The sequence below is a fragment of the Blastomonas aquatica genome, assembly GCF_014639875.1.
Lineage (GTDB): Bacteria > Pseudomonadota > Alphaproteobacteria > Sphingomonadales > Sphingomonadaceae > Blastomonas > Blastomonas aquatica.
On sequence record NZ_BMGD01000002.1, the window covers coordinates 452,873 to 831,987 of the forward strand.

Sequence of the window (379,115 nt, forward strand, 5' to 3'; positions counted from 1 at the left end):
CCAGCGGGCCCTCATATGCGCCGCCGATCCAGTTCATGTCAGTGACGAGGGCCGCGCGCGTTGCCAGCGCCTCGCGCGGACCGACGATTACCCGGCGGGTGGCGGCATCGATCCTGACGACATACAAAGGCTCCGGCTGTCCGCCGATCTCGAGCCCCTTGCGCTGGCCGATGGTGAAATGGATCAGCCCCTTGTGCTCCCCCAGCACCCGGCCATCGATGTGGACGATCGCGCCGCCGGTGTCCGCATCGGGGCGCACCTTGCGCACGACCGAGGCATAATCGCCATCGGGCACAAAGCAGATGTCCTGGCTGTCGGGCTTGGCCGCATTGATCAGCCCCATCTGCTGCGCCAGCGCGCGCACCTGCGGCTTGGGCAGATCACCCAGCGGAAAGCGCAGGAAATCCATCTGGTTGTCGGTTGTGGCGAACAGGAAATAGCTCTGATCGCGCGCCGGATCGTGCGCGCGGTGCAGTTCGGAACGGCCATCGGGGCCCTCCACGCGGCGCACATAATGGCCGGTGGCGAGGCAATCTGCTCCCAGATCGCGGGCCATCTGCAGCAGATCGGTGAACTTGACCCCCATGTTGCACTGGATGCACGGGATGGGGGTACGGCCTGCCATATATTCGTCGGCAAAGCGATCGACCACCGACTCGCGGAAGCGGCTTTCATGGTCGAAGACGTAATGCGAAATGCCCAGTCGATCGGCGACCGCGCGCGCATCGCGGATGTCCTGTCCGGCGCAGCATGACCCGGCGCGCTTGACCGCTGCCCCATGGTCGTAAAGCTGCAGAGTGATGCCAATGGTTTCAGCGCCAGTCGCTGCGGCAAGCCCGGCAACCACCGACGAATCAACACCGCCCGACATCGCAACGACGATTCGCCGCGCCCTCATATCGCCTGGCAGCTGGAAATCGGGGGTTGAGAGGGTGGTCATAGTGCCCCATGTAGCGGTCGCAATGGGGTTCTGCCACCCCGCACCGGCAAAATTTTGCCGCCTCTGAGCATCTCCAAAATGGCGGAAATACGGGACTTCCCCCCGGCTGGTCACGCCGAATTAACGAAGGCTAATCAGCGATGAAGGCCGTTTTTACCTGCTCTTACGGATTGGCGGGTAGACCGATCAGCATGGAAATGAACTTCCCCCACGATGTGCCGATTTCGGCCAGCAGCACACCGATCAGCCTGCGCAGGCTGGATATGGATATCCTGCGCGTGCTTGCGGTAGCGCCGGTGACCGCTCGTGAGCAAACCCCGCTTGCAGCGCGCTCTGGCCGACGCGGCAAGGCTGCGCTGATGGCGCTGTTCGCCGGAAGCGGCCGGGCCGACCAGGTGGCGCGGGGAAGCTTCAATCCACACTTTGCCGTTGCGATCGACCGGTTGGGCGCAACGGAACATCAAAGTGAAACTGGCGTTTACCATTCTGCTTCAGTCAATCGCAAAGCCGCTCGGTTACTCCGTTCCCTCGCCCCCAATTACACAAATCAGGCCTTTTGAGGACATGATGATCGAGAATCAGAAAATCAAACCAGCTCAGGTCATTGGCCCGCTCGGCGAGCCGTTGACGTTGGACAATCTGCCGGCCCCCGGTACGAAACGCTGGGTGGTCCGTCGCAAGGCCGAGGTCGTCGCTGCCGTCAATGGCGGGTTGCTGACCATCGATGAGGTGTGCGAGCGCTATGATCTGACGCTTGAGGAGTTCGCCTCGTGGCAGCGCGCGGTTGATCGGTCGGGCATGCCCGGTCTGCGGGTAACGCGGATCCAGCATTATCGCGATCTGTACGAACGCCAGCAGCGCTACTAACACCACGCGCTTCGCCGGAATGAAAAAGGGGTGCGATCCGATTTGGATCGCACCCCTTTTTCGTTGGTGGTGGTCGCTCGCTCAAGCAGCGGTTGAAGGCTGGCCTTCAGCTGTCGGCGGATGCTGCCTCGACATCACCTGATTCTGCGGCCTTGCGGCGCGGGGCTGCCCGGCGCTTGGGCTTGGGCGCCTCGGCTTCGGGCAACGCATCAGCAGCCGGCTCGGCCGCGATGCCGATTGCGGGCGGCAGGATCATCGGATCGAGACCATTGCCTTCGCCTGATTCCACTGCGCGTGGCGGACGACCCCGACCGCGGCGCGGCGGAGCTGCAGGCTCCTGATCGCCCGATGCTGCAGGAGCAGGTGCCTGAGCGGCCTCCTCCCTAGCCTGCGGACGAGGATTGCGTTCATTGCGCGAACGCGTCGAACGATCATTGCCGGCTTCATCGGTGCGGTTGGAATCGCGGTTGGTGTCCCGATTGCCATCACGACCTTCGGACCGGTCATCACGCGGACGACGCTCGCGACGAGCCTCGTTCTGACGGCCCTCGCTCTGACGGCCCTCGCTCTGACGGTTACCCGGGCGGACATTGCCACGATTGTCTTCGTCGCCTTCGTCCTGGTCTTCGTCCTGATTGTTGCGGCTCTGCTCATCGGCATGGTCGAGCGACGAGGTGTATCCGCGCTGGACGTTGCTTTGGTTGCCCGAATAGCCGCCGTTATCGTCATCATCGTCGGCATAGTCGTTGCCGGTATCGCGACCCTGGTCTTCACGTGGGCGGCGATATTCGTCCTGACGGGCGCGGTTGTCGGCCAGCACGCGGAAATAATGATCAGCGAACTGCAGATAATATTCGGTGGCCACGCGGTCACCGTTCATCTGCGAATCGTGCGCCATCTTCTTGTATTTTTCGAGCATCTGGGTGGCATTGCCACGCGCCCGGCTGTCGATGCGGTTGCCCTGATCCATGCCGCCGCTGCGGCCAGTAGGCTGCGGACGGTTATTGCCACGGCCGCGACGACGGCTCGTTCCACGATTGTTGTTCAATTTAGACGCTTCCTTATCAGTCGCAATTTGCCTGCGTGTCCTCTGCGCGCCCGTGCAGCCCGACACATTGAAGTGCGCGGCGCGTCCCAAGCTTTTCATCCGCTTTGAGTGGCCTTGATAAGCTGCCCTAATAAGATGACTGGGGTCAGCAAGCGTGACGGGCCAATTGCCAACATCACCTGTCTTGCTGTTGTGGTGGTAGCGGCTCGCCAATGCCTTGCCAAGCGAAATATCAAGTCGGTGGCGTCTGGCGCAATATCACTGCGCGATCATGCCCGGCAAGGTCCTGTCGGCAATCGACATCAAAGCCGCTCGCTGACCCAAGAGCCGAAACCGCCAGGCGCTGACTCGCACCGATTTCGAGGATCGCGATGCCGCAGGGGGCAAGCAGCCTGGGAAGGGCGGGGATGAGGAAGCGGTAATCGTCCAGTCCTTCGTCTCCCGCGAACAGCGCGCTGTGCGGCTCATGCTGCATCACCTGCGGCGCCAGCGCGGCTGTGGTCTCGACATAGGGCGGGTTGCAAAGGATCAGGTCGAACGGGCCGGGCAGGGCATCGTGCCAGCCCGGGTGCCGCCAGTTGCCATGCTGCATCCGTGCCCGCTCGCCATAACCCAGCCTGTCGGCATTGCTCTGCGCAATGGCGAGCGCGACATCGCTTGCCTCGATCCCGATCCCCCGGGCCTCGGGCCACTGCGCCAACGCAGCGAGCAGCAGCGCGCCCGATCCGGTGCCAAGGTCGAGGATCCGCTGCGGGGGGCGGCATTTGATGGCATCGACCGCAGCTTCGATCAGCGTCTCGCTGTCGCTACGCGGGATCAGCACCGCGGGCGTGACGTTGAGCGTCAGCGTCCAGAAGTCCTGCCGCCCGGTGATATAGGCGACCGGCTCGTGCATTTGGCGGCGGGCGAGCAGGGCAGCGAAAGAGGGCGGCACCTGATCGCGCATCCGGTTGAGCAATAGCGTACTGCGGGTGATGCCGAGTGCGTCGGCCATCAACAGCTCTGCATCGAGCCGAGGGGTGTCAGACACCCCCGCCAGATCGTGCGCCGCGGTACGCAGCGCTTCGCTGACCGTCACAAACTACGCTGTTCTCCGGCGAAAGCCGGAGCCCAGGGGGCGAATTGCGCAACACCGCTCCTGGATTCCGGCTTTCGCCGGAAAACGGGGCTTGGTTCGGGCAAGGCCATCAACCCGCCATTTCCATGTTCGCCAACCGGCTTGCCTGGTCCTGCGCGGTGAGCGCGTCGATCAGTTCGCCGAGCCCCGCACCCGCCAGGATCTCCTCAAGCCGATGCAGCGTCAGGTTGATCCGGTGGTCGGTCACCCGCCCTTGCGGAAAGTTATAGGTGCGGATGCGCTCCGAGCGGTCGCCCGATCCGACCATCGACTTGCGCGCATCGGCCTCGGTCGCGGCCGCCTTGCTGCGCTCGAGCTCGTACAATCGTGCGCCCAGCACCTTCAACGCCTTGGCCTTGTTCTTGTGCTGCGATTTCTCGTCCTGCTGGGTCACCACCAGCCCTGAGGGCAGGTGGGTGATGCGCACCGCGCTGTCGGTGGTGTTGACGTGCTGCCCGCCCGATCCCGAAGCGCGGTAGACATCGATCCGCAGGTCGTTGTCGTTGATCTGGATATCGACCGCTTCGGGCTCGGGCAGCACCGCGACCGTCGCGGCGGAGGTGTGGATGCGCCCGCCGCTTTCGGTGACCGGCACGCGCTGCACCCGATGGACCCCGCTTTCGTACTTCAATTTGGCGAACACGCCCGCGCCATTGACCGAGGCGATGACCTCCTTGAACCCGCCGACGTCCGAGGAGCTCGCCGACAAGATCTCGATCCGCCAGCCCTGCTCTTCGGCAAAGCGCGAATACATCCGCAGCAGATCGCCCGCGAACAAGGCCGCCTCGTCACCACCGGTACCCGCGCGGATCTCCAGCATCGCCGGCCGCATATCGGCGCTGTCACGCGGCAGCAGCTGGATCGCGAGGTGCTGTTCGGCGAGCGGCAGCCGCGCGCGCAGGTCCTGCGCTTCTTCGGCCGCCATTTCGATGATCTCGGGGTCGGAATCGGGTGCGTCGATCAGGACCAGCAGTACCTCTAGCTCGGCCCGAAGCCGCCGTACTTCGCCGGCGGCACGCGCGACGGGCTCAAGCTCGGCATAATCCTTCGAGGTGCGCACGAACTCCTCGCCATCGAGCGCACCCGAGGCCATCCGCGCCTGCAACTCCTGATACCGCGCCTCGATCTGCGCGATGCGTTCGGGGGAGATGCGGGTCATGCGGTCACCGCAGTCGCGTGGGTAAACTCGCCTCTCCCTCGATGGGAGAGGCAGTGAGACTTGGCAGTCCTGAGCTTGTCGAAGGACTGCCTAGTCGCAGCGGTGAGGGTGATGGTGCGTCCGGGCGCCATGGTATGATCCGGAGAGCTCACCCCCACCCAACCCTCCCCCATCAAGGAGGAGGGCTTAAGAAGGTTTGCGCCGCTGCCCCGGTCCCCTGCGTCGGCAGGGGCCCATCTCCGGGGCGTGGTTCCGGATGCGAGCGCAGAAGATGGACCTCTGCCTTCGCAGGGGGTCGACACCTTTGGATGGAGAAAAGGGGGCGCGGCGAGGTGCATTACTTGCAGGTGCTGCTCTGGAGCAGGTCGGCAACCCTTGCATGCAGCTCACTGTCTGGAGCAGATTTGATGTTGGCCTTTGCCGTATCCCCATCATGCTGGAAAGAAATCAGCAGCTTGGCATTGATCTTTGCGGCCTTGTCGTAACGCTTGCGCGGCGAACCGGTCGCGATCATGTCGCTGGAAATCCCGTGATTGCGCAAGATTGCCTGCGCCGCAGTGGCATCCGCCAGCGCACGGTCGTCTTCAAGCGCGATGATGACGTCGAGACCGCTGGCTTCCGAAAGCTCGCACAGCATCGCCAGCCGCTCGATCCCTGCGGCCCAGCCGACCGCAGGCGTGTGCGGCCCGCCCAGGTTCTCGATCAGGCCATCATAACGCCCGCCGCCCAGCACCGTGCCCTGTGCACCCAGCCGGTCGGTGACGAATTCGAATGCGGTATGGCGATAGTAATCGAGCCCGCGGACCAGCCGCGCATTGCGGGTCCACGCGACACCGGCGGCATCGAGCCCGCTCGTTACGCTCTCGAAGAACGCGCCAGCCTCATCGGTCAGATACGCGTCGATATCGGGCGCGCTGTCGGCAATCGGGCGGTCCTGCGGGTCCTTGCTATCGAGGATGCGCAGCGGATTGCGCTCGAGCCTGTCCTGCGAGTCCTTCGAGAGATCGCCTACATGTTTCTGAAAATGTTCGATCAATGCAGCGCGCCACGCATCGCGGCTGGCGGCATCGCCCAATGTGTTGAGCTGCAGCGTGACGCCCTCGGTGATGCCGAGTTCGCGCAGGATCTGGTCGGCCATCACCAGCAGTTCGACGTCTGCTTGGGGTTCGGCCGCGCCGATGATTTCGGCGTCGATCTGGTGAAACTGGCGGTAGCGGCCTTTCTGTGGGCGCTCATAGCGGAACAAGGGCCCGTGCGTGGCGAGCTTGAGCGGGGCATATTGCTGCCAGCCGTTGGTGAGGTAGGCGCGCGCCAAGCCTGCGGTGAACTCGGGCCGCAGCGTCAGCGAATCGCCGCCTTTGTCGTCGAACGAGTACATTTCCTTCGACACGACATCGGTGGTCTCGCCCAGCGAGCGTGCGAACACCGCGGTTGCCTCGAACACCGGCATTTCCACCCGGCGGAAATTGTAGAGCCGGCGCACGCGATCGAACGTGTCGACCACATGGCCGAACCGCTCCTGCTCCTGCCCGAAGATGTCCTGCGTCCCACGGATCGCGCCCGGTGTGTTAATTTTGCCCATATTCCGCCGCCATTAGCGACTTTTTGGGCAGACGCCAAACAGGCGGCTACATTTTTTTGGGGGAGGCGTTTAGGGTATGGGAATATTGCCGAACTTCGGTCGGTGAAAGAACAGAAGGGTCCGTACACTTGCGTCTTTTTCTCACCGCTTCCTGCCTTGCCATCTCGCTTGCCGGATTCCCCGCGATCGCTCAGACCACACAGGTCCCTAACAGCGCCCCCCAGCCGCAGCCCATCGTCGATATCGTGCCCGAGGCCCGCGATATCGCGTTTCCCGGGGTGATGTCGATCGAGGTCGATGCGACCGATGTCGAGCGCGCGATTTTTTCGGTGAAGCAGACCATCCCCGTGCCGCCTGAGGCGCTCGCGGCAGGGCGGTTTACGGTGCTATATCCGCAATGGCTGCCGGGAAACCATGCGCCGCGTGGTGAAATCGAGAAGGTGGTGGGCCTCACCTTCACCGCCAACGGCAAGCCGCTTACATGGCAGCGCGATTCGCTCGATGTGAACGCGTTCCACGTCACCGTTCCGGCAGGCGCGCGCGATATCGTGGCGAACTTTCAGTTCGTCAGCCCGACCGCGTCGAACCAGGGCCGTGTGGTGATGGCGCCCAAGATGATGAACCTGCGCTGGAACAACGTGGCGCTCTATCCCGCAGGCTATTTCGCCCGCAACATTCCGGTCGATGCCACCGTCACCTGGCCTGCAGGCTGGCAGGCGGGAAGCGCGATGCGGGCAAAACGCACGACGGGCGCGAAGATCGCCTATGAACGCGTCGATTTCGACACCCTGGTCGACAGCCCGATGTTCGCGGGCGCGCACTTCAAGAGCTGGTCCTTGTCCGACAAGGTGACGCTCAACGTCGTTGCCGACGCGCCCGAGTTCCTCGCCGCTACTCCCGAGCAGATCGAACACCACAAGCGTCTGGTGAGCGAGGCCGAGAATCTGTTCGGCGTTCGGCATTATGACCGCTACGACTTTCTGCTGTCGCTGTCGGACGAAATGAGCGGCATCGGCATCGAGCATCACCGCAGCAGCGAGAACGGCGTCGGCACCGGCTATTTCACCGATTGGGCCAAGGGGCCGGGATCGCGCTATCTGCTGCCGCACGAGATGACCCACAGCTGGAACGGCAAGCATCGCCGTCCGCAGGGCATCTGGGCACCTGATTTCCGCACGCCCAGCCGCGACGATCTGTTGTGGGTGTATGAAGGCCAGACGCAGTTCTGGGGCTATGTGCTGGGTGCGCGCTCGGGACTGTTCAGCTTCCAGGAAACGCTCGATGCCTTTGCCAATATCGCCGCCGGGCTCGATCGCCGCACCGGGCGCAGCTGGCGACCGCTGATCGATACCGCGCATGATCCGATCATCTCGGCGCGCCGGCCCAAGGCCTGGGCGAGCTGGCAGCGCAGCGAGGATTACTACAATGAGGGCATGCTGGTGTGGCTCGAGGCCGACCAGATCATCCGCCGCGAATCGGGCAATACGAAGTCGCTGCAGGATTTCGCGCAAAGCTTCTTCGGCGGGCGCGATGGCGATTGGGGCGTGGTCACCTATGAACTGACCGATGTGGTTGCCGCGCTGAATGCCGTGCAGCCTTATGACTGGCAGGGCTTTCTGCAGCGCCGGGTGTATGAAGTGACCGACGAGGCCCCCAAGCAGGGGCTGGTGCTGGGCGGATATGAGCTGGTCTATGAGACCGAACCCAGCGCCTATATCCGGGCGAGCGAAGCCGCATCGGGCGGCTCGGATTTCAGCCATTCCATCGGGCTGATCGTCGATAAGGATGGCAAGATATCGCAGGTCATGTGGGGCAGTCCGGCATTCGATGCCGGAATGACCGTGGGAGACCAGATCACCGGTGTCGGCGGCCGCGACTATTCGGGAGAAATGCTCAAGACCGCGGTCGCGTCGACCAGCCAGGGCGGCAAGGTCGAACTGCTGGTCAAGCGCGGCAAACGCTACCGTGAAACCACGCTTTCCTATACCGGCGGGTTGCGCTATCCGGCGCTCCGCAAGATCGGGCAGGGCGAAACCGGCCTTGACCGGCTGCTTGCACCGCAAACCCGCTGAACGCTGAGTAACGGGCGCAAGCGTCCGGCGGCAAACCAGAACAAAGGCATCAACCCTTATGCTTATCGATCAGATTTCCATCGGCAAGAACCCGCCGAACAACGTCAACGTGATCATCGAAGTGCCCACCGGCGGCGAGCCTGTGAAGTATGAATTCGACAAGGCGTCCGGCGCATTGTTCGTCGACCGGATCCTGCACACGCCGATGCGTTACCCTGCAAACTACGGCTTCATCCCGCACACGCTGTCGCCCGATGGCGATCCGCTCGACGCGCTGGTGGTGGCCCGTTCGCCGTTCATGCCTGGCTCGGTCGTCCGGGTACGCCCCATCGCGGTGCTGCATCTGGAAGACGAACACGGCGGTGACGAAAAGGTCGTCTGCGTCCCGGACACCGCGACCTTCCCATATTACACCGATGTCCGCGAAAAATCGGACATGCCCGACATCGTCTTTGCGCAGATCGAACATTTCTTTACCCACTACAAGGATCTGGAAGCCGAGAAGTGGGTACGTGTTGGTAAATGGGGTGATGCTGCCGAAGCTCGGCGGGTCATCCTTGAGGCGATCGAGCTCGCCAAGACCAACAAGGACGCTGACTGATGCAGAGCAGGGCAAAGATGGGTTCGTTCGCGATTTCCGCGTCCGCTTTGTGCTTTGCCCTGCTGCTTGCCGGATGCGCGACACCCGAAGCGCGGACCCGCTCCGCGCTGATCCAGACCGGGCTTACCCCGCCCGTCGCAAGCTGCATGGCCGAGCGCATGGTCGACCGGTTGTCTCTTGCACAACTCCAGCGGTTGGGTCGTCTGGAGCGGCTGCAGCGAGCCGGTGATTTTGAAGAGTTTCTGCGCCTTACCAGGGGCTTGCGCGATCCGGAAATTCTTGCTGTGGTCAGTTCCTCGGGGGTGGTTTGCACCGTACGCAACTAACTGGCGGAAATCAGATCGGCGCTCGCACGAATGCGGGGTTCCCTTTACGCCGCGTCTATGCTTTAGCGCCCCTCACAACCGTTCATCGACCGCTTACACGGCCCGGTGTCGACCGCTTGTGAGTCGAACGCCCGGCCTGCTTAGAAAGGCATGGGATCCTTCATGAACATCCACGAATATCAGGCGAAAGAACTGCTCGCGAAATACGGCATCGGTATTCCCACGGGACACGCCGCGCAGACCGTCGAAGAGGCGGTAGCCGGCGCTGAAAAGCTGCCCGGACCGCTTTATGTCGTCAAGGCGCAGATCCACGCCGGCGGACGCGGCAAGGGCAAGTTCACCGAACTGGGCGCCGATGCCAAGGGTGGTGTCCGCCTCGCCAAGTCGATCGACGATGTCCGCAAGGATGCCGGCGAAATGCTGGGCAATACGCTTGTCACCATCCAGACCGGCGATGCCGGCAAGCAGGTCAACCGCCTGTACGTCACCGATGGCGTCGATATCGAAGCCGAATATTATCTCTCGATGCTGGTCGATCGCAAATCGGGCCGCGTCGCGATGATCGTTTCGACCGAAGGCGGCATGGACATCGAAACCGTCGCGCACGACACCCCTGAGCGCATTACCACGATCACCATCGATCCAGCGCAGGGCTTCCAGCCGCACCACGGCCGCGCCGTGGCATTCGCACTCAAGCTCACAGGCGATCTCAACAAGCAGGCCGCCAAGCTGGCCAGCCAGCTCTACACCGCGTTCATGGACCTCGATTGCGCAATGCTCGAGATCAACCCGCTGGTTGAAACAAAAGACGGCAAGCTGCTGGTGCTCGACACCAAGATGAGCTTCGATTCGAACGCGCTCTATCGTCACCCCGATGTCGAAAAGCTGCGTGACGAGACCGAAGAAGACCCGATGGAGGTCGAAGCCTCCAAGTATGACCTCGCCTATATCAAGCTCGATGGCGACATCGGCTGCATGGTCAACGGCGCGGGCCTTGCCATGGCGACGATGGACATCATCAAGCTGAACGGCATGTTCCCTGCCAACTTCCTCGATGTCGGCGGCGGCGCGAGCAAGGAAAAGGTAACCGCAGCGTTCAAGATCATCCTGTCCGATCCTGCGGTGAAGGGCATTCTGGTCAACATCTTTGGTGGCATCATGAAGTGCGACATCATCGCCGAGGGTATCGTCGCGGCCGCCAAGGAAGTGAACCTTTCGGTGCCTCTGGTCGTACGCCTTGAGGGTACCAATGTCGCAGAAGGCAAGGCGATCCTCGCCAATTCGGGCCTGCCGATCGTCAGCGCCGACAATCTGGGCGATGCGGCTGAAAAGATCGTTGCGCAGGTCAAGCAGGCGGCTTGAGGTTACCAAAACCCTCTCCCTTGACGGGAGAGGGTTGCGAAGACTTGGCGCTGCAAGCGCCTAGTCGAAGCTGGGAGAGGGTGAGGCGACGGCAGTGTTGTGTTGCAACCGCAGGCCCTCTCCAATTCCGACTAGGCAGCAACGCTGCCAGGTCTCCATATCCTCTCCCGTAAAGGGAGAGGAGGGGAGCAGCGCCAGTGGCTGCACCACTTGACGTTTACGTGAACGGAAACTAAATTCGTCTCACGATCATTAGGAAGGAAGCGCCATGAAGATCCTTGTGCCCGTGAAACGGGTTATCGATTACAACGTGAAGCCGCGCGTCAAGGCGGATGGGTCGGGTGTCGACCTCGCCAACGTCAAGATGAGCATGAACCCGTTCGACGAAATCGCCGTCGAAGAGGCACTGCGCATCAAGGAAGCGGGCAACGCCGAAGAGGTTATCGCCGTCTCTGTGGGACCTGCCAAGGCCGCAGAAACGCTGCGCACCGCGCTCGCCATGGGCGCAGACCGTGCGATCCTGATTGAAACCGACGAAACCGTCGAGCCGCTGGCGGTTGCCAAGCTGCTCGCCAAGGTGGCGGCTGAGGAGAACCCCGGGTTGATCCTGCTGGGCAAGCAGGCGATCGACGATGACAGCAACCAGACCGGCCAGATGCTCGCAGCCCTGCTCGGCTGGGGCCAGGCGACGTTCGCCAACACGGTCACCGTCGAAGCCGGCAGCATCACCGTTGCGCGCGATGTCGATGGCGGCCTGCAGACGGTCAAGCTCAATACGCCAGCGATCGTCACCACCGATCTTCGCCTCAACGAGCCGCGTTATGCTTCGCTGCCCAACATCATGAAGGCCAAGAAGAAGCCGCTCGATACCAAGACTCCGGGCGATTACGGTGTGGACATCACCCCGCGCCTGACCACGCTCAAGGTTGCTGAGCCGCCGGTGCGCAGTGCCGGGATCAAGGTTGCCGATGTCGACGCGCTCGTCGAAAAGCTCAAGGTATTGGGAGTAGGTGCATGAAGACGCTCGTTTGGGTTGAACATGACAATGCCGTCATGAAGGATGCAACGCTGGCTGTGGTCACCGCCGCCAGCAAGCTGGGTGAAGTGCACGCGCTGGTTGCGGGCAAGGGTTGCTCTGCGGTGGCCGATCAGGTCGCCAAGGTTGCCGGTGTCAGCACCGTGCATCTGGCCGACGATGCCGCGCTTGAAAACGCGCTGGCCGAAAACGTCGCGCCTTTGGTGGCCGATCTGATGGGCCATCACGATGCGTTCCTGGCGCCTGCCACCACCACCGGCAAGAACATCGCGCCGCGCGTTGCTGCTCTGCTCGACGTGATGCAGATCTCGGACATCCTCTCGGTCGAAGGTCCCAAGACCTTCACCCGTCCGATCTATGCCGGCAACGCGATCGCCACGGTCGAATCGTCGGACGCCAAGCTCGTGATCACCGTGCGCGGCACCGCGTTCGAAAAGGCCGCGACCGAAGGCGGTTCGGGCACTGTCGAAGCCATCGGCGGCGCATCCGAATCGGGTCTGTCGACCTTCATCAGCGCCGAGATTGCCAAGAGCGAGCGCCCTGAGCTGACCAGCGCCAAGATCATTGTATCGGGCGGCCGTGCACTGGGATCGGGCGAGAAGTTCGAGGAACTTATCACGCCCTTGGCCGACAAGCTGGGCGCCGGCATCGGCGCTTCGCGCGCCGCGGTCGATGCAGGCTATGTCCCCAACGACTATCAGGTCGGTCAGACCGGCAAGATCGTCGCGCCCGAAGTGTACGTCGCGGTCGGCATTTCCGGCGCGATCCAGCACCTTGCAGGCATGAAGGACTCAAAGACCATCGTCGCCATCAACAAGGACGAGGATGCACCAATCTTCCAGGTCGCAGACCTGGGTCTGGTCGCGGATCTGTTCACCGCTGTGCCGGAGTTGACCGGCAAGCTTTGATCGCAGTCTAAACCAACATACCGAAAAAGGCGGCGCTTCGGGGCCGCCTTTTTTGCGTCTGGCGCGTTAATGGTTCTACACGCTTGTTAATTGGGTGGCCAGGACAGTATCCCGGCAACGCCTCGCCACATCGGCCGTGTGAAACTGGAACGCTGGAATGCTGCGAATAATGCAATGGGCGCTCAAGCGCGGCGTGCAGCTGTTCGTGCTGTTTATGGTGATCGTGGCGATCCTGGCTCTGGCGCAGGACCTTCCAGGCCGGATCGCCGATTGGCAACGCGAAGCTGCCGCAGTCCAGTCTACCTCGGATGCGCTGACCGGGTCACAGGCAGATTTTGCCAGCAAGGCGGCGAGCGCTGCTGGTTCTGCCGATGCCGAAATCGAGGAGCTGCGCAATGCGACAGCGAATGAGCTGGACGCGGTCGAGGCCGATATTTCAAGGCGGCGACGCGAAGCCGATGCGCGGGTCCTGACGTCATCCGAGCTCGCCCTGGCGGCGGCACGGGGTTCGTCTGATGCCATTATCACCAGCTTCCGTGCGCAATATGTCGATATCCCCCTGCTCAAGCGCTCTGCCGCATTGATCGAATTGCGTCGGCAAAACCTGGCGAAGATCGCCAACGACCGCATTCAGCGCGACTCGCTGGCGCTGGCCGTTGCCGCTTACGAGCGCGATCGCAGAGCGTTCAACCAGCGCGTCCGTGAGCGCAACGCATGGCAGGAGGCGGCCAAGGCACAGCGACGCAACCCGCTGTGCAACAGTGTCGCTGTCCCGCTGGTCTGTGCACGGGTGCTGCAGATCAGGCAGCGGGACCGCGAACTGACTGCAGAGCGCAAGGCGTTGGAAGCGAGCGCGGCCATGATTGCCGGTCGGAATGCTGCGATGCGCGCGCTGACTCTCCAACGCGAAACTGTCGAGGGCAGCGCAGACATCGTCCGCGAGGCGAACCTTGCGCTGACGCAAATGGTTGCAACTCTGTCGGCTGAGGCCGCATCCCGGCCGCCCAACATGGTGCGCTCGGCGCTGCGGCAGCACGGATTGCAGGCAGCGATGCTGGTGCTGCTTGCGGTACTGCTGCCGGTCCTGTTCGCGTTGTTCCGCTATTTCGTGCTGGCAAGGGCGGTCGATCGCACCACCGCATTGCGCTTGCGCGCGCCAGGGGAAGGGTCGGTCGGCAGTCCGTCGCAGACCTCGCTCCAGATCCCGATCGACCGCGGGACCGAACTGCTGTTACGATCAGGCGCGCAGGAACGTGCGGTGCAGGCGCGCGCCGATGATGTACTGGTGCTCGACTGGGCGATCCCGTTCACGTGCGTCGCGGCGGGTCTGGTCAATCTGCAGCGCTTCACAAGTGCCGAGCCCGACCATGTCACCGTCTCGGCAGCCGATGGCGATCACCATCATGAAATCGCCTTGGTGGCCGTCCCTGCTGGCGGGGCACTCGTGCTCAAGCCACGCGCGCTACTCGGCGTGTTGAAGGCACGCGGCGACCGGCTGAGCATTCAACGCAACTGGAGGATATTATCGCTGGTCTCGTGGATGACGATGCAGTTTCGCTATCTCACATTCGAAGGCCCCTGCACGCTGATCGTGCAGGGAAACCGCGGCGTCCATGTCACCCAGGCGAGCGATGGCAGGGCGATCAGCGGGCAGCTGGTGCTCGGCTTCGATGCCGGTCTTGCGTATCGCGCGGTGCGGTCAGCATCGTTCCGCCCGTATTTCCTGGGTCGCGCCCGGCTGTTCGACGATCGGTTCGAGGGGGCGGGAAGCTATATCCACCAGTCCCGGCCCGAAGCCGCCGCCGGAGGGCGCGGGCTGCTCGGGCGTGGGCTCAAGGGCGCAGGCGACGCGGTGCTGAATGCGTTTGGTGTCTAACGTGTTGTTGGGGATCGCGGGCCTTGGGTCGAAATGCATATCCAGCAGCAACACCCATTCATTGCGATTTTCACCTTCTGGCACGCTCCAAAGCAGAGACACAGTTTCAAAGACCCTTTTAAACTGTCATCATTCCCGCTTAGGCTGGCGCTGATGGCGACAGTGCAACCTTCGATGGCGACCCGGCCTGACAAGCGCAAGCTGATGGCGCAAGTGCTGCTTGATGGCGGTACGGTGCACGATCTGCATGCACGGTTGGTCGCAGAGGGTGTCTCCGATGCGACGGCGCGGTATGAGATCGATCGGGCGGAAAAGGACCCCATGTTCATTGCGGCGCGGCGGTTGGCCAACCGCGTTGCCAAGCGCGACTGGACGCTCGATATCTATCGCAAGCTGGATGCGGCGCGCTGCCCGGTGGTGCCGGTGATCGACGCCATCGCGCCTGACCAGTTTTTTGAGGAGTTCTATACTGCCAATCGTCCGGTCAAGCTTACCGGGCTGGTCGATCACTGGTCAGCGATCAAGCGCTGGACGCTCGCCTATTTTGCCCAGGCGCTGGGTGATGCGCAGATTGAACTGCAGGGCCAGCGTAACGCCGCGGCCGATTTCGAAATCGCCAAAGACCGTCACCGGCGACAAGTTCCGTTTCGCGATGTGCTGGACCTGCTCGCCAACGGGGCAGAGGGCAATGATTTCTACATCACTGCCTATAACGACACGCTGAACAAGCAGTCACTGGCACCGCTTTGGGATGATCTGGGTGGCGTCTCGCTGCTGACTCCGAGCGGCGGGCGCGACGGGTTTTTGTGGCTGGGGCCCAAGGGCACTGTGACCCCGTTCCATCACGATCTCACCAACAATCTCCTGGTGCAGGTACTTGGCCGCAAGCGGGTGAAGTTGGTACCTGCCTATGAAGTGGCGCGGATGCGCAACAGCCTGCATTGCTTCAGCGACTGGACTGGCGACGATCTGCCTGCTGGCCCTTCCGATGAGCGGCGCCCCTTGGTTATGGAATGCGAGATTGGTCCGGGCGAGGCGCTGTTTCTGCCGATCGGTTGGTGGCACCACGTGGTCGGGCTCGACATGACCTGCAGCATGTCGTTCACTAATTTCAGTGCACCCAATGATTATTACTCAGATTATCTCAAAGATTCAGTCTTTTGAAATTGCTGGCGGAAAAGCGCTGACGGCGTTGACTGCAATGCAGGTTGTCGCATTGGGCGCCATGTCCGGGATCGGCACGCTGCACGTCCCGCAGGGACGAAGGCATCGGGCGGGTCTGAAGGTAGTAAAACAAACCACCCCTGCGCCCAAAGGAGCGCAGGGGGATGGGTTGCTCAATGCCGGAAGTGGCGCATTCCGGTGAAGACCATGGCGAGGTCTGCCTCGTCCGCAGCCGCGATGACCTCATCGTCGCGCATCGAGCCGCCGGGTTGGATCACTGCAGTGGCGCCTGCCTCTACCGCTGCAAGCAGGCCGTCGGCGAAGGGGAAGAAGGCATCGGAGGCGACCGATGATCCCTTGGTGCGCGGTTCACCCCAGCCATAGGTTTGCGCGGCCTCGATCGCCTTGGCAGCGGCGATGCGCGCCGAATCGCGGCGGTTCATCTGGCCTGCGCCAATGCCGACGGTAGCATTATCCTTGGCGTAGACGATCGCGTTCGACTTGACGTGCTTGGCGACGGTCCACGCGAACAGGCAGTCGGTGAGCTCCTGTTCCGATGGCGCACGCTTGGTGACGACCTTGAGGTCATCGCGCGTGATCCGGCCATTGTCGCGAGACTGCAGCAAGGCGCCGCCTGCGATCGTGCGCAAGCCGATACCGCCGCGTGCCGGATCGGGCAGGTCACCGGTCAGGATCAGCCGCAGGTTCTTCTTCTTGGCGAACACCGCTTTTGCCGCATCATCGGCATCAGGCGCGCAGACGACTTCGGTGAAGATATCGCTGATCGCTTCGGCGGTCGGGCCATCGAGCGGACGGTTGACCGCGATGATCCCGCCGAAGGCCGAGACGCTGTCGCACTGCAGCGCGGCCTTGTAGGCGCTGACCAGATCGTCGCCGCTGGCCACGCCGCACGGGTTGGCGTGCTTGACGATGACCACGGTGGGCGGGCCATCACGAAATTCGGCGACCAGCTCGAGCGCCGCATCGGCGTCGTTCAGGTTGTTGTAGCTCAGCTCCTTGCCCTGCACCTGGCGATGATCGGCAAGCGATCCGCTCGGCGCGAACGCGGGCAGATACAAAGCCGCATTCTGGTGCGGGTTCTCGCCATAACGCAGCGCTTGGCCCTTGCGGAAAGGCACCGAGAGCTTCTCGGGGAACATCTCGCCCTGGTCGGCAAAGGCAAACCAGCTGGCGATCATCGCGTCGTACTCTGCCGTCGCGGCATAGGCCTTGGCGGCAAGCTTGCGGCGGAAGGCGAGGGTGGTGGCGCCGCTGCTGGCGTCCATCTCGGCGGTGAGCGTCGCGTAGTCGGCAGGGTCGGTGACGATGGTGACGAACGCGTGGTTCTTCGCCGCCGAACGCACCATGCTGGGACCGCCGATGTCGATGTTCTCGATGATCTCGTCGCGGTCTGCGCCCTTGGCGACGGTCGCGGCGAAGGGATAGAGGTTGACCACCACCAAATCAATCGCGCCGATGCCGTGCGCTTCCATTGCGGCGACATGGCTTTCGTTATCGCGAACCGCGAGCAGCCCGCCATGGACCATCGGGTGCAATGTCTTGACCCGGCCGTCCATCATCTCGGGAAAATCGGTGATCTCGGAGATGTCGCGCACGGCAAGCCCCGCATCGCGCAGTGCCTTCGCGGTGCCGCCTGTTGAGACCAGCTCGACGCCATGTGCGGCAAGCTTTGCCCCGAGTTCAGCCAGACCGCTTTTGTCGGAGACGGAAAGCAGCGCGCGTTTGATCGCAATGTCGGTCAAGTTCGTTATCCCATATGCTTAAGGAGCCAGCCGTAATTGCCACCGCCGCTCGACGCGGAGCCGGTGAGCACGATCTGCTGGCTGGGCTGGATTTGCCCGCGGTCATCGACCCACAGGCTTTCTTCAAGGGTTACGGCAGCGGCCGCCGAGCGGAACTGCCACAGCGACCCATCGGCAACGCGCAGGAACACGCCTGTGCCATCGCTTGCCAGATGAGCCTCGACATCGATCCCGAGGTGGAAGCGGATGGCAAACGGCACGTCACCCGTCTTGCTGCGACCAAAGCCGCGCTTCGCGACGGGGAGCAGCACGTCTTCACCACGCAGTTCGCGCCCGTCGCTGCGCAGCACCAGCAGCCGACGGTGGAGCAGGGCATAGCGCTTGGCATAGCCGTCGTGCGTCATGTCGAGCCGGACCGCATCGTCGGTGTCGCGGCGGTCGAGATCGACCAGGCCGACGCCTTTGCCGAGCTGGCCCTTGGGCAGCACCGCAGTGCTGTTGGTGTCATCAAGGCACAGCGTCGAGTGCGCTGCGGTGGCGCGCAGCCCGCGGCTCAATGACGCGGGGATATCGGGCGCAAGGACGCCCGCGCCGCCACAATTGACGATGATCCGGTGCGGACCGTGGCTCATCTCGAACGCCAGCGTCGATGCGCAGCCGGTGACCGCGTGGCGCGCCATCGGCGGGGTGCCGGCATCGACCAGCACAACGGTGCGTCCAGCAGGGATCCGCTGGAAGCCCCAGTGCCGTGCCTGGCGCAGCGGGCGCGAGCGCACGCCGCTGGCGCGGATCAGCGTGGTCATATCATCAGCAGAGATCGCGGCCGAGCCCTGCCAGCTGGCTAGCGAGCCATCATGGTGGGTCAGCCCCTGCAGCGCGGGCACCGCGCGGCCCAATGCCAGCTCGACGATCGGCGAGAGCAATTCGCCGCGTGCGGCATAGACCGACTTGAGCATCGCCAGCACCCGGATCGCTTCGATCTGCGCCAGCGGTGACCGCGACAGCGCGCCGCCATCTTCGCCCATGAAGGTTTCGATCGCGCGCTTGAGCCCGGCCTCGCCGAAGATGCGGCGCGGCTCGCCATCGGGCAGCAACAGCGCTGCGGCAACGACGCCCGCCCAGGCCGTCAGCCTGGCGAGGCCTTCGGGGGCCTTGTCGGCGACATGGTCGAGGTGGCGTGCAGTGCTGGCAAAGTTGCGCAGCACGCGCGAGCGATACACCAGATCGCTGCTCGACAGGATCAGCGGAGCGTGCGCGGCGCAGTTGAGGATCCGGCGTGCGGCGATATCGGCGCGCCAGGCGGGGTCGGACACGGTCTCAAGATGTGCGTCGAGCCATTGATCGACCAGGGCCTCGGCGACTGGAACACAGGTCTCGCGTGGGGCAGCGACAGCCAGATCGCGCAGCCATGCAAAGCTGTGAATGTAATCGATCGCCTCGTCGGGCGCCTTGAGGCTCGCATAATCGAGCTTGTCGGTGGCGATGCGTGCGCCTGCGATCTGGAAATGGCCGGCGCGGATCGCCTTGCCGCGTTTGGCATCGCCGGTGAATGGATCATCGGGTGAGGCCAGCAGCCGCAATGGTGAGCGGCCCTTGAGCCTCAGCTTGTGCAACGGGGTGCGCCAGGTCAGCCGGTAGAAATAATGCACCACGCTTTCGGTGAGCGAGAGGCCGCGGTCATTTTCGACTCGGATCAGCTGCTTGCGCTCGCTCAGCGCGTCGGCCTCGCTGGCGTGGATCAGGTCGGGGCGGGCTTCGACCAGGTCGGGTCCGATCATCGGCAGGAGCCTTTCGGCTTCGCTGGCCTGGGAAGCGAGGGCGCCTGTCCGGCGGCTATCGGACAGGGCATCGGTCATTGGCCTTTGAGCGTCCGGATGTTGGCAGCGTATTGATCAGGCCCGCCCTTGAACGTCGCCGTTCCTGCAACCAGCACATTGGCCCCGGCAGCGATCGCCTGGGGCGCGGTGACGGTGTCGATCCCGCCGTCCACCTCCAGATCGATGTGCCGCCCGGTCTTGGCGATCATCTTGGCGATCGCCTCGATCTTGCGCAGCTGGCTGGAGATGAAGCTCTGTCCGCCAAAGCCGGGATTGACGCTCATCACCAGCACCAGATCGACATCATCGATCAGGTAATCGAGCATTTTGGCCGGGGTTGCGGGGTTGAGCACCACGCCTGCCTTCTTGCCCAGCGACTTGATCAACTGGACGGTGCGGTGGATATGCGGCCCCGCCTCGGGGTGGACGGTAATGATGTCCGCGCCGGCATCGGCAAACGCCTGGATATATTGATCCACTGGCGAAATCATCAGATGGACGTCGAAGGGCTTGGTGGTGTGCGGGCGCAGTGCCTTTACCACCGCCGGGCCGATCGTGATGTTGGGGACGAAGTGCCCGTCCATGACATCGATGTGAATCCAGTCGGCGCCGGCAGCGTCGATCGCGCGGACTTCCTCACCCAGACGCGCGAAATCGGCGGACAGGATCGACGGGGCTATCAGTGGGGGATGAGACATATCCTATGCCGCTTAACCCTCAACATCTGGTGGAGCAAGGTTTGTGCGCAGGCTTTTCCACATGATTTGGCCCATCGCCGGACATCGACCCGAAATTATCCTTTGCAGCGTAGCCGCGCCATGAAAAATCCGTCGAGACCGCCCGCATCGACAAGCATCCCCGGCAGGGTGCGTACCCGGCCCTGCGCGTCGGGGGTGACACCTTCGGGCAGCTCATCGGCGCGAACCGGATCGATCTCGAACCGGCTGTCGGCGGCGAGGAACTGATCGACCACGGCCTCGCCCTCTTCGGGCTCGAGCGAGCACACCGCGTAGACCAGAAGCCCGCCGGGCTTCACCCAATTGGACGCACACTCGAGCAATACCGCCTGTTGCTCGGCGCGCTCCTCGATATGGCGCGGCGCGATCCGGTAGAGCACATCGGGGTGGCGGCGGAAGATTCCGGTGGCGCTGCACGGTGCATCGAGCAGCACCGCATCGGCCAGCGCATCAGGGCGCCATTCGAGCAGGTTGGCGGTGACGGTCTGCGCCTCCAATCCGGTGCGCTTGAGGTTCTGGCGCAGGCGGCGCAGGCGTTTTTCCGAGTTGTCGAGCGCGGTGACGTTCCACCCGGAAGCCGCGAGCTGCATCGTCTTGCCGCCGGGCGCGGCGCACAGATCGAGCACATGGGCGCCGCGACTCGGGCCGAGCAACCGCGCGGGCAGGCTCGCCGAGATGTCCTGCACCCACCAGCCGCCTTCTTCGAAGCCGGGGATCAGTTCGACCGCACCGCCGCGGGGAAGGCGGACATGGCCTGGCATCAGGCTGATGCCGCCGAGTTCTGCCGCCAGCGGATCGGTCGCGGCGGCATCGGCGAGCGCGAGATCGAGCGGCGGCGGCGTGCCGAGCGCGGCAGCTGCGGCCTCGACCATCGCGTCGCCCCATGCCGCCCGCCAGCGGTGCGCAGTCGCTGGCGGAAGCTCGGGCGCGGGCAGGGTGACGCCCGCGCGCATCAGGCTGCCGAACACGCCATGCGCCAGCTTGCGCGGGCCGCCCTGCAGCAGCGGCAGCGCGGTCGCGATGGTCGCATGCGGCGGGGTTTCGAGCACCAAAGTCTGCGCGAGCATGATCCGCAGCACCATCCGCGCCTTGGCATCGTCTGCCAGCGGCAGCCGGGTCATGCTGTCGATCATCAGGTCAAGCCCGGGCAGATGCCGCAGGACCTCGCCAGCAATTGCCATCGCCAACGCCCGGTCCGAGCGTTCGTCAATGCCCTGGCAGGCGGCATGCTGCGCGACATCGAGCGACTCGCCGCGCCGCATCACGGCGTCGAGCATGCGCAAGGCGGCCTGGCGGGCGGGAAGGCCGGGGGTGGGGGCGGAAGGCGAGGGCGTCTGTGTGGTCATCGCAGCGCGTTAGGCGCAAATTGCTGCGGGGTTAAGTGCAATAAATCCTCCCCCAGCTTGCTGGGGGAGGGGGACCACCCGCGCAGCGGGTGGTGGAGGGGCAGCGGGATCGTGAACCCGTTAAACCGGTGTGACATCCCGCTTCCCCTCCACCACCGACCTTTGGTCGGCGGTCCCCCTCCCCGAGACAAGCTAAGGGAGGATTTTAACGACGTTTACCCACGCCCCAGCGGATCGAGTGCGCTGCCCCGGCGTTGGGGAACCGCCGCAGCCGCTGAGCCCATGTTGCGGGCCATCGCTTCGAGCGCGGCGATGCGGTCGCCGGTGTCGGGGTGGGTCGAGAACAGCGCCTTGACGCCCGATGGCACGATGTAGAGCTGCGCCGCAGCCGGATTTCGTTCGACCACCGGATTGGGGATCCGCTGCGCCTGTGAGGAAATCCGCGCGAGTGCCGAAGCGAGCGCCATCGGCTTGCCGCAGATCTCTGCGCCGCCCCGATCGGCACCGAATTCGCGGGTCCGGCTGATCGCCATTTGCACGATCATCGCCGCAAATGGCGCAACGATCACCGCGAGGATCGAGGCCCAGGGGTTGCGATTGTCATCGCGGAAGAACAGCCCGAAATTGGCGAGCATAGAGATGGCACCCGCGATCGTCGCGACCATGGTCATGATCAGCGTGTCGCGGTTCTTCACGTGCGCAAGCTCGTGCGCCATCACGCCTTCGATCTCGTCGCGGCTGAGCATGCCGAGCAGCCCGGTGGTGGCGGCAACGGCGGCGTTCTCAGGATTGCGGCCCGTGGCAAAGGCATTGGGGGCGGGCTGATCGATCACATAGACGCGCGGCATCGGCATTCCGCCGCGCTGCGCCAGCCGGGCGACCAGATTGTAGAAATCAGGATGGCTCTGCGCGCTGACCTCGACCGCGTTGTGCATCTTGAGCACGATCTTGTCGGCGTTCCAGAAGGTGAACAGGTTCATGCCGCCCGCAAACAGCAGCGCGATCACCGCGCCGCGTGGCCCACCCAGCGTAAAGCCGAGCGCCATGAACAGCGCGGTGAGCGCTGCCAGCAACATGGTTGTCTTCATACCGTTCATGACCGTTCTCGTGTTTCCTTGTGCGTTGTTAAGGGCCCGTGGCTTCACATTATCGTGACCGGTCCCATATTCTCATATGTAAGATGTAAGCACGCCCCGCCGGCTTTCAATCCGGCCTGCGCCAAGCCCCCGCCGCCCGAAGAGGACCCGACCCAATGCCCGAAACCCCCCGCGCGACGCGCCGTCCCGATCACGTCAAGCCGCCCGCACACTGGGCCAATTCCACCCCCGTGCCGGCTCCGCAGCCGATCACCGATGACCAGGCCGAAGAGGCCGCGCGTGGTCCGACCCGGTTTGGCGACTGGGAGCTCAAGGGTATCGCAATCGATTTTTGAGACCATCCCCGTCAGCTCTCGTGGCAGCGTGTGGTGGTGGTTTAGCCTGTTGATCAGATGGTCCTCAGCAGTCGCGTTCGCAGCGCGATTGCGTCATCAAGCGGAATGGCGTGGACCGTGACCGGCGATGAACGCCCCGCGACCCCGATCGAAATATCGGCCAGCCCGATGAAACGGCTCACAACGCTCTGCCGGATATCGACACTCTGCACCCGCCGCAGCGGCAGCAAGGTCAGCCGCTGTGCCCAGCATCCATCGCGAACATAGAGCTGGTGGCCCTCAAGCGCATAGCGATGCGCGCGCCAGTGGAGCCAACTGATTATCGGGACCAGCACCAGCAGGGCATAGAGCAATACCAGCCAGCCATTGGCAAGCGCGGCCGAAACGCCGATGCCGATGATCGGCACCGGGAGCGCAAACACCAGCGGTACCCACCACATCGCCGGATCGACACTGCGCATCGCTTGATAGTCGGTGTCCCAGCGGATCCCCGTTTCGCCCAAGATGGCGCGAACTTCGTCAGAGTGGGCTAGCGGGGCGATGCTGTGATCGCTCTCCTGGTCGCTGTCGCTGGCCAGGCTCTGGACCTTGAGCCCGAACCAGCCCAGCCGCCGCCGCACCGGCCCCGTGGCGATCACCGCTGCCTGAATCCGGTGGAGCGGCATCACGACATCGGTCAGCGTGACCAGCCCGCGCCGCCTGCGGAAGCCGGTTTCGGTGCGATCGAGCCGGAATCCGTATTCGCGCAGCACGGTGCGGATGATCCCGCCGACCAGCCCGATCACCACGAGCGCAAACAGGGCTGCGAACACAGAAAACACCCGCGCGGCCAGATCCAGAGCCTCGAACAGCTCATCCAGCCCCAGCATATCGAGCAGTCGCCGCGGGCTCCAGATATCGCCCGGCAGCAGGAAATCGAGATTGTTTATCAACGCGCCGACGATCGCGAAGAACACCAACGAGAAATTGAACACCCCTGCGGTCAGGACGCGGCGGGTATCCATCGTAAAGATCGGCGTGGTTTCAGTAGTATATGCGTCTGAAGCATCTTCGGTTGAAGAACTGACCGTCCCGGCCTGTACTGCCTTGCGCAACCGAATGACATCACGCAGTCGCTCCGCTTCGGCGAGATCGACCGAATCGAGCACGCCTTCGTCGCCGCTGCCGCTGCTGCCGGTTTCCAGCCGAACCCGCGCCATTCCGAGCATCCGCGCGAGCGGCCCGCGTTCGAGGTTCACATCCTGGATGCGTTCATACGGGATCGAACGAACGTTGCGGTTGAGAATGCCGCTGGCGATGCGCAGTTCCTCTGCGTCCAACCGATAGGAAAACCGCCACCATTTCCAAACGCCCGTCCCGAACATCGCCACGATCGCGACGAATGCAATCACGATGACCCAGGCGCGCAACTCTTCCGGCCCGCTCAACCGCAGCGCGATGAGGGCAATCAAAGCCTGCGGCAGCTGCCGCGACAGGTTGAGCAATAGGGTCAGCGGGTGCAACCGCTGTTCGGTCCCCACCTCGGTCATCTCCGCGGGTGCCAAAGCAGTCAGCGGTTCGCTCATTCGGCCTCGCGGCGGATGTGCAGCCGCATCGCATCGCGCATCGCTTCGGCATCGTTGCGGGTCAGGCCGGGCAGGGTAACAATCGAATTGTGCGTGCCGGCGGTGTGCACCGTCAGGCTGGCGAGGCCGAACATCCGCTCCACCGGACCCTGTGCGACATCGATGTGCTGGATCCGCTTGAACGGCACGATGGTATCGGTGCGAACCAACCAACCGCGTGCAACGCGGAGCTGCTCGTCGGCACCATTATACCCCCACCGCCGCCATTTGCGGTGGGGCAGAAAGACGAAGATGAAAGCGCCCAGCGCAAGCGCCGGTGCCAGCACGAGGCCTTGCGGTGCTCCGATGTTGTCCATCAACACGAACTCCAGCACGCTCGCACCGATCAGCATGGGAACCAGCGTCATCGCCGTCATGATCCGGATGACGTGACGGTAAGCGGGTTCGATCGGATGCAGACCGGTATCGAGCATCGACGATGGCAAGTCCGGCTGACCCAAGATTTGCGCCGATGATGACGACATGCTCGCACGTACTCCCGAGAAACTGCGCGCGTGCAAATTGCCGCGCTCAGCTGCCTATATGCGCGAGGTGTATTAGCCGTGCAAGTCGGTTGATGCCGGTTCGGCTTATGCGATTACTCCGGGGAGGGGGCTTCGGGGTCTGGCCTGCGTTCGGGCTCAAGTCCGTCGGCCTGCGCCCGCATCGCAGCGGCTGCCGCTTCGCGCTCCGCCTTGCGTTGATCGAGCTCGGCCGAAACTTCCTGATCACGCGCTTCGACAGCAGCGGCATCGGCATCGATATTCGACAACCGCCGCTCGCGCTCTTCCTCGATCAGCCGCCCGGCAACGGCGGCCTCTCCGGTCTGCTTTTCGGCACGGGCGTTTTGAACCAATGATTGTGTGCATCCGGTGAAGCCACCCGCGCCAACCGGCGAGCAGCTGTCGGTGCCGAAATTGCCAACCGTTTCCATCGAGCGGACGCGTTCGGTCCACGAGGTGTTGGCGATCGCATTGGGATCGCTACGCAGTTTTTCGGGGATGCGAAAACGCTCTTGCTCGTCCATTCGCATGCAAACAACGATTTCATTGGGGTCGTTCGAAGGCTCGCAGGCCTCGTTACCATAGACGATCTTCTGCACGACCTTGTCACCCGCAGCGTTCTGGGCGGAGGCGGGCGCGGCGAAGGCCGTTCCAACGAGCAGCAGGGCTGCCAAGGTGCCGGTCTTCATCGTCAGTCTCCTCAAGATCATGTCAGCGCAGTCCCGCGCATATCAGCTGCGGTATGAACGGCGTGTGACGCCGCAGCCTGATGGGATATGTTTGATTGCATCAAATGCGTTTGGAAAGGGCAATCGCCGCGCGGCAGCCCATACGAATGACCGTGCTCATCACAGGGTAACCGATGGCCTGTTCGGCGCCTTCGGCCAGCGCGCGTTCCTTGTGCTCGAGCTCCTCGTCGCGGAACTTGGCGATTGCAGTGCTCAGTTCTGGGTGGCTGTCGCCCAACTCCTCGAGCTGATCGGAATAATGGCGGTCGATCTCGGTCTCGACCGCGACAGTGCATGCCATAGCCGCCTTGGGGCCAATCAGCGCGGTGACGGCGCCAAGGCCAAAGCCTGCGATGTTCCAAAACGGTTGCAACGCGGTCGGGCGGACGCCGCGATCGGCCATCAGCTTGTCGAAGAAGGCGCGGTGAACCTCTTCCTGCTCTGCCATCCCGGCGATTGCGCGGGCTTCGGGCCCGGTATCACCCATCACGGCGCGCTGACCCGCATAGATCCGCGTAGCACCATATTCGCCGGCCTGGTTGACACGGATCATTTCAGCGAGGTCGATCTCGCGCTTGGCGGGGTTCAACGTTTCGTTGTGGTGGGTCATTCTGCGATTATCCCGGGCTTTTTGCGGCGTAGCAGCAGATAGATGGCGGCGGCACCAGCCAGCGACAAGAGGAAATTGTAACCCGCCAGCGAGATGCCGAACATCGACCAGGGGGCTGTATCACAGCGCACCAGCGGCGCAGCCATGATCGAATTGAGAACATCGTCGGTCGTCGTTCCAGCGGAGATGGTTGACGCACAGCTTGTCACGCCATCCCACCAGCCATATTCGACCCCGGCATGAAAGCCGCCGATCAGACCGCTGATCGCAATCGCGACGGCGGCGAGCGAAGCCATTCCGACTGCAAGCCCCTGAACCCGGCGGACAGACAGCACGGCCACCCCACCCAGCACCAGCGCAACCCAGTGCGGCCAGCGCTGCCAATAGCACATCTCGCAGGGGTACAGGCCAAACACATACTGGCTGATCAATGCTCCGCCCAGCATGAAGGCCGGGACCAGAAGTGCCAGCCAGGCAGCGATACGCGGCGCGCGCGATGTCATATCAGATCAGGCCCCCGAAAGATTCAATCAAAACTGGTTTGTTCCCCGGTGAAGGGACCCTCAGTTGCGGCGAGTGAGCGGACGCGTCGCACCAGTGGAACGCGTGAGCCCACCCCTGGTTGCAGCGAGCCGGGCGCTTGCCATCGTTGTGCGCTGGAGCGTCGCCATCGCGTAATAGAGCTGGAAGTCCTCGATGCCCTTTTCCTCGAGCTGCTCGGTGGTCATCGAGAAGCGCGGATCGGCAAGCTTGTCGACCTCCAGATCCTTGTCATCCAGTCCGATCTCGTTGATCAGGTGACCGCGCAGATCGGATTCGCGCAGTTTCATCCGGGTCTTGTAGTCGGGATCGGACAGCTGCGGCACCGCGATGTCGGGCTCGATCCCGCCTTCCTGCACCGAATTGCCCGACGGGGTGAAATACCGCGCGGTGGTAAGCTTGAGGGCGGTGGTGCGCGACAGCGGCAGCAGCGTCTGCACTGAACCCTTGCCAAAGCTGCGCTCGCCCATCACCAATGCTCGGCGGTGATCCTGCAGCGCGCCCGCAACGATCTCCGATGCCGAAGCCGAGCCTGAATCGACCAGCACGATCAGCGGCGCGCCGCCAATGACGTCGCCGGGGCGGGCATAATAACGTTCGATATCACCCTTGTGACGCCCTCGCTGCGAGACGATCTCGCCCTTTTCGAGGAACGCGTCGGACACGGCGACGGCCTCGTCGAGCAGGCCGCCGGGGTTCGAGCGCATGTCGAGCACATAGCCGACCGGCTTGCGGCCCAGCTTGGCTTCGATGTCCTGCACCGCCTTCGACACCTCCTCGCCAACACGCGAAGTAAAGCTGGCGATGGTGATGACGCCGATGTCATCCTTGATCTCCCAGGTCACCGGCTTGAGATCGATGATTGCGCGGGTGATGCTGACGTCGAACGGCTTGTCGCGACCTTCGCGCACGATGGTCAGCTTGATCGTCGAGCCAGGCTCGCCGCGCATCTGATCGACCGCCTCGTCCAGCGTGCCGCCATAGATCAACTTGCCGTCGAGGTGGGTGATGTAATCACCCGGCTTGATGCCGGCCTTGTCGGCGGGGGTCTCGCGGGTGGGCGCGATGACCTTGACCGCGCCATCCTGCATCGTCACCGACAGGCCCAGCCCGCCGTACATGCCCTCGGTCTGGGTGCGCAGGTTGGCGAAATCGCGTGCATCAAGGAAGCTGCTGTGCGGATCGAGACTGGCGAGCATGCCGTCGATCGCGCCGCGCACCAATTTATCGTCATCCACCGGCTCGACATAATCGGTCTTCACCCGCTCGAAGATGTCGACAAACCGCGAAATCTCCGCCTGGGTGTCGGACTCGACTTGCGAAATGGCCGATGTCGCCACAGGCACCAGGGCTACGGCCAGGGCAATCGCGGAAACTCGGGCGAGGCGGGACTTCATCATCAAACGCAACCTTGTTGTTGAACCGGTTTGGGCTTTGGCCTGGGTTAAGCTGGCCCGATCCCAACGGATGACAGGTGCATTCCCCAGACAGTGATCGTCACGCACTCCCCAAAGCGCGGCTTTTATAATCTAGGCGTTTGCAAGGGCAATTGCCAGATGCTTTGCCATCAAACCGCAATCCGTTTCGACCAGTAGATCACGCTAGCGATGCCACCTTTCCGGCAGGTGAACGGCTCGACGCTATGCGATCAATGCCGCGATATCGATCGGACGGCCGTTGCGGCGCAGTTCCACGGTGATCCGGGGGCGGTTATCGCCCGCGCGGCCGATCGGGTCGCCCTGCGCCACGCGTTCGCCGACCTTCAGCGGCGTGCGCTCCATCCCGGTGATCAGGCTGGTCCAGCCCCCGACATGCTCGATGATCACGATCCGGCCAAAGCCGCGATAGGGCCCGGCAAACCCGACCCGGCCATCGGCAGGCGCGATCAATACGGCCCCGGGGCGCGCAGCGATGGTGAGCCCGCGCGAGCGCACACCGGTTTCTGCGACCTCGCCGAACCCAGCGACAACAGCGCCCATCAGCGGCAGGCGATAGGCTGGGCGGGCGCTGCGGACCACCAGTGGCGCGTTTTCGACGACCTGCGATTGCTGTGGACGGGGCGGACGCAACACTGGGCCGTCGAGCGCCGCCAGCCGTTCGCGCAGCGTTCCGCTCGCCTCGATATCGCTGACCAGCGTGTTTAGATCGCGCGCGCGATCCCCAAGGCCCAGCGCGCGTTCTTCCTCGAGCCGCGAGGTGCTGGCAAGCTGGCGCGATTGCGCGCGAGACTGCGCCTCCTGCCGGGCCAGCGCTGCGCGGCGGATCGCGAGTTCGCGGCGACCATCGCGCTGCAGCCTGGCTGCGCGCGTGGCCTGCGCGGCCAGATTGGCTGATCGGGCGATGTCCTGGCGCAGCAATGCGGTCTGCGCCTGCACCCTGGGAAGCGTGGTGGCCAGCACCGCGCGGACGCGAACCATGTCGTCGATCGATCCGGGTTGGACCAGGGCGAGCACTGTGGGCCGCCGCGCCAGCGATTGCAGCGCTGCGGTCAATCGGGCGAGCGGCTGCTGGCGTTTGGCCAACCGCGCCTGCTGCGCGCGCTGTAAAGTGGTGATGATCGTGACGCGTGCTTCTGCGACCGCGATGTCCGCTTCGGCCTCCTGCACCCGCGATGCCAGTGCGCGGGCTTCACGCCGGGAGCGATCAGCGTTTTCGATGGCATCTTCGGCCTGCCGTTCGAGCCGCCGGCTCCGGCGCGCGGCGGCTTTGGCATCAGCAAGCGATCGGGCAAGCGCGGCGCGTTCCTGGTCCAGCAGATCCATGCCCTGCTCTGCGGTGGCCGGGGCGGCGCTGCCGGGCAGTGAAAGCGCGAGCAGTCCGCCTGCGATCAAGGCCCATGCCAAAGAGCGCCGCGGCATCGCTCAACCTTCGCGGTGATAGGGATGGCCAGCCAGGATGCTGGTGGCACGATAGAGCTGTTCGGCGAGCATCGCGCGCGCCAACAGGTGCGGCCAGGTTGCCCTGCCGAACGCGATCAGCAGGTCCGCACCGGCGCGCTCGGCGGTATCGAAACCGTCTGCTGCGCCGATCAGGAACCGGGTCTCGCGCACGCCGTCCTCGCGCCAGCGATCGAGCGTCTGGGCAAACTCCATCGATCCCAGATGCTTGCCGGTTTCATCGAGCATCACCGTGCGGCTGCCCGGCGCCGGGGGCGGAAGGGTGCCCCCCCGGTCGGGCAGTTCGGTGATCGCGAGCGGCCACTGGATGCGCTTGACATAGCGCTGCACCAGCTCGGCCTCGGGGGACCGACCGATCTTGCCGCGCGCGATGATGTGCAGGCGCATAAACGATCATCCTGCCTGAACGGGTCGGTGGCGAATCCGACGGTGTCGGATCAGGCGTTTGGCGTCTCGGGAGCCTCGCCAAAGGCCCACATGCGCTCCAGATTATAGAACGTGCGGACCTCGGGGCGGAACAGGTGGACGATGACATCGCCGGCATCGATCAGCACCCAATCGGCGTTGGTCATCCCTTCGATCCGCGCGGTGCCGCCCGACTGCTTGATGCGCTCGGCGAGCTTCTGCGCCATCGACGCAACCTGACGGGTCGAGCGGCCTGAGGCGATCACCATGAAATCGGCGATGTTGCTCTTGCCCGCGAGCGGAATCGAGACCACTTCCTGGGCCTGATCATCATCGAGCGACTGCATCACTAGCGCGTGCAACTCGGTGGCTTCTGCAAGCTGCGTTGCTGCGGTCCGAGGCGCCGGGCCAACGGCTCCGGTGGGGACGGGGCCTGACGGGGTGGAAGAAAGATTGGTCAATTGAGCTCCTTGCGAACATACGCTTGATTATGGGTGCATCGCCGGACAGGCGACAGCGAGAATGGCACAGGGTGAGGGGTTGAAAACATATCCCAGGTTGGGGTGGATGAAGCTCCGGCTGGGCCCGTCACGATAGCAGCTTCCGGGTTACTGCATCACGCACCGGACGGTCGGCGTGATCCAGAAACCAGTCAGGATAGCTCCTGCGCACGGCGGTTGCAGATCGCGGATCAGGACGAAAGCGCAGCAGCACGAGCGCCGGCATACTCCATCGTGTCCAGTCAATTGCCTGGTCCCGGGGACGGACACGATGCCCGAACCAGGCCATCGCGGGGGCCGAAATGGCATTGCCATCATATCCCGGGCGGGCGATGACTGCAATCGGCATTTGCCGCGCGATGTTTCGCCACAGGTACCACTGGTGGAAATTGGCCAGATTGTCGGCACCCATGATCCAGATGAAGTCGCGCTTCGGATAGCGTTTGCGTACCCGTGCGAGCGTATCAACCGTGTAGCGCGTGCCCAATTGCGACTCGATCGCGGTCGCGCGAATCCGGCTGCGCCGGGCCATCGCGCGCGCCGATGCGAGCCGTGCCTTGAGCGGGGCCATGTCGCTGGACCCTGCCTTGAGCGGATTGCCGGGACTGACCAGCCACCAGACCTCGTCGAGCCCGAGCGCTTCGATCGCAAACAGGCTGATCGCGCGGTGGCCGCGATGCGCGGGATTGAATGACCCACCCATCAGGCCGATTCGTACAGGGCGGCCGTTCATTCGGACGCGCCAGGGTCTTGGCCCCAGTCCTGACGCTCGTGGTAGACGCGCAGGACAAGGATAACATCATCTACAGGTCGGTAGATCAGAATGTAGGGCGTTCTCTTTATGGGCCATTTGCGTTGGCCCGCTTCACCTACCACCGGTCCGGCAAAGGGCCAGTCCAGCAGAAAGCGGGCCGACCGAACGGATGATATGACGACCCTGTCAGCAAATTCGGGATCCTCTTCATACAGTTGGTCATCGATTGCGGAGAGGTCCTTCTGCGCTGCAGGAGTCCAGATCAGTCGTCTCATTCAGCGGCTTGCCGGATGGCCTGACGATTGCGGACCCGTTCCTCCACCCACTCTTCCATCTGCTCTTGCGTCAAATAGCGACCTGCGGCGATGTCGTCCTCGCCGACCTTGACGAAATCCATGAACGCGGTCTCGGCGCGGGCCATCTTTTCGATTGCGCGGGCGGCGAGCCAACTGCGGCTGCGGCCTTGCGCGGCGGCAATGCGATCGACCAGTTCCATGACTTCAGGGTCGATGCGGGCGGTGATGACCTGGGACTTGCTCATGGCCGATGTATACAATGTATACGTGCGTCCGGCAACTTCCTATGAGCCGCGAACCTGACCGGTCCCATCGACCAGCCACTTATAGGTCGTCAGCCCCTCCAGCGCGACCGGGCCGCGGGCATGCAAGCGTCCGGTTGCGATGCCGATCTCCGCGCCCAGCCCGAATTCGCCGCCATCGGCAAACTGGCTCGAGGCGTTGACCATGACGATCGCGCTGTCGACTTCGGCCTGGAACCGCGCAGCAACATCCGCGTCAGCGGTGATGATCGCCTCGGTATGGCCCGAACTGTGGCGCGCGATATGCGCCAGCGCGCCGTCCATTCCGTCCACGAAGCACGCCGATACGATTGCATCGAGATACTCGGTGTCCCAGTCTTCCTCGCTCGCCGAAACCGCGCGCGGCTCGAGCTCGAGCACCATGTCGTCACCGCGTACCTCGCATCCGCCATCGACCAAAGCGGCGAGCAGGGCGGCGGCATCGGGATAGTCGCGGTCGATCAGCAATGTCTCCATCGCTCCGCAGATCCCGGTGCGGCGCAGCTTGGCGTTGACCACGATAGCACGCGCCATGTCCGGATCGGCGGCGGCATGGACAAAGCTGTGGCAGATACCGTCGAGATGCGCGAGCACGGGCACCCGGGCATCTGCCTGGACCCGCGCGACCAGGGACTTGCCGCCGCGCGGGATGATCAGATCGATCCCGCCGCTCGCCGCCAGCATTGCGCCCACCGCGTCGCGGTCCTGCGTCGGCACCAGCTGCACCGCGTTTGCTTCCATCCCTGCGCTGGCCAGTCCGCGCGCAAAACTGGTGTGCAGCGCGCGGTTGCTGTGCACCGCTTCGCTGCCGCCGCGCAGGATCACGGCATTGCCTGAACGAACGCACAACGCTGCTGCGTCGATAGTCACATTGGGACGACTCTCATAAATGATACCGATGACCCCGATCGGCACCCGCACCCGGCGCAGCGTCATGCCTGCAGGCGCGATCCGCCGATCAATTTCTTCGCCCACCGGGTCGGGCAGGGCAGCCACCGCGGCCACGCTTTCGGCAATGGCCGCGAGGCGACCGGCATCCAGCCGCAACCGATCGATCATGGCAGAAGACAGTCCGCGCGCAATTCCCGCGTCGCAATCGCGCATATTGGCTGCAAGGATGGTGTCTGCATCTTCGCGCAAGGCAACTGCCGCTGCGCAAAGCGCATCTGCCTTGGCGGCATCATCCATCCGCCTCAGGCTGTGCGATGCACAGCGGGCGGCCACGCAGCAGCGGTCGATGATCTGCGCGGCAGTGGGTTCCTGCCGAAGGAGGGGTGGTGGGTTGTTCATGGCCAGCGTGTATCAGCCAGATGCGGCGCTTCCAAGCCGCGACTCGGAGCAGGGTTGGATAGGAAAAAAACGACTCGCAACCGTTTGCACCCGCATTTTGACACTCAAAGTGACGCAAAATTTGAGAAAAAATCGTTTGGCGATGCGGCTCATCGCACGACTCGTCCGCCTCGTGGCAATCACCCCGGACTCGATTCGCCAATCCCGATTCGCTTTGCTAGCCGCGCTTCGGGGTTAACATTAGGGTCGAACGGGTCGTGCACATTTTATCGGTGCGTAAGCGTGCTACGAACACGCTGACGCAATGGTTCCCTGATCGCGAATTTTTTATGCGATCGCAGGGACAAATCAAATTCGTGAAAATATCGGCGCGTCTGCAGATGGCGGTCGTTGGCGCTATTGCGGCTGCGCTGCTGCTGTGGCTGGTGGTGACGCTGGCCATGCTTGTCAGCCAGTACAGCATCAGCGCCGAGCGGCTGGCGCTGGTCCGCAAGCAAGCGCAAGTCGAAAGCTCGGCCAGCCGGGTCGCGGCCTATCGCTCCTCGGTCAACGATGTCGCAGCCGATCTCGAGAAGCGCCAGGAGTTTCTGGAAGATATCGTCACCAGCTATATTGGTGAACAGGCAGCGAGCGAGGACGCGAGCGCAGTCGTCGGTGCGACTGCCGGGGGCGGCACAGACGAGGCCGACAAGACCGCGCGCAAGATCAGCGCAATGGTTCCAGAAGCCGCCGGCCTCGCCCGGATGGAGGCGCGCCAGATTGCGTTTGTCGAGCAGTTGACTAAGTCTGCGGCGATACGCGCTGCCAACGCCGAGCAGGCTATCCGCAAGTTTGGGCTGAACCCCGACAGCGTCGCGCGCGCCAGCGCGTCGGCACAGGGTGGTCCGTTCATCCCGCTCAAGCGTTCGGGGACGCTGCGGCTCGATCCGCGGTTTACTGCTCTGGGACAGACGCTCGCCCGCATGGATGCCCTCGAGCGCGGCCTGGTTGCCATTCCCTCGGGGTCGCCCGCGCTGGCGCCCGCCATCACCAGCGGCTTCGGATATCGTCGCGATCCGTTCACCGGCGCCGCCGCTCTGCACAGTGGCATCGACTTCAAGGGCGCGCATGGATCGTCGATCCTCGCCGCCGCGCAGGGCAAAATCGTTTTTGCCGGCTCCAAGAACGGCTATGGTAATTGCGTCGAAGTGGCGCATGGCAATGGCCTGGTGACACGGTATGCTCACCTGTCTTCGATCGGAGTCCGCGTCGGGCAGCGGGTGAACAAGGGCGAGCGGCTAGGCGGCATGGGCAGCACCGGTCGTTCCACTGGCACCCATCTGCATTTCGAGGTGCGTCACAACGACCGTGCCATGAACCCACGCCCGTTTCTGGAGGCCAATCGTGATGTTCTCAAGATCCAAGCCGTCGCCGAACAGCGGACAGACGACGCCACCCGTTAATTCGCGTTCAGCCAGGTCAGGATCCAGCATGGTCGGCAATTCCACCTTTTCGGTCATCGGCGCCGATGTCGTGATTACCGGCAACATTTCAGCCAAGGTCGATCTGCACATAGATGGCCGGGTGGAAGGCGACATCAGTTGCGCCTCGCTGGTGCAGGGCGAATCGAGCGCCATCCATGGCGCGGTGGTCGCCGAAACCGCGCGACTCGCCGGAACGGTGACCGGATCGATCGATGCTCGTGAGCTTGTCATCACCGCCAGCGCCCGGGTGACCGGAGATATCAGCTACGAGACGATCACCATCGAGCAGGGCGGCCACGTCGATGGCCAGTGCCGTCACAAGAGCAACGCTGGCCATGCCGCAGCGTCAGCGCTTGGTAATGGGACGTCAGGCGAAGACCGGCCAGCACTGCTGATCGCCAACTGACTGCGGCAAAGTTGCATGGCTGTAAAAAGCCGCTAGGCGAGACCGGCTTGGCCGCGTAATCTGCCGGTCATGACACCCCATCGGAAGATCCTCGCCATGCTGCCCCTGTTGGCCGCAGCCCTGCTTGCTGCCTGTCAGGCCGAGCCGGGGAAACGGGCCGAGGCAGGCGCAGACCCGCACCAAGGCATTGATCTGCCACCGGGCCATCCGGCGATTGCCTTGCCCGGAGGCACAAGCGCGGCGACCAGCGCGTCAGCATCGGATCACCCGCCGGTTATCAGCCTTGATGGCGAAGGTCTGCGTCTGGTCGATCCCAAAAGCGGCGCAACCCGGCCGCTGTCGTTCGGTGTCGATCAGGCGCAGCTGAAACTGGTCGCCGAAAAGCTCAAGGGTCCTGCCAAGTCCGGTCGCAACGAGGAATGCGGCTCCGGGCCGTTGGCGTATCTGAGCTGGGACGACGGGCTGACGCTTTATTCGCTCGACGGTCTGTTTGCCGGCTGGGCGCTCAACGAGCGCAGCAGCGCAGCAGTCCCTCCAAAAACCGCTGCCAAGGGCGAGCCTCCGGCAAAGCTGACCACAATCAGCGGTGTCGGCATCGGCTCCACCCGCGCACAGCTGCTCGATTCTTATGATGCGAAGATCGAACAGACGACGTTGGGCACCGAATTCAATGCGGCGGGGCTTTCGGGAATCCTGGACGGCACGGATGCCAAGGCCAAGGTTACCAACATGTGGTCCGGGGTGAACTGCGTTTTCCGTTGATCACTCCGCGTCAGCGATCGCTCTCGCCACCATTTCAGGCTGCGCCGCGATGACCTTGAGATAGGCGCGGACGGCAGGCGGCGGCATGTGCCGACCAATCTCGTATTGGCGGATGTTGGCGAGCGGTATGCCATATGCGCGGGCAAACTCCTCCTGACTCATCCCGAGACGGTTGCGCAATAGGCGGATCCGGCGGCCCATCAGGCCCCGCTCCAGCCCTGCAACCGAGACGTCGAAATCCTCAGGATCATCCGGATCCTTAGGAATGGCGATCATAGTCTCTTTGTTCACCTGTATTGCTCCTTCGCACCGATATCAGTCGGCAGATGTCACCCTGCCAGACATGGATGCCGTCCAGTGCCGGCCATCGACTTTGCCAGTCACCTTGAACCGGTCTTCTCCGTCAATGGGGCGCGATGAGCCAATGACGAGATGGCCAACCTCATCGAACACCCGTTTGTCAAACGAGAGCGATACACCGTGCTTGAACCGGTTGATCTCATCCTTCGTGCGATCGAATTCGATGTCCATCAAGCAGCCAACTATGTGTTTCACACATAGTTGGCAAGTTGATCATCATCCGTCTAGGACAGTCCCATGATCTCGCAGTTCACCCCCATCGCCGCCGGGCAGCTGGCCACTATCGTCACGCATCTGGAGATGCGCGACCGGCCGCGCCCTCGGCCGATCAAGCCGGTGCCGCTGCGTCTGAAGCGCTGGCAGGCGCCGTCGGCGGAAAAGTACCGGATGCTCTATCGCCGGGTAGGAGAGCCGTGGCTGTGGTTTTCGCGGCTGGCGATGACCGAAGACGCGCTGGTCACGATCATTCACGATCCTGGTGTCGAGATATTCGCGGTGCTCGATCCGCAGGGCATCGAGGTCGGTCTGCTGGAGCTCGATTTTCGTCAGACAGGCGCCTGCGAGATCGCGTTCTTCGGCCTGATCCCGGCGTTGACCGGTGAGGGCTTTGGTAGCTGGTTGATGGCCCAGGCGCTGAGCATGGGCTGGCGCGCCGGAGTCGAGCGGCTTTGGGTGCACACCTGCACGCTCGATGATCCTCGCGCGCTGGGCTTTTATATCGCCAAGGGGTTCGTGCCGACCGGGCGCGAGATCGAGGTGCTCGACGACCCGCGTCTGACCGGGCTTATTCCGCGCGCGGCCGCGCCGCATATTCCGGTGATTGAGCCTAGCTGAAGGTCTCGGCGACATCCTCGGCGGCGGGGCCCGACAGCTGGCGGTAAAGCGCGGCATAGACGCACACCATCAACACGCTGAGGAACATGCTGATCACGGAATCGACCAACGTCGTGAGCGTGTCGGCAAGACCCCCATCGACCGCAAGGCGGATCACCAGCCCGATCACGGTCACCGTGGTCAGATAAACGAAGAACGCCGTCACCGCGACGACCAGCACGAACAGCAGCACCCGCGCGCTGTTGCCCTTGGTCAAGGCCCAGGACCGGCGCATCGCAGCGGGGATGTTATAGGTGCGCTCGGCAACCATCGCCGGGCCTGCCACCAGCAGCTTCATGAAGATGTAGATCCCTGGCAGCACGAAGGCGAGCGAGCCGAGAAACACCATCATGTTGCTCAATATGCCCAGTGCATAATAGGGTAGCAGGATCGAAACACCCTTGCGCATCGCCTCGCCCACCGAGGGATGGCGGGAATCAAGGATCAGTATCAGCATCACTACGCTGGCAAAGCCGTTGGCCAGGCCGACGAGGATGATCCAAAAGATATTGTCAGTGTAGAATTCGAGCATCAGCCGGTAGAGCGTCTCGATCTCCGCACCGGCGGGATTTTCGGGACGCGACACGAACAGCGCGAATGCGAGTCCCGGAAGCAGGATGAACACGCCTGCCACGCCGAGCAGCAGTTCGCGGTTGGCGCGAAACAGATGCATCACGTCGTTCCAGCAGGCGGAAAGATCAAGCTTGCGCGTCATGGCGGGATTGGCCTCACTGCCTAAAGCGATTAAAGCGCTGCGCTAAACGGCACAGGGTCGGCGCGCAAGGCATTTGCCGTGTCGCTGGCCCGGCAGAAGGCGACACGCGATGGCAGCAACCGGGAAGATGGCACAGGCAGGGCACGGGGCAGGGCACGGGGCAGGGCACGGGGCAGAGCAAGGGGTAGCGCCCGAATGGCGGATCGAACCCGGCCTGCTGCCCTATCCGCAAGCTTTGGCCGCGATGGAAGACCGCAACCGCCAGATCGAGGCGGGTGAAGCGAGCGAACTGCTCTGGCTGGTCGAACATCCGCCGTTGTATACTGCGGGCACCAGCGCCGACCCTGCCGAGCTACTGAGCCAGCAGTTCCCGGTCTATGATACCGGGCGCGGCGGGCGCTATACCTATCACGGTCCTGGTCAGCGGGTGGGCTATGTCCTGCTCGATCTGCGCCAGCGGGGCAGGGACGTGCGCTGCTTCGTCCATGCGCTGGAAGGCTGGGTGATCGCCGCGTTGGGCGACCTTGGAGTATCCGCGCGCCGCGCCGAAGGGCGGATCGGCATCTGGACCGACACCCTGAACGGGCAGGAAGCCAAGATCGGCGCGATTGGCGTTCGGGTGCGCAGATGGGTGACGATGCACGGCTTTGCGGTCAACGTGAACCCGGACCTCATGCACTTCGGTGGCATCGTTCCGTGCGGGATCGCCGAGTATCCGGTGACGAGCCTGGCCGATCTGGGTATTGCGGCGACGATGGCGGATCTGGACGCGGCGCTTGCAAGCACGGCCCCGCGCTTTCTTGCGGCGCTGGGCGGGACGTGCCAAGGATCGCCGACGCAGGAGATATGATGATGACATTCAGGCCAATCATTCTGGGGGCATCGCTGGCAGCGGCAGCCCTGGCGCTGAGCGGCTGCGAGAAGAAGGCGGCTGACGGCGCCGCTGTTGCGCAGGGAAGCGCGCCTGAAGGGACGATCAGCGACGAGCTGCCTGATCTGCAACTGCTGCCCAATGACGCGCCGCTTGCCGATCCTGCCGATCAGCCCCCGGTGGCCGGAGCACCTGGCGATCCTGCCGCTGATGCGCCCGAGCGCGCGCTATCGAGCGATGCGCCACAAGCGGAGACAGCGACGCCCGAGCCTGCAGAACCCGCCGTCGAGGGTTCGATCGCGGAGTGATCGTTCTCTGGCGTTCGCCGGAAAACGGCAGAACTAGGCCGCGTACACTGTCGGATCGACCAGCCCGGCATCGGCAAAGCCCGCCTTGCGCAGGCGGCAACTGTCGCACAGGCCGCAAGCCTTGCCTTCGGGCGTGGGGTCATAGCATGACCAGCTCATTCCCGGATCGAGCCCCAGCCGCGCAGCCTCAGCAGCAATCTCGGCCTTGCCCAGGAATTGCAGCGGCGCGTGGATGGTAAACGGTTCGCCCTGGTCACCCGCCTTGGTGGCGAGGTCTGCCAGACGCTCGAACCCCTGGATGAATTCGGGGCGGCAATCGGGATAGCCCGAATAATCGAGCGCGTTGACCCCAATGAAGATATCGCGCGCGCCCAAGGCCTCGGCCCATCCCAGTGTCAGCGACAGGAAGATGAGGTTGCGCGCGGGCACATAGGTCACCGGAATGTCGTCGCTGACCCCGGTCTTGGGCACGTCGATATCATCGGTCAGCGCCGATCCGCCGAACTGGCGCAGGTCGAGCGGCAGCACGATGTGCCGCACCGCACCGATATGTGCAGCGATCTGGCGTGCTGCTTCGATCTCGACCCGGTGGCGCTGGTTGTAATCGATCGTCAGCGCGGCAACCGCAAAACCCTGCTCGATCGCGCGCGCGGCGGAGACCATGGAATCGAGCCCGCCAGAAAGCAGGACAACGGCAGTTTTTTGGGGCTGGGTCATGCGTCTTCGCATATGGCTCTGGCACGCAGCCCGCAAATCAAAAAATACGGCCAAAAAAATCGGGCCGCGCGGACAGGTCCGGCGGCCCAGTGAGGTCGTTAGACCTGAATGGAGGAAAGCGTACCGAGTCCGGCACCTGGAAACCATATATACGCTGTGGTTAAGAAACCGTGCACCCGCCAGAGCGCAGGCCGGGTCAGTTGCCGCAGGCGCCGGCGTAGCGGCCCTCCATCGCAAAGGCGAAGGGGGAGTTCTGGGCTATTCCCTGTGAATCGATCTGAATCAGCCCGCGGCCTTCATATTTGATCGTGGTGCGGCCCGATCCGCCGCCGGTGCAGCGATACGATACCGTGACTTCGTTGGGCTCGTCCGAAACGACGAAGCGGTTGCACTGGGCGTCCTTGTGACCCAGCTGGAGCAGCTTGCGCGGGTCACGGATGCACAATTTGTCGGCGACATCGCTGCTGCCGCGTTCCTTCAGGTTCCACAGGCCCGGTTGCACCTTGCCCAGCATCGCAAGTTCGGGGCCCTGCGCGGGGACAGAGACCGACGCGAGGCCGATCGCCAGCGCGGGCACGGCAAACCATTTCAAACGGGGATGAAAGATCGTCATCAGGCGTAACCTTATCGTTGGCTCCCACCGTTCGGCACGGCAGGAACAGTCATGAGTTTGCGACCCGATACAGGTTTCTTGCCCCAGGCAATGGTTTCGCCTTACAGGCGAATCATGGCCAAATCACCCTGTAATTATGGCGGGTTTGCGGCCCGATATTGGACAAATCCGCTTTCGACCGCCTAGGCGGTGGCGGGCGGATCGATATGGAACGCGCGCGAGCAGAAGGCGCAATCGACCACGATCGTTCCGGTATCACCGACCATCTCGGCCTGTTCCTCGGGCGGAAAGCGACCGATCACATCGCGGATATGGTCGAGATTGCAGCGGCACCCCTTGACCAGCGGCACGCCGTCCTCGGCGCGAACCTCGTCTTCTTCATGGAACAGCCGCCACAGCAGGTCGCGCCCGTCGACCGTGGGGTCGAGCAGTTCCGAATGTGTCAGCGTACTCGAGAGGATCGAGACATGCTCCCACTCGGGATGGTCGAGCCGGACGTGCAGCCGCTCGCGGCCTTCCTCGCCCTCGGGCAGGTGCTGGACCAGATAGCCCGCGCTGCGGCATCCCGTCGCATCGCTTTCGATCGCGATGCGGATCATCGTGGGCACCTGTTCGGACTGGGTGAAATAGCTCTCGCACGCCTGCGACAGCGAATCACCGTCGAGCGGAACGATGCCCTGATAGCGGCCCTTGCCAAAGCTCTGGTCGAAGGTCATCGCGAGGTAACCCTTGCCGAACAGCGCGAACAGCGAGGGGTTGGCGCCCAGCCGGGCAAGCCGCTCGGCATCGAAGCGCACATGCCCGCGCAGCTCGCCGCCGCGATAATCGACCACCAGCAATTCGACGATGCCGCCTTCGGTCTGCGCCTGGATGGTGACCTGGCCGCCATCCTGCTTCATCAGCGATCCGATCAATGCCGCCAGCGTAATCGCCTCGGCCAGCACCAATTTGATGCAGGTGGGGTAATCATGCGCGGCAAGGATTTCGCGCAGCACGCTGTCGAGCCGTACGAAGCGGCCGCGCGCATCGCGGGCGGGCAGGGTGAAATGGACGAGGAGGGCTTCGACAGGTGAGGTCATGGGCCGCTATATGGTGTGGCAAAGGGTGCGCGTCAAACCCGGCGGCACTGCTGGCCTATGGAATCACACCTGCTGCGCCTTGGCGGCCTCGGTGGCCTCACCGGGCTCGCCCAGTTCGCCCTCCATCGCCGCGACGCTGGTCGCCACCGCAAGGTCGCCGGTGACGTTGATCACCGTACGCCACATGTCGAGAATGCGATCGAACGGCAGCAGGAAGCCGATGACGAGCGCGGTCTGATCGGGGGTGATGCCGATGACATCGAGCACCGCGGCCATCAGGAACAACGATGCCGAGGGAACCGATGCCGTACCGATCGAGACCAGCACCGTGGTCAGCGCGATCGTGGCATAGTCACCGATGGTGAGCGGCACGCCAAAAATCTGCGCGGCAAACACCGCAACCGCCGCGACATACAGCGCGGTACCATCCATGTTGATCGTTGCGCCCAGCGGAATCACCGAGGATGCGACCGCCGGGCGGATATGCAGGTCCTCCTCGGCGGCGGTGAGTGTCACGGGCAGGGTCGCTGCGCTCGAGCTGGTCGAAAATGCCAGCAACTGCGGCGCGCGTGCGGCAGCAAAAAAGGTCAAAGGCGAGCGGCTCGCGAAAAACCGGACCATCCCGCCATGGACCACGATCATGTGCGCAGCGCCGCCCAGATAGATCACCAGCACCAGCGAAAAAACCGAAACGAACGCCGAGACGCCCTCGCTCCCCATCACCGACGCGACCAGCGCAAACACGCCAATCGGTGCGACCTCCATCACGATATGCGTGACCTTGAGCATGGCTTCGGATCCGGCAGCGAACAGGCGGATGAGCGGTTTGGCCGTTTCGCCCGCCATCAGCAGCCCCGCGCCGAGCAACACGCCGAAGAAGATGATCGCGAGGATGTCGCCCGAGGCAAACGCCGCAAAGACATTCTCGGGCACGATCGCCATCAGGCGCTCGCCCAGCGGCACCGGCGCGGCCAGCGGTTCGGAATCAGCCGCAGCCTCGAGCGTCACGCCGCGCCCGGGCTGAAGGATCAGCGCGCCCGCCAGCCCGAACAGGATCGCGACGAATGTCGTCGCCATATAGAGGGCCATCGCTCTGAGTCCGATCGAGCCCAATTTGGCCGGCGCCGCCATCGACGCCACGCCCGAAACCAGGGTTACGAACACCAATGGCACGATCAGCATCCGGATCAGCCGGATGAACAGATCGCCGATCCATTGCAGCTGCGCAGCGGCAGGGCCGATCAGCCAGCCGGTCAGCGCACCCAGCGCGAGCGCGCCCAGAATGCGTTGCCACAGGGGAATGCCGAACCAGATCGATGCCAAGTTTTTCATAGGAACCATCAATACACGGACCGGCCGATGGTTCACCCCCTTCCGTAGAAATGGCGGCGGTTTGCCGCGCAGCGTTTATTCACCGGCTGCTTTTGTCAAAACTCTCGAACCTGCCGATCTACACGCGTACCAGGGAAGAATGGCGCGACAGCATTTTGGGAGGGCAACGTGAAAAGCATCAACATCATCGCCGCTTTACTGGCGCTGGCATTAGGAGCCGGGCCTGCAATCGCCACGCAAGACGCTGCACCCGATCACGCCGCGACGAGCTTTGCCGATTTGAAGCAACTGGTCGGCGTCTGGCGGCAGGTTGACAAGCCGCAATCGCCCTTGCGGATCCGGTTTTCATTGACGGCGGGCGGAACAGTGCTGGTCGAGGAGTGGTTGCGGGGCGATCAGCCGCATTCGATGACGGTTTACCACCGCGATGGGCCGGACCTGCTGGCGACGCATTACTGTCCGCAGGGCAATCAGCCGCGGCTGATAGCGGCCTTGCCGGTCAAGGGGGATCCTCTCCGGTTCAGCCTCCGCGATGCAACCGACCTCGATACAGCGCAGGAATCCCATCTGGTCCAATTGGCCTTTGTCTTCGCCGGTCCAGATCGGATAACCCGTGCCGAAACCTATCGGCAGGGCGGCACGGATGAAGAATCTGAATTGCAGCTTGTCCGGGAACAGCCGAGCGACGGTGGGAAAGGCCGGCTGCGATGATCAATCGCCGCGGCGTGTGCGTGCCGTTCTCCGGCGAACGAGGGTTGTTCCGATTCAACGGCATCAGCGCACTGCGACGTCAGCCTGAACCTGTTGCAGGCCCGTTGTTGACGACCGCCCGTTAACGCAGCGGCGTGCGCATGCCGCGCTCCGGCGAAAGCCGGAGTCCATGGGTCGGGTTGCACTGCGGTCGCGCTGAGTTCCGGCTTTCGCCGGAAAACGGTAGCGCGTGTTGGCAACCCTTGGCGCGAGGCCTTCGACAGGCTCAGGCTGAGGGGGAAGTGTCCGGACTGCCGCGAAAGAAGAAAAAAGCTGCCGATCTGCAAGCGACCCCATTGCAGACATTCGGTTGCGTCGCGATAAGTGCTCATGCCCTCCCCCAATGATCTCGACCAGCTTACCGGGATCGCCAGAGAGGCGTCGGCACAGGAAGAATGGCGACCCTTGGCCTCATACTTCGAGAACCGAGGTAAGGGCCTCCGAGCAGACGCGCTCACCGCGTTGACTGCGTTCCTCGCCGAGGCAGCTGGATGGCCATTCGATAAGCGCCTTGGGTTGACGCGCTGGCTCGTGGATCGACGCTGGGAGGCGATCAATGACCCTCTACTTCTACCGCAGCCGCTCCTGACTGAGCTGGTCAGCCCAACCCTGTGGGAGTGGGTAAAGCTAGAGCCGTCATCCGCAGAGGCTCATTTCCTCACAGCAATGATAGCTGTTTCTCCTTCTGACAGCATCTTCGCGCACAGGCCCTTCCACCTCCGGCGGGCCGTGGCTTTAGATCTCGCGCATGATGAAGCTAGGTTGGCTCTTTTCGATTGGCTGACTTCCGACGCTGAATACAATCAACATGAAATCCCATGGGGCTACCTCGGCGATCCCGAGGCAGACCTTGCTGAACTACGGGAAGCCAAGGCTGTGGCCGACAGAGTCACCGATCCTGTCCGGCGGGTGAAAAGACTGGCCGAGGTGAGTCGCCTTCGCAAAATTGCATCGTCTTGGCTCGCGTTTCGGCAAAGCGGGCAGTCAGACTTCGGCGAATGGTGTGCTGAACACGGAATTGACCTCGGCTATACGGAGTAGCTTAATGTCAGCTTTCGACCCATAGCGGACGTTAGCTCTGATCAGTACATAACGGAATGGAGGTAGCCCCGTAACTGATGAAGGTGCGCGCCCCAGTGGGTCTGATAGCCGAAGCGAAACTCCCACATGGCACCGTTCACTGCGCCATTCTCGACAAGCAGTAGGACGCTAGATAAATCTAGGGCGATGTCGGCAAGATCGTCAATTGCATCGCCCAGCATCACTTCCTGATCCATCCCTTGAATGGGATCGACGACTGCATAGAGTCCGAGTTCCGGGAATGAAGCTGACGCGCGCGCAGCCAGTGGTTCGTAAGGAACCGATGGTGAAGCGACTACCGTATCTGGTTCTATATCAGGCACAGGATGATATTCTACCACAAGGCAGTCGAGCGCCTCACACAGATTAGCAAGCCGCTGGATTTCGCTCTCCGGCTCCTCTTTCAAAAACGCCAAGTATGCATTGATTGCAGAGACCATCGAGGCTGTAGTTGGATGCGCCATAGGTAAGTTTCGCGCATCGTTCCGGTTAGCGCAATGACGGGAATCCACCCAGTTTAAGCCGTTCCGCCACCATGCTTTATCGCCTGGAAGCAGCCATTTGTTCACCGCAAAAAGGCCAATGCAGCAGTTTGCGTGAATTCCTATCCCGTATACCGCCCCGCCGTCTCCCTGATAAGTGCGATCATGTTCGGGATGCCCTGGGTGCGGTTGGAGGAGAGCTGGTTCTTGAGATCGAACGGGGCGAGCGCGCCCTCGATATCCGCGTTCGCGACCTCCGCCGGTGCCTTGTCCTGTACGCTGAGCAACACCAGAGCGATGATGCCCTTGGTGATGGCGGCGTTGCTGTCGGCGAGGAAGTGGAGGCGGGCGTCGTCCTGCGTGGTGGGGTAGACCCAGACCGAGGCGGAGCAGCCGCGGACCAAGGTCGCGTCGGTCTTGAGCGCATCGGGCATCGGGTCGAGCGTGCGGCCCAGATCGATGATCAGCCGGTAACGGTCATCAGCGTCGAGGAATTCATATTCTTCGGCCAGATCGGCCAGCTTTGGCGTGGGAGTTGTCATGCAGGGCAGATAGGGTTGCGGCGGGGCAAAGTCACCCCGCCGCGCGCTTCAATATCGCTTAAAGCTCAACCCCGGCGGCGATGGCTTCCAGCTTGCGGATGCGTTCCTTGAGATCGGCGATCTCGATCCGCGAATGGGTCGAGGGCGATCCGCCGTCGTTGATCGAGTGGCTGTGCGTTTCCATTTCGTGGCGCTTGAACGCCAGCCAGTCGCGCCAGCCGCGCAACGCGGTGGAAGACAGCAAGGCAATGCCGAGCAGCGCAGCGGTTGCCATCGTCAGATAGAAATAGGCGCTTTCCATGATCGTACCCTTTACGGCCCCCGCCGCCCGGTTGATGGTTCGCGCGCCGCCTCAGCGGTCGCGCAGTTTCTCGATTTCAAGGCTGAGGTCATTGGTCTGGCGCTGATCGGTGATCACGCGCTCGAGCACCTGCACCCGCTCCTTGAGCGCGCGGACATCCTCGCGCAGACGGGCGGCTTCGGCGGTGTCGGCAGGCCTGGCCAGCCGCTCGTTGCCATCCTCGTCCTCCAGGATGCCGTGCTGGGCCTTGTACCGGGCCTTGAGCACGGTTGCGGCCATGACCATGAACACAATCGCCACGACCATTGAAAACGGATTATCGAACATGGTGTCTGTCCTTCAGCTCAGTTGTTTGGTGCGCAGATCCTCGATCTGCTGCGAAAGGTCGTCGCGGCTGCGGCCATCGGTGATGATGCGCTCCAGCGTGCGGACTCGTTCTTCCAGGCGGTCGTTCACCGGCGGGCGTTCCATCGCGCGGGCTTTTGCGATGTCCAGTTCCAGCTGCAGCGTCTTGCGCTTGTGGGTCGTCCAGATCGCCAGACCGCCCACCGCGAACGGTGCAATGGGGATGAGAGCGTAGATAAAGCCGAAGTCGAACATGCCATTTACCCCAGGAGCTAGTGTTTCAGTTTGCCGGCTTGTCGCGCAGCGCCTCGATCTCGTGGGTCAGCCGGTGCGCGTCATCGGTAACGATGCGCTCGACATTGCCCAGCCGGTCCTTGATCGATCCCAGTTCGGCGCGTAGCTGCGCGTTTTCCTGGGTGATCAGCTTGATCCGCTCGATCGATTCCTGATCGGTCTTGGGATAGACCGGCTTGCCCCAGCTGTTTTCCAGCGGATAGCCGTTTCTGATCCGCATCCAGGTCGTGAGAACCCAACCGACAGTGATTGCTATGAACGGCAGTGCCAGTGCCGGAGCAATTGCTTCGATGATGGCAAGTTTGTCCATTATGCGCGGTCCTTCTGTACTCTCAGCCGCTCAATCTCATCAGACAGCCGACTGCTCGAACTGTTGGCGTCGGTCGCGATGCGCTCCAGCACTGCGATCCGTTCTTCCAGCCGCCCGATCTTTCCCGTCAATTGCTCGTTTTCGGATGTAAGCAGCGACAGTTTTCGATCAGCGTCTGGATCGCTTCGTTCAATGACTTTGCCGGTCCACTGATCTTCGAGCGGATAGCCATGCTTGGCGCGGATCCAGGTGGTGAACACCCAGGCGCCCATCGACAGCATGACAATCGCGATAATAAACCCTGGTCCACCCCAGCTCATGATACTCTCCTGAAACCTTGTGTAGCGTCGTTGCGATCAGCGCAGGCTTTCGATCTCGTCGGCCAGCCGCGTGTTCTTTGCGGTGTAGAACAGCTCGACATCAGCCAGGCGGCGATCGATCTCGCGGAACCGCGCCTTAACGTCGCGGGCGGTGCGGGTTGGTGACTGGCGCACGCCCTGCCAGAACTTCTGGTCCTGATCGTCGGTGTAGAGGTGCGCCGGCTTCTTTTCGGCCAGGAAGCCCATTGCGAGATAGCCCATGAAGGCCCAGCCGGTCATCAGCGTCAGCAGGATCGCGGCCACCCGGATCCAGACAACGTCGATCCCGGTGTAGTCGGCGACACCGGCGCACACGCCCATGAACTTGCCATTCTGCTTGTCGCGGTAGAACTTGGTCTTGCGCGGTGCAGGTGCGTTGTATCCATATTTGTCCAGCCGGCTCATTTTCTTGCCCTTTCCTTCATCAGGCGCTCAACCTGTTCCAGGCCATAGTCGTCCTGGTCATCCGAGCTGGTTAGTCGCGCCGGGCGCCAGTCGGGGTTGTCGGCGGAAATGATCCGCTCGACGGTTTCCATGCGATCGTCGAGGCGACGGGCCATGGCGTGCAGCTCTTCCAACAGGTGCTCGTCGGAGGTCGTCAGTGTGGCCATAGTCTTCCACTTGGTGATGTAGTGAAAAACGATCCAAGGCAGGCCGATCAGGAATGCGGGGATGGCTACCAGCGGGACTACGATGTCTTCCATCGCGTCAGCCCTCCTTCTTCATGGCGCGTTTCATCGCCTCGAGTTCCTCGTCGACCTTGTCCGATCCTGCCAGAGCGGCGAATTCGTCGTCGAGGCTGCGCTGGCCCAGCGCCTTGCGCTCGCCGCGTTCATCCTCGGCCATGCCCAGCGCATCGGCGCGGCCCTCGGCCATGTCGACGCGGCGCTCGAGCAGGTCGAAGCGGCTGAACGCCTCGCGGACCTTGTCGCCATTGTACATCGTACGCAACTTGACGCGGTTTTCGGCGCTTTCCAGCCTGCTCATGATGTTGTTCTGGCGCATCCGCGCTTCGCGCAACTTGGCCTGCAGCTTGGCGATGTCCTGCTCAGAAGCGCGCAGCGCGTCATCGAGCACATTGATTTCTACATTGAGCTGGTCGGCCATATCGGCGGCTTTCTTCTTTTCGAGCAAGGCGGCGCGGGCAAGGTCTTCGCGGTCCTTCGACAGCGCCAGTTCGGCCTTGTCGGTCCAGTCGGCCTGCAGCTGCTCGAGCTTGTTCACATGCCGCTTCATTTCCTTCTGGTCGGCAATGGTGCGTGCGGCAGAGGCGCGGACTTCGACCAGGGTTTCTTCCATCTCGAGGATGATCATGCGGATCATCTTCGCCGGGTCTTCGGCCTTGTCGAGCAGCTCGGTAACATTTGCGGCAATGATGTCGCGGGTTCGAGAGAAAATTCCCATGGCGAAAACTCCGTTCGTTAAGGTCGGGCAGACCGGATCCTGATCTACCTTACCCCCTTTTGCGTGTGTGTTGAAAGAGGCTGGCCGGGACGGGGCAAGGGGGGGTAAGCGTCCCGGCCAGATCCGTCAGGCAAGATACCGGACGGAAACCATGTTGCCGGCATCCGACCCGTTGCGGGCGGGCGAGGCGGCTGCCTCGATGCTGGCGAAAGCGGTGACGAACAGCGTGGTGACGAGCATCAGCGCAGCGACCGTGGTGACCAGGGTGGACTTGAAGACGCTGTCTTCCTGTGTCGTCTGATCGTTGGATTGGTTCGCGTAACGCACTTGCTTTCTCCCTTGTACCGCTGTGTGTCGGTGTTGCCAGAAGCTTTGCAGGGGGCGTGCCAATTTGAAAAAACCTCGAATATTCCGATGTTTTTCACAAAATTGATCTGCGCGCAGTTGGTTTGGATTGCCATGAGTTGGGATTTTGCACTATCTCTTGGGCCATGCAGAGGGGCAGCCAGTTCATCGGGGAATCAGGGGCGTTTCTGGACGCGGTCGAACGCGCCAGCCGCGCGGCCATGCTCAACCGTCCGGTGCTGGTCATCGGCGAGCGCGGGACCGGCAAGGAACTGATCGCCGAGCGCCTCCACCGCCTGTCCTCGCGCTGGGACGGGCCGCTGATCACCTTGAACTGCGCAGCGCTTCCCGAGACATTGATCGAGGCCGAACTGTTCGGGCACGAGGCAGGCGCCTTCACCGGCGCGACCCGCGCGCGGCAGGGCCGGTTCGAGGAGGCCGATGGCGGCACCTTGTTCCTCGACGAACTCGCGACCTTGAGCTCGGCTGCGCAGGAGCGGCTACTGCGCGCGGTCGAATATGGCGAGATCACCCGCATTGGTTCCTCGCGCGCGATCAAGGTCGATGTCCGCATTGTCGCGGCGACCAACGAGCATCTCCCCGAACTGGTCGATCAGGGCCGCTTCCGTGCTGATCTTCTCGACCGGCTGTCGTTCGAGGTGGTGACCCTGCCGCCGTTGCGGGTCCGCGAGGGCGACGTGATGGTGCTGGCCGACTTCTTCGGGCGGCGGATGGCAGCCGAGCTCGACTGGTCCGATTGGCCCGGTTTCGGTGCGATGGCGACCGACGCGATGAAACGGCACAGCTGGCCTGGCAATGTCCGCGAACTGCGCAACGTTGTCGAACGCGCGGTCTATCGCTGGGACGACCCTGAGCGGCCGGTCGATCACATCGTGTTCGATCCGTTCGAATCGCCGTGGAAGCCGCAACCGAGCAAGCGCAAGGCGAGCGCCGGTGCCTCGCCGTGCGACGAGGTGATCGATGCCGCGCTCGAGGATTCGCAGGTGCGCGCCGCGGTCGGCCAGACGGTCAATTTCGACGATGTCGACGATCTTCGCTCCGCGGTCGATGCACACGAAAAACGCATCCTCCAGGCCGCGCTCGCTCGCCACCGCTACAACCAGCGCCAGACCGCCAAGGCGCTCGGCCTGAGCTACGACCAATTGCGCCACTGTTTGAAGAAGCACGACCTGTTGGGTTAGGAGATGCTTGCGATGCTCAGCTCAATTGTGAAGACGGCATTTGCGGTGGCGCTGCTGGTCGGCGGGGCAAGTGGTGCACAGGCCAAGGCCGACAAGAAGGACGTCGAAGCTACGCGCGCTGCCGAGCGAACAGGCGCTATGCTTTTTGCCTATGATCAGGCTGCGTGGCACGGCACCGACAAGTTCATGACGGACGTGGCTTCATCGGTGCCCGCATCGGTGCGGGGATACATTGTTTTGCCCGAGTCTGGCGGCAGGCTGCGGGTTGTCTTCTATGCGGATAAGGATGGCCTCCTGGTCGCTTTCCGGTCCTATAGAGTCGCAGGTGGTCGTTCGGTGCGTGCCTTGCCTGCCGAATCCGGGGTTCCGTTGGATGCAACGGGTGTGCGCATGGTAGCTGCTCGTGAGGCAGCGCTGGCTTATGTGAAAGACAATGCGCTGCCGCTGTGTGCGACCGCTGCGCCGAACATGGTTGTTTTCCCCCCGAACCAGAATGATCAAGTTGTCGTCTACGTAATGACGCCGCAGATTGAAAATGGCCGGATCCCTATGGGAGGACATTACCGGTTCGAATTCGATTCCGAGAACAGGTTGCTATCGCATCGGAAATTTTCGGAGGGGTGTCGGGTGATGAAGACGTCAATGGAAGGGCTGGGCTTGGCGATCCTAAGCCATCCCCTTGACGGCCATCCCACTGAAATACACGGCTTCCTCAGCCGAATGACGCCATTTCCTATCACCGTCGGCCTTGCCAATCGCGATGTCTGGATCGCCAGCAAAGGCAAGTTTGAATACGCTGGGCGCTTGAAGCCGGAATGAGCAACCGAAAATCGCTGGACGCGCGAACGATGGGCTGAAAGGGGAAGCCGATGAAGCTTGCCCATTTCAATCCCGCCGATTTCCTTGCCACCCACTGGCAGCGTGCACCGCTGCTGATCCGCAATCCGTGGGATGACTGGGCGTGCCCGGTCGAGGCCGATGAACTTGCGGGGTTGGCCTGCGAACCGCAGGTCGAAGCGCGCCTGATCGAGCAGACCGCTGATGCCGACTGGACGGTCGAGCATGGGCCGCTGGCGGAAGACCGCTTTGCCACGCTTGGAAAAACCCCTTGGACGCTGCTGGTGCAGGCGGTCGATCACCATATGCCGCAGGTTGCAGCGCTGCTGGCGCAATTCCGCTTCGTGCCCAACTGGCGGGTCGATGACGTGATGGTCAGCTTTGCCAGCGATGGCGGCGGGGTGGGGCCGCATTTCGACCAGTATGACGTGTTCCTGATCCAGGGGCAGGGGCGCAGGCGCTGGCAGATCGGTTCGCACTGCGGCGAAACGAGCCCACTGCTGCCGCATGGCGATCTCAAGCTGCTGCGCGACTTTTCGCCGACGCAGGAGTGGGTGCTGGAGCCCGGCGACATGCTCTATGTCCCGCCGGGCGTGTCGCACAACGGCATCGCGCTTGGCGATGATTGCATGACGCTGTCGATCGGCTTTCGCGCACCGTCGCGTGCCGAGCTGATCGGCGACTGGAGCGACCATCTGCTCGAGGACATGAGCGACGACGACCGCTTTGCCGACCCGGGCCTCGCGCTGCAGGCCAACCCCGGCGAGATCGGCGCGGAGGCCTTGGCGCAGCTGCGCCAGATGATGATCGAGGCGCTGGGTGATGAACAGCGCTTCGCGCGATGGTTCGGCGCGTACAGCAGCACCCGCAAATATCCCGATGTCGACTGGCGTCCCGAAGAGCCGCTGAGACTTGCCGAGATCCGCGAGGCGATCGAACAGGGGATGGAGCTTCAGCGCAACCCCGCGAGCCGCTTTGCCTTCGTGCGCGAGGGCGGGGAAGCGCTGGTGCTGTTCGTCGATGGCGAGACGTTCGAGTGCAGCGCGGAGACCTCGGCGCTGGGCGAGACGATTTGTGCCAACGACACCGTCAGGATCGAAGCCGCCACCGATGCTGCATGCGATTTGCTGCAGTCTTTGTGCAATATGGGCAGCGTCGCATTTGTCAGTGACGACGACGAGGACGACGCAGACTATGAGGATGACGAAGGCTGATCAGGCCGCATCCACCGCGCGCCAGGTGCCCGGTTCGATGCCCTGCAACGACCATGGCCCGACCGCCTGACGTACCAGCCGCAAGGTCGGGAAGCCGACCGCAGCGGTCATCCGGCGCACCTGCCGATTGCGGCCCTCGCGGATCGTCAGGTTGATCCAGCCATCGGTCACGGTCTTGCGGAAACGCACCGGCGGATCGCGCGGCCAAAGATCGGGGTCGGCGATGCGCTCGGCCTCGGCGGGGCGGGTCATCCCATCTTTCAACTGCACGCCTTTGCGCAGCGCCGCGAGCGCCTCATCGGTGATCGTCCCTTCGACCTGCACCAGATAGGTTTTGGCCATCTTGAATTTCGGATCGGCGATGCGCGCCTGCAACCGGCCATCGGCGGTGAGCAGCACCAGCCCTTCGCTGTCATGGTCCAGCCGCCCGGCAGGATACACGCCTGGAACGTCGATAAAGTCCGCCAGGGTCGTTCGGTCGCCATCCCTGCTGAACTGGCAGATGACGCCATAGGGTTTGTTGAACAGGATGAGCTGGGACAAGGGCAAGCGACTTTCTGCGCTGGATGGGTGGCATATTGGTGCAAGGCTTGGCACAGGGGAGCATCACACAACAAACACAATCGAGAGAGGCTTCTTCCATGACCCTTCCCCAAAGCTATCTGCAGATGATCTCCACTGTCAGCGCCGAAGGCCAGCTGACCATGGAGCTGGTCGAAAAGCCCATGCCGACGCCCGGTCCCGACGAGGTCGTGATCCGCGTCGAGGCGACACCGATCAACCCGTCCGACCAGGGCGTGATGTTCGGCTGGGCCAGCATGGGTGGCGCCACGACATCGGGCAGCGGCGCCCACACCAAGCTGACCGCGCCGGTTTCGCCGCAGGGGATGGGCGTGATGAAGGCACGCATCGGTCAGCCTTTGCCGGTCGGCAACGAAGGTGCAGGCACGGTCGTCGCCGCCGGATCGGGCGAATATGCGCAGAGCCTGATGGGCAGGGTCGTCGCAGTGATGGGGGGCGGCATGTATGCGCAGTACCGTATGGCGCCTGCGATGATGTGTCTGCCGCTGCAGGACGGCCACACCGCGCGCGATGGCGCATCGTGCTTCGTCAACCCGCTGACCGCGCTGTCGATGGTCGAAACGATGCGGATGGAAGGCCACACCGCGCTGGTTCACACCGCTGCTGCCTCGAACCTTGGCCAGATGCTCAACCGCATCTGCCAGGCCGATGGTGTCGAGCTGGTCAACATCGTGCGAAAGCCCGAACAGGCCGAATTGCTGCGCGGCATGGGCGCGCAGTACGTCGTCGATTCGAGCAGCGACAGCTTCATGGCGGACCTCACCAATGCGATCCACGCCACCGGCGCGACCTTGGCGTTCGATGCCACCGGCGGCGGCAACCTCGCCTCGACGATCCTGAGCGCGATGGAAGCAGCCGCAGCGCGCACGCCCGGCGCCTACAGCATCTATGGTTCGGTCAAGCACAAGCAGGTCTATCTGTATGGCGGGCTCGACACCTCGGCGACGACGCTCAACCGCGGCTATGGCATGGCCTGGGGCGTCGGCGGCTGGCTGCTGCCCAACTTCCTCGCCAAGGCCGGCGGAGATGTCGCGACGCGGCTTCGCGCGCGGGTGGCGGCTGAACTGAAGACGACCTTTGCCAGCCACTACACCGACGAGCTCTCGCTCGAACAGGCGCTGCAGGCCGATGTCGTCGCGCGGTACAATGCCAAGACCACGGGCGAGAAGTTCCTGATCTGCCCGCAGAAGTAAGCGGTGGGCGGCGGCGGACAGGGGAGCTTCCGTTCTCCGCCGCCCCGTCATTCCCGCGAACGCGGGAATGCTGCTTTTTCGCTGCCGTAACCGCAATAGCGGGACCCCCGCGTGCGCGGGGGTGACGAAACTGGAAGTGCAATCAAATCTGGCTGGCATGCAATCTCGTTCAAGAAACCATGCTATAACATGAACGATCTTTCCAGAAATTGTTCAGCCAGTCTCCCTTAAACATGAACACAACGGATGGCGAATCGGCGCTGTCCCGGTCTCTAGGGAGACAGATTATGAAGAAGTTTCTTATTGCTGCTGCCGCCGCCGGTGCAGTGACCCTTTCCGCAGCGCCCGCTATGGCCGCTCCGATGACCCATGCTGCAGCCCCCAGCGCTGCAGCTGCTTATGGCCTGACCCACGAAGCGCCATCCGCGCACCAGTATCGTCGCGGTTACGACAATGACTTCCAGCGTCGCGGCTATGGCAACAACGGCTACAATGATCGCGGTGGTCGCTTCAATGACCGCTTTGACGACCGTTACGACCGTCGCGCGGTGCGCGGCTGGAATGGCCAGTCCTGGCGCGGCAATGATGGCCGCACCTACTGTCGCCGTGACAATGGCACCACCGGTCTGCTGATCGGCGGCGCGGTAGGCGCTCTGGCCGGCAACGAGATCGCAGGACGCGGTGACCGCACCGTCGGCGCGATCATTGGCGGGATTGGCGGCGCGCTGCTCGGCCGGACGATCGATCGCGGCGGCAACAACGGCTACAGTTGCCGCTAACACCTTTTCGCCCGCCCTCTTTTCCATCGAGAGAGCGAGGTGAATGGGGAGACCCCTCTCCGCCGTAAAGCGGGGAGGGGTTTTGCGTTTTGGGGGCACGACTTGCCAATGCGCGCCGCGCTGCCTATCCCCGGCTGCTGAAAAACAGGTGGGAGGACGCGGCATGATCAACGGACCGATATTGGTGACCCAGCGGCTGATCCTGCGTCCGCCGGGGCCCGAGGATTTCGAGGCGTGGGCCAAGTTCTCCGCCGACGAAGAGACGATGCGCTATCTGGGCGGGGTGCAGCCGCGCGCGGTTGCCTGGCGCGGCCTATGTTCGATGGCAGGCGCGTGGCATATTCACGGCTTTGCGATGTTCTCGCTGATCACACGCGATACCGGCGAATGGATCGGGCGGATCGGTCCATGGCAGCCCGAGGGCTGGCCCGGTACCGAGGTGGGCTGGGGCGTGCTCAGCAGCCATGCTGGCAAGGGCTATGCGCTCGAAGCGGCTGTCGCGACGATCGATTATGCGTTCGATCTGCTCGGCTGGGACAATGTCATCCACACCATCGATCCGGAGAACAGCGCCTCGATCGCGCTGGCCGAGCGACTGGGATCGCGCAATCAGGGTCCGACACGGCTGCCCGAACCGTATCACGAGTTTCCGGTGGATTGTTATGGCCAGACGAAGAGTGAATGGCAGGAAAACCGCAAGAAATTTGTCCGATACTGAAACGGCTTGCCAGCAATTCCCGAAATAGGACAGAACGGCACCTGAAACCGGCAGAGTTAACCCTCTTTTGCCGGGACAGCCTTGCGCAACCGCAGGCATGGCTAACAGAATGCTAAGAGCCTTGTCCTAGACCGACAGGCATCCGTTAGATGATGAGGATCTCCGCCATGGCACACCGTTCGTTCGCGATGTCGCGCAATCTGCTGGCACTGGGCGCAGCTACTCTGGTGCTCGCCGCCTGCCAGAAGACCGACGATAGCGCCGCACAGGATGAGGATGCAGCCCTGCTCGCCGACGCTGCCGACCCGGCGATGAAGGGCGCGCTGGAAGATCAGATCCTGGTCGATCCCAATCTGGTCGACAAATCGAACCGCAACGCTGTGCTCGCCGAAGGCAGCGATGGATCGGTTCCGTCCGCAGGCGTCCCCAAGGGCCAGCTTGCCGCCGTGGAAAAGGCAGCCGCCGCCGCGATCGGCCCGCGCGGCCTGATGAAGGCGCCCCAGCCCAAAAAGGTTGCCGCCGAAGAGTGCAAGGACTGCAACCAGGGCAGCACGCTCGGGGCCAAGGCCGCGCAGCAAACCGGCGTGTGCGATGGCAAGCTTGATTATGCGATGGGCTGGGCCAACCGGATGCCCGCCGATTTCGCGGTCTACCCGCGTGCCAATGTGAAAGAGGCCGCAGGCGTCGACAAGGGCCAGTGCAACATCCGCGTGGTCAACTTCACAACGCCCGCCGCGCTCAAGAACGTTGTCGATTTCTACTACACCAAGGCCCGGCGTGGCGGTTATTCCGCCGAATACCAGTTGCGCGGTGCCGACCATGTGCTGGGCGGCACCAAGGGCGAACAGGCGTTTGTGCTGTTCTTGAAGCCAATGGCCAATGGCGGGACGGAAGTGGATATCGTGGCCAACGGCGGGCGTTGATTTCCGCTAGGCTCAGCTAACATTCTCAAACCCCTTCGTCATTCCCGCGCAGGCGGGAATCCCGCTTTCTCCTCGCCCTAAGCGCAAAAGCGGGACCCCCGCGTGCGCGGGGGTGACGAACAAGTTTTTCGGTCGTCGGTCTGTTCTCACCGGAGAACGGCTAGTCAGGATCGGGAAAGTCGGCTCCACCCATCCTGGGCATTTCCTTGATGTAGATATCGCGCTGCGGGAATGGGATTTCCACGCCGTGTTCCTTGAAAAGAATCCACACCCGCATCAGCACGTCTCCGCGGATGTTGCCCATGCCGCCTTCGGGATCCGAGATCCAGGCGCGGATTTCCCAGTTGACCGAATTGTCGCCAAAGTCGGTCATCCAGATGCGCGGAGCGGGGTCCTTGAGAACCCGGGGCGCCTCGGCCACGGCCTTGTGCAGCAGCGCTTCAACCTGCTGCATGTCGCTGGTATAGGCGACGCCGATCGGAATCCGCATCCGGACGTTGCGGTCGGAATACGACCAGTTTTCCACCGCCGTTGTCATCAAATCCTCGTTCGGGATCAGATGCTCCTTGCCGTCGCGGGTGATGACAGAAACCGCACGCACGCCGATCTTGTTCACCCAGCCGAAACTGTCCTTCACTGCAATGACATCGCCGGGCTTGATCGACCGGTCGAGCAGCAAGATGATCCCGGCAAACAGGTTGCCGATCGTCTTCTGGAGGCCAAAGCCAACCGCCAGGCCAAAGGCACCCGAAAAGAAGCTGAGTGCGGTGAGGTCGATCCCAAGCGCATCGGTGCCGACGAAGAACGCGACGACGATGACGATGACGCCCGCGATCTTCTGACCCAGCAGTTTCTGCGTCGGATCCAGCCCGTCGCTGCTGCCGATGACGTGCCCGGCGATGCGGTTGACCACCCGCGCTGCGGTGTAGAGCACCAGCACCGTCACCGAGATCGTCACAACCCACAGCAGCGAGAAGCGCTTCTCGCCCAGGTTGAAGCCCACCCGGTCCATCGCGATGGTGATCGGGTCGAGCCCGCCGAACATGCTGGCGAGAATCGAGATCAACGTCGCCAGCCCGAGGAACGTGCCCAGCCAGTCGGGCATTCGCACCCCGCGCACCAGATCGTTGACGAACAGCGCGAGCGCAATCGCCAGCGTCAGGCCAAAGATGACCGAGGCGATAAGGCTCCATTCGTAGAGGTTCAGCGCCATGCCGATCAGCATGGCGGTGGTGAAACGGCGGACCATGTCGCGAATGCGGCGGCGCGCGATCGGGCTTTCATAGCCAGCGCGCCGTTCCCAGATCGCTGCAAGACGCAGATAGACCAGGCGGCTGAGCCCCCAGCCCAAGATTAGCGCGGTGGTGGCGATCAGTCCGGCGAGAATGCCTTCGATGTATTGCAGGTCATCGGGGCGACGTATCCAGCCCCAGCGCAAAAAAGCCGTCGTGATCGCTTCGTTCATGGCGTCATGGTAAAGGCTGCCAGCCCCTTGGCAAGGTCGGCAATCAGGTCGGCAGGGTCTTCGAGCCCGATGTGCAGCCGCACGACCAACGCGTTGTCATCGCCGGTGGGTGGCCAGGATGTTGCGCTGCGGCACCGGGCGGGGTCCACCGGGATACACAGACTTTCGAACCCGCCCCAGCTATAGCCGATGCCGAACAGCGAAAGCGTATCGATCAAGGCCGCGCGGGCCGCATCGCTGCCGCCCTTGAGCACGAACGAGAACAGCCCGGTCGATCCGGTGAAATCCCGCTGCCAAAGGTCGTGGCCGGGGCACGATGGCAGGGCGGGATGCAGGACGCGCGCGACCTGAGGCTGCTCGGCCAGCCAGTGCGCGATCTGCAAGGCCGATGCCTGATGCTGGCGCAGCCGCACATCAAGCGTGCGCAGCCCGCGCAGCGCCAGCCAGGCGTCATCGGGCGAAACGACCGTGCCCAGCGCCTGCGCGGTCTGCCGCAGCCGGGGATAGAAGCGCTCGGTGGTGGTGACCGATCCGAGCATGACATCGGAATGGCCGACAATGTACTTGGTGCACGCGATGATGCTCATGTCCGCACCCAATGCCAGCGCGGGCATGAAATGGCCGGTCGCCCAGGTGTTATCGATCAACAGCACGATATCCGGCCTGGCGGCGCGTGCCGCTTGGCAGATCGCGGGGACGTCCTGTACCTCGAAGGTCAGGCTGCCGGGGCTCTCCATCAGGATCGCACGGGTACGATCGCAGATCAGGTCGGCGATTCCCGCGCCGACGGTCGGATCATAATAGCGGGTCTCGATCCCGAAGCGCTTGAGGAAGCCATCGGCAAACCCGCGCGAGGGATCATAGGCGCTGTCGGTCATCAGCAGCACATCGCCGGGCGAGAGCACGCTCAGCAGCGCGCCGGTGATCGCCGCGACTCCCGAAGGGTACAGCATCGTGCCGTGGCCGCCCGGCTCCAGCGCGGTCAGCGCCTCGGCGAGCGCCCATTGCGTCGGCGATCCGCGGCGACCGTAGAAAAAGCGCCCGTCTTCATTGGTTTGCGGGCCGGACTTGAGAGCAGCTGCATTCGGATAAAGGTGCGTGCTCGCGCGCCACACTGGCGGGTTGACCACCGCGCCTGGCTGAGCCGCCGTTCCCGTCCATTCCGCGCGACGGCCGCCGGTGACGAGCCGGGTCGCGGGCGATTGCGGATCGGTGGGCTTGGGCATGGTATACCTCCGCCCTCTCCCCTTGCGGGAGAGGGCAACGAGACTTGGTCCGCTTGCGCGGGCCTAGTCGCAGTGGGAGAGGGGGGCGGCCCTCTCCAACGTCGCCTAGGCAGCGAGCTGCCAAGGCTTTGATATCCTCTCCCGTAAAGGGAGAGGATGATTATGTGTCAACCCAAAGCCTTGGGGGTATCAGCGTCGGCACCCCATTCGCTCCAGCTGCCATCGTACAGCGCAACATCGGTCTTGCCGAGCAGGTGCGCGCCGAAGGCGAGCACGCTGGCGGTCATTCCCGATCCACAGGTGGTGACGACAGGCTTTTCGATATCGACACCGGCGGCTTCGAAAGCGGACTTGAGCGCATCGCCGGTCTTCCAGGTGCCATCGGCGTTGAACAGGGTGCTGTGCGGAAGGTTGACCGCGCCAGGGATGTGGCCCGCAGCGATGCCTGGGCGCGGATCTTCCTCGGCGCCGGTGAAGCGCGCGGCCGGGCGGGCATCGACGACCTGTTCGGCCTTGCTGTGCAGGTTGCTCAGCATGTCGGCCTTGGTGCGGACGTTCTTCTTGTCTTCCCAGACGGTAAAATGACGGTGACGCAGCGTTTCCTTGCCGGTCTTGATCGGACGGCTTTCAGCCTTCCACTTGGCGATGCCGCCATCGAGAATGGCAACGGCATGCGCGCCGAACATGGTCAGCATGAACCACGCGCGGGCTGAGGATTTCAGCGGGCTGTCATCATACAGCACGATGCGGCTGCCATCGCCGAGGCCCAGCGACTGCATGCGGCTGGCAAACTTTTCCGCAGGCGGCAGCGTGTTGTCAATGGCCGCGTTGCTGTCCACCAGCTCGGCCAGATCCATGAAGACAGCGCCAGGAATGTGGCCCGCTTCGTACTCGGCAAGCGCACTGCGACCGGTTTCGGGCAGGAACTTGGACGCATCAACGATGCGAAGATCAGAGGCGCCCATTTCGTTGGCGAGCCATTCGGTTGATACCAGCGAATCCATGTAAGTGTCTCCCTCTGCGAATATGCGCCCTTTGAGGCTTTTTCCCGGCTTTTTAGACGGGAAACCCGGCTGGTTGCTCAGCCGGGATGCCGTGTTTTTGTTGCGCTGCACCATCAACATTATCGTGTCGGGCAAGGCGCGTCGAGTCGCTACCGGAGCGCTTCGCCAGTTTTTTTGCATATGTTGCAATTGGGTGCGTTGTCGGTGGCGGTTTGGTACGCGCCTAGATAGGAACCGGGTTCACATCGAACAGGAGCCTTCCCGCCATGCGTATCTTGCTAACCAATGATGATGGCGTGAACGCGCCCGGGCTCGAAGTGCTGGTGAAGATTGCCGCCGCATTGTCCGATGATGTGTGGATCGTTGCGCCGTCCGAGGAGCAATCGGGTGCAGGGCATTCGCTCACGCTTACCCGGCCGCTACGGGTGCACACCCATGGCCCCAAGCATTATTCGGTGACCGGCACCCCCACCGATGCGGTGATGATGGCGGTGGCGCGGCTGATGCAGGAAACGCCGCCCGACCTGATCCTGTCCGGGGTCAACCGGGGAGCCAATCTGGGCGAGGATGTCACCTATTCGGGTACGGTCTCGGCCGCGATGGAGGGTGCGTTGGCGGGGATCCCGTCTATTGCGCTCAGCCAGGTCTATGCCCGCGAGGGCGCGGGGCTCGATGTGTCGTTCGATGCCGCCGCAGCGTGGGGCGAGAAGGTGCTGCGTCCGATCATTGACCAGCCAATGCCGCAGCGCACGCTGATCAACATCAATTTTCCTGCGTTGCCGGCAGATCAGGTGCGCGGCGTGCGCGTCGTTGCTCAGGGCTTTCGCGATTACGGAAGGCTCAAGATCGTCACCAACACCGATCCGCGTGGGTTCGATTATCACTGGTTTGCGCTGGGCGCAGTTGAGCAGACCCCGGCGCACAGCACCGATCTTGAGGCGGTTCGGGACGGCTATGTTGCGGTGACCCCGTTGCATCTGGACCTGACGCATTATGAGTCAATAACTGCTCTGGGCTCGGCCTTGGGCGCATTTGACACGAATTGAACCCCTGGTTGGATCATGAGACCGCGAAACAGTGGAAATGCGTTCAGACCGTGCTAGGAATGACGCCCATGGCGAGGGGTGAAAAACACAGCGATGTCCGGTCCGCAGGGGCCTTTTTGGCAGGTGTTGGCATTGTGATGCTGGCTGGCTGCATCCCGGGCGGAGTGACCCAGCAGGGCATGCAGCCCGAGATCACCGAGGCTGGAACCCAAGCGAGCGCACCTTTCGAGCCTGACATCGTCGGTAGCGATGCACCGGTGTGGGAAAGCCGCAGCGTCAGCGCGCGCGCAGCCGATGTTATCGGCACGCAATATATCGTGCAATCAGGTGATACGCTGCGCGGCATCGGCAATCGCACCGGCGCGGGTTCCGAAGCGATCGCGGTGGCCAATGCATTGTCTCCGCCCTATACCCTGCGCGTCGGCCAGCAATTGACCATCCCGGGCGGGCGCTATCACGCGGTGTCGCAGGGCGAAACCGGCATTGCCATCGCGCACGCTTATGGTGTGGCGTGGAGCGATATCGTCGCGCTCAACGCGCTCGATGAACCCTATATCCTGCGCATTGGCCAACGGCTCAAACTGCCGCAGGGCGCGCAGGCGATCGGCGCGAGCCCGTCCTCGACCAACCAGATCGCATCGTCCACTGCCAGACCCAGTCGCATCGGTGCGCTGGTGGTCAACATCGATGATGTCGTCACCGGCAGCCAGCCTGCGATCGCGGAGGGTACCCGCGTGCCGGCGGCCCGGCCTGCGCGCGCGCCGGTATCTGCCGCCGTGCCGGTCTCGGTTCCCAGCGCGTTTGTCGGAAGGTTCACCTGGCCGATGACCGGGCCGCTGCTCACGCGGTATGGCCCGGTTGGCAAGGGGCAGATCAGCAACGGCATCGATATCACCGCCACGCGCGGCGCGCCGTTCCGTGCTGCGGCCGATGGTGTGGTCAGCTATGCGGGCAGCGAGGTTGCGATCTATGGCGGCCTGATCCTGGTCAGCCATGGCGATGGCTGGGTCAGCGCTTATGGCCATGCCGAGCGGATCGATGTGACCCGCGGCCAGGCGGTCAAGGCCGGGCAGGTGCTGGGCGCTGCCGGGCAGAGCGGCTATGCCGAAACCCCCAAGCTGCACTTCGAACTGCGCAAGGACCGCAAACCGGTCGATCCGCTGCTGTATCTGCCCAAGAGCTGACCGGACAACGATGGCCGATTCCGATATCAAACCCAGGGCGCTGCTGAAACGCGCGGCGCGGCTTCCGGTCTGGGCAGATGTTGGATTGCGGCTGAGCGTCGCGTTCTTACTGATCGGGCTCGTGATCCTGATCCACTGGCTCGACCGGGATGGGCTGGTCGATCATGTCGATGGCCATATCAGCTTTCTGGACGTCGTCTATTTCACGATGATCTCGGTCACTACCACCGGTTTTGGCGATATTGCACCGGTGTCGGACCGGGCGCGGCTGATGGAATCGCTGGTCGTGACTCCGGTCCGCGTTGCTGTGATTTTCATCTTCGTCGGCACCGCGTATAGTTTCGTCCTTAAGCGCACATGGGAAAAATTTCAGATGAGCAGGATCCAGCAGCGCCTGACAGGGCATATCGTGGTGCTCGGCTTTGGCACCAGCGGTACTGAAGCGGTGCGCGAACTGGTGGCTCGTGGCACCGATCCCGGGTGCATCGTGGTGGTTGACCAGCACGAGGACTCGTTGGCGCGCGCAGAATCTCTGGGCTGCAATGTGCTCAATGCCGACGCAACCCGCGATGAAGTGCTCAAGGATGTGCACATCGACCGTGCCTGCTCGGCGATTGTGTCGGCGGGTCGCGACGATACATCGATCTTGATCGTGCTGACCATCCGCCATCTCGCGCCCGATTTGCCGATCAGCGTCGTGGTGCGCGCGGCGGATAACGAATTACTGGCCCGGCAGGCTGGCGCCAACACGGTGATCAACCCGGTGAGCTTTGCCGGGCTGCTGCTCGCCGGATCGTGTCAGGGCCCTCATATCAGCAGCTATCTGGCCGATCTCGCCTCGGCGAGCGGGCGGGTGGTGCTGATCGAACGCATGGTGCGCCCCGAGGAGGTCGGTATCGCGCTCAAGGATATATCCGACGGTGTCGGCGTGCGGGTTTACCGCGATGGAGAACCCTATGGCTTCTGGGATGCAGAGTGCACCAGTTTGCGCTCTGGGGATCTGATCGTCGTGATCACCCAGGGTGATGGGCGCAAGCCTTCTACGATGGTCAGCGATTAGCCCGAGCGTTCGGTACGCAGCGGGTCAGTCGCCGCCGCAGCCTCCGCCGCAACCGCTGCTGCATCCGCTGTCCCCGCCTGAATCACGGCTGCTGTCGTTGCTGGTCTCCCAGTCCCCATCCGCGCCGCTTCCCCCGAAATCGCCTCCGCCCGCGATATACGCCGCGCCGCCCGCTGCTGTTGCGCCGGATGCCGGGTTGCCGCCCGACCAGCTATCAAGCGTGATTCCCGAACCGCTGGAACTGTCCGTCTGCTGCTGCCGTACGCTACGCTTTCGCGCGAGAGTGTGCTCGCGATCGCTCGCGCCACCGCGCAGGCGATTGATCATGGTTGCGACCACGATCAGCACCACGAACAGCAACGCCACGAACGCGACAAAGCCGAAATCCGACCCGAGCACATTTGCAAGCAGGCGTTTGAAACCCGAGGGAGTCCCGGCGTCAACGGTATCTGCCGCGAGCGCGGTGCACGCGGCCAGCAATGTGGCTCCGCCCGCGAGCGCGACAACCGAAACCGACCGCCGCGGCAACACGAAGTTGGCCGATCGGTCGACCCATTGATAGTTCACCGCAAAGCGCTGCTCGGTCGGCGGCCAGATCTCTGTCGGCGGCTCCTCGCCGAAGGTGGCGCGATAACGAGCCAGGGTCTCGGCATAGCAGTTGCGAAACTTGCGCCCCTCAGCGCCGCCGCCTGCTGTCGGCCCGTGGTGCAGCGGTCGTCCGATGATCTGCGCGCACAATTCGCCCCAGTAATGCCGGGTATAGGCGAGATGGAGATGCCAGGCCTGATCGATCTGCTGTGATGGCGTGACGGTCGCGGCACCAGTCGCGGCGAGATAAAGGAACCGGCGGTATTCTGTCACGACCGCAGCGGCAAAAGACCGGGGCCAGCCATTTTCCCGGGCCAGTCTCTTGGTGAAGGTCAGCGATGCGCCCTCGGGCTCGATCCGCATCGCCGCAAGCGCGTGCCAGAGAGGATCGTCAACCCAGCGCCGATCGCTGCACGCATGCCGATTATCGATGGTGACCATAACCGCCCTCTCGCTGTCGTGGAGACCAAAGGCTATACCCGAATTCTGCTATCGGCAATCCAGATGTAAAACGGGGTCATCTGCGCCATTGGCAGATGACCCCGTGATGTGAGGTAAGAAACGTGGGTGGTATCAGCGGCGGATGCGCGCGCGGGTTTCGAGATCGGTGAGGCGGCGTTCGATATAAGCCCGCTCGTCGGCGCTGGCATTCATTCGCGCATAGGCGGCTTCAAGCCGGGAAATGTCCTCATGCTCGACCCGCAGCTGCGCCTGGGCGCTGGCAGCGAGGCCGCTTGAGGGCAGCGCGCGAGCGATGGCGTCAAGCCGGGCGCGCGGGGTCTGGGCGGTGCTTCCGCCACCGGTGTTGGCCATGTCTCCTACGCGAGCATCCAGCGCCTCCAAGCGCGTATACAGATCGTCACGCTCCTGATCGGTCAACCGACCATCGCGCAGGTACGTGGCTTCGGTGCGCACCAACGCCGCATAGTCGGTCTTGAGCCGGGCACCTGCCACGCGGGTGAGGCGGCGTGCGGACACCGACGCATCGACCCGCTGGTTGAATTCGCTTTGACCATCGACGATCGAAATTCCCAGATCGTTGCCCGGATCATTGGCATAGCCGCCATCGGTCAGCACCTGGCTCAGCTGATTGTACCGTTGCATCAGATCCGATTGCTCCTGCTGCGTAAAGCGGCGATCGGCACCATACCGCGCCTCGAGCTGGACCAGATCATAGTAATCGCTCTTCAACTGCGCAGCGGTGCGCTGGTCGATTGTGCGCGAACGGACTTCGGCATCGATGCGGGTTTCGAACTGGCCACGCTGGGTGGCAAGCGGGGTGCGGCCGAGCGCCCATTGCGACTCGATCGAGCCGGTCGAGCCCGTTCGATCCCCGAACAGCGCTCCAAAGATCGAGTTCAGCCGGTCCTGCTGGCGTGAAGGCTGTTGGTCAGTGGTATTGGTCTGGGCAAACGCAGCGGTGCCGCTCAGCATCAGTGCAGCGGCAGCAGTGGCGGTGTAGAATGACTTCATCTGGGCAATCCTTATGGGTTAGTGCACGCTGTACGTGCGACCAACCGAAGGGTTGCGGTAAGGTCAACGCTGGCGCCCTCGCCGCATTCAGCTCGCAAGCGCTGCCTTGAGATTGTTGATCACCGCATCCTGAGAGGCGACGAGTGCAAGGACATGGGTGCGGGTCTGGTCGATCTGCGCCGAACCACCGGGCTTGACCTCGCCAGCGGCTTCTTTGGCGAGCCGCGCGACATACAGCACTTCCAGATCGCCGAGCAGCTGACTAAGCTCCCGGCGGGGCGTATCGAGCGCACTGATCCGGGTCTGCGCCACCGACCAGTTTTCGCTGCCCATAGCGTTACCACGTGCTGCTGCGGTTGCCTGCTGGGCGGCGGAGCGCGCGATCGCAAAGTCTGCCTCTGCCTTGTCGGCGCGCGCCAGCATTCCTGTGAGATCACGCGCAAGGACCGGATCTGCGATCGTCTCGATCGGTGGGGGCGGGGCCTTGGCTTCGGCCTGCCGATCGCGCAGCTCGACATCGCGCCGCGCCAGCGACGGCCGGTCCGCCATCGGCTCAAGGCACCCTCCCAGCATCGCAAGTACGCCAAGCGAGAGGGAGGAAAGAGAGGCTGCACTGAAGGTTTTCATGTTGCGAGGTTCTAGGGGACGGCAAAGCTCGCCGCAATGATTATGGACTTGTCATCGCGGTGAAACGCAGGCTAAGAGGGAGGCGATTGTCTGGTGCAACGCGGCCAAAAAAGCCGTGGGCATGGTTGACAGCCCCGGCAGTTTCACCTAACGGGCATGGCTTTCCGGCGCGGGGCATCCCGTCGCAGGGCAGCGATTTTCACTCTGACGATTCGGTTCTGGCAACAGGCGGGTCAAATGTTTGGTTATCGCGGTTTGCGTGCCCGGAACCGATTTGAAGCAAACAGAAACGAGACAACCCATGTTCGCTATCGTGCGCACAGGCGGCAAGCAGTATCGCGTTGCAGCCGGAGATAAAATCGCAGTGGAAAAGCTGGCCGGAGAGGCTGGCGACGTCATCGCGTTGAGTGACATTCTGCTCGCCGGCGACGGTGGCGAATCCAAGGATCTGGCCGGTGTGGTCGTTTCTGCCGAGATCATCGCTCAGGCGAAGGCCGACAAGGTCGTGATCTTCAAGAAGAAGCGTCGCCACAACTATCGCCGCAAGCTTGGCCATCGCCAGCAGCACACGATCCTGCGCATTCTGGGCGTTGGTGAAGCTGTGAAGGCTGCGCCTGCCAAGGCTGCCACCAAGACCGAAGCGCCGGTGGAAGCCGCTGCAGATGCACCCGCCGCTGAGGCCGCTCCGGCGAAGGCTGAAAAGGCTCCCGCCAAGAAGGCTGCACCGAAGAAAGCCGCCGCCAAGCCTGAGGCCGATTCTTCGGCTGACAACGCCTGATAGCGCGCGCACAAGGAGTTTTGAAAAATGGCACATAAGAAAGCTGGCGGTTCGTCGCGCAACGGTCGTGATTCCGCAGGTCGCCGTCTTGGCGTGAAGAAGTTCGGCGGCGAGCCGGTAATTGGTGGCAACATCATTATCCGTCAGCGCGGAACCAAGGTCTATGCCGGTGCCAATGTTGGCATGGGCAAGGATCACACGCTGTTTGCGCTGACCGAAGGCCAGGTGAAATTTCACGCCGGCCGCCTTGGCCGCAAATACGTCTCGGTGGTCGCACCGGTGATGGCGGAAGCCGCCGAATAACGGACGATCGATGACGGGTCGTCCCTCACAGGGATGACCCCGGCCAGTGGTGCGCCACTGGACCAGATGACAGGGAGATGGGGTCCGTCCCATCTCCCTTTCTTTTTGTCTCCCTGTCACGCCATTGACTCAGGCCTGTCACCTTTGGGTGGCATGGGCCGGGCAACACAGGAGAGAAATAATGTTTGCAAGAACGCAAAGATTGTTGCTGCGGCCTTTCTGGCCGGAGGACGCCGAGGCGCTTTTCGCTGCAATCAACGATCAGGGGATTGTCTGCAATCTGGCGCGCGCGCCCTGGCCCTATTCGCGCGAAGACGCCCGTGACTTTGCTTCGCGTGCTCAGGATCCGCTTTATCCGCACTTCCTGCTGACATTGCCCAGCGATACCGGCCAGACGCTGGTCGGTAGTTGTGGGCTGGCGGAGACCGACGGCCAGGCCGAACTCGGCTACTGGATTGCGCGCAAGCATTGGGGGCAGGGCTTTGCGACCGAAGCGGCGCGCGCTGTGGTCGCCAACGCCTGGATGCTCGGTCACCGGCAGCTGGTATCGAGCCACTATATCGACAATCCCGCATCGGGCGCGGTACTCCGCCGCCTGGGCTTCCGCCCCACCGGCATCGTCCGTCCGCGCTTCAGCACCGGGCGCGGCTATGAAGCGATGGCGCAGGAATATGTGCTGGAAAGCGACATGGTGGAGGTCGAGCGACCGCTGGCGGCTTAAAAAAGGACAATTCTCCGCTCCCGAAAGCGGGAGTGGAACGGAGATATCCGGGCAGTGCCTATTTCTTCACCGCAAAGCACGCCTGTCCGGACCTGGTGACGGTATCGCAGGCTTGCTTCGCGGCCGCTTGGGTGGCGAAGGGGCCTGCCTGCAGTTTCGTGATCGCGCCGGCCTTGACAAGATAGGACTGGAGTCCGGTGAGCGCGGCGTTCTGGCGCTCGAGTCCGGTCCACAAGGTGCGTGCGCGGCCTTCGTTGCTGAAGGCGCCAAGCTGGACGCGCCAGTCGCCGGTCGTGGCAACCGCAGATGAGGCGCTGGCCGCAGCCGCCACCGGCGCAGCGGTCGAGGCAGGCGCGCGCGGAGTTGGCACTGGAGCAGGCGACGGCGGCGCGGTCTTCGAGGGTGATCCCATCGTGGCAAAGTCGACGCCCGCGCTCGCGGCGGTGCTGGTCGGACCTGATGATGCCGCCGGGATGACGGTGCCATTGGCGTTCGATGGGGGCAGGCTGGTGGTCTGGATGGTCGAAGACGCACCAGTCCTGCGCGCGGGCGCAGACGCTGCGGCTTGGGCAGCAGCGGGTGCCGGCGGGGCTGTCTTTACGCCCGCGGTCGCGCCGGTGGCAGTGTCGCCGACCAATCCTGCAGCGGCATTGGCCAGCTTCTGGCGTTCCGAGGTTGCTTCACGCTCAAGCTGTGCAGCGAGTTGCGTACCCTGGGTGCGATCGGTCAGCGGAATATACTTGTCCATCGTCGCCAGGCTACGCGATGCCTGGGGCAGGCCCTGCGCCGATGCCCGGGTCATCAGCGCATAGGCGCGGACCCAGTCCTTTTCGGCAATATCGCCGTTAAACATCGCGGTGCCCAGAACATACTGCGCGCGCGGCTCGCCCCGCGCTGAAGACGCCCGGATATAGGGCATGGCCTCTTCGCGGCGGTTGTCCTGGAACAGCACCAGCCCATAATTGTCGGCTGCCTGGACATGACCCTTTTCGGCGGCCTTTTTGTACCAGCTTTCTGCAATCTTCAGATCGGTCGGCACACCGCGGCCCAATTTGTACGCCTGGCCGAGGTTGAACTGCGCATCCGCATCGCCCTGGGCTGCGGGATCGCGCCATTCGGCGATCGCCACGCCAAACTCGCCGCGCTCCCATGCATCGACTCCCGCCTTGACGTCAGCCAGGGCTGGCGATGTCATCCCCAGCGCCAGCAACCCTGCGGTGAGCATCCGTGATGCGGGCGAAAATCTTTTTGAATGTGCCATGCGCGTCTTGCTCCATCGCATATGGTAAAGCCGTTTTCCGACCCTAACAGGCCGGTCTTGCGCGGCAAGCCGGGCTTACCGTTCGTTAAATGCGTAAATCGCTATAGCTAACGACACGTTAGCAAAGCGTTGATGGGGCAATCAACCCGCGCAAATTCTGCGCCTCCGCGCCGCTGTCCAAATCCGGCACAAGCCAGCGTTAACTCAAAATTAGCCGGCAATGGCGCATTTTCTGCTCTGACCGATTGGACGGTATAGGGGGTTTGAGTGCGCGTACTCGCTTTGGCATCTCAAAAAGGAGGATCCGGCAAGACGACTCTGTCGGGTCATCTCGCCGTGCAGGCGCAACTGGCCGGTGACGGCCCGGTGGTGTTGATCGACATCGATCCGCAAGGCTCGCTCGCCGATTGGTGGAACGAGCGAGAGCCGGAATATCCTGCCTTTGCCCAGACCACCGTGGCTCGGCTGCCCGCCGATCTTTCGATTCTGCGCCAGCAGGGTTTCAAGCTTGCGGTCATCGATACCCCGCCTGCGATCACGATGGCGATCCAGTCGGTGATCTCGGTGGCTGAACTTATAGTGGTGCCGACTCGTCCCAGCCCGCACGATCTGCGCGCCGTGGGCGCAACGGTCGATCTGTGCGAGCGCGCAGGCAAGCCTTTGATTTTCGTCGTCAACGCCGCCACGCCCAAGGCCCGTATCACATCGGAGGCCGCCGTCGCGCTGTCACAGCATGGCACGGTCGCACCGACGACATTGCACCACCGCACCGATTTTGCCGCATCGATGATCGATGGCCGCACGGTGATGGAGGTCGACCCCAACGGCAAGTCCGCTGGCGAGGTTCGTGCGCTGTGGAGCTATATCTCCGACCGGCTCGAGAAGAATTTCCGCCGCACGGTGTTTGCCGTGCCCAACGCGCCCGTGATCCCCGGCGCCATCCGCCCGATGGGCGGCTTCGGTCGCCGCGTGGCGGGATCGTAAGCGAACACGGGGGCAAGGATGAGCTTTATGGCCGAACCCAAACCGATTGCTTCGCTTTCTTCGGGGCTGCTTGCGCGCAAGGGTGCTGCACGCCCGGCGATGCGCCGCCAGGGGATGGACGCGATGAGCCCGATGGGCAGCATGATGCTGCCCCAGCGGACCGAGGGTGATTTCATTGCGCAGGACGATCTGGGCTGGAACGACATGGGTTACGATGTCGATCCCGCACACGATGAGCATGTGCCCGATTACGGCAACCTGCTTGCCGGTGCGATCCCCGATGCCTTGCCCGCGCAGGAACCGGCTGTCGATACTTCGCCTGAGATCGCTGCGCCGGTGGTCCCCGATGTCGTGCGTCAGCAGGCCGAGATCGCCGAGCGCTTGGCTGCAGCTGAACCCGAAGAGATGATTGAGCCCGCGCTGCCCGATGTTGCACCAGAAACAGATGCGTACCTTGACGCCGACCAGGCTACTGATCCGCAGCCAGAGCTGCCATCAGTTCTTTCGGTGCGCAAGCGCAAGGTTGCGGCGCCGGTCTCTGTGCCCGTCTCTATCCCCGTTGCAGAGGCGATCGCAGCAGTGCCTGCAGGACGCCGCGCGGCATTCACCTTGCGGCTGGACAGCGACCGGCACCTGAAGCTGAGGCTGGCCAGCGCGGTCACCGGGCAGTCGGCGCAGGCGCTGGTTACTGCGGCGCTTGACGAATTGTTAACCAAAATACCCGAAATAGAGGACCTCGCCGGCCGCGTACCGCGTCCGGCAGGGCGTTGAAACAGATTAGCGGGTCGGGCCTGGCAAAGAGGGAAATGGCTATGACGAGCGGAGCAAAGACGAACAGGACCCTGGCACTGAAGCTGGCTGCATCGACCATTCTGGTTGGCAGCGTGCTGGTCAGCTGCTCGGCGAGCTCGGGTGGTGGCCGTCCGCAGAGCCTTTCGAGCAACGCTCAAAAGGCGCTGGATGACGGCAAGCCTGAAAAGGCGTTGGCGAAGGCTGAAGCGTCTGTAGCACTCGATCCACGTGATCCCGGACTTCGCCAGACGCTCGCAAATGCCTATCTCGCCAACGGCCGCTTTGCCTCGGCGCGCCAGAGCCTCGACGATGCCATGGCGCTGGGCGATTACAGCGCCCGCACCGTGATCAGCCTGGCACTGATGCATGCCGCCGAGGGCCGCAGCAACGCGGCACAGGCGCTGCTTCGCGAACACCGTGAAACCATTCCTGCCAGCGATTACGGCCTCGCGATGGCGCTTGCCGGGGACACCCGCCAAGGCGTCGATGTGCTGGTCGATCAAATTCGCAACGGCGAAAACTCCGCTAAGGTCCGCCAGAACCTCGCTTTTGCCTACGCGCTCGATGGCCGCTGGCGCGAGGCGCAGATCATGGTCGGACAGGATCTCGACCCCAAGGTCGCCGAAGGCCGGATCGCCGAATGGGCGCGCATTGCGCACCCCCAGGCGCATGTTCAGCGTGTTGCATCGGTACTGGGGGTAACCCCGGCCGAGTATGATCCAGGTCAGCCAGTGCAGCTTGCGCTGTCTTCCAACCCGTCGATGGCACAGGTCGTGACCGAAATCGGCCAGCAGGCGATGGCAGGCAATGGCCCTGCTGCAGGCCCGATCGAATTGCCACCCGTTCAGGATAGCCGCATGGAAATGGCAGGCGCTGAAACCGCACCCGCGAGCGTGTACGCCCAGGCCGCACCTTTATCTGCTCCCGCAGCGATGGCTCAGGATATCGAACAGCCGCGCGCCCTGTTGGCGCCGCTGCTGGTGGCGCGCGAAATCGTGCAGCCGCTTCCTGGCAACTATCGCGCCAAGCCGATCCGCAAGGCGAGTTCGGTGCAGGTTGCTTCGCGTGAACCAATTGTCGAGGATGAACGTCGCGGTCGGGTCATAGCGCCGCGGGCTGCTGCGGCCCCCCGGGCGGCCGAAGCACCTGCCGTGTTCCAGAAAGCAAGCTTTGCGCCGGTCAGCGGGGGCGGCTATGCCGTCCAGCTGGGCGTGTTCTCGAATGCTGCCAACGCAGACCGGGCGTGGGCGGGGTACAGTGCCAAGCACAAGGACCTGGCATCGTTCTCGAAGGTCGCTACGCCCGCTACTGTTGGCAATCGCACGCTGCACCGGTTGACCGCGAGCGGCTTTGGCGACGAAAAGAGCGCTCGCGCAATGTGTGCCAAGGTGCGCTCGGCAGGCGGCGAGTGCATCATCTCACGCGCCGCGCCCAAGCCGGCTGGAACGCAGATCGCTGCACGCCGCTGAGTTTGGTCTCGCGTTAAATTGGTAACCCGTTCTCCGGCGAAAGCCGGAGACCAGGGCGACTACAGCGCAATCTGGCCCCTGGATTCCGGCTTTCGCCGGAAAACAAAAACGGCCTAACCTCTCAAGCCTTCACAAGCCCGATTTCCACCAGCCGCTGGTGCAGATAGTCATCCGCCAGGATCGGCTCGGGGTAGCGATTGGGTGCGTCCGCGCTGATGCAGCCTTCCAGCGTGCGGATCGGGAAGTCCGAGCGGAGGTGGAGGAAGAACGGCATCGAATAGCGACTGTACTTCGCCCGGTCGCCTGCGGGGTTGCGCACGCGGTGGGTGGTCGAAGGCAGGGCATGGTTGGTCAGCCGCTGCAGCATGTCACCGACATTGACCACCAACGCGCCTTCGGGGGGACGCATGTCGATCCACGATCCATCGCGCGCGAGCACCTCGAGCCCGCCTTCTTCTGCGCCCAATAGCAAGGTGATCAGGTTGATATCCTCATGCGCTCCCGCACGAATCGCGCCTTCTGCGCCCTGACTGGCATCCATCGGCGGATAATGCAGCAGCCGCAGGATCGAATTGCCTTCGTGAACGGCAGGCTCGAACCAGTCTGCGTCCAGCCCGAGATACACCGCGATCCGCGACAGGATAATGTTGCCCACCCGGTCGAATTCGGCGAACAGCGGGTCGAAGGTCGCGCGAAAGCCCGCAGGCCGGTCGGGCCAGACATTGCGCGGCATGGTGTGCGCGATCGGACTGGCGGGATCGATCTCGCGGCCGACGTGCCAGAATTCCTTGAGATCGTGCGCCTTGGCATCCTTGGCGATCTCGGTGCCAAACGGAGTGTAGCCGCGCTGGCCGCCGGCTTGCGCGTCATAATAGCGGCGCTTTTCCTCGGTCGGCAGCGCGAAGAACGCTTCGGTTTGCTCCCAGCCCTGCTTTACCAGCGCAGGGTCCAGCCCATGATCCTTGATCATCGCAAAGCCATAGGTCGAAAAGCTCATCCCCAGCTTTTGCGCCAGCGCGGCGGGTTCATCGGTGAGCGAGAGAATGGGCAGTTGAATCATGGTGCGGTCCGCAATAGCTGGGTGGGAGACGATATCCGCCCCATGTAGGCGCATGAACGGAAAAAATCATGACCCAATATTGGCTGATGAAATCGGAACCCGACGAATATGGCTGGGCCGATCTGGTGAAGGCGGGCGAGGGGGTTTGGGACGGTGTCCGCAACGCGCAAGCATCGAACAACCTCAAGGCGATGCAGGTCGGCGATCTGGCGCTGTTCTATCACTCGCGCACCGGGCTTGAAGCGGTCGGCGTCATGGAGATCAGCGCGGCGGCGTTCCCCGATCCCAAGGACAAGACCGGACGCTGGGTCGCGGTCAAGGTCAAGCCGGTGCATCCGCTCAATAGGCCGGTGACGCTCAAGGCGATGAAGGCGCGCCCTTCGCTTGCCGACATGGCGATGCTGCGCCAGTCGCGATTGTCGGTCGCGCAGCTGAACGCGGACGAGTGGGGGGAGATCCTGAAAATGGCCGGGAACGGATCGGCCGCACCTGCGTAATTTGTCTTGAAGCCGGGGATGAGCCCCCGCAGACATATCAAGGAGACACATTATGGGTGAATTTCAGGACAAGGCCAAGGGCGCCGGCAACAATCTCGCTGGCAAGGTCAAGGAAGGCATCGGTGCCGCCACTGACAACCACAGCCTGGAAGCCGAAGGCAAGGCGCAGCAGCTCAAGGGCGATGCGCAGAACCTCAAGGGTGACGTGAAGGGTGCGTTGGGCGACAAGACCTGATTGCTTCCTGATCTGATCTGATCAAACGAAAAACCGGTCTTCCGCGCAAGCAGGAGGGCCGGTTTTTTTGTGTGCGTGCTGCCTATCCCTCTCCCTCTCCCGTGCAGTGAGAGGGTGGCGAAGACTTGGGCCGCATGGACCTAGTCGAAACTGGGTGAGGGCAGGCGGGTGCAGCGCCGCCTGTCACCCCCATCCAACTCCGCCTAGCCTCGCTGCGCTCGGCAAGGCTGCGTATCCTTGTCCCAAGGGAAGAACGAGTTACCGCCCACGCAGCGCACTCACCGTCACCCCGCTCGCGGCGATGTTCTCGATCTCGGTCTTGAGATGCAGCAGCTTGAGCCCCGGTTGGCCCATCGCCTCCGCCAGCGCGGGCGCGAAGTCTTGCGTTCGCTCGACCGTCGCCGCCCAGCCGCCATAAGCGCGGGCGAGGGCGGCGAAATCAGGGTTCCGTAATGTGGTCGCCGACAGCCGCGCGGGATATTCGCGCTCCTGATGCATTCGGATCGTCCCATATGCGCCGTTATCGACCACGATCACCAGCAGATCGGCGTCATATTGCACTGCGGTGGCCAGCTCCTGGCCGTTCATCAGAAAATCGCCATCACCCGCGATCGCGACCACTTTGCGATTCTTCAGGCGCAGCGCGGCGGCAACAGCGGCAGGGACGCCATAGCCCATAGCCCCTGCCGTCGGCGCCAGCTGCGAGGGCTTCGGCCCGTACGGCCAGTACCGATGCCACCAGCCCGAAAAATTGCCCGCGCCGTTGCAAATCACGGTATCGGCGGGCATCGCCTCACGCATCGCGCGCACGCACTGGCCGAGGTCGAGCGTCACCCCGGTCGGTTGCGGATCGGACCAGGCCAGCCACTCGGCATGCGCCTGCTCTCCGGTATCGAAGCGCACCGCGTCGTCATCCCATAACGCAGCCGCCTCGGCGAACTCGTCCATGTCGGCGCACAACGGCAGATCGGTGCGATAGACGCGGCCGAGCTCGCCCGGATCGGGGTGGACGTGGACCAGCAGCTGGCCGGGGTGCTCAGGCGTGATCAGCATATAGCCATCGGTGGTCGCCTCGCCCAGCCGCGCACCGACCGCGAGTATCAGATCGGCGGACTTGACCCGCGCCACCAGCTTCGGGTTAGGGCCATAGCCCAGGTTCCCCGCCCACACCGATGATGCGTTGTCGAATGCGTCCTGCTGGCGGAAGGCGCACGCGACAGGTATCCCGATGCGCTCAGCAAATTCCTGAAAGTTCGCGCGCGAAGCCGCGCTCCAGTCCGCGCCGCCGATGATCGCGATCGGGGCGGAGGCGCCTTCCAGCATTTCCATCAGCACCGCAAAGCCGTTGTGGCACACCGGCTGGACGGGGCGGGTGACGCGGGGGCGATCGGCGACCTCGATCCTATCCTTGAGCATATCCTCAGGGAGGGCCAGCACCACCGGGCCGGGGCGGCCCGAGATCGCGACCGAATAGGCGCGCGCGACATATTCGGGGATGCGTGCGGCATCGTCGATCCGCGCCGCCCATTTGCACAGAGGCGCGAACATCGCCTGGAAATCGACCTCCTGAAAGCCCTCGCGGTCCCTCATTCCGCGATCGACATCGCCGATGAACAGGATCATCGGCTTGCTGTCCTGCTGGGCCACATGCACGCCGATGCTGGCGTTGGTCGCTCCCGGGCCGCGGGTGACGAAGGCGATACCCGGTCGCCCGGTCATCGCGCCATCCGCGCACGCCATGAACGCCACGCCGCCTTCCTGACGGCACACTATCGTTTCGATCTGCGGGACATCGTGCAGCGCGTCGAGCACCGCGAGGAAGCTTTCGCCGGGCACGGTGAAGATCCGGTCGCACCCTTGCGCCACCAATTGGTCGACCAGAACGCGGCCGCCGGTGCGGGGAGAAATGCCGGTCATATGGGTCATCCTCTGACTGTCATGTTTTGCCTGGTGTCGCCAAGCGCTAACAGGGCCGAGCGAACAGTGTCACCAGCACGCCACGGGGACAATCCCTAGAAACCGTAGACCAAGGTCAGCCGGCTGGTCGTGTCGGTCGGGGCGCGGCCCAGCGCGGGGACCGATTCATATTGCACTGTGTAGGACAGCCGCGCCTTGAGCTTGCCGATCAGTTGACTATCGAGTGCCGCGACCGAAAACAGCGTGCTGCGATCTTCATCGACATATGCGCTCGCCGCCTCGCTCAGCTGGATCGTCGGGGTCAGCCTGAGCTTGATATCGACCGAGGCGAGCCCTGCCACCACCGATTCGTTCATACCTGTGGTCAGCTCTGTGAACCGCCAAGCCGGCCCCGCCTTGATGTTGAGCTTGGCGTTTTCGCCGGTCAGCACGCTGTAGCCGACCCCGCCCGAGACGCTGTAGCGCGCATGGAAGCCCTGGAAACGGTCCTGCTCATACTGGCCGAGGCCATAGACATAACCGCGCTCATTGAACTTGTAGTTGGGCTCGGCGCTGAACCGGTACTGCTCGCGGACCACGACGGCGTTGGTTTCCTGATAATCCGCACGGCCTAGCAGCCCGACGCGCCAGTCTTCGCCCTCGGCGGTCAGCTTGAGCCCACCGGCGAGCCCCATGCCCGGCGCGTTACCCGTGCTGGTGAATGCGCCGAGTTCGCCTTCGCCGCTCCATTTGACACTCGCCGCCACGGCTTGCGCTGCTGGCGCGGACTCAGCGGGCGTGGTCGTCTGGGTAACGATGACCGGCACCGGCACCGGAGCGATTGGGGGTGCCGAAGCCTGCCGGGAGGACGAATCGGTTCGGAAGGCCGCAACCTGCGCATCGATCGCTTCTGCCGATTGCGGGTGCGCCTGTTTGGCATAGCGCAAAACGGCATCGAGCCCCGCCTTGTCGCCGGAGCGCAGCGCGGTGTCGATCAGCTTGGTCACGCCATCGGGTACCTGAGCGGCGGCCGTCTGGGAGGCGGCAAGGATCACGGCGAGCACGCTCATCGCGGCGCGGGTGGTGGTCATGACAGGCATCCCGGGGTTACGAACAGGAAGCGTAGCCTAGATCAACGGGCGGAATTCTTCCACCACCGCGCGGTACAACCGTCGCTTGAAAGGCACGATCAGTCCCTCGAGCGTTTCCGCCGATGTCCAGCGCCAGGTGCGGAATTCCTGATGGTCCGTCTCGATGTTGATGTCCGCATCGGTTCCCATGAAGCGCATCAGGAACCAGAACTGGCGCTGACCACGATATTTGCCGCCCCACATCTTGCCCATCAGATCGGCGGGAAGATCGTACATATGCTCCTCGCGCGACCGCGCGATCACCTCGACCAGATGCGGCGCGATGCCGGTTTCCTCGCCCAGTTCCCGATACGCGGCCTGTTCGGGTTCTTCGCCGGGATCGATGCCGCCCTGCGGCATCTGCCAGGCGTCGGCGCTGCTATCCAGCCGCTGGCCGACAAACACCTTGCCGTCGTTGTTGACCAGCATGATGCCCGCGCAGGGACGATAAGGAAGATTGTCAAAATCACTCATGCCGCACGCCTTAGCGGTCAGGGGGCAGAAAAGGCAATTGAACAATCGCCGTTGGTCGCATTGTTGCGGCAAAAGCCGATCGCCCCAAAACGGCTCATCATTGCATCGACCGCATCGTCGCCGATTGGCTCACGGCCCGGAGCGAAGCCTTCGCCGCGCACCGCGTACTGCAGCACATGAACATCCTGAGCATCGCGCAGCAGCAGCGCGAGAAACTGTTCGCCGCGCCCCGAGGTTGCTCCGGGATATCCGCCCGCTGCGGTCGATCCGCAGCCGTTAGTCGACAGATTGTACTCGGTGCCATCACCCAGCCGGCCCGACGCGACAACCCGTGAGAAGTTCGGCTGCTCGCATCCTTTGCTGGTATTGAAGAACCGGTTCTGCATCTCGGTCGTCGCGACATCGGTCGCGCCCAAACCCCTGAACGCCGAAAGCGTAATCATCCGAGTCCAGTTATCCACGGTCGCGCCCTGGGGCACGAACTCCTGGATGAACTGCCGGTCGTCTTGCGCCGCGTATACCGGCTCGAACGTATCGAACAGCGTGAAGGAAATCCGCCGATCAAACACTGGTGCGGTAAAAGCGCAGCAATCGCGCGCATTGGCGGCACGCTGGCTCCGGAATTCGCCGGTGACACCGGCGAAATCGGGTGCGTTACGAACCTGGGGCGGAGTTTGCGCGGCCAGCGGCACAGATGGCAGCGCCACAGCACCGAGCAAAGCCGCTACAAACGCCATCGCTGGCCGCATCATCGTCACAGCCGCAGCATCGCCTTCATGCCGCGGAAAATCGCATCGCAATCGTCCTGTGCAGATGGTATTCCCTTGCGCAGGCAGATGAAGCCGTGGATCGTTCCACGCATCTCCATATAGGTTACATCAATCCCAGCCTTGATCGCGCGTGCAGCGAAATCGCGGCCTTGATCACGCAACGGGTCGAGCCCGGCGGTGACGAGCAGTGTTGGCGGCATGCTGGCAAGGTCGCCATTGATGCAATCGTTGCGCGCATCTCCGGCGAGCGCGGCATAGGCGGTGCCGAACCAGTTCATCGCGTCAGCCGTGAGCAGATAGCCCTCGGCGAATTCGGTGAAGGAGCCACCGGTTTGCGTCGAATCGACCACCGGGTACAAAGGTGCCTGCGCGATGACGGGGACCGCCGCAGGGTTGGCCACCAGCGCCTGGGTGATCACGATCGCAAGGTTTCCGCCCGCACTGTCACCGGTGAAGACAAGGCCGGTGATGTCGAGCCCAAGCGTCTTGGCATTTCCCGCGAGCCAGCGTGCCGCCGCCTCGCAATCATCGGTCGCAGCGGGGAAGGGATGCTCGGGGGCGAGGCGATAATCCACCGCGATGACCGGCAGATCCATCTTGGCCGCCAGTTCGGTGCAAAAGGGGTGATGCGATTCCAGATCGCCGATGACGAAACCGCCGCCGTGGAAGAACATGATCGCAGGACCAGCCTCGCGGGTTTCGCGCGCATCATAGTACCGCAGGCCGATCTCGCCGCCGGGGCCGGGGCAGGTGAGATCGCGTACGATCGCGAGCTCGGTTGGCTCTGCATCGGCAACAAAGCGCATCATCCGATAGGCCTCGCGCGCATCGGCAGGGCTCATTTCGTTCATCGGCGGCGCGCCGGATGCCGATAGCATCGCAAGCAGCATCGCGACATCCGGCCGCACGGCAGGTCCCTGGGCCCCGTCCTGTTCGCTGTCATCACGCTGCATTTCGATGGTATCGCTCATCCTGGTATCATCCTCTTCGGTGGTTTTAACCAGGAGGTTAACGCGTTGGCAGCAGCGGGTCCATCGGCAAAATCGGACGCATGGTCGGTGTCAGACCAGACTGCTTTCGAGATCGCTTGCAAGCCCGCCCGCCGCGACGCTGGCCAGGCCCTTGACGTCGAGCCTTGCCCGTCAGCGTCCGTTCAGGCGGTTGGCCGTAGCCTGCAGCGTGCAGCCGCTCGAACACTGCAATCCCCTGCAATGAAAGCCCAAACCATGTTTGATCCGCCAAGCCGACGCAATGTCCTGGCAAGTCTGGGAGCCGGCGCTGCGGTGGTTGCGGGCACCGCTGCTGCGCAGGCGTTTCAACGGTCCCCGGCATCGCGCGCTCCGGCGCTGCACTCGCTACCCGATCGGATGCGAGGGCTCAATCTCGAGCTTTCTCCCGGAAGTCTTGCGCCGTCGATCGCGCGCGAACTGGCCGGGTGGGGCGTCAATACGGTTCGGGTCAACTTTTCGACTGATCTGGCGTCGGGTACGGCACCAGACAAGCGCGTGGTGCAGCCCAGCCGCGCCGATCCGTTGGCACCCTATCGCACCAACATCGCAATGCTGAAGGTGTTCACGGCAGAATGCGCGCGGCTGGGGGTTGGTGTTATGCTGTCGGCGAGCGGCATCTTCGGTCGCGACACCGTCAATCTGGATGATAGCACCGGCGCATCGTTCCGCGCCGGGGTGGGGGGCAGCCTGATGCGCTTCTGGTCCGCCATGGCGCGCGAATTGCGTGACGACCCCGCGATCTTTGCCTATGACGTCTTTAATGAGCCCAATTACACCTTCCGGCGCGAGGAAGACGGGGCGGTCTGGTACGATGAGCTGATGCCCGAGGCGATCCGCAGCATCCGTGCGGTAAATCCCTCGATCTGGCTGGTTGTGATGCCTTGGCCGTGGGGCTTTGCAACCCGGTACAGCACGATGCCGCTGATCGATGATCCTGCGATTCTGTACAGCTTTCACAACTACACGCCGCACAACTACACCCATCAGGGGGTCGGGGCGATCCCACGCGGGGCCCGCTATCCGGGAAGCATTCGCGAATATGACAGTGAACCGGCTCGCCGCTGGGACAGGTTGGCTCTGGCAGCCTCGATGCAGCCCGCGTTCGATTTTGCCCGCCAGCACAATGTCCGGATGATCGCCAGCGAGTTTGGCGTAGCCCGCTGGGCACCGGGTGGTGACCGCTGGATCGCTGACATGCTCTCCATTTTCGAGGAAAACGATGCGGACTGGCTTTTCCACACCTACAACACCTGGAACGGCTGGAACCCCAGCTTTGGTCCCACGGCGCCTGAAACTGCTACCCATCCAACGCTGTATGGCGGTTACGATTCTGCAGCGCACAGGACTTTGCGGCGCTATTGGAGCAGAAATTCAGCCAGATGATCGCTGATGGCCCGTGGCCGTGGCGCACCCGGCGGATGTCCGCCAAAAAACGCCAGATGTTGAATAGATTAGCCGGAGGCGCAGACGATCTCCGTCTGCGCCTCCGGTTTATGGGCTAGCGCTCAATCCTCGGCAGCTGTCGACTGCAGCTGGGTGTAGTTTTCGATCCCCATGCGGGCAATCAGATCAAACTGCGCTTCAAGAATATCGACATGCTCTTCCTCGCTGTTGAGGATATAGGCGAGCAGATCACGGCTGCCGTAATCGCGGACGCTCTCGCAATAGGCGATGGCTTCCTTGAGCAGCGGGATCGCCTCGTTTTCGAGTGCGAGATCGGCGACCAGAATTTCTTCGACAGTCTCGCCGATTTTCAACCGACCGAGCAGTTGGAAGTTGGGCAGGCCATCGAGGAAGAGGATCCGGTCGGCCAGCTTGTCGGCATGCTTCATCTCGTCGATGGATTCGCCGTACTCAAATTTGGCAAGTTTCTTGATGCCCCAGCTCTGGAGCATTTTGGCATGCAAAAAATACTGGTTGATCGCCGTCAGCTCATTCTTGAGCGCGTCGTTGAGAAATTCGATGACCTTGGGGTCGCCCTTCATAGTAATACTCCTTTGTCGCCGAGATGCCTTTGAGAGGGCCCGGCGCGTTAACTGCAGGATATGACTATAGACACAAATGCACCTTTTGGGAAGTGGTGCGGCGCGGGAAATGATTGAAATTTATAGGAAAATCACCAGCCTATTGCTAGGCGGTCGCAGTTTCCCGGCTGATAATGCTTTGCGCAAACGAAAGGCACTGGCCGCACTTGGGACGCCTGCCCAGACGGGCATAAATCTCCGAAGGGCGGGCTGCACCATCGCGCAAAGCGTCCTTCAAATCCTGTTCGCGAATCGCGTTGCAGATGCAAACAACCATGCGTCTCTCCTGTTGCAGCAGGGATAGCGATATTGAGAACGCATCGCAACAATCTTTTTGCGAATTTATCGCAACCGCATCGGTTGCAGGCTGCGCCGTGCCAGCGAGCGCCACAGCCATTCTGCCGGACCAAACCGGAATCTTTCGAGCCAGGGCTTCGACCACAGCAACATCATCGTCAATGCAGCGACCACAAACAGCATCGCAGTGATGCGGTTGACCTCACCGTACAGGCCCAGTCCCCAGCCGTAGAAGATGAAGGTCATCACGACGGTGGTGCCCAGATAGTTGCTGAACGCGGCGCGTCCGGCGGCGGCAACCCGGCCGATCACGGCGTGTTCCCTGTGCCGCACGATGATCCAAAGCAACGCCGCGGCCCAGCCGACGGTCAGCACGACGCGGAAGGGGAAGGAGAAGGTGAAGAAGGCGCCGAAGGTGATCATCGTGTCATAGCCCGAGGCGATCACCCAGACGGCCAGTGCAATCATCGGGGGAAAGCCGATCGCGAACGCGCGGATGGCAACCTTGGCGTAGATCGCCGGCGCCCATAGTCCCAGGATGAAGCCACTTTTCAGCATCGCCATGCCCAGCAGCATCATGCCCAAAGTGTCCAATGTGAATAGCAGCAGCGCGTTGGTCAGCGAAGACGGAAAGGTCGACAGATTGTCGGCGAAGATCGTGGGCCATCCGCCCCTGTAGAGCGCAAGGTCGCTTGCGATTTCGTCCGATCCGGGTTTGCCGAAGGTGCCCAGCATCTGGCCCGTACTCTCGATCGTCTCTGCGTCGGCGCCCGGCGCCAGCCCCTGTATCGATTGCCACCAGCTTCCCCCCAGTACCAGCCCGGTGATCATAAAATACAGCGAGAACAGGATGATCGCCCAGCGCACCAGCTGTTTGATGTCCTTGTGGATGAAGAACAGCGCCAGCGTCCCGCAGATCGCATAGGGCACTAGAATGTCCCCCCACCACAGAATGATGTAATGCGCCGCGCCGATCACGAACAGCCACGCCATCCGGTTGAGGTGCACCGATCTGGCGCTCTGCCCCGATGCTTGCGCGCGTTGGATCACCAGCAGCATGCTCGCCCCGAACAATACGCTGAACAGCCCGCGCATCTTGCCATCGAACAGCACGAAGTTGGTCGCCCACACCCCGATGTTGACCGGATCGGTGCCGCCCCAGGCGGCCGGGTTCACATAGGCTGCACCGGGCATCGAGAAGCCGATGATGTTGAGCAGCAGAATCCCCATCACCGCGAACCCGCGCATGGCATCGAGAGAAAGATGTCTATCCGTGCTTTGCATTGATCAGGGCCCCGTCTGCGCCGTGCAAAAATGCCCAGGCCACATCGCGCTGAGGAACAGCACAAAAGCCTGCCGAACGCCAGCGCCTCGGGTGGGGAAGGGCGGACCGGTGCCAACCGGCTGCTTGCAGCACCCAATATCGCAATTGACAAATAGACCAGTCGGTTTATCGAGTCGGTGTACCGACTGGTCGGGTTAACTACGGCGCACATTCTGGAGGCTAGTTGAATGAATAATCTGTCTTATGCTGATCCAAAGGCCGAGGCTTGTTTGCGAGCCTCCTCGCAATCGTCGGGATTCAACCAGTGGAGTGGCATGCGCCTGATCGCTGCCGGTGGTGGCCAGGTCTGCCTTGAGCTCGATGTGCGCGAGGATCAGACCCAGCACCACGGCTTTGTACACGGCGGGATCATTGGCGCCATGGCCGATACTGCGTGCAGCTGGGCCGCAGCGACGGTGGCGGGCGATGTCGTCACCGCCAGCTATACGCTGCAGTTTCACGCGCCTGCGACCACCGCGCTGCTTTGTGTCCATGCAGCGGTGATCAAGCAGGGCAAGCGCAACGTATCGGTCGAGGCGCGGGTGTTGGCGGTTGACGACAACGGAGCCGAGCGCCGGGTTGCAACGGCCTTGGCGCTGATCGCTGTTGTCGGTGCAGGCTGATAGCGAGGCTTGAGATGACCCTGCTTGACCTGAACGGTGCAAGCGCTAGACGGATCGGTCTATGATGCTTTTTGTCTCGACCGATGGTGCGGTTCGCACGCCTTCTGCTGCATCAGCCAGTGAGGCTGCGGCTATCCATCCCACCCGGCTGCGGCTGTTGCAGGTCGCCACACGGCTGTTTCAGCAGCGGGGGTATCATGCGGTCGGTCTTGCCGAAATTTTGGCGCTTTCCGAGACGCCCAAAGGCTCACTGTATCACCACTTTCCCGGCGGGAAGCAGGAACTGGCCGAAGCCTGCATCACCCGTATTTCCGCCAGCACCATGGCCGCACTGGACGATGCATCGGCCTCAGGCGCTGATATCATTGCATTTTTGCAGAAGCTCGGGGCTGAATCGGCTGCCTGGCTTGAGCGCACCGACTGGCGCGACGGGTCACTGCTCGCGGTCGTCGGACAGGAACATGGCGGTGGCGACGGGCCGCTCGCCGACGCGGTGCGAATCGCCTATCAGCGGATCGAGATGCGTCTGGCGAAATGGTTGATGCTAGAGGGCGTAGCCGTCGCGCGGGCGCGCGATATCGCGGCAACCATCATCGCTGCGCATGAAGGCGCGATGCTGCTGGCGCGCTGCCGCCGCGACAACACTCCAGTGTCGCTGACCACGGCTATGCTTTGCGCCATGGTCGAACGAGGCTAGGCGAGTGGAAAAATAGACCGAGTGTTCGAACTCCAGACTGAACGGTCTATTTGTCGGGCATGAAGCTCCCGGACGGGTATGGGCCTGGGTTTTTTGGAACCATCTGCACTATTTACGCTTGCAGCTTGGTGCGGGCAGGTCATGATCTGCGCCTGGCGCAACGGCCAGAGGCCATATGACATCCGGGGATAGCACGATGACCGAAACTGATGATACTGTCGGCGCAGGCGCACCCCGCCGTCAGATGCGGGCGAGTGATTTTCATCCGCATATCCTCGAGATTTTCGATGGTTACGTGCATGGTAAGCTGAGCAAGCGTGAGTTCATTCAACAGGCAGGGCAGTTTGCTGCAGCCGGTGTCACGGGCCTGATGATCTATAACCAGTTGCGCCCGAATTACGCGCTGGCGCAGCAGGTTACGCCCGATGACCCGGGGATCGAGACCATGCGGGTCGAATATCTCAGCCCCGAAGGTCACGGTACCGTGCGCGGGTTGATGGCAAGGCCCAAGGTTTCAAAAGGCAAATTGCCCGCGGTTCTGGTCGTGCACGAAAACCGCGGCCTCAATCCGTACATCGAGGATGTCGTGCGACGGCTGGCAAAATCGGGCTATCTGGCACTTGGACCGGACGGTCTAACGTCTTTGGGGGGCTATCCGGGCACCGATGACGAGGGCCGCACGATGCAGGCATCGCTCGATCCGGCAAAGCTGATGGAGGATTTCTTCGCCGGGTTCGAATATCTGCGCGACCATGAAGGCTCGACTGGCAAGGTAGGGGTCACCGGCTTCTGCTATGGCGGCGGTGTGTGTCATGCGATTGCAATCGCTTATCCCGATCTGGCGGCGGCAGCGCCGTTTTACGGGCGGCAGGCGCGACCCGAGGATGTTCCGGCAATCAAGGCACCGCTACTGATTCATTTTGCCGAGAACGACGAGCGGGTCAATGCGACGTGGCCTGCATACGAGGCGGCACTCAAGGCGAACGCCAAGAGCTATGAGGCGTATTTTTATCCTGGCACGAGCCATGGTTTCCACAATGACACCACGCCCCGCTATGATGAGGCAGCGGCAAAGCTCGCCTGGGAAAGGACTTTGGCATTGTTCGAGAAGGCTTTACGCGCCTAGACCATTTGGTCTGATCTGGCTGCGCTGGCATTTTCGCCGACCGATAACTTGGATTATCGTCGGTCTCCGGGACAATATGTCACATTGCCGCCACGGGTTTGCGGTTTAATACCGCCTGACAGTTGGTGGCGCGGACTTCTAGGCAGAAGTCACGTTGTTCCACTGGCAGATCGAAATAGGAGGTCGCGCCGATGTTCGACGGTTTTGATGCCCTTTTGCTGGCGCGGATCCAGTTTGCCTTTACAGTAAGCTTCCACTTCATTTTTCCCGCCTTTTCGATCGGGCTGGCGAGTTATCTTGCGGTGCTTGAGGGCCTTTGGCTCAAGACCAACAACAACGTTTATCTCGATCTATTCAAATACTGGCGCAAGATTTTCGCGATCGCCTTTGCGATGGGTGTCGTATCGGGCATCGTGATGTCGTATCAGTTCGGTACCAACTGGTCGGTGTTTTCGGACCGGACTGGCCCGATCCTGGGTCCGCCGATGGCGTATGAGGTGCTGACCGCGTTTTTCCTCGAGGCCGGATTTCTGGGCGTCATGCTGTTTGGCATGGACAAGGTGGGGCGCAAGCTACACTTCACCGCGACCTTGATGGTCGCAATCGGCACGTTCATCTCGGCGTTCTGGATCCTCAGCGTCAACAGCTGGATGCAGACCCCGACCGGATACGAAATCGCTGCCAACGGCCAGTTCGTGCCCGCCGGCAGCTGGCTGACGATAATCTTCAACCCCAGCTTTCCCTATCGTCTCGTCCACACCGTGATGGCCGCCTATCTGACCACGGCGTTCGTGGTCGGTGCGGTGGGCGCATGGCATCTGCTCAAGGACAAGGCCGATCTTCGCGCGCGGCGGATGTTTTCGATGGCGATGTGGATGGCGGCCTTGGTCGCCCCGCTGCAGATTTTCGCAGGTGACATGCACGGGCTCAACACGCTGGAGTACCAGCCCGCCAAGGTGATGGCGATGGAAGGGCATTACGACAGCCACCCCAATGGTGCGCCGCTGATCCTGTTCGGCATTCCCAACAGCGCCGAAAAGCGCGTCGATTATGCCATCGAAATTCCCAAGGCGTCCTCGCTGATCCTCAAGCATGACCTCAACGCACCGCTCGCCGGGCTGGATACCATTCCAGAGGACGAGCAGCCGCCGGTTGGGATCGTGTTCTGGTCGTTCCGGATCATGGTCAGCATTGGCTTTGCGATGCTGGGGATCGGCGTGTTCAGCCTGATCGCGCGGGCACGCGGAAAGCTGTTCGACTCGACGTGGCTCCACCGCGCCGCGATCGTGATGGGACCGTCGGGGTTTATCGCGGTGATCGCCGGCTGGGTGACCACCGAGGTCGGCCGCCAGCCCTACACAGTCTATGGCCTGCTGACGACCGCCGACAGCGTTTCGCCGCTCGCCGCGCCCGCCGTTGGCGCGTCGCTGCTGGCGTTCGTGATCACTTATTTCATCATGTTCGGCGCGGGCACGGCGTACATCCTCAAGCTGATGAACAAGCCTGCCACCGGGCATGAAGAGGCGGCTGCTTCGGGACCGCTTCGGACCGCAGGGATTACCCCTGCGTCCGCCGACAGCACGCGGCGCGGACAAAGCGGCACGATGGCGGAGGAAGGCGCATGAACATCGACCTGACGATCGTCTGGGCGTTCATCATCGCCTTTGCCGTCTTCGCTTATGTGGTGATGGATGGCTTTGATCTGGGCATCGGGATCATCTTCCCGGCGCTGGGGCGGGGAGCAGAGCGCGACAAGGCGATGAACTCGGTTGCACCTGTCTGGGATGGCAACGAGACCTGGCTGGTGCTGGGAGGCGGTGGGTTGTTTGCGGCGTTTCCGCTTGCTTATGCAATCATCCTGCCAGCGATCTATCCGCCGATTATCGCAATGCTGTTGGGGTTGGTGCTGCGCGGGGTGGCGTTCGAGGGGCGCTGGCGTGATCCCAGCCATCAGCCGTTCTGGGACTTTGCGTTCACTGCGGGCTCGTTCGTCGCCGCTTTTGCGCAAGGCGTGACCCTGGGTGCGCTGCTGCAGGGCGTCGAGGTCGACGGCCGTGCTTATGCCGGCGGCTGGCTCGACTGGCTCAGCGCCTATTCGGTGCTCACCGGCATCGGCACGGTGATCGGCTATGGCCTGCTCGGATCGACCTGGCTGGTCATGAAAACCGAAGGAGTGGTGCAGGACCACGCCTTCCGGATGAGCTGGAAGCTGTTTCCAGCGACGCTGATAGCGCTGGGTGCGGTCAGCCTGTACACGCCGTTCCTCGAGGGAGAATACTGGAACCGCTGGTTCACCTTCCCCAATGTGCTGTTCTCAGCGCAGGTTCCGGTGCTTGTCGCCTTGATCACCTTCCTGCTCTATCGCGCGCTCAAAAAGCGCCGCGACTACGCGCCGTTCCTGCTGACGCTTGCGCTGTTCCTGCTGGGCATGATCGGCCTCGGCATCAGCATGTTCCCCTATGTCGTTCCCGATGAGGTGACGATCTGGGATGCGGCGACGCATCCCAGCAGCCAGATGTTCATGCTGGTCGGCACCTTGTTCATCGTGCCCTTGATCATCGGCTATACCGGTTGGGCCTACTGGGTGTTCCGCGGCAAGGTCGGCGACGAGGGGTATCATTGATGGCGCAGGGCCATGACGACCCCAATCGCGGCGATGCGCGGCCCTTGGCGCACAAGCTCGGCTGGATGGCCGCCATCTGGCTGATGTCAGTCGGTGTCATCGGCGTTGTCGCTTATGTGATCCGCTGGTGGATCAACGCCTGAGGCGGTTCAGGCTTTGGCCATGGCTGGCGCAAGCTCGAGCAACGCCTTCGCCAATGCGTCGACATCGGCCATAGTGTTGCACAAGGCAGGCGTGACCCGCACGCAGCTTCCCCTGGCGACGCCGCCGCGCTGGACAGTGAAGATGCCATGCTGGTCGAGCAGGGCCTGGGCGACCCCCCGATTGTCTGCATCGGAGAGGCAACCGCGCACCCGGAATGACGTAATCGCGCCATGCATTCGTGGGTCGTCCGGGGTGAGCACGGCGATATCGGGGTGACCGCGCACCTGACTGACCCAGCGATTGCGCAAGGCGCGCAGCCGGCCCTCACGCGCTCCGCCACCGATCGCCGCCTGAAAATCCAGCGCGGCGGGCAGGGACAACAGCGCGGCCATATCGACAGTTCCGGTGTGCACCCGCGACCGGATGCCGCCGTTGCCGGAGACATCTTCGGCAATGTCAGTGTCGATGGCGCCCAGCCGCCCGTTGCGGATGTACATCGCGCCCACGCCCAGCGGCGCGCCGATCCATTTGTGCAGGTTGAAGCCGACAAAATCTGCGCCCAGATCTTGCAGCCGGTAATCGACCTGGCCCAGGCTGTGCGCAGCGTCCAGGATCGTATCGATCCCCCGCGCTCGCGCCATGTCGGCGATGGCGCGAACCGGCAGCATCAGCCCTGTCCGGTGGCTGATATGCGTCAGCAGCACCAGTTTCAGATCGGGATGGGCGCTAAACGCTGCTTCATAGGCCGCCAGCACCGCGTCATGCGTTGCAGGCTCGGGCAGGTCGATCTTGACCGCGCGTGCACCGCGCAATCGCGCCGCATTGACCAGGCTGACCTGCATGCTGTCATAGTCGAGATCGGCATACAGCACCGCGCTACCCGGACCAATGTGGTTATAGCTGCCGATCAGCGCCTTGAGCGCTTCGGTCGCGTTGCGGGTAAACACGATTTCGGTCGTATCCACGCCCAATTCAGCCGCGAGGCTGTGCTGCGCGGCCATCAGGTCGCGGCCCATGCCGCGCCTGGCGTAAAAGCTGGTGTCGCGGTTCACCCGGGCCACCAGTTGCTGATAATGTTCGAGCACCGGGCGCGCCATCATCCCCCAATTGCCGTTTTCCAGCTGGATGACCGCGTCGGTGACATCATATTGCGCGGCGACCTGCGCCCAATACGCCTCGTTATCGGCGGCAGCGGCGGGATCGAAGCCGTCCGCTGCTTCCGCAATATTTGAGGCGAGGGGCGCAGCAGCGATGGCCACTGCGCCCGTCATCAAGGTTCTGCGATTGATGGTCATGCCGCTGTATGCGTCAGAACTGCACGCCCAGGCGAACATAATATTGGCCGCCATCGGTATCGTAGGGCGCGTTGCGCGAATAGATCAGCCCGCGCACCGCCTGGTTGGTGGCTTCGTCGGGATAGGTGTTGAAGACGTTCTCCGCGCCGACCCTGACCGAAAGGTTCTCGCTGAACTGATAGCCTGCAGAGACGTCAAACAGCACGATCGAACCGAAGCGCTGGAAGATATCTCCGGTGGCATTGCCGCTCGAGTCGGTCCACGCCCCGTAATAGCGGCCATTGGCGGTGACGTTGAAGCCGCTGATCGAATAGCCGATCGAACCGGTGGCATTATGCTGCGGCAGGCGTTCCTCGAACAGGCGGCGCTGGGTATCGTTGCCGATCGTCACGCTGGTGCCGTTGGTGACCCTGGTCTGGTTGTAGTTATAGGCCAGCCGCGCATTGAGTGTGCCTTCGCCCAAAGCGGAAGAATACGCGATCACCACATCGACACCGCGCGTGCGGGTATCGAAATCGTTGGTGAAATAGCTGATCGAGGTGAACTGCAGCGGGTTGGGAACACCGGCGGGAACTGCGAATGCGTTCGACTGGCCAAACCGGTCGCGCACATCGATCTGATAGGCATCGATGCTGGCAGACAGGCCGAAGGCCGACTGGAAGGTCAGACCCGCGGTGACGGTTTCGGACTGTTCGGGTTGCAGCGGCTTAGCGCCCAGAGCGATGGCAACCGGATCGTTGGTCGAAAGCCGCCCGCGGGTAAAGATCTGGCGGGTTGTGGTGTCGAGCCCTTGCGAGGTGTTCGAGGTGTTCGACTGGCCAGGTGTTGGCGCGCGGAAGCCGGTTGAATAGGCGCCGCGGATCGCAAGTCCCTGTGCCGGTTCGAAGCGCGCCGACAGTTTGTAGTCGAACGTGTCGCCGAAATTGGAGAAGTCTTCATAGCGGGCCGCGACGCCAAATGTCAGCGGCTCGGCAGGACGCCATTCCAGATCAAGATAGCCGGCATAGCTTTCCTGGCTGAAGCTTCCTGCCTGGTTGGGGGCAAAGCCCGGGAAGCCGTTGGAGTTGGGCGCGAGCCCCGCTACTGCGCCCGGACCGACCGCATAAGAGGCTGAATCGCCTGCCTCTACGGTGTAGGTTTCCTCGCGACGTTCACCGCCAAAGGCAATGTTGATCGGCTCGAACGCGCCGACATCGAGCCGATAGACGAAATCGGCATTGAGGTTGAACTCGCGCTGTTCAAGCCGCCCCAAATAGAAGCTGGTCGGGCTGTTGGGGCCGAGCGACGCATTGAGCGATTCGGACATCAGATAATCGATCCGGCTGCGGCCAGCAGATGCACTGACATCGAAGGTGAAGTCATCGGCGCGGTCTGCGCTGCGCAGACCGGCGACCGCTTGGAGGTCTTCGTGCTCGGTACCAAAGCGCGGGGTAAAGCCTGCGGGATAGATGCTGGAGAAGTTGAATCCAGGGAACACTGCGGTATTGGCATAAACGTTTCCGGTGGCGACCGGGTTGCGCCAATTGAAATCGGTGACTCCGTCGCCGCCCGTCGCGGTGCCGAAGGCATAGATTTCCAGCGCATCGGACAGCGCATAGCGCATGTTGAGCGCGCCACGCATGATCCGCGATTCGGGCTGACCCCAACGCTGCACCGGATCGGGGATCGCCAGATCCGGGCGCGCCGCTTGCAGCGCGATGGCATCGGGGCGCTGGCGCGTCCGCGATGTCGCTGCGTTCTTGCTGTATTCACCCGAAAATACGATGCTGCCGCGGTCGCCCAACGCCACCCCGCCCTGCAGGCCAACCTGATAATTGTTGCCATCGCCTTCATAATATTGCGAAAACTGGCCGAATGCTTCCATTCCGGGTTCGTCATCGAGGATGATGTTGATCACGCCTGCGATCGCGTCCGATCCATATTGGGCCGAGGCGCCATCACGCAGCACCTCGATCCGCTTGATCGCGATCGTCGGAATGGTGTTGAGATCGGGCGCCTGCGCTCCGCGACCGCCGAGCAGTGCCGAGCGATGATAGCGTTTACCGTTGACCAGCACGAGCGTGTGATCGGGCGACAAGCTGCGCAGGCTGGCTGGGCGAACGAATGCCTGGCCATCGGCAGCCGGAAGCCGCTGGACGTTGAACGAGGGCAGCAGCCGCGCCAGCGTATCCGACAGGTCTTCGGAGATGACATTGTCGATCCCTTCTGCCGACAGCACATCGACAGGCGCCATTGTGTCAAACTGGGTCCGGGTCGCGTCCCGGGTGCCGGTGACGATGATCAAGTCTGACGAAGCGCCATCGGCGGCATCAGCAGCATTTGCCGCATCGTTCATCTGCATGTCCTGCGCCGCGGCGGGAGACAGCATGGCGAATTGCAGCGCAATCAGCGCGCACCCGGTGAATTTCGACATTGTTTGGAACCCCATGAAGACTGCCATTGTTTGGCTGGAGCGGCGGATAGGCCGGGGTCGCGTCTGGCTGATGACGGGATGATGCAGATTTTGTTGCATCTGCAAGTATTGGCTGTCACACGTCTGGAAACGGCAACAGTGGCAGTGTCATGTTGGTTATGCCGCTGGCCGGTTTGTGGTACGTTGCCCCATGGTACAGCCCCCCGATAGCCAATCCGATGCTTCCGCCCCGCCATCGAGCGCAGCGCCGGTGCTTCCAGATGACTCGCTGGCGGTGCGCGGCTTTCATCTGATCGAGCATGTGCTGCTGATCCTGGTGGCGCTGATGACGCTGGGCGCGGCAGGTATCGAGATAGCGAACATTGTTGCTACGCGAACCATCTCGCTCGCCGATATCCTGCTGATGTTTCTCTACACCGAAGTGATTGGCATGATCGCGGTGTTCTACACCGGGCGCGGATCGCCGTTTGTCTACCCGATCTTCATCGCGATCACCGCGCTGGCGCGGTTGATCGTGCTGCAAGGCAAGGACATGGCCCCCGACAAGATCCTGTTCGAAGCGGGCGCGATTTTGCTGCTGGCGATTGCGGCTGTGGTGATCACGCGCGCGGGCAGGGGTTGACCGGAACCGCTGCGCTGGCATGAAGGCGCAACGCCCGTTGCCAAGCAAGGCCGCCCAGCAAATGACCACCGAAAAGCTCTATATCACCGCCAACAGCCTGCTCGAGGACAGCTATCGCCTTGCGATGCAGGTCATCGAGAGCGGCTACAAGCCCACCCATATCGTCGGGATCTGGCGCGGCGGGGCCCCGGTGGGGATCGCTGTGCAGGAGCTGCTCGACTATCATGGCATAGAGGCCGATCACATCGCCATCCGCACCGCCAGCTATTACGGCATCGACCAGCAGAGCAAGGACGTGCGCGTCTATGCGCTGGGCTATCTCATCGATACGCTGAGCCCCGAGGACCGGCTGCTAGTGGTCGACGATGTGTTCGACAGCGGCCGCTCGATCCGCGCATTCATCCACGAGCTTGCCGCCAAGTGCCGCTACAACATGCCGCACGACTGGCGTATCGCCACGGTCTATTACAAACCCTCGCGCAATTTGACCGATCTGACACCCGATTACTGCGTGCACCAAACCGAGCAATGGCTGGTCTTCCCGCATGAGATTTCAGGGCTCACGGTGGAAGAAATCCGCGCGCACAAACCCGGGGCGAGCATTATATTGGGGGAGTGATAGCCGTTCTCCGGCGAAAGCCGGAGCCCAGGGGCGACGTTGCGCTGTGACCGCACTGGATTCCGGCTTTCGCCGGAAAACGAAACAGCGAGCCAACAGGTCAATTGCACAGCCACCGCCGCCTTGGCATAACGCGATCATGACACCTGACCAGCGCACCGCCTATATCGACCGCCTGCCCAAGGCCGAGCTTCACCTGCATATCGAAGGCTCGCTCGAGCCCGAGATGCTGTTTGCGCTGGCGCAGCGCAACGGCGTGGAAATTCCCTTCGCCAGTGTCGAGGATATCCGCAACGCCTACAATTTCAGCAACCTGCAGGATTTTCTCGACATCTATTACCAGGGGATGGCGGTGCTGCTGACCCAACAGGATTTCTATGACCTGACCTGGGCCTATCTCGAACGCGCGCATGCCGACCATGTCCGCCATGTCGAGATATTCTTCGATCCGCAGGGCCATACCGAACGCGGCGTGGCGTTCGCAGATGTCGTCACCGGGATCAGCGACGCGCTCGCCGATGGCGAGAAGCAGTGGGGAATCACCTCGCGGCTGATCATGTGCTTCCTGCGCCATCTCGACGAGGCGGCGGCGCAGGCGACGCTCGACGAGGCACTGCCTTATCTGGAGCGGATCGCGGGAGTGGGGCTCGATTCGTCGGAGAACGGCCATCCGCCTTCCAAGTTCGCCAACGTGTTCGCACGGGCGAAATCCTTGGGGCTCAAGCTTGTCGCGCATGCGGGCGAGGAGGGTCCGCCCGAATATGTGCACGAGGCGCTCGACGTGCTGCATGTCGACCGCATCGACCATGGCAACCGCGCGCTGGAAGACGCAGGCCTGGTCACGCGGCTGGCGGGCGAGGGGATGACGCTGACCGTCTGCCCACTCTCCAACCTCAAATTGTGCGTGATCGGCGACATCGCCGACAGCCCGGTGAAGCAGATGCTCGATTCTGGGCTCAAGGCGACGGTGAACTCGGACGATCCGGCGTATTTCGGCGGCTATGTGAACGCCAATTACCACGCGATCGCAGGCGCGCTTGACCTTACCCGCGAGCTGTTGCGCACGCTGGCGCGCAACAGCTTTACCGGCTCATTTCTCCCGCCTGATCAGATCGCGCATCTGTTGACCGAGATCGACCATTACGACGCGCATTTTTCCGCCTGATCGGGCGGAGCGGGCTCAGCGTTCGCTGAGGTAATAGCGCTCCACTTCGGCCAGGTTTTCATCGAGTTCGTAGACGATCGGCTGGCCCGTGGGGATTTCCAGCGACGTGATCGCATCGTCGGCGATCCCCGACAGGTGCTTGACCAGCGCACGCAGCGAGTTGCCGTGCGCAGAGATGATCACGCGCTTGCCGGCTTTCAGTTCGGGCGCAATCCGGCTTTCCCAATAGGGCAGCACGCGGTCGATGGTGTCTTTCAGGCTTTCGGCATTGGGGATGGCGATCCCGGCGTAGCGGCGGTCCTTCGACAGATCGAACTCCGATCCGGCCTCCATCGGCGGCGGCGGGATGTCGAAGCTGCGGCGCCAGATATGCACCTGCTCGTCGCCATGCTTGGCCGCCGTCTGCGCCTTGTCGAGCCCGGTCAGCCCGCCATAATGGCGCTCGTTGAGCTGCCAGTTCTTCTCGACCGGCAGCCACAGGCGGGTCATCTCCTCGAGCGCCAAGTTCAAAGTCTTGATTGCCCGCGTTTGCAGCGAGGTGAAGGCGATATCGAAATCGAGCCCCTTGTCGCGCATCAGCCGGCCCGCCGCGCGCGCTTCTTCCGCACCCTTTTCGGTCACGTCGACATCCCACCAGCCGGTGAACCGGTTCTCGAGGTTCCATTGCGACTGGCCGTGGCGGATGAGGACGAGTTGCGGCATCGGGGATGTCTCCTGTGATGGTCTGTTGCCGCCACCTAACGCCGTTAAGCGCTAGAGAAAACCCGTTTTGCTCCCGTCATTCCCGCGAACGCGGGAATCCCGCTTTTCCGCCGCGTTAGAAAGAGTAGCAGGATCCCCGCGTGCGCGGGGGTGACGGGGAAGGCGGGCGGGCTAGATTTTCTCGAAGCGCACCTTCAGCCCGTCCTTGGGCTGCGGAATCGGCCAGGCCTGCCAGGCGGGGTTGTAACCGGGTTCGATGACGATCCGGTGCTGGCTGAGCACGTGGTGCAGCAGCACCTTGATCTGCATATACGCAAAGTGCAGCCCCAGGCACATATGCGCGCCGCCGCCAAACGGGACCCAGGCGTATTTGTGCCGGGCGCGTGTCGCCTCGGGTGTGAAGCGCATCGGATCGAACCGCAGCGGATCGGGCCAGTGCTCTTCCTGCTTGTGCGTGAACGACGAGCTGATGCTGACCGGGGTGCCCGCAGGAATGCGATAGCCGCCGAATTCGAAATCCTTGAGCGCGCGGCGCGGGGTGGAAGGCACCGGCGGGATCAGCCGCAATGCTTCCTTGAACGCCATTTCGGTGAGTTCGAGATTGGGCAGCGAGTCGTAGGGCATAGGGGCACCCGCCGGGGCGTGCTCGAGCAGTTCGGCGCGGATCTTGTCCTGCCATTCGGGGTTCTTGGCAAGCAGCCAGATCAGCGAACTGGCCGATGAGGTGATCGTGTCGTGCGCCGCCATCATCAGGAAGTTCATGTGATCGACCACCTCGTCGGTGGTGAGCAGGCTGCCATCGTCGCGGGTGGCGCGGCAGAACTGGCTGAACATGTCCGGCCCCTGCTGCTCACGCCGCTTCTTTACCTCGGGGGTGAAGTAATCGACCAGAAATTTGCGCCCCGCGACGCCCTTGCCCATCTTGGTGAAGGGCAGTGGACGACGGACCACGCCGATCGAGGCCTGCACCATATCGACGAACGCGGTGTTGATCTTGTCGGCTTCCGGACCCCAGGGGATCCCAAGGAATGACGTTGCCGCAAGATCCAGCGTCAACTTCTTGATTTCAGTATAGAAAGTGATGTCCTTGTTCGACCATTCGAGCACCCGCGCACCGATGCCTTCGTTGAGCGCTTCGGCATAATGGCGCATCGGCCCGGGCTTGAACGCGATCGAAAGAGCGCGACGATCGGCGCGGTGATGGTCGAAGTCCATCAGCATCAGCCCGCGCGGGAACAGCAGGTTGAGAACTGGCCCCCAGCCTTGTTCGGAAGAAAACACCTTGTCGCGATCGAACAGCACCAGTTCGTTGGCATCCGCCCCGAACAGCGCCACCTGCCGCCGCCCGAAGGCATTTGTGCGATAGACCGGGCCGTATTTTTCGCGCATGGCCTTGCCGAAAGCCTCGGGGTCGGCGAGCATCTTGAGCGTCACGCCCAGGATCGGCATGCCGTCCTCGCCAGGGATGTGGTCGAGCGCGCTGGAGCTTTGCAGCCGGGTCCAATGCGGGTTGCCGCTGTCACGCTGGATAGTGTGGTCTGGGAACATTTCGCGCTGAGGGGCGTGTGTATCGGGAGCGAGTACGGTGGCCATTGGAAATCCTCTGCACTGTTTTAATCGATCCATTAAATACCAACTGACATCAATGTTAGCAAGTGCTGTCTTGCCCCCAAGAACCATTCATCGTTAATTCAACTTGGGTTTTGTATGAACAGATTATCGGGGCTCCGCTCCGCCGGCCCGCCGCGCCAGGACTTGCGGTGAGACAGGAAACCATGGCTTTGACCCCAATTTCATTCATAACACACAGCGGCCGCCGTGCGGTTCGCATTGCAGCCATCGCCTTGGGCGCGGTGTCCCTTTCGGCCTGCGCTTATGGCGGCGGCGATTACGGCGGCTATGGCGGCGTCTCGGTTGGCGTTGGCGGCGGCGGCTTTGCCGGAGGCTATGATCCCTATTGCGACGGCTATGCCGCCTGGGACAGCTTCTATGGCTGCGACGCCGGGCTCGGCTTTGGTCAGATCGGTTTTGGCGGGGGCTATTTCGATAACTTTTATTATCCCGGGTTCGGCACATGGGTGTATGACCGCCCCGGCGGCCGCCGCTTTGCCATGCAGGACCGCCAGCGCCGGTATTGGGGCCAGCAGCGCTTCCAGTACCAGCAGCAGCGGCGTGCCAATCGTCAGGATATTCGTCAGGACCGGCGCGACATCCGCCAGGACCGGCGCGAAGGTCGGCGCGATATCCGCCAGGATCGGCGCGAGACGTTGCAGGACCGTCGCGACTGGCGGCAGGAGCGGCGCGACACTCCCAACGCGGTGCCGCGCACCCGCCGCGATGACCGCGAGCGTATGGGCGGTTCGACCCCCCAGGATCGCCAGCAGCGGATGCAGCGCTGGGAGCAGCGCCAGCAAGGGGCCGTGGGCCAGCCCAACCAGGGTCGAGGTAGTGGGCAAGCTAACGATGGCCGGCAGGGGAGGGGCCGCGAAGGCCGTCCGGCGATGCGCCAGCCTACGTCACAGGCGCAGCCCGGCGGCGCTCCCTCGCGCACCGAACGGCCCCAGCGCCAGCAGCAGCGGATCGAGCGTCAACAGCAGCGGATCGAACGTCAGCCGCAGCGGATGGAGCGCCAACAGCAGCGGATCGAACGTCAGCCGCAGCGGATGGAGCGCCAGCAGCAGCGGATGCAGCGCCCGTCGCGGGCGGGTCCCAACCGCAGCCTGAGCGACGGGGGCAACCGCCAGCCAGACGCCCAGCTAGATTGATCGATAGCCTTGTCACTTGGAGCGTCAAGGGTTCGGCAACAATGCGGGCAGATCGCGGACTGCGGAGATGTCGTAGGGCTTGTGACCTGCCCCAAAAGCCCTATCATCTAGGGCATGGTAAAATTTTCGCTTCTCGACCAGTCGGTACGCTTCGCCGACATCCCTGCCGCTACTGCGCTGGGGGGCACGCTGGAAGCGGCCGAACTGGCCGACCGGATGGGCTATCACCGGCTGTGGGTATCAGAGCATCACGCAAGCCGGTTCCTTTGCGGCAGCGCGCCCGAGATCCTGATCGCCGCGATGGGTGCCCGCACCCGGAGGATCAGGCTCGGGTCGGGCGGGGTAATGCTGCCGCATTACAGCGCGTACAAGGTCGCCGAGCAGTTTGCGGTGCTTAGCAACCTCTATCCCGACCGGATCGATCTCGGCGTCGGTCGCGCGCCCGGCGGCGAGATGCGCGTGGCGGCAGCGCTGTCTGCCCCCCACCCGCCATCGTTCCGCGATTTTCCGCAGCAGGTCGCCGACCTTGTCGGGTACATGAGCGGCGATCTGGACGACCCTCGGCTCAGCCCCGAGCCTGAAGGCGATGTGCCGGTTTGGATTCTGGGCACAAGCCCGGACAGCGCGGTGCTCGCTGCACAACTCGGGCTGCCCTATGCGCTGGCCTTGTTCATCAATCCCAATGCCACCCCGGGTCTGACCGAGCTTTATCGCCACAATTTCCGCCCCAGCGCGACGCTGTCCGAGCCGTATGTGATGCTGGCGACCACGGCTTTTGCCTGTGATGATGCCGATTACGCCGATCTGCTGCGCAAGAATTATTTCCTCAACATCGCCCGGTTGCTCGGCGGCGGGCAGCAGCCTGCGGTCTCTCCGCAGGAAAGCCGCGACATCGGCTTTACCGAGCGCGAGGCGATGATCATCGGGGCGCAGGCGCGGATCGCAGCCTTCGGGACGCCCGATGTGGTGCGCGACAAGGTCCAGACCTTGGTCGATGCGTTTGCCGCGGACGAGGTGATGATCTCCTGCAATGCCTATTACCACGCCGACCGGATGCGTGCGATCGAGCTGTTCGCGCGCAGTTTCGATATGGCGGAGGCGGCCTGAGCATCATGGGTTTCCACACACCAGCGTTTTGCGTCGCCGAGACGCTGCCGTTCATGGATGGCGAGGCGATCGTCATCGACAAGCCTGCGGGCTTGCCCGTCACCCAGCCCCGCCGGGGCGGGCGTAGTCTCGACGATTATCTCACCCAGTTGCGCTTCGGCTTCCAGCGCTCTCCGATAGCTGTGCACCGGCTCGACCAGGACACATCGGGCTGCCTCCTGCTCGCGCGGCACGCCAAGGCGCACAAGCGCTTCGGCGCGGCTTTCGAAAGCGGCGAGGTCGAGAAGACCTATCTGGGGATCGTCGAGGGTGACCTGGTCGATGACAGTGGCACAATCGATATCGCGCTGGGCAAGACCAGCACCGCGCAGGATGGCTGGCGGATCGTGCCCGATGCGGCGGGCAAGCGCGCGGTGACCCACTGGAAGCGGATAGGCACTGCAGGCAAAATGACGCTGGTCGAGTTCCGACCAGAAACCGGACGCACCCACCAGATCCGCGTTCATGCGCTTCACGGGCTTGGCAAACCGCTGCTGGGCGATCCGTTTTATGGAAAGTCCTTCCCGTCAGGCCTGATGCTGCATGCAGCGGGACTGGTGCTGGCTCGTGGCGAAAAGCCGCCGATCGTGGCGCATGCGCCGATGCCGAAAAGGTTCGCCGATCTGGGCTTTGGCACCCAGCAGACGGTCATTGCCGAAGCCATGGTCGAGGCAACAGGCGATGAGTGACTTTAACGTCCCCGATCATGCCATTGTTTCCGAACGGTTTATCACCGCGTCGGGACCAGGCGGCCAGAATGTCAACAAGGTGGCAACTGCGGTCCAGTTGCACGTCAATATCTTCGCTCTAGGTTTGCCACCTTTGGTGTATAACCGTTTGAAATCATTGGCAGGTAGTAAGATCAACCAAGAAGGCGAGTTGGTTATTCTGGCGCGCAACCACCGCACTCAGGAAGCCAACCGCAAGCTGGCGCGCGAGCGCGTGGCCGCGATGCTGGCCGAAGCGTATGACTTACCAGCGGTCCGTGCCCGATCGCGGCTCAACCGCGTCGGCAAGACCGAGCGCCTCGCGGGCAAGAAGAACCGCTCGACGGTCAAGAAGAACCGTGGCCGGGTCTCCTTCGACTGAATTCGCATCGTTTGAAAGAATTAGCATGTATAGCTTTGAAATAGATCAGAACATTCCCAAGCCTCAGCTGTATGACGATCTTCATGGCGCAGCGTTGGCGCTGGTCGATGGTGAGCGCGACGGCGTTGCCAATATGGCCAATGTCGCAGCGTTGATCGGCCAGTTCCTGCCCGGACTCAACTGGGCGGGGTTCTATCGGATGGTCGAGGGCGAACTGGTGCTTGGGCCGTTCGTGGGCAAGCCCGCCTGCATCCGCATCGCGTTGGGCAGCGGTGTCTGCGGAACCGCTGCGGCAAGCGGGGAAACCCAACTGGTCGACGATGTCCATGCCTTTCCGGGCCATATCGCCTGCGATGCCGCCAGCCAGTCCGAACTCGTGGTCCCCGTGATCCATGACGGGCAGGTGACGCATGTCATCGATCTCGACAGTCCGCACCTGGCAAGGTTCGATGACGATGACCGCGCCGGGATCGAAAGGCTGGCAAAGACGCTTGCAGGACGCATCTGAACGGCTTGGTTAACCCGGCCGTCCTGCTTTGCCCCAAATTGAAACACTGCCCTGCGATGCACCCGGTTTTACATCGGTGCGATGGTGCGCCCCTCTCGCAAATGGTAACAATCACTTAACCATGCCAGATGGGCGAACGGGCAGATCTGCTGCGCTCCCAGAAAGGCCTGCCCGATTGCCCAAGGGGAGTTAACCATGAAGACCCGCGCTTTTGCTTATGTGCGTCATGCCGCCATTGCCGCCTGCCTGGGTGGTTCGCTGGGGTTGGCACTGCCTTCCCAGGCCGCCGACTCGGGGGTTGCGCGCGCGCTGGCCAGCAAGATCGACCTCAAGGCGAGCAGCGCGCTGGGCAGGGGTCCGGCCAATCCTCCTGGTTACGGCGCGCGCTTTCCGGCAGGTGCACCGGCCTATGTCCGCCCGTTTCGGGGTTTCCTGCTGCCCCGCGTCTGGGTTGCGCCGAGCTATATCATCACCAACTGGCAGCGCCTTGGCCTCGCGCGGCCGGCGCAGGGCTTTGGTTGGTCGCGTTATTATGACGATGCTGTGCTGACCGACAGCAACGGCCGGGTCTTCGACAGCGTGCAAGGGGTCAACTGGTCGGCCGCACAGGGCGGGCCGATGGTTCAGGCGGGGCAGGCCAGTGTCACGCAGACCTACTCGCCCGATTATGATCCGTATAACTATGATGACGACCTGCTGCTGGGCAATGATGATGTCGTCCACGGAACGCATTGGGCGCGGACCGCGAACCAGGCTGCCCCCGGTGTCGATTATGACGACGGCTATGTTGCCGCCCCTCCGCCCCCGCCTGCCACGCAATATGATGGTGGCCATGATCCTGATTACGATCCGGCGTTTCTCGAAGCCTGCCGCCGCGACAGCGGTTTGGGCGGCGCTGCGATCGGCGCGGCTGCGGGCGGACTTACAGGCAATCGCATCGCGGGGCGCGACAACCGCACCGGCGGCACGCTGATCGGCGCGGGCGTGGGCGCGATCGCCGGGATGGTGATCGACAAGGCCGAGGACCGCGAGCGCTGCAAGCGCCTGCTCGCACGCGAAAGCCAGCGAGGATACGGCACAAGCTATGCCCCGCCGCCAGTCGCGCCGCCCGCCTATGCGGGTGACTACGATCCCGCGTTCCTCGAGGCCTGTCGCCGTGACAATGGTCTGGGCGGAGCCGCCATCGGTGCGGCTGCAGGCGGTCTGGCGGGCAATCGCATCGCGGGTCGCGGCAACCGCACCGGGGGTACGCTGATCGGCGCGGGCGTTGGCGCGATCGCCGGAATGGTGATCGACAAGGCCGAGGACCGCGAACGCTGCAAGCGGCTGCTCGCCCAGCACGGTGCCTATCAAGGTGGTGGCTATCCGCCGCCTGTCGGTCAGCCCGGCGGCTATCCGCCGCCCCCGCCGGGATATTATTATTACTATCCGCCGCCGATCATCACCACGGTGACGATCACGCCGGGCTGCAATTGCACCGAAGAAGTGGTGACGACGCACACTGCGCCCGTGCGGCATCGTCCAAAGGTCTATCGCACCAAGAACGTGCGCGTTTCGCGAAAGTAACCCGCGCTATCGGCTGGCCGGCGTATCGACATAGCCGGTCAGCCCCCACGGATCATAGGGGCCGAGCACCAGCTGCTCGAAGGTACCCAGGCCCTGCTCGCCGTCACTGGTGGTCACCCGCGACAGGATCTGCACGTGCAGATTGTCCATCGTCGGCGCCATCGGATCGATTGCGGCCAGATCGATGCTTGCGCGTTCGACCACCAGGGCTCCGTGATGGCGACCATGCCCCCATTTCGGGCAGGTATAGCCCAGCCCGCGCATCTGGAAGCGCTGGATCGGCTCGAAGTTGACGGCCAGCGGGCTGGTTTCGGTCTGAACCGTCAGCGTACCGCCCGCGGGCCATCGGGTACCGGCTTCGATTTGTGTTTCAAGCTGCGCCGAAGGTGTCTCGAAGAATCCGTCATGCGCCGCATTGTCGGGCGCGATCACCGCGCGGGTGTTCCATGCGCTGCCAGAGCGGTGCGCGTTCAAGTGGAAGAACAGGCTGCGGGTGGGCAGGTTGACCGGAGTCCATTGCCAGAAGAATGCAGGGCTTGCGCTACCCGAATGCGGCTGCGCATCGGGTGTGCCGATCGGGCGGACACCCCAGCTGCGGTCGCGCGTGCCCGCACAGCCTGGCGACAACTCGGTCCGCTCGCCGTCGATTTCGATCCAGCCGGTATAATGCCCGTTCTGGGTCATCCGCGTGTAATCCATGAAGGTACGTGGGCCGTTGCGGAAGGTGAAGCGCGGTTCCTCTATCGGGAAGGCGCGGCCCGTGAATGTGATCTCGGCACGGATCCCTTCGCCATCGACGTGGATGCGCAAAGCTTTCAAAGGTTCGATCACCTCGATGCGGATCGGCCCAACCGCCATCTCCATCCGCTCCATGCCCAATTCGCGCGAGGCATGAAGATTGTGCTGCAAGCCGTTACGAATGAACGAGAAGCTGGCGTCCGCAATGTCGAGATGCGGATAGACGCCAAACGCCAAAGCGAAGAAGCCAGAGCCATCGGGGTTGTAGCCGTTGAAGAAATAGCGGTCATAGAAATTGCGGTCCGTGCCCGAATAGGCGATCGGCTCGGCGGTCTGGTGCAGCGGATAATCGTCGCCCCTGGTCAGCATGTCGTGGTCTCCGTTTTCGGGCTGGCATAGCGCAGCAGCGCGCCGATGCTGTCATGATCAAGCGCGAGACTGCATGCGCCGCGCGCCATCGACAGGAAGTTGGCGTCACCGCGATCGGTGCGCTCGACAAACGCTGTGCTGAACACGGCAGTCGACAGGCCCGAGAGTGCACCGATCCGGTAATCGTCATAGATCCCCTCGCGGCTGCGCGATACGCCGTGGCGGGTCATCTCGGCGCAGTAAAGATCGAGCAGCGTGTCCTCATGCGCGCGGCGCAATTCGGTGCCGATGCCGGTGCCGAGCAGATAACCCAGATCGCTGGTGCCGCCGCCGGTAACGCAGGTCTGCCAGTCGACCAACGCAATCGGCTCGGCGCCGCCCCGGATGTCAAACAGCATATTGTCGAGCCGGAAATCGCCATGGGTGAGGCAACGGGTGCACGGCTGGAAGTTGAACCAGTATACCGCGTTTTCCGCCAGCGCCTCGCAGATGGCAAGATATTCGGGCTCGATCTGCCCGGCATAGCGATCGCGGAAGACCGCCTGCGCGCCGGGATAGGCCTGGATGATCCAATCGCGGGCCTGTGCGTCGGGCTGGAGCCAGTCCTCGTCGAGCACGGGCAGACCGTCGGTCGAAGCGTGCAGCAATGCCGCCTGGCACACCGCCTGTTGCGCCTCAGCAAGCGTGCATGACGACAGCTGGTCGCCAGCCCGTGCCGGACCAAGATCCTCGAAGAGCAGGATGAAGTCGCTGCCGTTGTCGTCGATCAGTGCGGTGTAAACCTTGGGGACGCGGATCGCGACCAGCGGGGCGACCCGCGCATAGAAGTTCACTTCGCGCAGATAGAGCCGGAAATGCGCTGCGGTTGATCGGCTGGTGGCATCGCGCGAAGGCAGCTTGGCGGCGATCGAGGTGGGCGCGCCGGGTGCCGGGCGATCATATTCGAGCGCGATCCGAACCGTATCGCCCACCTGGCCGGTTCCGATCGAGGTCGTGGAGAAGCGCGTGATCCGTGCGCCGCCGAGCGCACCAGCGGCATCGAGCTGCGCCTGCAGCCACGCCTGGCTCAAATCTTCCGCCCGCGTCGGAAACGCCATGATCTCCATCCTCCCCGCCGGGTCATGCCCGATCGTCATTTAATCGTATGATTAAACCTGTGGCGAGGGATTGCAATCGGTCAATTTTGGGAGGTGGACGAAGGGTGCGTCAGGCCAGTTCGCTGGCGAGCCGTGCCTGCATGTGGAGCACTGCGGGGCGCAACGCGGTTTCCTCGACAAAACCCAGCCGCTCGGCCTCGAGTGATTTTTCCAGCCGAACCAGCCGGTCGAGAAGGTGCTGGGTATCGCGTACCAGTCGCTGCGCTTCTGTCGGTAGTCGGACGACGACGAAGGGATCGCTTGAAGCGCATTTGCCCAGAGAGCGGCTTCGGCTGTGCAACTGATGCTGCGAAAGCTCGCCGGCGAAAAACGCCTTCTGATTGAGCAGCCAGGCAATCGAATGCATCAACCGGGTGGTGACGCGCAGCGATTCGCACGACATATCGATGCGGATCTCATCGTGCTTGGTGAGGCCCTGGTCTTCGGGGCTGAGCTCGAAATAGGACCGTGCCTCGTCAGCCAGCACCATCGCCTCAACGTACAGCGACTCGATCAGTTTGACGGTGAAGGGGTGCTGATGATGGGACATGCGCCATCCTTGCCAAAGTCCGCCGGTGCTGCACAGCCGGAACCTATGGTTAAGGCCGTGTAGATGCAGTTTGTGCCAGCCCGGAACAGGTGTGCGCCGGACAATTGCATATCGGCGAGAAAGCAACCGGGGTCCGGTAAAGCATCAGGCGATGATATCGGGGATCAGATAATCTTCGAGCATCGCGATTTGGTCGCGCAGCATCAGTTTGCGCTTTTTCAGCCGCGCCAGTTGCAGCATGTCGGCGGTGCCTCCATTGCTCAACGATCCGATGGCGTGGTCCAGATCGCGGTGTTCGATGCGCAGCAGGACCAGCTTCTGCCGGACTTCTTCCTCTGTCACGCGCGACGCCTTTCCAGACCGGGGCCGGGCCGTGAACGCGGCCCGCGATTGCTTTTGCGCAGGCCGGACACCTGCCAACTGTCGCGGTTATGGAATGTTTCGCCGCATTGCAAGCGCACCTGTGCATAACATCAAAGACAGCCCATAAATTTTATGTTTAGATCACTCTCCCAAGATGAGAAGGGTCAATGAGTCGAAGGAGACATAGATGTTGCAAGACAGTCATACGCAAGCCCTCAAGGCCAAGCATGCCGGTATTGAACGACTGATCCACGACGAAGAAAGCAGGCCTGCGCCCGACGCCGCGCGGATCGCCAGGCTTAAGAAGCAGAAACTGCGTATCAAGGAAGAGATCAGCCTGCATTGACGCACTGATCTGAACTTCCGCGGACTGGGCGCATCCCGGACGCGATAATCCCAGCCCGGCGCGTCTGACGAGGGGTCAAATCGCGCGCCGGGCGATGGATTGAACATAAACGAAGCCTGCAAAAAACCCCTAGACCGGCTTGAGCGACGAGCCGGTTGGCGATCAACTCAGGTGCAATCCTCTTGAGCCCCGACCGCCAGCATTGCAGCCGAGCGCGGCTGCAGCATGACCGGGCAGGTTACCCACGCGTTGCCAGCCGCGATATGCCCGTGGTCAAATTCTCGAGGCGACGAAATTGGCGGCAACTGGCCGAGGCCGAGCCTTTGCCAGGCAACTGATCGTCGACAGCCTCCCATCTTTGTCGCGAAAGATTTCGCAGCTCCCTGTCGCCGGAACGGCCCGGCCATCGCGGAGAGTGACCTGCGATACCGTCATTTTGTCGCCCGTCATGGAGCCTGCGAATTGGCCCATTGAACCCCAGCTCCGTTGCATGAAGTCCAGTGTCGCGGTTGTTGTCCCTCGGCCAATCGTCACTGTGTCGCACAGAAGCAAGGTTGTATCAGCCCGAAATCTTGTCACTTTTTCGGGATACTGGCAGCGACCTTCGATGACGCTTTTGCCTTCGTCTTGAGCACCAACAGGTGCCGATACCCCGAACGCGACTGCGAGCACCGCCATCGCGGACCTCATCAAGGCTGCTGATCGTATGTCTGGCATCTCGTGAATATGACGCGGAACGCGCGCGGGCTCAATAACTGAAATGCGATCGCTTCTGGACCCCCAGCGAGCGCCTGATTTGATGGCCGCCGCGCGATACCCCCAAACCGGTGCCAAGCGCCGATAGCCTCGCGCCAAAGTGCGTGCTAGACCTGCCATCATGTCAGAAGCCCAGATCAACGCCACGCTTGCCGCCCGGACCATCCTGACCCGCCTGCATGACGTAATGGCCGCGCGCACCAATGCGCAGGCCAAGCTCAACCAGGTGGTCGACATCATCGGCGATTCGCTCAATAGCGAGGTGTGCTCGATCTATCTGCTGCGCGAAGGCGTGCTCGAACTGTTCGCCACCCGAGGCCTGAACCAAGAGGCGGTGCACGTCACCAAGCTGGCGATGGGGCAGGGGCTGACCGGAACGATCGCGCAGAATGTCGAGACGCTGAACCTTGCCGAGGCGACCGCGCATCCCGACTTCCAGTATCGCCCCGAAACCGGTGAGGAAAAGTTCCACAGCTTTGCCGGCGTTCCGATCGTGCGGATGGAGCGCGCGATCGGGGTTTTGTGCATCCAGCATGTCGAGCCGCGGCGTTATCTCGAGGTCGAGATCGAGGCGATGCAGACGGTGGCGATGGTGCTGTCTGAACTGATCACCAACGCCGAGATGGTCGACGAGCACGGCACGTTCGACGGCCAGGCAGAGCTCACCCATTCGCAGCACGAGATCGGCTTTCCACTGGTTGCGGGGCTGGCGAGCGGCAAGGTGGTCTTCCATCAGCCGCGCATCACCATCGAGCATGTCGTCGCCGAAGACGTCGAGGCCGAGCGCCAGCGGGTCTATTCCGCATTCATCAAGATGCGCGAGCAGATCGACAAGATGTCGAACCAGGCCGAGTTCGGAACCGGCGGCGAGCATGACGAGGTGCTCGAGACTTACAAGATGTTCGCCTATGACGAGGGGTGGTCACGGCGGATCAACGAGGCGATCGACAGCGGGCTGACCGCAGAAGCCGCGATCGAGCGCGTCCAGCAGCGCACCCGGATGCGGATGCGGCAGATCGACGATCCGCTGCTCGCCGACCGGATGCACGATCTGGAGGATCTCTCCAACCGGCTGCTGCGCATGGTTTCGGGCCAGATCGGCACCGCAGCGCAGATGGGCCTGCGCCAGGACACGATCCTGATCGCGCGCAACCTGGGTCCGGCCGAACTGCTCGAATACGACCGGCGGCGGCTCAAGGGCGTGATCCTCGAGGAAGGATCGCTGACCGCGCACGTGACCATCGTCGCGCGCGCGATGGGGATTCCCGTGATGGGCCGGATGCGCAACATTCGCCATCAGGTGCGGCAGGACGACCATCTGCTGATCGACACCAACGAGAACTCGGTGCTGATCCGCCCCGCGCCGCAGGTGATCGAGGCATTCGAACAGAAGTTCCTGCGCAGCCGCGAGAAACTGGCGGCCTATGCCGCGCTGCGCGATGTCGAGCCCGTGAGCAAGGACGGCACTCGGATCGGGGTGCTGATCAACGCGGGCCTGCGTGATGATATCGCGCATCTGGCGATCACCGGCGCCGATGGTGTCGGGCTGTTCCGCACCGAGTTCCAGTTTCTCGTGTCGGCGACCTTGCCGCAGCGCGAGCGTCAGCTGCGGCTGTATCGCGATGTGCTCGACGCCGCGGGCGAAAAGCCGGTGATCTTCCGTACGCTCGATATCGGCGGCGACAAGTCGCTGCCCTATCTGCGCGAGGACAGTCCAGGCGAGGAGAACCCCGCGATGGGCTGGCGAGCGCTCCGGCTGGCGCTCGAGCGCGACGGCCTGCTCAAGGTCCAGGCGCGGGCGTTGCTCGAGGCGGCGGCGGGGCGGACGCTCAACGTCATGTTCCCGATGGTGGCGGAACCCTGGGAATTCGACGCCGCACGGCAGGTGTTCGAAAATCAGCTCGCGTTCCTCAAGGCACGCAAGAAGATCCTTCCCGAGCGCATCCGCTATGGTGCGATGCTCGAGGTGCCCGCATTGGCCGAAACGCTGGATATTCTTGGGCCGAAGCTCGATTTTCTGTCGATCGGCACCAATGATCTGACCCAGTTCCTGCTCGCCGCTGATCGGGCGCATCCCAAGCTGGCGCAGCGTTACGACTGGATCTCGACCGCAATCCTGCGCTTCCTGCGCCGGGTGGTCCGCGATGTAAGCCCTTATAAGATCGACGTGACAGTGTGCGGCGAGATGGGCGGAAGGCAACTCGAGGCGTTGGCGCTGCTCGCCATCGGCATGCGGCGGTTGTCAATCACGCCAGCGGCTGTCGGACCGATCAAGGCGATGGTGCGCTCGCTCGACATCGCTGCGGCCAGCGCCAAGATGGAAGAAATGCTCGCCAATCCGCCTGTCGATATGCGCGCCGAGCTGCTGCGCTGGGCTCACGCCAACGGGGTCGAGCTCGGGTAGCTCGCAATCGGTTGCAATTGCCTATTTCCAAGGCATATTTGTTACACGTCTTTTCGTTGTTGAAAGGCTCGAAACGCCCCAAAAACATTGACTTTGACAGCCATTCATTGTTTCTGCGTCACAGCGGCAAATAGGATAACCGGGTAAACCCGGGTCGGGAGCGCACACGTGTCGAGCACGGCAGACGATACACAAGGCCAGCCATCAACCGATGGTTCGGAGACCGGGAACCTGTTCCCTCCTGTCCATGCCGGAGAGCGTCTGCGCGATGCCCGCATGGCCCAGAAGATGACGCTCGACGACATCGCCTCGCGTACTCGTATTCCGGTTCGGCATCTCGAAGCGATCGAGGCAGGAGAGTTTGCCAGCCTTCCTGGGCGTACTTACGCGATCGGCTTTGGCAGGGCCTACGCCCGCGCAGTGGAACTGCCCGAGGAAGAGATCGCGCAATCCATTCGCGAAGCGCTGGGTGGTTCTTCTGCGGCTCCAACCCGCGATGCCACCCAGTTCGATCTGGACGAGCCCAGCAAGGTGCCCTCAGCACGCATCGCCTGGATGGCTGCCGCAGTTGGCGCCGTCATCCTCATTTCCGGCTTTGGTATCTGGCGCACCTATTTCTTTCCCGGAGCCAATGTCGAGGAACTGGCGCAGGCGGCGGACGCGGAATCGAGCGCTGCGCCTGTTGCGAGGCCCGCAGCCGCGCGCCAGCCGGCAGACACCGCGTCGGCGGTCGATCCCAAGGCGGAGGTTGTGTTCACTGCGACCGAGGACAACATCTGGATCAAGTTCTACGATGGTGAGGGCAAGCAGCTGATGCAGAAGCAGATGACGCTGGGCGAGCAATATGCGGTGCCCGGCGATGCTGTCGAGCCGCAGGTATGGACCGGGCGTCCCGATGCGTTTGAGATCACCGTCGGCGGCCGCACCGTCGCCCCACTCGGGACATCCGAAGTTGCGGTCAAGGACGTGCCCGTAACCGCGACTGCGCTGATGGCGCGACCTGCCGGGCCCGCGCAGGAACCAAGCGACGCGCAGCCGGGCGCCGACCAGACCGGATAACCGGATCCAAGCCGTTTTGGTCAACTGTGGTTCAGCGACGTCATGACATCAATTTTGTGATCCCTCGGCTTTGACGAAAGCTGCGCGGGTCGTATAGATTTTTTCACGAACAATCTTTTCGAGCTGGAGCCCGACATGTCCACCCGCCGCTTATCCCCGTTTTTCCTGCGTCCGGTCAGCCTGTCGGCCCTCTTGCTATCTGGCACTTTGCTGGCGGCCCTGGTCGCATCGGCGAGCCCGGCTGCTGCCCAGGCTGCGTCGATCGAGCCGCGGGTGAAGAAGCTGGAGACTGAGATGCGCGCTGTCCAGCGCAAGGTGTTTCCCGGTGCATCGGACCGGTTCTTCGAGGCTGAAATTTCCGCGCCAGCCGCTGCGCCCAACACCACTGGAACCAGCGCCAGCGCGCCGATAACCGATCTGCTGCAGCGGGTGGATACACTCGAAAACCAGTTTACCCGGCTGACCGCGCAGACCGAAGAGAACGGCTTCAAGCTTGGCCAACTCGAAAAGCGGCTGGCATTGATCGAGGAAAAGGCGGCCCAGGCTGCAGCAGCGGCTGCCGCTAACCCAGCTGGTGCTGGGACAATGGGTGCCTTGGGATCGGGCGGGACGCCAGCGCGCGCCACGTCTGTCGGCACGGCAGCGACGATGGGTGCGGCCGCAGCAGCGCCGAGTACAGAGCGGGTGGCGGCGGTGTCTGCCATCGAAAAGCCGCAGACGTCGGACGCGGGCGAAGACGCCTATCTGTATGGCTACCGTCTGTGGGAGGCGAAATTTCTTCCCGAATCGCAGGCGCAGCTGCGCTTCGCGCTTGAAAAGCACCCCAGGCACAAGCGGACCAGCTATACCCGCAACCTGCTAGGCCGGGCGTATCTCGATGACGGCAAGCCCAGCGCCGCTGCCAAGATGTTCGCCGAGAACTACGAAAAGGAACCCAAGGGCGAACGCGCTCCGGAAAGCCTGTATTTCCTCGGGGAATCGCTGATCAAGCTCAACGAAAAGCCCAAGGCCTGCATCGCCTTTGCCGAACTGGCCGAGGTTTACCCCGACGTCGCCACCGGGCGTCTGTCGGACCGGCTGGCCTCCGGGCGTCGCAATGCCGGATGCAAATAACGATCCGCTGACCACCGTTGGTTCGGCGCTGGCGGAGTTGATCGGCTCGCCGACCGCCCCGCTGTTGCTTGCGGTTTCGGGCGGGCCAGACAGCATGGCGATGCTCGACATTGTCCGCCGCTGCTGGGCAGGGCCAGTGTTTGTAGCCACGGTAGATCATCGCCTGCGTCCCGAAAGCGCCGATGAGGCCGCGATAGTCGCAGGCTATTGCGCCGGCATCGGTGTGCCGCATGCCATTTTGTACCCTGACGTGCCAATCACCGGCAGCGTGCAATCAGCCGCACGCGCGGTCCGCTATCGCCTGCTCGAACAGGAGGCGGCACGGTGTGGCGCGACGTTCATTGTCACCGCGCACCATGGCGATGATCAGCTCGAGACGATGCTGATGCGACTTGCGCGGGGCAGCGGGATCGATGGGCTCGCCGGGGTTCGCGCACGCAACGGTCGGGTCGTTCGCCCGCTGCTGGGTCTGCGCAAAGCTGATCTGGTGCAGCACTGCGCAATTCATGCCATCCCGTTCGTGCAGGATCCCAGCAACGCCAACACCGACTTTGACCGGGTGCGGATACGATCCGCGCTTCAGGGCTTCGCACTGATCGACCCGCTTCAGGCAGCGCGCTCGGCGGCGGCGTTGGCAGAGGCAGTCGATGCGCTCGACTGGATCGTTGGTCAGGAAGCTGAATCGGCGATCACCATCAAGGCGGGCACTGCGGAGCTTGCCCCGAATCTTTACCCAGCAGCGGTGCTAAGGCGCCTCGTGCTGCGCTGCCTCGAGCATGTCCAGCCCGGCATCGCGCCGCGCGGAGACGGCTTGGGGAGGGTCATCGATACGCTGCAAAAGGGTGGCCAGACGATGATCGGCGATGTGCTCTGCAACGGCGGCGAAAGCTGGCGTTTCGCGCCTGCGCCGCCACGACGCAAGCCATTTGATGCGCGCGCCACGACCGAATAATCCATTCGCGGGCTGAATGGCAGGCGGATTATATTGTCATTCAGGATTAGTGGCCTATCTTGATCATAGTTTATTTCCGCAAAGGCACTGTGATGAACGACGACCAGGATCCCAACGCCAACCAGAACGGCTGGATGAAGAACATGCTCATCTGGGCAGGTGTCATCATCGGTCTGCTGGTCGTCGTATCGTTGATCGATACGCGCGGCAGCACCGACCGGGGCAGCTCGATCAGCTACTCCACTTTCCGCGACCGCGTCGCCGACGGCCAGGTGAAAAACGTCACGATCTCCCCCGATCGCGTCACCGGCACCTATGTCAACGATGAGCAGTTCACGGCTGTCCGGGTCGAGAACGACCCCAGCCTGATCCCGCTGCTCGAGGAAAAGGGCATCGATTACAGCGGCAAGGCCGAGGAACAGCCCAGCCTGCTGATGTACATTCTGCTGCAGTCGCTGCCGTTCATCCTGATCATCGCCATCGCATTCTTCGTGCTGCGGCAGGTGCAGAAGGGTGGCGGCGCCAGCGGCGCGATGGGCTTCGGCAAGTCCAAGGCCAAGTTGCTGACTGAAAAGTCGGGCAAGGTCACCTTCCAGGACGTCGCCGGCATCGACGAGGCGCGCGAAGAGCTTCAGGAGATCGTCGAGTTCCTGCGTGATCCCAGCAAGTTTGCGCGACTCGGTGGCCAGATTCCCAAGGGCGCGTTGCTGGTCGGTTCGCCCGGTACCGGCAAGACCTTGCTGGCGCGTGCGATTGCAGGCGAAGCTGGCGTGCCGTTCTTCACCATCTCGGGTTCGGATTTCGTCGAAATGTTCGTCGGCGTCGGTGCAAGCCGCGTGCGCGACATGTTCGAGCAGGCCAAGAAGAACGCGCCGTGCATTGTCTTCATCGATGAAATTGATGCGGTCGGTCGCCATCGTGGCTCTGGCCTGGGCAACTCGAACGACGAGCGCGAACAGACATTGAACCAGCTGCTGGTCGAAATGGATGGTTTTGAAGCCAACGAAGGCATCATCATTATCGCGGCGACCAACCGTCCCGACGTGCTCGACCCCGCACTCTTGCGTCCGGGCCGTTTCGATCGTCAGGTCGTGGTGCCAGTTCCCGATATCGAGGGCCGCGAAAAGATCCTGCAGGTGCACATGAAGAAGGTGCCATTGGCACCCGACGTCAACGCCCGCACGATCGCGCGCGGCACCCCGGGGTTCTCGGGTGCCGACCTGGCCAACCTGGTCAACGAGGCGGCTCTGCTCGCGGCACGCCGTGGCAAGCGTCTGGTGGCGATGAGCGAGTTCGAAGCCGCCAAGGACAAGGTCATGATGGGCGCCGAGCGCAAGTCGATGGTGATGACCGAGGACGAAAAGCGGATGACCGCCTATCACGAAGCCGGCCACGCCATCGTTGCGGTGCACGAGGAAGCCTCGGACCCGATCCACAAGGCCACCATCATCCCGCGCGGCCGCGCGCTGGGGATGGTGATGCGTCTGCCCGAACGCGACGTCTACAGCTATCACCGCGACAAGATGTATGCCAACCTGGCCGTCTCGATGGGTGGCCGCGTCGCCGAGGAAGTGGTCTTCGGCTATGACAAGGTGTCTTCGGGTGCCAGCGGTGACATCCAGTACGCGACCAAGCTGGCGCGCGACATGGTCACCAAATGGGGTATGTCCGACGAGCTTGGCCCACTGCAGTACGAAGAGCAGTCCGAAGGGTATCTGGGTTATGGCCAGAACCAGCGGATGATGATGTCGGACGAGACCGCACGCAAGATCGACGCCGAGATCCGCAAGATCGTCGACCAGGGCTATGATCGTGCCAAGCACGTTCTGTCTGAGCATGTTGATCAATTGCACACGCTCGCGCTGGCGCTGCTCGAGTTCGAGACGCTGAGCGGCGACGAGATCCAGGAGATCATCGCAACCGGCAAGCTCGATCGCCCCGATGGCAAGTCGATCAAGCCCGATGTCGCGCCAGGCATCGGTGCGGTGATCCCACGCGCCGGCAAGCGCAAGGGTCCGTTCCACGATCCCAAGCCGCAAGGCGCCTAAGCCGACCGATTGTTCGTGTTCGTGATTGCTACGAAAATGCTTCCGGCGCTGCTGGCCTTCCAGGCCGCAGCGCCGGTTGCCGTTCCAGCTCCGCCCGAAACGGTCGCAGAGTTTCTTTTGCAGGCCGAGGCACTCGCCGAGATGGGTAATGACGCGGCTGCAGTTTCGCCCGAGGCCGATGCGATCCGCACCGCGATCCAGCAGGCCGCCTTGGCCTATCGCGCCAGCCTGGCCGAAGCAGCGCAGCGCGGCGCGCCGCCTGCAAGCTGTCCTCCGTCTCCCGGGCAGGCACAACTGACCCTGGGGGATATCACAGGCTATTTCCGCGCCTTTCCGCAAGTCAACCGGCCCATGCCGCTGGCGACGGCTTTTGCGCTGGTGATGACGTTGCGGTTCCCGTGCGCGAAGACCCCGGAGTGAGGTCATCTGCCGTTCATCGTGCTGTGTTAGGTGAGCGGCACAGTCGGGCGGAGGTTAGGCACTATGAATTTGTAATGCGGGTAGGGATATTGGCGACGGCAGCTTTTCTGTCAGTGGCGGCGACATCTGAAATGACCACGGGTCAGTTTCTGGCGGCAATGGACAAGGCCGAGAGTTTGGGGCCGGCGGCATTGATGTCGTCCGATGTCCGCGATCTTCGCGCCGAGAGCGACCGCGTATTGACGCTGTATCGCGCCGATATCGCCAGGCAGGCAAAAACGGGCGGACCGCGCCATAGCTGTCCTCCTCCCAAGGGCGAGGGCAAAATGAAGGGCGAGGAGCTCAAGATCTATCTGACAGGGCTTCCCGCCGCGAAGAAAAAGCAGCCGTTCCGAACCGCACTTTACGATTTCATGAAGCAGAAATACCCCTGCAAATAGGCAGGCGCGTTTGGGCATGAGCGATCCGCTCGAACGCAATCATCCTTCGTTCTCTCCGGCGAAAGCCGGAGCCCAGTGGCGAAATTGCGCTATTTTCGCCCTGGATTCCGGCTTTCACCGGAAAACGGCTGCCGAGCTCTACGCAACACACGAAAAAGGCCGCGACCCCCTCGGGGAGCGCGGCCTTTTCGGTAACTTTAAACAACGTGGAAGGATCAGCCTTCGAAGTCGCTGCCCATGTTGCTGGTGCGGGCAGGGGCCGATGCGGTGAGGCGCAGCGCTTCTGCCGACAGGCTGAGCGAGCCGATTTCGTCGGGCATGTCGTCGTCGTCGACCTGCACCTTCTGCAGCGACACGATCAGGCCTTCCTTGAGCTCGGCAGGGAACACGGTTTCGTCTGCGATTTCGCGCAGCGCGACGACCGGGTTCTTGTCGCGGTCACGATCGATGGTCAGTTCGGCACCGCCGCTGATCTCGCGTGCACGCTGGGCAGCGAGCAGAACGAGGTCGAAACGGTTGGTGACCTTGTCGATGCAATCTTCAACGGTAACGCGCGCCATGAACGGGCTCCAGACTCTGTCAGAATATCAGGGAAAGGCGGGCCTTAGTCTCATGCCCGGATAAAGTCAATGATGGCTGCGCTTAGCCGTCGTTTCGCTATCGGCCTTCCAGCCCCAGAACAGGTGGCACGGCAGAACATTCCAAAACTCGTAGCCCCGATCCACACGGTCGAAATAGGGCCGGATCAGTTGATTGGTGAAGGTGTTGAACTGATAGACCAGAAACGCCCCGCCGGGGCGCAGTGCGCGGTGGGTCGCCTGGGCGATCTCATCGGCGACATTGCCGGGCAACGTCGAGAGCGGCAGGCCCGACAGCACGTAATCGGCATGGGCAAAGCCATGCTGCGCGATGATCGCCTCGACATCGGCGGCAGATCCGTGAACCGCAATGAACCGGCTGTCGGGGATGGTCTTGCGCAGATAGCGGATGAAATCCGGGTTGGTGTCGATCGCGATATAGGTCGCGTTGCGGGGAAGCTTGTCGAGCACCGGGCGGCAGAAGGTTCCGACGCCGGGGCCATATTCCACGAACAGCTCGACGGTCTGCCAGGGAACCGGAGCCAGCATTTTGCGGATGGTGCGATCTGACGACGGGACGATCGAGCCCACCATGACCGGGTGCTTCACAAAACCCTTTGCGAAAACCCCCCAAGCGCCGAACAGACGCTCGGCGCGCGCCTTGATCCGCTGCCGCAGGGGCAGCTGGGCCAGGTCGTTGGAATGCATGGAAAACCTCTCAGATTGGCTGTCAACGAGCTGTCACAATTGCAGATTGGGGCGGGCAAAGCAATCATGTGCATCAGTCGCCCATTGCAACTCTTTGCAACGCGGATGCCAGCGCGTAGAGCATTTGTCATGCTTGCGTCCACAGATTCCCGCATTCATGCGACAGATGCCATCGCGGTCATCTTTGCTGCGCAGCACAGCGGGCGGGATACCGAAGGTTACAGGCTCGCCGCAGCCGCGATGGATGCGCTGGCCGCGCAGCAGCCCGGCTTTCTCGGGATGGACCATTCGAGCAGCGCCGAAGGCTTTGGAATCACGGTCAGCTATTGGACCGATGATGCCAGTGCCAAGGCCTGGCGCGACAACCCCGAGCATGCCGCTGCCCGCGAATCCGGACGCGCGCGCTGGTACACCCGTTATACGATCCACGTTGCCCGGATCGAGAGAGGCTATGCCTGGCCATGAGCGACATGCCCGCCCAGCACGAAAGCCCGCTGACCGGCCAAAAGCTGCCCACCGACCGGATGGCGTTGCTGTTCATGGTCATGCTGGTGACCGCCGCGGGCAACACCGCAATGCAATCGGTCATGCCCGCAATTGGCACCCGGTTGGGCGTCGCCGATTTCTGGGTGAGCCTGGCCTATAGCTGGTCGGCGCTGTTGTGGATGATTTGTGCGCCCCGCTGGGCGCGGTTGTCGGATCGGCGCGGACGCAAGGCGCTGATGAACCTGGGGCTATGGGGCTTCATCTCGTCGTTCGCGTTTTGCGGGCTGACACTGATGGCAGGGCTCAACGGCTATATTTCTGGGGTTTGGACGCTGTTGATCTTTGCGCTGTTCCGCAGCCTTTATGGCGGACTGGGATCGGCTGGGCCACCGGCGGTGCAAGCCTATGTGGCTGCCCGCACCAGCCGCCAGGAACGCACCCAGTCGCTGTCGATGATCTCGTCGTCTTTCGGGCTCGGCACCGTGATCGGTCCGGCTCTGGCGCCGTTGATCATCCTGCCGTTCCTGGGACTGCCCAGCCCGTTTTTCATCTTCGCCGCTTTCGGGCTGCTGGTGCTGGTGACGCTGAAGCTGCGTCTTCCCGACGATACACCCAGCTATTCCGCGCGCGGCCGATTGATCTCCGAGCCGATGAGCACCGGCGCAGCGGGCGAGGTCTATGACGCCGAGCAGCACGACGAGAACTCTGCCGACGTCGTGGCGCCCTCGCAAGAAAGGTTGTCCTGGCGCGATCCACGACTGCGGCCCTGGTTGATCACCGGGCTGGTTGGCGGGCATGCCAATGCGATGATCTTGGGGCTGGTCGGCTTCATGCTGCTCGACCGCCTTGACCTGCGCGCTACGCCGGAACTGGCCGCCGGTCCGACCGGGCTGGTGCTGATGGCGGGTGCGTTTGCGACCTTGCTCGCGCAATGGGGCTTGATCCCGTACCTCAAGATGGGGCCGCGCAGTTCGACCCTGTGGGGCATGGCTCTGGCGGCAGGCGGGTGCACGATGGTTGCCTTCTCCTGGAGCCTTAACGCGATCGCATTGGGCTTTGCCATCGCCTCGTTGGGTTTCGGGCTGTTCCGTCCCGGCTTTACCGCAGGTTCGTCGCTCGCGGTAACCCGCGCTGAACAGGGGCAGGTCGCCGGGATCGTCGCCTCGATCAACGGTGCTGCCTATATCATCGCTCCAGCGATCGGGGTGTGGTTGTACAACATCGCGCCGCTCGAAGCGTTTGCGATCATCATCGCGCTGTGTGTCTTCCTGCTGGTCTGGGGGCGCAGGACGCTTCAGCCGGACGAAGTTCTGGTCCGCTAGATCGTGATCACAGCCCGCGCCAGATTCTAAGTGGGACATCCCCGCGCGGTTGGCGGACATGGGCAGGGCAGGCGCGCGGACGATAGGTCAGCCCCAGGCACACGCGCACCTCCTGCAGCCAGCCGCGGGTGTTGCTGCGGATCACGATGCTTTGCGGCGTCATCCCGGGATTGGCGCGCGCGAGTTCGCGCTTGAGCATTCCGTGGGTCAGCGCGCGGCGCGACAGCCGCTCCATATCGGGAAGCTGTATTGCGCGGTAAACCTTTGTTGCGGTTCGGAAATAGGTGCCGGGGTCGCGGGCCATGCAGCTGCCGTGCTTGTCCCATTGGTGCGCGATCAACCGGGGTGATGGCATATCGCACAACGTGCTGCGTACCACCGAAAGCGGCACCTGCACCGGTGATCGCGCGCAATATTGCGGGTAGGCGGCGGTCTTGCCCTTGGGCCACAGGCCGTGGAGGATGAAGCCGAATTCGCCATGATCGCGGCTGCACTGCAGCGCCTCGCCCGGACGGTTTTCGCGGCCCTTGCAGTGTTCTGGCGACCAGCTGAGCGCCAAGGTGTAACCGGTGACCGGGATCACCCGGCGGACGTCCTTGCCGGGGCGTTTGGGGATGGATAACGCCCTCAGCTGTTCGGGCATTCGGCATTGATAGGCCTGCGCCATCGCAGGGACGGAAAGACCGCTACCGCATGCCCCCAACGCGGCAAGGGCAGCCAGCAACCGCATTCAGGCCGCCGTGAAATCCAGGCCGATGTCGGCGGCAGGCGCCGACTGGGTCAGCCGCCCGACCGAGATGAAATCGACACCTGTCTGTGCGATCGCGCGGATCGTCTCGAGCGTCACACCGCCCGATGCTTCGCACGGCACCCGTCCGCCGACCAAAGTCACCGCTCCGCGCAAGACCGCAGGCGACATGTTGTCGAGCAGCAGGTGGGTCGCGCCGGCGGCGAGCGCAGGCTCGATCTGGTCGACACGATCGACCTCGACGATGATTCGCTCGATTCCGCCAGCGAACGCGCGACGGACCGCCTCGCCGATATCGCCTGCCACTGCGACATGGTTGTCCTTGATCATAGCGGCATCCCACAGCCCCATGCGATGGTTCTGCGCGCCGCCCTGGCGGGTCGCGTATTTCTCGAGCAGGCGCAGCCCGGGGATGGTCTTGCGCGTATCGAGCAGCACCGCGCCGGTCCCCGCGATCGTATCGACATAGGTCCGCGTCAGGGTGGCGATGCCGCTGAGGTGCTGCACGGTGTTGAGCGCCGACCGCTCTGCGGTGAGCAACGCCCGTGCCTTGCCGGAGACGCTGAGCAGATCGGTCCCGGCGAGAACCGTCGCACCTTCGGAGACCAGCAGTTCAACCTCGCAATCGGGGTCGAGCGCGCGGAAAAATGCCGCGGCAATCGGCAGCCCGGCGACCGTCATCGGGTGCCGGGCATCCATCACCCCGGCAAAGCGCGCTTCGGCGGGGATGACGCTTTGCGAGGTGACGTCGAGGCCATCGGGGCCAAGATCCTCCGCCAGCGTTGCGGCGACGAACTGTGCCAGGTCAAAGCCGTCGATCGAAAAGGCCATGGTATCTTTTCCCTGCCGGAGCATGTGACCGGTGCCGCCGTTGCCCGCAAACCCCCTCAAGCCGCCGGCATGGGCTTTTGTCTCCCCCCACCGGCGGCAATCGGCTTAATCAGCGATGCGGTGCTCGCCCTTGACCCAGCGCACGGTGCCGCTCGACGAGCGCATCACTACGGTTTCGGTGGTCATGATGCCATCGCGGCGACGCTTGACGCCTTCGAGCAGCGACCCATCGGTGACGCCGGTCGCAGCAAAGATGCAATCGCCCTTGGCAAGATCGGACAGGTCATAGATCGCGTTCAAATCCTCGATGCCCCATTTGCGCGCACGGGCACGCTCGTCATCGTTACGAAACAGCAGACGGCCCTTGAACTGGCCACCGACGCAGCGCAGCGCTGCCGCCGCCAGAACGCCCTCGGGTGCGCCGCCAGAACCCATGTAGAGGTCGATCGTGGTGTCGGGATCGGTGGTGGCAATCACGCCAGCAACATCGCCATCGGGAATCAGCACAATGCCACAGCCGATGCCGCGCAGTTCCTCGATCATTTCGGCATGGCGCGGCCGGTCGAGCACGCACACGATGATGTCGGCAGGTTTCACGCCCTTGGCAGCGGCGAGCGCCTGCACGTTTTCGGTCGGGGTCTTGTTGAGATCGATCACGCCTTCGGGGTAGCCGGGGCCAACAGCAATCTTGTCCATATAAACGTCGGGCGCGTTGAGCAGGCATCCGTTTTCGGCAATCGCCAGCACGGCGAGCGCGTTGGGACCAGCCTTGGCGGTGATGGTGGTACCTTCGAGCGGATCGAGCGCGATGTCGATGCGCGGCGCGCCTGCATTGCCAAGTCCGACCTTTTCGCCGATGTACAGCATCGGAGCCTCGTCGCGCTCGCCTTCGCCAATCACCACGGTGCCGTCGATATCCAGTCCGTTGAGCGCCGCGCGCATCGCTTCGACGGCGGCAGCGTCGGCGGCCTTCTCGTCGCCCCGGCCGATCAGCTTGGAAGCTGCGATAGCCGCCGCTTCGGTGACCCGGACCATTTCGAGCACCAGAACCCGGTCGAGTTGTGGGGTTTCTGCAGGGGGCGTTGCTTTCGGGCTTGCGCTGGACATGGCAGGCGGGTCATCCTTCTATTATGGGGCACCAGTTGCGTTCCAGGCCTGGTGCGTTGCGCCCGGTCCATAAGGGAGCATTATTGCATTGTCGAGAATGCTGTTCGCGGCGGCCCTGGTGGCCTTTTCCGCCCTTTTGGTCCCGGCTGCAAGCGCGCAGGACGCGCAGGATGATACAAGGCTGCCCGAACCTGAACAGCGCGCGCCCGATCCGGTTGACGCGAAGGTCAAGCAGCTGATTCGGCAATCCGACGAATGGACCGGCAAGGAAGAGCGCGCAAAACGCTGCCAGCCCAGCGCGGCGGGCCAGGCTATCGTCGTGTGCGGCGAGACCGACCCGAGCGCCAAGTTTCGGGTTCCGCCCGATACCGAAGGGCGGCTTGCCACCGGCGGCCCGCCGCCAGCGCCCGATGTGGCAGGCGATGGCATCTTCAAGGGCAAGGCGACCTTCAGCGGATGCATGATCCCGCCATGCCCTCCGCCGCCTGCCTATATGATCGATTTTTCCAAGCTGCCCGAGGTTGACGAAGAGTATCTTAAAAGGGCGCGTGCGGCAGAGGCAGCGGAACGTCTGCGCTCCAGCACCGCCACCACAACTGGTCCCAACGGCAGCGGCGGCCCGCAATGAGCGCGATCCCTGTGATCGAAACCTTGCGCCTGCGTCTGCGCGGGCCGGTGCCCTCCGATTTCGACGCGTATGCAGCGATGTGGGCCGACGAACGGGTCACGGCGTTTATCGGCGGCAAGCCGCGCAACCGCACCGAAAGCTGGGCAAGGTTCATTGGCATGCACGGGCTATGGGCGTTGTGCGGCTATGGCTACTGGCTGTTCGCCGATCGCCAGACCGACGCCCTGGTCGGCGTCGGAGGGCTTGCCAGCTTCGAGCGCGGCATTGCCGAATTGCAGGGCTATCCCGAGGCCGGCTGGGCGATTGCACCCGATCGTTGGTCGAAGGGGCTGGTGAGCGAGGCGATGGAAGCCGTGATGGCGTGGAGCGACGCGACGCGGGGTGCACCTGAAATCCGCTGCATCATCGATCCCGGACACGGTGCATCTGAGCATGTCGCGACCAAATTGGGTTTCGTGAAGATCAGCGAGGCGTGGCTCGAGCCCAAGCCGGTCAATGTGTATGCGCGGGTAGTGGGGTAGAGGTTAGTGCCCGTTTTGCCTTTTCGTCACCCCCGCGCAGGCGGGGGTGACGCTTCTGCGCTGACATCCCGCCAAAGCGGGATTCCCGCGTTCGCGGGAATGACTGGAGTAGAATAAGCGTCAGTGCTTCTTGCCCGGCAGCGCCTTTAGCGCGAACGCGATGATGCTGCCCAGGACGAAACCGACGATGCCGGCCAGCACCGCGCCGATCACCCATTCGACCAGTCCGCCGACGGCAGGCATCGCCGCGCCACCTGCAACCGCCAGATCGTGAATGAAATGCTCGGGGCCATCGATGCCGAACACGGCCAGGCCATGGATGATGATCTGCCCGCCGACCCAGATCATCGCTGCCGTGCCGATGATCGACAGCGCCGACATCACCACCGGCATCGCCTTGACCAGTCCCCGGCCAAAGCTCTGCGTTGCGGCTGAGTCCTTCTGCGCCAGATGCAGGCCGATATCGTCCATCTTCACGATCACCGCCACCGCGCCATAAACGACGAGGGTGATGAGCAGGCCGACGACCGCCAGCACCGCTGCCTGGATCATGATCGGTCGATCGGCGACTTCAGACAGCGCGATCGCCATGATTTCGGCCGACAGGATCAGGTCGGTGCGCACCGCGCCGCTCACCCGCTCGTTCTCGAGCGCGAACATGTCCTGCACTTGCGCCACGTCTTGTGCGACGTCGGGTTTGTGACCCAAGGCGTGGACCACCTTTTCCGCACCCTCGAAGCACAGATACAGCCCGCCCAGCATCAGGATCGGCGTGATCGCCCAGGGCAGGAACGCGCTGAGCAGCAGCCCGATTGGCAACAGTATGACGAACTTGTTGAACAGCGACCCCTTGGCGATCCGCCAGATCACCGGCAGCTCGCGCTCGGGCTTGAAGTCGGTGACGTATTGCGGGGTGACCGCGGCATCATCGACCACGACGCCGGCAGCCTTGGCTCCAGCCTTGGCCGATGCGGCTCCGATATCGTCGAGCGATACGGCTGCAAGCCGCGTCAATGCGGCGACATCGTCCAGAAGTGCGGCAAGACCGGAGGGCATGAGGGTCAGTCTCCCAGAAGGTGAATCACGAGCGGTTCGGCATGCAGGCTGGGGGAGCCCTTCAGGGCTAAGATGGTGGCAGCCACCGCACTTTCTGGGCCTTCGTGCGTGACCATCGCCACCAGCACGCTGCCATTGGGGCTGCGGCCCTTCTGGATGAGGCTTTCGATCGAAACCCCTGCATCGCGCATGGCCGCGGTGATCTCTGCAAGAACCCCGGGGCGGTCGGCGACTTCGAAGCGCAGATAGCATTTGCCGATGCGGTGCCCCGTTTCGGCGCGGCCAACCTTGTCGAGCTCGCGCACCGGCATCGAGAAGGCAGGGCCGATTTCGCCGCGCGCGATGTCGATCAGGTCGGCGACGACCGCGCTTGCGGTCGGACCATCGCCCGCGCCTGCGCCCTGAAACAGCAGGCGTCCGGAGAAGTTGCCCTCGGCCACCACCGCATTGGTCGATCCGTCGACATGCGCCAGCGGATGGTTCATCGGTACCAGATAGGGGTGGACCCGCTGGAACAGTCGCGCATCGCCGTTGCTGCCGTCAATCTCGGCCATGCCGATCAGGCGGATACGGTAGCCCAAAGCGTCGGCCTGGGCGATATCGGCGGACAGGATCTTGCGGATGCCGCTGCGCTCGATCCCTTCGAAATCGAGCTGGGTGCCAAAGGCGAGTGCGGCGAGAATCGAGAGCTTGTGCGCGGCATCAACGCCATCGATGTCAAAGCTGGGGTCGGCCTCGGCAAAACCGCGCGCCTGGGCTTCAGCGAGCACGTCGGCGAAATCCTGCCCGGTTTTTTCCATCGCCGAGAGGATGAAGTTACAGGTGCCGTTGAGGATGCCATAGACCCGTTCGAGCCGGTTGGCCGCAGCGCCTTCGCGCAGGCCCTTGATCACCGGAATGCCACCTGCAACCGCAGCTTCGTATTTGAACGCAAGGCCAGCGGTCTCGGCGCGCTGGGCGAGATCGAGCCCGTGATGCGCGACCATCGCCTTGTTGGCGGTGACGAAGGCTTTTCCGCCCGCGATGCTTTCCTTGGCGAGCGTCAATGCCGGGCCGTCGGCGCCGCCGATCAGCTCGACCACGACATCGATATCCGGCCGGGTGGCGAACTCGCCCATATCGTCGACCCATTCATAGCGCGACAGGTCGACGCCGCGATCCTTGGACCTGTCGCGTGCGGTGATCGCCGCGACACAAATGGGTTTGCCCGCGCGCCGGGCGATCAGCGCCGCATTCTCTTCGAGCAGCCGGATCACGCCTGCGCCGACAGTTCCAAGCCCCACCAGCGCGATGTTCAGCGTCTCACCCATTTAACGTCCCTCAGCGTTGCCTCATCCGCGTTGTCCTTAGCGTGTGGTGCGCCAAAGGGAAGAGATCAAACAGATGTGCGCCAGCGCCAGGGGGCTGAGGCCAGAGGGCGGGGGTCGGAGGGCGGGGGTCGGAGGGCAGGGGGCAGGGGGCAGGGGGCAGGGGGCAGGGGGCAGGGGGCAGAGAACAGGGGCCAGAGGGGAGAAGCAACCAGGGTTGTTGGCAGTGCAATCGCACTTTATAGGCGCTGGGACACCCGAAGTGCGCGAAAGGTCTGCAGCATGTCAACGCCAACTATTCTCATTCTTGCGGGCAAGCGCGATGGCAAGCTTGATCCTTTGGCGGAGGCTGCAGGTGTCACCCATAAATGCAAGGTGCCGATCCAGGGCAAGCCGCTGCTGCAATGGGTCCTGGAGGGCGTTCAGGACGCCTGGCCTGATAGCGCTATCTGGGTCTCGATTCATGATCCTGCTGTGATCGCGGATATCCCTGCTGTTATCGCGTTGACCGCTGCTGGTCGGCTGCACATGAGCGTATCGCGCGATGGCATCGTTGAAAGCGTCGAGGCGGTCGTCGAAGAATCGGGCCATGCTTTCCCGATGCTGATCACGACCGGTGATAATGTCCTGATCACGCCCGAGGTGGTGAGATCGGTGCACGACTTCGGAATGCGCGAAGGGGCAGGGGCGGTGCTCTCGATTGCGGAGAAAGCAAGCATCCTCGCCGCGCACCCTGAAGCCCAGCGCGGGTTTTATCAGTTTTCTGACATGGCGATTGCCAATTGCAATGCTTACTGGCTGCGCGATGCAGCCTCATTCCGTGCGGCAGAGGCATTTCGGCAGGGCGGCCAGTTCATGAAGAATGTCGGCCGGATCGCCAAGGCGTTCGGTTTGTGGAATCTGTTCCGGTTCCGGATGGGGTGGTGGAGCGTCGATGGCGCGATGGCGGCGATCTCGCGCCGGTTCAAGGTCAAGGTGCGTGCCTTCCTGCTAACCGAAGGCGCGTACGCCGTCGATGTCGACAACGAGCGGACCTACAAGATCGCCGAGATGCTGCTTGCCAAACGCAAGCCCGGCTGAGCGTTACCTCGCAATCGTCATTCCCGCAAACGCGGGAATCCCGCTTGATCTCAGGCCTCGGCGCACAAGCGGGACCCCCGCGTTCGCGGGGGTGACGGAAAAGGTGGGCGGTTCGCCCTCAGTCCCTATCCGCGCGCAAGGAATTGCCGGCGCGGTCGCCACGAAGCGACTGCCACCAGCTGAGCGGGTTCCAGTTGGTGCTGCCATCGAGAGAGAACGTCACGATTTCGGCGCGACCGCCGACGTTCTCGAGCGGCACCGCGCCTCCCAGGCCCAGTTCCTCGCGGCTTGCGCGGCTGTCGGCGCTACGGTCGCGGTTGTCGCCCATCAGGAAGACGTGTCCCGCCGGGACGGTGTAGGGGCCGTAATTGTCGAGCGGATAATCGGGGCCCAGATCGATGGTGTTGTACGACACGCCATTGGGCAGGGTCTCGCGGATGATCGGCAGTTCGCAATAGAACCTGCCATCGGCACCGCGCATCTTGAGCATCGGGAAATCACTCGCGTTGCATGGCGAGTTGAGATCGACCGGCAGCAGCAGATTGGGCTGTACCGCGCGAACGACCTCTTCACCGTTCAGGATCACCCGGCCCGACTGGACCTCGATCGTGTCGCCGGGGCGGCCGATCACGCGCTTGATGTAATCGGCGCTGGCGCCTTCGGGGGTCGCGATGACGATATCGCCATATTCGGGGGTCGATCCGTTGATCCGCCCCTTCATCGGCGGCAACAGGTGGAACGAGACCGAGACCCACGACCAGCCATACGGATATTTGCTCACCACCAGCCGGTCACCCACCAGCAGATTGGGCATCATAGACATGGTGGGGATATAGAAGGGTTTGGCAACCAGCGAGTGGAACGCCAGCACCGCGAGCAGCAACAGGAAAAGCCCGCGAATTTCCTCGAACCAGTTGACCGGCTTGTGGTCGTCGTCGGCAGGGGTGCGGCGCGCTGGGTCCGCATGGATCGCGGCGTCGGAAGCTTCAGGTGCCATAGAGCTGTCTTTCGGGTCCGGGCCGGGCGGGGGATTGTCAGTCAATGGGCCGCGCCTCGATGATCACGAATGCCTGCGCCCATGGATGATCGTCGGTGAGCGTCAGATGAATGAAGGCGCTATGGCCTGAGGGAATCATGCTGTCCAGCCGCGCCTTTGCGCCGCCGGTCAGTTTCAGCGTCGGCGCTCCTGAAGGAGCGTTGACGACACCGATGTCCTTCATGAACACCCCCGCCTTGAACCCGGTTCCCACCGCCTTGGAAAAAGCCTCTTTGGCGGCAAACCGCTTGGCGAGCGTTCCTGCCTTTGTGAACGGGCGGCGTGCAGCCTTGGCCTGCTCGACTTGCGTGAAGACGCGTTGTTCGAACCGCGCACCGAAGCGGTCGAGCGACTTCTGGATCCGCTCGATGTTACACAGGTCCGAGCCCAGCCCGATGATCACCGAGCCTCATCCATCAGCTGCCGCATCCGGCGGATGCTGGCTTCCAGTCCGTCGAAGATCGCCTCGCCAATGAGGTAATGACCGATATTCAGTTCGGCGAGCTGCGGGATGGCAGCGATCGGCTGGACATTGTCGAAGGTCAGGCCATGCCCCGCGTGCGGCTCGATGCCGTTCTTGGCGGCCAGTGCCGCCGCGTCGGCGATGCGCTTGAGCTCGGTCTCGATCCCGTCGCGGTCCTCGTCCAGCCACAGATGCGCATAGCGCCCGGTGTGCAACTCGACCACGGGCGCGCCCAGACGCATTGCGGCATCGATCTGTCGCGCTTCGGGCTCGATAAACAGGCTGACACGGATACCGGCATCGGTCAGGCGGCCGACGATCGGTGCGAGCGTATTATGCATACCCGCCGCATCCAGCCCGCCCTCGGTGGTGCGCTCCTCGCGCTTTTCGGGAACGATGCACGCGGCATGGGGCTTATGGCGCAACGCAATATTGAGCATCTCGTCGGTCGCGGCCATCTCGAGATTGATCGGCAGCGTGGCCCCCGCCATGATCGTGTCGAGATCGCTGTCACGGATATGCCGCCGGTCCTCGCGCAGGTGTACGGTGATCCCGTCGCCGCCCGCGGCTTGCACGATCTGCACCGCGCGCATCGGATCGGGATGATCCCCGCCGCGTGCATTCCGGATGGTGGCGACGTGATCGATGTTGACGCCAAGGCGCAGATGCCGGGTCACGCCGCGAGTGCCTCCTTGCGGCTTCCCGGTTTGACCACCGGAATCGCTGCCAATTCGGGTGGCAGGGCGTCGGAAGCGTAAGTCGGGAAATTGAGCGAGATCAGCGGGAAGAACGGAACGCCCAGCGAGACTTCGCCTGCCGACCGATCGACCAGCGCGCCTGCCGCAATGACTTCGCCGCCCTCCGCATTGACCGCCGCGATCGCTTCGCGCGACGACAGTCCGGTGGTAACGACGTCTTCCATCAGCAGAACCTTCTGCCCCGGCTTCACCGCAAAACCACGGCGCAGCTCAAAGGTGCCGGTGGGGCGTTCGACGAACATCGCTTCAACGCCCAGCGCCCGGCCCATTTCATGCCCTATGATCAGGCCGCCCATCGCGGGCGAGATCACCAGTTCGACCTGGCTGCGGATATCGCGCGGCATCCGGCTGGCGAGCGCGCTGGCGAGCCGCGATGCGCGCATCGGGTCCATCAAAACGCGCGCGCATTGCAGATAATGCGCGCTGTGCAATCCGGATGACAGAATGAAATGCCCTTCAAGCAGCGCCTGGCTGGCACGGAACTCTGCCAGAATCTCTTCTTCCTGCATTGGTTTAAGCCTCATTACGTAACGTCGATGCCATCCTGCTGGGAAAGCATACGCATGTGCACAAAAAATATCCCTAGATTGGCTTGAGACTGGCGGCAAGCCTGCGTATAGGCACGGTTAGCTATGACGCAAACACGGCAGTGATCCGGCACTACGGGACGTGGACGGATGCCCTGCCCATACAGGGACATTCTACGAATGGCGTTCGCATTTTGGACGAAATCTATCGGTTTCGCAGCCCTTGCTCTCGTTACCGCGCCGATGGCGCTGGCGCAGACGCCGCCGGCGCCGCCGGTAATGGCACCTGCGCCCAGCACGCAGGTCGCCCCTGACGCTGCAGCGACTGCCGAAGCTGCACCTGCCGATGCCGTTGCCGCCGGAGCGCTTGATTCGAGCTACACGCCGATGGCGCCGACCCCGGGCAAGGGCATGCCCGTAGATAGGGGTATTGATTTTCAGGATCAGTATTCTGAGCTTGGCGAATATGCCTATTGGTTGGACACGGTCGTTCTGCTGCCGATTATCGTTGCAATTTCGCTTCTCGTTCTCGGGCTGATTGTCTGGATCGTTTTCCGGTATCGCGCGGCCGCAAACCCGGTTCCCTCTCGCGTGACCCACAACACCACGATCGAAGTCATCTGGACGCTGGTTCCGGTGTTGATCCTCGTGGGCGTCGCAGTTCCGTCGATCGATCTGCTCGCCAAACAATACAAACCTGCGCCTGCGTCGGCTGTGACAGTGAAGGTGACCGGCTACCAGTGGTACTGGGGCTACAGCTATCCCGATAACGGCGATTTTGAAGTCGTCTCGAACATGTTGAGCGAGGAAGACTCGATCAAGAGCGGCGAGCCGTTCCAGCTCGCGGTCGACAACCGCATGGTCGTTCCTGCTGGTGAGCCGATCCGCATCATCACCACCGCATCCGACGTGATCCACAGCTTTGCGGTGCCTTCGCTCTGGTTCAAGATGGACGCCGTCCCCGGCAGGTCGAACGAGAAGATGTTGGTGATCAAGGAGCCTGGCGTTTATTACGGTCAGTGTTCGGAGCTGTGCGGCGCACGTCACGCGTTCATGCCGATCGCGGTGGAAGCACTGCCCCGCGCCAAGTTCGACGCTTGGGTCCGTTCGCAGGGCGGCACCGTCCAGGGCGACGAAGTCGCCGCCACTCCCGACGCGCTTCCGGCAGCCGCCACCACCACTCCCGCAACGCAGGACGCAGCCGCCGCTGCTCCTGCAGCCGCTCAGTAAAGACAGGGCAACCCCATGACCACGATTGCAGCCAACCCGGCCGATCTGCATGATCACGATCATGCGCATAACGACCACAAGCCAGCGTTCTTCCAGCGCTGGTTCATGTCGACCAACCACAAGGACATCGGTACGCTGTACCTGATCTTCGCGATCGTCGCGGGTATCATCGGCGGTGCCATTTCCGGCCTGATGCGGATGGAGCTCGCCGAGCCCGGCGTGCAGTATCTGCAGGGCTGGGCCAGCATGATGCAGGGCAGCGAAGCGACCCTCGATCAGGCGTACCATATGTGGAACGTGCTGATCACCGCGCACGGCCTGATCATGGTGTTCTTCATGGTCATGCCTGCGATGGTCGGCGGCTTTGGCAACTGGTTCGTTCCGATCATGATCGGCGCGCCGGATATGGCGTTCCCGCGGATGAACAACATCTCGTTCTGGCTGCTGGTCCCCGCATTCCTGCTGCTGCTTGGCTCGACCTTCGTGCCCGGCGGTTCGGGTCTGGGTGCCGGTACCGGCTGGACGGTCTACGCTCCGCTGTCGACTAGCGGTTCGGTTGGACCTGCTGTCGATCTTGCGATCCTCTCGCTGCACCTTGCAGGGGCATCTTCTATCCTCGGCGCGATCAACTTCATCACCACCATCTTCAACATGCGCGCTCCGGGCATGACGCTCAACAAGATGCCGCTGTTCGTGTGGTCGATGCTTGTGACCGCATTCCTTCTTCTGCTCTCGCTGCCGGTTCTGGCCGCGGCCATCACCATGCTGCTGACCGACCGCAACTTCGGCTCGGCCTTCTTCAACGCCGCTGGCGGTGGTGATCCCGTCCTTTACCAGCACCTGTTCTGGTTCTTCGGTCACCCCGAAGTGTATATCATGATTTTGCCCGGTTTCGGCATGATCAGCCACATCATCGCAACCTTCTCCAAGAAGCCCGTGTTCGGCTATCTCGGCATGGCCTATGCCATGGTCGCCATCGGCGTCGTCGGCTTCGTGGTGTGGGCGCACCACATGTTCACCGTCGGTCTGTCGGTGAACATGAAGATGTACTTCACGGCTGCAACCATGGTGATTGCGGTGCCTACGGGCATCAAGATCTTCTCGTGGATCGCGACGATGTGGGGCGGTTCGCTCTCGTTCAAAACCCCGATGGTCTGGGCCCTCGGCTTCATCTTCATGTTCACCGTGGGTGGCGTGACCGGCGTCGTGCTTGCCAACGGCGGTGTCGATGACAACCTGCACGACACCTACTACGTGGTAGCGCACTTCCACTACGTGCTCTCGCTGGGTGCGGTGTTCTCGATCTTCGCGGGCTTCTATTACTGGTTCCCCAAGATGAGCGGCCGTCACTACAACGAGATGCTCGGCCACCTGCACTTCTGGGTGTTCTTCGTCGGTGTGAACATTCTGTTCTTCCCGATGCACTTCCTGGGCCGTCAGGGCATGCCGCGTCGCTATCCCGATTACCCCGAAGCGTTCGCTTACTGGAACGAGATTGCCTCGATCGGCTATTCGATCATGGCTGCCGGTATGCTGATCTTCTTCATCAACATCGCCTACTCGCTGGTCGCCGGACGCCGTGCCGAAGGCAACTATTGGGGCGAGGGTGCAACGACGCTGGAGTGGACGCTGTCCAGCCCGCCGCCGTTCCACCAGTTTGAAACGCTGCCCGTCATCAAGTAATCCGGGCAAATCAATGGGCCGGTGATGGGACAATCCCTGATCCGGCCTGCAGCCCCTCTCGGTCTGAGAGGGGTTTGCCATTTGGGTATTGAGTAAAATGACCGAAGCCGTTCAGCAGTTGGATCGTCAGGTGGGTGTCTTGCCCATCGGCCAGGCCGCCCACATGCCTGCGCATTGGCGCGATTTCTGGGCTTTGACCAAGCCCGGCGTGATCCGGCTCGTCGTATTCACCGGCCTGTGCGGGCTCCTTGCTGCGCCCGGCATCATTCACCCGGTGATCGGCTTCGTCGCCATACTGTGCATCGCGATGGGTGCGGGCGGCGCCGCTGCGCTCAATCAATATCATGAGTCCGATCTCGACGCGCTGATGAAGCGCACCGCCAACCGTCCGATTCCCGCCGGCCGCATGGACCGCGAGGCTGCGCTGCAGTTCGGCCTGGCGCTGTCGGGCTTCTCGGTTGTAATCATGGGCCTGGCGGTCAACTGGCTGGCCGCCGGAATCCTTGCGTTTTCAATCTTCTATTATGCGGTGATCTATACGGTCTGGCTCAAGCCCAACACCGCGCAGAACATCGTGATCGGTGGCGGGGCAGGGGCGTTTCCGCCGGTGATCGGCTGGGCCGCCGTGACAGGGGACGTCACCGCACTGCCGGTATTGCTGTTTGCGATCATCTTCTTCTGGACGCCGCCTCACTTCTGGGCGCTCGCGCTGTTCGTGAAGATGGATTACGCGCGCGTCGGCATCCCGATGATGCCCAATGTCGCAGGCGAAAAATCCACCCGCCATCAGGTGTTCGGCTACTCGCTGGTGCTGCTGGCGACCGCGATGGCGCCGTTCGCGCTTGGGCTGGCCGGTTGGACCTATGGTGTCTGCGCCTTGATACTGACCGGGATCTTCGTGGTTCTGGCAGCGCGTGTCGGCTTCCGCGTCGCGGGTGAGGGCGATACGCTCAAACCCGAAAAGCAGCTGTTTGCCTATTCGATCGTGTATCTGTTCATGGTGTTCACCGCGCTGGTCATCGACCGCGCAGTCGTTCCGGTGATCGCGGCATGAGCGATCGTCCCCCCACCCATCTTTCGGCGCCCGATTTCAACGATCCCGAAGTGCTGGCTCAGCTCCGCGCCCGCCAGCGCAGCCGTGCATTGTTCATGGCCGGTATCCTCGTCGCCTTGTGCGTCATGTTCTATGTCATCACCATCGTGAAGATTGGAGTGTGGGGATGAGCACGGCAGTTCTTTCCGATGAGATGGCGCGCCGTAACCGGCGTGCAGGCATCATCGCCTTGTGCCTTGCGATCGGCATGCTGGGCCTGGGGTACGCCGCGGTTCCGCTCTATCGCATCTTCTGCGAAGCAACCGGCTTTGGCGGCACGACGATGAAGGTCAGCGAAGCGACCGCAGCGTCGTTTGCAGCGACCGACAGGCAGATCACCGTGCGGTTTGATTCGAACGTGTCGTCGGCGCTGCCGTGGCGTTTCAAGCCGGAAAACCCGACCGAGAAGATCACCATCGGCGCGCGCGACATCGCCGCGTTCGAAGCGGAGAACCTCTCGAGCAAGCCGGTGAGCGGAACCGCGACATTCAATGTCACTCCGGTGCAGGCCGGGCGCTATTTCGCCAAGGTCCAGTGCTTCTGCTTTACCGAACAGACGCTGGAGCCTGGCGAGAAGGTGCGGATGCCGGTGATCTATTATGTGGACCCGGCAATCCTCACCGATCCGGACACCAAAGATATCGAAGAGATAACCCTCAGCTACACCTTTTACCCGCTGGACCAGGCGAAAAAGGGCAGTTAAGGGCTTAGTTTAAGACGCTTTAGGGACGACAGGGACCAGAACCGATGGCCGGAACAAAGAACCACGATTATCATATTTTGCCGCCCAGCATCATTCCGTTCGCCGGATCGATGTCTGCGCTGCTCATGGCTGTAGGCGCGATCCTGTGGATGCAGAGCATCGATACGATGGGTATCGTTTTCTACGCCGGCACCGCAGCGGTGGCCGCGACAATGTATTTCTGGTGGGCCCAGGTCGTCAAGGAAGCGCATGCTGGCGATCATACTCCGGTGGTGCAGCTGCACCTGCGCTACGGGATGATCCTGTTCATCGCCTCGGAAGTCATGTTCTTCGTCGGATGGTTCTGGGCCTGGTTTGATTTCTCGCTGTTCCCCTCGTCCGCAGACGTGATCGGTGGAACCTGGCCTCCCCAGGGCGTCGAAGTGCTCAATGCCTTCGAACTGCCGTTGCTCAACACGCTGATCCTGCTGTGCTCGGGCACCACCGTGACCTGGGCGCACCACTCGCTGATCAACGGCGATCGTGATGGCCTGATCAAGGGACTTTGGCTCACCATCGTACTGGGAGTACTGTTCAGCGCCGTGCAGGCGTATGAGTACACCGTTGCTCCCTTCCCGTTCAAGGATCTGAACTATGGTTCAGCCTTCTACATGGCGACGGGTTTCCACGGCTTCCACGTCCTGGTCGGCACGATCTTCCTGATCGTCTGCCTGGTGCGTTCCTACAAGGGGCACTTCACTCCCAAGCAGCATTTCGGCTTCGAGGCCGCTGCATGGTACTGGCATTTCGTTGACGTGGTGTGGCTGTTCCTCTTCCTCGTCATCTATGTCTGGGGCGGCTGGGGTGCAGCAACGCATTGATCGCCTCGTCGTGATCCTGCGCGGTCATCGTGGATGATCCGCATCTCGAAAAAGGGCAGTCTGGTCTCGTCCAGGCTGCCCTTTTCGGCGAATGCCCCGCGTGCGCGGAGCGAACGCTGTTTGCTGGATGGGTGCGGTTTGCTTCCCGATGCCGTGCCTGCGGGCATGATTTTTCGAGCTACAATGTTGGCGATGGCCCTGCCGCGTTCCTGATCCTGGTGATCGGCGCGCTGGTGTGCGCGTTCGCGCTGGTCCTGCAGGTCCAGGCCAGCCCGCCATTCTGGGTGCACATTGTATTGTGGGTTCCGATCACGACCGCGCTGGTGCTGCTCTCGCTCAGGGTATCCAAGGCTGCGATGCTGATCCACGAGGCGCGCGCAGAGGTCCGCGAAGGCAAGATTGACGACAATACGGGGCAAGACTCATGAAGCGCCTGCCATTGGGGCCGACCTTGATCGTCGGCATCGCCATCGGGGTAATGATCGCGTTGGGGGTCTGGCAGATCCAGCGCATGGCGTGGAAGGATGCACTACTTGCAGAGTATGCTTCAGCCACCGAACGCCCGTCGGTGGCATGGCCGTCCGTGCCCGATCGCGCCGCTCTGCCGTTGTATCGCAAGTCTTCGGTCAACTGCCTCACCGTTACCGACTGGCGCTCTTCGAGCGGACGCAATGCACGCGGACAGGCGGGCTGGGTGCACATTGCCGCGTGCTCGACCGGAGCCGAAGGCCCGGGTGCGCAGGTCGTGGCGGGCTGGTCGCTGCGTCCGGACGATCCCATCTGGGCCGGCGGGCAGGTTAGCGGCGTGATCGCGCCCGACAGCGTGCATCTGATCCGGCTGGTCGCAGCCCCCCCGGTGGCCGGGCTCGAGGCCGTGCAGCCGCCTTCGCCCGGGGACATTCCAAACAATCATTGGGCCTATGCAATACAATGGTTTTTATTCGCGGGCATTGCTGCCGTTATATATGGTCTGGCAGTTGCAAGGCGGACGCGATCCTGATCGTCCCGGTAACGCCATGAGGAGAGATCATGCAGGGCGGACATTATTACGGGTTCCACAGGGTCACCCATTCTGACCTGCCCATGCTGGCAGCGTGGCTGGAGACGCCCGAGGTCCAGAAATGGTGGGGCGACCCGGCCCATGAGCTCGCGCTGATCGAAGAGGACATGGACAATCCCGCCATGGTCCAGCTCATCGGCATGCTCGATGGCAGGCCGGTTGCGTATATCCAGCACTTTGAGGTCCACGCCTGGCCGCAAAAGCATCTGCAGGATCTGCCACAGGGCGCGCGCGCGGTCGATTGCTTCATCGGCGTGCCCTCGCTGATCGGCAAGGGCCATGGCGCCAAGCTGCTGGCGATGCTCGCCAAGCAGCTCGCCGCGCAGGGTGTGCGCGTGCTGTGCATCGATCCTGATCCCGACAACCAGCGCGCCCGCAGCGCCTATATTCGGGCGGGCTTTGTCGAGCATGGCGAGATCGACACCCCCGAGGGGCCGGCTGTGCTGATGTTCTTCGAAAACCACGAAGACTGACGCGCCCATTGCAAGCAACAGGCAGGCCCGCTAACGGGCCAATCCATGGACTATATCAGCACCAGGGGTAAGGCAGCGGCGCTCGATTTCGAGGGCGTCACGCTGGCAGGTTTGGCAAGCGATGGCGGACTTTACGTCCCGCGCAGCTGGCCGAAGTTCACACAGGCCGAAATCGCCGCGATGGCGGGGCTGCCTTATGTCGATCTCGCGGTGCGGATCATGGCGCCCTACGTGGCAGGCAGCCTGACTGAAGAAGAGCTGCATGGCCTGTGCCAGGCCGCCTATGGGCGCTTTTCGCACAAGGCGGTCACGCCGCTGGCGCAGCTTGATGAGACAAACTGGCTGCTCGAGTTGTTTCATGGGCCCACTTTGGCGTTCAAGGATGTCGCGCTGCAGCTGCTCGGGCACATGTTCGAGCGGTTCCTGAACAATCGCGACACGCATCTGACGATCATCGGCGCGACATCGGGCGATACCGGCTCAGCCGCGATCGATGCAGTGGCGGGGCGCGAGAAGGTCGACATCTTCATGCTCCACCCCGATGGCCGCGTCTCTGACGTTCAGCGGCGGCAGATGACCACGGTGCTCGCGCCCAACGTCCACAACATCGCGATCGACGGCAGCTTCGATGATGCGCAGGCGATGGTGAAGCGGATGTTCGGTGATCCCGATTTTGCCGGCAAGTTCACGCTGTCTGCGGTCAACTCGATCAACTGGGCGCGGCTGATGGCGCAGATCGTCTATTATTTCGCCGCCGCGCTGCAATTGGGCGCGCCGCACCGTCCGGTCGCGTTCTCGGTGCCGACTGGCAATTTCGGGGATGTGTTTGCAGGCTATGTCGCATCCCGGATGGGCCTGCCGATTGCGCGGTTGGTGGTCGCGACCAACGTCAATGATATCCTCCATCGTGCGCTCAGCGCGGGCGATTATTCGGCGGGCAGCGTCACGGCCACCGCAGCGCCTTCGATGGACATCCAGGTCAGCTCGAATTTCGAGCGGCTGCTGTTCGATCTTGAGGGCCGCGATGGTGCACTGACCGCGGCGCGGATGCAGGGTTTTGAATCGAGCAAGGCGATGCAGCTGACGTCGCAGATGCGCACGGGTGCAGACGGAATTTTCACCAGCGCGCGGGTCGATCCCGAAGAGATGGGAATCGCGATGCGCAAGGCGTGGGATGATGCTGGGCAGGTGCTCGATCCGCACACCGCGATCGGTCTGGGTGCCGCGCATCGGTTGCAGGAAGAGGGCACGCTCGATCGGTCGATCCCGTGCGTTACGCTCGCCACCGCGCACCCGTCCAAGTTCCGTGACGCCGTCGAGCGCGCCACCGGCCTGCGCCCGCGCCTGCCTGCCCGCGTCGGTGACTTGTTCGAGCGCGAAGAGCGGTTCGACAAGCTTGCGGGCGACTACACCACCGTGCGCGATTACATCGCCGCGCGCGCCGTTCCCGCCAAGGGCTGATCCGGGCTGATGGCCACACTCGATCCGCAACCGGTGCTGATGATCGGTGAACCGCGTGAGGATTACACGCTGATCGACAGCGGCGGCGGGCGCAAGTTCGAGCGCTATGGCCCGTATCGTTTTGTTCGCCCCGAACCCCAGGCAATGTGGCCGACCGCGCTGCCCGATTGGGATGCCGATGGCGCTTTCATCCCCGGATCGGACGAAGACGGTGGCGGCAAGTGGCAGCTCGATCCCAATGTACCGCGCGATGGCTGGCCGCTGAGCTGGGAAGAGGTGCGGCTGACCGCGCTCAATACCCCGTTTCGGCATCTGGGGTTCTTTCCCGATATGGATCCGGTATGGCGCTGGCTGCGCGGACAGATCAGCCAGCATTTGGGCGAGGGCGCGGCCAAGGCGCTCAACCTGTTCGGTTATACCGGTGTCGGCACGCTGGCGATGGCGGCTGCGGGGGCCGAACTGACGCATGTCGATGCCTCGAAGAAGTCGGTTGCAACAGCACGCGCCAACGCCGCGCTGTCGGATATGGATCAGCTGCCAATCCGCTGGCTGGTCGATGATGCGGTCAAGTTTGCCGCGCGCGAGGTTCGCCGCGGCAAGCGCTATGACGCAATCCTGCTCGATCCCCCGAAGTTCGGGCGCGGCCCCGAGGGCGAGGTCTGGAAGCTCGAGGAGCATCTCCCTAGCCTGATCGCCGATTGCCGCAAGCTGCTCGACGACCGGTCGCGCTGTCTGTTCCTCACAGTTTATGCGGTCCGCATGTCCGCGCTGGCGCTGGGCGAGTTGCTCGCGGCGCATTTTGCCGACCTTCCGGGCACGATCGAGGTTGGCGAGCTTGCGGTGCGCGAGCAAACGGGCGGGCGGCTGCTGCCCACTGCGATCTTTGCGCGCTGGTCGAATGAGGGATCGAATGAGGGGTCGAACGAAGGTTCGCACAGCTGAACGCTTGCGTTGCCCCGCGCAATTTGCGAACGCGCGGGCCACTCTCTTCGTTTTCCGGCGAAAGCCGGAATCCAGGGCGACTGCGTCACAATTTCGCTCCTGGACTCCGGCTTTCGCCGGAGAACGGGCATTCTCAGACCTTTCAACTCAGGCCACCCATTTTGACCGACACCACCCCTGACAGCCTGATCCTCGAGATCGCCGATTTCGACGTGAACGTTTTGACCGGAATCTATTCGGAAGAGACCAAGCTTCCCCAGCCGCTGCGCTTCACGATCCAGGCCGAGATGCTGGCGCAGGACCATTACGCGCCCGACACCGCGCTGTCGGCATCGAAGAATTATATGGACCTCAAGCACGCCGCATCGACCGCGCTGCCGGCGGGTGTCCACTTCACGCTGATCGAGGCGGTGGCCGATCATGTCATCGAAACGCTGTTCCTGCAGGATCCGCGCATCCGCAAAGTGACGATCAAGATCATCAAGCTGGCGATTGCCGAGCATAACGAGTCGATCGGGATCACGCTCACCCGGACCCGCCGATGAGCGTGGCCGGCACAGCTCGGATTGCTCTGGTCACCGGCGGATGTCGCCGGGTGGGTGCTGGCATCGCCGCTGAACTCGCGCGCAACGGATGGGCGCTGGCGCTCCATGGACACAGAGATGCGGTCCCCGAACCTGGCCTCGCCGCCACGTTGGCAGATATTGGCACCATTTGGCATGGCTTCGTTGCCGATCTTGCGCTGCCGGAGGCGCCCGGCGAGCTGATGGCGCAGGTGGTCGCGCATTTCGGCCGTGCGCCCGATCTGCTGGTCAACAACGCATCTCTGTTCAGTTACGATGATCTCGGAAGCATGACGCCGCAGATGCTGAGCGATCACTTTGCGGTCAACACCTTCGCGCCGGTGCTGCTGGCGCGCGATCTGGTGGAGGCCTCCAGCGAGGGGGCACAGCCAGCCGTCGTCCAAATCATCGACCAGCGGGTGCGCAATCCCAATGGCGATCAATTGTCCTATACGCTGTCTAAGCAGGCGCTGGCCGAATCGATCCGCACTTTGGCCCGGGCATTCGGCGCACGGGCGCGGGTCAACGGCGTTGCTCCCGGGCTGACGCTGGCAACCACCGACTATGACGACGCACAAATGGAACGGCTTGCCGCACGAATGCCGTTGGGTCGGTTGTCCGCGCCGCAAGACATTGCACGTGCGGTACGACATCTTGCCGACGCCCCCGCAATCACAGGCCAGTTGCTTTTCGTCGATGGCGGTGCCCATATGCTGAGCCTGGAGCGGGATTTCGTTTTCCTGGACAAGCAGGATGAGGCCTGACCTGCCGGGCCTGAACCTTGGATGCTGAAGCCCATCAGCTGAATTTTGGAGATTATTATGCGTTCACAAGCTGTTGCCGCCCTGATGGGCCTGAGCCTCACGATCGCGGCCTGCGGCAGCCAGGACGGCGGCGGCGATCCGGTCAAGCGGATCGATGCCAGAAGCCTTGAGGTTGCCGAGGCGGAAGGTGCCGTCGAACCCGATGCGATTTTGCGCGTCGATGAGGTGGTGCTGCGCAATCCCGATCTGTCGACGCTGGCGCGCGCGATCAAGGCGGCGGATCTCGCCACTGCCCTGGCCGCCGAAACTCCGCTGACGCTTTTCGCTCCGGACAATGGCGCGTTCGACAAGATCGGCGTCGACGCGCTCGCTGACCTGCTGCTGCCAGTCAACAAGGAACGACTGGCAACGGTGCTGAGATATCACGTCATCCCCGGAAGGCTGACCGCAGCGGACCTGCGCAAGCGGATCGGTGATAACGGCGGCAGCATCGAGATCGTGACGCTGCAGGGCGAACGGCTCAACGCATCGGTCGAGCTCGATCAGATCCAGCTGTCCGATGCCAGCGGCAACGTCGCATCGATCGCGCTTCCCGACCTGGCGGCGAGCAACGGCATAGTCCACGGCATCGATCAGGTGCTTGGCCCGCAATTGTAGGCAGATGCCTCAACTGCCCGCCAGCGCGGCGTTGGCGGCGCGCAGCTTGCGGTCGAGCGCATGGTTGATCTGGCGCTCGATCACGGTGCGGGCTTCGGGGTGAAGATCCAGATACTGGCGCAATTTGGGCGCCGATACGCACCAGAACCGGCTGTCGGTGCTCAGTCGGACCGTGCCTGTCGCGGGCTCTCCGCTCAGCGCGGTCGCATCTCCGATTAGATCCCCGCCCGACACCGTCCCGACATGCTGGCCGTGGAGCGTGATGTCCGCCGTGCCATCGTGCAAATAGAACAGGTGGCTGATCGCTTCGCCTTCGTTGATCAGCACCTCGCCGCCGCGTCCGGTGATCCAGTTGCCCTGGTCCATCAGGTGGCGGGCGCTGGCACGGGTCATCTCGTGCATGAAACTGGTGCGCAACGCTTCTTCTTCTGACGAGAAACGCGAATTGCGTTCGGCCATCAGATAGCGAAACAGCATCGACGCGCCGATGACAAGCAGCACGAAGAACCAGAAGGCGAGGCCCAGATCATTGGCAAAGCCGAGCGCGAAGCCAAGCCCGGCAAGCGACGATAGAACGAGACCGACCCGCATCCATGGCATCGGTGGCGCGATCAGCGCTACCGCGAGGATCAGAAAGGCGAGATGGCCCAACCAGGCGCCTTCAGCAATACCAAGTCCCAGCGGCATACCTTTATCCCCCAATGCGCAATAACATGGCAAATATGCTGCGTTGCGGCAAGCTGAGTATACGTGGTGCAGCAGGGGCGGGGCCGGCGGATATTTGCGAGGTGGCTGAAAGGATTGCCTTGAAAGTGCACGACGAACGGGCGATAAGGCGGCAGAAGAGAAGACTAAGGGGTCGCATCGTTAGTCTATCGGGGGCCGGTTCCATAGGGGCCGGGGGTAAAAGCGACGATGCACATTTCGGGGCACATTTCCAGGCTTTGGGCCATATCACGCGTGGATGGCGTCCAAGCTGCGTTTGCAGTTTTCAGTTGCCTCGCGCTTGTCATCGGCGCGTTCTTTATCGCAAATCTTGCCGGAGCCGAGCGGCTTGAGGCGCAGGCGTCACGGGCGGCATCCGGTACCCATATGGGCGTTGGCAGCTGTGCGGGATCAACCTGCCATGGGCGCAACGAGGCCGATGGCGAAGTCGTTCGCCAGGATGAGCTGTGGCGCTGGCAGGAGGAATCGACACCCGGCGGCGCGCATGCGCGTGCGTATCGCGTTTTGGGCGAGCCGCGCAGTCTTGCGATCGGCAAAAAATTGGGTATCGGCGATCCGCGATCGGCTGCGATGTGTCTGGGCTGTCACTCAACGCCCGCTGCGGCAAAGGGCCCTCGCTATCAGGTGAGCGACGGGGTCAGTTGCGAAGCCTGCCATGGCGCAGCTTCGGGATGGCTCGCGAGCCACTACGCCACCGGCACCAGCCACGCGCGCAACGTCTCGCAAGGCCTGATCCCGCTGGAAAACGCAAAGGCGCGTGCCGGTGTGTGCCTTGACTGCCATCTGGGCAGCGATGCGCCCGGCCAGTTCGTCAACCACCGCATCATGGCCGCCGGACACCCGCGCATCGCCTTCGAGGTAGATCTGTTCTCCACGCTCACCCAGCATCATGACGAAGACGCCGATTATCGCCAGCGCAAGGGCAAGACCAACTCGATGCGGATGTGGGCGGTGGGCCAGGCTATGGCGCTCGAACGCTCGCTCAGCCTTTTCGGCAAGCCGGGGCTGGGCACCGAAGGCATGTTCCCCGAATTCTATTTCTTCGATTGCCACAGCTGCCACCGCCGGATCTATGACGAGGAGGATGCGCGTCCGGCCAAGCTTGGCAACCCCGGGCGTCCAATCCCCTCGGGCATGCCGCCGTACAATGACGAGAACATGATCATGCTCTCGGCAGCGGTGCGGATCGCAGCGCCCGAACTCGCATCGCAATATGAAACACAGGCACGCGGCTTCCATGCCGCGATGGCGCAAGGGCGCGTGCCGGCGGTGGAGGCTGCCAACCGGCTTCGGCAGACCGCGATGGCGCTGGCCGACCGCTTCAGCCGCAGCGATTTCACCCGCGCGCAGACCTTTGCGATCATGGAATCGATCGCCAGCGAAGCGATTTCCCCGCGCTTCACCGATTATGAGGGCTCGGTACAGGCGGTGATGGCGGTCGATACGCTGCTGAGCGGTCTGGTGACCCAGGGGCAGGTGACGGCAGGTTCGGCGACATCGCTGCGCGCGCAGATCAACCAGGCCTATGCCGCTGTGGCAGAGCCCAATTCGTACAAGCCGCTGGAATTCCGCCGGGCACTGGGCGGGGCCGTGCGCACCATCCGGTCGCTGCAATAGTCCAGGTGACAGGGAGATGATCACTATGGGACGTTTTGGCGAGTTTTGTTCGGTGATGTCGGGCCGGGTCGCACGTTTGCGGAGTGAGGCTGCATGATGCGATTCGGAAAGATGGCGACTTCGCTGGCCGCGATGGCGCTAGTGCTCAGCTCGTGCGGAGGCGGCAACAGCTCGGGCACCACGCCCGCGCCCAGCCCTACGCCGACACCCAATCCCGCACCGCCGCCGGCCGGAGGCAATTTCACCGTACCCGCGCAGGTATCATTGAGCGTTGCCGAGGTGCAGACAATCATCGCGCAGGCGGTGAGCGAGGCGCAGCGGCGTAATCTGCCATCGGTGATCGCAGTGGTTGATCGGGTCGGCAACGTGCTCGGCGTGTTCCGGATGAACGGCGCGCGCGCGATGGCGCGTACCAGCGCGATGACCGAGGCGGGGCTTAACAGCCCGACGATCGACGCGCAGGGGCTCGATGTACCGGCGGAAATGGCCGCTATTTCCAAGGCGGTCACGGGTGCCTATCTGTCGAGCGGCGGCAATGCCTTTTCCAGCCGCACCGCCAGCCAGATCGTGCAGCAGCATTTCCCGCCCGCGCCATCGACCCGCGGGCTGGAAAGCGGGCCGCTGTTCGGCGTGCAGTTCAGCCAGCTGCCGTGTTCGGATCTCAGCGCCCGGTTCCAGGCGGCAGGCGGCGCATTAGCGCTGATCGGACCCAAGCGTGCGCCTTTGGGCCTGGCTGCCGATCCCGGCGGTCTGCCGCTCTACAAGAACGGTGTCGTCGTCGGCGCGATCGGGGTGATGGGCGATGGCGATTACGGCTTCGATCCAAATATCCTCGACCGCGATATCGACCCCGAAGAGGCGATCGCCTTTGCCGGAACGCAAGGCTTTGCCGCTGCCGAGACGATCCGCGCCGACCGGATCACGGTCGATGGGACCACCTTGCGGTTCAGCGATATCCTGGCCAGCGATATTGGCGCTGTTTCGGGCAATTTTGCGGCGATCAACGGCAGTGCGGGCAGCATCGTTGCGGTGCGCGGCTACAGCAACGCTGCGATCATCGCGGGCACGCCCTATGGCACCGAGGCATCGGGCATTCGCGCGGCGCGGGCCGCCGAGTTCGCCAATTCGGATGCCTTCATCCTCACCGACGGCGCGGGCAACAACCGCTATCCGATCCGCGCCGGCACCGACACGGTCAGCAATTCGCAGCCGCTGACCGCCGCCGAGGTCCGCGCAATTCTGGAAGAGGCGTTCACAGTGCTCACGCGCGCGCGCGCGCAGATCCGCCGTCCGCTCGACAGCCGGATGCAGGCCTCGATCTCGGTTGTCGATACGCATGGCGAGGTGCTCGGCGTCGTCCGTTCGCCCGATGCGCCGATCTTCGGCATCGATGTGTCGCTGCAGAAGGCGCGGACCGCGATGTTCTTCTCGAACCGCCAGGCGGCGGCCAACCTGATGGCTGCAGGCAGTGGGGTTGCCCCTTTCGTCGCGGCCATGCGGACCTTCCTGGGTGATACGGCCTCGCTGACGGGCAATTTCGCTTATGGGAACCGCAGTGTCGGCAATCTGGCGCGGCCGTATTTTCCCGATGGCGAGCTTGGACGCCCGCCCGGGCCGTTGTCGCGGCCGATCGAGGATTTCAATCCGTTTGGGGTCGGGTTACAGGTCCAGCTGGTGGCCGCCAACATCATCCAGCACGCGCAGTTCGTCTCGGGAGCATCGCCTACCGACACTGCACAGCGCTGCACCGCCTTGCCCGATACGGTCCAGGGCCAGAACCGTCTCGAAAACGGCATCCAGATCTTTCCCGGCTCGGTGCCGATCTATCGTGGCAACCAGTTGGTTGGCGGCATTGGTGTTTCGGGTGACGGGATTGATCAGGACGACATGGTCAGTTTCCTTGGGCTCCACAACGGCGGCGCCCGTATCGGCGGGGTCGGCAATGCGCCCAAGGACATGCGCGCCGATCGGGTGGTGGTCAGTCTTGGCAATGCGCAGGTGCGCTTGCGTTTCGTCAGCTGCCCGTTTGCGCCGTTTCTCGATACCAACGTGCAGAACGTCTGCGAGGGCCTGTAAATGACCGCGTCGCTCGTCGCCCTGATCCCGATACTGGCTTTCGCAGGGAATGGCGAACCGGCGACGGATTCGGTGGCGGGTCCTTATGCGCGATCGGCTCCGCAAACCGCGACTGCAGCGCTTTCAGCGGGTGACCTTGGGCGCAGTCTGGCGCTGTTGAAGATTGACTTGGGCGCGCGCGGGGCTGCGACGCCGGTTGCTGCTCTGCAGAGCAAGCGCCACGGTTTCGCTGCGCCGATGGCCTATCGCATCAGCGTCGAGGGCAATTCTGTCGATCATGCGCCCTTTTGGGCCATCGACGCAGAGGCGTTGCTGCTCACCGCCGCGCAGGAAATGCCTGTGACGGGCTCAGGCACGCCGCCTGTTCCTGCACCAACTCCCGATACGTCAGCTGACACCAAAGATGCCGAAACCATTGATGCCGACGAGGCGCTGATCGACGATCGGCGTCGTCCGGGCGTTGAAAAACAGCTGCCCGACAGGGTCACGCAGGACAACCCCGGTGCGGTGCGCGCGCCTGCGCCCGAAGCGTTCCCGACCGACGAATTCCCGGTGCCAGATCGCTGGCGCATCGTCACGTCGCTGTGCCCCACCAGGGGCGGCGACCAGTCGATCTATGGGCTCTACCCCAATCTCTCCAGCGTCTGCCGCTCGAAGTTCGATCCCTATCACCAGAACATCCTCAAGGGTGACCGGCCGCTGCCAGAGGGCAAGCGCCCCGGTTTCCTCAAGGAGGACGACTGGTTCTTCGTTGCCAACGTGATTTCGGATACCGTCGTCGAGCCGCGCAGCTTTCCCACTCCGGTGGGTGTGCAGACGACCGCGCGGCCCGACAGCCTGGACGTGTTCGGCCGGGCGGATTCGCTGGTGCTGGCGCAGACGGTGATTGCCGGGTTCGCGCTGATCAAGGGCGAGACCACCTACAAGCCACCCGCGGTCGAATATCGGCTGACGCTCGCGGCGCAGGTTAATCATGTCGATGTCAACGAGCGCCGCATCCTGTTCGTCGAGCCTTCCAAACCCACGCAGCGCACCGACCATTTCGTCGGTATCCAGGAAGCGTTCATCGACTATCACCTCGGCCAGTATGATACCTCGCGTTACGATTTCATCTCGGTGCGCGCAGGGATCCAGCAGATGCAGGCGGACTTCCGCGGATTCCTGTTCCAGGACAACCAGTTGGGCATCCGGCTGTTCGGCAACCGCGACAACAACCGCTTTCAGTTCAATGTCGGCGCGTTCTGGCGGCTGGAGAAGGACACCAATTCGGGCCTCAACAGCGTAGTCGATACGCCGCGCGACGACTGGGTGTTCTTCGCCAACGCCTATCGCCAGGACTTTCCGATCGTAGGCCTGACCAGCCAGGTTTCGGTCACCTACAACATGAACCGCGAGGGCGGCCGCGAGCTCAAGATCGACGACAACGGTTTTCCGGTGCGACCGGCGCTGCTGGGCGACCTGCGCAGCCGGGAATATGACGTGGTGTATCTGGGCTATGCGGTCGATGGCCGTGTCGGCCGCATCAACCTGACCGGGCAGCTTTATGGTGCGTTCGGCGAGGACCGCAACAGCTTCTTCACCAGCCGCAAGGCCGACATCGCCTCGTATTTCGGTGCGGCAGAGGTCAGCTACGACAACGACTGGGCGCGCTTCCGGCTGCAGGGCCTGTTCGCGAGCGGCGATGGTGATCCGTATAACGACACCGAGGCCGGGTTCGACGCGATCTTCGAAAACCCGATCTTCGCTGGCGCCGATACCAGCTACTGGATCCGCCAGGTCATTCCGTTCGCAGGCGGCGGCCGCGCGGTCGGCGTCAATACCCGCAACGGCATCCTCAACAACCTGCGTTCGTCCAAGGAGCAGGGTCAGTCGAACTTCAACAACCCGGGCACGGTGCTGTTGGGCGCGGGCGCTGATTTCGATCTCAGCGCGACAACCCGGCTGTCGACCAACGTCAACCATCTGTGGTTCCATAAGACCGACACGATCGAGGCGCTACGCCAGGAAGGCACCGTGCCCAGCTCTATCGGCACGGATGTCTCAGCGGCCTTGATCTGGCGCCCCAACGCCAACCAGAACCTCGTCTTCCGACTCTCAGGCGCGGTGTTCGATCCCTCGAAGGGCTTCCGCGACCTGTTCACCCAATCGGGCAAATCAGACCTCTTTTATTCGGTGCTGTTCAATGCAATTCTGGCGTACTGACCGGGCGCGCGGAAACGCGCCAGCCTTCAATTGGGAGGCCGTCAATAGGAGGGCCTTCAACTGGAAGCTGCTGCTGGCGGGCCTGCTGCTCGTCACGCTGAGCGCGCTTCCTGCTGATCAGGTGTTCGCTGCGGGCAAGGAAAAGGCGCAGAAGGTCAAGTACACGTTCACCGCGCCCGCACCCGCAAACCAGGAATGGGCCGAGGCCGACGCCAAGAGCAACGGCTGTCAATCGTGCCACACCGCCAGCGACCACAAGACGATGCACGCATCGCCTGCGGTGGTGCTGGGCTGCACCGATTGCCATGGCGGCGATGCGACGATCATGGGCGACAACGCCTGGGGCCGTGACAGCCTGCCCTATCAGGACGCGCTGATGAAGAGCCACGTCCTGCCCAAATATCCGGTGGCGTGGAACTGGCCGTCGTCTGCCAATCCGCAGCGGTCCTATGCGCTGCTCGCCAAGGAAGCACCCGAGTTCATCCGCTTCGTCAACCCGTCCGATTACCGCGTCGTGCGCGAATCGTGCGGGGCCTGCCATATCGAGATCATCGAGGCGTCGGAGCGCTCGCTGATGGCGACAGGCGCGATGCTGTGGGGCGGCGCGGCCTACAACAACGGGATCGTTCCGTTCAAGAACTACATGTTCGGCGAGGCTTTCACCCGCGATGGCAAGCCTGCGATGATCAAATCGGCTGCGACCGAGGAAGGCCAACCGCACGGCACGGTGACCGCTGCGGAAAAGGCGCGCGGCGCGCTGCCGGTGATGTATCCGCTGCCCACCTGGCATATCCTGCCACCAGGCGACATCTTCCGCGTGTTCGAGCGCGGCGGACGCAACATCAACTCGCAATTCCCCGAAATCGGCCTACCGAACGTGGGCGGCATCATCCAGCGGCTGGAAGAACCCGGCCGTCCCGATCTCAAGCAGTCGAACCGCGGTCCCGGCACGGGGCTTCGCGTCGCGGTGCCGGTGATCAACATCCACAAGACCCGCCTCAACGATCCCTTCCTGTGGCAGATGGGCACGAATGACCAGCCGGGCGATTATCGCGCCTCGGGCTGCGCGGCGTGTCACGTCGTCTACGCCAACGACCGCGAGCCGCGGCACAGTCTGATCTATGCCAAATACGGCCGCGACGGGCAGACGATCACCGACGATCCGACGATCAACACGCTAACCGAGGGCCAGAAGCGCCCGGGCCGCTATGGCGACTATGACGCTGCCGAGCATCATGATGATCATGGCAGTGGGCACGGCAGTGGTCATGGCGGTGATCATGGCACGACGCTGGCCGAAGGTGCCAGCGAGCATGGCGCGTCTCATGGCGGCACTGGCGTACATGCCGAAAAGGCGGCGTTCAAGGAAAAGGGCCACCCGCTCAAGCACGCCTTCACCCGCGCGATCCCGACCGCGCAGTGCATGAACTGCCACATGCACCAGCCCAACATCTTCCTGAACAGCTATCTCGGCTACACGATGTGGGATTATGAATCCGACGCGCCGCTGATGTGGCCGGGGCCTGAAAACCGCGCGCCCAGGCCAGAGGGCATGTCGGAGGAAGACTATCAGCGCGTCTACAAGCAGCAGCATTACCCCACCGCCAAGGAAGTGCGCGCGACGCTCGACCGCAACCCCGAGGGCGCAGCCGCACGCGGTCTGTGGTCGGACATCGAGTTCGTCCGCAACGTCTATGACCTCAATACCGAGGCGAAGGACACGCAGTTTGCCGACTATCACGGCCATGGCTGGAACTTCCGTGCGATCCTGAAGCGCGACCGCAAGGGCAATCTGCTCGATGCCGAGGGCAACATGGCGACCTGGGGCACCGATACCGCCAACATGGTCTCGCCCGATGATCCGGAGAAGTTCCGCAAGGCGGGCGAGGGCAAGTTCGTTCCCGTCGGAACCAATCCCGGCAAATCGGTGCACATGATGGATATCCATGCCGAGCTTGGCATGCAGTGCGTTGATTGCCACTTCAGCCAGGACGGCCACGGCAACGGGCTGATCTATGGCGAGGTCGCCAATGCGGTCGAGATCGGCTGCAAGGACTGCCATGGCACCCCCGATGCGTACCCGACCTTGTTCACCTCGAACCTCGCGGCGCGGCCCAAGGGCAACAACCTTTCGCTGATCCGCAACCCCGATGGCCAGCGCCGCTTCGAGTGGATGAAGGACGCGACCGGCAAGCGCGTGCTGCTCCAGCGTTCGGTGCTCGACCCCGAACTGTCGTGGCAGGTCAGCCTGGTCAAGGACGCGGTCGATCCCGCCAGCCCCGATTTCAATCCCAAGGCCGCGCGCTCGAAGCTGATGGCCAAGCAGGGTGCGGACACCGGCAAATACAGCTTCGGGCCGTCCGTGGCCAAGGCCGACCGCGCGCACAATACCGAGGAGATGGCGTGCTTCACCTGCCATCTGAGCTGGACGACATCGTGCGGTGGCTGCCATCTGCCGATCGAGGCCAACTGGAAGGCCAAGGTCCACAAATACGAGGAAGACGAGACGCGCAATTATGCGACCTACAACCCGCAGGTCGCGCGTGATGAGATGTTCCAGATCGGTCGCCACCAGACCAGCAAGGGCAACATCATCGCGCCGATCCGTTCGACCTCCGCGTTGATCTTGTCCTCGACCAATATCAACCGCGAGCGCATCTATGTGCAGCAGCCGCCGATCTCGGCGCCCGGCTTCTCGAGCCAGGCGTTTGCGCCGCACTTCCCGCACACCGTGCGCAAGACCGAGACGAAGCAGTGCTCGGACTGCCATCTGAGCGCGGCGAATGACAATAATGCGGTGATGTCGCAGCTGCTGCTGCTCGGCACCAACTTCGTCAACTTCGTCGGGCTAAATAGCTGGTTCGGACTGGAAGGCGGCTTTGAAGCCGTACGCGTCACCGAATGGGACGAGCCGCAAGCGGTGATCGGATCCTACCTCCACCGCTACGCCTATCCCGATTACTACAAATTGCATGTCGAGCAGAACGGCCGCGAGCTGAAGAACTGGACCCGTGGTCCGATCTTCGACGACAAGTTCTCGGGCGAAACCTATGCGCGCGAAGAGTTTGCCAATGTCGTGCAGGGCACTGCCGGACGGGTGAGTTGCCTGCAAAACCGCGGCGAATACATGTTCGTCGCGGAAGGCAAGGGCGGTTTCCGCGCCTATGATATCGCCTCGATCGGCAACAAGGGCTTTTCCGAACGGATCATCCGCGCGCCGTTCTCGTCTTTGGGGCATGACACGCATGTGAAGACCACCAACGCCACCTGCATGGCGATCGCCACCACCCAGCCGATCGCGCCGACCCGCAACACGCCGGAAATGCGCGAGGCCAATCAGGAACAGCCGTTCCGCGCGGTCTATCACTACGCCTTTGTCACCGACAGCGTCGAAGGCCTGATTGCGGTCAACATCGATACGCTGGCCGATGGCGAGTTCCGCAACAACTTCTTCAAGCGGACGCTGACCTGGAACCCGGACAATGTGCTGAAAGGTGCGCGCCAGATCACGCTGGCCGGCGACTTTGCGTATATCACCGCCGATGCCGGGCTGGTCGTGGTGCGGTTGGCGGACGATCCGCCTGCCAATGCGCCGCGCGACTTCGATTACAGCAAGCTCAACCCGCAATTGATGGCGGTGCTGCCGCTCAACGATGCGCGCGCGAGCGCGGTGCAGTTCCGCTATCTGTGGGTGACGGATGCCGAGGGCATCAAGCTGTTTGACATCACCCGGCTGGAAGCGCCCGTCGCGGTTCCGTCGGGAACGGTGCGGCTCGCTGATGCGCGCAAGCTCTATCTCGCGCGCACCTTCGCCTATGTCGCGGCCAAGGCGGACGGGCTGGTGATCATCGACATGACCAACCCCGAAAACCCACGCGAATACATGCGCTACAACGCCGGCGGCCAGCTTAACGATGCCGAGGACGTGATCGTCGGATCGACCAACGCGACGCTGTTTGCCTATGTCGCCGATGGCCGCAACGGCATGAAGGTGCTGCAGTTGACATCGCCATCGAGCCAGCCCAATTTCTACGGCTTCTCGCCCGACCCGCGGCCTGACCTGATTGCATGGACCAGAACGCCGACCCCGGCGATCGCGGTCGCCAAGGGGCTCGACCGTGACCGCGGCGTCGATGAATCGGGCGGGCAGATGGCCGTGTTCGGGCGGCTGGGCTCACGCCCGTTCACCCGCTCGGAAATGGAAAAGCTGTTCCTCAACAAGAGCGGCAAGCCCTATAAGGTCAGCGATACCGTAACGATGGCCGACTGGATGGGCCCGCGACCCGCGATGCTGGCGGCGCGAGGCCAGTAAGGGCGCGGGCAGCAAGGGCAGGGGCGGTGATCGGGGCGAAAAGGGCGATCAGGGCGGTTCAGTCCGCCTCGACCGTCAACGCCTCGACGATCAGCGTCATCACGGGCGCGCCTTCGTTGCGGCGGTGGGTGTCGGTGACCGCGATGTCCGCCACCAGATGGCCGGATATCGTGAACTCATGCTCGGGCAGAATGCGGGTCAGCCAGTGCGCGGTGGCCACCGCCTGTTCGCCATCGAAGCGCAGCCGCATGACGTGGCGCATGCCGGTGAATGTCGCACTGGCCCATGTCGTGCCGCGATGCTCCTCGAGAGCGGCATCGCCCCTGGCCAGCGAAAGCACCGCGCGGATCAGTGCGGTGGCGGGGTCGTGGCGGATTTTCTGCTGGATCATGCCTGCTCCTGACGATAAATGTTCATGAAATGTTCCACGCGCTGCCGCAAGGCTTCGCGTGGTTCGCGGCCATTGCGCAGATCATCGACCAGCCGGGGATCGCCTGCTGCCATGCGGCCGAAGCGGGTGCGCGCCATGCCGGTCTCTCGCAGGAATATCTCGATCAGGCGCAGCAACGGCATCAGCATTCTCCTTTCGATGTGCGGGGCAGGCCCATGGCAGCGGTAGGAATAATCCTATATGCGATTCGCAGAGTGTAGGAAATATCCTTGAACAGGAAATTTCCTGTGCTATATATCCGTTATGGAGACAGACAACGTTCGCCAGACGCTGGAGGCGCTGATCGCGGCGCGGGGGCTGAGCTTTGCCGGCGTGTCGCAGCTGCTCGGCAAGAACGCGGCTTATGTCCAGCAGTTCATCCGCCGCGGCACTCCCAAGCGGCTGGACGAGCGCGACCGGAGATTGCTGGCGCAGTTCTTCGGGGTCTCCGAACAGCAGCTGGGCGCGCCCGCTGACACCGCACTACCGCCGCCGCATCGTATCCCGGGGCCGCACCACCGAACGTCTCAGCGGCAAGCCCCGCAACGATCCTCGAGCACGCGCGGCCTGCCATCGCGGATGCGGCTGATCCCGCGCTTGCCGGTGGGCGCATCGGCGGGGGCAGGGGCCTTGCCCGACGACGAAGCTCCGCTCGCCGAGATCGCGTTCGACGAGGCCTGGCTACGGCGGCTGGGGGCAGGATCGGACGCGGTGACGATGATCAAGGTCGAGGGCGATTCGATGGCTCCGACGTTGAACGATGGCGACGACATCCTTGTCGCCATGCCGAGCGACGGCCCCGCGCGCCGCCGCGATGGCATCCACGTGCTGCGCATGGACGACGCGCTGATCGTCAAGCGGCTGGCGTTCCGGCCGGACGGGCGGCTGTCGGTGACATCGGACAACGCGCTTTACCCGAGCTACCCCGACGTAGCACCGGGTAGCGTAAGCATCGTCGGACGGGTGATCTGGGCCGGGCGGCGGGTTTAGCGGGTTGTCGCTCCTCCGGTTGAAGCTATGCTGGCGATGGCTTCAGGAGAGTCCATATGGGCGCAAACAATTTAGTAATATTGTCTGGAATGGCGGTCCTTTTAACAGCGTGCGAATTCAAAGACGGTCGTAACGTCCAAGACACAGTGTTCACAGGTACGCTTGCTGAATCATGCGGCGAAGATTGTCTGTTCTGGTCGGAGACCGATCAGAGCCGTGGCGCGATAGGCAGAGATGGCTTGCGTGTCTACATCGAACCCAGCTTCGGTCAATTCGACTTTCGCTTCGAGATCGTGCCGCAGCCTCGGGGGTGCGTCACCATTTGGCCCGACGAAGATATTTCTGAAGATAAGGACTACTGTGCGCATTACTTGGTGCGGATGCGCAAACAGCTTTCGCAGGGCCGTCAATCTGGAGTGGCGGCCCAGTTTGAGGATTTTAATTTTGTTCTGCCGCAGGAAGGTGCGCGAGAATTGCTCGGCGTTGCCGACAAACTTTCAGATGCTTGGGTTGGCAGCCCTTCGGGTACCATTGATGGGACGACGATTGCATATGAACTGACCAAGCGTGGGAAAACGCGGTCCATGATCTCCAATGATTCATTGGACACCGACCACCGCAACCCCGCTGCCTGGATCGGTGCGGAATTGCACCGCTTCGCACTTGCTTATGGTCCAACTGGGCAAATTCCGCGACTTTATGACTGGCACAGCTACGATAACGAGGACGGCCGATTCCCTTGTAACAATCCGGGCTTCAACGTTCCCGACCCAGATGGCTTTGGAACAGGCGACGACGCCTGCGCGCGGTCATTAACGGATGAGCCGTCCCGTTAATCCGGCGAGGCTTGAACCGCTCCTGCATCCTTGCCACATAGCGTTGCATGACCGATACCCCCGCTAACCCCGCCCAGCCGCCCCTTCGCGCCGCGATCATTCCGGTGACGCCACTGCAGCAGAACTGCACTTTGATGTGGTGCACCCAGACGATGAAGGGCGCGCTGGTCGATCCGGGCGGCGACCTGCCCAAGCTCAAGGCGGCTGTGGCTCAGGCCGGTGTGACGCTGGAAAAGCTGTTGGTGACGCATGGCCATATCGACCATTGCGGCGAGACCGGCACGCTGGCCAAGGAGCTGGGGCTGAAGATCGAAGGGCCGCACGAGGAAGACCGGTTCTGGATCTCACGGCTCGATGACGATGGCCGCAACTATGGGATCGCCGGCGCGGTGTTCGAGCCCGACCGGTGGCTCAAGGATGGCGATACCGTCACCGTCGGCAATCTGGTGCTCGATGTGATCCATTGTCCGGGGCATACCCCGGGGCACATCGTGTTTCATCACGCACCATCTAAGTTGGCGATCGTTGGCGACGTGATCTTCCAGGGCTCGATCGGCCGCACCGATTTTCCGCGCGGCAACCACCAGGATTTGATCGATTCGATCACCCAGAAGCTCTGGCCGCTGGGCAACGAGACGGTGTTCGTCCCCGGCCATGGCCCGACCAGCAATTTCGGCTTCGAACGCCAGCGCAACGGGTTCGTTGCGGATCACGTGCTGGCTTGAAACGCGACCCTGCGCCAAAAGCCCTCCCCTTGATGGGGGAGGGTTGGGTGGGGTGATTTCTCCGGATCAAGCAAGGGGTATAAGAACTCATCTGCTTCACCCAGCCGCACCATCACCCTCACCGCTGCGACTAGGTGGCAAAGCCACCAAGTCTCGCTGCCTCTCCCATCAAGGGAGAGGCCAATCAAGGAGCCTCTCCCATCAAGGGAGAGGCGAAGATAAGGCGGGAGGGGAGAGAAGTTCACGCCACCGGCAAAACGCTCGCGACATAAACTGCATAGCCCGATAGGCCGAGCAGCGTCAGCAGTGTAACGATGATACCGATGGTCCGGCCCAGCTTGAACGCGCCGCCATCCATGCCGAGGCCATGCGCGATGCGGCCCAGCATATAGACCACGCCGACCGCCCACAGCCAGGTCGCGGCATAGCCCGAGGCTTCAAGCCCCGCGATCAGGATCAGCACGAAGGGCGTGAACTCGACGAAGTTTGCCTGCGCGCGCATGCGGCGAATGACGAACTCGTTGCCGCCGTCACCCACGCTGACCTTCTGGCTGGTGCGGACCTGGCCGATGCGGATGGCAAGCCAGATGTTGATCAATCCGGCGGCGGCGGCCATGGTCAGTGTCAGCGGCAGGCTCATGCAAGTTTCCCCTCAAGTCTTGCCGCGCGGAAAGTGCGGCAATTTATGGGTGCGGCGTAGCGTGACAATGCTTGCAACGCACGAGATTTTCGCTATAGCCCCGCCTTCGCACGCGAACGGGCCTTGTTGCTCCAGCGGCTGGTTGCGCAAAACGCATCGGCTTCGGAAAGCATGGCATTATCGCATTGATAGACAAGCAATTAAGGTAAGCAGATCCTGCCATGGCTGTTCCTAAAAGAAAAACCTCACCCTCCAAGCGCGGCATGCGTCGCAGCCACGATTCGTTGACCGTCGATGCGTTCAGCGAATGCTCGAACTGTGGTGAACTGAAGCGCCCGCATCATGTTTGCGTGGCATGCGGCCATTACAATGGCCGCGAGGTGCTTGCAGTCGCCTGATCCAGATCAGACGGCCTTTGCACTTTTTCAGGGGGATTAGCCGGTGCCAATAAAGCCGCGGATCGCGATTGATGCGATGGGCGGTGATGAGGGCGTGCGCGTAATGCTGGGTGGCGCTGCCGAGGCGCGCCACCGCCATGACCGCTTCACCTTCTTGCTGGTCGGAGACGAAAAGCAGATCAAGGCGGGGTTGGACAAGCACCCCAATTTGCGTGCCGCGTCCGAAATCCTGCACACCGACGAAGTCGTTCGCGGCGAGGACAAGCCCAGCCAGGCGCTGCGCAAGTCCAAGAACTCGTCGATGGGACTCGCCATCCGGGCAGTCAAATCGGGTGAGGCCGGTGCTGCGGTCAGTGCGGGCAATACCGGCGCCTTAATGGCGATGTCGAAACTGGCATTGCGCACGATGCCGGGGATCGATCGCCCTGCGCTTGCGGCGCTGCTTCCTACGCTCGAAAACACAGACTTGGTAATGCTCGACCTGGGCGCGAACACCGATTGCGATGCGCGCAATCTGGTGCAGTTCGCGGTCATGGGCGCGGTGTATTCGCAGATCATCTTCGGGTTTGAAAAACCGCGCACCCGCTTGCTTAACATTGGCACCGAAGATTCGAAGGGCACCGACGCGCTGCGCGATGCGGCTGCGGCCCTGCGCGCCGCAACCGATCTGCCGATGGATTTCCAGGGCTTTACCGAAGCGGACAAGATTTCGCGCGGCGACATCGATGTGCTGGTAACCGATGGCTTTTCGGGTAACATCGCGCTCAAGTCGCTCGAAGGCACCGCGCGGTTCGTCACCGATCTGCTCAAGCGCAGCTTCCAGTCATCCCTGCGCTCCAAGATCGGCTTTCTGATCTCGCGTCCAGCGACCGACCTGTTGCGGCATCATCTCGATCCCAACAACCACAATGGCGCAGTCTTTCTGGGCCTCAACGGCGTGGTCGTCAAAAGCCATGGGTCGGCCAGCATCAAGGGCGTCGCCAATGCGGTCGAGGTCGCAGCGCGATTGGTCGAGGACAACATTACCCAGCGGATTGGCGATGTGTTGAAGGACTTCGACACCAGCGCCATCGCCAGCAACGCAGCGGCAACAGCCGGATCGGGCGACGCACCAAAATGAACACCATCACGCCTGTTCAGGGCAGCAGTATCCAGCGCAGTGTCATCCTGGGCACGGGCTCCGCCTTGCCCAAGCGCCGTGTGTCCAACGCTGAGCTGGCCGAGACCGTCGACACCAGCGATGACTGGATCACCGAACGGACGGGCATCAAATTCCGCTATCTGGCAGGTCCCGAGGAGACGACATCGACGCTGGCGATTGGCGCTGCGCGTGCCGCGCTTGAGGCTGCCGGGCTCGAAGGCACGGATATCGAGCTGATCGTGCTTGCGACTGCAACCCCCGATCACACCTTCCCCGCCACCGCGACCAAGGTCCAGGCTGCGATCGGCATGAACGGCGGCATCGCGTTCGATGTCGCGGCGGTGTGCTCAGGGTTTCTCTACGCGCTCAGCGTTGCCGACAGCATGCTGCGCACCGGAATGGCGCGCCGGGCGCTGGTGATCGGCGCGGAAACCTTCAGCCGTATTCTCGATTGGGAAGACCGCGGAACCTGCGTGCTGTTTGGCGATGGCGCCGGCGCGGTGGTGCTGGGGCTCGAAAACTCTGCTGAAGACGATACCGCACCGCGTGGTATCCTCGCGACGCAATTGCACGCCGACGGGCGTCATCATGATCTGCTCTATGTCGATGGCGGGCCTTCGACGACCGGCACCGTAGGCAAGGTGCGGATGCGCGGGCGCGAGGTGTTCCGTCATGCCGTGGTCAATCTGGCCGAGGTGATGGAGCAGGTGATGAAGCCGCTGGGGCTGACCAGCGCCGATATCGACTGGGTGGTGCCGCATCAGGCCAATGCCCGTATCCTCGATGCGACCGCGCGAAAACTGTGTCTTCCGCCAGAAAAAGTGGTGATCACGGTCGACCAGCATGCCAACACCTCTGCCGCATCGGTGCCGCTGGCGCTTGATACCGCGGTGCGCGATGGACGCATCCAACGCGGCGATCTGATGGTGCTTGAAGCCATGGGCGGCGGCTTGACCTGGGGCGCGGCGGTTGTCCGTTATTAACATCGCGCAATTTGTTCGGGTTAGCACGCTTATTTTACGTCATTTTTAGCTGGGCCGGTTTGCCTTGTGTTCGGAGTTGCGTTAATCTCGCGCTAGTTATCGGGTGAGGAGACTGCGAGATGCGATCGGTTGGAACTCTGACACGGGCTGATCTTGCAGATACCATCAACCACGAGGTCGGGCTGTCGCGTGCCGATGCCGCTCAGATGGTCGAGTCCGTACTCAACCACATGACCGATGCGCTCGAAAATGGCGAGAACGTCAAGATTTCGGGCTTTGGTACCTTTCTGCTCCGTGACAAGGGCGAACGCGTCGGGCGCAACCCCAAAACCGGGGTCGAGGTGCCGATTACTCCGCGCCGCGTGCTGACCTTCCGCGCCAGCCAGATCATGAAAGAACGGATCATGGCGAGTGAGTGATGCCATCGTTTTCAATCCTTTGCCGCATGCGCTGACCTGTGGCTAAAGCCCCCGATGATATCATCGTGACCAAGGCCGATGGTGCGATGCGCACGATTGGCGAGGTGTCGACCGAGCTGGGCGTGAAGCCGCACATCCTGCGCTATTGGGAGGCGCAGTTCGAGATGCTCAAGCCGCTCAAGCGAGCCGGTGGCAGGCGATATTACCGCCCGCAGGATGTCGCGATGCTCCGCCGCATCGACCAGCTGCTCAACCGTGAAGGCTTTACCGTTCGTGGCGCGCGGCAGTTTCTGGCGCAGCAGACACCGAAAGCTGCGTCTGCATCGATGCAGGACGGCGAAACTGCATCGGGTCATTCGGTCGATGTGAAAGCCTTGCGCGCCATCCGCGATACGCTCGCCGAAGCGCTCGCCGCCGCCTGACCAGACGCGTCACACCAGCGGCTTGCGCAGTACCCAGTCGGTAAACGGCACACTGCCAGTCATGAACTGCTGCTGCCCTACCTTCTCGAACCCGAACCGCGCGTAAAAACGCTGCGCCGCCACATTGATGGTGTACACACACAGATACAGCGACGGCGCGCCGCGCGCCTGCGCCTCGGCAATTACCGCCTCCATCAGCCTGCGCCCCATGCCAGCGCTTTGCCAGCCGGGCAGCGTGTAGATGCGCTTGAGCTCGAGCGAACCTGGATCGGGCGTGATGTCGATCTCGGGCGCGCACAGCATCGCATAGCCCAAAGGCGCGCCCAGCGGAGTTTCGATCAGCCAGAAGGCATAATCGGGCCTTGCCAGCCAATCGGCATAACGCGCCTGACCGTGTTCATGCGTGCAATGATCGACCAGCGCCTGCCCAGGGTGATCTGCGGCGAACGCGGTGAGGAAGGTCGCCGCGCCGAGCAGCGCCAGCTTGGGCGCGTCCTCGGGTATGGCGCGGCGCAAAATCGTTTCGGGTCGTGCTTCGGTCGTCACGGACAAGCGTTCAATCGTCGTCCTGCGGGCCGAGATCGGGATCGAGGTCGCGCGGTCGGGTCACTTCAACAAGCTTGGCGGTGCGGTTGTCGAGATCGGACCAGCGATCGATCGCGATCTCCATGACTGCGATTGCAGCAGTCGGGAACTTTTCCTCGACCACATCGCGCAACGGGCTCGATCCGTCATCGGCGACCAGATCGAACACCAGATCTTCCAGCCCCGGATTGTGGCCCACCATCAGAACATGGCCTGCATCGTCGGGCGTTCCGCGCAGAACGTCGATCAGCGTCACCGATGAGGCGAGGTAGATGCGCCGGTCCCAATCGGGGTTGAGCGTGCGGCCATAGGCGGTTTCGAAATGGTCGATCGTCTCGGTAACCCGCACGGCGGGCGAGGCGACGACCGCGTCGAACGTCATGCCTTTTTCGGCCGCATACAGCCCCATCGCCTTTGCGCCGCGAAGGCCGCGTGCGTTCAGCGGACGATCGAAATCGCGCAGCGACCGGTCGAGCCAGTCGGATTTTGCGTGCCTCAGCAAGGTCAGCTTTTTCATCGCAGCTCTCCTTCAGATCCCGTCACGGGATCGATTCGCGCGCCCGGCATTGCCTCGGCAGAAACGCCAGATTGCACCGCTTGTAAAGCTTCCGAAAGCGTGACCCGGCGCACCGGGGTGCCTGCGGGAAACGCGCTGAGCAGCCGCGAGGGGAAGGCGGACGACAGCATCACGAACCGCCCGCGATCATCGGCGCGGCGGATCAGCCGTCCGAACGCCTGGGCGAGCCGCGCCCGGATGATCATGTCGTCATATTGCGTGCCACCGCCCGCCGCGCGGCGCGCGCGATGCAATATGTTGGGCTTGGGCCAGGGAACGCCCTCCATGATCACCAGCCGCAGCGAATGCCCGGGAACATCGACGCCATCGCGCAAGGAGTCTGTGCCCAGCAGCGAGGCGCGCGGATCGTCGCGGAAGATATCGACCAGGGTGCCGGTCTCCATCGGATCGACGTGCTGCGCGTACAGCGGCAGCCCCGATTGCGCGAGCCGGTCGGCGATGCGGCCATGCACGGTGCGCAGCCGGCGGATCGCGGTGAACAGCCCGAGCGCGCCGCCGCCTGCCGCCTCGATCAACCGCCCATAGGCGCCTGCCAGCCCCGCCATGTCGCCACGCTTCACATCGGTGACGATCAGCACTTCGGCCTGATTGGCATAATCGAAGGGGCTACGCGCCTCGAACATTTCGGGCGGCCTTTCCAGATGGGTCGCGCCCGACCGGGTGAGGGCAGGGGTCCAGTCATCGCCAGCCTTGAGCGTGGCCGAGGTCACCAGCACGCCGTGGGCAGGCTTGATCACCGCTTCGGCCAGCGGCTTGCCCGGATCGAGCCAGCGCCGATGCAGTCCCATGTCGTACTCGCGGCCCTCGAACCGCTCTAGCGCCAGCCAGTCGACGAAATCGGGGTTGGCGGGCCCACCGATCCGCCCCAGCAGCGAAGCCCAGGCAGCGAGCAGATCGATCCGCCAGCCCAACGACGCCAGCGCCCCTTCGATCCGCGCGCGGGCCGGGCCATCGAGCCAGTCTGGCCCATCCTCGATCAGCGCCTCGAGCCGCCGTCCCAGCGCGACCAGCGGATTGTGCAGGGCATCGATCGCGCGCGCAGCATCGAGCGCGGCGGCGATCAGCGGGCCATCGAGTTCGGCGAGCTCGGTTTCCAAGCCATAGCCGGCATCCTCGCCGCCGCTTTCATCCCGCGCGTAGACCGTACCGCGGATCGCGGCGAGCAGCTGCTCGATCTCGCCCGAGGCTGCGCCCTCGCGGATGCGCGCCAGCCAGCCTTCACCGGGCAAGGCTTCGGCAGCGATCCGCGCCGCCTCGATCGCGCGGCCACCGAGTTCGTCATACGAGGCGACATCGGACAGGCGCGCGGCGAGCCCACGCCTGCGTCCGCGCGACTTGCCTTCGGGTCCTATGATCCAGCGGCGCATCTCGACGGTTTCCTGGCCGGTCAGCGCAACGGAGAACATCGAATCGGCGGCATCGTGAAGGTGATGGCCCTCGTCGAAGATGATCCGCGTCGGGCGGCCTTGTTGTTCGCGCGCGCGCGCGGCGTTGACCATCACGAGCGCATGGTTGGCGATCACCAGATCGGCATGCTGACTGGCGCGCGCGGCGTGCTCGATGAAACATTTGCGGTAATGCGGGCACCCGGCATAGACGCACTCGCCGCGCCGGTCAGTCAGCGCGGTGACGCCGGCGCGGCGGAACAGGGTGATCAGCCAGCCGGGCAGATCGCCGCCGATCATATCGCCATCGCGGCTGTACGCGGCCCAGCGCGCCACCAACTGCGCCAGCACAGCCGCGCGTCCCTGGAAGCCCCCCTGCAGCGCATCTTCGAGGTTGAGCAGGCACAGATAGTTCTCGCGCCCCTTGCGGATGACGACCCGGCTGCGGAACGTCGCCTCGTTGCCGTAAATCCGCTCGGTCTCACGCGACAGCTGCCGCTGCAACGCCTTGGTGTAAGTGGAAATCCACACGGTGCCGCCCGCCGCCTGTGACCAGAGCGATGCGGGCGCAAGGTAACCCAGCGTCTTGCCGATGCCGGTGCCGGCTTCGGCGAGCAGCATGTGGGGTTCCGATTTGCGCTCGCGCGGGGCGAAGATGTGCGCGGCGGTGCGCGCGAACTGGCGCTGGCCCTCGCGCCGCTCGGCGGTGGCGCCGGTCAGCCCCTCGAGCTGCGCCTCGACCGCGTCCTCGCTCAGCGTCACCTGCCGGGGCTGCGGCCGCAACGGCTGCTCCTCCCATTCGGGCAGGCGGCTGAACAGCCAGCGTTCGGCCTTTTCAGGCATCTTGATGTGGCGCGACGCTGCCCCCGCCCATGGCCAGCGCAGCTTTGCCAGCGCCTGAAGCGACGACCACGCGCCTTCGCGCTGCGGCCAGGCGGGGTCTTCGAGCGTGGCGAACAGGGCTTGGGTGGCGGCGTGGAGCAGGGCGGGAATGGCGGAGTCCTGCAAGCCCTCATCACTGCCGAGCTCGGGTCCATTTTCCGATCCCCCGCCATTTTCCGTTCCCCCGCGAAGGCGGGGGTCCATCTCGTGTAAGTTCGGTATTAAGTCGCCAGTTGCTTCTGCACGCTTTGCATCTCCACCCCCAAACAATCCCGAAAGTTCAGGAGATGGGCCCCCGCCTTCGCGGGGGAACATGCTTGTGGCGGGGGCGGGGGCGGTGGCGACGGCGGGCAGAGGGAGCCCCAGCGCCCGCGCCAGCCCCATTGGCGTCGGTACCATGAACTGCGCGGGATGCACGAACGCGAACAGCTCGAGCAGGTCGAGGCCGGACAGCTCAGGGTATCCCAGCCGCTGCGCCACCAACGGCGCGTTGAGCATGATCAGCGGGGTTTCCGCCGCGCGGCCGATCGCCTCGCCCTTGGAGATGCGCGTTGCAGGCTGGCCAGGGTGCGCGAACCAGATTGCGCTATGGCTTGCATGCAGGGCTGGAAAGTTTAGGGAAGCGGTCATCGTCCGCCCTTATGGCGGTATCGGAACGAAAAGGAAACACACGTGAGCGCGTATCGCGATGCAGCACTGCGATCCAAGGCCTGGCCCTTTGAGGAAGCGCGCAAGCTGGTCAAACGTTACCGCGACGGCAAGCCGGAGGGGCTAGGCCCCGTGCTGTTCGAAACCGGCTATGGCCCCTCGGGCCTGCCGCATATCGGCACCTTCCAGGAGGTGTTTCGCACCACCTTGGTTCGCCGGGCCTATGAAACGCTGACAGGCGGCGCACCGACGCGGCTGGTGGCGTTCAGCGACGATATGGACGGTTTGCGCAAGGTCCCCGACAACGTGCCCAATCCGGACATGCTGCGGACCCATCTGGGCAAGCCGCTCACCCAGATCCCTGACCCGTTCGGCAAGTTCGAGAGCTTTGCGCACCACAACAATGCGATGCTGCGTGCCTTTCTCGACCAATTCGGCTTCGACTATGAGTTCGTGTCTTCGACCGAACGCTATCAGGGCGGGCATTTCGACGAGGCACTGCGCGGGGTGCTGCGCAACTATCAGGCGATCCTCGACATCATGCTGCCAACGCTGCGCGCCGAACGCGCCGCAACCTATTCGCCGGTGATGCCGATCAGCGCCAAGTCGGGCATTGTGCTGCAGGTACCGGTCGAGGTGATCGATGCCGAAGCGGGAATCGTGCGCTTCGTCGACGATGGCGAGACCATCGAGCAGTCGATCCTGGGCGGGGCTGCCAAGCTGCAGTGGAAGGTCGATTGGGCGATGCGCTGGGTCGCATTGGGTGTCGATTACGAGATGTACGGCAAGGACCTGACCGACAGCGGCGTCCAGTCGGGCAAGATCGCGCGCGTGCTGGGCGGGCAGAAGCCCGAGGGCATGATCTACGAGATGTTCCTCGACGAAAAGGGCGAGAAGATCTCCAAGTCCAAGGGCAACGGCCTGTCGATCGACGAGTGGCTGCGCTATGGCAGCGAGAACAGCCTGGCGTTCTACATCTACCGCGAGCCCAAAGCGGCCAAGCAGTTGTCACTGGCTGTCGTTCCGCGCGCGGTGGACGAATATTTCCAGTTCCGCGACAGCTGGCACACCCAGGATGCCGACAAGCGCCTGGGCAACCCCGCACACCACATCCATACTGGCGAGGTACCGGAGGGCAGCCCGCCGGTTAGCTTCGGGCTGCTGCTCAACGTCGTCAGCCTGCCGGGGATGGACGACAAGGATCTGGTCTGGGGCTTTGTCCAAAAGTATGCGCCCGGCGTGTCGCCGCAAACGCACCCCGAGCTCGACAGCCTGATCGCCAACGCAGTGAACTATGGCCGCGACTTCATCGCGCCGACGCTCAAGCGCCGCGCGCCTGTCGGGACCGAGGTCGATGCGCTCAAGACGCTCGATGTCGAGCTTGCCGCGCTGCCCGAAGACGCCACCGCCGAGGATATCCAGAACATCGTCTACGCGATCGGCAAGGACGAGGCCTATGGTTTCGGTAACCTTCGCGACTGGTTCAAGGCGCTGTACGAGACCTTGCTGGGCTCCGAGCAGGGCCCGCGGATGGGAAGCTTCATCGCGCTGTATGGCATCGCCAACACCCGCAAGCTGATCGCGCAAGCGCTGGGTTAATCCGGGCGATGGGTTCAAGGGGAGGGGGCGAATGAACGCAAAGCGCGCATTCCTGGCGGTAGTTGTGTTGATGACCGGCTCATTGGCGCAGGCGCAGCCGCAGTTCACTGGCGGAAATCGTCCGGTGATGCTCAGGCCCGCAGATGGCCTCGACCCTTGCAGCCTGGGCGAAATCACCGGCGCGGGCGAGGGGGCGATCATGGTCTTCCCGGGCGATACCACTACGCTCGATGCGGTCGATTATCTCTCGGATGGCGACAAGGTTTGGCTGTGCGATGGCGACGAGGGCGGCGATATGGTCGGCATCGTCTACAGCCCGAACCCCGATCTGGATTGCGAGGTCGGCTCGCCGGTTACCCAAGAGCTCATGTACACGGGGCTTTGCCAATCGGGCTGGATCAGGTCCGAATGGGTCAGGGTCGTAGCGGGATAACGATATGCCCGCCAAAAACGGGCAGAATGCTTGATCGACACTGCCCAAATTCTGGGCAGATGCTGGCCAGATGCTGGAACGTCTGCGCTGGCTGATCCGTAGGGGTACCATACCCCCAACACGGAGAACCTATATGTCGCTTCCCGATCTTACCGGTCGCACTATCTGCATCCTTGCCACCCACGGCTTCGAGCAGTCCGAACTGATCAAGCCGCGTGATACCTTGCGCGACGCCGGTGCCACCGTCCATGTCGTCTCGCCCGAAAGCGGCGAAATCCGCGGCTGGCAGGGCGATGACTGGGGCGACAGCGTCTCGGTCGATGCGCCGCTCGATGGTGCCAAGGCTGCGGACTATGACGCGCTTGTGCTACCCGGCGGCCAGATCAACCCCGATCTGTTGCGCGCCAACGACATCGCAATGGCGCTGATCAAGAGCTTCGCCGACGCGGGCAAGCCGATCGCCGCCGTCTGTCACGCGCCGTGGCTGCTGATCGAGGCGGGCCTTGCCAAGGGCAAGACGATGACCAGCTATGGTTCGATCCGCACCGACCTCAAGAACGCTGGCGCCAACGTCGTCGATCAGGAAGTCGCGATCGATGGCAATCTGATCACCAGCCGCAATCCCGACGATCTGCCCGCGTTCAGCGCGGCGATCGCCAAAGCGGTCAACGAAGCAGCAGAGGCGCGGTCCGAAACCGTCTGATTATTGCGTACGTGCGGCAGGTGACGGCTTGATCACCTGCCGCATGACGTCGGCATAGCCGCGCGCGATCGTCATGCGTCCAGCGTGACCGTCATCGACGAGCATCCGGTGCGCGCGCGGAAGGTTGTAGCATGGCACCCCCATGAACAGATGGTGCTCGCTGTGGAAATTGACCCAGTACGGCGCCACCGTGGCGCGTTCCAGCCAGTTCGCATAGGTGGTGCGCGCGTGCGTGAACGGATCTTCGCTGCCGGTGGCGGTGCAGGCGTGTTCGGCGATGTTGCGGATGCGCAGGTATAGCTGGAACGTGGTCGCCAGCGCGATCAGCCAGACCAGATAGGGCAGCGCGCCAAGCCCGGTCGCGAACGACAGCGCCAGCAGCACGATCTGCGCGGCAAAAAACCGCAGCATGACCTTGCCGACGAACAGGTTCTGCTCCTTCGCGTCGGGGCCAAAACCCTTGAGCGCCATCATCACCTGCGCGCTGCGCTGCTTGAAAAAGGTCTGGCCGGTGAGGTCGCGAAAGACCTTGCGCAGCATGCTGGCGCGCGTCGTAGGGAAGGGGGCAGACAGCGACAGGTCAGGGTCTTCGGGCTGTTGCGTGTAGCGGTGATGCGTCAGGTGATAGGTGCGATAGGCGTGCATGTCGGTGCCCATCGGGACCCCGGTGATCCACTGCCCAACCCAGTTGTTGATTGCCCGATCGGGATGCATCAGCCCGTGCGCCGCCTCGTGCATCAGGATGGCAAGGCCCAGCTGCCGCCCACCGATCAGCACGATCGCGATGATCCACGCCCACCAAGTGCCCAAATACGCCGCGCCCCAAGCAAGCGCGACAATCACCGCCCAGCCATGTGCGACCAACGCGAGCCCTTTCCAGCGCGATACGGCGGTGAGTTCGCGAAACACATCGCGACCGAATATCTGCGAAGGGTTGGCAGCTTTAACCAGCGCCATGACAATCCATCTCCTGCACCGATTGGTGGCGCTGCTGCTTTACGTTTGCGTCAGTCTAACAGCATATGCGCACGTCGCCAACCCACGCCCTTTAATCCATGGCCCTTGTCGTCACCCCCGCGCACGCGGGGGTCCCGCTTCTGCGCCACAGTACCGCAAAAGCGGATTCCCGCGTTCGTGGGAATGACGGGGATGGTGCTTGAACATCCGGCCATTGTCCGCGAAGTTCGACTGATGAAATCCCACAAGCTGATGCCCCATCCTGATTGCCCGCCCCCCGACAGCGTCAAGGTTGCCGTCGGATGGACGCTCGACGCCGAAGCGCTGGCGCTGGAGGTCCGCGTCTCCGATCCCTTCCACACGATCCTCTGGCCCGCGCCTGCTTCGGGCCGAAGCGACAACCTATGGCAGACCAGCTGTTTCGAGGTGTTCACCGGCTCTGCCACTGGCACCACCTATGCCGAGTTCAACCTTTCCCCCTCTGGCGCATGGGCGGCCTATGCGTTCGACGACACCCGCACCGGTATGCGCGACATCGACCTGAATGCGCCGCCGCAGATCGCGCACACCGCCTCCAACCGCTGGCACGCGACGATCGATCTGACCGGACTGGACGACCTGATCGGCCCCGCGCCCTGGGGGCTGGCGATCACCGCCGTCATCGAGGCGCGCGACGGCTCCAAGAGCTTCTGGTCGCTCGCCCATCCGCCGGGCAAACCCGATTTTCACCACGCGGATTGTTTTGCCGCGCGGCTGGGGTAAAGAGCCCGCATCCTATTCCACCTGCGCGCGAGGCCCCATGCTTTTCGGTATCGATCGTCTTCTGGCAGAGCCCGATCTGCGCAAGCCCTTGCACGGCAAGCGCGTGGGCCTGCTCGCGCATCCCGCATCGGTGACCGCTGAACTCACGCACTCGCTCGACGCGCTGGCCGCGCTCGATGACATTCGCCTGACCGCCGCTTTCGGCCCGCAGCACGGCCTGCGCGGCGACAAGCAGGACAATATGGTCGAAAGCCCCGACTTTACCGATCCAGTGCACGGCATCCCGGTGTTCAGCCTGTATGGCGAGGTGCGCCGCCCGACCGATGCGATGCTGGACAGCTTCGATGTCGTGCTGATTGACCTTCAGGACCTGGGCTGCCGGATCTATACCTTCGTCACGACGCTGCTGTACATGCTCGAGGCGGCGGCGAAGGAGGGCAAATCGGTATGGGTGCTGGACCGCCCCAACCCCGCAGGCCGCCCGGTCGAGGGGCTGACCTTGAGCGAGGGCTGGGAGAGCTTCGTCGGCGCCGGGCCGATGCCGATGCGCCACGGGCTGACTTTGGGCGAGATGGGCCACTGGTTCATCAAGCACTACGGCCTCGATGTTGACTATCGCGTGATCGAAATGCAGGGCTGGCAGCCCGACGCCGCGCTCGGCTTCGGCTGGCCCGACAGCCGCATCTGGATCAACCCCAGCCCCAACGCTCCCAATGTCAACATGGCGCGCGCCTATGCGGGCACGGTCATGCTCGAGGGCACGACATTGAGCGAGGGCAGGGGCACGACGCGCCCGCTCGAGGTTTTCGGCGCGCCCGATATCGATGCACGCGCTGTCATCGTCAGGATGCACGATATCGCTCCGCACTGGCTCACCGGCTGCGCGCTTCGCGAAATCTGGTTCGAGCCGACCTTCCACAAGCATGTCGGCAAGCTCTGCCACGGCGTCCATATTCACGCTGAGGGCTCGGTCTACGACCACGCCGCGTTCCGCCCCTGGCGCGTCCAGGCGCTCGCCTTCAAGGCGATCCGCACCCTGTATCCCGACTACCCCGTGTGGCGTGACTTCCCATACGAATACGAGCTCGGCAAGCTCGCGATCGACGTGATCAACGGTGGCCCGGCCTTGCGCGAATGGGTGGATGATGCAGGCGCGGTACCGGACGATCTGGATGCGTTGACGATGGCGGATGAGGAGGCATGGGACGCGGTGCGGGAGCTGCACCTCTATTGAGCCATCTTGCGGGCTTGCTTGGCATCGCCACATCGACGCTGCAGAGCCACCAAGCCTGTCTTCGCAGGCAATGCGCGAGCTGCGTCAGCAACGCATCCAGAGGTGTCAAGCTTGATGCCGGGCTGCCGAAGGGAGCGCTATAGCGGGCGCGGGGGGTTGCAGTTAATCGGCAAAAGCCTCTTGGCGGACAGGAACGTGTTCCTGCACCCCGCCGTATATGCGCGGTAAACCTTGCCGCATCGAACCCTGAATGCGGCCCCCTGCGCGACGACCCCATGGGTCAGCGCCACCCAGCACAAAGGACATTCCATGCTTTACGTCGATATTCCAACGCGGTCTGAACTTGACCGGCTGATCGCAGCCCGGTCCGACGCTTCGGTCAGTCTCTATCTCCAGACAACAGCCGAAACCCAGAACATCGATCAGGCGCGTATCCAGGTGGGCAACCTGCTCAAGGAGGCGGTGACGCAGCTGGAAGCGGTCGGTGTTCAAAAGCGCATCATCGAAGCCATCGAAGACCAGGTTCACGATCTGCAGGATGATGATGACTTCTGGAAGTTCCAGGCCAATTCGCTGGCTATCCTCGTGACGCCCGAAACCCTGCGCAGCTTCCGGCTGCCGACCCATTTGCAGGACATGGTGCAGGTTTCCGACCGATTTCACCTCAAGCCCATCTTGCGTGCGGTGGGCGTGGGGCAGCACGCGTTTGTCCTCGCGCTAGAGGAAAACGCCGTGCGCCTTGTCGAGGTCACTGGTGAGCTCCCCGCAGAAGAGGTCCGGGTACCCGACATGCCCAAGGACGCCGCCAGCTTTGCGGGCACCGCCAATGTCAATTCGCGCAGCTATGCCCAGCGCAAGGGTGGCGGCGAGGGGCAAAAGGTGCTTCTGCGCGCCTATGCGAGGCGGATTGATGCCACCTTGCGCTCTGTGCTGAACGGTCGGCATGAGCCGCTGATTTTGGCGGCGACCGAGCCGATGAACGCGATGTTCCGCTCGGTGTGCAGCTATGCCGATCTGGCCGAGCAGGGCATTGCCACCAGCCCTGCGCGCATGACGCCGGGCGAACTGGCAGAGGCCGCGCGGCCGATATTGGACGGCATCCACGCCGATCTGCTGGCCGATGTGCGCGACACGTTCAGCGCGCGTGAAAATGACGGTCGTGCAACCACCCAGATCGCCCGCGCCGCGCGCGCGGCCACGTTCGGTGCGGTGGAAACATTGCTGATTGATATGGACGAAGTCGTCCCCGGTTCGATCGACGAGACCACCGGCGAGATCACCTTTGACGACACCGCCAGCGCTGCCACCTATGGTGTGGTCGATGAAATTGCTGCCCGCGTGCTCAAGTCGGGCGGACAGGTGCTTGCGGTGCGCCGCGAGGACATCCCCAACGGTGAAAGCCTCGCGGCGATATTGCGTTACGCGATCTAATCGCGCGCGTTCCTGTGCTGCTGTCGTTTGAGCAGCAGCACAGGGACGCGAAGCATTGGCTGGTAGTAGCTATGCCCCTATTTGCGCCGACACGACCGCGCCAACGGTTGCATCGTTCCCAAACCTAAAAATCGAAGCGCAGAGAGCCTGAAACTGTGCGACCGTTGATCGCCCGAGCAAACCCGACGCCATTGGCTGGCATGCTGGCCTGATTGACCTCGAAAATGCCCAGCGTGTTGAACACATTGTTCGCATTGAGCGAGAAGCTTCCGCCATCGAACACCTTGACCTGCGCGAACAGGTCGACCGTGGTGAAGCCTGGCATCACGAGCAGGTTGGAATCCTGCGCGAAGCTCTTGGTCATTCCAACCACGCTGGCCCCCAGCACGGCAACGCCCAGGTCGATCTGCGGGGTCGCGGTGAACGTCCAGTCGGGTTGGTGGCGCGGTTCCTTTCCGGTGAGGCTGGCATCGAGCAGATCTTCTGTGATCTTGGCCTTGGTGTACGTTGCCCCAAGCGTCAGGCTGAACGGTCCGCGCTGAACGCCGCCTTCCAGCTCGACCCCGGTGGCGCGATAGCTGCGATCTGTGCGGTTGGCCGCGCCATTGAGCACGTTGTGATCTGCAGCGGTCACCCGGAAAGCGGTGGCGTTGAAGGTGATTCCGTCCTGACGGAACTTCAAACCGCCCTCGAGTTGCTTGACGACATCCTGCTTGTCGCGATTGCTGCGCACGCTGCCATCGGCATTGTTGATCAGCGGCGTGAACAGGATCTTGTCGGCATTGGCGCGGGCGCCCTTACTGTAGCGTCCGAACAGCGAGAACGGCTCGGACACGCGGTAGTTGATCCCGCCCGAATAGCTCAGATAGCCATAATTGTAATTCACCGCGCCCGGCTGGGTAAACGGCAGGACCGCCACGCGGGTTTCCGCGCGATTGATGATGCCATCGTTGTTGATGTCCTGCGTGATCAGGCCGTTGCTGCCATTGTTCAGATCGGCCCCGACCAGCGAACCACGCACGCGGCCGGTGTCGTAACGCACGCTGCCGCCGATCGCGATCTTGCCGAAATGGTAGTTGATCGAACCATAAGGCGCGAACACCTTGTAATCGACATCGAACGCGCGGCGAAATAGGCTGCTGGCACGACCAAAAGAGAAATAGCCGTTCAACGTTTGCGGTACGCCTGCTGCGTTGAAAATATCCACCATCGCGGTTCCGGCATTGCCATTGGCGTCGATGTTCATCGCGGTGTGCAGCCAGGTGGTGTGCAGATCCTGTGTGGCGAGATAAGCACCGACCGTGGTGGTCAGCTTGCCGTCGGGAAGATCCCACACCTTCGATGCGCGTAGATCGTTGGTAAAGTTGTCGAGCGACCGCGCCCGCACGAACGATACGAAGTATAGCGAGAGCAACCCGTTGCCGTTGATCATGTCGGTGGGCAGGATCGGCTGGCCCGCCAAGGGTCCGCTGGCATAGCGCGCAGTCGAGCCTGCACCGCCCTGGCCCGCGGCAAAGGCCGAGACCGTGTTGGCGGTGTTGGGGAAGGCGCGACTGAAGTCACCACCATTGGCGGCGTAGCGCATCTTTTCGGTGATCGTCCATCCGGCGACCTCGAACTGCGCCTCAAGCCCGACGGACTTGGACACGGCGCTTTGACCGGTCGCGATGGGAAATGCGGCGGGCTGGTTGTTCTGGTCCAGCGTCACCACCGGGCCCAGGAACGGCGAAAGCACTGAATCCCGCCTCAGGTCGAACCCTTCGAAGTTGCGGTACTTCGGATCGTCGTTGGTGCCGGTGATGTTGATGAAATACGGCGCGAACGTCGGTGAACGATCGTCGAGATATTTGAGGTACAGCCGGACATAGCCGTTTGCGAATTCGCGGGTGATGTTGGCCTTGATCTGGCCGCCGCGCCAACCGTCGAAGCCGACGCGGCGCGGGCCTTCGCCCGAACGGTAGAAGCCGCCGATGTGAAAGCGCGTATTCTCGCCCAGACGTGCGCCATAATCGAAATCGACGCGCTTTTCGTCATAGTCGAGGCCGGTGGTCAGCTGGATCGATCCGCCTTCGACATCGCCGGTGCGCGAGATGATGTTGATCAGCCCGCCGGGCGAGTTGGAGGCGAAGGTCGAGGCCGAACCGCCGCGGATCGTCTCGATCTGCGCGATGTTGAAATCGTTGCGCAGATAGACATCGGTGCCGACGTTGAACAGATCGCCGAACTCGAGCAGCGGCAGGCCATCTTCCTGGAACTGCATGTATTTCGACCCACCGGCGGCCAATGGCAGCCCGCGCACGGTGTAGTTGTTGTTGCCTTCGCCGATACCCGATTCGACCCGCAACCCCGCCATGGTGCGCAGGATATCGCCGATCGAGCGGCTGCCGAGCTTGCGCACGTCCTCGCCGCGCAGCGAGCTGGTCGATGTGGCACTGTCCAGCCGGTCGCGGCCCTTGGCCATTCCGGTGGAGAACACTTCTTCGGCTGGCCCAGCGCGATTTTTATCGGGCTGAGTGTCGGCATCGGCTTCGTTTGCGGTTGCAGCAGTGGCGGCGTCGCTTGCGGTGGTCGCAACGGTCTCGGCGAAGGCCGGGGTGGCAAGTGCAAGGTACGAAGTTGCTAAAAGAAGTGCGGCCTTATGCATGTTCAGTCGTCCTCTCTCGTGGCCGACTATTCAAGTGCCGACCTTATCAACGCGGAGCAGGCCTTATTATATTGGGGATTGGCAGCGAACGGCCCGAGAGGGGACGAATTTCTGCAGTCATCTTGTTAAGTGTTTCTTGGAACGACGAAAAAGCAGACGCGCAATGCGGTCTTTCAGTTCGGATCGTTCGAATGCTTGGCATGTTCTGGAGGTGCAAGAAGACCACGCAGCGCGGCGGGGCTGGCCGTTGGGCGGGTGACACAGGTTAAAGCTGTCACGGCGCGCCTGTATAAACTGGACGGCGAAAAAGTCAGGAGAATGGACGATGCCCGCCAAATCGAAAGCGCAGCAAAAAGCCGCCGGAGCCGCGTTGTCCGCCAAGCACGGCGATACCAAGATGAAGGACCTCAAGGGCGCATCGAAGGACATGGCCAAATCGATGAGCGAGGATCAGCTCGAGGACTTCGCGAGCACCGAGCGCAAGTCGCTGCCCGAACGGAAGGATTGAGGAAGAGCTGTTGAATGCGCCGACTTCCGTCGCGCGTTCAGCGACAACGGCAACCCGACGCTCGATACGCTGCTGCGGGGGATGAAAGCGTTTGGGGTAAGGCTGGCGGTGGCGGCTTAAGGCGGTCCAGCGCGAAAGCGGCCATGCGCTTTAGCTACCTTAATATTACGCACAGGTTACTTCGGTTTTTTCACTTACAAGCTTATACGTGCCTATAGCCTTAAATTTGACCTTGATGGCGTCGAATGGAGGGGGCGCGGTTGCAATCACCCTTGATTTTTTGTCATCGACAACTGCAAACCTTACGGTTGTACGGTCGATTATATATTTGCTATTTCTCGCGATTGCATCGAACCAGTACCATCTGGTATAACCACTCTTATCAAAGTGGCACTTTTTTAAATCGATTTTGTCGTCGACGTAAACGGCGTCCTCTTGTTGCAGGATGAATGGAGCATAGGTGGGAGCTTGTGCAGATAGGGTGAGAACCATCAGAGATTTAATCATCAGCCCGAACCCCAATTTGCTCAGGTGCAATAGCTTATACACGGCTCGCGTGAATACCGTCCTAGACTTCGAGGCCTGCGTCGCCGCCGTTTAACGACTAAAGGCTATGCGTGGCAATTGGTGTGACGGCTCACCCGACAATGGCGGCCGCCACTCTCACTGATCCAAGAACGACCGCATCTTCCTTGACCGCGACGGATGCTTCAGCTTGCGCAGCGCCTTCGCCTCGATCTGCCGGATACGCTCGCGCGTCACCGAGAACTGCTGGCCGACCTCTTCAAGCGTATGATCGGTGTTCATGCCGATGCCGAAGCGCATGCGCAGCACGCGTTCTTCGCGCGGCGTGAGCGAGGCGAGCACGCGGGTGACCGTTTCCTTGAGGTTCGCCTGGATCGCAGCATCCACGGGTATGATCGCGTTCTTGTCCTCGATGAAATCGCCCAGGTGGCTGTCTTCCTCGTCGCCGATCGGCGTTTCGAGGGAGATCGGCTCCTTGGCGATCTTCATCACCTTGCGGACCTTTTCGAGCGGCATCGATAGACGCTCGGCCATTTCCTCAGGCGTCGGTTCGCGGCCCTGTTCGTGCAGGAACTGGCGGCTGGTGCGGACCAATTTGTTGATCGTCTCGATCATGTGCACCGGAATGCGGATCGTTCTTGCCTGGTCAGCAATGCTGCGGGTGATCGCCTGACGGATCCACCACGTGGCATAGGTGGAGAACTTGTAGCCGCGGCGGTACTCGAACTTGTCCACCGCCTTCATCAGGCCGATATTGCCTTCCTGGATCAGATCGAGGAACTGCAGCCCGCGGTTGGTGTATTTTTTGGCGATCGAGATGACCAGGCGCAGGTTCGCCTCGACCATTTCCTTCTTGGCGATGCGCGCTTCGCGTTCGCCCTTCTGGACCATGTTGACGATGCGGCGGAATTCGCCCAGCGACATGCCGGTGGCTGCCGCGATGTCGCTGATTTCCGCGCGGATGCGGTCGACCGCGCCCGCTTCGTTGCTGACGAAGGCCGCCCACTTCTTGTCGATGCCCGCCATGGATTCGTGCCACGCCTCATCGAGCTCGTGCCCGACATAACGATCGAGGAAGTCCTTGCGCGGTACCTTGTGACGCTCGGCCAGACGCAGCATCTGCCCGCCCAAAGCGGTCAGGCGGCGGTTGAAGGCATAAAGCTGATCGACCAGATATTCGATCTTGTTGGCGTGGAACTGCACCGATTCAACCTCGGCGGTCAGCTCCTCGCGCAGCTTGTGATAGCTCTTTTCCTTGCCCGCGGGAAAATCGTCGCCGATGCTCAGGGCATTGAGCCGATCGCGCTGGATCTTCTCGAACTTGCGGAACAGCGAGGTTATCAGCGCGAACTTCTCGAGCGCGGCAGGCTTGAGCTGCGCTTCCATCTGCGCGAGGCTGAGGGTGTTGTCCTCTTCCTCGTCGTCATCGGGGCGGCGCGTGCGGCGCTCGGTCAGGTCGTCCTCGTCGTCGTTGGTCTCGGCGACCTCCTCGACTTCTTCTTCTTCCTTGAAGCTGGGGCCGGCGGTCTTTTCCGAAATCTCGCCATCGTCCTCGCCGTCCTCGGACAGGCTTTCGGGCGCGGGTTCCTTCGAGAGCATCGCGTCGAGATCGAGGATCTCGCGCAGCTGCATTTCGCCGTCGTTGAGCGCGGTGGACCATTCGATGATCGCGTGGAAGGTGATCGGGCTTTCGCACAATCCCAAGATCATCGTATCGCGGCCGGCCTCGATGCGCTTGGCGATGGCGATTTCGCCCTCGCGGCTGAGCAGTTCGACCGCGCCCATTTCGCGCAGATACATGCGCACCGGATCATCGGTGCGGTCCATCGTCTCCTTCTTCTTTTCAGGAGAGATGTTAAGCTGTTCCGAACCATCGTCGGGGGCGTCATCGTCGGCGGCGGGCTGCTCTTCGCTGGCTTCCTCGTCATTCTCGACGATGTTGACGCCCATCTCGGAGATCGCGGACATCACGTCCTCGATCTGCTCGGACGACATCTGGTCCTGCGGCAGCGCCTCGTTCAGCTCGTCATACGTGATGTAGCCGCGCTTCTTGGCGCGCGAGAGCAGCTTCTTGACCGAGGCTTCGTTCAGATCGATCAGCGGTGCGTCCGTGGTGTCGGCCTTGCTGTCTTTCGGTGCCTTGCTTGCCAATTCCGTAATTCCTGTCACCTGTGTCGCCGCTGCCCATATGTTGGCTGCGACGATAATTTGCCGTTATATCAGGCCGCTAGCGGCTGATACAAATGTTTTGCGTTCAATCCTGCGCGGGCCTGTCTCATCACATCCGCTCCAGTGTAGGCGACCGTATCGCCGGTTATGCACTGCGTTCGGTTAATTCTATCAGGCGCTGGTCAAACTGCTGCTTTCTTGCCCTTAGCTGTTGCTGCTCCAAAAACAATCCATCACCCGAATCATTTTCTGCCAGATCGGTTTCGAACCGCCGTGTCACCTCACTCAATGCTGCGACCAGCCGGGGGCGGGTGGTCATCACCTCGATCGCCTCGGAAAAATCCTCGGCGATACGGATCTCGCGGGTTTCGTCCGCTTTTTGCTGAATCGCGGTGCAGAAAGAAAAGGGCGGCTTGCCACCCGATTTCAACCGGTCGATCGCCTGTGACATACCCTTGATCTGCAATATGGTCATCAGCCGGGCCGTATCAAGAGTTTCCGCCGCGTCCGCCGGGTGAACCGAATGCGCGTGAGCGGCATCCAGCATTGCGCACAGCAGATCAGCCCAGCTGTCCGCCTGGCCGACGAATTCGCTCAACGCCTCGGAATGCCGTTGCAGTAGCGCGGGGCGGTGGAGCAGGCCGAGCAGCACGCCGCGCAGGATCAGATCGCTCATCGGCTGGCGGGCGAGTTCGCGCAATTCCTCACTCGGCGGCACGGGCTCGTCGCGCCGCTGCCAGCCCTTGCTGCCCTTCTGGCCGGGGCGCTGGCCCGGTCCAGGGGAAAAGCGCGGGGCAGGGCTGAATCTGTTAGCGGACTGCTGGCGCTGTCCGAAGAACATGTCGGAGAACCGCTGACCGATCTCGCGGCGGTACAGCGCCTTGATATCGCCATCGGCTATCGTATCGGCATGGGTGTTGAGTCGCGCCTTCAGCCCCGCGCGCGCTTCGGGGCTTTCGAGTGGCGCGGCGTTCAGTTCGTGCGTCCACAGATGGTCGAGCAGCCCGGTGGCGCGCTCGATGCATGCGCTAAACGCTGCCGGGCCCGATGCGCGCACCAGATCGTCGGGATCCTGCCCCGCAGGCAGCGAGACGAAGCCCAGCGACAGCCCGGGCTTGAGCAAGGGCAGCGCGCGTGCGGCGGCGCGCATCGCCGCCTTCTGGCCCGCACTGTCGCCATCGAAGCACAGCAAGGGCCGATCGACCATTTTCCACAATCGTTCGATCTGATGTTCGGTCAGCGCGGTGCCCAAAGGCGCGACGCATTCGCCAAAGCCCGCCTGCGCGAGCGCGATCACGTCCATATAGCCTTCGACCACCACCACGCGCCCGGTCTGGCGCGAGGCGGGGGCTGCGATATGCAGATTATAAAGCGTGCGCCCCTTGTCGAACAACGGCGTGTCGGGGGAATTGAGGTATTTGGGTTCGCCCTGGCCCAATATGCGGCCGCCAAAGGCGATCACTCGCCCACGCGGATCGCGGATCGGGATCATCACCCGGCCGCGGAAGCGGTCGTAGGGCGGCTTGTCGTCGACCTTGATCAGCAATCCGGCCTCGATCAGCAGGTCCTCGTCGATCGAGGAGAGCGCGGACTTGATGCCGTTGCGGGTATCGGGTGCAAAGCCGATGCCGAAGCGCTGCACCGTCTCCGCCGTCAGCCCGCGCGCCTTCAGGTATGCGCGTGCCTGTTCGCCGGCAGCGCTTTTGAGTTGCGCGACAAACCAGTCCTGCGCCGCCTGGCAGACATCGTGCAGCGACGCGCGCTCCTCGGCTTGGCGAGCGGCACGCGGATCGGGCGCGGGAACGGACATCCCAGCCTCCGATGCCAGCTCCTTGACCGCATCCATGAACCCCAGCCCCTGGTGATCGGTCATGAACCTGATCGCATCGCCATGCGCCCCGCAGCCGAAGCAGTGGTAGAAGCCCTTGTCGTCGTTGATCGTGAAGCTAGGGGTCTTTTCGTTGTGGAACGGGCAACACGCCTTGAACTCGCGCCCGGCGCGCTGGACCTTCACATGCCGGCCGATCACACTCGACAGCGTGATCCGCGAGCGCAGTTCATCCAGCCATTGCGGGGTGAGGGTCATAGATTCTGACCCTGGGCTTCTTGTTCCTCAATGACGCCCCCTCCGTTTGTCCCGAGCCCTTCGGCTGGCTGGCAAGCCAGCCGCTCGGGGTGAACTTCTCGGCGAAGGCGAGAAGTCGAGGGACGCTCGTGAGGCGGTCGCGCATAAAAACTGACCATATCCCAGTCCCCGTTGATCAACCCGATCTTCTTGGCACGAGACCAGGATTTGATCTGCTTCTCGACCTCAACGGCATCGCCTCTCGTCTGGTAATACTCGCTCCACACCAATTCCACAGGCCGCCTGCGCGAGGTTGAATCGCAAAACCCGCCATGCTGGTGCTCCCCCATACGCCGTTCCAGATCATCGGTCTGGCCGGTGTAAAATTTACCGTCTGCGCATTTCAGGATATAGACCCAGAAAGCCATGTTTTGCGCCTCTTGCGGGTTTGCGCACACGTCCCTCGACTTCGCTCGGGACAAACGGATGGGGCTTGGCGGGGCGACGGAGGTGTCAGGACCCCGCAAGCGCTTCCTTCACCCAGCCGCTGGCCTTGCTCATGTCGATCTCGGAGGCGTGGCGGGACTTCACCTCGGCCATGACCTTGCCCATGTCCTTGAGGCTGGACGCGCCGGTTTCGGCTACCACGGCGGCAATCGCGGCCTTGGCTGCCGTTTCGTCGAGCTGAGCAGGCAGGAATTCCTCGATGATCGCGACTTCGGAGGCTTCCTGCGCGGCGAGTTCGGCGCGGCCGCCCTGTTCGTACATCGCAATCGATTCGCGGCGCTGCTTGATCATCTTCTGCAGCACCTCGGTGACCATCGCGTCGTCATCGATGGTCGAAGACGAGGTGCGCAGCTCGATATCGCGATCCTTGATCTTGGCAAGGATCAGGCGGACCGCCGCGGTGCGGGGCTTGTCGCCCCCTTTCATTGCCGCAACCTGCGCAGCCTTAAGCGAATCGCGAATCATGCGAACGCATCCTTTCCCGGTGAATTTTGGAACAAGCGACCAATCTAGCGGGAATAAAATGTTTTTCATAGATTGACCGTGCGACCCCGCTAAGCCTAGTGACCCGCCAATTTGGCCGCTTTCCGGCAGGGGGCGCGAACGGGATCCTGGCAACGCTTTGACCCCGCCCGAACCTGCAATAGTCTGCGGCCCGGCACACTTGCGACTCAACGCAACACAAGGAAAACGATCCATGGCGCACGCCACCACCTCCGCTCAGCCTCAAGGCGCGACCGGCTTGCTGCTTCTGGCCGATGGCACGGCCATCTGGGGCAGGGGCTTTGGCGCTGCCGGGGCCAAGGCTGGCGAGGTCTGCTTCAACACCTCGATCACCGGCTATCAGGAAATCCTGACCGACCCGAGCTATGCCGGGCAGATCATCACCTTCACCTTCCCGCACATCGGCAATGTCGGCGCCAACCCCGAGGACATCGAGGCCGACGTGCCCCAGGCGCTGGGCTGCATCGTGCGCGAGGATGTCACCAACCCTAGCAGCTTCCGTTCCGCCCAGCATTTCAGCGAGTGGCTCGCCGCCAACGGCCAGATCGGCATTTCGGGGATAGACACCCGCGCGCTGACCCGCCGCATCCGTGAGGCCGGCGCGCCCAACGCGGTGATCGCGCATGCCCCCGATGGCGTGTTCGACATGGCCGCATTGCACGCCCAGGCGCAAAGCTGGGCCGGGCTCGAGGGCATGGATCTGGCGATCGAGGTTACCGGCGCGGACACCCGCGGCTGGCAGGGCGGCGTGTGGACTTTGGGGTCCGGGTACAGCACCCAATCCCCGTTTGTCCCGAGCGAAGTCGAGGGACGTAGCGGAACGGTTGCGGAAGGTCCCTCGACTGCGCTCGGGACAAACGGAGGGGGGAGCCAGGACCTGCCCCACGTCGTCGCGATCGATTATGGCGCCAAGCACAACATCTTCCGCTCTTTGGTCAAGGCCGGCGCGCGGGTCACCATCGTGCCTGCGCAGACGCCGATCGAGGCGATCGACGCGCTCCAGCCCGATGGCGTGTTCCTCTCCAACGGCCCGGGTGATCCGGCAGCCACCGGGGTGCATGCCGTGCCGGTGATCAAGGACCTGCTCGAGCGCGACATTCCGATCTTCGGCATCTGCCTGGGGCACCAGCTGCTGGGTCTTGCCGCCGGCGCACGCACCACGAAGATGCACCAGGGCCATCGCGGCGCCAACCATCCGGTCAAGCGGCTGGAGACGGGTGTTGTAGAGATCACCAGCATGAACCACGGCTTTGCGGTCGATGCGGCGACCTTGCCTGCCAATGTCATCGAGACCCATGTCTCGCTGTTCGACGGCAGCAACTGCGGCATCGCCTTCACCGACAAGCGCGCTTTCGGCGTCCAGTACCACCCCGAAGCATCGCCTGGACCGCAGGACAGCTTCTATCTGTTCGAGAAGTTCGTAACCGGCCTCAAGACATCGGAAAAGTTAGGGGAAGCAGCAGCATGAGCATGAAACTCCCCAAGGTCGATCCTGCGCGCATGGAGCAGGAATGGGCGGCCGATCAGGACGTGTTGCGCAATCTGGCGGCCAATGGCGACCGGGCGCAGATCAAGCGTCAGGTCGATGTGAGCTTTCGCGGGAGCGAGGAGAACCTGCAGCGTCTGTCAGAGGCAGCGAGCACCTTCGGTCTGGTAGAACTCGACCGTGAGGAGGATGCCGAGGGCGGCGAGCCGTATCTGTTCTTCGAGCGGTTCCAGGCGGTCGATGCGCAGTCGATCAAGGATCTGACGCGCATCTGCCTGCAAATCGAGATGATGTTCGATGTAGAATATGATGGCTGGGGCTGTGAAGCGCAGTCGGGCACGGTGCACTGACCAAGCCCCCGATCGCCACCTCCCCAAGATGAAATCAAAGCCTTAAAAGAGAGCACAATAACAATGCCCAAGCGCACCGATATAAACAGCATCCTGATCATCGGCGCAGGTCCGATCATCATCGGCCAGGCATGTGAGTTCGATTATTCAGGCACGCAGGCGTGCAAGGCGCTGAAGGAGGAGGGCTACCGGATCGTTCTGGTCAACTCCAACCCTGCCACGATCATGACCGATCCCGACATGGCCGATGCAACCTATATCGAGCCGATCACCCCGGAGATCGTCGCCAAGATCATCGCCAAGGAGCGCGCGGAGCGCCCGAACGAGAAGCTGGTGGTGCTGCCGACGATGGGCGGGCAGACCGCACTCAACACCGCGCTGGCGCTCGACGCCGATGGCACGCTCGAGAAATATGATGTCGAGCTGATCGGCGCGAAGGCCGAGGCGATCGACAAGGCCGAGGACCGGCTGAAGTTCCGCGATGCGATGGACAAGATCGGGCTGGAATCGGCGCGGTCGGGCATTGCCCATACCATCGACGAGGCGCTCGCCGTGCTGGAACGCACCGGCCTGCCGTCGATCATCCGCCCCAGCTTCACCATGGGCGGCACTGGCGGTGGCATTGCCTACAACCGCGACGAGTTCGTCCAGATCGTCACCGGCGGGCTTGATGCCTCGCCCACCACCGAAGTTCTGATCGAGGAATCTTTGCTCGGCTGGAAAGAGTACGAGATGGAGGTGGTGCGCGACAGACACGACAACGCCATCATCATCTGTTCGATCGAGAACGTCGATCCAATGGGCGTGCACACCGGCGACAGCATCACCGTCGCGCCCGCGCTGACGCTGACCGACAAGGAATATCAGATCATGCGCTCGGCCAGCATCGCGGTGCTGCGCGAGATCGGTGTCGAGACGGGCGGATCGAACGTGCAGTTCGCGGTCAATCCCAAGGATGGCCGCTTGATCGTCATTGAGATGAACCCGCGCGTGTCGCGCTCTTCGGCGCTGGCATCGAAGGCGACGGGCTTCCCGATCGCCAAGGTCGCGGCCAAGCTTGCAGTGGGCTATACGCTCGACGAGATCACCAACGACATCACCGGCGCAACGCCCGCCAGCTTCGAGCCGACGATCGATTACGTCGTCACCAAGATTCCCCGGTTTGCGTTCGAGAAGTTCAAGGGTGCAAGCCCGCTGCTGGGCACCGCGATGAAGTCGGTCGGCGAGGTGATGGCGATCGGCCGCAATTTCCAGGAATCGATGCAGAAGGCTTTGCGTGGGCTGGAGACGGGCCTCAGTGGCTTCAACTTCGTCGATCATCTGGTGGGCGCGCCGCATGATGACATCGTTGCCGAGCTGAGCCAGGCGACCCCCGACCGGCTGCTGGTAGCAGCACAGGCGCTGCGCGAAGGCATGACCGTCGAGCAGGTGCACGCGGTCGCAAAGTACGATCCCTGGTTCCTCGAGCAGATCAAGCAGATCGTCGATGCCGAGGCGGAGGTTCTCGCCGATGGCCTGCCGCGCGACGCGGTGGGTATGCGGCGGCTGAAATCGATGGGCTTTTCCGACAAGCGCCTGGCGTATCTTGCGCTGCAATCGGCGCATTTGCGCCCCGGAATGGACCGCGCGCTGGCGCGTGGATCGGGCATGGTGCACGATGCGGTGGTCGCGATGACCGGCGGCGTCACCGAGGCCGAGGTGCGCGCGCTGCGCCACAAGCTTGGCGTACGCCCCGTGTTCAAGCGGATCGACACCTGCGCAGGCGAGTTCGAGGCAAAGACGCCGTATATGTACTCGACCTATGAGGCCCCGAGCTTTGGCGAGCCCGAGTGCGAAAGCCAGCCGACCGGTCGCCGCAAGATCGTGATCCTGGGCGGCGGACCCAACCGCATCGGCCAGGGGATCGAGTTCGACTACTGCTGCTGCCACGCCTGCTTTGCACTGGGTGACGCGGGCTATGAGACGATCATGATCAACTGCAACCCGGAAACGGTCAGCACCGATTACGATACCTCGGATCGGCTGTATTTCGAACCGCTGACCGCAGAGGACGTGCTCGAGATCCTTGATGTCGAACGCTCCAACGGCGAACTCGTCGGGGTGATTGTGCAGTTCGGTGGGCAGACCCCGCTCAAGCTGGCACAGGCGTTGGAAGATGCCGGGATCCCGATCCTGGGCACCTCGCCCGATGCGATCGATCTTGCCGAAGACCGCGAACGCTTTGCCAAGCTGGTTGACAAGCTTGGCCTCAAGCAGCCGATGAACGGCATCGCGCGCAGCCGTGAAGAGGCGATCGCGGTGGCCAACCGCATCGGCTATCCGGTGCTGATCCGGCCCTCTTACGTGCTGGGCGGGCGCGCGATGGAGATCGTTGACGGCCAGGCCCAGCTTGAGTCCTATATCGCCACCGCAGTGCAGGTCTCGGGTGACAGTCCGGTATTGATCGACCAGTATCTGCGCGATGCGATCGAGGTTGACGTCGACGCTATCTGCGATGGGCAGCAAGTCGCGATTGCAGGCGTCATGCAGCATATCGAGGAGGCTGGCGTCCACTCGGGCGACAGCGCCTGCAGCCTGCCGCCTTACAGCCTCTCGGATGACCTGATCGCCGAGATGGAGCGCCAGACGCGTGCGCTGGCCGAAGGACTCAAGGTTCGCGGGCTGATGAACATCCAGTTCGCGGTCAAGGAAGGCCAGGTCTATCTGATCGAGGTCAACCCACGCGCCAGCCGCACCGTGCCGTTTGTCGCCAAGGCGATCGGCCAGCCGGTGGCGAAATATGCAGCGCGGGTGATGGCAGGCGAAATGCTGGCGGATCTGCCGGTGATCGACCGGAACATCAGCCATATGGCGGTCAAGGAAGCGGTTTTCCCCTGGGCGCGCTTTGCAGGCGTCGATCCGGTGCTGAGCCCCGAGATGAAATCGACCGGCGAAGTGATGGGCATCGACAAGGACTTCGCCACCGCGTTTGCCAAGGCGCAGATCGGCGCGGGACTGACGCTGCCGACCAAGGGCACGGTGTTCATTTCGGTCAAGGAAAACGACAAGCCGGTGATCCTCGAAGCTGCGCGCGGCCTCATTGCGCTGGGCATGGACATCGTCGCCACCGGGGGCACGGCGCGCTATCTTGGTGACAACGGGGTCGCGGTGACCGAGGTCAACAAGGTGGCGCAGGGGCGGCCGCATATCGTCGATCGGATCAAGGATGGCGAAATCGCCTTGATCTTCAACACCACCGAGGGCTGGCAGAGCCTGAAGGACTCGCAATCGATCCGTGCCAGCGCGCTCAACGGCAAGATCCCGTACTTCACGACGGCTGCGGCGAGTGTCGCTGCGGTGAGGGCGATGGCATCGCTCGCCAAGAGCAGCCTTGAAGTAAAGCCGCTTCAAGCTTATTATATACGGCCTGACGCTTGACCCCCCGACAAGTCGTTACCCTGAAACGGTCCTGATCCAGGGCCGCTAAGGGCCATATTTCGGGTGATGGGACAGGCTCAGCCAAATAAGAAGGGATATGCCGAATGGCAACCGTCGATAAGCTGCCAATGCTGGCAGAAGGATACGAGAAGCTTACGCGCGAGCTGAAACTGCTCAAGGAAGAGCGCCCGCTGATCGTCGAGGCGATCGAGGAAGCGCGCGCGCATGGCGATCTGTCCGAGAACGCCGAGTATCACGCCGCCAAGGAACGCCAGGGCCAGGTCGAGGCAACCATTGGTGATCTGGAAGGCAAGTTGAGCCGCGCGCAGATCATCGATCCGACCACGCTCTCGGGCAACAAGGTGGTGTTCGGCGCAACCGTGACACTGCTCGACGAAGACGACAAGCCGATCAAGTACCAGATCGTGGGTGAGGCCGAGGCGGATGCGCGCAAGGGCCGCATCAGCTATTCCAGCCCTATCGGCCGCGCGTTGATTGGGCGTCTGCTTGATGACGAGGTTGAGGTCAGCGTGCCTTCGGGCGACAAGTTTTACGTCGTGTCGAAGATCGAGTTCATTTAAGCGATGCCCAATCTGCCGCGCGGCGCGGCGACCAATGTACTTGTCATCGCCAATGTCCTGGTGTGGCTGGCTGGATTGCTGTCGGGCTGGACCGAACGGTTTCAGGTCGAGGGGGGCTTCTGGTCGGCACGGCTGTCAGACAGCATCCACGGCCATGCCAGCGCATTGCCCACAGACTACCCCTGGCTGGTGCCGGTTTGGCTGACCCCGGTCACTTCAGCATTTCTGCATGCGGGGCTGTTTCATCTGGCGATGAACATGCTCGTGCTGCTGTTTATCGGACGGCTGATCGAGGCAGCGCTGGGGACCGAGCGGTACCTGCTGCTTTATGCCGCCGGGATCATTGGCGCTGCGGGCGTGCACTATCTGGTCGATCCTGCCTCGACCACCCCGGTGGTTGGTGCGAGCGGCGCGATTTCGGCATTGCTCGCCGCGTATTTCTTGCTGTTCTCGCCGCGCAAGCCGCGCGCGGTCGGGCCGTTTTCAGGGCTCGTGGTTCACATTGCCTGGCTTGCCGTTGCTTGGACAGGGATCAACCTGCTCAGTCAGTTCGCCTTTGCAGGGACCGCTCTGGGTATCGCGATCTGGGCCCATATTGGCGGATTTGCCGCAGGCCTGCTGCTGGCGGTGCCGCTGGCGCAGAGCCATGGCACCCGCAGACCGCGACACGATATCCCGTGACGTTTTAAAGGCGGTCAGGCCTGATCGGGGGTTTCAGGATCTAGCAGACGGTGCATGTGAACGATCACATAGCGCATTTCGGCATCATCCACCGTGCGCTGGGCGTTGCTGCGCCAGGCTTCCTCGGCGCTGGCATAATCGGGATACACTCCGACAAGATGCATCTTGTCGAGTTCGCAGAAATCGAGGGTCTGCGGATCGCTGACGCGTCCGCCCATGACGAGATGAAGTTTGCTCATTGAATTGCGCGTTCCTTGATCGATGAACGGGACACCTGCTGGCATCCTCTCCCCGCCGGAGCCCTGCAGGCCACCGTATGATTGGGGTGCGCCATAGTCGCAATCGAAACGATTTTCCAGCCCTGTCGCGCGCAGGCTGTCGCGCTGGCGATCAACCCTTGGTTTTGGCGCGAACTCTGGCCGCGGCTTTATCGATCGACACCTTGGTTTTCTCTATCACCGGCGCACATGCCTGGGAAATAGGCTTGCGGGCGAAGAACAATCCGCTGAGGACGCCTGCCATCGCTAGTTTGCCGCGGTGCATCCAGGCGGTGGCCCCCACCTTATCCACTGCGCCACCGATTGCGTCCGCCGCCGTCTCAACGGCCTCGTTGCGCATATTGACCGGATTGAACCGAACCTGGGCGCGGGCCAGCGCCTGTTGCCACTGGCTGCGAGCAGCCAATCTCCGTGCAGCGACCTCAGCCAAGCTTGGCTCATGCTCAACCGAAACAGGGTCATCGGACGCCCGGATCTTATCGGTCATGCGACTGCTCCGTTCGCGCCGGTTTCGGGGGGGAGGCCGGCATCAGGCTCGGGATCGCCCGCAAACATAGCGCTGATTTTGCCGATCCGCCCGGCCGCGGCCCATAAGCACAGAACGGCCAGCAGCAGCGATCCGGCAACGGTCGCTGCCATAGCTCCCCAGGCTCCCAGCACCGGGATTAACGCTATCATCGTCCCGACAACCAGCGCGATCAGCGCACAGCTGATCAGAACCAGACCGATGATGGCAAGGATTGCCATCGCACGGACCTGCTGTCCCACCGCAGCGATACGCGCTTTCTGAAACCCGATTTCGGCATCGATCAGTTCACGCCCATCAGCATACAAACCGCGCAGCTGCGCGATCATGCCGGGTTTGGGCGCCTCTTCGACCGGGGGCTCAGTGTCGCTAACGGGTGCGGTTTCATATACTTGGGTCATGAGCATTCAACAGCCAGCGTATCAACGCCGCTCAGCGTTTCTTGCCGAACACCGATCCAAATATCTTGGCAAGAACGAGGCTGGACACCGCAGCAATGCCAAGTGCAGCGCCTGGCTTGGCACGAACAAATTCGCGGGTATCGGCGGCAATCTCATCGACAGGCTTGGCGCGCAAGCGATCGGCAGCGTCGCTGACCGATTGGGCCGCAGTGCGCGCATAATCGCCATATTTCGGGCCGACATTGTCATCGATCGCGCCTGCACTATCGTTGATAATCCGCGCAAGTCCCTGAACTGCGTCGCTGGTCTTGTCCTTGACATCGACAGCGATTTCGCGCGCTTTGACAGTCACGTTTTCAGGAATCATGGCGCTTACCTTGGCTGCGGCGGCGCCAAAGGCGCTGGCGTCTGTGGAAGATGTCGATGAAGCGTCTGATAACGCATCGGGTTGTACCGCAAGTTCTGTTCCGGGCGAAGACACAGGCGGGGTCGCATCGCCGGCGGCGGGCGCGGGCGACGCAATCTCACGCTCGACTGTGCTGTCAGGGCTCGGCGTCTTCTTGGCGCGCGGCTTTTTGGGAGCAGCAGTGGCCGGGGCTTCAGCTTTAAATTCTTCGTCGGACATGATTTCCTCCTCAAGCAATGCAGCAGACGCATGAGGCGCTGCCGAAGTTCCCCTTGCTCGTGCACTATTCTGGCCAGTCCGTGCACATTTTCAAGCGATTTCGCCTGTGCAGCATCGCGGTGAAACTGAGCCTCGGTATGGTTGCAATGCCGCAGCCGACGCCCTAGGGCATGCGCTAATTATTCCACCTGCAATCCCTGAAAGAGTGCTGCTTATGACCGCGATCATGGACATTCACGCCCGCCAGATTCTCGATAGCCGCGGCAACCCGACGGTAGAAGTCGATGTGTTGCTCGAGGATGGCAGCTTCGGCCGGGCAGGGGTGCCTTCAGGCGCATCGACCGGAGCGTATGAAGCCGTGGAAATGCGCGATGGCGACATGTCGATGTATATGGGCAAGGGCGTCACCAAGGCGGTGGACATGGTCAACAGCGAAATCTTCGAGGCGGTCGTCGGGCTGGACGCCGAAGACCAGCGTGACATCGACATGGTGATGATCGGCCTCGACGGCACCGAGAACAAGTCGCGGCTGGGCGCAAACGCGATCCTGGGTGTCAGCCTTGCCGTCGCGAAGGCCGCCGCCGATGCGCGCGGCATGCCCTTGTACAGCTATGTCGGCGGTGTCTCGGCACATGTACTTCCAGTGCCAATGATGAACATCATCAATGGCGGCGAACATGCCGACAACCCGATCGACTTCCAGGAGTTCATGATCATGCCGGTCGGCGCGGACAGCCTGGCCGAAGCAGTGCGCTGGGGCTCGGAAATTTTCCACACGCTGAAGAAGGGCTTGCACGAAAAGGGTCTAGCGACCGCGGTCGGCGACGAGGGCGGCTTTGCCCCCAACCTCGCTTCGACCCGCGCCGCGCTCGATTTCATCATGGCTTCGGTTGAAAAGGCAGGTTTCAAGCCTGGCGAGAACGTCGTGCTGGCGCTCGATTGCGCCGCGACCGAATTCTTCCGCAACGGCAAGTATGAGATCAGCGGCGAAGGCCTTTCGCTCAGCCCCACGCAAATGGCCGACTATCTCGGCAAACTGTGCGATGAATATCCGATCCGCTCAATCGAAGACGGCATGAGCGAAGACGACTTCGAAGGCTGGCTCGCGGTCACCGAACTGCTCGGCAAGAAGGTGCAATTGGTCGGCGATGATCTGTTCGTCACCAACCCCGAGCGGCTGGCGATGGGCATCGAAAAGGGTCTGGCCAACAGCTTGCTGGTCAAGGTCAACCAGATCGGCACGCTCACCGAGACGCTTGAGGCCGTCAGCATGGCGCACCGCGCGGGTTACACTGCGGTGATGTCACACCGTTCGGGTGAAACCGAGGATGCGACCATCGCCGATCTGGCGGTTGCCACCAACTGCGGTCAGATCAAGACCGGATCGCTTGCCCGTTCGGACCGGTTGGCCAAGTACAACCAGCTGATCCGCATCGAAGAAGAGCTGGGCCCCAGCGCATATTATGCCGGAATGGGCATCTTTCGCTGATCTTGACATCTACTGATCGCATATTTGATTCGGGTAGGCGGTTTCGGCTTGTCAGCCCGAATCAATTGTGATTCAACGGGATAATGCCGCAACGTAAACCCGTCATCAAGCCAGCCAAGCAGGCAATCGCTCCGGGCATCTCGCTCGTCGCGCTGCTGGTGATTGCGGCGTACGCGTTGCTGGGCCCCACCGGCGTGCTCGCCTGGGGCGATTACCGCCAAAGGCTCGAGGTGCAGAAAGTCGAATTAGCGCGGCTTCACGACCAGCGTGACGCCCTTCGCAACCGGGTCAGGCTGCTTGATCCGCGCGCGGTCGATCCCGATCTGGTGAGCGAACTCGTTCGTCGTGACCTCAATGTCGCGCATCCCGATGAAATCATCGTTCCATTGAAATAGCGTGCCGACCCGCCGCGCCGGCGGATCGCGGAATGCTGCGGATTATTGCGCAAAAACCGCGTTGGCCGTTGCGTAAACGGCGCGCTTGCTTCTATATGCGCTCCGGTCGTTTCCTCCCCCCTGCCTCACGGCAGCGATCCTCATCGCGAAAGGTTTCCCGTCTTGGTCAAGACACCCGCTGCAAAGCCCGAACGCAAGCCTCCTGCAAAATCCGTATCTGCCGTTTTGCCCGAAGAAGGGAGCAATCATCCCCGCCCGCGCGATCCGCAGCGGCATGAGGCCACACAGGACGAGCTGCTCCATTTCTACAAGGAAATGCTGCTCATCCGCCGCTTTGAAGAGCGCGCCGGCCAGCTGTATGGCCTGGGTCTGATCGGCGGCTTCTGCCATCTGTATATCGGTCAGGAAGCCGTCGCGGTCGGGCTGCAATCGGCGCTGACGCCAGGCAGGGACAGCGTGATCACCGGATATCGCGATCATGGCCACATGCTGGCCTATGGTATCGATCCCAAGGTCATCATGGCCGAACTGACCGGCAGAGGCGCGGGAATTTCGCGCGGCAAGGGCGGGTCGATGCATATGTTCTCGACCGAGCACAAGTTCTACGGCGGTCACGGCATCGTCGGCGCACAGGTCCCGCTCGGCGCGGGGCTCGCCTTCGGGCATAAATACACCGAGGACGGCGGCGTGTGCATGGCCTATTTCGGTGATGGCGCGGCCAACCAGGGCCAAGTGTATGAAAGCTTCAACATGGCCGCGCTGTGGAAGCTTCCGATCATCTTCGTGATCGAGAACAACGGCTATGCGATGGGCACCAAGGTATCGCGCAGTAGCGCCGAGACCGAATTCTATCGGCGCGGCGATTCCTTTCGGATACCCGGCATGCAGGTCAATGGCATGGACGTGCTTGAAGTGCGCGGCGCGGCCGAGGCGGCGCTGGAATATGTCCGCGGCGGCAACGGCCCGTTGTTGATGGAACTCAAGACCTATCGCTATCGTGGCCATTCGATGTCCGATCCTGCCAAGTATCGCAGCCGCGAGGAAGTGCAGAACATGAAGGACACGTCGGATCCAATCGAGGCGGCGAAGGCCGAGCTGCTCAAGATGGGCGTCACCGAAGAGACGCTGAAGTCGATCGACAAGGACATCCGCAAGACGGTCAGCGAGGCGGCGGACTTTGCCGAAACCTCGCCCGAACCGGACCCGTCCGATCTGTATACCGATGTGCTGGTGGAGCAATATTGATGGCCATCGAACTGAAAATGCCCGCGCTTTCGCCGACCATGGAAGAAGGCACGTTGGCCAAATGGCTGGTCAAGGAAGGCGACATCGTTGCCTCTGGCGACATTCTGGCCGAAATCGAGACCGACAAGGCGACGATGGAATTCGAGGCGGTCGACGAAGGCACGATCACCAAGATCCTGATCGCCGAAGGCACCGACAACGTGAAGGTCGGCGCGGTCATCGCGATGATCGCTGCTGAGGGTGAGGACGCACCGTCGCCAGCGCCCGAAGCTTCACCCGCTCCAGCCGCAGAGCCCAAGGCCGAGCCCGAGGCTGGCAAGTCCGAATCGCCGACCGAGGATTCGAAGATCGTTCCTGAAACCCCCAAGCGCGCACCGGTGAGCGATCCTGCGATCCCCGAAGGCACCAAGATGGTTTCGACCACGGTGCGCGAGGCTTTGCGCGATGCGATGGCGGAGGAAATGCGCCGCGACGATCGCGTGTTCGTGATGGGCGAAGAAGTTGCCGAGTATCAGGGCGCGTACAAGGTCACCCAAGGACTGCTCGAGGAATTCGGCGCGCGCCGGGTGATCGATACGCCGATCACCGAATACGGCTTTGCCGGTATCGGCGCGGGCGCGGCGATGGGTGGCCTGCGTCCGGTGATCGAGTTCATGACCTTCAATTTCGCGATGCAGGCGATCGACCACATCATCAACTCTGCGGCCAAGACCAACTATATGTCGGGCGGCCAGATGCGCTGCCCGGTGGTGTTCCGCGGACCCAATGGCGCGGCCAGCCGCGTCGGCGCCCAGCACAGCCAGAACTTCGGTCCCTGGTATGCCAGCGTTCCGGGTCTGATCGTGATCGCGCCTTATGACTCAGCCGATGCCAAGGGCCTGCTCAAGGCCGCGATCCGCACCGAGGATCCGGTGGTGTTCCTCGAAAACGAGCTGGTCTATGGCCGCAGCTTCGATGTGCCTGCGCTCGACGACCATGTCCTGCCGATCGGCAAGGCGCGCATCATGCGCGCCGGGGCCGATGTCACGCTGGTCAGCTATTCGATCGGGGTTGCGATTGCGCTCGACGCTGCCGAAAAGCTGGCAGGCGAGGGCATCGAGGCCGAGGTCATCGATCTGCGTACGCTGCGCCCGCTCGATACCGTAACGGTGCTCGAAAGCCTGAAGAAGACCAACCGCATGGTCGTTGTCGAAGAGGGCTGGCCGGTTTGCTCGATCTCCAGCGAAATCATAGCGGTAGCGATGGAGCAGGGCTTCGATGATCTCGATGCACCGGTGCTGCGCGTCACCAACGAGGACGTGCCGCTGCCTTATGCAGCGAACCTGGAAAAGCTGGCGCTGGTTGATAGTGCCCGCGTGATCAAGGCGGTCAAGAAGGTCTGCTACCGGGATTGAGTCTGATCGGTGACCGGATCACCCGATCCGGTCACCGTCAGACTTTGACGCAGATCAGTCCCGCAACACAAAGTCCCTTGCCGGGATTGTTGGGGTTCGTACCTCCGCTATGACCCGGATATGCGCTGGGATTGGCTGCGGCAGCGTTTGATGCAGCCTGCGCTGAGGCAATGGCTGCATCGGATGTTTGCGGCAGGATTGCATCGAACTTGTCGCATGTCGACTTGCGACCGGAGGACACATTGTCCGATGGTGGCTTGCCGATCTCACGGCTGTCACGCACGATATAGGCAGCTTCCTGTTGGAGCGCGCGTTCTTCCATGAACATGCTGCCGAACAGCGGATAATAGGTATAGCTGAGTTCGACGTACATTACCGCAGTGCCGGGCGTAGCTTTCACCTGGTCGCCTGCAGGGCCCATTCCCTGAAAGCCGGTACCGGTCTTTCCAGTGCCTTCGGCACCGTAGTTGGGCTCGTCGAACTGCATCCCCTTGCAGCGCTGCCACATGATCGTCTGGCCACCCTGTGCATTGACTTCAAGGCTCGAGAGAATGGTGCGGCCATCCTGATACAGATCGGTAGCCCCGGCCTGCAGCGCTGCAGCCTGAAAAACATCGTTGATCTGCTGTTCGCTGATCACTTTGGCGCCGAGCGTTGCGTTGAGCGTTCCGATCCGTGAGGCGTTATCGGCCATGTTGAGCGCGATCTGGCTCATCTTCATCTGGGTAATCGCAAGGTTGGATACCTCGACCCCGTAAAATCCCAGCCCCATGAAGATGGGCAAGGTGAAGGCGAATTCGATCAGCGCAAGGCCGGACCGGTCCTGCCGCAGCTTGCGGACGAACTGTTTGCCGCGCACCAGAATGCCGGACTGGTGGAACGGGAGCTGGACAGCGGTCATGTGCAGATCACTTCCTTGGTTTCGGATGCCTGGTCGCCATAAGGCTGGTTGCGCAGCACGGTTGCAGAGGCGATGGTTGCTCTCCCGCTCATCCCGATCAGGTTGTAGAGCGGGAACTTGCGATCATAGTTCATCCGCACGGTATAGAGCACGACGTCGCGCGCGCCGCCGACGCCGTCCTTGCCAAGGTCTGCGTCCCATGTGCCGTTGCCGTTTTCATCGGTAAAGCACTCGCCTGCATCGCGAACGCCGTTGCTGTTCTTGTCTTCGAAATCCTCGGGCAGACCGACCTTGGCAAAGTCGCGATAGTTGCGGCGTTCGTAGGTGAAGTCGGCTCCGGTAGCGATCGGGCCCAGATTTTCCGTCACCTTGGCGTCGAGCGTGTTGACCGCGCTGGTCCCCGTCTCGAGCGCGGAGTCACGCCCGGCTTTCTGCACTGCGCCGTCTAATATGGCGCGCGCATAGACGTTGTAGCCCAGGTCGAATACGCCCAGCAGCAGCATGATGAAGGTCGGTGCAATCAGGCCGAATTCGGTGGCTGACACCCCGCGCCGGTCCTGCGTCGCCCGCTTGATGAAACCGAGATGTCCCATCATTTGGTCAGCCTCAGTTCGGAGATCTGCTTGGCGATGTTCTGGAACGCAGTGTTCAACGCGGTGCTATTGGCCGCCGTATAGGCACTGCCCGTGCTGGCACAGGTCTGCAGATCATTGGTCAGCGTGGTTCCGAACGCGATCACCCAAAGCCGGATGCCCTTGCCCTTGATCGCCTCGCAGATCGCCAGATAGCGGCGGCGCTGCCGCTCCAGCTGGGTTGGGTTGTTGCTTCCGCCGGTCACGCGACGGTCCAGCGACTCGGTGCCATACATGCTGGCGACGAAGTCATAGCTGGTCAGCTCGCCGTCCGTCATGAAGATCACATGGCGACCGACCGACCCGCCGTTACCGGGCGAAGCGTTGACGTTCGATGCAAAGATCCCTTGGGGCGAGGCTATGCGCGCGCCCCACAGCAGTCCGACGTCATGATAGGTGCCACCCACTGCGACCAGTGAGTTGACGTATGACTGAACCTCGGTGCGCGCCATCGTCGAGAGCAGGCGGGCCTTGCTGGGGCAGGCGGTCGAGCGTGATCCATTTCGCTGAAAATAGACCTGCTCCCAATAGGGGCGCCATTTGGTGGCATCACTGCTGGGGGCGGCATCGATGTTCAGATCATGTGCGTTGGTGCTGCCATCGACCGTGATGCCGTTGGAGCCATAAGCAATCACGCTTCCTGCGATGGTGTCGCGTTCCTCGATGCATCCGGCCCAACGGCTGGTGCTATTGTTGATTTCGCTTGGGGTCAGCACAGCCGGATTGGCGGTCTTGATCGAGCGCACGAAATCATAGGTCGGGTAAGTGCGTTGCATGTATTCCCAGCGCACGAATGTCGAGCCCGGTTCCTGCGTGGTGGATTCGGTTTCCACCGTCCTCTGCCGCACGCATTGCTTGTCGTTGTAGTCGCTCCAGCCCGATGCCCGCCCACCCCAGCTGTAAGCCGTGTAGCTGGTCTTTGTCGTCAAACCCCCCGACGTGGATTCAATCGGAGTGCCTGAAGGATTGGGATTAAAACCATAGCCCCAGCCACCTCTGTTATCTCCATAGTTGACGCAGTTCTGGAGGGAGATGTTGGTTCCTCCGCCAGACACGGTGCTGTGGTTCCGGGTCGGACAGCTAAACGATTGGTTGCCACCAAACACCTGGCAATCGACTGCGGTGGTGCGCCATATTGCGCGGCGCGACTGATAGTTCCAGCTATCGGCAGTATTGCCACCGTTCATCCAGGTCTGGTTGGTGTCGTACAGGATCTCGCCGACATTGACATTGGTAGAATAGGGCACAAACCCATAGCGGATACGCGCAAGGCTCCCAGTCGCGGCGTTGGCCAGCGTGTCATAAAAGCTCATGACCGAGTTGCGCAGCGCGGTGATCTTGACGATCGAGCCTCCGCCACCGACCGGAATGGAATCGTTCATCGATCCGGTGACATCGAGCACGAAGGTAACGTCCGAGTTGCTGAGGTTGAGTTCGGCCTCGCAGGCGACATCGATCGGGATCGTTTCCTTGCCGAACATTCCCATGATCGCGGTTGGCATTATCGTCGAGGCGGTGCCCAGCACCTTGCTGGTGCCCGAAGGATTGGTGGTAACGAACGACACGTCGGTTGTGTCATTATACCCTTCCTTGAAATTGATGTCGAAAAAGTCCTGTGCCTGAGCCTTGGCAGCCTCCGAATAGTTGCTTTGCTGCATGGCGCGTCGTCCGGCGAGAACCCCTGCGTCGCAGGCCTGCTGGATCCGTGACTTGACCATATAGGCGCGGCTCATGTCGACCGCGCCGCCGATCATCGCCGCCATCGGCAAGATGCTGGCTGCGACGATCGGCAGCACGTTGCCGCGCTTCGAGGCGATCAGTCGGTTGAGCGCCGGGCGGGAGTGCGAAAGCCAAGCAACCTTGCCGGGTACAACAAAGTGTGCGGCCATGGCGTCGACGCCAGGCGATGTATCGATGCTGCGGATCGTCATGGTTTATGGATGCCCCTGTCGCGTATCGGGCCTTCTACGCGGCCAATGGTAAGCAGCCTTAAAAGGGAGATGGTTACCTTGATCTTTACCTTGATCCGGCCCGGTTTATAGTGGATCGCGCGGGCATGAACGCGCCCGATATCCCCGTTTCACCGCTGGTGACGCTCGCCAGCAGCTACGGCGACGCGCAGATGCGGTCTTGGTGCCACGCGCTTTTCGCCTTCGATGCTCAGATTGCCGGGATCGTTCTGCAGGCCCGTGAACCGATGTTGGCACGCATCCGCCTCCAATGGTGGCATGACGTCATCAGTAAAAGCGCCGCCGAGCGGCCCTCGGCCAACCCCGTGCTCGCTGCACTGCTGCCGCTGGAGGCGCAGGGGCTTGATCTGCAGACTGCGCTCGGCCCGGTGATCCGCGGCTGGGAGGCAGCGCTTGAACTGGACGATGCCGAGGCGGTCCAGGATTTTGCATCGGGCAGGGGCGCGCTGATAAGCGCTTTTCACCCACTGGCACCCGAAGTTGGCCGCGATGAACTGGACCGCACAGGGCGCGCCTGGGCGCTTTGGGACATGGTGCGCTTTCACAGGCGAACATCTGCGCTCGATAGTGCCCTGCTGCCCCTCGATGCCGCCGCGCTGGCTGGGACGAGGTTACCCCGCAAGCTGCGGCCCATATCGGTGATCGCACGTGCGGTGCAGCTTGACATCGCGCGGGGCGAGTTGGATCGTCCGTGGGGCAGCCCCGGCGTCTTTATCGGCTTGGTCTGGCATGGTCTGACGGGTCGGTAACCACGACCCGTTGCAGGCGGGAAGGGGGCGGACGATGCGCATGCTGTTTGGCGGTCTGGCGGCGATCGCTTTGATCATCGGCGGCTTCTTCGCAATCCGAGCGCAGCAGCAGGACGATGATCTGGCGGAAATTGCAGCGCCGCCGCCGCCCGATGCTGACGATACAGCGCTGCCATTGGCCGACCCCGGCATGCTGCGCGGCCCGGCCCCGCCAGAGGCAACCGAGATGACTCGCGAACAGCGGCGCTTTGCGCGCTATGACCGCAACGGCGACCGCATCATCACCCGCGAAGAATTGCTCGCCAGCCGCACCAAGGCGTTCAAGGCGCTCGATACCGACGGCAACAACCTGCTGACATTTGAGGAGTGGGCGGTCGCCACCTCGGATCGCTTCGCCGCTGCAGATCGCGACGGCAATGGTAGGCTGTCACCCGAAGAATTTGCCACGACCAAGCCAAAGCGGCCCGTAACCCGCTGCAAATGCTGATCATTCCGCGGCGATGGCTTCGGGTTCGCCGTTGATCCAGCGCTGCAGGTCGGCGCGGGCGCGCGAGGTATAGGCCTCCTTGCGCTGCTTCTTGTGCACCTTGCCCTCGGGCGGTGGAAACAGCCCGAAATTGACGTTCATCGGCTGAAAGTCGCTCGCCTCGGCGCCGCCGGTGATATGGCCCAGCAGTGCACCCAGCGCAGTCGTGATGGGCGGGGAGTCCAAGGTGCGGCCCTGCAGTTCCGCCGCGGCAAAGCGCCCCGCGAGCAGCCCGATGCTGGCGCTCTCCACATAGCCCTCGCACCCGGTCATCTGCCCGGCAAAGCGGATGTGCGGCGCGGATTTGAGCCGAAGCTGTTCGTCGAGCAGGCGCGGAGAGTTAATGAAGGTGTTGCGATGGAGACCGCCAAGCCGGGCGAACTCGGCCTTCTCGAGCCCCGGGATGGTGCGGAACAGCTCGACCTGCGCGCCGTGCTTGAGCTTGGTCTGGAAGCCGACCATGTTCCACAAGGTGCCAAGCTTGTTGTCCTGCCGCAGCTGCACCACTGCATAGGGCCAGCGCCCGGTACGCGGATTGTCGAGCCCGACCGGCTTCATGGGACCGTAGCGTAGCGTTTCGACCCCGCGTGACGCCATGACCTCGATCGGCATGCAGCCCTCGAAATAGGGAGTATCCTTCTCCCACTGCTTGAACTCGGTCTTGTCGCCATCCATCAGACCCTGGTGGAAGGCAAGGTACTGCTCCTTGTCCATCGGGCAGTTGATATAGTCCTTGCCGTCACCCTCGGGCCCGACCTTGTCCCAGCGGCTCGCCATCCAGCAGATGTCCATGTCGATGCTGTCGCGGTGGATGATCGGGGCGATCGCATCAAAGAACGCCAAAGCATCTTCGCCGGTCGCCGCACCGATCGATTGCGCCAGCGTCATTGCGGTCAGCGGCCCAGTGGCGATAATCGTCGGCCCCGCTTCGGGGAGATTGTCTACCCGCTCGCGCACGATCTGGATGTTCGGATGGTTTTCCAAGGCCTTGGTGACATGATCTGAAAAGATATCACGGTCCACGGCAAGCGCTGATCCGGCGGGCACCTTGGATTTTTCCGCTGACGCCATGATCAGCGATCCCAAGGTCCGCATCTCCTGGTGCAGCAGGCCGACGGCATTGCGGTCGGCATCGTCTGAGCGGAAGCTGTTCGAGCAGACGAGTTCGGCGAGGCCTTCGGTCTGGTGCGCAGGCGTCATCTCGCCGCTGCCGCGCATTTCGGACAGCTTTACCTTGATGCCGGCCTCGGCAAGCTGCCATGCCGCCTCGGATCCGGCGAGCCCGCCGCCGATAATGTGAATCTGGTGTTCGAATGTCTGTGTGTTGGTCATACCGGTGCAAATAGCGCGGGCGACGGCTTTTGCACAGGGTGCGTTGCACGGCTTGCCTTCGCGCGGCGATCAATGGCATCACGCAACCCAATTCACGAAGGGCAGGGGCATCATGGTCGTCAAACGCGCACTGGTCGAATCGCGGCCCTGGCTGCTGCTTAGCCTCATTGCTGCGATCAGCTATTATTTCGTCAGCGACGCGCAGATCCCTGGTTTGTACATGATGCTGTGGAAGGGGCTGGGGGTGGCGTTCCTTGGCGTATTCGCCTTGGCGCGGCACCATTCGCTCGACGGGCGGCTGTTGGGCGGCATCATGGCTCTGGGCGCAATCGGCGATATGCTGATCGAGATCGACCTCATTTACGGCGCCATCGCGTTCCTGCTCGGCCATATTGTCGCGATCGTGCTGTATGCGCGGCATCGGCGGCGGATGGTGACCCCCAGCCAGCGGATGCTCGCGATCATATTGGTCCCAGCCGTTGTGCTGATCGCCTGGGCGCTACCGATCGACCGCGCCAGCGCACCCGGCATCGCGCTCTACAGCCTGTTCCTCGCCGTCATGGCGGCGATGGCGTGGACCAGCGATTTTCCCCGCTATCGTGTCGGCACGGGCGCGCTGATGTTTGTCGCCTCCGACCTGCTGATCTTCGCGCGCTTCGGACCGCTCGAGGGATCGGTGCTGCCCGACTGGCTGATCTGGCCGCTGTATTATTTCGGCCAGTTCCTGATCTGCACCGGCGTGATCCAGTCGCTGCGCCACCGCGATCCGCGCGCGGCGGGTTGAGACGCCTTACCGAATCTGTTATAACATTTGTATGAACAAGCCCCTCAAGCTCATCAAGATCGGCAACTCGACCGGAGTGATCCTCCCCAAGGACGTCCTCGCGCACCTCAACCTTGCGCAGGGCGATGAGGTGTCTGTGGTCAAACAAGCCGACGGCATCGCGCTCAAATCGGCAGATCCGGATTTCGACCAGCAAATGGCGACCGCGCGTGACGTGATGGACCGTTATCGCAACGCTCTGCGCGAATTGGCCAAGTGAATGCCCGACTGGATCTGGTTGCGGCAGGACGTCGTCCTCGCGCTGCATGATGAACAAATCGCCGAGCATGGCGGGCTGAGCGGAATCCGCGATCTGGCGCTGGTTGAAAGCGCGCTAGGGCGTCCGATGAACCTCGCTGCTTATGGCGAACCAGACGCAGCCAGTCTGGCCGCCGCATACGCCTTCGGACTTGCGCGCAATCGCCCGTTTGCTGATGGCAACAAGCGTACGGCAGCCGTCGTGTCGCTGACTTTCCTGCTACTGAATAACGTGGAGTTCCGGATCAGCGAGGCCGAGCTTGTCGTGATGACACTTGCGCTCGCCGCAGGCGACCTGTCCGAAGGCGAGGTCGCCCGCTGGTTTCGCGATCACATCGTGGCAAAGGGCTAAGGTTACTCGGCCGTATCGGGCGCGGGCTCGGCATCGCTGGCTGCATCTTCGGCCGCTTCTTCTTCGGCGATGCGCGCGGCGCTGACGACGTGTTCGTTGTCCGAGACGTTGAACAACCGCACACCCGCCGAATTGCGGCCGATGACGCGCATGCTCGAGAGGCCCAGCCGGATCAGCTTGGCCTGATCGGTCACCAGCATCAGCTGATCGCTGCGATGCGCGGGGAAGCTGGCGAGAACGGGGCCGTTGCGGCTGATATTGTCGATGTTGGTGATGCCCTGGCCGCCGCGATTGGTGCGGCGATAGTCATAGGCTGACGAGAGCTTGCCATAGCCGTTGGCGCACACGGTGAGCAGGAACTGCTCGGCCTGCGCGAACTCGGAGACCCGCTCGGGCGGCAGTGTCGGTTCGGCCTCGTTGCCCTTCCAGGGAGCGGCGCGCAGGTAATTGTCGCGCTCTTCGGTCGAGGCGTCGAAGCCTGAGAGGATTGAGAGCGAGATCACCTCGTCGCCGGACTTGAGCGTCATTCCGCGCACACCGGTCGAGGTGCGGCTCTGGAACTCGCGGACATCGGTGGCGGCAAAGCGGATCGCCTTGCCCTGGCGTGTTGCGAGAAGCACGTCGTCGCCTTCGGTGAGCAGCGCAACCCCGATCAGCCGGTCATCCGATCCCTCGTCGAACCGCATAGCGATCTTGCCGTTCGAGGGAATGTTAGTGAACGCATCCATCGAGTTGCGGCGCACCGTGCCGTTGGCGGTGGCGAACATCACGTGCAGATCCGCCCATTTCGTCTCGTCTTCGGGCAGCGGCAGCACGGTCTGGATGGTTTCGCCCTGCGCCAGCGGCAGCAGGTTGATCATCGGGCGACCACGCGTCGCCGGGCCGCCCTCTGGCAGGCGCCACACCTTCTTGCGATAGACCTTGCCGTGGGTGGAGAAGAACAGCACCGGGGTATGCGTCGAGGTGACGAACATGCTGGTGACGGCATCCTCGTCCTTGGTTGCCATCCCCGAACGGCCCTTGCCGCCGCGCGCCTGTTCGCGGAATGCGTCGAGCGGGGTACGCTTGATATAGCCCTGCAGCGTGACGGTAACGACCATCTCCTCGCGCTCGATCAGGTCCTCGTCCTCGATGCCGTCCCACGCGGGCGCGATCACCGAAAGCCGCGGGGTGGCGAACTCGTCGCGCACCGCGATGAGCTCTTCCTTCAGCACTTCGTAAAGCTTCGCCCGATCGCCGAGGATCGCAAGATACTCCTCGATGGCCAGCGCCAGCGCCTTCAATTCGTTGCCGATCTCGTCACGGCCCAATGCGGTTAGCCGATGCAGGCGCAAATCCAGGATCGCGCGGACCTGAAGGTCGCTCAGCTTGTACACATCGCCTTCCAGCTCGCCCTCGATCGCCTCGACCAGCTTGATGTACTGCGCGATCTCGCCGATCGGCCATTCGCGCGCCAGCAGCGCAGCGCGTGCCTCGGCAGGGGAGATCGAACCGCGGATGATCTTGACGACCTCGTCCATGTTGGTGACCGCGACCACCAGGCCGAGCAAGATGTGGGCGCGGTCGCGCGCCTTGGCGAGCTCGTATTTGGTGCGACGGGTGATGACCTGCTCGCGGAACTGGACGAACGCCTCGATGATGTCCTTGAGGCCGAGTACCTCGGGGCGGCCGCCACGGATCGCCAGCATGTTTGCCGGGAAGCTCGACTGCGCCGGGCTGTAGCGCCAGATCTGGTTGAGCACGACCTCGGGCGAGGCATCGCGCTTGAGATCGATGACGATCCGCACGCCGAGCCGGTTGGATTCATCGCGAATGTCGCTGACACCCTCGATCCGCGCTTCCTTGCCCTTGGCGGCTTCGGCGATGGTTTCTACGAGCGCGTTCTTGCCGACCTGATAGGGGATCGAGGTGAGCACGATCGAACGGCGGTCACCGCGGCCTTCCTCGATGGTGTGGCGCGCGCGCATGATGATCGAGCCGCGACCCTTCTGATACGCATTGCGCGCACCCGACTGGCCCAGAATGAGAGGTGCGGTCGGGAAATCGGGGCCGGGGATGATCTTCATCAGATCGTCGAGCTCGATCATCGGATCGGCGATCCAAGCCAGACACCCGTCGATCACCTCGCCCAGATTGTGCGGCGGGATATTGGTCGCCATGCCCACCGCAATGCCGCCTGCTCCGTTGACCAGCAGATTGGGGAAGCGCGCGGGCAGCACTTGCGGCTCCTGACGCGAGCCGTCATAGTTGGGGATAAAATCGACAGTATCTTTTTCGATATCTTCCAGCAGCTTGAGCGCGACTTTGCTCAAACGTGCTTCGGTGTAACGCATCGATGCAGGCGCATCGGGGTCCATCGAACCGAAATTGCCCTGACCGTCGATCAGCGGCACGCGCATCGCCCAATCCTGCGACATGCGGGCGAGCGCCATGTAGATCGAGCTGTCGCCGTGCGGGTGATAGTTACCCATCACGTCACCAACGATCTTGGCGGATTTGCGATAGGGCTTGCCGGCGACGAAGCCGCCTTCATGGCTGGCGTAAAGAATGCGGCGGTGGACGGGTTTGAGGCCGTCGCGGACATCGGGCAGGGCGCGGCTGACGATGACCGACATCGCATAGTCCAGATAGCTGGACCGCATCTCGTCGACGATGTCGACGCGTTCGATTTCGGAGGGTTCCGCTGCTGCGGTCTGGTCGTTCATTCCATGCGCCTTTTATGCCTTTGTGACGCTTTTGCGTCTGGCTTTGGCTCTAGGCCAGAGGGCACGAAAATGCCAGCTTTTGCGGGCTTTAAGGGCGGATTTTTCAACAACAAAATCAGGCGTTTGGGTGGCAACTGCCCTTATGGCTGAATGGCGGCTCCATCCCAGGCGAATATCCCACCCGAATCGGCAGGCTCGAGCCCCGCAAGCACGTCCAACAGGCACTTTGCGCTGTACGCAGCATCGAACAGGCGACCCTCGGCGACATTGCCCTGAAACGGCTTGCTGAGGCCGGTGTCGACTGTTCCGGGGTGTAGTGCGACGCAGATGGACATGTCGTTCCGGCGCGACCATTCGATCGCGATGTTGCGGATCGTCATGTGCAGCGCGGCCTTGGCGGCACGATAGCCATACCAGCCTCCCAGCCGGTTGTCCGAAATGCTGCCAACGCGCGCTCCGATCGCGGCGAACAGGGCGGGGGATTTGCGCGGCATCAGCGGCACGAAATGCTTGGCGACCAGCGCGGGGCCGATGGTGTTCACCGCGAAATTGCGCGCCATCCAGGCGGGGTCGATGTCCTTGAGGCTCTTTTCGGGGCCTTTCGCGTCGGCGTGCAGCAGGCCGGTGGCACAGATTACCCGGGTGGGCACCAGGCCTTGGCTGCTAACATAGTGCGCAGCTGCCACGATGCTGGGCTCGTTTTCCAGATCAATATGCGCATCGCCGGTGAAGCTTCGTGCCAAAGCGATCACCTTCGCGCCGCGGGCTTGGGCCTCGCGCGCCATCGCCGCGCCAATGCCACCCGACGCGCCGATGATCACCGTGCAATCGGTCATGCGCGAATGAACCGCAAGGTCGTATCATCGCTGGCGTCCGCATCGTAGCGATAGCCATCGCTGTCGAAACCCTTGAGCGCTGCAGGGTCGGTATGGCGATGTTCGCACAGGAACCGCGCGGCCATGCCACGCGCGCGCTTGGCCTCGAAGCTGATGAAGCGAGGACCATTTGGTCCCTGTTGGCGGAAATCTGCGGTGATCACCCGCAGGCCACGCTTTTTCAGGCCCTTGTCGGCTGCGGCAAAATACTCCTGGCTGGCAAGATTTATCACCGTGTCGCCGCCGGTGGAGCCAAGGTCCTCTGCAATTGCCTCAGCGATACGGTCGCCCCAGAACGCCACAAGCGAGGTATGTCGCGGCGCCCAGCGCGTGCCCATTTCAAGCCGGTAGGGTCGCATGTTGTCAAAGGGTCTCAGCAAGCCGTACAGTCCCGACAGGATCCGCAAGTGCGTCTGCGCATATTCGAGCGCCGGCTCTTCGAGTGTGCGGGCGGCCAGGCCCGAATAAACATCACCATTGAAAGCGAAGGCGGCCGGGCGTTCGGGCTGATCGTGAAAACCCCGATATCGGCCATAATTGAGGTCGATCAGCGCATCGGAGACCGGCATGATCTGTTTCAACCGGGCTTTTGATAGCCGCGCCGCAGATGTAACAAGGCGGTCCGTCTCGGTCGGGAAACGCAGTGGGCTGGGCTCCACAGCGGGCGCAGGCGAATCGAAATCGAGGGACTTGGCGGGCGACAACAGGATTATCATAGGTGGTTGCGCATAGCCGAGCGGCCGATGCCATGCAAAGGCGCAGTCGGGGCATGGTCTCCCTTTTTACACCGGAACCGCAAAGCCCGGTTGTTCGTTTCTGCCATAGTCATTAAGGACGGCTTCATCAGCCGACCGCCAAACGGTCGTAACAGCCGGCGATTTCAAGGCCGGAATTTTAGTTCGGAGGATACCATGCGTCGCATTTCCCGTTTCCCCATGGCCCTGGTGCTGGCGCTGGCCGCTACCACTGCGGTCTCGCTGGCTCTCCCTGTCGATGCCGCTTATGCCCAGAAAAAGTCCAAGAAGGGCAAGGACGAAGCCCCGCAGTTGGAGCTGAGCCCGGCATTCCGCACGCCATTCAGCGAATCGCAGACCGCGTTCGGCGCCAATGATTTCGCAACCGCCGAGGCTAAGCTGAACGAAGCGGCTGCGGTGGCGGCAAGCCCCGACGAAAAATACCTCACCGCCAAAATGACGCTGCAGATCGGCCTGAAGACCGAGAATGAAGCCATGCAGACCAAAGGCATCGAGGATGCCTTGGCCAGCGGCAAAGCGACCGCAGCCGAAACCCAGACCTTCAACAGCTTCATCGGCGAACGTGCATTGGTTGCCAAGGATTTTGGTCGCGCACGTACGCATCTGACCGCCGCAGTCGAAGGTGGACAGAACAATCCGGTGAACCTCTTCCAGTTGGCTGAGGCGCACTTTGGCGAGGCAATCGAAAAGTCGGGTGGGCGCAGCATCGACGCCGCCAATTCCCCGCTTGCGGCGCAGGGGCTGCCGTATCTTCAACGCGCGGTGGAAGCGCAGTTGGCAGGCGACAAGCAATATGCGCCCAGTTGGGCCAAGCGCGGTTTTCAGATCGCACGCGCGACCAAGACCGATAGCGCGGTTTGGGCGCAATTGTTGATGCGGGCGGATACCGGCAACGGCGCATGGAACGAAGTCGTTCGCGCCATGCAAAGCGACAACAGGGGCTTCACCACCGAACAGAGCCTGGATGCGATGCGGTTGCTGCGCATGGCTGGCGGCCTGTCGAGCGCCAACGACTACCGTGAGTATATCGAATCGGCAGGCGCAGCGCGTCGTCCGACCGAGGTTCTCGCGCTGATCGAGGAAGGCAAGGCTGCTGGCGTCATTTCGTCCAGCGACGCGTACTTCAAAGAGCAGGCGACCTTGGCCGGTAACAGCCGCGCCGAATATGTCGCCACATTGCCCGATTCGGTTCGCGATTCGCGCGGCAAGGCTACAGCGACGGTAACGCTCGCAACCGCCGATGCGCTGCTTGCCAACAAGCAGTATGCCGAGGCCGAGGAACTCGCAGCACTTGCGCTCACCAAAAATGTCGAGGACAAGGAGCGCGCGATGATGGTCCAGGCGATCTCGCAGGTCGCCCAGGGCAAATATGAGCCTGCGCGTCAGACCCTCGGCGGCGTTACCGGTGCTCGCGCTCCGATCGCCCAGCTTTGGACGGTGTACATCGATCAGAAGTCTGGCGGAGGCGCTGCAGCAGCCCCGGCTGCCTGACCTAGAGCTTATCTCATGGAAAATGGGCGGGGCTGGAGATATCCAGCCCCGCCTATTTCTTATTGGGTATGGCGGTTACTCGTCGAGCGGGACGCCAGGCTTCTGTTTCGATGTCCGGATCGTCAACGACGTTTTGACGCTGGCGACGTTTGCTGCCGGTGTCAGCTTGGAGGTCAGGAAAGCTTGAAACTCCTGAAGGTCGCGCGCCACGATCTTGAGGATGAAGTCGATTTCACCATTCAACATGTGGCATTCGCGCACCTCGGCGAGCGTGCTGACATGGTCTTCGAATGCCTTGAGGTCACTTTCTGCCTGGCTTTTCAGGCTGACCATAGCAAACACCGTAATCGCAAAGCCGAGCTTTTGTGGGTCTAAATCCGCATGATAACCGCGGATGATCCCGGCATCCTCCAACGCGCGCACCCGGCGCAGGCAGGGCGGCGCGGTCAGCCCCACGCGGCTGGCCAGTTCGACATTGGTGATACGCCCCTCGTCCTGCAGCTTGGTCAACAATTGCCGGTCGATTTGGTCCAGACTTGACACACTTGATCCCCTGTCATGCCGTGGATCCATTCGCAGCTGCCGTTGAATCGAGGCAAATGCGCGGAACCAGCGGGAAAACCGACCCTTGCAGAAATTTTCCGCAACAAGTCGAAGCCCACCTATAATATAATTGTGCGGTAACGCAATTGTCCCACATTGCGACGTAGCAAAAACCCTACTTCCGTCGGGCACCCGCACTGGCTATCCCTATGGCCCGAGCGTTGATACAGGCAAGTAACGCCGGTGCCCGTTCGGGCTCTATCTTCAATCCGCCCGAGGACTTCTGGACGCTATGCACTTCGATGATCGCCTGAGCACGGTTCTCGCTGGTGCAGTTCCCGCCGGAACCGGCGCGGTCGCGCAATATCGGCAGCTGGTCGACATTCTGGGCCAGATCGGCGGCGCTGCGGTGGACGAGCGGCACGCGCCTGCCTTAGCGCGTATTCATATGCTGCGCAGCGCGATCGACGACTCCGACCGGCTTTCGACGATACAGTGTCTGTCGGGGCGGTTAGTGTCTCCTGTGCTGGTGCAATATCTGGCGTCGGAAACACCCGCTGTGGCCAGCGCTGCCATCCGGGCGGCGCGGCTTGATGACGACCAATGGGCGGCGCTGGTGCCAGCCCTTCCCACGCGGGCGCGCGGGTTTCTGCGGCATCGAAGGGACCTTGGGCCCCGGACGCGCCGGTTGCTCGAGCAACTGGGTCTTTACGACACTGCGCTTCCAGACGGAGCACGCCACGCCGAAGTGATCGCCGAGCCGGTCGCATTGCCCCCTCCGCAGCCCCTGGCTGAGGTCAATGAATCAGGTGCAGTCCTCGCCCGGCAAGCCGATGCGGCCGCACCGGTAATCGCCAGCGAGCCAGCCGAGGATCATCCTGGCGACGTTAGCGTGATTGATGCAGCCGTTGCTGAAGTCGGTGGCCCGCAAAGCATCGGCGACATCGTCAAGCGCATTGAGGCATTGCAGGAAGTGCGCTTCAAGCAGGCGCTCGAAGATCGGCCGGTTCCCGCCGTTCAGGACTGGAATCGTCTGGGTGCGGCTTTGGGGCAAGATGAACGGGACGCCGCAGATCAGCAATTAGCAGATCAAAATGATGATACAGGTCGGGACGATTCACCTCGTGATCGCGTGCCGGAAACCGCGAAGATTGCCTCGGTTGATGCCGCCGCCGCCCCGACCATCGAAGAGCCAAAGGCCCCAGCGCACGAGCATTTCCGGTTTGCCACCGGGGTCGATGGTGCAGTGTCCGGTGCAACCGGCGTTGCGCTGGGAGCGGTTTACGGACTTTCGCTTGCGCTTCCTGCGATGGCTGGCTTTCGCGGGGTCGATGCCTCGGTCGCGACCGCCTTCAGCCGCCGCATGCCGGTGCGCGGGGGCCGCGCCAATCTGGGCAATGCAGCCGGCCTCTCGGGCGAATGGCGGATCGATGCCGACCCTGCGTTCGACCGCGCCACCGGTCGTTTCATCGGATACAACGGTGTCATGCGCCGTCCGATGGCGTGGGAAAGCGCCGGTCCGCAAGAGGACAGCGCTATGCTCTCTGGGCGCGATGGTCTGCGCCAGATCGTTCATGAACTGCGCACCCCGCTCAACGCGATCATGGGATTTTCCGAAATCATCGAGCAGCAATTGTTCGGCCCGGTCACTGCAGAGTACCGCGACATGGCGCTTCGCATCCGCCAGGATGCACGGCAGCTGCTGAGCGGGTTCGACGATCTGGACACCGCGCTTCGCCTTGACCGCAACGCGATCGATGACCCTGCAGGACATGTTTCGCTGGATGACGTGATTGAACGTTTGAGGGGACGGGTGCAGCCGTTGCTGGACCAGTCGGGTGCCCAGCTCACGCTTGGCGCTACCCCCACAGGAAGCGTGGTCACGATGTCACCACAAGCGATTGACCGTATCGTCCCCCGCCTGGCGGGTGCCCTGATCGGCAGCTGTGCGCCAGGCGAGACTCTCCACCTGTCGTTCACCAAGCGGGCAGAAGCGATCGAGCTGAGCTTTGGTCGTCCGCTGTCGCTCGCGGGGATGGATGAGGACGGTTTGTTCGATGTCGATCGGTCCGGGGCCGGGCAGGGCGATGGCGGTCCGTTGCTGGGTCTGGGTTTTTGTCTGCGTCTGGTGCGAAACCTGCTGGCGGCGCAGGGCGGCGAACTGTCAATCGACGCCCATGCTCTGCGCTTGACCTTGCCATGCGCCGGGATTAGCGCAGAAGCGGTGCGATCCTAAGCTGTCCGAGCGCAGGCGGGCCTAGGGCTTGGGGGCACCGGCTGGCAGACTGCGACCCCGTACAACCAAGGCGGCGTGAATGACCTTTGCAAGACTGCCGGGCAAGGACGATTTCGTCCGCTTCTCCCCTGGTTTCGGTCAGCGCTATTTGATTACAATCGACGTAGAGGAAGAATTTGACTGGACCCGGCCGATCCAGCGCGAAGGCTATTCGCTCGATGCACTCGAAGCCATTACCGATTTTCAGAAACTGTGCGAGCAATATGGCGTAACGCCTCTGTATCTGGTCGATTGGCCGGTCATTTCCGATCCGCGGGGGAGAGATATCTACGGCGCACTGGTCCGTGAAGGGCGTGCCGAAGTGGGCATCCAATTGCACCCTTGGGTCAATCCACCGTTCGATGAGGAAGTGACACAGCGCAACAGCTACGCCGGTAACTTGCCACCAGAGCTCGAACGGGCAAAATTCTTCGCGCTGCGCGACGCGATCACCCAGGCAACAGGAAAGCAACCGATCGCTTATCGTGCCGGGCGTTACGGCATCGGACCTGAAACCCTCAACCTTCTGCGAGATGCAGGGGTACGGTTCGACACCTCGGTGCGCGCAAATTTCGATTACAGCAAAGCCGATGGACCGAATTTCTCGAGTTTCCCGCTCGAGCCATACTGGCTGGACAGGACGCTGGGCATTGTCGAGCTGCCGGTAACCTCGGTTTATTGGGGCCTTTTACGACGTCAGGGTACCGTGTTTCCGCTGGCGCAGATGGCCGGGCTGACCAAATCGCTGATGGCACGCGGACGGTTGTTGGAACGGATTTCGCTGACACCTGAAGGGATCTCTGTCACCGAGGTGATCCGCGGCATCGACATCGCGCTCGACGACGGATTGCCGATCCTCAATTTCTCGTTTCATTCGCCGTCACTTCGTCCGGGCTACACGCCCTATGTTCGGGCGCAAGCGGATGTCGATGCGTTATTCGAGTGGTGGCACCAGGTCTTTTCCTATCTTGCCGCCCGCGACGTCCAACCGACCAGCATTGCGGAAATCGACGCTGCCATCGGACGCTAATGCTTCGTCTTCAGCGCAGATCGCGGCACACCGTTTTTCCTTCTTGCATCATCGCCCATGGCTGGGCTAACCGCGCCATTGGCACAGCCGGGACGGGCCTGTAGCTCAGTTGGTTAGAGCTGGCCGCTCATAACGGCTAGGTCGGGGGTTCGAGTCCCTCCGGGCCCACCACTTTCCCCAGCATTCAGGCAAGGCAGCTTTGCGCTCATCGCGCCACGTGCGGTGGCACGGGCTTAATCGCTGCGGGCAATGCTATGCTGCGTCGCACGCCGAAACCCTGCCGGAACAATATTTCGCTTGCCGAAAAAAATGAACAATGTTTCAATCTCGAGTCAGTCGAGCTTGGAAATTTTGCAACCTGCGAAGGTCGCGTCGATACCGTCAGTCACGGCTTCGATCGTGTCTCTTTGCGACCATTTTGTATTTCACTGTACAATAAAGCGGTCCCGCGTGCGCGCCTGCGTTCCGGACAAGAACCGCTTTTTGGGATAGGATGAACTGAAGGCCTGCATTGACTGGAATGGGGGCATTCGGGGATGATTACACGCAGAAGCATGCTGCAACGCATTGGCGCAGTGGGCGGCATTGCAGCCGCTGCCGGCGCGATGCAATCGATGGGATGGTTTGGCGTCGCCAATGCCAGGCCTTTGCCCGATATGCCCGCGGATCTGGGCCGAGGCCACACCGTTGTCGTCCTTGGAGCAGGTTTTGCCGGGCTGGTGGCGGCGTATGAGCTCGAACAGCGCGGCTTTTCAGTCACCGTGCTGGAGGCGCGCAACCGGGTCGGCGGCAAGGCCTGGACGGTGCGCGATGGCGATACGGTCGAGATGGTCGGCGAACAGCCGCAGACGGCGCGTTTCTCTGAAGGGCTGTATTTCAACGCGGGGCCTGCGCGGCTGCCCAGTTTTCACCAGGGCGTGCTGGGCTATGCCAAACGCTTTGGCGTACCGCTCGAGGTCGAGGTCAATTCGAGCCGCTCGGCCTATCTGGTCGCAAGGAACGGCAGCAGGCTGCGGATGCGGACCGCAGTCAACGACATGCGCGGGCATGTCGCCGAACTGCTCGCCAAGGCGGTCAACCAGGGCGCGCTCGACCAGGCGTTGAGCTTAGACGAAAAAGCCAAGCTGCTTCCGTTCCTCAAGGCCTATGGCGATCTTGAGGACGGGTATGCGTTCAAGGGCACCACCCGATCAGGTTTCAAAACCGGGCCGGGCGCAGGTATTTCCAGCTTCGAAACCCCATCTGAACCGGTTCCGTTGGCCGATCTGCTCGCCAACGAGCAGCTTGCGATGATGGGCTTCGACGACAATCTCTACATGCAGGCGACGATGTTCCAGCCGGTTGGCGGAATGGACCAGATTCCCTTGGGGATCGAACGAAACCTAAAAAGGCGCGTAGTGCTTGACGCCGAGGTCCGGCAGATTCGCCAGAGCCCGACGGGTGTCGATACCGCGTATATCGATACCAGGTCCGGCAGCGCCCAGACGATTAGCGCGGACTACTGCGTGTGCACGATTCCGTTTCCGGTGCTGGCAAAGATCGACGCCAATTTCTCCAGGCCGGTCGCAGAGGCGATCGCCGGTGTGGTCTATGACGATTCGAATAAGATCGCATTCGATGCACCGCGCTTTTGGGAACAAGATCAGATCTATGGCGGGCTGACCTTTGTCGGCGGTGAGACCAGCCTTATCTGGTACCCTTCGTGGGGGATGCACAGTGAACGCGGCATGATCGTGGGCTGTTACAGTTCGGGCGAGCCGGGAAGGGCGTTTGCCAGGCGTCCGATTGCCGAACAGATCGCGATGGCCCGCGCCGCGATCGAGCGGGTTCACCCCGGCCATGGCGCCGATTGCAGCGCGCCGCTGGCCGTCAACTGGAAAAAGGTGCCGCACAGCCTGGGCCCGTGGCCCAACTGGACACCCGATCGCAGGCCGCGGGAGCATGCTGCGACCGACACCCCCGCGTATCGCCTGCTGTGCCAGCCCGAGGGGCGTATCCTCTTTGCGAGCGCTGCGCTCAGCCAGACGCCGGGATGGCAGGAAGGTGCCTTGCAATCCGCGCATGCCGGCGTGGCAGCGCTTGTCCAGCAGATGGCCGACCGCAATGTCACCGAACGTCGCCGCGCGATGGTCTAGCGATGCCCGGCTGCAATGGTGAACACGCATCCCGCATTGCCCAGCCAGCCAAAAAGCTGTTCACTGCGCCGGGCCCCGCAACTGCAGTTGCCGCCATCGTCGATTTCAACACTGCACCGCGTCATGAAACTTAGAAAGGACAGCTCCTTGATCCACCAAGCTCTCATTTCGGCCGCAGCCCTGATCGCCTGCACCACAGCCGCGCAGGCCCAGTCGATCGTTCGCCACGCCAACCCGGCTCCGGCTATCATCCTCAACGGGGTCACCATTCCGCCTGGCGCCGAGGTGCTGATGCTCAGCGGACAGCTCGCCAGCCCGATCGACCCAACCAAGACAGACGGTATCGAAGCGTATGGCGATACGAAAACCCAGACGATCAGCACCTTCACAAAGATCGAAGCGGCGCTGGCCAAGCAAGGGTATGCGATGTCCGATGTCGTCAAGCTGACCGTGTTTGTCGTCGGAGATCCCAAGCTCGGTGGCAAGATGGACTTTGCCGGCTTCAATGCGGGCTATCGCGAGTTCTTCGGAACCGCCAAAAACCCCAATCTCGTCGCGCGTTCGACTGTTCAGGTAGCGGGGCTCGCGGGTCCCAATTTCCTGATCGAGATCGAAGCGACCGCCGCCAAGGCGCGCTGAGCGATCCTCAGCCCGCTACGCCGGCTCGAAAAGCGGATGTTGGCGTGCAACGGTGCGAAACTGGCCTCTCAGGCGTTTCATGGGTTGCAATCCCGGGCCAACGGGCTAGACACCCCGCTCGATATGGCGCGGACGCGGCATCCTAGTATGCAGCATTCCGAGTGATGGTGAAGTGCCCCGTGCACTGCGCCGGTCCATCGAGCGGCTTATGCCGAGAAGTCCAGGGTCGGGGAGTGGCGCAGCCTGGTAGCGCGTCTGCTTTGGGAGCAGAGGGTCGCAGGTTCGAATCCTGTCTCCCCGACCATCTTCATCAAATTCAACGATTACAGCGCCCTCGGGCGCGCCCGGGCCGGTTAGTGGTAGCGGCGCAGTAGGCCTGCGAGCTTGCCCTGGACCTGCACCTCGTGCGGCGCATAGAATTGCGGTGCGTGCGAGGCGTTGGCGGGGTCGAGCCGGATCCGGCCATTTTCACGGCGCAGGTATTTCAGCGTGGCTTCCTCGCCGCGAACCAGCGCGACGACGATCTCGCCATCACGTGCCGACTCCGTGCGCAGGATGAGCGCATAGTCGCCATCGAGTATCCCCGCCTCGATCATCGAATCACCCGACACTTCAAGCGCGTAATGCTCACCGCTGCCCAGCAGCGCGGCGGGAACGGGGAGGATCTCGGTGCCTTCGAACGCCTCGATCGGTGCGCCTGCGGCGATGCGACCGTGCAGCGGAATTTCCAGCACGTTGTTGTTCGCGGGCTTCGGCGCCGGGACCTGCGCCTTGCGCGCGGTCTCGAGACTGACGACGTTGCTCTTGGCAACCGCAGCGGCGGCCAGTTCCTTGGCGCGCGGCTTGACGCTGGCTTCAGGAAGCTTGAGAATCTCAAGCGCCCGGGCACGGTTGGGCAGGCGGCGGATGAAGCCGCGTTCCTCGAGCGCGCTGACCAGCCGATGCACACCCGATTTGGACTTGAGATCCAGCGCTTCCTTCATTTCCTCGAACGAGGGGGAAATGCCGTCTTGCTCCAGCCGGACCTGGATGAAGCGGATGAGATCGTGTTGTTTGCGGGTCAGCATTCCGAATGTTCCTTTCTGCGCCGGTGGGTCGGCGGTCGAACGAATGCGGAACAATTACGAAACAAACCCGGTCAGGTCAAGGGCTTGTATGTGCGGCATCAGCCAAGCGCAATATAGTCGAGCGGTTCGCCTGCGAGCGTCTCGGGCTGATGCGCGGCGCGGATGACCAGCGCATCGGCGGCTAGCAGTGATGAGAGCGCGCCACTGTCCTGGCTTGAAACGGGTACCAGCCCGGAATCGGTCAACCGCGCGCGCATGAAGTCCTGCCGCGCGCCATTGGCAGAAAATGGAACGCTTGCGGCAGCTTGGCGAATATGCGGCAGAACTTCCTGATATCCCGCGAAAGTTCTGACCAGCGGCAGCAGCAACAGAAGCGCCGTGACATAGGCCGAGACGGGATTGCCCGGCAGGCCCAGCACGATGGCATTGCCCAACCGCCCCACCATCACCGGCTTGCCCGGGCGCATCGCGATCCGCCAGAAGTCAACCGACCCACCGCTCTCGAGCAATGCAGGCTGGATCAGGTCATGATCGCCCACCGATGCACCACCGGTGGTGACGATAATATCGGCGTCGCGATGGTCCGCGAGCGCGGCGGCAATGCCATCGAGCCGGTCGGCGAGCAGCGCGGGCATATTCATATCGACCGGGAGCCGGTGCAGCATGGCCGACAGCATGACGCCATTGCTTGCGGGAATGTGCGCCGGGCTGGGAAGCGGTGTCCCTGGTGCGACCAGTTCATCGCCAGTGCTCAGGATCACCACACGCACCGGTGCGTGCACGCTGAGCGTGCCATGCCCCGCCATCGCGGCAAGTGCGATAACGCGAGCGTCAACGCACGTACCTGCAGGTGCCAGTAAGGCCCCGTCGGCGAAATCATGCCCCGCACGGCGGATATGCGCGCCCGGTGTTGCGGGACCATCTCCAGTCAGGACAACCGTGGTGCCATCGACCCGGATGTCTTCCTGCACGACGATGGTGTCGGCCCCGGCAGGAACGATCGCGCCGGTCGAGATGCGTACGGCGTCCCCCCGTTTGACTGCGCGCCTAAAGGGTCGCCCCGCCGCGCTTTCGCCGATCAGCGTCCAGGGGCCGGGCATGTCGTCAGCGCTCACCGCATAGCCATCCATTGCGGACAGATCAGCGGCGGGCTGGTTGCGGGTGGCCAACAGTGGCTGCGCGAGCACATGGCCGCAAGCCTGTACGAGTGCGATCTCGACCGGGGGCTTAGGCCGCGCGAGCGCAAAAAGACGCGCCTGGGCCTCGTCCAGCGGGATGAGGCCGCCAGACCCGTTCATCCCGCCACCCATTCGCCCGATTTGCCGCCACTCTTGGCGAGCAGCCGCACGGGGCCGATGACCATGCCCTTGTCCATCGCCTTGGCCATGTCGTAGATCGTCAGCAGCGCGATACTGGCAGCGGTCAGCGCTTCCATCTCGATCCCGGTCTTGCCCGAGGTGCGCACCCGTGTTTCGACCCGCACGCCGGTGTCGGTATAATCGAATTCGACCGAAACGCTGCTGATTGGCAGGGGATGGCACAAAGGGATCAGGCTGCTGGTCTGCTTGGCCGCCATGATGCCTGCAATACGCGCGGTGCCCAGCACGTCGCCCTTCTTGATATCGCCCGCGCGGATCGCGGCGATCACTGCTGGCGCCATGCTGATCGCGCCCTCGGCCACCGCCTCTCGGACAGTGTCGGGCTTGGCGGAGACATCGACCATGTGCGCCGCACCGCTGGCATCGAGGTGGGTAAGGTCGGCCATCAGTCGGCTGATCCGGTCAGCAGAAGGCGGGTGGCGCGGGTGATGTCATCCTGTCGCATCAGCGATTCTCCGACCAGGAACGTGCGCACCCCGTGCTGGCTGAGGCGCACGCAATCGTCATGCGTGTCGATGCCGCTTTCCGAGACCGGGATATAGCCTTCGGGGATCAGCTTCACCAGCCGCTCGGTGTTGGCGATGTCGGTATCGAAGCTGCGCAGATCGCGGTTGTTGACCCCGATCAGGGGCGAGCGCAGCTTGAGCGCGCGTTCGAGTTCGGCTTCGTCGTGGACTTCGATCAGCACATCCATGCCGTAGTCGAGCGCGGCGGTTTCAATATCCGCCATCGTCGCATCATCGAGCGCGGCGACGATGATCAGCACCGCATCGGCGCCGAGAGCGCGGCTTTCGGCGACCTGCCAGACATCGACCATGAAGTCCTTGCGCAGGCAGGGCAGGTCGCATGCGGCGCGCGCGGCGAGCAGGTAATCGTCATGTCCCTGGAAATAGGGCACATCGGTGAGCACCGAGAGGCACGCTGCACCGCCTTCCTGATATGCAGCTGCATGCGCCGCCGGATCGAAATCACTGCGGATCAGGCCCTTCGACGGGCTGGCGCGCTTGATCTCGGCGATCAGGCCGAAGCCGTCCAGCGAAGCCTGGACCAACGCCTTGGCAAAGCCGCGCGGCGCGCTGGCGTCGCTGGCGCGTTTCTCCAACTCGGCAAGGCTGGTCAGGCCCTTGCGCCGCTCGACTTCGATTTTCTTGACCGAGCAGATTTCCTCGAGCTTGTTCATGCAGCTGCTTTCGTAAAGTCTATCCAGCAATTGAGCAGGGCGTTGGCCAGCCCCTTGTCAATCGCCTCTGCTGCCTCTTCCGCGCCATCCGCGAGGCTTTCGACTTCGCCCGCGATCAGCAGCGCAGCGGCAGCGTTGAACAGCACCGCATCGCGATAGGCACCGGTTTCGCCCTGGAGCAGGCGGCGCAACGCGGCTGCGTTGAATGCCGCATCGCCGCCGCGAATGGCCTCGATCGGGTGGACAGGCAACCCGGCGTCCGCAGCGGTCCAGCGCTTCATGATCACGCCGTCCGCGCCGATATCGGCAACCTCGTTGCCACCAGCCAGTGACAATTCGTCGAGCCCTTCATCGCCCGAGACGATCAGCGAATGCTCGGTGCCCAGAATGTCGAGCGCCTCGGCATAGACATGGACATAGCCCGGGCGTGCGATGCCGATCAGCTGGCGTTTGACCCGTGCCGGGTTGGCGAGCGGCCCCATCAGGTTGAAGATCGTACGCTTGCCAATCTGCTGGCGGATCGGCTGGATTCGACGCATCGCGGGATGGTGATTGACCGCGAACAGGAAGCAGATGCCAATTTCGGCGAGTGATTGCTCGGCGGTCGCACCAGCGGCGGCCATGTCCATCCCCAAGGCCTCGAGCGTATCGGCGGCGCCTGCCTTGGACGATGCCGCGCGGTTGCCATGCTTGGCGACCGGCACATCGCGCGCGGCGACAACCAGCGAGACTGCGGTCGAGACGTTGAGGCTGTGGTGGCCATCGCCTCCGGTGCCGCAGACGTCGATGGCGTTGCCGGGCGCTGGCACTGCAATCATCCGGTCGCGCAAGGCCTGGGCAGCGGCAGCGATCTCGATTGCGGTCTCGCCACGCTCTGACAGGGCAACAAGGAACTGCGCGATCGCGCCGTCACTGACCGTTCCGTCGAGGATCGCGGCGAAAGCCTGTGCGGCATCGTCGCGGCTCAGCGGATGGGTGGTATCGGGCAGACGGGTCATGCGAGCAACTCCGCGCGCATCGGGCGGACGTCGATCCCTGCCAACTCCATGAAATTGGCGAGCATCCGGTGACCGTGCTGGGTTGCGATGCTTTCGGGGTGGAACTGGACGCCGTGGATCGGCAGGGTCGCGTGGCGAAAGCCCATCACGTGCGGGGTCGTGCTGTCATTCACCGCGACGCGCGCATTAACCTGCAGCTCGGGCGGCAGGCTCGCTTCGGGCACAACCAATGAGTGATACCGCGTCGCCTGGAACGGCGAGGGGAGCCCTGCGAAAACGCCGCTGTCATCGTGCTTCACCGGCGATGTCTTGCCATGCATCAGCCCGCCACGGATGACCTCGCCGCCGAAATGCTGGCCGATCGACTGGTGCCCCAGGCATACACCGAGCAAAGGTTTGCCAGCATCGGCGCAGGCCGCGACCAGATCGAGCGAAATTCCCGCCTCGTTGGGCGTGCACGGTCCCGGCGAGATCAGGAACGCCTGCGCGTTGGTTGCAATCGCCTCGCGCGCGCTCAGCGCATCGTTGCGCTCGACGCGGACCTCTGCCCCGAGTTCCATCAGATAATGAACGAGGTTGTAGGTGAAGCTGTCGTAGTTATCGATGACAAGGATCACTGCCCGTACCCCGTTTCGCTGGCCAGCCGCAGCGCCTCGCGCGCGGCCGCGAACAACGCGCCGGCTTTGGCCTCGCATTCGCGCTGTTCATATTCGGGAACGCTGTCGGCAACGATGCCTGCACCCGCCTGGACGTGCATCGTGCCATCGCGAACGATTGCGGTGCGCAGCACGATGCAGCTGTCGACCGAGCCATCGGGGGCGAAATAGCCGACGCCGCCCGCATAAGCGCCGCGTGTCTCAGGCTCCAATGAGGCGATGATCTCGCATGCGCGTACCTTGGGCGCGCCGCTGACAGTGCCTGCGGGGAAGCCTGCGAACAGCGCGTCGATGGCGTCGCGATCTTCCACCAGTTCGCCGACCACATTGCTGACGATGTGCATCACATGGCTGTACTGCTCGACGGTGAAGCTGTCGGTGACGCGCACCGTTCCGGCCTTGGCCACGCGTCCGACATCGTTGCGCCCCAGATCGAGCAACATCTGGTGCTCGGCGAGCTCCTTGGGGTCGGCGAGCAGGCTGGTGCGGTTCTCGATATCTTCCGCTGGTGTCTTGCCGCGCGGACGGGTTCCCGCGATCGGGCGGATCGTGACCTCGCCATCGCGCACCCGCACCAGAATCTCGGGGCTGGACCCGATCAGCGCGAGGCCGGGCAGATCGAGGAAATAGAGGAACGGCGAGGGGTTCACCCGGCGCAGCGCGCGGTAGAGCTCGATCGGCGGCAGCGTGAACGGCGCGGTGAAGCGCTGCGCGAGCACCACCTGGAACACGTCGCCTGCTTCGATATAGGCCTTGGCCTTGAGTACCATCTCGCCATAGGCACCCGGCGCCAGCACGGGCGAGGGGACAAGCGCCAGCGGATCGGCATCGCCATCGCGCGACGGCGCAGGCAGCGCTGCCTGCAGCGCGCGCTCGGCGGCATCGAGCCGTTCTTCAGCGGCCGCGATCTGGCGTTCGGGATCGATTTCGCCCTCGGCCCAGACCGGAGCGATCAGGAAAAGCTCGTCCTTTAGCCGGTCGAAGATAAGCAGCACCGTGGGCCGAACGAACAGCATGTCGGGTAGCGCAAGCTCGGACTGCGGCGCGCGTGGCAGATGCTCGACCAGGCCGATGGTTTCATAGCCGAAATAGCCGACCAGGAACGCCAGCGCGCGCGGCAGTTCGGCGGGAACATCCATCCGGCAGCGCGCGGCCAAATTGCGCAGCGCCTGCAGCGATCCTTCGGCGCAGGGCGCGAAGTCGGTGCGGTCGATCGCCCAGTTTGCGTTGATCTCGGCGCTCTCGCCCGAGGCGCGGAATACCAGGTCGGGCGCGATGCCGACAAAGCTGTGACGTGCGCGCGTCTCGCCACCCTCGACCGATTCCAGCAGAAAATCGCCGCGCTCGGGTTCGATCAGCTTGAGCGCCGCCGATACCGGAGTTTCGGTATCGGCAATACGCCGCCGCCAGATCAGCGCCGATCGGCCGTCTGCCAGGGCCTTTGCGGCTTGAGCGACATTCTGGCTCGTGGTGCCGGGCATCAATTCTCTCGGGTGCGGCCGGTGAGCTGGTCCTTCACGCGTTTGATCGCCGCCGGATTGCGCTTCACGTTGGTAGCGGACTTCATCGCGGCCATCAGCTGCTGGGCATATTCCTCTGCAACAACCTGGCCCAGCTGGGTGCGGGTGGCGAGCAACAGCTCGGGAACCTTGGTCGCATCGCCGCGGTTGATCTTGGTCAGGTGGACGATGAACCAGCCGCTCCGGTTGGGCCCTTCAAGCACCTTGGTGGTGCCTTCGGCCATGCTGAACAGCAACGCTACCGGCGGCGGCACGCGGCCCTGCTGTTGGGTGATTGTTTGGCGATTGGTGGCGATCTTTTCGATCCCCGGCAGCGGCACCTTGGATTCGCTGACCGCCTTGGCCAGCGCAGCCGATGTCCGCGATGTCTTGGCAATGCTGTCCGCAAGCGCTTTAGCCGCGCTCAGGCCCTGCGCAATTGCCCAGTCGCTTGCGACCCGCTCGCGGATCGAAGCGAGTGGTGGCGGGGCAGCAAGCTTGATCTCCTGAACCTCGAAGACCACAAACTCCGTACCCTGCTGTACCTCGGCCAGCTGCGGCCCGGCATCTTCCTCTAGCGAAAACGCTACCGGCAACATCGCCTGATAGGCACCAATCGCCGCGAAATCGGGATTGGTAGGTGATTGGCCGTTGGCGAGCAGTTCGGGGCTGGTTTCAAGCGTCAGATTTTCGTCCTTGGCGATATCGGCCAGCGAAGCACCATCGGCGATGCGGTCTTCCAGATCGGCGGTAAAGTCCGACACCGTTTGACGCAGCTTTTCCTGCGCGAGCTCATTTTCCAGCGCGGGCCGGACCTGGGCGAGGCTGCGCGCGGCAATTGCCGTAACGCTGTCGACACGGACCACGTGCCATCCCAATGCGGATCGGGCAGGGGCCGCGACCTTGCCTGCCGCTGTGCTGAACACCGCGTTGGCCACTGCAGGTGATGTCACCCGAGTAACCTCAGCCTTTGATTGGAGGCCCAGTTCAACCGGTTCAAGCCCGGCCTCTCTTGCGGCTGCGGCCATGCTGGTCCCGCCGTTGATCTTTGCGGCAATCGCCTTTGCGGCAGCCTCGGTAGGAACGATCAGTTGTTCCAGGTCGCGCTTTTCGGTGGCGGCGAACTCCGCCGACCGCTGCTTGTAGAGCGCGGCGATCTCGGCATCGCTGATCTTCACCTGATCGCGAAAGCGGTCGGTCATGAAGGTCGCAAACCGCAGCACCCTGCGCTCGGGAATGCGGTAGCGCGAGGAATTGCGGGTAAAGAAGGTCTGAAGCTGCTCGGCGGTGGGTGCGGTGCGGGGCGCGAACGCCCCCGACGGCACGAACGCGATTTCGCCCTCGCGGCCTTCGATCACCAGACCGGCATAAGGCAGCGCCATCTGCTCGGACATCTTGGCACCAAAGGTTGCCGGAACCACCAGCTGGTCGGTCATCAGACCGCGCTCGATATCGGCGCGGACACGCGCTTCGGTGAGGCCCTGCTGGGCGAGCGCATTGCGGAACAGCGTCTCGTCGAAGCGGCCATCGGCGCCCTTGAAGGCCTGAATTCCGGAAATCTCGCTATCGACCAATCGCTTGCTCGCACCCAGGCCGATGCTGTCGCCAAACGCCGACGCAGCGTAGCTGCCGATCATCTGCTCGAGGATGCCGTCGATCCCGCCCTGTTCATCGAACGCGGTCATGTCGAGTTGCGGATTGTCCTGGCGATACTGGTTGAAGGCATTGCTGACAGTCGCAGAGAACTCGGCCGTCCCGATCCCATCGCCGTCGATTTCGGCGACGCTCTCGCTGCTCACTCCGCCAAAGGTTGCGCCGCCGGTCACATCGGAGGCGGCAAAAGCGACCGCAATCAGCGCCAGAAAGATAAAGCTGATCGCAAGGCCGATCTTGGACTGGAAGAACGAACGAAAGAAGCTGATCATCGAAGGGCCTGCAATGTGAGGCGGGGCCGGAAAGGGGCCTGCCCTGTTAAGACGCGGGGTGAAAATGCGCGCGAGCTTTAGGGGGCTTTGGCGCGGGCATCAACCCTCCCGCGAGCATGCCGTGACCGCCACTGGTCAAGCCGGGTACGATTTGCTAGCCGCCAGTCGTAATTGCAAAACGCACATCAAGGGACAGACCAGCGTGAGCCAGCATAAATCCTATATCGTCGGCAACTGGAAGATGAATGGCTATCAGGCCGACATATCAAAATTACAGGCGATTGCCGATGGCTCCGGAAGCGATGCGGGGGTCGAAGTAGCGATCTGCCCGCCCGCAACGCTGATCGCGGCGTTTGCGCAACGCGCCGGCGGGGTTCGCATCGGGGCGCAGGATTGCCACGCCAAGTCATCGGGCGCGCACACCGGGTGCCTGTCTGCAGCGATGCTCAAGGAAGCAGGTGCGACCTTCTCGATAGTGGGTCATTCCGAACGCCGCGCCGATCAGGGCGAGGGCGACGCCGATGTGGCCGCCAAGGCGCAGGCGCTGCACGAGGCAGGGCTTGGCGCAATCGTGTGTGTCGGTGAAACCCTGGAACAGCGTGATTCCGGCGATGCGATCGCCATGGTCACCGCCCAGCTTGCCGCATCCTTGCCTGGCGCGGCATCGGCGGATTGGTTGTCGGTGGCGTATGAGCCGGTCTGGGCGATTGGCACCGGCCGTGTGCCGCGATCTGAAGATATCGCTGCGATGCATGCCGCGCTTCGGGCAACCCTGACCGACAGGCTGGGCGCTGCAGGCGCTGGCGTACGCATTTTGTACGGCGGATCGGTCAACCCGGGCAACGCGGCCGAAATCCTGGCGATCCCGGATGTTGGCGGTGCGCTGGTCGGCGGTGCCAGTCTGAAGTCGGAGACCTTCCTCCCGATCATCCAGGCCGCCCCGCGGTGACACGTGGTGCGCGGCTGGTTGCGCTGGCGCTATTCACTCGCCCCTGCCAGCTAGTTGCGCTGGCGCGATCCACTCGCCCCTGCCAGCTAGTTGCGCTGGCGCTATCCACTCGCTATGTGCGCGCCAACACTTTTCCTTTTGTCTGGGTCTGACCGTTCATGTCGTCGATATTCCTGTTCATCACCATCGTGCAGACGCTGATTGCTGCTGCCATGGTGGGTGTCATCCTGATGCAGCGTTCCGAAGGCGGCGCGCTGGGCGTGGGCGGAAGCCCCAATGGCCTGATGTCGGCGCGCGGCGCGGGCGATCTGCTGACCCGGATGACTGCAGTGCTGGCGACTTTGTTTGTAGTGCTCAGCATCGTCCTGGCCGTAATGGCAGCCAATATCCACTCGACCGGCGACATCGATACCTCGTTGCAGCGCGGCGCTGCGGCTCCGCTCACCGATCCGCTGGCAGCGCCTGCGACTCCTGGCATGCCCGGTAGCGGTGATCCGCTGTCGGCTGCCGGTGCGCAGAACACCGCTCCGGCCGATGCTGCTCCTGCTCAGAGCGCCCCGATGCAGACCGCTCCGGCACCCGCTGCGCCTGCAGGCGAGGCCCCCGCCAACTGATCTGCCCGCCGCATTTGGGCGGTATGTGCACAGTTTTTTGTTTTCCTTACGGATTCGCGCGCTTGTCAGCCCTGCGCGCGACCGAGTAACGGGTTGTTCCCATGGCGCGTTTCATTTTCATCACCGGCGGCGTGGTTTCATCGCTTGGCAAGGGCCTCATGGCCGCCAGCCTTGGCGCATTGCTCCAGGCACGCGGCTATCGCGTCCGCATCCGTAAGTTCGATCCGTATCTCAACGTCGATCCGGGCACGATGTCGCCCTATCAGCACGGCGAAGTCTATGTAACTGATGACGGCGCCGAAACCGATCTCGATCTTGGCCATTACGAGCGCTTCACCGGCGTTTCTGCACGCCAGTCGGACAACGTGACGTCGGGCCGCATCTATCAGACTATCATCCAGCGCGAGCGCCGCGGCGATTATCTGGGTGCGACCGTTCAGGTCATCCCGCACGTCACCGATGCGATCAAGGAATTCGCCCAGGCCGAAACCGAAGACCTCGATTTCGTCCTGTGCGAGATTGGCGGAACCGTCGGCGATATCGAAAGCCTGCCGTTCATCGAGGCCATCCGCCAGTTGCGCAACGATATCGGGCGTGAAAACACCGTCTTCGTCCATGTGACTCTTGTGCCGTATATCGCTGCTGCCGGCGAGCTGAAGACCAAGCCCACCCAGCACAGCGTGCGCGAACTGACCTCGCTGGGCATCCAGCCCGACATCCTGCTGTGCCGCTGCGAAAAGCCGCTGCCCGATTCGGATCGGGCGAAGATCGCGTTGTTCTGCAACGTCCGCAAGGAAGCCGTGATCCCCGCGCTCGATGCCAAGAGCATTTATGCGGTGCCCACCCAATATCACGCCGAAGGCCTCGACAACGAGGTACTGCGCGCCTTTGGCATCCACGATTCGCCCGAGCCTGACCTGTCGCGCTGGACCGACATTATGGAACGGCACGAACACCCCGAAGGCGAAGTCACCATCGGTGTGGTTGGCAAATATGTCGGCCTGCAGGATGCCTACAAGTCGCTGCACGAAGCCCTGGTCCATGGCGGCCTTGCCAACCGGGTCAAGGTTCACGTCAAATGGCTCGACGCCGAGCTGTTCGAGAAGCTACCCGATGACGAGCTTGCCGCGTTGCTCGAGCCAATGCACGGTATTCTGGTTCCCGGCGGTTTTGGCGAGCGAGGCAGCGAGGGCAAGATTTCCTCGGTCCGCTTCGCACGCGAACGCGATGTACCTTTCTTCGGGATTTGTTTGGGCATGCAGATGGCGTGCATCGAGGCGGCCCGGAACACATCGGGGATCATGTCGGCCTCGACCACCGAGTTCGGTGCGACCAACGAGCCGATCGTCGGCTTGATCACCGAATGGATGGGCGAAACCGGCCTGCAAAAGCGCAGCGCCGAAGGCGACCTGGGCGGTACCATGCGCCTCGGCGCATTTCCCGCCAAGCTCTCGGGCAACAGCCGGGTGCGCGGGATCTATGGCAGCGATACGATCAGCGAGCGCCACCGGCATCGCTATGAGGTCAACACCGCATACCATGACCGGCTCGAACAGGGCGGCCTGGTGTTCTCTGGTATGTCGCCCGATGGCGTGCTTCCCGAAATCGTCGAGCGACCTGATCACAGCTGGTTTGTCGGGGTACAGTATCACCCCGAACTCAAGAGCAAGCCGTTCGATCCGCACCCGCTGTTCGCAAGCTTCATCGAGGCAGCTGTCGCGCAGAGCCGCCTGGTTTGAGTCGGTGCGCGTAGCTGGCCCAGAGCCAGCACGCCCCCTTTTTAGTGACGCAGGTTAAATGCGGCGAAGATCGGCCGCAAAACACCGCGTGATGCGCCAATTTACCACACCGCATAACGACTTTTTTACGCTATTTGACATTGTTGTGCGGTGGCGCACAGCGGCGTAATGGGTTTCGTGGGAAGAAACATCTGTCGGCAGCGACGGGGCGGTTGAAGCAAAGTTGCTCGATCGGATCGACTGCTGACAGAAAGGAAGGGGAAGATCCGATCATGCACGCCAATGAGCTTGCCGCACTTCTGGCTAGCCACAGCCTGTTTGCCGATTGCGAAACCGATGAGCTTTCCGACATCATCCTGCGGGGTCACTTTGTGCGCTTTCGCAAAGGCCAGGAAATCATGGGCCAGGGTGATGATGGCGATAACCTGCTGATCATCCTGACCGGATTTGCCCGTGTCAGCATGGTTGCCAGCAACGGCCACGAGATTGTGCTCGATTATGCCGAGCCCGGTTATGTGATCGGTGAAATCGCATTTTTGGATGGCGGATCGCGAACGGCCTCGATCGAGGCGCTGACCGAGCTGACGGCATTGTCGCTCTCGCGTCCCGCGTTCGAGGAGATCGCCGAACGGCATGTGGCTTTGCCGCGGCGGATGCTGCGGGTGATGGCCAAAAGGCTGCGGCAGGCCAACGATGTCATTGAGGCGGACCGGGCGTTCACATCCGGACCCCGGCTGGCGCGCTATTTGTTGCGCCTGATGGTTTCGGGGGCAAACGAGGGCAAGCTCAAGTTGGACCTGAGCCAGAGCGAGCTTGGTACCTTCGCGGGATTGTCACGCGAACAGATTAATAGACAGCTCTCTGCTTGGTCCGACGCCGGGTTGATCGAGCTGGAACAGGGCAGGGTCAAGATCATCGACCGTGATACGCTGCTGGAGATTTCCGAAGCAGCGTGACGGGATATGGTGACGCACAAGTTTCGAGTTTTCCGGGGCTGGGCAAGGTTCATGCGACCCTACCGAACCTGGCCCCGGAGAAAACCCCGCGCCCTGAGTGGCGCGGGGTCACGAGTTTCACATTTTTTCCGGGGAAGGGTGCGGTAAATGCGACCCGGCCAATCCCTCTCCTGGAGAAAGCAGCGTCCTGAGCGGGCGCGGAGGGCGGGCCTGCAAAGGCTCGCCCTCTTCTGTTTGGTGGCCTTTGCTGTTTCCCCTACCGCTTGCAGGAGGGGAGAAAGATGCGCTTAACGCAAAAAGGGTGGGCCGTTGCCGACCCACCCCGTTGCAGTTTTACCCACAGTGAAACGAGCCAGTGTCAGGCCGCCTTCACATCACCTTCCTCAGAGGCTTTGCCCTCGACCACCGACAGCTTTGGGGCGCCGCTGATAGTAATCTTCTTGGGCTTCATCGCCTCGGGCACTTCGCGGACCAGATCGATGGTCAAAAGGCCATCTTCGAGCCCAGCGTCGCTGACCCGGACGAAGTCGGCCAGTTCGAACCGGCGTTCGAAGTTCCGGTTGGCGATGCCCATGTGGAGGAAGTTGCCGCGCGATTCGGTTTCGGCAGGCTTGCGGCCCGACACCACCAGCAGGTTTTGCTGCGCGGTGATGTCGATCTCTTCAGCCTTGAAACCGGCGACCGCAATGGTGACGCGGTAGGCGTCGTCGCTGTTGCGCTCGATGTTGAACGGCGGGTAATTATCGCCCTGTGCAGCCCGTGCCTGATTTTCCAGCAAGTCGAACAGCCGGTCAAAGCCAACAGTGGTGCGGCGATAAGGGGTAAAGTCAAAACGGTTCATCTTCAAAATCCTTTATATAAGCGATTTCATAGGTTTGAAGCCCACAGACGTGGCGCCTCGGTAGCGGTGAACCACCCCTAAGGCGTGGCTCACATCGGAAATTTAGGATTGCACAAACCGGTTTCAAGATGGATTTTTTGATGATGCGGGGTCGAATTTGCATCTGCGCGAGACGAAAAAAGAGCGTCCGGCCCCCAAGACCCGGACGCTCTTTATCAAGTCCCTCTGTCGCGCGCAGATGGCGATTGACCATGCTCGCAACGTCTGGGACCCTGGTCACCGCCGCTTTCCCCAAAACGACGGAAACTATCCCCGAACCCATGGCCGTAGCCGCTTGATCCGCGTTGTCATGATTCCGTAATGCGTTCCCTTAAGCTAGGATTATTAGCGGGTTCCCGTCATTTTTGGTTTATTCTGTGATCTATCTGCAACAGGTGTGCGGATGATGCGCCATTGTCAGCGAACCGGCGGCTGGCTAGAGCGTAAGCCTTGGTGCCTTTTCACCGCAAAGGCATCTTCCAGCCATCCGAAAGGTCCGGTCCACGTTTATGCTGTCCACTTTTGAATGGACGATCGCCAAACGCTATCTGCTGCCCGGGCGGGGCGAGGCGTTTATCTTCCTCGTTGCCGGCATCAGCCTGATCGCAGTGATGCTCGGCGTCGCTGCCCTCGTGATCGTGATGAGCGTGATGAATGGCTTTCGCGCTGAACTGCTCGACAAGATCGTCGGCCTCAATGGCCATGCGGTGGTGCAGGGCTATGGTGGGAGGCTTAAGAACTGGCAGGAAATCCTGGCTGAAACACGCAAGATGGACGGCGTCGTTGCAGCCTCGCCGCTGATCGAACAGCCGCTGCTGGTCAATTACGAGGGCCGGGTGGAGGCGATATTGGTGCGCGGGACCGATGCCCCCGACATTGCCGACCTCCAGAGCAAGACCGTACTGGGATCGATCACCGCGCTGAAGGCTGGTGCATCGAAGGTCGCGATCGGCTCGCGCCTTGCGCAGAATCTGGGCGTGCGGATCGGGGACAGCATCACGATCATCAACCCTACCGGTCGTTCGACGCCATTTGGTACGGTGCCGCGCGAAATCCTGTATGAGGTTGCCGCGATCGTCGAGATCGGAATCTACGATTACGACAAGGCCTTTGTCATCATGCCGATCCGCGACGCTCAGCTTTTGCTGCTGCTGGGTGATCAGGTTGGGATGATCGAGATCACCACCCGCGATGCCGACCGGGTGAGTGACATTCTCGCGCCGCTGGCAGAGCGGTTGCGCGGCCAGGCCCAGATAGCGGACTGGCGCACGATCAACGCATCGTTGTTCGAGGCGCTGGCAGTCGAACGGGTGGCAATGTTCATCGTGCTGTCGATCATCATCCTGGTGGCCGTGTTCAACATCTTGTCGTCGCTGATCATGCTGGTGCGCGCCAAGACCCGCGACATCGCGATCCTGCGCACGATGGGGGCCAGCCGAAAGTCTTTGCTCAAGATCTTCATCACCGTGGGGCTGATCATCGGGTCGCTGGGCACCTTGGCCGGGCTTGGGCTGGGCTTTGTGTTCCTGTATTTTCGCCAGAACATCGTCCTGTTCGTGCAGATGGTGACAGGGCAGGAACTGTGGGATCCATCGATCCGCTTCCTGACCGAGCTGCCCAGCCGTACCGATCCCTATGAGGTGCTCGGTATCACCGCGATGGCGATGATCTTCAGCTTCCTCGCCACGCTCTATCCGGCGCTCAAGGCGTCGAGTACCGATCCTGTGCAGGTGCTGCGTTATGAGTGAGGCCGTCATCCATCTTGCCGACGTCCGCCGCAGCTTTGCGCAGGGCGGGGTCACCATTGATGTGCTCAAGGGGATCAATCTGGCGGTTCAGCCCGGAGAGATCGTTGGGCTGCTCGGACCGTCGGGCTCTGGCAAATCGACGCTGCTGCAGGCGGTGGGCTTGCTCGAGGGCGGGTTCACCGGCTCGATACGCATCGCCAGCGAGGAAGCCGCCAACCTTTCGAGCAACGGCCGCACGTTGCTGCGCAAGACGGCCCTGGGGTTCATCTACCAGTTTCACCACCTGCTTCCCGATTTCACCGCGCGCGAGAATGTCGTGCTGCCCCAGCTGATCATGGGCAAGACCCGTGATGAGGCTGCAGAGCGTGCTGACCAGCTGCTTTCGCGGCTGGGTCTTGGCCAGCGGCTCGACCACCGGCCCAGCCAATTGTCTGGCGGGGAACAGCAACGGGTTGCCGTCGCCCGGGCACTGGCCAACCGTCCAAAGGTCGTTCTGGCCGACGAACCGACCGGAAATCTGGACGAGGCGACCGCCGACATAGTGTTCGCAGAGTTCCTCCATCTTGTAAGGGAGGAAGGCAGCGCGGCATTGGTGGCCACCCATAACGAAAGACTGGCCACGCGCATGGACCGGGTTGTCCGCCTGCACGATGGAAGGATCGCATGACCGTTTTTGATTTCAACATGCCGTTGCCCGATGGCAGCAGCAAACCCCTCACCGATTATGAAGGCAAGGTGCTCCTGATCGTCAACACCGCGTCGAAATGCGGTTTTACCCCGCAATATGAAGGGCTTGAGGCGCTGCACCGCGAATTGGGCGACCGCGGGTTCGAGGTGCTGGGCTATCCCTGCAATCAGTTTGGTGCGCAGGAACCGGGCGATGCCGAGGAAATCAAGAACTTCTGCTCGCTGACCTATGACGTCACCTTTCCGCTGTCGAAGAAGATCGCGGTCAATGGCGAAGAGGCCGATCCGTTGTGGAAATACCTCAAGAGCCAGCAGGCCGGCCTGATGGGCAGCCGGACGATCAAATGGAACTTCACCAAGTTCCTGGTCGATCGCAAGGGCAATGTGGTGGCGCGCTATGGATCGATGATCAAGCCCGAGCAATTGAAGGCGGATATCGAAAAGTTGCTGTAACGGGTTAACGATAGCGGCCGAATGGCAAAGTGTCGTGTTCCGGCGAAAGCCGGAATCCAGAGCGTCGTGGTGCAATCTGGCTCCTGGACTCCGGCTTTCGCCGGAGAACGGCTAGGGTAAATCGCGCGAATCACCGCACTAGCAGGACAGTTCCCCTATGATCGAAGCCATCAGCACCTGGGCGAATGAACTTGGGGCGCAGTATGGCGTCAACCCGTGGATCTTCGCCTCGATCTATGTCGGCGCGATCCCGCTGTTCCTCGCCAGTATTGCCTGGCTGGTGCGCAACGCGCGCGCTGGCAAACCGACGCTGCTGCCGGTGATGTGTGCAGGCGCGTGCTTCGTCTCCGCCTATGTCTATCTGGCGATCGTCGGCAAGGATATCCCGCTTTGGGTGTGGTTCTTCCTCGGCGCGCTGATCTTCTACGGTATCTGGTCGACGGTGCGCGATGTCCGGCGCAAGATTGCCGCGCAGGATTTATCCACCGGCGAGTGATCCCGCTTTCCAGAATCGCGGCAAAGGCGATAGCAATTCCCCATGGCCTATGAACCCTTCGTCCCGCTTCGCGTGTTCTCGGCATACACCATGCTCGAAGGCGCGATTGAGCCCAAGGCGATTGCAAAGACCGCACACGCGCGCGGATTTCCGGCGATCGCGCTAGCCGATCGCAACGGCCTGTACGCCGGGATGCCCTTTGCCGAAGGGTGCTTCGAAGGTGGAATCCAGCCGGTCATCGGCACGCTGCTGTGCGTCGCCCGTCCCGATGTCGGAGGACCGGTGCCGGTGCTCGACTGGATCGCGCTGTATGCGCAGAACGCCGCCGGCTATGACAATCTGTGTGATCTGGTGTCGCACGCACATCTCGATCGCCCGCTTGAGCTTCCCGCCCACGTCCCGTTCGAGCGTCTCGAAGGCCGCACCGAGGGCGTGATTGCACTGACCGCAGGCGGCGAGGGTGCGCTTACGCGGTTGCTCGCCGCCGGACAGTCTGACGCTGCAGAGGCGTATTGCGACCGGCTGCAGGCCTTGTTTGGCGACCGGCTGTATATCGAACTGTGCCGCCGGGGTGAGGAGGCCGAGACCCTGGCCGAGACCGCTCTGCTGGATCTGGCCTATGCACGCAACCTGCCGATCGTCGCCACCAACCCCGCATGCTATTCTGACCCCGGCTTCCACGCCGCGCATGATGCAATGCTCTGCATTGCGCGCGGCGAATATGTCGGCGCGGCCAACCGCGAACGCAGCTCGCCCGAGGCCTGGATCAAGTCCGCGCCAATGATGCGCGAATTGTTCAGCGATCTACCTGAGGCTTTGGTCAACACGATGGTCGTGGCGCAACGCTGCGCCTTCGCGCCGCCCAAGCGCAAGCCGATCCTGCCCAGCCTGGCAGGCGACCTCGAGGGCGAGGCCGCACAGTTGCGCGCGGATGCGTTCGCAGGGCTCGAGATGCGGCTGTCGACGTACACCGACCAGAGCGAGGAAGAGCGCAAGGCGTATTTCGAGCGGCTCGAGTTCGAGGTCAACGTCATCGTCGGAATGGGCTTTCCCGGCTATTTCCTGATCGTTGCCGATTTCATCAAATGGGCCAAGGATCACAACATTCCGGTGGGGCCGGGGCGTGGTTCGGGCGCAGGCTCGGTTGTCGCCTGGGCGCTGACGATCACCGACCTTGATCCGATCAAGCTGGGGCTGCTGTTCGAGCGTTTCCTCAACCCCGAACGCGTCTCGATGCCCGACTTCGATATCGACTTCTGCGAAACGCGGCGCGGCGAGGTGATCCGCTACGTTCAGGCGAAATACGGCCGCGATCATGTCGCGCAGATCATCACCTTCGGGAAGTTGAAGGCACGCGCGGTGCTGCGCGATACCGGCCGTGTGCTGCAGATGGGCTATGGCCGCATCGATGGCCTGTGCAAGCTGGTCCCCAACCACCCCACCGACCCGTGGAAGCTCGACCGCGCGCTCGCCGGCGTCGAGGAACTCCGGCACCAGTATCGCGACGATGCCGAGGTCAAGCGGCTGTTCGATCTGGCGATGCAGCTCGAAGGCCTGCCGCGGCACAGCTCCACCCATGCTGCCGGCGTCGTCATCGGCGACCGTCCGCTGGCGCAATTGGTGCCTTTGTACCGCGATCCGCGTTCGGACATGCCGGTGACCCAGTTCGACATGAAATATGTCGAGACCGCGGGGCTGGTGAAGTTCGACTTTCTGGGATTGAAGACGCTGTCGGTGCTGCACAAGGCGACCGAGATGCTCTGCCGTCGCGGCATCACGGTCGATCTGAGCACATTACCCTGGGATGATGCTGGCGTTTACGAGCTGCTCAAGCGCGGCGACACCGTCGGCGTGTTCCAGCTCGAATCCGAAGGTATGCGCCGCACGCTGGCGCAGGTGAAGCCGACCGCATTCGGCGACATCATCGCGCTGGTCTCGCTCTACCGCCCTGGCCCGATGGACAACATTCCAAGCTTCGGCGCGCGCAAGAATGGCCGCGAGACGATCACCTATCCGCACCCCTTGCTTGAGGATATCCTCAAGGAAACCTACGGCATCATCGTCTATCAGGAACAGGTGATGCAGGCAGCCCAGGTGCTCGCAGGCTATTCGCTCGGCGATGCCGACCTTTTGCGCCGCGCGATGGGCAAAAAGATCAAGGCCGAGATGGACCAGCAGCGCGGCCGCTTCGTCGAAGGCGCTGGCCGCAACAACATTGATACCAAGAAGGCCAACGAACTGTTCGACTTGATCGACAAGTTCGCCGGCTATGGCTTCAACAAGAGCCACGCTGCGGCCTATGCGCTGCTTGCGTATCAGACCGCGTGGGTGAAGGCGCATTATCCGCACGAGTTCTACGCAGCGTCGATGTGCTTCGACATGCACCAGAGCGAGAAGCTCAACATTTTCGTCGACGATATGCGCCGGATGGGTGTGGTGTGCCTGCCGCCATGCATCAACGCCAGCGAAGCTGAGTTCTCGGTCGAGGAGACGGCAGATGGCCTTGCGGTACGTTATGCGCTGGCAGGCCTCAAGAACGTCGGCGAGAAGGCGATGGAGGCGGTGGTCGCCTCGCGCGTTGCCGGCGGCGCGTTCGCCTCGCTGGGCGAGTTCGCCGACCGGGTCGATGCCGGCCTCGTCAACAAGCGTCAGATCGAGAGCCTGGCTGCAGCAGGCGCCTTTGACGGCTTCGAGATCGAGCGCTCGGCGGTGCATGGGGGCGCGGACATGGTGTTGGCGGTGGCGGCCGACGCGCATCGTCAGCGGACCAGCGGGCAGGGCGGCCTGTTTGGCGATGTCCAGCAGCCCGGCCAGTCGCTGCGGCTGCCCGCATCCAAGCCCTGGGCGATGGGCGAACGGATGACCCGCGAGCGCGACGCGTTCGGCTTCTTCTTCTCCGCGCACCCGGTCACCGAATTTGCCGCAACCGCGCGGTCGCAGGGGGCGCGCCCCTATCAGCAGGTGCTCGAAACGATGGATGTCCGCGTCGGCGACCGCAAGACCGCCAAGATCGCGGCGCTGGTCGAAGGCTGCAACCGACGCCAGAGCAAGCGCGGCAACGCCTTTGTGATGGTCGACCTGTCGGACGAAAGCGGCCAGTTCTCGGCCAGTTCGTTCGATGACGATATCGTCGCGGCCATGCCCGAATGGGCGAGCCAGTCGGCCTGCCTTCTGATCGAGCTCGAGTTCGACCGGTCGAGCGAGGACCAAGCGCCCCGCGCAACGATCCGCCGGGCAAGGCCGCTCGACGAGATCAAGGTCACGCTGCGCCACCGTGCCAAGATTGACATCCTTCGCCCCGAGGCGCTGACCCAGCTGTCGCAGCTGGTCGGCGATCCGGGCAGCGGGCAGGACGAGCTGCACGCCCGGCTGATCATGGGGCAGGGCAGGGTGATGCCGGTGAAGCTGGGCAACCGCTTCCGGCTCGACGCCGAAACCATCGACGCGTTGCGCGCGCTTGACGGCATCATGCTGCGCGATGTCGAGTCCTTTGCCGCCCCGCGCCCCGATCTGCGCTTGGTGAGTTGACTTAAGCGCCGCTTCGGGCTTTCTGATCCAACAGAATTGCGCCCCGCAACGGGGGCCTTGGGTCAGGAGAGACAGATGATTATCGGCGGAATGCAGGATTATGAACTTCGCGTCATGCGGTTGCTCGATCATGCCGAGCGCGAAAGCGGCAGCCGTGAGATCGTCAGCCACTGGGCCGATGGTAGCCAGACCCGCACCCATTGGGCCGGCATCGCCCGCGATGCGCGGCGGCTCGCCAGCGCGTTGGAAGCCCTGGGGGTCAAGCCCGGTGACCGCGTTGCCACGCTGGCGATGAACCACAGCCGCCACCTGGTCGCCTGGTATGGCACGATCGGCATGGGCGGGGTGATCCACACCATCAACCCGCGGCTGTTCGAAGAGCAGCTCGAGTACATCGCCAACCACGCCGAAGACAAAGTGCTGTGCTATGACGCAGCGTTCCAGCCGATCATCGACAAGATGAAGGACCGCTGGAGCACAATCGAGCATTATATCTGCTTCGATCCGCCCGCAGGTTCTGCCGCGACCAGCTTTGAAGCGCTGCTCGAGTCCGGCGATGCCGACTATCGCTGGCACGAGGGCCCTGAACGCGATCCGTGCATGCTGTGCTACACCTCGGGCACCACCGGCAACCCCAAGGGCGTGCTGTACGAGCACCGCTCGACGGTGATTCACGCGCTCGCAGAGATGCAGCCTGCGGTGTTCAGCCTGTCACCGCAATCGGTGGCGCTGCCCGTCGTGCCGATGTTCCACGCCGCAGCCTGGGGCCTGCCGTTCGCGGGGGCCGCTGCCGGAATCAAGTTCGTGTTCTCGGCGGTCAACGATCCTGCGGTGCTGTGCGATCTGATGAATGAGGAGAAGGTCACGCACTCGGCGGGCGTTCCCACGGTGTGGCTGGCGATGTTCCAGCATATCGACAGCACCGGCAAGAAGCCCGAATATCTGCAGGTGGTCACCATCGGTGGCTCTGCCGCGCCGCGCGCGATGTGCGAGCGGATCATGAAGATGGGGGCGCGGATGAACCATGCCTGGGGCATGACCGAAACCTCGCCGATCGGCACGATGGGCGCGCCCTCGCCCGACTGGGACGATCTGAGCTTCGATGAGCAGCTCGATCTGGTCACCAAACAGGGCCGGGTGCCGTTCGGCGTGGAACTTCGGATTGTCGGCGAGGATGGCAGCGAGCTGCCCCGCGATGGCAAGACCAGTGGACGGCTGCAGATCAAGGGCCCGTGGATCATCAAGCGCTACTTCAAGGCGGAAGCCGACGCGCTGACCGAGGATGGCTGGTTCGACACGGGCGATGTTTCGGTGATCCACCCCGATGGCGTCATGCAGATCACCGACCGCGCCAAGGATGTGATCAAATCGGGCGGCGAATGGATCAGCTCGGTCGATCTGGAGAATGCGGCTGTCGGCATGCCCGAAGTCGCCGAGGCCGCCGCAATCGGCATGCCGCACCCCAAATGGGATGAGCGCCCGCTGCTGCTGGTCGTTGCCAAGCCGGGCACCAACCCCAGCAAGCAGGCGATCCAGGACTATCTGGCACAGCACGTCGCCAAATGGTGGCTGCCCGACGACATCGTGTTCGTCGACCAGCTGCCGCACACCGCGACCGGCAAGCTGCTCAAGACCGCACTGCGCGACCAGTTCAAGGATTACGTGCTGCCGACGGTGTGAGTCGAGACAGGTTGCAGGCTTTACCGCCTCTCCCTCGATGGGAGAGGCTGCGAGACTTGGCAGCTTGCTGCCTTAGTCGCAGCGGTGAGGGTGATGGTGCGGGTGGGAGCGGGTGGTGCGTTGTTACACCCTCAGCATAATCCGGAGAGATCACCCCCACCCAACCCTCCCCCATCAAGGGGGAGGGCTTTCGAGGCATTTTTTGCAGGCAGGCGGGGAAAGGGTTGAACCTACCCCCGCTCAGCCTCAACCCGTCGAAGACCCGGCTATTCGGCTCGCGGCGGTTTCCCCAACACGCCTGCGAGCGAAGCTGTCGCGCTGCCGCGTTTTGCGGGCTTGGGTTGGTCGGGCGAGGGGGCCCAGCCGCTGAGATACACGATCTCGAACCGCTCTGCCGTCTTGCCGTCAGCGTCAGCAGCTTCGGCGAAGCTCTGCAGCGCCGCGATCAGCCCGGTCCTGCCGACCGGCGGCGCGCCTGATACCAGCACATTGGTCCAGCCATGGCAGCGCAGATCGCGCACCAGGCCCGTCAGCGCAGAGTAACGCACGCTCAGCGTGTCGCTGTCCGCCACCGGCATCGCAAAACGCGCGCGTTGCAACAAGTCGCCGGCTGCGCGAACATCGATCTGCGGGTGGATGTGCGCTGCGACCCCGCGCCCGGTCGCCTCGTCCGCCGCGAGCATCGCCGCCTTGAGCTTTGGAAGCGATCCCGCGCCGATCAAAGCCGCCATCATCAGCCCATCGGGGCGCAGGCTGCGGTTGATCTGGATCAGCGCGCCAGGCAGATCGTTGACGCTGTCGAGTGTGCCCAGCGCGATCACCAGATCGAACGAGGCGGGCGCGAAAGGGAGCGCGTCCTCCTCGCAAACCCGGTCCGCGCCAACCGGCCCCGCGTGGGTCACTGCCACCCCGCGTGCCGCCAGCGCTGCCATCAGTATATCCGGCGCATGGCCGATCACCAGCGCGTCGGCAAAATTGCGGTTGACCCAGCCCAGCCGCTCGATGATCTCCTCGGCCATATGCTCGGCCAGGAACGCGCCGCCATGCTGCGCCGCCATGCGGACGCCTCGCGCCATCGCCAGGCGCCGTCGGGGGAATGAAAACAGCATGCGCGGTGCGGAATCGTCGGTCATCGCGGCCTTGTGCCGGGGCATTGCCTGCGCGACAAGTGGGCATGGAGCTTGCCGCTTTCCTCAAACCCCTGGTTGATCTGGTGCTGCCACCGCGCTGTCCGGGGTGCGGGGTGCTGGTACAGGACGATCTGCAGTTCTGCGGCGCGTGCTGGAACACGCTGCGCTTCATCAGCGATCCGGCCTGCGCATCGTGCGGCAAGCCTTTTGCGCAGGGCCGCGATGCCGATCTGGTCTGTGCCGAATGTATTGCCAGGCCACCGCTGCACGATGGCATCAAGGCGGTGGTGCTCTATGACGATCTGTCGCGTTCGATTGTGCTGCGGCTCAAGCATGGCGGCAAGATCGGGCTTGCCCGGCTGGTGGCGCGGCATCTCGAGCGCCATCTGCCCGAGGATATGCGCGATGTCGTGCTGGTCCCGGTGCCGTTGCACCGCTGGCGGCTGTGGCGGCGCGGCTTCAACCAGGCGATCCTGATCGCGCGCGCGCTGGCGGCAAAGCGCGCGCTGCGCGTTGAAACCAATGTGCTGCGCCGGATCCGTGCGACCCCGCCGCTCAAGGGCATGACCCGCCAGCAAAGGTCGGTTGCCGTGCGCGGGGTTTTCGAAATTCCTGTCAGCGAGCGGGGCCGGATCGCAGGGCGCCATGTGTTGCTGGTGGATGATGTCTATACCACCGGCGCCACCGCCAATGCCTGTGTGCGGCTGCTCAAAAAGGCAGGCGCGGCGCGGGTGACGATCTATTGCTGGGCGCGGGTGCTGCGCCAGGGCGACGAGGCCGACACGCCATGAAGCCGGCTGCTTCTGCGGCCACAAGTGTTGCATTTCTGCGAAACTGCCCCAAATATGAAGCCAAGGATGGAAACATGGCCCGGATCGAAATCTATACCAAATTCACATGCCCTTATTGCTTCAGGGCCAAATCGCTGCTGAGCGGCAAGGGTGTCGAATTCGAGGAAACCGAAATCTCAATGGGCGGCGAGCCCCGCGCCGAAATGATCCGCCGCGCTGGCGGACGGATGACGGTCCCGCAGATATTCATCGACGGCGATCATATCGGTGGGTCGGACGAACTCGCTGCGCTGGATCGTGCAGGAAAGCTCGACCCTCTGCTGGGTCTTTAGACGCGCATGAAAATCGCTGTTCTCCAGATGACTGCGGGTGTCGACCCCGCCGCCAATGCTGCCGTGCTGCTCGACGCCGTGGCCAAGGCCAGGACGGGCGGCGCAGACATTCTGTTCACGCCCGAGATGTCGAACATGCTTGATCGCAACCGTGCGCGTGCGACCGAGACGATCCGCCACGAGACCGACGATGTCGTGCTGGCAGCGGTAAGCGCTGCTGCGGCGGACGCGGGGCTGTGGGTGCATCTGGGTTCGCTTGCAGTGAAGGGCGAGGGGCCGGATGCGAAGTGGCGCAACCGCGCATTCGTGATTGCACCCGATGGCAACATCGCCGCGCGCTATGACAAGATCCACCTGTTCGATGTCGACCTGGCCTCAGGCGAAAGCTGGCGCGAATCTTCGGTTTATGCAGGCGGCGAGCAGGTGGTAGCGGTGCAATTGCCGCAGGCGAAGCTCGGGCTTTCGATCTGTTACGATATCCGCTTTCCCGCAGTCTACGCCGCGCTTAGCCGTGCAGGGGCAGACATTGTTGCGGTTCCTGCCGCATTCACCGTGCCCACCGGGGCAGCGCACTGGCACGTCCTGCTGCGTGCGCGTGCGATCGAAAGCGCTTGCTTCGTCGTCGCCGCCGCACAGACCGGGACCCACGCCGATGGTCGCAGCACGTTCGGTCACAGCCTCGTGGTCGATCCGTGGGGCGACGTCCTGCTCGACATGGGCGAGGAACCCGGGCTGGCGTTTGTCGATCTGCCGCTCGAACGGATCGCCGAGGTGCGCGCGCGCGTACCCGTGATTGCCAACCGGCGGCCGGTGAAAGAGGTCACGCCATGATCGTGTTCGATCTCAAATGCGCCAATGAGCACGTCTTCGAGGTCTGGTTTGCCTCCAGCGATGCGTATGAGGACCAGCGCGCACGCGGGCTCGTCGCCTGCGGATATTGCGGATCGACCGATGTCGGCAAGGCGGTGATGGCTCCGCGTCTGAATGCCAAGGGCAACCAGCAGGTTGCGGTAACAGCCACACAGGACACGCAGGAAACTCCAACGTCCACACCTGCACCTGCAACTGCTCCTGTCGCGGTCAGCAATGCGCCTGCGCCCGTGGATGTCGCCAAGATGCGCGCGGTACTCACCGCGCTCGCCCAGGCGCAGGCCCAGGCGCTGAGCCAATCGACCTGGGTTGGTAGCGACTTTGCCGATCGGGCCCGCGCGATGCATTATGGCGAGGATGAGCACGCCCCGATCCACGGCCATGCCGGCCCCGACGAGGCCGCTGCACTGATCGAGGAGGGCGTTGCGGTCGCCCCGCTGCCGTTCCCAGTGATCCCTCCCGAAGCGCAAAATTGAGCCGCGCCTGGCACCTGTACCTCATGCGCTGCAATCGCCGTTGCCTTGCGTGCTCACGCTGGCTAAACACCCCCTAGGCGCGCCCGTAGCTCAGCAGGATAGAGCATCAGATTCCTAATCTGGGGGCCATGGGTTCGAATCCCGTCGGGCGCACCATTTCTGTTCGGCTTGCGTCCAAGTAATGATCGTAGGCTCTTTGTAATCCGGACCGAATATGAGAGCAGGTCTGCGGTGGGTCCATTATCACCGCTTGCAGCGCGCTTCGCTTTGCGTATCGTTGACTCACCATGGAAACGATCGCCTTTGATCTGCGCCAGACACAGCGGACGCCGCTCGCCGATTCGCACATCGCTGCCATTCGGGCAGCAGGGGTATCTAAACACTACCCCGCCGGGGCAATGGTGGCGCGGCAGGGCGAGCGGATTGACCGTTTTATTCTGGTCGAGGTCGGCCAGATCGAGGTTGTCGATGTGGTCAGCGGCGCGCGCAAGGTCGATGCTACGCTGGGCCCCGGCCAATATCTGGGAGAAATCGCGTTTCTGGCAGGGGGCCGCTGGACCCTGCCGATGCGGGCCGCCCGCGACACCGAGGTGGTCGAGGTCGAGCGCGAGGTGATGCTGGGCATCATGAGCCGGGTGCCCGAAATGTCGGACATCATCATCGGCGTGTTCGCAGCGCGGCGTCGGCGCCAACTTGACGATCGCGACGGCGCGCTGCGGCTGATCGGAGAGGATCAGAGCCTGCCGATCCGCCGGGTCGCCGAGTTCGCCGAACGCAATCGCATTCCCTATCGCAGCCTGCCGCTGACCGGTGAGGAATCGCTCGCCACCGCGCAGCAATGCGGCATTGCGGCTGCCACCCCTGCGGTGATTTTCGGCGAACGCGAGGTGATTGCCGACCCGACGCCTGCCAAGGTCGCCAAGCTGCTCGGGCTCGATATCACGATCGATGCCGAGCAAGATGTCGATGTGCTGATCGTCGGAGGCGGTCCGGCAGGTGTTGCAGCCGCGGTCTATGCCGGCGCCGAGGGTTTGCGGGCGATGGTGTCCGAAGACCTGGCGATCGGCGGGCAGGCCGGAACGTCGAGCCGGATCGAAAACTATATGGGCTTTCCCACCGGAATATCGGGAGCCGACCTTGTCTGGCGCGGCGAGGTCCAGGCGATGAAGTTCGGTACCCGCTTTGCGGTGCCGCTGCGCGCGACAAGCCTTGAACGGCGCGACGACGGATTGTTTTGCGTCGGGTTCGACAGCGGCCAATCGGTGTGCGCGCGCTCTGTCGTTGTGGCAACCGGGGTCGAGTACCGGCGGCTTCCGCTCGACCGGCTCGAGGATTTCGAAGGCAATGGCGCGTATTACGCCGCCACCGAAATCGAGGCGCGCTATTGCCGCGGGACGCAGGCGGTGGTCATCGGCGGCGGCAACAGTGCAGGACAGGCGGCGATGTATCTCAGCCGCAACGCCGACCACGTCCATGTCGTCGTCCGCAGTGCCACGCTGGCGGCATCGATGTCGAGCTATCTGCTGCATCGGCTGGAGGCCGACCCGAAGATCACCATCCATTACAGCAGCGAGGTTGAGGGCCTGCAGGGTGGTGACCGACTTGAAGGGCTCGATATCGTGAACCGGGCGGATGGAACGCGCCTGCCCATCGAAAGCCGGGCGCTGTTTATCATGGTGGGCGCTGCACCCAACACCGCCTGGCTGGGCGGGATGGTCAAGCTCGACGACAAGGGCTTTATCTGTACGGGTACCGACTGCGGGCTGGCGCATTCGCCCTATGAAACCTCGTGCCCTGGGGTGTTCTCGGTGGGTGATGTCCGCTCAGGTTCAGTCAAGCGCGTCGCCTCGGCGGTCGGCGAGGGCTCTGTCGTTATCAGTCATGTCTACCGATACGTCAGGCCCTCACACGAATAGTCAGCCGCAAAGTCTCAGCCCGCCTCGGTAAACGGATCGGGAAGATGGGGTATGATCTTGTCGAGCGTCAGCGGAAAGCTGCGAACGCGCGCGCCGCAGGCGTTGTAGACCGCATTGGCGATCGATCCGGCAGCGCCGCAAATGCCCAGTTCGCCGACGCCCTTGGCTTGCAGCGGGCTGGCGGCGGCGTCACGTTCTTCGAGCAGAATGACCTCGATCGCCGGGACATCGGCATGAACCGGCACATGATATTCGGCCAGATCATGATTGACGAGATGTCCATCGCGCAGATCGAACGCGAGTTCTTCGGTCAGAGCGCTGCCTATGCCCCACACCATGCCGCCCAGGCACTGCGAGCGCGCGGTCTTGGCGTTGAGCACCCGGCCAAAGCCGAACGCACCCGTCATCCGCCGGACCCGGGTCTCGCCGGTAAAGGCGTTCACCGCGACCTCGGCGAAGAACGCGCCGTAGCTGGCCTGCGAGAAATCGTCGGCGGTATCGCCGGGCTTGATCGATCCTGTTTCGGCCAGGTCTTTGCCCGCGAGCAGATCGGGATAAGCACGGCTCTTGCCGCCACCGCTGGCCAAACCGTCCTTCAGCTCGAGCGCATCCTCGGTGCATCCCAGCGCCTTGGCCAGTTTTTCACGGATCATTTCGCACGCGCGAAGCACCGCTGATCCCGTCGAAATCGCGCCGAAGCTTCCGCCTGAACCGGCACCTGCCGGCAGGCTGGTATCGCCGAGCAAAACCTTGACCCGGTCGATCGGCAGCCCGAGCATTTCGCCGGCGATCTGGCCCAATATGGCGTAGGACCCGGTACCGATATCGGTCTGGTCGGTTTCCACCAGTGCGGTTCCATCGGCCTTGAGCGTGACGCGGGCCTCGGCCTCGACCAGCATGTTGACTCGCGCGGCGCTGGCCATTCCCATGCCGATCCACCAGTCGCCTTCGCGGGTCTGGCATGGCTTTGGCCTGCGCTGGTCCCAACCGAACGCCTTGGCGCCCTGATCGAGCGCCTCTGCTAGCATACGTGACGAATAGGGGGTGCCTTCGACCGGAACCTTGTCGGCGATGTTGTGCTTGCGCAGTTCGACCGGATCGATCCCGGTAGCCTGCGCTAATTCATCCATCGCGGCCTCGAGCACCTGCATGCCAACAGCTTCGCCAGGCGCACGCACCGAACCCGCGGTCATCCGGCTGATCCTGGCGACATCGACCTTGAGCAGGCGGTTCTCGCCTGAATACAGGAATTCGGTGGCCTGGGTCACCGGCTCGGCAAACTCCTCGTCGGGAAGGTTCGAGACCAGCGCTTCGTGGCCCAGCCCGATAAGCTTGCCGGTTTCATCGGCGGCCAGCCGGATGCGCTGGCGGGTTTCGGAGCGGCGCATCACGGTTTCAAAAACTTGCTGGCGGGTCATCACCACGCGGACCGGGCGAGCCAATTGCTTCGATGCGATCGCAGCTGCAACGGCTTCATGGGTGATGCCAAGCTTCGATCCGAAGCCGCCGCCGACATAGGGCGCGATGATCCGCACATTTTCAGGAGCCATCGAAAGGCAGTCGGCGATCTCCTTCACATTGTACGACAGCATCTGATAGCTGCCGTGCAACACAAGATCATCGCCCTTCCACTGGGCGATCGTCGCATGCGGCTCCATCGCCGCGCTGGCATGGCCCGGCGTTTCGTATTCGACATCGATCGCAAAGGCTGCATCGCGCATCGCCTGATCGAGATCGCCGCCCTCGACCGGCTCGGTATCAGGGGCCAGCTCGACCTCGGCATCTGCGCTTTCTGGGTCGAACGCGACCGGCGTATCGCTGGGCGCGTACTCGACCTCGAGCGTCAAAGCCGCGTCGCGGGCCTGTTCGAAATTTTCGGCAACGACCAGCGCGATCGGCTGGGCGAAGTACTCGACCGTCTGCACGCCCTGCACCGGGGCTTCACCCGCGGTCCCCTGGGTCGAGCGACGGGTCATCGCTTCATCGGCCAGCACTGCCAGCACGCCGGGCATCGAGAGTACCGCATCCTTGTGGATCGTCTTGACGGTGCCCTGTGCAATGCTTGCAAGAACCAGCACGCCCTCGGCGCAGTGGTCGGACTTCCACTCGGCCGAATAGGTCGCGCTGCCGCTCACCTTGAGCGGTCCTTCGGGACGATCGAGCGGTTTGGCGATCACGCCCTGGCTGCCGCGGTCAAGCAGGTTGGTCGTGTCGGGGCTGTTGAAGGTGTCGTCCTGGGGGAGGCGCATCGGATCAGCCCTTTGTTGCTTCGTGGAGTGTTGCGGCCAGCGCGCGAGCCGTGAGCGGGATCTTGAAATCGTTCGCGCCAAACCCGCGTGCATCCTTGAGCAGGACTTCGGCGGCCCTGGTGTACAGCGCAGGCGAGGGGGTCTCACCAACAAGCAGATCTTCGACCGCCGCGTCGCGCCACGGGACAGTGCCCAAGCTGCCAAATGCCAGCGCGCAGCGCGCAATCCGCCCCTGCACCATCGTCACATCCGCAGCGACCGATACTAGCGCGAAGGCATAAGACGCACGATCGCGCACCTTACGGTACACCTGCACCCCCCCGGTCGGCGCGGGCAGGCGCACTGCTGTGATCAGTTCGCCGTCCTCGAGCACATTGTCGCGTGAAGGATCGTCGCCGGGCTGGCGATGAAAACGTGCGATCGGAATTTCACGCGCTCCGCCGGGACCATCGACCAGCACCACCGCGTCGAGAGCCAACATCGCCACTGCCATGTCACCGGGATAGGTGGCGATGCATGCTTCGCTCGTCCCCAGCACCGCGTGGATGCGGTTGAAGCCTTCGCGTGCCGCGCAGCCGCGTCCCGGTTCGCGCTTGTTGCACGCCTGCGTGGTGTCGTAAAAATAGCCGCAGCGGGTGCGCTGGCACAGATTGCCGCCGGTGGTGGCACGGTTGCGCAACTGGGGACTGGCTCCGGCGAGGATTGCCTTGGCGAGCAGCGGCCAGGATTGGCGAACGCGGGTGTCTGCTGCACAGTCAGCATTGCTCACCAGCGCACCGATCAGCAGACCATCGTCATCCTGGGTAATGTCATTGAGGCCGATGCTCCGGATCGATACCAGCTTATCGGGCACCTCGACCTGCAGTTTCATCAGGTCGACAAGGTTGGTGCCTCCCGCGATCGTTCTGGCGCCTGCGGCCATCGCGGTGATGGCGGATGCCGAACTGTCGGCATGGTCGAGCGTAAAGGCCTTCATGCCGAAGCACCTTCATGCAACGGGTGATCGGCCAGTACCTCTTCGAGCGCTGCAATGATGTTGGAGTAGGCACCGCAGCGGCACAGGTTGCCGCTCATCCGCTCGCGCAGTTCCTCTTTGGTGATCGCTGGCGTGACAGTGATATCGTCACTGACCGCGCTTGCCCAGCCATCGGAGAGTTCCTGCATCAGCGCCTTTGCCGAGCAAATCTGCCCCGGAGTGCAGTAGCCGCATTGAAACCCGTCATGTGTCACGAACGCTTTTTGCAGCACCGACAACTTGTCTGCGCTGCCGATCGATTCGATCGTCTCGATGCTGTCGCCATGGTGCAACTGTGCGAGCGAAAGGCACGAATTCATCCGGCGGCCGTCGACGATCACCGTGCAGGCACCGCACTGGCCGTGATCGCAACCCTTTTTGGTACCGGGAAGGGCGAGGTCGTCGCGGAGCCAGTCGAGCAGGGTGCGGCGGGGGTCGGACGGCAGCGGATGGTCCGTGCCGTTGACACAGGCGGTCAACATAGGGGGGCCATGTCGGTGAGGGATCCTTATTTGCGGCTAAGTATCCTCACTGTACCGCCGCCCCCCCGACATCGTTCCCCCCTCGCCACAAGAATCGGGCCGGTTTTTGGGCCCGCTGCTACCGGATATAGGTCTGGTTCAGTCCGCGCCGGTCCCCGCATTCGCGGTCAGACTGGCCAATGGCACATGCGCCCAAAGCTTGTGGATCTCGTCGTCATGCCCGGTCAGATCATAGCGCAGCAATGATACCGGCAGACGTCCGGTGTTCATCAGATAGTCGTGATAATCCTTGATCGAAAACGTGTCGCCGAGCTGGCGGCGGCGATCGACCAGCAGCTTTTGCAGCTGTATCGATCCGATGGTGTAGGTCATGCCGTATCCCGGGGGACGCCGAATGTAGATGCCGGCATCGACCCGCGCGACGTTGTCGTCCAAATAGGGTGTCCACTCCTTCCAGAACGTCATCGCCTGCTCGACGCTCATCTCGTTGCGCTGCATCTTGACGTCCCCGATCGTGCGCGCGGCGCGGAACAGCCCAAAGATGTAGATCAGCTCGCGGGTGCGCGGCCGATCATCGAACAGCCCCAGCTGGAGCGCGCTTTCCTCGAGGTAGAAGCCCCAGCCTTCGGTGCGGCCGCTGTCGTTTATCAGCTTGCGGATCGGATGCGTTACCCGGCGCCCGGTCATCCCGTCGAAGCGGTGGCCGGGAAAGGTTGCGTGGAGGTGATCGGGTGACACATCGCGAAACTGGACCTGCTCCCAGAACATCGGGCCATCGGGACGCACCACCCAGGGGGCGTTGAAACCGACCTCCTGATAGCTTTCGGGGATATAATCGGGGATCGTGATGATCTCCTCGTCCTTCAGCCACTTGCGGATCTTGGCATCGGTGCCGGCAAGCTGGGCTTCATATTGTTCGGCGGACTTCGGCAACTCAAGCTCGGGCAGATTGCGGTTGCGGTGCCGTTCGGTGGCGTAGTTTGCCCAGTGGCGTTCCAGCTCGCGCTCGCCCAGCGTGACGATTTCGTCCGAGTTGTACGGCATCAGCCGGACGTGGTGCAAAAACCAGTCATACGCAGGCTTGCCGACCCCGGCGGCGCTGGTCATCTGGGGGCGCGCACCGACCAGCCAGTCGCGAAACCCGGCAATCGCCTGCTGCGCTGCATCGATATCGGGGAGCAGTTCGGGTTGCTGCTGTTCGGCCCGGCTTCGCAGATCCGCAAACCAGCCGATCAGGCCGGCAGGCTCGACCGACCGATAGGGCATTCCATGGCCAACGCCATCGCCGTTCGACAGGCTGTGGATCGCAAGATCGGCATAATCGGCGGCGACCGAGTCGAGGTTGATCCGGGCCTGCGCAAGATAGGCGGGGATGGTGCGCAGGCGTGCCTGAAAGGGTGCCAGCTTGGAATTGTCGAGCGGCAGCTCGGTGTAGGCCAGCCGCTGCAGCTCATCGACATACATCCCAGGGTCGCGCGCCCAGGGCTTGGTGATATTGAGGGTGAAGTCCTGCAGGTCCATCTGCGCGCGAACCGCGAGATAATCGACCTGCTGATGCCGGTCCCAGCGCGCGACCGCGAAATCAGGCAACTGGGCCTGATAAGCGGCAAGCTCGGCGCGGCGTTTGGCCACGGTTTGCGGGCTGTAATCCACAATGCCATCGACCGCCTTTGGGGTCTTCCATTCGTTGAACTCGGCAAACATCGCGACAAGATCCTGATACGCGCGCGGCCCATCAGGCGGACCTGCAAGCTGCGAGGATGCGGTCGCGGCAATTGGCGCGTCAGCAGCCTGGGCTATGCTGCCGGAAGCGGCGAGCAGGACCGCCATTGCTGCGAGTGATGCCATGCGCATGTAACCGTTCTCCTTTTTTACCCGCAGATGCCGTGCGTCTTTGATAACGAATCAGCGCCCCAGACTTTTCTTTTCAAACAAAAAATGCGTGAATTTGAATATAGTGTTCCGTAGGCCTGTGCGGGTCAAGGCCACAATTGCTTGATTTTGGGGGTGGTCCGTGATCAAGCGATATGCCCGATTCTCGGCCCACGACCGCCTGGTGATCCTACCAGGATCGATCAGGCAGAACGAAATAAAGCACGGAATAACAGATATTTAAGGGAAAATATTTGCTACCCCGTCGCCCAGAGAGATGGAACGGGCGACAGCCGCAAAAGTGTCAAAAAGACAGACATTATATTTTTTTGTGACAAGGAATTGACGCCGCGGCCCCAATATGATCAAAATCACGCAACTGTTCACGGGAATGATCGACTGAATGTCGGCGACCGTGACGTTCGCAGGTGGGCGTTCAAATCAGGGAGTGATAAAAATGGCTTTGAGGCGGGTTGGAATTCATCAGGCAGCATTGAAGTGCGGATCCGCGCTTCTCCTCACGATGCTGGTCACAGGGACTGCGTTCGCGCAGGACCAGGCCGAAGACGAAACCGGAGGGTCGATCGTCGTGACCGGATCGCGCATTCCGCGTCCGGACGTCGAATCGAACAGCCCGGTCAACGTGATCGGCGAAGAAGAAATCAAGCTTTCGGTCACGGTCGAAACCGAGCAGCTGCTCAATGCATTGCCGCAGGCGGTTGCCGGAGCGGGCGCGCAGTCGAATTCGGGCAACCTGTCCGCTACCGTCAACCTTCGCGGACTTGGTCCCGTCCGCACGCTGGTGCTGCAGAACGGTCGCCGGGTCGTTGGCGCATCGCAGGATGGCGTGGTCGATCTCAACATGATTCCACCCTCGCTGGTCAAGCGGATTGAAGTCGTAACCGGCGGCGCTTCGGCGGTGTACGGCTCGGACGCGATGGCTGGTGTCGTCAACTTCGTGATGAAGGACGACTTTGAAGGCTTCGAGATCGGCGGTTTCTACGGCCTCGCCGATGAAGGTGATGCTGCCCGCTACAATCTGGAGTTTACCGCAGGTGGTAACTTTGGAGACGGCCGCGGCAACATCGTTTTCCATGGCAGCTATTTCGATCGCGCGCAGGTAACGGGCGCCAAGCGTGATCACGCGACGGTGTTCCTGGCCGACGCGATCGTCAACGGCCAGCCCACGCTGGTTCCCGCAGGCAATGGCGTGACCCCGCAGGGAACGATCTTCTCCCCGCAGCTCGTCGGTCTGCGCGACCGCGCCGGAACCGCGATCGGTACGGCAGGCATCTTCTTTGCGCCCGAAGGCTGGCGTGCATATCAGCCCAGCGACGGCTTCAACGACCGTCCGTTTACCAACCTGCAGATGCCGATGCAGCGCTGGTCTGCATCGGTCCTGGGCCATTACGAGATGAACGATGCGATAACCGCGTTCTGGGAAGGATCGTACGTCCGCAGCAAGATCAACTCGACCCTGGGTGCGGTGCCGATGAGTAGCTCGGGCTTCATCCCCGGCTTCCAGCTCGATCTGCGCAACCCCTATCTCGATCCGTCGCTGCGCGAATTCCTGCGCGTCAACATGGACCAGGACGGCAACAATCTGGTGCCGGTCAACATCAACCGTCGTCTGCTAGATGCTGGCGACCGTACCAGCGACCAGACCCGCGACTTCTATCGCTTCGTGGTCGGGCTGAAGGGCGATCTGACCGAGCGACTGAAGTGGGAAGTGTTCTATAACCAGGGCGAGAACAAGATCACCGACGTCCAGGGTGGCGGCGTGCTGATCGACAATTTCGCCAATTCCTTCCTCACCAATCCCGCCAATCCGTTCGACTGCGCGGTCGCCGATCCGCGGTGCGTCACGATCAATCCGTTCGGCTTCGGCTCGCTGACGCAGGAAATGATCGACTATATCTCGACCGATCTGACAAACATCACCACGGTTATGCAGAAGCAGATCGGCGGCAGTGTCACCGGATCGCTGTTCTCGCTGCCTGCAGGCGATGTCGGTATCTCGGTGGGTGCCGAATACCGCAAGGAAAGCTCGCAGTTCGACCCCGATCAGCTTTACGTGCAGGGCAAGGCGCTGTCGCGCTCTGCAGGTCTCAGTCCGACAGGTGGTTCGTTCGATGTCGCTGAGGTTTATGGCGAAGTCTATGTTCCTATTCTCGCCGACACTCCGGGCTTCGAGCTGCTCGCCTTTGAAGGCGGCGCGCGCTATTCCGACTATTCGACCGCAGGCAAGGTTTACTCGTACAAGATCGGCGGCGAATATTCGCCGTTCCGCGGTCTGAAGTTCCGCGGCCTGTACCAGCGTGCGGTGCGTGCGCCGAACGTGGTCGAGCTGTTCTCCGGTGCCACCAACACAGCACCCCAGGCGCTCGACTTCTGCAATGCCGGCCCTGACCGCACCACCGCAGAACGCGATTTCTGCGTCAATGCGCTGGGCGTTCCGGCGAGCGTGATCAACGTGTTCCAGCAGGAAAACCAGCAGATTCGCGCTGTCACCGGCGGCAACCCCAATCTGCAGGAAGAAACGTCGGACACCTGGTCTGTCGGTGCTGTCATCCGTCCGGACTTCATCCCCAACCTGCAGCTGACAGTCGATTACTACAACATCAAGATCGACGATGCGATCGGCTCGTTCGGTGGCGGCCTGCAAGCAGTGATCACCGCGTGCAACGCCAACCTGTCGACGACCAACATCTTCTGCCAGCCGCTGGCCAACCGTACGCCAGACGGTCAGCTGATCGATGTTCCGCTGCTCAATGCCAACATCGCCAAGCTTGAAACCTCGGGCGTCGATTTTCGCCTCGATTACCGGTACGATCTCGCCGAGAACAGCAGCCTGAACTACTTCATTGCAGGCAGCTATTTGATCGATGCGATCACCCAAGGCAGTCCGGCGGTCAATCCGGTCAATTGCGCAGGCTACATCGGCGGCGGCAGTTGCACCACCGCCAACCCGACCTGGCGCTTTACCCAGCGTCTGACCTGGGCGCTGGACAATCTGCAGGTCTCGCTGCGGCATCGCTTCCTGCAGTCGACCACCGATGGTCGTATTGCCGGTGCCCTAGCATCGGGCGCTGCTCTGCCCAGGTTGGCGCGTCCGGAAACCGGCGACGTGCATTATGTTGATCTCAGCTTCAACCTCGACGTGACCCAAAACTTCAGCTTCTTCGGGGCGGTCGACAACCTGCTGGATCGCGATCCGCCGTTCTATCTGTTCGAGCGGGAAACCTTCGATGCGATCGGACGCCGCTTCACGATGGGCTTCAGGGCCAACTTTTAAGTGGTAACGCGCTGGTCGCGGCGGCATCGTGCCGTCGCGGCCAGCGGGTCGTTTTAAATTAATCCAGGCTGGGGTTGGGTTGCATGATGGGTTCTTCTGTCTTTCGGATGGCCACTGCCGTGGTTGCGCTGTGCGCGTCTTCGGTCGTCATGGCTCAAGACCGGCCGTGGCCGCATGCACCCATCCATGGTGGTTCGGACGTAGCGGGCACATCGCTTTCTATCGATGAACTCTACCAACCCAAAAGCCTGATCGGCACGACGCCAGACGGCTATAGCTGGTCGGGCGATGGCAAGACCGTGCTGTTCCTGTGGAATGACGAGGGCCATAGCTTCCGCGATGTATGGTCCTACACGGTCGCTACCGGCAAGAAGGTCCGGCTGACCTCGCTGGCGCCTGACAGCAAGCCCGAAGCCGAGCAAAAAGGCGTCGCGCAGGCGGTACCGCTCAGCGATGGACGGGTTGCCTTCACCCTTGGCGGTCAACTGCATATCCGCAGCGCAAATGGCACGATCACCAAGGTCGAGACCGACAAGCAGGCGATCCGCAAGCTGATCGTCTCGCCCGATGGCACCCGGCTGGCGTTCATTGCGGGCATTACTGCTGATAGCCGCAACCGCGTGACTTTGGGCGGGGTGCTGTGGGTCCGCGATGTCGCTGCCACCGGCGACATGGCCGCAGTGCGCGTCGCCGGAAACGATGATCCCAAAATCTATATCGACGACTATCACTGGTCGGCAGACGGCAAGTCCATCGCCTTCCAGCAATCCGACGATAGCGCGATGCCTGAGCGCGATATCTATTACTACGCCAAGGGTGGGTTGCAGAACAACCGCGTGATCCGTGCCTTTCCGGGCGAAGAGACCACCAATGCCAGCGTCGGTATCGTCGATCTTGCTTCGGGTACAACCCGGATGTTCGATCGGCCTGACACCAAGCACCATATCTGGGACTTTGGTCTTTCGGATGATGGCAAGCGGATGTTCGTCAGTGGCTCCGACATGGAAGCCAAGGAGCACACGATCTACGTCTATGACGTTGCCAGTGGTGCGCGCGAGACCTTTTATCAGCTGCGCGAGCCCAAGCATCTTCGCCCCGACTGGAAGGTCGCCTGGGCGCCAGGCGATGATGGTCTGATCATCCTCACCGATCGCGATGGTTGGCTGCACCTGTATCACCAGCGCGCAGAGGGTGAAAAACCGCGCCAGATCACCAGCGGCGAATGGGAGATTGCCGCGTTCGAACTCGATCGGGCGCGCGGCCAGATCTACTTCACGGCCAACAAGTCCTATCTGTCCGATCGCCAGATTTACCGCGTGCCGGTGGCAGGCGGCGAAGTTCAGCAGGTCAGCGGCAAGGCGGCGGGGACGCACGAACCGGTCTACTCGCCCGACTTCAAGCATATCGCCGACTGGTACAGCAACGATACCACTCCGGGCGAAATGTACCTGATCGATACCGCCAAGCCTGCGAAGGCCGCACAGGTGACCAAGTCGCCGCAGCCTGCGTTCTACAAGCAGACCTGGGCGAATATCGGCTATGTCGAGTTTCCCAGCCATGTCGATGGGGTCAACCTCGTCGCGCGGATGAGCCTGCCGGCCAATTACGATCCGGCCAAGAAATATCCCGTGATCGTCGGCTCGGTGTATTCCGACGCAGTGCGCAACCAGTGGGGTGGACGGCGTGCGCACCCCACCTGGGGGCTCGACCAGTATTTCGTCGCGCAGGGCTATATCGTGCTCAACGTCAATGTCCGCGGATCCTGGGGGCAGGGGCGCGATCACAACCAGACCCAGCATCTGAGCTATGGCGAGACCGACATCAACGATCTCGAAAGCGGCGTGCGCTTCCTGGTCGAAAAGGGCTATGCCGATCCCAAGCGGATCGGCCTGTGGGGATCTAGCTATGGCGGGCTGATGACGATCATGTCGTTGTCGAAAAAGCCCGGCGTCTATGCCGCCGGTATTGCGGGCGCTCCGGCCACCAATGTGTGGCATGCCTATCCTGCGCAGATGTGGATCATGGGTCCGCATGAAGGCCCGGATATGCCAGGACGCTATGAAGCGCAGTCGGCGCTGTATCAAGCCAAGGGCATCGAGGATCCTTTGATGATCATCCACGGCACCCGCGATCCGGTCGTGCTGTATTCGGACACGATCGCGCTGGCCGAAGGCATGATCGACCGCGAGCAATTGTTCGAGCTGGTAACGCTTCCGGGCGGCAACCATGGTTGGGCCAGCGATAACTTGCGACAGACGCGTTTCGCCTTCAAGAAGATGGCCGAATTCTTTGACCGCAACGTCAAGAACAGGAAATAAGATGTTGAGGAAGGCCGTTTCCGGGATGTTGGGCGCAGCGCTGCTCGCAACGGCGCCGTGTGCCTTTGCGCAGGCCGAAGTGCAGCAGCTCGGCGCCGATTTCTGGTCCTGGCGCGCGGCCACGCAGCCTGCGACCAGCGACGACATCCCGCGGATCGTTCGGCCCCAGGCATGGACACCCGATTGGTCCGCGTCCGGTGTTGCCGAACAGCGCCAGGCGCTGGCGGCGTTCGATGCACAGTGGACAGCGCTTGCACAGCGCCCCGAGACCGTAAGCGAAAAGGTGGATTACCGCCTGATCGGGTCGGCTCTGGCGCGGGTGCACTGGGAGCTTGATCATGTCGCCGCGTGGCGTCGGCAGCCCTATTTCTACGTCGCACAGGCACTCAATCCGGTTTTCGAGGTGCTGCTGCCCCCACCGCCGGTCGAAACTGCACGGGCGGATCAGGTTATCCGTCTGCTGGGCAATGCGCCTGCAGTCCTGCGCGCGGGTAAGACCAACCTAGATGACATGCGCGGCCCCTTTGTCGATGCGGCGCTCGGGCAGATCGCACAGGTCCCGGATAGTCTGCGCGGCATGGTATCCGGGCTCAACGACCACGCAACGCCTGCGCAAAAGCGGCAACTCAAGGCGGCGTCGGAGCGCACGATTGCGGCATTTGAAGATTTTGCGGCTCATCTGGAGGCCAAGCGCGCGGGACTGTCAGAGGACACCGCGGTCGGCAAGCAGAGCTATCAGTATTTCCTCAGCAATGTCGCGCTGTATCCCTATTCGCCCGAACAGCTGCAGCAGATGGGCCGCCAGGAATGGGCGCGCGCAGTGCTATTCGAGGAGCTCGAGCGCAATCGCAATGCCGGCGTCCCCGACCTTCCGATCGGACCATCGATCGATGCGGTGATCGGCAAGCTCGCATCCGACGAACGCGATGTGCGCGCGTTTCTGCGCGAGAAGAACCTGCTGACGGTGCCGGATTGGGCGGGGCATTACAACGCGCTGGCGTTCCCTGCGTATCTTGCGCCGATCGGATGGTTGGGCCGGACCTTCGATCTGACCGACCGGACGAGGGTAGGTCAGGATGCCACGGTCTATTTGCCCGAGCCTTCGCCCAACCTTGGCTATTTCAATCTCTCGATCACCCGCGATCCGCGCCCGATCATCGTGCATGAGGGCGTTCCGGGACACTTTTTCCAGCTGGCGTTGGGCTGGAAGCATCCCAATCCGCTGCGGCGGCATTATTACGATAGCGGTGCGAACGAGGGCACGGGCTTCTATGCCGAAGAGATGATGCTGCAGGCCGGGCTGTGGGCCGATGCGCCCAAGACCCGCGAGGTGATCTACAACTTCGCCCGGCTGCGCGCGCTGCGGGTCGAGGTCGATGTGAAGCTTGCGACCGGTGTCTTCACCATCGATCAGGCCGCCGATTATCTGCAGGCGATGGTGCCAATGGACCGCGAAACCGCGCACGAGGAGGCGGTGTTCTTCGCGGCCTCGCCGGGCCAGGCGATCAGCTATCAGATCGGCAAGCTCCAGACTGCGGAGTTTCTCGCCGAGGCGCGGGTGCACGAGGGCAAGGCCTTCGACCTCAAACGCTTTCATGATTATCTTTGGCTGAATGGCAACGTTCCCATCGCTCTCCAGAAGGAAGAGTATCTGGCAATGGCTGCAGGACAATAGGGGACCTCATGCGCATCATCAAACTGGTTGAGCCGCAATCGGGGCTCTCTGCCCGCTGTCGTCTGCTCGACGATGCCGCACCGCAATCGGCTGCATTCCTGTGGGATCTGGCCGAACGCAAGGCCGGATTCGAGGCAATCCACGCAATCTGGACCGGTCCTGAGATCTCGGTACCGATGCCCGCCAGCACGCTGCCTTCGGGAATGGCGCAGCCTGCGATCCCGGCAGAGAACGCGACATCCTATCCCGACTGCGGCGATATCGTGCTCGCCTATCTCGCGGCCGGCAGCACCAAGGGGCTTCCGCCCGGAGACTTTTACGACATCGGTCTGTTCTATGGCAGCGGCGGTCGCCTGATGATGCCCTTTGGCTGGATACAGGCGAACGTCTGCGCGCGGATCCTCGACGAGGACCTCGCCAAGGCGCAGGCCGATTGCCGCACGATCCGCCGCAACGGCGCCTGCACGCTGTCGCTCGAAGTCGCCTGAGGACGTGGGCGCATGACCTATGCCGACCTGATGGGCCTGCTGGGCAACTGGCTGCTGCCAGGATCGCTGATCGCGATCATGGCCTCGATGGGCCTGTCGCTGACCGCTGATGATTTCCGCCAAGTATTCCGCAACCGCCGTGCGCTGATCTTCGGTGTCTGCTCGATGCTGATCGTGCCGCCCGCCATCGGGATTACGCTGGCGCTCACCGTCGCTCCGACCGCGGCGCTGGCGGTGGGTTTCGTGCTGCTGGCGACGACGCCCGGCGGCATGCTCTCCAACCTGTTTACCGACATGGCCAAAGGTGACCTTGCGCTCTCGATGTCGCTGACGCTGATCCTGAGCATGATCTACATCTTGGTGGTGCCGTTCTATGCGCATTTCGCGCTGCTCCACTTCATGGGGCTCGAAGCCGATGTGAACGTCCCGCTGGCCTCGTTCTTTTGGGATATCTTCTCGATCACGGTGCTGCCTGCGACCATCGGCTTTGCGGTGCGCGCGTGGCAGCCGGAGTTCGCAATCTGGTTCAAGCGCTACCTAAAGAACATCGCGACGATCGTTCTGTTCAGTTCGTTTGCGGTGATCCTGTATGATCAGGTTCCCGTCCTGCGCGAAAACCTGGGTGCGCTGTTCTGGATCACCGTGGCGCTGAACGTGATCATGGTCGCGGTCGTGATGACCATAGTGCGCTTTGCCGGGTTCACCCACCGCGAGAATGTCGCGATTGGGGTCGAGCATCTGATGCGGCAGGAAGGCACCGCAATATTTATCGCCGTTTCGATCGTCGGCAACAACGAGATGTCGTTGCCGATGATCATGAACACACCGGTCGCGCTGTGCGTTGTCATGTTGTTCGTCGCCATGGCGCGGCGGACGGGATGGGGCGCACGCCAGCCGGAAGCCGTCGTCTGAACCTTCAAAGCTACACCGCCCCGAACGGGCGAACAGGATAATCGCGAACATGACTTTGTCCAAATCGGTGGGCGTCGCGGGGAGGCACCGCTTCCACCGCAATATGTCCATTTTCGTCTACTTTCTGGCGGACCGATAATGCAGCACCAAAAGATTTCGCGCCCCGATCGGCCGAACACCTTGACCAGCCCGGTCTGGACGGTGAATGTCGGCCCTGCGCCGCAGACGGATTGCCTTTCGGGTACGCATGAGGTTGACGTGCTGGTCATCGGTGGCGGTATCGCCGGTACGACGACCGCGCTCCATCTCGCCGAAAAGGGTGTCAGCGTCATCCTGGTCGAGGCGCAGCAATTTGGTGACGGGGCGACCGGCCAGAGCGGCGGGATCGTCGCGCCCGATTATATCCGCCATTCTCCCGAGACGATCGGGGCGGTGCTGGGTGAGCCTGCGGGCGAACGGTTGACCGGGATGATCGGGGGATCGGGTCAGCATTTGTTCGATCTGATCGATCGCCAAGGTATTGAGTGCGATGCGCGGCAGGACGGCTTCTACACTCCATCGCATACCGAGGCGCTTGCCGAACAGCAGCGCGGCTATGCTGCGCAGTGGCGCTCGCGCGGTTACAATGTCAGCTTTGTCGAAGGCGCAGAGGCGCGCCCCTTGTTTGGTGCAAACCGCTATTGCGGTGCGCTGCGGTTCGAAGACGGCGGCGGTCTCAACCCGCTGGCGTTCGTGCGCGGGCTTGCACGCGCTGCCCAGCGCAATGGTGCGCGGCTTTATACCAACAGTCCGGTATCGAGGCTTGAGCGCAAGGATGGATACTGGCTGTGCCGGACGCCGATCGGTACCGTGCGTGCGCAGCGCCTGGTTTTGGCCGCAAACGGCGGCAATGCCGCGCTTCACCCTGCGATGCAGCGCACCTCGCTGCCGCTGCATGTCTTCCAGTTTGCATCGTTCCCGCTCGATCCTGCGCAGCGCAAGGTAATCCTGCCCGATGGCGGCGGGTTCACCGACAAGCTGCCCTATCTGTTCACCGCAAGGCTCGATGGCCTGGGCCATCTGATCTCGGCGTTTCCGATGTCGTTCATGGTCAATGGCGACAAGGGCTATTACCGCGAGGCGCGGCGGCGGCTGAAGCAGCATTTCGATGTGATGCCCGATCCCCAGATCGCACATCTGTGGCGCGGCCTGGCGTGGGTCAACACCTCGTTCCTTCCTGAAATCTATGATCTCGGGGACAACGCGATCGCCATTCAGGCATGCAATGGGCGTGGTATCGCGACGAATACGGTGATCGGATCGGAGGTCGCGACGATGCTCGCGACGGGCGATCGCGATGCCCTATCGGTGCGGCCGCGTGCACCCGTTCCGGTCCGCTTCCATGCCGGCGCTGCGCTTTTGCCCCGGTTGCTGATGTCGATGGCTTACCTGACAAATTGAGCGGATTGCTATCATCCAGGCTTGGGCGCGAGCGGCTCGAGATTGTCGTGAAGCTGCCCCAGCAGCCCAATCAGCTTTTCGAATTCGTCAGGTTCCAGCCCAATGATCAGGTGCTCGAAAACCGGTGCGGTGGCTTGCCGCGCCTGCGCGAGCCGGGTTTCGCCCACCGGGGCCAGCGCCACCAGCGTGACCCGCGCGTCGTCTTCGCTGGCAGCCGTGGTGATCAGCCCGGCGGCGACCATACGCTGGATGATTCGGGTCATCGTCGACAGGTTGATCACCGCCGCCTCGGCGATCTCACGTGCACCGCGCGGCGACCTTTCGCCCAGAATCATCAGCACGCGCCAGCTCGGAATGTCGAGCCCGATAGCGCGCAGCCTTTGGTCGATGATGCTGTTGTACCGGCTCACCAGCCGGTTGAGCAGATAGAACGGGTATCGTTTGACCCGAAAAGCGGAATCGCCGGGGTTTCCCGACATGAAGGCGTCCATGCGCCCGGTTTAGCCGAAATCCGGCGCGATTCAATCCATCGCCGGGCGCACAGCGCGTCCTGCGGATATTCGATGAAAGGCCCTGGCTGATGAACGTGCAAACCCAAGCTTCAGGTCGCCGCCGGGCCAGCGCACTGGTCCTTGCAGGCGCCGCGATGCTGCTGACCGCCGCGAGCCCATCCAGCTTTGCCGGGCTGGTCGAGCGCTATGAAAGCTTCTCTGCCGATTACCCGATGGAGGCGGGACGATCCGATCCGTCACGCTCACGCGAGGGCTGGCCCGATGAGACACCGGCGGCGATGGCCGTGCGTCGCGCCGAACTGGCCCGCATCGCCGCTGCGCTCGACAGGCTGGATCCTCAAAGCCTTGCCGGCGACGACCGGGTCAACCGCGACTATCTGCGCGAACTGGTCGGCTGGCGGATCGAGGGGATCGATTTCGATGAGCGCCGCTTTGCATTTGTCGCGCACGAAGGCTTCTACAACACGCCCTACGCGCTCGCGCGCGGGCTGGACCTGCGCTCCGAAGCCGAGGCGCAGGCGTGGGTGCAGCGGATGCGCGGTATTCCCGGATACTTCGCCGATCAGAGGGCCAATCTCGAACGCGGGGTTGCGACCGGCTGGACCCACCCTGCGGTTGTCATCGACGTCGCCGTCGCGGTGTTGCGCAACCAGATCGCGGTTCCGGTTGCCGAGGATCCTATGCTGGTGGCGCTCAAGGCCTATCCATCGGCGCAGGCCGAAGCGCAACGCCTGATCGAGCAGGAGATCCGCCCGACGCAGCGCGCGATGCTGGAGTATATCGACGGTGCTTACCGCTCCAAGGCACGCGCCGATCTGGGCGTCGCAGCGGTGCCTGGGGGCCGTGCCTATTACGATTTCCTGCTGCGCTATTACACGACCACCGATCTCAGCGCCGAGCAGATCCACGCAATGGGACTGTCCGAAGTCAAGCGAATCCGCGCCGAGATGGACATGGTTATCGCCTCGACCGGATTTGACGGCAGCTTTGCCGAATGGCTGCATTTTTTGCGTACCGACCCGCAATTCTATGTGACCAGCCGCGAGGGGCTGATCGAGAAATATGCCGCCGCGTCCAAGCGGATCGACGGGGTGTTGCCGCGCTATTTCTCGGCGCTGCCACGCCAGCCGTTCACCATCGTCCCGGTGCCGCGCGATCTCGAGGAAGGCTATACCACTGCGCGCGGCGGTGGTGGCGGGGATTTTGCCAAGGGCTTTGCCGGGACGTTCGTCGTCAACACCTCGCACCTCGACCAGCGGCCGTTGTACGAGGTGACCGCGCTCAGCCTGCACGAGGCGGCGCCGGGGCATCACACGCATGGCGCGCTCAACAACGAGAACCCGGATCTGCCCTCTTTCCGGCGGTCGCGCGATCTGCTCGCGTTCCGCGAGGGCTGGGCGCTGTATGCCGAGCGGCTCGGACATGAGATGGGGGTATACCGCGATGCGTATGAACGCTTCGGCAGCCTTTCGACCGAGATGTGGCGCGCGTGCCGGATGGTGGTCGATACCGGGATCCATGTGATGGGTTGGGATTATGCCCGTGCGCGCCAGTGCTTCGAGGACAACACCGCGCTGGCCGATATCAACATCGATACCGAGCTTGCACGCTATATCGGTGCACCGGCAGGTGCAGTGGCCTATAAGGTGGGCGAACTCAAGATCATCGAACTGCGCCGCCGCGCCGAACAGGCGCTGGGCGAACGGTTCGACATCCGCGGTTTCCACGACTTGATCCTTGCACAGGGGCAACTGCCGATGACACTGCTCGAGGCGAGGGTGGACACGTGGATCGAAGATCAGTCCGCAAAACGTTGAGCGTCAGCCGGCGAGCGCAACCTCGAGAGCCTCGCCATTTTCGTCGGCCAAGGCTGCCTCGCGCAACCCGGCAATCGCTGCAGCGGTGAGCCCGCCAGCACGGTAGCGCGCGACGATCCGGTTGAAGTTGTCCAGCCCGCGTTCGAAGGTGTCGCCATAGCCCTTGATCAGCCGCTGGCATTTGACCAGTTCGAGCGCGACATCGGGTTCGGCGGTCCGGACCATGTCAAGCCAGGCTTGGATCCGCGCCTGTTCGGTCTGGTAGCGCAAGGTGCTGCGCCGCCAGCGCCGCCCCGCCGCCAGCAGCGAGAGCGTCAAATACCAGCGCAGGCTGGTGGTCTCGACATGCCGTCCCTTTGTGAAGAACCGGCCGAGCAGGCCCGAGAGCCGGTCGCTTGCCAGAATGCGGCGGCCGATTGTGGCGGGCAGGGTCTCGCAGACCTCTTCCAACCGGGGATGCATATATTCGATGAGCTGGACGATCTGGTCATCCCCGGCCTTCACCTCTTCGCGAACCCGCGCAAACCGGGTCTCGCGTACCTTGAGGTCGGCAACGCGGATCGTGTCTTCGTAAGACATCCACAGGGCAAGATGACGGGCTGCCTCCGTGACAAGATCCGCGCTGCCGGACAGGCTTTCCAGCCTGGTGAGATAGAGGTCTGCATAGTCGGCATCCTGATAATCCATCAGCCGCCTAACACCCTCAATGGCGAAAGAATGCGCTGCGCGCGGTAGTTTGACGTCAACGCGCACCTGCAGCGCAAGGCCCGCAGCGGTGGTCGCGGCGCGGTCGACCCTCGCCTGGCGCGGTGTTTCCGATGCACGCGATGCTGCATCGAAACCTGCAGCAAAGCCGCGCAAATTCGGTTCAATCGCCTTGCCGCCGGCAACGATCGCAGCCTCGAACGCCGCCCGGGGGAAGGGGAGCGCACCACTGGCGGCAAGCGCACCGAACATCACCGAACTGATCACGCTGCCCGCGCGATCGGCAGCCGCATCCATGTCGAAACCGATGAAGCGTCGCGCGCGCTCCTTTGCCGCCGTGATGATCCTCTCGCCGCTGGCGCGGCCATCGCCCATCGCCGACTTTTCGTCGATCGCATAGACGCGGTGGGTTGATCCGATCAGCACCGTCTTGTCGGTCACGAACCCGCGCAGGATCGCGCGGCCCGCTTCCATCAGTTCGGATGCGACGACAATGTCGACATCGCCGGGAACCGGCATCAGCGCGAGCAGTGGCTGCGCGGTGCCGGTTTTGGGGATCATCTCGACATAATAGACCGTCGCGCCCGTGCGCTGGGCAACACCGGGAACCGAGGTTCCCTGCGTGACGAAGCCGTTGTTGGCGCCCAGCTGTACGATCCAGTCGGCGAGCACGCCGCCACCCTGGCCGCCAAGGCCCAGAACCGCGATCGAGATACGTCCGGACGTGCTCATCAAAAGGCCCTCGCGGCGAGTTTGCGCGCGGCTCGGCGCTGCAGGGCACCGATCACCCAGCCACGCAGGCGCTGGCGGATGCGGTCGGCACGGTTGGGATTCGAGATAATCTGCGCCTTGTAGAATGACGGGCACAGCACCGCTGCATGGCTGACCTCGCCGCACACGCCGCAGCCGACGCAGCTGTTTTCGACATGCGCCACCGGGTCCTGCCGCAGCGGATCGGGGTTGGCGCGGATCGTCAGCGATGGGCAGCCCGAGAGGCGAATGCAGCTGTGATCGCCGGTGCAGGTGTCGGGATCGACCCCGAAGCGTTCGCGCACCACACGCTGGCCGGACTTGATCGCCTTGGCGATCTGCGGCTTGATACGGCGCTGGCGGTTGAGCTGGCATTCGGACTGCGCGACCAGCACCTTGGGGCCCTTTTCGGGCGAGGTCAGCGCATCGTGGATCGCATCGCGCATGCCTGCGACGTCATAGGTTCGCGTCCGGGTCTTCGCCCAGGTGATGCCGACGCCGCGAGCGGCTTTTTCGATCGGGTTGTTGGTGCTGCGCTGGGGTGTCGTCGCCTTGGACGAGAGGATGTCCTGGCCGCCGGTCGCGGCGGAATAGCCATTGTCGACGATGATCGTCAAATTGTCGTCCTGGTTGAACACCGCATTGCCGATCCCCGATGTCAGACCGTTGTGCCAGAACCCGCCATCGCCCATGATCGCCACCGCGCGCTTGCCCTCGGGCTTGAACGCCGACGCGCCCGCGGTGCCCAGACCATAGCCCATCGTGGTGTTGCCGATGTGGAAGGGCGGCAGGATCGAAAACAGGTGGCAGCCGATATCGGCCGAGACATGGAGCTCGCCGATTTCCTTCTGCACCAGCTTCATCGCAGAGAAGATCGGGCGTTCGGGGCAGCCGGTGCAGAAGCCTGCGGGGCGCTGCGGCACCGCGGAGGCGGGCAGGGCGGGCGCCGGGGCGGGTAGTTCTTCAGGTGCGCGCGAAGGCGCGTGCGCGCGCAAGAACTTGGCGACACCCTGCCTGATAACGTCAGCGGTATATTCGCCCGAGCGCGGCAGCATGTCCTTGCCCGCGATCCGGGTGTTGAGATCGGCGCGGCGGACCAGCGTGTTGAGCTCGTGCTCGATGAATTCGGGCTGGCCTTCCTCGACGATCAGCACCGCGCTCTTGCCTGCGCAGAACGCCTGAACCTCGTCGGGGATCAAGGGATAGGCGACGTTGAGTACATAGACCGGCAGCGCCGCGTTGCCATACGCATCCGACAGGCCGATCAGTTCAAGTGCGCGATTGAGCGAATTGAACAGCCCGCCCTGAACGATGATCCCGATGTCATCGTGGGTGGTTCCGAAATGCTCGTTGAGCTTGTGGTCCTGAACGTACTTGATCCCCGCCGGCCAGCGCTTCTCGATCTTCTCGACCTCGTGCTGAAAGTTTGCGGGTGGCAGCACGATGCGGCTGGTGTCGCGGTGGGGCGACTGCGCGGCCTCGGCGACCGTGAGCGGTGGCCTGCGGTTGTCGCGTGCGATAAAGCTTCCGGTCATGTGACATGCGCGGACGCGAAGCTCGAGCATCACCGGGGTGTTCGATGCTTCGGACAGCGCAAAGCCATGCTCGACCATATCGACCAGCAGCGGCAGGCTGGGGCGTGGATCGATCAGCCACATCTGCGATTTCATCGCAAACGCATGGGTGCGTTCCTGCATGATCGAGGAACCCTCGCCATAGTCCTCGCCGACGATGATCAGCGCGCCGCCGGTGACCCCGCCCGAGGCGACGTTGGAGAGCGCATCCGAGGCAACATTGGTCCCGACCACTGATTTCCACGCGACCGCGCCGCGCAGCGGATAGTTGACCGAAGCCGCCAGCATGGCCGCTGCGGTCGCCTCACTCGCCGAGCTTTCGAAATGCACGCCGAGCCCGGCCATCAACTCGCTGGCGTCGGCGAACACATCCATCAGGTGGCTGATCGGCGAGCCCTGATAGCCGCCGACATAGGCAACGCCTGATTGCAGCAGCGCCTTGGTCACCGCCAATATGCCTTCGCCTTCGAAGACCTCGCCCTCGCCGGCCTTGAGCCGCTCGACTTCCGCCTTGAAGGACCGCTCGGCCATCTGCGCTTACTCGGCCACGAGCGCGAGGACGCGCAACGGGCTGCCTGATCCGCCCTTGATCTTGAGCGGCGCAGAGAAAATCACGCTTCCCGTGGCGGGCAACTGGTCGAGGTTCTCGAGGCACTGCAGGCCATAGCGGCCGGCAGCGTGGAACAAGGTGTGCGCAGGGTAGGCGGGCTCGAGCAGGTGCGCCTGGCCGGCATCGGTGCCGATCGTCTCAACCCCCAGACCATGCGCATCGCGCTCATCGACAAGGAACCGGACCGCCTCGGACGAGGGCCCCGGCGTATGCGCGCCATCCTCGCGGCGATTGGTATAGGCATCGACATCGCGCTTGGACCAGTCGGTGCGCAGCATGATCCAGCTGCGCGGCGGGATGCGGCCATGCTCGGCCTCCCAGGCTTCGATGTCGGCAACGGTGAGCAGGTAATCGGGATCGGCGGCGGACTGCTGCGATATGTCGATCACCACGGCAGGCGCGATGAAATCGGCGGGCGGCACGGTATCGACCGCATTGTTGGCAAGGTCCTTGCCCGAAATCCAGTGCACCGGAGCATCGAAATGCGTGCCGGTGTGCTCGCTGACGGTGAAGTTGTTCCAGTACCAGGCGACACCACGCTCGTCATAGCGCGAGATCTCTTCCTGGCTGAACCCGGCGCACTGACCGAACTCGGGGGGAAGCACCAATGTCGGGGTGTCGGGGGACAGCGTCTGGGTCAGATCGACGGTGCGGATGGTGCCCGAAGCGACGGCGGTGGCGAGCTGCTGAAGAATGGCTTGTGTCATGCTGGTCCCCTTATCCTGGTGAAATGTGACTCATTAAACTTGCATATGCAAGTAATTATTGTCGAGCTGAATGCTCCCCCGGAACGATGTCGAAGGCGATGGTGGTGCGATGGCCATCGTCAGCGAAAGGTATGGTTCCGTGGTAGAAATAGGAGGGAAACAGAACCAGCAGCCCGGGTTCCGGACGGACGGTGTGAAGAATCTGCTCACGCGCGCCCAGATGAAGCCCGGTTTCGCCGAACTTTAGCCAGCCGCTCTGTCCGTCGGCAACCGCATCGGGCACCGCGACATAAAAGACCGCGCTGATCCAGCCTTCGGGATGGATGTGATTGGTGTGATGCCCCCCGCTGGCGAGCCGCACCGACCACGATCCGGAAAATGCGAACCTGGGTGATTTGCGCGCAAGGAAGGGATGGCCCGGGTCATCGGGCAGCGCAGCGATATAATCGCCTACAGCCTTTTCGATCATCGCTCGCACCGCTTTTATCTGCGGCACATCGCGGGTGAGCAGATCATCGGTTGTTTGCGTGCCACCTCGCAATGTTTGTTCGAGCGGGTGCTGTCGCCCGTTGTGGAGCGCGGCCAACGCAGCGTCGAGATCGCGATGGAACGTAGCCACATCTCCGGTTTCGGGTGCAAGCAGCGCAGTGCCGATCAACTTGGGATCGATCAGCCAGCGCGCCATCGGGCTTGCGGACAGCCGCCACACCAGTCCCTGCAGCGCCAGCGCCTGCTGATCCGACGGATCGTCGGCGAGACGCTGCTCAAGCCGTTCGGCTGCATGGGAGAGCCTGTCGGAGATGATCAGGCAGCGCGCGGATTCGCGCAAGACCGGCGGATGGCGCGGATCGATCGTCAGCGCAGTGTCATAGGCGGCCATAGCCTGATCCACCAGGCCTGCTGACCAGCAGGCCTGGCCGCGCCGGTATTGCAGATCGGCTCCGCCGATCCCGCGCGCCGCAGGACCCGCAAGCAGCGCGGCGGCCTCGTCGGGGCGTCCGCACAGCGTCAGCCGGTTGGCCAGGCCAGCCAGCAGGGCAGGGTCATCCGGAGCATGCCCAAGCGCTTGTCGATAGCTGGCCAGGTGCCCCTCGGAATCGCCCTGCTGCCACAGCAGGCGGCTGAGCGATTCATGGAGAGCAGCGTCGGAGGGGGTGATTTCGATCGCGCGGCGGTAGGCTGTTGCCGCGTCCTCGATACGCGCCAGATCTTGCAGGCAGTGTCCCAGATTATAGTGTATCCGCGCATCGGCCGGTGCTTGGGCTGCGCAGGTCTGCAGCAACGGTAGCGCCTCTGCCGCGTGTCCCGCCATCCGCAATGCAACCGCCAGATTGTGCGACCACCCGGCATGGCCTGGCTGCAACCTGAGCGCGGTGCGATAGGCAGCGATTGCCTGCTCGTGATCGTGCCGTGCGCTGAACGTCTGAGCCAGCACCGCCCATCCGCGCGCCAGATTGGGTTGGCCGCGCAGCACAGGCTGCAGCGTGGCGCGGGCTTGTTCGGGCTGGTCCAGGGCGATCTGCGCCAGTGCCAGATTGATCCGCGCGTCGGTATAATCAGGCTTGAGCGCGAGCGCCTCGCGGTAGGCGTTTACCGCGGCGGCGTTATCGCCCAGTGCGGTCAGGCAGTTGCCAAGATTGTTGTGCACATGCGGCTGGGCCGGTTGCACCACGAGCGAGCGGCGGAACAGCGTGGCAGCCTCCCTCTGGTCACCCCGTTGGCGGGCCACCATTCCCAGCAGCTGGAGTGCATCGGGCTGCTGTGGGTCGGCAGCGAGTATCTGTGCCAGCAGGCCCTGCGCGTCATTCAGCCGACCCGACCGCGCGAGTTCCATCGTCCGGTTCAGCGAACCACCGACGCCTGGTTGTGGTCGTGACCGCTCCACATCGCGCTCCCGCTGCCGCCATCGCCCGCCCGGACGGCCAGCGCAGCCCATCGAAGCAAATTCGTCTTGTATCGTCAAGCGAATCGCGCTTTAAATCATATGTAAAGTCACATTTTGTGGAGATCGACATGGCGCGGATACACAGCAATGATCCTTCGGGAGCGACCCGCATGCGTGCCTTTGTTCTGGCGCTCTTTCTGGGTGCGATCGTGGTGCCGGGGGTCGCGATTGCCCAACCGTCCAGCATTCCTGAAACCACCGATGATGCGCGGCGACTGCCGATCCCACCGGTCGATCGCAGCCAGCACCCGGTGGTGGTGATTACCGGCGGTATGTTGATCGATGGGCGTGGCGGTGCGCCGATCGCCAATGCGGTGGTGGTGACGCAGGGTGACCGGATCGTCGCCGCCGGCCGGGCAGGCACGATTGCTGTTCCGGCAAATCCGGCGCGGGTGGTCGATGCTACCGGGATGTATATCATGCCGGGGCTGATCGATCTCCACGTCCACTTCACTCAGCAGCGCTGCCATGATTTCGGCCAGTATTCTGACAGCCCGGCAGGTGCCGCGATCCGCGGGGTTGCGCTGGCGCAGCAGCTGATTGGCGCCGGGGTCACGGCGGCGCGCGATGTCGGCACGGTTGATGATGTCGCGCTGCGGATCAAGGAGGCGGTCGACCGCCAGATCATCCCGGGGCCACGCGTGCTGTGGAGCGGGCGGATCATCGCCACCACCGGCGGGCACGGCGACGAGGTGACTTCGACCGCTACCGGCCGCCAGAAGCCCGCGATGGGCGGCCCGAGCAAGGGGTTCAACGGTCCGTGGGAATGGCGCACTGCGGTCCGCCAGCAGGTGCGCGGGCTTGCCGACTGGATCAAGCTGGGGGCGCCTGCCGACCGCGAGGAAATCGCAGCAGCGATCGACGAGGCGCATTCGCTGGGCGTTCCAGTCGCAATCGACAGCTTTGGCCAGTACACCGACTGGGCGATCGAGGCGGGGGTCGATACGCTCGAGCACCCGCTGGCGATGACCGACCAGGCGGTGCCGTTGATGAAGAAGCACGGGACCGCATTCGTGCCGACGATCGGCGCGTTCGACAATCTGCTGACGGGCGGATATCCGACTGCGGGTATTCCAACCGGTGGCTTTTACCACACCCATTCGCGGCGCTTCGTGATTGATCAGAAGGAGCATCTGGGCCGGGTGGCGCAGGCGTATCGCGCCGGGGTGCCGATCGGCGTCGGCACCGACATTCCGTTCGAGAACGAGGTCCGCTACCCCGACGCCTATTTCCGCGAGTTGGCGTATCTGAGCGAGGCCGGGATGACCAACGCCGATGTGCTGGCATCGGCCACACGGGTGGGCGCGGATATCATGAAGATGGGCGACAAGCTCGGCACGCTAGAGCCGGGCAAGATCGCCGATATCCTGATCCTGGGCGCAAACCCGCTTGATTCGCTCGAGAACCTGCGCGATGTCCGCTACGTGATTGCCGACGGCAGGCTGGTGGTCGAAACCCCGCAGCGCTGAGCGCCGGGTCATTCGATCGGCAGCTTGCCCAGGTTGTCGCTGATCATCTTCAATGTGCGCAGCAGATGCGCGATATCGCGGTTGCTGATGCCGACCATTGCGCGTGAAAACTGCCGTCCGACGATAGGGGTGAGCTTGCGCAGCGTCTGCTGTCCGGCAGGGGTCAGTGTAACCTCGGTGATGCGGTTGTCCTCGGGGTTGGACTCTGTCGACACCAGACCCTGCTCGACCATCCGGTCGATGATCCGGCTGATCGTCGAGCGCTTGGTCAGCGCCGCCTCGGCGATCGCGCCAATACTTGCAGGCTGGTGCTCGCGCAGTACGGTCATCACACGATAGATCGGCTTGGAAACACCGTGCTTGTGCAGCACTTTGTCCATGTCTTCGTGATATTTGAAATCGGCATGCGCCATCAGATAAAATGGCGAGTTTTCCAGGCGGAATGTTGGACTGCTCGGGTCATAGTCACCGCGATTTTCCACTTTCTCCCCCTTTTGCTGTGTCGATTCTGATTTCGACTTTCCGGTCATGTGTTTCTCAAAAGCCTCGAGTGATCAAGCGGTTCCGCCATTGCAGACCGGGGTTGGAGGGCGAATTAGCCGAATACATATGTATTTGCACTTTGTTTAGTTCCAGTTTCCACCGAAATGAATGCAGCGTTGATCGCCCTGTTCGAGAGATATAGCGCATGCACCATCCGTCAAGCACCGCCGATTGTCAGGCCAGCCATGACCACGCCGATGGGCAAAACGGTGGCGTCCCATTGCCAGAGACGCGGCGCGGGTTTCGTGGCGGTATGTCACGTATATCAAAATTGACAATAATCGCGTGAAGATGGATACATTGGAAAAGGTGTTTTGTGGTCCGCCCAATCCGGTCGGGCGTGCAGTTGCAAGGGGAGAGTGCCGGCATGCAGTGGAAACGGTTTGGTTCGAGAGCGCTCGCTCTGGCTCCGATGGCACTTGCGGTCGCGTTCGCAGTCCCGGCGTCTGCGAACCCGCACGAAGCGCGCCAGCGTTGGGAGCAATTGTGCCAGATCCGCAAGGACAAGCTCGATCTGATCCTGCCTGAAGCGATGCGCGAGAACGGCATCGATATGTGGATCGTCGCCTCTCGGGAGGGACACGACGATCCCAACGCCGTGCTTCTGGGTGGCGGCTATGTCGGCGATATCGGATACTATGTCTTCACCGATCGCGGTGCCGGTCGCATCGAGCGTGGCACGATGGGCGTCGGCGGTGCGGCGTTCGATCAATGCCCGCTGTACGATCTGAAGGCCTCGCCTGCCGAACTGCGTGCTTTCGTAGAAGCCCGCAACCCCAAGCGGATCGGTATCAATGTCGCTAGCGAGATCGGAACCGCCGATGGTCTGAGCCACTCGCTGCACGAGAAGCTGCGCGCGGATCTGGGCGCTGACCTGTCAGCGCGGCTGGTCTCTGCCGAAAAATTGGTGTCCGATTTCCGCTCGCGGCACACTGCCACCGAGATCGCAGCCTTTACCCGCGCCGGGGAATATTCGCGAACGATTACCGAACGCGCGCTGTCGAGCGAGGTCATAACCCCGGGCCAGACCACTACCGGCGATGTCGCGTGGTGGATGATGGAGCAGTTGCACAAGGAAGGACTGGGCAACAGCTTTGGTATTCCCAGTATCTATATATTGGGTCCGGGCCCGCGCGGGCCGGTATCGGGGGATCATGTGATCCAGCCGGGTGACCTGATCACGATGGACTGGGGGGTCAATTTCCTCACCGCTTTTACCGACATGAAGCGGATGGCCTATGTCCTCAAGGCCGGTGAAAACGCGCCGCCGCCGGGCGTGCAGCGCGCCTTCGAAAAGGCAGTTGCGATCAGGCAGATGATCCTCGATGTGATCAAGCCAGGCATTACTGCAGGTGAGGCGCTGGCGGCGGTCAACCGGCAGGTGGCGCAGACGCCCGGTCTCGTGCTGGGCCGGTATGATGATCCGAGCGCCGATGGGAAGGTGTCCGATGTCGTCATCGGCAGCCACTCGGTGGGCGATCTGGGGCATGGATCGGGGCCGTCTATGGCCGACTTCAATCCGTTGCGGATGACCTATACGCTGCGCCCGAGCAATTTCCTGTCGATCGAGCTGTTCCTGTATACGCAGGTGCCCGAATGGGGGACACGCAAGATCAAGATCCCGCTCGAAGACAATGGCATCGTGACCGAGCGGGGGCTGGAATGGTCCTATCCCGTCAACAGCCGGATCCTGCTGGTCAAATAACCGGTCGCCAGCGTCCCGCGGTCGCGCGACGCTGGCGAATCCCGCGTCAGGCCGGAACCACGGCGGTGCTTTCGATCTCGATCTTGGCGTCGGCTTCGACCAGTGCGGCGACCTGGACCACGGCCATCGCCGGGTAATGCTTGCCGACAAGTTCGCGGTAGGCCGCACCGATTTCGGGCAGGCTGGCGATGTATTCGTCACGGTTGGTGACGTACCAGGTCATCCGCACGATATGTTCGGGCCCTGCGCCAGCTTCGGCGAGCACTGCGAGCGTGTTGATGAGCACCTGGCGGAACTGGCTGCCAAGATCGGCTCCGACGATCCGCTCCTCGGCATCGAAGGCGACGACGCCTGCAGTGAACACCAGCCGTCCGGTGGCAGCCACGCCGTTGGCATAGCCACGCGGCCTCGGCCAGCCAGGTGGCAACAGGGTTTGATGAGCAGTCATGCGAGTTCCTTGATCAATCGTTCGTGCAATTCAGGGGGCCAGGGGTGCGATTTGCCTTCTGCGAGGACGGTGAGCACCTGGGTGTAACGGACGGAAAACCGCCGCTCGGCGCCGCAATCGATATCGACCGTCAGATCGACCGAGCTGCGCCCGACCCGGGTGACGACAACCGCAAAATCGAGCACATCGCCGAGCCGGCTGGGGATCGCGAAGTCCGCGCTCAATGTGACCGTCGGCAGGCCGAGGCCTTGGCCGAAGTGCATCTCGCGCCTGGTCACCCCCAGCACCGCAGCGGTCCAGTCCTCGATCGCGGCATCGCACAGCTCGAAATAGCGCGGGTAGTACGCAATGCCCGCAGGGTCGCAGTGCGCAAAGCGCAAAGGCAGGCTGGTGCGGAACATCAGTTGGCGCTTTTGGCGAGATGCTGGCGCGCGATGACGACCTTCTGTACTTCGGATGCACCCTCATAGATCCGCAGCGCGCGAACCTCGCGATACAGTGCCTCGACCGGCGCACCGACGGTGACCCCCATGCCGCCGAAAATCTGCACCGCCTTGTCGATCACCTGCTGCGCGCTGTCGGTCGCGTGGAGCTTGGCGAGCGCGGCCTCGCGGGTGTTGCGCTGGCCCATCACGTCACGCAGCCAGCCAGCGCGATAGATCAGCAGCGCCGATGTATCGACATCGAGCACCATCTCGGCGAGCTTTGCCTGGGTGATCGCATTGTCGGCGAGCGTTCCGCTGCCGAGCTTGCGCACCTTGGCGCGCGCGGTGGCCTCGTCGAGCGCGCGGCGGGCAAAGCCCAGCGCAGCCGCGCCCACGGTGGTACGGAAGATATCGAGCGTCGCCATGGCAGCAGCAAAGCCGCGCCCCGATTCGCCCAGCAGCGCGGTCTCGGGCAGCGCCATCTCGGTGAAGGTCAGCGTGGCGAGCGGGTGCGGCGCGATGACCTCGATCCGTTCGGTCACCGCCAGCCCCGGGGTGTCGGCATCGACGATAAACGCCGATACGCCCTTGGCGCCAGGTGCCTCGCCGGTGCGTGCGAACAGCACGTAATAGTCCGCAATGCCTCCGTTGGAGATATAGGTCTTCGCGCCGTTGACGATATAGCCGCTTGCGGTGCGTTCGGCGGTGGTCTCCATCGATGCAACGTCCGAGCCCGAGTCAGGCTCGGTCAGTGCGAACGCTGCGATCTTCCGGCCAGCAGCGACCTCGGGCAGATAGGCACGCTTCTGCTCTTCGGTACCCAGCAGGCTGATCGTCCCCGACCCCAGGCCCTGCATCGCGAAGGCGAAATCAGCGAGGCCCGAATAGCGCGCCAGCGTCTCGCGGATCAGCGCCAGCGAACGGATGTCGAGCTGTTCGTGCACACCGCCATAGGCTGCCGGTACACAATAGCGCAGCCAGCCAGCCGCGCCCAATGCCGCGACCAGATCACGGCAGGCGGCGTCGATGTCGTGTGGATGATCGTCGCTAAGGTTCGCGGCGCACCAGGCGTCGAGCTCTGCGCCGAGGGTGCGGTGACCATCATCAAGGAACGGCCAGTCAAGAAAGCTGCGGTCTGCCATCAATCACCTTTGAACTCTGGAGTGCGCTTTTCGGCAAACGCCTCGAACGCGCGGCGGAAGTCGTTCGTCGCCATGCAGATTGCCTGCGCCTGCGCTTCCATCTCGATTGCGGTCTCGACCGACACCGCCCATTCGATTCCCAGCTGGGTCTTGGTGATGCCGTGCGCGAAAGTGGGGCCCGCTGCAATCGAGCGAGCCAATCCCATGGCCTCTTCGAGCAGGTCTTCGGATGCGAACAGGCGGTTGTGGAAGCCCCAGCGCTCGCCTTCCTCGGCGCTCATCATCCGGCCGGTATAGAGCAGGTCCGATGCGCGGCCCTGGCCGATGATCCGCGGCAGGATGGCGCAGGCGCCCATGTCGCAGCCGGCCAGCCCGACCCGGGTGAACAGGAACGCGGTCTTGGTGGCAGGAGTCGCCAGCCGCATGTCCGATGCCATCGCCATGATCGCGCCTGCGCCGACGCATATGCCGTCGATCGCAGCAATGATCGGCTGCGGGCAGCCGCGCATCGCCTTGACCAGATCGCCGGTCATGCGGGTGAATGCCAGCAGTTCGGGCATCGCCATCTTGGTCAGCGGGCCGATGATTTCGTGCACATCGCCGCCAGAGGAGAAATTGCCGCCCGCGCCGGTGACGACGATCGCCTTGACCGCAGGCGCATAGACGAGCGCACGGAACGTATCGCGCAGCTCGGCATAGCTTTCAAAGGTCAGCGGGTTCTTGCGGTCGGGGCGATTGAGCGTGACCGTTCCGACGCCATCCTCGAAATGCCAGCTGAAATGTTCTGGTGAAAAGTCCTGCGGATTCATGGCTGTTCCTTTCCTTTGTCTTCGGCCAGCGAGACCTTGAGCGCGCCGAGCAGATCATACAGCGCGGTGCGCTGGTCGCGGGTGAGGCCGTCGAGCATCATGTCGATCCATTCGTGATGGGCTTCGGCTATCCCGGCAAAGCATTCGCGGCCCAGCTGGGTCAGCCGCACGATCGAGGCGCGGCCATCGGTGGGCGAGGGGGCGATGCTGATGTAATTGTCGCGCGCCAGCGTCTGGACGACCCCGGTGACGTTGCCGTTCGAGACCAGCAGCTCTTGCGACAGCTGCCCCATCGTCATCCCGGCAGGGTTGCGATCGAGCGCGGCCATCACATCGAAGCGTGGCAGGGTGATGCCATATTGATCGGCAAAGCGGCGCTTGAGCCGCTTTTCGATCACCGTGGTGCAGGTCAGCAGCCGAAGCCACAGCCGCACGTTGCTGCGATCGACCATTTCGCCGTCATGCTTTTCGCGGATTGCGGTCGCACCTGTCACATCACTTCTCCACCTGCGACCATGACCGCCTGTCCTGTCACCGAGCGGCTGGCCGGCAGGCACAGCCACAGCACCGCCTCGGCGACCTCGGAAGGCTCGATCAACCGTTTCTGCGGATTGAACCGGGTGAGTTGCGCGCGCGCGTCCTCGGCGCTGCGTCCGGTCTTGGCCTGGATGTTGGCGATGGCATCGCCGACGATATCGGTATCGGTAAAGCCCGGGCACACCGCGTTGGCAGTGAGCCCCGTGGTCGCGAATTCGGTTGCGAGCGCGCGCATCAGACCGATCGCGCCGTGCTTGGAGGCGACATAAGGCGCGGTGTATCCATAGCCTTTGACCCCGGCGGTCGAGGCCACCGTGACGATCCGGCCCGCCGGCGCTTCGAGCAGATCGGGCAGCGCCGCCTGGCAACAGTGGAACAACGCGTCGAGATTGACCGCCATCGTCTCGCGCCAGGCGTCTGCAGTCACCTTGGCGAAGGGCGCGCTGGGTGCGATGCCGGCGTTGTTGACGAGGATGCTGATCGGGCCGTGCGTGTCGCGCGCCCACGCAAATGCACGATCGACCGCAGCGCGATCGGTGACATCGGCCTGCGCGACGACCGCGCCCGCCAGTCCGGCCGCGGTCGCCTCGAGCGCATCGCGCCGCCGCCCGACCAGGGTCAGCCTGGCGCCTTCGTTTGCCAGCGCCTGCGCGATGGCCGCGCCGATTCCCGATCCGCCACCCGTGACGACCGCGTGAAGTCCCTCGAGTCGCATATCAGCCCCTCAACGCCGCTTCCTGCTCGGCTGCGCGCTGCATGTTGCGCGCCAGCTGGCCCATGCCGCTGAGATAGGCTGGCGGAACCGCGACGTGGCGATACTCATGCTGCGCCGCCGCGCGCAACGTCCACATCGGGTCGATCATGTGCGGACGGCCCAATGCGACAAGATCTGCTCGACCGGCAGCGAGGATCGAATTGACATGATCGGTCTCGTAGATGTTGCCCACTGCCATGGTCGAGACCCGCGCCTCGTTGCGGACCTGATCGGCGAACGGGGTCTGGAACATGCGGCCATAGACCGGCTGGCAGTCGGCCCAGGTCTGGCCCGCCGAAACGTCGATGAGGTCTGCGCCCGCCTCGTGGAAGGCCTGGGCGATCAGCACGGCCTCTTCCGGGGTCACGCCCTGTTCGCCCATCCAGTCGGTCGCCGAAATGCGCACCGACATTGGTTTGTGCGAGGGCCATGCGGCGCGCATCGCGGTGAAGACTTCGAGCGGGAAGCGCAGCCGGTTCTCAAGCGCGCCTCCGTATTCGTCGATGCGGCGGTTCTGCATCGGGGTGATGAAGCTCGAGAGCAGATAGCCGTGCGCGGCGTGCATCTCGACCATGTCGAACCCGGCGTCGATCGCCATCTGCGTCGCCGCAACGAACTGGTCGCGGACCATGTCCATATCGGCGCGGGTCATCGGGCGCGGGGTCTGGTTTCCGGCGCTCCAGGGGACGTCGGATGCCGCGATCAATGGCCAGTTGCCGCTGTCGAGCGGCTCATCCATCCCCTCCCAGCCCAATTTGGTCGAACCCTTGGCGCCCGAATGGCCCAGCTGCAGGCACATCTTCGCCTTGCTGTTCTGGTGGACGAAGCCGGTGATCCGTTGCCACGCGGCGACATGCTCGGGCGCGTACATTCCGGGGCATCCCGGCGTGATCCGGCCGTCGGGCGAAACGCAGGTCATCTCGGTATAGACCAGCCCTGCGCCGCCCTGCGCGCGGGTGCCGTAATGGACGAAGTGGAAGTCGCCCGGTGTGCCATCGGTTGCGCTGTACATCGCCATCGGCGAGACCACGATGCGGTTGGCCAGCGTCATCTCGCGCAGCTTGAACGGCGCGAACATCGGGGGTGCGCCGGTGTCGCGCCCGCCCGGGGCCTGCGACTGGAACCAGCGCTCGACGCCCTCGAGCCAGCCCTTGTCGCGCAGCCGCAGGTTCTCGTGGCTGACGCGCTGCGAGCGGGTGAGCAGCGAATAAGCGAACTGGATCGGTGCGAACGGCAGGTAGCGGTCGAGCGTCTCGAACCATTCGGTCGAGTTGCGCGCGCTGTTCTGCAGCTTGAGCACCTCGATGCTGCGCTCGGCCTGATATTCCGCCAGCGCATCGGCACGCGACAGCCCGGGGCGGTTAAGCACCTCGGCCAGCTTGATCGCATCCTCGAGCGCGAGCTTGGTGCCCGACCCGATCGAGAAATGCGCAGTGTGCGCCGCATCGCCCAGGAGGATGAACTTGTCGTACGACCACTGGCCGGTGATGATCCGGCGGAAATTGAGCCACGCCTGGGGTCCGCGTAAGTGGGTGGCGTTGGACATCAGCGTGTTGCCGTCGAGATATTTGGCGAAAAGCTTTTCGCACAAGGCGATCGCCTCGGGCTGGTCCATGTTGTCGAGGCCCAGGCCTGCCCAGGTTTCGGGTGCCATCTCGACGATGAAGGTCGAAAGCGTATCGTCGAAACGATAGGCATGCGCCCAGACCCAACCCGCCTCGGTCTGCTCGAAAGCGAAGGTAAACGCGTCGAACTGCTTGGTGGTGCCGAACCAGAAGAATTTGTTCTTCTTGACCTGAATATCGACATCGAACTTGTCGACATGCGCGGTGCGGATGCGGCTGTTGGCGCCATCGGCGGCGATGACGAGGTCGAACTCGGCCCAGTCGGCAGGATCGGTGCTCGCCTCATGCTCGAAGTGGAGCCCGATCCCCAGATCAATCGCGCGTTGCTGCAGGATGGCCAGCAGCCGCTTGCGCCCGATACCGATAAATCCGTGCCCGCTCGAACGGATGCATTCGCCGTGGATATGAACGTCGATGTCGTCCCAATGCGTGAACTCGTCACGGATAGTGGCGCCGCTGACGGGATCGTTTGCCATCAGATTGTCGACGGTCTGGTCCGAAAACACCACGCCCCAGCCAAAGGTATCATCGGGACGATTGCGCTCGTACACATCGATGACATGCTCGGGGTTATGCAGCTTCATCGATATCGCGAAATAGAGGCCTGCTGGCCCACCGCCGACGCATCCGATCTTCACCGCTTCATTCTCCATCGCCTGAGACTCGATTCATCAAAACCTACGCCGCGCTCCTATTTGCTTCAAGCTTAAAAATTTAAGCTTGAAATATCGTATATCACGCAATTATTCACGTGTAGAAGAATCATCGGAGGGAATCTTATGAAGTGGCCAGCACAGCGCCTGATGTCGGGATCGAAGAAGAGCTTCGGGATGTACGACGAGGCCTCGAAGCTCGATGCGCAAGGCGTGGACCTGATCCATCTCGAGTTCGGGCGGCCCCATGCCGATACGCCTGCCCATATCAAGCAGGCGACCAAGGACGCGCTCGATGCCGGGATCGTGCATTATGGCGACTTCCGCGGCACCTTGTCCTTTCGCCAGGCGCTGGTCAAAAAACTGCGCGATTTCAACAAGCTCGATTATGGAGTCGATGAGGTTCTGGTCACCAACGGGCTGACCCACGCTTCGTTCGCCGCGTTCATGGCGGCGATCGATCCGGGTGACGAGGTGATCCTGCTCGATCCCTATTATCCGCAGCACATCGGCAAGACCGAGCTCGCCGGTGGCAAGGTAGTGATCGCCGGGCTCGACAAGGCCAACAACTTTGCGATCTCGAAAGAGAAGATCGCCGAGAAGATCACCGATCGCACCCGGATGATCGTGCTGATCAATCCGGCCAACCCTACGGGCCGGGTTTATACCCGCGAGGAACTGCAGAACATCGCCGATCTTGCGATCGAGCACGACCTGCTGGTGCTGTCCGACGAGGTGTATGAATACATCACCTATGACCAGGCGCAGCATATCAGCATCGCCAGCCTGCCGGGAATGCGCGAACGCACGATCACCTGCTTTGCCTTCACCAAGGCTTATTCGATGGATGGCTGGCGGATCGGCTATGTCACCGCCGATGCCAAGTTGATGCCCGCGATCCTGACCATAGCGATGACCGACGTGACCCATGTCAACGTGTTCATCCAGGAAGGCGCGCGTGCCGCGGTCGAAGGTCCGCAGGATGCGATGCTGGCGATGGTCGAGGCCGACCGGCGCAAGCGCGACATTGTCGTCCAGGCGCTGAACCAGATGCCCGGGGTCACCTGTGCCGCGCCTGAAGCGACGATCTATGCCTTTCCCGACATCAGCGGCACCGGGCGCAGCTCGCAGGATATCGCCATGTCAATCCTAAAGGAAGCGCATGTCGTGGTAGAGGCGGGAAGCTTTTACGGTCCGGCGGGCGAAGGCCATTTGCGGGTCTGTTTCGGTTCGGAATCCGAGGCAAGGGTGACCGAGGCGATGGAGCGGCTGAGCCGGTTCTTCAACGCGCTTTAGCCGATATTGATCACACGCGCCGTCACGACAGGGAGAATTGGCATGAAACTGAAAATGCGTCTGGTGGCAGCCTTGCTTGCCCTTCCTGTCGTGACACTGACGCCGTCCATGCCTCTGTCTGCGCAGACCGCAGCCGCGCAGGCAAGCCATGCCGATCTTGTGGCGCTGTACGACGAATTTCGGGCGTTCGTCGCGCCCCCGATGGTGGATGGCGTTCCCGATTACTCGCCAGCGGCGATGGCGCGCCAGTATGACGGTCTGCGCAAGTTGCAGGCAAGGCTGAACGCGATCGACGACAGCGGTTGGCCGGTGAGCGAGCGTGTCGATTACATGGTGGTCAAAGCCGAGATGCACGGGCTGGAATTCCAGCATCGCGTGATGCAGCCGTGGAAGCATGACCCGGCATTCTACAGCACCACCAACCTGGGCTTTGGCCCCAAGATGCACGGTGCCTTCGGCATACCCAGGCTGCCGCTCGATGCCGACAGGCTGGCCCCGTTCAAGGCGAAGCTCGAGGCCGTGCCCGAGGCGCTCGCGCAGGCCCGCGCCAACCTGACCGCACCGCGCGGCGACCTTGCCCGGCTGGCGATCGTGCAGAAGCAGGTTGAGATCAATGTGTTCGGCGAACTGGCACAGTCTGCCGCCAGGCTGCAGCCCGAACTGGTCGAGCCCGCGAAACGCGCGCAGACGGCCGCCGCCAACTTCAAGGCCTGGCTCGAATCGATCGAAGCGGGGCTTCCCGCCCATGGCGGTGTCGGCAAGGACAACTACGCCTGGTACCTCAGGAACGTGCTGTTGCTGCCGTATACGCCCGATGAGGTCGCCGTGATCGGCGAACGCGAATACCAGCGGCAGGTGGCGTTCCTCAAGATCGAGGAGCATCGCAACCGTGATATCGCGATGCCTGAACCGGTCAAAACGCGCGCTGAATTCGATGCCAAGCGCAAGGCCGAGGACGAGCACCTGCTCAAGCTGCTGCGCGACGGGCAGTGGGTGACGATCCCCGATTATGTCGAGCATGATCCCGAAGAGGGACCGTACCAGTTTCCGTTCGAGCGGGATCCCTCCAAGCCGGGGCTGTTCGATCCGCCGCTCAACCTGCATTTCTTCTTCCAGGCCGAGTTCCGCGACGGGCTGCCGCTGCGCGCGCACAACCTGCCCGGGCATATGTTCGATTCGCTCCAGGCCGCACGCGACACGCGGCCTGTTCGCGGCAAGCCCCGATTGTTCTTCGTCAACGGGCTGCGCAACGAGGGCTGGGCGTTCTATCTGGAGGAAATGATCCTGCAGGCCGGCATGCTCGAGGATCGCCCCAAGACGCGCGAGATCGACTATATCCTGGGCGCCAAGCGCGCAGCGCGGATCATGCCCGAGCTCAAGATGCAGGCCAACGAATGGACCTGGCAGCAGGCCAATGAATCGCTGATCGCGCGCACGCCCAAATGGATGAAACCCGGCGATGCGGTCGCGCAGTTCGATATCGAATTGTATTTGCGTCAGCCGGGCTATGGCATCGGCTATTATATCGGCAAGGTCGAACTCGAAAAGCTGCTGGCCGATGTCGCGATGCAGCAGGGCGAGGCGTTCGACATCAAGGATTTCCACGACCGCTTCCGCGCTGCCGGATCGATCCCAATTTCGCTGATCCGCTGGGAAATGACCGGGCGTGACGACGAGATCAAGGCCCTGCGCTGACGCCGGGCGACCGGGGTCAGTCGATGACCGCGGTCGCCTCGATCTCTATCAGGAAGTCGGGCAGGGCGAGCGCCTGGACCCCGATCACCGTATTGGGTGCGGGGGTGTCGCCATCGTAGAACGCACCGACCTCGCCCAATACGGGGCCGAGCTTTTCGGGATTGTGATCGACGATATAGGTGCGCAGGCGGACGATATGCGCAGGCGTCGCGCCGACCTCTGCGAGCACCTGCTTGAGGTTCGCCAGCGCCTGCCGGGTCTGCGCGCCGAGATCATCGCCGCCGATGACGTTGCAATCCTTGTCCCAGGCGACCTGTCCGGCAAGGTGAACCGTGCGTCCGCCTGTATGGATCGCCGCGTGCGAAAAGCCATAGCCGACGGCATCATACATTCCGGTGGGATTGATCTTGGTATTGGTCATGTGCTGTTCCTTTGCTGCGGGTGTCAGTCGACGATCTCGAGCTGGTGCCCGAACGGGTCGAGCACATAGACATTCTTCTTGCCCGCCAGTGGCCCTGAATCGATGTGGATGATCTCGAGCGGGGTGCAGCCGTGCGCGGTCAGATAGGCTAGCGCCTTGTCGACATCGTCGACCTTGAGCCCGAGATGATGACCGCCGCGATCGCAGTTGCGCGGAAGATCCGTCCGGCGGTCGTCGGGCTTGTCGTACTGCACCAGCTGGAAATTCATGTTGTCGGTAAGCTTCATCATCACCAGCGTCATCCGCGCGCCGGGCACCCCGACATGGCTTGCCATCCAGTCGGTACCCTGGTCATCGACCGGCATATCGGCGGCATCGAGCGGCCCCATGCGAAACAGCTCTTCTGCGCCGATGACATCGCGGTAGAAGGCGAGCGCCGCGTCAAGATCGGGGACGGTCCACGAGATATGATCGACCGAGATAAAAACGGGCTTGTCCGGTGCTGAGGTCATCTGCTGCTCCCTGATGCTGGAGCGTCATAGTGCGCGGCGCGGGCCGAGCCTGCAACGCAACGGATGCGTAAAAGTTGTTGCCGACAGCGCAATGTTGGGGCGGGGCGGATCATTCGGGTGGCAGCAGGTCGGCGATCGAGACCTGGCGTGCCGGAAAGCGCGCGGTAAACCCCGGGTCGGAGCCGGGGCCTGTTTCAGCGATCATCCGCAAAAGGCTGGGCTCGCAATTGCGCCCCTGGCAGGCCCCCATCCCACAGCGGGTGGCAAGCTTGATCGCGTTGGCCGAACCGCCTGCTGACACCTGACCGGTAAGCGTTGCATGATCGACATCCTCGCAGCGGCAGATGATCGTATCGCCCGCCGGCTTCGGGAAATGATCTGTGGGATCGGCCGCAGCGTCGAGCAGCGCGGCGAAGGCACGGTGCTGCAATAACGCACGGCGCGGTTGGCGTGCGGCGCGATCAGCGGCGTCGGCATCGATCAATCCCAAATCGAGCGCAATGGCGATCCCGGCGAGCGAGCCGCCCGCCGCTGCAGCGGCAGCGCCTGCAACACCTACGGCTTCGCCCGCCGCCGCGATCCCGGGTACCGATGTGCGCATCCATTCATCATGGACACACGCCCAGCCCCCCGCAGGCCCCGCAGGCTTCATCTGCGCACCTGCCATGCGCGGCACTGCGGATTGCGGCACAAAGCCGTAGCACAGTCCCACAGCATCGCACGCGACCTGGCCCTGATTGGTGATTGCGCCCGATACACGGTCGTTGCCGGTCAGCGCCTCGATCTTCGCGCCAAAAAGGACCGGCGTTCCCGCCCGAGCAAGCGTCCGAAGCGCACCGGCGGTCGCCAGCAGATCGGGCGCACGCCGCAAAGCCGCCAGTGGGTGCTTCGTCAGCGCCCCGATCATCGCGCTGCGCGGCTGAGCGAACATCACCGCCGCCACCGTACCTCCCGCAGCGACGATCTGCGCCGCGATCAGCAGTTGGAGCGGGTGGGTTCCGGCGAGCAGCACGCGGCTGCCGACGAGCAATTGCTGGCCCTTAAGAAACGCCTGGATTCCGCCCGCAGCATAGACCCCTGGAAGCGTCCAGCCAGAGACCGGTACCGCCAGATCCTGGCAGCCCGCCGCGATCAGGATATGGCGGGCGCTGATCGTCGTGACGCCCTCGGGTCCCATCGCCATGACCGAGCCCTGCTGCACGCCAATCACCGAATGCTCGCCCAGCCAGGTAATTCCGCTGAGTGCCTGGAACCGTGCGAGCAACTGCTTGAGCGGTGCGTAGCTGCGACCCTCGAGCCAGGCTTGCACTGCAAAGCGGGCAGGGGGCTGTCGTAGTATTTGCCCGCCGGGGCGGGGTTGTTCGTCGATCACGGCGATCGACAGGCCATGACCGGAGAGTGCAACCGCCGCGGCCTGCCCGGCAGGACCGCCGCCGATGATCGCGACATCGAAGTGCTGTAGATCAGCCACGGGTAACGACCTCCATCGCATCGACGGCCTGCGTCAGGCACGCGCGCACCCGGCGTCCGCTGGCAACGAGCGTCACCTGGCATTCGTAACAGCTGCCCATGTTGCAGAACAGGCCGCGAGGCTTGCCGCGCCGATCGGAGCGGAACGCGTCAACACCCGCCGCGAGCATCGCCGCAGCGACGGTCTCGCCTGCAAAACAGGCCAGCGGCTCGCCATCGACGATAATCGTGATCGGCTCGCCGCGCACCACGCCATGGATGATCCGGTCCGCGCTCATCCCATGAACCCGTTCAGATGCTCGAAGCGTGCGGGCGACAGCAGTGCAAGCTCGTCGGCGTCACCTCCTGTCATCGCGTCGGCCAGCATCCGCGCGAAGGTCAGCCCTAAGGTGAACGCCGATCCCCCTGCCGCGACCCACAGCCCCGGTACGCGCGGCACCGGTCCGACGATCGGCAACTGGTCGGATGAAATCGCGGTCACCCCGGTCCAGCTGCGGATCAGGTTGAGCTGGGTGACCCCGGGTACCACGTCGCGCGCCGCGAGCAGATTGCCGGTCAGCGATTCAGGGATCATCTGCGCCCTGGCCGAGAGATCGAACCCTCCGTTCGGTGTCTGGGCGAGCCGCGAGGGCCATCCGCCGCCGATCAGCAGGTTGCCTGCATGCGTCTGCTTGAGCGAGAGCCTGCGCCCGACATGCTGCACCAGATGCGGCACCATCGGCGCGGTACGCTCGGTCGCGTTCATCAGCAGCGCCACCGGATAAAGCGGCATATGGATGTTGACCAGCGCGCAGATCTCCGTACTCCAAGCGCCGGCTGCGACCAGCAACTGGTCTGCGGACAGCGCGAGCCCTTCGCCCTCGACCCGGAAGCGTCCCGCATCGCGTTCAATCGTGCGGACACGGGTTGCGGTGCGGACCGATGCGCCCTCGCGGCGCGCGGCATCGGCGAGCGCAGGGGTGACAGCGCGCGGATCGGCATGGCCTTCATCGGCGGAAAAGTTTGCAGCGAGTATGCCCGGCGAGAGATAGGGCGCAATCGTGCGGGCTTGCTCGCCATCGAGCGTGCGCACCGCCAGGCCCTCATGGCTTTCGCGCGCCGCCTTGCGCTCGAGCAGTGCGACCTGCTCGGCGGTTTCGGCGACCATCAGCCCCCCGTCCATCGCGACATGGAGGTCAGCGGCCAGGTCGCCCTCGATCGTGGCCCAGTCGGTGACCGCGTGGCGGCTGAGCGCGACGATCTGCGCGCCCTGTTCGGCAAGATCATCGCCATTTTCGAGGAAGCGCCGTTCGATCTGGAAGTGGAGCGAGCCCGCATTCTGGCCCGAAGCCCCCGCATTGATGTCGCCGGCCTCGATCAGCACCACCGAGGCACCCTTGCGCGCAAGCTGCCAGGCCGCTGCACAGCCGACCAGCCCGCCCCCGATGATCGCTACGTCTGCCCGCTCCATCGATCCTAGATGCGCCCGAGCTGGACCAAAGTCTCTTTGATTCTTTCGGCGTCCTCGGGGGCGACATCGCGCAAGGGCGGGCGGACATAGCCTCCCGGAAGCCCCTGCGCGTTGAGTGCGGCCTTGAGGATGGCAGGCCCCGATCCGAAGCGCCCGACAAGTTCGGGGGTGTACCAGGCATCGAGGATCACCCGGTCCTGTCGCCCGCATTCGCGCGCACCGGCAATGTCGCCAGCCCACAGCCGGTTGTAGAAATCGGGATGGGTGCGTCCGAGCACCGCGCCAGCGCCCATCGTTCCGTCACCACCGCGCGATTCGAGCAGCGCAAGGCCATGCTCGTCCATCGAATGGCCAAAGATGCGGACCTCGTCCTTCAGCGCGAAAAAGGTATCGACGAACCGGCGCAGGTCACTGGTCGATTGCTTGATCGCGACGACATTATCGAGCCCAGCAATCCGCTTGAGCAGATCGAGCGGCATGTCGATGCCGGTCCCTGGTGGCCAGTTGTAAACGCAGATCGGCAGCCGGGTGCGGTCCGAGATATCGCAGTAAAAGCCGTAGATCTCGTCGGGCAGCGGGCGATAATATGGCGGCGGGGTCACGACGATGCCGTCGAAGCCGCTCGCGGCCGCATGGTCGGCAAGATCGAGCACGCGCTTGGCGGTGAACGCGGTGCACCCGGCAAGCAGCGGCAGCTTGCCGCTCAATTGATTGCCCACTGCAGAAAACAGCGCCTTGCACTCGTCAGCGGTCATGCTGGGCCACTCGCCGGTGGTCCCTGCAATCAGCAGCCCATGCATTCCTTCGGCGTGGAGCCATTCGAGCAATATGCCCAGCGCCGGCAGATCGAGCTCGTGATCCGCATCGAACGGCGTGGTGATCGCCGGGATATATCCCTGCCAATTGGCACGCGATCTTTTGGTCATCAACTCGGCTCCCCCTGTGCAGGACATACAGCACGATGTCCCGTGAGGCCAAGGTGCATTCGCAGCAAGAACATCAAAAGACGAAATTGGTTGCGTTTACCGCAACGGATGGCATTCTTTGTTCTCACGACAGCAACGGATCGCAGGGAGAAACCGGGATGTGGGACAACGCGCTGCATTACTTCTACGAGGCGGCAAACCTCGGTTCGATGCGGTTGGCGAGCGACAAGATCGGGGTGGCGACATCGTCGATCAGTCGCCAGATCGCACAGCTTGAAAGCGAAATGGGGATCGCACTGATCGAGCGCGGTCGCCGATCGATCCGGCTGACCGAAGCGGGACAGCTGGCGTTCGATTACCACAAGAATCAGGTCGCCGACCGCGAGGCGCTGCTTAACCGGATCCAGGAACTGCGCGAGGTGAAATCGGGTCGAATCGATCTGGCGATCGGTGAGGGCTTCTTCGGGCCCTCGTTCACCTCGCTGATCGAAGGCTTCCAGCGGCGCAATCCGGGGATATCAATCACCGTGACCAGCTGCGCGAGCTCCGAGATCATCCGCATGGTGCTCGATGACGAGGCGCATATCGGGATGATCCTGCACACCACCAGCGAACCCAAAATCCGGACCCGGACGACGGTCGAACAGCCGCTGATGGTGTTGTGCGCACCAACGCATCCGGCCGCGGCGATGGAGGCGCTGACCATCGCTGACATCAGCCAGTTCGACCTGTGCCTGCCGCCGCAGGGGTTCCGGATCCGCAGCACGTTGAACCATGCCGAAAAGCGCGCACAGGTGTGGCTCGAGCCTCGGCTGGTCACCACCTCGATCCAGATGATGCGCGAGACAGCCAAGGCCGGGCGCGCGCTGACGGTGCTGCCCCGGATTTCAGCGCTCGCCGAGCTCGAGGAGGGCAGCCTTGTTGCCCGCCCGCTGCTTGATGATGCGATCGAGCACAGCACGGTCAGCCTGATCCACCGGCTGGGTCGCCAGCTGGAGGGTGCGCCCGCCCGGCTGATGGGTGTGCTTGAAGCGCGGCTGAAAAGCTGGAGCTGACCGCTCGCCAGCCGTTCAGGCGGCCTGTGTTCGCAGAGCAGGCTGCCGGGGCCACGCGATGCAGACCATTGCAGTGACGCTGGCGTTGACCGCCATCGCAATCAGGCCATGGTCCCAGTGCGGCAGCAGCGTGTTCCAGAGCGTCTGCGCCTGCGGCAGCAGCAGCGCACAATAGCCGATCACGATCCCGGTCAGCACGCCCCAGGCATGTGCCCGCTTCCACAGGAAGGCGAAATAGACCCCCGGGGCGAGCATTCCGATCGCGGCATAGGCGGACAGTCCGATCTCGACGAGCGAGCGCGATCCGCCCAATGTCAGCCAGACCGCAATTGCGGCAAACACGATCATCGACAACCGCGAGGCGAGCAACGATGCGCGGTCGGACAGGCGCGGGACGATCGGCAGCAGGATGTTCCGGCTGAAGATCGATCCAGCGGTGAGCAGCAGCACCGATCCCGGAACCAGCGCGAGCAGGCACGCGGTGCCCGCAAAGATGCCGATCACCCAGGATGGATAGCGATCCGAGACGAACTGCAGCAGCACCGCGTTGGTATCGCCGCCTGCAGGCTCGGTCCCCGCCAGCAAAGCCGCCAGCCCGAGCAGGATGATGAAGAAATAGGATAGCGAATACAGCGGCTGCCAGATCGCGTTGCGACGGATCGTGGCTTCGGTTCCGGCCGAAAAGCACAGCTGGAACAGATGCGGCAGGATCCAGTTGCCCAGCGCGACATTGAGCGCGGCGGTCATTAGCCAGACGGTCGAAAGCCCTGCCTCGGGCTGCAACCCCGGGAGGCGGCCGATATCAGGATACTGGTCCTGTGCCATGCGATAGACGTCGAGCATCGATGCCGCACCGACCTTGGAGGCTACGGTGAGGCACAGCGAGACGACAATCACCACCATCAGCACGTCCTTGACGCCAGCGGCAAACGCTGCCGACCGAAGCCCGGCGAAATAGACGAAGGCGAGCATCACGACCGCAGCGATGATCGCGGCGGCGACTGCCGAGACATCGGTCCCGAGCGTCAGCCGGACAATCAGGCTGAGCGCGACGATCTGGATCTGGACATAGACGATCAGGGCGATGATGCCCGCGATCCCGACCACGACACCCAGCCAGATCGCGTTGTAATGCTTGGCGAAAAAGTCTGCCTGCGTGACCAATCCGAACTTGCGGCCGGCATTCCAGATATTGGGCATCAGCCAGTATCCGATGGTCGCCGACAGCGAAACCGAGGTCAGTGCGAGATACGCCGGGGCCCCGTGGGCCCAGGCAAAGCCCGAGATCCCCAGCACCGCAAAGGTGGTGTAAATTTCGCCCGCGTTGAGGAACCAGAACACCAGCACCCCGAACCTGCGGCCACCGACCGCCCAATCGGCCAGTGTCCGCGCCTTGGCGTGCCGCCGTGCCGAGAGCAGGGCGCCCGCCATCGTGCCCAGCACGACCGCCAGAGTGAGGGCGAGGATCAATGCGCATCTCCTGCGGCGGGCACACCGTCTTCGGGCTCGTCAAATTCGGGGTGTCTGGCATCGATCGAAAAGATGAAGGCGATGATCAGCGAGGTGATGACGATGCCCGCCATCTGCCACACCATCGGAAACGGCAGCGAAAACGGACGCCACGCGACGTCGTTGACCAGCGGGATACCGCCGATCTGCCACAGGAACGGGATCAGCAGCAGCCATCGGTGACGCCGCGACACGGGCTTCGAAGAGAGCACGGGTTGCGTCATGCTCACGCCCTGCCGCCGCCAGCGTCGATCCAGCTGCGGATTTTCGCATCGAGGACGTCCATCGGCAGCGCCCCTGTCGAGAGCACCTGGTCATGATAGTCGCGCACATCGAACCGCGGCCCCAGCGCCTTTTCGGCGGCATTGCGCAGCTCGCGGAACTTGAGCTCGCCGATCTTGTATGCGCACGCCTGGCCCGGATAGGCGATATAGCGATCGATCTCGACGACGACATCGCGCGGCGCCATCGAGGTGTTGTCGAGCATATAGTCGATCGCCTGCTGGCGTTCCCAGCGCTTGGCGTGGAGCCCGGTATCGACAACCAGCCGCACCGCGCGGAGCATCTCCATATCGAGATGCCCGAACAGCTGCATAGGATCGGTGAACATGCCGAGTTCGGTGCCCAGCGATTCGGCGTACAGCCCCCAGCCTTCGGAGTAGGCCGTGGCCTGGCCGTGGCGCAGCAGCGGAGGCAAGGCGTCGTTCTCGATCGCGAGCGTCAGCTGGAAATGATGGCCTGGAATGCCCTCGTGCAGCGTCAATGTCTCGAGCGTCGGGATCGGGCGGGTGCCCAGCATCGACATGTTGAAGAACAGGATGCCCGGCGATACGCCATCGGGCGGCCCGACCCGGTAATATCCCGTACCGCGCTGGTCGCCGAGCGCGGGCAGGGGGCGGACCTCAAAAGGCGCCTTGGGTCGGCTATGGAACAGCCGCGGGATCGCGGGCCAGATCCTGGCCTCGATCGCCTCGAACCGGGCAATCAGCTCTTCGGGGGTCTTGCAGTAATAGCGCGGATCGGTGCGAACATGCTCGAAGAACGCCTTGAGATCCCCATCGAACCCGACCTTGCTGCGCACCGCTTCCATCTCGGCGCGAATCCGTGCGACTTCGGACAGGCCCAGGCGGTGGATGTCGTCAGCCGAGCGGGTGGTAGTGGTGTGCCGCGCGAGATTCCACGCATACAGCGCATCGCCATCCTTCATCGCCCAAAGGCCGGGCGCTTCGGGCGCATCGGCCAGATAGGTGTCGCGCAGATAGGTCGCCCAGCCGCGATAGGCGGGATAGACCTTGTCCTCGATGATGGAGCGGAACGCGGCGGTGATCCGCTCGCGTTCCTGTGGTGCAAACGATGCCGGTATCCGCTTGATCCCGGCCCAGAACGGGCTTCCCTCAGTCGGCAGCTTCAGCATCGCATCGACCTGCGCCAGCACATTGGCGACGATTACCCGCGGCTGGAGATAGCCTTGTGCGCGGCCTTCCTTCAGGCGGCTGACGGTGCTGTCCATATAGCCGACAAAGCCGTCGATCCGTGCCAGTGCGGCGTCATAATCTTGAGGCGTCGCAAATGGCGCTGCCCCGCTCGACAGGAAGTCGGGGAACTCGATGTGCAATCCGAACGAGGGATTGAGCGGTGCCATGCGCTGGACATCGAACAGTCCGGTATCGAACAGGGAGAGCGTCTGGCGCGTCTGGTAATCGAAAACGTCATAGGCAATCCGGTCGGCGGCGGGCAGCGCATCGCGGTTGATCGTTCCAAGCTCGGCCAACGCAGTGGCCTTGTTGGCGCGCAGTGCGGTTGCATAGGCGTCGCCCAGCGGATCGACGAACAGAGCGCCGCCGGTCTGGCCATTGCGTGCTGCGCGCAGCGGGTTGAGTGCGGCATCGGCAGCCTCGCTGCGTTCGAGCAAGGCCCGCAACGCTTGTGAAGCCGACGCTCCCTGCGCGAGGGCCGGCAGCGGGGTCAGCGCGCTTGCCGCCATCATCCCGATCACCGATCGCCGGGATAACTGGAAAGATGGATTTTGCATGGCGTTGGTCCCCGTATTGCTTTTCGCTTGTTGCCGATCGTGTCGCACAACCGCAATAATGCAACCCGAAGTGGTGGCTACACCGAAATGCCGGCAAATCAGCCAAACCCTCGGCAACTCCGCGATTTTCCGCATTTTTGTTGCTTTTCGCGAGTGGTTTCGGCGGCAATGTTGCGTTTTGCGCAACGAATTTGCGCGATGGTGTTCATTGTTTTCCGTGGCCGTTGCCTCAGGCTTGGCCGCAGCAATTTTGGAGGGCACACAGATGAAACGATCGCACACAATGGCCACGCTCGCTGCGATAATCGGGGTCGTCGCCACCCCGATCGCAGCGCAATCCCAGCCGGTTCCCGCCCAGCCAGCGCAACCCCCGATGACCGCGCTGGTCGGCGGATCGGTGGTCGATGTCGACAGCGGCGCGTCGATCCGCGACGCGGTCGTGCTGGTCCAGGGTGAGCGGATCGTGAAGGTCGGGCCCGCTGCGTCGATCGAGGTGCCTGCTGCGGCCAAGGTCGTCCGGATGGATGGCAAATGGCTCGTCCCGGGCCTGATGAACATGCACGTCCATTTCGGGTTGAAGCTGCCCGGCGCAGAGGGCGCCGAACTGATCAACGAGAAGGATGGCGAGCAGTCGCTGCGCATGGCGGCCAACGCCCGCCGGACGCTTCTGGCGGGGGTGACCACAGTACGGCTGACCGCAGAGGATCGCGGGCTCGACTTCATGCTCAAACGCGCGATCGGCAAGGGCCAGGCGATCGGACCGCGGATCGAGACCGCAGGCGAATTGATCGTGCCGACCGGCGGCCACGGCTCGCTCGAGGCCGATGGTCCTGCAGAGCTCAGCAAGGCGGCGCGGACCCAGATCAAGGGCGGCGCAAGCTGGATCAAGATCGCGATCTCGGGCGGCATTTCGGACACGCATGGCGATATTTCCGCCGCACCGATGACCGATTCGGAGCTTTCTACGATCATCGAGGTTGCGCACCGCAACGGGGTAAAGGTCACCGCGCACAATGGTTCGTCCGAGGCGGCGCTGCAGGCGCTCAAGTTCGGAGTCGACTGTTTCGAACACGGCTATCACCTCAACGATCAGGTCCTCACCGAGATGAAGAAGCAGGGCACCTGGCTGGTTCCGACCATCGTGGTCAGCCAGCCTGGCGCGTATGAATTCTATCGCAAGATCGGATCGCCCGAGTGGTATCTCGAGCGGGTGGCCTCGACCGGCAAGGACCACTGGGCGGTGCTGCAAAAGGCAATCCGCATGGGGGTCAATGTCGCTTTGGGCACCGATCAGTTTCCGTTCGAGCCCAATGGTGGAACGACCGCGACGGTCGCAGAGGCCGAGCTTTACCAGAAGGCCGGGATGACCCATCTGCAGGCGTTGCAGGCCGCGACGATCAAGCCGGCAGCAATGCTGGGCATCGACAAGACCGTCGGACGGATCGCGGTGGGCCAGTATGCCGACATTGTGGCAGTGGCTGCCGATCCGACCAAGGATATCTCGGCGCTGCGGACGCTTGATTTCGTGATGAAGGGCGGGGTGATCTACCGCAACGACACCGCACCCGAAACGATCGTCCAATGACGCGCACCTCCAGGAGTTCTGCCATGAAACATGCCCTGCTCGTTCTGGCTACTGCCTGCGCGTTGCCGCCTGCACCTGCGCTGGCCGAAACGGTCGCGCTGGTTGGCGGCAACGTCGTCGATCTGGACGGGAAGGCACCGCTCCGCGACGCGGTCGTGCTGATCGAAGATGAGCGCATCCAGGCAATTGGCAGCCGCGCCAGCACGCCGGTGCCGCCCGATGCCAAAGTGATCGCGATGGATGGCAAGTGGCTGATTCCCGGCCTGATGAACATGCATGTCCATCTGGCGCTCAACCTGCCCGGCGCATCGCGGATCTATAACGAGACGCCAGACTCGATGGTGCTGCGTTCGCTCGACAATGCGCAGAAGTCGCTGAAGTCCGGGGTGACGACGATCCGGCTGACCGGCTCGGATGCCGGGGTCGATTTCACGCTCAAGCGCGCGATCGACGCAGGCCTGTTCGATGGTCCGCGCATCCACACCGCGGGGTCTTCGATCGTCGCCACCGGTGGCCATGGCAAGACCGAGGTCAATGGTGCTGCCGAATTCTCACGCGCGGTGCGCGAGCAGGTGAAGGCGGGTGCGACCTGGATCAAGCTCGGCATTTCGGGGGGCATTTCGGACACGCATGGCGACATCGGGGCATCGCCGTTCACTGATGCCGAGCTCACCACCGCGATCGAGGTAGCGCATCGCAACGGGGTCAAGGTCACCGGCCACTCAGGCTCGCCGATCGCGTCCGATGCGGCAATCGATGCGGGAATCGACGCGTTCGAGCACGGCTATTTCCTCACCCCTCAGGTGCTCAAGAAAATGAAGCTCAAGGGCGTGTGGTTCATTCCGACGATCGTCGTCAGCCAGAGCGGGGCGAAGGAATTCTACCGCAAGATCGGCTCGCCTCCCTGGTATCTTCACCGGGTGGATTCGGTCGGCAAGGCGCATATCCAGGCGCTGCGCGATGCGATCTCCAACGGGGTGAGCATTGCGCTGGGCACCGACCAGTACCCGTATGAGCCCAATGAGGGCACGACCGCGACCGTCCGCGAGGCGGAGATCTATGTCGATGCGGGAATGACGCCTGCGCAAGCACTGCGCTCTGCCACGATCGAACCGGCGCGGATGCTCGGGGTCGATAACGAAGTCGGCGTGCTCAAGCCTGGCTATTACGCCGACATCGTCGCGCTCGATGCCGATCCGATCGCCGACATCGCCGCGCTGCGCACGATCGGTTTCGTGATGAAGGGCGGCAAGGTGATCCGCGACGACCGTATTCAGCCCTGATCCGCGACTCGGATCAGCGCCTGTACGGTCTGTGTCGCGCAATGACGCCTTGGTCGGGCTGGGTAAATGATCGCTCTGACAACGCTCCTGGCCCAGCGCTGGGCACCGCGCCTGCCGGGTAGCGTTTCACACCGCACTGATAACGGATTGATAGAACACGAAAGATGGCCTGCGTGTTGCCGCGCGCGACGGTGATCGCGTGCAATTCAATCACCAATGGCCGGTGCACCTGACCTCGCTAGTTTGCGCTGGGCGCAATGAACGCGGATTTACAATGTTGTTGAAACAACAGTTCAACTGACGGACACTTTGGGCAACGGCGAGGTGCAACAACCGCCGATCAAGCAACATAATGACAGGGAGCCTCACAATGAAAAAAACGCTGCTCATCGCATCCGTCCTCGCCGCCTTCACGCTTTCCGCGCCGGCCACCGCGCAGGAAAAGCCGGCAAACGACGTCGTCTCGAAGATGTTCACCTGGTGGAACCAGGCATTCAAGACGCCCGGCGCCTATACTCCGGAAAACTTCTCCAAGTTCTTCACGCCCGATGCGACGCTGGTGCTTGAAGGCCGCACGGTGATCAACGGTGTCGACCAGTGGGCGACCCATTTCCAGAAGATCCAGTCGGGCGGCGGCGATGTCGAGATCGTCGTCCCGTTCAAGGACGTCTTCGAAGTGGGCGACCGGGTCTACACCTATCACGTCATCCGCTCGCGGCGTGACGGCCAGCTCGGCTGCTCGCTGGCAGCAGGTCATGCCGAACTGAAAGGCGGCAAGATCGCATCGATCGTTCTCGTCCGGCACACGCTCGAAGCAGGCAAAGACCCGCTCGACGCGCAATGCTGGACAGACTGACGCCCTAAAACGGCGACTTTGGAGAGGTTTGGATCACTGGAACCGGCGGACATCACCGCCGGTGAAGAGGGGGTTTTGATATGAAAAACAGCATCAATCACAAGCGCAGCATCGGCCGGTTTTCGATCAGCGTTGCTGGAGCGGCAATTATCGCAGGCTTGGCAGCGATGCCTGCCTATGCGCAGGAAGCGGAAAATTCTGTCGGTGCAAACGACATCGTCGTGACCGCACAGCGCCGCGAGCAGAGCCTGCAGGATGTGCCGATCGCGATCACTGCGGTTAGCGCCGAGACGATCAAGAACCAAAACATCCAGAGCGTCGAAGACTATTTCGCGCTGACGCCCAATGTAAGCTTCCAGTCGAATGGTTCGCGTGACCGCAAGGACCTTGCGATCCGCGGTATCTCTAACCAGCTCAACCCGTATGCCGACGTGCGCCAGTCGAGCTATGCCTTTTATGTCGACGAATTCAACGTCGCAGCTGGCACAAGCAACCCGCAAATCGTCGACCTTGAGCGGATCGAGATCCTGCGCGGTCCGCAGGGGACGTACTTCGGTCGCAACGCGGTCGGCGGTGCGATCAACGTGATCACAAAAAAGCCTGTCGATACCTTCGAGGGTGAAGTCGAGATCGGCTATAGCAGCTTTGACACCAAGCGCGCGCAGGGCGTGATCAACGTTCCCATCGTGCCTGGCGTACTGGCGCTGCGCGCGTCGGGCCAGATCGAAAAGTCGGATGGCAACATCCGCAACATCAACGCGATCGGTGGCGGCAACGACAGCGAATATTACACAGGGCGTGTCCAGGTGCGGTTCACCCCGATCGATGCGCTGACCTGGGATTTCATCTACAATTACTCGGATGAAGAGGTGGGTATGCGCAACGGTGTGCCGACCGGGTTCGTCACCCGCACCTGGGCATCGGTATATTATGGGCGGCCCGCAGGATTGATCGGCGACCCCGACGGCGTCGGCTTCTTTCCGCAGAACAACAGCCGCGTGAACTTCAACCGTGACCAGCGCGTCGGCAGCAAGTTCGAATATTTCAGCAGCCGTGCGGTCTGGGACTTCGGACCTGTCGAGCTGACAGCGGTCGGCGGCCATCTGGTCTCCGATGTCTTCAACTTCGGCGATGTCGATGGTGGCAGCCGCGATTTCTTCTACGAAGACCTCAAGCTGCGGCGCAAATCGACCAGCGGTGAAATCCGGCTGCAATCGACGGGGACCCAGTTCCTCGATTGGAGCTTCGGAACGTCACTGGGCAAGGATACCGGGGTCAGCGACCAATCGACGTTCCATGGTGCTGATAGCCCGCTTTGCCCCGCCGCCTTGGCGGGCAACTGCAACGGCCTTGAGGTCACCGGCGCCGATGGCGACAGTTCGAGCCGCTATTTTGCGATCTTCGCGCAGGGCACGCTCAACTTTTCCGAACAGTTCTCCGCAACCGCAGGCCTGCGCTATTCGTGGGAGAAGGTCACCAATGTCTCGCAGGCCCGCTCGAACACGGTGATCACCGGCAACAATGATCGCGTCGCCGACTTTGAGGATATCTCACCCAAGGTGACCCTGACGTATAAGCCGAACACCGACCTCATGGTCTTTGCAACCGCCTCGCGTGGGTTCAAGTCGGGTGGCACGCAGACCACCAACAGCGCGGCGCTGAGCAACGAATTCCAGCCTGAAACCTTGTGGAACTATGAACTGGGGGCGAAGTTCAACCTGTTCGACAACCGCCTGAGGGTCGATATCACCGGCTTTTATATGGATTGGAAGGATGTCCAGCAGACGATCCGTTTCCAGTTCATCGATCCGGTCACCGGATTGCTGCGCGGTGTCAGCGGCATCGACAACGCGGCCTCGGCGGAAAGCTATGGTGTCGAAGCCAGCTTTGATGCGCGGCTGACCGACAACTGGAACCTGAGCGGGAACGTCGGCTTCAACAAATCGAAGTACAATGATTATCCCAGCGCGCTGATCGATGGGGTCGTCATCGATATTTCGGGCGAAGAACTGACCAATGCGCCCCAATGGACGCTGGGTGCACAGACCCAGTACACAGTGCCGATCAGCGATCGCTTCGAAGCGTTTGCCCGCGCCGAATGGACCTTCCGTTCCTCGATGATCTCGAACCCATATTACTATCTCTACAAGGACGTGGCGGGTGAGCCGTTCGAAAGTCCGAGCTATCACAACGTCAATTTGCGCCTCGGGATCGAGGACGAGAACATCCGCGCGGTGGTGTTCGTCGAGAACCTGTTCAAGGAGGACTTCTACGCCAACGCCTATGAAAAGGCGTTCTACAGCGGCGTTCAGGTCGAGCCATCGTTCCGGGTGTTCGGGGCGAGCCTGGGCTACAAGTTCTGACACGAAATTGGGGACGGCTCTGGTCGCGGCCGTCCCCATACCGTATTCAGCGACGCAGATGAAAAGCGTAACGGAGCAACAACATGATCGATCGCCGGAGCTTCATGGGAGTGGCTGCGGCAGGCGGTCTGTCGGGCCTCGTGCCCCATGCGCTGCTGGCGCAGGGGATGAGCGCCGATAGCGCGCTGGCAGCGCTGCTGCAGCGGCACGTCGAGGCGTATCTGCGCCGTTCGCCCGAAGAGGCAACGGGCGAGAACTACGATACCGGCGCCAATGCCGCGCTGCGTGGCCGACTCGATGACAGGTCGATGGCAGCGCGTGCCACCGATCGTGCCGCAATCCAGGCCGCGCTCGCCAATCTCGACAGCATCGATGTCGCAGCATTGTCGCCCCGCGCGAAGCTGGACTACGGCGTAGCACGCTATGTCTATGATACGCTGGCGGACATGCTCGGGCGCTATGGCTATGTCGACGGCAATCTGCGCCCCAGCCCCTATGTCGTGAGCCAGATGAACGGCGCTTATTACTGGTTGCCCGATTTTATCGGGAGCCGTCATCCGATCGAGACCGAGGCCGATGTCGAGGCCTGGTTGCAGCGGCTTTCGGCGTTTGCGGTCGCGCTCGATCAGGAAAGCGAGCGGATCCGTCATGATGCAGGGATCGGTGTGATCCCGCCCGATTTCGTGCTTGTCCGCACCATCACGCAGATCAAGGGGCTGCGTGATGGCGACCCGGCCCAATCCGGGATGATCGCTCCTGCGCTGCGGCGGATCCGTCAAAAGGGTCTGGGCGATGTTAGCGACCGCGCCCTGGCCATTTTCCGCGACGAAATCCAGCCTGCGCTCAGCCGCCAGATCGCCGCGCTCGAAGCCCTGGCACCGCAGGCCGACGACCGCGCGGGCGTCTGGAAGCTCCCCGATGGCGAGGCCTATTATACCGCAGCGGTGCGCGCGAACACCACGGTCGATACCTCGCCTGCCGAACTCCATCGCATCGGGCTGGAGCAATGCCGCGCGATCACTGCGGAGATCGATGGTTTGCTGCGGGCGCAAGGCCTGACCCAGGGCAGCGTGATGGCGCGGGTTGCAGCGCTGAACAGCGATGCCCGGTTCCGTGTGTTCCCCGATGACGCCGGGCGCGACAAGCTGCTTGCGCTTGCCCGGCAGCAACTGGCGAAGGTGACCGCGCTGCTTCCGGGGGGCTTCAATACCACCACCGTCGATCCGATCGTCGTGCGGCGAATATCGCCTGCGATCGAGGCAGGTGCACCAGGTGCATTCTATTCCGGCGGTGGCCCGGGCGAACCCGGGGTCTACTCGCTCAACCTCAAGAATCCTGCCGAGCATGTCACCTGGCGAATGCCCACGCTCAGCCACCATGAAGGTATTCCCGGGCACCATTATCAGGCCAGTGCGCTCTCGCATGCCCCGGCGCTGCCCTTGTTCCGTCGGATCGTGCGCTTCTCTGCGTATACCGAGGGCTGGGCGCTTTATGCAGAGCAGGTCGCCGACGAACTGGGTGTCTATCAGGACGATCCCTTCGGCCGGATCGGCTATCTGCAGTCCAGCCTGTTCCGCGCAGCGCGGATCGTCGTCGATACCGGACTGCACCACCATCGCTGGACCAAGGCGCAGGCTGTGGCTTGGATGGTCGAGAACGCCGGCGAGCAGCCCGAGTCGACCGATCGCGAGGTCACGCGTTATGCGGTCTATCCTGGCCAGGCGTGCAGCTTCAAGGTTGGCGCCAACGCAATCGTTGCCGCGCGCGAGAGCGCCCGCGCCGCACACGGCAGCAAGTTCGATGTCCGCGCCTTCCATGATCTGGTGCTGCAATCAGGACCGATGCCGATGACGGTCCTGAATGCAGCGGTGCGCGACTGGAGCCCGCCTGCCGGCTGATCGGTTATTCCGCAGCGACCCTGTGTTCGACATTTTGCGGGCCGCGGATCAGCCCGCCGGGCCGCGCCTGCGTCACTTCGCCGTGCCGGAAGGTGACCTCGCCTGACTTAATCGTCGCGACATAGCCCTCGGCGGTCTGCAACAGGCGCTTGCCACCTGCGGGCAGATCGAACGCCAGCCAGGGCCGGCTGAGCCGCAGCTTGTCGAAATCGATGATGTTCAGATCTGCAAGATAGCCCGGCTTGAGCACACCGCGATCGTTGAGGCCATACAGCCGCGCGGTATCATGGCACTGGCGTTTGACCGCCAGCTCGACCGGAATCGTGCCTGCCTTGCGGTCGCGCGCCCAGTAGCTCAGCAGGAATGTCGGCGCTGCCGCATCGCAGATCGTCCCGCAATGCGCGCCGCCATCCGAGAGCGAGACCACGGTGTCGTCGCGCTCGAGCAGACCCTTGATGAAATCAAGGTTGCCGTCCTGGTAATTGAGGATGGGCAGATAGATGAAGCCGTTGCCATCATCCGCCATCAGCGCGTCATACGCGTATTCGGCGCCGTCGCGGCCCGCGGCATCGGCCATCAGCGCGATGCTCTCGTTGCGGGTCGGCTCGTAGGTGAAATCGTCGTGCATCGCGAACTGCAACGCGAAGCCCGAGGTCACCAGCATGAACAACGCGGCGATATCGGGCGAGGGCGGCGGCAGGTTGTCTTCGCTCAGCAACTGCGCCTTGAATGCGGGGTCGCGGAGCCTGGCGAGCTGCTCGTCCCATGGCAGTTCCGCAATCGCGCGCCAGCTGGGGCGCTGGACGAACGGATGCACCGTGCCGCGCCAGTTCATCACCACCCCGGTACCGCGCAGCGAGATCTGCGCAACGACGTTGCCGCCGGTGCGGTTGGCCTCCTCGCACGCGGCCATCTGCTCGGTCCAGGTCATCTGCTTCATCGGCGATTGCAGCATCGCAAAGGTCACCGGCAGTCCGGTTTCCTTCGACAAAGCGGTCATCCAGTCGAACTCGTTCCACTCGGGGACAAGATCGGACGCCATTTCGAACACGCCATAGCCGACATTGCCCATCGCACGGCCGATGCCGATCAGTTCCTTTGCGGTGGCGGTTGTACCCGGGACGAGCTCGCCATCGATCGACTTGTGCAGCACGGTGCGTGACGACGAGAAGCCCAAGGCTCCTGCGCGCAGGCCCTCCTCGACGATCCGCGACATCGCGGCGATATCGGCATCGGTCGGCTCTTCGTTGCGTGCGCCGCGTTCGCCCATCACATAGGCGCGCACCGCGCCATGCGGCACATGGGTTCCGATATCGATGGTGCGCGGCAGCTTCTCGAGTGAGTCGAGATATTCGGGGAAGCTTTCCCAGTCCCAGGTCATGCCCTCTGCCAGCGCGGTGCCGGGGATGTCCTCGACACCTTCCATCAGGCCGATCAGCCACTGGTGCTTGTCAGGCGCAGCGGGCGCAAAGCCGACCCCGCAATTGCCCATGACGACGGTGGTCACGCCATGCCAGGCCGATGGTGCCATGACGTCATCCCACGTCGCCTGGCCGTCATAATGCGTGTGGATGTCGACGAAACCGGGGGTGACGATATGCCCGCTGGCGTCGATCTCTTCGCGCGCGCTACCGCTGACCGTGCCCACCGCCGCGATGGTATCGCCGCTGATCGCGATATCGCCAGTGAACGGTGCGCCGCCCAGCCCATCATAAATGGTGCCGCCGCGAATAATCAGATCGTACATGCTTCAAGCTCCTCGTCCGGTCCGCCGCGCCCAGGTCTGGTGCCAGGCTGCCTGCGGGTTTGAGGGATGCTAACGCACACGCCGGGAAAGGGAAGGGGATTGTGAGGGAATTGCGGGCGAGAGGGACGTTGTGCAGCTAACGCGCCCTAACCCGCCTCTATCGCCCTCGCCACTCGAACGAAATCCACCACACTCAGCGTTTCGGCCCGGCGCGAGGCATCGATCGCTTCCGCCTCAAGAGCCGCCAGCGCGCCCGCCAACCCCTTGAGGCTCTGACGCAACATCTTGCGGCGCTGGCCGAATGCCGCAGCGGTCAACGCCTCGAGCCGCGCGGGTGCAACGCCCTCGGGCATAGGGGCAGGGGTAAGGTGGACGATCGCCGACATCACCTTGGGCGGCGGGGTAAACGCGCTGCGGTGGACCTTCATCGCCAGCCGGGCATGGCAGCGCCACTGGCTCAGGATCGCCAGCCGGCCATAGGCATCGGCATTGGTGTCCGCGACGATGCGCTCGGCAACCTCGCGCTGGAACATCAGCGTCAAAGACAGCCATTGCGGCGGCCAGGTCTTGCCCCCCAGCCAGCCGATGAACAATGCGGTGCCGACATTATAGGGCAGGTTGGAGACAATATGGCACGGCCCCGGCATCACCTGCGCGAGCGGCAGTTCGAGCGCGTCGCCCTCGATCACCGTGAGCTGTCCGGGGAAGGCATCTGACAGCTCGGCCAAAGCTGGCAGGCAGCGACGGTCACGCTCGATCGCGGTGACGTTGGCGCCTGCGCGCAGCAACGCACGGGTCAGGCCGCCGGGGCCGGGACCGATTTCGAGGACATCTGCGCCCTCGAGATCGCCTGGAACCGCAGCGATCCGGTCGAGCAGCTGTTCGTCGAGCAGGAAGTTCTGGCCCAGCGCCTTGCTGGCCGCCAGGCCATGTCGGGCGATCACCTCACGCAGCGGAGGCACGGCGGTGACGGGAGTACGCATCAGCCTTCGTGGGTCTGGCGGTGCTGCCACGCTGCGCCCGCCATCTGGATCGCGGCGATCATCGAACTGGGACTGGCCAGGTTCTTGCCTGCGATGTCGAATGCGGTGCCATGGTCGGGCGATGTCCGCACGATCGGCAGTCCCAGGGTCATGTTGACAGCGTCATCGAAATGCAGCGCCTTCACAGGGATCAGCGCCTGGTCGTGATACTGGCACAAGGCGACATCATAACGCGCGCGGGCCGCCGCGTGGAACATCGTATCGGCAGGCAGCGGGCCTGCAACGTCAAACCCTTCGGCGCGCAAAATCTCGATCGCCGGGATGATGATCTCGGTCTCTTCACTGCCCATGCTGCCCTGTTCACCGGCATGCGGATTGAGCCCGGCGATGGCGAGGCGGGGGCGCTCGATCCCGAAATTGCGCGCCATGCCCTTGGCGGCGGCACGTGCGCGGTTGACGATGAGTTCGATCGACAGCGCGGCGGGGACCTGCGCAATGCCGATGTGCACCGTGATCGGCACGACACGCAGGCCAGGTCCAGCGAGCAGCATCGCGACATTCTGCCGGTCGACACCACAGGCCTCGGCGATGAATTCGGTCTGGCCCGGAAAGTTGAAGCCCACCTTCTGCAGCTGAATCTTGGCGATCGGGCCGGTGACGATGGCCCGCACAGTGCCGGCCCGTGCCAGACCGACGCCCATTTCCAACGCCTGAAGCGCGCAGCGCGCACCATCCAGATCAGGCGCACCCGGGGTAACGTTTCCGCTGTCGATCACCGGGAGAATGGGCAACGCGGTGGCAAACTGGCTCAGCGCATCCAATGGCGTTTCGATGACCGTAACGGGTCCGTCCCAGACGCTGGCAAAGGCGCGCGGGTCACCAATCGCGAAGAAAGGCTGCAATCCTTCGGCTTTGCGCGCCTGCCAGCTTTTCCCGATGATCTCGGGGCCGATCCCGGCAGGGTCACCGGAGGATATGGCCAGCAAACCGCTCACGCGCGGACGAAGTCCATTGTCCGCATCAGTTATACTCGATCACCGCATCCCGTCGAAGATCGCGCAGATAGATCTGCGCCCGGCGGTTGACCTTTTCTTCCTCCATGTTCGCCATCAGCTGCTCGGGGCTGGGGCCGCCCTCTGCCTGTGCATCGTCCCGGCCACACAGCACCAGCACGCGCACGCCATCTGCAACCGAGCCGAAAGGCTGGGTCGCCTCGCCGATCGAGAGCGCAATCAGCGTATCCTGCAGTGGTGCAGGCAAATCGCGCACCGCGACCTGATCGTTGTTGGTCACGGTTGCACCAAGCCGCGCAGCAACTTCATCAGCCGATCCGCAGCCCTTGATGGCGCGGGTGGCCGTGGCGAATTCGGAAGCCCGCCGGGTCGCTTCGGACTCGGTGGTGCCAGCAGGGAAGGCGATCGACAATTGCTTGAGGCCCAGCAGTGCATCGCGTGGATTGGCGGTCAGGATCTGGCGCTTGTCGATCATGTACATCAGCGAGAAACCGCCCGGTATCTCGATTGGTCCTGCCAGCTGGCCAACCTGCATGTCGCGAGCGACAACGCCCAGTGCCGGCGGAAGCTGCCCGAGCTGAAGCCAGCCCAGATCACCGCCCACAGCGGCGGTCGATGCTTCGGAGAACTGGCGGGCATAAGCAACGAACGAACCACCCTGCTGCAGCTGCTCGACGATCCGCTGTGCGTTCTGCGCGACTTCAGCCTTGTTCTGAGAATTGGCTGAAAGATAGATTTCGCCAATGCGGAACTCTTCGGTGCCCTTGGACGCCTTCAGCCGTTCGATGACCTCTTTCACTTCCTCTTCGGACACGTTGATGAACGGCGTCACGTTGCGACCAAGCAGGCGCTGCCAGGCGAGCTCGCCGCGAATCTGGCGTTTGAGCGAGCGCGACGACGAACCGATGCTATCGAGATATTTGTCGAGTGCTGCGGTATCCCGGCGGAAGTTCTGCGCGGCGACCTGGGTGTAGGTCCGCTCGACCTGAGCTTCGTCGACCGAGATGTCGTTCGCTGCAGCTTCCTGGATCTGCAGTGTCTCATCGATCAGGTTACGCAGCACCTGCAAACGCAAACGGCCGCGTTCCTCATCGGAGACAGGCGCCTCGTTGGCAGCCAAAATCAACGCGACACGCTGGTCTATATCGGTTCCGGTGATGATCTCGCTGTTGACGATCGCAGTGGCGCGGCGGACGTTGGGGTCCTGCTTGCCAAAGATGGTCAGGCCCTCGGGCACGTTGAGCGAGGTCTCCGGCATTGCAGCGTCATCGCCCACGGTCTGGGCAAGCGCGGGCATGGATAGCCCCGCAATCAGCGACAGCAGAAGCGTCTTTTTCGCCAGCTGACGGGTACGGATCGCGATGGTGTTCAATGCGTGCAAACTCATATCTTCCTGGTTGTGGAAAAGCGATCCTTTGCCCTTCGCCGCGTTAACCGGGGATGAGCGCGGTGGTGGATATCGCCTTTGGGATCAAAAGCCAAGGTTGCGCAAGGCCACCCGCAACAGAAAGGTATTGCCGCGCTGGGCATCGCCCACAGGAATAAAGTCGCGGCGCCACGTCAGCCCCAGTTCAAGGCAGTCGTCCTCATAGGCGACACCCAATCGGGTACGAATCGGCTCGAACCCGTCGGACTGCAGCCTGGGGTCTTCCTTGGCATTGCTCAGATCGACAACGCCTGCCCCGAACACCGACCAATAGCGCGCGACACGGACGCGCCCTGCCACGCGCAACTCCTCTCGGTCCTGCAGATCCTCGACCTCAGGGCCGATGTCGCGGTTGAGCCTGAGATATCCTACCTGCACATAGGTCTGGCGGCCCCCAAGCGTGATGTCGACCTCGTTGCGGCGCACCGCCAGGTTGTCCTTGTCCAGCCGGAATCGGTGGGTGTAACGGATGAAGTTGCGCAGCTTGAGGTCGACGCGGCCGACGACATCGGATGTGCGGTTGCCAAGGCCTGTGCCTGCGGGCAAGAAATCGCGTTGGTCATCGAAGCGATAGCTCTGGCCGACAACCGCGTTCAGCTGCATCCCGGGGCGCTGGAGCGACCATTCGACGCCATAGACGACGCGCACGCCCTCTTCGACCCGATCATAGCCGGGCAGGCGGTTGAGCGCGAACAGGTTGCTGTCTTCAAGCTCGATCGCGCGCGAATCCTCATTCGGCAGTGCCAGATTACCCGTGGTCGGTGTGCCGACCACCTGGACGCGCGGGCTGATCACCTGGGTGCCGCCAAAGGCTTCTCCCACGAATGGCCAGCGCACATCGGCAGCAACCGATCCGCTGGCGCGCGCCTGCAGGCCGGACTCGCCGCGATAGATCAGCGTGTTGGTCAGCGCATTTTCGCTGCTGTTGTAGACATCGCCGCGCGCCAGAGCGGTCAGCGTGAACTCCTGCCCCATCCCGGTCAGGCGGCGCATGTCCCAGCGGGCCTGTGCAAATGCGCGCTGGGTGTCCTGCCCGGCGGTGCGGGTGATGGCGAGCGTGTTGACCTGGAACTCGACCTTGCCGCCAGCGATGCTGTCGGGCAGCCGCAGCCGCCAGTCGACTACGGGCAGCGCAATCGGCACCTGGCCCTGCGGATCGTTGACGCGCAGCGTCTGCGTCGCCCATCCGGCGAGTGAGAAATAGCTGTTGGGGCCGATCCGTTCGGCCTCGATGGTCGAGCGCAACCGGTCTTCGCGGGTGATATCATAGCGGCGCAGGAAGGTGCGGTCGGTCGCGACCCTCAACGATCCGCTGACGGTCCATGCCTCGGTCAGCTGAAAGCGTCCGACGGCGTCGAGATAGCCGCGAAAATCGTCCTGGCTATCGGCGCCGATGCCACCTGCGCTCACCGGGATACGCGAACTTGCGGTTGCATAGCCGGTGATCTGATAAGCTCCGCGATCGGTCAGCGCGCGATAGTTGGCGCTCACCATTGGCAGCACCTGGGTGAAAACCGATCCGGTTACGGTCAGGTCGCGATTGGGAGCGATGTTGAAATAATACGGCACGCTCAGCTGCATGCCGTTGGCTCGGCTCAAACGGATATCGGGCAAGAGCAGCCCACCGCCGCTACCTTCGCCGACGGGGTGGCTGAGGCCGGGCATCGGGATCACCGGAAGCCCGAACAGCTCGAGCCGCGCGCCATCATAGCGCACCCGCTTGTCGGCGGGATTGTAGACCACCTTGATCGCGCGGAGCTGCCAGCTTGGATTTTTGGGCCTGCCGGTCGTGGTTTCGACGAGACACGCCGAATAGGCAGCGTTTTCCAGCGTGATCACGCCATCATCACGGGTGCCGCGGGTGGCAACCATGCGGCCACCGGCATCGAGCACCACCAGGATGTTCTCGATGACGCCATCGCGGATCGTCTCGGTCAGTTCGATCGAATCGCCGTAAAGCTTGTTGCCTTCCTCATCGATGATCTGGACGGCGCCATTGGCGCGAACCTCGCCAGACTTGCGGTCCCAGGTGACGCTATCAGCTACCAGGGATTGTTCCGCGCGGACCAGCAGAACATTGCCAGTCGCAGTTACCACATCGGCGTTGCTGTCATAATCGAGCTGGTCGGCGGTGAACTCGATGACCGGATCGGTTTGCGCCGCCTCGCCGTTGGCACCCTGCGCGCCATTTTGGACATCAGCATACTGCACGATGTCCTTGCGATTGAAGGTCAGGTTCTCACCCAGCAGGTAGCTGGTGCGCGTACACACCGCCTGATCAGCCGCGAGGGCAGGGGCCGTGTTGGCCGCCAGCAATGCTGTTCCCAGCAGGAGATATGCTCTATTAACGCGCAAGCCATTTATCCATTGATCTGTCCGGTGGGGCTTGCGGGCAAGAATCACCGGTCGCCCCCGCGTCAGATCCGGCGCTATCGCACTCCGAACGGCCAACTGCAAACCGCTTTCGATGGCTCGCGCGACGCTGCGGCAAATGCTGGCAAACACGGTTGAGCTGTCCTATCGCTTGCATGTGTGGCCCCAGCACCGATATGTCGGGCCAAGCCAATTCGCGCCGTAAAGTCCTCGCATACAGACAATATGGTGCATAATCGATTAACCAGGCAGCACCGCCTGCCGCTCGGGGATCCCTTGATGAATATTGTTTTTGACGCTTCTGCCGACACTTACGCCGTAATCGCCTATCCTGTGGCCAAGGATGAACTCGCCAATCTCGCGCTGCCGCTCGATGCGATCCAACTGGTTCGCGATGGCGCGAAGGCGGCGCGGTTCGAAGCGGGCGCAGGCGAAGTGTTCGACGTTTTCGTCAGCCAGGGCGGCAAGACGCTCCGCGTCGTCTTGGTCGGCACCGGTGCCGGAGCGCGCGCCGACATGGAGCGGGCAGGCGGCCAGCTGGTCGCCAAATACCAGCGCTCGGGCGTCGAATCGCTTGCGGTTGACATGACCAACGGCGCGATCGCCAGCAACCGCGATGCCGCTGCGCAGCTCCTGTTCGGTGCGGACCTGCGCGGTTGGTCGCACGATCAGTACCGCACCAAGTTGCCCGCCAAATCCAAGGTCACCTTGACCCAGATCGGTGTCATCGGCGGACCCAAGGGGTTGCAGGCAGGGTGGAGCGATCATGCCGCGGTTGCCGCAGGCGTGGCGCTGACCCGCGAGCTTGTGACCGAGCCTGCCAACATCATCTACCCTGAAAGCTTCGTCGAACGCTGCAAGCCGCTCGAGGCGATGGGGGTCGAGATCACCATCCTGGGCCAGCCCGAAATGGAAAAGCTGGGCATGGGCGCGCTTCTCGGCGTTTCGCAGGGTTCGGTGCGGCCACCCCGGATGATCGCCATGCGCTGGAACGGCACGGGTGATGCGCATTCAAAGCCGGTGGTGCTGGTCGGCAAGGGTGTGACCTTCGATACCGGCGGAATTTCCATCAAGCCTGCTGCGGGCATGGAAGACATGAAGTGGGACATGGGCGGCGCCGGTGCGGTCGCGGGCACGATGAAGGCGCTCGCCGGGCGCAAGGCCAAGGCGCACGTCATCGGCATCTGCGGGCTGGTCGAAAACATGCCAGATGGCAACGCACAGCGCCCGGGCGACGTTGTCACCAGCATGGCGGGGCAGACCATCGAGGTGATCAACACCGATGCCGAGGGTCGTTTGGTGCTCTGCGATGCGCTGCATTGGGCGCAGGAACAGTATGATCCCGAATACATCGTCGATCTGGCGACGCTGACTGGAGCTATCATCATTTCGCTGGCCGACCAGTATGGCGGGTTGTTCAGCAATGATGACGGTCTTGCAGAAAAGCTCGCCGCCGCTGGCAAGACTGCGGGCGACCCGTTGTGGCGCTTCCCGCTGAGCAAGGCATACGACAAGCTGATCGACAGCCCGATCGCCGATATCAAGAATGTCGGCCCGCGCGGCGGCGGATCAATCACTGCAGCGCAGTTCCTGCAGCGGTTCATCAAGCCTGGCGTGAAATGGGCTCACCTTGATATCGCGGGCATGGTCTGGGCCGACAAGCCCGGCCCGGTGTGGGACAAGGGCGCGACCGGATTTGGAGTTCGGCTGCTGAATCAGTGGATTGCAGACAACTTTGAAGGCTAGTTCTAGGAATATTTGACCGGGGGGTGATGTCGTACGGGCAGACCTCATCGTCACCCCCGCGCAAGCGGGGGTCCCGCTTACTTGACGACCAAAGCGCAAAAGCGGGAATCCCGCGTTCGCGGGACTGACGGAACAACCTTAGGGGGCACCGAATGCAGGTCGATTTCTATCACCTGACACGCGACCCAGTTGAACGGGTGCTGCCGGTTCTGGCCACCCGCACGCTAGGGCTGGGCGAGCGGATGCTGATCGTGTCGGCACACACCGGGCATCGCGCAACTCTTAGCCAAGCGCTGTGGACACACACGCCCGAGAGCTTTCTGGCGCATGGCGATCTGGATGCACCCAATCCGCAGGTCCAGCCGCTGCTGCTGGCCGACAGGGTCGAGCCCGCGAACGGCGCCGGCTTCATTGCGCTCGCCGATGGCATCTGGCGTGACGAGGCTTTGAGCTTTGCGCGCATATTCCTGCTGTTCAGTGATACGACGATTGCCGACGCGCGAAAGGCCTGGGTGGCTTTGGGCGCCCGCGAAGGTCTTGCCCGGCATTACTGGAAGCAGGACGGCGGCAAATGGGTTGAACAGACGCCCGGCAAGCGGCAGGATGCCGACGGGCCGCAGTGATTGGTTTTGCCATGCCAATGGGGGAACACCGAATGAAGCGCAATTTCCTGATCATCACGACTGCAAGTCTGGTGCTGGCTGCCTGTGGCGGCGAAAAGACCGTCTACAGCGATACCGAAGGCAACGAGGTCAGGGTCACGCGCGAAGGCGATGGCGATGCGTCCGAAATCGAGATTACCAGCGCGGACGGCAAGGCGACTATCAATGTTAATGGCGCTGGCGCGGATGCCAAGCTGCCACTGGGTCTCGCGGTCTATCCCGGTGCCAAGGTGGTCTCGACGATGATGACCAATTCGGATGGCAAATCGGGCGGCATGGTGGTGATGGAAAGCAGCGCTGATCGCGACACCGTCGTTGCCTGGTATCGCAAGGCGGTCGAGGCCAAGGGCTTCAAGATCGAAAGCGAGATCACCACGCAGGACATGCGCGCGATTGCAGGCACCAAGGATGGCGGATCGTTCAGCCTGCAGGTCGCGCCAGCCGACAGCGGATCGTCGATCACGCTGATCGCTGGCGAAGGCTGAAAAAACCGGGCCATCCTCGCCTGATTCGGTTTTTCTTGCAGCGCACAAACGGTCCGTCTAGGGGCGGCGACGAAACGCGCCGTCCGTGCGCGTGCACATTGTCAAACCTCAGGAGCACTTTTCATGGCCGTTACCCGGACCTTTTCGATTATCAAGCCCGATGCAACCCGTCGCAACCTGACCGGCGCTGTCACCAAGATGCTGGAAGAGGCAGGCCTGCGCGTCGTTGCTTCCAAGCGCATCCACATGACCCGCGAACAGGCCGAAGGCTTCTATGCGGTGCACCGCGAGCGTCCCTTCTTCGGTGAACTGGTCGACTTCATGATCTCGGGTCCCGTCGTCGTTCAGGTTCTGGAAGGCGAAGACGCCATGCAGCGCAACCGCGACATCATGGGCGCGACCAACCCCGCCAATGCTGAGCCCGGTACTATCCGCAAGGAACTGGCCGAAAGCATCGAAGCCAACACCGTGCACGGTTCGGACAGCGACGAGAACGCGGCGATCGAAATCGCGTACTTCTTCAAGCCCGAAGAAATTGTCGGTTAATCGGCGCTGCGAGCGTGCCGGCGTTGCGCTGTGTTGTTGAAGACACAGCGCATCCGGCCCATGTCCGATCGATGGATCAGACCGCGCTCGCAGCATCGACGATTACCGATACGGGCGAGGGGGCATGCACTCTTCGGGGTGATCTCCTGGCCCGGCTCAGGATCGCACTGACCTATCTGTGGCGCCATCACCGGCTGCCACGGATAGGGCAGCCCGAGCGGTTCACCGAGTTCGTCCAGCACCGCAAGCTGTTCGACCGTGACCCCCGGATTGCGAGCTTTTCCGACAAGGTCATTGCCAAACAACTGGTCGCCGATCGCATTGGCGCCAATTGGATCACGCCGACTTTATGGCATGGCACGGTGCTGCCCGAGCAGTCCCCCTGGCCCAGGCCGTTCGTCGTCAAATCCCGCCACGGCTGCAATCAGCGCGCATTCGTTCGCGTGGATGACGACGACTGGGAAACAGTCCGAAAGCGCAGCGCAGGATGGATGGAGCATCCCTACGGCCTTTGGCTCGACGAGTGGCTGTACACCCAGATCCCGCGCGGTCTTCTGGTCGAGCCGTTCATTGGCACCAACGGCCAGCTTCCTCTTGATTACAAGCTGTATGTCTTCGGCGGCAAGGTGGCCTGCGCTCAAGTCCATCTTGAGCGTGAGACCCGGCATCGATGGATGCTGTTCGATCGCGACTGGAGGCGTTTGTCTGCAGCGAGCATCGACGCCGATCCGATTGCGCCGGCTTCTTTACAGCAGATGATCGAGGCCGCCGAGACGCTGGCGCAGGGCTTCGATTTCGTGCGTGTGGATTTCTACGAGATCGCTGGCCAGCCCCGGTTCGGCGAAATGACCTTTTATCCGGGCTCCGGTCTCGATCCGTTCGATCCACCTGCGCTCGATGCGATGCTGGGGAGGCTGTGGGCCGAAGCCCGGGCTTGATTCGCGCGTCAAAACTCCGCTGCGATGTCCATCATCTTGGTCAGCCTTTTGGGCGCGACGCTGCGCCAGCTCCGCGCCAGCCAGTCGGCGATATGGTCCCAGTCTGTGCGCCCGGTATCGAGCCGGATGCCGATCCAGCCCGAAGGCGCGTAGAATTTGGGTAGGTAATACAGCTCGGGCTCCTGATCGACCAACGTCGCCTGCTCGTCGGCACCGCTGGTCTTGACGAGCAGGGCAATGGCGTCCTCGCCGTGATGGTGGATCGAAACATAAGCGAAGTACTTGCCGGTCTTCTCGCCGCCGACCCGCCAGCCGGGTGCACCATGCGAGGGGCGGGCGTCGGTCTCGGGCAGCGCGAGCGCGAGTTCGCCGATCTTGGCGACGATCCAGTCGGGATCGGTCTCGCGCGCGACATACTCGCTCAGCGTGCGTGCATAGAGCTGATGCTCTGCGATCAGCACCCGCGATGCCAACGTATCGGGCGTGTCGCCGGGCTGGATCGCAACCGCGCACTGGCCCAGCACAGGGCCGTCGTCGAGCTCTGCCGTCACCAGATGCACGCTGCATCCGGCCTGCGCATCGCCCGCGTCGAGCGCACGCTGGTGGGTGTGCAGGCCCTTGTATTTAGGCAGCAGCGAGGGGTGAATGTTGAGCATGCGCCCCTCCCATCCACGTACGAAATCCGGGGTGAGAATGCGCATGTACCCCGCGAGCGCGACATGATCCGCTCCCGAAGCGCGGATCGCGGCATCCATCGCGGCGTCGTGCGCCTCACGGTCCATGCCCCTGTGGGCAAGTGCGAAGGTCGCAACGCCTTCTGCTGCTGCGAGTTTCAACCCGCCCGCATCGGGGTTGTTCGAGGCGACCAGCACGACCTCATAGGGGCAGGACGCTGCGCGCGAGGCATAGAGCAAGGCGGCCATGTTGGTGCCGCTTCCCGAGATCAGGATGGCGACGCGGGCTTTACCCCGCATGGGTGGCGCTCCACGCCGCCTTCGCGCTCCAGGTCTCGACCGATCCGCTAACCGTGCAGCCCTTGTCGCCTGCGTCGATGCGGCCGATGCGGTGGACGGTCTCGCCTGCGGCCTCGAGGTCGGCGGTCACCGACGCGACGTCGGCTTCATCCACCACCAGCACCATGCCGATTCCGCAGTTGAAGGTGCGCGCCATTTCCTCGGGCTCGATGCGCCCCTGCGCCTGCAGGAACGCCATCAGCCGGGGCTGGACCCAGGCATCGGCATCGACATGTGCATGTGCGCCATCGGGCAGCACACGCGGGATGTTTTCGAGCAGTCCGCCGCCGGTGATATGCGCCAGCGCCGCGATGCGGCCCGATTTGACCACGGGCAGCAGCGACGAGACGTAAATGCGTGTTGGCGCGATCAGCGCGTCGATCAGCAGCACATCCTGATCGAACAGCGCAGGCCGGTTCAGCTTCCAGCCTTTGTCCTCCGCCAGACGGCGGACGAGCGAATAGCCGTTGGAGTGCACACCCGACGATGCGAGGCCGAGCAGCACATCGCCCGGCTTGACCCGGTCGCCGGTCAGCACCTCATCGCGCTCGACCGCGCCGACGCAGAAGCCCGCCAGATCGTAATCGCCCGGCGCATACATCCCCGGCATCTCGGCGGTCTCGCCGCCGATCAGCGCGCAACCGGCCAGCTTGCAGCCATCGGCGATGCCTGCAACGACGCGCTCGGCGATGCCGGTGTCGAGCTTGCCGGTGGCGAAATAATCGAGGAAGAACAGCGGCTCTGCGCCCTGGACGATCAGGTCGTTGACGCACATCGCGACCAGATCGATGCCGATCGCATCGTGCCGGTCATGGTCGATGGCGAGCTTGACCTTGGTGCCCACGCCATCGTTCGCCGCAACCAGCAGCGGGTCTCGAAAGCCCGCCGCCTTCAGATCGAAGAAGCCCCCGAAGCCGCCGAGCTCGGCATTCGCGCCGGGTCGTGCCGTCGCCTTGGCGAGCGGGCCGATCGCTTTGACCAGTGCGTTGCCCGCCGCGATCGAAACCCCGGCCTGGGCATAGCTGTAGGAGTCGTGAGGGGGCGTACCGCCGGTCTTGTCAGTCATGGGCAGAGCGGTTAGCGACTTCTCGCTTGGATTTCCACGCCATTGTCGCCAAAAGGGCCGCCAAACGACCGCCAGCGATGATTGCGCCGGGGATCACCATTTTGCACGGTTGATTGAAGCTAAGGATATCTTGACCAACAGCCTGTCCCTGAGCCGCCCAGCGCCGAGACTATCGCGCGCGTGGATCGCCATTATCCTGCTGCCGCTGCTGCTGGCGCTGGGCGCGATTGTCTATGCGCAGATTGAGGGAGATCGCGGGATACCGCCGGTCGCCAGCGGCGGCGATTTCGAGGTCAGCGGCGTCAAGGTCGATGCATCGGGCAAGAATGCGCAAGAAGCGCGCTCGAACGCCTGGCGCGACGCACAGCGCAAGGGCTGGGAGAAGCTCTGGGCGCAAAGCAACCGCTCGGGTGCGGCCCCCAAGCTCAGCGATTCGGTGCTCGACGGCATCGTTTCGGCGATCGTTGTCGAATATGAGCAGATCGGCCCGCGGCGATACATCGCGACGCTGGGCGTTCTGTTCGATCGCGCTCGCGCCGGCGAACTGCTCGGCGTCAGCGGATCGGTGCTCCGTTCGGCACCGATGTTGGTTATCCCGGTGTATATCAGCGGGGGCTCGGCACAGACGTTCGAGAACCGCACCCCATGGCAGGCTGCATGGGCACGCTATCGTACGTCGGAGAGCATCGTCGATTACATCCGACCGCATGGATCGGGCGCAGATTCGCTGCTGGTCAACGCCGCGCAGTCGGGTCGTCGCAGCCGCACCTGGTGGCGACTGATCCTCGACCAGTTCGGCGCGGCAGACGTCGTCGTGCCCGTCGCGCATATCGAACGGCAATATCCCGGCGGGCCGATCATCGGGCGGTTCGCTGCCCGCTTTGGTCCCGACAGCCGTCTGCTGGGAACATTCACGCTGCGCGCGCGCAACAGCGACGGCCTGAACGCGATGCTCGACGAGGCGATCCAGCGGCTCGACCGGATTTACGCCGGTGCCGTCCGATCGGGCGATCTGCGCCCCGATTCTTCCCTGATCATCGAAAAGCCGGTGGTCATCGCCGATGAACTGCTCGATGAAAGTCTGGCCGAGGATGTCCCGGTAGAGACAGGCGGCATCACCAGCGGGCCGCAGATCATCTCGATCCAGTTCGAGACCCCCGATGTTGCCGCCGTTCAGGCGGGTGAGCGTCTCTTGCGGGGTATCCCAGGAATTCAGTCGGCCAGCACCGCGAGCCTGGCATTGGGCGGGACGTCAGTGATGCAGGTCAATTCAACTCTTGATATTGATGCGCTGCGCGGTGCCCTGGAAGCCCGCGGATGGCGGGTGCAGCAGGGCGCAGGCGTGCTGCGCATTTCACGCGCGCAGGCCCCGGCATCGCCTCCGGGCGGCGGGGGATAAGCCAGCCATGACGGGCCAGTTCGTACTGCCCTTTGCGGCAGCCGGACCGGATGGTGACAGCGATTTTCTGGTCACCGATTCGAACCGTGCAGCTATCGATCGATTGTTCGACTGGACCCGGCTGCCGTTCGGGGCTGCAGTGCTGGTCGGGCCAGCAGGATCGGGCAAGACCACCATCGGCCGCGCTTTCGTCACCGGATCGGGTGGCTGCTTCATCGACAATGCCGATGGCGAGAGTGACGAGGCGCTGTTTCACGCCTGGAACCGCGCGCAAATACAAGGCGCGCCGGTGCTGTTTGCCGCAGACTGCCCGCCACGCGACTGGGGCATCCGCCTGCCTGACCTGTTATCCCGGCTGGGAGCCTCGTTGCTGGTGGAGATTCCGCCACCGGATGAAGAGATGACGGCGCTGCTGCTGCAGAAGCTGCTGGCGCGGGCAGGGCTTGCCTTGCCCGATGCGCTGGCAGGCTATGCCGCGCTGAGAGTGGAGCGGTCTTACCCCGCAATTAGCTTGCTCGCGCGCAAGATTGACGAGATGGCGCTGGCAATGCAGCGCCCAATCGGCCAAAGACTGGTGCGCGACGCACTGGCGATATTGGCAGGAACAGATGGCGGCTCATCCGACACAGCATGATTTTACTGACTCGGTCGATTCGGCTGAATCAGCCCGCAGGTACTTCAACCGCGAATTGAGCTGGCTGGCGTTCAACGATCGCGTGCTGGAGGAGGCGTGCAATCCACGCCATCCGCTGCTTGAACGGCTGCGTTTCCTGTCGATCTCGGGCAACAACCTCGACGAGTTCTTCATGGTCCGGGTTGCCGGGCTGGTGGGACAGGTGTCCGAGCATGTCGAGGAGCGGTCGGCCGATGGTCGTACCCCGTTGCAGCAGCTCGCAGCGATCGAACGCGCGGTCGATCGGCTCAATGCAGAGCAGCAGCAGGTGTGGAGCGATCTGCGCGCCGAGCTTGCTCAAAATGGCGTGGTGGAAGCCAATGTCGAAGACATGGACAAGGACAGCCTCACCTGGCTGCGCGAGCATTTTGTTACCCAGATTTTCCCGGTCCTCACCCCGCAGGCGCTCGATCCGGCGCACCCTTTCCCGTTCATCCCCAACAAGGGTTTGAGCCTGATCTTCGATCTCAAGCGCAGGTCGGATGGCAAGACCGTGCGCGAGCTGGTGATGCTGCCTGCGACCATGCCTCGATTTGTGCGGCTTGCGGGCGACCGGGGCTGGTATGTCGCGCTCGAAAAAATGGTCGTGGCTTTCGCCGACAAGCTGTTCCCGGGCTATGATGTGCGAGGCTCTGGCCTGTTCCGCATCATCCGCGACAGCGATATCGAGGTAGAGGAAGAGGCCGAGGATCTCGTGCTCTATTTCCGCACCGCGTTGAAACGGCGGCGGCGCGGGCAGGTGATCCGGCTTGAAACATCGCGGCTGATGGACAGCGGGCTGGCGAAACTGCTCGACGACAATCTGTTGCAGGAGGGCGGCAACAAGTCGTCTGACGATGGCTTCCTGGGCATCGGCGATCTGGCGGCGCTGGTCGACGAAGACCGGCCGGACCTCAAGTTTCCGACCTATACACCCAGGTTTCCCGAGCGAATCCGGGAGCATAACGGCGATTGTTTTGCTGCGATCCGCAGCAAGGACATCGTCGTCCACCATCCCTATGAGAGCTTCGAGGTCGTGATCGCGTTCCTCAAGCAGGCAGCGCAGGACCCCGAGGTGGTGGCGATCAAGCAGACACTGTATCGTGCAGGCAAGCAGTCGGCGATCATCAACGCGCTGATCGCAGCCGCAGAGGCCGGCAAATCGGTGACCGCGGTGGTCGAACTGAAGGCACGATTCGACGAAGAGCAGAACCTGCTGTGGGCGAGTGCGCTCGAACGGGCAGGGGTGCAGGTGGTGTATGGCTTCATTGAATGGAAGACCCACGCCAAGATATCGATGGTGGTGCGGCGTGAGCCCGAGGGCTTCCGCACCTATTGCCATTTCGGCACAGGCAATTACCATCCGGTCACCGCGCGGATCTATACCGATCTCAGCTTCTTCACCGCCGATCCGCGTGCCAGCCGCGATGCAGCGCAGCTGTTCAATTATATCACCGGCTATGTCGAACCCGAGAAGCTCGAACTGCTGTCGATGTCGCCACGCGATATGCGCAATGATTTGATCGCGCTGATCGATCACGAGATGGCAGAGGCGCGCGCGGGACGAACCGGCGCGATCTGGGCCAAGATGAACTCGCTGGTCGATCCGGCGATGATCGAGAAGCTTTATGCTGCGAGCAGTGCGGGCGTGCAGATCGAGCTCGTCATCCGTGGCATCTGCTGCCTGCGCCCCGGCGTTCCAGGTATGTCGGACAACATCCGGGTCAAGTCCGTGGTCGGGCGTTTCCTCGAACACAGCCGCATCTGGGCGTTCGGCAACGGTGATGCGCTGCCCAACGACAAGGCCAAGGTGTTCATCAGCTCGGCCGACTGGATGCCACGCAACTTCGATCGCCGGGTGGAATATATGCTGCCGATCCAGAATCCGACGGTACACGATCAGGTGCTCGAACAGGTCATGGTCGCCAATCTGCTCGACAATGAACAAAGCTGGGAGCTTGAGGGTGATGGTCGGTACATCCGCATCAAGCCCTCCGAGAAGCCCTTCAACCTGCATCGATATTTCATGACCAACCCATCGTTGTCCGGACGCGGCACCGCGCTCAAGCACAGCGCCGACGTTCCAACGCTCAGCCTCCATCGCCGCACCCCACGCGAGGATTGACGGGGCACCCCATGGATTTTTTCGTTCGTAAGCAGAACCAGCCGGTGCATTTGTATCGCACGGCGATCATCGATATCGGCTCAAATTCGGTTCGTCTGGTCGTTTATTCGGGTCCCCGCCGCAATCCGGCGTTGATTTTCAACGAAAAGGTCATGGCGGGGCTGGGCCGGCTACTGGCGGAAACCGGGGCCATCGACGAGGCCGCAATGAAGCGCGCGATCCAGGCACTTGAACGCTTCCGGATCGTCGCGCGGGAAATGGACGTCGATGAGACGGTCTGCGTTGCAACGGCTGCGGTCCGTGATGCCAGCAATGGTGAGGAATTTACCCGCAAGGTCCGGGCTTTAGGGCTGGATATCATCATCCTGTCGGGGGACGATGAGGCCCGGATTTCGGGGCTCGGCGTCCTGTCGGCTATTCCGCAGGCAGATGGCATCGTCGGCGATCTGGGCGGGGGCAGTCTCGATCTGGCGCGGATCGGCAACGGAACGGTGCTGGAGACGGCAACGCTGCCCTTGGGCGTGCTGCGTGCGGCGGCCGTGCGGCAGGGCGACGCGATGACGCTGGCGGGCGCGTTCCGCCAGATGACTGCACCCTATCCTTGGCTGGGGGCGCATCCGGGCAAGCCGTTTTATCTGGTTGGGGGATCGTGGCGCGCCTTTGCCCGGCTGGACATGCATCTGACCGCCTATCCGCTGCGCGTGCTGAATGAATACCGGATCGATCTCTCGCGGCCCGAAGCCGTGTTGACGGGCTTTCGCGCGATGGAAAAGGATACCGTGCGCCGCGCCACCGGGCTTGCGCCTTCGCGCATCGAAACGCTGCCAGATGCCATTGCTCTGCTCCAGCTGATGCGCGAACACGTTCAGCCCAGTGAGTTTATCGTGTCGTCCTATGGCCTTCGTGAAGGCTTGCTTTATGCCCGGATGGATGACGACGTGCGGCAGCGTGATCCCCTGCTGGTCGCGGCAGACCGTTATGGCCAGCTTCAATCGCGCTTCGGCGAGGATTCGCAGCCGCTGTTTGACTGGATCTCGCGGGTGTTCCCCGATGATCCGCCACAGTGGCAACGCTGGCTCAAGGCCGCATGCCATCTGTCGGATGTCGCCTGGCAGGCCAGCCCCGATTTCCGCGCCGAACGTGGGCTGGAGATCGCACTGCACGGAAACTGGGTGGGGATTGACATCATCGGTCGCTCGATGATCGGGCAGGCGCTCTACACCAATTTTGGCGGGGGGCCGCGCCCGTTCCCGCTCAAAACGCACGTCGCCTCGCCCGAGATGCTCGACCGTGCGATCGGTTGGGGCCTTGCCATGCGGCTGGCGCAGCGGCTGGCCGCGGGAACGCACGATGTGCTCGAACGCAGCCAGCTCAATCAGGTTGGCGGGTCGCTTCAGCTCGTGCTCGATCCCACCGATGCGCCCCTGTATGGCGAAGTCGTCGAACGCCGCTTGCGCCGTCTGGCCCAGTTTTTGGGGCTTGAGGCCGCACTGAGCCTCGGCTGATTGCTCGGGGGTCTGGTAAACCTGCCCCCCATCCTCTATCTAGGCAGCTATCACTGGCGAAGGAACGGCGCATGTTCGGCGCATTGAGCGAATATCTGGATTCCATCCGCGCACGCGACCCAGCCCCCCGATCCCGGTGGGAGATTTTGCTGTATCCGGGCGTGCTGGCGCTGGGCCTGCACCGTGTGGCGCACTGGCTGTTCACCGGCGAACTGTTTTTTCTCGCGCGGCTGGTCAACCATATCGCGCGCTTTCTCACCGCAATCGATATCCATCCCGGCGCGCAGATTGGCCGTTTTCTGTTTGTCGATCACGGCTTTGTCGTGATCGGTGAGACAACGGTGATTGGCGATAATGTGACTATCTATCAGGGCGCAACGCTGGGTGGACGCAACCCCACCGATGGCGTGGGTGGTAAGCGCCATCCGACGATCGAGGACGATGTCATCGTTAGCCTGGGCGCTGCGATCCTGGGCCCACTGACGGTGGGCAAGGGCGCGCGCATCGGCGCGAACGCCGTTGTCACCCGTGATGTCGCTCCCGGATCGGTGATGGTCGGTATTCCGGCCCGGCCGACGCCGGTCGACGCGGCCGAAAAGCAGCGCGGGTTCGTGCAATATGGCACGCCGTGCAGCCAGACATTCGATCCTTCGACCCAGAAGCTCGAACTGCTGCAATGCGAGATCCTGCAGATGCAGGAGCGGATCCGGCAGCTGATGGAAGAGCGCGACGAGGCCCGCAAAGCGGTGCGAGGCGCTGGGCCAGACCGCGACACCGGAACCGCTGCCTGAGATGATCGGCGCCCTTGAGGCCGCAGCTTGAACGGCGGCGGCAACATTTCCGTGTTTCCGCTGCCAGGCGGGGCGCCGAACCAGACCGGTTTCGACCGGCAGGAACTCAACCGCATCCTCGATCTGTACGGCCGGATGGTCGCAGCGGGGCTGTGGCGCGATTACGCGATCGAACTGGGCCGCGAGGCCGCCATCTTCTCGTGCTTCCGCCGTGCTGCCGAACGCCCTGAATTCAGGATCGAAAAGCGCCCTGCGTTGCGCCGAAAACAGGGAATGTGGGCGCTGGTCGGTGAGGGCGGCGCGGTGCTCAAGCGCGGCCACGAACTATCGGGCGTGCTTGCTCCGTTGGAACGCAAGCTGGTGCGGGTGGTCGAGTAGACTGCAGCGAAAAAGGCGGCGATCAGGTTCCGAACTCGTGGTCACCATGTGGTTCGAGGCTGGCCTGGTGGAGCAGATGCCCCAGCCAGGCGGCGATCAGGCACATCGCCGCGCTCAGCAGCAACTGGTAGATCACATCGACCCCTGCAAGGCTCAGACCGATTGCGATCAGCGATCCGATCACCATGGCACCCGAATTGACGATGTTGTTGGCTGCGATCGTCCGGGCTGCCTCACTCTTGTGCACCGTGGTGGTGAGAAACGCATAAAGCGGCACCACGAACATCCCGCCTGCGACGGCGATGCCCAGCAGTGACAAGAGCAGCGGGATCGCCATCGGATGCTGGATGAACTCACCGACCGTGAACAGCGAACCTGCGGTATCGGGCACCCATTGGCGGCACACGAAGAAGAACGCGACCACGAACAGCCCCATCACGATTACCGAAACAGGCGAATAGCGCGCCGACACGGTTCCCTTGAGCAGCGCATTGATCGCGACTGACCCGATGGCCACGCCGACCGAGAACACAACGAGAAACAGGCTGGCGACTTCCTTGCTGGCGGTAAGCACGTTCTTGGCGAGCGGCGGGAACTGGATGAACAGCACCGCACCGATGGTCCAGAAAAAGCTGATCGCGATGATCGCGAGGAAGACCCGGCGCACCTTCATGGTCGCCTTGATCAGCGCGATTGACGCGCGGATAAAGTTGTAGTCAAGCTTGGTGCGCTCGGTCATCGGCGGGGCAGGGGGAACCTGACGCCCTGTCAGATACCCGATAACCGCAGTCACCACGACAGCAATGCCGGCAACTTCGACCGGGATCCAGCCCGCCAGGATGGTACCCAGCAAGATGGCGATATAGGTGCCGGCCTCCACCAGCCCGGTGCCGCCAAGCACTTCGTCGTCCTTGAGATGCTGGGGAAGGATGGCGTATTTGATCGGGCCGAAAAAGGTCGAGTGGATGCCCATCGCGAACAGCGCGACCATCATCAGCGGGATTGCAAGGCTGTGCACCGCAGTGCCTGCCCAGGCGAGATAAAGCCCGACACCCCCGACCAGCATGATGATGATTTCGCAAAATTTGACGATGCGGATGATCGACGCTTTGTCACGGGTATCGGCGAGCTGCCCGGCCAGTGCGGAAAGCAGGAAGAACGGCAGGATGAACACCGCCGTTGCGATCGCACTGAACCAGGTTTCTGCGGTCTCGTCGTTATAGACGCTATAGACGACGAACAGCACCATCGCGTTCTTGTAGAGATTGTCGTTGAACGCCCCGAGCAGTTGGGTGACGAACAGGGGGAGAAAGCGCCTCTTGTTCAAAAGCGCGCCTGCTGAAGCCATTCTGTCTATTCCTCTGCGATTTGCCCGCGATTTGTGCAGTGTCATCGCGCCGGGATGGGGTGGCAATGCAGCTGCAAATCATCGCGGCGGGTATCGGGATCGAAGCAGGACCGGTCAAGCCATTTCCATCCGGAACAAATGCCGTTAAGAGGCTCCCGACTTATGCTTACATTGCCCAACATATTGACGCTGTCGCGTATCGTCACTGTGCCGCTGCTGGCCGCCCTGCTGTGGTGGCCGGAATGGGCAACCGGCTATCTGCTGGGCTTTATCGTCTACAGCCTGATGGGAATCACCGATTATTTCGACGGCTATCTCGCGCGTGCTCAGGGTGCGGTCTCGAAGCTGGGAATCTTTCTCGATCCGATCGCAGACAAGATCATGGTCGCCGCGGTCATCCTTATCCTGTGCGCCAACAACGATATCGACGGGTTGCATGTTATCGCCGCGCTGGTCATCTTGCTGCGCGAGATCACGGTATCGGGTCTGCGCGAGTTTCTGGCCGGATTGCAGGTATCGATGCCGGTATCGCATCTCGCCAAATGGAAGACGACGCTCCAGCTGCTTTCGCTGGGTACCTTGATCTTCGCAGGTGCCTTTCCCGACCAACTGTGGATGCAGGATCTGGGTATCGCAGCTTTGTGGACAGCGGCGATCCTGACGTTGATCACCGGCTGGGACTATCTGCGGGTTGGCTTGAAGCATATGGATTGAGCTGACAGCTCGACCAGAATGTCATTCCCGCGTTCGCAGGGGTGATTCACGAATGCGAATCCCGGAAATGAACGCAGGCTTTGACGCGGCTTTACCCTGCGCATTTCCCTTCGGCATGGCCCCGTCGGAGGATCTCGGCCAGCATGCGGAATTCCTCAGCGCGCGGGCTGTTCTTGCGCCAGATGATGGCGATGTCGCGCGAGGCATGATCGGCGAGCAGCGGGCGCGCGACGATATCGGTGTTGGCAAGGATGCCTGCATCGATCGCGATTTGCGGCAGCAGCGTGAGCCCCAACCTGTTATCGACCATCTGCACCAGCGTGTGCAACGACGTGCCGAACATCATCGCGCTTGCTCGCAGTTCGGGACGGTTGCACGCGGCGAGCGCGTGATCCTTGAGACAGTGGCCGTCCTCGAGCAGCAGCAGCCGCGATTCGTCGATTAGTTCGGGTAGAACAAATTCGGGGGGATCGCGTGGATCGTCCTTGGGGAAGGCGACATACAGCGGATCAACGAACAACGTCTCATGCTCGACGTCGCCTGCCGGAAACGGCAGTGCCAGCAGCACGCAATCGACCTGGCCGTGGTGCAGCGACTCGACAGCAACGCTGCTGACCTCTTCGCGCAGGAACAATTTGAGCTCGGGCTGCTTACGCCGAAGGCCAGGCAACAGCCGGGGCAGAAGGAACGGCGCGATGGTCGGGATGACGCTCATCCGCAGATCGCCCGAAAGCGGCTTGCCCGACGAGCGCACCAGATCTGAAAGTTCCTCGGCCTCGCGCAGAATCCGGTGCGCCTTGGCAACGACCTTGTTGCCCAACGGGGTAAACCGCACGACACGCCGGGTGCGCTCGACAAGCACCACGCCCAAAAGTGTTTCGAGTTCGCGCAGACCTGCCGACAGGGTCGACTGGGTGACATAGCTGGCGTCTGCCGCCTTGCCGAAATGACCATGCTCTTCAAGCGCAACGAGATATTGCAGCTGTTTGAGCGTGGGCAGATACGAAGTCATGGCTGCTCCGTCAGCGCTTCGACCACGGACGCTTCGGCATCGCCATCGCCATCAGGCTCCACGATCAACTCGGTGCGGGTCATCTTGATGCGGCCGTCGGCAATCGCAAACGCCATCCGCCCCTCGACCAGCGCCAGCGCATCGCGGCCGAACTGCTCGAACCGCCAGCCTTCCAGGATCGGCAGGTTCTTGCGGACTCCGGCCGCCAATGCCTCGAGATCGTCGCTGCGCGCCAGCAGACGGGCGGCAACGTCGATCTCGCGCGAGCGGATCTTGAGCAGCAGCTTGAGCAGGTCAGCGACGAGCGCGCCTTCCTTTCCCAGCGCCGGGCCGCGCGGGCTCTTGGGGGGCATTTCGCTGGCGCTCAGTGGGCGCGCTGCAATCAGGGCGTCCATCATACGCGCGCCGATGTCGTTTTCGCGCCATGCAGCCGAAAGGCCGCGAACCTTGCCAAGCTCGGACTGGTGCGAGGGCGGGTGCGCGGCGATGTCAGCAAGCGTCTCGTCCTTCATGATGCGCCCGCGTGGCAGGTTCTTGTCCTGCGCCTCGGTCTCGCGCCACCAAGCCAATGCGCGCATCCGGCCCAAGATCTGCGCGCTGCGGCCCGGCGGGCGGATCCGCTGCCACAGAGTATCGGGATCGGGCTTATACTGGCGAGGATCGCCCAGTTTCTCCATCTCGATATCGAGCCACGCGCCCCGACCGGTGCGGCGCAATTTGTCGAGCATCTTGGGGAAAATCTTGGCCAGATGCGTCACATCGCCGATCGCGTAATCGATCTGCCGTGCCTCGAGCGGGCGGCGCGACCAATCAGTGAACCGCGCGCCTTTGTCGACTGTCAGCCCCAGCCAGCTTTCGACCAGATTGGCGTACCCGATCTGCTCGGCCTGGCCGAGCGCCATGGCTGCAATCTGGGTGTCAAACAATGGTACCGGGGTCTTGCCGGTCAGGTTGAAGATGATCTCGATGTCCTGGGGTCCGGCGTGGACGACTTTGAGAACGTCATGATTTTCGGTGAGAAGATCGAGCATCGGGGTCAGATCGATACCCGGAGCCTTGGGGTCGATCGCCGCAGCTTCTTCCAGATTGCCGATCTGGACCAGGCACAGTTCGGGCCAATAGGTGTTTTCGCGCATGAACTCGGTATCAACCGCGATGAAGTCGGACTTGGCGAGTCGCGCGCAGAAGCGGGCCAGGGAATCGGTGTCGGTAATTAATGGATGGATTTGCATGTTGAACCTATACAGCGTGCCGTGAATGTCGCAAACTGCGACCGGGTCCATAATGAATCGACGCGCTGATGGCTATCAGCGACGCTCGTTCGAACAATCATCCATCGATCGATCATGTAATGCGTGCCTGCTTCGGCGCGGGGGAAAAGTCATGTGGGTTTGTTACGGGGTCATCATTACTCTCAGTTTGGCGCTAATTGGTCAGATGCTCGCCGCAGGCGGCGATGCCTTTCTGGTGCTCGACAATTCACGGCCTGTCGGTGGTGACCGGGAAGTGCTGACGATATTTGCGTGGGGGTTTGCCACCCGCGCCGGGCGCAGCGCGTGCATCCACGATCCGGCTGGACGCGGCATCAACGACATGCGGTTTTCGATGAGTTTCGGCCAGATCCTGCTGTCGGTGGTGACCTTCGGCATCGTTCGGCGGGTGAACATCGATTACCGGATGTTTGCCGGTAACAGCCCCGTGGAGCGCGGGTGATGCCGGCACCTCTGCGCCATGGCGCGCGACGCTGGACCAATTATCACGGCACGGCGTCTGCCAATCTTGCTGACCTTGTCGAACTGATCAACAGCACCGCCGATGGTGCTCGGGCAGCGCTGCGCGAGGTGGCAGGCGATGTGCTGGCACTGATGCAGCAGGCGCGCGAGGTGGGAATTCAGATTCGCCCATTGGGCTCGGGCTGGTCGCCATCTCCGATCTGCATCGTCGACCACGGTTGGCTGATCGAAACCCGCCGGGTCAACCGATGCTTCCAGCTGGTGGCGGGCGATGTTGCGCCCGGGATCGATGTCTCCACTCTGATGCTGGTGCAGGCAGGCGCGACGATCGACGAGGTCAACGACAGTGCTGAAGAGCTTGGCCTGTCGCTGACGACAGGCGGGGCCAGTAACGGCCAGACACTAGCGGGGGCGGCGGCCACCGGAACGCATGGCAGCGTGCTGACTGCAGGCGGCATCCAGGATCACATCCGCGCGCTGCAGGTGGTGACGCCATCGGGAATCTTCTGGGTCGAGCCCAGCCAGGCGGTAATGGCGCCAGATTTTGTTGCAGATACCGGGAGCATCATCCTGCGCGACGACGATGTGTTTGCCGCATGCCTTGTCGCGGTAGGCGCGATGGGGTTCGTCACGGCTTTGGTGATCGAATGCGAGCCAATCTATATGGTGCGCAACATCCAGAAGCGCGCGCGATTGACCCGGGGGCACATCACCCAATTGGCTCGGGGCGGCTTTCGCGACTTCTCACGCGAGATGGCGCTCGATGAAGACCCTTATTTCGTTCAGGTTATCCTCAACCCGTTCGATCCGTTCGACAAGGATGCGTTGTTGCGGATGCTATATCGCCGCGCGTTCGACCCTTCGATCCCGCCGCCGCCGCGCCCATTGGCTGGCGCCGGCTATGATGCGCTGACGCTGATCGGCAAGGCGATGGCGGGGTTCGATCTGTTTCGCGCCGACATATTGCAGCTGGCAATGCGCGCGGGCTATGCGGTGCAGCGCGATATCGATGATCCTGAGGCAGTGGCGACCTGGGGCCATACGACCGAGCCGCACAACCCCATTGCAAATCTGTTCAACGGATCGGTGACCCTGGCCAGGGACGATCTCGACCGCGCGTTCGATCCGATGATCGAGGCGTTCATCAGTGGGGGCGGGGGCACGGTAGTGACGCTGCGGTTCATGAAACGCGCTGCCGGGCTGCTCGCGCCCGCACGCTTTGCGGACAATGTCGTGATCGATTTCGATGGACCGCGCAGCGATGTCAGCCATCGCAGCTATCGCGCGGTGATCACGCGGCTTGATGCGATGGGGATCCGGTTCACCCGTCATTGGGGCAAGACCAACGATCTGGATGCTGCCCGGGTGGCGCAGGATTATGGCGACGAATATCAACGTTTCCGCGCCGCACAACGCCGATTAATGCCCGATCCCGGCGATCTGGCGGTGTTCGGCAGTGACTGCCTGGTGCATTTGGGATTGATCTGATTTGCAACGCGCCGGGCCACAGAGGTGCACAAAGCTTGACAAAATGGCGGTGGCGCGGTGTTAGCCGCACCATCGACTTGCCCTGCAGACCGCGGGGTCACGGCGCTTGTTTTCACGATCAGGATTGATGGTTTCCCATGCACGCATATCGTACCCACAGTTGCACCGCGCTCCGCGCATCCGATGTCGGCGAGCAGGTTCGCCTGTCGGGCTGGGTCCATCGCAAGCGTGATCATGGCAATCTGCTTTTCATCGACCTGCGCGACCATTACGGCCTGACCCAGATCGTCACTGATTCCGACAGCCCGGCTTTTGCCGCGCTCGAACGGCTGCGCGTCGAAAGCGTCGTCACGGTGACCGGTACGGTGGTTGCCCGCTCGGCTGAAACCGTGAACACCAACCTGCCCACTGGCGAGATCGAGGTGCGCGCAGGCGAAGTTGTGGTTCAATCGGCTGCCGACGAACTGCCGATGCCGGTGGCGGGCGAGCAGGAATATCCCGAGGATATCCGCCTGCGCTACCGCTTCCTGGATCTGCGCCGCGAACGGCTGCACCGCAACATCATGCTGCGTTCGCAGGTCATCGCCTCGTTGCGCAAGCGGATGGTCGATCAGGGCTTCACCGAATTCCAGACTCCGATCCTGACCGCATCTTCGCCCGAAGGCGCGCGCGATTATCTCGTTCCCAGCCGCGTGCACCCCGGCAAGTTCTATGCGCTGCCGCAGGCGCCGCAGATGTTCAAGCAGCTGCTGATGGTCGCAGGCTTTGATCGCTATTTTCAGATCGCGCCGTGCTTCCGCGACGAAGACGCGCGCGCCGATCGCAGCCCGGGCGAATTCTACCAGCTCGACCTCGAGATGAGCTTCGTGACGCAGGACGATGTGTTCGCCGCGCTCGAGCCTGTGCTCGGCGGCGTGTTCAAGGAGTTCGCCAACGGCAAGGCCGTCACCGAAGGCGCGTTTCCGCGCATTCCTTACCGCGAGTCGATGTTGAAGTACGGATCGGACAAGCCCGATCTGCGCAACCCGCTGGTGATCAGCGATGTCACCGATCATTTCATTGGATCGGGCTTTGGCCTGTTCGACAAGATCGTGGGTTCAGGCGGCAAGGTCCGTGCGATCCCCGCCCCCGGCGCGGGCGCGATCAGCCGCAAGTTCTTTGACGATATGAACGACTGGGCACGCAGCGAGGGCCATGCGGGCCTGGGTTACATCAACATCCGCGACGGCGTCCCTGGCGGCCCGATCGCCAAGAACCATGGCGAGGAAGGCACCGCCAAGCTGATCGCCGAACTCGGCCTTGGCCCGAATGACGGCGTGTTCTTCGCGGCGGGCAAGGAGCTTCAGGCGGCCAAGCTCGCAGGCGCGGCGCGCACCCGGGTGGGTGAGCAGCTGAACCTGATCGAACAAGGCGTGTTCAAGTTCTGCTGGATCGTCGATTTCCCGATGTTCGAATATGACGAGGACGCCAAGAAGATCGATTTCAGCCACAACCCGTTCTCGATGCCGCAGGGCGAGATGGAAGCGCTGGAGACGATGGACCCGCTCGACATCCTCGCCTGGCAGTACGACATCGTCTGCAACGGTGTTGAGCTGTCCTCGGGCGCGATCCGGAACCATCGCCCGGATATCATGTACAAGGCATTCGAAATCGCCGGCTACACCAAGGAAGACGTCGAGAAGAACTTCTCAGGCATGATCAATGCGTTCAAGTTCGGCGCACCGCCGCACGGAGGGTCGGCTCCCGGGGTCGATCGCATGGTGATGCTGCTTGCTGATGAACCCAACATCCGCGAGGTCGTGCTATTCCCGATGAACCAGAAGGCCGAGGACCTGATGATGGGCGCGCCGTCGCCGGTCAGCCTCAAGCAGCTGCGCGAACTCAACATCAGGGTAGCCGAGCCGCCCAAGGGCTGATCGCCGGGCGTTGCTTGAGACGGCTGTGAAACTGTGATACTGCGGCGGTCATGAAAAATGTGACCATCGCACTGGATGACGAGACCCATCGGCTGGCGCGGATCCGTGCCGCCGAACTGGGCACGTCGCTATCGGCCATGGTCAAGGCGTATCTGCAGGGTGTCGCGGCAGGTGATGCGCCTGCCGGGCCGCCGCCAGCCGGAGTCCGCGAGATGCCCCAGACGTTCATGCCCGCGCCGTCGCTCCCGCCGGCAAGCGATTTCGTGCCGCTGAAAAAGCCCCGGCAGCCAGGTGCGCTCCGGGGAAAAATCCGGATGTCGGAGGATTTCGATGAGACCCCGCAATGGCTGATCGATGCCATGGAGGGCAAGGATGACGGCGAGCTTTGGCCGGCCAAGTAGGCAGGTGCCACGTTCATGCGGCTGATACTCGATACCCGCGTGCTGCTGTGGTGGTTGCAGGACAGCGCCCGGCTGGGACCGCGCGCGAGAGCGCTTATCGCGGATTCGGATAATCAGGTGCTGGTCAGCATCGCCACTCCCTGGGAGATTTCGGTGAAGCATCGCATTGGCAAGATGGACGACAGCGGCGCTGCAGTGATGGATGCCTTGCTCGACCAGGGTATGGCTGTGGTCGATCTTGCGCCAGCGCATTTGAGGGTGCTTGAAGCCATGCCGCTCCACCACCGCGATCCGTTCGATCACCTGATCATAGCTCAGGCGCTTTGTGATCGAGCCGCCGTTATTACCGACGATGCGATGTTTCCTGAATACGGCGTTCGCTGCATCCCCGCCTGATACACCTGGCAGTGATCATCCGCACACCATTGGGCCATGACTCGGACCAGAAACATGTTACATTTCAGCAGATTCGGATGGAGATCTGCTGAGGCGATCTGTGGGGGCTGCGAACGTGAATAACCTAAGGGCAAAGGCGGTGGAGACAGCGCGCGCGGTTGCTGCGGCACTCGCAATGGTGGCGGGCCTCAGTGCGGTTCCTGCATCTGCCGAAACGCTGACCATCGAGGGCCTTTACCCGGCGCGCACGCGCGCAGCGGCCGATGTCGAATCTCTGGTTGTCGAACGCTTCGGCGGGCGCGACGGGCGCGCGCTGTCTTTCGCGCTTGAGGGGATGCTCGCGGAACTATCGGTTTATGGTCAGCCTTATTTTCGCGTGGTTGCCGAACGATCGACCGCGCCGGCCGATGCGGTGCTGTCAGGAATTGCGGATGCGGTGGTCGAAAGCCAGAGTATCGAGGAGACGCGCAAGGAGTGCGTTGAAGAGGACGGCAATGGTAAGTGCCTGCGCAAGGAGGACGTCAAGATCAAGTGCCAACGCCGGACTGTGACGCTCAACCCCTCGGTACGCATGGCACGGATCGATGACGGTGCGATTGTCTACCAGCGACAGATCTACCAGCGCGATCAGATCGTGATCTGTCCTGACCGGAATGCCAGTCGCAGCGTCCCCGATACGGTCGATGCCTTGATCGGCAATGTGGTTGCAGAGGTCAGGCTCGACATTGCGCCTGTCTATCGCACCGAATCCATCCGCGTGCTCGAGGTGCGCAAGGGGCTTGACAAGGACCAATCCAATCGGTTCCGGGAAGCGCTCAAGGCCACCGATCGCAATCCGCAGGGTGCGTGCGACATCTGGCAGGCGCTCGATGGCGAGGTGCCTGGACAAAGCTCTATTGTCTTCAACCTGGCGCTGTGCGCAGAACAGCGCGGCGAGCTTGACGATGCGCTGGTGCGTTATCGCCAGGCTCAGACGCTGCTGCCGCGCGAGCGCGGCATCAATGCTGCGTTCGATCGTATCAATGCGCGCCAAGCGGCAGAAGCCGATTACGCCGAGCGCGAAACAAGGGTATCTGAGGACCGCCGATGAGTATCCAGCTATCCGATTTCGAAAAAGGCGCGTCCCTCGATGGCGATTATGCCGATACGCTGAAATCTTTGCAGGTGCGGCTCTCGCACGCACATGCACGGCACATCGTCCATGGTCGCCGCGCGATCATCGTCCTGGAAGGCTGGGATGCTGCGGGTAAGGGCGGGGTCATCAAGCGCATGACCGCCGAATGGGACCCGCGCTACTTCCATGTTTGGCCGATTAGCGCGCCCACGCCCTACGAGAAGGACCGGCATTTCCTGTGGCGGTTCTGGCAGAAACTGCCTGGCAGCCGTGAAGTATGCGTGTTCGACAGGTCTTGGTATGGCCGGGTACTGGTCGAGCGGGTCGAGGGCTTCGCCAGCGAGCGCGAATGGAAGCGCGGTTATGACGAGATCAACGAGTTCGAGGCGCAGCAGGTCGATGGCGGGACAACGATCATAAAGCTGTTCCTCCATGTCACCCAGGCGACGCAGGACAAACGGCTGGCCGACCGGCTTTCGGTGCCTGAAAAACGCTGGAAGGTAACGGCAGAGGATTTTCGCAATCGGGGCAAGCGGGATGATTATCTCGCCGCGATCCATGCGATGTTCAAGCAGACCGATACACGCTGGGCGCCCTGGGCGGTGTTTGACGCCAACAACAAGAAAGCCGCACGCATCGCGGCTCTGACGTATCTGGCCGATCGGCTCGATGCTACCGTGCCCAAGGACCTGCCGGACGCCGACCCAGCGTTGGTGGCGATGGCGCGGGATGCATTTGGCTACAAAGGCTGAAACGCGCCAGTCTACGCACTGCCGGATCGTCGGTGCAAGCTCACTTGGGGCGCTTGACCTTGCGGAAGGGCACGAACTTGTTCAGCGCGCAGCTACCGAGAGGCGCGCGCGCAAGCATGTCCTGCACCAATATGATGTCTCCGGCGCAAAGCCGGGGGACCGGTGAGCTTGAGATCATGGCGTTGTCGCGCGCGCGCGGGCAGCCGAGATAGGGCGAATTGACGTAAACCACCGATCCAGCGTCATACAGCAGCACATTGTCGGACGCAGCGCTGGAGCGACGCAACCGGGTTTGCGGAATGCAGGATACAGGGGCACCTGCCACCCTGTCTTTCAGGTACAAGTTGGCGATCGTCGCCCCGCGTTGGTCGAGCGCTGCGATCGCCGCCAGCGTTTTTTCGCTGACATCGGCGGCGTCGTCACGCTCTTCGGCAAACAGCGGAGCGGTGCAGGCTATCGCCGCACATGCGAGCAGGGCAGGAAATTTTAGCATCATGCATCCTTTCGTCCACCCCCGGTTCAAGATGCAAGACTACACCCGATCCGTTTCATCCGCCAGCGGCTTACCAGACGCCGGTATTGGGCATCGAGGCCCAGGGTTCGGCCGGCGGCAGATGACCATCCTGCAACAACTCGACCGATATACCGTCGGGGCTGCGGACGAACGCCATGTGGCCATCGCGGGGAGGGCGATTGATCGTCACGCCGGCATCCATCAGCCGCTGGCAGGTCTCGTAGATATTCTCGACCCGGTATGCGAGGTGTCCGAAGTTGCGCCCGCCGGTGTACACCTCAGGATCCCAGTTGTGGGTGAGTTCAACCTCGGCGATCCCTTCCTGCCCCGGGGCGGCGAGGAAGATCAGCGTGAACCGGCCCTGCTCGCTGTCGAAACGCTTGGTTTCCTTCAGTCCGATCAGCTCGAAAAATTCGATGGTGGCATCCGGATCAGTGACGCGGATCATCGTATGGAGAAATTTGGTCATTATGCTCTGCTCGGTTTGTCGCAGTTAAGACACGGTTCATCGCAGCAAGACTAATCGATCTGGTGTGCCGTCAGGGTGTCATCACCCGGTGACTATAGGCGGTGCGCAGGGCATTGGAAGGGATATGATCATGGTTGAGGGCGGGGAATACAGTGGCACGGACAAACGCGGCTGGCTGGCAGGCAACGTGCTGCTGGCAGGTGCCGGCATCCTTGCTCTGGGAATGGTCGCCGGCGGATATCTGCTGGGTGACGGGCTGTTGCGTGCCAAGCAGGCCGATCGATCGGTGACCGTGCGCGGGCTGGCCGAGAAGAACGTGACCGCAGACCTTGCCACCTGGACCATCGCTTATTCGGCGCAGGCCGAAGATCTTGCCAGCGCGCAAACCGATATCGACGCCGATACCAAGGCGTTGCGCGGGTTCTTCACCGAACTGGGCTTCGACGGCGATGCCCTGCAGCCCACAGGTGCCAATGTCTCGCAGTTCAACAACAATTACGGCTCCACCACCTACACCATCCGCCAGCGGATGTCGCTGCGCACCAACGATATCGCCAAGGCGCAGGCCGCGGTGAAGCGCCAGTTCGACCTGATCAAGCGTGGTGTCGTGCTCGAGGAAGGCTCGGGCATGGCTTACAGTTTCACCAAGCTCAACGACATCAAACCCACGATGGTGGCAGAAGCAACCAAGGACGCGCGCGCATCGGCCGAACAGTTCGCGCAGGATAGCGGCACCGGTGTCGGCGGGATCAAGAGCGCAACCCAGGGCTATTTCTCGGTTGAATCGCGCGATGGCGACAGCGGCGGAAGCTGGGGAGTGAGCGATACACCCTATAAAAAGGTCCGCGTCGTCACGACCGTGGATTTCTATCTGGATTGACGCGCGCGGCACTGCCGCCGGTTGCGGGAGAGGTCGTCAGCTACTCTGGCTGGCCCTCCGCCTCGTCCAGCTGGCTGAGATTGGCGCGCGCGGTCCTTGCGATCGGGCCATCGGGGCGGACATCGATGGCCTGGTTCCAGTTTCTGCGGGCGATGTCATACCGACCTGCGGTCGCCGCGATGTTGCCCGCTTCGAGCGCAACCTCCGGATCGCGTGGGGCCAGCCGGGCAGCGATGTCGATGTCGGCCTGCGCCCGGTCGAGCTTGCCCTGGCGGCGCGCCAGCGTGGCCGACAGCAGCCAGGCCAGCGGGTCTTCGGGCACCAGCCGATGTGCTTCGGCGAAAGCCGCTTCGGCCTCTGTCGGCCTGCCTGCGATCACCAACGCGCGGGCCCGATCCAGATGAAGCTCTCCCAGCAGCAGCTTGGCGGAAATCCCGCCTGCCATTGCGGCATCGAAATAGGTCAGCGCAAGGTTTGCATCGCCCGAAGCGAGCGCAGCATTGCCGGCCTGGGTCCACAGGTTTGCTGCGCGGCTGTCATGCGCAAGCTCCGCATCGCGCGCTGCCGACACGAACGCATCCGCCGCCGCGCTCCAGCGACTGTCCTTGGCGTAGGCAAAGCCCAGGCAGTGCTGCGCAAAATAGCCTCCCCCGGCTATCAGCCATTCGTTCGCGGCGACGATACCGCTGGCTGGGTCGTCAGTGGCCATATCCATGCAGGCATCGAAACGCGCTTCATCGTTGGGCGGAGCAGTGAAGGCGGGCGCAGCCGGCCCGATCGATGTCGCAGCGGCAGGCGCATCGACAGGTGCGGTCTGCAGCGCAGCAAGCATGATCAGTGCAGGGTAGAGGGGCAGGGGCATGGTCGCAGGTCCTGTGTTGGTTCGGCACGGCGCATGGCGGGATCGACCTTAACCGCTGCTGGCTGATGCCCCGGCGCAGGCATTGGCGATCGCGGCGGCAAATGCCTTGCCGCCGTCCGCTGTGCGATCAAGCGACAGCCACGGTTCGATCAACTCGATCTCCATCAACGCATAACCACCCTTGCCATCGCCGACCATGTCAACGCGGGCATACAGGACATCGGAACCGATAGCTGCAAGCGTCGCGGTCGCCAGGGTTGTCGCCGCAACAGGCGGATCGATCGCAGACGACCGTCCGCCGAACTGCCCCTGCACGCGAAAGTCCCCGTCTGCCGGACGTTTTACGATTGCGTGGGCGAGCGTGCCCGCCAGATAGAACAGCGAAAGTTCGCCCTCTTTGGCAATGCACGGCATCATTGGCTGGACCAGCATCGCACGGCCCCGGGCTTCATCGGGGCAGCCAATCCCATCGCGCAGCAGCCAGGTGTGGTCAGAACCTGCCGAAACCGGCGGCTTGATAACGAGATCACGCGTGGAGAAGACCGATCGCGCGTCGGTCAGCGCCCGATCATCGAGCGCATCAAGGAACCGGGTTGGGACAATCGCGATCCCTGCGCTCTCGAGTTCGAGCAGATACCGTTTGTCCGTGTTCCAGCGCAACACCGAGAGCGGATTGAGGAACCGGATGCCCTGCCAGCGATGAAGCTGTGCATGCCAGCGGAGCAGATCGCGGTGATAGCCCCAGGCCATCAGGGGCAACACCAGGTCGGCGATCAGCGGCCGGGTGTCTGTCCAGGCGCGCCATTCGACGTCGATGCCGTGGCGCGCCATCAGCGGCTCGATCTGTGCCTGCTGGTCACGCCAGTCGTCGTACCGGGTCTGGTCGGCGTCATCGGGGATCAGGATGCAGATGGTCATGCGAGGCTCGCTGGGTTCGGTTGGGATGGTGTGATCAGGCTTGATCGCCCGGCGGTTTCGGGTCAACAGTTCGCGCCATGACCGATCCTGCCCCCGTAATCCAGAGCCTGTTTGCCGGGCTTCCCATCTTCATGCTGCATCTGGGGTCCGCAACCCTGGCCTGGGCTGCCGGGTTGGCGCTGTATATGTGGATCACCCCGCACCGCGAATTTGCGCTAATCCGCGATGGCAATATAGCCGCTGCGGTATCGCTTGGAGGCGCGGCGATCGGGTTGGCGTTGCCGCTGGCGTTCTGCTTGGCGGCATCGGTGAACGTCTGGGATGTCCTGATCTGGGGAAGCGTTACGCTGATTCTGCAACTCATCGCGTTCCGCGCGGTCGACCTGCTGATCGGCAATTTGTCGAAGCGGATCGAGGAGAACGAGATCGCAGCCGCAACCTTCCTCGCGATGACCAAGATCGCGCTCGCCTCGCTCAACGCAGCCGCCGTTGCCGGATAAAAAAAGGCGGAGCGCCCGGAAGCGCTCCGCCTTTATTCCCGTTCTTCGAGATTTAACGCCCGAAGAATGTTCCGCCGATCAGAAGCGGAATGCAGTGGTCACCCGGATCGAGTGGAACTCGAAATTGGGGTCGCTACGACGCATGTCGGTCTGGTTCGAAACCAGCAGGAACGGGTTGGTCGCAGGCGCGGTGCCCGGGCCGACGTTCACAACATAGTTGTCGTTGGTGTAGGTGTTGTAGAGATACTCAAGACCAATGCTCATGTTCTGAGCGATCTTGGCTTCTACGCCGCCGCCAGCCTGCCAGCCCCATGCCCAGTTCTTGCCGTTGCGCGGCGTGAACGAGTTTGCGGTATTGGACGTCTGGAAGTTGTTTTCCATACGACCATAGCTAGCACCACCGGTTGCATAAAACAGGATGCCGCCCCCGGGCGTATAGCCTGCGCGGGCACGTGCCGACACTGCGTAATCAAGTTCACGCGTGAACGTGTAGTTGGCAGGGGTCGTGCTGAATGCGGTTGCGAAGTCCTTCGCCTCCGAACGGCTTCCTTCGACCAGGGCGCCTACGACGAAGTTGCCCATGCGCTTGTCTGCACCGATACGGATACCGTATTCGATACCGTTCTGGTCCTGACGGCAACCGCCGCCAGCGTTGTTGGCCAGCGCTGCGCCCCGGCAGAAACCAGGTGCAAACGCGTTCGCGCCTCCGGTGGTGAACACGCCGTCGCCGAATTCGCCGTCAACGTTGGTGTCGAACACAACGCCTTCGCCGCGATCATTCGACTGAGCCGAATAGCCGAAATGGCCTCCGACATAGACGCCGTCGAAATCGGTGTCTTCCTTGACGGTTTGTGCGAAGGCTGGGGTCGCCAGCATTGCGATAGCGATCGCTGATACAGCGGAAATCTTGATGGGGTTGGTCATGGTTTTAGCGTCCTTGCTTTTTTAATTCAGACGCAGGCCAAACCTACGGACGACCCAACAGGTTCCAACCCGAATAACATAATATACCGATTGTGACCATTTTGTCACATTTCTGGTCGATCTGGAAGCCAAGCTGAATGCCAGATTAATATAGCAGCCGCTCGATCTTCGTCTGGCTGGCTGCCAATTAAATGGGTAACGCCGTTCACGACTGGGCTCGTCGGCTTAAGAGCCGCATGGTTGAATCCCGGGTGTCTCCGCCTAGCTTTTGTCATTATGCGTAAGATGGCATTCCGTTCCATGACATTGGAGTTTCGATGAGCAAGCAGCGCACAACCAACCGGCGCGGTTGTCTGCCCTGGATTCTTGGCATCGTTCTCTTGTGGGTCTGGTTCAGCGGCGACACCGAGCAGTGGCAGGATACGCCGTTGAGGGTCGAGCAGTTCGATCCGCGCAACCCGCGCCGCCCGATGCCTGAAATCGGCGAGAGTTTCGTTATCGCCGATCCAGGACCGCAACAGGATAGCCAGGGCACCGCCTTTGCCGTCGATCGCGATGGAACCTGGCTCACCGCGCAGCATGTGACCAATGGCTGCGACCGGCTGGGTTTGGTGTCGGGCGGCGGGATCGACGCGCTGGTCGATGTGGTCCAGAGTGTCGAGGCTGATGTGTCGGTCATCCGGCAGGGGCCGCAGGCGCAGTTCGCGCTCGTGTTGACTGAGAATTTGCCAGCGTCTGGGAACACCGGCTATCATATGGGCTTTCCTGGGGGCGAACCGTCGGTCGTCGTTTCGCGTTATATCGGCCAAACCTATGCGCAGCGCGGTGGGCCAGGCGGTGTGGCCGAACCCATTCTGGCCTGGGCCGAAGGCACGCGGTTTCCGACGGCAGATGGTCCGCTCGGCGGTATCAGCGGGGGGCCCACCTTCGATCAACAAGGCAGGGTCGTCGGTGTCAACGCAGCCTCGACACCACGGCGCGGGCGGGTGCTCACCACCGACCCGATGGCAATCCTTCGGCTGGTGGATGCAAGCACCGTCATTGCCGAGCCGGGCGAAGTCACCAGTCTTGCGACGCCCGCCAGCGCAATCGCGCTTTTTCGCGTTCTTCTTGACCGCGGCATCATCCGGCAGGTCTATTGCGATGTCCGCTAGGGCTGGCTATGGGCGCGACATGCCCTGCCAGAATGGATTTACGCGATGACCGACACGCCCGAAACTTCAGAACAGATTGACGCGCAGGTTGCTGCTGCACCCATCGACTCAAGCGATGTGCCGCCCGATCGTCTGGCGATCAGCCCCCGCAGCCCGCATTTCGATGGCGATCTGCTTGCACGCGGCATCGGCATCCGGTTCAAAGGCGTCGAGAAGAACAATGTCGAGGAATACTCGATCTCCGAAGGCTGGATCCGTGTCCAGGCCGGCAAGACCATGGACCGCAAGGGCCAACCGTTGACGCTCAAGCTCAGCGGTCCTGTCGAGGCCTGGTACAAGGATCTTGGAGATGACGCGCCTGTCGCCAAGGCAGGCTGATCCGCTGATCGGCTGGGATCAGCCGCCGATTTTACCGATCAGATCACCAATCGGATCGGGCTGCAAATGCGGCGGCGGAGGTGGGGGCGGGGTCAGACGGACGGTTTCGCGCCGCGCGTCTTGCTGCTTCTTCAAGTACTTTGCGTATTCGCGGCGCTGCTTCTCGACCTGCTTGAGCTGCTTGCGCGCATCCTTTTCCGCCCTGCGTTCGGCCTGGCGCTGCGCCTTGCGTTCGGCGCCCGAGAGCGCGCGCGGGCGCTGGTCATTGGCTGCGATCTGAACCGGCGGGGTCTGCAACCGGCTGGGCGCGCGGCCTTGCGGATAGATGAACCCGTGCACCGGATACCGGGTGGTGCCGAGCCCGCCGATCGGCGTGTACCAGACCCGCACCTCGCTCCAGTCATTTGCGGCCGATACGTCCTCGGCCAGAACATCTCGCTCGATCTGCCCCTTGCGGCCGTTGATCGGCGACCAGTTGGCGTGGTCGAGCAGCACGCGGCGCGAATCGATGATCCGGCTCACCGCTGCGACATGGCCCAGCTGCATCGCTCCGTGCGGCTTGAAGGCCATCACCGCACCGGGCACAGGGCGCCTGCCGCGTTCATAGCGCCCCGCCGCTTGCTGCCACCAGCTGTGCGCATCGCCATAGATCTGGATGCCGCTGACCTGGCGGGCATAAGGCACGCATTGGAGCAGCGGCTCCTGTGCCTGCGCCGGTGGAGACGCAAGGGTCAGGACCAAGGCGCTGGCCAGAACGGGCAGGAATCCGGGGCGTGACATCATCGGGACAAGAATGCGGCCTAAAGGTTCACAAAAAGTTGACCATGTTCCGTTGACCATGTTCCGAGGTGATCAGACCGCCATCCCGAACCATAGCGCAGATCCCGATCGAGCAAGCCGAGCTGGTGCAAACCACGTTGCGCCAGCCCGGCTGGAGCGCTGCTGGGCGCGAGCTGCACTTCGACGATGACAAATCGCGGCCAAACGCCTATCTGCCGCAGCCATCATGACCACCCCCATCACGATCCCCGCCCCGCCGAAAGTCGGCATGGTCTCGCTTGGCTGCCCCAAGGCGCTGGTCGATTCCGAACGCATCCTCACCAAGCTGCGCGCCGAGGGCTATCAGATGTCCGCCGATTATGCGGGCGCCGACGTGGTGCTGGTCAACACCTGCGGTTTTCTCGATAGCGCCAAGGAAGAGAGTCTCGAGGCGATCGGCGAGGCAATGGCCGAGAATGGCCGCGTCATCGTCACCGGCTGCATGGGCAACGAGGCCGACGTCATCCGCGCGCGCTTCCCCGATGTGCTCGCGATCACCGGCGCGCATCAATATGAAGATGTCGTGCAGGCGGTGCACGACGCCGCTCCGCCTGCGCGTGGTGCTTTCATCGATCTGGTGCCCGAAGGCGGCATCAAGCTGACCCCGCGGCATTACAGCTATCTCAAGATCTCCGAGGGCTGCAACCACCGCTGCTCGTTCTGCATCATCCCGAGCCTGCGCGGTGACCTCGTAAGCCGCCGCATCGATGCGGTGCTGCGCGAAGCGGAGAAGCTGGTGGCGGCGGGAACGCGCGAGCTGCTGGTGATCAGCCAGGATACCTCGGCCTATGGCGTCGACACCCGGCACGAGCCGCGCGCCTGGAAGGGTCGGCCGGTGCGCGCGCACATGACCGATCTCGCGCGCGAACTCGGCGGCCTGCGCACGCCCGAGGGCCAGACGCCCTGGGTGCGCCTGCATTATGTCTATCCCTATCCGCATGTCGATCACGTCATCCCGCTGATGGCCGAGGGGCTGCTGACGCCGTATCTCGACATCCCGTTCCAGCACGCAGCGCCCAGCGTCCTCAAGCGGATGAAGCGCCCCGCCAATGAGGCAAAAGTGCTCGACCGGATCAAGGCATGGCGGCAGATCGCACCCGATATCACCATCCGCTCGTCGTTCGTCGTCGGCTTTCCCGGTGAGACCGAGGCGGACTTCCAATATCTCCTCAACTGGCTCGACGAAGCGCAGCTCGACCGCGTCGGCGGCTTCCGTTTCGAGCCGGTTGAAGGCGCTGCCGCCAACGATCTGTCCGATCCGGTGCCCGAAGAGGTCAAGGAAGAGCGCTACCAGCGCCTGATGGAAAAGACCGCCGCGATCAGCGCCGCCAAGCTCGCCGCCAAGGTCGGCCGCACGCTGCCGGTGATCATCGATGAGATCGGCGAACCCGACGAGGAAGACGGCTCGGTCGGCGCGACCGGGCGTTCGCAGGCCGATGCTCCCGAGATCGACGGCCATGTGTACCTGCGCGACGTTCCCGAGGGGCTTGCGCCGGGGTCGTTCGTCGATGTGTTGGTCGAGGATGCGGACGAGCATGATCTGTATGGGGTGATTGACGGGCAGGGGTAAGGTGGCACTCGCGCAGTCCCGCACTCCACCACGCTCAGGCTGAGCCGGTCGACGCCCCTGCGCGGACGTCAATCAGGGTGGATCGGACGCGTCAGAGGATGGCGCAGCCAGTTCGTGTTCGAAGTCGCGGTACGCCCGCCAGCCTTCAGATACTGACTGTATTGACGTCATATAGTGGGTGTTTTCAAAAAAAACGCCCACCCCGTGCTGTGCTTACAAATGTTGATATCAAGGCGTAAAACTTTCGAAGTCAATATGAGGCGAATTGGAAGCCGTGACTTGTCATGAACTCGCGGTCGGCTAGGTTCAAGGCCTGTCGAGGAGTGGTCGCCAAATGAAATCTGTCGTTGCTGTGTCCCGTGCTGTTCTGGTCACCGTTCTATGTGCCGTCCCGCTGATAGTTTCGGCCTGTGGTGGCGGTGGAACGCCGACCCCCACGCCCCCGACCTCGCTGCCGCCTACCAACCGCGCGCCGCAATTCACCTCGCCCGCCACGGCTTCGATTGTCGAAAACAGCGCAACCACTTTCTATACTGCGGCTGCCAGCGATCCTGATGGCGACCCACTCACATTTTCGATATCGGGAGGTCCAGACGCGGCGGTATTTGCGCTGACCGGTACAAATCTTGCCTTTCGCAATGCCCCGGATTTCGAGCGGCCCGCCGATAGCGACCGTGACAATGTCTACAACGTCACGCTCACGGTCAGTGACGGGCGTGGTGGCACCAACAACCTGTCTGTCGTCATCACCGTCACCAACGAAAAGGAGGGCATTGTGGTCCGCCGGATCGCCACAGGGTTTGTTGAGCCCATTGGAGGTTCTTTGTTGGTCCCGCTGTTGCCCCCGCAAAATGGCACGACGGGGCAGGTGGCGGTGGCCCAGGCCAACGGAGAAATCTACGCTGTTGACGGAACAACCGGTCAGCGCAGCCTGTTTACGGATGTCTTCGCTAATCGCCCGCGCGGGCGCGTGCTGGCCATAAGCCCGTTCGGAAGGTCCACTGGTTTGTTCACCGGTATGTTGGCTGTTGCGCAGGATCCGTCAGGTCGGGTGGTTGTCCAAGGCTTGGGAAATCGAAATTTCCCCAATTTTACCGTAATTTTGCCTGCCGGTTCACCGCCGGTTTCTGCAAAAATTTTCGAGGGTCCTGCCGGACAGCAGTCCGTTGGCAATCTGTTTATGGCCATCTCTGACGAGAGCGGAGACTTTGCTCAAAATGCCAACTCCATGCGTGGCAAACTCCTTCGGCTGGGACTGAACGATCCTTATGCAGGGGCTGCCGTATCGCCAGGGTTTATTCCGCAAATCGTTGGTAACGGAATTCGCCATTCGGGCGGGGGAGGGGCTTTTGCCGGACAGATTCTGCTGGCTGACCAGGGCGCATCGGTTGAGCACGAACTAACCTTCTTCGATACGAATGCCAGAGGGCTGAATTTCGGTTGGCCCGGTCGCGAAGGCACGCAGGGGGTTGGCAGCAATGCTCCGGCTTCGGTCAATGGCCCAAAGCTCGTCTACGGTTTTGGTAACGGTCGCGACGAAGGCACCGGCATCATCTTTGGTGGGCTATATCAGGGGCCAATAGCCACTTTGAACAATCGCTTCGTGTTCGGAGACCGAAGCGGTACGATCTGGTCCGTGCCCGCTAATGATCTGACCAATTCCTCCCTGCTGCGCGCACCGCAACTGGATCGCCGCACCGAAGATTTTGTCCCGGATATCGGTCGGATAGAGTCTCCGGTCGCATTCATTGTCGATGATCGCAACCGGCTGTTCATCCTCGATGCTGACGGAGAGCTTTTCCGGGTCGATGCAGGGTGAGGGGCGAAGCGGTTGCCCAATGCCTCCCCCGTCATGCTGAATGCGTTTCAGCAACAATCGCGTCCCAACAGCTAAAGCCGCGCGGGAAGAATTGAGCCCTGAAACGCGTTCAGGGTGACGGTTGGGCGACCTGCCGTTGTGACGAATTGCATGCAACTTATTGATGCGATCGAAGGTTTGGTTAATTGCTGACGCAGAACAAATAGCGCATAAGGCCAAGCATGTTGCGCTCCATCTTTGCCTTTATAATCGCGCCTTTTCCGGCAGGCTTCTTCCAGGCTTCTGTCGTGGCTATATGGCCCAAACACGGCACCGGTATTTTTGAGCATCCCCTGTCGATGTTTATAGCCATCTGTTTGCTTTTTTACATGCTTGGTCTCGTGTTCGGCATTCCACTTCTTCTGTTTTCTCAGAAGCGATGGCATCCATCATCACGTGGGCATGCGCTGGGCGGGGCAGCCGTCATGGCCCTGCCAATCGCTGTTGCTCTCGGATTGATTGCTGCTCGTGGAGTCCTCACAGCTTATGTTGCCGTGTATAACTTAGCCTTTTTCGCGGCTGGGGGAGCAATTGCGGGGGTGCTGTTCTATCGATTGAGCACGGTTAAAGATTTAGGGGGTGACTGTCATTAGGCGAGCATGCAGTCGGTTCACCACGTGACGACCCGGACGCCCCCTAAACCGGTAGCCCTGATTGCGCTTTCGCCTCCTTCAGCACGAAGCTCGTGCTGATCGCCTTTATCCCCGCGATCGGCCTCAACCTCTTGTTCGCGAAGTCCGCATAGCTGTCGAGGTCACGGCTGACGACGGTGAGGATGTAATCCGCGCCGCCGGTGACCTGGTGGCAGGCGATGACCTCGTCCAGCCCGGCGATGGCTTCCTCGAACGCGCGCGTTACAGCTTCGCCATGGTCGGCGATTTCGACGCTGACATACGCCAGCACGCCCAGCCCCAGCGCCCGCCTGCTGAGCCGAGCGGAATAGCCGCGAATGACGCCTGCAGCCTCCAGACGCCGCACCCGCCGCCAGCATGGAGAGGCGGACATGCCGACGGTTTCGGCAAGTTCCGCATTGGTAACGCGGCCATGGTCCTGCAACGCGCGCAGGATGCGGATATCTTCCGGTTCAAGATCGATCATCGGTAAAGCCTACCGTGCAGCGGGATAAAATGGAAGAACTGATCCATTTCGGTCGATGACCCGCAAGAATGAGACAAGATTTTTCGCCCGTTTCGTGCTACATAGTGGCCTATCAATTTTCAGGGGACGCAGCATGGAAAACCTTCTCATCCGGCCCGACGCCGTCGACTTCTCGGTCATTCCCGATGTGCCCAAGGGCACCTGCGTTGCGCCGCTCAAGCGCCCTTCGCATCTCGGAGAGGATTGGCTCGAGCCGCAGCAGCGCGTCTATACGGCCGAAGAGCACGGCATCTGGGACGATCTGTTCGCCCAGCAGATGGCCGTGCTGCCCGGGCGAGCGGCGAGCAGCTTCATGGCGGGGCTCGAGCGGCTCGATCTGGGGCGTGGCGGCGTGCCGGATTTTGGCAGCTTAAGCGAAGAGCTGCGGCCGATCACCGGCTGGTCGGTAGTGCCGGTGCCGATGCTGATCCCCGATCACGTGTTCTTCTATCACCTCGCCAACCGGCGCTTCCCGGCGGGCAACTTCATCCGCACGCGCGCGCAGTTCGATTACATCTCCGAGCCCGACGTCTTCCACGACGTGTTCGGCCATGTGCCGATGCTGACCGATCCGGTTTATGCCGATTACATGCAGGAATATGGCCGCGCAGGCTGGAAGGCGCTGGCGTACAACCGGCTGAAGGCGCTGTCGGCGCTCTATTGGTATACGGTTGAATTCGGGCTGATCCGCGAGGCCGATGGCATCAAGGCCTATGGCGCGGGCATATTGTCAGGGCCGCTCGAGGCGAAGTTCTCGGTCGAAGGCCAGTCGCCCAACCGCATCCATCTGGAAGTCGACCGGGTGATGCGCACCGATTACGTCATCTCGGACATGCAGCCGACCTATTTCGTGATCGGCAGCTTCGAAGAATTGTTCCGCAAAACGGTCGAGCGCAATTTCGATGATCTTTATCGCGGGTTGAACCCGGGCTTCACCTATTCCAACCAGGCGGTGCTGGGGGGTGACAAGGTCTATCACCTTGGGACACAGGACTATGCCAACCGCGGCGGCCAAGGATCGGGAGCGCTGCCCGCCTGATATCCTGCGCGATCCATCGAAAATAGCTTCGGGCAGTCGGCGCAAGTGCCGACTGCCCGAAGCCGACGGTCAGGCGTTCGGCAGAAGAACGCCATCGATGACGTGGATCACGCCATTTGACTGAGGCACATCAGCCTGGGTAACGATTGCCCTGCTGCCGCCTTCACCGGTCAGGACCACGTTGGTCCCTTCCATCCGGGCGGTGAGGTTTTCACCCTGAACCGTGGTCAGCGTCGCGGTGCCATTGCCTTCGGTGATAGCCTGGGCAAGATCGGCTGCGGTCATGCGGCCAGACACCACGTGGTAGGTCAGCACAGCACCCAGCTTTGCCTTGCTCTCTGGCTTCAGCAACGTATCGACAGTGCCAGCAGGCAGCTTGTCAAACGCGGCGTTGACCGGGGCGAAGACCGTGAAAGGTCCGGTTCCAGAAAGCGTATCAACAAGACCCGCTTCCTTCACTGCAGTGACCAGGGTTGTGTGAACCGGCGAGTTGGATGCATTCTCGACGATATTGCGCGTCGGCAGCATTTCTGCGCCGCCTACCATCACATTGCCCGATGCATCCATGCTGTTGGCAGCCGTTCCATCGGTGGCCATCGGTGCGTCAGCCGGGACGGTGACATCGGATTCCGTGGTGACGTTTTCCGATCCGCAGGCGCCGAGCATCAGGGCCGAGGCCACCACGAAGGGCGTAAGAAGTGAAGTTTTCATTGAATTTTCTCCTTGCACAGCGTTCGATGTCGACCCCGTATCGCGCGTTTGAACACGCGCTGATTGGTCGTCATGGCAGATGCCATAACATGAACGTGTGCCGAACGAACGGCGCAGGACGGTTAAGGTTTCATTCTTCCCGAAAGAATTGTCGACGCAATCAAGCTGCGGATAGTTTGCAAGCACACTGTCGTTCCGATAGATTCAGGCGATGAACACACCACGCCCGTTTCGCATCGACGTTCCACAAGCAGCGATCGATGATCTCCACGCGCGCATTCGCGCCAACCGCTGGCCCGACAAGGAAACAGTTGATGATTGGGAGCAAGGGATCCCGCTTGCCGTGGTTCAGGATTTTGCGACCTATTGGGCCAAGCAATATGACTGGCGCAAATGCGAGGCGGCGGTCAATGCTTACCCGCAGTTCCTGATCGAGCTTGACGGGGTGGACATCCACTTTCTCCACATCCGCTCGCCGCACACCGCCGCGCGCCCGCTGATCATGACGCATGGCTGGCCCGGGTCGGTGCTGGAGTTTATGGAGGTTATCGAACCGCTGACCAACCCCGAAGATCCGGCGGACGCCTTCCACCTCGTCATTCCCTCGCTCCCCGGGTTCGGCTTTTCGGGAAAGCCATCCGAGGCAGGGTGGTCCATCACCAAGATTGCGAAGGCGTGGAATGACCTGATGCTCGCGCTGGGCTATGACCGCTACTTCGCGCAGGGGGGCGACTGGGGTTCAGGCGTGACGCTCGAAATCGCACGGCAGGACCTGGGTGCCTGCGCCGCAGTACATTCGAACATGGTGCTGGCGTTGCCCGATCCCGCAACGATGGCGGATATGAGCGATCTCGAAAAGCGCGCTGCGGCGCGGATGCAATATTATCAAGACAAGGAAAGCGGTTATTCGGCGATCCAGAAGACCCGGCCGCAAACCATCGGCTATGCGCTGGCGGACTCCGCAGTCGGCCAGATGGCGTGGATCCTCGAGAAATTCCGCAACTGGTCTGATTGCGACGACAATTTCTCGGGGTTTAACCGCGACGCACTGCTCGATACCATCACGATGTACTGGCTCACCAACTCGGCGGCATCTTCGGCACGGCTGTACTGGCACAGCTTTTCCGCGATGGGCTTCGATCCCATCAGCCTGCCGATGGGTGGGACGATCTTCCCCAAGGAGCTGTTCCAGACATCTCGGCGATGGGCGGAAAAACGGTTCAGCAACATCATCTACTGGAACGAAGTCAACCGGGGCGGTCACTTTGCCGCACTCGAGGTGCCGGACATCTTCGTCGGCGAAGTGCGTGGCTGCTTCCGCGCTGCTACACTGGACCCATAACCCCGCCAGCGCCAACGCACCGACGGGGATAGGGGCACGAGGTCAGTCTTGCACGGTGACCCGGGTGCTGGTGATCCCGTCCTTGGCAAGCTGCGCCTGCACGCTGTCCTTGCCCACCAGATGCGCTGCGCCGACGGCCATGAACACGGTTCCCGGCTTTTCCATCCGTGATTTGATCCAGCTGACCCAGTTGGCGTTCCGATCAGTCAACAGTGCATCGTAGAGCCCGGGATAGCTTTCAAAGCCTTCGTTGAGCAGTGAGTTGAGCCTTTCCAGATCCCCTTTGCCCCAGGCATCGACCATAGAATCGATCTGGCTGGTGATCAACGGAACGCCATCGAGCGTGATGTTGAGAAAATCGATCTGCGCCTTGGTGTCCAGGCTGTCGAAAATCCCGAGTTGCTGCTCGATGGTTTCAAGCTGGCCCAGAGGCTTGTTCTGCTCCTTGGCGGCCACGGTCAGCACCTTTTCAGCGCCGCTGTTCATGTCATAGCCCCCCATCACCAACGGAACGGTGGTCAGCGTGACCGCGGCGAACCAGGGTTCGAACGGATCCAGCGCGCCCGCTGGAATTCCCAATGCGCCCAGCGTAGTTTCGTACTTGCTGCCGACATCCTCAGGCAGAATGCTGCGCAGCGTTGTGCCGGGCGGATTGGTCGCCATCCTGGCGATGATGCCCTGGGCCACGCTCGGGTCCGAGGGCTCGATCACCTCGAGCACAAGCTCGTCAGATGCATCGAATGCAGCCTTGACCTCATCCTTGAGCCAGTTGAGCCCCGGGCGCAAAACATGCACGGTGCCGAACAGATAGATCGTCGTGTCATCATCGCGCACGACCCACATCGCGGGGTTGATGTCCTGCGTCGTCGCTGCGGGCGCAGCGCCGAGCGCCTCGGCGACGCTGGTCGGCTGTTGTGCCAGTGCCGGGTCGCTGGCGAAGGTGAAAAACGTGACGCTGGTCAGTGCGAAGGCGGAGGCGGCGATATGCAGGGATTTGATGATGGTCATGTGATGGGGGTATCCTTTGTTTTGCTTTGCCGTGTTAGGATTTGGGGACTTAAGAATTAGCGCAGCTTGTACCACGCATAGGCAATTACGCTGGCGGCCATGCCGATCATGAACAGCCATAACGCATCGGGTTCAGACACGATGCCGCCCTTCCACAGGATGAACCAGGTGGGGTAGGCGATCAGCATCGCGTTGCCCGCCATCACCGTGGTCTTAGAGTGGATGGCGCGTTCGAGTTTGTCTGGCACCTGCGTCAGAATCCATGACCCAAAGGTGGTAGAGAACAGGAACATGGCGGCGCTGATCACGGCGCGCCATGGCGGGATGCTGCTGGGGGAAAGGATCTCCGCCTGTTCGTCCTCGAAAAAGCCGATCAGAAGGCCGGACAGAAGCCCCAGGCCGAAAAGCGTGCCGACCACCACGTAGAACCGCCGTTTGCGTTGCGGCTCACGCATTTGCAAGCCTGCTTCAACCATCGCTGCCTCCGCTGAACTCGTCATTGAAAACCTCCTCGATCGGCATGCTGAACAGCCGCGCGATCCGGAATGCCAGCGGCAGAGACGGATCGTATTTGCCCGTCTCGATCGCATTGATCGCCTGGCGCGAGACATCGAGCCGCGCGCCCAATTCAGCCTGGCTCCAGTCGCGTTCGGCGCGCAGCACCTTCAACCGGTTCTTCACACGTTGGGCTTTCGATCGATTGTCGCTGTTGGCTGCCTTTTTGTCATGCAACCCTGACTTTAGCATGCGAGAAATTGACCATGTCCAGTGACCCTGACTTTGTGCAAGCCTCACGTGACTTCCGTTTGGGAAAGTCGTCGTTTTGTGTGACTGGTCAGCCGTCGGCAGCGCTGATAGCTTGTCGGCTAACAATAATGGGAGAGAGCCAGCCATGACGGACGAATCGGCAACCACCACGCATGCCCGCACCTGCCATTTGTGCGAGGCCAATTGCGGCGTGTTGGTCGAGGTGCAGGGCCGCAAGGTGGTCTCGATCCGCGGCAATCCCGATCATGTACTCAGCCGCGGCCATATCTGCCCCAAGGCGACCGCGCTTGCCGATCTGCAGGAGGACCCGGACCGTCTGCGCCGCCCGGTCAAGCGCACCGCCGATGGCTGGCAGGAGATCAACTGGGACACCGCCTTTGCCGACATCGGTGCGCGGATGGCGCAGATCATGGATACCGGCGGCCAGCCAGCGATGTACATGGGTAATCCCAACGCGCACAATTACGCCACCGGCACGCAGACCGGGACGCTGCGCAAGGCGATGAAATTGCGCACGCTCTATTCGGCCTCGACGCTCGACCAGATCCCGCATCAGCTGATCCAGATGTGGATGTATGGCCACAACGCGTTGTTCCCGATCCCCGATATTGATCGCACCCGCTTCATGCTGATCATCGGCGGCAATCCGCTCGCCAGCAACGGCTCCGTGTGGACCGTGCCCGACGTGAAGAAGCGGCTTAGGTCCGTGCAGAAGCGTGGCGGGCAGGTGGTGGTGATCGATCCGCGCCGCACCGAGACCGCCAAGATCGCAGACGCGCACCATTTCATCCGCCCCGGAACAGATACCGCGCTGCTGCTCGGGCTGCTCAAGGCGCTGGATGAGGCGGGGCTGGTCGCGCCCGGCAGGCTCCAACCGATGCTCGACGAGGGCTGGGCGGCTGCCTGGGAGGCTATCCGTGGCTTCGATGTCGCGCGCCTCGCTGCGCATTGCGGTATCGCCGAGCCGGTGATCCGCGATCTGGCGGCGAACTTGGGCAATGGCGAACCCGCCATTGTCTACGGCCGCATGGGGGTTTCGGTCACCGAGGCCGGCACGCTTAATCTTTGGCTGATCCAGTTGCTCAACATCGCCACCGGCAATCTCGATCGCGAGGGCGGGGTGATGTTTTCCTCGCCGGTGGTCGATCTGGTCGCGGGCGCAGGGCCGGGGACGTACGACCGTTTCCGCTCGCGCATCGGCGACCGGCCCGAGGTGATCAGCGAATTCCCATCCGCGCTGCTGCCGGACGAGATCGCGACCCCGGGCGAGGGGCAGATCAGGGCTTTGGTGGTGCTCTCGGGCAATCCGGTACTCTCGGCGCCCGGCGCCTGGGGCACGGCGCTGCCGCTGCTCGACCTGATGGTGTCGGTGGACATGTACGTGACCGCGACAAGCGCGCACGCGCACTACATCCTGCCGCCTTGCGGTCCGCTGGAGAAGGACCATTACCCGCTTCTGCTCGGCCCGATCGCGATCCGCAACTATGCCGATTATTCGCTGCCGACGCTGCCGATGGAGGAAGGTGCCAAGGCGGATTGGGAGATCGTCGCCGAGATGGCACGCGCGATCCTGTCTGCGCGCGGCGAGGCGGTGCCCAACATCGTGCCGCCGCGCACCGTGCTCGCAGCGATGCTGGCGCGATCGGACTATAACGTGACGCTCGAGGAGCTTGAGGCGAACAACAACGGCAAGGACTTCGGCCCGCATGTCCAGCGGTTGCCCGAACGGCTACAGACCACCGACAAGCGCATCGCGTGTGCGCCCCCCTTGTGCGTGGAAGCGCTGGAGCAATGGCGTGCCGCGCTGGCAGATACGCCGCCGGACGCACTGCTGCTGATCGGGCGGCGGCATGTGCGCAACAACAACAGCTGGATGCACAATTCGCCGCGGCTCGCCAAGGGGCGCGATCGTTGCACCGCGATGATCCATCCCGAGGATGCCGCCGCACGCGGCATCGCCGATGGCGCGCTCGTCCGCGTCACCAGCCGCGTCGGCTCGGTTGAACTCGTCGCCGAGGTCAGCGACGATGTGATGCGCGGCGTCATCTCGATCCCGCACGGTTTCGGTCATGACAAGCCGGGGACGCAGCTCTCGGTGGCAGGACGTCGCCCCGGCGTGTCGCTCAACGACTTGACCGATCCGCAGGCGATGGACCCGATTTCAGGCAACGCGGTGCTCAACGGCACGCCGGTAACGCTGGAGCGGGTGGAGCAGATGGTGGCGGCGGAGTAGCGCTTTCGACGCTACAACTTTCGTCACCCCCGCGAACGCGGGGGACCCGCTTTTTCTCATCGATTGCGCAGAAGCGGGATTCCCGCGTTCGCGGGAATGACGGAGTGGATCGGGCCACAAGCAAAACTTGGGCCTGCCACACCAAGCCTGACTCACCTCCGACTTGACCCAAGCGCCGCCATCCTCCAAAGCGCGGCCCATTCATATTGCATCTGCGAAGGCCCGGACTTTTGAGCGAGCAAAGCCTGTCATTCCAGGACATGATCCTGACCCTGCACAGCTTCTGGAGCCGCCATGGCTGCCTGATCCTGCAGCCCTATGACATGCCGATGGGGGCGGGAACGTTCCACACCGCGACCACGCTGCGGGCGCTCGGCCCCGAGCCATGGAACGCTGCGTTCGTCCAGCCGTGCCGCCGTCCGACCGATGGCCGCTATGGCGAGAACCCCAATAGACTGCAGCATTATTATCAGTATCAGGTGATCCTCAAGCCCTCGCCAGGGGATATCCAGCAGCTCTATCTCGATAGCCTGACCGCCATCGGGGTCGATCCGCTGTTGCACGACATCCGCTTTGTCGAGGACGACTGGGAAAGCCCGACGCTGGGCGCCTGGGGTCTGGGCTGGGAGGTCTGGTGCGATGGCATGGAGGTGACGCAGTTCACCTATTTCCAGCAAATGGGCGGTTTCGACTGCAAGCCGGTCGCGGGCGAACTGACCTACGGGCTCGAGCGGCTGGCGATGTACATCCAGGGCAAGGACAGCGTCTACGATCTCGATTTCAACGGCCAGGGCGTCACCTATGGCGACGTGTTCCTCGAAAACGAAAAGCAGATGAGCGCGTGGAATTTCGAGGTGGCGAACACCGAGAGCCTGTTCGATGCCTTCCGCAAGGCGGTCGCCGAGTGCGAGAACTGCCTCGAGGCCAAGCTGCCGATCCCTGCGTATGAACAGGCGATCCAGGCGAGCCATGTCTTCAACCTGCTGCAGGCGCGCGGGGTGATCTCGGTCGCCGAACGCCAGGCCTATATGGGCCGCGTCCGCGATTTGGCGAAGGGCAGCTGCGAAGCCTGGGTGGAGAAGAAGGGGTGGGCGGCGTGATGTTTACGAGCACCCATCAAATCCTCCCCGAAACGGGGAGGATTTTAAGATGACCGACTTCCTGCTCGAACTGCTGTCCGAAGAAATCCCGGCGCGGATGCAGGGCAAGGCACGTGCTGATCTCGAAAAGCTTTTCGCTGAACAGCTCGTCGCCGCCGGCCTCAAGGCACAAAGCCTGCAGACTTATTCCACCCCGCGCCGCCTCGCGCTGATCGCGCGCGGTCTTCCCGAGACGACGCAGGCGGTGTCCGAGGAACTCAAGGGCCCGCCCGCCGATGCGCCCGAAGCCGCTGTCGAAGGCTTCCTGCGCAAGGCGGGGTTGACCCGCGACGCGCTCGAAACCCGCGAGGTCAAGGGCCGCGCGACGCTGTTTGCGGTGATCAACAAGCCCGGCCGAGCCACCGCCGATGTCCTCGCCGACGCGATCCCCGCGATCATCCGCGCCTTCCCCTGGCCCAAGTCGATGCGCTGGGGCACCGCCAGCCAGACCACGGAATCGCTGCGCTGGGTGCGCCCGCTGCAGGGCATCATCGCGCTGCTGGGTGGCTATGTCGTGCCATGCGAGATTGACGGGCTGGTCGCGGGCAACACCACCGTCGGCCACCGCTTCCATCACAAGGGCCCGGTCACGATTTCGGGCGTCGAGGATTATGCGAGCGTGCTGCGCGCCGCGCATGTCATCGTTGATCATGACGAGCGCGCCGCGATCATCCGCGACGGCGCGGCAAAGGCTGCGAGCGAAGCTGGGTTCGTGCTGGTCGAGGACGAAGGGCTGGTGGTCGAGAATGCCGGGCTCACCGAATGGCCGGTGCCGCTGCTGGGCCGTTATGACCCCGCGTTTCTTGAGGTTCCCCCTGAGGTGATCCAGCTAACCAACCGGATCAACCAGAAATATTTCGTTGTGCGCGACGCTGCGGGGGCGTTGGCGCCCGCGTTCGTCTGCACCGCGAACATCTCGGCGCACGATGGCGGCAAGGCGATCGTCGCGGGTAACGAGAAGGTGCTCGCAGCGCGGCTTTCCGATGCGGCGCATTTTTGGGAACAGGATCAGTGGCATCATGATCCTGTCACGAGAGAGCGCAAAGAGCGTCGGACGCTCGAAGAACATGCTCTGAAGCTTTCGAATATCGTCTTCCACGAGAAACTGGGCACGGTCGCTGACAAGGTCGAACGCGTCGCCAAGCTGGCGCGGTGGCTGGTTGAGGAAGGCATTGTCACGACCCGTTCTCCGGCGAAAGCCGGAGCCCAGGAGTCAGGTAGCGCTTCCCACTCTGGACTCCGGCTTACGCCGGAGAACGGCAGTGTGTCGCTGGCTGATCTCGCCGAACAGGCCGCGCGTCTGTGCAAGGCCGATCTGGTCACCGAGATGGTCGGCGAATTCCCCGAACTTCAGGGGCTTATGGGCGGTTATTACGCGGCTAAGGAAGGTCTCGACCCCCAAGTCGCCGCTGCGATCCGCGACCACTATAAGCCGGTCGGCCAGGGCGATGACGTGCCGACAGCGCCGGTGACGGTGGCGGTGAGTTTGGCGGATAAGCTGGATACGATTGCTGCGTTTTTCTTTGAGGATATGCCCCCAACGGGTTCGCGAGATCCTTTCGCTTTGCGGCGTGCAGCACTGGGTGTTTTGACAACGATAGCGGCAAATGGGCTGAGACTTCACCTCCAGCAGGTTTTGACGCTCGCAATCGCTTATCACGGGAAGCGGATTGGTGCTGCGGGGGCTGACTTGGTCCGCGCCTATAGGGCGGCAAAGGAAGCCGCTGGGTTAGCTTTCACCAAAGCCGATGAAGCGGAAGCACGTGCTGCGTTCATTGATAATGTATTGTCCGATGAAGCCAAATCGCAGCTAATCATCAGTCGCGTAAGGCCTGCTGTAAGCTCAATTCTCGACTTCTTCGCCGACCGCCTCAAGGTCCAGCAGCGCGAAGCCGGGGTCCGTCACGACCTGATCGACGCGGTGTTTGCGCTTGGCGGCGAGGATGACCTCGTCCGGTTGCTCGCGCGCGTTCATGCGCTGCAGGCGTTTGTCGAGACGGGCGAGGGGGGCAATCTGCTCGCCGGGTACAAGCGTGCGGCGAATATCTTGAAGAAGGAAATGCCCTCTCCCCTTCAGGGGAGAGGAGGGAGCCGCGAAGCGGCGGAAGGAGAGGGGCAGTCGCCCACCTCCGAGCATTCCCCTCTCCCAACCCTCTCCCCTGAAGGGGAGAGGGCTTATGGGTTGGAGCCGGCTGAAGATGCGCTTATATCCGCGCTCGACGGTGCAGAGCCTCTCGCCATCGCCGCGATCGAGGCCGAGGACTTCGAGGGCGCAATGGCTGCGCTTGCGGTGCTGCGCGCGCCGATCGATGCGTTTTTTGACGACGTGACCGTCAACGACCCCGACCCCGCCAAGCGTACCGCGCGGCTGGGGCTGCTCGCGCGGTTCCGCGCTGCGGTTCACCGGGTTGCCGATTTTTCGAAGATCGAGGGATAATCTCGACCGACATTTTCTTTTTACACAGACAGGCTGAAACTGATGACCAAATATGTGTACCGGTTCGGTGGCGATGCCAATGACGGCGGCGCGGGTGACAAGTTCCTGCTCGGCGGCAAGGGTGCCAACCTCGATGGCATGGCTTCGATCGGCCTGCCGGTCCCTCCCGGCTTCACGATCAGCACTGAAATGTGCACGCGCTATTATGTTGATGGCGAGGTGTTTCCCGACAGCCTGAAAGCCGAGGTCGCAGAGGGCCTCAAGCATATCGAGGCGATCACCGGCAAGAACTTCGGCGATGCGGCCGATCCGCTGCTGGTCTCGGTCCGCTCGGGCGCGCGCGTATCGATGCCCGGGATGATGGACACCGTGCTGAACCTTGGCCTCAACGACCAGACCGTCGAAGGCCTCGCCAAGACCTCGGGCGATGAACGTTTCGCGTGGGACAGCTATCGCCGCTTCGTCCAGATGTATTCGGACGTGGTGCTGGGTCTCGACCATGGCGCGTTCGAGGAAGCGCTGGAAATCATCAAGGAAGACAACGGCTTCTACAGCGACACTGAGATGGAAGCGAAGCACTGGAAGGCGCTGGTTGCCGAATACATGACGCTGGTCGAGGACCAGTGGGGCAAGCCGTTTCCCCAGGATGTGCACGACCAATTGTGGGGTGCAGTCGCAGCGGTATTCGGATCGTGGCAGTCGGACCGCGCCAAGGTCTATCGCCGGCTCAACGACATTCCATCCGAATGGGGCACTGCGGTCAACGTGCAGGCGATGGTGTTCGGCAACATGGGCGACACCTCGGCAACCGGCGTGGCGTTCACCCGCAACCCCTCGACCGGCGAGAACCTGTATTATGGCGAGTTCCTGATCAACGCGCAGGGCGAGGACGTGGTCGCCGGCATCCGCACGCCGCAGTATCTGACCAGGCAGGCGCGCGAGGAGGCCAATGCCAAGCCGCTGAGCATGGAAGAGGCGATGCCCGAAACCTATGCCGAGCTGGCGCGGGTGTTCGACATCCTCGAAAAGCATTACCGCGACATGCAGGACATCGAGTTCACGGTGGAACGCGGCAAATTGTGGATGTTGCAGACCCGGTCGGGCAAGCGCACCGCCAAGGCAGCGCTACGCATCGCGGTCGATATGGCCAATGAGGGCCTGATCACCGAAGAAGAGGCGATCGGCCGCGTCGATCCGATGGCGCTCGACCAATTGCTCCACCCCTCGCTCGATCCCGATGCGGTGCGCGACGTGCTGACCAAGGGTCTGCCGGCGTCCCCGGGTGCTGCGAGCGGCGTGATCGTGTTCGATGCCGATACCGCCGAGCGTCGCAACGAAATGGGCGATGCGGTGATCCTGGTGCGGATCGAGACCAGCCCTGAGGACATTCACGGCATGCACGCGGCACGCGGCATCCTGACCGCGCGCGGCGGCATGACGTCACACGCGGCGGTGGTCGCGCGCGGCATGGGGCGCCCGTGCGTCTCGGGGGCGGGCAGCCTGTCGATCGATACCAAGGAGCGCGTGCTGCGCATCGGCAAGCGCGAGCTGCGCGAGGGCGATACGATCACGCTCGATGGCAGCACTGGCGAGGTCATGCTGGGGCTGGTTCCGACTGTGCAGCCCGAATTGGTCGGCGATTTCGGCGTGCTGATGGGCTGGGCCGACAAGGTCCGTCGCCTCAAGGTGCGCACCAACGCCGAGACGCCTGAGGATTGCCGGGTCGCGCGCGATTTCGGCGCCGAGGGCATCGGGCTGTGCCGCACCGAGCACATGTTCTTCGAAGCGAGCCGCATCACCAATGTACGCCAGATGATCCTGGCCGAGGACGAGGCGGGCAGGCGGGCTGCGCTCGAAAAGCTGCTGCCCGAACAGCGCGCGGATTTCCACAGCATCTTCGGGGTGATGGCGGGGCTTCCTGTCACCATCCGCCTGCTCGATCCGCCGCTGCACGAGTTCCTGCCGCACAGCGAGAGCGAGTTTGCCGAAGTGGCTCAGGCCGCAGGCGTCGGCGTCGAGGTGCTCAAGCGCCGCGCCAACGAGCTGCACGAGTTCAATCCCATGCTCGGCCATCGCGGCTGCCGGCTCGGCGTGACCTATCCTGAAATCTACGAGATGCAGGCCCGCGCGATCTTCGAGGCGGCGTGCGATGTCGCGGCCAAGAGCGGCGCGGCACCGATCCCCGAAGTCATGATCCCGCTGGTCGCCACGCGGCGCGAGCTTGAACTGATGAAGAAGGTCGTCGATGTCGCCGCCGAGATGGTGTTTGCCGAAAAGGGCATGCGGATCGAATATCTGGTCGGCACGATGATCGAATTGCCGCGCGCCGCGCTGATGGCCGACGAGATCGCCGAGGTCGGCGAGTTCTTCAGCTTCGGCACCAATGATCTTACGCAGACCACGCTCGGTGTCAGCCGCGACGACGCCGGACGGTTCCTCACGCAATATGTCGACAAGGGCATCTTCGCGCGCGATCCGTTTGTCAGCCTCGATATCGAGGGTGTCGGCCAACTGATCGAGATCGCTGTAACCAAAGGCCGCAAGGCGCGCCCCGACATCAAGCTGGGCATCTGCGGCGAACATGGCGGTGATCCTGCGAGCATCGCGTTCTGTGAAACCACTGGTCTCGATTACGTCAGCGCCTCACCCTATCGCGTTCCGATCGCCAGGTTGGCTGCGGCACAGGCGGCGCTGAAGCAGAGCTGAGGCGTCTTCCTCCTTCCATGAAGCCCTCCCCCTCAATGGGGGAGGCGATTGTTTGCGCACCCCGCTGACCCGCCATCGCCTTCCTGCTTGCCATGCTCCGGAACTTTCCGGCATAGGCTCTGCCAAAACAGGAGGGGTCATGCACGCTGGAGTTCGCTATGCGCTGATGCTAGTTGCAGGCATCGCGCTGGGATCAGGCATCGCGGTGCTGCAGTTGCGCGACAGCTTTGCCGCCGATGGCATCGCCAATGGACCTTGGCGTACCGCGCATAAGGTGGGCACCGCCGATGCCAGCGTCGCTACCCGCGCCTCGATAGCGCTGCGCGGCCTACTGGCCTTGCCCGAGCGCGAGGCGATCTATTTCAACGCGGCGAGCGACAGCGAGGGGCGCGCGCTGACGGGTGCATGCCGCTATCGTGTCACCGGCGGCGCGATCGATGCGCGCTGGTGGAGCCTGACGCTGTACGACGCCAAGGGTTATCTCATCCCCAATGTGGCGGGTGCACATTCGCTGGGCAGCGCGGCGTTGAGTCCGGCCGAGACGAGCCGCTGGCAGGTCAATATCGGCCCGGCGCGAACCAGTGCACACTGGATCGCAGTGCCTGACGACCAGCCGTTCGAGCTGACATTGCGCGCCTATCACCCCTCCCAGCGCCTGCTCCGCGAACGCGGAACGGTGGATCTGCCGCAGATCGAGCGGGCGGAGTGCAAGGCATGACGCGTTGGATCGGGCCTGCGCTGCTGGCGCTGCTCGCGGCGGCGACGGGCTGGTATGGGACGCTCGCGCTTGCCCCGGAGTTCATCATGGGCCGCGCATGGGATCGGCTGGCCGAGCAGGCCGGGGTCAACCGGATGACGCACACGCCCTTGGTGACCGCTGAAAAGCAGACGATCGTCCGCCCCAGCCCCGATCTGGCGTACTCGGTGTGTGCCTTTGATCTGTCGAAAGGGCCGCTGGAAGTTCACGCTCAGCCGGTGGCGGGCCATTACTGGTCGCTCACCGTGTTCGACAGCCAGACCAACGTCGCGTTTGTCGAGAGCGACCGCGACAGCAAGGGCCAGCCTGTGGAGATCGTGCTGGCGACCGCCGGTCAGGCAGTGCCTGCCGGGGTACGCAAGGTGATTATGCCCAGTGCCAAGGGCGTCGCTCTGCTGCGCGTGCTGCTCAACGATGCTGCGGACTTCGAGGCGGTGGCGCAGGACCGTAAGCAGTCCTATTGCAGACCTTTGACACAATCCTGAACCCCGTCATTCCCGCGAAAGCGGGAACCCCGCTATTTCGAAAACGGTAGCGCAAAAGCGGGACCCCCGCGCACGCGGGGTGACGGTGAAAGGAAAATCATCGCCCCGGCTAGACAACCGCAGCACACCTCTGCATACCCTATTTAACCGGACGATTAAACGAGCGCGAATCCAGCCGCGCCGCATAGTCCGCTCATGCAGGAGAGAGAAGATGTCATCCCGCCCCACGCCAGCCGAACTGGCCGAGTACGAAGCCCAGGCCGACGCCTGGTTCCGCGAGAATACCCCCAAGGACCCAGGCTTCATGCTGCCGCTGACCTTTATGGAGGTCAGCACCGATCAGCAGTTCGAGTTCCTCTGCGCCTGGCAGCGCAAGGTCTATGAGGCGGGCTATCTCGGCGCGAGCTGGCCGAGCGAATATGGCGGCGGCGGGCTGCACCCCGATTTCCAGCGGATCGCCACCAAATTGATGAAGAAATACGACGGCCCGATCATGCTGAACGCGATCGGCATCGGCTGGGCAGGACCGCTGATCCTCGATATCGGCAGCGAGGAAGAGAAACAGAAGTACATCAAGGGGATGCTCAACGCAGAGGATATCTGGTGTCAGGGTTTCTCCGAACCCGAGAACGGCTCCGACCTCGGCAATGCGCAATTGAAGGCCGTGCGAGACGGCGAAGAATATGTGCTTAATGGCTCGAAGATTTGGACGTCGCTTGGCGATCGCGCCAAGTACATGATCCTGCTCGCGCGCACTTCGAACGAGGGGCCGAACAAGTACGCGGGCCTCAGCTTCTTCCTTGCGCCGATGGATGCGCCCGGTGTCGAGACCCGGCGGATCAAAAAGCTCACCGGGGAATATGGCTTTGTCCAGTGCTTCTTCACCGATGCGCGTATTCCCGCCGAATGCCTGATGGGCAACGAGGGCGATGGCTGGAAGATCGCGATGAAGACGCTGGAATATGAGCGCGGCGCCAAGGTGAACCTGGCGGGCGGTTATTTCCTCAAGGAACTCGACGCGATGGGCGTGGTCGAACTCGCGCGCGAATCGCAGCGCGGCGGCAAGCCGTTGCTCGACGATCCGGTGATGAAGGATCGCATGGTCGATTTCATGATGGATATCCAGGCATTGAACCTCAACAACCAGCGCCGCCGGATGGGGCCGTTGGTGCAGGACCGCCCGATGGGCCTCGCGTTGATGAACAAGCTCGCGCGCACCGAGATGATCCGCGAGCTCACCGAATTCTCGCTGAGCTTCCAGGGCACGCGTGGCGGCTATTACGTCGATGATCCGTGCGCGGTCGATAACGGCTATTGGCACCGCAGCTATCTCAACAGCTTCTCCGCCACCATCGGCGGCGGCACGTCCGAGATCCAGCGCAACATCGTAGCCGAGCACGTGCTCGGCCTGCCGAAGGGACGCTAAAGCGCAACGCGAAAAAGTGGGAACCGGTTTTTCGCATTAAGTTGCGCGACTGCAAAAGGATTACGCATGGCATTCAGTGAAGGCAATCTCGCCGATCATCTCGGCGGGCTGGGGTATAGCGAAGAGCAGATCGAGCTGATGGATGTCGCCACCAGCTTTTGCCGCGACAAGTCGCCGATCGACAAGGTGCGCAAGCTGATCAACGACGAGCATGGCTATGACCCCGGCGTCTGGCAGGAGATCGTCGATCTCGGCTGGCTGGGCATCGCGGTGCCCGAGGCGCACGGCGGCGTGGGCCTGTCGATGGCCGAGGTCGCGCCGATTGCCGAACAGATGGGGCGGCGGCTGCTCGCCACGCCGTTCGCCACCTGCACTATCGCCGCGCAGGCGCTGCTCGCGGCGGGTGACGAGGCGCAGTGCGCCGAGTGGTTGCCGCGCATCGTCGCGGGCGAAGTGGCAACGCTGGCGCTGACCGAGCCGCATGGCGACTGGAACCTTGGCCATGTTGAGGCGAGCGCGAAGGCGCAGGGCGAGGGCTATGTGCTCAGCGGCACCAAGCAATTCGTGGTCTATGCGCAGCACGCCGCTTTGGTGATCGCATCGGTCACCGTGGATGGCGCGCTGCGGTTGGCGCTGATCGAGCGTTCGGCGATCCCCGACGGTGCGCTGCGCCGCGAGATCATCATCGACGAGACCAAGCGCAGCTATGAGCTGACATTGGACGGGATCACGATCCCCGCATCCGCGCTGCTCGATGCCGGGCGCTCGGGCAGCGCGCTCGGCCAGATCGAGCTCGCCAACGCCTTGCTGCAAGCGGCGGAAATGTGCGGCGGCACGCAGAGCGCGATCGATTACACGATCGAGTATCTGAAAACCCGCAAGCAGTTCGGCAAACTGATCGGCGAATATCAGGCGCTCAAGCACCCTATCACCAACGCCTATGTCGCTTATGAAAAAGCGCGTTCGCACATGCTCAGCGCCGCGCACAATTTCGGCCAGCAGGGCGTCGGCGAAATTGCGGTGCGGATGGCCAAGGCATCTGCCGACAAGGCCTACAGCTTCGCCGCCGACCGCGCGGTGCAGTTCCACGGCGGCTTCGGCTTTACCCACGATTGCGACGCCGGGCTCTACCGCCGCAGCGCGATCTGGCACGCCAGCCAGTACGGCGACGCTGCCTGGCACCGGTCGAAACTGGCGGATCTGTTGTTCTAGCGCCCTCTCCCCTTGAGGGGAGAGAGATACGAAGCCTTGATCCGGCGCAGCCGGTCCAGGCAAAGTTGGGAGAGGGGGTTGCCGGAAGCATATTCCCCACCCCAACCCCTCCCCTTAAGGGGAGGGTCTTTTTGGGAGAATTCTTATGTCTGAAGTGCAAACCCTGGCCGAGAATGGCGTCCTCATCATCACCATCAACCGACCCGAAGCCAAGAACGCGGTGAACCGCGCCGTGGCCGAAGGCATTGCGGCGGCGATGGAGGAACTCGACAATAACGACGCCTCGCGCGTCGGCATCATCAAGGGGGGGGGCGGCACGTTCTGCTCGGGCATGGACCTCAAGGCCTTCCTCACCGGCGAACTGCCGATGGTGAAGGGCAAGGGCTTCGCCGGGTTCGTCGAATCCCCGCCCAAGAAGCCGCTGATCGCCGCGGTCGATGGCTATGCGCTGGCCGGCGGGATGGAGGTCGCGCTGACCTGCGACCTGATCGTTGCTAATGCCAAGGCGCAGTTCGGCATCCCCGAAACCAAGCGCGGTCTTGCCGCAGCTGCCGGCGGCCTGATGCGTTTGCCACGCCAGGTGCCGCCGCGCATCGCGATGGAGCTGGCGCTGACCGGCGACTTCATTTCGGCGCAACGCGGATACGAGATCGGCTTCGTCAACCGCGTGGTCGAAGGCCCGGCGATCGACGGCGCGCTCGAACTGGCGCACAAGATCAGCGCCAACGGCCCGCTCGCGGTGCGCGTGTCGAAGCAGGTGATCGTCGAATCGCGCGGCTGGAGCGACGAGGAGATGTGGGCCAAGCAGCAGGAGCTCGTCGGCCAGGTGATGGTGTCGCAGGACGCCCGCGAAGGCGCTGCGGCGTTCGCACAGAAGCGTGCGCCAAACTGGACGGGGAAGTAGGCGCGGGCTTTGAGGGTTTTTGGGAGGGACCGTCGCTCGGTGACTCCTGCGAGCAAGGTGTTGGGAGATCCGCTATCGGGCCAGCGATCGATTCTGTTGAATGACGGATAGTGGGTGGGAAGTTGCCGTCAGGCTTCGTAACTATCAAACTCCCAGGGAGACCATTGCCCCAGCTTTGTGGCTACGGTCTGCCAATCTGGGCCAGTGGCGTGAAGCAACCGTTTTCGAACATACTCTTCAACGACTACCGGATCGAACCGTTTGGTAATCAGTCTCGGACCGCCGGAGAGAATGGGGAAGCTGTCCAGTTCGTTCTCCAGCCATTCCGGCGAGCATACATCAAACTCGAAAGCGTCGGCGCCTTTTTCTCCCCTCACGCATATCTCGGCACGAAGCGTATGGCAAAAGCTCCCGGAAACTGGTGTCAGATCAGAAAGGTCTTCATCAACCTGACCAGTCAAAGAGCGAAGCTCGGGTTGTAGATTTGCGCGCTTCATCACCGAAAGATGCCTCGGAAGTCCAATGACCGCAATGGTGCCGTTTGCTGAACGACGGCTTTTCGCGGATTTCGCTGCAAAGCCACCATCCGCCAAGCCGATAGGAATGCTAACCCGTCAACCTGAAACGAGTTCAGGATGACGGGGGTGGTGAGATGGCGCCTTCCCAAATCCTCCCCTGCAAAGGGGAGGGGGACAGTTCGCGAAGCGAATGGTGGAGGGGAAGCGTCTGGGGGCTGTCCGTTCGAGGTGTTGCACAATCCCGCTGCCCCTCCACCATCCTGCGGATGGTCCCCCTCCCCGGGGCGGGGAGGATCTGGGGAACACCCCCAACGCGCTAGTTGTTGCGCCGCAGCAAGCCATGGGCTATGGGCCCGGCGAGAGGGACGTGCCGGTTATCGGTCTCCCCAGAAATCCCCTGATACAGGCTCTTTTTTCATGTCCCTTCGCAATATCGCCATCATCGCGCACGTCGATCATGGCAAGACCACCCTTGTTGACCAGCTTTTCCGCCAGTCGGGCACCTTCCGCGACAACCAGCGCGTCGAAGAGCGCGCGATGGATTCGAACGATCTTGAAAAAGAACGCGGCATCACCATTCTGGCCAAGTGCACCTCGATCGAATGGGACGACCAGCAGGGCAACCTGACCCGCGTCAACATCGTCGACACCCCGGGCCACGCCGATTTCGGGGGCGAAGTGGAACGCATCCTCTCGATGGTCGATGGCGTGATCCTGCTCGTCGACGCTGCCGAAGGAGCGATGCCGCAGACCAAGTTCGTCACCGGCAAGGCGCTGGCTCTGGGCCTCAAGCCGATCGTCGTTGTCAACAAGATCGACCGTCCCGATGGCCGCCCGCAGGAAGTGCTCGATGAGGTGTTCGACCTGTTCGTGAGCCTCGAAGCCAATGACGAGCAGCTCGATTTCCCCGTGCTGTTCGCCTCGGGCCGCAACGGTTATTGCGGCGACACGCCTGAAGTGCGCGAAGGCACGCTCGAGCCTTTGTTCAAGAAGATCGTCGAGCATGTGCCTGCCCCTTCTGCCGATCCCGATGGCCCGTTCAAGTTCCTCGTCACTTTGCTCGATCGCGACAACTTCCTTGGCCGCATCCTGACCGGTCTGGTGTTCTCGGGTTCGGTCAAGACCAACCAGGCGATCCACGCGCTCGATCCCGAAGGCAACATCGTCGAAACCGGCCGTGCCTCGAAGATCATGGCGTTCCGCGGCCTCGAGCGCGTACCTGTTGATGTTGCCAACGCTGGCGACATCATCTCGATTGCGGGTCTGACCACCGCGACCGTCGCCAACACGATCTGCGAGACCAGCGTCACCGAGCCGCTCCATGCTCAGCCGATCGATCCGCCGACGCTGTCGATGCGTTTTGCGGTGAACGACAGCCCGTTTGCGGGCCGCGAGGGCACCAAGGTGACCAGCCGCATGATCCGCGACCGCCTGTATCGCGAAGCTGAATCGAACGTCGCGATCAAGATCACCGAATCGGCCGACAAGGACAGCTTCGAGGTTGCCGGCCGCGGCGAATTGCAGCTGGGCGTGCTGATCGAAACGATGCGCCGCGAAGGCTTCGAACTGGGCATCTCGCGTCCGCGCGTGCTGTTCCGCGAAGCCAGCGAAACCGAATCCGGCCAGCGCGAAGAGCCTTACGAAACCGTCGTCATCGACGTGGACGAAGAGCATTCGGGCACCGTTGTCGAGAAGATGGCGATGCGCAAGGCCGAGATGACCGACATGCGTCCCTCGGGCGGCGGCAAGACCCGCATCACCTTCAGCGCGCCTTCGCGTGGCCTCATCGGCTATCACGGCGAGTTCCTGTCCGACACGCGCGGCACCGGCATCATGAACCGATTGTTTGAAAAGTATGGCCCCTATAAGGGCCAGATCACCGGGCGTCAGCTCGGCGTGCTGATCTCGAACGGCACCGGCGATACCGTCGGCTATGCGCTCAACGCGCTGGAAGAACGCGGCTCGCTGTTCCTGGGTTCAGGCATTCCGGTGTACGAAGGCATGATCATCGGCGAAAACGCCAAGCCTGATGACCTTGAGGTCAACCCGATGAAGTCCAAGCAGCTGACGAACTTCCGTTCGACCGGCAAGGACGACGCCATCCGCCTGACCCCGCCGCGGCTGATGAGCCTCGAGCAGGCGATCGCCTATATCGACGACGACGAAATGGTCGAAGTGACGCCCAAGACCATCCGCCTGCGCAAGCGCTACCTCGATCCGAACGAGCGCAAGAAGCAGGGCCGGAAGAAGGAAGCGGCATAAGGTTTACCAGCGCACCGGGAGCATCGCTTCCGGTGCGCTAAACTTACGGCGATGCCCAATGTCGCCGTCCGCACATGGCCTCCGCCGATTGTCATCGCGCTTTAGCATTGTGTTCCTAATCCCCCCTGAGGAATAAAGCCGACGAAAGAAACTGGTTGAAAGACCAGAGGGTTGCGGATGTATTGGTTACATCGGCGGCCAGATTGCTGGGGGGCATTTTATATGGGTTTGGGACGAATATGGCAGTGGCTGGCCGTGGTGGCCGGGCTTTTGTCTTCGGCAGCTGGCGCCCAGGATAGCGCCAGTGCATCGCCGCAAGCGGTGGCGGATGCCCCTTATGACGCGGAGGTGTTTGCGAGGCTGCCTTTGTTGAGCACGCCCAAGCTTTCGCCCGACGGTGAGCGGATCCTGTTTTCCACGCGCCGTAACGGCAACTTGTTTGTCGTTTTCCGGGAGCTTTCGAACCAGGATCTGCACCCGGTTTCGGTACCCGATAAAATGGACCTCAACTGGTACCGCTGGGCCGGCAACAACCGCATTCTGGTCAGTGTTTCGCAAACCGTCCCCTGGTTCGGTGACGAAGCCCGCAAATCCTATCTGATGTCGATCGATACCACGACGATGAAAATCGAGTTCATCGGCAAGGCATCGCAGGGGCTGGAGGGGGATGACCTTCTGTACGTCGATCCCAGCGGGGACTGGGCCTTGCTGTCGATCCAACGCACCCCTTATGACTATCCTTCGGTATTCAAGGCACGCCTGGACACCGGCCGGTTGACCGAAATCCAGTCTCCTTCGAACAGCATCTGGGAATGGTATGCCGACAACACCGGCGTGGTGCGCGTCGGGGTCAGCTATCGGGCACGCAACTGGACGCTGCATTATCGTTCTTCGGATCAAGGTGGTTTCAAGAAGCTTGCGACCATTAGCTATGACGATGAACAGCGGGCCGGACTGATCGAGGGGATCCGGGTCATCGGCGGATCGGACGAAGGGTACATCCTGGCTGCACCGCAAAATGGCCGGTACGCTCTCCACCGCTACAATTATGCGACACAGGCGGTGGGCGAACGGATCTTCGGTCATGATCAGAATGACATCGCCGATTTTGACATGAATGCAGATGGCACCGTTTCGGCAGCCTATTTCACCGACGACCGGATGCGCGTGCATTGGTTCGATCCGGCGCAGCAGGAGATGCATCGAAACGTCGAGAAGGCGCTGGGTACCAAGCATGGCCAGCTGGTTTCCCGCAGCCGTGATGGCACGGTGAAGCTGTATCATGTCGGTGCGTCGAATGATCCGGGCAGCTATTACATCTTTCGTGAATCCACAGGCGTCATGTCGGTCTTGGTCCGGATCAATTCCGACCTCAAACCCGCACGCCTCAGCCCCAGCACCTATGTCAGCTACAAGACCCGCGACGGATTGACGATTCATGGCAATCTGACCCTGCCGATCGGGCGCGAGGCCAAGGGCTTGCCGCTGATCATCCTGCCGCACGGCGGTCCGTATGGAATTCGCGATTCCATCGGCTATGAGGTCGAGGTCCAGTTTCTCGCAAGCCGGGGCTATGCGGTGTTGCAGCCTAACTATCGCGGTTCCGGTGGCTATGGCGATGCCCATATCAAGGCGGGCGAGGGCGCCATCGGTCGGCGGATGCAGGACGATCTCGATGATGGCATGGACTGGCTGGTGCAGGAAGGCATCGTGGATGCCAAGCGGGTCTGCATGGTGGGCTCGTCTTATGGTGGCTATGCCGCATTGTGGGCGGTGACACGCAATCCGGAACGCTATCGATGTGCGGCTAGCTTTGCCGGGGTCACCGACTGGAAGCGAATGCTCAAATACGACGCTAAGTTTCTCAGCCGCAGCGGTCTTCGCCGGTTCCGGAACAAGGTTCAGGGCGAGGAAAGCTTCGATCTGGATGCGGTCTCACCGCTCGCCCAGGCGCAAAGGCTGGAACGCCCGGTCCTCGTGGCGCAGGGCGAAGACGATACCAACGTTCCGCCGAAGCAGGCCAAGCTATACGTGGCCGCACTTAAAACTCATCGCAAGGACGTCGAATACGTCAGCTACAAGGACGAAGGCCATGGTCTTGATGACCCAGCGAACCTGACCGACTGGCTGAAGCGGCTCGAGGCGTTTCTGGCCAGGCACAATCCGGCGTAAACCCATCGGCTGAAGAGCGATCGGCGGCCAGATCAACCGCTCGATCGCCCTCTCAATCGCCTTCTCAATCACCGAGGTCTGCGTCGCTGTGCGCTGACCTCGGTGAGCAGTTTACCGTCCCAGTACGATCCGTGCCTGGCTTGCGATCTGTGCGAGCATGGCAACGCTGGGGATGGTGTCCATCTGGGCTCGCGCGACCAGGCTGCGGAACTGCTTGATCCTTGGCATGTTGGCATCGGTCCAGCCAGTCACGAACGCTTGCGGATCGCCGCCATTGGCGCGGTTGAGGAAGTCGAGCCGCATCTGCTGAAAATCGCGGGCAAGGCCGGAGACCAGCAGCCGTTCCCACGGGTCGCTGGGCGACATGCGGGTGGCGGTCATCTGGGTCCAGTCGAGGCCCAAAGTAGCGCCTAGATCGGCAAACGCCTGGGTCAGCAGCATCGGATCGGTTCCGCTGGTGCTGGCGAGGTTGGCAAGGCCCGCTGCGCCATCGAGACCGGTCAACCGCACGATGTGCGCGGCATGGACCGCAGAAGCGCCCTGCGATGCCAGATCCTGCGCCTGGCGCGCCGCCTGCAGCCGAGCCTCGGCATTGAGCAGGTCGTCCATTCCGGCGATCAGTGCGTCGACCCCGGGCTTGAGCGCCGCGACAATGGCACCGGGCATCAAGCCGTCGGCGCTGGCACGCAAAACATCGGCAATGTGGACCCGCACGATGTTGGCGGTGGCATCGAACAGCATCAGCCGGACCTGTTCGTCCATTTCGGCATGGTCGAACTCGGCCCAGATCGCAGGCAGCGCGAACAGCCGTTCGGCGGCGATGAACGCGGCTGCGACATCGCCCAGCGTGCAGCCTTCCTCTTCGGCGAGCTCGAACGGATGGATCAGCCCCAGCCGGTTGATCATGCGGTTCGCAAGCTTGGTCGCGATGATCTCGCCGCGCAGCTGATGCTGCATCAGGATGTCGCCATAGGCCTCGCGCATCTGCGGCGGGAACGCGGCGAGCAGCTCGGGACGCATCGTTGGATCATCGGCGAGCGGCATCCGCTCGATCGCATCCTGCAGCGTCAGCTTGGCGGTCGAGAGCACGACAGCGAGCTCGGGCCGGGTGAGGCCGAAGCCCTCCTGCGCGCGGCGCCTGAGCGTCGCATTGTCGGCCAGCCCCTCGACCTTGCGATCAAGACGGCCCTGTTCCTCGAAATGCTCGATCAGCCGAATGTACGAGGGCAGGGCGGTGACGCCTGCACGTTCGGCGATCGAAAGGCCAAGCGCCTGCAGCCGGTTGTCCTCGAGCACCAAACTGGAGACATCATCGGTCATCGATGCGAGCAAGGTGTTGCGCGAGGGCTCGTCGAGCAGTCCGGCACGCGTCACAGCGGCGAGACCGATCTTGATGTTCACCTCATTATCCGAGCAATCGACGCCCGCCGAGTTGTCGATGAAATCGGTGTTGATCCGACCGCCGATCATCGAGAACGCGATGCGCGCCGCCTGAGTGACGCCCAGGTTCGCACCTTCGCCGACGACCTTGCAGCGCAATTGCTCGGCGTTGATCCGCAGCGGATCGTTGGCGGGATCGCCGACGTCGATGTTGTTCTCGGACGCGGCCTTGATGTAGGTGCCGATGCCGCCGAACCACAAGAGGTCGACCTGCGCGCGCAGGATCGCCGAGATCAGCGCCGCCGGCTCGATCTCGTCGGCATCGAGGCCCAGCATCGCCTTGACCTCGGCCGTCAGCGGAATCGATTTCATCGAGCGGGCGAACACGCCGCCGCCCGGCGAAATCAGCGCCTTGTCATAATCGTCCCAGCTCGAACGCGGCAGGTCGAACAACCGTTGGCGTTCGGCCCAGCTGGCAGCGGAATCGGGGTCGGGATCAAGGAAGATGTGGCGATGGTCGAACGCGGCAACCAGCTTGATCGAGCGTGACAGCAGCATGCCGTTGCCGAACACGTCGCCCGACATATCGCCACAGCCTGCAACCCGGACCGGGTCGGTCTGCACATCGATGCCCATTTCAGCAAAGTGGCGCTGGACCGACACCCAGCCACCCTTGGCGGTGATGCCCATCGCCTTATGGTCGTACCCCTGGCTGCCGCCCGAGGCGAACGCGTCGCCCAGCCAGAAGTTGAACTCGGCAGCGATGCCATTGGCGGTGTCAGAGAAAGTCGCGGTGCCCTTGTCGGCGGCGACCACGAAATAGGGGTCCTCACCGTCGTGGATAACGACGCCTTCAGGGTGCACCACCTTGTCATCGACGATATTGTCGGTGACCGACAAGAGCGTGCGGATGAAGGTCTTGTAGGCATCCTTGCCGCCGGTGAGCCAGCCTTCGCGGTCGGTCGAGGGATCGGGCAGCTGCTTTGGGAAGAACCCGCCCTTGGCGCCGGTTGGAACGATGACCGCGTTCTTGACGCGCTGCGCCTTCATCAGGCCGAGCACTTCGGTGCGGAAGTCGTCGCGCCGATCGGACCAGCGCAGGCCGCCGCGGGCAACCGGACCGGCGCGCAGATGGATGCCCTCGACCTGCGGCGAGTAGACGAACATCTCGCGCCAGGGCAGCGGGGCCGGAAGGCCCGGAACCTTGGCGCTGTCGATCTTCATCACCATCGCCAGGCTTGCCGCTGGAGCAAACGCGTTGGTGCGCAACACCGCCATGACAAGTGCGCGGATCATCCGTAGCAACCGGTCATCGTCGATCGCGGAGACCTTCGTCAGCCCGGTTGTAATCGCCGCCAGATTGGCCTGAGTCGCAGCCTCGCGGTCGCCGGTGAACGCAGGATCGTGGCGCACAATGAACAATGCGACAAGCGCATGGGCGATATCGGGCGCATCGTGTAACGCATCGACCACGGTGCCGATGCCGTATGGCAGGCCCGCCTGGCGCAGATAGCGATACCAGGCCCGCAGCCAGATCACCGCGCGCTGTTCCAGCCCCGTCGCTGCAATCAGGCGGTTGAAGGGATCGTTTTCGGCCTTGCCCTCAAGTGTCCCGGAAATGGCCGCCTCGATCGCCCCGGCGCGCACCAACAGTGCCTCGACATCCCCCTGACCGCGAAGCTGCAGAAGAAAATCGTGGATGTGTCCGGAATCGCTGTTGCCCAGCAGCGTCGGGATTTCCTCGAGCACATCGAAGCCGAAATTCTCCAGCGCAGGCACTGTTTGCGACAACGGGATCGCGCCGGTAAGGCTATAGAGCTTCAACCGGAGGTTCTGCGCCGAATCCAGGCTCTTGCGATAGAGGCGCGCGCCGTGCTGTTCCGGGCTGTCGAGATCGCGCAGGCGAACCACGTCGAGCGCTGCCTCTTGCGGACCATAATCGGACCGATAGGCCATCGGGAATTGCGGTGCATAGCGACTGGCGAGCGCGGCTGCGCGGCTATCTTCGCCCAATGCGATCAGCGCTTCTTCGACTGACGGTTCCCACCCGCGGATCATCGCGCGCAAGGCTGCGTCGAGTGCCGCGTCATCGACGGGCGTTCCGCCGTCGCGCAGATCGAGCACATAGCGGATCAGCGCGATCTCGCCGTCTTCGAGCGAAATCGACCAACTCAGCGTCTTCCCCCCCGATGCTTCGATCAGCATCCGCTCGATCGCCACGCGGCGTCCGGTCGATACTTCGTCGCGCGGGAGCCAGGCGAACACGAACAGATGGCGCTTGAGCGAGGACTGCACGGTTACGAGCTTCGACCGGGGCCGGTCGGCGAGCGACATTGCGGTGAGCGCCACACGCTCCAGATTCTCGAGGCTGAAGGCAATCAGCAAATCATGCGGCAGCGCGGTCAGCGCGTGCGACAAGGCCTTGCCGGCATGGCCATTGGGCGCAAAACCGAACTTGTCCATCAGGATTTTCAGGTGGGCACGCAACACCGGCACCCGCTCGGGGGCGGCGGCCAGCGCGGCGCTGGTCCAGATACCACCATGTACCGAAAGAGCGGCGACCCGGCCATCCTCCCAGATCGGAAGAATGATGAGGTCGAGCGGAGCCCGCCGATGCACCGTGGAGATGAAGTTCGACTTTATGATGAGCGGTGATGCCTTGCCGCTTTCAAACCAGGCAAAGGCGTGATCGAACGAGTGCGCGGCCAGCAGTGGCTGTTCGTTGATCCGTGCAAGCCCCAGCGGAGCTTCGCTGTTGCCATCGCGACGAACGCGCAGATGCGCAAGCTGTGTCATGTTGCGATCGAGGAACCAGCGCAGCAGCGCGGCGCCCTCACCATCGGCCATGGCAGTAGCATCAGCCGCCATCGCCGCCTGGAGCATCGGCCAATCGGTCACCGCCGCACGGACATCGGCCATCGCGCCCAGCAGCCCTGCCTCCAGCGCCTTGCGCTGGCGAGCATCGGCACGCTCGATCTCGAGATATACCACCGATTCGCGGCGCTCGCCCGGCGCATCGTCGGTGTAGATCTCGCTCAACATTCCATCGGAATCGCGGCGCAAAGCCACCACAGGGTGGATCACCCGGTCGATGGCAAGTCCGAAGCGCGAGACAGCAGCCGCGATGGAATCGACCAGGAACGGCATGTCATCATTGATGATGGCAAGCCGCATGTGGCGATGGCCAGCCTGGCCGGGAATTGATTCGATCAGCAATACGGTGTCGGGCGAGGGGCGGTGCGCCATAGCCTTGAGCGCGAAATCGGCCGCTTCGCTGCACGCAGCCTCATCAAAGCCTTCGTTCTCGCCGGGGAGCGCGCCCTTCTGGAAGGCGTCGGCCAGCACGCCGCAGAACCGCGCGTGCTGCTCAGGATCGCTGAAGGGGGTTGAACCGGAAGATGCGCTGGAGCCCGCATCCAGATCGGACGGAGCAATCGGGTTATCGGCCATGTGTTCCTCGTGCCCGCGTGCGCGCTGTATTGCGGCATCTGTTCCGGGATCTCATGCCCCAGCTTATGCGCCATTCACCGCTGGTTCTCAAGCGCACAGCACAGGGGCGACAACAGATGCGCGTAATTTTCTTTCGGCTAATCGATAAATTGTTACAGAGCCCGCACGGCTGCAATTAGCCTAACCCGCAACACGCCGCATGATCTTGTCCGCCAGCGGGTCGTCCTCTCCCACCAAGCCGACAATCTCGAGCGACCCTGCCTCATCGCGCCGGGCCAGCAGCACGACGAACTCAGCATCGCCGATATCGACATTGGCGATCGGCTGTGCGGGGGTGTTGCGCAGTTTGCGGCGCGTCTCCAGCTTGCGCGCCGTATCGCCGCTGCCGTCGTCCTTCGCGCGGCGCGCGCGGCGTTCCTGCTGCACGATTGCCTTGAGCCCGCCGGGCTGATCGGCCAGCACATCGGCGAGGCCACCGCGCGGAATGTCGCGCCGCATTGCATAACTCAGCACACACGCATATTCTGCAAGCCGCGTCTTGTCGTAGCTTGCCCCGAAGACCAACTTGACCAAGGGCGTCATCGGCGCACGGGCCTGCGCCGCGATACCGCTTTCGGCCAGCAACTCGGCATAATCGTCCGGACGACCGCGCGCGGCGATCGCAAAATCATGCGCCCGGCCGATGGCGGCATACAGCGAGGCGCGCGAACGTTCTTCGGTTGCCAGCGCCGCATCGACATGGGCGCGCGCGAAATCGAGCAGATCGGCCAAAGCGGCGTCGCCGCCGGGAATCTCGGCCGCCGGAAAGGCATTGGTTGTCTGGGGCTCATCGCCGCCGCCACCGCCGCCGCCAAAGCCGACTTCGACCAGGCCATCTGTGACATTGGTAAACAGCGCATAGCCATCAAGCGCGAGCGGCTCTTCAAATGCCCCCAGATCAAGCTCACCGGGTGCCAGATTCTGTGCAGGATCGTCTTCCCAGATCGGCAGCGCAGGCTTGCGCGGAGTCTGCTTCACAGCCTCGTCGATCTGCAGGATCAGCTCGTCGGTCAGCTTTTTGTCCGCCAGTTCCTTCCAGTTGATGACGCCGTAGACAAAATCGATGCTGTCATCGTCGGTCGAAAAGGGGAGCAGAATCCCGCGGTACATGATCGTGGAGCCGCGATCGTTCTGATATTCCGCCTCGAACCCGATCGGTGCCTGGTTGGCAAGAATCTGCATGTAATGATCGGTGATCCGTGACAGCAACGAGCGGCCCGGCACCTCGTCCAGATACGCGACCGCTTCATCCAGATCGCACTCGTCGCGCAACGCCTTACCGATAAACGGAATTGCCGGATTTTCGATGCCTGATGTGAAATCGAGCAGCACGCTGTTGGGGCCGAAATCCTCGATGTTGTCCGGATCAAGGTCTTCGATCGACGGAAACACGCGGTTTCCCAGCAGCTTGGCCCAATAGTTATAGGCACGCACGTGCATCCGCCTCTCGTCGCTGCCAAACGACTGGGGCGGATCCATCAGTGCTTCATCATCGGCTTCGGGCGTTGCAGACGCAAGCTGTGCATCGTCTGCGTCGTCATGGCCGTGCATGCCATCGCGATATCCGCGCAGAGTATCCATCTATCGGTCCCAACCTGTGTTACAGACCGGTAATGTCACTCAAGAGGGTAAAACTTGGGTTAACCGGCAGGTCACAAAGCAAATTTGCTTCCATGGGGTTGAGCAGGTCTGGCCGGCCAAGAGCAGGGAAGGCTAGGGCAGGGCAGCCGGGGCCGCGACGCGCGATCGTGACAATACTCATATGCTTGAACGCCGCTTGCATCCCGCCCAAGCTGCTGTTATCGGCTCGCACCGCACCACCGGCGCCTCCAGCGCCGACCCTGCGCCGCTTTAGCTCAGTTGGTAGAGCACATCATTCGTAATGATGGGGTCACGTGTTCGAGTCACGTAAGCGGCACCACCACCCCTTCCCAAAACGTCCCAAAACGTTGATTTTCTGCGGGTTTCGAGCTATTTTGCTCGTGACTGGAATCTCGCTTTGTTCCAAATTGTGCCCCCAGATTTCGTTAATTTGGGGGCACAATTGGGGGCACTGCGACAGGAAAAAGCGTGGTGCCCCCAAATGTCTCTCAAAGCCGCAGAAATCAGAGGGTTTCAGCCGATTGATACCGTCTACCGCAAATCCGACGACAAAGGCCTCTATCTTGAGATTCGGCCGAACGGTTCGAAGCACTGGTTCGTGAAATACAGGATCCACGGATCCGAAAAGAGGTTGTCGCTTGGAAGCTGGCCTGAGGTGTCGCTAGCCGACGCACGCGAGCGCCGTGACGATGTCCGCAAAAGGATCAGGGCAGGCGACGATCCGCTGCATTCCCGCAAAATGGAGAAGATCAGGGCGCGCCTGTCAGCTGACAACAGCTTTCAGTCGGTTGCAGAGGACCTGATTGCAGTTCGGTTTGTTGCCAGCCAAAAGGCTGAGGCCACCATCGAGAAAGCACGCTGGTTTCTTTCGCATCTGACGCCAACCATCGGTCCTCGCCCTATCGACGCCGTTGAGCCCGCAGAGCTGTTAGCTGTGCTCAAAAAGATCGAAAAGGCGGGCAAGCGCGAAACGGCGGTGCGTACCAGGGCCTTCGCCAGCCGCGTATTTCGGCACGGGGTCGCGATGGCATTATGCAAGCATGATCCGGCAGCAATGCTTGGTGGTGCACTGGCGACGCCAATTGTCACGCATCATGCCGCACTGCTTGAGCCTCATCAACTCGGACAGGTACTTCGCGCTATCGATGAATACGCTGGCGGGATGGTCGTGAAGTTTGCCATGCAGCTTCTGCCGCACGTGTTCCTCCGTCCCGGTGAGTTACGATATGGCAAATGGCCCGAGGTTGACTTTGACGAGTCAGTCTGGCGCGTTCCTGCGGAGCGAACCAAGCTGCGTCGGCCCCACAGCGTACCGCTGTCACGGCAATCTCTTAAACTGCTCAAGGCGCTTCGAGAGCATACCGGCTGGCGAGAGTACATGTTCCCTGCCCAAAGCTCGCTACAGAAACCGATGTGTGAGAATGCGATGAACGCCGCTTACCGCCGAATGGGGTTCGGGAAGGATATAGTGACCTCCCACGGCTTCAGGGCAACGGCGAGCACGTTGTTGAACGAAAGCGGGGAATGGCATCCTGATGCAATCGAGCGGGCTCTTGCCCATGGACACAGCAATGCTGTTCGAGGTGCCTATGCCCGTGGACAGCACTGGGATGAGCGTGTTGCGATGGCTCAATGGTGGAGCGATTACCTGGATCAGATTTCTGTCGGTGCGGAGGTCGTTCCAATCATTAAACGTGCAAGCCGCTGATTAAAGAGAACGCTAGGGTCACCGCTAGGGGGTTCGTTATCTTGAAGCTAGATCAAGGATGTGCCGCTGCCCGACCGATTGGTCATTTCGCAGCCAACTTCGGTGAGGTTTGGCTGTGACATGTCTGGAATTGGGCCGTTTGCGGAATGGCAGGTCCTAGCCAAGAAATGGCTGAAGCCGCCTGTCAGCTTTCAGAAAATCGCCGCAGGGCATCCCATGGCCGCAACTGGGTGGTTTTCTGCCTTACTGCTTGCGGCTTAGCCTTCATCCTTCGATCGCCGTACTAAAATCTCCGACCGATAGATGAGCTGCTAAGTTTTCATCTTTCATGTCTTCAATGGTGGCGGACGTGCCGTCCAGATGTCGCTGCAGATATTCCGACCACCACGGCAAGCGCCGCTCTACCCCCGTGGTCACTTCCTCATCTGCAATTCTCACCGTAATGCGACGCAAGGCGTAACCCGGCCCAAACACGGAGCCGAATTCAGCGGGGCTCACAGCCCGGACCGAGGCCGGATCGGCCAAGTCGCGGAAAGTCACCAGCATGGGATAGTCTCCCTGCCCGACCTCCGCTTGCGGTCTCACGCCATCGCCGGAGGCGATCCGCGCGGCGCTCTCGACGATATCGTTTCGATAGGCTGGATCGAGCGCGGTCATCGACATGCCCGCCATGTCACCATGCTTGGCATTCGTCTTGAGGAGCGCGAACACAGTCTGGCCGTTCGGGAGGTCCACTGCGACCGCTTCGCCCCTGACGCCCCAGTCGCGCTTTGCTTCATCGGGAAGAAGTGCAGTCTTGTTGTTCGCCCACACTTCGTAAACGCTCGAGCCGCTGCGCTGCCCCTGGGGCGTGTCTACTTCGACGGTGAGGCGGAACCGATACTTCTCGGGGAATAATTCAACGCAACCTGGCAATGCCAGCGCAATAGCAGCAGCCAGCATAGTGCCGCCGATCCTTCGCCAAACGCCCATCGCCCTGCCTCTCTAATTGTGCTGCGAGCCGCAGCACCCAATGCGGAAGGTAACTCAACTTCGCTAATGAAGAATTGTAGCGTACGTCAGCTTTAGGGTGGCGTAACACGCAACGTCAGCGGCAGCTATGGGGTCGTTTGCCGAACGGCAGCTTTTTTCCGCAATGCACGAATAGCTGCCCATCAGGTTTCGGGATACGCTGCAAGCTTGCCCTATGGCCGAAATTGGGTCGGAAGCCGCTATCTCCGTCTAGCAAATCGCTCCCATAATTCATTCTACAGGACTTAATGTTACTTCGATTGAGATTACGCGGTCCACGATGATTTCTGATACGTAGCTGCTCAAATGACCATACCCTCCGGGTTCTCCGGAATAGCGTGTCTTTCTACCAATAAACGATATGCGATAGCTCTTGCCATTGGACTCGTCGAATAGACGAGGTGTAAGCCATATATCGGCGTTCGCTCCGTTACATTCTTTTTGATCCGCTTCGGTTGGGCAGAACACCGAATGTTCATATTGGTTCAACCAACGACCATGCCAGACTTTTGCGGGTTCCATGAAGACGCATTGATCGATGGGCAGCCTTGTTTTTACGGCCTCACCATCCACCATCTTTTCTCGCATGCAAGGCACTTCTCCACCATCAGCCGCGCTACGTGACAAAGCTATCTGCTGATCTATAGGGTTGATGTAAGCCATATACGGGATATCGCCATACGGCCTGACGTCAAATACAGCGACTTCCTCGTCCGAAACACCCATCCGTGACTCGGGCTCCACTCCCCGACTGTCTGGCCTGCATCCAGCTAGGAAAACGATCGCGACGAGGTAAGGCAGGAGTCTCACTCGACTACTCTACATTCGATTCAAAGCCCGAACAATAAAGACATAATTGAAATGTCCGCTTCGGGGTCGGTTTGAGAATTTCGGCTTCCAGCAAAAAATCCGTTGAAGCCGCCCGGCGGCTTTCGGATCCGGTAGCCGACCCCGCTCATGACTGGAGCTGGGTCGCTTGCTGAATTTCTGTTTTGGACCGCAGTCGGGAGCTAGGCGGCGTGGACAAATTGGTTGACGCGAGACTCGGTGGTTGATTCAAGGCTTCCTTTTGGAGGCAGGGTTGAGCCGGGGTGATCTTAGCGAAGCAGAATGGCTTGTTTTGAGGGATTTGCTGCCGATTGAGGCGGCAAATCGAGGACGTGGGCGACCGCTGGAAGAGAACCGTTCGATCATCAATGGTATTCTCTGGCGGCTTCGCTGCGGCACACCGTGGCGCGATGTCCCAGTCAAATACGGCAACTGGAACACGATCTACCGTCGCTTTCGTCGTTGGAGCGAGGCCGGGGTCTGGGAGGCTGTATCAGTCACGCTGGCCGAGATCATGGCAGACAGCGGGCACTACAGCATCGATAGCACCACGGTTCGCGCCCACGTCTCGGCAGCGGGTGGAAAAGGGGGGCTCATCGACGCGCTCTTGGCCGCTCGCGGGGCGGGTTCACCAGTAAACTTCACTGCCTGGTTGATGCACGAGGACGACCACTCGCCTTCCACCTCACCGTCGGCCAAGCGGCCGATTGCAAAGCCTATGACACGCTGATCGCACTGCCGGAGCAGGCACCAAAAGCGCTGCTGGCCGACAAGGGATACGACGCCGATGCCATCCGCGCAGACCTCGCCAGCCGCAAAATCGAAGCCGTAATCCCGGGTCGTTCAAACCGCCGGGTAAAGATCGAACATGATCGGGCGCTCTACCGTGAGCGAAACCACATCGAACGCTTCTTCGGTCGCCTGAAAATCAACCGCGCTATCGCAACCCGATACGATCAACTCGCCGAGAGCTTCCTCAGCATGGTCCATATCGCCGCAGCCAGATACTGGCTCAAATTTGTCCACGCCGCCTAGCAAACCTAATCCAGACGTTTTTCTGCAAGCACCGTTAGCCATGGCCCCTGCACGCCATCGAAGCCGCCCCCAGTCATTTCCTCTATCACCAATCGAGACCAAGGAGCGGCAATCAGATATTGGCGCTCAGCTTGCTCGCGCGAAAGATAATTGAAATAACGACCGAACGTGTCTCGCCCATCTGCGCCCCCTGATTTGTAGCTCGCGAAGTGCTTTCCCCCGGGTTTGAGGGCACAGTGTATTTTGGACAATACGGAGGCTAATGAGTTGACCGGCACATGGAGCAACGAGGCGGCGGCATACACGGCGTCGAATCTGCTGTCGGCACTCAACTGATCGAAGCGGAGAACTTCCACTCGAACGCCCAATCGTTTTTCAGCCTCGGCGGCAATTTCTGGCACTCCATCAGTTGCATGAACGTCAAATCCTGAGGCCATCATGAATTCAGCCTCTAATCCTCCCCCGCAACCAAGTTCAAGAATGCAGGCGCCCGGGCTGAGGAGCGCGAGAAAGCGTTGAAGATAAGGACTAACGCCCTCTCTTGCAGTGGCAGCGTAAATCAGCGCTTTGGTCGAGTAAAATTCAATCGTGGCATCGTCATAGTGCGTGTTCATGCTGTAGCCTGAGACCTGATCGCTTGAATGAGAGATCAATACGACACTCACAAAGCTTCGGCTATGAGGTCGGCAAAAGAATTTCCGGTTCTGGCGCAATCGCTGCGATAGCTGCCTGACCGGTTTTGGGTGCGCGCCGATCCGCAGTGAATGGCCATTTTTGGGTGGATTGCGGTCTGGCGGCTTTAAGGATGCTCAGATGCGATAGCCGCCGTTGATCCAGACGAAGCGATGCGGCCGAGAGCGACCCAGACCCGGTCGTTCGTTCGCATAAGAGCGAACGTCAGTTCCCGCTGAAACCTGCCGTCGACTTATGTTTGTGCATTCCGGCAGCATGAATAGCCCCTAGATTTCTGGACGCCTTCGATCCTAATTTTGAGGACAGGAGGCAAAGATGGGGAAGCCCAATTTGATGGGGAAGCCCAATTTCAGTGATGAGTTCAAGCGTGATGCGGTGAACACTATCCCGTTGGTGACGCAGACGGTGCGATCGGCAGCAGTCAGTCTCCGCACATGATTACCTGCCGCGTAGGTCCTTGGTCGCCACCGGGGCCCCGCCGGATTGTCCTTTCACCGTCAGGACAGAACCTGAGGCGGGACTACGCCAAATTGTACTCATATGAATTTGCACATTGAAAGAAGCGCTGCCGAAGCGGCGCTAAGCCTAGGGTCCAGACTCGTTCACAGCCAGAACGCGATGGCGGCAGCGAGGCTCACGGCTGACAGGAAGTTGCGGGCGAGCTTGTCGTAGCGGGTAGCCACGCGGCGGAAGTCCTTGAGGCGGCAGAACATGGCCTCGACCCGCCACCGGTCTTTGTAGCGGCGCTGATCATACTGCATGGGGCGCTTGCGATTGCGGCGACCGGGGATCACGGGGATCGTGCCTTGGTCACGCAGCGCGGCCCTGATCCGATTGGCGTCATAGCCTCGGTCGGCGATCACCCGCTTCATGCCAACCGTTTGGCCGATCAGCAGGTCAGCACCTTTCACATCAGACGTGTTTCCGGGCGTCAGGACAAGGCGGAGCGGCCTTCCGAGGACATCGACGAGGGCATGTATCTTCGTTGTCCTGCCACCACGCGAGATGCCAATGGCATTGGCCCGCGCCCCCCTTTTGCGCCTCCGGCGCTGCGGTGGGCCTTGATGTAGCTGCTGTCGATCTGCCCGGTCTCGGTGACCCAACCCTCTTCGGTCAGCGCCGCCAGAATGCGTGTCCAGATGCCCCGGCGGCTCCACCTGTTCCAGCGGTTGTAGACAGTTGTCGCCGGGCCGTATTCCGCAGGGCAATCTGCCCATCGCCCGCCGCACTTGAGCATGTGAACGATCCCCGAAATCACCCGCCGGTCATCCACCCGCCGTGCGCCTGGCTGGTTCTTCGGCAAATGGGGTTCGATCGCTGACCATGCTTCGTCCGACAACCAGAACAATGAACGCGACATCTCAAAGGGCCTCCTGCTTCAGTGGAGACCCATTGAATCAATGTACGCAAGGATTTTCAAGAGACTGATTGGGTTTGGACCCTAATCGCGATAGGTCTGACGGTAAAATTGGCATTAGTGCTATCTGGAAAGCGATACATCGCAGCCAGTATGTAATGGAAGTTTCACAGGACCGTAACGGCAATACCATAAGAGGCCATTCCGCGATTTGTATTCGCGACTATACAGCCTACGGAGCCGAACGAGCTATTCTGTGTTTGCTTTTTCAGTTCATATGAATTAAATCGATTCTAGATATCTTCAGGTTGACTGAAACGGGTGAGGTGAAGCTGTGGCTGATTTTGGGTCTTCGCAGGCAATTCTTCATGCGGTGGAAGAGCCGCACCGCTTTTTCCTAGACGACATAATCTCTAATATCGAGATACATGGCTATCACATTGTTGATGGCTGTCATTCGGAAGGGGACGTACTCGCGTTTCTCAGTCGACTGGGCAATACCGTTCAGCACCGGGATTCAGAGTCGACAGGAGTGACATACTTGGCGACGAAGGGTGGCATCGCGAATTTGCCGGGATTTGCCGGATTCAGCTCTGAGGCTCTGCCTCCACACACGGACAGAAGCGCACTTCCCGTTCCCCCTCGGCTCCTTGCAATGGGATGGTGCTTTGCCTCGTCAGCAGGTGGTGATCTTAGCGTTCATGACTTCGCCAAGATCCTTCCCAGACTTCGAAAAGCGCATCCATCGGTAGTCGATCTCATCACTGAACAGCTTCGCATTCGTTACGACGATGGGGAGCAAAGCTTTCACGGGCCCATGCTTGAGGCTGTGGGGGAGAACAGATTTCGGCTGCGGTTTCGCATCGATGGAAACGGCTATTATCGGTTTGTCGACAGCGCTTTGATTTCGCTCTTGGTGCAGGAAATCAATCGGACCCAAATGCCCGTGCGGCTTGGACCGGGGCAGCTCATTATTATCGACAATCACCGTTGCCTTCACTCGCGTGGGCATTATTGCGGGGAGCGGCTTGTGCTTCGGGTCTTGCTCGACACCGAACATCTTGAAGCCGGATTTGAGGAATGTAGCGATGCCACTTAAAGAACTGGCTTCCGTCTATGACCCGGATGATGATGCCAATGCAGACTGGATCGTCCGATCTCCAAAGGCTTTTTTTATTCTCGACGGCGCTTCATCTCTCTTGGGAGAGTCGATCGAAGGCCTTTCCTCTGCCTCTTGGCTGGTGAGGCAGATCGGCAAGAAGCTAGAGGCGTTCGAAGGGCCGAGTGTCGAGGCTGGAATGCATTCGATACTCGAAGATATCGCATCCCAAGCCCAAGCGCTTGACGGCGCTAGCTCAAAATCCGATCCGCCCTTCTGCTGCCTCATCGGATGCATTGAGCACGACGATGTGATCGAGCTAGTGAGCTGGGGCGATTGCCAGGCGATCGTTAGCCTCGGAGAAGATGCGAGTTGCGAACTTTTCGGTTTTAACAGCGTCGCTCTTCTCGACGATGCAATCACACGCGCCGTCACCGCTGAAAAGAGGGCGGGCACGGAGCATTTAGAAGCGTTCCGAAAATACGTTCCGCAGATTGTTGAGAACAGACAAAAGCGCAATGTTGATCGAGGCTATCAGATCCTCGATCTACGCCCTCCGTATGTTGGAATTCCCGAGAGGCGATTTTTAGATAAGCGGCTGGCACATAGAATTTTGCTAACCACTGATGGGTTGTTTCGAGCGGTAACTTGCTATGGAATGGCTACGCTCCAGGAAGTTGCCAGCATAGATTCGCAAGAGCGCCTATCTGATCTACTCCATAGAATGAGAGAGATAGAGGGCGGTGATAAGGGCTGCGATCTCTATCCTCGATTGAAGCCTCGTGATGATGTCGCCGCGATCCTGTTGGATTTTCAGCCCGAATAAGCATGCAAAGGACACTCGCTATGAGCGATGCTCTGGCAACGCATTTCCCTGTTTCGGTGAAAGCCATCGTCGAGACCAATGATGGCTTTGTTCTTCTCAAAAATGAACGAGACGAGTGGGAACTCCCCGGTGGAAAGCTTGAAAACGGGGAGGATCTACGGTCCTGCGCGGTGAGGGAGATTCTAGAAGAAACCGGTTTGGTGATTGAGATCCAATTGCTGGCCCATAGCTGGGTCTACCGGGTCAACGGATGCGAAGTCGTAATCATTGCCTATAAGGCACGGAAGATTTCAACGGAAACGACGCTCTCCTTGAGTGCCGAGCATAAAGAAATCGGGGTGTTCCCTGCAGGTTTGATTGCGCAGCTCAACATGCCGCAAGGTTACAAAGACGCGATTGAGTTGAGCATATCGATGTGCGAGTACGCATGATGCAGGAGGCAATGCGGATCGATCGCGATCACGCGCAAAGTGATAGCTCTCTCGGAGGGCCTGATCTCGACGAGATCATTTCGAGCAGGTTGGGTTTGCGCTCGGATTCGGCCATCGGAAGTATGGCCATTTTTACGGCAAAGCGGATCTTTGGATATCGAGAAGCCCGCCGACTTATGACCGCTCTGGAAGGGTTTAAAGGCGCGGATGCTTTCGATGCGATGGAGAGCCTTGCCGGGATAAAGGTGGAGGTAACTGGCCTGGAGGTTGTTCCAGAGCAAGGAGCAGCTCTTTTGGTGACAAATCATCCGACAGGAGCCCCTGATGGGGTTGCGCTATGGGCAGCTATCAAAGCCAAAAGACGCGACATCAGCTTCATTTCGAGCACAGAGGCTGTATCGTTTTTGCGAGGCGTTGATGATTTTATCATCCCAGTTGATCTTTTGAAATCGAGTGAGGGAGGACGGAACACGCGTAGACTGGGTCACGCGATTCTTCGGGCGGTTAAGCAAGGCCGTCTCATCATAGTCACGCCCGCCGCGCAGATAACGGCAAGGCCAAATGGGATCGAGCCCTACTGGCAAAGTGGATACGCGGAGATTGCGGCACGCTTCAAGCTCCCGGTTATTGCGGCTCATATCTCCGCACGAAACTCGAGGGCATATTATGCTGCCGGGAGGATCAGCAAACCTCTCCAACAACTCTTGGTCTTCCGGCAATTGATCAACAGGCAAGGGAAGCCATTGAAAGTAAGTTTCGACCGAGAGTTGCACACAATTCAAAACACGGCCGAAATCGAAGATTTCAATGCTCGGATCCGTCGGCGCGTTTTCGAGGTGGGAAGTGCTCATGGGTGAGGTTGCGAGGTTCGTATCGTCTCCTGTTAAAATCGTCGATGCGATACCCGCTGGCTGGTCTCTTTTCAGAGAGAAGGAAGATACGACCGCTGCGCACCGCTTTGCAATCGCTTTGGACGGCGAAACCATGGAAGGCCACTTCCGGGCGTACGAGCTTCATTTCGCGAAAAAGGAGAGGCGTGGCGATCTCGACGCGCTTATGGAATGCCTCAGCGACATCAACTCTCTCCGCCGCTTTCCTGAAGAATCGCTAGGCGCCCACTACGCGCGCTATATGGACAAAAATGAACTCAACTTCGACGCGTTTGTTGAGGAGTGCGTGCGTATGCACGAGGGCTACTATTCAAGCAGCCCCACGAGTGAAGCCCAAAAATCGTGGTTCATGATGAACAATATTTGCCACGATTTTTTCCATGTCTTGGGTGGCTACGATATCGACGCCATGGGCGAGCTTTGCGTCCAAGCATTTTTTTCCGCTCAATCGGGCTCTCGCGCCGCTGGTCTTCTCGCCCGAATTGGTTCATTCGCTGCGATGGTCGCTGCACCAGATATATCTGCGCAGAAAATGGTTCGCCGGGCATATGGCCAGGGTCGCGAGGCGAGGAATTTCTCGCTCGTCGACTGGGTTGCAATTGTCGGGGCGCCTATCGACCATGTTCGTCAGAACCTGAATGTGACGCCAAATGAGTTTTACGAACAGGTTCCGAAAGATCGGTTGGAGAGGATTCTGGTAGGAACGGGTGGGGGGAACTGATGGCCAAAGCAAAGGTAAGGCTCGCCATCGGAATCGCGCTCTGCGCGCTTTTTTTAGATGCGATGGCATTTGGGAGCCTTTTGCCTGTTTTGCCTGATTTTTTGCGGCTGGTGGGAATGGAGAGCGAGACGCAGATCGCGGTTAGCGCGAGCATATTGTTGCTGACCTTCGCCGTATTTCAGTTTCTTTTTGTCCCGGTTATGAGCGCGTTGAGCGACCGATTTGGGCGTAGGGCAATCTTGATTCCATCGATGCTGGGCTTGGGATTTGACTATGCGATAATGAGTGTAACCGACAGCATAGTGATTCTCACCATTGCTCGGGCGGTATCGGGCGGTTTGGCAGCAACCTATGCTGTAGCAATTGCGATAGCTGCCGACTGCGTGCCCCCAGAGAAGCGGGCAAGCATTTTTGGCCTTGCTTCTGGAGCGATCGGCGCAGGGTTTGTGTTTGGTCCAGGCCTGGGCGGAATCCTCGGCGAAGTCGCTATCCGGCTGCCGATGATCGTCTCATCTACAGCGTTTTTTGCTGTCGCGGTCATCGCGTATTTTTTCTTGCCAGAAACCCTGGATACGAAAGATCGCAGGACGCCGCAGATTGAAGAGCTGATCCCATTCGTTCAATTTGCCGCAATCAGACATGACCGGTCTGCCATTTACATGCTAGTTGCGGTCTTTGTCATATTTCTCAGCTCGCACGCATATTTCAGCTTATGGCCGTTTTATGCAACTGATATTCTGGACTGGGGCATCGGCAAAGTCGGCCTTTCGATGACGATCTATGGCTGTTTGCTCGCTGTCGTGAGCGCAGTGCTGGTGGGTCCAGCCGAGAAGCTTTTCGGCAGTTGGCGATTGGCTTGCCTGAGTCTTTTGCCAGCCATCATCTCATTCCTGGGCCTAGCTGTCGCGATTCAGGATGTGCCGGTCTATTCGTTTCTGATTCTAGGAGGCCTAAGCGCCGCAACTGTGCCGGCGATTCAGGCGACGCTCTCGCCGCGTTTTGGGGCAGATAGGCAGGGCCAGCTTCAAGGGCTGGTCGCAAGTATGCAGAGTCTCGGGGCAATTGTCGGGCCGCCGGTAATGTTTGCCGCTTTTGCCTCCCCGATAACCGACAAACTCTTGGGCGGATTTATTTATTTGATAGGGGCGGCTGGGCTCTCCATTGGCTTGTTGCTCCTGCTTGCCGCCCGTCCGTCGGGGAAGCACGTCAGAGCTATGGCCAGCTGGCTGGAATCGAGATAGCGCATTGGTCGGGCCCAAGCATTGCCGGCTAGGTGAGAGCGGGCTGAGCGGCTTCGAGTCGTTCGTAGCGATCGGCCCATTCAGCTTTGCACTCTTCTTGCGAATGCCCAGCATAGAAGCCGTCGTCTTCCATTTTGTGAGGGGATGCCGATCCGAGAGATAGAGCGGCGCACACCCCTCGTCGCTTTTCGCCGTGCGTTGAGGTCTCCGCCGAAGCGGATCACTGCGTCGAGCGCCTCCTCCAAACGGCGCTGCCGTGTCGGGGCTGATTTGGCGGAGAGCACATGCTGAACCGCCATACGCTTGCGTCCCGGTGTAAGACAGCCCCAGGCAGCTGCAGCATCGGCATCGCGGTCCAGCGCGGCCTGCAATACGTCGGGGACATCCGTAAGCCTGCGGTGAGTACCGCGGTTCAGGCAGCCTGACGCTGGATTTGAGCGGGTCGCCAGT

At 62.5% G+C, this 379,115-nt stretch carries 364 protein-coding genes, 4 tRNA genes and 1 pseudogene (1 of these 369 cut by a window edge); 201 read left to right on the forward strand and 168 right to left on the reverse strand.

Annotated features, from left to right (window positions below):
• A protein-coding gene (gene mnmA / locus IEW00_RS06200) for a tRNA 2-thiouridine(34) synthase MnmA (protein ID WP_188513503.1) crosses the window boundary here: on the reverse strand, positions 1–940 show its 5' portion. The gene continues 197 nt to the left of window position 1, outside the view; the window shows 940 of its 1,137 coding nt (coding positions 1–940); its start codon is at positions 938–940; the stop codon falls past the left edge of the window.
• Positions 941–1,131: 191 nt separating this feature from the next.
• On the opposite strand from mnmA, the gene IEW00_RS06205 reads away from it, so the two are divergent.
• Together IEW00_RS06205 and sciP are read left to right on the forward strand one after the other, a co-directional pair.
• Positions 1,132–1,500, forward strand: coding sequence for a hypothetical protein (locus IEW00_RS06205; protein ID WP_229736850.1), 369 nt, complete (start codon positions 1,132–1,134; stop codon positions 1,498–1,500).
• Between the two features lie 7 nt (positions 1,501–1,507).
• Positions 1,508–1,807 carry a CtrA inhibitor SciP gene (gene sciP, locus IEW00_RS06210; protein ID WP_017670538.1) on the forward strand — a complete coding sequence of 100 codons (300 nt, stop codon included), beginning with the start codon at positions 1,508–1,510 and terminating at the stop codon, positions 1,805–1,807.
• Positions 1,808–1,913: 106 nt separating this feature from the next.
• Here sciP and IEW00_RS06215 read toward each other — a convergent pair whose 3' ends face one another.
• The 4 genes from IEW00_RS06215 to hisS form a co-directional block, all read right to left on the reverse strand.
• Complete coding sequence (locus IEW00_RS06215; RefSeq protein WP_229736851.1) at positions 1,914–2,855, reverse strand: DUF4167 domain-containing protein; 942 nt, start codon at positions 2,853–2,855, stop codon at positions 1,914–1,916.
• Positions 2,856–3,087: 232 nt separating this feature from the next.
• On the reverse strand, positions 3,088–3,933 hold the full coding sequence (prmC, locus tag IEW00_RS06220; protein WP_188513506.1) for a peptide chain release factor N(5)-glutamine methyltransferase: 846 nt from the start codon (positions 3,931–3,933) through the stop codon (positions 3,088–3,090).
• A 109-nt stretch (positions 3,934–4,042) separates the two neighbouring features.
• Positions 4,043–5,131 (reverse strand): peptide chain release factor 1, encoded by a 1,089-nt coding sequence (gene prfA, locus IEW00_RS06225; protein WP_188513507.1) that lies wholly within the window; start codon positions 5,129–5,131, stop codon positions 4,043–4,045.
• A gap of 337 nt (positions 5,132–5,468) precedes the next feature.
• A complete protein-coding gene (gene hisS, locus IEW00_RS06230) occupies positions 5,469–6,713 on the reverse strand; it encodes a histidine--tRNA ligase (RefSeq protein ID WP_188513508.1) in 1,245 nt (414 codons plus the stop codon).
• A gap of 128 nt (positions 6,714–6,841) precedes the next feature.
• Here hisS and IEW00_RS06235 point away from each other — a divergent pair, with 128 nt between their 5' ends.
• The 8 genes from IEW00_RS06235 to IEW00_RS06270 all read left to right on the forward strand — a co-directional run bounded on the left by IEW00_RS06235 (position 6,842) and on the right by IEW00_RS06270 (position 16,058).
• Positions 6,842–8,785, forward strand: coding sequence for a M61 family metallopeptidase (locus IEW00_RS06235; RefSeq protein ID WP_229736852.1), 1,944 nt, complete (start codon positions 6,842–6,844; stop codon positions 8,783–8,785).
• A gap of 58 nt (positions 8,786–8,843) precedes the next feature.
• Positions 8,844–9,386 carry an inorganic diphosphatase gene (gene ppa / locus IEW00_RS06240; protein ID WP_188513510.1) on the forward strand — a complete coding sequence of 181 codons (543 nt, stop codon included), beginning with the start codon at positions 8,844–8,846 and terminating at the stop codon, positions 9,384–9,386.
• Entirely contained in the window at positions 9,386–9,712 is a 327-nt protein-coding gene (locus tag IEW00_RS06245) for a hypothetical protein (protein ID WP_229736853.1), read from the forward strand. The genes ppa and IEW00_RS06245 overlap by 1 nt, the downstream gene beginning before the upstream one ends.
• A 162-nt stretch (positions 9,713–9,874) precedes the next feature.
• Complete coding sequence (sucC, locus tag IEW00_RS06250; RefSeq protein WP_188513511.1) at positions 9,875–11,074, forward strand: ADP-forming succinate--CoA ligase subunit beta; 1,200 nt, start codon at positions 9,875–9,877, stop codon at positions 11,072–11,074.
• A gap of 268 nt (positions 11,075–11,342) precedes the next feature.
• Positions 11,343–12,092 carry an electron transfer flavoprotein subunit beta/FixA family protein gene (locus IEW00_RS06255; RefSeq protein ID WP_188513512.1) on the forward strand — a complete coding sequence of 250 codons (750 nt, stop codon included), beginning with the start codon at positions 11,343–11,345 and terminating at the stop codon, positions 12,090–12,092.
• Entirely contained in the window at positions 12,089–13,018 is a 930-nt protein-coding gene (locus IEW00_RS06260) for an electron transfer flavoprotein subunit alpha/FixB family protein (RefSeq protein WP_188513513.1), read from the forward strand. The genes IEW00_RS06255 and IEW00_RS06260 overlap by 4 nt, the downstream gene beginning before the upstream one ends.
• Positions 13,019–13,175: 157 nt before the next feature.
• Positions 13,176–14,894, forward strand: a complete 1,719-nt coding sequence (locus IEW00_RS06265) for a hypothetical protein (protein ID WP_188513514.1) — start codon at positions 13,176–13,178, stop codon at positions 14,892–14,894.
• Between the two features lie 153 nt (positions 14,895–15,047).
• Complete coding sequence (locus IEW00_RS06270; protein WP_188513515.1) at positions 15,048–16,058, forward strand: cupin-like domain-containing protein; 1,011 nt, start codon at positions 15,048–15,050, stop codon at positions 16,056–16,058.
• A 173-nt stretch (positions 16,059–16,231) separates the two neighbouring features.
• Here the strand turns inward: IEW00_RS06270 and purH are convergent, their stop codons facing one another.
• The 5 genes from purH to htpX form a co-directional block, all read right to left on the reverse strand.
• Positions 16,232–17,821: a bifunctional phosphoribosylaminoimidazolecarboxamide formyltransferase/IMP cyclohydrolase gene (gene purH, locus IEW00_RS06275; protein WP_188513516.1), complete on the reverse strand. Its 1,590-nt coding sequence runs from the start codon at positions 17,819–17,821 to the stop codon at positions 16,232–16,234.
• A gap of 5 nt (positions 17,822–17,826) precedes the next feature.
• The gene (locus IEW00_RS06280; protein WP_229736854.1) at positions 17,827–19,599 is read right to left on the reverse strand and encodes a heparinase II/III family protein; all 1,773 of its coding nucleotides are present in this window, start codon (positions 19,597–19,599) and stop codon (positions 17,827–17,829) included.
• A 74-nt stretch (positions 19,600–19,673) separates the two neighbouring features.
• Entirely contained in the window at positions 19,674–20,336 is a 663-nt protein-coding gene (gene rpe / locus IEW00_RS06285; protein WP_188513518.1) for a ribulose-phosphate 3-epimerase, read from the reverse strand.
• A gap of 95 nt (positions 20,337–20,431) precedes the next feature.
• A complete protein-coding gene (locus tag IEW00_RS06290; RefSeq protein ID WP_188513519.1) occupies positions 20,432–21,721 on the reverse strand; it encodes an RsmB/NOP family class I SAM-dependent RNA methyltransferase in 1,290 nt (429 codons plus the stop codon).
• Between the two features lie 215 nt (positions 21,722–21,936).
• Positions 21,937–22,818, reverse strand: coding sequence for a zinc metalloprotease HtpX (gene htpX, locus IEW00_RS06295; protein WP_188513520.1), 882 nt, complete (start codon positions 22,816–22,818; stop codon positions 21,937–21,939).
• Positions 22,819–22,973: 155 nt separating this feature from the next.
• On the opposite strand from htpX, the gene IEW00_RS06300 reads away from it, so the two are divergent.
• A complete protein-coding gene (locus IEW00_RS06300) occupies positions 22,974–23,153 on the forward strand; it encodes a DUF1674 domain-containing protein (protein WP_188513521.1) in 180 nt (59 codons plus the stop codon).
• Between the two features lie 53 nt (positions 23,154–23,206).
• On the opposite strand, the gene IEW00_RS06305 is transcribed toward IEW00_RS06300, so the two are convergent.
• The 13 genes from IEW00_RS06305 to IEW00_RS06365 form a co-directional block, all read right to left on the reverse strand.
• A complete protein-coding gene (locus IEW00_RS06305) occupies positions 23,207–24,682 on the reverse strand; it encodes a PH domain-containing protein (RefSeq protein ID WP_188513522.1) in 1,476 nt (491 codons plus the stop codon).
• Positions 24,683–24,714: 32 nt separating this feature from the next.
• Positions 24,715–25,242: a PH domain-containing protein gene (locus IEW00_RS06310; RefSeq protein ID WP_188513523.1), complete on the reverse strand. Its 528-nt coding sequence runs from the start codon at positions 25,240–25,242 to the stop codon at positions 24,715–24,717.
• Positions 25,243–25,355: 113 nt separating this feature from the next.
• A complete protein-coding gene (locus IEW00_RS06315) occupies positions 25,356–25,949 on the reverse strand; it encodes a hypothetical protein (protein ID WP_188513524.1) in 594 nt (197 codons plus the stop codon).
• 100 nt (positions 25,950–26,049) lie between these two features.
• On the reverse strand, positions 26,050–26,598 hold the full coding sequence (locus IEW00_RS06320; protein ID WP_188513525.1) for a demethoxyubiquinone hydroxylase family protein: 549 nt from the start codon (positions 26,596–26,598) through the stop codon (positions 26,050–26,052).
• On the reverse strand, positions 26,595–27,101 hold the full coding sequence (locus IEW00_RS06325; protein ID WP_188513526.1) for a disulfide bond formation protein B: 507 nt from the start codon (positions 27,099–27,101) through the stop codon (positions 26,595–26,597). Before IEW00_RS06325 ends, IEW00_RS06320 begins: the two co-directional genes overlap by 4 nt.
• 60 nt (positions 27,102–27,161) lie before the next feature.
• Positions 27,162–28,535, reverse strand: a complete 1,374-nt coding sequence (locus tag IEW00_RS06330) for a S41 family peptidase (RefSeq protein WP_188513871.1) — start codon at positions 28,533–28,535, stop codon at positions 27,162–27,164.
• Positions 28,536–28,778: 243 nt separating this feature from the next.
• Positions 28,779–29,996, reverse strand: coding sequence for a murein hydrolase activator EnvC family protein (locus IEW00_RS06335; protein WP_188513527.1), 1,218 nt, complete (start codon positions 29,994–29,996; stop codon positions 28,779–28,781).
• Positions 29,997–29,999: 3 nt separating this feature from the next.
• The gene (locus IEW00_RS06340) at positions 30,000–30,422 is read right to left on the reverse strand and encodes a 23S rRNA (pseudouridine(1915)-N(3))-methyltransferase RlmH (RefSeq protein WP_188513528.1); all 423 of its coding nucleotides are present in this window, start codon (positions 30,420–30,422) and stop codon (positions 30,000–30,002) included.
• A gap of 50 nt (positions 30,423–30,472) precedes the next feature.
• The gene (gene rsfS / locus IEW00_RS06345; protein WP_505283287.1) at positions 30,473–30,802 is read right to left on the reverse strand and encodes a ribosome silencing factor; all 330 of its coding nucleotides are present in this window, start codon (positions 30,800–30,802) and stop codon (positions 30,473–30,475) included.
• A 226-nt stretch (positions 30,803–31,028) separates the two neighbouring features.
• A complete protein-coding gene (locus tag IEW00_RS06350; protein ID WP_188513529.1) occupies positions 31,029–31,673 on the reverse strand; it encodes a nicotinate-nucleotide adenylyltransferase in 645 nt (214 codons plus the stop codon).
• Positions 31,670–31,969, reverse strand: a complete 300-nt coding sequence (locus IEW00_RS06355) for a type II toxin-antitoxin system RelE/ParE family toxin (RefSeq protein ID WP_188513530.1) — start codon at positions 31,967–31,969, stop codon at positions 31,670–31,672. Before IEW00_RS06355 ends, IEW00_RS06350 begins: the two co-directional genes overlap by 4 nt.
• Positions 31,966–32,235: a CopG family ribbon-helix-helix protein gene (locus IEW00_RS06360; protein WP_188513531.1), complete on the reverse strand. Its 270-nt coding sequence runs from the start codon at positions 32,233–32,235 to the stop codon at positions 31,966–31,968. The genes IEW00_RS06355 and IEW00_RS06360 overlap by 4 nt, the downstream gene beginning before the upstream one ends.
• A gap of 39 nt (positions 32,236–32,274) precedes the next feature.
• Positions 32,275–33,561 carry a glutamate-5-semialdehyde dehydrogenase gene (locus tag IEW00_RS06365; RefSeq protein ID WP_188513532.1) on the reverse strand — a complete coding sequence of 429 codons (1,287 nt, stop codon included), beginning with the start codon at positions 33,559–33,561 and terminating at the stop codon, positions 32,275–32,277.
• Between the two features lie 272 nt (positions 33,562–33,833).
• Between IEW00_RS06365 and IEW00_RS06370 the strand changes: the two genes are divergently transcribed.
• From IEW00_RS06370 to IEW00_RS06380, 3 genes are all read left to right on the forward strand, one after another.
• Positions 33,834–35,003 carry a M23 family metallopeptidase gene (locus IEW00_RS06370; protein ID WP_229736855.1) on the forward strand — a complete coding sequence of 390 codons (1,170 nt, stop codon included), beginning with the start codon at positions 33,834–33,836 and terminating at the stop codon, positions 35,001–35,003.
• A gap of 28 nt (positions 35,004–35,031) precedes the next feature.
• Entirely contained in the window at positions 35,032–35,430 is a 399-nt protein-coding gene (locus tag IEW00_RS06375) for a bactofilin family protein (RefSeq protein ID WP_188513534.1), read from the forward strand.
• 69 nt (positions 35,431–35,499) lie between these two features.
• Positions 35,500–36,192 carry a hypothetical protein gene (locus IEW00_RS06380; RefSeq protein WP_188513535.1) on the forward strand — a complete coding sequence of 231 codons (693 nt, stop codon included), beginning with the start codon at positions 35,500–35,502 and terminating at the stop codon, positions 36,190–36,192.
• On the opposite strand, the gene IEW00_RS06385 is transcribed toward IEW00_RS06380, so the two are convergent.
• On the reverse strand, positions 36,193–36,483 hold the full coding sequence (locus tag IEW00_RS06385) for a helix-turn-helix domain-containing protein (protein ID WP_188513536.1): 291 nt from the start codon (positions 36,481–36,483) through the stop codon (positions 36,193–36,195). It abuts the gene before it with no gap.
• A gap of 24 nt (positions 36,484–36,507) precedes the next feature.
• On the reverse strand, positions 36,508–36,723 hold the full coding sequence (locus IEW00_RS06390; RefSeq protein ID WP_229736856.1) for a BrnT family toxin: 216 nt from the start codon (positions 36,721–36,723) through the stop codon (positions 36,508–36,510).
• 66 nt (positions 36,724–36,789) lie between these two features.
• Between IEW00_RS06390 and IEW00_RS06395 the strand changes: the two genes are divergently transcribed.
• Positions 36,790–37,386 carry a GNAT family N-acetyltransferase gene (locus IEW00_RS06395; RefSeq protein WP_188513537.1) on the forward strand — a complete coding sequence of 199 codons (597 nt, stop codon included), beginning with the start codon at positions 36,790–36,792 and terminating at the stop codon, positions 37,384–37,386.
• Here the strand turns inward: IEW00_RS06395 and IEW00_RS06400 are convergent.
• Entirely contained in the window at positions 37,379–38,140 is a 762-nt protein-coding gene (locus tag IEW00_RS06400) for a glycerophosphoryl diester phosphodiesterase membrane domain-containing protein (RefSeq protein WP_188513538.1), read from the reverse strand. The genes IEW00_RS06395 and IEW00_RS06400 overlap by 8 nt on opposite strands.
• A gap of 109 nt (positions 38,141–38,249) precedes the next feature.
• On the opposite strand from IEW00_RS06400, the gene lipB reads away from it, so the two are divergent.
• Together lipB and IEW00_RS06410 are read left to right on the forward strand one after the other, a co-directional pair.
• On the forward strand, positions 38,250–38,990 hold the full coding sequence (gene lipB, locus IEW00_RS06405) for a lipoyl(octanoyl) transferase LipB (protein WP_373282592.1): 741 nt from the start codon (positions 38,250–38,252) through the stop codon (positions 38,988–38,990).
• On the forward strand, positions 38,987–39,319 hold the full coding sequence (locus IEW00_RS06410; RefSeq protein WP_229736857.1) for a hypothetical protein: 333 nt from the start codon (positions 38,987–38,989) through the stop codon (positions 39,317–39,319). The genes lipB and IEW00_RS06410 overlap by 4 nt, the downstream gene beginning before the upstream one ends.
• Positions 39,320–39,352: 33 nt before the next feature.
• Here the strand turns inward: IEW00_RS06410 and queC are convergent, their stop codons facing one another.
• The 4 genes from queC to IEW00_RS06430 form a co-directional block, all read right to left on the reverse strand.
• On the reverse strand, positions 39,353–40,072 hold the full coding sequence (gene queC / locus IEW00_RS06415) for a 7-cyano-7-deazaguanine synthase QueC (protein WP_373282609.1): 720 nt from the start codon (positions 40,070–40,072) through the stop codon (positions 39,353–39,355).
• A 160-nt stretch (positions 40,073–40,232) separates the two neighbouring features.
• Positions 40,233–40,649, reverse strand: a complete 417-nt coding sequence (locus IEW00_RS06420) for a DUF3617 domain-containing protein (protein WP_188513541.1) — start codon at positions 40,647–40,649, stop codon at positions 40,233–40,235.
• A gap of 182 nt (positions 40,650–40,831) precedes the next feature.
• Positions 40,832–41,728 carry an Hsp33 family molecular chaperone HslO gene (gene hslO, locus IEW00_RS06425; RefSeq protein ID WP_188513542.1) on the reverse strand — a complete coding sequence of 299 codons (897 nt, stop codon included), beginning with the start codon at positions 41,726–41,728 and terminating at the stop codon, positions 40,832–40,834.
• A 63-nt stretch (positions 41,729–41,791) separates the two neighbouring features.
• Positions 41,792–43,060, reverse strand: coding sequence for a dicarboxylate/amino acid:cation symporter (locus IEW00_RS06430; protein ID WP_188513543.1), 1,269 nt, complete (start codon positions 43,058–43,060; stop codon positions 41,792–41,794).
• Positions 43,061–43,228: 168 nt separating this feature from the next.
• On the opposite strand from IEW00_RS06430, the gene IEW00_RS06435 reads away from it, so the two are divergent.
• Positions 43,229–43,771, forward strand: a complete 543-nt coding sequence (locus tag IEW00_RS06435; RefSeq protein WP_229736858.1) for a hypothetical protein — start codon at positions 43,229–43,231, stop codon at positions 43,769–43,771.
• A 369-nt stretch (positions 43,772–44,140) separates the two neighbouring features.
• Positions 44,141–44,851: a hypothetical protein gene (locus tag IEW00_RS06440; protein WP_229736859.1), complete on the forward strand. Its 711-nt coding sequence runs from the start codon at positions 44,141–44,143 to the stop codon at positions 44,849–44,851.
• Between the two features lie 41 nt (positions 44,852–44,892).
• Here IEW00_RS06440 and IEW00_RS06445 read toward each other — a convergent pair whose 3' ends face one another.
• From IEW00_RS06445 to IEW00_RS06495, 11 genes are all read right to left on the reverse strand, one after another.
• Positions 44,893–45,354, reverse strand: coding sequence for a DUF5063 domain-containing protein (locus IEW00_RS06445; RefSeq protein WP_188513546.1), 462 nt, complete (start codon positions 45,352–45,354; stop codon positions 44,893–44,895).
• Positions 45,355–45,494: 140 nt separating this feature from the next.
• Positions 45,495–45,914 carry a SufE family protein gene (locus tag IEW00_RS06450; RefSeq protein WP_188513547.1) on the reverse strand — a complete coding sequence of 140 codons (420 nt, stop codon included), beginning with the start codon at positions 45,912–45,914 and terminating at the stop codon, positions 45,495–45,497.
• Between the two features lie 58 nt (positions 45,915–45,972).
• Positions 45,973–46,215, reverse strand: coding sequence for a hypothetical protein (locus tag IEW00_RS06455; RefSeq protein WP_188513548.1), 243 nt, complete (start codon positions 46,213–46,215; stop codon positions 45,973–45,975).
• Between the two features lie 51 nt (positions 46,216–46,266).
• Complete coding sequence (locus tag IEW00_RS06460) at positions 46,267–46,542, reverse strand: hypothetical protein (protein ID WP_188513549.1); 276 nt, start codon at positions 46,540–46,542, stop codon at positions 46,267–46,269.
• A gap of 12 nt (positions 46,543–46,554) precedes the next feature.
• Positions 46,555–46,815 carry a hypothetical protein gene (locus IEW00_RS06465; RefSeq protein WP_188513550.1) on the reverse strand — a complete coding sequence of 87 codons (261 nt, stop codon included), beginning with the start codon at positions 46,813–46,815 and terminating at the stop codon, positions 46,555–46,557.
• A gap of 25 nt (positions 46,816–46,840) precedes the next feature.
• Positions 46,841–47,164 carry a hypothetical protein gene (locus IEW00_RS06470; RefSeq protein ID WP_188513551.1) on the reverse strand — a complete coding sequence of 108 codons (324 nt, stop codon included), beginning with the start codon at positions 47,162–47,164 and terminating at the stop codon, positions 46,841–46,843.
• Entirely contained in the window at positions 47,164–47,484 is a 321-nt protein-coding gene (locus IEW00_RS06475) for a hypothetical protein (protein ID WP_188513552.1), read from the reverse strand. The genes IEW00_RS06470 and IEW00_RS06475 overlap by 1 nt, the downstream gene beginning before the upstream one ends.
• Positions 47,485–47,520: 36 nt before the next feature.
• Complete coding sequence (pspC, locus tag IEW00_RS06480) at positions 47,521–47,928, reverse strand: envelope stress response membrane protein PspC (protein WP_188513553.1); 408 nt, start codon at positions 47,926–47,928, stop codon at positions 47,521–47,523.
• The gene (pspB, locus tag IEW00_RS06485) at positions 47,925–48,227 is read right to left on the reverse strand and encodes an envelope stress response membrane protein PspB (RefSeq protein WP_188513554.1); all 303 of its coding nucleotides are present in this window, start codon (positions 48,225–48,227) and stop codon (positions 47,925–47,927) included. Before pspB ends, pspC begins: the two co-directional genes overlap by 4 nt.
• A 4-nt stretch (positions 48,228–48,231) precedes the next feature.
• Positions 48,232–48,927 carry a phage shock protein PspA gene (gene pspA / locus IEW00_RS06490; protein WP_188513555.1) on the reverse strand — a complete coding sequence of 232 codons (696 nt, stop codon included), beginning with the start codon at positions 48,925–48,927 and terminating at the stop codon, positions 48,232–48,234.
• A gap of 126 nt (positions 48,928–49,053) precedes the next feature.
• A complete protein-coding gene (locus tag IEW00_RS06495; protein ID WP_188513556.1) occupies positions 49,054–49,254 on the reverse strand; it encodes a hypothetical protein in 201 nt (66 codons plus the stop codon).
• 164 nt (positions 49,255–49,418) lie between these two features.
• Here IEW00_RS06495 and pspF point away from each other — a divergent pair, with 164 nt between their 5' ends.
• From pspF to IEW00_RS06510, 3 genes are read left to right on the forward strand one after another with little or no spacing between them, the layout of a single operon-like run.
• On the forward strand, positions 49,419–50,474 hold the full coding sequence (gene pspF / locus IEW00_RS06500; protein WP_188513557.1) for a phage shock protein operon transcriptional activator: 1,056 nt from the start codon (positions 49,419–49,421) through the stop codon (positions 50,472–50,474).
• Positions 50,475–50,486: 12 nt separating this feature from the next.
• Complete coding sequence (locus IEW00_RS06505) at positions 50,487–51,293, forward strand: hypothetical protein (protein WP_188513558.1); 807 nt, start codon at positions 50,487–50,489, stop codon at positions 51,291–51,293.
• Positions 51,294–51,343: 50 nt separating this feature from the next.
• On the forward strand, positions 51,344–52,525 hold the full coding sequence (locus IEW00_RS06510; protein WP_188513559.1) for a ribosomal protein uL16 3-hydroxylase: 1,182 nt from the start codon (positions 51,344–51,346) through the stop codon (positions 52,523–52,525).
• Here the strand turns inward: IEW00_RS06510 and IEW00_RS06515 are convergent, their stop codons facing one another.
• Complete coding sequence (locus IEW00_RS06515) at positions 52,526–53,068, reverse strand: pseudouridine synthase (RefSeq protein ID WP_188513874.1); 543 nt, start codon at positions 53,066–53,068, stop codon at positions 52,526–52,528. It lies immediately after the preceding gene.
• Positions 53,069–53,166: 98 nt separating this feature from the next.
• Here IEW00_RS06515 and IEW00_RS06520 point away from each other — a divergent pair, with 98 nt between their 5' ends.
• The 4 genes from IEW00_RS06520 to IEW00_RS06535 all read left to right on the forward strand — a co-directional run bounded on the left by IEW00_RS06520 (position 53,167) and on the right by IEW00_RS06535 (position 56,720).
• On the forward strand, positions 53,167–54,300 hold the full coding sequence (locus IEW00_RS06520) for a zinc-binding dehydrogenase (protein WP_188513560.1): 1,134 nt from the start codon (positions 53,167–53,169) through the stop codon (positions 54,298–54,300).
• A 287-nt stretch (positions 54,301–54,587) separates the two neighbouring features.
• Entirely contained in the window at positions 54,588–55,079 is a 492-nt protein-coding gene (locus IEW00_RS06525; RefSeq protein WP_188513561.1) for a glycine zipper 2TM domain-containing protein, read from the forward strand.
• Between the two features lie 163 nt (positions 55,080–55,242).
• Positions 55,243–55,797 carry a GNAT family N-acetyltransferase gene (locus tag IEW00_RS06530; RefSeq protein ID WP_188513562.1) on the forward strand — a complete coding sequence of 185 codons (555 nt, stop codon included), beginning with the start codon at positions 55,243–55,245 and terminating at the stop codon, positions 55,795–55,797.
• A gap of 167 nt (positions 55,798–55,964) precedes the next feature.
• On the forward strand, positions 55,965–56,720 hold the full coding sequence (locus IEW00_RS06535; RefSeq protein WP_188513563.1) for a hypothetical protein: 756 nt from the start codon (positions 55,965–55,967) through the stop codon (positions 56,718–56,720).
• A gap of 160 nt (positions 56,721–56,880) precedes the next feature.
• On the opposite strand, the gene IEW00_RS06540 is transcribed toward IEW00_RS06535, so the two are convergent.
• From IEW00_RS06540 to sseA, 3 genes are all read right to left on the reverse strand, one after another.
• Positions 56,881–58,185 carry a mechanosensitive ion channel family protein gene (locus IEW00_RS06540; RefSeq protein ID WP_188513564.1) on the reverse strand — a complete coding sequence of 435 codons (1,305 nt, stop codon included), beginning with the start codon at positions 58,183–58,185 and terminating at the stop codon, positions 56,881–56,883.
• Positions 58,182–59,411 (reverse strand): cystathionine beta-lyase, encoded by a 1,230-nt coding sequence (gene metC, locus IEW00_RS06545; protein WP_188513565.1) that lies wholly within the window; start codon positions 59,409–59,411, stop codon positions 58,182–58,184. The genes IEW00_RS06540 and metC overlap by 4 nt, the downstream gene beginning before the upstream one ends.
• 167 nt (positions 59,412–59,578) lie before the next feature.
• Positions 59,579–60,415, reverse strand: coding sequence for a 3-mercaptopyruvate sulfurtransferase (gene sseA, locus IEW00_RS06550; protein ID WP_188513566.1), 837 nt, complete (start codon positions 60,413–60,415; stop codon positions 59,579–59,581).
• 266 nt (positions 60,416–60,681) lie between these two features.
• Here sseA and surE point away from each other — a divergent pair, with 266 nt between their 5' ends.
• The 3 genes from surE to IEW00_RS06565 all read left to right on the forward strand — a co-directional run bounded on the left by surE (position 60,682) and on the right by IEW00_RS06565 (position 63,705).
• Positions 60,682–61,461: a 5'/3'-nucleotidase SurE gene (gene surE, locus IEW00_RS06555; RefSeq protein WP_188513567.1), complete on the forward strand. Its 780-nt coding sequence runs from the start codon at positions 60,682–60,684 to the stop codon at positions 61,459–61,461.
• Between the two features lie 137 nt (positions 61,462–61,598).
• A complete protein-coding gene (locus IEW00_RS06560; protein ID WP_373282610.1) occupies positions 61,599–62,645 on the forward strand; it encodes a peptidoglycan DD-metalloendopeptidase family protein in 1,047 nt (348 codons plus the stop codon).
• A 10-nt stretch (positions 62,646–62,655) separates the two neighbouring features.
• Positions 62,656–63,705 (forward strand): potassium channel family protein, encoded by a 1,050-nt coding sequence (locus tag IEW00_RS06565; protein ID WP_188513568.1) that lies wholly within the window; start codon positions 62,656–62,658, stop codon positions 63,703–63,705.
• A gap of 24 nt (positions 63,706–63,729) precedes the next feature.
• Here the strand turns inward: IEW00_RS06565 and IEW00_RS06570 are convergent, their stop codons facing one another.
• The 3 genes from IEW00_RS06570 to IEW00_RS06580 form a co-directional block, all read right to left on the reverse strand.
• Positions 63,730–64,734 (reverse strand): glycine-rich domain-containing protein, encoded by a 1,005-nt coding sequence (locus tag IEW00_RS06570; protein ID WP_188513569.1) that lies wholly within the window; start codon positions 64,732–64,734, stop codon positions 63,730–63,732.
• A gap of 132 nt (positions 64,735–64,866) precedes the next feature.
• On the reverse strand, positions 64,867–65,766 hold the full coding sequence (locus IEW00_RS06575) for a hypothetical protein (RefSeq protein WP_188513570.1): 900 nt from the start codon (positions 65,764–65,766) through the stop codon (positions 64,867–64,869).
• 87 nt (positions 65,767–65,853) lie between these two features.
• Positions 65,854–66,393, reverse strand: a complete 540-nt coding sequence (locus IEW00_RS06580; RefSeq protein ID WP_188513571.1) for a hypothetical protein — start codon at positions 66,391–66,393, stop codon at positions 65,854–65,856.
• A 301-nt stretch (positions 66,394–66,694) separates the two neighbouring features.
• On the opposite strand from IEW00_RS06580, the gene rplU reads away from it, so the two are divergent.
• The 3 genes from rplU (at position 66,695) to IEW00_RS06595 (ending at position 68,195) form a co-directional block, all read left to right on the forward strand.
• Complete coding sequence (rplU, locus tag IEW00_RS06585) at positions 66,695–67,171, forward strand: 50S ribosomal protein L21 (RefSeq protein WP_188513572.1); 477 nt, start codon at positions 66,695–66,697, stop codon at positions 67,169–67,171.
• A gap of 27 nt (positions 67,172–67,198) precedes the next feature.
• Entirely contained in the window at positions 67,199–67,474 is a 276-nt protein-coding gene (gene rpmA / locus IEW00_RS06590; protein ID WP_188513573.1) for a 50S ribosomal protein L27, read from the forward strand.
• A 205-nt stretch (positions 67,475–67,679) separates the two neighbouring features.
• Positions 67,680–68,195, forward strand: a complete 516-nt coding sequence (locus IEW00_RS06595; protein WP_229736861.1) for a GNAT family N-acetyltransferase — start codon at positions 67,680–67,682, stop codon at positions 68,193–68,195.
• Positions 68,196–68,253: 58 nt separating this feature from the next.
• Here the strand turns inward: IEW00_RS06595 and IEW00_RS06600 are convergent, their stop codons facing one another.
• A complete protein-coding gene (locus IEW00_RS06600) occupies positions 68,254–69,456 on the reverse strand; it encodes an SPOR domain-containing protein (RefSeq protein ID WP_229736862.1) in 1,203 nt (400 codons plus the stop codon).
• Positions 69,457–69,723: 267 nt separating this feature from the next.
• On the opposite strand from IEW00_RS06600, the gene IEW00_RS06605 reads away from it, so the two are divergent.
• From IEW00_RS06605 to IEW00_RS06615, 3 genes are read left to right on the forward strand one after another with little or no spacing between them, the layout of a single operon-like run.
• Positions 69,724–70,440, forward strand: coding sequence for an AAA family ATPase (locus tag IEW00_RS06605; RefSeq protein ID WP_188513575.1), 717 nt, complete (start codon positions 69,724–69,726; stop codon positions 70,438–70,440).
• A gap of 27 nt (positions 70,441–70,467) precedes the next feature.
• On the forward strand, positions 70,468–71,211 hold the full coding sequence (locus tag IEW00_RS06610) for a hypothetical protein (RefSeq protein ID WP_188513576.1): 744 nt from the start codon (positions 70,468–70,470) through the stop codon (positions 71,209–71,211).
• Positions 71,212–71,252: 41 nt separating this feature from the next.
• Entirely contained in the window at positions 71,253–72,701 is a 1,449-nt protein-coding gene (locus IEW00_RS06615) for an SPOR domain-containing protein (protein WP_188513577.1), read from the forward strand.
• A 121-nt stretch (positions 72,702–72,822) separates the two neighbouring features.
• On the opposite strand, the gene IEW00_RS06620 is transcribed toward IEW00_RS06615, so the two are convergent.
• Complete coding sequence (locus IEW00_RS06620; protein WP_188513578.1) at positions 72,823–73,761, reverse strand: isopenicillin N synthase family dioxygenase; 939 nt, start codon at positions 73,759–73,761, stop codon at positions 72,823–72,825.
• A 68-nt stretch (positions 73,762–73,829) separates the two neighbouring features.
• On the opposite strand from IEW00_RS06620, the gene IEW00_RS06625 reads away from it, so the two are divergent.
• Both IEW00_RS06625 and IEW00_RS06630 read left to right on the forward strand, forming a co-directional pair.
• Positions 73,830–74,258, forward strand: a complete 429-nt coding sequence (locus IEW00_RS06625) for an EVE domain-containing protein (RefSeq protein ID WP_229736863.1) — start codon at positions 73,830–73,832, stop codon at positions 74,256–74,258.
• A gap of 52 nt (positions 74,259–74,310) precedes the next feature.
• Positions 74,311–74,493 (forward strand): CsbD family protein, encoded by a 183-nt coding sequence (locus IEW00_RS06630; RefSeq protein WP_188513579.1) that lies wholly within the window; start codon positions 74,311–74,313, stop codon positions 74,491–74,493.
• A 258-nt stretch (positions 74,494–74,751) separates the two neighbouring features.
• Here the strand turns inward: IEW00_RS06630 and IEW00_RS06635 are convergent, their stop codons facing one another.
• The 5 genes from IEW00_RS06635 to IEW00_RS06655 all read right to left on the reverse strand — a co-directional run bounded on the left by IEW00_RS06635 (position 74,752) and on the right by IEW00_RS06655 (position 79,734).
• A complete protein-coding gene (locus tag IEW00_RS06635; RefSeq protein ID WP_188513580.1) occupies positions 74,752–76,410 on the reverse strand; it encodes a thiamine pyrophosphate-binding protein in 1,659 nt (552 codons plus the stop codon).
• A gap of 95 nt (positions 76,411–76,505) precedes the next feature.
• Positions 76,506–77,480, reverse strand: coding sequence for a DUF481 domain-containing protein (locus IEW00_RS06640; protein ID WP_229736864.1), 975 nt, complete (start codon positions 77,478–77,480; stop codon positions 76,506–76,508).
• Between the two features lie 36 nt (positions 77,481–77,516).
• Positions 77,517–77,993, reverse strand: a complete 477-nt coding sequence (locus IEW00_RS06645) for an RNA pyrophosphohydrolase (RefSeq protein ID WP_188513581.1) — start codon at positions 77,991–77,993, stop codon at positions 77,517–77,519.
• 17 nt (positions 77,994–78,010) lie between these two features.
• Entirely contained in the window at positions 78,011–78,730 is a 720-nt protein-coding gene (locus tag IEW00_RS06650; protein ID WP_188513582.1) for a hypothetical protein, read from the reverse strand.
• 17 nt (positions 78,731–78,747) lie between these two features.
• Positions 78,748–79,734, reverse strand: coding sequence for an alpha/beta hydrolase (locus IEW00_RS06655; protein WP_188513583.1), 987 nt, complete (start codon positions 79,732–79,734; stop codon positions 78,748–78,750).
• A gap of 255 nt (positions 79,735–79,989) precedes the next feature.
• Between IEW00_RS06655 and IEW00_RS06660 the strand changes: the two genes are divergently transcribed.
• Positions 79,990–81,156, forward strand: coding sequence for a glycoside hydrolase family 5 protein (locus IEW00_RS06660; protein ID WP_188513584.1), 1,167 nt, complete (start codon positions 79,990–79,992; stop codon positions 81,154–81,156).
• Positions 81,157–81,278: 122 nt separating this feature from the next.
• On the opposite strand, the gene bfr is transcribed toward IEW00_RS06660, so the two are convergent.
• The 3 genes from bfr to IEW00_RS06675 form a co-directional block, all read right to left on the reverse strand.
• Entirely contained in the window at positions 81,279–81,758 is a 480-nt protein-coding gene (bfr, locus tag IEW00_RS06665; RefSeq protein ID WP_188513585.1) for a bacterioferritin, read from the reverse strand.
• A gap of 145 nt (positions 81,759–81,903) precedes the next feature.
• Positions 81,904–82,074 (reverse strand): (2Fe-2S)-binding protein, encoded by a 171-nt coding sequence (locus tag IEW00_RS06670; RefSeq protein WP_188513879.1) that lies wholly within the window; start codon positions 82,072–82,074, stop codon positions 81,904–81,906.
• A 65-nt stretch (positions 82,075–82,139) separates the two neighbouring features.
• Positions 82,140–83,342, reverse strand: coding sequence for a DUF418 domain-containing protein (locus tag IEW00_RS06675; protein WP_188513586.1), 1,203 nt, complete (start codon positions 83,340–83,342; stop codon positions 82,140–82,142).
• A gap of 351 nt (positions 83,343–83,693) precedes the next feature.
• On the opposite strand from IEW00_RS06675, the gene IEW00_RS06680 reads away from it, so the two are divergent.
• The 6 genes from IEW00_RS06680 to IEW00_RS06705 all read left to right on the forward strand — a co-directional run bounded on the left by IEW00_RS06680 (position 83,694) and on the right by IEW00_RS06705 (position 88,630).
• A complete protein-coding gene (locus IEW00_RS06680; protein WP_188513587.1) occupies positions 83,694–84,041 on the forward strand; it encodes a PaaI family thioesterase in 348 nt (115 codons plus the stop codon).
• Between the two features lie 61 nt (positions 84,042–84,102).
• On the forward strand, positions 84,103–84,738 hold the full coding sequence (locus IEW00_RS06685; protein WP_229736865.1) for a TetR/AcrR family transcriptional regulator: 636 nt from the start codon (positions 84,103–84,105) through the stop codon (positions 84,736–84,738).
• A gap of 196 nt (positions 84,739–84,934) precedes the next feature.
• Complete coding sequence (gene yghX, locus IEW00_RS06690; RefSeq protein ID WP_188513588.1) at positions 84,935–85,864, forward strand: YghX family hydrolase; 930 nt, start codon at positions 84,935–84,937, stop codon at positions 85,862–85,864.
• A gap of 191 nt (positions 85,865–86,055) precedes the next feature.
• A complete protein-coding gene (locus IEW00_RS06695; RefSeq protein WP_188513589.1) occupies positions 86,056–87,489 on the forward strand; it encodes a cytochrome ubiquinol oxidase subunit I in 1,434 nt (477 codons plus the stop codon).
• Positions 87,486–88,487, forward strand: a complete 1,002-nt coding sequence (gene cydB, locus IEW00_RS06700; RefSeq protein WP_188513590.1) for a cytochrome d ubiquinol oxidase subunit II — start codon at positions 87,486–87,488, stop codon at positions 88,485–88,487. The genes IEW00_RS06695 and cydB overlap by 4 nt, the downstream gene beginning before the upstream one ends.
• Positions 88,487–88,630: a DUF2474 domain-containing protein gene (locus IEW00_RS06705; protein WP_188513591.1), complete on the forward strand. Its 144-nt coding sequence runs from the start codon at positions 88,487–88,489 to the stop codon at positions 88,628–88,630. The genes cydB and IEW00_RS06705 overlap by 1 nt, the downstream gene beginning before the upstream one ends.
• 6 nt (positions 88,631–88,636) lie before the next feature.
• On the opposite strand, the gene IEW00_RS06710 is transcribed toward IEW00_RS06705, so the two are convergent.
• Together IEW00_RS06710 and IEW00_RS06715 are read right to left on the reverse strand one after the other, a co-directional pair.
• Positions 88,637–89,926, reverse strand: a complete 1,290-nt coding sequence (locus IEW00_RS06710; RefSeq protein ID WP_188513592.1) for an aminotransferase class V-fold PLP-dependent enzyme — start codon at positions 89,924–89,926, stop codon at positions 88,637–88,639.
• Positions 89,927–89,939: 13 nt separating this feature from the next.
• Complete coding sequence (locus IEW00_RS06715) at positions 89,940–92,294, reverse strand: TonB-dependent receptor plug domain-containing protein (protein ID WP_373282595.1); 2,355 nt, start codon at positions 92,292–92,294, stop codon at positions 89,940–89,942.
• Positions 92,295–92,529: 235 nt separating this feature from the next.
• Between IEW00_RS06715 and IEW00_RS06720 the strand changes: the two genes are divergently transcribed.
• The 3 genes from IEW00_RS06720 (at position 92,530) to IEW00_RS06730 (ending at position 94,745) form a co-directional block, all read left to right on the forward strand.
• Positions 92,530–92,961 carry a phosphate-starvation-inducible protein PsiE gene (locus tag IEW00_RS06720; RefSeq protein WP_188513594.1) on the forward strand — a complete coding sequence of 144 codons (432 nt, stop codon included), beginning with the start codon at positions 92,530–92,532 and terminating at the stop codon, positions 92,959–92,961.
• Between the two features lie 19 nt (positions 92,962–92,980).
• Positions 92,981–93,580, forward strand: coding sequence for a phosphoribosyltransferase (locus IEW00_RS06725; protein WP_505625245.1), 600 nt, complete (start codon positions 92,981–92,983; stop codon positions 93,578–93,580).
• Between the two features lie 139 nt (positions 93,581–93,719).
• Positions 93,720–94,745: an adenosine deaminase gene (locus IEW00_RS06730; RefSeq protein WP_188513596.1), complete on the forward strand. Its 1,026-nt coding sequence runs from the start codon at positions 93,720–93,722 to the stop codon at positions 94,743–94,745.
• Positions 94,746–94,760: 15 nt separating this feature from the next.
• Here the strand turns inward: IEW00_RS06730 and gpmA are convergent, their stop codons facing one another.
• Positions 94,761–95,447 (reverse strand): 2,3-diphosphoglycerate-dependent phosphoglycerate mutase, encoded by a 687-nt coding sequence (gene gpmA, locus IEW00_RS06735; RefSeq protein ID WP_188513597.1) that lies wholly within the window; start codon positions 95,445–95,447, stop codon positions 94,761–94,763.
• Positions 95,448–95,618: 171 nt separating this feature from the next.
• Positions 95,619–96,995, reverse strand: coding sequence for a cytochrome P450 (locus IEW00_RS06740; protein ID WP_373282611.1), 1,377 nt, complete (start codon positions 96,993–96,995; stop codon positions 95,619–95,621).
• Positions 96,996–97,222: 227 nt separating this feature from the next.
• Here IEW00_RS06740 and IEW00_RS06745 point away from each other — a divergent pair, with 227 nt between their 5' ends.
• From IEW00_RS06745 to IEW00_RS17480, 6 genes are all read left to right on the forward strand, one after another.
• The gene (locus tag IEW00_RS06745) at positions 97,223–98,212 is read left to right on the forward strand and encodes a hypothetical protein (RefSeq protein ID WP_188513599.1); all 990 of its coding nucleotides are present in this window, start codon (positions 97,223–97,225) and stop codon (positions 98,210–98,212) included.
• 114 nt (positions 98,213–98,326) lie between these two features.
• A complete protein-coding gene (locus tag IEW00_RS06750) occupies positions 98,327–99,319 on the forward strand; it encodes an LLM class flavin-dependent oxidoreductase (RefSeq protein WP_188513600.1) in 993 nt (330 codons plus the stop codon).
• A 5-nt stretch (positions 99,320–99,324) separates the two neighbouring features.
• Positions 99,325–100,047: an RluA family pseudouridine synthase gene (locus tag IEW00_RS06755; RefSeq protein WP_188513601.1), complete on the forward strand. Its 723-nt coding sequence runs from the start codon at positions 99,325–99,327 to the stop codon at positions 100,045–100,047.
• Complete coding sequence (arfB, locus tag IEW00_RS06760; protein ID WP_188513602.1) at positions 100,040–100,447, forward strand: alternative ribosome rescue aminoacyl-tRNA hydrolase ArfB; 408 nt, start codon at positions 100,040–100,042, stop codon at positions 100,445–100,447. Before IEW00_RS06755 ends, arfB begins: the two co-directional genes overlap by 8 nt.
• A 25-nt stretch (positions 100,448–100,472) precedes the next feature.
• Positions 100,473–100,955: a free L-methionine (R)-S-oxide reductase MsrC gene (gene msrC / locus IEW00_RS06765; RefSeq protein WP_188513603.1), complete on the forward strand. Its 483-nt coding sequence runs from the start codon at positions 100,473–100,475 to the stop codon at positions 100,953–100,955.
• 195 nt (positions 100,956–101,150) lie between these two features.
• Positions 101,151–102,521, forward strand: coding sequence for a glycine zipper 2TM domain-containing protein (locus IEW00_RS17480; RefSeq protein ID WP_229736866.1), 1,371 nt, complete (start codon positions 101,151–101,153; stop codon positions 102,519–102,521).
• A gap of 6 nt (positions 102,522–102,527) precedes the next feature.
• On the opposite strand, the gene IEW00_RS06780 is transcribed toward IEW00_RS17480, so the two are convergent.
• The 4 genes from IEW00_RS06780 to IEW00_RS06795 form a co-directional block, all read right to left on the reverse strand.
• The gene (locus tag IEW00_RS06780) at positions 102,528–103,628 is read right to left on the reverse strand and encodes an Rv3169 family protein (protein WP_188513604.1); all 1,101 of its coding nucleotides are present in this window, start codon (positions 103,626–103,628) and stop codon (positions 102,528–102,530) included.
• Positions 103,622–104,764 carry a phosphotransferase gene (locus tag IEW00_RS06785; RefSeq protein WP_229736867.1) on the reverse strand — a complete coding sequence of 381 codons (1,143 nt, stop codon included), beginning with the start codon at positions 104,762–104,764 and terminating at the stop codon, positions 103,622–103,624. The genes IEW00_RS06780 and IEW00_RS06785 overlap by 7 nt, the downstream gene beginning before the upstream one ends.
• Positions 104,765–104,834: 70 nt before the next feature.
• On the reverse strand, positions 104,835–105,314 hold the full coding sequence (locus IEW00_RS06790) for a DUF1465 family protein (RefSeq protein WP_188513605.1): 480 nt from the start codon (positions 105,312–105,314) through the stop codon (positions 104,835–104,837).
• Between the two features lie 144 nt (positions 105,315–105,458).
• Positions 105,459–105,656: a YdcH family protein gene (locus IEW00_RS06795; protein WP_188513606.1), complete on the reverse strand. Its 198-nt coding sequence runs from the start codon at positions 105,654–105,656 to the stop codon at positions 105,459–105,461.
• Positions 105,657–105,864: 208 nt separating this feature from the next.
• Here IEW00_RS06795 and IEW00_RS06800 point away from each other — a divergent pair, with 208 nt between their 5' ends.
• The 8 genes from IEW00_RS06800 to IEW00_RS06835 all read left to right on the forward strand — a co-directional run bounded on the left by IEW00_RS06800 (position 105,865) and on the right by IEW00_RS06835 (position 115,215).
• Positions 105,865–106,023: a YdcH family protein gene (locus IEW00_RS06800; protein ID WP_373282598.1), complete on the forward strand. Its 159-nt coding sequence runs from the start codon at positions 105,865–105,867 to the stop codon at positions 106,021–106,023.
• Between the two features lie 877 nt (positions 106,024–106,900).
• Entirely contained in the window at positions 106,901–109,183 is a 2,283-nt protein-coding gene (ptsP, locus tag IEW00_RS06805) for a phosphoenolpyruvate--protein phosphotransferase (RefSeq protein WP_188513607.1), read from the forward strand.
• A 168-nt stretch (positions 109,184–109,351) separates the two neighbouring features.
• The gene (locus tag IEW00_RS06810) at positions 109,352–110,242 is read left to right on the forward strand and encodes a helix-turn-helix domain-containing protein (RefSeq protein ID WP_188513608.1); all 891 of its coding nucleotides are present in this window, start codon (positions 109,352–109,354) and stop codon (positions 110,240–110,242) included.
• 135 nt (positions 110,243–110,377) lie between these two features.
• The gene (locus tag IEW00_RS06815) at positions 110,378–111,355 is read left to right on the forward strand and encodes a hypothetical protein (RefSeq protein ID WP_229736868.1); all 978 of its coding nucleotides are present in this window, start codon (positions 110,378–110,380) and stop codon (positions 111,353–111,355) included.
• Positions 111,339–112,307, forward strand: a complete 969-nt coding sequence (gene tilS / locus IEW00_RS06820) for a tRNA lysidine(34) synthetase TilS (protein ID WP_188513609.1) — start codon at positions 111,339–111,341, stop codon at positions 112,305–112,307. Before IEW00_RS06815 ends, tilS begins: the two co-directional genes overlap by 17 nt.
• A gap of 92 nt (positions 112,308–112,399) precedes the next feature.
• On the forward strand, positions 112,400–114,355 hold the full coding sequence (ftsH, locus tag IEW00_RS06825) for an ATP-dependent zinc metalloprotease FtsH (RefSeq protein WP_188513610.1): 1,956 nt from the start codon (positions 112,400–112,402) through the stop codon (positions 114,353–114,355).
• Between the two features lie 36 nt (positions 114,356–114,391).
• A complete protein-coding gene (locus IEW00_RS06830; protein ID WP_188513611.1) occupies positions 114,392–114,775 on the forward strand; it encodes a hypothetical protein in 384 nt (127 codons plus the stop codon).
• A gap of 131 nt (positions 114,776–114,906) precedes the next feature.
• Positions 114,907–115,215, forward strand: a complete 309-nt coding sequence (locus IEW00_RS06835) for a hypothetical protein (RefSeq protein WP_188513612.1) — start codon at positions 114,907–114,909, stop codon at positions 115,213–115,215.
• A gap of 215 nt (positions 115,216–115,430) precedes the next feature.
• Here the strand turns inward: IEW00_RS06835 and rpoZ are convergent, their stop codons facing one another.
• The gene (rpoZ, locus tag IEW00_RS06840) at positions 115,431–115,775 is read right to left on the reverse strand and encodes a DNA-directed RNA polymerase subunit omega (RefSeq protein WP_188513613.1); all 345 of its coding nucleotides are present in this window, start codon (positions 115,773–115,775) and stop codon (positions 115,431–115,433) included.
• Between the two features lie 66 nt (positions 115,776–115,841).
• Entirely contained in the window at positions 115,842–116,501 is a 660-nt protein-coding gene (locus IEW00_RS06845) for a class I SAM-dependent methyltransferase (RefSeq protein ID WP_188513614.1), read from the reverse strand.
• A 129-nt stretch (positions 116,502–116,630) separates the two neighbouring features.
• On the opposite strand from IEW00_RS06845, the gene IEW00_RS06850 reads away from it, so the two are divergent.
• Together IEW00_RS06850 and IEW00_RS06855 are read left to right on the forward strand one after the other, a co-directional pair.
• A complete protein-coding gene (locus IEW00_RS06850; RefSeq protein WP_188513615.1) occupies positions 116,631–116,966 on the forward strand; it encodes an antibiotic biosynthesis monooxygenase family protein in 336 nt (111 codons plus the stop codon).
• Positions 116,963–118,309 (forward strand): MFS transporter, encoded by a 1,347-nt coding sequence (locus IEW00_RS06855; protein WP_229736869.1) that lies wholly within the window; start codon positions 116,963–116,965, stop codon positions 118,307–118,309. Before IEW00_RS06850 ends, IEW00_RS06855 begins: the two co-directional genes overlap by 4 nt.
• A 7-nt stretch (positions 118,310–118,316) precedes the next feature.
• On the opposite strand, the gene IEW00_RS06860 is transcribed toward IEW00_RS06855, so the two are convergent.
• The 3 genes from IEW00_RS06860 to glpX all read right to left on the reverse strand — a co-directional run bounded on the left by IEW00_RS06860 (position 118,317) and on the right by glpX (position 120,995).
• Positions 118,317–118,952: a ribonuclease T2 family protein gene (locus tag IEW00_RS06860; RefSeq protein ID WP_188513616.1), complete on the reverse strand. Its 636-nt coding sequence runs from the start codon at positions 118,950–118,952 to the stop codon at positions 118,317–118,319.
• An 87-nt stretch (positions 118,953–119,039) separates the two neighbouring features.
• Complete coding sequence (gene nadC / locus IEW00_RS06865) at positions 119,040–119,888, reverse strand: carboxylating nicotinate-nucleotide diphosphorylase (protein WP_188513617.1); 849 nt, start codon at positions 119,886–119,888, stop codon at positions 119,040–119,042.
• Positions 119,889–119,993: 105 nt separating this feature from the next.
• Entirely contained in the window at positions 119,994–120,995 is a 1,002-nt protein-coding gene (glpX, locus tag IEW00_RS06870) for a class II fructose-bisphosphatase (protein WP_188513618.1), read from the reverse strand.
• 118 nt (positions 120,996–121,113) lie between these two features.
• On the opposite strand from glpX, the gene IEW00_RS06875 reads away from it, so the two are divergent.
• Together IEW00_RS06875 and IEW00_RS06880 are read left to right on the forward strand one after the other, a co-directional pair.
• Positions 121,114–121,623 carry a hypothetical protein gene (locus IEW00_RS06875; RefSeq protein ID WP_188513619.1) on the forward strand — a complete coding sequence of 170 codons (510 nt, stop codon included), beginning with the start codon at positions 121,114–121,116 and terminating at the stop codon, positions 121,621–121,623.
• Complete coding sequence (locus tag IEW00_RS06880) at positions 121,620–122,144, forward strand: GNAT family N-acetyltransferase (RefSeq protein WP_188513620.1); 525 nt, start codon at positions 121,620–121,622, stop codon at positions 122,142–122,144. Before IEW00_RS06875 ends, IEW00_RS06880 begins: the two co-directional genes overlap by 4 nt.
• A 120-nt stretch (positions 122,145–122,264) precedes the next feature.
• On the opposite strand, the gene IEW00_RS06885 is transcribed toward IEW00_RS06880, so the two are convergent.
• Both IEW00_RS06885 and IEW00_RS06890 read right to left on the reverse strand, forming a co-directional pair.
• Complete coding sequence (locus IEW00_RS06885; protein ID WP_188513621.1) at positions 122,265–123,200, reverse strand: DUF808 domain-containing protein; 936 nt, start codon at positions 123,198–123,200, stop codon at positions 122,265–122,267.
• A 5-nt stretch (positions 123,201–123,205) separates the two neighbouring features.
• Complete coding sequence (locus IEW00_RS06890; RefSeq protein WP_188513622.1) at positions 123,206–124,510, reverse strand: homoserine dehydrogenase; 1,305 nt, start codon at positions 124,508–124,510, stop codon at positions 123,206–123,208.
• 279 nt (positions 124,511–124,789) lie between these two features.
• Here IEW00_RS06890 and IEW00_RS06895 point away from each other — a divergent pair, with 279 nt between their 5' ends.
• Positions 124,790–125,587 carry an NTP transferase domain-containing protein gene (locus tag IEW00_RS06895; protein ID WP_188513623.1) on the forward strand — a complete coding sequence of 266 codons (798 nt, stop codon included), beginning with the start codon at positions 124,790–124,792 and terminating at the stop codon, positions 125,585–125,587.
• Between the two features lie 118 nt (positions 125,588–125,705).
• On the opposite strand, the gene lepB is transcribed toward IEW00_RS06895, so the two are convergent.
• The 4 genes from lepB to pyrE are packed head-to-tail and all read right to left on the reverse strand — an operon-like array spanning position 125,706 to position 128,353.
• Positions 125,706–126,584, reverse strand: coding sequence for a signal peptidase I (lepB, locus tag IEW00_RS06900; protein WP_188513624.1), 879 nt, complete (start codon positions 126,582–126,584; stop codon positions 125,706–125,708).
• Positions 126,585–126,621: 37 nt separating this feature from the next.
• Positions 126,622–127,026 carry a holo-ACP synthase gene (acpS, locus tag IEW00_RS06905; RefSeq protein ID WP_188513625.1) on the reverse strand — a complete coding sequence of 135 codons (405 nt, stop codon included), beginning with the start codon at positions 127,024–127,026 and terminating at the stop codon, positions 126,622–126,624.
• Positions 127,023–127,763, reverse strand: coding sequence for a pyridoxine 5'-phosphate synthase (locus IEW00_RS06910; protein ID WP_188513626.1), 741 nt, complete (start codon positions 127,761–127,763; stop codon positions 127,023–127,025). The genes acpS and IEW00_RS06910 overlap by 4 nt, the downstream gene beginning before the upstream one ends.
• Positions 127,760–128,353 (reverse strand): orotate phosphoribosyltransferase, encoded by a 594-nt coding sequence (gene pyrE / locus IEW00_RS06915; RefSeq protein WP_188513886.1) that lies wholly within the window; start codon positions 128,351–128,353, stop codon positions 127,760–127,762. Before pyrE ends, IEW00_RS06910 begins: the two co-directional genes overlap by 4 nt.
• Positions 128,354–128,551: 198 nt before the next feature.
• Here pyrE and coxB point away from each other — a divergent pair, with 198 nt between their 5' ends.
• The 14 genes from coxB (at position 128,552) to IEW00_RS06985 (ending at position 139,860) form a co-directional block, all read left to right on the forward strand.
• The gene (gene coxB / locus IEW00_RS06920; protein ID WP_188513627.1) at positions 128,552–129,601 is read left to right on the forward strand and encodes a cytochrome c oxidase subunit II; all 1,050 of its coding nucleotides are present in this window, start codon (positions 128,552–128,554) and stop codon (positions 129,599–129,601) included.
• A gap of 15 nt (positions 129,602–129,616) precedes the next feature.
• Positions 129,617–131,284, forward strand: coding sequence for a cytochrome c oxidase subunit I (ctaD, locus tag IEW00_RS06925; RefSeq protein ID WP_188513628.1), 1,668 nt, complete (start codon positions 129,617–129,619; stop codon positions 131,282–131,284).
• Between the two features lie 163 nt (positions 131,285–131,447).
• On the forward strand, positions 131,448–132,338 hold the full coding sequence (locus tag IEW00_RS06930) for a heme o synthase (protein WP_188513887.1): 891 nt from the start codon (positions 131,448–131,450) through the stop codon (positions 132,336–132,338).
• Positions 132,335–132,508: a cytochrome c oxidase system small membrane protein gene (locus tag IEW00_RS06935; protein WP_188513903.1), complete on the forward strand. Its 174-nt coding sequence runs from the start codon at positions 132,335–132,337 to the stop codon at positions 132,506–132,508. Before IEW00_RS06930 ends, IEW00_RS06935 begins: the two co-directional genes overlap by 4 nt.
• The gene (locus IEW00_RS06940) at positions 132,505–133,080 is read left to right on the forward strand and encodes a cytochrome c oxidase assembly protein (RefSeq protein ID WP_188513629.1); all 576 of its coding nucleotides are present in this window, start codon (positions 132,505–132,507) and stop codon (positions 133,078–133,080) included. Before IEW00_RS06935 ends, IEW00_RS06940 begins: the two co-directional genes overlap by 4 nt.
• Before the next feature lie 44 nt (positions 133,081–133,124).
• Positions 133,125–133,940, forward strand: coding sequence for a cytochrome c oxidase subunit 3 (locus tag IEW00_RS06945; protein ID WP_188513630.1), 816 nt, complete (start codon positions 133,125–133,127; stop codon positions 133,938–133,940).
• Between the two features lie 131 nt (positions 133,941–134,071).
• Positions 134,072–134,368 carry a DUF983 domain-containing protein gene (locus IEW00_RS06950; RefSeq protein WP_308419315.1) on the forward strand — a complete coding sequence of 99 codons (297 nt, stop codon included), beginning with the start codon at positions 134,072–134,074 and terminating at the stop codon, positions 134,366–134,368.
• On the forward strand, positions 134,365–134,940 hold the full coding sequence (locus IEW00_RS06955) for an SURF1 family protein (RefSeq protein WP_188513632.1): 576 nt from the start codon (positions 134,365–134,367) through the stop codon (positions 134,938–134,940). The genes IEW00_RS06950 and IEW00_RS06955 overlap by 4 nt, the downstream gene beginning before the upstream one ends.
• 29 nt (positions 134,941–134,969) lie before the next feature.
• On the forward strand, positions 134,970–135,473 hold the full coding sequence (locus tag IEW00_RS06960) for a GNAT family N-acetyltransferase (protein ID WP_188513633.1): 504 nt from the start codon (positions 134,970–134,972) through the stop codon (positions 135,471–135,473).
• A gap of 45 nt (positions 135,474–135,518) precedes the next feature.
• Complete coding sequence (gene thrC / locus IEW00_RS06965; RefSeq protein ID WP_188513634.1) at positions 135,519–136,934, forward strand: threonine synthase; 1,416 nt, start codon at positions 135,519–135,521, stop codon at positions 136,932–136,934.
• 9 nt (positions 136,935–136,943) lie between these two features.
• Positions 136,944–137,876, forward strand: coding sequence for a class I SAM-dependent rRNA methyltransferase (locus tag IEW00_RS06970; protein ID WP_188513635.1), 933 nt, complete (start codon positions 136,944–136,946; stop codon positions 137,874–137,876).
• A gap of 161 nt (positions 137,877–138,037) precedes the next feature.
• Positions 138,038–138,421 carry a dihydroneopterin aldolase gene (locus IEW00_RS06975; protein ID WP_188513636.1) on the forward strand — a complete coding sequence of 128 codons (384 nt, stop codon included), beginning with the start codon at positions 138,038–138,040 and terminating at the stop codon, positions 138,419–138,421.
• A complete protein-coding gene (locus IEW00_RS06980; protein WP_188513637.1) occupies positions 138,418–139,203 on the forward strand; it encodes an SDR family oxidoreductase in 786 nt (261 codons plus the stop codon). Before IEW00_RS06975 ends, IEW00_RS06980 begins: the two co-directional genes overlap by 4 nt.
• Before the next feature lie 57 nt (positions 139,204–139,260).
• The gene (locus tag IEW00_RS06985) at positions 139,261–139,860 is read left to right on the forward strand and encodes a fasciclin domain-containing protein (RefSeq protein ID WP_188513638.1); all 600 of its coding nucleotides are present in this window, start codon (positions 139,261–139,263) and stop codon (positions 139,858–139,860) included.
• Between the two features lie 9 nt (positions 139,861–139,869).
• On the opposite strand, the gene IEW00_RS06990 is transcribed toward IEW00_RS06985, so the two are convergent.
• A complete protein-coding gene (locus IEW00_RS06990; protein WP_188513639.1) occupies positions 139,870–140,547 on the reverse strand; it encodes a Crp/Fnr family transcriptional regulator in 678 nt (225 codons plus the stop codon).
• 273 nt (positions 140,548–140,820) lie between these two features.
• Between IEW00_RS06990 and IEW00_RS06995 the strand changes: the two genes are divergently transcribed.
• From IEW00_RS06995 to IEW00_RS07010, 4 genes are all read left to right on the forward strand, one after another.
• A complete protein-coding gene (locus IEW00_RS06995) occupies positions 140,821–142,203 on the forward strand; it encodes a multiheme c-type cytochrome (RefSeq protein WP_188513640.1) in 1,383 nt (460 codons plus the stop codon).
• Between the two features lie 96 nt (positions 142,204–142,299).
• A complete protein-coding gene (locus tag IEW00_RS07000) occupies positions 142,300–144,279 on the forward strand; it encodes a heme-binding protein (protein WP_373282612.1) in 1,980 nt (659 codons plus the stop codon).
• A 333-nt stretch (positions 144,280–144,612) separates the two neighbouring features.
• Positions 144,613–146,481, forward strand: a complete 1,869-nt coding sequence (locus tag IEW00_RS07005) for a hypothetical protein (RefSeq protein ID WP_373282613.1) — start codon at positions 144,613–144,615, stop codon at positions 146,479–146,481.
• A complete protein-coding gene (locus IEW00_RS07010) occupies positions 146,462–150,793 on the forward strand; it encodes an LVIVD repeat-containing protein (RefSeq protein WP_188513643.1) in 4,332 nt (1,443 codons plus the stop codon). The genes IEW00_RS07005 and IEW00_RS07010 overlap by 20 nt, the downstream gene beginning before the upstream one ends.
• 58 nt (positions 150,794–150,851) lie before the next feature.
• Here the strand turns inward: IEW00_RS07010 and IEW00_RS07015 are convergent, their stop codons facing one another.
• Positions 150,852–151,184 (reverse strand): hypothetical protein, encoded by a 333-nt coding sequence (locus IEW00_RS07015; RefSeq protein WP_188513644.1) that lies wholly within the window; start codon positions 151,182–151,184, stop codon positions 150,852–150,854.
• Positions 151,181–151,366, reverse strand: a complete 186-nt coding sequence (locus IEW00_RS07020) for a hypothetical protein (RefSeq protein ID WP_188513645.1) — start codon at positions 151,364–151,366, stop codon at positions 151,181–151,183. Before IEW00_RS07020 ends, IEW00_RS07015 begins: the two co-directional genes overlap by 4 nt.
• Positions 151,367–151,487: 121 nt before the next feature.
• On the opposite strand from IEW00_RS07020, the gene IEW00_RS07025 reads away from it, so the two are divergent.
• Genes IEW00_RS07025 through IEW00_RS07035 form a run of 3 tightly spaced genes read left to right on the forward strand, consistent with a single transcriptional unit; the run spans position 151,488 to position 153,774 of the window.
• Positions 151,488–152,213, forward strand: a complete 726-nt coding sequence (locus IEW00_RS07025; RefSeq protein WP_188513646.1) for a S24 family peptidase — start codon at positions 151,488–151,490, stop codon at positions 152,211–152,213.
• Between the two features lie 56 nt (positions 152,214–152,269).
• Positions 152,270–153,049 (forward strand): hypothetical protein, encoded by a 780-nt coding sequence (locus IEW00_RS07030; protein ID WP_188513647.1) that lies wholly within the window; start codon positions 152,270–152,272, stop codon positions 153,047–153,049.
• A gap of 47 nt (positions 153,050–153,096) precedes the next feature.
• On the forward strand, positions 153,097–153,774 hold the full coding sequence (locus IEW00_RS07035; RefSeq protein ID WP_188513648.1) for an MBL fold metallo-hydrolase: 678 nt from the start codon (positions 153,097–153,099) through the stop codon (positions 153,772–153,774).
• A gap of 241 nt (positions 153,775–154,015) precedes the next feature.
• Here IEW00_RS07035 and IEW00_RS07040 read toward each other — a convergent pair whose 3' ends face one another.
• Positions 154,016–154,414, reverse strand: coding sequence for an MAPEG family protein (locus tag IEW00_RS07040; protein ID WP_188513649.1), 399 nt, complete (start codon positions 154,412–154,414; stop codon positions 154,016–154,018).
• 221 nt (positions 154,415–154,635) lie between these two features.
• On the opposite strand from IEW00_RS07040, the gene rpmF reads away from it, so the two are divergent.
• From rpmF to IEW00_RS07065, 5 genes are all read left to right on the forward strand, one after another.
• Entirely contained in the window at positions 154,636–154,812 is a 177-nt protein-coding gene (gene rpmF, locus IEW00_RS07045) for a 50S ribosomal protein L32 (RefSeq protein ID WP_188513650.1), read from the forward strand.
• 76 nt (positions 154,813–154,888) lie between these two features.
• Positions 154,889–155,932 (forward strand): phosphate acyltransferase PlsX, encoded by a 1,044-nt coding sequence (gene plsX / locus IEW00_RS07050; protein WP_229736894.1) that lies wholly within the window; start codon positions 154,889–154,891, stop codon positions 155,930–155,932.
• On the forward strand, positions 155,929–156,936 hold the full coding sequence (locus IEW00_RS07055; protein ID WP_188513652.1) for a beta-ketoacyl-ACP synthase III: 1,008 nt from the start codon (positions 155,929–155,931) through the stop codon (positions 156,934–156,936). The genes plsX and IEW00_RS07055 overlap by 4 nt, the downstream gene beginning before the upstream one ends.
• Positions 156,937–157,055: 119 nt before the next feature.
• The gene (locus tag IEW00_RS07060; protein WP_188513653.1) at positions 157,056–157,355 is read left to right on the forward strand and encodes an integration host factor subunit alpha; all 300 of its coding nucleotides are present in this window, start codon (positions 157,056–157,058) and stop codon (positions 157,353–157,355) included.
• An 86-nt stretch (positions 157,356–157,441) separates the two neighbouring features.
• Complete coding sequence (locus IEW00_RS07065; protein ID WP_188513888.1) at positions 157,442–157,777, forward strand: MerR family transcriptional regulator; 336 nt, start codon at positions 157,442–157,444, stop codon at positions 157,775–157,777.
• A gap of 9 nt (positions 157,778–157,786) precedes the next feature.
• On the opposite strand, the gene IEW00_RS07070 is transcribed toward IEW00_RS07065, so the two are convergent.
• From IEW00_RS07070 to IEW00_RS07080, 3 genes are read right to left on the reverse strand one after another with little or no spacing between them, the layout of a single operon-like run.
• A complete protein-coding gene (locus IEW00_RS07070) occupies positions 157,787–158,323 on the reverse strand; it encodes a GNAT family N-acetyltransferase (RefSeq protein WP_188513654.1) in 537 nt (178 codons plus the stop codon).
• A gap of 10 nt (positions 158,324–158,333) precedes the next feature.
• Positions 158,334–158,879: a SixA phosphatase family protein gene (locus IEW00_RS07075; protein WP_188513655.1), complete on the reverse strand. Its 546-nt coding sequence runs from the start codon at positions 158,877–158,879 to the stop codon at positions 158,334–158,336.
• The gene (locus IEW00_RS07080; protein ID WP_188513656.1) at positions 158,876–161,836 is read right to left on the reverse strand and encodes an ATP-dependent DNA helicase; all 2,961 of its coding nucleotides are present in this window, start codon (positions 161,834–161,836) and stop codon (positions 158,876–158,878) included. Before IEW00_RS07080 ends, IEW00_RS07075 begins: the two co-directional genes overlap by 4 nt.
• Positions 161,837–161,878: 42 nt before the next feature.
• Here IEW00_RS07080 and IEW00_RS07085 point away from each other — a divergent pair, with 42 nt between their 5' ends.
• From IEW00_RS07085 to IEW00_RS07095, 3 genes are all read left to right on the forward strand, one after another.
• On the forward strand, positions 161,879–163,453 hold the full coding sequence (locus IEW00_RS07085; protein ID WP_188513657.1) for a lysine--tRNA ligase: 1,575 nt from the start codon (positions 161,879–161,881) through the stop codon (positions 163,451–163,453).
• A 70-nt stretch (positions 163,454–163,523) separates the two neighbouring features.
• On the forward strand, positions 163,524–163,886 hold the full coding sequence (locus IEW00_RS07090) for a hypothetical protein (RefSeq protein WP_188513658.1): 363 nt from the start codon (positions 163,524–163,526) through the stop codon (positions 163,884–163,886).
• Between the two features lie 133 nt (positions 163,887–164,019).
• Positions 164,020–164,589, forward strand: coding sequence for a type 1 glutamine amidotransferase domain-containing protein (locus IEW00_RS07095; protein WP_188513659.1), 570 nt, complete (start codon positions 164,020–164,022; stop codon positions 164,587–164,589).
• On the opposite strand, the gene IEW00_RS07100 is transcribed toward IEW00_RS07095, so the two are convergent.
• Complete coding sequence (locus IEW00_RS07100) at positions 164,590–165,546, reverse strand: fatty acid desaturase family protein (protein WP_188513660.1); 957 nt, start codon at positions 165,544–165,546, stop codon at positions 164,590–164,592.
• Positions 165,547–165,780: 234 nt separating this feature from the next.
• Here IEW00_RS07100 and IEW00_RS07105 point away from each other — a divergent pair, with 234 nt between their 5' ends.
• The 3 genes from IEW00_RS07105 to IEW00_RS07115 all read left to right on the forward strand — a co-directional run bounded on the left by IEW00_RS07105 (position 165,781) and on the right by IEW00_RS07115 (position 168,973).
• Complete coding sequence (locus tag IEW00_RS07105) at positions 165,781–166,308, forward strand: DOMON-like domain-containing protein (RefSeq protein WP_188513661.1); 528 nt, start codon at positions 165,781–165,783, stop codon at positions 166,306–166,308.
• A gap of 37 nt (positions 166,309–166,345) precedes the next feature.
• Positions 166,346–167,542 (forward strand): exo-beta-N-acetylmuramidase NamZ family protein, encoded by a 1,197-nt coding sequence (locus IEW00_RS07110; RefSeq protein WP_188513662.1) that lies wholly within the window; start codon positions 166,346–166,348, stop codon positions 167,540–167,542.
• A 309-nt stretch (positions 167,543–167,851) separates the two neighbouring features.
• Positions 167,852–168,973 (forward strand): baeRF11 domain-containing protein, encoded by a 1,122-nt coding sequence (locus IEW00_RS07115; RefSeq protein WP_188513663.1) that lies wholly within the window; start codon positions 167,852–167,854, stop codon positions 168,971–168,973.
• A gap of 124 nt (positions 168,974–169,097) precedes the next feature.
• Here IEW00_RS07115 and IEW00_RS07120 read toward each other — a convergent pair whose 3' ends face one another.
• Positions 169,098–171,617 carry a TonB-dependent receptor domain-containing protein gene (locus IEW00_RS07120; RefSeq protein WP_188513664.1) on the reverse strand — a complete coding sequence of 840 codons (2,520 nt, stop codon included), beginning with the start codon at positions 171,615–171,617 and terminating at the stop codon, positions 169,098–169,100.
• A gap of 325 nt (positions 171,618–171,942) precedes the next feature.
• Here IEW00_RS07120 and IEW00_RS07125 point away from each other — a divergent pair, with 325 nt between their 5' ends.
• Positions 171,943–172,125: a DUF3008 family protein gene (locus tag IEW00_RS07125; RefSeq protein WP_188513665.1), complete on the forward strand. Its 183-nt coding sequence runs from the start codon at positions 171,943–171,945 to the stop codon at positions 172,123–172,125.
• Positions 172,126–172,290: 165 nt separating this feature from the next.
• Here IEW00_RS07125 and IEW00_RS07130 read toward each other — a convergent pair whose 3' ends face one another.
• From IEW00_RS07130 to IEW00_RS07150, 5 genes are all read right to left on the reverse strand, one after another.
• A complete protein-coding gene (locus IEW00_RS07130; protein ID WP_188513666.1) occupies positions 172,291–172,632 on the reverse strand; it encodes a hypothetical protein in 342 nt (113 codons plus the stop codon).
• A 156-nt stretch (positions 172,633–172,788) separates the two neighbouring features.
• Positions 172,789–174,801, reverse strand: a complete 2,013-nt coding sequence (gene rpoD, locus IEW00_RS07135) for an RNA polymerase sigma factor RpoD (RefSeq protein ID WP_188513667.1) — start codon at positions 174,799–174,801, stop codon at positions 172,789–172,791.
• Between the two features lie 163 nt (positions 174,802–174,964).
• Positions 174,965–176,905, reverse strand: coding sequence for a DNA primase (gene dnaG, locus IEW00_RS07140; protein ID WP_188513668.1), 1,941 nt, complete (start codon positions 176,903–176,905; stop codon positions 174,965–174,967).
• Positions 176,902–177,312 carry a GIY-YIG nuclease family protein gene (locus IEW00_RS07145; protein ID WP_188513669.1) on the reverse strand — a complete coding sequence of 137 codons (411 nt, stop codon included), beginning with the start codon at positions 177,310–177,312 and terminating at the stop codon, positions 176,902–176,904. Before IEW00_RS07145 ends, dnaG begins: the two co-directional genes overlap by 4 nt.
• 85 nt (positions 177,313–177,397) lie before the next feature.
• Positions 177,398–177,856, reverse strand: a complete 459-nt coding sequence (locus tag IEW00_RS07150) for a GatB/YqeY domain-containing protein (protein WP_188513670.1) — start codon at positions 177,854–177,856, stop codon at positions 177,398–177,400.
• A 232-nt stretch (positions 177,857–178,088) separates the two neighbouring features.
• Here IEW00_RS07150 and carA point away from each other — a divergent pair, with 232 nt between their 5' ends.
• From carA to IEW00_RS07175, 5 genes are all read left to right on the forward strand, one after another.
• Positions 178,089–179,363: a glutamine-hydrolyzing carbamoyl-phosphate synthase small subunit gene (carA, locus tag IEW00_RS07155; protein ID WP_188513671.1), complete on the forward strand. Its 1,275-nt coding sequence runs from the start codon at positions 178,089–178,091 to the stop codon at positions 179,361–179,363.
• Complete coding sequence (locus IEW00_RS07160; RefSeq protein ID WP_188513672.1) at positions 179,360–179,731, forward strand: ribonuclease E inhibitor RraB; 372 nt, start codon at positions 179,360–179,362, stop codon at positions 179,729–179,731. The genes carA and IEW00_RS07160 overlap by 4 nt, the downstream gene beginning before the upstream one ends.
• Positions 179,732–179,794: 63 nt before the next feature.
• Positions 179,795–183,148, forward strand: a complete 3,354-nt coding sequence (gene carB / locus IEW00_RS07165) for a carbamoyl-phosphate synthase large subunit (RefSeq protein ID WP_188513673.1) — start codon at positions 179,795–179,797, stop codon at positions 183,146–183,148.
• A 104-nt stretch (positions 183,149–183,252) separates the two neighbouring features.
• Positions 183,253–183,729, forward strand: a complete 477-nt coding sequence (gene greA, locus IEW00_RS07170) for a transcription elongation factor GreA (protein ID WP_188513674.1) — start codon at positions 183,253–183,255, stop codon at positions 183,727–183,729.
• 3 nt (positions 183,730–183,732) lie between these two features.
• Positions 183,733–184,410 (forward strand): rhomboid family intramembrane serine protease, encoded by a 678-nt coding sequence (locus IEW00_RS07175; protein ID WP_188513675.1) that lies wholly within the window; start codon positions 183,733–183,735, stop codon positions 184,408–184,410.
• A 14-nt stretch (positions 184,411–184,424) separates the two neighbouring features.
• Here IEW00_RS07175 and IEW00_RS07180 read toward each other — a convergent pair whose 3' ends face one another.
• From IEW00_RS07180 to IEW00_RS07195, 4 genes are all read right to left on the reverse strand, one after another.
• Complete coding sequence (locus IEW00_RS07180; protein ID WP_188513676.1) at positions 184,425–184,649, reverse strand: DUF4170 domain-containing protein; 225 nt, start codon at positions 184,647–184,649, stop codon at positions 184,425–184,427.
• A 151-nt stretch (positions 184,650–184,800) separates the two neighbouring features.
• Positions 184,801–185,175 carry a hypothetical protein gene (locus IEW00_RS07185; protein ID WP_188513677.1) on the reverse strand — a complete coding sequence of 125 codons (375 nt, stop codon included), beginning with the start codon at positions 185,173–185,175 and terminating at the stop codon, positions 184,801–184,803.
• A complete protein-coding gene (locus IEW00_RS07190) occupies positions 185,172–185,615 on the reverse strand; it encodes a phage holin family protein (RefSeq protein ID WP_188513678.1) in 444 nt (147 codons plus the stop codon). The genes IEW00_RS07185 and IEW00_RS07190 overlap by 4 nt, the downstream gene beginning before the upstream one ends.
• A gap of 31 nt (positions 185,616–185,646) precedes the next feature.
• Positions 185,647–186,240 carry a hypothetical protein gene (locus IEW00_RS07195; protein WP_188513679.1) on the reverse strand — a complete coding sequence of 198 codons (594 nt, stop codon included), beginning with the start codon at positions 186,238–186,240 and terminating at the stop codon, positions 185,647–185,649.
• A gap of 214 nt (positions 186,241–186,454) precedes the next feature.
• On the opposite strand from IEW00_RS07195, the gene eno reads away from it, so the two are divergent.
• From eno to IEW00_RS07215, 4 genes are all read left to right on the forward strand, one after another.
• Positions 186,455–187,729 carry a phosphopyruvate hydratase gene (eno, locus tag IEW00_RS07200; RefSeq protein ID WP_188513680.1) on the forward strand — a complete coding sequence of 425 codons (1,275 nt, stop codon included), beginning with the start codon at positions 186,455–186,457 and terminating at the stop codon, positions 187,727–187,729.
• An 83-nt stretch (positions 187,730–187,812) separates the two neighbouring features.
• Complete coding sequence (locus tag IEW00_RS07205; protein WP_188513681.1) at positions 187,813–188,124, forward strand: FtsB family cell division protein; 312 nt, start codon at positions 187,813–187,815, stop codon at positions 188,122–188,124.
• A gap of 225 nt (positions 188,125–188,349) precedes the next feature.
• A complete protein-coding gene (pdhA, locus tag IEW00_RS07210; protein ID WP_229736895.1) occupies positions 188,350–189,369 on the forward strand; it encodes a pyruvate dehydrogenase (acetyl-transferring) E1 component subunit alpha in 1,020 nt (339 codons plus the stop codon).
• Complete coding sequence (locus tag IEW00_RS07215; RefSeq protein ID WP_188513683.1) at positions 189,369–190,763, forward strand: pyruvate dehydrogenase complex E1 component subunit beta; 1,395 nt, start codon at positions 189,369–189,371, stop codon at positions 190,761–190,763. Before pdhA ends, IEW00_RS07215 begins: the two co-directional genes overlap by 1 nt.
• A gap of 37 nt (positions 190,764–190,800) precedes the next feature.
• On the opposite strand, the gene IEW00_RS07220 is transcribed toward IEW00_RS07215, so the two are convergent.
• Genes IEW00_RS07220 through IEW00_RS07230 form a run of 3 tightly spaced genes read right to left on the reverse strand, consistent with a single transcriptional unit; the run spans position 190,801 to position 194,227 of the window.
• Positions 190,801–191,664, reverse strand: a complete 864-nt coding sequence (locus tag IEW00_RS07220) for a TadE/TadG family type IV pilus assembly protein (protein WP_188513684.1) — start codon at positions 191,662–191,664, stop codon at positions 190,801–190,803.
• Positions 191,661–192,260, reverse strand: coding sequence for a TadE/TadG family type IV pilus assembly protein (locus IEW00_RS07225; RefSeq protein ID WP_229736870.1), 600 nt, complete (start codon positions 192,258–192,260; stop codon positions 191,661–191,663). Before IEW00_RS07225 ends, IEW00_RS07220 begins: the two co-directional genes overlap by 4 nt.
• Complete coding sequence (locus IEW00_RS07230) at positions 192,257–194,227, reverse strand: pilus assembly protein (protein WP_188513685.1); 1,971 nt, start codon at positions 194,225–194,227, stop codon at positions 192,257–192,259. Before IEW00_RS07230 ends, IEW00_RS07225 begins: the two co-directional genes overlap by 4 nt.
• 125 nt (positions 194,228–194,352) lie before the next feature.
• On the opposite strand from IEW00_RS07230, the gene IEW00_RS07235 reads away from it, so the two are divergent.
• Both IEW00_RS07235 and IEW00_RS07240 read left to right on the forward strand, forming a co-directional pair.
• Positions 194,353–195,015 (forward strand): squalene/phytoene synthase family protein, encoded by a 663-nt coding sequence (locus tag IEW00_RS07235; protein WP_188513686.1) that lies wholly within the window; start codon positions 194,353–194,355, stop codon positions 195,013–195,015.
• A 34-nt stretch (positions 195,016–195,049) separates the two neighbouring features.
• Complete coding sequence (locus IEW00_RS07240; protein ID WP_188513687.1) at positions 195,050–195,502, forward strand: EF-hand domain-containing protein; 453 nt, start codon at positions 195,050–195,052, stop codon at positions 195,500–195,502.
• Here IEW00_RS07240 and trmFO read toward each other — a convergent pair whose 3' ends face one another.
• On the reverse strand, positions 195,503–196,873 hold the full coding sequence (trmFO, locus tag IEW00_RS07245; protein ID WP_188513688.1) for a methylenetetrahydrofolate--tRNA-(uracil(54)-C(5))-methyltransferase (FADH(2)-oxidizing) TrmFO: 1,371 nt from the start codon (positions 196,871–196,873) through the stop codon (positions 195,503–195,505).
• A gap of 112 nt (positions 196,874–196,985) precedes the next feature.
• On the opposite strand from trmFO, the gene IEW00_RS07250 reads away from it, so the two are divergent.
• Genes IEW00_RS07250 through IEW00_RS07260 form a run of 3 tightly spaced genes read left to right on the forward strand, consistent with a single transcriptional unit; the run spans position 196,986 to position 198,306 of the window.
• Complete coding sequence (locus tag IEW00_RS07250) at positions 196,986–197,657, forward strand: lysoplasmalogenase (RefSeq protein ID WP_188513689.1); 672 nt, start codon at positions 196,986–196,988, stop codon at positions 197,655–197,657.
• Between the two features lie 31 nt (positions 197,658–197,688).
• Positions 197,689–197,916, forward strand: a complete 228-nt coding sequence (locus tag IEW00_RS07255; RefSeq protein WP_188513690.1) for an AbrB/MazE/SpoVT family DNA-binding domain-containing protein — start codon at positions 197,689–197,691, stop codon at positions 197,914–197,916.
• Positions 197,917–198,306: a type II toxin-antitoxin system death-on-curing family toxin gene (locus IEW00_RS07260; RefSeq protein ID WP_188513691.1), complete on the forward strand. Its 390-nt coding sequence runs from the start codon at positions 197,917–197,919 to the stop codon at positions 198,304–198,306.
• A gap of 2 nt (positions 198,307–198,308) precedes the next feature.
• Here IEW00_RS07260 and gyrA read toward each other — a convergent pair whose 3' ends face one another.
• From gyrA to IEW00_RS07275, 3 genes are all read right to left on the reverse strand, one after another.
• Positions 198,309–201,011: a DNA gyrase subunit A gene (gyrA, locus tag IEW00_RS07265; RefSeq protein ID WP_188513692.1), complete on the reverse strand. Its 2,703-nt coding sequence runs from the start codon at positions 201,009–201,011 to the stop codon at positions 198,309–198,311.
• 140 nt (positions 201,012–201,151) lie between these two features.
• On the reverse strand, positions 201,152–201,847 hold the full coding sequence (locus tag IEW00_RS07270; protein WP_188513693.1) for an SDR family NAD(P)-dependent oxidoreductase: 696 nt from the start codon (positions 201,845–201,847) through the stop codon (positions 201,152–201,154).
• A complete protein-coding gene (locus tag IEW00_RS07275) occupies positions 201,844–202,602 on the reverse strand; it encodes a YaaA family protein (RefSeq protein ID WP_188513694.1) in 759 nt (252 codons plus the stop codon). The genes IEW00_RS07270 and IEW00_RS07275 overlap by 4 nt, the downstream gene beginning before the upstream one ends.
• Before the next feature lie 195 nt (positions 202,603–202,797).
• On the opposite strand from IEW00_RS07275, the gene IEW00_RS07280 reads away from it, so the two are divergent.
• Complete coding sequence (locus IEW00_RS07280) at positions 202,798–204,132, forward strand: hypothetical protein (RefSeq protein WP_188513695.1); 1,335 nt, start codon at positions 202,798–202,800, stop codon at positions 204,130–204,132.
• A 75-nt stretch (positions 204,133–204,207) separates the two neighbouring features.
• Here IEW00_RS07280 and IEW00_RS07285 read toward each other — a convergent pair whose 3' ends face one another.
• The gene (locus IEW00_RS07285; protein ID WP_188513890.1) at positions 204,208–204,675 is read right to left on the reverse strand and encodes an Lrp/AsnC family transcriptional regulator; all 468 of its coding nucleotides are present in this window, start codon (positions 204,673–204,675) and stop codon (positions 204,208–204,210) included.
• 292 nt (positions 204,676–204,967) lie between these two features.
• Here IEW00_RS07285 and IEW00_RS07290 point away from each other — a divergent pair, with 292 nt between their 5' ends.
• The 6 genes from IEW00_RS07290 (at position 204,968) to IEW00_RS07315 (ending at position 211,058) form a co-directional block, all read left to right on the forward strand.
• Positions 204,968–206,911 carry an ATP-binding protein gene (locus IEW00_RS07290; protein ID WP_188513696.1) on the forward strand — a complete coding sequence of 648 codons (1,944 nt, stop codon included), beginning with the start codon at positions 204,968–204,970 and terminating at the stop codon, positions 206,909–206,911.
• Positions 206,912–206,990: 79 nt separating this feature from the next.
• Positions 206,991–207,980 carry a polysaccharide deacetylase family protein gene (locus tag IEW00_RS07295; RefSeq protein ID WP_188513697.1) on the forward strand — a complete coding sequence of 330 codons (990 nt, stop codon included), beginning with the start codon at positions 206,991–206,993 and terminating at the stop codon, positions 207,978–207,980.
• A 94-nt stretch (positions 207,981–208,074) separates the two neighbouring features.
• Positions 208,075–208,151: transfer RNA gene (locus IEW00_RS07300), tRNA-Ile, on the forward strand.
• Between the two features lie 383 nt (positions 208,152–208,534).
• A complete protein-coding gene (locus tag IEW00_RS07305) occupies positions 208,535–210,115 on the forward strand; it encodes a flavin monoamine oxidase family protein (RefSeq protein ID WP_188513698.1) in 1,581 nt (526 codons plus the stop codon).
• Positions 210,116–210,262: 147 nt separating this feature from the next.
• Positions 210,263–210,754 carry a RidA family protein gene (locus tag IEW00_RS07310; RefSeq protein ID WP_229736871.1) on the forward strand — a complete coding sequence of 164 codons (492 nt, stop codon included), beginning with the start codon at positions 210,263–210,265 and terminating at the stop codon, positions 210,752–210,754.
• A gap of 227 nt (positions 210,755–210,981) precedes the next feature.
• Positions 210,982–211,058, forward strand: a tRNA-Pro gene (locus IEW00_RS07315).
• Positions 211,059–211,107: 49 nt separating this feature from the next.
• On the opposite strand, the gene lexA is transcribed toward IEW00_RS07315, so the two are convergent.
• The 8 genes from lexA to IEW00_RS07355 form a co-directional block, all read right to left on the reverse strand.
• Positions 211,108–211,821: a transcriptional repressor LexA gene (lexA, locus tag IEW00_RS07320; protein WP_188513699.1), complete on the reverse strand. Its 714-nt coding sequence runs from the start codon at positions 211,819–211,821 to the stop codon at positions 211,108–211,110.
• Between the two features lie 98 nt (positions 211,822–211,919).
• Positions 211,920–213,119: a molybdopterin molybdotransferase MoeA gene (locus IEW00_RS07325; RefSeq protein WP_188513700.1), complete on the reverse strand. Its 1,200-nt coding sequence runs from the start codon at positions 213,117–213,119 to the stop codon at positions 211,920–211,922.
• A complete protein-coding gene (moaC, locus tag IEW00_RS07330; RefSeq protein WP_188513701.1) occupies positions 213,116–213,586 on the reverse strand; it encodes a cyclic pyranopterin monophosphate synthase MoaC in 471 nt (156 codons plus the stop codon). The genes IEW00_RS07325 and moaC overlap by 4 nt, the downstream gene beginning before the upstream one ends.
• Entirely contained in the window at positions 213,586–214,380 is a 795-nt protein-coding gene (gene trpC / locus IEW00_RS07335; protein ID WP_188513702.1) for an indole-3-glycerol phosphate synthase TrpC, read from the reverse strand. The genes moaC and trpC overlap by 1 nt, the downstream gene beginning before the upstream one ends.
• Positions 214,377–215,378: an anthranilate phosphoribosyltransferase gene (gene trpD, locus IEW00_RS07340; protein ID WP_188513703.1), complete on the reverse strand. Its 1,002-nt coding sequence runs from the start codon at positions 215,376–215,378 to the stop codon at positions 214,377–214,379. Before trpD ends, trpC begins: the two co-directional genes overlap by 4 nt.
• Positions 215,375–215,995 carry an anthranilate synthase component II gene (locus IEW00_RS07345; RefSeq protein WP_188513704.1) on the reverse strand — a complete coding sequence of 207 codons (621 nt, stop codon included), beginning with the start codon at positions 215,993–215,995 and terminating at the stop codon, positions 215,375–215,377. The genes trpD and IEW00_RS07345 overlap by 4 nt, the downstream gene beginning before the upstream one ends.
• Positions 215,992–217,515: an anthranilate synthase component I family protein gene (locus tag IEW00_RS07350; RefSeq protein WP_188513705.1), complete on the reverse strand. Its 1,524-nt coding sequence runs from the start codon at positions 217,513–217,515 to the stop codon at positions 215,992–215,994. Before IEW00_RS07350 ends, IEW00_RS07345 begins: the two co-directional genes overlap by 4 nt.
• Positions 217,515–219,458 (reverse strand): peptidylprolyl isomerase, encoded by a 1,944-nt coding sequence (locus IEW00_RS07355; protein ID WP_188513706.1) that lies wholly within the window; start codon positions 219,456–219,458, stop codon positions 217,515–217,517. The genes IEW00_RS07350 and IEW00_RS07355 overlap by 1 nt, the downstream gene beginning before the upstream one ends.
• Positions 219,459–219,660: 202 nt before the next feature.
• Here IEW00_RS07355 and tpiA point away from each other — a divergent pair, with 202 nt between their 5' ends.
• The 4 genes from tpiA to IEW00_RS07375 all read left to right on the forward strand — a co-directional run bounded on the left by tpiA (position 219,661) and on the right by IEW00_RS07375 (position 223,716).
• The gene (tpiA, locus tag IEW00_RS07360; RefSeq protein ID WP_268235795.1) at positions 219,661–220,407 is read left to right on the forward strand and encodes a triose-phosphate isomerase; all 747 of its coding nucleotides are present in this window, start codon (positions 219,661–219,663) and stop codon (positions 220,405–220,407) included.
• Positions 220,408–220,565: 158 nt separating this feature from the next.
• On the forward strand, positions 220,566–221,021 hold the full coding sequence (secG, locus tag IEW00_RS07365) for a preprotein translocase subunit SecG (RefSeq protein ID WP_188513708.1): 456 nt from the start codon (positions 220,566–220,568) through the stop codon (positions 221,019–221,021).
• Positions 221,022–221,122: 101 nt separating this feature from the next.
• Positions 221,123–222,760 carry a CTP synthase gene (pyrG, locus tag IEW00_RS07370; RefSeq protein WP_188513709.1) on the forward strand — a complete coding sequence of 546 codons (1,638 nt, stop codon included), beginning with the start codon at positions 221,123–221,125 and terminating at the stop codon, positions 222,758–222,760.
• Between the two features lie 272 nt (positions 222,761–223,032).
• Positions 223,033–223,716, forward strand: coding sequence for a Crp/Fnr family transcriptional regulator (locus IEW00_RS07375; protein ID WP_188513710.1), 684 nt, complete (start codon positions 223,033–223,035; stop codon positions 223,714–223,716).
• A gap of 358 nt (positions 223,717–224,074) precedes the next feature.
• Here IEW00_RS07375 and IEW00_RS07380 read toward each other — a convergent pair whose 3' ends face one another.
• On the reverse strand, positions 224,075–224,557 hold the full coding sequence (locus tag IEW00_RS07380) for an Hsp20 family protein (RefSeq protein WP_188513711.1): 483 nt from the start codon (positions 224,555–224,557) through the stop codon (positions 224,075–224,077).
• A gap of 548 nt (positions 224,558–225,105) precedes the next feature.
• Between IEW00_RS07380 and IEW00_RS07385 the strand changes: the two genes are divergently transcribed.
• From IEW00_RS07385 to IEW00_RS07410, 6 genes are all read left to right on the forward strand, one after another.
• Positions 225,106–226,344, forward strand: coding sequence for a lipoprotein-releasing ABC transporter permease subunit (locus IEW00_RS07385; protein ID WP_188513712.1), 1,239 nt, complete (start codon positions 225,106–225,108; stop codon positions 226,342–226,344).
• Positions 226,337–227,011, forward strand: a complete 675-nt coding sequence (locus IEW00_RS07390) for an ABC transporter ATP-binding protein (RefSeq protein WP_188513713.1) — start codon at positions 226,337–226,339, stop codon at positions 227,009–227,011. The genes IEW00_RS07385 and IEW00_RS07390 overlap by 8 nt, the downstream gene beginning before the upstream one ends.
• Positions 227,008–227,484, forward strand: coding sequence for a glutathione peroxidase (locus IEW00_RS07395; RefSeq protein ID WP_188513714.1), 477 nt, complete (start codon positions 227,008–227,010; stop codon positions 227,482–227,484). The genes IEW00_RS07390 and IEW00_RS07395 overlap by 4 nt, the downstream gene beginning before the upstream one ends.
• Positions 227,485–227,641: 157 nt before the next feature.
• Positions 227,642–227,980 carry a hypothetical protein gene (locus tag IEW00_RS07400; RefSeq protein ID WP_188513715.1) on the forward strand — a complete coding sequence of 113 codons (339 nt, stop codon included), beginning with the start codon at positions 227,642–227,644 and terminating at the stop codon, positions 227,978–227,980.
• A gap of 42 nt (positions 227,981–228,022) precedes the next feature.
• Complete coding sequence (gene dnaE / locus IEW00_RS07405) at positions 228,023–231,508, forward strand: DNA polymerase III subunit alpha (protein WP_188513716.1); 3,486 nt, start codon at positions 228,023–228,025, stop codon at positions 231,506–231,508.
• A gap of 75 nt (positions 231,509–231,583) precedes the next feature.
• On the forward strand, positions 231,584–233,188 hold the full coding sequence (locus IEW00_RS07410; protein ID WP_188513717.1) for a long-chain fatty acid--CoA ligase: 1,605 nt from the start codon (positions 231,584–231,586) through the stop codon (positions 233,186–233,188).
• Between the two features lie 266 nt (positions 233,189–233,454).
• Here the strand turns inward: IEW00_RS07410 and IEW00_RS07415 are convergent, their stop codons facing one another.
• Positions 233,455–234,321 carry a methyltransferase domain-containing protein gene (locus IEW00_RS07415; protein WP_188513718.1) on the reverse strand — a complete coding sequence of 289 codons (867 nt, stop codon included), beginning with the start codon at positions 234,319–234,321 and terminating at the stop codon, positions 233,455–233,457.
• Positions 234,322–234,362: 41 nt separating this feature from the next.
• On the opposite strand from IEW00_RS07415, the gene IEW00_RS07420 reads away from it, so the two are divergent.
• From IEW00_RS07420 to IEW00_RS07445, 6 genes are all read left to right on the forward strand, one after another.
• A complete protein-coding gene (locus IEW00_RS07420) occupies positions 234,363–235,109 on the forward strand; it encodes a ComF family protein (protein ID WP_188513719.1) in 747 nt (248 codons plus the stop codon).
• Between the two features lie 74 nt (positions 235,110–235,183).
• The gene (grxC, locus tag IEW00_RS07425; RefSeq protein ID WP_188513720.1) at positions 235,184–235,441 is read left to right on the forward strand and encodes a glutaredoxin 3; all 258 of its coding nucleotides are present in this window, start codon (positions 235,184–235,186) and stop codon (positions 235,439–235,441) included.
• Between the two features lie 6 nt (positions 235,442–235,447).
• Positions 235,448–236,272, forward strand: coding sequence for a carbon-nitrogen hydrolase family protein (locus tag IEW00_RS07430; RefSeq protein WP_188513721.1), 825 nt, complete (start codon positions 235,448–235,450; stop codon positions 236,270–236,272).
• Positions 236,269–236,787 (forward strand): DUF1178 family protein, encoded by a 519-nt coding sequence (locus IEW00_RS07435; RefSeq protein ID WP_188513722.1) that lies wholly within the window; start codon positions 236,269–236,271, stop codon positions 236,785–236,787. The genes IEW00_RS07430 and IEW00_RS07435 overlap by 4 nt, the downstream gene beginning before the upstream one ends.
• Before the next feature lie 79 nt (positions 236,788–236,866).
• A tRNA-Arg gene (locus IEW00_RS07440) sits at positions 236,867–236,943 on the forward strand.
• Between the two features lie 131 nt (positions 236,944–237,074).
• A complete protein-coding gene (locus tag IEW00_RS07445) occupies positions 237,075–238,703 on the forward strand; it encodes an FAD-dependent oxidoreductase (RefSeq protein WP_188513723.1) in 1,629 nt (542 codons plus the stop codon).
• A gap of 14 nt (positions 238,704–238,717) precedes the next feature.
• Here IEW00_RS07445 and IEW00_RS07450 read toward each other — a convergent pair whose 3' ends face one another.
• The 4 genes from IEW00_RS07450 to IEW00_RS07465 form a co-directional block, all read right to left on the reverse strand.
• Entirely contained in the window at positions 238,718–240,952 is a 2,235-nt protein-coding gene (locus IEW00_RS07450) for a xanthine dehydrogenase family protein molybdopterin-binding subunit (protein ID WP_188513724.1), read from the reverse strand.
• A gap of 4 nt (positions 240,953–240,956) precedes the next feature.
• Complete coding sequence (locus IEW00_RS07455) at positions 240,957–241,928, reverse strand: FAD binding domain-containing protein (RefSeq protein ID WP_188513725.1); 972 nt, start codon at positions 241,926–241,928, stop codon at positions 240,957–240,959.
• On the reverse strand, positions 241,925–242,449 hold the full coding sequence (locus IEW00_RS07460; protein ID WP_188513726.1) for a 2Fe-2S iron-sulfur cluster-binding protein: 525 nt from the start codon (positions 242,447–242,449) through the stop codon (positions 241,925–241,927). The genes IEW00_RS07455 and IEW00_RS07460 overlap by 4 nt, the downstream gene beginning before the upstream one ends.
• A gap of 138 nt (positions 242,450–242,587) precedes the next feature.
• On the reverse strand, positions 242,588–244,303 hold the full coding sequence (locus IEW00_RS07465; protein ID WP_188513727.1) for a DUF885 family protein: 1,716 nt from the start codon (positions 244,301–244,303) through the stop codon (positions 242,588–242,590).
• 541 nt (positions 244,304–244,844) lie between these two features.
• Here IEW00_RS07465 and IEW00_RS07470 point away from each other — a divergent pair.
• From IEW00_RS07470 to IEW00_RS07495, 6 genes are all read left to right on the forward strand, one after another.
• On the forward strand, positions 244,845–247,616 hold the full coding sequence (locus IEW00_RS07470) for a TonB-dependent receptor plug domain-containing protein (protein WP_188513728.1): 2,772 nt from the start codon (positions 244,845–244,847) through the stop codon (positions 247,614–247,616).
• Between the two features lie 83 nt (positions 247,617–247,699).
• Entirely contained in the window at positions 247,700–249,934 is a 2,235-nt protein-coding gene (locus tag IEW00_RS07475; protein ID WP_188513729.1) for a S9 family peptidase, read from the forward strand.
• A gap of 1 nt (position 249,935) precedes the next feature.
• Entirely contained in the window at positions 249,936–251,609 is a 1,674-nt protein-coding gene (locus tag IEW00_RS07480) for a DUF885 family protein (protein WP_188513730.1), read from the forward strand.
• 8 nt (positions 251,610–251,617) lie between these two features.
• Entirely contained in the window at positions 251,618–252,097 is a 480-nt protein-coding gene (locus tag IEW00_RS07485; RefSeq protein ID WP_188513731.1) for a DUF3830 family protein, read from the forward strand.
• 12 nt (positions 252,098–252,109) lie between these two features.
• Positions 252,110–253,009, forward strand: a complete 900-nt coding sequence (locus IEW00_RS07490) for a bile acid:sodium symporter family protein (RefSeq protein WP_188513732.1) — start codon at positions 252,110–252,112, stop codon at positions 253,007–253,009.
• Positions 253,010–253,147: 138 nt separating this feature from the next.
• Complete coding sequence (locus IEW00_RS07495) at positions 253,148–254,449, forward strand: NAD(P)/FAD-dependent oxidoreductase (RefSeq protein ID WP_188513733.1); 1,302 nt, start codon at positions 253,148–253,150, stop codon at positions 254,447–254,449.
• Positions 254,450–254,460: 11 nt separating this feature from the next.
• Here the strand turns inward: IEW00_RS07495 and IEW00_RS07500 are convergent, their stop codons facing one another.
• A complete protein-coding gene (locus IEW00_RS07500) occupies positions 254,461–254,940 on the reverse strand; it encodes a MarR family winged helix-turn-helix transcriptional regulator (RefSeq protein ID WP_188513734.1) in 480 nt (159 codons plus the stop codon).
• Positions 254,941–255,029: 89 nt separating this feature from the next.
• Between IEW00_RS07500 and IEW00_RS07505 the strand changes: the two genes are divergently transcribed.
• Positions 255,030–256,778, forward strand: a complete 1,749-nt coding sequence (locus tag IEW00_RS07505) for a DUF885 domain-containing protein (RefSeq protein ID WP_188513735.1) — start codon at positions 255,030–255,032, stop codon at positions 256,776–256,778.
• Positions 256,779–256,781: 3 nt separating this feature from the next.
• On the opposite strand, the gene IEW00_RS07510 is transcribed toward IEW00_RS07505, so the two are convergent.
• The 4 genes from IEW00_RS07510 to IEW00_RS07525 are packed head-to-tail and all read right to left on the reverse strand — an operon-like array spanning position 256,782 to position 262,958.
• Positions 256,782–258,215, reverse strand: coding sequence for an indolepyruvate oxidoreductase subunit beta family protein (locus IEW00_RS07510; protein ID WP_188513736.1), 1,434 nt, complete (start codon positions 258,213–258,215; stop codon positions 256,782–256,784).
• Positions 258,215–260,338 carry a ferredoxin family protein gene (locus IEW00_RS07515; RefSeq protein WP_188513737.1) on the reverse strand — a complete coding sequence of 708 codons (2,124 nt, stop codon included), beginning with the start codon at positions 260,336–260,338 and terminating at the stop codon, positions 258,215–258,217. Before IEW00_RS07515 ends, IEW00_RS07510 begins: the two co-directional genes overlap by 1 nt.
• 6 nt (positions 260,339–260,344) lie before the next feature.
• Positions 260,345–261,124, reverse strand: coding sequence for a cyclase family protein (locus IEW00_RS07520; protein WP_188513738.1), 780 nt, complete (start codon positions 261,122–261,124; stop codon positions 260,345–260,347).
• 55 nt (positions 261,125–261,179) lie between these two features.
• Positions 261,180–262,958 carry a tetratricopeptide repeat protein gene (locus IEW00_RS07525; RefSeq protein WP_229736872.1) on the reverse strand — a complete coding sequence of 593 codons (1,779 nt, stop codon included), beginning with the start codon at positions 262,956–262,958 and terminating at the stop codon, positions 261,180–261,182.
• A 221-nt stretch (positions 262,959–263,179) separates the two neighbouring features.
• On the opposite strand from IEW00_RS07525, the gene IEW00_RS07530 reads away from it, so the two are divergent.
• Positions 263,180–264,538: an amidohydrolase family protein gene (locus IEW00_RS07530; protein WP_188513740.1), complete on the forward strand. Its 1,359-nt coding sequence runs from the start codon at positions 263,180–263,182 to the stop codon at positions 264,536–264,538.
• 8 nt (positions 264,539–264,546) lie between these two features.
• Here IEW00_RS07530 and IEW00_RS07535 read toward each other — a convergent pair whose 3' ends face one another.
• Positions 264,547–264,951 carry a MarR family winged helix-turn-helix transcriptional regulator gene (locus tag IEW00_RS07535; protein WP_229736873.1) on the reverse strand — a complete coding sequence of 135 codons (405 nt, stop codon included), beginning with the start codon at positions 264,949–264,951 and terminating at the stop codon, positions 264,547–264,549.
• A 497-nt stretch (positions 264,952–265,448) separates the two neighbouring features.
• Between IEW00_RS07535 and IEW00_RS07540 the strand changes: the two genes are divergently transcribed.
• On the forward strand, positions 265,449–266,786 hold the full coding sequence (locus IEW00_RS07540; RefSeq protein ID WP_188513742.1) for a M24 family metallopeptidase: 1,338 nt from the start codon (positions 265,449–265,451) through the stop codon (positions 266,784–266,786).
• A 46-nt stretch (positions 266,787–266,832) separates the two neighbouring features.
• On the opposite strand, the gene IEW00_RS07545 is transcribed toward IEW00_RS07540, so the two are convergent.
• The 7 genes from IEW00_RS07545 to IEW00_RS07575 are packed head-to-tail and all read right to left on the reverse strand — an operon-like array spanning position 266,833 to position 273,164.
• Positions 266,833–267,234, reverse strand: coding sequence for a RidA family protein (locus IEW00_RS07545; protein WP_188513743.1), 402 nt, complete (start codon positions 267,232–267,234; stop codon positions 266,833–266,835).
• Complete coding sequence (locus IEW00_RS07550) at positions 267,231–267,635, reverse strand: acyl-CoA thioesterase (RefSeq protein WP_188513744.1); 405 nt, start codon at positions 267,633–267,635, stop codon at positions 267,231–267,233. Before IEW00_RS07550 ends, IEW00_RS07545 begins: the two co-directional genes overlap by 4 nt.
• A complete protein-coding gene (locus tag IEW00_RS07555; RefSeq protein ID WP_188513745.1) occupies positions 267,635–268,801 on the reverse strand; it encodes an acyl-CoA dehydrogenase family protein in 1,167 nt (388 codons plus the stop codon). The genes IEW00_RS07550 and IEW00_RS07555 overlap by 1 nt, the downstream gene beginning before the upstream one ends.
• A complete protein-coding gene (locus tag IEW00_RS07560; RefSeq protein WP_188513746.1) occupies positions 268,801–269,610 on the reverse strand; it encodes an enoyl-CoA hydratase family protein in 810 nt (269 codons plus the stop codon). The genes IEW00_RS07555 and IEW00_RS07560 overlap by 1 nt, the downstream gene beginning before the upstream one ends.
• On the reverse strand, positions 269,607–270,104 hold the full coding sequence (locus IEW00_RS07565) for a MarR family winged helix-turn-helix transcriptional regulator (protein WP_229736874.1): 498 nt from the start codon (positions 270,102–270,104) through the stop codon (positions 269,607–269,609). Before IEW00_RS07565 ends, IEW00_RS07560 begins: the two co-directional genes overlap by 4 nt.
• A complete protein-coding gene (locus IEW00_RS07570) occupies positions 270,101–270,862 on the reverse strand; it encodes an SDR family NAD(P)-dependent oxidoreductase (protein WP_188513747.1) in 762 nt (253 codons plus the stop codon). The genes IEW00_RS07565 and IEW00_RS07570 overlap by 4 nt, the downstream gene beginning before the upstream one ends.
• A gap of 1 nt (position 270,863) precedes the next feature.
• On the reverse strand, positions 270,864–273,164 hold the full coding sequence (locus IEW00_RS07575) for a bifunctional salicylyl-CoA 5-hydroxylase/oxidoreductase (RefSeq protein ID WP_188513748.1): 2,301 nt from the start codon (positions 273,162–273,164) through the stop codon (positions 270,864–270,866).
• Positions 273,165–273,305: 141 nt separating this feature from the next.
• Here IEW00_RS07575 and IEW00_RS07580 point away from each other — a divergent pair, with 141 nt between their 5' ends.
• Entirely contained in the window at positions 273,306–274,475 is a 1,170-nt protein-coding gene (locus tag IEW00_RS07580) for a pyridoxal phosphate-dependent aminotransferase (RefSeq protein WP_188513749.1), read from the forward strand.
• A gap of 42 nt (positions 274,476–274,517) precedes the next feature.
• Positions 274,518–276,170, forward strand: coding sequence for a DUF885 family protein (locus tag IEW00_RS07585; RefSeq protein WP_188513750.1), 1,653 nt, complete (start codon positions 274,518–274,520; stop codon positions 276,168–276,170).
• Between the two features lie 16 nt (positions 276,171–276,186).
• Here the strand turns inward: IEW00_RS07585 and IEW00_RS07590 are convergent, their stop codons facing one another.
• The 6 genes from IEW00_RS07590 to IEW00_RS07615 form a co-directional block, all read right to left on the reverse strand.
• On the reverse strand, positions 276,187–276,591 hold the full coding sequence (locus tag IEW00_RS07590) for a RidA family protein (RefSeq protein WP_188513751.1): 405 nt from the start codon (positions 276,589–276,591) through the stop codon (positions 276,187–276,189).
• 23 nt (positions 276,592–276,614) lie between these two features.
• Positions 276,615–277,103 (reverse strand): VOC family protein, encoded by a 489-nt coding sequence (locus IEW00_RS07595; RefSeq protein ID WP_188513752.1) that lies wholly within the window; start codon positions 277,101–277,103, stop codon positions 276,615–276,617.
• A 109-nt stretch (positions 277,104–277,212) separates the two neighbouring features.
• Positions 277,213–278,574 (reverse strand): FAD/NAD(P)-dependent oxidoreductase, encoded by a 1,362-nt coding sequence (locus IEW00_RS07600; protein WP_188513753.1) that lies wholly within the window; start codon positions 278,572–278,574, stop codon positions 277,213–277,215.
• Entirely contained in the window at positions 278,567–278,851 is a 285-nt protein-coding gene (locus IEW00_RS07605; RefSeq protein WP_188513754.1) for a (2Fe-2S)-binding protein, read from the reverse strand. The genes IEW00_RS07600 and IEW00_RS07605 overlap by 8 nt, the downstream gene beginning before the upstream one ends.
• Positions 278,848–280,023, reverse strand: a complete 1,176-nt coding sequence (locus IEW00_RS07610) for an NAD(P)/FAD-dependent oxidoreductase (protein ID WP_188513755.1) — start codon at positions 280,021–280,023, stop codon at positions 278,848–278,850. Before IEW00_RS07610 ends, IEW00_RS07605 begins: the two co-directional genes overlap by 4 nt.
• A 5-nt stretch (positions 280,024–280,028) precedes the next feature.
• Positions 280,029–280,949 carry a dihydrodipicolinate synthase family protein gene (locus IEW00_RS07615; protein ID WP_188513756.1) on the reverse strand — a complete coding sequence of 307 codons (921 nt, stop codon included), beginning with the start codon at positions 280,947–280,949 and terminating at the stop codon, positions 280,029–280,031.
• Between the two features lie 158 nt (positions 280,950–281,107).
• On the opposite strand from IEW00_RS07615, the gene IEW00_RS07620 reads away from it, so the two are divergent.
• Complete coding sequence (locus IEW00_RS07620; protein ID WP_188513757.1) at positions 281,108–282,004, forward strand: LysR family transcriptional regulator; 897 nt, start codon at positions 281,108–281,110, stop codon at positions 282,002–282,004.
• 15 nt (positions 282,005–282,019) lie between these two features.
• Here IEW00_RS07620 and IEW00_RS07625 read toward each other — a convergent pair whose 3' ends face one another.
• Genes IEW00_RS07625 through IEW00_RS07635 form a run of 3 tightly spaced genes read right to left on the reverse strand, consistent with a single transcriptional unit; the run spans position 282,020 to position 285,545 of the window.
• Entirely contained in the window at positions 282,020–283,474 is a 1,455-nt protein-coding gene (locus IEW00_RS07625) for a sodium:solute symporter family protein (RefSeq protein ID WP_188513758.1), read from the reverse strand.
• Entirely contained in the window at positions 283,471–283,737 is a 267-nt protein-coding gene (locus IEW00_RS07630) for a DUF3311 domain-containing protein (RefSeq protein WP_188513759.1), read from the reverse strand. Before IEW00_RS07630 ends, IEW00_RS07625 begins: the two co-directional genes overlap by 4 nt.
• Positions 283,738–283,739: 2 nt before the next feature.
• Positions 283,740–285,545 (reverse strand): DUF885 domain-containing protein, encoded by a 1,806-nt coding sequence (locus IEW00_RS07635; RefSeq protein ID WP_188513760.1) that lies wholly within the window; start codon positions 285,543–285,545, stop codon positions 283,740–283,742.
• Between the two features lie 283 nt (positions 285,546–285,828).
• Between IEW00_RS07635 and IEW00_RS07640 the strand changes: the two genes are divergently transcribed.
• The 5 genes from IEW00_RS07640 (at position 285,829) to IEW00_RS07660 (ending at position 293,530) form a co-directional block, all read left to right on the forward strand.
• The gene (locus IEW00_RS07640; RefSeq protein WP_188513761.1) at positions 285,829–287,130 is read left to right on the forward strand and encodes an amidohydrolase family protein; all 1,302 of its coding nucleotides are present in this window, start codon (positions 285,829–285,831) and stop codon (positions 287,128–287,130) included.
• Between the two features lie 23 nt (positions 287,131–287,153).
• Positions 287,154–288,413, forward strand: a complete 1,260-nt coding sequence (locus IEW00_RS07645) for an amidohydrolase family protein (protein WP_188513762.1) — start codon at positions 287,154–287,156, stop codon at positions 288,411–288,413.
• Positions 288,414–288,783: 370 nt separating this feature from the next.
• Positions 288,784–289,269 carry a Cif family virulence factor gene (locus tag IEW00_RS07650; RefSeq protein ID WP_188513763.1) on the forward strand — a complete coding sequence of 162 codons (486 nt, stop codon included), beginning with the start codon at positions 288,784–288,786 and terminating at the stop codon, positions 289,267–289,269.
• Between the two features lie 80 nt (positions 289,270–289,349).
• Positions 289,350–291,632, forward strand: coding sequence for a TonB-dependent receptor (locus IEW00_RS07655; protein ID WP_188513764.1), 2,283 nt, complete (start codon positions 289,350–289,352; stop codon positions 291,630–291,632).
• A gap of 83 nt (positions 291,633–291,715) precedes the next feature.
• Entirely contained in the window at positions 291,716–293,530 is a 1,815-nt protein-coding gene (locus IEW00_RS07660) for a DUF885 domain-containing protein (RefSeq protein ID WP_188513765.1), read from the forward strand.
• A gap of 4 nt (positions 293,531–293,534) precedes the next feature.
• Here IEW00_RS07660 and IEW00_RS07665 read toward each other — a convergent pair whose 3' ends face one another.
• From IEW00_RS07665 to IEW00_RS07685, 5 genes are all read right to left on the reverse strand, one after another.
• Complete coding sequence (locus tag IEW00_RS07665; protein ID WP_188513766.1) at positions 293,535–295,277, reverse strand: N-acyl-D-amino-acid deacylase family protein; 1,743 nt, start codon at positions 295,275–295,277, stop codon at positions 293,535–293,537.
• Between the two features lie 146 nt (positions 295,278–295,423).
• Entirely contained in the window at positions 295,424–296,260 is an 837-nt protein-coding gene (gene rsmA, locus IEW00_RS07670; RefSeq protein ID WP_188513767.1) for a 16S rRNA (adenine(1518)-N(6)/adenine(1519)-N(6))-dimethyltransferase RsmA, read from the reverse strand.
• On the reverse strand, positions 296,260–297,255 hold the full coding sequence (pdxA, locus tag IEW00_RS07675; protein WP_188513768.1) for a 4-hydroxythreonine-4-phosphate dehydrogenase PdxA: 996 nt from the start codon (positions 297,253–297,255) through the stop codon (positions 296,260–296,262). Before pdxA ends, rsmA begins: the two co-directional genes overlap by 1 nt.
• A gap of 25 nt (positions 297,256–297,280) precedes the next feature.
• Positions 297,281–298,660: a peptidylprolyl isomerase gene (locus IEW00_RS07680; RefSeq protein WP_188513769.1), complete on the reverse strand. Its 1,380-nt coding sequence runs from the start codon at positions 298,658–298,660 to the stop codon at positions 297,281–297,283.
• 84 nt (positions 298,661–298,744) lie between these two features.
• Positions 298,745–301,054: an LPS-assembly protein LptD gene (locus IEW00_RS07685; protein ID WP_229736875.1), complete on the reverse strand. Its 2,310-nt coding sequence runs from the start codon at positions 301,052–301,054 to the stop codon at positions 298,745–298,747.
• 297 nt (positions 301,055–301,351) lie between these two features.
• Here IEW00_RS07685 and IEW00_RS07690 point away from each other — a divergent pair, with 297 nt between their 5' ends.
• From IEW00_RS07690 to IEW00_RS07710, 5 genes are all read left to right on the forward strand, one after another.
• Positions 301,352–302,818 (forward strand): leucyl aminopeptidase, encoded by a 1,467-nt coding sequence (locus IEW00_RS07690; RefSeq protein WP_188513770.1) that lies wholly within the window; start codon positions 301,352–301,354, stop codon positions 302,816–302,818.
• A gap of 152 nt (positions 302,819–302,970) precedes the next feature.
• On the forward strand, positions 302,971–303,441 hold the full coding sequence (locus tag IEW00_RS07695) for a DNA polymerase III subunit chi (RefSeq protein ID WP_188513771.1): 471 nt from the start codon (positions 302,971–302,973) through the stop codon (positions 303,439–303,441).
• Between the two features lie 32 nt (positions 303,442–303,473).
• Complete coding sequence (locus IEW00_RS07700) at positions 303,474–303,965, forward strand: hypothetical protein (protein WP_188513772.1); 492 nt, start codon at positions 303,474–303,476, stop codon at positions 303,963–303,965.
• Positions 303,966–304,088: 123 nt separating this feature from the next.
• A complete protein-coding gene (gene ndk, locus IEW00_RS07705) occupies positions 304,089–304,511 on the forward strand; it encodes a nucleoside-diphosphate kinase (RefSeq protein WP_017671330.1) in 423 nt (140 codons plus the stop codon).
• A 71-nt stretch (positions 304,512–304,582) separates the two neighbouring features.
• Positions 304,583–305,449: an ATP-grasp fold amidoligase family protein gene (locus IEW00_RS07710; RefSeq protein ID WP_188513773.1), complete on the forward strand. Its 867-nt coding sequence runs from the start codon at positions 304,583–304,585 to the stop codon at positions 305,447–305,449.
• 8 nt (positions 305,450–305,457) lie between these two features.
• Here the strand turns inward: IEW00_RS07710 and purN are convergent, their stop codons facing one another.
• Together purN and purM are read right to left on the reverse strand one after the other, a co-directional pair.
• A complete protein-coding gene (purN, locus tag IEW00_RS07715; RefSeq protein WP_188513774.1) occupies positions 305,458–306,423 on the reverse strand; it encodes a phosphoribosylglycinamide formyltransferase in 966 nt (321 codons plus the stop codon).
• Positions 306,413–307,528: a phosphoribosylformylglycinamidine cyclo-ligase gene (gene purM, locus IEW00_RS07720; protein WP_188513775.1), complete on the reverse strand. Its 1,116-nt coding sequence runs from the start codon at positions 307,526–307,528 to the stop codon at positions 306,413–306,415. The genes purN and purM overlap by 11 nt, the downstream gene beginning before the upstream one ends.
• A gap of 130 nt (positions 307,529–307,658) precedes the next feature.
• On the opposite strand from purM, the gene IEW00_RS07725 reads away from it, so the two are divergent.
• The 6 genes from IEW00_RS07725 to IEW00_RS07750 all read left to right on the forward strand — a co-directional run bounded on the left by IEW00_RS07725 (position 307,659) and on the right by IEW00_RS07750 (position 314,378).
• Positions 307,659–308,927 carry a heavy-metal-associated domain-containing protein gene (locus IEW00_RS07725; RefSeq protein WP_229736876.1) on the forward strand — a complete coding sequence of 423 codons (1,269 nt, stop codon included), beginning with the start codon at positions 307,659–307,661 and terminating at the stop codon, positions 308,925–308,927.
• 7 nt (positions 308,928–308,934) lie between these two features.
• On the forward strand, positions 308,935–309,561 hold the full coding sequence (locus IEW00_RS07730) for a P-loop NTPase family protein (RefSeq protein WP_188513776.1): 627 nt from the start codon (positions 308,935–308,937) through the stop codon (positions 309,559–309,561).
• Positions 309,536–311,704 carry an RNA degradosome polyphosphate kinase gene (locus tag IEW00_RS07735; protein WP_188513777.1) on the forward strand — a complete coding sequence of 723 codons (2,169 nt, stop codon included), beginning with the start codon at positions 309,536–309,538 and terminating at the stop codon, positions 311,702–311,704. The genes IEW00_RS07730 and IEW00_RS07735 overlap by 26 nt, the downstream gene beginning before the upstream one ends.
• A gap of 11 nt (positions 311,705–311,715) precedes the next feature.
• On the forward strand, positions 311,716–313,209 hold the full coding sequence (locus tag IEW00_RS07740; RefSeq protein ID WP_188513778.1) for a Ppx/GppA family phosphatase: 1,494 nt from the start codon (positions 311,716–311,718) through the stop codon (positions 313,207–313,209).
• A 71-nt stretch (positions 313,210–313,280) separates the two neighbouring features.
• Positions 313,281–314,000, forward strand: coding sequence for a serine O-acetyltransferase EpsC (gene epsC / locus IEW00_RS07745; RefSeq protein ID WP_188513779.1), 720 nt, complete (start codon positions 313,281–313,283; stop codon positions 313,998–314,000).
• A gap of 51 nt (positions 314,001–314,051) precedes the next feature.
• Positions 314,052–314,378: a DUF2794 domain-containing protein gene (locus IEW00_RS07750; RefSeq protein ID WP_268235798.1), complete on the forward strand. Its 327-nt coding sequence runs from the start codon at positions 314,052–314,054 to the stop codon at positions 314,376–314,378.
• A 22-nt stretch (positions 314,379–314,400) separates the two neighbouring features.
• Here the strand turns inward: IEW00_RS07750 and IEW00_RS07755 are convergent, their stop codons facing one another.
• On the reverse strand, positions 314,401–315,726 hold the full coding sequence (locus IEW00_RS07755) for an MFS transporter (RefSeq protein WP_188513781.1): 1,326 nt from the start codon (positions 315,724–315,726) through the stop codon (positions 314,401–314,403).
• A gap of 162 nt (positions 315,727–315,888) precedes the next feature.
• On the opposite strand from IEW00_RS07755, the gene pgsA reads away from it, so the two are divergent.
• Positions 315,889–316,440 carry a CDP-diacylglycerol--glycerol-3-phosphate 3-phosphatidyltransferase gene (gene pgsA, locus IEW00_RS07760; protein ID WP_188513782.1) on the forward strand — a complete coding sequence of 184 codons (552 nt, stop codon included), beginning with the start codon at positions 315,889–315,891 and terminating at the stop codon, positions 316,438–316,440.
• 91 nt (positions 316,441–316,531) lie between these two features.
• On the opposite strand, the gene IEW00_RS07765 is transcribed toward pgsA, so the two are convergent.
• Together IEW00_RS07765 and rnd are read right to left on the reverse strand one after the other, a co-directional pair.
• Positions 316,532–317,452, reverse strand: a complete 921-nt coding sequence (locus IEW00_RS07765) for a hydrogen peroxide-inducible genes activator (protein ID WP_188513783.1) — start codon at positions 317,450–317,452, stop codon at positions 316,532–316,534.
• Positions 317,449–318,684 carry a ribonuclease D gene (gene rnd, locus IEW00_RS07770; protein ID WP_188513784.1) on the reverse strand — a complete coding sequence of 412 codons (1,236 nt, stop codon included), beginning with the start codon at positions 318,682–318,684 and terminating at the stop codon, positions 317,449–317,451. Before rnd ends, IEW00_RS07765 begins: the two co-directional genes overlap by 4 nt.
• 205 nt (positions 318,685–318,889) lie before the next feature.
• On the opposite strand from rnd, the gene IEW00_RS07775 reads away from it, so the two are divergent.
• The 7 genes from IEW00_RS07775 (at position 318,890) to IEW00_RS07805 (ending at position 325,252) form a co-directional block, all read left to right on the forward strand.
• Positions 318,890–319,165, forward strand: a complete 276-nt coding sequence (locus IEW00_RS07775; protein ID WP_188513785.1) for a hypothetical protein — start codon at positions 318,890–318,892, stop codon at positions 319,163–319,165.
• Complete coding sequence (locus IEW00_RS07780; protein ID WP_188513786.1) at positions 319,165–320,673, forward strand: FAD-binding protein; 1,509 nt, start codon at positions 319,165–319,167, stop codon at positions 320,671–320,673. The genes IEW00_RS07775 and IEW00_RS07780 overlap by 1 nt, the downstream gene beginning before the upstream one ends.
• Positions 320,674–320,810: 137 nt before the next feature.
• The gene (gene aspS / locus IEW00_RS07785) at positions 320,811–322,589 is read left to right on the forward strand and encodes an aspartate--tRNA ligase (protein WP_188513787.1); all 1,779 of its coding nucleotides are present in this window, start codon (positions 320,811–320,813) and stop codon (positions 322,587–322,589) included.
• Positions 322,590–322,639: 50 nt separating this feature from the next.
• The gene (locus tag IEW00_RS07790) at positions 322,640–322,990 is read left to right on the forward strand and encodes a ribbon-helix-helix domain-containing protein (protein ID WP_229736877.1); all 351 of its coding nucleotides are present in this window, start codon (positions 322,640–322,642) and stop codon (positions 322,988–322,990) included.
• A 15-nt stretch (positions 322,991–323,005) separates the two neighbouring features.
• The gene (locus tag IEW00_RS07795; RefSeq protein WP_188513788.1) at positions 323,006–323,386 is read left to right on the forward strand and encodes a type II toxin-antitoxin system VapC family toxin; all 381 of its coding nucleotides are present in this window, start codon (positions 323,006–323,008) and stop codon (positions 323,384–323,386) included.
• Positions 323,387–323,525: 139 nt separating this feature from the next.
• Positions 323,526–324,476 carry a hypothetical protein gene (locus IEW00_RS07800; protein WP_188513789.1) on the forward strand — a complete coding sequence of 317 codons (951 nt, stop codon included), beginning with the start codon at positions 323,526–323,528 and terminating at the stop codon, positions 324,474–324,476.
• Positions 324,473–325,252 carry a polyphosphate kinase 2 family protein gene (locus IEW00_RS07805; protein ID WP_188513790.1) on the forward strand — a complete coding sequence of 260 codons (780 nt, stop codon included), beginning with the start codon at positions 324,473–324,475 and terminating at the stop codon, positions 325,250–325,252. The genes IEW00_RS07800 and IEW00_RS07805 overlap by 4 nt, the downstream gene beginning before the upstream one ends.
• A gap of 40 nt (positions 325,253–325,292) precedes the next feature.
• Here the strand turns inward: IEW00_RS07805 and IEW00_RS07810 are convergent, their stop codons facing one another.
• Both IEW00_RS07810 and IEW00_RS07815 read right to left on the reverse strand, forming a co-directional pair.
• Positions 325,293–325,748, reverse strand: a complete 456-nt coding sequence (locus IEW00_RS07810) for a hypothetical protein (RefSeq protein ID WP_188513791.1) — start codon at positions 325,746–325,748, stop codon at positions 325,293–325,295.
• Between the two features lie 67 nt (positions 325,749–325,815).
• Complete coding sequence (locus IEW00_RS07815) at positions 325,816–326,235, reverse strand: VOC family protein (RefSeq protein WP_188513792.1); 420 nt, start codon at positions 326,233–326,235, stop codon at positions 325,816–325,818.
• Positions 326,236–326,365: 130 nt separating this feature from the next.
• Between IEW00_RS07815 and IEW00_RS07820 the strand changes: the two genes are divergently transcribed.
• The gene (locus IEW00_RS07820; protein WP_188513896.1) at positions 326,366–327,115 is read left to right on the forward strand and encodes an SIMPL domain-containing protein; all 750 of its coding nucleotides are present in this window, start codon (positions 326,366–326,368) and stop codon (positions 327,113–327,115) included.
• Between the two features lie 40 nt (positions 327,116–327,155).
• Here the strand turns inward: IEW00_RS07820 and IEW00_RS07825 are convergent, their stop codons facing one another.
• Together IEW00_RS07825 and IEW00_RS07830 are read right to left on the reverse strand one after the other, a co-directional pair.
• Positions 327,156–327,977, reverse strand: a complete 822-nt coding sequence (locus IEW00_RS07825; RefSeq protein WP_229736878.1) for a tetratricopeptide repeat protein — start codon at positions 327,975–327,977, stop codon at positions 327,156–327,158.
• Positions 327,978–328,025: 48 nt separating this feature from the next.
• Positions 328,026–328,895 (reverse strand): ATP-grasp domain-containing protein, encoded by an 870-nt coding sequence (locus IEW00_RS07830; protein ID WP_188513793.1) that lies wholly within the window; start codon positions 328,893–328,895, stop codon positions 328,026–328,028.
• 77 nt (positions 328,896–328,972) lie between these two features.
• Here IEW00_RS07830 and IEW00_RS07835 point away from each other — a divergent pair, with 77 nt between their 5' ends.
• On the forward strand, positions 328,973–329,395 hold the full coding sequence (locus tag IEW00_RS07835) for a DUF350 domain-containing protein (protein ID WP_188513794.1): 423 nt from the start codon (positions 328,973–328,975) through the stop codon (positions 329,393–329,395).
• A gap of 78 nt (positions 329,396–329,473) precedes the next feature.
• Here IEW00_RS07835 and IEW00_RS07840 read toward each other — a convergent pair whose 3' ends face one another.
• Positions 329,474–330,319, reverse strand: a complete 846-nt coding sequence (locus IEW00_RS07840; protein ID WP_188513795.1) for an outer membrane protein — start codon at positions 330,317–330,319, stop codon at positions 329,474–329,476.
• A 317-nt stretch (positions 330,320–330,636) separates the two neighbouring features.
• Here IEW00_RS07840 and IEW00_RS07845 point away from each other — a divergent pair, with 317 nt between their 5' ends.
• Together IEW00_RS07845 and IEW00_RS07850 are read left to right on the forward strand one after the other, a co-directional pair.
• Positions 330,637–331,473, forward strand: a complete 837-nt coding sequence (locus IEW00_RS07845; RefSeq protein ID WP_188513796.1) for a S1 family peptidase — start codon at positions 330,637–330,639, stop codon at positions 331,471–331,473.
• A 45-nt stretch (positions 331,474–331,518) separates the two neighbouring features.
• Positions 331,519–331,851, forward strand: a complete 333-nt coding sequence (locus tag IEW00_RS07850) for a DUF3297 family protein (RefSeq protein ID WP_188513797.1) — start codon at positions 331,519–331,521, stop codon at positions 331,849–331,851.
• 18 nt (positions 331,852–331,869) lie between these two features.
• Here IEW00_RS07850 and IEW00_RS07855 read toward each other — a convergent pair whose 3' ends face one another.
• A complete protein-coding gene (locus IEW00_RS07855; protein WP_188513798.1) occupies positions 331,870–332,634 on the reverse strand; it encodes a CHAP domain-containing protein in 765 nt (254 codons plus the stop codon).
• A 223-nt stretch (positions 332,635–332,857) separates the two neighbouring features.
• Here IEW00_RS07855 and rimO point away from each other — a divergent pair, with 223 nt between their 5' ends.
• The 3 genes from rimO to IEW00_RS07870 all read left to right on the forward strand — a co-directional run bounded on the left by rimO (position 332,858) and on the right by IEW00_RS07870 (position 336,691).
• Positions 332,858–334,240 (forward strand): 30S ribosomal protein S12 methylthiotransferase RimO, encoded by a 1,383-nt coding sequence (rimO, locus tag IEW00_RS07860; protein WP_188513799.1) that lies wholly within the window; start codon positions 332,858–332,860, stop codon positions 334,238–334,240.
• Between the two features lie 334 nt (positions 334,241–334,574).
• Positions 334,575–336,059 (forward strand): Ig-like domain-containing protein, encoded by a 1,485-nt coding sequence (locus IEW00_RS07865; protein ID WP_188513800.1) that lies wholly within the window; start codon positions 334,575–334,577, stop codon positions 336,057–336,059.
• 221 nt (positions 336,060–336,280) lie between these two features.
• On the forward strand, positions 336,281–336,691 hold the full coding sequence (locus IEW00_RS07870; RefSeq protein ID WP_188513801.1) for a hypothetical protein: 411 nt from the start codon (positions 336,281–336,283) through the stop codon (positions 336,689–336,691).
• Positions 336,692–336,734: 43 nt separating this feature from the next.
• Here IEW00_RS07870 and IEW00_RS07875 read toward each other — a convergent pair whose 3' ends face one another.
• Positions 336,735–337,196, reverse strand: a complete 462-nt coding sequence (locus tag IEW00_RS07875; protein WP_188513802.1) for an Lrp/AsnC family transcriptional regulator — start codon at positions 337,194–337,196, stop codon at positions 336,735–336,737.
• 133 nt (positions 337,197–337,329) lie between these two features.
• On the opposite strand from IEW00_RS07875, the gene phhA reads away from it, so the two are divergent.
• A complete protein-coding gene (phhA, locus tag IEW00_RS07880; RefSeq protein ID WP_229736879.1) occupies positions 337,330–338,274 on the forward strand; it encodes a phenylalanine 4-monooxygenase in 945 nt (314 codons plus the stop codon).
• Between the two features lie 69 nt (positions 338,275–338,343).
• Here phhA and IEW00_RS07885 read toward each other — a convergent pair whose 3' ends face one another.
• On the reverse strand, positions 338,344–338,940 hold the full coding sequence (locus tag IEW00_RS07885; RefSeq protein ID WP_188513899.1) for a fasciclin domain-containing protein: 597 nt from the start codon (positions 338,938–338,940) through the stop codon (positions 338,344–338,346).
• A gap of 256 nt (positions 338,941–339,196) precedes the next feature.
• On the opposite strand from IEW00_RS07885, the gene IEW00_RS07890 reads away from it, so the two are divergent.
• Positions 339,197–340,327 carry an epoxide hydrolase family protein gene (locus IEW00_RS07890; RefSeq protein WP_188513803.1) on the forward strand — a complete coding sequence of 377 codons (1,131 nt, stop codon included), beginning with the start codon at positions 339,197–339,199 and terminating at the stop codon, positions 340,325–340,327.
• 42 nt (positions 340,328–340,369) lie between these two features.
• Here the strand turns inward: IEW00_RS07890 and IEW00_RS07895 are convergent, their stop codons facing one another.
• The 3 genes from IEW00_RS07895 to IEW00_RS07905 are packed head-to-tail and all read right to left on the reverse strand — an operon-like array spanning position 340,370 to position 342,016.
• A complete protein-coding gene (locus tag IEW00_RS07895; protein ID WP_188513804.1) occupies positions 340,370–341,335 on the reverse strand; it encodes a TraB/GumN family protein in 966 nt (321 codons plus the stop codon).
• Positions 341,336–341,391: 56 nt separating this feature from the next.
• Positions 341,392–341,811, reverse strand: a complete 420-nt coding sequence (locus tag IEW00_RS07900; RefSeq protein ID WP_188513805.1) for a hypothetical protein — start codon at positions 341,809–341,811, stop codon at positions 341,392–341,394.
• Positions 341,804–342,016 (reverse strand): helix-turn-helix transcriptional regulator, encoded by a 213-nt coding sequence (locus IEW00_RS07905; RefSeq protein WP_188513900.1) that lies wholly within the window; start codon positions 342,014–342,016, stop codon positions 341,804–341,806. The genes IEW00_RS07900 and IEW00_RS07905 overlap by 8 nt, the downstream gene beginning before the upstream one ends.
• Positions 342,017–342,227: 211 nt before the next feature.
• On the opposite strand from IEW00_RS07905, the gene IEW00_RS07910 reads away from it, so the two are divergent.
• The 9 genes from IEW00_RS07910 (at position 342,228) to IEW00_RS07950 (ending at position 355,402) form a co-directional block, all read left to right on the forward strand.
• Positions 342,228–344,336, forward strand: a complete 2,109-nt coding sequence (locus tag IEW00_RS07910) for a molybdopterin oxidoreductase family protein (protein ID WP_188513806.1) — start codon at positions 342,228–342,230, stop codon at positions 344,334–344,336.
• A 260-nt stretch (positions 344,337–344,596) separates the two neighbouring features.
• The gene (locus tag IEW00_RS07915; RefSeq protein ID WP_188513807.1) at positions 344,597–345,436 is read left to right on the forward strand and encodes a glycine--tRNA ligase subunit alpha; all 840 of its coding nucleotides are present in this window, start codon (positions 344,597–344,599) and stop codon (positions 345,434–345,436) included.
• 49 nt (positions 345,437–345,485) lie between these two features.
• Positions 345,486–347,912 carry a glycine--tRNA ligase subunit beta gene (gene glyS / locus IEW00_RS07920; RefSeq protein ID WP_188513808.1) on the forward strand — a complete coding sequence of 809 codons (2,427 nt, stop codon included), beginning with the start codon at positions 345,486–345,488 and terminating at the stop codon, positions 347,910–347,912.
• A 42-nt stretch (positions 347,913–347,954) separates the two neighbouring features.
• Positions 347,955–350,618 carry a pyruvate, phosphate dikinase gene (ppdK, locus tag IEW00_RS07925; protein ID WP_188513809.1) on the forward strand — a complete coding sequence of 888 codons (2,664 nt, stop codon included), beginning with the start codon at positions 347,955–347,957 and terminating at the stop codon, positions 350,616–350,618.
• A 139-nt stretch (positions 350,619–350,757) separates the two neighbouring features.
• Positions 350,758–351,336, forward strand: a complete 579-nt coding sequence (locus tag IEW00_RS07930; protein WP_188513810.1) for a DUF1214 domain-containing protein — start codon at positions 350,758–350,760, stop codon at positions 351,334–351,336.
• Complete coding sequence (locus IEW00_RS07935; RefSeq protein ID WP_188513811.1) at positions 351,333–351,860, forward strand: DUF1254 domain-containing protein; 528 nt, start codon at positions 351,333–351,335, stop codon at positions 351,858–351,860. The genes IEW00_RS07930 and IEW00_RS07935 overlap by 4 nt, the downstream gene beginning before the upstream one ends.
• Positions 351,861–352,071: 211 nt before the next feature.
• Positions 352,072–353,286, forward strand: a complete 1,215-nt coding sequence (locus tag IEW00_RS07940; RefSeq protein ID WP_188513812.1) for an acyl-CoA dehydrogenase family protein — start codon at positions 352,072–352,074, stop codon at positions 353,284–353,286.
• 66 nt (positions 353,287–353,352) lie between these two features.
• Positions 353,353–354,498 carry an acyl-CoA dehydrogenase family protein gene (locus IEW00_RS07945; RefSeq protein WP_188513813.1) on the forward strand — a complete coding sequence of 382 codons (1,146 nt, stop codon included), beginning with the start codon at positions 353,353–353,355 and terminating at the stop codon, positions 354,496–354,498.
• A 145-nt stretch (positions 354,499–354,643) separates the two neighbouring features.
• The gene (locus tag IEW00_RS07950; RefSeq protein ID WP_188513814.1) at positions 354,644–355,402 is read left to right on the forward strand and encodes a crotonase/enoyl-CoA hydratase family protein; all 759 of its coding nucleotides are present in this window, start codon (positions 354,644–354,646) and stop codon (positions 355,400–355,402) included.
• 128 nt (positions 355,403–355,530) lie between these two features.
• On the opposite strand, the gene IEW00_RS07955 is transcribed toward IEW00_RS07950, so the two are convergent.
• Complete coding sequence (locus IEW00_RS07955) at positions 355,531–355,995, reverse strand: Imm8 family immunity protein (RefSeq protein WP_229736880.1); 465 nt, start codon at positions 355,993–355,995, stop codon at positions 355,531–355,533.
• A 342-nt stretch (positions 355,996–356,337) separates the two neighbouring features.
• Here IEW00_RS07955 and typA point away from each other — a divergent pair, with 342 nt between their 5' ends.
• Positions 356,338–358,182: a translational GTPase TypA gene (typA, locus tag IEW00_RS07960; protein WP_188513816.1), complete on the forward strand. Its 1,845-nt coding sequence runs from the start codon at positions 356,338–356,340 to the stop codon at positions 358,180–358,182.
• Positions 358,183–358,551: 369 nt separating this feature from the next.
• The gene (locus tag IEW00_RS07965) at positions 358,552–360,354 is read left to right on the forward strand and encodes an alpha/beta hydrolase family protein (protein WP_188513817.1); all 1,803 of its coding nucleotides are present in this window, start codon (positions 358,552–358,554) and stop codon (positions 360,352–360,354) included.
• A 111-nt stretch (positions 360,355–360,465) separates the two neighbouring features.
• On the opposite strand, the gene IEW00_RS07970 is transcribed toward IEW00_RS07965, so the two are convergent.
• Positions 360,466–365,184 (reverse strand): NAD-glutamate dehydrogenase, encoded by a 4,719-nt coding sequence (locus IEW00_RS07970; RefSeq protein WP_188513818.1) that lies wholly within the window; start codon positions 365,182–365,184, stop codon positions 360,466–360,468.
• Positions 365,185–365,364: 180 nt separating this feature from the next.
• Positions 365,365–366,804 carry a PAS domain-containing protein gene (locus IEW00_RS07975; protein ID WP_229736881.1) on the reverse strand — a complete coding sequence of 480 codons (1,440 nt, stop codon included), beginning with the start codon at positions 366,802–366,804 and terminating at the stop codon, positions 365,365–365,367.
• Between the two features lie 264 nt (positions 366,805–367,068).
• On the opposite strand from IEW00_RS07975, the gene IEW00_RS07980 reads away from it, so the two are divergent.
• Both IEW00_RS07980 and IEW00_RS07985 read left to right on the forward strand, forming a co-directional pair.
• Positions 367,069–367,144, forward strand: a tRNA-Thr gene (locus tag IEW00_RS07980).
• 162 nt (positions 367,145–367,306) lie between these two features.
• Positions 367,307–368,533 (forward strand): tyrosine-type recombinase/integrase, encoded by a 1,227-nt coding sequence (locus tag IEW00_RS07985; RefSeq protein WP_188513819.1) that lies wholly within the window; start codon positions 367,307–367,309, stop codon positions 368,531–368,533.
• A 264-nt stretch (positions 368,534–368,797) separates the two neighbouring features.
• Here IEW00_RS07985 and IEW00_RS07990 read toward each other — a convergent pair whose 3' ends face one another.
• The gene (locus IEW00_RS07990; protein ID WP_188513820.1) at positions 368,798–369,475 is read right to left on the reverse strand and encodes a hypothetical protein; all 678 of its coding nucleotides are present in this window, start codon (positions 369,473–369,475) and stop codon (positions 368,798–368,800) included.
• A 300-nt stretch (positions 369,476–369,775) separates the two neighbouring features.
• Positions 369,776–370,270: a hypothetical protein gene (locus IEW00_RS07995; RefSeq protein WP_188513821.1), complete on the reverse strand. Its 495-nt coding sequence runs from the start codon at positions 370,268–370,270 to the stop codon at positions 369,776–369,778.
• Positions 370,271–370,625: 355 nt separating this feature from the next.
• Here IEW00_RS07995 and IEW00_RS08000 point away from each other — a divergent pair.
• Positions 370,626–371,407, forward strand: a protein-coding gene (locus tag IEW00_RS08000; protein ID WP_229736882.1) for an IS5 family transposase whose coding sequence is annotated in 2 segments (ribosomal slippage) — positions 370,626–370,953 and positions 370,953–371,407 — 783 coding nt in all. Because the reading frame shifts where the segments join, the coding sequence is not laid out codon by codon here.
• A gap of 5 nt (positions 371,408–371,412) precedes the next feature.
• Here the strand turns inward: IEW00_RS08000 and IEW00_RS08005 are convergent.
• Both IEW00_RS08005 and IEW00_RS08010 read right to left on the reverse strand, forming a co-directional pair.
• Positions 371,413–372,021: a class I SAM-dependent methyltransferase gene (locus IEW00_RS08005; RefSeq protein WP_188513822.1), complete on the reverse strand. Its 609-nt coding sequence runs from the start codon at positions 372,019–372,021 to the stop codon at positions 371,413–371,415.
• 681 nt (positions 372,022–372,702) lie between these two features.
• Positions 372,703–373,460 (reverse strand): annotated as a pseudogene (locus IEW00_RS08010) (IS5 family transposase).
• 370 nt (positions 373,461–373,830) lie between these two features.
• Between IEW00_RS08010 and IEW00_RS17675 the strand changes: the two are divergent.
• The 6 genes from IEW00_RS17675 to IEW00_RS08040 are packed head-to-tail and all read left to right on the forward strand — an operon-like array spanning position 373,831 to position 378,665.
• Entirely contained in the window at positions 373,831–374,556 is a 726-nt protein-coding gene (locus IEW00_RS17675; protein ID WP_373282614.1) for a TauD/TfdA family dioxygenase, read from the forward strand.
• Positions 374,546–375,382, forward strand: coding sequence for a protein phosphatase 2C domain-containing protein (locus IEW00_RS08020; protein ID WP_188513825.1), 837 nt, complete (start codon positions 374,546–374,548; stop codon positions 375,380–375,382). Before IEW00_RS17675 ends, IEW00_RS08020 begins: the two co-directional genes overlap by 11 nt.
• 20 nt (positions 375,383–375,402) lie before the next feature.
• On the forward strand, positions 375,403–375,813 hold the full coding sequence (locus IEW00_RS08025; RefSeq protein ID WP_229736884.1) for an NUDIX hydrolase: 411 nt from the start codon (positions 375,403–375,405) through the stop codon (positions 375,811–375,813).
• Positions 375,810–376,670 carry a 1-acyl-sn-glycerol-3-phosphate acyltransferase gene (locus IEW00_RS08030; RefSeq protein ID WP_188513827.1) on the forward strand — a complete coding sequence of 287 codons (861 nt, stop codon included), beginning with the start codon at positions 375,810–375,812 and terminating at the stop codon, positions 376,668–376,670. The genes IEW00_RS08025 and IEW00_RS08030 overlap by 4 nt, the downstream gene beginning before the upstream one ends.
• The gene (locus IEW00_RS08035; RefSeq protein ID WP_188513828.1) at positions 376,663–377,424 is read left to right on the forward strand and encodes a Coq4 family protein; all 762 of its coding nucleotides are present in this window, start codon (positions 376,663–376,665) and stop codon (positions 377,422–377,424) included. The genes IEW00_RS08030 and IEW00_RS08035 overlap by 8 nt, the downstream gene beginning before the upstream one ends.
• Positions 377,424–378,665, forward strand: coding sequence for an MFS transporter (locus tag IEW00_RS08040; RefSeq protein WP_188513829.1), 1,242 nt, complete (start codon positions 377,424–377,426; stop codon positions 378,663–378,665). The genes IEW00_RS08035 and IEW00_RS08040 overlap by 1 nt, the downstream gene beginning before the upstream one ends.
• Before the next feature lie 80 nt (positions 378,666–378,745).
• On the opposite strand, the gene IEW00_RS17680 is transcribed toward IEW00_RS08040, so the two are convergent.
• On the reverse strand, positions 378,746–379,114 hold the full coding sequence (locus tag IEW00_RS17680) for a YdeI/OmpD-associated family protein (RefSeq protein ID WP_373282603.1): 369 nt from the start codon (positions 379,112–379,114) through the stop codon (positions 378,746–378,748).
• Position 379,115 lies beyond the last annotated feature (1 nt).

What these genes read in the sequence shown, in the direction of transcription:
- IEW00_RS08005 (WP_188513822.1), bottom strand. Translation starts at nt 372,021, where the DNA reads ATGAACACGCACTATGACGATGCCACGATTGAATTTTACTCGACCAAA.
- IEW00_RS06560 (WP_373282610.1), top strand. Translation starts at nt 61,599, where the DNA reads ATGCTGGCTGGCTGCATCCCGGGCGGAGTGACCCAGCAGGGCATGCAG.
- carB (WP_188513673.1), top strand. Translation starts at nt 179,795, where the DNA reads ATGCCCAAGCGCACCGATATAAACAGCATCCTGATCATCGGCGCAGGT.
- typA (WP_188513816.1), top strand. Translation starts at nt 356,338, where the DNA reads ATGTCCCTTCGCAATATCGCCATCATCGCGCACGTCGATCATGGCAAG.
- hslO (WP_188513542.1), bottom strand. Translation starts at nt 41,728, where the DNA reads ATGACCTCACCTGTCGAAGCCCTCCTCGTCCATTTCACCCTGCCCGCC.
- IEW00_RS07730 (WP_188513776.1), top strand. Translation starts at nt 308,935, where the DNA reads ATGACGGGCCAGTTCGTACTGCCCTTTGCGGCAGCCGGACCGGATGGT.
- IEW00_RS06325 (WP_188513526.1), bottom strand. Translation starts at nt 27,101, where the DNA reads ATGACATCGCGCGCGCCGCGTATCGCTGCCTGGCTGGCACTTCTGGTC.
- IEW00_RS07510 (WP_188513736.1), bottom strand. Translation starts at nt 258,215, where the DNA reads ATGAGCACGTCCGGACGTATCTCGATCGCGGTTCTGGGCCTTGGCGGC.
- IEW00_RS06445 (WP_188513546.1), bottom strand. Translation starts at nt 45,354, where the DNA reads ATGGCGCATCCAACTACAGCCTCGATGGTCTCTGCAATCAATGCATAC.
- IEW00_RS07325 (WP_188513700.1), bottom strand. Translation starts at nt 213,119, where the DNA reads ATGAACGGGTCTGGCGGCCTCATCCCGCTGGACGAGGCCCAGGCGCGT.
- IEW00_RS07005 (WP_373282613.1), top strand. Translation starts at nt 144,613, where the DNA reads ATGCCTGTGACGGGCTCAGGCACGCCGCCTGTTCCTGCACCAACTCCC.
- sciP (WP_017670538.1), top strand. Translation starts at nt 1,508, where the DNA reads ATGATCGAGAATCAGAAAATCAAACCAGCTCAGGTCATTGGCCCGCTC.
- rpoZ (WP_188513613.1), bottom strand. Translation starts at nt 115,775, where the DNA reads ATGGCGCGCGTTACCGTTGAAGATTGCATCGACAAGGTCACCAACCGT.
- IEW00_RS07270 (WP_188513693.1), bottom strand. Translation starts at nt 201,847, where the DNA reads ATGACCGATTGCACGGTGATCATCGGCGCGTCGGGTGGCATTGGCGCG.
- lipB (WP_373282592.1), top strand. Translation starts at nt 38,250, where the DNA reads ATGGCAGCAACCGGGAAGATGGCACAGGCAGGGCACGGGGCAGGGCAC.
- IEW00_RS06655 (WP_188513583.1), bottom strand. Translation starts at nt 79,734, where the DNA reads ATGAGCGATACCATCGAAATGCAGCGTGATGACAGCGAACAGGACGGG.
- IEW00_RS07415 (WP_188513718.1), bottom strand. Translation starts at nt 234,321, where the DNA reads ATGACCGACGATTCCGCACCGCGCATGCTGTTTTCATTCCCCCGACGG.
- IEW00_RS06845 (WP_188513614.1), bottom strand. Translation starts at nt 116,501, where the DNA reads ATGCATTCCAACGACCTGGCCCAGCTGCCCCTGCGGCAGCGGATCAAG.
- IEW00_RS07570 (WP_188513747.1), bottom strand. Translation starts at nt 270,862, where the DNA reads ATGCGACTCGAGGGACTTCACGCGGTCGTCACGGGTGGCGGATCGGGA.
- IEW00_RS06280 (WP_229736854.1), bottom strand. Translation starts at nt 19,599, where the DNA reads ATGATCGGACCCGACCTGGTCGAAGCCCGCCCCGACCTGATCCACGCC.
- IEW00_RS07825 (WP_229736878.1), bottom strand. Translation starts at nt 327,977, where the DNA reads ATGCCCCTGCCCCTCTACCCTGCACTGATCATGCTTGCTGCGCTGCAG.
- IEW00_RS06340 (WP_188513528.1), bottom strand. Translation starts at nt 30,422, where the DNA reads ATGCGCCTGCACATCATCGCGCGCGGCAAGATCGGTCGGTCCCCCGAG.
- IEW00_RS07015 (WP_188513644.1), bottom strand. Translation starts at nt 151,184, where the DNA reads ATGATCCAGCAGAAAATCCGCCACGACCCCGCCACCGCACTGATCCGC.
- IEW00_RS07460 (WP_188513726.1), bottom strand. Translation starts at nt 242,449, where the DNA reads ATGTTGACCGCCTGTGTCAACGGCACGGACCATCCGCTGCCGTCCGAC.
- ppdK (WP_188513809.1), top strand. Translation starts at nt 347,955, where the DNA reads ATGACCAAATATGTGTACCGGTTCGGTGGCGATGCCAATGACGGCGGC.
- IEW00_RS07805 (WP_188513790.1), top strand. Translation starts at nt 324,473, where the DNA reads ATGAGTATCCAGCTATCCGATTTCGAAAAAGGCGCGTCCCTCGATGGC.
- IEW00_RS07105 (WP_188513661.1), top strand. Translation starts at nt 165,781, where the DNA reads ATGAAATCCCACAAGCTGATGCCCCATCCTGATTGCCCGCCCCCCGAC.
- IEW00_RS07665 (WP_188513766.1), bottom strand. Translation starts at nt 295,277, where the DNA reads ATGTACGATCTGATTATTCGCGGCGGCACCATTTATGATGGGCTGGGC.
- greA (WP_188513674.1), top strand. Translation starts at nt 183,253, where the DNA reads ATGGCAACCGTCGATAAGCTGCCAATGCTGGCAGAAGGATACGAGAAG.
- pspC (WP_188513553.1), bottom strand. Translation starts at nt 47,928, where the DNA reads ATGAGCCGGCTGGACAAATATGGATACAACGCACCTGCACCGCGCAAG.
- sseA (WP_188513566.1), bottom strand. Translation starts at nt 60,415, where the DNA reads ATGGATTCGCTGGTATCAACCGAATGGCTCGCCAACGAAATGGGCGCC.
- IEW00_RS07040 (WP_188513649.1), bottom strand. Translation starts at nt 154,414, where the DNA reads ATGAGCCTGCCGCTGACACTGACCATGGCCGCCGCCGCCGGATTGATC.
- IEW00_RS06830 (WP_188513611.1), top strand. Translation starts at nt 114,392, where the DNA reads ATGCTTCCGGCGCTGCTGGCCTTCCAGGCCGCAGCGCCGGTTGCCGTT.
- IEW00_RS07595 (WP_188513752.1), bottom strand. Translation starts at nt 277,103, where the DNA reads ATGACCTCAGCACCGGACAAGCCCGTTTTTATCTCGGTCGATCATATC.
- IEW00_RS07840 (WP_188513795.1), bottom strand. Translation starts at nt 330,319, where the DNA reads ATGACCAACCCCATCAAGATTTCCGCTGTATCAGCGATCGCTATCGCA.
- IEW00_RS06880 (WP_188513620.1), top strand. Translation starts at nt 121,620, where the DNA reads ATGAGCGCGATCCCTGTGATCGAAACCTTGCGCCTGCGTCTGCGCGGG.
- IEW00_RS07430 (WP_188513721.1), top strand. Translation starts at nt 235,448, where the DNA reads ATGAAAATCGCTGTTCTCCAGATGACTGCGGGTGTCGACCCCGCCGCC.
- IEW00_RS07180 (WP_188513676.1), bottom strand. Translation starts at nt 184,649, where the DNA reads ATGAGCAAACTTCATCTCGTCATGGGCGGACGCGTCAGCGATCCGCAG.
- IEW00_RS07700 (WP_188513772.1), top strand. Translation starts at nt 303,474, where the DNA reads ATGAAGCGCAATTTCCTGATCATCACGACTGCAAGTCTGGTGCTGGCT.
- IEW00_RS07120 (WP_188513664.1), bottom strand. Translation starts at nt 171,617, where the DNA reads ATGCATAAGGCCGCACTTCTTTTAGCAACTTCGTACCTTGCACTTGCC.
- hisS (WP_188513508.1), bottom strand. Translation starts at nt 6,713, where the DNA reads ATGGGCAAAATTAACACACCGGGCGCGATCCGTGGGACGCAGGACATC.
- IEW00_RS07480 (WP_188513730.1), top strand. Translation starts at nt 249,936, where the DNA reads ATGTTGAGGAAGGCCGTTTCCGGGATGTTGGGCGCAGCGCTGCTCGCA.
- ndk (WP_017671330.1), top strand. Translation starts at nt 304,089, where the DNA reads ATGGCCGTTACCCGGACCTTTTCGATTATCAAGCCCGATGCAACCCGT.
- IEW00_RS07195 (WP_188513679.1), bottom strand. Translation starts at nt 186,240, where the DNA reads ATGTCCGACGAAGAATTTAAAGCTGAAGCCCCGGCCACTGCTGCTCCC.
- pspA (WP_188513555.1), bottom strand. Translation starts at nt 48,927, where the DNA reads ATGGGAATTTTCTCTCGAACCCGCGACATCATTGCCGCAAATGTTACC.
- IEW00_RS07220 (WP_188513684.1), bottom strand. Translation starts at nt 191,664, where the DNA reads ATGACCGCTGTCCAGCTCCCGTTCCACCAGTCCGGCATTCTGGTGCGC.
- aspS (WP_188513787.1), top strand. Translation starts at nt 320,811, where the DNA reads ATGCACGCATATCGTACCCACAGTTGCACCGCGCTCCGCGCATCCGAT.
- IEW00_RS06885 (WP_188513621.1), bottom strand. Translation starts at nt 123,200, where the DNA reads ATGCCCTCCGGTCTTGCCGCACTTCTGGACGATGTCGCCGCATTGACG.
- arfB (WP_188513602.1), top strand. Translation starts at nt 100,040, where the DNA reads ATGAGTGACTTTAACGTCCCCGATCATGCCATTGTTTCCGAACGGTTT.
- IEW00_RS07560 (WP_188513746.1), bottom strand. Translation starts at nt 269,610, where the DNA reads ATGAATCCGCAGGACTTTTCACCAGAACATTTCAGCTGGCATTTCGAG.
- IEW00_RS06620 (WP_188513578.1), bottom strand. Translation starts at nt 73,761, where the DNA reads ATGATTCAACTGCCCATTCTCTCGCTCACCGATGAACCCGCCGCGCTG.
- IEW00_RS07550 (WP_188513744.1), bottom strand. Translation starts at nt 267,635, where the DNA reads ATGTTCCGCACCAGCCTGCCTTTGCGCTTTGCGCACTGCGACCCTGCG.
- IEW00_RS06970 (WP_188513635.1), top strand. Translation starts at nt 136,944, where the DNA reads ATGGCCACACTCGATCCGCAACCGGTGCTGATGATCGGTGAACCGCGT.
- IEW00_RS07890 (WP_188513803.1), top strand. Translation starts at nt 339,197, where the DNA reads ATGAACACACCACGCCCGTTTCGCATCGACGTTCCACAAGCAGCGATC.
- IEW00_RS07865 (WP_188513800.1), top strand. Translation starts at nt 334,575, where the DNA reads ATGAAATCTGTCGTTGCTGTGTCCCGTGCTGTTCTGGTCACCGTTCTA.
- IEW00_RS07390 (WP_188513713.1), top strand. Translation starts at nt 226,337, where the DNA reads ATGAGTGAGGCCGTCATCCATCTTGCCGACGTCCGCCGCAGCTTTGCG.
- IEW00_RS06310 (WP_188513523.1), bottom strand. Translation starts at nt 25,242, where the DNA reads ATGTCGTCATCATCGGCGCAAATCTTGGGTCAGCCGGACTTGCCATCG.
- IEW00_RS06625 (WP_229736863.1), top strand. Translation starts at nt 73,830, where the DNA reads ATGACCCAATATTGGCTGATGAAATCGGAACCCGACGAATATGGCTGG.
- IEW00_RS06645 (WP_188513581.1), bottom strand. Translation starts at nt 77,993, where the DNA reads ATGAGTGATTTTGACAATCTTCCTTATCGTCCCTGCGCGGGCATCATG.
- IEW00_RS07935 (WP_188513811.1), top strand. Translation starts at nt 351,333, where the DNA reads ATGACGCGTTGGATCGGGCCTGCGCTGCTGGCGCTGCTCGCGGCGGCG.
- trpD (WP_188513703.1), bottom strand. Translation starts at nt 215,378, where the DNA reads ATGACCCGTCTGCCCGATACCACCCATCCGCTGAGCCGCGACGATGCC.
- IEW00_RS06660 (WP_188513584.1), top strand. Translation starts at nt 79,990, where the DNA reads ATGTTTGATCCGCCAAGCCGACGCAATGTCCTGGCAAGTCTGGGAGCC.
- purN (WP_188513774.1), bottom strand. Translation starts at nt 306,423, where the DNA reads ATGCGGGGTAAAGCCCGCGTCGCCATCCTGATCTCGGGAAGCGGCACC.
- IEW00_RS07630 (WP_188513759.1), bottom strand. Translation starts at nt 283,737, where the DNA reads ATGACGCAACCCGTGCTCTCTTCGAAGCCCGTGTCGCGGCGTCACCGA.
- IEW00_RS07400 (WP_188513715.1), top strand. Translation starts at nt 227,642, where the DNA reads ATGATCGAAGCCATCAGCACCTGGGCGAATGAACTTGGGGCGCAGTAT.
- IEW00_RS06890 (WP_188513622.1), bottom strand. Translation starts at nt 124,510, where the DNA reads ATGGGTGAGACGCTGAACATCGCGCTGGTGGGGCTTGGAACTGTCGGC.
- IEW00_RS07735 (WP_188513777.1), top strand. Translation starts at nt 309,536, where the DNA reads ATGGCGGCTCATCCGACACAGCATGATTTTACTGACTCGGTCGATTCG.
- carA (WP_188513671.1), top strand. Translation starts at nt 178,089, where the DNA reads ATGGCGCACGCCACCACCTCCGCTCAGCCTCAAGGCGCGACCGGCTTG.
- IEW00_RS07615 (WP_188513756.1), bottom strand. Translation starts at nt 280,949, where the DNA reads ATGACCAAAAGATCGCGTGCCAATTGGCAGGGATATATCCCGGCGATC.
- IEW00_RS07775 (WP_188513785.1), top strand. Translation starts at nt 318,890, where the DNA reads ATGCTCGCCGCAGGCGGCGATGCCTTTCTGGTGCTCGACAATTCACGG.
- IEW00_RS07445 (WP_188513723.1), top strand. Translation starts at nt 237,075, where the DNA reads ATGGAAACGATCGCCTTTGATCTGCGCCAGACACAGCGGACGCCGCTC.
- coxB (WP_188513627.1), top strand. Translation starts at nt 128,552, where the DNA reads ATGGCGTTCGCATTTTGGACGAAATCTATCGGTTTCGCAGCCCTTGCT.
- IEW00_RS06710 (WP_188513592.1), bottom strand. Translation starts at nt 89,926, where the DNA reads ATGACCATCAATCGCAGAACCTTGATGACGGGCGCAGTGGCCATCGCT.
- IEW00_RS06330 (WP_188513871.1), bottom strand. Translation starts at nt 28,535, where the DNA reads ATGAAGTCCCGCCTCGCCCGAGTTTCCGCGATTGCCCTGGCCGTAGCC.
- IEW00_RS06895 (WP_188513623.1), top strand. Translation starts at nt 124,790, where the DNA reads ATGTCAACGCCAACTATTCTCATTCTTGCGGGCAAGCGCGATGGCAAG.
- IEW00_RS07130 (WP_188513666.1), bottom strand. Translation starts at nt 172,632, where the DNA reads ATGATTAAATCTCTGATGGTTCTCACCCTATCTGCACAAGCTCCCACC.
- pyrE (WP_188513886.1), bottom strand. Translation starts at nt 128,353, where the DNA reads ATGCAGGAAGAAGAGATTCTGGCAGAGTTCCGTGCCAGCCAGGCGCTG.
- IEW00_RS06290 (WP_188513519.1), bottom strand. Translation starts at nt 21,721, where the DNA reads ATGACCACACAGACGCCCTCGCCTTCCGCCCCCACCCCCGGCCTTCCC.
- IEW00_RS08035 (WP_188513828.1), top strand. Translation starts at nt 376,663, where the DNA reads ATGGGTGAGGTTGCGAGGTTCGTATCGTCTCCTGTTAAAATCGTCGAT.
- IEW00_RS07585 (WP_188513750.1), top strand. Translation starts at nt 274,518, where the DNA reads ATGAAACTGAAAATGCGTCTGGTGGCAGCCTTGCTTGCCCTTCCTGTC.
- gyrA (WP_188513692.1), bottom strand. Translation starts at nt 201,011, where the DNA reads ATGAACGACCAGACCGCAGCAGCGGAACCCTCCGAAATCGAACGCGTC.
- IEW00_RS06740 (WP_373282611.1), bottom strand. Translation starts at nt 96,995, where the DNA reads ATGTTCCCAGACCACACTATCCAGCGTGACAGCGGCAACCCGCATTGG.
- msrC (WP_188513603.1), top strand. Translation starts at nt 100,473, where the DNA reads ATGTATAGCTTTGAAATAGATCAGAACATTCCCAAGCCTCAGCTGTAT.
- IEW00_RS07495 (WP_188513733.1), top strand. Translation starts at nt 253,148, where the DNA reads ATGCAGCACCAAAAGATTTCGCGCCCCGATCGGCCGAACACCTTGACC.
- IEW00_RS07610 (WP_188513755.1), bottom strand. Translation starts at nt 280,023, where the DNA reads ATGGAGCGGGCAGACGTAGCGATCATCGGGGGCGGGCTGGTCGGCTGT.
- dnaG (WP_188513668.1), bottom strand. Translation starts at nt 176,905, where the DNA reads ATGACCCTCACCCCGCAATGGCTGGATGAACTGCGCTCGCGGATCACG.
- IEW00_RS06510 (WP_188513559.1), top strand. Translation starts at nt 51,344, where the DNA reads ATGAAGCTTGCCCATTTCAATCCCGCCGATTTCCTTGCCACCCACTGG.
- IEW00_RS07145 (WP_188513669.1), bottom strand. Translation starts at nt 177,312, where the DNA reads ATGGCTTTCTGGGTCTATATCCTGAAATGCGCAGACGGTAAATTTTAC.
- IEW00_RS06780 (WP_188513604.1), bottom strand. Translation starts at nt 103,628, where the DNA reads ATGCTGACCAGGGGCGACGATTATCCGCTGCACCAGACCGCCGAGCCG.
- IEW00_RS07240 (WP_188513687.1), top strand. Translation starts at nt 195,050, where the DNA reads ATGCGCATGCTGTTTGGCGGTCTGGCGGCGATCGCTTTGATCATCGGC.
- trmFO (WP_188513688.1), bottom strand. Translation starts at nt 196,873, where the DNA reads ATGACCAACACACAGACATTCGAACACCAGATTCACATTATCGGCGGC.
- IEW00_RS07540 (WP_188513742.1), top strand. Translation starts at nt 265,449, where the DNA reads ATGCAGTGGAAACGGTTTGGTTCGAGAGCGCTCGCTCTGGCTCCGATG.
- IEW00_RS06635 (WP_188513580.1), bottom strand. Translation starts at nt 76,410, where the DNA reads ATGACCGGCATTTCTCCCCGCACCGGCGGCCGCGTTCTGGTCGACCAA.
- gpmA (WP_188513597.1), bottom strand. Translation starts at nt 95,447, where the DNA reads ATGCCGCAACTCGTCCTCATCCGCCACGGCCAGTCGCAATGGAACCTC.
- IEW00_RS07830 (WP_188513793.1), bottom strand. Translation starts at nt 328,895, where the DNA reads ATGACCATCTGCATCCTGATCCCCGATGACGCCGACCAGACCCGGTAC.
- IEW00_RS07755 (WP_188513781.1), bottom strand. Translation starts at nt 315,726, where the DNA reads ATGGCTTCAGCAGGCGCGCTTTTGAACAAGAGGCGCTTTCTCCCCCTG.
- IEW00_RS07995 (WP_188513821.1), bottom strand. Translation starts at nt 370,270, where the DNA reads ATGGGTGTTTCGGACGAGGAAGTCGCTGTATTTGACGTCAGGCCGTAT.
- IEW00_RS07640 (WP_188513761.1), top strand. Translation starts at nt 285,829, where the DNA reads ATGGCCACGCTCGCTGCGATAATCGGGGTCGTCGCCACCCCGATCGCA.
- IEW00_RS06470 (WP_188513551.1), bottom strand. Translation starts at nt 47,164, where the DNA reads ATGGACAAACTTGCCATCATCGAAGCAATTGCTCCGGCACTGGCACTG.
- IEW00_RS06505 (WP_188513558.1), top strand. Translation starts at nt 50,487, where the DNA reads ATGCTCAGCTCAATTGTGAAGACGGCATTTGCGGTGGCGCTGCTGGTC.
- IEW00_RS07815 (WP_188513792.1), bottom strand. Translation starts at nt 326,235, where the DNA reads ATGACCAAATTTCTCCATACGATGATCCGCGTCACTGATCCGGATGCC.
- IEW00_RS06350 (WP_188513529.1), bottom strand. Translation starts at nt 31,673, where the DNA reads ATGAACGGCCGCCCTGTACGAATCGGCCTGATGGGTGGGTCATTCAAT.
- IEW00_RS06365 (WP_188513532.1), bottom strand. Translation starts at nt 33,561, where the DNA reads ATGAACAACCCACCACCCCTCCTTCGGCAGGAACCCACTGCCGCGCAG.
- rnd (WP_188513784.1), bottom strand. Translation starts at nt 318,684, where the DNA reads ATGCAAATCCATCCATTAATTACCGACACCGATTCCCTGGCCCGCTTC.
- IEW00_RS06630 (WP_188513579.1), top strand. Translation starts at nt 74,311, where the DNA reads ATGGGTGAATTTCAGGACAAGGCCAAGGGCGCCGGCAACAATCTCGCT.
- IEW00_RS07525 (WP_229736872.1), bottom strand. Translation starts at nt 262,958, where the DNA reads ATGGAACTCGCGCGGTCGGGTCGGCTGAATGACGCGCAGGGCCTGCTG.
- IEW00_RS07900 (WP_188513805.1), bottom strand. Translation starts at nt 341,811, where the DNA reads ATGGTTGAAGCAGGCTTGCAAATGCGTGAGCCGCAACGCAAACGGCGG.
- IEW00_RS06400 (WP_188513538.1), bottom strand. Translation starts at nt 38,140, where the DNA reads ATGACGCGCAAGCTTGATCTTTCCGCCTGCTGGAACGACGTGATGCAT.
- IEW00_RS07555 (WP_188513745.1), bottom strand. Translation starts at nt 268,801, where the DNA reads ATGGCAGACCGCAGCTTTCTTGACTGGCCGTTCCTTGATGATGGTCAC.
- rsmA (WP_188513767.1), bottom strand. Translation starts at nt 296,260, where the DNA reads ATGCGTACTCCCGTCACCGCCGTGCCTCCGCTGCGTGAGGTGATCGCC.
- IEW00_RS07740 (WP_188513778.1), top strand. Translation starts at nt 311,716, where the DNA reads ATGGATTTTTTCGTTCGTAAGCAGAACCAGCCGGTGCATTTGTATCGC.
- pspF (WP_188513557.1), top strand. Translation starts at nt 49,419, where the DNA reads ATGCAGAGGGGCAGCCAGTTCATCGGGGAATCAGGGGCGTTTCTGGAC.
- IEW00_RS06300 (WP_188513521.1), top strand. Translation starts at nt 22,974, where the DNA reads ATGCCCGAAACCCCCCGCGCGACGCGCCGTCCCGATCACGTCAAGCCG.
- IEW00_RS06430 (WP_188513543.1), bottom strand. Translation starts at nt 43,060, where the DNA reads ATGAAAAACTTGGCATCGATCTGGTTCGGCATTCCCCTGTGGCAACGC.
- IEW00_RS07355 (WP_188513706.1), bottom strand. Translation starts at nt 219,458, where the DNA reads ATGATCAGCTTCTTTCGTTCGTTCTTCCAGTCCAAGATCGGCCTTGCG.
- IEW00_RS07790 (WP_229736877.1), top strand. Translation starts at nt 322,640, where the DNA reads ATGAAAAATGTGACCATCGCACTGGATGACGAGACCCATCGGCTGGCG.
- IEW00_RS07885 (WP_188513899.1), bottom strand. Translation starts at nt 338,940, where the DNA reads ATGCTCGGCGCCTGCGGATCGGAAAACGTCACCACGGAATCCGATGTC.
- IEW00_RS07125 (WP_188513665.1), top strand. Translation starts at nt 171,943, where the DNA reads ATGCCCGCCAAATCGAAAGCGCAGCAAAAAGCCGCCGGAGCCGCGTTG.
- IEW00_RS06355 (WP_188513530.1), bottom strand. Translation starts at nt 31,969, where the DNA reads ATGAGACGACTGATCTGGACTCCTGCAGCGCAGAAGGACCTCTCCGCA.
- IEW00_RS07915 (WP_188513807.1), top strand. Translation starts at nt 344,597, where the DNA reads ATGATCCTGACCCTGCACAGCTTCTGGAGCCGCCATGGCTGCCTGATC.
- IEW00_RS07975 (WP_229736881.1), bottom strand. Translation starts at nt 366,804, where the DNA reads ATGGATACTCTGCGCGGATATCGCGATGGCATGCACGGCCATGACGAC.
- purM (WP_188513775.1), bottom strand. Translation starts at nt 307,528, where the DNA reads ATGACTGACAAGACCGGCGGTACGCCCCCTCACGACTCCTACAGCTAT.
- IEW00_RS06940 (WP_188513629.1), top strand. Translation starts at nt 132,505, where the DNA reads ATGAGCACGGCAGTTCTTTCCGATGAGATGGCGCGCCGTAACCGGCGT.
- IEW00_RS06245 (WP_229736853.1), top strand. Translation starts at nt 9,386, where the DNA reads ATGCAGAGCAGGGCAAAGATGGGTTCGTTCGCGATTTCCGCGTCCGCT.
- IEW00_RS07000 (WP_373282612.1), top strand. Translation starts at nt 142,300, where the DNA reads ATGCGATTCGGAAAGATGGCGACTTCGCTGGCCGCGATGGCGCTAGTG.
- IEW00_RS07695 (WP_188513771.1), top strand. Translation starts at nt 302,971, where the DNA reads ATGCAGGTCGATTTCTATCACCTGACACGCGACCCAGTTGAACGGGTG.
- IEW00_RS06315 (WP_188513524.1), bottom strand. Translation starts at nt 25,949, where the DNA reads ATGAAGACCGGCACCTTGGCAGCCCTGCTGCTCGTTGGAACGGCCTTC.
- IEW00_RS07190 (WP_188513678.1), bottom strand. Translation starts at nt 185,615, where the DNA reads ATGACCCAAGTATATGAAACCGCACCCGTTAGCGACACTGAGCCCCCG.
- pyrG (WP_188513709.1), top strand. Translation starts at nt 221,123, where the DNA reads ATGGCGCGTTTCATTTTCATCACCGGCGGCGTGGTTTCATCGCTTGGC.
- IEW00_RS07290 (WP_188513696.1), top strand. Translation starts at nt 204,968, where the DNA reads ATGCACTTCGATGATCGCCTGAGCACGGTTCTCGCTGGTGCAGTTCCC.
- epsC (WP_188513779.1), top strand. Translation starts at nt 313,281, where the DNA reads ATGTTCGGCGCATTGAGCGAATATCTGGATTCCATCCGCGCACGCGAC.
- IEW00_RS07810 (WP_188513791.1), bottom strand. Translation starts at nt 325,748, where the DNA reads ATGATGCTAAAATTTCCTGCCCTGCTCGCATGTGCGGCGATAGCCTGC.
- IEW00_RS06720 (WP_188513594.1), top strand. Translation starts at nt 92,530, where the DNA reads ATGGTACAGCCCCCCGATAGCCAATCCGATGCTTCCGCCCCGCCATCG.
- IEW00_RS06640 (WP_229736864.1), bottom strand. Translation starts at nt 77,480, where the DNA reads ATGACCACCACCCGCGCCGCGATGAGCGTGCTCGCCGTGATCCTTGCC.
- IEW00_RS06935 (WP_188513903.1), top strand. Translation starts at nt 132,335, where the DNA reads ATGAGCGATCGTCCCCCCACCCATCTTTCGGCGCCCGATTTCAACGAT.
- nadC (WP_188513617.1), bottom strand. Translation starts at nt 119,888, where the DNA reads ATGGCCTTTTCGATCGACGGCTTTGACCTGGCACAGTTCGTCGCCGCA.
- ctaD (WP_188513628.1), top strand. Translation starts at nt 129,617, where the DNA reads ATGACCACGATTGCAGCCAACCCGGCCGATCTGCATGATCACGATCAT.
- IEW00_RS07110 (WP_188513662.1), top strand. Translation starts at nt 166,346, where the DNA reads ATGCTTTTCGGTATCGATCGTCTTCTGGCAGAGCCCGATCTGCGCAAG.
- IEW00_RS06380 (WP_188513535.1), top strand. Translation starts at nt 35,500, where the DNA reads ATGACACCCCATCGGAAGATCCTCGCCATGCTGCCCCTGTTGGCCGCA.
- IEW00_RS06930 (WP_188513887.1), top strand. Translation starts at nt 131,448, where the DNA reads ATGCCTGCGCATTGGCGCGATTTCTGGGCTTTGACCAAGCCCGGCGTG.
- metC (WP_188513565.1), bottom strand. Translation starts at nt 59,411, where the DNA reads ATGCCCAAGCCCACCGATCCGCAATCGCCCGCGACCCGGCTCGTCACC.
- IEW00_RS07030 (WP_188513647.1), top strand. Translation starts at nt 152,270, where the DNA reads ATGGGCGCAAACAATTTAGTAATATTGTCTGGAATGGCGGTCCTTTTA.
- IEW00_RS07205 (WP_188513681.1), top strand. Translation starts at nt 187,813, where the DNA reads ATGCCGCAACGTAAACCCGTCATCAAGCCAGCCAAGCAGGCAATCGCT.
- IEW00_RS07910 (WP_188513806.1), top strand. Translation starts at nt 342,228, where the DNA reads ATGACGGACGAATCGGCAACCACCACGCATGCCCGCACCTGCCATTTG.
- IEW00_RS07470 (WP_188513728.1), top strand. Translation starts at nt 244,845, where the DNA reads ATGCTGGTCACAGGGACTGCGTTCGCGCAGGACCAGGCCGAAGACGAA.
- IEW00_RS07645 (WP_188513762.1), top strand. Translation starts at nt 287,154, where the DNA reads ATGAAACATGCCCTGCTCGTTCTGGCTACTGCCTGCGCGTTGCCGCCT.
- IEW00_RS06320 (WP_188513525.1), bottom strand. Translation starts at nt 26,598, where the DNA reads ATGACCCACCACAACGAAACGTTGAACCCCGCCAAGCGCGAGATCGAC.
- IEW00_RS06600 (WP_229736862.1), bottom strand. Translation starts at nt 69,456, where the DNA reads ATGGCACATTCAAAAAGATTTTCGCCCGCATCACGGATGCTCACCGCA.
- IEW00_RS06575 (WP_188513570.1), bottom strand. Translation starts at nt 65,766, where the DNA reads ATGAAGTCATTCTACACCGCCACTGCTGCCGCTGCACTGATGCTGAGC.
- IEW00_RS07985 (WP_188513819.1), top strand. Translation starts at nt 367,307, where the DNA reads ATGTCTCTCAAAGCCGCAGAAATCAGAGGGTTTCAGCCGATTGATACC.
- IEW00_RS06475 (WP_188513552.1), bottom strand. Translation starts at nt 47,484, where the DNA reads ATGAGCTGGGGTGGACCAGGGTTTATTATCGCGATTGTCATGCTGTCG.
- IEW00_RS06570 (WP_188513569.1), bottom strand. Translation starts at nt 64,734, where the DNA reads ATGGTCACCATCGATAATCGGCATGCGTGCAGCGATCGGCGCTGGGTT.
- IEW00_RS06785 (WP_229736867.1), bottom strand. Translation starts at nt 104,764, where the DNA reads ATGACGATCGGGCATGACCCGGCGGGGAGGATGGAGATCATGGCGTTT.
- IEW00_RS07435 (WP_188513722.1), top strand. Translation starts at nt 236,269, where the DNA reads ATGATCGTGTTCGATCTCAAATGCGCCAATGAGCACGTCTTCGAGGTC.
- IEW00_RS07870 (WP_188513801.1), top strand. Translation starts at nt 336,281, where the DNA reads ATGTTGCGCTCCATCTTTGCCTTTATAATCGCGCCTTTTCCGGCAGGC.
- IEW00_RS06670 (WP_188513879.1), bottom strand. Translation starts at nt 82,074, where the DNA reads ATGGTTGTTTGCATCTGCAACGCGATTCGCGAACAGGATTTGAAGGAC.
- IEW00_RS08040 (WP_188513829.1), top strand. Translation starts at nt 377,424, where the DNA reads ATGGCCAAAGCAAAGGTAAGGCTCGCCATCGGAATCGCGCTCTGCGCG.
- IEW00_RS06390 (WP_229736856.1), bottom strand. Translation starts at nt 36,723, where the DNA reads ATGGACATCGAATTCGATCGCACGAAGGATGAGATCAACCGGTTCAAG.
- IEW00_RS07970 (WP_188513818.1), bottom strand. Translation starts at nt 365,184, where the DNA reads ATGGCCGATAACCCGATTGCTCCGTCCGATCTGGATGCGGGCTCCAGC.
- IEW00_RS06360 (WP_188513531.1), bottom strand. Translation starts at nt 32,235, where the DNA reads ATGAGCAAGTCCCAGGTCATCACCGCCCGCATCGACCCTGAAGTCATG.
- IEW00_RS06535 (WP_188513563.1), top strand. Translation starts at nt 55,965, where the DNA reads ATGGCACACCGTTCGTTCGCGATGTCGCGCAATCTGCTGGCACTGGGC.
- IEW00_RS06450 (WP_188513547.1), bottom strand. Translation starts at nt 45,914, where the DNA reads ATGACAACTCCCACGCCAAAGCTGGCCGATCTGGCCGAAGAATATGAA.
- ppa (WP_188513510.1), top strand. Translation starts at nt 8,844, where the DNA reads ATGCTTATCGATCAGATTTCCATCGGCAAGAACCCGCCGAACAACGTC.
- bfr (WP_188513585.1), bottom strand. Translation starts at nt 81,758, where the DNA reads ATGAAGGGCGACCCCAAGGTCATCGAATTTCTCAACGACGCGCTCAAG.
- IEW00_RS07660 (WP_188513765.1), top strand. Translation starts at nt 291,716, where the DNA reads ATGATCGATCGCCGGAGCTTCATGGGAGTGGCTGCGGCAGGCGGTCTG.
- IEW00_RS06375 (WP_188513534.1), top strand. Translation starts at nt 35,032, where the DNA reads ATGGTCGGCAATTCCACCTTTTCGGTCATCGGCGCCGATGTCGTGATT.
- IEW00_RS07020 (WP_188513645.1), bottom strand. Translation starts at nt 151,366, where the DNA reads ATGCCGTTGCTGCGCCTGATCGAGATATTCCTGCGAGAGACCGGCATG.
- sucC (WP_188513511.1), top strand. Translation starts at nt 9,875, where the DNA reads ATGAACATCCACGAATATCAGGCGAAAGAACTGCTCGCGAAATACGGC.
- IEW00_RS07500 (WP_188513734.1), bottom strand. Translation starts at nt 254,940, where the DNA reads ATGGACGCCTTCATGTCGGGAAACCCCGGCGATTCCGCTTTTCGGGTC.
- IEW00_RS06420 (WP_188513541.1), bottom strand. Translation starts at nt 40,649, where the DNA reads ATGACGATCTTTCATCCCCGTTTGAAATGGTTTGCCGTGCCCGCGCTG.
- IEW00_RS07590 (WP_188513751.1), bottom strand. Translation starts at nt 276,591, where the DNA reads ATGACCAATACCAAGATCAATCCCACCGGAATGTATGATGCCGTCGGC.
- IEW00_RS06755 (WP_188513601.1), top strand. Translation starts at nt 99,325, where the DNA reads ATGGGTTTCCACACACCAGCGTTTTGCGTCGCCGAGACGCTGCCGTTC.
- IEW00_RS07410 (WP_188513717.1), top strand. Translation starts at nt 231,584, where the DNA reads ATGATTATCGGCGGAATGCAGGATTATGAACTTCGCGTCATGCGGTTG.
- IEW00_RS06705 (WP_188513591.1), top strand. Translation starts at nt 88,487, where the DNA reads ATGGCGCAGGGCCATGACGACCCCAATCGCGGCGATGCGCGGCCCTTG.
- IEW00_RS07620 (WP_188513757.1), top strand. Translation starts at nt 281,108, where the DNA reads ATGTGGGACAACGCGCTGCATTACTTCTACGAGGCGGCAAACCTCGGT.
- IEW00_RS07950 (WP_188513814.1), top strand. Translation starts at nt 354,644, where the DNA reads ATGTCTGAAGTGCAAACCCTGGCCGAGAATGGCGTCCTCATCATCACC.
- IEW00_RS07455 (WP_188513725.1), bottom strand. Translation starts at nt 241,928, where the DNA reads ATGAAGGCCTTTACGCTCGACCATGCCGACAGTTCGGCATCCGCCATC.
- IEW00_RS06610 (WP_188513576.1), top strand. Translation starts at nt 70,468, where the DNA reads ATGGCCGAACCCAAACCGATTGCTTCGCTTTCTTCGGGGCTGCTTGCG.
- IEW00_RS07990 (WP_188513820.1), bottom strand. Translation starts at nt 369,475, where the DNA reads ATGCTGGCTGCTGCTATTGCGCTGGCATTGCCAGGTTGCGTTGAATTA.
- IEW00_RS07255 (WP_188513690.1), top strand. Translation starts at nt 197,689, where the DNA reads ATGAACAAGCCCCTCAAGCTCATCAAGATCGGCAACTCGACCGGAGTG.
- IEW00_RS06335 (WP_188513527.1), bottom strand. Translation starts at nt 29,996, where the DNA reads ATGCCGCGGCGCTCTTTGGCATGGGCCTTGATCGCAGGCGGACTGCTC.
- IEW00_RS06675 (WP_188513586.1), bottom strand. Translation starts at nt 83,342, where the DNA reads ATGCGCGGGTTCGCGGTGATGGGGATTCTGCTGCTCAACATCATCGGC.
- rpmF (WP_188513650.1), top strand. Translation starts at nt 154,636, where the DNA reads ATGGCTGTTCCTAAAAGAAAAACCTCACCCTCCAAGCGCGGCATGCGT.
- IEW00_RS07075 (WP_188513655.1), bottom strand. Translation starts at nt 158,879, where the DNA reads ATGAAAAAGCTGACCTTGCTGAGGCACGCAAAATCCGACTGGCTCGAC.
- IEW00_RS06985 (WP_188513638.1), top strand. Translation starts at nt 139,261, where the DNA reads ATGCGTTCACAAGCTGTTGCCGCCCTGATGGGCCTGAGCCTCACGATC.
- IEW00_RS07260 (WP_188513691.1), top strand. Translation starts at nt 197,917, where the DNA reads ATGCCCGACTGGATCTGGTTGCGGCAGGACGTCGTCCTCGCGCTGCAT.
- IEW00_RS07380 (WP_188513711.1), bottom strand. Translation starts at nt 224,557, where the DNA reads ATGAACCGTTTTGACTTTACCCCTTATCGCCGCACCACTGTTGGCTTT.
- IEW00_RS07520 (WP_188513738.1), bottom strand. Translation starts at nt 261,124, where the DNA reads ATGACACAAGCCATTCTTCAGCAGCTCGCCACCGCCGTCGCTTCGGGC.
- IEW00_RS06580 (WP_188513571.1), bottom strand. Translation starts at nt 66,393, where the DNA reads ATGAAAACCTTCAGTGCAGCCTCTCTTTCCTCCCTCTCGCTTGGCGTA.
- IEW00_RS07275 (WP_188513694.1), bottom strand. Translation starts at nt 202,602, where the DNA reads ATGATAATCCTGTTGTCGCCCGCCAAGTCCCTCGATTTCGATTCGCCT.
- IEW00_RS06525 (WP_188513561.1), top strand. Translation starts at nt 54,588, where the DNA reads ATGAAGAAGTTTCTTATTGCTGCTGCCGCCGCCGGTGCAGTGACCCTT.
- IEW00_RS08020 (WP_188513825.1), top strand. Translation starts at nt 374,546, where the DNA reads ATGCCACTTAAAGAACTGGCTTCCGTCTATGACCCGGATGATGATGCC.
- ptsP (WP_188513607.1), top strand. Translation starts at nt 106,901, where the DNA reads ATGTCAGAAGCCCAGATCAACGCCACGCTTGCCGCCCGGACCATCCTG.
- IEW00_RS06270 (WP_188513515.1), top strand. Translation starts at nt 15,048, where the DNA reads ATGGCGACAGTGCAACCTTCGATGGCGACCCGGCCTGACAAGCGCAAG.
- IEW00_RS07580 (WP_188513749.1), top strand. Translation starts at nt 273,306, where the DNA reads ATGAAGTGGCCAGCACAGCGCCTGATGTCGGGATCGAAGAAGAGCTTC.
- IEW00_RS07235 (WP_188513686.1), top strand. Translation starts at nt 194,353, where the DNA reads ATGAACGCGCCCGATATCCCCGTTTCACCGCTGGTGACGCTCGCCAGC.
- IEW00_RS07395 (WP_188513714.1), top strand. Translation starts at nt 227,008, where the DNA reads ATGACCGTTTTTGATTTCAACATGCCGTTGCCCGATGGCAGCAGCAAA.
- IEW00_RS07385 (WP_188513712.1), top strand. Translation starts at nt 225,106, where the DNA reads ATGCTGTCCACTTTTGAATGGACGATCGCCAAACGCTATCTGCTGCCC.
- IEW00_RS06255 (WP_188513512.1), top strand. Translation starts at nt 11,343, where the DNA reads ATGAAGATCCTTGTGCCCGTGAAACGGGTTATCGATTACAACGTGAAG.
- IEW00_RS07710 (WP_188513773.1), top strand. Translation starts at nt 304,583, where the DNA reads ATGGATCAGACCGCGCTCGCAGCATCGACGATTACCGATACGGGCGAG.
- IEW00_RS06260 (WP_188513513.1), top strand. Translation starts at nt 12,089, where the DNA reads ATGAAGACGCTCGTTTGGGTTGAACATGACAATGCCGTCATGAAGGAT.
- IEW00_RS07635 (WP_188513760.1), bottom strand. Translation starts at nt 285,545, where the DNA reads ATGCAAAATCCATCTTTCCAGTTATCCCGGCGATCGGTGATCGGGATG.
- eno (WP_188513680.1), top strand. Translation starts at nt 186,455, where the DNA reads ATGACCGCGATCATGGACATTCACGCCCGCCAGATTCTCGATAGCCGC.
- dnaE (WP_188513716.1), top strand. Translation starts at nt 228,023, where the DNA reads ATGGCCTATGAACCCTTCGTCCCGCTTCGCGTGTTCTCGGCATACACC.
- IEW00_RS06945 (WP_188513630.1), top strand. Translation starts at nt 133,125, where the DNA reads ATGGCCGGAACAAAGAACCACGATTATCATATTTTGCCGCCCAGCATC.
- IEW00_RS07895 (WP_188513804.1), bottom strand. Translation starts at nt 341,335, where the DNA reads ATGACCATCATCAAATCCCTGCATATCGCCGCCTCCGCCTTCGCACTG.
- IEW00_RS07350 (WP_188513705.1), bottom strand. Translation starts at nt 217,515, where the DNA reads ATGCCCGGCACCACGAGCCAGAATGTCGCTCAAGCCGCAAAGGCCCTG.
- IEW00_RS07185 (WP_188513677.1), bottom strand. Translation starts at nt 185,175, where the DNA reads ATGACCGATAAGATCCGGGCGTCCGATGACCCTGTTTCGGTTGAGCAT.
- IEW00_RS06800 (WP_373282598.1), top strand. Translation starts at nt 105,865, where the DNA reads ATGTTGCAAGACAGTCATACGCAAGCCCTCAAGGCCAAGCATGCCGGT.
- lepB (WP_188513624.1), bottom strand. Translation starts at nt 126,584, where the DNA reads ATGGCACCTGAAGCTTCCGACGCCGCGATCCATGCGGACCCAGCGCGC.
- IEW00_RS07835 (WP_188513794.1), top strand. Translation starts at nt 328,973, where the DNA reads ATGACCGATCCTGCCCCCGTAATCCAGAGCCTGTTTGCCGGGCTTCCC.
- rimO (WP_188513799.1), top strand. Translation starts at nt 332,858, where the DNA reads ATGACCACCCCCATCACGATCCCCGCCCCGCCGAAAGTCGGCATGGTC.
- IEW00_RS07485 (WP_188513731.1), top strand. Translation starts at nt 251,618, where the DNA reads ATGCGCATCATCAAACTGGTTGAGCCGCAATCGGGGCTCTCTGCCCGC.
- IEW00_RS06860 (WP_188513616.1), bottom strand. Translation starts at nt 118,952, where the DNA reads ATGCCCGAACAGCTGAGGGCGTTATCCATCCCCAAACGCCCCGGCAAG.
- IEW00_RS07490 (WP_188513732.1), top strand. Translation starts at nt 252,110, where the DNA reads ATGACCTATGCCGACCTGATGGGCCTGCTGGGCAACTGGCTGCTGCCA.
- IEW00_RS06835 (WP_188513612.1), top strand. Translation starts at nt 114,907, where the DNA reads ATGACCACGGGTCAGTTTCTGGCGGCAATGGACAAGGCCGAGAGTTTG.
- IEW00_RS07680 (WP_188513769.1), bottom strand. Translation starts at nt 298,660, where the DNA reads ATGAGTTTGCACGCATTGAACACCATCGCGATCCGTACCCGTCAGCTG.
- IEW00_RS07215 (WP_188513683.1), top strand. Translation starts at nt 189,369, where the DNA reads ATGGCCATCGAACTGAAAATGCCCGCGCTTTCGCCGACCATGGAAGAA.
- IEW00_RS06305 (WP_188513522.1), bottom strand. Translation starts at nt 24,682, where the DNA reads ATGACCGAGGTGGGGACCGAACAGCGGTTGCACCCGCTGACCCTATTG.
- IEW00_RS06520 (WP_188513560.1), top strand. Translation starts at nt 53,167, where the DNA reads ATGACCCTTCCCCAAAGCTATCTGCAGATGATCTCCACTGTCAGCGCC.
- IEW00_RS07010 (WP_188513643.1), top strand. Translation starts at nt 146,462, where the DNA reads ATGCAATTCTGGCGTACTGACCGGGCGCGCGGAAACGCGCCAGCCTTC.
- IEW00_RS07845 (WP_188513796.1), top strand. Translation starts at nt 330,637, where the DNA reads ATGAGCAAGCAGCGCACAACCAACCGGCGCGGTTGTCTGCCCTGGATT.
- IEW00_RS07090 (WP_188513658.1), top strand. Translation starts at nt 163,524, where the DNA reads ATGACCGGCTCATTGGCGCAGGCGCAGCCGCAGTTCACTGGCGGAAAT.
- IEW00_RS06790 (WP_188513605.1), bottom strand. Translation starts at nt 105,314, where the DNA reads ATGTCCCATCATCAGCACCCCTTCACCGTCAAACTGATCGAGTCGCTG.
- IEW00_RS06615 (WP_188513577.1), top strand. Translation starts at nt 71,253, where the DNA reads ATGACGAGCGGAGCAAAGACGAACAGGACCCTGGCACTGAAGCTGGCT.
- IEW00_RS07795 (WP_188513788.1), top strand. Translation starts at nt 323,006, where the DNA reads ATGCGGCTGATACTCGATACCCGCGTGCTGCTGTGGTGGTTGCAGGAC.
- IEW00_RS06530 (WP_188513562.1), top strand. Translation starts at nt 55,243, where the DNA reads ATGATCAACGGACCGATATTGGTGACCCAGCGGCTGATCCTGCGTCCG.
- htpX (WP_188513520.1), bottom strand. Translation starts at nt 22,818, where the DNA reads ATGAACGGTATGAAGACAACCATGTTGCTGGCAGCGCTCACCGCGCTG.
- IEW00_RS07230 (WP_188513685.1), bottom strand. Translation starts at nt 194,227, where the DNA reads ATGACGATCCGCAGCATCGATACATCGCCTGGCGTCGACGCCATGGCC.
- IEW00_RS07095 (WP_188513659.1), top strand. Translation starts at nt 164,020, where the DNA reads ATGTCGCTTCCCGATCTTACCGGTCGCACTATCTGCATCCTTGCCACC.
- trpC (WP_188513702.1), bottom strand. Translation starts at nt 214,380, where the DNA reads ATGAACAAGCTCGAGGAAATCTGCTCGGTCAAGAAAATCGAAGTCGAG.
- IEW00_RS07655 (WP_188513764.1), top strand. Translation starts at nt 289,350, where the DNA reads ATGAAAAACAGCATCAATCACAAGCGCAGCATCGGCCGGTTTTCGATC.
- IEW00_RS06540 (WP_188513564.1), bottom strand. Translation starts at nt 58,185, where the DNA reads ATGAACGAAGCGATCACGACGGCTTTTTTGCGCTGGGGCTGGATACGT.
- IEW00_RS07065 (WP_188513888.1), top strand. Translation starts at nt 157,442, where the DNA reads ATGCGCACGATTGGCGAGGTGTCGACCGAGCTGGGCGTGAAGCCGCAC.
- IEW00_RS06850 (WP_188513615.1), top strand. Translation starts at nt 116,631, where the DNA reads ATGCTTGCGTCCACAGATTCCCGCATTCATGCGACAGATGCCATCGCG.
- IEW00_RS07100 (WP_188513660.1), bottom strand. Translation starts at nt 165,546, where the DNA reads ATGGCGCTGGTTAAAGCTGCCAACCCTTCGCAGATATTCGGTCGCGAT.
- IEW00_RS06750 (WP_188513600.1), top strand. Translation starts at nt 98,327, where the DNA reads ATGGTAAAATTTTCGCTTCTCGACCAGTCGGTACGCTTCGCCGACATC.
- IEW00_RS06980 (WP_188513637.1), top strand. Translation starts at nt 138,418, where the DNA reads ATGAGCGTGGCCGGCACAGCTCGGATTGCTCTGGTCACCGGCGGATGT.
- IEW00_RS08025 (WP_229736884.1), top strand. Translation starts at nt 375,403, where the DNA reads ATGAGCGATGCTCTGGCAACGCATTTCCCTGTTTCGGTGAAAGCCATC.
- IEW00_RS07530 (WP_188513740.1), top strand. Translation starts at nt 263,180, where the DNA reads ATGCGTGCCTTTGTTCTGGCGCTCTTTCTGGGTGCGATCGTGGTGCCG.
- IEW00_RS07055 (WP_188513652.1), top strand. Translation starts at nt 155,929, where the DNA reads ATGAACACCATCACGCCTGTTCAGGGCAGCAGTATCCAGCGCAGTGTC.
- glpX (WP_188513618.1), bottom strand. Translation starts at nt 120,995, where the DNA reads ATGTCCAGCGCAAGCCCGAAAGCAACGCCCCCTGCAGAAACCCCACAA.
- IEW00_RS07160 (WP_188513672.1), top strand. Translation starts at nt 179,360, where the DNA reads ATGAGCATGAAACTCCCCAAGGTCGATCCTGCGCGCATGGAGCAGGAA.
- rplU (WP_188513572.1), top strand. Translation starts at nt 66,695, where the DNA reads ATGTTCGCTATCGTGCGCACAGGCGGCAAGCAGTATCGCGTTGCAGCC.
- IEW00_RS06465 (WP_188513550.1), bottom strand. Translation starts at nt 46,815, where the DNA reads ATGTTCGACTTCGGCTTTATCTACGCTCTCATCCCCATTGCACCGTTC.
- IEW00_RS06680 (WP_188513587.1), top strand. Translation starts at nt 83,694, where the DNA reads ATGCGCCTGATCGCTGCCGGTGGTGGCCAGGTCTGCCTTGAGCTCGAT.
- IEW00_RS06460 (WP_188513549.1), bottom strand. Translation starts at nt 46,542, where the DNA reads ATGTTCGATAATCCGTTTTCAATGGTCGTGGCGATTGTGTTCATGGTC.
- IEW00_RS07475 (WP_188513729.1), top strand. Translation starts at nt 247,700, where the DNA reads ATGATGGGTTCTTCTGTCTTTCGGATGGCCACTGCCGTGGTTGCGCTG.
- ftsH (WP_188513610.1), top strand. Translation starts at nt 112,400, where the DNA reads ATGAACGACGACCAGGATCCCAACGCCAACCAGAACGGCTGGATGAAG.
- IEW00_RS07945 (WP_188513813.1), top strand. Translation starts at nt 353,353, where the DNA reads ATGGCATTCAGTGAAGGCAATCTCGCCGATCATCTCGGCGGGCTGGGG.
- IEW00_RS07025 (WP_188513646.1), top strand. Translation starts at nt 151,488, where the DNA reads ATGGAGACAGACAACGTTCGCCAGACGCTGGAGGCGCTGATCGCGGCG.
- IEW00_RS06205 (WP_229736850.1), top strand. Translation starts at nt 1,132, where the DNA reads ATGGAAATGAACTTCCCCCACGATGTGCCGATTTCGGCCAGCAGCACA.
- lexA (WP_188513699.1), bottom strand. Translation starts at nt 211,821, where the DNA reads ATGCTGACCCGCAAACAACACGATCTCATCCGCTTCATCCAGGTCCGG.
- IEW00_RS06960 (WP_188513633.1), top strand. Translation starts at nt 134,970, where the DNA reads ATGCAGGGCGGACATTATTACGGGTTCCACAGGGTCACCCATTCTGAC.
- IEW00_RS06695 (WP_188513589.1), top strand. Translation starts at nt 86,056, where the DNA reads ATGTTCGACGGTTTTGATGCCCTTTTGCTGGCGCGGATCCAGTTTGCC.
- IEW00_RS06855 (WP_229736869.1), top strand. Translation starts at nt 116,963, where the DNA reads ATGAGCGACATGCCCGCCCAGCACGAAAGCCCGCTGACCGGCCAAAAG.
- prfA (WP_188513507.1), bottom strand. Translation starts at nt 5,131, where the DNA reads ATGACCCGCATCTCCCCCGAACGCATCGCGCAGATCGAGGCGCGGTAT.
- glyS (WP_188513808.1), top strand. Translation starts at nt 345,486, where the DNA reads ATGACCGACTTCCTGCTCGAACTGCTGTCCGAAGAAATCCCGGCGCGG.
- IEW00_RS07150 (WP_188513670.1), bottom strand. Translation starts at nt 177,856, where the DNA reads ATGATTCGCGATTCGCTTAAGGCTGCGCAGGTTGCGGCAATGAAAGGG.
- surE (WP_188513567.1), top strand. Translation starts at nt 60,682, where the DNA reads ATGCGTATCTTGCTAACCAATGATGATGGCGTGAACGCGCCCGGGCTC.
- IEW00_RS07780 (WP_188513786.1), top strand. Translation starts at nt 319,165, where the DNA reads ATGCCGGCACCTCTGCGCCATGGCGCGCGACGCTGGACCAATTATCAC.
- IEW00_RS06265 (WP_188513514.1), top strand. Translation starts at nt 13,176, where the DNA reads ATGCTGCGAATAATGCAATGGGCGCTCAAGCGCGGCGTGCAGCTGTTC.
- IEW00_RS06990 (WP_188513639.1), bottom strand. Translation starts at nt 140,547, where the DNA reads ATGCCGCTGGGACTTGGTATTGCTGAAGGCGCCTGGTTGGGCCATCTC.
- IEW00_RS06745 (WP_188513599.1), top strand. Translation starts at nt 97,223, where the DNA reads ATGGCTTTGACCCCAATTTCATTCATAACACACAGCGGCCGCCGTGCG.
- IEW00_RS07875 (WP_188513802.1), bottom strand. Translation starts at nt 337,196, where the DNA reads ATGATCGATCTTGAACCGGAAGATATCCGCATCCTGCGCGCGTTGCAG.
- IEW00_RS07930 (WP_188513810.1), top strand. Translation starts at nt 350,758, where the DNA reads ATGCACGCTGGAGTTCGCTATGCGCTGATGCTAGTTGCAGGCATCGCG.
- IEW00_RS06410 (WP_229736857.1), top strand. Translation starts at nt 38,987, where the DNA reads ATGATGATGACATTCAGGCCAATCATTCTGGGGGCATCGCTGGCAGCG.
- IEW00_RS06725 (WP_505625245.1), top strand. Translation starts at nt 92,981, where the DNA reads ATGAAGGCGCAACGCCCGTTGCCAAGCAAGGCCGCCCAGCAAATGACC.
- IEW00_RS07545 (WP_188513743.1), bottom strand. Translation starts at nt 267,234, where the DNA reads ATGACTGCTCATCAAACCCTGTTGCCACCTGGCTGGCCGAGGCCGCGT.
- IEW00_RS07820 (WP_188513896.1), top strand. Translation starts at nt 326,366, where the DNA reads ATGGTTGAGGGCGGGGAATACAGTGGCACGGACAAACGCGGCTGGCTG.
- IEW00_RS07650 (WP_188513763.1), top strand. Translation starts at nt 288,784, where the DNA reads ATGAAAAAAACGCTGCTCATCGCATCCGTCCTCGCCGCCTTCACGCTT.
- IEW00_RS06715 (WP_373282595.1), bottom strand. Translation starts at nt 92,294, where the DNA reads ATGCTGTCTCCCGCCGCGGCGCAGGACATGCAGATGAACGATGCGGCA.
- IEW00_RS06395 (WP_188513537.1), top strand. Translation starts at nt 36,790, where the DNA reads ATGATCTCGCAGTTCACCCCCATCGCCGCCGGGCAGCTGGCCACTATC.
- pgsA (WP_188513782.1), top strand. Translation starts at nt 315,889, where the DNA reads ATGCTTACATTGCCCAACATATTGACGCTGTCGCGTATCGTCACTGTG.
- IEW00_RS06685 (WP_229736865.1), top strand. Translation starts at nt 84,103, where the DNA reads ATGATGCTTTTTGTCTCGACCGATGGTGCGGTTCGCACGCCTTCTGCT.
- IEW00_RS07250 (WP_188513689.1), top strand. Translation starts at nt 196,986, where the DNA reads ATGGTCGTCAAACGCGCACTGGTCGAATCGCGGCCCTGGCTGCTGCTT.
- tilS (WP_188513609.1), top strand. Translation starts at nt 111,339, where the DNA reads ATGCCGGATGCAAATAACGATCCGCTGACCACCGTTGGTTCGGCGCTG.
- IEW00_RS07115 (WP_188513663.1), top strand. Translation starts at nt 167,852, where the DNA reads ATGCTTTACGTCGATATTCCAACGCGGTCTGAACTTGACCGGCTGATC.
- IEW00_RS07060 (WP_188513653.1), top strand. Translation starts at nt 157,056, where the DNA reads ATGCGATCGGTTGGAACTCTGACACGGGCTGATCTTGCAGATACCATC.
- grxC (WP_188513720.1), top strand. Translation starts at nt 235,184, where the DNA reads ATGGCCCGGATCGAAATCTATACCAAATTCACATGCCCTTATTGCTTC.
- IEW00_RS07225 (WP_229736870.1), bottom strand. Translation starts at nt 192,260, where the DNA reads ATGATGGGACATCTCGGTTTCATCAAGCGGGCGACGCAGGACCGGCGC.
- IEW00_RS07850 (WP_188513797.1), top strand. Translation starts at nt 331,519, where the DNA reads ATGACCGACACGCCCGAAACTTCAGAACAGATTGACGCGCAGGTTGCT.
- IEW00_RS07175 (WP_188513675.1), top strand. Translation starts at nt 183,733, where the DNA reads ATGCCCAATCTGCCGCGCGGCGCGGCGACCAATGTACTTGTCATCGCC.
- IEW00_RS07420 (WP_188513719.1), top strand. Translation starts at nt 234,363, where the DNA reads ATGGAGCTTGCCGCTTTCCTCAAACCCCTGGTTGATCTGGTGCTGCCA.
- cydB (WP_188513590.1), top strand. Translation starts at nt 87,486, where the DNA reads ATGAACATCGACCTGACGATCGTCTGGGCGTTCATCATCGCCTTTGCC.
- IEW00_RS07505 (WP_188513735.1), top strand. Translation starts at nt 255,030, where the DNA reads ATGAACGTGCAAACCCAAGCTTCAGGTCGCCGCCGGGCCAGCGCACTG.
- IEW00_RS07035 (WP_188513648.1), top strand. Translation starts at nt 153,097, where the DNA reads ATGACCGATACCCCCGCTAACCCCGCCCAGCCGCCCCTTCGCGCCGCG.
- IEW00_RS06455 (WP_188513548.1), bottom strand. Translation starts at nt 46,215, where the DNA reads ATGGAAAGCGCCTATTTCTATCTGACGATGGCAACCGCTGCGCTGCTC.
- phhA (WP_229736879.1), top strand. Translation starts at nt 337,330, where the DNA reads ATGGAAAACCTTCTCATCCGGCCCGACGCCGTCGACTTCTCGGTCATT.
- IEW00_RS08030 (WP_188513827.1), top strand. Translation starts at nt 375,810, where the DNA reads ATGATGCAGGAGGCAATGCGGATCGATCGCGATCACGCGCAAAGTGAT.
- yghX (WP_188513588.1), top strand. Translation starts at nt 84,935, where the DNA reads ATGACCGAAACTGATGATACTGTCGGCGCAGGCGCACCCCGCCGTCAG.
- IEW00_RS06815 (WP_229736868.1), top strand. Translation starts at nt 110,378, where the DNA reads ATGTCCACCCGCCGCTTATCCCCGTTTTTCCTGCGTCCGGTCAGCCTG.
- secG (WP_188513708.1), top strand. Translation starts at nt 220,566, where the DNA reads ATGTCGTCGATATTCCTGTTCATCACCATCGTGCAGACGCTGATTGCT.
- IEW00_RS07280 (WP_188513695.1), top strand. Translation starts at nt 202,798, where the DNA reads ATGCGTCGCATTTCCCGTTTCCCCATGGCCCTGGTGCTGGCGCTGGCC.
- moaC (WP_188513701.1), bottom strand. Translation starts at nt 213,586, where the DNA reads ATGGCCGACCTTACCCACCTCGATGCCAGCGGTGCGGCGCACATGGTC.
- IEW00_RS07375 (WP_188513710.1), top strand. Translation starts at nt 223,033, where the DNA reads ATGCACGCCAATGAGCTTGCCGCACTTCTGGCTAGCCACAGCCTGTTT.
- IEW00_RS06730 (WP_188513596.1), top strand. Translation starts at nt 93,720, where the DNA reads ATGACACCTGACCAGCGCACCGCCTATATCGACCGCCTGCCCAAGGCC.
- IEW00_RS07465 (WP_188513727.1), bottom strand. Translation starts at nt 244,303, where the DNA reads ATGCGCATGGCATCACTCGCAGCAATGGCGGTCCTGCTCGCCGCTTCC.
- rpmA (WP_188513573.1), top strand. Translation starts at nt 67,199, where the DNA reads ATGGCACATAAGAAAGCTGGCGGTTCGTCGCGCAACGGTCGTGATTCC.
- IEW00_RS07940 (WP_188513812.1), top strand. Translation starts at nt 352,072, where the DNA reads ATGTCATCCCGCCCCACGCCAGCCGAACTGGCCGAGTACGAAGCCCAG.
- IEW00_RS07535 (WP_229736873.1), bottom strand. Translation starts at nt 264,951, where the DNA reads ATGGCGCATGCCGATTTCAAATATCACGAAGACATGGACAAAGTGCTG.
- IEW00_RS07450 (WP_188513724.1), bottom strand. Translation starts at nt 240,952, where the DNA reads ATGCGCCTCCCCCAGGACGACACCTTCAACAGCCCCGACACGACCAAC.
- IEW00_RS07305 (WP_188513698.1), top strand. Translation starts at nt 208,535, where the DNA reads ATGCTGCAACGCATTGGCGCAGTGGGCGGCATTGCAGCCGCTGCCGGC.
- IEW00_RS07855 (WP_188513798.1), bottom strand. Translation starts at nt 332,634, where the DNA reads ATGATGTCACGCCCCGGATTCCTGCCCGTTCTGGCCAGCGCCTTGGTC.
- IEW00_RS06565 (WP_188513568.1), top strand. Translation starts at nt 62,656, where the DNA reads ATGGCCGATTCCGATATCAAACCCAGGGCGCTGCTGAAACGCGCGGCG.
- IEW00_RS07515 (WP_188513737.1), bottom strand. Translation starts at nt 260,338, where the DNA reads ATGGCCGAGCGGTCCTTCAAGGCGGAAGTCGAGCGGCTCAAGGCCGGC.
- thrC (WP_188513634.1), top strand. Translation starts at nt 135,519, where the DNA reads ATGGACTATATCAGCACCAGGGGTAAGGCAGCGGCGCTCGATTTCGAG.
- IEW00_RS17480 (WP_229736866.1), top strand. Translation starts at nt 101,151, where the DNA reads ATGAAGACCCGCGCTTTTGCTTATGTGCGTCATGCCGCCATTGCCGCC.
- IEW00_RS07080 (WP_188513656.1), bottom strand. Translation starts at nt 161,836, where the DNA reads ATGACCGCTTCCCTAAACTTTCCAGCCCTGCATGCAAGCCATAGCGCA.
- pspB (WP_188513554.1), bottom strand. Translation starts at nt 48,227, where the DNA reads ATGGAAGACATCGTAGTCCCGCTGGTAGCCATCCCCGCATTCCTGATC.
- IEW00_RS07690 (WP_188513770.1), top strand. Translation starts at nt 301,352, where the DNA reads ATGAATATTGTTTTTGACGCTTCTGCCGACACTTACGCCGTAATCGCC.
- IEW00_RS07765 (WP_188513783.1), bottom strand. Translation starts at nt 317,452, where the DNA reads ATGACTTCGTATCTGCCCACGCTCAAACAGCTGCAATATCTCGTTGCG.
- IEW00_RS06440 (WP_229736859.1), top strand. Translation starts at nt 44,141, where the DNA reads ATGCCCTCCCCCAATGATCTCGACCAGCTTACCGGGATCGCCAGAGAG.
- IEW00_RS07605 (WP_188513754.1), bottom strand. Translation starts at nt 278,851, where the DNA reads ATGAGCGCGGACCGGATCATCCATGGCGTGGTGCGCGGCGAGCCGATC.
- IEW00_RS07295 (WP_188513697.1), top strand. Translation starts at nt 206,991, where the DNA reads ATGACCTTTGCAAGACTGCCGGGCAAGGACGATTTCGTCCGCTTCTCC.
- rpe (WP_188513518.1), bottom strand. Translation starts at nt 20,336, where the DNA reads ATGTCTCATCCCCCACTGATAGCCCCGTCGATCCTGTCCGCCGATTTC.
- IEW00_RS06955 (WP_188513632.1), top strand. Translation starts at nt 134,365, where the DNA reads ATGAAGCGCCTGCCATTGGGGCCGACCTTGATCGTCGGCATCGCCATC.
- plsX (WP_229736894.1), top strand. Translation starts at nt 154,889, where the DNA reads ATGGGCGGTGATGAGGGCGTGCGCGTAATGCTGGGTGGCGCTGCCGAG.
- IEW00_RS06650 (WP_188513582.1), bottom strand. Translation starts at nt 78,730, where the DNA reads ATGGCGTTTGTAGCGGCTTTGCTCGGTGCTGTGGCGCTGCCATCTGTG.